Below are 406,877 nucleotides of genomic sequence, written 5' to 3' on the forward strand. Positions count from 1 at the left end.
TGGTAGCTCGTTGGGCTCATAACCCAAAGGTCGTAGGTTCGAATCCTACCCCCGCTACAACCAAACAGCCGTTGATTCGTCAACGGCTGTTTCCATTTGCAAAACAAAGCGCGGCGCACTCACATTCGAGTGCGCCGCGCCTGTTATTTTGCGTCTTGAGTCGCGTTACGGCGTCGCCGACGAAACCACGATGTAATAGTTCTGCGGCGTCGTGCCGACCACGCCGGTATGCGTGTACGAAAGACCTGACGTCGAACCGATGAACGTGTTGAACGGGCCGCCCGTGGCCGTCGAAGAGTACACCTTGTAATAGGGCGCGCCCGTCGAAGCCCAGCGCAAAATCACATCCAAGCCACTCGGCTGAATCGTGATGATCGGCGCCTGATAGTTGAATCCGCTGACACGAATCATGCGGTCACCGCTCCGCGCATTCGGCAGGCCCGAACTTTCGGCATACCATGCAAGGTCACACGCGTCGTAGTAGTACGAGTTGCCGTTCGGCGAACTTGTGTCCAATCCAAAAGCGGCCGGGCAATCACGTGGTTCGACATTTTCGACGCTGACGTAGAACGGTCCGCTAATCGAAACATTGTCGAATTTCGCGTCGGTCCACGCCGGACCCGTCGGCAGGCCTCCGATGCCGTTGATCGCACCCGTGGTGTCTCGAACCACAACCGTTCCCGGCGTTCCACTCGGGCCGTCAGCCAGATAAACCGTGACAATCACCGGCGCCTTGTATTCGGTCGGCTGCGTCGGGCTGATAGCGAACTGCGCCGCGCACAAGCTGTAGGGGTACGAGCCCGGATCAAATCGCACGGCCCACTCAAAGTCAGGGCCGTCCGCCCAGTTGTAATTTTCCGCCGTGCCGTCGTCATACTGCAGCCACGGCACGCAAATGTCACCTACCTGGAACAACAGGTGGCCTGCATCCGGAAGTCGGTCACTCAGCCCTTCGGTATCCACGGTTCGCAGATAGTACTCATAGTGACCGGCCAGAAGTCCAGGCGCAGTCGCGGAGAATTCACTGGGATTCCCGGTCGGCGAGAATGTCGCTGAGTCATACAGAGCATTTCCGACGATTCTAAAATAGGCGCGGAACGTATTGGTCAATGGCGCATCATCACTCATGAGCGCGATGAACGTCGCTGCACCCGGTGCCTGATCGCTCTTCTGCTTATGCGTAATCGCCGGCGGTGATCCAATTGTGAAGTTGGCATTTGATACGTCGGTCGCACCTGCATAGGCCACGCCGCTGACGCGCACGCGCGCTGAAGCCGTTACCGGGCCCGTCACAGTCCAACCCAGAACGTCTGCCGCCGAGGCGGACAGCAGTTCCCACGCGCCACCAGGATAACTGCGATTGAGTTCGACTCGCGCCACGCCAAGACCCTGCGAAGTCCAACTTATCTCCTGCAGCGAGCCCGGCGCCCAGACTTCACCGCCGTTAGGTTCGACAACCGTGACAGTTGGAACAAGCAGCGAGAAATTAGCGTCGGACGTGTCGCCGACCGTCGGATTCAAAACACTGATCACGCGGAACCGACTCGCTGCGCTGGCCGCGCCCGCCGTCGTCCACGACTGCACTCCGTCGTTCGCAGAATTCAGGAAGATGTTTTCCCACGCGCCGCCCGGATAGCTGCGGTTTAGCTGAATGTTCACGTTGCCCGCAATCGCGGCGCTCGACCAAAGGACGTTCAGCGGCTGACCCAAATAGAAGCTCTCGCCGCCGTTCGGACCCGCCAGCGTCAAGGACGGATTCAATTGCCCGTTCGCATCCGTCGTGTACATAATCGAACGACCGGCAGCGACCGTCGCCGCACCCGGACCGTACGCGTTCCAGTAGTAGTAATCCAGACCGATCGAGTGATCCTGATTCTGAATACCCACCGATGCGTAATCGTTGTCGTTCGTCGTCTGATTCGCACTCAACGTGATGGTCTGATACTGCACCTTCACCTTGCCGTCGCCGCTTACGCTCGGATAGAAGTCCGGATCGTACAAAATGACCTGGAAGAACTCCTGATTGTTGTCCCATAACTGCCGCGCGCGCCACTCAATCACGTAGTAGTGCTCGACGGCATTGTGATACACATAGACGTTCTCGCTCGCGCCCGAAACCTTCAGGTCGTCCCAGTAGGCCGCCACCTGATTCGGCGGTCCAATTGGCGTTCCCATGCGGTAATTGCGAAAGTCGTCTATGGTCGGATAGTTGCCGAATGCGACCCAACCGTTGGAGCAGATCGTTATCGTGTCAAACGATTGCCCGTAAAACGTGAAGTTGAACGGCAGCACACGAGTCTGCGTATCGTCATCGTCCTCAGCTATGTCGGTCATGTTCAGGCTCGTGCCCGGTCCGCCTTGCGACGGAGCAATTTCCACCCAGCTATAAATGGAAGGCGCGTTGGAAGGCTGCGTTTCCGTGTTATCAAATGCGTAGTAGCCGTAGGCATCCGGGCCCGATGGGCTGGTCGAGGAAAAGGAGCCTACCTTCAATTCGAAATCTGAGCTGTCCCGGAATCCATTGTCGTCCCAGACAACAAGCTGCATCGGTGCACGATGGCCATTGAACATAGCACTACTTACGTCAATCGCGAAAGTGTTGGCCGCGCTCGTTCCGTTTGCGCCGCTATTAACATTCCCGAAAATGCCAACAGAATCTGAGACCATCACGCGTGGATCAAGCGAACGTAGAATGCCGTCGGCACCGACCATGGGGCGTGCGCCAGTATTGATAATAGTAGGCGTGAATGTTCCTGACTCGCCCGGGTTTAGGTTTCCTCCCGGACCGCCAAATGTGAAGGTCGAGTCGTTAACGTCCAAATCCGGTGCCGTTGGTGTCAAATCAATACGAACGGGGAAGAGGCCCTGATTTGTCGTCAAGTTCAAGAAAAACGTCACTGGTTCTCCGTTGAAAACTGACGTCACCGTGATTCTGTATGGCGAAGACGGATTGGCGTTCCCACCCACCGCAATGTTCGCATACGTCTGCACAGCATTGACGACAGTCACCCCCGCAGAAGAGCTAGTCAGCGTTCCCGAAATGCCAGTCACTGTCGTTGAAGTGCCGGTATTCGTTACATTGATGGACAAGTCAATCGTCTCGCCGGGACTCAGCACGTCATCGTTGTTACCGATCGTGCCGCCCGCGCCGTCATCGTCTATTCCCAACGTGTTAAACGCCAGATTCGCCGCCGCATTCTGGACCGAAATCGAATCGCGATACGGGAACTGCGTTTCCTTCGTCACGGTCACGAGCAGCATGCCCGTCGTCGGCGTCGCCACTGGAAGATTGATATAGCCATTCGCATCGGTGTAGCCGCGCACAAACGTCTCGCTACCCTTCAGCAGGCACACTAAGGCATTCTCGACAGGAGTCGTGGTCTGATCCGTCACGGTCAACTCAACGTTGTTCGTGCCGCGATTGATCGTCGCCGGGCGGGCCACAACCGTACCCTTCGGTCCGCGTGTCCAGATCGCCGTGCCCGGATCGCCCATCAGATTCGACCAGTAACAAAAGCTCGTGACTTGCCCCGGCTCAAACGACTGATAGTTCTTGTAAAGCTCGAGCTTCCCGGCGATATTGATAATACCCATTTCGTGAATGCCAAGAGCATAGATACCATACATCGCGCCGGCATCCACAATATTGTTGTAGGGAACGTGCGTTCCCGAGCCCCACAAACCCACGCAGCCGATCGCACCACGCGGCGATGACGGAGTCTGCGTCGGCGGAATGGTCCACTCCTCAGACAACGTCTGGCCGGCGCTGTTGAAACTGCCGGTGCCGCACGTCATCGCATACACAAACGGCAGAGGTCCGCCTTCCGTGTCGCTGCCGCCGACGGCAGGCGCGCTGGCCAATCCGCTTGGATCAAGTTCGCCGATCCATGACATACGGTGGTTAAACACGCTGTAACGCGCATTCAGAATCGGATTGATCTCGGTAGACCCAATGCCGCCGCTGAATACCTGAACGGGACCGCATGACTGATCGTCCTGCAGCATGATCTGCCGCGTGTATTCCTTCGTCGAGGGATTCGACTGAATGAACTGGGTGTGCGCCGTGCAATGCGTACGCGTGAACCAGCCCGTATCCGTCAGATACGGATTCGCTTCATAGTTGATCGTCTTGGTCACCAAGGAGGCCAAGGTCGTGGCCGATTCAGACGGCAGGCGACCCACAGCAATGTCCGGCACCGGGTCCGGGTTGTCGCCGCCCGACGGGCTCAACACGCCAAGATAGTTGTCGTAACCCGTACCACCGTCACCGGACGGTGTCGCAAATGTCGCTGACGCGCCCGGATCACCGAACATGCAAACATATTCGAGAGCGCCGTTCGACGCCGTGTATTGCGACGAAATGTAATTGCGCACCGCGAGCGCCGTGGAACCCGTTGTCGTCAACGTCACATAGGACGCATCCAAACCTTTGCGACGATGCCAGTCCACAAGGCGCTGCGCCTCCGGTGTGTTCGTGGCATTATTCGGACAAATCACCAAGTACTTGCCCGGCAGAACCGGCAAAGCATCCAGCGCGCTGCCCGCAAAATTCTCGAATCGCTCGTAGAGCTTCTTGAATGACGGCGATATGAACTCGGGATTCACGACAATTTCGTTCTCACCGATACCACCTACGTTCTCTATGACAACTTCGATATTGTCGTACACGCGCAGCTCGCGCCGCGCCGGATTATATTGAACCGGCGACATCGCCAGCGAAACAAACCGCACGTCGCGCAGCGTCGCCGGCGTCGTGATTGTGGCTATCTCTTGTGGATACCATGCGTCTTCGGCGTAGAGGTCCGACTGAATTGCGTAGCCCAGACCGTCGAGTCGCTGAGCCAACTCCTCGCCTTCATACGGCTGCTTGGGCGCAACGTCAATATTCTCGATCGTCGTGTACGATGACGTTGTCACCGTCGCGGCCACGCCACCTGTGCGCGACACCATGATCAGGCGCGTCGCCCACGGAATACTCGGCTCGCCCTGCTTGGTGGTCGTGCCTTCACCGCCCGCTTTCACGGCGGTAAACGTGCGGTCACCCAGTTGGACGGGTTCGTATTGCAATATCGGATCAAACAACCGCACATGCACGGAACTTGGGTCCGGGTCTATCACTTCAAACGGAATCGGCTGAACATCCTGCGGACCAGAATAGTCCCAGAAGTTCGCCGGCGTGGCCGGAAGCAATTGCGCATTCTGACCAGTGCCCGAGGACGCGGCAAAACTGCTCATACTGAAGAGAATTCCGCTGACGCACAGCAGGACGATAAGGCGGAGGCGGTAACTCGGTAGCATCGGATCACTCTTTCGATTGATAACACATAGGTTCACGTAGCCAATAAGTTAATCAAATTTCATCGCCGATGCAACGAAATGTATCCACTTTGCGAAACAAACTTCGCACCGTAAATATCGTTTAAACAACGATATGAAAGCAACTTGTGAGACCGCAAAACCGTTCACGACACTCGGCCTCAATCCGAGCCGCCGAATCGGGCAGGATGCAATCCCATTGTGTACAAGAAAAATGGGCCGACATCATCAGTATGTCGGCCCATTGCGTACGTTGCCAAATTAAGACTACTGACCGGTCCAGCCTACCACATAGTAGAAGCGGAGCGGATCGGTCGCCGCACCCGGCAAAGTCAAGCTGTTCGTCAATGTCTCACCCACCAGCGTCGGGAACGGTTGATCGGAGGTGATGCTGGTATAGACGCGGTAACCGAAATTATCGTCATCGTCCCACCGCAGAATAACGTCGCTGCCAGACACCTGCACGGTCAGCCCGGTCGGCACATGCACCGCAGCGATCGAGCCGATATGATAGGCCTGCACGTCGTCCACATACCATCCTTCGCGATTGACTCCGGCATCCGACCCGAAGCGCCAGCGCAGTTGCACGTCGCTGCCTGCAAATGCTGCCAGATCAAAATGCTCCTGTGCCCAATTCGTGATTGTGCCCGCGTAGCACGGTTGCAGGGGAACCGGACCAGAATACGGGTTCGTGCCGCCCGCGAACCAACGAGTTGTCTTGGGGTAACCTTCCGCCGGAGTGATCGTCGTGTAGGCACCGCCATTCACGGATATCTCCACCCAACCGCCGTCATAGGCCGAGTCCGGAGAGGCCGTGGAAACCTCCGAGTCAATCGTATGCCAGAATTCGAGCACAACGTCTGAGGGCAGCGCAGTAAGGATGGGCGAAATCAGGCGCGCGTCCTGTAGATTGGCGTACGTGCCGGTGCCTGTATCGCCGCACTTGTAGGAATGCGTTCCGGTTCTGGCCTGCTCAACACTGACGTGCCATTGCTCGCTCCAGCCCACTGCCGCCTCTTCTGTCCAACCGGGAGCGCCGCTCTCGAACGACTCCGACAGCAACATGACCACGGAGGCGATCGTGAAGTCTGCGGGACTCATGTCCGTGGAATCCGGCGTGTTCACCGAGGTGATACGAATACGGCAGGCCGCCGACGATGCGCCGTTCACAACCCAAGTGAATTGACCGTCATTCGTCGTATTGGCGGCCAACGAGCTCCACGGGCCGCCCGCACCATTGCGCGATAGATCAATGTTCACGTTTCCGGTCACGAGGCCCGGTGCCCACAGGATCGAGACCGTGGAATCTTGCAGCCACAATTCGCCGCCATTGGGCGATAACAGCGCAAAGGTCGGGTCAATCGCCCCAGTGATATCCGTAGTGAACATAATGGCGCGCCCGTCCGCCAAGGTTGTTGAACCCGGTGTATAGGCGTTCCAGTAGCAGATTTCGAGTCCGGACGTGTGATTGATATTCTGGATGCCCACCGTCGCAAAGTCGTTGTCAAACGAAATGGAATTGGCGTGCGGGTTCACGTCCTGATACTGGACCAGAATCTTGCCGTCGCCCGTCGGGCTCGGATAGCCCGATGGATCATACAGAATCACCTGGAACGTCTGCGGTGCCGTGCCACTGGCCCACAAACACTGCACCCGCCACTCGATAATCACGCGACCGTTGGCTGCATCGTCCATGAGGTACACGCCGCCGTTGGCCACGCCCGACACGATCAGGTCATCCCAGTAAGCCGCGATCTGGTTCGGCGGACCGAGCGGCGATCCCATGTGGAAATTTCGGTAATCAATCTGCGTGGTCGTGCCGAACGAAATCCATCCGTTGGAGCAGATCGTAATCGTGTCGTAGTCCTGACCATAGTAGCGGAACGTGAAGGGCAACACGTGCGTCGTCACGTCGTCCTGATCTTCACCTCCGTCGGTGAAGCCCAACGACTGGCCCGTGCCTCCCAAGCCGGGAGCGATCTCAATCCAATCGTAAAGCGGCGCTGCCCCGGCAGGCTGCAAGTCGCCATTCTCATACGCAATGTAACCGTAAGCGTCCGGCCCGGTAGCGCTGGTCGGCGCTGCGAGGCCAATCGTCTGCAAGAACGTCACGGAATCGCGAACACCGTTCGCGTCAGTGACCACCAGTTGCATTGGCACTTGCATGCCCGCGGGTGCATGGCTGACCGCCGTTATGACGTAGGGATTGCCCGCGTTGGCCGCCGTCACGCCGGCATTGACGTTTCCGTAGGTGCCTAATGAGTCACTGACCGCAACATAGCTCGACAGTGAACGCAAAATCCCTGCGGCGCTGCTCAGCGCCCGCGATCCGTCATTCAACAGGGTGACCGTGAAATTACCGGAGTCACCCGGATCGAGGCGGTTGTTACCGTCGGGAAATGCGCTGGCAGAAAAAGCAGCACTGGCGGCGTCGGGCGTCAAATCAACGCGCACCGACTGCGTTCCCGCCGACGAAGTCAAATTCAAGTACAGCACAACCGGTTCGTGGTGGAATACCGCGCCGACCCCGATGCGGTAGGCCGCGCTCGGTGCCGCTGTAGCGCCGACTCCGATGTTGGGATAGGTCTGAACCCCGGAAACGATCGTGACGCCCGGCGACGAGCTGGTCAACGTTCCCGTAATGCCTGTAACCGTGTTGGATGTCCCGGTGTTCTGCAGGACGATACTGAGATCAACCGTCTCGCCCGGGTTCAAAATATCGTTATTGTCACCGACGGTTCCGCTGACGTTGTCGTCATCAATAGCAATGCTGCTGAACGACAACGACGCGCCCACGTCTATCACATTGATGGTCGAAACGTAGGCCTTTAGGTCTTTTCCCGACACCACGATGTTCATGGTCCCGGTCGTCGGCGTGCCCACGGCGAGATTGATCTGTCCGTTGGCATCCGTATAACCGCGAGCGAAGGTCTCCGCACCTTTCGTCAGGCCGACCAGCGCGTTAGCCACGGGATTTCCGCCCGCGCTCACCGTGATGCCGATATTATTCGTGCCGCGGGCAATCGAAGCCGGATGCACTACCGTCAAGATGTGCGGCGTATCAAGGTACACCGGCACACCCGGGTCGCCCTGCAGGTTGCACCATGCCGCGAAATTCGTAACGTCACCCTGTTCCGAGCCGCCGCCGACCGACCAATAGTTGCGATACAATTCGAGCTTCGCGCCGATCAATGCAATCCCGGTTTCCCGTGCGTCCAGCGCAAAAAGCGTCTGCATGCCGCCGCCGTCGAGAATATTATTGTATCGCGAATGCGTGCCCGCCCCCGACATGCCAACGCAGCCGATCGAATGGCCGCCGCGCACAAAGTCCTCATTCAGCGAAGCGCCGCCGCCAAACGTACCCGTAGCGCAGGTGACAACCCACGCAAACGGCCACTGCTCGTTCACCGCCACACCGGCCAACTGGCCCGAGTTGAACTCGCCAATCCACGACATGCGGTCATTGAACACGCAAACTCCGGCTTCCAATCGCGCTTCCAGCGTCGGCGTGCTCATGCCGCCTTCAAACACGTCGAAATCTACTGTCGGCACGCCGTGTTGCAGCATCAACTGGCGCATATACTGCTTCGTTGACGGATTGGACGGCACCTGGCTCGTATGCGCCGCGCACCATGCCCGCTCAAACCAATCCGTCTCGGCCATATACGGATCCGATTCATAACTGATGATGTTCTCAATCATCGTCTGCAAATTCAAATTGCCGGTCGAGGGGAGGCGGCCCACCGCGATATCCGGTACCGGATCAGGATTGATGTCCCCGATCGTTGCATACGTATTGTCCAGGGCTGTCCCCGTTGCCAGGGCATGCGGTGCCGCGGCATCCGGGTCGCCTACCAACGTCACGTATTCCAGGGCGCCGTTGCCGCTGTCAAACTGATTTTGGATATAGGTGCGGATGCTGGTCGCCGATGTCCCGGTCTGCGTCGTCGTGGCAATGTAAGCGTCATAGCCGCGTTTACGGCGCCAATCCACCAGCGTTTGCACGAGGCCAACGACAGTCGCGTTCGGATCGCAGATATAAAGATGGCGGCCCGGCATCACGGGCAGGGCGTCAAGCGAACTGCCCTCAAAATTCGGAATCGTTCGGTACAACTCCTTGAAGCTCGGTGACAGATATTCCGGGACGTGAGTCAGTTCGTTGACGCCTGCGCCGCCCACGTTTTGCAGCGAAACATCCACGTGTGAATACGTTCTAACCTCGCGTGTTACCGGATTTACCTGAACCGGATTGATAGTCACAAGCACAAACCGTACGTCCCTTATGGTCGCCGGTTCCGAGACCTCTACGACATTGGCCGGATACCAATCGTTGTGCTCGTAGTATTCCGCGCGCAGCGCTACCGTCTCATCCAGAGCGGTGGCGCCTTCCGCCAACGGCACGTGCGGTGCGGGCGGGTAGGGAAGGGTGGAGGTCGAAAACTCCAGATCGCCGACATTAAACTGATAATTACCCTGGCCGTCAATCATGATCATGCGGACAATACGCGGCACTTCCGGAGCACCCGGCAGCTCACGCACCGCCTCACCGTTCATATGCACCCAGCTCATTGACGCTCCGGCGAAGTCCACGGTCTCCGTAGCAGTCTCCGGTACATCAATCTGCAGTTGAATGGCGTGCAAATCGTGGCCCGTGGCCGCAACAGAGGCTGTCACCACGTCTTGCGGACCCGCAAAACGACTAGGAATAGCCGGCAAAACCGCCTGACCCGCCTGTCCTGAACCACCGACGGTGGCCCATGCCGCCGTATTGATCAAAGAGAAAACCAATAGTAACAACAATCTCGTAGGCAGCATCGTATCTCTCCAGAGTTTCTCAATCACCTTCGCCGCGGACTCGCGGTCCGCATCAGCGTATAACCGCGTTAATATAGCCTATCTCCTGCCCCAGCGCAAGTTCCGCCTGACCAGACGAGAAGATTTTTTCGCATGAATCGCACCGCAATAGTCAACAATTTAAGGCGAATCGCTCCATATTGCTATAGCATTCCATAACGCAAACGCCTCGGCATAGCCCCAGTTCGGGCCGATCCGCAGCCGCCCCATTCCAGAGGAACCAGATTTGCACTGAGGGTTCAGGTCACGGGAATCTCACTTGAAATCCCCCATTGCATGAATAATCAGCCCCCACACTACGACGACGCGGCAATCTCTTCCAGCCCTGTTCCCGGCCCTACGCCCGAAACAGGCGGGACTGTGTCCGAAGTTTGCCGCGAAGACCTTCTGTCCGAACTCGGCCTCTTGCGGGAGCGCATGGCCGAGCTTGAAGACCTCGAAGTCCAACGCATCACGGACGAGCAGGAGCGCTTCGACTCGCTCAATGTACTCGACGAGTATGCCCAACAGCTTGAAGTCAGCCGCGACAAACTGGCGCGACTGCTCCGCGCCGGCGTCGCCATTGAAGAGGCCCGCGACTTTCACTCCATCCTGCAGACCGTTGCCGATGCCGTGGGAGCAGCAGGCTGGGCCTCCGCCGTCGTTTACCTGTTTGATAATTTCGAAATCGTTGACGCCGCCTACTGCGGCGTTTGCGACGAAGACATCGCCGATCTCGTGCGCAACCGCCGCTCGGCGTCCGAACGCGCGCGGATGTACTCGAATCAATTCGACGAGTTCAAAATAAGCCGTTCATACTTCATCAAGGCTGAGCGGCTGCAAGAAGCTATTGGAGCGCATAGCGTTGTTCCGGGCCGCCGTCAGGCCATGCCCGGTGATGACTGGGATCCGATGGACCTGGTCTACGTCCCAATGTACTCGAGCACGGGTCGCGTCATCGGAAATATCAACTGTGACGATCCCGTCAACGGTAAGCGCCCGACGGCCGATGTCTTCCAGTATCTCGAAATCTTCGCCGACCTGGCCGCGCGCAAGATTGAAACCGTGCGGCTGCTCAATCGGCAAGCGCAGATTGAGTCGCAACTGCGGGAGAGCGAAGAGAAGTATCGCACAATCTTTGACCGCTCCGCCGACAGCTTCCTGCTCATGGATGACCTGTTCCGGGAGTGCAATGACGCGACGCTCAAGATCTTTGGCTGCGAGTACGATGACATCATCGGCCACTCGCCTGTCGAGTTCTCGCCCAAGTATCAGCCAGACGGCCAGCGCTCCGACAAACTGGCCGCCGAGTACATCGCCCGAGCCCGCCAAGGACATCCGCAAAACTTCGAATGGGTACACCTGCGCAAAGACGGCGCCGAACTGAACTGCGAAGTCTCGCTCGCGGCCATTGAGGTGAGTGGCCGCAACATGATTATGGCGGTCGTCCGTGACTTGACCGACAAACGCCGCATGGCGAGGGATAAAGAGACTTCCGCGATTGCCTCGCAGCTCTTCTTGTCAGCTCGTTCCATGGACTTGGTCTATTCGCAACTCCCGAAAATCCTCGTCTCGCGTTTCAGCTTCGAAGTCGCGGCAATCGAGCTCTACGACTCCGCCACCGACGAACTCATCCTGGTTGGTGAAGAACACACCGGGTTACCGCTCGGCTTTCGCGTGCCCGCAAACATGTGTGTGTCGGGAACCGTCATGCGCACAGGCGAGCCCGTCGCAGATCCGTTCGCCGCCCGGCGTCCGGATTACGCGCATGCCGAGCTGCGTCGTATTGGGTTGCAGAAAATTCTCTGCGTGCCGCTCCGCGTTCGCGACCAACAGATCGGCACCATCTGGCTCGGCGACACGCGGCAGGCGCTGTCCGCGGAACGGGCTGTGACGGATCTGAGTTTGGCCATGGTGCCATTGAATGTCGTGGCCAACTATCTAGCGCAGGCGATCGACCGGCAGCGCGCCGAAGAAGAGATGATTGATCTCAAACAGTTCTTCGAGAGCTTGTTGGATAACCTGCCCGCTCAAATCGCTGTCTACGATGCCGACGGCAACTATCGCTACGCCAACCGCGCCTGCATCGAAGATGACAAGACGCGGACTTGGGTGCAAGGCCGTAACGACTTTGATTTGCAATCGCATCGCGGTCACGTCGGCGACACCGCCCGCTTGCGGACAAATGCCATCGCGCAGGCCACCGCCACAGTGGATCGAGTCACGTTTGAAGAACGGGCGCGCGATGCACAGGATCGCGAACACTACTTCTTGAAAGTCATCAGCCCGGTGACCGACTCCGCCGGCAACGTAGACCATCTGATCGGCTATGGACTCGACGTCACCGATACGAAACTTTGGGAGCAAGAGCAGCGACTCTTAAGCCAGCTACCGACTGAAAATCCGTTCCCGATTCTCGCCTGCGATGCTGATGCGCGGATTCAGTATATGAACGGCGCCGTCGAGGAGTTAGCGCAGCGCATCGGCATCCCCGACGTACAGCAATTGCTGCCTGCGGATCACGCCGACATTATCAACGCCCTACAGACCGGCTATGAAGATCGCACTGAACGATCCATGATGGTGCGCGGCTGTCTGTTGAACTGGATCTACTGCAAACGCAGCGATGGCCGCATACAGATCTACGGAGTGGAAATCCAGGACTACCCGTCGTCGGCAAAGAGCCCCATGCAGTCCGGACAGGCCGACGCTTTGCTGGCGGGCATCTCGGGCCCTGTGTGGTTGATAGATGCGACCGGAAATGAGATCGAGGCGGGACGTGCCGCGCAGGAATTGCTCCGGGATCATCACGCCGATAGCTTGCGTAAGCTCTGCGATGACGCGGTTTGGTCGAACCTCGTGACCGTGCGCGGTAATCCCGGAGACGATTTTACGTTTGAAGCGCAGCACTTGACGCGGGCGTGGCGATGGCGTGTCACAATTCTGTCAGAACAGTTGAGGCTGATTGAACTGCATGACATCACCGAAATTCGTGACTTGCAGGACAAGCTCCGCCATGCGCAAAAGCTCGAAGCGCTGGGCAGGCTGGCGGGGGGGATTGCCCACGATTTCAACAACCTGTTGACCGCAATCATTGGCAACCTTGAACTGCTCGAGCATACCCATCCCAACCCCGGTTCCGCGCGCGACTGTGCCCGCGAAGCCGGACGCGCAGCCGAGCAGGCTTCCGTCCTCGTCAAACAGCTCTTGAACTACAGCCGCAAGTCCGCCGAGGACATTCGTTCGATTGACCCGCAAGGAATCTGCTCGGCCGTGGCCAAGATGCTCGCACGTACGATCGAACGCCGCATTAGAATCGTCGAGGACTTCACCACGGACGCCTGGCCCATCGCCGCCGATCCCAGTCAGATCGAACAAGTGCTCATGAATCTCGGAGTCAATGCCGCTGACGCCCTGCTGGAGAAACTCGAACACGAGAACGTATTCGAGTTCGAACCGCAGATCGTCGTGACTCTGCGGAACGTTCCGGGACGACCGCTGCCTGCGCCGGACGGTCGTAAGGTCGCGCGGGATTGTGTAGCGATCTCAGTGCGGGACAACGGGCCCGGCATTCCGCTGCAAATCCAAAAACGGATTTTTGACGCCTATTTCACGACCAAGGCCGCCAACCGCGGCACTGGCTTAGGGCTGTCCATCGTCCATGAAATCGTCTATGCGCTCGGCGGCGAAATTGAAATGGCCTCCGAGATCGGACGCGGGACCGTCTTCACGTTCTACCTCCCCAAGTCCGAGCAAGGACTGCTGCCGAGTAAACCGGAACGGTCGCTCGCACCCGCACGAGGTGGACAAGAAACCGTCCTGCTTGTAGACGATGAACCGGTTATTCTCGACATCGGTCAGGAAGTGCTCGCCCAGGCGGGTTACACCGTCCTGATCGCGCGGGACGGACGGGAAGCTCTGGAGGTCTTTGAGCATAACATGGACTCAATTCAGCTTGTCATTATGGACATCTCCTTGCCGGTCATGAGTGGGGATGAGGCGGTCGCCATCATGCTCTCGATGCGCGAGAACTTATCGGTTATCCTGTCCAGCGGCCTGCCCGATGCCGCCGCGGACCGACGCAAAATTCAATTCGGCTCAGTGGCATTCATCCAAAAACCCTATCGCCCGACTGAGCTGCTGAGCTCGATCCGGGAGGTGCTGGACCACGCCAACTGCTGAACAATCAACCGGTTGAGATGCATAAGGCACTATTTTATAGTGCCTTATGTTATTTTCACCCGGCGATACTCCCGACCGCCTCCTTGACTTTTTTGTCACAAATTGATATAGTTAAGATTCCTGTGGCTGTCGCTTTGGCGACGGCCCTTCGTGGTGGTTGTAGCTCAGCTGGTTAGAGCATTGGATTGTGGTTCCAAGGGTCGGGGGTTCGAGTCCCCTCAGCCACCCCAAGGCGACTGCTAAACCGCCGTCGCCACGCACGTTCCCGGCCCCATCGTCTAATGGTTAGGACTCGAGATTTTCATTCTCGTAATGGGAGTTCGATCCTCCCTGGGGTCACTACGCAAAAGCCCTCGTCATCTGACGAGGGCTTTTGCCGCTCAACCTTTTCTCCATTCCACCAGTCTATAGTTTATGGGTGCGGTCATCGCCCCGCCGGACGGTTCCGCCGACCACCAGTGCCGCACTGACCAGTGCGAGGTTCTTGATGATATACTGCCCCTCTAACGTCAAACCCCACGGTATGTGCGTAAAACACACATCCGGAAGCAAGACCAGCGGCAACATCGTCCCCGGCATCTGTAACATTAGCAGCAGAATCGAAACCCGAATCAGCGGTCGCCACAGCATACAAACGCCGATCAGGACCTCCCACCAGCCCAGCACTGGGATGAATACGTTCGGAGGAAACCAGTACACCGTGCGCTCGACCAACTCGGCTGCGGGGCTAACGCCCAGCGGCTTCAGAATGCCGAACCAGATGAACACAACCCCCAACGAATAGCGTAGCAGCCGCAGACCCCATTTGTCCATCCACGCGGCAATCTGCTCGTCCCAACGGTCAAACCAGGTGGACATGTCTTACGCTCCGGGTTGTGCGAATAACGGTTTCGCCCGCGAGTCTTTGAGAGCTTGCGCGCGGTCGAGAGCCGCCTGATAGCGGCGGTCCGATTGCACCCGATAGCTCAGGCTGACAAACATTCCGGCCAGCGGCCAAAAGACGAAATTCATCGAGTCCGATTGCCACGCGGACTGGTAGAACAGCCAGGCGACATAGAGAAAGACCATGCCCTCCAACATGCGACCGTAGACGCGCAAATCTGGAGTGTCCGCGCTTCGCAGCACGCGACCCCGCACGAAGATGAACGCGAGAATAGATAACAACAGCAGCGTTCCGACATAGCCGTACTCTGTCAGCATCCACGGTATGGACGGAGCACTCGAGGTCAAACCGTAGCCAGCGTAATACGCGGAAGTCTTGGAGTGCTCGTGCGCAACATAAGACATGGTCACGGAACCCGGCCCATTTCCGAAAAAGATCGTCCGGGCGTTATCGGTCGCCAGGACAATGGCACTCATGAACCGGTAGGAACGCTCGAAGTTGCCTTCCTGGGGACGGTCAAGCTCCGTGCGAAAGACCTCATCTAACTTCGTGACATACGTCAATGGATTGCGGCCTTCACGCCAGAATCCTGTTTCGACGATAATATAGTCCACCGCAATGATCATGATGACGCCGATCAAGCTTAAGCCGATCGCCAGCGCCGGACGACGGAAAAACTCGGTGCGGGCCATAAACGCCACGAAGATCGGGAGCAATAGGAAGAAGAACTTCGCTTCACCCAACACCGGCGCCACGATCATCCACAGCATGCCCACAACATAGATGGGGCGGATCCGTTTCTCTTCCAGCATGCGGGCGATCAGATAGCACCACAGCGTGAGCATGAAGAGCGCGATGCCCGGAGTCTGGCTCCGGCCAAACGTGCCGTTGAGCTCGTCTTCCGAGACCCAACTCGTGAACTGCCACTGCCACAGAATCACCGGCGTTTGAATAAGGCCGATGAGAAATAGAAAACGAACAAACCGCGCCGTCGTATTCTCTTCCGGATAGAGACCGGCTGCTGCGAGGAACAGCAGGACATAACGGAAGCCTACGCGTATCCCCAGCATCGTTGTCGCCATGCGTTCGCCGTTCACCAGCGCGGACAACACCGCAAACACCAGCGCAACGAGGATCACCTTCTCTACCGTATAAACCTTGTGTTTGGCGGTGAAAAAGGTCAGGCCGTAGCGGACCGCGAACAGCACCACGAAAATGTCTACAAGCCAAGTCGCCTCGCGCGGCAGAAGCTGCCAGTACTCAGCCAGCCAGTCCACCGAGTAGACCAAGACGCCCAAAATATACAGTGCCACCCGGGGAGCCGCGAAAAAACCGATGCCCAAGGGAACGCCTATCGCCGCCAAATACAGGAGGCGGTTCTCCGAATCTGTCCCGTCGAAAAACGCGAAAATGATCGCAGTATAGAGGATTGCGATCCCGGCCGCGAGGGCAAGCGAGATTAACCGGTCCAGATTCAAACAGTAACCCTTCTGTAAATACTACACATACAACGGCAAATCGTGTGCCGAACGGACCGATGAACCAAACGACAATTATCGTTCAATGTCCGTAAATTAAGAAGTTTCACGTGGAATACCAAGGCCCGGCCGACTTTGGCGGGTCACAAGGAGTTGATACATGAATTCAAACAAGGCCTGTTGCTGGATTCTCACCATACTTGTGGGAGGCTTCGTCTTGACGATGCTCCTCATCGGGTGGGGAATCTCACGGGCGATGTCCAACGGCTTCAGCGCCAAGCTTGCCTCTAATGTAGCCGTTCAGGAGAACTCGTGGCTGGTGTTCAATATCTCGGGGCCAATCGCCGACTATAACAGCGAGCCCGACCTCGGCCCGCTCGGCGGAGGGCGCGGATCCTCGCTAAATGACATGGTGCGGGCCCTCAAACTGGCGGAAACCGACCCGGACGTCTCCGGCGTCATCCTCAGACCGCGCGGGGCCACCGGCATGGCTTCCCTCCGAGAATTGCGGCAAGCGCTCCTGAGCTTCCGCGAAACCGATAAGCCAATTTACGCGCACCTGGACGTGGCCACCGACCGCGACTACTATCTCGCGAGCGTTGCCGACACGATCCTGCTGATGCCGGGTCGTCTCAGCGGCATCAATTTCGGCGGCATGGCCTATTCAAACACCTATGTCAAAGGTACGTTTGAGAAGCTTGGGATCAAGTTCCATGTCCTGCATGCCGGCCGATACAAAGGCGCCTATGAAGACCTGGCCAAAGACAGCATGTCTACCGACCTGCGCGAAAGCCTCGTCACGCTCTTCGCCGATCTCTACGAAACCTACGTTCGCGAGACGGCCGAAGCCCGTACAGGCTTGACGTATGCGGCGCTCGACCATGAGCTCAAAGAAGGCCAGGAGCTGATTGTCAGCGCCGGAACCTGCTTAAAGAACGGCTACGTGGATCGCCTCGAAGACTGGCCGGTCCTGCGCAAACGGCTGCAAGGAGACGCCGAGGAGTTTAATGCCGTGTCCCCCAGCAGCTACGTAAACTCCAAGCACACGGTCAAAGTCGAGTCCACGCAGAACGAAATTGCCGTCCTGCACGCGCAGGGCGCGATTGAATTCGGTGATGACGAGGGCATGTTTGACGACGAGAATATCACGGTCAAGGAGTTCAACAAGCAGCTCGACGCATTGGCCGAAGATGAGAACGTGAAAGCGGTGGTCGTGCGGGTCACGTCGCCGGGCGGTTCGGCGCTCGCTTCGAAACAGATTCTGGAAGCCGCCCGCCGCCTGAACGAGCAGAAGCCCTTGATTGTTTCCATGGGCGGCGTCGCGGCATCGGGTGGATACTATATTTCGCTCGCCGCCGACAAGATTGTGGCCCAGCCGAATACAATAACTGGATCCATCGGAGTCGTCTCCGTATTCCCGAGCGCCGAGGAACTTTACAAGAAAATCGGTGCGCGCGAGGAGACGATTTCAATCGGCCGCTGGGCGAACTTCTTCCGAATTGACGAAGGCCTGGGACCGGATCAAGAGCGCGTTCTCATGAGTCTGATGGACACGGTCTATGCCGAATTCCGTGACGATGTCACCGCGGGCCGCGGTCTCTCGGCGGCCGCGCTCGACACGATTGCCGAAGGCCGCGTTTGGACCGGAACTCAGGCGCTGGCGCGCGGTTTGGTTGACACTCTGGGCGGCGTGGACGTCGCTATTGCCATCGCAGTCCGAGAAGCGGCCCTCGGCCCCGATGACTATAAGATCAGCTACTATCCCGAGCGCGACGACGTCTTCGCTTTCTTTGTCAAGCACTTCGCTTCGCAATTGCGTCTCATTGACACCGCCGGCCAGAAGCTTGAAATGCTTAATGATCCCGCGGCGATTCTGGCATACGTCAAAAACTTCTTCAATCGCATGGAGTTCGTGCAGACGTTGCTGCCTGTGACGCTGGATCAATAGCTCCGCGAAACCTGTTCTCACAAAGAACCCCGCCTTCTGAGCGGGGTTCTTTGCATAAGATGCCGTTCGTTTATTGCTCGCAGCTTGAGCACCCGACGAACACTTCGTACGGACCGGATGTGCCATGTTCGCCCGTGACCTCGAAGAAGTATGTCCCCGGTTCAAGGTAGATTTGAATTTGGCTGTCCGTGCCTTCGGGAGCGCCCTCTGCGCCGTGGTGATCGCTGTCAACCGCCAACGGCGCTTCACAGGTCACCGGCCACATCCGCAGATAAGAATCAAGGCCGCCTTCAAATCCGGTGCGCCCCGGGGTATCATCGGCCCAAACGTTGAAGTACACCATGCGCCCACAGTCTTCGATCGTCAGCGCGAATAGGTCCAAATCACCCGGCTGATCAATCTGGCCGCAGAAACCCTGACCGCAGTTGATCGTATTCGAGTAAAGTTCACAGCCCTCCGCGAACTCGCCTTCCGTGTGTTGCGTGTAGTCGTCCGGGCACTCGGGTTCCGTAATCGGCGGGATGCAGGCATTGCCATGGCAAATCACGGAAATACGATAGTGGCCGAAGGCCGCCACGCTGGCGCCGTCTAAACAGACGTAATAGGTGCCCGGTTCAAAACACCGCGAGATACCTGCCTGCAGAGTCGTCGCCACGCCGCAGATGTCCGGTGCGTTGTCGTTGGAAGCAAATGCCGTTGATCCAGCCTGTCCGCAGCAGGCGCCCGTGAAGATACACAGATACGTATCAAACTGCGAACCGCACGTCGTAATCGTGATGCTGTCGCGAGTCGGCACTTCAAGTATGAAGAACAGGTCACGGCCCCAACGGCAATTGGGAAAGCTACAGTTGTTCTGCGCCGTGTTCGTTTGACCCGATGTCGAAAACGTATAGGGTGCCGCAGGATTCGGGCAAGCCACGGTTCCGCCAGGACAGAGGTCCGTCAACTGGTCCAGCGGATTCTGCTCGTCGCGGGAGTCATACTGGTCCGGATTGACGATGCGGTCAAGCTCAAAATAGCGATTATACAATGCAGCGGGCACATCCTGGTTGGTGGCCGTCAGATCGGTAATCTGCTGGTACACTCGCCACAGCTCCGCCTGCTCCGGGCTCTGCTGCGACTGTCGCTGCTGCGCCTGGCTGTTCACAACCGAGCCAAGGCACAAAACCAGAATGATAAATACGTTTCTCATCTCTTGTGTCCTATTTCGTTCACCACATTATTTCGGAAAAGATTTCCCACTTGCGCAGCCCAACCGGCATTCGGCCGGCCGGGGTGAAACTTAACCATCAAAAAAACAGTTAAATCCAAGCTGGCCTGCGCGGGATACGGGCCAAATTGCCCTATAGCAACCCGACAGGCAAAGGACAAGCCAACTTTGCGGTAAGTTGGAAACTGGAGGCTTAGCGCTTGACTCCTCCTCGCCAAACCACTATCTTCTGAAATTCAAGCAAATTGGCCGCCCGAACAACACCCGCGCCAGTGTGTCAAGCCATTGCAAAATACGGACTTCTCGGGCCGGAAGTCAAGCTAATACCGGTTTTTTCGTGGCCGTTTCCGGCATCAACCCCAGAGCTCAGAGCATACTTAATACAGTCCGAGGTCTAAATTTGCAGGTGTCACATGAATCGTAAGCTCTTCTTCCAGGCTGTACTTCCGGCGATTCTTGCCCTTGCGGCTGCCGCCATCGGGCAGACCGTGCCCTATGGTCTGTATCCCGATGCCGAGTTTTCTCCCGATTTCGAACTGGTCCAGCAAGACGACGACGTCGTCCAGTTCGCACTCCACATGACCCGGCTCCAGCCGACCGGAACGATTGATCTCAACGTCAAACAGCCCGGCACGTGGGGCGAGATGAACCCCACCGGCCGCCTGATGCCCCGTTTCACGTTTTTCCTGTCCGTACCGGCGACCGGAAACGCGTCCTACCAGATAGATAGTTGGACCACTTTGTCGCGCACTGCGACTGTCCGGACAATTCCCGAAAATGCGCCTGACCTGCCCAGCATCGAGTTGGGGGACATCGGCATTTTCGGCGGCGTTCGCCTCTTGCCGGTCACGATTCGTCCGATTGACTACACCAACGGTCAGAACGTCTGTCAGGTGCTGCAGGACGCGACCATCAGTATTCATTTTGACAGCCAGCCGGGTGATAATCCGCTCAGCTCGGTGAGACCCGCATTCTCAGAAACGTGGCGATCGGTGTTGCAAGCTGTCGTGATGAACTGGCAACAGATTCCCAATATCCTCGTGCGCGAACCGTCGCACATGCTGGTCGTTGTCCCCAATTCGTTCATCACTCCGCTCGAAGATTATTTCAATGCCAAACGGCAACTGGGAATTGAGCTGACCATCGTTCCGACGTCCGAGATTGCCGACGGCGACGGCACCGCCCTGCGCAATCGGCTGCTGACGGAGATTGGAAACAGCTCGCCGCGAATTGACCACGTTGAGCTGATCGGCGACGAGACGCAGATTCCCGTACACTATCAGTTCACGGACGATCCGGTGTCGCGCTTCAGTGACGCGACCTTCCCCGGCAACTTCACGAACGAAGGCTTCTTCACGCAGCTTGAAGGGTCGGACTTCTTCCCGGACATCTTCCTTGGCCGCTGGCCCGTGAACAATCAGCTCGAAGCGCGCAACGTTGCCGCGCGCACGATGAACCACGAACTGGATCTTTTTCACAGCGATTCCACGCGCTTCGAGCGCTGCGTCGTCTCCGCTGACAACTCCGAGGATTCGCAGCAGCAGACGATTGCCCACGCCCGCGAAATGATGCTGGCCGAAGGCTTTGAGACCGTGGACACCGTCTATGCCAACGACAATCCCGGCCCTCAGCTCATGATTCAGCTCGTCAACAGCGGCGTCACATTTGTGAACCATCGCGGTTCCGGCTGGAATCAAGGTTGGGCGGGGATCAACTTCTACGTCTCGTCTGTTGACCTCGTGCAAAATCCCGGAGAGTTGGCAGTCGTCACCGGAATCGGCTGCGGCGTCGGCAAATTCGACGCCCCCGACGACCAGTGTTTCGGCGAAAAATGGATGACCATCGGTACGGTCAACTCGCCGCGCGGCGCCGTTGGCTTCATTGGCCCGTGCTGGAACACGCATACGGTCTACAACGACGTGCTCGATACGTCTTTGTACCGCGCCATCCTCGACTACAACATTGACCAACTGGCCGCCGCGCTGGTTACCGGAAAGATGTTCGCCTGGGCTACCTTCGCCGATTTTCATGAAGAACAAGCCGTCGAAGAGATCAGCGGCGTCATGATGCGCCAGTACCTTGTGCTGAGCGATCCCAGTTTGCAGCTCTATACGGATTTGCCGCACCGCCTGCCGATTACCATGCCATCCGCCGTGCCTGCCGGACCGTACAACTTCCCGGTCACGATTACCGACGGATTTTCGACCGATGCGGACAGCCTGATGGTGTCGTTTTGGTCAGCGAATGGCGAACTTTCATCGCACATGATCCCGGCCTTGGCAGGCGAGTGGAGCGTTCCGGTCAATTTCGATTTCGGTGCCGACGTTTTGGCAACGGTTTCCGGACACAATGTACTAACCCGTCAGTGGCCAATTACGGTCGCGCCGAACGGACCGTATCTCGTGCATGACGGCTTGGCTTTTTCAGATGCGCAAGGCAACGGCGACGGCCGGATCCAGCCGGGCGAGACGATTACGCTGGTTGACACGGTCCGCAATATCGGCTCCGAAATGGCCTTGTCCGTGGTCGGGACGCTGACCGCTCCGCAGGAATTCATCGGCATCTCACAGGACCTCGGCATGTACGGCAATGTCGCGCAAAACGCGGCAGCCGTGGGCACTCCTGCCTATGTCTTAAGCGTCGAGCCGGAGTATCGCGGCAACAACTTTCTGCTGGACTTGACCTATGCCGGGGAAGGTCTGCCGTCCCGCTCCGATCAGCTTTTCCTGACGCTCTATTCACCTGAACTCGAACGGATCGGGCTGACGGTCGTAGACGGTGACAACGGACTGCTCGAACGTAATGAAGTCGCCGGACTCGTGTTCACGCTGCAGAACACGGGCAACGAGACTCTGGCCGCCGGGACACTCCAACTGGAGTCCGTCAGCGAGTACATCCTGATTCCTGATGGCAGTGCGGACATTCCAGCAATCGCGCCCGGCCAATCCTATACGCTGCCCGCCAATGCTGTGCAAGTCGGTGCGGCCTGGAATGCCCCAACCGCAACGCAGGTCACCATTGACGCCACGATCACGGCCGCGATGGGCACCTATACTTTCGAGCGCACCATGAGCCTGCCGCTGGTCCTCGGGCAAGTGGGACAGAATGATCCGATGGCCGGAATGGACGGGCTCTACTACCTGTATGATGACCTGGACACCGACTACGATCACGCGGCGGTCTATGACTGGTACGAAATCTCGCCGCAGGCCGGTGGCGCGGGTGTCGCGCTGCCCTTCAACACGAGTCACCAGACGTTCTCCGTGCCCGTGCCGTTCGATTACAATTATTTCGGAATGTCCTTCAATTCGCTCTCTGTTTCCACGGACGGCTGGGTCGCGCCGGGACTAACGGAAGCGGTAAGCTATGTGAACACTCCGCTGCCGTGGCAACAGGATTTTGTCAACGGCATGATCGGCGTGCTCTGGCAAGACCTCTGGTACTATTTCGGCGACGATGGCGACATCAGCTACTTCTATGATACCGCCGGTGATCGCTTCATCGTTGAGTGGTACGATATTGCCGATTGGGGTTCGGGCACTCACGACAATACGTTCCAGCTTCAGCTCCTGAATCCTGCGACGCACGGGACGCCGACCGGCGATGCGGAGTGGGTGTTCCTTTATCAGGCACTGGACATGCATACATCATCGGCCGGCGGTGCTACAATTGGCTACGAGTCGCTGGACGAATCCACCGGCGCTACGTATTATCATAACACGGCGTCCCCCGCGACCTCCGCACCGCTTGAGAACGGCCGCGCCCTCCGCCTCACGACCGCGCCGCCGTCGCTGCTCGATGCACCCGAAGCGCCCGGCGCTGTCCCGAGTGCTTTCGCGCTGCGGCAGAACTACCCGAATCCGTTCAACCCGGAGACGACCATTGAGTTCAGCCTGCCTGCTCAATCCGAGGTATCGCTCGATATCTTCGATGTGCTGGGCCGCAATGTGACTACCCTCGTCCATGCGTCCGTCTCCGCCGGAGTGCATCATATCGTGTGGGCGGGCCAAAGCCGCACCGGTGTGAGTGTCCCAAGCGGCATCTATTTTTACCGGCTGGCAACGCCTGATTTTGTCGAAACGCGGCGCATGCTGCTGCTGCGCTAATCACTCTCGGCCTGCCGCCCTTATCTGATCGTCATTTTCATCTTAACATAGGAACGCACCTGTAATGGCTAAGAAGTGGACCCCTTCTGAAGAAAAGTACCTGCTGGAGAATTACGGCAAGGTGCCCATGGCCGAGCTTGCCGACCGCTTTGGCGTGACGCGTAAGGCGATCAGCGCCAAGCTCGACAAACTGCGCCAAACCCACGGCATTGATCCCGTCGGAGCGCGCGAGCGTGCTACGGCGCGCCAACGCCGACAAGCACAGCTCAATGAAAAAGTCCCGCAGACCGGCGGTGCGATTCCGCGCAAGATTCCGCCCGTCGGCGTGATTGCGCACCCGCAAGTTGATAACCTGCCGTCCCTCGAACCCGCCGGTTTCGCCGCGACCAGCAATGTTGTGAAAACGGCCCAGGGTTGGCAGCCGTTGATGGTCAGCAAAAAGAAGATTACCCGCTAAGCACCTTCTCCCGTGGATCTTTCTATTGACGGCCATTCACTGACGCTCGAAGCCATTGAGCGCGTCAGTCGTGGCGCAACTGTCGGTCTGGCCGGACATGCCCGGCCGCAAATTGAAGCCGCCCGCGTGTGGATCGCACGGCTGGAACAGGCCGGACCGGATGCGCGCGTCGTGTACGGTATCAACACCGGCTTCGGCAGTCTGAAGAGCGAGCGCTTCTCCGTGCATGATGCACGCCGAGTGTCGCGTAACTTGATTATCTCGCATTGCAGCGGCACGGGCGTCCCGTTTTCAGAACAGGTTGTGCGTGCCGCGACTGTTTTGCGGGCCAACGCGCTCGCGCAAGGACGCTCGGGAGTACGCCCCATCGTCATTGAAACGCTGCTGGAACTGCTGAATCGCGGCGTCGTTCCCGTCGTGCCGTCACAAGGTTCGCTCGGTGCGTCAGGTGATCTGGCGCCGCTGTCCCACTTGGCCGCGGTGATTTCGCGCGATCCGGATATTGCCAGTGACGAGTCCAGCGGCGAAGCGTGGTATCAAGGTGAGCGTGTGAGTGGGGCGGAGGCCATGCGCCGCGCTGGACTCGAACGCTTAGTTCTCGAGGCCAAGGAAGGGCTGGCGCTCAATAATGGTGTGCAGTTCATGTGCGCCGTCTCGGTGCTGACTCTGCTCGAAGCCGAGCGCCTGCTCAAACTGCATGATGTTTCCTTGGCGATGCACCTCGATGCGGCCTGTTGCGTGCGCACAGCGTTCGATCCGCGCATCGCCGGGTTGCGCAAGTACGCGGGGCAGCGCACGGTGGCCGGCAATGTTCTCAGCCTACTCGAAGGCAGCACCTCGACCGATAGCGATCCGCAGCGCATCCAGGACGCCTACTCCCTGCGCTGTTCGCCGCAAATCGCCGGAGCCGTCCGCGATGGACTAAAACATGTACGCGCCGGGTTGGAAATCGAAGTTAACTCGGTGACGGATAATCCGCTTGTCTTCGCCGAGGATGATCAGGTGATCTCCGGCGGCAATTTCCACGGTGATCCCGTGGGATTGCCTGTGGACTACATGAAGATCGTGCTCACGGAACTGGGCAATCTGGTCGAGCGCAGAGTATCACGCTTGATGGATCGCCATTTGAACCACGGCCTACCGCCCTATCTGGCTGCCCGGCCCGGCATTGATTCGGGCTTGATGATGGCAAGCTACACGGCGGCCGCCTTGGCCAGCGAAAACAAAGTGCTGGCACACCCCGCTTCGATTGATACAATCCCGACCTCCGAGAATCAGGAAGACATCGTCTCGATGGGCACGCACGGCGCCCGGCAGGCCGCGGAGATTCTTGGTAACGTGCAGAAGATTGTTGCCATAGAATTCCTTTGCGCCACGCAGGCGCTCCACGTCCGGCACAAACTTTCGCCGCATCTGCATTATGGCAAAGGCACGCAGGCGGCCTGGGAGTGCATGCGCACCCAGATTCAGCCACTGATCCGTGATCGCTATGTCGCTGATGACATCGCCAAGTCCATTGAGCTGGTTAAGTCCGGTGAATTGCTGAGTGCGGTCACATCCGTGGTTAACCTGGCCTGATCCCTTTGCGCTGGGCGGGGACTTCGTGCAGCAATTCCCGCCGGTGCCTGAGCAATGCAAAACCACCCATTCTGGACCCTTATCGAAACACACGCCGAGCAGGAGCAGCTACTCCTGCTCGCCGCGCTCTCGGTGCTCTGGTTGAAACCGCAGGATCCGTTGGCCCGCGCAATTGTCGTCCGCTATCGCGAACGTCAGTACTCGATTGAGGCGTTGCGTGAGGCGGCCCTGCAATTATTCCTGTTGGCGGGTTTTCAGGCGTCGCTCGAAGCCGCCTTCATGATTCACGATGTCTATGGCAACGGCCTGCCCGCGCATTCGGATGAGCTGATTGATCTGCCGCCGATGGGGACGTTCGAACGCGGCTGGTCCCTGCAAGCCGAAGTCTATCGCGGCAATGTTGAGAAATTGCGCCTCAATCTCGAGGGGATCAGCCCGGAGTTGTCGCGCTGGACGGTCTGGATCGGCTATGGTCTGGTGATGTCCAGACCGGGTATTCCGGCAGCGTGGCGCGAGTTATTGGAGATCGCGGTCTTGTCGGTCATGGGTTTTCCCCGGCAGCTCTTTTCTCACCTGAAAGGAGCGCTAAACCTCGGTGCCACGGCCACGGAAGTCGAGTTATCTCTGAGTGTTGCTGAGCTGGTAACCTCGCCCGAGGCTCTCCGGCCCGCCTGGCAGATGTGGCGCCGGATTGACAAGTAGACTCTGACAAATTGGCAGAAATTTCTGGCAGACTCAAAACTGAGTCTGCCGTTTTCTATTTGTAAATTATTACTTTAGATAACTGGTATGCCCCTTGCCTTAATAGATGATGCATTACTCGAAGTTTGAAGCTACTCATACAAGGACTCCGCACATGTCGAAAATCATTGGAATTGACCTCGGTACCACCAACTCCTGCGTCTCTGTCATCGAGGGCGGCGAGCCGGTGGTCATCCCCAACAGCGAAGGCGCGCGCACCACGCCGTCCATTGTCGCGTTCTCGAAAACCGGCGAGCGACTCGTCGGCGCGGCGGCCAAACGTCAGGCCGTCACCAATCCCAAGAAAACCATTTACTCCATCAAGCGCTTCATGGGCCGCCGTCGTGACGAGGTCGAGCACGAAATGAAGCTCGTGCCCTACGAACTCGTCGGCGGGTCGGGGCTGGCGCGTGTCAAAATCGAAGACAAGGAATATACGCCCGCCGAAATCTCGGCCATGATTCTGCAAAAGATGAAGCAGACGGCCGAAGATTATTTGGGCGAAAAGGTGCACAAGGCCGTGATTACCGTGCCCGCGTATTTCAACGACGCGCAGCGCCAGGCGACCAAGGACGCCGGCGAGGTAGCGGGTCTGGAAGTCGTGCGCATTATCAACGAGCCGACCGCGGCGGCGTTGGCTTATGGTCTTGACAAAGAACACAAGGACGAAAAAATCGCCGTCTATGACTTGGGTGGCGGCACGTTTGATATATCGATTCTCGAACTCGGTGACGGCGTCTTTGAAGTGAAATCCACGAACGGCGACACCCACTTGGGTGGCGACGACTGGGATCAGCGCCTGATTGATTTTCTCGCCGATGAATTCAAGAAGCTGGAAGGCATTGACCTGCGCAAGGACCCAATGGCGCTGCAGCGCTTGAAAGAAGCCGCTGAGAAGGCCAAAATCGAGGTCTCGGGCTCCTCGCAGACGCAGGTGAATCTGCCATTTATCACAGCGACCGCCGACGGCCCGAAGCACTTGGACATTGTGGTTACGCGCGCGAAATTCCAAGAGCTGACCGAAGACCTCGTGCAGCGTTCGATCACGCCGGTGCGCAAAGCCCTGGCCGATGCGGGTATGCGTCCGTCGGATATTGACGAGGTGATCCTGGTCGGCGGTTCAACGCGCATGCCGCGCATTATCGAAGTCGTCAAAGAGTTCTTCGGCAAGGAGCCGCATCGCGGTGTGAACCCGGATGAAGTCGTGGCGGTCGGTGCCGCGATTCAGGGCGGTATTCTGGCCGGCGATGTCAAGGATGTCTTGCTGCTCGACGTAACGCCGCTGTCGCTCGGTATCGAGACGATGGGTGGCGTGATGACCAAGCTCATCGAGTCGAACACCACGATTCCCACGCGCAAAACGGAAGTCTTCTCAACGGCCAGCGATTCACAGCCGTCAGTCGAGATTCACGTCTTGCAGGGCGAGCGCCCGATGGCCGTGGACAACAAGACGATTGGCCGCTTCACGCTCGACGGGATTCCACCCGCGCCGCGCGGCATTCCGCAGATTGAAGTGACGTTCGACATTGACGCCAACGGCATTCTGTCGGTGCACGCCAAGGACAAGGCCACCAACAAGGAGCAGTCCATCAAGATCACGCACTCGAGCGGTCTGTCGAAGGAAGAGATCGAGCGCATGAAGAGCGATGCCAAGTCGCATGCCGACGAGGACAAGAAGCGCCGCGAAGAGGTGGACATTCGCAATGCCGCCGACGCGCTGGTGTTCCAGACCGAGCGGCAAATGAAGGAACTCGAAGAAAAACTCGGCGCCGACAACAAGGCCAAGCTCGAAGCGGCCGTCGGTCGCGTGAAGGAAGCGCTCAAGGGTTCGAGCATCAACGAAGTCAAGAGCGCGACCGAAGACCTGTCGAGCGTCTGGCAGCAGATCGCGCCGTCGCTCTATCAGGACGCACAGCAAGGCCAGCCCACCGGCGCGCCCGAAGAATCCACCACCACCGAAGAGCCGCGCACCGAAAGCGCCGACTACGAAGTCGTGGATGATAAGAAGAAGTAAACATCCCCTGGCGGGCCGAAAGGCCCGCGGGTTGGCGCCCAGCTTGCTGGGCAAAATCCCAGCCGCGCTTCCAATACGATTTCACAAACTTAGAGGTAAAATCGGTTCGCACATTTCGTTACAATTGCCGAAACAGGGCAAGTCATGAGGGGACTGATGTCAGAGATAGGTGATCTGCCATGTTGGTGGAAGTTCACAGTATGATTTGTCGAAGGGGGATTGTAATCATGCCGTCGGGACGGTTAGGCCGAAATGTCTAGCACAGCTGCCCTTGGGCGAATGCATTCAAGGCGAAATCAACCGTAGAGATAATCAAGTTCCAAAATACACCCGGAACAAAATTCTGGCAAGACGACTTTCATGATCGAATCATTCGCAACGAAGAAGAACGAAACAGAATTGCTGAGTATATTCGTTTGAATCCAATCCGCTGGGGAGAAGATTCAGAAAACCCAGCCATGTCAAGCTGACCGCAGCTCGAATGTAGCGCCCAGCTTGCTGGGCAAAAACCCCCGTAACAGTCGGTAATTTCAAGGTGCGTTGAGGATGTTTGGGGTATTTTGCCCGCGAACGCGGGCGCTACAGGAGGCAAAACGGCGCTCTAACTTCTTCGCACCCCATTTCACAACCCTAAAACCAACTTCACTAAACACAACTACTCCCGTTCCGCCAATTGTTAGGATTGAACGCAAAAACAGCAGCTTGGGGGACACCACATGAACATAGATCAATGGACCATTAAGGCGCAGGAAGCGCTGCAAGCGGCGCAGGCGATTGCGCGGGATCAGAGTCATCAGGCGCTGACGCCGCTGCATTTGCTCGGCGGCATGCTGCGCGACAGCGAAGGGATTGCCGCCGAAATTCTGGGCAAGCTCGGCAAGAATGCCGACGACGTGCGCCGCTTGGTGGATGTTGAAATCGCCACGATGCCGCGCGTCACGGGCTCCGTGGGTTCCACGTATCTTGCGCCGGAAACGTCGCAGCTGTTCGAGCGCGCACTGAAAGAAATGAGCGACCTCGGCGATGAGTTCCTGTCCGTCGAGCATCTGCTGCTCGCGCTCACGTCCGGTGAGGACGACGCCGCGAAGTTCCTGAAGGAGTCGCGGATTTCGCATGCGGACGTCTTGAAAGCGATGAAGGACCTGCGCGGCGGTCAGCGTGTCAAGGATCAAACTCCCGAGGACAAATACCGCGCGCTGGACAAGTACGGCCGCGACTTGACGGAACTTGCACGGCGAGGCAAGCTCGATCCGGTCATCGGCCGCGACGAAGAGATCCGCCGCGTGCTGCAGGTGCTCACGCGCCGCACGAAGAACAACCCCGTGCTGATCGGCGAGCCCGGAGTGGGGAAGACCGCCATCGCGGAAGGCCTCGCACAGCGCATCGTGGCGGGCGACGTGCCCGAATCGCTCAAGAACAAACGCGTCGTCACGCTCGATTTGGGCAGCCTCGTGGCCGGTGCGAAGTATCGCGGTGAATTCGAAGAGCGGCTCAAGGCCGTGCTCAAGGAAGTCACGAGCGCGGAAGGCGCAATCATCCTGTTCATCGACGAAATGCACCAGTTGGTCGGCGCAGGCAAAACCGACGGCGCGATGGACGCGTCGAATCTGCTCAAGCCCGCCTTGGCGCGCGGTGAGCTGCACTGCGTTGGTGCGACCACGATTGACGAATACCGCAAGCACATCGAGAAGGATGCCGCACTCGAACGCCGCTTTCAGCCGATTATGGTTCTGGAGCCGTCGGTCGAGGACATGATCTCGATTCTGCGCGGTCTGAAAGAGAAGTACGAAGTGCACCACGGTGTGCGCATCACCGATGCCGCGCTGATTGCGGCCGCGCAATTGGCCGACCGCTACATCACCGACCGCTTCATGCCCGATAAGGCCATTGACCTGATTGACGAAGCGGCATCGAAGCTGCGTCTGGAAATTGACTCAATGCCCGATGAGATTGACGCGCTCGTACGCAAAATCCGCCAGCTCGAAATCGAGAAGGTGGCCGTCGCCCGCGAGAAAGACGCAGCCTCGCAGGAGCGCCTGACCGCAATTGACGATGAGTTAGGCAAGCTCAAAAGCGCCGAGAAGACGCTGCGCCGCCAATGGGAGCAGGAGAAGCAGGTCATTCAGCAAAGCCGCCAGATCAAGGAGCAGATCGAGCAGGCAAAACTCGACGAGCAGAAGGCCGAACGGATGGGCGATCTGGGTAAGGTCTCCGAGATTCGCTATGGGCTGTTGCGCGAACTGGAACGCAAACTCGAACGCGCGCAGGAGGATTTGGCGCGTTTGCAAACGTCGCAAGCGCTGCTGAAGGAAGAGGTCAGCGAGGATGACATCGCCGAAGTGGTTGCGAAGTGGACCGGGATACCGGTCTCGCGCATGCTGGAAGGCGAGCGCGAGAAACTGCTGCACATTGAAGAACGGCTGCACGGCCGAATTGTCGGGCAAGACGTGGCAGTACATGCCGTCGCGGCAGCGATTCGTCGAGGCCGCGCCGGGCTATCCGAAGAGAACAAGCCGATCGGCAGCTTCCTGTTCCTCGGGCCAACCGGAGTCGGGAAGACCGAACTGGCACGAGCGCTGAGTGAGTTCTTGTTTAATGACGAGCATGCCATGATTCGCATTGACATGTCGGAGTACCAGGAGCGGCATACTGTATCGCGCTTGATCGGTGCGCCGCCCGGCTACGTCGGTCATGAGGAGGGCGGACAGCTCACCGAGGCCGTGCGTCGCCGTCCGTACAGCGTGCTGCTGCTCGACGAGATCGAAAAGGCGCATCCCGATGTGTGGAACATCCTGCTGCAAGTGCTTGACGACGGTCGCCTGACGGACTCGAAAGGGCGCACCGTGGATTTCAAGAACACGATTGTGATCATGACCTCAAACATCGGTTCAGACATCATCAGCGCCCGCGCCGAAGTGCTGGAGAGCAAGCGCGGTTATGAAGAGGTGCGGACCGAAGTGCTGGAATTGCTGAAGCGCTCGGTGCGGCCCGAGTTCCTGAATCGAATTGACGAGGTCCTGGTCTTCGGTGCGCTGACGCAGGCCGATCTGACGCGCATCCTCGACCTGCAATTGGCCGGGGCCACGCAGCGTCTCGCCAAGCAGCAGATCACACTGACCCTGTCGGCCGACGCTAAGGCGCTGATTCTCGCTCACGGCTACGACCCGGTCTTCGGGGCCCGCCCCATGAAGCGTGCGCTCCAGACCCTGCTGCTGAACCCACTGGCCGAGGAAATCCTGGCCGGAAAAGCGGTTTCGGGAGGTTTTTTTTGTATATTAGTCGCTTAGCTGGATAATTATATGCAATTTGCAATTACAACTGCCCCCCAGCCTCACTAATTCGTTAATCCCTTGTTATGGATCGAAAAATCAGAGTGTTAGTGGCCAAGCCCGGATTGGACGGCCACGACCGCGGCGCCAAAGTTATGGCAGCCGCTCTACGCGACGCCGGCATGGAGGTGATCTACACAGGCCTCCGCCAGACTCCCGACATGATCGTTACCGCCGCTATGCAGGAAGACGTGGACGTGGTGGCCCTGTCCATCCTGTCTGGCGCACACATGACATTTTTCCCCGCCGTGCTGAAGCTGATGCAGGAAAAAGGCATCGGCGATGTGCTGCTGACCGGCGGCGGCATCATCCCCAAATCGGATATGGAGACGCTTGAAGCACAAGGCGTCGGCAAACTGTTCGGGCCGGGTACGCCGACAACTGAACCCATCGAGTATATCCGCAACTGGGTGAGCCAGCACCGCGCCGCCTAATCATCGTTCCTTCACAACTTCAACCCATAGCGCATGTCCGGTCATAGTAAATGGGCGACGATCCGTCGCAAGAAAGAGAAGATAGACGCCGCCCGTGGCAAGGTCTTTACCAAGCTCATCCGGGAAATTCAAATCGCCGCGCGCATGGGCGGAGGTGATCCCAACTCCAACCCGCGACTGCGCACGGCCATTGACGCCGCCAAGGCCGCGAATATGCCCGCCGCGAATCTCGACCGCGCCGTTAAGAAAGGCGCAGGAGAACTCGACGGACAGGCTATGGAAGAGGTGGTGTACGAGGGCTACGGTCCGTCGGGTGTTGCCATTTTGATCGAGTGCGCGACCGACAACCGCAATCGCACGGTCGGCGAAATCCGCGCCGTCTTCAACAAACGCGGCGGCAGCATGGCCGAAGCCGGGTCCGTCGGCTGGATGTTTGAACGGCTGGGCTATCTGTCGCTCGACTTGTCGCAAGGCGATGAGGACGAGATGATGGAAATTGCCCTCGATGCCGGAGCGTCCGATGTCAAAAGCGACGGCGAGATGTGGGAGGTCTTCTGCGCGACCAGCGACCTGTACATCGTCAAAGGCGGAATCGAAGCCAAAGGCAAGAAAGTGGACTCGGCGGAACTCTCGTTCATTGCCAAAACCACCACGCGCGTGGAAGAGGCAGGTGCCGCGAAGTCGGTCTTGGGTCTCATCGAAGCGCTTGAAGAGCTTGACGACGTGCAAAACGTCTATTCAAACTATGACATGGACGACGAGCTGATCGAGAGCATTGTCTGATGGCTGAATCAGTCGAGACCATTCTCGGCATTGATCCCGGGCTAACCTGCACGGGGTGGGGGATCATTCGGAAGTCGGCAAGCAAGTTGATCTACGTCGCCAGCGGCCGCCTGCGCACGAAACCTGCCCAGCCGATGCCGGAACGGTTGAGTTTCCTTTACGGTGAGATATCCTCGCTGTGCCAGTCGCATCAGGTGACGCGCGGCGCGGTGGAAGCAGGCTACGTGGGAACGGGCGCGCTATCGGCGCTGAAACTCGGCCAAGCGCGCGCCTGTGCCGTGCTGGCAATTCAACAGGCGACGGGCCGTGTCCAGGACATAGCCCCGCGCGAAGTGAAGTTGGCCGTGACGGGCAGCGGCGGCAGCTCCAAACAGCAGGTCGGCTATATGGTCGGTCAAATGCTGGGACTCGAGTTTGACCGCGGCGAAGAAGACATCTCGGACGCGCTGGCCATTGCCATTGCCGCGGCCGCGGTGCGAAGCAATAAATTGCTGGCGGCGTTGGCGCGATGATCGAATTTGTGCGCGGCAAACTGGCCGCAAAGGCGCCGGCCGAGGCCGTCGTGGATGTTCACGGAGTCGCCTTCGGCCTGCGGATTTCGCTGACCACGTTTGATCAACTGCCGTCGGTGGGCAGCGAGGTTACGTTGTGGACGCGGTTGCACGTGCGCGAAGAGCAGTTTGAACTCTACGGATTTGCGGCGCGGGAAGAGCGCTGGGTGTTTGAAGAGCTGATCGGCGTGAACGGCGTCGGACCGAAGCTCGCCTTAACGCTCTTGTCGGGCCTGCCTGCGGATAAACTGCGTGAGACAATAGGCGGCGGAGACGCGGCTCGACTCAAGACCGTGCGCGGTATCGGCGCAAAGATCGCCGACCGCATCGTGCTCGAATTGGGCAAGAAGTTTTCCGGCGCCACGGCCGACTTTGTGCCGTCAGTCACCAGCGGCGGATCGGTCCTGCTGCAAGTGCGGCAGGCGCTGCAAGCCCTCGGCTTGACGCCCGCCGAAATTGACAAAAGCCTCGATGCGGCGCGTGCGCAGAATATCGAGTCGGTCGAAGAGATTATCAAATTTTCCCTGCGCAAGGCCTAAATGCCGCGACTGATCGAACCCGTGTTGCAGGAAGAAGAGCAGCTTGTTGAACTGGGGCTTAGGCCGACCAGTTTCAGCGAGTTCGTCGGTCAGCAGCGCGTCAAGGAACAGTTGGAGATTTTCCTGCAGGCGGCCCGGGAACGCGGCGAAGCGCTCGACCATGTGCTGCTGTATGGACCGCCGGGTCTGGGCAAGACGACGCTGGCGCATTTGATCGCGCGGGAAATGAAATCGCAAATCCGTGTGACGACCGGCCCGGTGCTCGACCGTCCCGCCGATCTGGCCGGACTGCTGACGAATTTGCAGCACAGCGACGTTCTTTTCATAGACGAGATTCACCGCGTCAATGCAACGGTTGAAGAGTATCTATATCCCGCGCTGGAAGATTTCCGGCTGGATATTCTGATTGACAAAGGTCCGGCGGCGCGTACGCTGCAGCTCAATCTTAACAAATTCACGCTTGTCGGCGCGACGACTCGCGCGGGGCTGCTCACGTCGCCGTTGCGTTCACGCTTCGGTGTCACACTTCGGCTCGACTACTACTCCGCCGAGGAGTTGGTGGACATTCTGCGGCGTACGGCCCATTTGATGAGCGTCGCTTGCACGGAAGACGGTCTGCGCGAGATCGCGGGCCGCTCGCGCGGCACACCGCGCGTTGCCAATCGGCTGCTGCGGCGCGTGCGCGACGTGGCACAGGTTCGCGGCGCCGAGCGCGTGACGCCGGAATTGGCGAACGAAGCGCTGCGGCTTCTGGAAATCGACGACTATGGCCTCGACGATCTGGACAAACGGTTGATGCTCGCCCTGCTGGAGAAATTCCGCGGCGGGCCCGTCGGACTCGGGACGCTGGCTGTTACCGTCGGCGAAGATGAAGGCACGCTCGAAGAGCTGTGCGAGCCATATTTGATTCGACAAGGCTTTCTCGAACGAACGTCGCGCGGGCGGCAAGCCACTGCGCGCGCGTTCGAGCACTTCGGCATCCGCAACGCGCGGTCCGCCGATCAAACCAGATTATTGTAATAACACACCTGCATCTCACTGCACTGCTGCAATAGCACAAAGGACCAACTCTATGCCCGTTACTTCCGCAGTCTATGAGCCCCGGGGCGTCCAGACGATCCCTCGTCTCTCGGACTTCAAGTACAACTTGCCCGACAAACTGATCGCACAGACTCCTTTGGACAAGCGCGACCAGTCGCGCATGCTTGTCGTGGACCGGGAGACGAAGGAGATCCGCGATGAGATGTTTTCAGACATCGTCAACTACCTGAACAAGGGTGATGTGGTCGTGGTTAACTCGACGCGCGTATTCCCGGCGCGGTTGTTTGGCTACAAAGAGAAGACCGAAGCGGAAATTGAAGTGTTTTTGCTGCGCAAGCTGACCGAAGAACTGTGGGAAGTCCTGGTCAAGCCTGCCCGCAAGGTGCGAACCGGCAACAACATCATTATCGGCGATGAGATCGTCTGCGAAGTGATTGACAACACCACCAGCGGCGGGCGAGTGGTGCGTTTTCACTATGAAGGTGATTTTGCGTCGTTGGTCGAGAAGTACGGCAAGCCGCCGTTGCCGCCCTACATTCGCCGCGAACCGACGCCCGACGACAAGGATCGCTATCAGACAATCTTCGCTGAAGAGTCCGGAGCCGTGGCCGCGCCGACGGCCGGTCTGCATTTCACCAAAGAGACTGTCGCAAAACTCAAGAAAAAAGGCGTCGAGTTCACGTCCGTGCTCCTGCACGTCGGGTTGGGGACGTTCCGCCCTGTGCAGGTGGAGGATCTGTCGCGGCATCGCATGGATTCCGAATACTACGACGTTACGCAGACAACGGTGGATAAGGTCAATGGCGCAATCGAACGCGGCAACCGCGTGATTGCCATTGGTACCTCAGTGACACGCACGTTGGAAACCGTCGCCAATTTCAGCGGCGGCATTAAGCCGCAGGCCGGGTGGACCGACAAGTTCATCTATCCGCCCTACCACTTCAAAGTCGTGGACCGGCTGTTGACGAACTTCCACCTGCCGGGCTCGACGCTGCTCATGCTCGTTTCGGCTTTCAGCGACCGTGAATTTGTCATGAAGGCCTACCGACATGCCGTCAAGGAGAAGTACCGCTTCTACAGCTACGGCGACTGCATGCTGATCGTGTGAGTTACGCGCTTCTGATTCCTGCGGCGGGGAAAGGCGAACGGCTCGGCAGCAAGACGCCCAAGGCGCTGGTGCCGTTGCACGGAAGGCCGCTGATCTGGTGGGTGTTGGAGGCCTTTGCGCATGACGAGCGGCTCGCGGAAATCGTGATTGCGAGCTCGAGCGAATTGGAGCGCGAATTCCAGGCGCATCTCGCGAGTCATCCGCTCCATGAGCGACTGTTCATCACCAACGGCGGGCGCACGCGGCAGGATTCGGTGGGCAATGCGCTGGCTGTCTTGATGTCGGATGTGGATCACGTTCTTGTTCACGATGCGGCCCGGCCCTTGGTATCGCGTGACGTCATCAACAATGTTCTGACCGCGCTGGACGACTATGTAGCCGCAGTGCCGGGCGTTCCCGTGACCGATACGATCAAGCGCGTGACGCGGGAGCGGCGAGTGGCGCAGACGCTCGAACGATCAGAGTTGTGCGCTGTGCAGACTCCGCAGGGAATTCGCACGGAGGCGTTTCGCGCGGCGCATGATCAGGCCCGCCGGACGGGCGTCCAGTGCACCGATGACGTCGCACTGATAGAACACTTTCAATTGGGCGACGTGATTGTGGTAGACGGTGATCCGCACAATTTCAAAGTCACTCTTCCGCATGATCTGTCGCGCGCCGCGGCCATGCTGGGCGACCGCGACCAAGCTTAGTCGCACCTTTCCTCGCAGGGTTGGCGGATATTCCGCGAGCCCGTTTTTCTTTTCTTAGCACACCATATGTCCACTCCATTTCGTGTCGGCGTCGGCGTTGACGCTCACCGCTTCGTGTCGGGCCGTCCGCTGGTGCTCGGCGGAGTCGAGATTGCGTTTCCGTTTGGACTTGAGGCGCATTCCGATGGCGATGTTATCTGCCATGCAATTCTGGACGCATTGCTCGGCGCGGCCAACGTCGGGGACAAGGGCAAGCTGTTTCCGCCGACGGATCCGAAATTCAAGGACGCCCGTTCGACGGATTTGCTGCACGAAGCGATGCGCGCCGTCAATCGGCGCGGCTATAACGTGGTGAACCTCGATGTCAGCGTGATGTGTGAAGAGCCGCGCATCGCTCCGTATCGCGAAGAAATGCGGGACGCCATTGCAACGGCGCTTGCGATGGATATCGAGTGTGTTTCAATCAAGGGCACAACGCTTGAAGGCATGGGTTTCACGGGAAGAAAAGAGGGCATCGCCGCGGTTGCGACGGTGTTGTTGTCACGAGAATAATGGCTAACGAAGTCCGCACTCGCTACGCACCCAGTCCGACCGGCTACCTGCATGTCGGCGGCTTGCGTACCGCACTCTATAACTATCTGTTCGCGCGCGCGCAGGGCGGAAAGCTGCTGCTGCGCGTCGAGGATACCGATCGCACACGGCTTGTGGAAGGCGCCGTTGAGAATTTCCTCGATGTCTTTGACTGGCTGGGCATCCATTTTGACGAAAGCCCCAAGGTCGGCGGGCCGTGCGCGCCCTATGTGCAGTCGGAACGGCTCGCTATGTATCGGGAGGCCACGCAGCATTTGGCCGCGGCGGGACACGCTTACGTTTGCTTCTGTACCGCGGAACGGTTGGATCAGGTGCGAAGCGACCAGCAGGCGCGTTCGCTTCCGCCGATGTATGACCGCCACTGCAGAAGTTTATCAACCGCCGAAGTCGCCCGCCGCGTTGCGGCCGGAGAACCGCACGTTTGGCGCATGGCCGTGCCGGATCATCAGACCGTCGAGATCCATGACTTGATACGAGGCGACGTCAACTTCGAGACCGCGACGATTGACGATCAGGTCCTGATGAAAAGTGATGGTTTCCCGACGTATCACCTGGCCAACGTCGTGGACGATCACCACATGAGAATCAGCCATGTCATTCGCGGCGAAGAGTGGCTGCCCTCGACGCCGAAGCATGTATTGCTCTATCGCTTCTTCGGCTGGGAGCCGCCGCAGTTCGCGCATCTGCCGCTGCTGCTTAATCCGGACCGCTCGAAAATGTCCAAGCGTTCGGGTGACGTCGCGGTCGAAGCCTATCGCGACAAGGGAATTCTGCCCGCTGCCCTGCTGAATTTTGTCGCGCTGTTGGGATGGCATCCGCAGGATGAACGCGAGTTCTTTTCGCTCGACGAACTGGTGCACGAGTTTACGCTCGAGCGCGTCAACAAAGCGGGTGCTGTGTTTGATCAGGCCAAACTCAAGTGGATGAACACCGAGTACCTGTCGAAGTTGGACGACGAGCAGATGTGGAATGGCGTCGCGCCGCTGCTGCCCGAACCCTTGCTGGAGCAGGATGCCGCGCGGGTACGGTATGCCGTGACAAGCCTGCGGCCCGGCGCGGAGTCTTTTGCCGATCTCGCCGCCAAAGTCGGCGAAGCGTTTGCACCGGCGCTGGCGATGGTGGAAAGTTGGGACGAAGCGCATGTGAATTTTGTCGCCGGCGTGGCCGACGGCCTGTCGGCGCTTCCCGCGGCACAATGGAATGAGTTTGAGTCGCTCATGCAGCAGTTCAAGGCCGTGGCGAATGCCCAGGGGGCGCAGCATGGATTGAAAGGCAAGGCCATCTGGATGACGCTGCGACTGGCCTGCACGGGCCGCGAGCACGGTCCGGAGCTTGGCCGGCTTGTGGGCATGTGGGGACGTGAAGCGACGCTGAATCGTCTACATGAAGCCATGGCGCGGCAGCTCTCGGCGGAGACGCGTGCATGAGAGTGCTGGTGCTGTGCGGTGGTGCTTCGTCCGAGCGCAATGTGTCCTATGCATCCGGTGACTCGGTCGCGACTTGGGTCGCGGCGCTTGGGCATGAGGTTTGGAAGTACGATCCCGAGCAGATCGGCCACCTGTTTACACCGGACCATAAACTGAGCAGCGGCGTGATTGGTACGGACGCACCCGAGCCCGGTGGGCTGGGCGGTTTTGATGCGCGAGTCGTGCGCGGCCTGCTTGATACGATTGAGCGCCAGCGAATAGAATTCGTGTTTCCCATTCTGCACGGCGGATACGGCGAAGACGGCACCGTGCAAAGTCTCCTCGAGTGGGTCGCCGTGCCGTACGCGGGCAGCGGACCGCGCAGTTGTGCAGTGGCCATGCATAAGCCGACAGCGAAGCACCTGATGAGCGCCGCGAACGTGCCGGTTCCGCAGGGGTTTGCCGTCGAGTATCCCGAGTTAGCTGACACGGAGCGGATTACACAGCGGATCGCGCGCGAGTTCGGTTTTCCGGCGATCATCAAACCGCAAAGCGGCGGCTCGACGATCGGTTTGACCATCGCCAAGGCAGAGGCCGATGTGCCCGGGGCGCTGGAACAGATTCGCGCACAGCGCGACGGCGCCTTGATCGAAAAACTCTTCGCAGGTTCTGAAATCGCCGCGACCGTGATTGACGGCCAAGCGTTTCCGTTAGTCGAGATCCGCCCCAAAGAGGGATTCTACGACTACGCCAATAAGTACACGGCGGGACGGACAGAATATATCTGCCCGGCGGAACTGCCCGCTGAGGTGACCAACGGCATTCAGCGAGCGGCCGAGCGAGCCTTTCAGGCACTCGACGCGCGCGGTTTTGCGCGAGTGGATTTTCTTGTTCATGAACGGGACTTCGTTTGTCTCGAACTGAACTCACTGCCTGGGATGACGGCAACGTCACTCGTGCCGAAGGCGGCGCGCGCGCATGGCTGGAGCGCCGAAGAACTGATCGGCAGAATAATGGATCGTGCGCTAAACGCTGTCGCTGACCGGCGGGCTTAGACCCGCGAGCGACGCATTACGTATGGCGGCCCGCAGCATCAAAGTTGATCCCGACCAGCGCTACATGCGCATGGCCTTAGCCGAGGCCGAAAAGGGCGCAGGTCGCGTCAGTCCAAATCCGCTGGTTGGCGCCGTGGCGGTCAAAGCCGGTCGGGTGATTGCCAAAGCCTATCATCGGCGCTTCGGTGATTTGCATGCCGAGACGGCGTTGTTGCGCAAACTGTCGCTCGAAGCTGCGCAGGGCGCGACCATATATGTGAATCTCGAACCGTGCTGCCATCAGGGCAAGACGCCGCCGTGCACTTCGGCGCTGATCGCCGCGGGTATTGCACGAGTCGTGGTGGCGATGGAAGACCCGAACCCGCTGGTCAACGGCCAGGGCATTGCGCAACTGCGCGAGGCCGGCATTGAAGTGGTTGTGGGTGTGTGCGACGCGGAAGCGCGGCGCGTGAATGCACCGTTCCTGACGTACATGACCGGTGGCCGTCCCTGGCTTTTGCTGAAAGTGGCGCAGAGCCTCGACGGGCGGATCGCCTTGGGAAACGGCAAGTCGCGCTGGATCACGGGCGAAGCGTCGCGCACGGAAGTGCATCGCATTCGCGCGCGCCTGGATGCTGTCATGGTCGGAGTGCAGACCATTCTTGACGACGACCCGGAACTGAATGTGCGGCACGTCAAAGGGCGCGATCCGGTCCGCATCATTGCCGACTCGAAGCTCAGAATTCCTGATTCAGCACGCGTGCTGCGACACCGTGACCAATCCAAGACTTGGATTCTGACGACCGACGCAGCCCCGTCCGACCGCGCGGACGATTTGCGCAAGCGGGGTGTACAGATAATTTATTGCCCGCCTGCGCGCGACGGGCGGGTGGATTTTCGACAGGCCATGCCCGAACTTGCACGACGGGACATTGCTTCGATATTGGTGGAAGGCGGCGGCACCGTGCATGCGGCGCTGCTGGGCGAGGGATTGTGCGATGAGTTGATCGTGGCGGTGGCGCCGCTCGTGATTGGTGCGGATGGCCGCGCCAGTGTCGGCGAGCTTATGTTGTCAGAGCTTGACAACGCTCCGCGCTTCACGACTTATCGCCGGGAGACCTTTGAACAAGATTACTGGTTTTACTTGGAGCGAGATGTTCACAGGAATCGTTGAAACCGTCGGTGTCGTCGCGGAGATTCGCGACCGCGCCGACTTTCGAACATTGAGAATTACCGGACCGGCCTGGCTTGACGAGCTGCCGCTCGGCGCGAGTCTGGCGATAAACGGCTGCTGCACGACGTCAATGGCCGCGGATGGCCGCGGATTCACCTGCGAGTTGATGCGCATTACGCTTGAGAAAACAGCGCTCGGTCAACTCGAATTGAATAGCGAAGTCAATCTGGAACGGCCGCTGAAATTCGGGGCCGAATTAGGCGGACATTTGATGCAAGGTCACGTAGACGGGCAGGCCACGGTGACGCGTGTCGAGCAGGACGGCGACAACCGCGTGTATGAATTTGCCTTGCCCGCCGAACTGATGCGCTATGTCATTCATACAGGTTCGATCGCCGTGGACGGAGTCTCGCTGACGGCGGCGGAGGTGCGCGAACGATCAGTCGTCATTGGGATCATTCCGCACACCTATCAGAGGACCGTCTTTCATAACTATCGCGTGGGGGACCGCGTGAACATCGAAGTAGATATGGTAGGGAAATACATTGAGAAGCTCATGCCCGAACGGTTGCGCATGACCATGACGGAGGTGTCATGAGGCACGACCACACCCGCAACGGCATGCTGGATCCATTGGAAGAGGGACTGCGTGACGTGGCCGCCGGTAAGCTCGTGATCGTCGTGGACGACGAAAATCGCGAGAACGAAGGCGATCTCGTCTGCTCGGCGCAGCATGCCACGCCGGAGTTGATCAACTTCATGGCGGCGCATGGCCGCGGCATGATTTGCGCCTGTATAACGCCCGAGCGCTGTTCCGAATTGCATTTGCGCATGCAAGTGGCGGACAATACGGCCAAACTTGGTACCGCCTTCACGGAATCGGTGGATTATCTGCACGGAACCACGACAGGTATTTCGGCATACGACCGGGCGCGCACCATCGCTGCGCTGGTTGATCCGAACACGAAAGCTGAAGATCTGGGCCGTCCGGGACACATCCACCCGCTGCGGGCGCATCCGCACGGCGTGTTGGGCCGGCAAGGCCAGACGGAGGCGACGGTGGATCTGGCGCGCTTGACCGGACAATATCCGGCAGGCGTGTTATGTGAGATTATGGGAGATGACGGACGTATGCTGCGCGGCGACGGCCTGCGGGCGTATGCAAACCACCACGGCCTGAAGATCATCTCCGTCGAGCAGATCGCGATGTACCGCGCGGAGCACGAACGATTCGTCGAAGAAAAAGTGCGTGTGCCGTTTCCGACGAAGTTCGGCAAGTTCACGCTCGTGCATTTCGTGGACCTGACCAAGAATGAAGATCATCTGGCACTGGTAAAAGAGCCGCTTGATGTGTCGAAACCCGTCTTGGTGCGCGCGCATTCGGAATGCTTGACCGGCGACGTGTTCGGCAGCGGCCGCTGCGATTGCGGAGCGCAGTTGGAAGCGGCCCTCGAGCGCATCGAATCCGAAGGCGCCGGCGTCCTCGTCTACCTGCGGCAGGAAGGCCGCGGTATTGGCTTGGCGGCCAAGCTGCAAGCGTACAAGCTGCAAGACAACGGGTTGGACACGGTTGACGCCAACCTTAAACTGGGTTTTAAGGCTGACCTCCGCGGTTACGCGGCCTGCGCACAGATGCTGAAGCAGCTTGGGGTTCAGCAGGTGCGATTGATGACTAACAATCCGGCGAAAGTCGCCGACTTGGAGAAATACGGCATCAAGGTGACCGAGCGCGTGCCGGCGGCAAGTGAGCCAACCCAAACGAATCGCAAGTATCTGACTGCAAAACGGGACAAACTGGGTCATCTGATCGAACTGAAATAGGAGGGAATACGTTGGCGTACTGGAGGAAGCTAACGTGGTTCGCGCTGTGCCTATTTGTCGCAGGTTGTCGAGACAAAGGGGACAGTTGCGAGGATTGCAGCCAACTGGCTCGTCCGTTTCTCGCCGTGGCGAGCGCGGTCGGAGGCGAGTTGGCTTTTTTCAATCCCATTACCGGCGTCTATTTGGGCGGCGGTGAGTTGGCCGGATGGGCGACGGCGTGTGAACTGACTCAAATCGGCGACCGGTTAATTGTGACGGACAACGTCGTCGGGGCCATGTCCATCTACGCTTTGCCGGATGTGGACCGATTGGAACAGCTGAGCATCGCGGGGACGCCTATTGATCTGCGGGTGTCTGCCAATTCGGGGAGTGCGCATCTGATCACGCACAATGGCCGTTACTATCGGGTCTCGCTGTCTACGTTGGATACGGACACCAACGCCACCGGATTTGATCCGCGACGGCTGCGATTACGTCCGCCGACGGACTTCCAAACGTGGATCGCCTGTCGCGGTGACAGCACGATCCGAGTAGTGCAAGCGCAGGGACTGCAAGAGATTCGGCGGATTGAACTGCCCGCCTACTGCTCTGATATCGAGTTTTCGCCGGACGGAGCGCGCGCGTATTGTGCTTTGCCGGAGCGTGACGAGCTCTGGGTTGTGGATGCCGAAACTGGCGCAGTCGTGGACACAATCGCAGTGGTCGGCGCGGCGATTGATCTGGCGATGTCCCTTGACGGGCGGTACTTGATGGCCGCCGATTCGGGTCACGGCGATGTCGGAGTATTCGACTTGGTGGCGGGAACAACATCGGCAATCCGCTGCGGGACGCGGGCCATTCGGCCACGGTATTCGCATGCCAGCGAGGCGTTCTTTGTCATCTGTCCCGGCCAGAGCTACGTGCTGCGGGTAGATCCCCACACGACTCCACCGACTGTCACGGACACCTTGCAGGTCGAGGCAATTCCGCAGTGTATGGCGATTTTGGAGTAGCGAATGAAGCTGGTGCTGCAGCGCGTAACGCGCGCCCGAGTTGTTGTGGCTGGCCGTGTCGTGGGTGAGATCGGGCACGGACTGCTGATCCTGCTGGGTGTCGCGCAGGGCGATACGCGCACCGAAATGGAGTGGGGAGCCAACAAGATTGCTGAACTGCGGATTTTCAGTGATGCCGATGGCAAATTCAATCTGAGCCTCGATGATGTGGCTGGTGCTGTGCTGGTGGTCAGTCAGTTCACGCTGCTGGGCGATTCCCAGAAAGGGCGGAGGCCGAGCTTTGTCAAGGCGGCGGCACCAGAGCTTGCCGTACCGCTCTACGAGTACTTTGTCACGGTGTTGCGGAATCGCGGGATAACGGTCGCGACGGGGAGCTTCGGGGCAATGATGGAGGTCGAATTGATCAACGACGGCCCGGTTACCCTCGTTCTGGAGCGGAGCGCAACGGACGCGGATTAGAAAATGATCGAAGGCCCTTGACAGATGAACAGATGTTTTGTATATTTGTTCAACCTCAACTGCAAGGGACCATTATGTCAGAGCAACTTACTGAAAAACAACAGCGCGCGCTGCAGTTTATCCAGGCGGAGATCACCGACCGGGGTAGGCCGCCGACGTTGCGCGAAATCGGCGGACATATTGGTGTGTCCTCGACGAACGGTGTACGCTATGTGCTGGACGCGCTGGTCCGAAAGGGGTTTCTGGAGCGTAGCCCCATGCTTTCGCGGGGTATCGAGCTGACCGACCGGTCATCCGTGGGCTCTACCCGCTCGACGGTGCGGGAGGTCCCGATTTTGGGCCGGATTGCGGCAGGTATTCCGATTACGGCCACTGAGAACCACGAAGGGCGTGTGACGGTGGATCGGTCGCTGGCTCCGACGGACGACACTTTTGCCTTGCGCGTCAGGGGTGAATCCATGATTGAAGCCGGCATCCGGGAGGGCGATGTCATCTTTGCCCGCCCGCAGCGAACCGCCGATTCCGGGGATATTGTCGTGGCCATGATTGGCGATGAGGCGACCGTTAAGTTCTACAAGCCTGTCGGCGCACGGATTCTGCTCGAACCCGCCAATAGCCGGTTCAAACCGATTGTGGTTGAAGCCGGAACCCCCGGTTTTCAGATATTGGGCAAGGTTGTCGGGCTAATGCGCAAGTTTTAGCGGCGGCGCCAGCCCATGGCTTGCCTAACAGAAAATCCGGCTCGAAGAGCCGGATTCTGTTTAAGATAGCGTTAGGAAGTGGCTTGACAAACCGATGCGGTTTGTCTATATTCCTAAGGAGTCTCGGGGGTGGCAAATATCTGGTCGTAGGCGTCCTTGTGGGCCGGATCCATGCGCCGCAACGCCTCAATCCCCTTGTCATAGGCGCAGTTCTTCAGGGCCGTGGCCATGTAGGTGTGTTCGTTTTCGAGAATCCCCGCGCGCTGGTCGGGAGACAGTCCGTCCAGCTTCAACAGCGCGTAGTGCATATACGCCTTCGTATCTTCCGCCTGCCTCAGTTCGTCGTAGTACAGTGCCGTATGATAGAAGAACTCAAACTCACGATAGAGCTTGTTCTTCTCTTCGGTCAAGCCCCGCAGCAACACATCGCGCTTATCCCATCCCTCATAGTAGATTGACGACGCCGCCGAAAGCTGAATCTGGCGCGCGCGGTCGAAGTAGGGATTCCCGCCCAACTTCTCATACTTGTCTTCTTCGTTCGCAATAACAATCCACAGGTAGAATTCGATTACGCTGAAGAACGAATCGTATCCTGCCTGACCGGGCTGATAGGGGGTGCGAAGGCCGAATTCGTAGCGCTTGTCTTCGTAGCGCGCGTCGCCCTTATTGGTGACGATGACGTTGGCCTTGTACTTATCTTCCGTCGGATTCGGGCTGTAGTCCGTGAAGTAAATGCTGACCTGCACCGGCAGGTCATAGGCGCCGTCATCGCGATTCCACGGGTGCCGCTGCTCGGCAATATAGCGCGTCAGCGTGGAATCAATGCCGCGTAGTTTGATCTGCGCTTCTTCGGGCAGCGCCCGCAGGTCCACAGTGACTTCGGGATGCAGCAACTGCGCGGATGCCGCGGCGGACACCAGGGACAGTGCGAACACCAAGCTTAAGATGATGTGTTTCATAGCTGCCAGAGTATAACGATTGGGGCGGGGAATGTCAAGGCGGCGTGGATCGCCCTCTTGTTCTGCGCGGCGCTGACCCACGCTGCATTTGAACGGGATGCGGTGGATCCGGTCAGCCGCAGCCTGTCCGGGGCGGGCCTGGCGCTCGACCGAATGGGTGGATTTGCCCAAAACCCGGCGCTCGCTAGTCCGCGCATGCTGGGAATTCGCTGGGAACAGCCGTACGGAGCACGCGAATTGACCAGCGAAATGGCGGCCGTCGCGTTCCCGATTCGTGGGTGGTGCGGAGCTGCCACCTTCGAGCAGACGGGGGATGAGGTGTACCGGGAGCAGCGAGCGGTCGCACTTGCAAACTATGCGGTCCAGCCGGACCTGCGGGTCGGCCTAGCCGCCCAATGGAGCGCGTTAGCAATTCAGGGTTTGCCCGACGGCAGCGCTGCCACGCTGACGGTGGGGCTGCAAGGTCGTCTAAGTCAGGACCTGGCGGGCGCGGTGGTTTGGCGCAACCCACTAAGGGCCAAGCTATCTCGCTACGAAGACCGCCTGCCGACCCTGCTCGCTGCCGGATTGGCTTTCGCTGCCGACGATAACACGACGTTTGTTCTGGATGCGGCGCAGGAGCCCGGGTGGCCCGTTGAGTTGCGGGGTGGAGTGCAAATGCGCATCCTCAAGCCGCTGACATTGCGTGCCGGGGCCCGCTTTGACCCCGCAGAGTACAGTACCGGCTTTTCGCTCAAGCACCGCAGCTTGAATTTCCACTACGCGCTGAGCTGGCATCGTGAGCTTGGAGCAACGCACGGATTGGGACTCGATTTCCAATGGCGGTAGTCTGGTGTCTCATGTTACTAGTCAGCGCGGCCTGGTGCGATGTGCCAACCGAAGAGAGTGCATCCGAGGACATCCTGAATTCGGCAGACGGTGAGGCGGGCGACTCGCTATTGATACTGCCTGCCGATGATGCAGGTTCCGACGAGCCTGCGCGACTGCGCCGGCGTGTGCGCTTCGTCACGGCCTTGGAATGGCGTACTCCACAGTCCGGCCAGTGGGCGGCCAATGATCTATGGACCCGGACGCGACTGCGGTCAACGGTTGGTCGGTCGTCAAGCTATGAATTATTGGCCGTGCGTCGCAGCAGTGATCCGCAAACGCTCGATGAACTGCATATCACGGCCACGGGCCGCTACGAACCTGCACGAATTCAGTATATCGCCGGTTCGTATCAGTTGGACTGGGGACTCGGATTAATCAGCAGTGCCGGCTTCGGGGCAATCCGTGAGTTTGCCGCATTCCGAGTGACCGATCCCGGCCCAGCGCGCGGCTTCATTGCGCGCCCGACGGCGCGGGAGGCGGCGTGGTGGCGCGGGGCAGTCGTAGAACGCGTGGTCGGACGGTGGCAGATGAATGCGTCCGGGAGCCTGCGTGAATGGAATGCCCGGACAGAGGCTGGCCGGGCGACTCTTAGCGGAGTGCTGGCGAGCGGAACACCGGCTATGCTGGCGCAGCGGGATGTGGTCGAAGAGCGGGCCTTCAGCGGGACGCTCGTTTATGCGTCGCAGCACGTTTCGGCGGGTGCCTTGGGCACACACAGCCGCTTCAGTCCGGAACTCGCAACATCCGGCGCGGCGCTGACGGGCATGTCACTGTTTGCGCGCGGCCAATGGTCGGCGCGTAGCGTTCAGCTTGAGGCCGCGCGGTCTGGCGACAGGAGTGCCGCCGCAATGATCCTTGCACAGGGAACGGAATACTGGCGTGGCGCGTTCTACGCCATGTATGCTTCCCCGAAGTACTTTGCGCCGCGCAGTCAAGGCGCGTTCACCTTCGGTGAACCGGTCGAAGGGGCGCGGACGATCGGGATGCGGGCGGGAGTGGTTCGCGGGCAGCATGACTTCAGCGCGGAAGTGCGGAGCACGGTCTTTGTTAACGCGGACCAATTGGAACGGACAACAAGCGATTTTATCGGCGGGTGGATTGGCCAGGTGCGTGATGACGTGAGCGTGGCCGCGCGTATCGCGGCGACGGTGCGCGATGATTCACAGGATCTGAGCAACGTCGCGCGCTCCATGACCTACCGATTGGAATCGGTGTGGTCCACTCGCTGCAATTGGTCGGTTCGATTCGAGAGCCGTTCACAGCTTGCTGCTCACGAAACGATTAGTCGGCGCGGACACTACCTGCATGTGCAAGTTGTACGACCGAGCGGCAGAGTGAGACCGGGTGCGCGTGTGGCGAGTTTCTCTTTGGATGATCTGTCTGCGCCGCTGTCGGTCTACGAGCCGAATATGCCGGGAGTGTATCCCCTGGAGGTGTTTTCTGGCGACGGTATTCGCGCAGCAGGTTGGCTGACGGCGATACTTGGTGACTGGCGCATACAGGCGAAGGCCGCGATTGTCGAACGCGACACATTGAAGACGGTGCGCGAGTTTTCGCTCGCCGTGAGCTACTGGCACTAGACCGATGAAACTGGCCGTTCTCATTCTAAACTGGAATGGACTCGCGGACACGCGCGAATGTCTTCTTTCGCTTTTGCCCGCGCCGGAGTGGGCGACGGTTTATGTCATTGACAACGGCTCCAGTGACGACAGCGTGCGGGTGCTTTCGAAGGAATTCCAAGATCGCATTCGCTTGATTGAGACGGGAGAGAATCTGCTCTTTGCGGGCGGCAATAACGTGGGCATTCGCACGGCGCTTAGCGAGGGGTGTGACGCGGTGCTGCTGCTTAACAACGACACGCAGGTGGAGCCCGGGACCCTCGCCGCGCTCGCGGACGCGGCGGAGCGGCATCCCGCAACGTTATTGTGTCCCAAGATACTGTATTCGGCGTCGCGCGAAGTGCTGTGGTACGCCGGAGGTATTTGGAGCGGCGGACGGGTCGCCCATCGCGGCATTCGTGAGCAGGATCGCGGCCAATTTGACCGTGAGGAGAGCACGGCCTGGGGCACCGGCTGCGCGCTGTGGATTCCGCGCGACGTGATCGAGACGATTGGTGTGCTCGACAGGGACTTCAGGCTCTACAGCGAAGACGTTGAGTACTGTTTACGCGCGCGCAAGGCGGGCGTGACCACCGTATATGTTCCGGCGGCGCGAGTGTGGCACAAGGTGTCGGCAGCCTTGGGGGGACACGGCACGTGGAAAAAACAGAAACGCAAATTAGCGAGCCTTCGGCTTCTGCTAAGGAAGTTGGATGCGGACCTGCCGCTGCGCTTGGCGGCCTACGCGCACTTTTTCGTCGGTGATCCCGTTCGCGCACTTCTGCAAAAGCTCCGCTGAAATGCCACGATGCGCCCCATACCCTTGCATAGTTTGATTGGCTGTCTGGCTGCGCTGGCGGTGTCGCTGGTGCTGTGCGGCAGCGCCTTTGGCGTTACCGCTGTGCCCTTGACGGACCTTGCGGGGACGACGCTGGCTCGCTTGCCGGTGATGCAGCGCGGCGATGTACGTATCGTACCGCTTTCTTCGATGGCGAATTGGGGCGGTTTCGAGAGCGAAATTGACCGGGGGAAATACCGCATCAGCTCGACGGGCTGCTTAACGATTCTCGAACCGCGCAACAGTTTTGCCGAGGTGAATGGCGCCTTCGTGCAGATGCACAGCGCCGCGGAAGTCTGGGACGGCTCACTGTGGCTGCCGCTGGTAGACCTAGACGAACTTTTTCCAACGACCATAGAATTGAGCGATTCGGCGGACAGCGTACGACTGCTTGGCATATTGGATTCGACAAGCGGCATTGTTAAGCCGCTCACTGATTTGCAGGTCGCAACGCCATGGAGCTTCGGCAAGGTGATTCTCGATCCTGGACACGGAGGCCGGGACCCGGGCGGACACGGGCCGGGTGACTTAATCGAGAAGGACCTCGTGCTGGACATCGCTCGACGGGCTGAACTCGCCCTGAAGAAAGAGGGCATCGCTGTGGCCTTGACCCGACGCGATGACAGCTTCTTGTCGCTTGCCGAGCGCACGCGGCAGGCCAACGCCGAGGCTGGCGATCTGTTTTTGTCCATCCACTGTAACAGTAACAGTGACGCCCGAGTGAACGGCGCCGAGTGCTATATCCTGCAATCAGCGCGCAGCGAACGAGCCGAGAAAGTGGCACAGGATGAAAATCGCGTCGTGGAACTCGAACGCGACGGTGAACGGACAAAGTACGTTGAAATGAGTGAAGCCAACTTCATTCTGATGACGATGGCGACCAGTCAGTACCTGCTGGATAGTGAACGGTGGGCGGGAATTCTCCTCAGCGAAGTAAGTGATCGCGCGGGGATCATGGGGCGAGCGGTTGATCAGGCGGGATTTTATGTGTTGATGGGAGCGGCAATGCCGGCGGTCCTCTTGGAGTGTGGATATTTGAGCAATGCCGAAGATGCGCGATTGCTGGCATCGGATCGCGGAAGGCAGATGTTGGCTGAAGCGATTGCCGGTTCGGTGGTGAAGATGAAGGTGGAGATGGAGGCAGCCGCGCGATGAATGCCCGGCCGATTGTCGTGTTTGATTCGGGACTGGGTGGGTTAACCGTTGTGGCGGCGCTGCACCGGCTGTTGCCGCACGAGCATTTCGTGTTCATGGCGGACCGAGCGCGTGTGCCGTATGCGTCGCTGAGTCCGGCGCTGATCTCGCGCTACGCCTGCGAATGCGCGAGTTTCTTGACGACGCATCAGCCAAAGGCAGCTGTGATTGCGTGCAACACCGTATCTGCCGTCGCGCTGCGCGACGTGGAAAGCGTCTTGAACGTGCCGGTGATCAACGTCCTGCATCCGACCGCCGCGGCGGCCGCGCGCGCAACCCGCAGCCGCAGGATCGGTGTACTGGCTACTTCCGCAACGGTCAAACGAAATACCTATTCAACCGTTCTGAACGAGCTATTGCCCGGGGTGAATGTGTTCTCCCAGGGTTGCCCGTTGCTTGTGCCGCTCGTAGAAGAAGGGTGGACCGAGGGCGATATTCCGCGCGCGATTGTCGAGCACTATGTCGAGTCAATTCGGGCCGCCAATGTAGACACGGTGGTCTTAGGTTGTACGCACTACGAGTACTTTCGCGAGCATATTCAGCATGCCATGGGCAACGGCGTGACGCTGGTGGATACGCCTGCCGCTGCAGCCGGGGAACTTGAGCATTGGCTGGACGAGCACCATGATACCGCCGAGCGCGGCGCCGGCAGTGTAACGATCTTCAGTAGTGACGTGACGGACGCCCTCCACCGAGTGGTTGAGTCGTTGTTTCCACAAGAATCGAGTATTTCCATTCACTCCGTGGCCGTTGAGCGTTTGAGCAAGGCGGCTCTCCTTCCCAGTTAGCCCTACATCCGGCGTTGACACAGTGTTTGCTATGATCTCCGCCGGATCAAATCCCACCGATTGTTCAACCTGCCGGATTCCCTCCAAGTTATGGATATTTCAACACTTCAAGCGATGACCGTTCCTGACCTGATCACCCTGGGCCGCCAGCTTGAGGTGCAGGAAACGTCCGGTCTGCCCAAGCACGAACTCATTTTCAAGATTCTGGCGCGTCAATCTCAGCTCGACGAAGTGCTGACGGCGGGCGGCGTGCTTGAAATATTGCCGGATGGTTACGGCTTCCTGCGCAGCGCGCAGGCATCGTACCTGCCCAGTCCGGACGACGTGTATGTTTCGCCGTCTCAGATCAAACGATTTGGTCTGCGGACCGGACATCTTGTTACCGGACAGGTGCGGCCGCCGAAGGAGGGGGAGCGTTTCTTTGCGCTCTTGAAAGTGCATGATGTAAACGGCGCCAATCCCGACATCGCCAAGGAGATCGTGCACTTCGACGACTTGACGCCTGTCTATCCGGACAACAAGTTCCGTATGGAGCTCGACAGCAAAGACTTGACGCTGCGGGTGATGGACGTGTTCGCTCCGGTCGGCATGGGCCAACGCGGCCTGATTGTCGCTCCGCCGCGCACGGGCAAGACAATCATTCTGCAGAAGATCGCCAACGCGATCACGATGAATCATCCCGATGTGCAGTTGCTCGTTCTTCTGATTGATGAACGTCCGGAAGAAGTCACTGATATGGAACGCTCGGTGCGGGGCGAAGTCGTCTCGTCTACGTTTGACGAGAAGGCCGAACGGCACGTGCAGGTGGCGGGTATGGTTCTGGAGCGAGCCAAACGCATGGTTGAGATGGGCAAGAACGTCGTAATTCTGCTGGACTCGATTACGCGACTGGCACGCGCTCATAACGCCGTGATGCCGCATTCGGGCCGCGTGTTGTCGGGCGGTATTGACGCCAGCGCGCTGTATGAACCCAAACGGTTCTTCGGCGCGGCACGTAACATTGAAGAGGGCGGCAGCCTGACGATTCTGGCGACCGCGCTGATTGAAACCGGATCGAGAGCGGACGAAGTCATCTTCGAAGAATTCAAAGGCACGGGCAACCTTGAACTCGTGCTGGATCGCCGATTGGCCGAGTTCCGCATCTTCCCGGCGATTGACGTCCTGCGCTCAGGCACGCGCCGTGAGGAAAATCTGTTGTCGCCGATGGTGCTGCAGAAGATGTACGCGCTACGCAGCGTTTTGGATCACAATAACTCGGTCGAGACCATGAAGTTCATTCTCGACAAGATGCGTGACACGCGCTCGAATGCCGAGTTCTTCGAAATGATGACGAAGTCTTAGCGCATGACACTCCCGCTGCTGGGTGAAATCAAGGTAGATGCATGGACATTGGTCGGCCTGGCCGGACAGGTGCTGTTCTTCATGCGGTTTATCATTCAGTGGCTGGCGACGGAACGAGCGCGGCGGACCGTGATTCCCACCTCGTTCTGGTATTTTTCAATCCTCGGCTCCCTGGTGCTGCTGACCTATTCTTTTGTTCGTAAAGACCCTGTCTTCATCGCCGGTTACCTACTGGCAATGTTCATCTACGCGCGCAACCTTCGCTTCGCCCTGAAGCCTGATCCGCGCGCGCCCTTGCCGGAGTGACGACTCCGCGCTTGTTCGCACACCCTACCCCTTCGCTCTTGCAAACTCAAAAACTACTCCTACTCATCACCGTGCTGGCGACATTTCTGTTGCTGGGCGGATGCGCACAACGTGAATCGGACGCGGGCGATTCAGCGATTCCGGTGGCACCGGACGGCCATGAGGGCCGCACGCTGATTCCGGCGTCGCGGTCCGCGGAATGGGATGCTGACTTCTCCACGGGACGCGGCCAGTACTTGCAGATCGGTCACACAGCGAGCTACACGGCGGTGTCCGCGCTGCGCTTCCAACCGTCGGACATTCTTCCGGACAGCTTTACGCTGGATACGGCCCGCATCCGTTTTCGCGTGGACCGCGTCTATCCGAATCCGCAAGACGCGCCGGACCTGCGGATGCTGATCCGCAGCATCACTTCACCATGGGATGAAGACTCGCTCAATGAAGGCGTGTTTGCGGACCGCGCAAGCTACCCGGTGATTGACACGCTGCTGCTGCCGACGGAGGCCGCAACCGACACGGCTAACATCCCCACGGCCTATTGGATGGTACCCGACTCGATCTGGCGCAATTGGCTCCTGGACGATTCGCTCAATTACGGCATTCTGCTTGAACCCGAGAATGACGGCATGATCGTGGGCGTGCAGACGGCGGAAGGTGCGACGAATTACGCCGTGCAGCTTGAGATCATAGGCAAACAATATCCCGAGTCGCTGGAATTCGCCGCGACGGAGTGGAGTGATACGCTGTTTGCGCAGGACGATGGCTATGTGGCCGTGGACTCGAGCGATTCGTTGTCTGGGCGGCTGCGCGTCGCGCAGGGCGTCTACCGCCGGGCGCTGCTCTACTTTCCATTGGACAGCGTGACGGCAAATCCGCTCCGGACGGTGGTGCGCGCATGGCTGCACTTCTACGCGGACGTGAACGCGAGCAATAGCGTGGTTTACGAAGGATCGAACTTTGTTTACAAAGACGCGACGCTGCAGGATACAACGTGGTTCGCGGCAAGCGATAGCGCGAAGCTGAATCTGATTGCCGCAAGCTCTACGATATTCTCGGCCGATAACCGCGAACTGGCCTTCGAGGTGACCAACAGCTTGGCGGGCATCGTCGGTGTTCCGTCCACGAACGGCGGATTTGCGGTAGAGGCGACGTTTGAAAGCGACGTGTTGTCGCGGCAATACTTCCATGGGCATGACAGCGAAGTGGATTCTTTGCGCCCGGTGCTTGAGATTTGGTGGGTGGAGCCGTGATGAGACTTCTCTTTGTACTAATTTTTGTGGCCCGCTGCGCATGGGCCGGCGGATCCGTCTTTGGTCCGCAGCCTATGGGCGACCCGATGGTCCGCGGCGGCGTGCGCGCCGTTGGATTGGGCGGCGCCGGACTTGCCATGTGGGATAGTCTGGGGATGCATACCGATAACGCCGCTGCGATGTCCGGTATCACCGGAGCAGTACTGCGGGCTGGCATCTTCAGCGGACTCTACAGTGTGGATGACGGTGAGCTGACCGACACCGACAGCGAATTCGGCTGGCAGGCGTTTCGTTTGATGCTGAACGTGCACCGACGCTATAAAATGAGTATCGGCATTGATCCCGTTTCGCATACCGATTTCCGCACGTTCGGTCAGGACAGCTTGGCCTTCAACAGTGACAGCGGCACGGTCTACGAAAATTTCGAAAGCCGCAAAGTGTGGTTAGGGAGCGCCACCGACATTCGCTGGGACCATGCCGTCACGCTGTCCAAGAAGCTGTCCCTCGGAGCGACGATTGCCTTTGCGAGCTCTTATTTGGAAGCGAATCACGCGTTGGATTTTCCGACGACCGGGTCGTCCGGCGGCGCCCGCGACGTGCTTTATCATGATGTTCAGCGCTTCAGAGGTTTCTGGGGCGGGCTGTCTTTCCTGGCCAAGCCAACTCCAAGACTAACGGTCGGCGGGTTCTGGCAGTCAGAAGCCGATGGGACATGGAATCTCGAACGCGCCGTCAATCATGGAGGGCGGAATACTTTCGCTGAACCGTCCGGCAAACGGCCCGGAGCATTCGGCGTCGGAGTCGGCTACGCCTGGCATCGCACGTGGGCCGCATACCTTGATACGCGCATGCAGCAGTGGCAGAGTGAGCATTACGGACCAATGTTTGCCCCGGCGAACGTGGATGATCGGAACGCGACCTCAGTCATGTTTGGCGTTGAGAAAATGGGCGGGACAAGAAACACCGACGAAGGCTTTGACCGTTGGGATTTTCGCGCGGGGGCGGCCTATCGGCTCCAGCCATGGTTGACGCGTGACGCCAGCGGCGCCGTTGGAGACGTCAATGAAACGGCATTGTCTTTGGGTGTTTCAATTCCGCTGACTCAGCAGGCCGGTAAGCTGCACGCCGCGCTTGAGCTGGGACAGCGTGTGGCTTCCGATGCGGACGTTACCGAGACTTTCACACGGTTCTATTTGCAACTTGATATGCACGAGCGCTGGTTTAAGCGCGAGCGCCGCACATTGCGGGACTAAATCATCATGAGTTCACATTTACAAAATTCCTTGTCGCATTCAGATCCGGCGATCGCCGCGATCATTGACCGCGAACGCACGCGGCAGAACGAAGGGTTAGAGCTGATCGCGTCCGAGAACTTCGTGTCGCCCGCCGTCATGGAGGCGATGGGCAACGTGATGACGAATAAGTATGCCGAGGGTCTGCCGGGCAAGCGCTATTATGGTGGCTGTCACGTCGTGGATGAGGCCGAGACTCTGGCCATTGACCGCGTCAAAGAACTGTTCGGCGTGAAATGGGCCAACGTGCAGCCGCATTCGGGTGCGCAGGCGAACATGGCTGTCTACATGACGCTGCTCAAACCGGGTGACCGGATTCTCGGAATGAACCTGGCGCACGGCGGACATCTGACGCATGGTTCTCCCGTGAATTTCTCGGGTCGCTGGTTTGAAGTGGTAAGCTATGGCGTCACGCAGGATACGAACCTGATTGACATGGACGATGTTGCCGCCAAAGCGCGAGAGTTTCGTCCGAAGCTGATCATGACCGGGTCATCGGCCTACCCGCGGAAGTGGGAGCTTGCGAAGTTCCGGGAGATCGCCAATGAAGTCGGCGCGTACCTGATTTGCGATATGTCGCATTTCGCCGGGCTTGTGGCGGGTAAGGTGCATCCCGATGTTATGCCCTTTGCCCACGCTGTGACCTCGACAACGCATAAGACGCTGCGCGCTCCGCGCGGCGGTGTGATTCTCTCCAATGAAGAGGGCGGCGAACTGCTGTTGTCTGGCATGCCTAAGCCGAAGACCTATTGGGATGCGTTTGATTCGTGGGTGTTCCCCGGTGTGCAGGGCGGTCCGCTAATGCATGTCATCGCCGCCAAAGCCGTGGCCTTTGGCGAAGCGCTTACGCCGGCGTTCCGCGACTATGCGCGCAAAGTGGTCGAGAATGCCAAAACAATGGCCGACGAACTTATGAAGCGCGACTACAAAGTGGTCTCGGGCGGGACCGATACGCATTTGGTGTTGATTGACTTGTCGCCGTTGGGCAAGACGGGCAAGGCTGCCGAGAAGGCGCTTGAGGCCGCCGATATTACGGTAAATAAGAACATGGTGCCGTACGACCCGCAGAAGCCGCTGGTGACTTCGGGCGTTCGGATCGGTTCACCGGCCTTGACCTCGCGCGGCATGGGTGCCGACGAAATGCGAAAAGTCGTCGCGCTGATTGATCAGGTTATTCAGAATTTGGACAATACCGATGTACAGGCCAGGGTTAAGACCGACGTGCACGAATTAACACGGCAATTCCCGCTCTATCCGCAGCCGCTGCGCTACCACGTGTAGGAGAACAAGTTGCGCTGTCCGATATGCGCCAATCAGGATGATCGTGTCATTGACTCGCGCGCGGCCAAGGAAGGCCGGGCGATTCGCCGGCGCCGCGAGTGCGGTCAGTGCGGGCACCGCTTCACGACCTACGAAGCGATTGAAGATCATCAGGTGCAGGTCATCAAGAACAATGGAGCCCGCGAACCCTTCGATCGCGAGAAGGTCTATCGCGGGCTTTCGATTGCCTGCATAAAACGGCCTGTGACCGCCGAGCAGATCGGTGACATGACCGATGCCGTCGAGGGCCGGGTCCTGGCCGAGACCAGTCGTGAAGTGACTGCCCAGAACATTGGCCATTGGATTCTTGAAGAACTTATCGCGGTGGATGAGGTCGCGTATGTGCGCTTTGCCAGCGTCTATAAGCGCTATGCGTCGGTGGATGGCTTCCTGGCCGAGTTGAAAGAGCTGCAAGCTCAGGAGCCGCGCGAGCCGGTGCGCGAGAGCTAAGTGCTCGGAAGATTGGCCGAATCGCTCTACGGGCTGGCGGCGACAGCCTATCATCGGCGGTGGGACCGCCGTGGTGGGACGCGCGTGGCAGTGCCGGTGATTTCGGTCGGCAATCTGACGGTCGGTGGAAACGGTAAAACGCCGTTCGTCATTGAACTGGTGCGGGTGCTGCGAGAGCATTTCCCCGACCTGTGCGAACGGCACCGCATCGCGGTGCTGAGCAGGGGCTATGGTCGTCACTCGGGGGAGCTGTGTGTTGTTGAAGCGGAGAGCCATTGGACCGACAGTGGCGACGAGCCGCTCCTGATCAAGCGGAGCTGTCCGGATACGTTGGTGATCGCGCATGCCCGGCGCCTTGAGTCGGCGCGCATGGCCATTGACCGATTTGACAGCAAGCTGATTATCCTGGACGACGGGTTTCAGCATCGGGCGTTGGCACGGGACCTTGACCTGGTTTTACTCGACGCACACAAGCCGTTGGGCAATGGCCGATTGCTTCCGGTAGGCCCCTTGCGCGAACCTGTTACGGCGCTGGAGCGGGCGACGCATTTGGTTAGTGTGGGGACGGGCGGTGAGGTCGCATCGCTGGCCGAGCGGTTTGACCGACCCATGTTTGCGGTCGAGCCGCGCCCGCTCAGTGATATTTGGCCTGATCGGCCGGTCGGTCCGGTTTTCTTGCTGACGGGGGTCGCCCGGCCGGAACGAGTTAGGAGTTTCTTAGAGTTCGCAGGATTCACAGTGGTTGGCCATCGAGCATTTCGGGACCACCATGCCTTCACGGAGGCGGAGTTGCATTCTGTGGCTGAAACGGCGGGTCGCTCCGGGGCAGCAACGGTGCTGACCACTGCCAAGGATGCAGTTCGTATCCCAGCATGGGACGGTAGTTTACCGTTAGAGGTCTGCCCCTATGAGCTGCGCTTGTCCGCGCCGGAAGCTCTTGTAGAATGCGTTGCCTGTCTCTTTTCACACGACGTAGTATAACGGCAGAATATTTAGCGAGTTAATCCGCAAGCACCTTGCGAAAACCTTCACAATAGCGTTGACTTTTGTGGAGGATATGGCTATATTCAGCAATCTGTAGATGTTATAGAGTTCCCGCGCAGACGCCGACTGTACATGGGTTTGGAGACTATTCTGTTCCTCTTGCTGGCGATCGGTGCCGTACTTTCGGCACTGCTTGTCGTCACGTCTCCGTCCCCCATCGGTTCGGCCTTGTACCTCGTGGGAACAATGTTTTGTCTGTCTGGTTTGTACGTCCTGCTCGCCGCGCCGTTTTTGGCCGCGATTCAGGTCATTGTCTATGCAGGAGCCATTATTGTGCTCCTGCTTTTTGTTATTATGCTTTTGAACCTGCGGCGGATCGAAGAGACGTTACCGCGCGCGTGGCGCGTGGCCGGTCTAGTCGTCGCCGGGCTCACCCTGTTCGCGTTGTTCATGGCGATCGTGCGCGGTAGTTCGGTTTTGCCGGGGATGCCCTCGGTGCCGGAAGGCTTTGGAAAAGTGGCCGAACTGGGCAAGATCCTCTTCACCAAGTACCTGTATGCGTTTGAGGCTACATCGGTGCTGCTGCTTGCGGCGATGATCGGTGCGGTGGCGCTCGTGCGTAAAGAGGGCGGGGAAGGAGGCAAGGATGCAAATTGAACTTGCCCATTACCTCCTGCTCGCGGCGGTTCTGTTCGGGATCGGGACGCTTGGCGTCCTGACGCGTAAGAATCTGATCATTATCTTGATGTCCGTTGAGCTGATGCTCAATTCGGTTAACCTGAGCTTCATTGCACTGGCGCGGCATGCCGCAGACCAGGAGGCGCAGGTCATTGTCTTTTTTGTCCTGTGTGTGGCCGCCGCCGAAGTTGCGGTCGGGTTGGCCATTCTCATCTCGGTGTGGCGGAAACGCGGCACCATGAACATTGACGCGCTGTCCGCGCTCAAAGGCTGATGCTCGAACTTCTCTATCTGATTCCGCTGTTCCCGCTGTTGGGCGTTGTGCTCAACTCGTTTGTGCTGCGCGGTCAAGCTGAGAAGGTCGTGGGTTGGACTGCGGCGCTGATGATCGGCGCGAGCTTTGTGGTCGCGCTCAGTTGCTTTTTCCAACTGCTCGGGATGCCGGCCGATGCGCGGCACTTTGAACTGGAGATGTTCCGGTGGATCGTCGTCGGGAATTTTGCCGCGCAAGCTGGATTCCTGGCAGACCCGCTCTCGATGATCATGATGTTGATCGTCACAGGCGTGTCGTTCCTGATCCATATCTACTCGATCGGCTACATGCATGGGGATGAGGGATTCAGGAAATTCTTCATCTACCTGAACCTGTTCGTCTTCTTCATGTTGCTGCTGGTCATGGGCAGCAACTATCTGGTCATGTTTGTCGGTTGGGAGGGAGTCGGTCTCTGTTCATATCTGTTGATCGGCTTCTGGTACACGGACGAGCTCAAGGCATCTGCGGGCAAGAAGGCGTTCATCATGAACCGCATCGGGGATTTCGGCTTCCTGCTTGCGATCTTCCTCATCTGGACGACCTTCGGGACGATCAATTTCCGCGAGATCCAACCGATGGCGCAGGCCTATACGGTCGGCACGGGCGTGATTACCGCGATTTGCCTGCTCCTGTTTACCGGCGCAACCGGCAAGTCGGCGCAATTGCCGCTCTATACGTGGTTGCCCGATGCCATGGCTGGTCCAACGCCAGTTTCGGCTCTGATCCATGCGGCAACGATGGTCACGGCGGGCGTCTATATGATTGCCCGCTCGAACTTCCTGTTCTCGCTGTCACCGGTTGCAATGGAAGTTGTCGCGTGGGTGGGTGGCTTGACCGCGCTGTTCGCGGCCACAATTGGTCTGGTGCAGACCGACATTAAGAAGGTTCTGGCGTACTCCACGGTCAGTCAGTTGGGCTTCATGTTTCTGGCGTGCGGGGTCGGGGCCTATACCGCGGCTGTTTTCCATCTCATGACACACGCTTTCTTCAAGGGACTATTGTTCCTCGGATCAGGCTCGGTCATTCACGGCATGTCCGACGAACAAGACATCCGCAGCATGGGTGGTTTGAAGAGCAAGATGCCGACGACCTATTGGACGTTCCTCGTGGGGACGCTGGCTATCGCCGGTATTCCCGGACTGGCCGGATTCTTCTCAAAAGACGAGATTCTGTGGAAGACGTTCGAATCGCACCACTATCCGCTGTGGGTGTTGGGAGCGACCGCCGCGTTTTGCACGGCCTTCTATATTTTCAGATTACTGTATCTGACGTTCTACGGCAAATTCCGCGGGACGAAGGCGCAGGAGCATCATCTGCATGAATCGCCCAAGCTGATGACCGTGCCGCTTATGGTACTGGCCGGATTGTCTATTCTGGGCGGTTATGTCGGCGTGCCCCATGCACTGGGCGGCCACAACTTCTTTGCGGACTGGCTGGCGCCGGTGATCAGCACGCACGGCGAGCACGGCGGCGGCCATCACGGCGTGCCGACGGCAGAATATGTATTGATGGTCGTGTCCGTCATGGTGGCGGTCATCGGGATTCTGTTGGCCCGCAGTTGGTACCTCGGCAAGTCGGCGACCGTCGAGTCGCTGGGCAAGTCCGGGATGCGCAATCTGCTCTATAATAAGTACTGGGTGGATCAGATCTATGACGGCGTGTTCTCGAAGCCATTCGTGAAGGCGTCCGAACTGTTCGCCCAATATGTGGATCAGGGCACGGTGGACGGTGCTGTCAACGGTGTGGGTTCGACGATGTCCGGCCTCGGCGGGATCGTGCGCCGAATCCAAACCGGCGTCACGCAGAACTATGCGGTGATGATGGGAGCCGGTACCGTGTTCCTTTTGGGTATGCTCATTTGGTCGGTGCTGGGGTAAACAGATGTTGTTAACCCTGTGCATCGCTGTTCCTGCCGTCGCCGCCCTGCTGGTGCTGTTCCTACCACGGACGGCGCCGGGTTTGATTCGCTGGTTCTCTTTGGGCGCGTCGCTGTTGGCGTTTGCAGTCTCGCTGGTTGTTTACGCCAATTTCCAGGTTGGCGAAGCCAGTTTCCAGATGGTCGAGAAGATGCAGTGGATTCCGTCGATCGGGGCCGAATGGCATCTCGGTGTGGACGGCATCAGCTTGTTCCTGATCATGCTGACCACTCTGCTGACGGTGCTTTGCATTCTCAGCAGTTGGAACAGCATCAACGAGCGGGTGCAGGAGTATCACTTTTTCTTCCTCCTGCTTGAAGCGGGTATGGTCGGCGTGTTTGCCGCGCTCGATCTGTTTGTCTTCTATGTGATGTGGGAAGTCATGCTCGTGCCGATGTTCTTCTTGATCGGCGTATGGGGCGGACAGCGCAGGCTATATGCCACGATCAAGTTCTTCCTGTTCACGATGGCAGGCTCGGTCCTGATGCTGGCGGGCGTGTTGTATGTCTATTTTCATACGCTCGACCCCGAGACCGGCAAACATACGTTTGACCTCTTGATGGCCACGGATCAGTCAAAATACGCGCTGGACGTCCAGCGCTGGCTGTTCCTTGCATTCGGATTGGCATTTGCAATCAAGGTTCCGCTGTTCCCGCTGCATACGTGGCTGCCCGACGCGCATACGGAGGCCCCGACTGCGGGCTCGGTGATTCTTGCCGGTGTGCTGCTCAAGATGGGAACGTACGGGTTCTTGCGGTTCTGCTTGCCGATGTTCCCGCAGGCGACGCTCGAATTTGTACCATGGATCAGTTGGCTGGCGTTGATAGGCATCACGTACGGCGCAATGGTGGCTATGGTGCAAAAGGACATGAAGAAGCTCGTAGCCTATTCGTCCGTGGCGCATCTCGGGTTCGTGATGCTCGGCACGTTTGCGTTAAATGAGCAAGGTCTCACGGGCTCGCTTTTGCAGCAGATCAATCATGGCATCTCCACCGGCGCTTTGTTTATGCTCGTTGGTGTGATCTATGAGCGTCGGCACACGCGCATGATCGCCGATTACGGCGGTATCGCTAAGGTCATGCCGGTGTTCGCAGTGCTGTTTCTGATCGTGGCCTTGTCCTCCATCGGACTGCCGACGACGAACGGATTCGTGGGCGAGTTTCTAATTCTGCTCGGTACTTTCGCGTCAAACACGCTCTATGGTGTGATCGCCACATCGGGGGTGATTCTGGCCGCCGTCTATTTGTTGTGGATGTATCAGCGCGTCTTCTATGGCAAGATTGTCCACGATGAGAATCAGAAGCTCAAGGACATCACGGCCTTTGAAGCCCTGCCGATTCTGGTGCTGATTGTGCTGGCCATTTGGATCGGCGTCTATCCCGATCCCCTGTTGGTGCGCATGGAGCCGTCGCTGCAGTTGATTCTGGACAGGTTTCAGCAGGGCGAATTTTCACATTTGATGGGAGTGCTGCCATAATGGGTATGCAGGACTTCCTCGGCGTGCTGCCGGAATTGGTCGTTGTCGTGACCGCCTTGCTGGCCATCCTGACGGATATTGCCGCCAAGGAACGCAACGCCTCCGCCGCCAAGAATGTAACGGTGCTCGGCTTGGCTGTCGCGGGCGGCTTGGCATTCGTGTCGCCGGGCGACAGCAAGATGCTGATGTCGGGCCAAGTGTTCAATGACGGCCTGACGGAGTGGTTCCGCGCGCTGTTCGCTTTTGTCGGTATCGTTACGGCGATATACTCGCCGCTGTACATGAAGTTCCGCAACATCCGGCTGGGAGAGTATTACTCGCTCCTGACGATGTGCGTGTTCGGGATGATGGTCATGGCGTCGGCGGCGAGCCTGCTGTTGTTCTTCGTCGGTCTCGAGACGATGTCCATCTGTCTCTATGTGTTGGTTGGCCTGCGGCGCAATGATCCGGCTTCAATTGAAGGCGGGATGAAATACCTCGTCCTGGGTGCGTTCTCGTCGGCGTTCCTCCTCTACGGCATGGCGCTAATCTACGGCGGCGTCGGATCCTTGGACTACGCAGTTATCAGCCAGACGCTGCGCGAGAGCTCGAGCATCGGGCCGATGACGATTAGCGGCATTGCGCTGCTGCTGGTGGGCTTTGCATTCAAGATTTCGGCCGTACCGTTCCATTTCTGGTCGCCAGATGTGTATGAAGGCGCGCCGACGACGATCACGGCTTTGATGTCCACGGGCGCGAAGGCTGCGGCTTTTGTGGGTTTGATCCGTGTCTTCGGGCAAGCCCTGGCGGCGTCGTCCGAGCATTGGGTGATGGCACTGTCTATTCTGTCGGCGCTGACCATGACCGTTGGTAACGTTGTTGCGCTGAAGCAGACGAGCGTTAAGCGCATGCTGGCCTATTCCTCCATCGCGCATGCGGGCTATATGCTGTTGGCAATCGTCACCGGCACGCGCGAGTCATTCGCCGCCGCGAGTTTCTATCTGATCGGCTATGCGTTGATGAACCTCGGCGCTTTCGGTGTGCTAATGCTCCTGAACCAGCGCGGCAAGGGTGACTATTCATTCGACGCCTTGCGCGGCATGGGCACGATTCATCCGGTGCTGGGTTTGACGATGACCGTTTTCATGCTGTCGCTGATTGGCATACCGCCGACGGCGGGATTCTTCGGGAAGTTGTACGTCTTCTCCGAAGCGATCAAAGAAGGCCACTTGACGCTCGCGATCATTGGTCTGCTGAACAGCGCGGTCGGTGCGTACTACTATTTGCGCGTGATTTCGTCGTTGTACATGGCCAAGCCCGAGGGCGATGTGGCTGTGCTTCAGCCGATGAGCTACAAATTTGCGCTCGTTGTTTCCGCGCTGTTGATCGTCATGCTGGGCATGTTCCCCGATCAATTGGTGCAGGCAATGCTGGCGGCGATACCGTAGCACGTTCGACTTATGATAACTGAAAAGCCCTTGCAGTGATGCAAGGGCTTTTCTATTTCGAAACGTATGTACCGGTTAGGCGGTCACTGCCGCGTACTCGGCAATGAACTCACCGATCAATCCATAGGCCCGGCGAAGCGTCTCCTCTTGAGGCAGAAACACGATTCGAATGTGTTTCGTGCCGGGGCGCTGGCCGAAACCTGATCCGTGAACAGTGACGACGCCGGTGGCCTTGATTAGCTCTTGGACGAAGCGCTCATCGTCGCCTTCAATGTGCAAACTCGGGAAAGCGTAGAATGCGCCGCGCGGCGGAACGCATGACATGCCGGGAATAGCGTTAAGCATCTCGACCGAAATGTCACGGCGGCGCGAGAGCTTGTGCTTGATGGCCGTCAAATGCGATTGGTCACCGTCGAGAGCGGGCGCGATGGCGAACTGCTCAGGGTGATTGGCCGACAGACGCGCCCGCAGCAGTTTGTTGATCGCTTCAACATAGTCCTTCACCAACTCGCGCTTGCCGCTGACGATGCCCCAGCCGATCCGGTAGCCCGGAGCGACGTAGGCCTTCGACATACCATTGAATGTGACCATCGGATGATCGGGATCGAGCGATGCAATCGAAAGATGCTGGCCGCCGTCGAGAATCAGTTTGTCGTAGATCTCGTCGGCGAAAATGACCAGATTGTGGCGGCGCGCCAGTTCAAGGATGCCTTCGAGTGTCGCACGTTCGCAGACTGAACCGGTCGGATTGTTCGGATTGATCAGAACGATTGCGCGCGTCTTGGCGTTGATCTTCGACGCGATGTCGTCGAGATCGGGCTGCCAACCGTTCTGCTCGTTCAAGTAATAGGGGACTTCCTGCGCTTCGAGCTTCGCCAGAAGTGCCGTATAGAGCGGATAGCCCGGAGTTGGAGTGAGTACATTCTCGCCGGCATTCACCAACGCTGACAGGCAGACATCAATCGCTTCGCTCGCGCCTGTCGTGACGAATATGTCCTGAATGTTGCCGATGCGATTGCGTTCCGCGTCGCGGCGAATCGCGGCAATCGCCGACGGGATACCCGTGGACGGTGCATATCCATTGTGATTGTCGCGCATCGCCTTGGTGGTCGCGTCAATGATGTGATCGGGCGTCGCAAAATCAAACAGGTTGGGATCGCCGATATTCAGATAGAGCATTTGGCGGCCCGTGGCGGCGACTTGCTGCGCCAATACCACCACATCGCGAACGGCGTAGGTGACTTTTTCGGTGCGTCGCGCTGGCTGGATCATGTTAGTCGTTCCTTGTCAGACAGAGATTGCACGTTGGCCGCTACACGTCCTTGGCCTGCCACTTTTGCGCAAATTGCGCGTAAATCGCAACGCCAATCGCGGAAAGTATTCCCATCGCGGCAAACTGGTACCATAGTTCATAGGGATGATAGGTGTCCCACAACGTTTGCGTGACCTGCTTGGCGTCCATGCCGCTAATCAGGCCCAAGAATTCCGTGGCCTTCGTGCGAGCGATACCCTCACCTTGCACGAAGGCGTCGGCGACGGCGCGGGTCGCGGTCTGCACATCGGCTCCCGCGGATTGCGCCGCGGCCACAAGGTCGGACTGCGACATGCCCGCATGAATTCCGAACTTGCTGTCAAGGTAACGCAACGAGAGATTGGCCTTGTCACCCATCTCATCATACACCTGACCGCCGCGCAGCGAACCGTAACTCCAGCCAATGGCAAGCGGGATATTCGCGTAACCCATGTAAAGCGCCTTCTGGCCTTCGGGGGCGATCACACCGAGGTAGTCGTTCATCTTTGGACTCGCCAGCATCTCTCCGATGCTGAAGAGAAAAATGCCCAGAATGCATAGGTAGCCGGACATCGTGAATCCCGCCGCAACCAGACCGGCCGAGGCGATGAGGACGCCCGACAGAATTGAGGTCAGTCGGCGCATGCGGGCAACCATATATGAGACGAAGATCACAAAGACGACGATTAGGCCGGAGTTGGCGTTGATCATCCACTCCTGCGTGATCATCGTGCCGCGTGGTGTCACATCGCACATCCACGACGGCAGATTCAATGCCGTCACGATGGCTGAACTGTCAACCCAGTCCACGATGAAGTTCGGCAACATGTCAAAAAGCTGCATGAACATGAGCCAGAAGCCCGACATCAGCCAGATGAAGGCACCGACCCGTGTCGTTCGGACGATCAATGCGCCGAGTGAGACGAAAACGACGCCGAGCCGGATATTTGAGTCGAGGGGAACAAGGAAGGCCGCCGCGATCAGACCCGATGCCACTGGAATCAACCACCACGGACGGGCCATGTTGATGCACGTCGTCTTGAAGATCGTCCACGGCGTGCCCGTCTGGTCTCCGCCGGCCGGAACTTCTTTATACGTGAAGAGCATCAGGAAGTTGAGGCAGACGATCACCGCGCAACCATAGAAAACCGCGGGCCACGAGTATCCGTAGAGAAAGTGAGCGAGCGGTGGCCCGAGGAAGCCCCCGATATTCACGACCATGTAGAAGGTGCCCCAACCTACAGAGGAGGTTTCCTTCTTGATGGACTGCACCAGCGTGCCCTGAATGCCGGGCTTAAAAACGGCCGTGCCGAACGCGAGCACTGCGCACCCGAACATGAACGAATAATAATCGCGCTGCGTGGCCATAAGCAGATAGCCGATGGCTTTGAGCGCGATGCTGATTGAAATCGTCCGCTTATATCCGTAGCGGTCGGCGAAGCCTCCGGAAAACATCGGCACGAGTGACTGCACGAGCGCCCAGACGAAGAATATTTCGCCCTTCTGCGTCTGCGTGAAGTGCAGCCCGCCGACCTCGTCGGCCTGAGCGATGTAGATGGGAATGACGACGCGCACGCCGTAATAGGCGAGCCGTTCGATCATCTCCATGATGTTCAGCATCCAGAACGGGCGCTCGAACTGCTTGAGCTGCGCGAGCAGGCCCGGGGTAGGTATTGCGCTCACAAGTTTGGGGGTTAAGACGAACGGATGAACCGACAACGTTGCGTGCACAATGCCAACTGCGCACAAGGCAAGACGAAAATATGAGAGCTATGCGGAAATCGTTTTCGGTGCCGGGCTCTTGAGGAACACGGCGCCAAGCGGAGGGATCGTCAAAGAAAGCGAGTGCGATTTGCCGTGTGACGGCTGATCGGTCGTGGCGATGCAGCCCATATTGCCCACGCCTGAACCCCAATAGGCAGTCGAGTCGCTGTTCAGGACCTCCGTCCACTTGCCCGGTACGTCAACACCCACGCGGTAGTTGTAGCGCGGAACAGGAGTGAAGTTGAGCGCTACCAGAATCGGGGAGTCTCCCGCGTCGCCGCGGCGCAGGAAACTGATGACCGACTGGTCACTGTCATGACAGTCCACCCACTCAAATCCGTCCGCATGAAAGTCATGCTTATGCAGTGCCGGTTCGTGGCGCATCAACAGATTTAGATCGCGCACCCATTTCTGCATACCGGCGTGCGAGGGAAACTCGAGGAGATTCCAGTCAATCGTCCCATCATGATTCCACTCGCGCCACTGTCCCAGTTCTCCACCCATGAAGAGCAGCTTCTTACCCGGCATGGACCACATGTAGGCAAAGAGCAGGCGCAGATTGGCGAACTTCTGCCACATGTCTCCGCTCATCCGGCCCAGCAGCGAACCTTTTCCGTGGACAACTTCGTCATGCGACAGCGGCAAGACGAAATTCTCCGTCCACGCGTACAGCATTCGGAACGTGAGCAGGTGGTGGTGATACTTGCGGAAGATGGGATCGAGCTTCATATACTCGAGCGTATCGTGCATCCAGCCCATGTCCCACTTCATGCGGAACCCCAGACCGCCCAGATAGGGAGGACGTGAAACCATCGCCCATGAAGTGCTCTCTTCGGCGATTGGAATCGTATCGGGGAAGGCCGTCAGCGTTTCATGATTGAGGCGCTTGAGAAACTCGATGGCGTCAATATTCTCTTTGCCGCCATAGCGGTTCGGTATCCACTCGCCGGACTGCCGCGAATAATCAAGGTAGAGCATCGAGGCCACGCCGTCTACGCGAATACCATCCACATGATAGACGTCCAGCCAGTAAAAAGCGGAGCTGATCAGGAAGCTGCGGACTTCGTCGCGGCCGTAGTTGAAGATGAAGCTGCCCCAATCGGGGTGGAAGCCCTGACGACGGTCGGCATGTTCGTAAACATAGGTGCCGTCAAAATAGCCCAGCGCAAACTCGTCCGTCGCAAAATGCGACGGGACCCAATCAAGGATGACGCCGATGCCGTGCTGATGCAATTGGTCTATCAAGTACATCAAATCCTGCGGCGAACCGTAGCGGGCCGTCGGTGCGAAATACGAGCTCACCTGGTAGCCCCACGAAGCGTAGTAGGGATGCTCCATGATGGGCATGAACTCCACGTGCGTGAAGCCGTTTTCGGTCAAGTATTTGATCAGACGCGGTGCAAGCTCGCGGTAGTGCAGGGAGCGGTTGTTGTCATGCGCGACGCGATCCCAACTGCCGAGGTGCAACTCATAAATACTGATTGGCGCGCCGTCATGATTGTGTTGGGCACGGCTGCTCATCCAATCCTGATCGTGCCAATCATAGCGGTTGTCGTGTACAACTGAGGCTGTCTTGGGCGGCATCTCCGTGCGGAAGGCGAACGGATCGGCCTTATCCACTTCGTAATTGGACGAGCGCCCACGAATGCGGTACTTGTAGTTGTCGCCCGCTTTCACTCCCGTGAGAAACCCCTCCCAGATGCCACTCTGCTCGATTTGCGTCAACCGGTTATTGGCTGGATCCCATCCGTTAAAGTCACCGATGACCGCGACATCTCTTGCGTCGGGCGCCCAAACGGCAAAGGCTACCCCGGGCTGTCCGTCGCGGATTTCCGGATGCGAACCGAGCTTCTGGTACAACCGGAAATGGCTGCCCTCATTGAAGAGGTAGCGATCTTCGGGCGTGAGGCGGGAGGCCCCGCCGCGTTTGTCGGAAATTGTGATCATGCCTTAATATAGAGCGATTCGGGCGGAACGTCAAGCATCAACGCACGACGACTCGGGCGGACCAATAGCCAAGGGCGCAGAGTGCCAAACCCCCAACCACCGAGAGCGCGATGTAAGTAAGGGCAAGCAGATGCCGGCGGGCCTCAAACAACAGAAGCGCCTCGGCTGAAAAGGCCGAGAACGTGGTGAAGCCGCCCAGAAAGCCAGTTACGGCCAAAAGGCGCAGGTCAAACCACCGAAACCGGTCCAAACGGTCAAACCCGAGCAGCAGGCCGATCGCAGTGCAGCCGATCAGATTCACGGCCAAAGTCCCCCACGGAAAGTGAGGGTCCGTGCGTTCGGTCACGCTGATCGACAGTAGGTAGCGGCAGAGAGTCCCAAGGCCACCGGCGATGAAGAGGGTAAGATATCGCATACGACTTTACCAAAATGAAAAAAGCCGCCCGTATTTGGGCGGCTTAGCCTTGCTCCGGAGGAGGGATTCGAACCCCCGACCTAGTGGTTAACAGCCACCCGCTCTACCGCTGAGCTACTCCGGAAAGAAGCACGAATCTAATGATTTTCCCGATAGTTGTCAAGAACCTCCGGAACGGATGTCTGCAACAATCGGTGCGGTGGGCTTGAATATTTTCCTTACGTGCCCTATATTGAGAGACTTAAACAACTTCACCTGAGAGGACGATATGTGCCGTAACAAGACCATCATGAAGATCGTGCACCGCAAAAAGCGGCGCCGCGCCTTGGCCAAAGCTAAGGCTGCCAAACTTGCCGGCACCGCTGCCAAGAAGTAAGATGGGTCAAACGATTTTCGGAAGGATGATCGCAGGCGAGATTCCTGTTGATAAACTTCTGGAAACTGAAGACTTAATTGCGATTCGGGACATCAACCCGATGGCCCCTACGCATGTCCTAATCATCCCTAAGAAGCCGTTGCCGGGTCTCGCGCAATCGGCTCCTGAGGATGCTGTGTTGCTCGGAAAATTGCTGGTTACCGCCCGGGATTTGGCCAAGCAGTTGGGCTTGGAAGAGTCGGGCTATCGAGTGGTCATCAATAATGGGGAGGCGGCCGGGCAGTCGGTGGCGCACCTCCACGTGCACCTGCTGGGCGGGCGCGAGTTCCGCTGGCCGCCGGGCTGATCAAGAGAACTGAAAACAAGAGGTTTCATAGATGCGCCGCGTTTTACTTCCGATCGCACTGTTGGCTTGTGTGGCCGGTCTGATTGTGTTTGCCGGGTGCAAGTCCGGCCCGACTGAACAAGAGCTGTTTGAGAAGGCCACTAAGGCCCAGGAGCAGAACGATTTTGCGACTGCCATCAAGTCCTACGAGGAGTTGGTGCAATCGTATCCGAACTCCACGTATGCTCCAAAATGCCAGTTCATGACGGGGTATTTATATGCGAATCACGTCAAGGACGTGGAGAAGGCACGCGCGGCGTACCAAGGTTTCATCAAGCGTTTTCCGGAGGATAACCTCGTCAAGGATGCGCAGTGGGAACTCGATCACCTGGGCAAGGACGTCAACGACATTGATGAGCTGAACAAGCTGATCGGGACGCCGGATTCGGCGGCCAAGTCGCAAGGTTAGGCAAATACATCAGGATTTTGTGCCACTTAGATCCCCGTATGGGGGTCTAATTTTTTGTGGCAGGATGGGAACTTGGTGCGGTCCTCCGGTGTTTATCTGTTAAATTCCCGAGATTTTCTTTAAAACTAACGAAAGCAAAAACTTGCATGGATGCGGATATCCGCGAACTGACGCTGCGCATAGAGCGCGAGGCTGAACTGGCAGACCGGATTCTGACCGAGGCCGGGAAAATTGTCGTTGGGCAGAAGTACATGCTCGAACGCCTCCTGATCGGGTTGTTCAGCAATGGTCACGTCCTGCTGGAGGGTGTGCCCGGGCTGGCGAAGACGCTGACCATCAAGACGCTGGCCGCGACTGTTTCCGCACAATTCCAACGGATTCAGTTCACACCGGACTTGTTGCCGGCGGACCTCGTGGGGACGCTCGTCTACAATCAGAAGGACGGAGCGTTCACGACCAAGAAGGGGCCTGTCTTCGCCAATTTCATTCTGGCTGACGAAATCAACCGCGCTCCCGCCAAAGTCCAGTCGGCATTGCTTGAGTCCATGCAGGAGCAGCAGGTTACTATCGGTGACACGACCTATCCGCTGCCGCAGCCGTTTCTGGTGCTGGCCACGCAGAATCCGATCGAGCAGGAGGGAACCTATCCGCTGCCGGAAGCCCAGGTTGACCGCTTCATGCTCAAGGTGACCGTGGACTATCCGAAGCGGGACGAAGAGGCGCGGATCATGCGCACATTCTCGCGGTCGGAAACTCCTTCGATCCATGCGGTGGCGACGACTGAGGAGCTGATGCGGATTCGCGGCCTGGTGGAGTCAATCTATGTTGATCCGAAGATTGAGGACTATGTTCTCGATCTCGTGTTCGCAAGCCGTAAGCCTGAACAGCATAAACTGCCTGAACTCAAACCGCTGATTCAATATGGCGCTTCGCCGCGCGCGTCCATTTTCCTGCTCAAGGCCGCGCGGGCGCATGCGTTTCTCCGCCATCGCGGGTACGTCGTGCCGGAGGACATTCGCGCGATTGGCTTGGACGTGCTGCGCCACCGCATCGGTATCACCTACGAGGCCGAGGCGGAAGAGATGACGAGCGAGATGATCATCGAGAAGATCTTCGGCGCCGTCGAAGTCCCGTAAACCGTGCTCGATACCCGCGAAATCGTCCGCAAGGTGCGGCAGATCGAGATCAAGACGCGCGGTCTCGTGAATGAAGTCATGTCCGGAGAGTACCATGCGGTATTTAAAGGCCGGGGCATGAACTTTTCTGAAGTGCGCGAATACCAGATCGGCGACGATGTGCGCACGATTGACTGGAACGTCTCCGCGCGCACCGGAAGACCGCACGTTAAGTTGTTCGAAGAAGAGCGCGAGTTGGTCGTCATGCTTCTGTGCGACGTCTCCAGCTCTTCGTTGTTCGGATCGGGGCGCGCTCTGAAAATGGAGGTCGCGGCCGAATTGGCGGCCGTGCTCGCGTTTTCGGCGATCAAGAACAATGACAAGGTCGGACTGCTGCTGTTCACGGATCATGTAGAGAAATACGTCGCGCCGCGCAAGGGGCGTTCCCACATATTGCGCATCCTGCGCGAGCTAATTACCTTTGAACCCAAGCGCAGCGGCACGAACGTGGCCGCCGCGCTCGAGTACATGCTTCACGTGCAGAAAAAACGCGCCATCGTTTTCCTGCTCTCGGATTTCATTGATGAGAAATATGACCGGCCCTTGCGGGTGTGCGCGCGCAAGCATGACATGCTGGCGCTGCATCTGCTTGACCCGCGCGAGTTCGTCTGGCCGGACGCGGGTTTGGTGAAACTTCATGATGCTGAAAGCGGGCGACCCATGTGGATTGACACGTCGTCGCGCGAAGGCAAGCGTACGCTGCTGATCGAACACAAACGCTGGCAGGACGGGGTGAAGCAGACGATGCAGCGTTCGGGGGCGGACTATCTGCCCGTGACCGTGACGGAAGACTATGTCCGCAGCTTGATTGCCATGTTTAAACGCCGCGAGCAGCGCCGATAGACCGTGAGACGACTCGCACTACACATGTTGCCGCTCGTTCTGGTCATCGCCAGCATTGCGGGTGAATTACGAATCGGCGATCCGATTCATTTCCAGCTTGACCTGCCCGCCGCAGACAGCGTGCTGGTCGTCGAGCCCGCGGGTCTCCCGGTGCGTGTGCTGCCGATTAAGCCGCACTTGTACGCCAAGGGCGGCACTTTGGAGTTCGCGATGGCAGCCTATGATACAGGCTCGATTGCCATTCCACCGCTGGCCGTTCTGGTCTTCAGAGCCGGTGAGGTCACGGACACGGTGTGGACCGACGCGCGTTTGGTTGCCGTCGTTCCAACATTAGCCGATACTGCGACGGCACCGTTGCCGATCAAACCCTATGAGCAGCATCCGTTTCGACTGGTGGACGCGATTCGCGAATACTGGCCATGGGTGCTCGGCGCCTTGTGCATCGCCGCTTTGGTTTATCTTTATCGCAGATATCGCAAACGCCCGGTCGAAGGTTTGGACGCCGTTCCGGTTCCGGTTGTGCCGCCTGCCGAACTTGCCGTGCGCGAGTTGATTGTACTGCGTGACAAGCGTTACCCCGAGCGCGGGATGATCAAGGAGCAGTACAGTGAATTTTCCGAGATCATGCGCCGCTATGTCGAGGGGCGTTTTGCCTTCCCTGCGCTGGAAATGACCACGTATGAGCTGGCCAATGAATTCCGCCGCGCAGAAATGCCGACACTGTTTGCTGACGAACTGTTACCGCTGCTGCGCACCGCCGATCTCGTGAAGTTCGCGAAAGAGATCCCGACATTGGCAGCGGCTACCGCCCTGGTCGAGACGGGTTTCACCGTTGTCGAACGCACGAAACCTGAACCCGCAGGAATTCCGGAGGCCGCCGCGAAATGACGTTTGCGCATCCGGAATTCTTCTGGCTCCTCCTGCTTTTTCCTGCGCTGGCTTACGTGCATTTCTTTCGCGAAAGCAAACGTGTCACGGACTTCCGCTTCCCGACGTTGGCCCACGTGCAGGCCATGGGCAAGACCGCGCGAGTGCGCTTGCGGCATGTCCCGTTCCTGGTCAGGCTTGTTGGTCTGGCTTTGCTGATTGTCGCACTCGCTCGTCCACAGAGCTTTGACAGCGAGAGCAAGCGATCCATCGAGGGCATTGACATCATACTGTGTATTGACATCTCGACCTCGATGGATGCCGAAGACCTGAAGCCCGACCGCCTCGAAGCGGCTAAAAAAGTCGCGGCGGACTTTGTGGAGAGCCGGGAACACGACCGTATCGGCATTGTTCCCTTTGCCGCGCAGAGCTTCACGCAAGTACCGCTCACAACGGATCATCAGGTCGTTCTGAGTCTGCTCAGCCAGATTCAGATGCGCATGGTCGAAGACGGCACCGCAATCGGCATGGCCCTCGCTACGTCGGCGAACCGGCTGCGGGAATCGGACGCAAAATCCAAAGTCATCATCCTGTTAACCGACGGGCAGAACAATCGCGGCGAGATCGATCCGCTGACGGCAGCGCAAGCGGCGCAAGCCCTCAATATTCGTATCTACACGATTGGAGTGGGCACTCACGGGACCGCGCCGTATCCCGTTGAAACAGTCTTTGGCAAACGGTACCAGAATGTCCCCGTTTCCATTGATGAGGATATGCTCAAAGAGATCGCGAATTCTACAGGCGGTCGCTATTACCGCGCCACGGATGAGGCGAGTCTTGCGCATATCTACTCGGAGATTGATCGTCTCGAACGCACCAAAATCCAGGTAGAGGAATACAAAGAGACGGCCGAGCTGTATGGGCCGTGGCTGGCGTCCGCGTTGCTGTGTTTGGCGTTGGAAGCGCTGCTCAGCTTAACCTGGTTCAGGAAGCTGCCGTGATTAGATTCGAGTATCCACTCGTGTTGTGGTTATTGCTCCTGCTGCCTGTGGCTTTGGCGGCGTGGACCTGGATGATCGTGCGCGCGAGAAGTTTGACGCACGGCATCGTGCCGCAAGGACTTGTTGATCGTGTGGCTTACGGCCAGAGTCCTGCACGCAAATGGTGGCGCATGGGCTTGTGGCTCGTCGCCGCCGCGCTGCTCCTTGTGGCCCTGGCGCGCCCGCAGGTGGGCACGCGACTGGAAGAGGTGAAGCGCGAAGGCGTAGACGTTCTGATCGCTGTGGATATCTCGAATAGCATGCTGAGCGAGGATTTTTCACCGTCGCGGCTTGAAAGCGCAAAATTCTCGATTCAGAAACTTGTCAACGGGCTTAAGGGTGATCGGGTTGGACTCATCGCGTTTGCCGGGAGCGCAATCTACCATTGTCCGCTGACCACGGATTACGGCGCGGTGAAGCTGCTGAATCGAGTAATGTCGCCGGCGATTGTATCCGAACAGGGTACGGCTCTCGCTGAGGCGATTGATAAGGCCACGCAGGCGTTTAGCGAACAGGAAGACTCGAAGAGCAAAGTGCTCGTGATTATTACCGACGGCGAAGATCATGAAGAGGCCGCGCTGGACGCTGCGAAAGAGGCGCACGACGCGGGCATCGCGATCTACACCGTGGGAATGGGGACACCGGGCGGAGCGCCGATACCGCTGTTTGACCCGGCGGGCCGGTCGGCAGGCTACAAGAAAGATGCGAATGGTCAGGTTATCGTCACGCGGCTGAACGAAGAACTGCTCGCGGAAGTTGCGGATGCCGGCGGCGGCCAATACGTGAGGGCGACTCCGGGCGGCAAAGAGCTGGAACTAATCTGGAACGATATCGCGCAAATGGAAAAGACTGAATTCGGCTCGATGCAATTCACAGGATACGAAGACCGGTACGCGTATTTTGCGTTGCCAGCGCTGTTGCTGTTGATGCTGGAATTTCTGATCGGTGAACGAGCGGGGCAATTCGCGGGATTTGCGATTCGCCGGGGAAGGGGCAGTTCGTGAGAATTCTGATCTTTATGCTGTGCGCAAGCTATGCTGTGGCGGCGCTGCCGTCGCGGGAAGTTGCCAAAGGCAATGAGGCCGCGCAAGCGGGCCGACTCGACCAGGCGCAGTACCATTACGTGAAGGCGCTCGAGAGTCACGCGGACACTTCCGTTGTCATGTACAACCTTGGTAACGCGTTGTATGGCGCCGGCGAATACGAGCGAGCGAAGCAGCTCTACGGCGCGGCGCTTGACAGTACTCGAACGGATGAGCAGTTGGCCCGGACGTTTTATAACATGGGTAATGCGGGGTTTCAAGCACAGAAGTTTGATGAAGCCATCGCTTCTTACATCGAGGCGCTGCGCCACGATCCGCAGGACGACGACGCGCGGCAGAATCTGGAGTTGGCGCTCAGGATGAAACGCGAGTCCGAGCAACAACAGCAGCAACAACAGCAGGACCAGCAACAGGATCAGCAGAAGCAAGATCAGAATCAGCAGCAAGACGATCAGAAGAACGATCAGAAGAACGATCAGCAGCAGGATCAACAGCAACAGGATCAGCAGAAGCAGGATTCGTTGCAGCAGAACCAACAGAATCAGCAACAACAGGACCAGCAACAGCCACAACAGCAGGAGCCACAGCAACAGAGTCAGGGTCAGCAACAGCAGATGACCAAGGAAGAGGCTGAGCAGCTCCTGAACGCGCTCCTGCAGAACGAGCAAAATACTCTCGAACAGGTCCGCAAGGTCAAGGGTGACAAGCGCAAGAAGAAGTCGAGGGACTGGTGATGCTGCGCGCGCTTCTGCTGCTCATGGTGTTGGTTCAATTTGCCGTGGCGCAAGTCAAGGTGACGGCTACGGCCAATCGGACGATTCTCCCGGCGGGCGAGATGGTTGAAGTGACTATCGCAGTGGAGGGCGCCGCGACCGGCGTGCCCACCCCACAGCTTTCGGACGTCACCAACCTTGATCTGGTTGGTGGTCCATCCACGTCCACGCAGACGAGTATCGTGAATGGCCGCGTGACTTCGCAGAAGAGTTATACGTATTTCTTTCGCGCAAAAGCCGCGGGCACAGCAATTGTTGGGCCGATTTCACTTAACATCAAGGGCAAACCGTATACGACCTCGCCGCTCAGTCTGACCATCACGCCTACTGGACAGAAAGGGCGGACCGGCGAGCGCGAAGAGGTCTTCATCCAGGTTATCCCGGACAAACGGCAGGCTTATGTTGGCGAGCAGATCGTTTTGACGTATAAACTGTTCTTTTCGACCACAATTTACGCACCCGAGTTCAAGGAGCTGCCGAAGTCCACCGGTTTTTGGACTGAAGAATTTGACATGCCGTCGCAGCTTGTTCCGCGTGATGAGGTCGTAGACGGATCAAACTACAAGTCTGTCGTGATCCGCAAAGTCGCCGTGTTTGCCGCAACAGCAGGCGAGTTGACGATTGAGCCGCTGACCGCAGTGGTGCAAGTGGAACGCCGTGCGAACCAGCGCGGGCGCTCGAACGATCCGTTTAACGACCCATTCTTCAACTTTGGCCGCCGACGAGAGCAGGTTGAAGTTACGTGCCGCCAGCTTTCGCTGGACATTAAACCGCTGCCGGAAGTCGGCCGCCCGGCAGGTGAAGTGGCTGTGGGGAACTATTCAATTACCGCAAAGCTCGACAAAGTGCAGGCTGCAACGAACGATGCTGTTACGTTGACTGTACAGGTGCGCGGGGCGGGGAATATCAAGATGCTCCCCTCGCCGAGAGTCACGATTCCACCGGACTTCGAAGCGTTCGACCCCAAAGTGACCGATCAGCTCAAGCGCGGTCCCGACAAGATTAGCGGGACCAAGACGCTGGAGTACGTTCTCATTCCGCGAGTCGCGGGAGCTCAGGCAATTCCGGCGATTGAGTTGCCCTACTTCGATTTGGCGAACGAAAAGTACGGCGTGGCCCGGACACAGGAGTTAACTTTGAGCGTGGTGCGCGGTACGGGCAGCGGTTCGGCCGGTGCGTTGCCATTTGCGGGCAAGCGCGAGGTGCAATCCGTTGGCCAGGATATCGCGTATGTCAAGAATTCCGTCGGCACGCTCGCGCCAGTTGGCGAATTGCCGCATCAGTCCATGGCCTTCTGGCTCGGGCTATCGGGGCCGTGGCTGATTCTTGCCGGTGTGCTTTTCGCGGTACGTCGCCAGGAACAGGTGAGCCGGACCTTGTCGGGGCGGCGCCGGAGAATCTTGCGCAGTGTCCGGCTTGAGCTTGATGCGGCCGACAAGGCTAACCAACAGGGCAAGACAGAAGTTGTGACGCGCACATTGGAGAATGTCGTGCGGTCCGTGGCGATGGAATGGACAGGATTACATACAGCAACCGCTACGGCGCAGGAGTGGGAAGCCGAGTGGAACGCGCGCGGACTTCCGAGCGAACAGTGGACCGTATTGTCTGGAGCGCTGACGCTCAGTGAACGGAATCGTTACGCCGGTGGGGCATTGAGCAGGAGCGATTTGACGGACCTGATCGCGAAGTTGCGAACGGTCACGCAGGAATTGGAAGGTGTCCAATGATCCGCGTGGTCGCCGCCGTACTGCTCACGATGCTGTCCTGCTTTGCGAATCCCGATTTCGAGCGCGGGCTGCAGGCTTACAACCAGAGCGATTGGGACGGTGCGATTGAAGCATGGGAGACTATCGTCGCTCAAGGCGAGTCGAGTGCCGAACTGGAATTCAATCTGGGCAACGCATATTTCCGGCAGGAACGCGTGGACCGCGCGATCCTGCACTACGAGCGCGCGTTGAAACTGGCGCCGGGTGATAGCGACGCGCGGCGGAACTTGCTCATGGCCAATCGCGCGATTGTTGACCAGATCACGGAGGTTCCGCGGCTGGAGATTTTGCAGTCGCTGGAAAATGCGCGTGACGCGATGTCGCCCAAGAGTCTGAATACCATGCTGCTGCTGTTTAACGGACTGCTGGCGTTATGCGTTGGAGCCATGCTCTATGCTTCGGGCAGTGTGCGAGATACCTTGCGGCGCAGCAGCGTGTTGATTGCCGGTCTGGCTGTGGTTAGCTTACTTTGGTATGGCTGGCGCAGCGCATCCGCGGCACGACAAGAAGCCATCGTGATGACTGAGAAGAGTGACGTGCATTCGAGTCCAACGGACGATTCCACACAGTTGTTCTCGTTGCATGCGGGCACGAAGGTTGGCTTGGGCGAAACCCTGTCGGGTTGGACTGAGATTACGCTGGCCGACGGCCGCAAAGGTTGGATTCCGGCTGATGAGATCGAACGGATCTAAGCAAATTGCCTATTGTTGGTTACTGATTATGCTATGCGGAGGCTGCGCGGCATCCGGTACGGGCGCGAGAACGATGCGCGGCGGCATGGCGAACGACTCGACCGATTTCGGTATGCCGCTCGACCCGTGGACGTTGGGGCCGGATGTGTTTGCACAAACAAAGCGTGTTGTGGAAGACGAGTCTCGGGCGGATAGCGCTGAGGCGCAGATAGGATCGGCGCCCGTGCCATCGCTGCCCGCAGACCAATCGGCGGCCGCAGCAAAAGTCGTGGTCGTGACGGCGGATACTGTAGCACCCGCCAGCGAGTCAACATTGCCGGTGGACATTGCGGATGATGTTCCCAACCAACCGGCACGATTCACGGTGCAGCTGGGCACGTTCCTGGATCGGCAACGCGCCCAGGAGTTCTATGATCGGGCGGCGGACCAACTTGGACTGTCTGGCGTGATTCTGACTGATTGGCCGTTTTTCCGTCTGCGATTCGGCAGCTACTCCACACGCGAGTCCGCCGATTCTCTCCATCAAGTTGCGATGACACGCGGGTTCTACGATGCCCGCGTGTTGCGTTTGACCCATTGACCAAAGGAAACTGGTCCAGAAGTTAGCTTGACAATCCCTCGGATATTCCGTATTTTCTTACATTTCCCGCCTAATGGGGGCAGATGACCCCGCGCCCGCTGGTCTCCATCATCATCCTGAATTACAATGGGTTGAAGTTCCTACCGCGGTGCCTGTCCAGTCTGGCGGCCACCGAGTATGCCCCAACGGAACTCATTGTAGCTGACAACGGCTCAACGGACGGTAGTCTGGACTACCTCCGCACCGAGTACCCACAGGTCAAGATTATTGAGTTTGGAGCCAACTGGGGCTACAGCGGAGCGTACAACCGCGCGATTCCGCAAGTCAGCGGTAAGTACTGCGTTCTATTGAATTTCGATGTTGAGGTCGAGCCCAACTGGCTGTCCAGTTCGATTGAAATCCTGGAACAGGATCCGAAAATCGCTGCCGCACAGCCGAAGCTCAAACAGTACCAAAATCACACGTTGTTCGAATACTCGGGTGGTGCTGGTGGATACCTCGATGCTTATGGTTTTCCGTTTGTGCGCGGTAGGATCTTCGATACCATCGAGGAAGACCGCGGACAATACGAAGACGTGCGGGAAATCTTCTGGGCAACGGGTGCGGCGCTGGTCGTGCGCACGGATGCCTATGCCAAGGCCGGCGGTCTTGACGAAGATTTCTTTATGCACATGGAAGAGCTGGACTTGTGCTGGCGCTTGTGGTTGACCGGACACAAGATCGTGGTTGCACCGCAGGGCACCGTCTATCATTGGGCCGGTGCGGCGCTGTCCGCGGACCGCATCCGCAAAATGTATTTGAATCATCGTAACAGCCTGGCCATGCTGATCAAGAATTACAGCATGGGCAGATTGCTGCGCAGATTACCGGTGAGAATTCTGCTGGACTGGATCGCACTGGCGGTTTCACCCTTGAAGGGCGAACCGAAGCGCTCGGTGGCGATCGTATGGGCACATTGCCATTGTCTGCTCACGTTGCCGCACTTGCTGCGTAAGCGCGCCAAAGTGCAGCGCATTCGCCAGGTGGATGACGCCGCGCTGGACCACGTGATCCTGCCGCTGAGCATCGTGCGCCGCTATCATTTTGAGAAACAAACGACCTTCAGTCAAATCATAGGTACCCGTGAGATTTAGTACCAAGTGGTGGTTCGCCGCCGCTGTCTTCGTTGCATCACTGCTCGTGTATTCCGCCACCATGGCTGACTCCGTGTCGTTCTGGGATTGCGGTGAATTCTCCGCCTGCTCATACACGCTATCAGTGCCGCATCCGCCGGGCTCGCCGCTGTTCTTGCTGGTCGGCCGTGTGTTTTCGATGGTTCCGATTTCTTCGGATATCGCGGTCCGCGTGACCTGGATGTCCGTACTGTCGAGCGCCTTCGCGATCCTGCTCGCGTTCCTCATCATTGTGCGGCTCATCCGCATCTTCCGCGGTCCTGAAGAAGACGAGTTAGCGCAGTGGCTGGTGTACGGCGGCGCCATGGTGGGTTCGCTGACGCTGGCGTTTTCCTACTCAATGTGGTTCAATGCGGTCGAGTCGGAAGTATACGCCATGAGTCAGTTGCTGACGCATCTGGTCGTGTGGCTGATACTCGTCTGGCACGAAAAGGCGGACGAACCGGGCAATGAACGCTGGCTGCTGCTCATCGGCTATGTCGTCGGATTGGCCACCGGTGTCCACCTACTGATGATATTGGCGATTCCCGCGCTGGCGCTGGTGATGTATTTCCGCCGCCGGTCATTCGACAGCAAGAGCTTTGCCGGTATGGTGATGATTACGGGTGCGGTGTTCATCATGGTATACCCGGGCGTCGTGAAATGGCTGCCAGCACTGGCGGCCAAGACCGAAAGCCTGTTTTCACCGTTCATCGTTGTGTTAGCGCTGGGCGGCGTCTTCTGGTGGGCCATCAAGAATAGCCACGGCATTATCGGAACGGTCGTCGCGGGTGTGCTGTTGATAATCATCGGCTACTCGACCTATACGATGATCTATATCCGGTCGGGATTGAATCCGCCGATTGACGAGAACGATCCTGAAACGCCGGCGGCATTCCTGAGTTACCTGAACCGCGAACAGTATGGCGACCGGGCAATGTTCCCGCGCATGTGGAAGGGGAATCCCAACTACTCGAGCGAATGGGACTACTTCTGGGATTATCAGGTTAACAAGATGTTCAACCGCTACCTGCTCTGGCAGTTTGTGGGCCGGGAAGGCGCCCCAAGCCAGGAGTTCCAGGACGCAGGGGTTGAACCGAATTATTCGATTCTCAGCATTCTGGGCGGACAACCGTCGGGAATTGTACGCTGGCTCGCGATTCTGACATGCGCGCCGTTGCTACTGGGTTTCTTTGGGTTCTTTCACCAGTACGGTAAGGATAAGACCGGCTGGCTCGTCGTAGCGACGATCTTTTTCATGACGGGTTACGCGATCATCCTGTACCTGAATCAGGACGATCCGCAGCCGCGCGAACGTGACTATTCCTACGTCGGGGCGTTCTTTGCCTTTGCACTGTGGATTGGTTTCGGCGCCTACGCGGTTATGGATTGGGCGGCCAAGAAATTACAGAACTCGAAGGCGGCGGTCATCGGTGTGCTGGCAGGCCTGCTCATTTTGAGCCCGGGTATCATGCTGGCGCGTAACTACACGATGAACGACCGTTCGGACAATTACGTCGCGTTTGACTACAGTTACAATATGCTGATGTCGTGCGCACCGGGCGGTATTCTGTTTACGAACGGTGATAACGATACCTTCCCTGTGTGGTACCTGCAAGAGGTCGCCGGTGTCCGCAAGGACGTCAGACTCGTCAACTTGAGTCTGTTGAACACGGGTTGGTACATCAAACAGTTGCGGGATCGGGAACCGAAAGTTCCCATCTCCTTCAACGACGCGTTTATTGATCGGTACGTGGACGGGCAGGATGCGCAGGCGCTGTTGTCGCGCTACTGGCCGGTCGAAAAGCACAAGGTCGAGCTGAATACTCGCGAAGGGAAAATGTCGTGGGACGTGCCCGGCGCGATGTACGTGCCCTACAAGCAGGGTGAGCCACGGGACCCGAACTTCCTGCGCGTGCAGGATCAGATGATTCTGGACATCCTGCGGACTAACGCGGATCCCGCCAAGACACCGAATCCGAAGGATGTGTACTTTGCGGTGACCGTGGCGAACTCGAACATGATTGGCTTGCGGGACTACCTGCTGATGGAAGGGCTTGTCTTCCGCGTAACGCCGCAAGGCCGCCGCGGTATTGACGCGGAAAAGATCAAGACGCACCTTTTGCATACGTTTGAAGGGCATTTCCGCGGTATTGACGATCCCGGCGTACACTTTGATGACAACGTGTCCAAGTTGCTGCAGAATTATCGTTCGGCGTTCTTGCAGTTGTCCTATCAGTATCGCTCGCAGCCTGATCCGGCTGGATTTGTTCCGCAGACTTATAGTTCGCTGGATGACCAGATCGCGAATTTTGATAAACTGTCCAACCGAGACAAGGGTTTGGCCCTGATGAAGCGGATGGATCAGCTTATTCCCGAAACAGTACGGCCGATTTCCAATGTTGAATTGTCGCTCCAGATAGGCCGGATGTTCGCGGACCTTGGTGATCTTGAAGAACTGCGCAAGCGGTTGGATTGGGCCACCGCTCGAAGTGACCTTAGCTTTGACGCCAAGATGCGCGTGGCTGGTGCGTACGGCGGCTCGTTGAAGGATCCCGCCAAAGCCGCAGAGTTCGCACGCGCGGCGCTCGGTGAAACGCCGACGGCGGACCAGCTTTATTCCGCGGGTTCGACCATGTACGGATCCGACGCCTTCGACCTTGCGTCGCAGTATTTCGAGCGGGCGCTTCAAGCGGATCCGCGCAATGGTCAGGCCGTGGGTGGTCTGCTCCAAACGTATGAAAGACTCGGCGATTCGCAGAAGGCGATTACGCTGCTTGAAAACTGGTTGGTGACGACGCCGTCCGACGCGAACGCCCGCCGCCGACTCGAAGATCTGAAACGCCGCGCCGGGCAACGTGATACGACTGCCGCGGCCACTCCTACTACTCCAAACTAAGTAACCTTTAGCAACCTTTGCAATTCGGAGGCATCGCATGAACCGACTAATCGGACTCCTCAGCATCGCAACATTGTTGACACTGTCGGTCACCACCTCGAGCTTCGCGTACGACAGCCCGCGTAAGTACGGTATTCAGATGGGCGGCGGTTTCGGCGTCTATGACATGGGAGATATCAGCCTCGGTACGGACTACCTGCTGGGACTACGTCCGGGCAATTCCGCAAGCACCGCTGACGGCGGACCGATGGGCAACTTTGCCGTGATCTACCGGCCCTCGCGGCACCAGATGTGGGAAATCGGTTATAACCCACTGTTCGACGTCGAGAATTTGGTCGAGAATTCGCGTGGCGATTCTTCGGGGCAGATTCTTATGCATGCTAATGAGTTCTACGCAAAGGCGATGATTGTCACCTACCCGGCAGAGCGTCTAAACCTGAACTTTGGTCTTGGCATCGGCTATTACAACACCGAGTTGCAGATTCAGGATGACTTCACGCGCCGTTTCTATTACGATGCGGTTGGCCGCGGCTGGGGCGCGCTGGGCTCAGTAGGTCTTGAATTGGGTTTGTCCGAGCGTATGGGATTGTACTTGGGCGGCGGTGGTCGTCTGGTGAACACGACGAATTTTACGCATGAGTCTTCGCCCGGCGTGCGCTCGGCGGTGTCCGTGCTCGGCGGCAGCCGCCCGTTTGAAGTGAACTTGACCGGCGGCTACGGCCAACTTGGTTTGCGGTTCTACTTCGACAAAGTCACGAAGCCGATTGACTTCAATCGCTAAAACACTCAATTTCCGTCTTGAAAACTGACCATCCTGGCCATTAGGCAGGGTGGTCTTTTTCCTAAATATACCCGAAGTCTGATTTTAAACATGGCTACGGACATCCTAATTCTGCTCGGATCGGAAAGCGACAAGGAACAGTTCGACGATACCGCCCGATATGCCGATTATTTTGGCATCACGTGGGAGCTGGAAGTTATCTCGGCGCATCGCAATCCGCAGAAGTTAGTTACCCGCCTCAAACACGCTGAAGAGACCGGCACGGAGGTGCTGATCGCCTGCGCAGGCATGGCGGCCCACCTTGCGGGGGCCTGCGCCGCGCACTCGGTATTACCGGTCATCGGTGTACCCGGTGCGGGCTCGACATTGGGCGGGCTCGACGCGTTGTTGTCTACAGTACAAATGCCGGCCGGCGTACCCGTGGCGACCGTTGCCATTGGCAAAGCGGGCGCGCGTAACGCCGTCATTCTTGCCGCGCAAATTCTGGCGGTCAAGCGGCCCGAAATTCGAACGAAGCTGCGTGAATTCAAAGCGCAAGGCGCCCGACTTTGAAAGCACTTGTTGTCATACCGACTTACAATGAGAAAGAAGGCATCGAGGCGATCACGCGAGCGGTGCTCGATCAGCAATTGGGATTGGATATCTTGATTGTTGATGACAATTCGCCTGATGGCACGGCCGAGATCGTCAAGCGCATGCAAACGAATGAGCCGCATCTTCATTTGATGCAGCGCGCAGGCAAACTCGGACTTGGTACGGCCTATGTAGCGGGGTTCCGTTTCGCCATCGAACGCGGGTATGACGCCGTGTTCGAGATGGACGCGGACTTCTCGCACGACCCCTTGGTCCTACCGCAATTTCTTGAGCAAATCAAGGAGCATGATTTCGTCCTCGGTTCGCGTTATGTGAACGGAATCTCCGTGGTGAACTGGCCGTTGTCGCGCTTGATGCTGAGCTATTTCGCGTCATACTACACGCGCTGCATCACAGGCATGCCGATTAAGGACCCGACCGGCGGCTTCAAGTGTTTCCGCACGAAGGTATTGGAGGCGATTGACCTGAGCCAAGTCCGCTCGAACGGCTACAGTTTCCAAATTGAGATGAATTTCAAGGCTTGGAAGAAAGGTTTCAAGTACATTGAAATTCCGATCATTTTTGTGGACCGCCGGGCCGGGCATTCCAAGATGTCAAAGGCGATTATCCGTGAAGCGGTTTGGATGGTTTGGAAGTTGCGCTTCAAGTCGTTGTTTGGCCGCTTGTAGATGAACGCCCGCCGCTGCGTAACCGCCGTGGTGGTGACCTACAACTCCGCGGAAACGATCGCGCGGTGCGTTATGTCGCTGCATGATACCGCGCCCGCGTGGATTGATCGCGTCATTGTCGTTGACAACTCGTCATCGGACAACACGGTAAGTGTCCTGAAGGCGTTAGACGGCGACCTGACGATTCTGACGAACGAACGGAATTTTGGTTTTGGCGCGGCATGCAATCGCGGCGCCCGCGGCGCGGCCACGGATTACCTGCTGTTCTTGAACCCGGACGCGGCGCTGGAACCGAATTGTCTTGCTGAACTCGTTCGATTTCTGGATGCTCGCGAAGCCGCGTCGTGCTGCGGTCCGCGAATCCAAGACGAAACCGGCCGCCCCGACCCTGCGGCGCGACGTGGTTTCCCGACCCCGTGGAACGCGCTGGGCCGGTTGTTCTTCGTGGAAAAACTGTTCCCGCGCAGCCGCTGGTTTGCCAGTTATTCCATGCCGTGGCTCGGGTATGAACGAGAAGTGCGCGTGGACACGATACTGGGCGCGTGCATGCTGGTCCGGCGGAGCGCATTCGACCGCATTAGTGGATTCGACGAAGACTATTTTCTCTTTGGCGAAGACATTGATTTGTGCAAGCGCTTCAGCGACCTAAAGCTGGAGTCGTGGTTCGTACCGACTGCACGACTGCTGCACCGCGGCGGTCATAGTATGAAGTCGGAGACGCGCGTGGCACGGCGCGAATTCTATCGTGCCATGCGAATATATATGTCGAAGCACTGGCGCGATTTGCCGACTCCGGCATACAGGTTAATAGAGATGGGAATTGGATTGCGCGCCTTAGTGGACCGCTTAATTGGTCATTAGCGGCGCATCACCGTGGATTTTTCAGCAAGAGGAGGCTGGGCATGAGCACCTCAACTGTTCAGGATAAGTCGCGCGGAGTGAGCGCGACCAATGGAACCGCGCCGCCTGGCAAGCCGGGATTTGCGTCCGGGTTTTTGCTTGATTTCGAAAAACCAATCGTCGAACTCGAGCATAAGATCTCCGAAATGCGAGTCCTGGCCGAGAGCTCGGGCATGGGCAACATGTCGGTCGAGATTGACCGCATGCAAAAGAAGGCCACCCGCCTGCGCGAAGAGGTCTTCTCGAAATTGACGCGCTGGCAGAAGGTGCAGCTCGCTCGCCACCCGCGACGCCCCTACACGCTCGACTATGTCGAACGGATTTGCTCCAATTTCATTGAACTGCACGGCGACCGGTGTTTCGCTGACGATCGCGCACTGGTCTCCGGTATCGCTGACATTGACGGCCGCAGCGTGATGATCATGGGACATCAGAAAGGCCGCGGCACAAAAGAGAATATCTACCGCAACTTCGGCATGGCGAATCCGGAAGGATATCGCAAGGCAGTTCGGCATTTGATGATCGCGCAGAAATTCAAGCTGCCCGTCATTACATTCATTGACACGCCCGGCGCGTATCCCGGGTTGGGCGCGGAAGAACGCGGACAGGCCGAGGCCATTGCGCGCAGTCTCTATGAAATGGCGCGCTTGCAGGTGCCGATTCTGACTTTTGTGATTGGTGAGGGCGGTTCGGGCGGTGCGCTGGCAATTTCAATTGCGGACCGCATCTTCATGCTTGAGTATTCCATCTACTCGGTAATTTCGCCCGAAGGTTGTGCGTCTATTCTCTATCGCGATGCAGGTCAGGCGCCACAGGCGGCGGAAGCGCTCAAGTTAACGGCGGACGATCTGCTCGAATTGAAGATCATTGACGGTATCATCCCGGAACCCGCGGGCGGCGCGCATGAGAACTATGACGAGATTGCGTCCCGTTTGAAAGAACGCATTCAAGCGACGCTGCCTGAATTGCTGTCGGAGTCGCCGGAGAAGCTGTTAGAAGCGCGGCACCGGAAGTACGAGCGTATCGGCTTCTACCTCGAGTCTTGAGCGATCTCCGCAAAGAGTCGGTGTCGCGGTTGCGCGTTCGATACGCGGAAACTGATGCGATGGGGTGGGTTTATTACGCCTGTTACTATCAGTACTTCGAGGTGGCCCGTTCTGACTTGATTCGTAATCTGTGGAAGTCCTATCGGCGCATTGAAGACGAAGACGGTCTTAAGCTGCCCGTCGTCGAGTCCGGCTGCAAGTATCACAGCGGCGCACGCTATGAAGATGAGTTGGACATCCACGCGATTCTGACCCTCGACGGTCCACGACTGCGCTTTGAATACACGGTACGACGGGCTAATGCAGTCGAATCCATTGCGACCGGTTTTACCGTGCATTGCTTTGTGGATGAGCGCGGCCGCCCCGTGCGCTTGCCGCGATCGTTTGTCGAGTTCATGCATACATGAGCGAGCGCGTGTTGGTCACCGGCGCGACCGGCTTTGTAGGTAGTCACGTCGCGGAAAAAATGCTATTGAACGGCAAGACTGTCCGGCTGTTGGTCCGCGACGCGCGAAGGCTGAAGTGGTTTAGTCCCGATCGTTTTGAAATCTCGACCGCAGGACTCAACGATGAATCGGAACTGACGCGCGCCCTCGATTCCGTGGATGTGGTGATTCACTGCGCGGGTGTCACGAAGACTGCGCGACGCGAAGAGTTCTTTGAAGTAAACGAGAACGCCACACGTACCTTGGCACGCGCCAGCGAGCGAGCGGGTGTGCGGCGCTTCGTACATTGCTCAACGCTTGCGGTGTGCGGTCCATCGGCGGCCGGCGCGGTCATCCATGAAACGGATATTGAAAAGCCGATCACCGATTACGGCCGCAGTAAACTTGCGGGCGAACATGCTGTTCGTGGCGAGTTAGGCCGTGCGGAATGGGTGATCTTACGTCCGCCCGCTGTAATGGGGCCGCGGGACGAGCAGTTCCTGCCGCTGTTTAAAATGATGTGGACGTGGCGATTCTACACCGACGTTGGATTCAGGCCGCGTGAGTACAGTCTCATCGGCGTGCGAGATCTCGCGGATGGGCTTTGTCTTGCGGCAGACGTCTCATCAGGATTGCGCGAAACGTACTTTGTGACGATGCCGGAGCCTGTGGCTTGGCACGTCGTTGCCGATGCGTTCGCCGGTGCGTCCGGCAGACGCGCGCACAAGGTCGTTATCCCCGAGATGGTTGCACGTTCCCTCGGCGTGTTTGGCGATCTTTCAATGCGATTCAGCGGGAAGCCCGCACTGCTGAATTCTGACAAGGTCACGGAAATCTTGGCGGATGGGTGGGCATGTTCGGGTGAGAAGATTGCTCGCGCCTGGGGATTCCGTTGCAAAGACGGGTTGAGCGATGTGGTGCGGGATACCTTGACATTCTATCGGGAAGTGAATTGGCTTTAGCAGCGGGGCCAGCGGAGTGGGGAAGAAACAAAAAAAGAAGAGCGTCAAGAAGCGCATACCACTACCGTTGAAGCCGCCCAAAGCCGAGCCGCATCCGAAAGCATACCGCCGCCATGAGAAACATGCGCGGGACTTGCGCGAGCTAACGGACGTCCGTGATGAATCGTCTCGCTCAGGCGATTGATTCGGATGATGTGCTGCGCGGCACGATCATCTTCCGAGGTCAGCTTGAGGGCAGAGCGGCGCATTACCCGGCCGCTACTCCCGAACTTAGTCCTGCGGTGCAGCATGGTCTCGCGCAGGCTGGCATAGAGCGGCTCTATTCGCATCAAGCGACTGCGGTCAAAGATGTACGCGATGGCAAGAATATTGTTGTCGTGACGCCGACTGCCAGCGGGAAATCGCTAACGTATATCCTTCCGCTCCTGGATGCTATTGAGCGCGATGAGAAATCGTGCGCTTTGTTGCTCTTTCCACTTAAGGCGCTTGAACAGGATCAGGCACTGAAGCTGCGGCAGTGGCAGCAAGCACTGGCCGAGCAGTTGTACTTCAGTTTGGCTATCTTTGACGGCGATACGCCGTCCGCGGAGCGGCAGAAGATAAAGAAAAAGCCGCCTAACTTGCTGATCAGCAATCCGGATATGCTGCATCAAGGCATGCTGGCTTATCACCAGAGTTGGGAGAAGTTCTTTAAACAACTGCGGTACGTTGTGGTGGACGAACTGCACGCCTATCGCGGCGTGTTTGGCTCGCACATTCTGCAAGTTTTTCGCCGTTTGCGTCGGTTGCTGCACTACTACGACGCGCGACCACAATTCATTTGCCTTTCAGCGACGATTGCCAATCCGGAAGAATTCGCGTCGCAGTTGATCGGCGCTGATGTGTCCGTGATCGCGGATTCGGGCGCCCCCTTGCCGGAACGCGAGTTCATGGTTATGAACGCGCCAGAGTCTTCCATGTCGTCGGCGGTAACGAGGTCTTTGATCCATGCGCTTGACCTGGGCTTGAAGACAATCGTTTTCACCAAGTCCCGGGTAGCCACGGAAATTATCTATCGGTCGCTCGGCGATTCACGGCCCGACCTGGTGCGGAAGGTCAGTTCGTACCGCGCGGGATTTCTGCCCCAAGAACGGCGTGAAATCGAACAGAAGTTGGCCGCGGGCGAGCTGCATGGTGTGATTAGCACCAGCGCCCTCGAACTGGGAATTGACATCGGCGGACTTGATCTTTGTATTCTGGCCGGATATCCCGGCAGCATGATGTCGCTGTGGCAGCGAGCGGGTCGCGTCGGGCGGCGCGGCAGCGCAAGCGGCGTCCTGCTGATTTCCGGAACGGATCAATTGGATCAGTTCTTTGCACGCAATGTGGAACTGCTGCTCGCGAGACCGATTGAACGGGCTTTAGTGAATCGTGCGAACGATCACATTCTACGGCAGCATCTGCCGGCGGCCGCGGCGGAAATGCCGCTGATGCACGGCGATCCGTACATTGACGTCGTTCAGCATGCTGAAACGATTACCGCGCTCGAGAACGAACGCGCGCTGCTCAGAAGCGCCTCGGGTAAGCAGTGGTTTCCCGGCAAGCCGAGGCCGCACGCACAGGTTGACTTGCGCAGCGTCGGAGGGACGTTTGACATCGTGGATGTGTCCCGAGGGGACGGCAGCGTGATCGGCACTGTGTCCGGAAACTCGGCGTTCCGCGAATGCCACGACGGCGCCGTGTATCTCCATCGCGGCGAGCCGTATCGTGTTGAAGAACTTGATTTGAAAAAGAAGGTTGCCCGCGTTCGCCCGTACAGCGGCAACACGTACACGATGATTCGCACGCAGAAGGAGACCGAAATTCTTGACGTGCGACGCACGCGGACCGTGCAGTCGTTTGCAGCGCGAATGGGGTTGCTTAAGGTGACCGAGCATTTTGTCGCCTACGAGCGGCGCAGGCTTTACAGTCAGGAATTGTTGTCGGTCGAGCAATTGACCTTGCCGCCGCAGAGTTTTCAGACGGTAGGCTGCTGGATTGAACTGCCGCCGACGCTGCAATCGCATTTGGCCGCGGATGAATTGCATTTCATGGGCTCGATACATGCCGTGGAGCATGCGACGATTTCGCTGACGCCGCTACTGGCGCTTTGTGATCGTAACGATCTCGGTGGAATCAGTTTTGCCAAGCATCCGCAGTTGCCGCACGGCGCGGTGTTCTTCTATGACGGCTATCCGGGCGGTGTCGGTATTGCTGATTGCATGTACGATTCCTTTGAGGATCTGCTTGAGCGTACGCGTGAGTTGATCGAACGATGCCCGTGCGAGGAGGGTTGCCCGTCTTGCGTGCAATCGCCCAAATGCGGCTCCGGTAACCGACCACTGGACAAGCGCGGTGCTGTGCAGGCCCTGACGTACCTGCTGTCTGAACCTGGCGAAGACCCTGAGCCGTATGGGATTGAAGCCCTGGCAACCGCGCCTGCCGCAACGCACGAAATAGATTATGTCGCGCGAGCCATTCCCGCGGATTTGCGCGTCCTGGTGATGGACTTGGAAACGCAGCTTTCGGCCAAGGAAGTCGGCGGATGGAATCAAGCGCGCCAGATGCGCATCGCCGTGGCCGCGGTTTGGGATAGCGTTGATGATATCATTGTGCTTTATGAAGAGGCCGACACGGACGCGCTGCTCGAGCATCTTCGGCGCGCCGACGCCATCTGCGGCTTCAACATTCGCCGATTCGATTTGGAAGTTCTGCGGGGCTACACATTCGACAATTTACAGTCGTTGCCGGTGCTTGATCTCCTTGAGAATGTGGTTGAGGCACGCGGCGGCCGACTGAAACTTGACACGATCGCCAAGGCGACTCTGGGTATTGGAAAGAGCGCCGACGGCCTGCAATCGCTGGAGTGGTTTCGCGAGGGCCGCATGGATCTGGTGCGCGACTACTGTCAAAAAGACGTGGAGGTGACTCGCGATATATTAAGATTCGCCTTGCAGCACGGATACGTGCTCTACGAGGATAAAACGGGAGCCCATGTAAAGCTCCCTCTGACCATAAACATCGAGCCGCGTAAGGCGGCTCAGCAATGCTGAACTTATGAAATCTATCCTGATTGCCAATCGCGGTGAAATCGCTGTACGCGTAGCTCGCACGTGTCGCGAAATGGGCATCAAGACTATCGCAGTGTATTCCGATGTAGATTGCGATAGTTTGCACGTGCGTGAAATGGACGAAGCTTACGCGCTGGGCGGTTCAACGCCTGGCGAGAGCTATCTTGTCCAAGACAAAATCATTGAGATTGCCAAGCGCAGCGGCGCCGAGGCAATTCATCCCGGCTATGGTTTTCTGTCCGAGAATGCAGGCTTCGCTGACCGCGTGGCCCGCGAAGGTTTGATCTGGGTCGGTCCGCCCGCATCCGCGATCAATGCCATGGGCTCCAAGACTGAGGCGCGCGCCTTGATGATCGCGGCAAACGTCCCGGTCGTTCCGGGCACCAAGGGCGCCGTGGCCTCGGCTGACGAAGCCATCGAGTTCGCCCGCAAGGCGGGTTTCCCCGTGCTGCTTAAGGCCGCGGCCGGCGGCGGCGGCAAGGGCATGCGCGTCGTACGCAACGAAGCGGATCTGGCGGCGGCGTTGGCCGCGGCGCAGCGCGAAGCAAAGTCGGCGTTCGGCGACGATGCCGTGTATGTTGAAAAGTACCTCGAAGAACCGAAGCACATTGAAGTACAGATCTTCGCCGACAAGCATGGTGACGCCATCTACCTGGGCGAACGTGAATGCTCAATGCAGCGCCGTCATCAGAAGATCATCGAGGAAGCACCGTCAGCGGCCGTTTCGCCCGAGCTGCGCAAGCGCATTGGCGAAACAGCGGTGATGGCTGCCAAGGCATGCGGTTATGCGAATGCCGGAACGTGCGAATTCCTGTTGGACAAGAGCGGCGAGTTCTACTTCCTGGAAATGAACACTCGCTTGCAGGTCGAACATCCCGTGACGGAAATGGTGACCGGACTTGACCTTGTGCGGATGCAGATCGAAGTTGCGCGCGGCGAAAAACTGAAGCTGAAGCAAGCAGACGTGCAGTTGCGCGGTCACGCCATTGAAGTTCGTGTCTACGCGGAAGACGTTATGGCCGGATTCCTGCCGTCTACGGGGACTTTGGAAGTCTGGCGTCCGGCGACTGGACCCGGGCTGCGGGAAGACACCGGTATGTATGAGGGCGCGGAGATCAGCCGATTCTACGATCCGATGATCTCGAAGCTCGTTGCCTACGGCGAGAATCGTGAAGCGGCGATTGACCGGATGTGCCGGGCGTTGCGCGAGTACTATGTCGCCGGCGTGATGACGAACGTTGGCTTCTGTCACTTTGTTTTGAAACGCGACGAATTCCGCAGCGGTGAATTTGACACAGGCACAGTCGAACGCATTCTTCTGCCGGCTTACGGAGAGTACGTGCGGAGCGGTGAAGACATTCCGGAGTGGCTGCCCGCTGCTATTGCGGTGGCCAACAAAATTTACCGCACCAAGCGGGAACAATACACTCCGAACGGACACCCCGCTTCGGGTTGGAAGACCGGTGGCCGCACCAAATCACTTAAGAATCGCTGGTGAAAATATGTTTGACCGCACAACTGTTAAAGTAGGCGACGCCGAGTTTCTCGTGCAGCGCACCGACGAGGAAATCCTCGTCAATGGAAAAAAAGTCGAGACGCCTGAGATTTCGCTGATCAACCGCTTTGTCACCGTCAGATTACCGAACCGCGTTGAGCGGTTTTCGGTCAATCGCAACGGTGACGATCTCTGGCTTACGATTCACGGACGCGTATTACCGCTCGTGATTGAAACCGAACGCGACCGGTTGCTGAAAGTCGCGTCACAGGCAGCCGAAGGCGAAGGCGGCGCCGCGACAATTCGCGCAGCGATGCCGGGGCTGGTCGTGAAGATCATCGCCAAGGTAGGTCAGGTTGTCAAACGCGGCGAACCCGTGTTGATTCTTGAAGCCATGAAGATGGAAAACGAAGTGCGGTCGCCGGCGGACGGTACCGTGCAGGAAATCCGGGTCAACGAGCGCGACTCTGTCGAAAAAGGCGCTCCGTTGATGCTCGTGGGCTAAGGGATCGGACAATCAAAATATGGAACAACGAGAACGATGGCGCAAGGCGTTAGACGCTCTGACGTCTAAACACGCCGAGCGCCGCCCCAAATTTGTAACGGAAAGCGGCTTGGCAGTCGAGCCGTTGTATGAGCCGGACGTTTCCTTTGATCCGGCTGACCGCCTTGGGTATCCCGGACAGTTTCCGTTCACGCGCGGTGTGCAGCCCAATATGTACCGCGGTAAATTCTGGACGATGCGGCAGTACGCGGGATTCGGAACGGCAGAGGAATCGAATGCGCGCTATCGCTATTTGCTGAGTCAAGGCACCACCGGGTTATCCGTCGCGTTTGATTTGCCCACGCAGATCGGCTACGACAGCGACTCCGCCGAGGCGGCTGGCGAAGTGGGACGAGTGGGCGTCGCCGTGAGCAGCATTGAAGATATGCAGGTGCTGTTTCACGATATCCCGCTTGAGAAAGTCAGCACTTCGATGACTATCAATGCCACCGCTCCCGTGTTGATGGCGCTTTATATTGCTGTCGCCCGTTCGCGGGGCATTGCCGAGTCTGATCTTGAAGGTACTGTGCAGAATGATATTCTGAAGGAATTCATCGCGCGCGGTACTTACATCTATCCGCCAACACAGTCGCTGCGGCTGGTGACAGACGTCATTGACTACTGCCGCGTGAATTTGCCGAAGTGGAACACAATCTCTATTTCTGGCTATCACATCCGCGAGGCCGGTTCGACAGCCGTACAGGAATTGGCATTCACCTTCTCGAATGCGGCGGCGTATGTGCGCGCGGCGCAGGCGCGAGGGTTGGACATCGATGCCTTCGCGCCGCGACTGGCTTTCTTCTGGGGTTGCCATAACAACTTCCTCGAAGAAATCGCTAAGTTCCGCGCTTCGCGCCGAATCTGGGCGAAGTTGATGCGGGACCGACTCGGTGCAAAAAGCGAACGGTCGTGGATGCTGCGTTTTCACACTCAGACTGCCGGTTGCACGCTGACAGCGCAACAACCGGACAATAACGCGGTGCGCGTGACGCTGCAAGCGTTAGCTGCCGTTCTGGGAGGAACACAAAGCCTGCACACGAATGCCCTTGATGAGGCATTGGGTCTGCCGACGGAACGGACCGCGCAAGTCGCGTTGCGCACACAACAGATCATTGCCTACGAGTCCGGCGTGGCCGACACGGTAGACCCGCTTGGCGGAAGCTACTATGTTGAAGAACTGACAAACCGTATCGAAGCCGAAGTGTGGCAAGAGATTGACCACGTCGAGCAATTGGGCGGATCGGTTGCCGCAATTGAAAAGCACTACTTCCAGGATGCGATCGCGCGCGAAGCGTACCGCTATCAGAAGGAAGTGGAAGATCTGGACCGCGTGATCGTCGGTGTGAACAAATTCCACGTCGCCGAAAAGGGCGAGCCGCCGGTCTTGCATGTAGATCCGTCGCTTGAAGAAAAACAGCGGGCGAATCTCGCAAAACTGCGCCGCGAGCGCGACGCGACAAAGGTCGCAACCTCGCTTACGCAGCTCCGTGCGGCGGCGCAGGGTACCGAGAACATGATGCCTGTCCTGATCGCCGCCGTCGAGCACAAGGCAACACTGGGCGAAATCTCCAACTGCCTGCGCGAGGCTTGGGGAGTCTACACAGACGTATGATCGCGTGGGACGAGAAACAGCTGCACTGGCATCTGAGCACGCGCCGTTTCGGTCGGCAGGCTCGCTATTTCGACGTGCTGGATTCGAGCAACCGTTGGTTGCTTGAACACAGCGGCGAATTCACGCTGACCGGTGCAACTGTCGTCGCGGGACATCAAACAGCCGGGCGAGGAAGGCATGCTCGCAATTGGTCTGACTTGCCCGGCAGTTCCCTGCTGTGCAGCGTGCTGTTGAAAGTCCCAGGACAACATCCAGCTAAAGGTTTTTTGGCCATGCTGCCGGCAATTGCATTGGCCCGCGCGATTCTGAAACACGACGGCGGAGCTGAAGTGAGTCTGAAGTGGCCTAATGACGTTTTACTGGCAACGCGAAAGACCGCCGGTATCCTGGCTGAGTCTGCCGGACCAGATCTAATCGTTGTGGGTATTGGTGTCAATATCCAGGCCGTTCCGGCTGAAGAATTCATCTATCCTGCGACATCATTGTCCGAAGGATCGCGGTGGCATCCGACCCGCGAGATTCTGCTCGCGGAATTGCTAAACGAATGGGAGCCGTTGTTCGACATGTTCCTCAACGAGCAGTTTCCCGAATTGCGCACCGCATGGGAAGCGTTGGGCCCCGTTGAGGGCACGCGCCTGAAGCGCGTTGAGGCGGGCGAGGAGATTGTCGGTGAATATGCGGGAATCGGCACGCATGGCGAGCTGAGGCTCCGCCTTGCCAATGGTGAGGTTCGTGAGTTGTTTAGCGGTGACGTGTCCTTCGCATGAGCGTTTTTGTCGGGATTGACGTCGGCAATACGCACACGACCATCGGTTGGTGGAATGGCGCGTGGCAGCATGAATGGCGGCTGACGACGAAGGCGCAACGCACGCGCGACGAGTGGACGATTGTGCTGGAAGCCACGCTGCGTCGTGCTGGTTATCCATTGCAGGACATCGCGCAAATGGCCGTTTCCTCGGTCGTCCCTGCAGTTACGGCCGACTTAAGCTATGCGGCTCGCGAGCTGAAATTACCATGTGATGTGATTTCCGCCGGCCACATTCACAGCGTACACATTGCTTATGATCCGCCGGAGGCTGTCGGAGCGGACCGGCTTTGCGGTGTGGCGGCAGCGCTGCACAAACTGGGAGCGCCCGTCATCGTGGCCGACCTTGGCACCGCGACCGTGATTGATGTCGTGGATGCTGCAAGAGTCTATCGCGGCGGGATTATTGCGCCGGGCGTGGCGACGGCGGCGGAGAGTCTGCACCAGGCCACGGCGTTGCTTCCCAAAGTGAACCTGAATTTCCCGGAGAACGTGATCGGCGGGAACACCGTCGAGGCGATTCAAAGTGGAATTCTGTACGGGGCGATTTCGCTGATAGACGGCCTGGTGGTCCGGATTCAAACGGAAATCGGCCCGGCGCCCGTTGTGGCCACGGGAGGCTTTGCCGACCTGCTGCGAGGGGCCAGCGAGACGATTACCCACGTGGATCAGCGCCTCGTTCTGGAAGGGATGAGGCTGTTGGCGATGCGCGAATGGTCGTGACACGCCTTCTCCTTCTCGTTTTGCTTGCCGGAGCAGCCGCTGGGGCGGAGATACGGCTGATTTACCCCGTTTGGCGACTCCGGACGGAAAGTTCACTTATGACCGGCGGTTGGATTCGACGTTCGTTTTTGGCCACGTCATGGGCTACCAGCCTGGAATGTCCTTGACCTGCATGGGTCAGCCGCTGAATTTGACGACGGATGGCGCGTTCTTGGCATTTGTTCCGATTCCGTGGGAAGCTGAAACATTAGGCTGGTCGTTCGCTCTAACTAATGTAGGGGCAGGCATTTCAGGGCTGTTCTTCCCGTATGAGCCGGCCCCTGAGGCAACCGACCCGGTCTGGCAGGAGCTGGACGGGGTGGTTGGTTTTGTGGTCAATGACCCGACGTCACACACGCGAACGGTACCGGGGGGAAGTTACCATTTGTTTCCCAGTGTGGGAACAGAGTTGGCCGTCAACGCTGTTACAGAGAAGTGGGCGCGGTTTGAATTGGGTGAGGGCCGGACAGGAGCCATCGAACGTCGGTTTGTGGACAGCACGGGCGTCATCGCGCCGGGCTATGCTACGTTGGGTAACGGCCAGGTCGGTCCGGTGTCAACAACCAAGTTGCGTTCAACGGTCGGTGTGGAGTTTGCCGTCAGTGGGCGGACCCTTAATGAGGTGCAAACAAGTCCGGACGGCCGCGAGGTCTTGATCACGCTCTTTCAAACACGAGCGGCCATAGATCGAATTCGATACATCGGCGCCGCACGCGAGTTCATCGAGGACATCACGTGGTCGCAAGGCGCGGAGACCCTGACGTTGCGTGTGCTCGTTCGGCATCGCAGTTTGGTAGGCTATCGGGTTGAGGCGAGTGATTCGACATGGACGCTGAATCTCGATTTTTCAAGTGACAACGCTGACCGTTTACGCGGGAAGACGATTGTGCTTGATCCGGGACATGGCGGAACCGCCGACGGAGCGATCGGTCCGCGCGGCTCGAAGGAGAAGGATGTTGTCTTACGTTGGTCCGAGGTCCTTACCGACGTTTTGCGGGCCAATGGCGCGGTTGTTTACCGCACCCGCGAGGCCGATGTAGCCATGGACTTGCATGAACGGGCGAATTTCGCGCGCCTACACAACACCGATGCGTTCTTGAGTTTGCATGCTAACGCGTTGCCTGACGGAGAGAATCCGTTCGAGCGCCGCGGTTGCGGTACATATTACTATCAATCTCTGAGCCGGGGCCTCGCAGAGACGGTGCACGAGGCGATTCTGTCGCGCACCGGTTTGGCCGATGATGGAGTTTTCGACGCAAATTTCGCCGTGGTTCGTCCCACGGATTTCCCCGCGGTGCTTATCGAGGCCGCGTACATTATGCACCCCGATGAAGAGCTGCTGCTGAGCGACGACCAGTTCCTGCGTCAACTGTCGCGCGGAGTTACAGACGGGCTCGTCAAGTTTTTCAGCAAGGTTCCCGCGAGGTAGAGATTGGAGAAACAGTATTTGTCCCGGGCCGGCATGGAAAAGCTGCAGGCCGAACTCAATGAGTGGAAGTACGTCAAGCGGCCCGAAATGGTCAAGCAACTGCAAGTCGCGCGCGAGCACGGTGACCTGTCAGAGAATGCTGAATACCATGCCGCCAAGGAAGAGCTGGCGCGAATTGATGCAAAAATTCACAAGCTCGAAGCCATGATGCATTCCGCCATTATGATTGACTCGAGTAAAATCGTCGCTGACCAAGTGCGGTTGCTCACTCGCGTCAAAGTGCTCGATCCGAAAAAGAAGTCGGAACGGATGTTTACAATCGTTTCGCCGGCTGAAGCCAACCCCGCGGAAGGCCGAATCAGCCATCTTTCACCCATCGGCCAAGGCTTAATGGGAGCCAAGGTCGGGGATAGCGTGGAAATCACAATTCCATCTGGTGTCGTGGAATGGACAATCCTGGAAATCTTTCCGCTGGAATGAGCGGTAGAAAGGAAGAGCCCATGGAAGGCACAGTCAGACGGTTGACCCGTTCCACACGCGAACGCGTTTTCGCGGGAGTGTGCGGCGGTGCGGCAGCGTATCTGGGAATTGACCCTGCGCTTACTCGTATCGTGTTTGTGGCGATTACTCTGATTACCGGTGTGGGACCGGGCGTATTGGTCTACCTGGCCGCGTGGGCGCTCGTGCCCGAAAGTGACGGCACACGGGTCACCTCGAGCACGACCGGTAATCGGCGGATCATGGCCTTTATGCTGCTGGCGATCGGTCTGCTCGGCCTGGGAGTGGCGACCATTCTCCGCGAAGAGAACGAAAGCTCCGCAGCCTTCCTCGGCCCAATAGTGGTAATTGTGTTAGCCGCCGTTCTCCTGGCGAAGAAAGGCGACGCTACCGCCAATCTCGATACCTACACGATGGAGGGAACGAACATGAGCGGTGAATCGAGCGAGCCGCGGCGCCTCTTGCGGACGGCCAATGACAAGAAAATCGCGGGCATCTGCGGCGGATTCGGTTCGTATTTCAAAGTGGATCCGACGCTCGTGCGCGTGTTGTGGATTCTGGCGGTTTTCCTGAGTGCCGGCGTGGCACTCCTGCTCTACCTCATTCTCTGGATTGTCATGCCGCTTGACATTGATCCGGATACTCTGTCCAGTCGTTCAACGTAAGGAACTGCATGCGCCCTGACGTCCGTAATTTCTGTATCATTGCTCATATTGATCACGGCAAGTCAACTCTGGCCGACCGACTGCTTGAGTTGACGCACACACTTGATCAGCGGCAGATGACGACGCAGGTGCTTGACAACATGGATCTCGAAAAAGAGCGCGGGATCACAATCAAGATGCACCCAATCACGATGCAGTATCCCGCACGTGACGGGAAACTGTACACGCTCAATCTGATTGACACGCCGGGGCATGTGGATTTTACGTACGAAGTGTCGCGCAGTCTGAAGGCTTGCGAAGGCGCAATCCTGGTTGTGGACGCGAGTCAGGGCATGGAGGCCCAGACGCTCTCGAATCTATACTTGGCGCTGGATTCCAATCTGGAGATTCTGCCGGTACTGAACAAAGTGGATTTGCCCGTGGCCCGACCTGATGAAATCGCTCATCAGGTCGGTGAGTTATTGGGGATGGACCCGGACGAGATATTGCGCGTCTCCGGCAAGACGGGAGTCGGCGTGCCGGAGTTGTTGGAAGCTATTGTCACTCGTTTTCCGCCGCCGCGCGGGTCCATTGATGAACCGCTCCGCGCGCTGATCTTTGATTCACAGTACGACACGTATCGCGGAGCAATTGCGCATGTGCGTGTCGTGGACGGCGTCGTCAAACCAGGTCAGAAAATTCGCTTCGCCGCGACGGAAAAAGAGTTCGACGTTCAAGAAGTAGGCATCCTGCGCATGGCGCAGATTCGGCGCGAGGAACTTGTCGCGGGCGATGTGGGTTATGTCGTCAGCGGCTGCCGAGACGTACGTGACATTCGCGTAGGCGATACGATTCTCAACGGCGGCGACTTGACCGCTGAACCGCTGGCGGGCTACCGCGAAGTTAAACCGATGGTATTCGCGGGCATCTATCCGGCGGACAACAGCGACTACGAGTTGCTGCGCGATTCGTTGTCTAAACTAAGTCTCAACGACAGCGCGCTCATTTATGAGGCCGAGACTTCGGTAGCCCTCGGCTTTGGTTTTCGAGTCGGCTTTCTGGGGCTGCTGCACTTCGAGGTCATCCAGGAACGGCTCGAACGCGAATACAATCTCGATCTTGTCTGCACGGTGCCGTCGGTCGAATACCGGGCGATTCTCGCGGACGGCGAGGTGCGGCTGGTCGAGAATCCCGTGAACCTTCCGGGAGCGGGCGAAATGGAATACATGGAAGAGCCTTACGTGCGTTCTTCCATCATTACTCCTGAAGAGTACATCGGCGCGATCATGCAGCTCTGCATCGAAGCTCGCGGGACCTATATCAACACCGAGTACATTGACACGGCCCGCGTTAATCTGCATTACGAATTGCCGCTGGCCGAGATCATCTTCGACTTCTACGACCGTCTGAAGAGTATTTCACGCGGGTACGCGTCCTTCGATTATGAGATACTTGACTATCGCCAAAGCGAGCTAACGCGGCTCGACATTTTGGTTAACGCTGAGATCGTGGATGCGCTCTCAGTTATCGTGCATAAAGACAAAGCGTATGATTGGGGCCGCCGGGTTTGTGACCGGTTGGTGGATTTGATTCCGCGGCAGATGTTTGAAGTGGCGATTCAGGCCGCGGTCGGTTCGCGCGTGATTGCCCGCTCAACGGTGCGCGCAATGCGCAAGAACGTGTTGGCTAAGTGCTACGGCGGCGACATCTCGCGCAAGCGCAAACTTCTCGAAAAGCAGAAGGCCGGTAAGAAGCGCATGAAGTCCGTCGGTAATGTGGAAATCCCGCAAGAAGCGTTTCTTGCGATTCTGAAGGCAGAGTAACGGGGCCGGAACGAATCGTCGTCCGATTTTTCAAAAGCAGCAGGTAAGAGAGCAGGAATGGCTGATGTATCCGGCGCTGTCGAGCGGCCCGCAACTGAGATCAAAGGCAAGAGTTCGGTCAGAGAGTGGTCGGAGTTTTTCATCACGTTGGTCGTGATGGTTTTCTTCATTCGTGTCACCACGGTCGAAGCGTTTCGAATTCCCACAGGATCCATGGAAAATACGCTGCTTGTGGGCGATTTTCTATTGGTAAACAAATTCGTGTACGGTATTCGCACGCCTGAATGGATTGGCATTCCGTTCACGGAGATTGGCTTTGATATTCCTTGGACCCGGTTGCCCGCGCCGTCAAAGGTCGAGCCCGGCGACATCGTTGTATTTAAGTTCTCTAAGGATATTTTTCGCTTCCCTGAGGATCGCTCGGTCAACTACATCAAACGCTGCGTCGCCGGACCGGGCCAAACGCTGGAGATCAAGGATCGCGTTCTGTACGTTGACGGAAAAGTCGTCAGCAATCCGCCAGAGTCGAAATTCACGGCGCCATCTATCATTCGGCCGGGCCTCGCTGAACCGCGCATTTTTAATCCGCAAGGCGAAGCGTGGAACCATGACAACTTCGGTCCCCTGACCGTCCCAGCGGGTTGCTATTTCATGATGGGTGACAATCGTGACAATTCACTGGATTCCCGCTATTGGGGTTTCCTCAAAGAAGAAGATATTGTCGGCAAGGCGCTGATTATCTACTTTAGCTGGGACAAGAACCAAGGACTGTCGAAATTCTATAAGTCGGTGCGGTTCAGCCGGATCGGCGATTGGATCGAGTGACGCTAAGAAAACGTAATTAAAAAGCGGGCCGACTTGTGAAAGTCGGCCCGCTTGTGTTTTGGCAGAAGACCGCCGCTTAAGACGCGACTTTGAGCCAGTCTACGAAGAGGAAGTAGAACCGGTCGAACAGCAGTGCGATACGGGTCATAACCGTATAACCGTAGCCAGCGCCGAATCCGATCATTAAGAGCGTCGTCCCAGTTGTCGCTACGTGCCTGAAGCCGCCCTTATGTTCTACCGAGAAGAAGAAGTAGAACAGCACACAGACCAGGCCGATCGTGAATAGAGGGTTGTCAAGCATGCCCAAAAACGTCAGCACGCCGGGTTCGCTGCCAAACTTCGCGGCAGCGGCCGGCTTGAACACCGGAATTAGACTTGCTTGCACCTGCAGGACCATGTCGCCGGATGCAAATCCGATCACCGCGAGGCCGGCATAGGTGCCAATAATCACCGACAACGGCCAGCGAGAAACCCAACCCATGGATTGCGAGAATCGGGTGAATAGTGCCAATCCCAGAAGCAGCGGTACGATGAGCCAATAGTCCGTGCCCGCCGTCAACGGCCGCCACAAATTCGGCAGGAATACGTTGTAGAATTCTGTGCACACAACGTAGCCAGCCGCAATTCCGACGAAGAAATGCTCGGCAATCTTATAGAGTGGGTTGTCATTGTACAGGAAGCTCAAGACAGCGATTGTCGCCAGCCCCGCCACGGATAACCAGAAGAAATCCATAAGTTACAGTCTTCTCCCTTTCTCGCGGCGCACGAAGAAATAGACTACATTTCCGAATAGAATGAAGGCGATGATCACGAAGTGCCCCATTGTCTGGCCGTCCATCGCCGTAACGGCCAGTCCGGGTGTCTTGATCAGAGCTTCATACTCCGCCGCTCCGGTGATTCCCGTCAGCAATCCGAGAAGCTGCCCGCTTTGGAAGTAGGCCGAGTACTCGGGAACTGAGACGGCCGACGAGCCGCTTAACATGGGAATATCAAAGCGCGTCGTAACGTATTGAACGTACTCCTTCGTGCCCGGATAGCCCGCCGACACGTTGATCAGCACGTCAAATTGCGTGTAGTTTTCGACGCCCGACATGATCGGAAGGCTGTCCACCGGTGTCCCGTAAAAGTCCACAGGAAAAGTCCGGCGAATGGATTTGCCCATGGCGACCATTACCGCTTCACGGCCCTCTTTCAATCCGAGATAGGCGTAGTCCACACCGTAGTGGCGGCCATACTTGTCGCGGCAGATCTCATTGACATTGCGCTCAATGAGTGCCGGAGCGGTAGACCAGAGCGTGATCACAACCGGCCGATGGCCATGCTGCATCAAGTGGTCGAGCACGGACAAGCACATCGGATTCAATTCAGCCAGTGCGCCGGGATCATAGTCGAACGAGCACAGGACGCGCGACCCCGGCGGCAGCTTTTCTATATATTCATAGAAAGCCCGCACCGGAGGCGTTGTCTTAGGTGTTAATCCCAATTTGAAAAACAGCGGCGTCGCGACTGCAATGGCCATCGCCAGGAAGACCCAGCGGCGGTCGAGTTTCTCGAGCTTCTGTAGTGTAGTCATGGCCATCTGCTCGTCACTCCCGTCCGAGGTAGCTGCGTTCGATTCCGAGAATCACTTTGAGACCCGTGGCAATGGCTCCAAGAGCCGCGCCAATCAAGATGCCGCGCTGCGCAACGGCGTTCGGTACGTTCATAATCCAGTCCACGACTCCGGGCAGGTCTTCCCAGATCATATGGCTGATCGGAATCCGCCCGAGCATGACGACCAGTGCCGTGATCGCCAGCACGGAGGCCTGCCAAGTCCGCACGCGAAAGGCGCGAAAGGCCGCCGATGCAATGAAGAAAGCCAGGGATGCGTACATCGTCGAGGCCAACGGCACGTACGTGCTCGTGAACAACCTGTCGTTAGTCCATGACCCTTCCTTAATGCCGTAGAGCATACCGGGTATCAGCATCAGGAAGAACGCCACAACAAGGACCAACTTGTAGAGCCAGCCCGGTCCGCGTCTATATACCAATTCCCCGTTGATACGAAGAATATTGGCGGAGCCCAATACGTAGGAAAACGAAATCACAATGATCGCCCAGTTCTGCAACCGATTGGCAATATCGTTCACCGCTGGATGCGGAATGAAGAACTGTACGATCATGAATACGCCGAAGACCAGCGTGATCAGAATCGGAATTTCTCTTTTCATTGCTTGGAGTACCCGCGGCTATATGACTTGGAACCAGGAGCGCAGGAACTGCACGCCAAAAATTTCGAGCACCATCGAGGCCAGCAGACATGCTATCAGGAAGGCCTTCATGTAGTCCGTGGCCTTCAATGTCCCCATCATGTCCAGATCGCGCGTAACGAGCGCGCTCGTCGCAAAATACTCTTCACCGATCAGCGTATAGTCACAGGCTACCACAAAGAACGGGAGCTGATGAGTATTGGCTGTTCCGGCTATCTGGATTGCGCCGGAGGTGAATCCGACTTCCGAGAGAATGAGCGACTCCGCGAAGAAGGCGCCAAGGAAAAAGTGCGCCGCAGTCTTTTCGCGCATCATGATGCCGGTTGTGCCGCTTGTGAAGGCAAACTGCTCGTCCGACAGGTAGCGAATATTGTCCGCAACATAAGCATCCGGCCGACCGGCGTTGAGGAAGCCCTGCTTGACAGATTCCTCGGCTACCGTGACCATAAACGCACGATTCAGCGGAACGATAATCGGAATGTCGTAGGTCGCCGCCTTGGAGGCTACCGATGTCAGCAATTGGATCGAAGCGATCGTCTGAATATTCTCGATATTTTGAGTTCCGGGCACGTACAGAACGGGTTTACCCAGCTCGGTGGCCCGGCCGATGGCTTCATCAATCGCGGCAATCCCCGCGATGCGGCGAAACGTCAATGGTGCCCCAGCCCGAGCACGCTTGACCATGATCATCACCATCGCATAGAACAGCACGACCATAAGAAATATGTTCAGCCGGTTCCAGTTGAACCAGGCCGACCGCGGGATTGTCGGGCCGACCACCACCGACTCGCTTAGGCGTAGCCGCTTGACGAACGCGACCGTCACACTGTCCGGTCGGCTGCTGTCCGGCACGGCGAGCATTGTCGAGTCCACGGCCACGACTTTAACGAAGTAGGGGATGTCCTCTTCAATCTTCCAACCGTCGCCGCTTGATATGAACGCCTCTGTGGCCCTACTGTCTGTTGTGGCCATGATTTGATAGGGTCCAACCGCTGCTTGCGCAGCCATGACGCGGTATCCATAAATAGTGAATCCGACCTGGGAGGTCGGAGTCCAGCGCACGTGCAGCCCTTCACCACCGTCATTCGCAACGTCCTCCACGGTGACCGGACTCGGCGCAGCGCCCTGGCCGACAATCGTGATCACGGAGTCCGTTTGCGCCTGTACACCGATGTGGCACATCAGGACGAGCAAGAGTAGATATGCGGCCTTATGGGGCATACATTGTTGTCCAATGGGTTTGCTACGGGACCGAGACGGAATCAGTCGAGCGGACGGGAAGGGAATTGCGACAAGAACTGGAGGTGCGGCAGACCGAAGTACAGCCTGAGATAACGAGAAATTAAGGATTTACCGCTGGACTGTCAAGGGTTTCAATAGCGAACAAAAATTTGGAGCGGCGCGTCCGAAACACGCCACATCCACGAAAATATTCTTAACTTCATTATTGAAAAAACTTAGGGTGCCCAAATCCCAAGATCAGGTCGGCCGGACGTTAGCGCCCGGTCCCGTTCCGCGCCACTGATGCCCGGTTTACCTATCCCGGGTACGAACTCCTCAAGTTCGACAATGAAAGAGCCGAACGATACCTTCGAGGTCATTATGATCGGGATCCGTCGCTCGTCCGCCGTTACCCAGACGAATACGCGCGCTTTGCGCTCTTTCTGGAATAGACCGCCACTCTTCAGAACTGGTTCACAAACGAAGCAGTCGAACTCGCCCGCCAACGATTCCACGGTGTCACGGGCATGCACAATAACCAGTAGGTCGTAGGTCTTATTCACATCGTGCGTGCGAATGGCAATCGTGTCTCCAATGACCAGATCAACGGTCCGCGTGCGGTAACCTGCCGACAGGACATCCTGAACACGCGGCTCGACTTTGATCGGCTCCTTCTTGTTGCCCTCATCCCACCAATAGACCAGGCTATCGGCCAGACTATATTTGACCAGCTTCTCGTCTTTGTAAAAACCTTCCATCAGACGTTTGTGGAACTTGTGACTGTAAACCGAGTCCATGTCCACCCATGTCGTAATGGTGTCACGCACTTTGAAGACCCAATCGAATCCCTTGGCTGAGCGCGCGCTCGATTGGATACGCCAAGTCCACTGGTCATTGACCTGCACGGTGTCCAACACGTTCAGCTCGGCTTTGCCTGCCGGAACCGCACTGAAAGAGACATGGTAGACCATTTTTTCGCCGACCGCAAAAGGCAGCGGCAAATCCGGTATTCCGACTGAATCACGGCGGATCAATGAGGGCGGCGGAGCGGTTTCAGGACCCGAAAGCTCCTGAGCGCTACTCCACGTTGCACACACCGACAGCAGCACGATCAAGCAGCAAATTCTGCGGTATGGTCCCATTCGCATGCTAACCTTTCTTCCAAATCTTTTGAATGTCATCGCCGCTTATCGCACCCTCACGAACAATTTCGGGCAGTTTTCCGCGCACGTCCACGACGGTGGAAGACCGGCCTAACAGCAAATGTTTCGTCTTGATTACCAAGTCACAAGCGTCGGCGATTATCGGGTCAATCTCGCTAAACAACTTAGGTGCAGGGCGGCCCGGGAGATTCGCGCTCGTGGCCCACAGCGCGCGCTCCGTTCGGCGCATGGCCTCTACTATTAACTCATGATTCGGGATGCGGTATCCCAGACTGCGGTTCGCACCTTGAAACTCTACGGGAATAGTCGGAGCGGCGTGCCAGACAACGGTGAGCGGGCCGGGCCAATACGTTTCGCAAAGATGCACCAGTTTGGGACCGGGCACCTCGCCGCTATATTGGCTAAGCCTGATCATGCTGTCTATCAGAATCGCCGTCGGTTTGGCACTGCGCTCGGGCTTCAGTTTCACTAACTTGTCCAGTACTTTTCGGCTAAATGCCGATCCGCCGAGACCATAGACGGTATCCGTCGGAAACAGCATAAGCTCCCCGTCGCGGATACCCCGGCACATGCGTTCGACGCACTCTTCGTTTGTGGCTTCGGTCAATTCAAGCAACTCCACTACCAACTCCCGACAATCTTATTCAGCAGGTCTTCGACCAGTTTCGTCGTGGACTCCGTAACCGCGGTCTCGCGATTCGAGAGATCGCCGCCGTACGGGTAGATAGACCACGCTTGAAAATTCTGCGTCCACTTGGTCTCACCGGTTGAACGAATTACCAACTCAATCCGGCACATCATGGAGAACCGGTATTCGTCCACCGTGATCTCCTGCCCGCTGCGGGCCGTGTACGGTTCGTCGCGAACATCCACGAGCGTGCCCACAAGCACGGCGTCGGCCTGACCTTCAGAAACGACCCGCAATGTCCCGTCCCGCTGAAAACCGCGAATAAGCTCGTCGGTGACGGTTTCAGACAGCCCGAATTCCGCCGACTCATTGCCGAACGTGGGTATCGCCAGTGTGCGAATGTCTCCCGCAACCTGGCTGCGAAAGGAATAGCAGCCGCAGAACAGGATGGCGGCGAATAGCACGAGCCTATTCAAGATTGTACTCCTTAAGCTTGCGGTAGAGGGTGCGTTCACCGATGCCCAAATCCCGGGCGGTCTTACGGCGATTGCCGCTATTCTGAGCAAGCATACGTTGAATCTGCTCCCGTTCAACATCGCTCAAGCGGTTTGACGGCAGCGGTTCCTCGACGATGGTCTGCGACGAAGAAATCGCCGTTTCCAGAATAGACCGCAGTTCCATGACCTCGCGCCGCACATCAAGCATTGTGGCGAGCAGGAGTTCGTTGCCGATGGGCGGCGTTTCACGCGACGCGGGCATGGGCAAAAGACCTCTCGGCGAGGTAAGGTGCGGGCGAAAATGTTCGCCGTGAAGAACGGTCAGACCGCGGTTCAACGTCAAAACTGACTCCACGGTGTTCTTGAGTTCGCGCACGTTGCCGGGCCAATACTGATTGGTCAGCAAATCGAGGGCGTCCTGCGTGAAACGCGGCGTCGTCAACTGATTCCGTTCGGCAAACTCGCGCGCGAATTGCAGGACCAGCAATGGAACATCTTCGGATCGTTCCCGCAGCGGCGGAAGCTGAATCGTGACCGCCTTAAGCCGAAAGTACAGGTCGTGCCGGAATTCGCCTCGTGAGACCTCCGCGCCGAGATCAACATTGGTGGCCGCGAGCACACGGACGTCCACAGGTGTCGGTTTGCTTGAGCCGACCCGCATGACCTCACGTGACTCGAGTACGCGCAGTAGTTTCACCTGCGATTCCGCGGGCATCTCGCCGATCTCATCGAGAACAAGCGTCCCGCCTTGCGCCTGCTCAAAATACCCAGTGCGGCGCTTCTCCGCGCCGGTGAAACTGCCGCGTTCATGGCCAAAGACCTCACTCTCAAAGATACCCTGCGGAATTGCGCCGCAATTCACATAGAGCAACGGGCCGGCACGACGAGCGGAGTTCTCATGCAGCGCGCGCGCCACAAGCTCCTTGCCCGTTCCGCTTTCACCGACGATCAAGACAGAGATATCGGTAGGAGCAGCCTGCAAAATGAGAGATTTAACCGCGCGCAGCGCGGCGCTTTCACCGATAAGGGCGTCCAAAGCGTTCATGCCACCTCCGAAAGCGCAATGTCTTCCCGCATCCGTAAACCGGGTACCAGCGCTCGCCGCGCCAGGTCGTAGGCGTTGGCGCGAGCATCTGCGAATGAATCTCCAAGGCCAACCGCATTGAGTACCCGACCACCGTTCGACACCCATTGACCGTCTTGCTCCGCCGTGCCCGCCGCGAACAGCAGTTGGCCGGACGACGCGGTGGGCGCGATTAACGGAATCTGCTTCTGATAGCTGTCAGGGTAGCCGTCCGCGCACAGCACCACGCACACTGCGTGCTGCGACGTATCGGGCGCGTAATGACCCGGATCGAGCGTGCCGTTCGCGCACGCCTCCATGGCCGCAAAGATGTCATAGCCGAGACAGGGGAGCATGACTTGGGTCTCCGGATCGCCAAATCGGCAATTGAACTCGATGACCTGCGGTCCGTCTTGAGTCAGCATGACGCCGACGTAGAGCAGCCCGCGATAGGGGGTGCCCGCCGCTCGCAACTCACGCTGTACCGGTTCCACAATGCGGCGTTCGCATTCGCGCACGAGTTCGCGGGTAGCATGTCGGGCTGGACAGAACGTACCCATGCCGCCCGTGTTGGCGCCGTGATCACCGTCTAAGGCACGTTTGTAATCCTGGGCTGGGGGCAAAGCGAGGTACCGTTCACCATCACATAAGAAATGCAATGACGCTTCGCGACCGGTGAGTTTTTCTTCCACAACAATGCGCTGTCCCGCGTTGCCGAGCATATGTTCACACAAGAGTCTGCGCGCCACAGCCAGAGCTTCGGCATCATCAGCGCATACAAACGCCCCTTTACCTGCCGCCAGTCCATCGGCCTTGACGACGCGGCCTTGTGCTCGCGGGTTTTCAAGGATGAAGCGTTCACATTCATGAATGTCGTCAAAGATCACGAAGTCCGCCGTGGGAACGCCGCATTTTCGCATCAATTGCTTGGCAAAAACCTTGGAAGACTCAAGCTGCGCCGCCGCGGCATTCGGACCAAAACAGGAAACTCCGCATCCCGCCAAGGCATCGGCGATCCCATCCGCTAACGGAACCTCGGGACCGACCACAACGAAATCAATATCGAGACGCAGGACTTCAGCGACTAATGAGGCTACATCCGGCTTGACGGGGCAGAGGCGAGCAAGGCCGCGCATGCCCGGATTGCCCGGCAGCGCGAAGAGCTCGGCAATGCGAGGACTCTGCTTGAGTTTCCAGAGCAGGGCGTGTTCACGACCACCGCTGCCTATCACGGCCACGCGCATCCTAAAAACTCCTCACAAAACGGAACTGGCCGCCGTCCTGGCCGTCAGGCAGGCTGATCTGCCACGAACCGGCGATGCTGTCGCGATAAACAAACGCTCCGTCAAAGCGCACCGGCAGGTCTAAGTTGTCCATTCGTGTGGTTCCCGAAAAGTAAAAGCCGGTTCCGTCGAGGACCCCGTCATTAAGGTCGGCATCCACGGTATATAATGAAAGCGAGGAGAAAGCGCTTCCAATAAATATGTCGCTTTGCTGATCCATGAATAATTCGGCGTCCCGCCATTCACCAAGCAGGTTGCTATACATCAGGCCACTCCAGTCACCGCTCAAATTCAAACCGAACTCTTCTCGGTTGAGAACATAGGTCGGCTGCCCGGAAGGTTCGAGAATATAGATCGAAATTGCGAAGCTGCTCAGCACTCCCAGGCAGCGATAGGTGTTGCCGCGAGTATATTCGAATCGAATGGTGTCTTCGTCGGCGGTGACTTCGGTAACGGTTACCAATGAATTCGTTCGATTGTACTGAATCTGGCCACTCCACGCGCCGCCTTCGCTCTGCACAATTTGCAGCCACACGTTTTGCGCCGTGCCTCCGGGGCGGCCCCAACCGACGTAGCTCCCATCGGCCTCGGGCACGGGCAGCGGCGGCGGGTCCACCGGCGTCTTCTTACAGGCCGCGGCGATGAACATGAGCGTTAACAAGCAATGCCAGTATCTCATCCGCGGACCTGCTCTTTCAGGCGATTAATCTCGTCGCGAAGCTCGGCGGCCTTCTCGAATTGCTGCGACTTTGCCAACCGTTTCATCTCCTTCTCGAGGCGCACGATCAAGTCTTCCAGTTCGAACGTCGACAGGAATTCCGTTTGCGCGTCCTGCACGATTTCGCGGATCTTGGCGTCAGCTACGGTCGTGGACAACAGTACGTCTTCAATGGACTTGACAATCGAAGCCGGCGTTATCCCGTTGGCAAGGTTGTAAGCGCGTTGAATCTCACGGCGGCGGGTTGTTTCGTCAATGACTCGCTGCATGGAATCGGTCACTTTGTCGGCATAAAAGATCACCCGGCCGTTGACGTTACGCGCCGCCCTGCCGGCGATCTGCAACAGGCTGCGCTCGCTGCGCAGAAATCCCTCTTTGTCTGCATCCAAAATGGCCACCAGCGAAACTTCCGGCAGGTCAAGCCCCTCGCGCAGCAGGTTGATGCCGACCAACACATCGAACCGTTTGAGGCGCAGGTCGCGCAAAATCTCGACGCGTTCCAGCGATTCAATTTCGCTGTGAAGGTACTTTACCCGCAGGGCCATCTGCTCAAGATACTCGGCCAGATGCTCGGACATGCGCTTAGTCAACGTCAGCACGAGCGCGCGTTCCCCGCGGGCCACGGTCTCACGAATTTCTCCCAGCAAATCGTCAATTTGACCTTTGGATGGCCGCACCGCAATCTCCGGATCGAGCAATCCGGTGGGGCGAATAATCTGCTCCACCAGAACACCTTTGCTCTTTTCAATCTCGTAATTTGCCGGTGTGGCGCTGACGAATACGCACTGTTTGATCGTATCTTCCCACTCCTGAAAATACATGGGCCGGTTGTCATACGCCGAGGGTAAACGGAAGCCGAAGTCCACAAGATTCACCTTGCGCGCCCGGTCGCCGCGATACATGCCGCCGACCTGCGGAACCGTGACATGCGATTCATCCACGATGAGCAGAAAGTCGTCCGGGAAATAGTCGAACAGCGTGTCAGGCCGGTCGCCCGGATTGCGCCCGGACATATGCCTCGAGTAGTTCTCAATGCCGCTGCAAAAGCCGACCTCCCGCAGCATCTCCAGATCATAGCGAGTGCGCTGTTCCACGCGTTGCGCTTCAATCAGTTTGTTCATGCCGCGCAGCTCGTCAATCCGATCGGCCAGTTCCGCCTGAATCGAGATCATCGCCCGTTTCAAGTTCGGCGAACTGGTCACGAAGTGTTTAGCCGGATACACCGCCAAGGCCTCGCGTTTGTCTATCGTCTCACCGTTGACAATCTTGAAATGCGTAATGGACTCAAGCGTATCCCCGAAAAAATCGAGTCGAAAGGCCGTCTCTTCGTAGGCCGGGTGTATCTCCAGAACGTCACCGCGAACCCGGAAGGTACCGCGCGGGAACTCAATGTCGTTGCGCGTGTAGTGCATCTCCACTAAGCGCGCCAAAATATTGCGCCGCTCGTAGTCCTTGCCGATTTCCAACAAAAGCAAAAGGTCTTTATAGTCCTTCGGAGACCCCAAACCGTAGATACAGGATACCGATGCAACGATGATCACATCCCGGCGTTCGAGCAGGGAAGAGGTGGCCCGGAGTCGCAGGCGATCAATCTCCTCGTTGATCTGCGTGTCCTTCTCGATATAGGTATCCGAACTCGGGATATACGCCTCGGGCTGATAGTAGTCGTAATATGAGATAAAGAACTCAACCGCGTTGTTGGGGAAGAACGAACGAAATTCCCCGAACAACTGCGCGGCCAAAGTCTTGTTATGGCTCATGATCAGCGTGGGTTTTTGCACCGCCTGAATGACATTAGCCATGGTAAAAGTCTTGCCTGACCCGGTCACTCCGAGGAGGGTCTGGAACCGTTCGCCGCGGTTCAGTCCCTCGACGAGCTGGCGAATCGCTTCTGCCTGGTCGCCGCGGGGCTGCATCTCTGTGGAAAGCTCAAATCGTCTCATGTCCCGAATTTAGTCCATTTCTGCCAAAATTGCAAGCCGTTTGGCAGGAGTAGAAAACAACGAAAAACAATTATAAACAAGTATTTGATATAATTGACATTGCACACTTGGGCAGGTAAGGAAACCGGGCATGGTCTTGCGATTTTGCCCCGGCCTTAGTATATTCTAAATTCTAAAAATCAACATGATGAAAACCTAAGGCTGTTCCATGCTTCAATCCATGCGCGAAAACATGCCCCTGGTGATGTGGACGCTCGTGCTGGCCTTCGTCGCCACGATCGTCTTTAGCTGGGGTATGGGTGGTTTCCAAGGCTCACAAGGCGGTCTCGATGGCGTCGTCGGCAAGGTCGGCGACACCGAGATTATGTACGACCGTTACAACAAGCTCGTCCAGGATCGGCTGGCCCAACAGCGGCAAGATAAACCGGATCAGGAGATAACTGATCAGGCTATCAAGCAAGTCCGTCAGCAAGCGTGGGACGATCTCGTCCGCGTCGAGCTGATGAAGGGCTATCAAAAAAAGTGGGGCATCGTTACCTCTGATGACGAGGTCGCATATGCCGTCCGCAACAATCCGCCCGAGTTCATCAGGTCGAACGAGAACTTCATGACGAACGGTCGTTTCGACCCGGCGCTCTATCAAGAGTTCTTGCGCGATCCGAACCAGACCCAGGTGTTGCTGGCCATCGAGTCCGACTACCGCGAAAGCATCGGCAATCAGAAGGTCATTGACCGCGTGATCCAGCCGGTGTTCGTCACGCCGCAAGAGGTCTGGGATGAGTTTGTGACCACTAATCGGAAGTTCAAGGCAGTCGTCGCCACTTTCCCGTTGACGAATTTCCCGGTGGACAGCGGATCCATCAGCCTATCTGAGATTGAAAAATACTACAGCGATCACGAGAGTGACTACAAGCTCAAAGAACGCCGCAAGCTGGCCTACGTGAGCATCCCGCTGGTCATTGGCGCAGAAGACTCGCTCCGCGTGACCGAAACGGTCGAAGATGTCATGGCGATGCTCCGCCAAGGCGAGAGCTTCAGCGAATTGGCAAAAGAGTATTCGGAAGATCCCGGCTCGGGCAAGAATGGCGGCGATTTGGGCTGGTTCCAGCGCGGTCGCATGGTCAAGGAGTTTGACTCCACGGCTTTTGTCGCCGAAATCGGCCAAGTTGTCGGTCCGGTGATGACACGATTTGGTGCGCACCTCATCCGAATTGAAGCTCGTGATCTGAACGGTACTCAGGATTCGGTTAAAGCTTCACACATCCTGATCAAGTATGGCATTGGGCCGGATACTGAAGCGCGTGTGTCGCAGAAGGCCAAAGACTTCGCCGATGCGGCAGGGACCGACGGTTTTGAAGCCGCCGCCCAGCAATTCAGTCTTACCGTTGAAACCACTGCCTTGTTCCCATACAGTGAGGCCGGCACGATTCCGACGGTCGGAGCGTTGAAGCCGGTCATGGACTTCGCCTTCAGTTCAACTGGTGACAAAGTCAGCTATCCTTACAAGACACGGATCAAGGGCCAGGAATCATACACGGTGTTTAAAGTTGCGGATCGAGCGCCGGCAGGAGTCACGCCGCTGGCCGAAGTGGAGTCTTCGATACGTGGCCTGATTATTCGCCAGAAGCAAGAAGAGATGTGCCTGCAGGCGGCCCAGCAGTTCCGCGGCCGCCTGGGTTCGGCGGAACAACTTGTTCCAGCGGCACAGGCTGAAAACTTGAAAGTTGACACGACCGGATTGCATGGAGTGCGTGACTTCATCCGCACCATTGGACAGGATGAAGCGATTGCCCGCCAGTTGTTGGCACTCGCGCCGGGGCAACTTTCACCGGGACTGGCCAACAATCGCGGTGGCTACGTCGCGGCCGTGTTGGAAGTGGCCGAAGCCGATTCGACACAGTTTGCGGCCCAGAAAGACCAACTGACTACGAATCTTGAGCGCACAAAACAGAATCGCGTCTACACCGACTGGCTGAAGCTGGCCAAACAGGAACTACTGGTTGTGGACAACCGCTATCTGTATTACACTGACTTCTAAACATCCCTCCGCTGCGCGGGAGCGTGCGCATTGACTCCTACTAAGAACGAAGGATTGGGACTGCTCGACATTCTGGCTTTCCTCGTCCGCTGGCGCCGTATCTGGTTGCCGACGACTCTTACCTGCGCGTTGGCCGTGGGTATTTATTCGTTTGTCGCCACACCGCTTTACCGGTCTTCCGCTGTGGTGCGTGGTATCGAAAACAAGGGCAGTGGATTGGGAAGTTTGATCGCTTCCAAACTGTCCGGACTCGGCAATTTGGCGGGATTTGCGCCGGCATTGGGGGAGGTTCGGGGCGACTATTATCTGTTGTTGCTGCGTGCACCGACCATGAACAAACGGGTAATCGAAGAGTTCGACCTGCGGACGCGTCTTAAGATGCCGGACGAACCCATCGAAGATGTCCTCGAAGCCTGGAAGAGCCGCGTTTATTTCAAGTATGAGTCGAATACCAATACCGTGATGGTACAGGTAGACGATCCTGATGCCGATGTCGCGCGGCGAATCGTTGAGTTCTACATCGCAGAATTGGACCGCCGCAACCGCGAGCTTGAAAGCACGAAAGCCCGCAAAGAGCGCGAGTTCTCGGCGAATCGGTTGGAAGAAGCGCGGGCAACCTTGTATGCTCTGGAAGATAGCATGGCGCAGTTTCAACGGACGTCAGGTATCTTTGATCTCGAGGAACAGGCCAAGGCCACAGTCCAAGCCGTGGCTGCCGTGCAGGCCGAACGCCTGATGGCGCAAGCGGAATACGAGTTCAAGGCAAAACTGTTCAGCGGCGACAACCCCGAACTGAATATTGCCCGGATGAAACTCGCCGGTATTGACTCATCCATTTCAACTTTGATGTCGCCGCAGGCCGCCGGTCTGGAGCGCGACTTCCTGTTGCGACTGGATTCCGCAACCGAAGACGGCAAGACTTACCTGCGGTTGTACCGTGATATTGAAATCAACTCGCTGCTGATGGCCATGCTCACACAGCAATACGAGTCGGCACGGCTTGAAGAGGCGCGCAATACGCCGACCATGGCCGTTGTTGAGCCCGCGAGTGTGGCGACAAGGCGTTCATGGCCAAAACGAGGGCTGCTGGTTGGTCTTGGTGCGGCCGCCGGTATGTTGATAGGCCTTTTGGGTGCGGGCGTGATGCATGCTAAATTGGCCTTGAGTTCGCCCGAGCATCCGAGTTACCCGGCGCTTCAAAGGCTCAGCCGGAGCTGGAGTGGACGTTAGTCAATCCTCATTCGTGCGCCATTTTTCGGCTTCACGGGAAATGTGGATCGGCTTTGGATTGGCCGCGCTGGCCATGGCATTGCTATTCCTTTGGATGTTCTGGGGGCGCACGACGCAGGTTCTGATAGCTTGCGGTGCGGCAAGTGCGGGATTGCTGATGATGAGATACCCGACCATCTTGTCCGCGATGATCGGATTTGCGGTAGTATCCTACATCGCCAGCTACCTGCCCGGTTCGACGATGGGTCTTCTGCTATTCAGTGGCGGCATTGTTGTCATCCGACGTTTGATCATGGGTGACATCGGGTGGCGATTGGGTACGATATTTGTTGCCGCGTCCCTGTTTGCATTGTGGCTTGCGACGAGTGGACTTTGGGCGGAATCGGCTTACGTTTATGATTGGCTTCATCCCATTCGCATTGTCGTAACTGTCGCAGTATTGGCAGATCTGGTCTCTACGCCGCAGCACTATTTGGCCTATTTTGTCGGCGGCGCTGCGGGCTTGGTGTTCACATCCATCTTAGCGATCCGGACTGCATACGAGTTCTACGTCACCGGAGCGGCGGAACAGCTTGCCAAGCATGTTGCTTACGTAGACTCGACTCGGTTCTTTGGTAACTGGCCCGATCCGAACATCATGAGCATGACGCTGACGACGTTTCTCGGTGTCACGTTTGCGTTCTGGCGCAGCAAACTCGACTATCGCTTGCGCTGGTTGGGCTTCGCTGCAACCGCGCTCGGATTCACGGCGGTACTGCTCTCGCTGTCCCGCTCCGGTCTTATCACGTGCGGAATTGTAACAGTATTGATGCTGGGTGTTGAACGACGGAAAGCAAGGGTCATACTGGCCGTGGCCGCCGTTACTCTCGCGGTTGTCATGATCGCGCCGACAGATATCTTCGGCCGGCTGGTGACACTGGCGGGAGGCGACAGATCATCGTCGGAACGGCTGAATCTCGTTCTCAATGGATGGAATTACTTCTGGGACAATCCTGTCGCGGGAGGCGGACCGGGCAGTTTCGCGCATCGGGTGGTGTACGACCTCACTTACCTGCCGCATGCATTCATTTCGCACAATACTTTTGTGGATTTGACTGTGGACACAGGTCTCATCGGATTTGTGCTTTATCTTATTGTCATGTTCCTGGCCTATCGCGGATTGGACTGGAAGACCTGGAACATTGACCATGCAAATCCCGCGCACGTGATCAATGCCGGACTCCGAGCCGGTTTAGTGGCTTCATCCTTCTCAATCCTGACAATTTCCAGCGCGGCATACATTCCTTTTTGGGCGCTATACACGTTGTGCGCCATGTATTCCATGACGCATCTTGCTCGGAATGAGCACGCCGCCGTCGCCACCGGCTGATACCGTTTCCATGCGTTTTCTTCGCTTCGCCGGGCTGCTGCTCCTCTTAGATCTGCTCGTACTCGAAGCCGCGTTCTATGGCATTTTCTGGTGGCGCTTCCAGACCGGTGTATTTGTTAATCCGGTCTTGTTCGAGCCTGCCGAACTGTTCGTGCCGAGCCTTATCGTCAGTGGATTCTGGCTGCTGCATTTGGCCGTGTTCGGACTCTATCGGTTCGATCCACTCGAGTCGCGCGCGGTTGTTGTACGGCGTGCTGCGCATGCCGCGTTCTACGGCTGTCTGATCATCTTTGTCGCTACGTTTGAACCGGCCAATCCCTTACCGATAACCCGGGTCGTCCTGGTGACATACGGGATCGGCGTCATGATGGGCATCGCTGTGTCCCGTCTGGCTTTGCTGACTGTGCTTAAGGAATTGCGCATCCGCGGGTTCTACAAGCTTCGGACGGTCGTTATCGGGTCTGGTGAACGCTTGCGCGCCACGCTGTCTTATTTGACTCGAAATCGCGGACTCGGTGCGGACGTGCGAGGCGTGATCGGGGAGCACATGCCCGACGTAGACGCCGAATACTGGGGCAGTTGGTCGGAGATTCGCGACCGCATTCAGCAGACCCCCTGCGATTTGGCCTACATCGCCCTCGATGAGGCTGACGAGCGGCGGCTGAACAGGATTGTACTGCTGTTGTCGCAATCGCCGGTGCGCCAGTTCATTCCTGCCGACCAATATCAGATTCTGCTTGGGTCCGTCAAGCCCGTTGGGCAGCGGGGCATGCCGATCGTCGAGATTCGGCCCTTGCTGCTGACGCCGATCGAAGGCCTGCTCAAGCGATTGTTTGATATCGTCTCCGCTGTCACCATTCTGGTCTTGTCGTCGCCATTGTGGCTGTTGGCGATTCTGCTCACACTCGTGGATTCCGGTCGTCCGGTGTTCTTCACACAGATCCGGGCGGGCCTCAATGGTCGGCCCTTCACAATCATGAAGTTCCGCAGCATGATCCAGAATGCGGAACGCGGAACGGGCCCCGTGCTTGCGACGCGGGGAGACGCGCGGATCACAAAAGTCGGGAAGTTTCTCCGTGCCACGCGAATTGACGAGCTCCCCCAGCTTTTCAACGTGTTGTTGGGGCATATGAGTATCGTTGGACCGCGGCCTGAACGGCCCGAATTTGTGGATGAATTTGCACGGCGTGCGCCGCTGTTTCTGCGTAGATTGAACGTGAAACCGGGCTTGACCGGCTGGGCGCAGGTGCATTTGCAATATGATGCGACAATCGTTGCGCCCGAAAAAAAGCTCGAGATGGACCTTTATTACATTGAAAACATGTCGCTGCCGCTGGACATCAAGATTCTGTATATGACTCTGTTCGTCGTGCTGCGGGGCGAAGGTTGATTTGCCAGAACAATGATTGACATTCGACTAATTCGGGAAAAAAGTGATTGGGTGCGCGCGCGTCTAGAGATGCGCGGCGTGGGCCATTTACTCGACGGCGTCGTGGAGCTCGACGCCGAACGTCGCGCGCTGATCGAGCGAACCGATGCACTCAAGGCGCGGCGCAACGAATTGTCGCGCGAAATCGCGGACGGAGCCAAGCGCGGCGACAATATCGCACCGCTTAAGGACCAAAGCCGGGCGATTGGAGACGAGATCGCGGGCGGCGACGAGGCCCTGAAGAGGATTGAAAGCGACCTCGAAGCCCGACTCTTGCAGATTCCCAATCTACCGCACGACTCTGTCCCGGCGGGCAAAACGGCGGATGACAATGTTGTCGTCAAGACCTGGGGCACGCAGCCAAGTTTCGACTTTCCCGTGAAAGACCACTTGACGCTGGGCAAAGACCTCGGCATCTTTGATTTCGAGCGCGGGACAAAGATCACGGGCAGCGGTTTCCCCGTCTTCCGCGCAGCCGGCGCCATTTTGGAACGGGCGCTCATCACGTTCTTTCTGGAAACACATCGCTCGCGCGGCGTTTATACGGAAGTCTCGGTGCCCTTTCTGGTCAATCGCAAAAGTTTGATCGGTACCGGTCAACTACCCAAGTTTGAAGAAGACCAATACCGGACTGAAGCCGACGATTTCTTTTTGATCCCGACGGCTGAAGTGCCGATTACCAATCTGCATCGCGACGAAATGCTGGCCGAAGCTGAACTGCCGATTGCGTATTGCGGATATACTCCCTGTTTCCGCCGTGAAGCCGGATCATACGGCAAGGACACGCGCGGTTTTCTGCGGCTGCACCAGTTTGACAAGGTCGAATTGGTTAAGTTTACAAAGCCTGAAGACTCCTACACGGAGCATGACAAGCTCACAGCGGATGCGACACACCTGCTTGAACTGCTTGGCATACACTATCGTGTAATGCTGCTGTGTGGCGGCGATATGGGTTTTGGCGCCGCGAAGTGTTACGATATTGAAATCTGGTCGCCCGGTGAAAAGAAGTGGCTGGAAGTGTCGTCGTGCTCCAACTACGAGGCGTTTCAGGCGCGCCGTGCCAATATTCGCTTCCGCCGCGCCGAGACAGGCAAGCCCGAATTTGCGCATACGTTGAACGGGTCGGGTTTGGCTACGCCGCGCTTGCTCGTGGTCTTGTTAGAGACATATCAGAATGACGATGGAACCGTGAGCATACCCGAAGTGTTGAAGAAGTACACCGGATTCGGATTGATCACGCCAAACGGAGTCCGCTGAGATTGGCCGCCGAGCGGGTAGCCGAGCTGTTGTACGCAGCGCGAGTGCTGGCCGGGATAAACTGCCTTCCTGCAACGGACGGGAACTTCTCGGCAAGACTTGCTGATGGCCGCGCTCTGGTCACCCGCCGCGGAATTGAGAAGCGCCTTCTCGCCGAATCTGACCTAATCGAAGTCAGCTTGGACGAGTTTCAGCCTACCGAAGCCTCGTCGGCATGGAAACTGCACCGCGCCTTGTACCATGCTCGACCCGATGTGTACGCAATCCTGCATGTTCACGCGCCGAATCTCGGCGTCTTCGTCGCGGCGGGCAAGGTGCCGGATGTCAAACTCCTCATGGAAGCCGAAATGACTTTGGGCGGCATAGCAATGATTCCGTATGCGGAACCCGGATCGCCCGATGTTGGACGGTTGGCCGTGGACATGGGGAACAATGCGGGCGTGTTGCTACTCGAGCGGCACGGAGTAGTGGCTCTTGGCGGCTCCGTTCAGGAAGCGCTGTATCGGATCGAGCGTGCCGAGTTTCTCGCGCGCGTTCAGCTTGACATGGCTTCACTCCGCTAATCGTGCGAATTCTGGCGATTGAGTCGAGCTGCGATGAGAATTCCGCCGCAATCCTCGATGATGGCAACGTCCTCGCCTTGGTCACCATCACGCAGCAAGTGCATCAGGCCTTTGGCGGTGTGGTGCCGGAGCTCGCGGGGCGGTCGCATTTAGAACTGCAAGATACCAACGTGCAACGAGCGCTGGCCGAGGCGCGGTGCTCGCTTGAGGATATTGACATGATCGCGGCCACGGCCGGGCCGGGATTGGTTGGCTCATTGCTTGTCGGACACTCGTTTGGATCGGCGTTGGCAACTTCTCGCGGGATTCCATTTGCCTCGATGCACCACATGGAAGGGCATCTTTGGTCGGTGGAGATGGACCGTGACCCTTTGCCGTTGCCATTCCTCGTCCTGTTGGCCAGCGGCGGGCACACCTTGCTGACCGTTGTGCGCGGCTTCCGTCACTATGACGTGATCGGCGCCACACGCGATGATGCAATGGGGGAGGCCTACGACAAGGTTGGTAAGCTGCTGGGACTTGGTTTTCCCGCCGGAGCTGCGATTGACCGATCCGCGCAGCGGGGTCGGCCAGATGCGGTTGACTTCCCGGTCGCCTTACGGGATGGCTCCTTTGATTTCAGCTTCTCAGGATTGAAGACGGCCGTCGCTTACAAACTGCGCGATGAACCGCAGTGGCTTGAAGAGAGACACCGTCCTGATCTATTGGCCTCGTTTCAGTCGGCCGCGATGCGATCTGTCTTGACTAAGATTGAACGTGCCGCGATCCAGTACCGTGTGCATGCCGTTTGCGCCGCAGGCGGAGTCGCCGCCAATAGCGCATTGCGCAGCGGGTTGGCAGACATCGCCGGGCGTTTGTCCATCGAGGTCGCCGTGCCACCGCTCAAGTATTGCGCAGATAACGCCGCGATGATTGGCTACGCCGCTCATAAACTGTGGCAAGCCGGACTGCCGGCGGAACAACTTCCGGTCAGACCGCGCTGGCCGATTACGGAATTACGATCACCAGCAGCAGCCTTTTCGAGTTGAGCTACACATTACCTTTGCTCGCGGTTCGCGGAGTCACTTTTGGGGCTCCGACATTGCTGTTTGTGTTATTGTCGATCGCCTGCATTGCGCTGGCCGTCATCGTTTATCGGCAAACGCTTCCTCCAGTCGGTACTTTGCGGCGCCGCAGTCTCGCGGCGATCCGCGCATTGGCGCTCTTGATCGTTTTGTTCTTGATCTTTGAACCGGTGTTACTTTGGTTAGATCGCCGCGACCAACACGCGCAAGTCCTGCTGCTGGTTGATCGGTCGGCCTCCATGGCTGTTGCCGACAACGGTGTCGTTCGCGATTCCGTGGTCAAGAACCTCCTGCGGCGAAGTGAATGGCAGGACTTGCTCAAGCGCGCGAGCTTGCGCGAATTCGCCTTCGGTGATTCCGCGGTATCCTCACCTTTGGATTCCATCCTCGCGTCCTCAGCCGATCTTGTCGGCTCGAATCCGGCGGATGCGTGGCTTGAAGCAGCCCGGGCGACGGCTGGTGAGGACGTTGGCGCGATTGTGCTGATCACCGATGGCGCTCAGAACTCCGGTCCGAATCCCGAACGGGTCGCCGTTGAGTCAGACGTTCCGATCTACACCATTGGCGTTGGCGACACGACGCTAAGACGCGACGCGCTGATCGCTGACATTTTGACCAATGATATCGCCTATAAAGGCGCGCAGGTTCCCGTCCGCGTTCGCGTGCGCGGTCAAGGACTCTCCGGGGCAAACGGTCGCCTTCGTCTGGTGGACTCGCGGTCGCGTACGCTGCTGGATGAGCCGCTGAAATTTGACGGTTCACTCTACGAGAAGACTCTCGAAGCGAGTTTTCAGGCTGACGTTGAGGGCGAGCTGAGATTGACCGCGATCCTGGACTCGATTCCGGGAGAATTGGCGACCGAGAACAATCGGCGCTCGCGCGTGGTCAGGATTCTCGATTCAAAGTACAATGTCGTCCTGTTGGCCGGAGCGCCGTCGCCGGACGTTACATTTCTCATGCAGGCGCTCGGTCAGGACACCACGGTTGCGGTTACCGCGCTGGTGGAAACGCGTAACGGCTTTGTCGGCGGGAAGAGCGCGAACGCCGAATTGCTCAATAGCGCTGACATGTTTGCGCTGGTCAACTATCCAACATCCGCGACGAACCGGCAGGTGTGGGATGCGGTTGCCGCTCGATTGGTCAGCGACGGTGTACCCCTCCTGTGGGTGAGTGGATCCGCCGTGTCACCGAGCGCATCGGAGAAGATTGATGATCGGCTGCCGTTCGACATGGCGCCGCAGAGCTTGGCTGACCGTGTGATCGTGCGCGATGGTGCCTCGCACTCCGCCATAAGCGCGCGCGGACCGTTGGCTGCAAATTGGGCTCAGTTGCCCCCCGTATCTGGCGCGGTGGGAAAGATCACCGCCAAACCCGCGGCCACCGTCGTCGCGACGTTCGCCAATGAGCTCACGCCGGAGTTACCCGGCGGACCTGCGCTGCTGATTAGCGACATGAACCGGCGCAGAACGGCGGCCTTTACGGTGCACGATATCTATCGCTGGGCATTAGGCAGAGCGAAAGAGTCCGCCGGGAACGACTTTTACTCCGATTTGACTGCGCGGCTGACAGCATGGCTACTCGCGCCTACTGAAGAGAAGCAGGTAAAAATCACGACGGACAAAAAGGTGTACAGCTCCGGTGAACCCGTGCGACTGCAGGCGCAGGTGTACGGTGCGGACTTGCAGCCGCTGGATGATGCCGGAGTGCTGGTTACCGTGGCGCAGAATGAGCAGACCGAGACAATCGCCTTGCGCGCCAAGGGCAACGGATTGTACGAAGGGCAGTTTACCGCGACGACGGCTGGTGATTTCACATATGGTGGCTTCGCCGTAGCGCGCGGCGACACTATTGGAAAGGACCGCGGCGCATTCGTTGTCGAATCATTTAACCTCGAGTGGCTTGACTCGCGAGCACGCTTTGATGTGCTCCAAGCTGTCTCACGCAACTCTGGAGGTCAATTCTTCAGTGCGAATCAGCCGGATTCGCTATTTGAAAAATTGGCGCTGCCAACACGAGTGATCGAGTCCCAACACGAAATTTCGCTGTGGAATCGCCCGCTCTTTCTTTGGATACTCATAGGCCTATTGGGCCTGGAATGGCTCTTGCGCAAGCGGAGCGGAATGTTATAACCAAAATACTATGAAAGTCACAGAAGAACTCAAACGCCGACGCACCCTGTCCACTTTAGGCGGCGGCGAAAAACGCATCGAGGCGCAGCACAAAAAGGGCAAAATGACCGCCCGCGAACGCCTTGACATCTTGTTGGACCCCGGTTCGTTTCACGAAATTGACGCACTCGTCACCCACCGTTCCCAACAGTTCGGACTCGGCGAGCAAATCGTCTACGGCGACGGAGTTGTCACCGGTTACGGGAAGATCGACGGACGCACTGTGTTCGTGTTTGCGCAGGACTTCACCGCCTTCGGCGGATCGCTGGCCGAAGCGCACGGTAAGAAGATTTGCAAGATCATGGATATGGCCATGAAGGTGGGCGCGCCTGTGATCGGTCTGAACGATTCCGGCGGCGCGCGCGTGCAGGAAGGCGTAGTATCGCTTGGAGCCTATGCCGACATTTTCCTGCGAAATACGCTCGCCTCCGGCGTCGTGCCTCAGCTCTCTGCAATCATGGGCCCTTGTGCCGGTGGCGCGGTTTATAGTCCGGCCATTACGGACTTCACGCTGATGGTCGAGAACACCAGCAATATGTTCGTGACTGGACCGAAGGTCGTGAAGACCGTTACGCATGAAGACATCACGAGCGAAGAACTCGGCGGCGCCGTCACGCACGCGTCAAAATCCGGTGTGGCGCACTTTGCCTGCCCGAATGAAGCACACTGTTTGCTGACTCTCCGCCGCATGCTCAGCTACATGCCGCAAAACAATCAGGAAGACCCGCCGCGCCAGCCCGTGCCGCAGCAGCCGCTGACGGATGACACGCTGGCCGCTCTCATTCCCGCCGAAGCCACGCGTCCCTATGACATGAAGGATGTCATCCGTCGTGTCGTGGACAAGGACTGCTTCGTGCGCTTCTGCGATGCCTTCAATATTCCGCTTGTCACGTTTGTGGATGTGCCGGGCTTCCTGCCGGGTACCGAGCAAGAGTGGAACGGCATCATCGTGAACGGCGCGAAACTCCTGTACGCCTATTGCGAAGCCACTGTTCCGAAGATCACCGTCATTACCCGCAAGGCATATGGCGGCGCCTACGACGTTATGAGTTCGAAGCACATCCGCGGCGATCTGAATTTCGCGTGGCCCACCGCGGAAATCGCGGTCATGGGCGCGCAGGGCGCAGTGGAAATTATCTTTGCCAAGGAAATCGCTTCAGCAGCTGATCCGGATGCCGCCAAGAAGAAATTCGTTGACGAGTATACAACGCTCTTCGCCAACCCGTTTGAAGCCGCTTCGTTCGGGTATATTGACGAAGTGATTGACCCGGCCGAGACCCGCAGCCGCATTATCAGCGCTCTTGAAACGCTGGAAAATAAGGTAGACAGCAATCCGCCGAAAAAACACGGCAATATTCCGCTGTAAGCTAACCAACAGCACATTCCGATATGGCCCGAATTCTACTGATTGACGACGACGACGACTATCGCGGCGTGTTGCGTGAGTTCATCGAAACTCGCGGGCACACCGTGCTCGAAGCCGTGTCAGCGCGTGACGGGATGGATATCTTCCTGCGCGAGAAGGTTGATCTTGTCGTCTCGGATTTCATGATGCCGGAAAAATCGGGCCTGGAGCTGCTGGGTGAGCTGCGCAATATCAATCCGAAGGTTCTGTTCATCATGGTCACGGGGTTTGCTTCGCTTGATACGGCCAAAGAGGCTATCAGACTCGGCGCCTATGACCTGCTGCCCAAACCCGTGGACATGGACCAGTTGACGGCGGTCATGCGCCGTGCCTTGGCTACAATCGAACTGCAAAGTAATCTCTCAACCGTGCGCGGAGTGAATTTCGCGCTCTTGCTGGCGATCCCGTTATGGTTGGGAGTTGGCTATCTGCTGTTCCGCTTCTTGAGCCGCTAATCTTCGCAAGGAGGAGCCATGTTTTCCCGCCCACTCGCACTGCCGCTTGTGTTCGCTTGCGTAGTTTTCGTGATGATGTCGTGCAAGAATGACAAGAAGATCACCGGTCCCGACAATCCTGATCCAGGCGCATATAGCCTCGAATTGCGGCCCGGGGATGACACCTTGCAGTATTTTGTCGAAAACCGCATCGTCATTCGTCTGTACCGCGGTACGGGCATGGCGGTCAATGACACGGTGTTGCTGCGCACGGAGTCGAACGTCGGTTTCTTGGACGAGAATCTGGTGATACCGCAATCAGACACGATTGCTCACCCGTGCGGTGCCAATCCTTGCGTAGATTATATTTGTGACGATCAAAACATCGGCAAGGACGTTATCTTCGGGTACGCGATTGCTGACGGTGAGACAGTGGCCACTGCGTCCGTGTCGTTCTTCGTCGAACCATAACAGGGCGCATCGCGATAGTGTTCGTAGCGAGAGCAGGCTTCACGGCCTGCTTTCGTCATGTTGATAACTTGCTCTTCTGGCGCCGGCACATAGGCCAATCAACGACCAAAATGTGGATAACTCATCAAATGAATGTTTATTAGTGGGTTAATTAGATTCTCGCCGTTTTGTCGTGATGGCCTCTTATCTTCGGCGCAATGGACGCACAGCGCCTCTCGGATTAGATCATTTTGCGGTCGTGACAGCAGGCACAAGATACGATTCTAATGAGGAGACTCAATTACTATGAAGTTAAATCCAATACTCACCGTTTGATTACCAATGGCAAATGACCCGCAGCTGAGATGGTCGGCTTGTCTTGCCGACCGTTTTTTCGTATCTTAAAAGTTGCGCGAATTGCGGCTTTTTCGATTGTAATGTGCTCGGACTGTGTTTTTTCAAAAGTTAATTGCGAGGTGAACAAGATGCGACACTTGCGTGGGCTGTTCCTGTTGTTGGGTTGCTTAGCCCTGTCTCTGCCTGTCATGGCTCAGAGCTTCGGCGACGTCGTGATCACGGAAGTCATGTACGATGATACGGCAAGCGGGGATGTCGAGTGGGTTGAAATCCACAACACGACCACGGCGGCCATTAACATCGGCGACTGGGTTTTGCTTGACGACGATATCTATCCCGGCAACGGCGGCGAAGGCGTAATTCGTGTTCCTGTGGGAACGACGATCGGTGCCGATGCGTACCTTGTGCTTACCAAAGAAACCACAACGGGACTTCCGGGAGTAATTGTCTGCACGCAGATTACGGGCAGTTTTGGTCTCACCAATACGCCGGACAATATCGCTCTGTACACCGCGGCAACTGGCGGCACGTTGATTGACGGATCGCTGACGGTGAGCTATCCGGACGAGGCCACGAATAACGCCGGAAATTCAATCGAAAAATGCGACGTTAACTCAACGTGGAGCGGTAACGGTGCCGACTGGATCGAATCCACCACGGTTTTTGCCGCCGTCGGTCGCTACCGCCACTGTACCCCGGGCGCGGCCAACACACCGTGCGCCGATGGCACGCCCCCGGCCCTCGTGAGCGTTACGGCGGTCTCTTCATCGCAGATTGACGTCCTGTTCAACGAGAGTGTGAACCAGACGGTCGCCGAGACCGAAGCCAATTACGTCGTCAACAACGGCGTCGGCAGTCCGCTTACGGCGCTGCGCGACGGCACCAACTTGGCGCTCGTTCATCTGACGGTTTCGGCGATGTCGCCGAACTCCTACACGTTGACCGTCTCGACGATGCAAGACCTTGCCGGTAACACCGCAACGAATCTCGTCGGGAACTTCACGGTTGTCGGAAGCGGTTCGAATTCCGTGGTCATCACCGAAGTTATGTACGATGACACCGCTTCCGGAGCGGATGTCGAGTGGATCGAAATTTTCAACACCACCGGAGCCGCAATCAATATCGGTGGTTGGATCGTGACCGACCATAGCGCGTATCCGCCGACCAGCGAAGGCACGCTCTATATCCCGGCCGGGACGGTTATCAACGCCGGGCAGTACCTTGTGCTCAGCAGCGTGGACATGACCGAAATCACGGGTGAAGTAGTTTGCCCGGACTCGGTTGGTGGCTGGGGCCTGAACAATAGCGGTGACAACCTTGCGATCTTCACCGCGTTGAGCGGTGGCACACTGGTGCACGGTTCGTTGACGCTCAACTATCCCGACTTGGCCGGAGCGAATGCCGGCAACTCGATTGAAGTCTGTCAGGGCGATGTGGGTCAGGCTTGGGATGTGGTGCAATGGTATGAATCCGCCAATGTGTTCGCAACGACTGGCCGCTTCCGGCTGTGCTCGCCCGGTATTGACGGGCGCCACAGTAGTGACATCAAGCCAGGTGGACGCACAATTCGATGAGAATCTGAATGAAGTCTCCGCCGAAACCGTAGCCAACTACAGCGTCGACCTGGGAATCGGTGCGCCGACGACCGCTGTGCTGCAGGGTGACGGCAGCACCGTACGCCTGACTTTTGGCACGACACTTCCTGCCGCGACCTATACGCTTACCGTTAACAATGTCACCGACATTGCGGGCAACCCCGTTGCGGCTAATAGCACGGCGCAATTCACGATTCTTCCGTCGCCATACGATGTTGTCTTCACCGAGTTCATGCCGAACCCGAATTTCGCCGGAACGGCGGACAGTCTGGGTGAGTGGTTCGAAATCTATAATCGCGGCGCCAACACGTTGAACATGAACGGATGGATTGTCTCGGACGCGAACGGTTCGGATACTCTGGAAGGCACACCGACGGTTGCTCCCGGTTCATATTTCGTCTTCTGCTCGAACGGAGACGGTGCGACCAATGGCGGAGTACCTGAAGATTACGCCTATCATTTTGGCACGTCGGGTTGGGGCTTGGCCCTCAGCAATGGGACCGGTGAAGCGGTCACCTTGCGAGATGCATCCAATGTGACGGTCGCCTCGGTAAATTACAATACGTTCCCCTATGCGGCAGGCGCCAGCGCGCAGCTTTCGGCCAACAATCTCGATCCCGCGAATCCGGCCAACTGGTGCGTCGCGACGCAGGGCTGGAACGGCGCAAACAACGGTGACTTCGGGACCCCCGGTGCTGCTTCGATTTGCGGCCTTCCGGCGGTTCCGGACACGGTCACGATCTGCCAGATTCGCCAGCAGGACACCTGCGGTGTTTCGCTGTGGAACGATTCGCTGATTGTAACGTACGGTATTGTGACCTACAACGACTCCTGCCGTCGCAACATGTTCGTTGAGTCCAACGGCTGCGCGGTTCTGGTCTTTGGCAGCGCGGCGCAGACGAATCTGATTGGCAACACACGCAAGGCGCTGCCCGGTGACTCCGTCCGCGTCCGAGGCGCGCTGGACATGTTTGGCGGTGTCACTGAGTATTCACAGTTTGCGCTCGAGGCCGCTGAAGTGACTTTCCTGTCTGAGAACAACCCGCTTCCCGCGGCGGTAGCGGTCACCGCGAACGCCATTTCCCAGAATGCGGCGAGCTGTGGTCCCGAAGCGTACGAATCGCGCCATGTCCTCCTGCAGAACGTGGCCTTCGATACGACGGGTGGTGTTGACACGTTTGCTGCGAACACCAATTACCGCCTGTTCAGCGGAACGGATACGGTAGAATTCCGAGTCAACGCTTGTGATACTCTGGCCGACCTGCCGATCCCGTTGGGTCCGCTGAACGTATCGGCCATCCTCGCGCAATTTGACACGGTTGGCTGTGGTTGCCAGGGCTATCAATTGGTTACCGGTCGTCTGGCGCCGTTTGCGACCGCCGCCTGCGGCCAGCCGGTAGAGCTGACGCTGTACCGTCTCCCGGCGACTAATACCGTTCAACTGCGCTGGCATGCACCGTTTGAGAATTCATGCGGCTGCTATTACGTTTGGTACGCCATCGCCTCGGAACCCGTGTTCCCGACCGATTACACCTTGGTCACTCCCACGCCGATTTCTGCGACGTTCTATGATGACTCCGCCTTGCTGAGTCCCGACACGCGCCGGATTTACGTCGTGACGGGAACTCCCTGCCCATAATGTCCAATTCGTGACAGAAATGACGGCCCGGTTCCCAAAGGAATCGGGCCGTTTCTCTCTGAATACACTTGGGTTAGGCTTCTGCTATGACAAGTTGACACGGCGGCACAGGGATTGCTGTTTGAGCGCTTGAAGGAGAACTCCATGGCAGATAACCTGATTCAGAACTTCTTGGTCCAGCAGAATCCGACCGCGGTCACGCTGAAGGCCATGCTCGACGCCCAGGCGACGCGGCAGCGTGCGCATGCGCAAAACATTGCCAATGCAGAAACGCCCGGCTACCAGCGTGTACGCGTGGATTTTGAAGACATGTTGCGGGAGAAGCTCGACGGCGCAGATCAAACATTAGCGCGGGGCGATCAACGCCATGTGGGCGCCACCGACGAGCTGGACGGTCTGACGCATCGTGTAACTCGCGAACCGCTGCTCGAGGATCTGACCGGCGTCAATGGCGTGAACATTGAAGAGGAAATGGCAGAGATGGCCGAAACGCAGTTGCGGTATCTCGCCGCGCTGGAGCTGCTAAGGCGTCGTTATGATGGCATGAAGTCGGCTATCACCGGCAACGTTCGGTAGACCTGTCTAACAAATTGGCTTCGCACAGCCCCGGGATCGGGGCTGTTTGTGTTTAGAGAGTGGAGATTCCCGCGCAAAACTCTTATACTTCGGGGTCACTCTTTAACCTCTAAGGCTTATGGCTCCGATTGTACGATTGGCCGGCTACAATGTCGATGCAGAGCTACTCTCCGAAACCGTGGAGATTCTGCGCGAGTTGGACCACCTCTCCAAGTCCATTGGGAACAACCCGTCCGCAAGTGATCTCAAGGACGCTATGGAACGCCTTGGGGAGGAGTTGCGGTCGCGTGTTGATTTTGAAGCGTTTACGCCCGAGACGATCTCGGCTGCCTATGCCCGCATCAGTCGTGATCCATCCCATGTGACCGAGTTGCGGCGGTCGGCACGGTTCAGCGTGGCGCGTGCTCGAAAGTCGAATGAGAACATCATTTTTGGACTGGGGCACGCATCCGTGGCCGAGCACGCGGCGTTCAATTTCGATATCTCGCACTTGTCTCGCCTGGCGGCGGAGGAGCTACAATTCCACCGACTCCAGAGTTTCACCGAGAAATCTCAACGGTATATCACGATTGGGGAGGAGTACGTTGTTCCCATCGAGATTGCCGGGACCGAACAGGAACCTGTGTTTCGGCAAGCGGTTGCGCGGCTGTTTCAGGCCTATAATGTGATCTTTGAGGCATTGACGGACTATCACCTGCCCGAGGATGCGTCGGCCCTAAGCAAGACCGACGTGCGCGACCTCGAGAACCGTGCAAAAGAGGATGCCCGCTATCTCTTGCCGCTGGCCTGCGCGACGCAAATGGGGATGACCTTGAATGCTCGCAATCTCGAGCACCTGTTGTGGGAGCTGTCGGACCACCCATTGTCTGAGGTCCACGAGTTGGGCCAGGCGCTGCATGTTGCTGTGGGGCGGATGGCTCCTTCTCTCGTAAAATATACGACGCGCGGATCCTATCCTCGGTCGAATCGGGCAAAACTTGCAGGGATAATGCGAAAACAAAGTCCCTCTTCGCAGAAAATGCAGTTTTGGTCCGAACCGCGAGTTGAACTGGTTGATTATGATGAATCTGCTGAGGATCGCGTCATTAAGGCGTTCAGGTTCACTGCCGGGGGTGCCGATTCGGGCGACATCAGCCGGGATCCGCACGAATTCTGGGCCGAGATCTATCGGGACTTGGGTGCTCATGATCCTGTTTACCGTGAATTTGAGAGTGCTCGCGCGACCTTCATTTTGGAGATGAGTGCGACCTGCTATGCCCAGTTCAAGCGGCACCGCTTGATGACTCAGCTTGTACAAACCTATGATTTACAATATTCTGCGGTCGTTCCGCCGGCAATAGAGTCGCTTGGCCAAGGGGAGAGATTCCGGTCGGCCGTCCAAGAAGCAAGTCTGGCGGCCTCGGCCTTGCTGCGCTACAATCCGTTGATCGCACCCTATCTTCTTACGAATGCACATGTTAAGCGGGTTATGTGTGTTCTGAACGCCCGCGAGTTGTACCATTTGGCGCGACTCCGATGCGATTCCCATGCCCAGTGGGAGATACAGATTTTGGCCACTAAAATGGTGGAATCTCTTCGACCTAAATGGCCAAACCTTCTCGCTTTAGCATGTGGAAAGGACAAGTTTCCCGAACAATATGCTGAAATCTCCCGCCGTATGGGATTTTAAATGAGAAAACACCCGACCAATTCATGGTCGGGTGTTTCATTAAAGGCGAGCGCTGGTTCAGATGTCAGCTACGATCTTGGTGGGTCCCGGGGTATTAATACGTCAACCTTCACCCTTAGCAAGCGCCCGTTTATTGCACGCCGGTCTCTTCGATCAATGCATATTCTACATTCTGCATTTGCATACAGTATGCCAATGAGATATGTGGCAAATCTTGAAAGTGCATGTTATTTTAAGTGTAAAATTATTATGCGTTAAGTGAAGCATAAGACGATCCAATTCGATATAACATACAGTTCGTCGGCTTGATCGAGTTGTGCAGTTTCTGCGTTCTGTTTCTTTTCTTGCGCTGTAGCCACCAGAAATGCAGTATTCGACGTGCATTATTCGAGCGACCGATGATCCTTCGCAGCTAATCAACCGGTCGGCGCGGTTTTTCCCACGAAATTCGCGGATTCTGGCTCATAGTCTTGGGAACCACGAAGCTGCGCCAACTGATTTGCGGCCTGAGCGGACTGGCTTGCATGTCTTGGCCTAAGTCCTTATATTCCAGCTTAACGTTTGATACCGGTTTCCACCAGCTTAGAGCGTGACTGCTATTTCGATTGGCCCCCCACGATCGTCAAGCTCCGCTATGCTGGTGGTCTTTTTTCGCTGCCGGAGTGGCGGAACTGGTAGACGCAGCAGACTCAAAATCTGCCGAGGCTTACGCTTCGTGCCGGTTCGATTCCGGCTTCCGGCACCCGGCCCGTTCTGAACGGGCCTTATTGTTTTTATTGCTTTTAGGAGTCAAGAGTGGCCTCAACCTACGCCACGTCCGGCGTAAATCTCGACCGTGCTGCGGTTGCCAAGCGCCTTATTTCTGCGGCTGCGAAATCAACCCACACTCCTAATGTAGTGCGCGGCATCGGCCTGTTCGGGGGTTTCTTTGCGCTGGATGATGCGCCGGACGGCCAAGTTCTGGTGGCCTCGACGGATGGTGTCGGGACAAAGGTGCTTCTGGGTACCCAACTCGGTAAGCTTGACGGCCTCGGAGAGGACCTTGTCCATCACTCGATCAATGACATTCTGGTTTGTGGCGCACGGCCGTTGTTCTTCCTGGACTACCTGGCCTTCGGGAAACTCGATCCCGACCTCGCCGGTGTCCTCGCCGAAAGCATGGCGCGCGGCTGTCGCAGCCATGGGGTTGCGCTGATCGGCGGCGAAACGGCGGAAATGCCGGGGCTATACGAGGAAGGGCACTTTGATTTGGCCGGTACGATCGTCGGCTCGGTGAAACGCAGCGCGATCTTCGACGGGACAAAAGTCAAGCGTGGTGACGTGCTCATCGGCGTGGCATCCAGCGGGCCGCATACGAATGGGTATTCGTTGATTCGCAAGGTGCTCGAACCCAAAAACGCAGCGGACGAACTGGACTCGCTTACACTGTCCGACGGCGTGAGATTCAGCGATGCCGTGATGGCGCCGCACCGTTGCTACTGGAATGAGATGCAGCCGCTGCTGGGACATCCGGGGCTGCACGCGATGTCTCACATCACCGGAGGTGGATTGGTCGAAAACACCGAACGCGTGCTGCGCGATGGCCTGCATCTTGACGTGGATTGGAGCGCCTGGGCATTGCCGGAACTGTTCGCCAGAATCCAAGAGTGGGGTGGGGTGGCGGATGACGAAATGCGGCGGGTGTTCAACTGCGGCATCGGTCTGGTCCTCATCGTGGCGGCGGAGTCCGAGTCTGAGTTTCATGCGGCGTTCGCGCGCAACGGTGAACGTGTCTTCACAATCGGGCGCGTCGTTTGAGTCTGTGGCTTGCGGCATTGATGGGCTATTTGATCGGCGGTATTCCCACCGGAATCTGGCTGACAAAGGCCATCGCAGGTCAAGACCCGCGGGCGGTCGGCTCGGGTAGTTCGGGTGCCACAAATGTTTCGCGATTGTTGGGCAAGAAATGGGGAGTCGTGGTGCTCCTGCTGGACGGGCTGAAGGGGTTCCTGCCTGTGGCGCTGGTTGCGCCGCTGGTCTGGCCTCACCAAGCTGCGCAGGCGCAGGCTTTCATGGCGTGCGGTGCGGTCGCCGGACATGTTTTTACGCCCTATGCGAGATTTCGCGGCGGCAAGGGAGTGGCCACCGCAGGAGGTGCCATGGCCGCGGTACACGGAATGGCGCTGCTGATGGCACTCGGAGTCTGGATCCTAGCGTTCGTCGCGTCGCGTCGCGTCTCACTTTCGTCAATGTGCGCCGCCGCCGCATTTCCGTTGCTAATGTACGTTGGTGAAGAGCGCCCGGAGATGACCGAAGTAATGTCCGGCATTGTGCTGGCGCTCTTTTTGTTTTATACACACCGGGAAAATATCCAACGGCTGATCAACGGCACTGAGCCGAGGTATCGCTGATGCGCGTTACGGTGATCGGAGCGGGAAGCTGGGGAACGGCGCTGGCGATTCATGCGGCGGCGCTCGGGCACGATGTACGATTGTGGGCGCGCGAAAGCGACCTCGTCGCCGAGATGCGCGAGACGAAACGCAATCTGCGCTATCTACCGGAGGGCCGATGGTCGGAAAACCTGACGCCGCACGATGACATGCGCGAAGCGCTCGCCGATGCCGAAGTCGTTGTTCTCTCGATCCCGCTGCAGTTCGTGCGGAGTTTATTGCAGCAATACGGAGCTTTGGTCCCGGCGTGTTATTGTGTGGGTACGGCCAAGGGCATTGAGACCGCGACCGGCAAACTCGAACACGAAATTGTGCATGAGGTGCTGCCGGGGCTGGATATGACGCGCTATGCTGCGCTGTCCGGTCCGACATTGGCCGCCGAAGTTGCTCTGGGGATGCCGACCTCCGCCGTCGTGGCGAGCAATGATGAAGCCACCCGGAAAATTCTGCAACAGGCGTTGTCTTCAGAGAAATTGCGACTCTACCGCTCGGCGGACGTGCTTGGGGTAGAATTCGCGGGTGCGATGAAGAATGTGATCGCGCTCGCGGCCGGCATGGTGGACGGTATGGGCTACGGCGCCAACACGAAGGGTACCTTGATTACTCGTGGATTAGCGGAACTTGCTCGTCTGGGCGAGGCGCTGGGAGGCGCGCGCAAGACGTTCATGGGCCTCTCTGGTTTAGGTGACTTGACGACGACGTGCATGTCGCCGCGCAGCCGCAATCGCAGTTGCGGTGAGTTCATTGGCCGTGGCGACTCGCTGGCCGTGGCATTGGAGAAAACTGGGCAGGTGGCCGAAGGTGTGTGGACGGCCCGCGCGGCCTTGGACCTGGGACGCAAACACGGTGTGAGCGTGCCCATAACCGAAGGTGTGTGCGCGGTTCTTGAAGGAACGGTGAGCGCGAAGGACGCGGTGCGGGGATTGATGGAGCGACAACTGAAAGAGGAGGATTAAGATGGAGAAGTTTGTGACGCCGAGTGCGCCGCATATATATATCGAGAATGCCGCCGCATGGGACGGTCAGGAAGTTACCCTCAAGGGTTGGGTGTACAATACGCGCTCCTCGGGCAAGATCCGTTTCGTGATCGTGCGCGACGGAACGGGCATCATGCAATGTGTCGGGTCCATCAATGACATCGGCGATGCCGGCTTTGAGGCCGTAGACCGGCTGTCGCAGGAATCGTCCGTGATGGTCGTCGGCACGGTGCGCAAAGAACCACGCGCGCCCGGCGGCTTCGAAATGACGCTAAAACAAGTTGTCCCGGTCCACGTAGCCCTGGGCGAATTCCCGATTTCGCCGAAAGAACATGGCACCGCGTTCCTGATGGACAACCGGCATCTGTGGCTGCGCAGCAAGCGGCAAGTTTCGATCATGCGCGTGCGCCACACGATCGTCAAAGCGATCCGCGATTTCTTCGACGGACGCGGCTTCACCCTGTTTGATCCACCCATTTTCACCAACGCCGCTTGCGAAGGCACGTCAACGCTGTTTGAAACGGACTACTTCGGCGAAAAGGCCTACCTGTCGCAGTCGGGCCAACTCTACGGTGAATGCGGTGCGATGGCATTGGGGAAAATCTACACCTTCGGACCGACCTTTCGCGCTGAGAAATCCAAGACACGCCGGCACCTTACGGAGTTCTGGATGATTGAACCGGAAGTCGCGTATATGGATATGTGGGGCGCCGCTGAGTTGGCGGAAGACATGATCTGCTTTATCGTGCAGAGAATTCTGGAAACGCGGCAAGAGGACCTGAAGGTCATCGAGCGCGATCCGGCGATTATCGAGCGGATTCAGAAGCCTTTCCCGCGACTGAGCTACACCGATGCAATTGACGTCTTGAAAAAGGGTGGGCACGAGATCGAATGGGGTGGAGACATCGGCGGCGACGAAGAGACAACGATTTCAAACCAGCACGACCGGCCGGTGATTCTCTATCATTTCCCTGCCGATCTGAAGGCATTTTATATGAAGCGCGATCCGGCTGATCCCAAGCTCGCGCTGGGCTTCGATGTGCTCGCCCCTGAGGGCAAGGGCGAAGTCATCGGCGGGGGACAGCGCGAAGATGATTATGATACGCTCTGCGGTCGCATCAAGGAACACGGTTTGAACATCGAAGATTTCGAGTGGTTTCTCGACTTGCGCAAATACGGTACCGTCCCCCACGCAGGTTTCGGGCTCGGGCTCGAACGAACTGTCGCATGGATGTGCGGTTTGCCGCACGTACGCGAGACGATTCCGTTCCCGCGCATGATCTCCCGGCTGAAGCCATAAGTTTCAATGAGCGGCGAATTCAAGCGCGTGCGGGTAACGGTGCGTGGCAACGTGCAAGGCGTAGGCTACCGCTATTTCGTCCTCGAGCGCGCACAGTCGTTGGGCATTCACGGATGGGTGCGCAATTTGTTTGACGGACGCGTCGAAGCCGAGCTTGAAGGCGGTGACGACGCCGTCAAAATGTTGATTGATGCAATGCGCGAGGGGCCGACCTTCGCCCACGTACAGCAGGTCCAGACGTTTCCGCTCGGCGGCGGCGGCGAATATGACAACTTCCGCGTGCGGCCTGATGGACAGTAAGGTACTGAGCGACTTGCAGGCCGCGTTGGCGGCCGACGAGCTGCTGCTGCCCGGCGGCTTGAACTTTGAAAACTACGGTCACGACGAGACCGAGGACCTGTACTTTGCCCCTGAAGTCGTAGCGCGGCCCAAGAGCGTTGCTGCGGTGCAGGCGGTTGTCAGGGTGGCGGCCCAGCACAATGTCCCGATCGTGACGCGCGGCGGAGGAACCGGACTTTCAGGTGGGGCGTTGCCAGTTCAGGGCGGGATTGTGCTCTCAACGGAACGGCTCAACAGCATTCTCGAAATAGATCGTGAGAATTTCTTCCTACAGGTAGAGCCCGGCGTGATTACGCAGGTTCTGCAGGAAGAGGTTGAGAAAGTCGGGCTGTTCTATCCGGTGGATCCCGCGAGTCGTGGTTCATGCACGATCGGCGGGAATGTCGCCGAAGGAGCAGGCGGTCCGCGAGCCTTGAAATACGGCACGACCAAGGACTACGTCTTTGGTTTGGATGTTGTGCTGGCGAATGGCGAACTTGTGCGCTATGGCGGCAAGCGGCTCAAGGATGTGACCGGATTCAACATGGTGCAGCTGTTTGTGGGCAGCGAGGGGACGCTCGGGGTCATTGTCGGCATCACGCTGAAACTGCTGCCGTTGCCGCGGCATCGCCGGACGCTAATGGCTCCATTCGCAAATCTCGATGATGCCGCGCGCGCCGTTCCGGCGATCATGCAACGTGGCGTGATTCCCTGTGCGCTTGAACTTATGCCACAGGCATGTTTGCAAGCGATTGAAGCGCGGCGCGGCGAGCCGGTGCCGTTCTCAGATGCGGCGGCGTGCCTGCTGATTGAAGTTGACGGCAATGATGAAGCCGTGCTCGAGAGCGAAATTGAGCTAATCGGCGAAGCGCTCGCGGCCTGCGGCTGCGGTGACGTGAACGTCGCTGACAGCCCTGCACAGCAAGCCAAGCTTTGGGCAATTCGGCGCGCGGCAGGCGAGGCCGTCAAAGCGATTTCGCCTTACAAGGAAGAGGACACCGTTGTGCCGCGCAGTGAGCTGCCCAATTTGGTGCGCGGTGTCCACGACATTTGTAACCGCCACGGTGTGCGCATGATCTGTTACGGTCACGCCGGCGACGGTAATCTGCATGTGAATCTGCTGCGCGAGGGGCTCTCTGAGGCTGAATGGACGTTCCGCACGGAGGCTGCCATTCCGGAGATTTTTGAGCTCACGGTTCGACTCGGAGGTACGATCAGCGGCGAGCACGGGATCGGCCTGGTCCAGCGGGGTTACTTGCATTTGGGCATTGGTCCGGCCGCCATGAACAGCATGAGGGCAGTTAAGCAAGCTCTTGATCCTAAAGGAATTCTGAATCCCGGCAAAATCTTTCCGCAGGCTGACTAAGGCCCCGGCTTGACAAAATCCGGCAAGGGCTTTATATTGATAGGTTTGGCGGGTAATAGGCCCCCGTAGCTCAGATGGATAGAGCGAGAGTTTCCTAAACTCTGCGTCGGAGGTTCGAATCCTCTCGGGGGTACGACGTAGAGCGGAGGCTGGCATGGTCGCGCAGAGAATCAGTAAACACAAACACCACAATGTCAAAAGTTGCAGCCGAACGCGGCGGTCGCCTGACGAAGGATGACCTCAAGCACGATACGCTGGTCGAGACAGCGGTCAAGGTCGAGAGCTATTACGATACCCACAAGCACACCGTCTGGATGATTGGCGGCGGGATCGTCGCCCTCGTTATCGCTGTGCTGGCGATCAATACCTGGATGGGTAGATCGGCCAAAGACGAGAGTTTTGCGCTAATGCAGGCCAAGACGTCGTACGGGCAGGGCCAGTTGGCCGATGCGCAGTCAAAGTTTCAGATGGTGCAGGCGAATCACGGTGGCTCAGCCGCCGCAGAAGCCGAGTATTATCTCGCCAGAATCAAGTTTGATCAGGGAGATTTCAGTGGCGCCAAGGCCAGCTTCGAGGCGTGTTTGAACGACTACTCGCCGGACGCCGAGACCATTCAGGGGGCCTTGGCCGGGTTGGCGTCCTGTCTGGAGGCCACGGGTCAGTTGGATGAAGCGGCGGCCAAACAGATCGAAATCGCGGATCGTTACTCCTCCTCGCCTTATGCTCCCGAGGCGCTCTCTCAGGCTGCGAGAATCTATCTTAAGACAAATCAGCAAGATAAAGCTCTGACCGCGCTTGACCGAATCGTGCGCGATTATCCGGATTCGCAGAACTTCCAGCGGGCCAAGCAGCAGGCCGACGCCCTGCGGTAAGCTAATAGGCGAGTTGCATTTGGTGCCCGACTTTCGTATCTTTACCTGTTAACGAGTTTATGAAAAAGTGGGCCAGCGCCCGCTTTTTTGTTTATCTATACCCCGGGATTTTGTGGAGCGACTGGAACAACACGTCCAAACTTTGCTTGCCGAGCATGGCTTCAAGATGCTCGATTACGCGCAGTCGTCACGCAACGGTGTCACGCAACTGCGCGTTATCGGCGATCGCGAAGTCGGCAATATCTCCGTGGACGACTGCGCCCTGTTGACGCGCGAATTGCGCAACCTGATTATCGAACAGAAACTTCTCGGCGAAGACTTCCGGCTGGAAATCAGTTCGCCGGGTTTGGACTATCCGCTGCGCGAAGCGTGGCAATTTCGCAAAAACATCGGCCGGCTATTGAAACTCAGAGTGCCGGGCGCTAAAGGACCCAAGGACATACGCGGCAGATTGGTTGAATACGACGAGACCGCGGGATTGACGCTGCAATCGGAAGCCCAGGAGCATCATGTGGGGCCGGCGGACGTGTTGTCCGCGGTGGTGCTGCCTGAGTTCAAGTCACCAGTGGAGTGGAAGAAATGAATTCACCAATTGTCGAAGCCATCGGGCAGATTCTGCAAGACAAGAGCATTGACCGCGACGCGTTTCGCGAGATCATCGAGAGCGTGTTCCACGCCATGATCAAGAAGAAATACGGGAATGCCGAGAACTTCGACGTCATTTTCAATATTGACAAGGGCGACATCGAAATCTTCTGCGAGAAAGAAATCGTGGACGACGACGACGTGCTCGATCCGGTGACGCAGATGCCGCTGTCCCGGGCGCTGCGGCTTGATCCCGACCTGGATATCGGCGATACGTATGCAGAGCTCGTGAATATCGAAGAGTTCGGCCGTCGTTTGGTCATGACGGCGCGACAGAACTTGACGCAGAAGATTCGCGAAATCGAGAAAGAGAACATCTTCAACGAGTTCTCGGCGCGCTTGGGCGAAATCGTGACGGGCGAGATTCACCAGATCAACCGCAAAGAATTGCGAGTTCATCTTGATCGCTACGAAGCACTCATGCCGAAATCGGAGCAGGTCTACAACGAGAAGTACATTCGCGGGAAAGCGGTACGCGCCGTCATCAAGGACGTGCGCCGCACGACCAAGGATCCCGAAGTCATTATCTCGCGCGCGGCTCCCGAATTCGTGACGCGCTTGTTTGAATTGGAAGTTCCGGAAATCTTCGACAACATCATCGAGATCATGGGCGTGGCTCGCGAAGCCGGCGACCGCACCAAAATCGCCGTGCGCAGTCACGACAAGCGGATTGATCCGGTCGGCGCGTGCGTCGGCATGAAGGGCATTCGTATTCAGGCGATTGTGCGCGAACTGGGCGGCGAAAAAATTGACATTATTCACTGGAGCGCCGATCCCGAGATCTACGTCAAACGCGCGATGTCTCCCGCGACGCCGCTGCTGGTTGTCTACGATCAGGATTCGGCCACGGCGACCGTGGTCGTGCCGGACGATCAGATTCAGTTTGCCATCGGCAAGCGCGGTCAGAACCTGCGACTGGCCAGTGAATTGACGAGTGTGCCGATTGAACCGATTAAGGAATCGGAGTATCTCGCGCCTGAGCCGCTGCAGATTTCGGAAGTCGGCGAGCTCGACGATGAGACGAAGAAGCGCCTGATCGAAGCCGGATTCGAAACGGCCGACGACGTGCTCGATGCGGGCGACGTCAAGGTAATGGAAGCGACGAAGTTCGAATTGGGTCGCGTGCGCCAGATCATGGACGTGCTCAACACGTACTTCGTAACGGACGAAGAGCCGACGGCCGACAAAGCCGCGCCGGAGTCCCGCACGGCCGCGAATGATTCGCGCGCCGAGTCTAAACTTGAAGGGTGAGGATAACCTTTTTGAGTTCCGCCAAGCAGAAGAAGATTTATCAGGTTGCCAAAGAGCTTAACGTCGCCAGTCCGGCGATTGTCGAGTTCCTGGAAGACCGCGGTTACGACGTTTCGAAATCGCCGAAGCATATGTCTCCCATGACGGACGAGATGTATGATGAAGTGGTCAAGAAATTCGATCCCGGGCGCTGGCAACAGATGCACGCGGCGGAAACGCAGACCGAGGCCGAGCATCGGCGTATCGAGTCCGAGAAGGCGCGTTCCGGTCAGTTGGAAGAGCTCCTCGCTTCGGCGGCGACCCAGGCGATTGATTCCGCCGCGACGCTGATTCAACAAGTCGAAGCCGAAGAAGCCAAACGCGAAAATGAACGCCTCACTGAAGCGGAACGCGAACAGCTCCGCTTAGACGAAGAGGCGCGCCAGCGCGAAGCCGAAGAAGAAAAGGCGAAACGCGAGGCGGAAGAACGCGCGGCAGAGCGGGCGCTCAAGGAAAAAGAAGAGATCGCCAAGCGCCGAAAAGAGATTGAAGCGCAGCGCGCATCGGACGAAGCCCGACGTAAGGCCCGTGAAGAGGCGGCTAAAGCACGGGCGGAAGGTCGCCCGGCCCGACCGGGTGAAAGTCGGCCTGGCGAGCGTCGTCCTGCGGGCGGTGGCACGCCGCGACCGGGGGAAGGCGCCCGTCCGCAAGGGACCGGACCTCGTCCACCAGGAGCTGGCGGCCCGCGGCCTGCGCCGACGGGACCGCGCGTTCCGCGCCCAGCTACGCCGGGCGCCACACCTGCTGCAACGACGGACGCCGCTGCCGATGCGCGCAAGAGACGCGCTCCGACAAAGGCTGATATCGAGCGTCTCGAAAAGCAGAAACGGTTGATCGCCGCGCAGAAGCAAGAGAAGACTAAGCGCACGCCCGAAGACGATTCTCGTTCACGCCGCAAAGCGAAACCGGCCAAGCGCAAAGAGGTCAATCAGGCCGAAGTTGACGCGTCAATCCGGCAGACGCTGGCGTCCATGGATTCGGGCAAGCGCCGCGCCAAGCGCCGTGATAAGATTACGGGTGAACTGATTGAGACGCAAGACAACGTCTTGCAGTTGACCGAGTTCGTCTCGACGCAGGAGCTCGCCAACCTGATGGATGTTGAGACCGCGGAAGTCATCAAAAAGTTCTTCCTGATGGGCAAGCTCGTGACGATCAATCAGCGGCTCGAGCGTGACTTGATTGAAGTGATCGCCGATGAGTTCAGTTTCAGAGTTGAATTTGTCAGTGACGAAGAGGAAGTCGAGCAGGAGCTTGAGGAAGAGGCCGACAATCCTGAAGATCTGACGCCGCGCCCGCCGGTTGTGACCGTCATGGGTCACGTTGACCACGGCAAAACGTCCCTTCTGGATTTCCTGCGCAAGACCTCGGTCATCGCGCAGGAGCACGGCGGCATCACGCAGCATATCGGTGCGTATGAGGTTGACCGTAACGGCCGTTCGATCACTTTCCTCGACACGCCCGGTCACGAGGCGTTTACGGCGATGCGCGCACGCGGCGCGCAGGTGACCGACCTTGTGATTCTGGTGGTGGCGGCCGACGACCAGGTGAGACCGCAGACAATCGAAGCGCTGAATCACGCGCAGTCCGCGGACGTGCCGGTTATCGTGGCCATTAACAAGGTGGACAAGGCCAACGCCGATCCCGAGAAGATTCGTAAGCAGTTGGCTGATCACAATGTGCTCGTTGAACAGTGGGGCGGAAAGGTACAATCGGCGGAAATCTCAGCAAAGTTCGGTCAGGGAATTGACACGCTGCTTGAGGAAGTTCTGCTGGCCGCGGATATTCTCGAGTTGAAGGGCAATGCCAAGCGTCGGGCGCGGGCAACGGTTATCGAAACGCGCATTGACAAGGGCCGCGGCGTGGTGGCCACGCTGATCGTTACAAACGGCACGCTGAATGTCGGCGACTATTTCGTGGCTGGTCAGCAATACGGCAAGGTGCGCACGCTGCTCGATGAGACCGGACGACAGATTGATCATGTCGGTCCGGGCCGTCCCGCGCAGGTTGTCGGATTCTCGGGCGCACCACAGGCCGGCGACTCGTTTGTGTCGTTTGATACAGAGCGGGAAGTCAAGGACATCGCGATGCGTCGGCAGCTGCTGCAGCGCGAGCAGACTTTCCGCCAGATTCGCATGCTCAGCCTGGACCAGATCTCGCAGCGCATTCGCGAAGGCGAAGTACGCGAACTGCCGCTTATTATCAAGGGCGACGCGGACGGTTCGGTGGAGGCCATTTGCGATCAGTTGCAACGCCTTGGCACCAAGGAAGTTGCCGTGAAGATCGTTCACCGAGGCGTGGGCGCGATCAGCGAGAGCGATGTGCTCTTGGCCGCGGCCACTGGTTCGATCATTCTCGGATTCCACGTGCATCCCAATCTGAAGGCGCGAGAATTTGCGATGCGCGAGAGCGTGGACATACGCGTCTATCGCATCATCTATGAAATGGAAAATGACGTGCGCACGGCGCTCGAAGGCATGTTGCGTCCGGACAAGCGTGAAGACGTTGTCGGCCTGATCGAAGTTCGACAGACGTTCCACATTCCGTCCACGGGGACGATTGCCGGCTGCTTCGTCGTATCGGGAGTCATCAAGCGCCAGAGCCAGATTCGCCTGCTTCGCGAAGGCAAGCAAATTTGGGCGGGTACGATCGGGTCGCTCAAGCGATTCAAGAACGACGCCAGCGAAGTTAAGTCAGGTTATGAATGCGGCATCCTCTTGAACGGCATGAGCGACGTTCGCGAGGGCGATTCGATTGAAGTCATTCAAATCGTCGAGGTCAAACGTACACTCGAGCAATCGGTGGCATGAAGCATTGCGTGGGCGTGATGACGGTTACCGTTCATTTGCCCGCAAGTCATTCGCTGAAGGAACGGCGCAGCGTCGTCAATTCATTGAAAGAGCGGATTGCAAACCGCTGCAATGTTGCGATTCTTGAAAGAGGTGCCGATACATGGCAGATCGCTGAGATGGCGTTCGCCTGTGTCACCGAGACGGAGAGTCAAGCCGAAGAGTTGTTTCGGCGCGTGCGAGAGTTGATTGAAATGGAAACGCGAGTGATCGCGATGACGCCACACGTGGAGTACTATGTCTAATCTATTGCGATTGAACTCAAACGGACCGCGCCGCCCGCTGCGCATTGCCGCCGAGCTCGAGCGCGAGATGCCGGGCATGATCCGCGAAATCGCGCAACTGGATTCGAATATCATCCTTACGGTGACGGCCGTCAAAGTCAGCGATGACCTGTCCATGGCTCAAGTGTTCTTCAGCATTTTGGGACCAACAGACAAGTTTATCGAGACGGAACGGCTGCTGAATAAACTGCGCGGGAAATTCCGCACCGCGATTGCCAAACGTTTTGTCATGCGGCAGCATCCGGATGTGCGCTTCACCTATGACGAGATTCCGGCGAAGGCGGCGCGCATCGAAGAACTTCTGAAGCAGGCGCGCGGCGGGGAGACCGAGTGACGTACAGCGATGCGCTATTGCGCGAGCTGCGCTCGTTTCTTTGTTCACCGCGCGTCTTGATCTCCTCGCACATGCGGCCAGATCCAGACGCAATCGGTTCGGTGCTTGCCTTGCGCGAAGCGGTCATCCAATGCGGAGGCCGGCCGACCTGTATGCTCGAAGACGCCTGCCCGCCACGCTGTCACATCCTCACGGGATCGGCGGAGATTCAAGTTGCCCGCGAGACGCAGCTCCGCGAACGATTCAACGACGTAATCGTGGTGGATTCAGGCAATCGCGATCGAATTGGCGAGGTGGATGACCACATTGCGCCAAACGCGCGCATCGCCAACATTGATCATCACATTTCTAATACGAAGTTTGGCAGTCTGAACATCGTGGACACCGATGCCGCCGCATCGGGCGAACTGCTGTTCGGTTTATTCACGGCGCTTGATCTGCCGATCAGCCAAACGATGGCCACCAATCTGCTCGCGGGAATCTTGACCGATACCGGCCGGTTCCGACACGCGAATGCATCGCCCGCGTCGTTACGCGTGGCGGCCGCGCTTGTGGAATCCGGCGCATCGCTGTCCGAGCTAACCGAACGGCTCTACTATTCGATTCCGGCGCATGACGTGCGTTCGACCGCGCAGATTCTGGCAACGCTTGAATTGCACGCGGATGGTCAGATCTCGACGATGTTCGTCACACGCGAATATGTCGTCGAGGATCCTGATAACCTGGTGGACCTCGGGCGCGCCATTGAAGGAGTGGAAGTAGCTGTGCTGTTCGGAAATGAAAGACGACCGGATCAGAGTTTCATTGCGGTCGAAGTCCCGAGTAAATGTCTCCGCGATCGCCGAGTCCTTTGGCGGCGGCGGACATGAACGCGCTGCGGGTTTTCGGATGTACGGAACTCTGCGTTCGGTTCAAGCGCGGCTGCTGCCAAGTCTGTTCGGTGCTTTGGAACGAAATCCGGTGACCGCCTGAGTTGAACGAACTCATTTTGCCGATTGACAAGCCGGTTGGGTGGACGTCCTTTGATGTAGTCGCCAAGCTGCGCGGCGGTTTGAAATGGAAAAAGGTCGGGCATGCCGGAACGTTGGACCCGGCGGCAACCGGCCTGCTGATTATTCTGTGCGGTGACGCAACAACTCGCGCCGATGAGTTCATGGAGCTCGGGAAGACGTACCGCGCGGTCGCAAAACTCGGCGTCGTTACCGACAGCGACGATTTAGACGGCGAGGTCATCGCTGAGCACGATGTGCAATGGAATGAACGGCTGATCGAATCCGAATTGCGGTCTTTCGTTGGTGAAATTGCGCAGAGACCGCCGGCTGTTTCCGCCATTCGAATCGGCGGCAAACGCAGCTACAAGTTGGCCCGCGCCGGGCGCGCGGTTGAGTTGCCGGAACGACCGGTACACGTGCATTCCCTTGATATCGTCGAAATGAACAAGCCGTTTGTCACATTTGAGATGCGCTGCAGCAAGGGGACTTATGTCCGCTCAATTGCGCGTGACTTGGGTGAGCGGCTCGGCTGCGGCGGTACTCTGGCGGCCTTGCGCCGTACTGCTGTCGGACCGATCGAAGTGCGCGACGCCTGGACGCTCAGCGCGGCACTTGCCATACCTGAGTTCCGGGGGAACCGTTCCTGATGATCATTCATCGCGACCGTCTTGCGCAGGATGTACTGCAGGGGAAGCGCTCCGCCGTCACGGTCGGCAGTCTGGATGGATTGCATGTGGGCCATCAGGTGATACTTAACCGCCTGAAAGAGCTTGCCGCGCAACACGGTGAAGCGCCGATTGTCGTCACGTTTGACCCGCATCCGCGTTCACTCGTGGACGGCGGGATCCGACCGATTTCTCTGCTGCAGAGTAGCGCCGAGAAACATGACACCCTGCGGACGTTAGGCGTCGAGCACTTGTTGGTGCTGTCCTTCGACGAGACCATTCGTAGACTGTCCGCGCGTGAGTTCATCGAGCAGTATGTCTTGCGCGCATGGCAGGCGAATCGTATTGTGGCCGGATATAATCATTCATTCGGCAAGGACCGATCGGGCGACCGCGAGAGCCTGATTACAATGGGGCGTGAACTCAACTTCGGAGTTGAGATTCTGCCGCCCGTAAGCGTGGACGGACAAACGGTGTCGTCTACGACCATTCGCCGAATGCTGATGGAAGGCGAATTGCCGTCCGCCAATGCGATGCTGGGACGGCCCTACACTCTGAGCGGCAGGGTTGTCCGCGGTTTCGGACGTGGTCGGCGAATGGGATGCCCGACCGCAAATCTCGAGGAGTTCGCCAGCGGCAAACTGATCCCGCGCGACGGAATCTATGCCGCGTTCGCCATCGTTGACGGGACGGACTATCCCGCGGCGGTTTCGATTGGGTTCAATCCGACGTTCGGTGGTCAACGGCATAGTGTGGAAGCCCACATCCTGGATTTTGACCGTGACCTCTACGGCGCCGTGCTGACCTTGAAGTTCGTCAAACGACTGCGCGGCGAAATCAAGTTCAGCGGTGAAGCGGCCCTGTCGGATCAAATGCGGCAGGATCTGGCCGACATTCGCGACATTTTGCGCGCGGAAGGCTACGGTGACGGTCCGCGACCCTCGCAGCAACAACAAGCATTTAGACAACAACAATAAAACACACGTGACGATCATGAGTGAAGCTACGAATCCCCGCCGCCAACTGATGGATCAGTATGGCCGCACGCAGAATGACACCGGCAGCCCGGAAGTTCAAGTCGCGCTGCTCACGCACCGTATCAATTACCTGACAGAGCACCTGAAGACCAACCGCAAGGACAATCACTCGCGCCGTGGCCTTCTGCTGCTGGTCGGTAAACGCCGCCGGTTGTTGAAGTACTTGAACAAGAAAGACGTTAATCGCTATCGCGAACTCGTGAAGCAGCTTGGCCTACGCGGCTAATCGGTGTTTCGAAGAGTGAGAAAGAAGCAGGAGAAGGAGAAAAGAGGAAAACATGACGCAAGAAACACTTGAATTAGGCGGTTTGCAACTTACGCTCGAAACCGGTCGCATGGCCAAGCAGGCCCAAGGTTCGATCTGGTTGACGTATGGCGATACGACTGTGCTGGCTACGGTCTGCGCGAATCTCGATGCAGACACGGATTTTGACTTCATGCCGCTGACCGTGGACTACCGCGAAAAGCTCTACTCCGTGGGCCGCATCCCCGGCGGGTTTTTCAAGCGGGAAGGCCGACCGTCGGAGAAGGAAACGCTGTCGGCGCGTTTGACGGATCGTCCGTTGCGCCCGCTGTTTCCTGATGGATTCAACAAAGAAGTTCAGATCATGATCAATGTCTTCTCATCAGACAGCGAGCATGATCCGGACGTACTGGGCACCATCGCCGCCTCGGCGGCGCTGGCGATTTCAGAAGTCCCGTTTAATGGGCCGGTCGGCTCAGTGCGCATGGGTTACGTGGACGGTGAATATGTCGTCAACCCGACGTTTAAGCAGCTTGAAGAGTCGTCCTTCGACGTCGTGGTCTCCGGCACCGCCGAGTCCATCATGATGATCGAAGGCTTGGCGCGCCTGGTGGACGAAGACACGTTCCTGGGAGCAATTGAGCTCGCTCACGCTGAGATCAAGCGCATTGTCGCTTTGCAGCAGGCTCTGGTCGCCAAGGTTGGCAAACCCAAATTCAATTTTGTTCCCGCCGAGGGCAACAAGGCGCTCGACGAGCGTCTCGTGCGCGACTACGATAAGCATGTCGCGGGTCTGTTGAAGATCACCGAGAAGCAGGCGCGCAAGACCGCCATGAAGGCAATCGTTAAGGAAGCTGCGGCGGCGCTTGAAGAAGAATTCCCGGAAGCTGACGGCGATATCAAGTCGTGGATCAATGCGCGCTTCGACCTGCTTGTGCGCAAGCAAGTCGTGCACGATAAGGTGCGCCTTGACGGACGCGGACATACGGACATACGCCCGATCACGTGCGATATAGACGTCCTGCCGCGTGTCCACGGCAGCGCCCTCTTTACGCGCGGTCAGACGCAAGCGCTCGGTGCGATAACCCTCGGCGCGAAGTTCGACGAGCAGAAGGTGGATGGCCTCGACGGCGTCTATTTCAAACCGTACATGCTGCACTATAACTTCCCGCCATTCAGTGTCGGTGAAGTGCGTAAGTTCCTCGGACAGTCGCGGCGTGAAGTCGGTCACGGCAATCTGGCGTGGCGCGCAATTCAGCCGGTGCTGCCGTCTTGGGATGATTTCCCCTACACCGTGCGTGTCGTATCCGAAGTGCTCGAATCCAACGGCAGCTCGTCCATGGCGACGGTCTGTGCAGGATGTCTGTCACTGATGGCCGGCGGCGTGCCCATCAAGGCCCCGGTCGCGGGTATCGCCATGGGCTTGATTGAAGAAGACGGCAAGGTGGCCATCTTGTCCGATATCCTCGGTGACGAAGATCATCTGGGTGACATGGACTTTAAGGTGACGGGCAACGAAGAAGGTATCACGGCCTGTCAGATGGACATCAAAATGGCCGGCGTTTCGATTGAATTGATGCGCACCGCGATTCTACAGGCTCGCGCCGGTATCGCTCATATCCTGGGCAAGATGCGCGAGGCGATTGCCGTGCCGCGTCCGATGATTTCGCCGTTTGCACCGCGCATTGCCTTTGTCACGGTGGATCCCGATAAGATCGGCCTGATCATTGGACCTGGCGGCCGCACGATCCGCGATATTATCGCTCGCAGTGGCGCGCAGATTGACATCGAAGATACCGGACGTATCTGCGTTTCGGGTCCGAGTTCTGAAGAAGTTGAGAAGGCACTGGACATCCTGCGCGGCATGACGGAGAATCCGGAAGTCGGCAAGGTCTACGATGGCCGGGTAACGAAGGTCACTGATTTTGGTGCGTTCGTTGAGATTCTGCCGGGCCGCGAAGGTCTTCTGCACATCAGCGAAATCGAACATCACCGCGTGGTCAAGGTCTCCGATCATTTGAACGTCGGCGACCCCGTGAACGTCAAGCTGGTCAAGATCACGCCGGAAGGCAAACTGGATCTGTCGCGCAAGGCGCTGTTGCCGCGTCCGGAAGGCATGCCTGCTGAAGAACCACGCGAACATCGCGAACGGCGCAGTGGCCCCGGCGGTCCCGGCGGCGGTCCAGGACGTGACAAGCATCGCGGCGACCGTAAGCCCCGCAGCGAAAAGGTCGAGGATGAGGAATAATCCTGTCGCGACAAGGGGCTGCTAAGTGGCCAAGGCATTGATGTATCATAAAACCGTATTGCCGAACGGCATCCGGTTGGTTACAGAGAAGATTCCCAGCGTGCGCTCCGCTGCGCTGGGCATCTGGGTGCAAGTCGGTTCGCGTCACGAATCGGCGCTCCTGAACGGAATCTCGCATTTCATCGAGCATATGGCATTCAAAGGAACGGCCACACGCTCGGCCATGGACATCGCCAAGACGATTGAACGCGGCGGCGGGCACATCAATGCCTTCACAGGCAAAGAGTTGACCTGCTTCTATGTTCATGTGCTGGATGAACAGCTCCCAACAGCGGTAGATATCCTGTGCGACATTCTGCAAAACTCGGTCTATGATCCGGCCGAGATGGAGAAAGAGAAGCAAGTGATTCTGGACGAAATCCGGGATCACGAAGATATGCCCGATGATGTCGTTCACGAGCAGTTCGTAGAACAGGTCTTCGGCGATCATCCGATTGCGCGGCCGATCTTGGGTTCGCCGAAGAATGTCTCGTCATTCTCGCGCGAGAACATCCGTGAGTTCATGACGGAGCATTACGCACCGCATCGGATCGTCGTGGCTGCGGCTGGAAATATTCAGCACGGCAAACTTGAAAAGCTGATTGCGCAGAAGCTCAACCAGAAGGGCAAGAAGAAGGCGCAGCAGGCGCAGACGATCAAGCCGCTGGTGCCCGGGTTCGAGCGCAAAAGTCGTCCGATTCAACAGGCGCATATGCTCATCGGAGGCCGGGGCATTTCGTACGGCTCCAAGGACAGGATACCGCTGTCCATGCTGAATACGGTGTTAGGCGGCGGCATGTCGTCACGGTTGTTTCAGAATATTCGTGAGAAACACGGCATCGCGTATGCTGTGTATTCCTATGCGGACTCGCTGTCCGATACCGGCTACTTCGGCGTCTATCTGGCCACTGACAAGGCGCGGGTCGAGCGGGCGCGTGAGATGGTTATAGTTGAGCTGAAGGACCTCCAGGACCGCCCGCTGACAAAAGCGGAACTTGAGGAGATCAAGATTCAATTCAAGGGTGGATTGATGCTCGGGTTAGAGAATACGTCGAGCCGCATGATGCGGCTGGCGCGGATGGAGATCTACTCGGGCCGCTATGTACCCCTGGATGAGATCAGCGAAAAGATTGATGCCGTGACGCCGAAGAAGGTGCAAGCGATTGCCGTCAAGCTGTTTGATCCGTCGAATTTGGTGACGTCGCTGCTCGAACCGAATGGCAAGAAGCAGTGACCTTGACTGTCGAGATTACGCGATTGCCGCACGCCCCCACACCACTTCCGGCGTACGCTTCCGAGGGCGCGGCGGGGATGGACTTGTGTGTTGCGGCCAACAACATGATGTTGTCGCCCGGTGAACGAGCGCTGGTCCCAACGGGTTTCCAAATTGCGATACCGGTCGGCTATGAGGGTCAGGTGCGGTTGCGTTCGGGATTCGCGCGGCGTACCGGATGCGTTTTGCCAAATGCACCAGGGACGATTGACTCGGACTACCGCGGCGAGATCATGGTGTTGATCATGAATGCCAGCCGTGAGGCTGTGAGACTCGAACGCGGCGAACGAATTGCGCAGTTGATCGTCGCCCCGGTGATGCGGGTCGAATGGCTCGAGGTCCCGACCCTGCCCGACAGCGCGCGCGGATCCGGTGGATTCGGCAGTACGGGTCGCTGAGAAGAGTTGAATATGTCCGATGATTTCGTTACGTTTTGCGTGTGATGAGTACCGTATTCGAGAAACGTGACGCGCGGGTGCCGCAATTGCGCAAGCTGTACTACTCGATCGGCGAGGCGGCTGATGCGACGGGAGTGCCACCGCACGTGTTGAGATATTGGGAAAGTGAGTTTCCGCAGCTTCACCCCAAGAAGGGGAGAGGGGGAAACAGATTGTACACCGAACATGACATCGCATTGCTCGCGCGGATTCAGGATTTGCTGCACAACAAGAAGTTCACCATCGCCGGCGCGCGCAAGCAGTTGGAGCTCGGATTGGACGATGAAACCCCTAAGACCATTGAGCCGGGCGATGTGCTGGCCGAGGTGAAACGGGAATTGCGCGAGATACTCGCGTTGATGGATATGTCGGGGCGTGGCGCAGCCCGGTAGCGCACCACACTGGGGGTGTGGGGGTCGCAGGTTCAAATCCTGTCGCCCCGACCAATTGGACACACGGGTACGCGCCCGTGTGTTTTGTTAAGGAGCACGCATGTGTAACGCGTACGGAACGATCGGATACTCGCGCAGTGCATTCGTGCACGACCTGCTCGGTATCCCGCGCAACCTTGATTATGATAAGCCGCGCAAAGTCGTGCGGCCCACGGACGTCGTGCCGGTGATTCGAAGTGGGGATCGCGGCCCCGAACAGATTAGCATGCGCTGGGGGCTGATTCCCGCATGGTCACGGCAAATGCCCGAAAGACCGCTTACGAATGCGCGCAGCGAGACCGTGGACGAATTGAAGTCGTTTGCCGAGTCGTTTCGCATGCGGCGTTGCATCATGCCGGGCGATGAGTTTTACGAGTGGATCAAGGGTACAAAACAGCGCTTGACATTTCGCCCCGTGCAGGAGGAGTTTCTTTTCGCGGGGCTGTGGGACTCCTGGAAAGACGGCGACAATCTGGTTGAGAGCTGCGTGATGCTGACGACAACGGCGAATGACGTGATGGCGCCGATCCATGATCGCATGCCCGTAATTCTGAAACCCGAGGACTGTATCCGCTGGATGGCCGCGGACACGGCGGTCGAAGACCTGCGCGCTTTGCTTGTTCCGTTGAACAATGATCTGATTACCCTCGTAGATGAAGGTGGAAGTTTGAAACAGACGTCTTTGTTCTAATCGTGTACCGGACATTACTGATCAAACGCGGCGCAGAAACGCGCGTGTTCGGCGGACATCTGTGGATCTTCTCCAATGAGCTGCAGGACGGGTTTCAGGAATGCGACTCCGGCGAATTCGTGCGCATCGAAGACAGCCGCGGCAGGTTCTACGGAGTTGGTACCGTGAATCCGCACAGTCTGATCGCTGTGCGCATATTCTCGCCAAACGATGTTCGCATAGATAGCGACTTCGTCTTCCAACGGCTTGACGCCGCGCGGGCTTTGCGCTTGCGGGTGTGGGGTGATGACCGCGTATGCAGGCTCGTCTTCAGTGAGGCTGACTTCCTGCCGGGAATAATCGTGGATCGTTTCGGCGAGTTGGTTGTTTATCAGACGTTGACCGCCGGCAGTGAACGCCTCGCCTCATTCTTGATCGAGTGGATCGCCGACCGGTTGGCTCCCGATCTCATCGTCTCTGCCAATGACTCGTCAATGCGAGCGTTGGAGGGATTGCCTGCAGAACGAGCAGTGGTGCAAGGCGCGCTTGATGAGCTCTTCGAGTTTGAGCAGGATGGGCTCACGTTGCTGGCGGACCCCGTCAAAGGTCAGAAGACCGGGTATTTTCTCGATCAGCGCTTGAACCGCAAACTGATGCAATCGTTATTGCGCGGTGGCGAGCGCATGCTTGACTTGTTCTGCTACTCCGGTGCTTTCGGGCTGTATGCTCTGCGCGGCGGCGCGGAGCACGTTACATTCGTGGACGGGTCGGATCGTGCTTTGGGCATCTCGCACTCGGCGGCACAGGCCAACGGTTTCAGCGAGCGGGCGGACTTTGTCAAAGCAGACATTTTTGAGTGGCTTAAGGGAGAGGGCGAACAATACGATGTTGTGAGTCTGGATCCGCCCGCGTTGGCGAAGAGTCGCAGCAAGGCCACGATCGCGCTGCGTGCATACCGTGATCTGAATGCGCGTGCCATGAAGTGGGTGAAGCCGGGTGGTCTGTTGTTGACCTCGAGTTGCTCGGGGTTGATCTCACGCGTGAATTGGCGCGCCGCTTTGGAAGAGGCGGCCTTCAAGAGTCGTCGCCGAGTTCGATTTGTGGCCTTTGGGACGCAGGCGCCGGACCATCCGGTGTTGGCGGCAATGCCCGAAACGGAGTACCTGAAGTTCGCGGTCGCGCAGGTTCTGTAACTGTTGGGTTTTTGTACGCTTGACTTTCCGGTCAGCAAGTCGTATATTCAAGTTCTGTCAATTCTGACGGGTCTTGCGGATTTGACCGGCGTCACTGTGGTAAGTATATGAGAAATTATAAATTATCCAGAGACGAGATGGTGCTCACGCAGCTTCAGCGCCGAGGAGTTAGCGACGAACGGGTGTTGGAGGCGATGCGGCAGGTCAAACGCCATGAGTTTGTGGACGAGGCGTTTCAGAGCCGAGCCTACGAAGATACGCCGCTTCCGATTGAAAACGGACAAACGATAAGTCAGCCGTTTATCGTTGCGCGGATGACCGAGTTGCTCGGAGTCGAGCCGACGGACAAAATCCTCGAGATCGGCACTGGTTCGGGCTATCAGGCGGCAATTCTCGCGCGGCTCGCAGGCAAGGTGTTCACCATTGAGCGCCACTTCGGTCTGGCCAAATCGGCTCGCGCGAAACTCGAAGCGGCGGCTGCCACAAATGTACTGGTAAAGCACGGAGATGGGACGATCGGTTGGTCGGAACAAGCTCCGTTTGACAAAATCTTGATCACTGCGTCTGCCCCGCATTTGCCGAAAACTTTGAGCAATCAGCTTAAGGAAGGTGGGCGAATGATATTCCCGATGGGCGCGGGACGTGAACAAGTTCTGGTCGTGGCCGACAAAATCGGCGGCGAACTTCAGATGCAAGAGATGGGAGTTGTTTCTTTTGTGCCGCTGATCGGGCGCGAGGGATTCAGTGATCCGGGAGCGGATCCAAGACAATATATGTCGGGGCGTAGCGCAGTCCGGTAGCGCACTTGGTTCGGGACCAAGGGGTCGCAGGTTCAAATCCTGTCGCCCCGACTACGATAAAAAGCCGCCCTGTTTCAGGCGGCTTTTTTTTGCGCGGAACTCATGGAATTCTTATCTCACTTAGCGGACACGATCCGTAACTTGGACTCGCGGCTCGAGCTGCTGGTTCAGCAGTACGGCAATTGGACGTACTGGATCGTGTTCGCGACCGTGTTCGCGGAGACGGGACTCGTCGTTGCGGCCTTTTTGCCCGGCGATTCGCTGCTCTTTGCCGCGGGTACATTCGCGGGGGCTGGACACCTCGAGATCGTGCGGCTTGTCATCGGCATTCATTTGGCGGCTGTTCTTGGAGACTCGTGCAACTATTGGATTGCGCGAAAGATCGGACACGGCGTGCTGGTCAAGTGGGCGAAGATCATTCGGCCGGCGTACATTCGAAAGGCATCGGGATTCTATCGCCGGCACGGCATGAAGGCCGTCATGGCCTCACGCTTCGTTCCGACATTCCGCACGTTTGTGCCGTTCGTCGCAGGCATTTCGCAGATGAACTATACCCGTTTTGTCCTGGCGAGCGTCATCGGCACGATGATATGGGTTACAGTGTTCGTGATGGGCGGGTATTTCTTCGGTTCGATTCCGTGGGTGCGTGAGAATTTTGCGCTGGCGATTCTGCTGGTCGGCATTTTGACCGTGACGCCGACGGTGATTGGGCTTTTCATTCAGTTCATGAGTCGGCGCAAGCTGCGCAAACCGGCTCTCAACAAACGATAGGTGGTTCTTGGAATTTCTCTCTACCATCATTGACGTATTTCTGCACCTTGACGTCCATTTGGGGCAGGTGATTACCGAATATGGGACGCTCACCTATCTCATCTTGTTTGCGATTATCTTCTGCGAGACGGGGTTGGTGGTCACGCCGTTTCTGCCGGGGGACAGTCTGCTGTTCGCGGCGGGTGCTTTTGCGGCTTTGGGGTCGCTTGACTTGACGGTGCTGCTTAGTGTGTTGTACGTCGCGCCGATACTGGGTGACTCGACGAATTACTGGATCGGGCGATTTGTCGGACCGAAAGTGTACGGGATGAATTCAAGGTGGGTCAAACGCGAGTACATTGACAAGACGCACGCGTTCTACGACAAGCACGGCGGCAAGACGATTGTCATCGCGCGGTTCATGCCGATCTTCCGCACGTTCGCGCCGTTTGTCGCGGGGATTGGCAAGATGAATTACGCGCGCTTTCTGACGTTTAGTATTGGCGGGACGCTGCTGTGGATTTCGACGTGCGTCATGGCGGGTTATTTCTTCGGGAACATTCCGTTCGTGAAGCAGAATTTCTCGCTGGTGATCTTTGCGATTATCGGGATCTCCGTGCTGCCCATGGCGATTCACATTGTGCAGGAATGGCTGAAAAAGCGGCGTGCGGTTGACGCTTGATTTTGGCGATCATTCGCTGGCGGCGGAGCTGCTGCTGCATGGCGAGTCGTTGAGTGACCCGGCGATTGTCCTGTTGCATGATGCGTTGGGGTCTATGGCGACGTGGAGGGAGTTTCCGCAGGCGCTGTTTGAGGCGACGGGATTGGATGTCGTGATGTTTGACCGGCGGGGGCATGGGCTGTCGTCGCCGTTGTCTGATGAGTTGCGCACGAGCGCCTACTTGGAAGAGGACGCGCGGCGGTTGCCGGAGGTATTGGATCGGCTCGGTGTGCGGCGCGCGGTGTTGGTGGGTCACAGTGACGGCGGTTCGGTAGCGTTGGTTGCGGCGGCGTTGTTTCCTGAGCGCGTGCACACCGTTGTGGCAATTGCGGCGCATGTGATGCTTGAGGAGGTCACGATTGATGGCGTGCGCAACACAGTGGCGACGGCGGATGAGACTCGATTGGTTGAGCGGTTGCGCAGGTATCATGGGGATAAGGCGGAGCGGCTCTATGCGGTGTGGCATGAGACGTGGTTGAATCCGTCGCATCGTGAGTGGAATCTGCTGGAGTACTTGCCGCGCATTCAGTGTCCCGTGTTGGTGATGCAGGGGGAGTTGGATGAATACGGCCCGGTGGAACAGGTGAAGGCAATTGTGAATGGGGTGGGGACGAGGCGCGGGCGGTGATGTTTGCGGGGGTGGGGCATGCGCCGCAGCGGGAATGTTTGGGGGATGTGGTGGGGGAGATTGCGGATTTCCTAAGAAGTTGTTTATTGGAAAAACGCTAACAATTGTCGGAACGGGAGTTGTTGGGAAACAGGGGGTTGGGTTTTGGCTTGTGATGCGGGGTGCGAGGGGGTTGGCGGAGGGTGTTTGAGTATTGAACGCTTGGGCAAGGGGTTGGGTTCCCGGTAGGGAAAAAGAGAGAAGGCGGCCATTGCCGATAAACTTTTCGGTTTTGGTAAGAATGCTGAGTGAACGATGGGTCGTCCGATCGTTGTACATTTTTTTCGAATCAGTCTGAAAGAGATAGAATCTTGGCACAGTACGTCTACGTCTTGACAAATCCCGCCATGCCCGGTATGGTAAAGATCGGACAGACGTCTCAGGACGATGTCAGTACTCGAGTCGCACAACTGTATCAAACAGGTGTACCTGTACCCTTCGACATCGAGTTTACCGCGAGTGTGGACAATTCTTCTGATGTTGAATCTGCCCTTCATACAGCATTTGCACCATATAGAGTTAATCCTAGACGGGAATTCTTCCGAATTGACCCAGAACAGGCAATTGCGATATTACGGCTGTTTCATCGGGGTGAACAAGCGGTAGTCGCGAGGCAAGCGGAAAATGAAATTGATGCTGAGTCGATCGCCGCTGGCCAACAGCTCAGAAGGCGCAGGCCAAACATGAACTTCCTGGAGATGGGAATTCCCATTGGATCAACACTTCATTTCACTCAAGGGGAAGCTTCCGTTACGGTTACAACGGAGAAGCGAGTACGACTCGGTGGCCAAGAACTCTCTTTAACAGCCGCAACACGGCAGTTGTCGAATGCAGACTATGATTTGCCGCCGGCCCTATATTGGAATTACAATGGGAAGCTTCTTCGAGAAATCTACGACGATACCTATAGACTGGAGTAGTCTTCAACATGAAAATCCCTGACGATCCATTTGGTATTAAGGTCGCTGTTGGTGGCGTAGTCGAACTTGCCAAGGCGCGTTGGTTGCCTGTGCTGGCTGCGACGGGTGAGGCACGTGCAGAACTAGTTAGGGCACGTGGTGAGTTTGAAGTTCGAAGACTTGAAAATCAACTTCGGGTTATTGAGCAAGCTGAGGAAATTCTGCTCAAGACAGGTGAGATGCCCAACCCCCTAAGCCAAGACCTATTATTCGCCGTTTTGGATGAAGCGGGTAGGACATCGAGCGAAGTGCTTCAGCGTCATTGGGCCGAGTTGTTAGCAAGATGTGCGGAGGGAAGTCTTCAGAAGAGAGAATATTCACGTGCCACCAATTCTTCGTCAAAAATGCCAGCCAAGGACGCTCAATTTCTTAGCCTGTTGGTTGGCATGGTTCCCGTTCAAAAGGCGAAGGTCAGAGTGTTATATTATGCCTGCGATTTGGGGGACTGTGGGTACGATAACGATTCAGACAGGTAATATTTCGTGTCTCTACCAAGAAAATACCACCTCTGAAGATGATTTTAGTGACGATCTAAGTACAAAGCTATGGCTCTCTGGAATAGAAGAACTTGAGAATTTTCGGTTCTTTCTACGGAACATCGAGAGAATTGGCTTGACCATCCACGTAAGCAGGGATGATTTTTGGGATACGGAGACTTTTACGTTTTCGATTATTGGCGAGGAGTTCCTGAAGAATGTAGGGATTGCATCGCGTGACCTCATAAACCCTGTTTTGCTATACGGGTTCAGAGGACTTAGCTTACTTTGTCGCAAATAAAACATGACCATCCCCCCCAAACACATCTCCGAACAACAGTACCCGTTTGCTGACATTGAGGCCAAGTGGCAGACTTGGTGGGCAGAGCGGGGTACGTATAAATTCAATTGGAACTCGGGTAAGCCGAAGCACTATGTGCTGACGATGTTCAGCTATCCCTCGGGGGATAAGCTGCACATGGGGCACTGGTATTGCTATGCGCCGACGGACAGTTATGCGCGGTTCAAACGCATGCAGGGCTACGAAGTGTTCGAGCCGATGGGATTCGATTCGTTTGGCTTGCCCGCGGAGAACTACGCCATCAAAACCGGCATTCATCCGGCGCAGTCCACGGCGAATAATATCCGTGTCATGCGCGAACAGCTAAAGCGCATCGGCGCGATGTACGATTGGGACTATGAAGTCGTCACGTCGTCGCCGGACTATTACAAGTGGACGCAGTGGTTCTTCCTGCTGATGTACAAGCGCGGCTTAGCCTATCAGAAGGACGCGCTGGTCAACTGGTGCCCGAATTGTCAGACCGTGCTGGCCAATGAGCAGGTCACGAGCGACAATCTGTGCGAGCGCTGCGACACGCCGGTTGAACGGCGCAAAATGCGGCAGTGGTTCTTCCGGATTTCCGATTACAATCAGCGTCTGCTCGACGGGCTGGATACGATTGACTGGCCCGAGAAGACGAAGGCCATGCAGCGCTATTGGATCGGGAAGTCGGAGGGGACTGAAATTGTGTTTTCCGTAAGTCTGAAGTCTGAAGTCAGAAGTCAAAGTGAAATCAGAGTTTTTACGACGCGGGCGGATACGCTGTTCGGTGTGACTTATGTGGTGCTGGCGCCGGAGCATCCGTTGGTGCGCGAGATCACCTCGGCGGAGCAGAAGGGGGCGGTGGAGGAGTACATCGCCAAGTCGTTGAACCTTTCCGAGGTGGATCGGCAGATGGAGGACCGGCCCAAGACCGGGGTATTCACGGGGGCGCATGCGATTCATCCGCTGACGAATGAACGCGTGCCAGTGTGGGTGGCGGATTATGTGATTGGGAGTTACGGCACGGGCGCCGTGATGGCAGTGCCGGCGCATGATACACGGGACTTTGCGTTTGCGCAGACGTATTCGCTGCCGATAAAGGAAGTCATCCGGAAGGCCCCCCCTAACCCCCCCGTGAACGGAGGGGGATCAGAAGGCGCATTCACTGAGTATGGTGTGATGTTTGACTCGGGAGAATTCTCGGGGATGACTTCGGAAGACGGGATTCGAGCGGTGGGGAGGAAGCTCGAGTCACTCGGTACGGGCAAGCCGACGGTGACGTGGCATTTGCGCGACTGGACGGTATCGCGTCAGCGCTATTGGGGTGCGCCGATTCCGATGGTGCATTGCGCGACGTGCGGTACGGTGCCGGTGCCGGAAGAGCAGCTGCCCGTGCTGCTGCCTGAGGATGTGAAGGAGTACAAACCGAAGGGCAAGTCCCCGCTGGCGAGCGTCGAGTCGTTCATCAAGACCACGTGCCCGAAGTGCGGCGGAGCGGCCGAACGCGATCCGGACACGATGGATACCTTCGTGTGCTCGTCGTGGTACTATTTGCGATATCCTGACGCGAGGCTCGAGACCGCACCATTTGATAAGGAACACTTGAAAGAGCTGTTCCCCGTGCATACCTATGTCGGCGGGCCGGAGCATGCGATGGGGCATCTCATCTATAGCCGGTTCTTCGGAAAAGTTGCCAAGGATGAAGGTTGGTTCCCGTACGAAGAGCCGTTCTCGCGGCTGATTCATCAGGGCATCATCCTGAACAAAGGCGAGCGCATGTCCAAATCCAAGGGCAATACGGTTGCACCGGAGCCTGTGCTTGAGCGAGTCGGCTCGGATGTGCTGCGCTGCTATCTGATGTTCTCGGGGGACTACACGCAGGGCGGGGACTGGAGCGAGGGCGGGATTTCGGGAATCGAGCGGTTTATCGCGCGGGTGTGGAGATTGGGGATGGCGGTGTCGGCCTCAAGTGAGTCCGGTCAAGAGTCCGTGCCGCGAGATGTTGAGCGAAAGCTGCACCAGACGATTCAAGCGGTCGGGCACGACCTGGAAGCGTTCGGGTTCAACACGCAGTTGGCACGGTTGATGGAGCTCACCAATGCCATTTATGGTTGGGTGGGTTCGGACCTGAAGGACGTCAAGTCGAGCCCGGGGAAGGTCGAAGTGATCGAGACGCTTGTCAAGTTGATCGCGCCGTCCGCGCCGCATTTGGCTGAAGAACTCTGGCACCAGTTCGGACACGAGACGAGCGTCTTTGACGCAGCCTGGCCCCAGCATGACGCTGACAAGGCCAAGGCGGACACTGTCACGATCGCGGTCCAAGTCAATGGCAAGCTACGCGAGACGTTTGAGGCCCCGGCTGGTGCGAACAAGGAGCAACTCGAACAGATGGCTATGAGCCTCGAGAAGGTACAAGCTCATCTGGCGGGCAAGGAATTGGCCAAGGTCATTATTGTGCCGGGCAAGATTGTGAATTTGGTGGTGAAGGGGTGAACGGGATTCCGGCGGGGACGAAGAAGGCCGGGAAAACCCGGCCTTTCGACGAAAGCAAAAGTCACATAAGTAATATTATGTGCTAAATCGCACATAATATTGGTGGTGGGTGTGCTTTGCACAACAGGCGGTCTTTTTGGGTGTGCTTCGCACAACTTTTGTCATTTGGCTGTGCTTCGCACGACTTTTGTCATTTGGCTGTGCTTTGAAAAACGGTCGTGGTCGGGATTAGCTTCGCCCTACGACGGTCTTTTTGGGTTGTGCTTCGCAACTACTGCTGTTCCCACGACGGTTGGCGGTTGGGCTTGGCTGGATTTGCTGTGGATTTGGTGCTTTGCGTGCGGGAATTTTGCTGCGCCCCTTTCCGGGAGCCGGGTTACCTGGCTCCTGCTACAGACCGGATAGGGTCACGTTGCCCACACGACTCTGGTCAGGCGTTGCCGGATGCCTTACCGGCCGGGTGTGGCTTGGAAATTCATTTTCTCGAGATTGACCATAAATCTGTATACCTTGCTTGGTGACAGACTTAACGTCTCCTCATGACCGTAGAATCCGCGTTGATCAATCTTGACGATCAAATCACCTGATGTCACGTCGGCGACATAGCAGATTTGGGTATTCTGCGTGCCCTCGGCAAGCGAGCGGTCACGAACGGAACAGCGCTTCATTTGCGACCCGTCACTCAGGGTGATCTTTGGGGCTGGTGAGTTGACTTCGATGACAAGATGTGGCCGAACGTCGGGATCATAGCCCAAGGCTGCCCGGTCGCCTTCGAGGACGAGTCGGCTGACGGATTCGCGCCGGATCGTCGAGGAACCCGCCGCGAAACTGATCAACTGGCCAGCCAGATCGCTGGCGACGGCGGACAAATCCTCCCAACGGCCTGCGGTTGACGATGCCTGATAGCCGCGCGGAGTTTCACCCAAGGCCACATCCACAAGCTGGGCATCTGCCCGAATGGTGGTCGGTAACTCGGCAAAGGTGCCCATCACCGCAAAGTCGGCACCGCTACCACGAGCCAGCTCGACCGCTTCCGCGACCGATTTGACCGGCTTGTCGGACTTTTCAACTTCGACTACCGTGCTGCGCGTCAAGTCGGAAATCAGGAAAGACTGCAAGGCGAGCTGGTAGTCGAGGACCTTTACCTGATCTCCCCAGAGGTTGTAGGTCGAATCCATAACCGGCTGGAACGGAAAGACGATCAAGCGCGGCAAGGCCAGACTCGGCAAGGCGTAAAGTCCCACCACAAGGATATATAACATCACACGCAACATTCTGCCTCCGGCGATAAAAAAGGGCCATCTGAGTATTCAACAGATGGCCCTTTGCCAATGTTTCCGTCTATCTTGCAAACTCCGTCCGGCGGGCCACCGAAGTTAAGCGCGACGGCCGCGCCGGCCATCGGAGCGAATTAGCCAACGCGCTTTTCGAGGGCGACAAGCTCTTCTTCCAAGGCCGCCGGGAAGCGGTTTCCGAAGATCTTGAAGTACTCGCGAGAACCAGCCACTTCCTGTTTCCAGCCCGCTTTGTCGACGGTAAGTACTTTCGCAAGGTCATCGGCGGAAGCGTTCAAACCATCGGTGTTTAGGTCAGATGGACGGGGCATGAAACCGATTTCGGTCTGGACACCTCCACCCTTCCCTTCGATGCGGTCCACAATCCACTGGAGAATGCGAACATTGTCGCCGAAACCGGGCCAGAGGAACTTGCCGCTCTCGTCCTGACGGAACCAGTTGACGCCGTAGATTTTCGGCGGATTGGCGACCTTCTTCCCCATTTCGATCCAATGCTGGAAGTAGTCTCCCATATGATAGCCACAGAATGGCAGCATGGCCATGGGGTCATGGCGTATTGTTCCAGCCTTGGTATCCGTCGCTGCGGCGGTGGCTTCGCTGCCCATGGTCGCACCGATCAAGACGCCGTGATTCCACGACAGGGACTCGGTAACGACCGGCACCAAACTGGCGCGCCGACCACCAAAGAGGATCGCGGATATCGGCACGCCTTGGGGATCTTCCCAATGCGGCGATATGGACGGACACTGTTTCGCCGGGGCCGTGAAGCGGGAATTCGGGTGTGCGGCCTTATCCGGACTCGCGGGCGTCCAGGGGCGGCCCATCCAGTCGGTCAGCTTAGCGGGCGGCGGTGACGACAGGCCCTCCCACCATACATTGCCGTCTTCATCCACGCCGACGTTGGTGAACAACGCGTTCGACGATGCGGATTTGAGAGCATTGGGATTGGTCTTGGTAGACGTACCCGGGGCAACACCGAAGAAACCGGCTTCCGGATTGATCGCATACAGCCGACCGTCTGTACCGTAGCGCATCCAAGCGATGTCGTCGCCGACCGTCCAAGTCTTCCAGCCCTTCAGCGCGTTAGGCGGAATGACCATGGCAAGATTGGTCTTGCCGCAGGCCGACGGGAAAGCGGCCGCGATGTAGTACACTTTGCCTTCAGGGTTTTCTAACCCAAGGATCAGCATATGCTCGGCCAGCCAACCTTCGCGGCGAGCCTGAGCCGAGGCGATGCGCAGCGCGTGGCACTTCTTGCCAAGCAGGGCGTTGCCGCCGTAGCCCGAGCCGAATGACCAGATTTCGTTGCGTTCCGGGAAGTGGCAAATGGCGCGAGTCTCGGCCTTGAGCTCGCCAACGGAATGCATGCCCTTCACGAAATCCGTGGAGTTGCCGAGCATATCCACGGCGGGCTTGCCCACGCGGGCCATGATGAACATGTTCAAGACAACATAGGCCGAATCCGTCAACTGATAGCCCACTTTGCTGTAGGGGCTGCCGACCGGTCCCATGACATAGGGCATCACATACATGGTGCGGCCCTTCATGGCTCCGGCGAAACGAGGCAGAATCTCCGCTTGCGCCTGCGCGGGCGACATATAGTTGTTGGTAGGACCGGCATCAGACTCGTTCTCCGAGCAAATGTAGGTCACCTTCTCGGTCCGCGCAACGTCCGTCGGGTCGGAACGATAGTGAAAACAATTCGGCCAATTCGCTTCGTTCAGACGCTGAAATTCGCCACGATCCAAAAGCAGTTGTGTGAGCTTGTTACGCTCGGATTCGGAGCCGTCGCACCAATGCACGTTGTCGGGCTTGAGCAGCTTTTCGCACTCAGCGACCCATGCAGCGACGGCGGAGTTGCCAGTCATGATTTCCTCGCTATCAATAAGGTTAGAACTACCGCGCCGCGAGCGCGGAATATGAAAAACTAAGCAAGTTCTTGGGGAATGTCAAGCGCGCCTAAAACTGGACCGATAGGGTCAAGGTTAAGCTTCGGCCCGGCTCGGGAACGACAGTCTTCACGCGGGAAAGGTGATTGAGATAGACGGTATCGAACAGATTGTCGGCCCGAACAGTCAGGACCGTGAGACCGGTCGGCAACATCCAGTAACGCGAGACTCCAAAGTCCGCTCGCAGATACGCTCCCGTTGCAGTCTCAAAGTCTCCCAAGTTACGTTGCGCCAGCGCTCCTACCAAACGCGGTGCCAATCGCCAATCGAAGACATCACGGGAGTATTCAAGACTCGCTGTCAACGGCGGTATCGCCGGCAGGTGTCCGTGTCCGAGAATGCGGCCCTCAACATACGACAACTGGCCAGACAGATCGCCCCCGGAACCAAGATCAACTTGTGCGGTCAATTCACTGCCGAACATCGCGGCCTGAGCGGACTGGTACTGATACTGCTCAAGGTCATTTCGAGATTCGCTCGGACGGCCCGTAGAGACAGCATAGATGAACTGTTCAAAGCGGTTGGCAAAAGCTGCGAAAGACGCTTGAATCCGTCCCCGTGACCAGTGACCCTGAGCTTCCAGGCCCCAACCGGATTCGTGGGCGAGCTTTGGATTGCCGACCTCAAATGAGTAGGCCGCAAGATGCGGCCCCTCGCTGAAGAGTTCCTCGATCTGCGGTGTTCGATAGACGCGAGACAGTTGAAACGCAGCGGCGAATGACTTGCTAAGTGGCCGTTGTATGCGCAGAGCCCCGCTCAATCCCGAGAAGTCGCGCCGGTTGATGATACCGATGACGCGGCTGGTGTCGCGAGCATCGGGTGAAACCGCTGCCCAGTCACTGCGCAAGGCGGCGGTCAACTCCCCGATATGTTCATGGCGTGACGCACTGATCGTCGTAAAGAACTCGGTCTCGCGACTATCCGGAGTGAAACTGAAGGCGGCCGTCTCGTAGTCGCGTAAAGATCCGCCGCAGGAAATCCGGGCGTCGTGCAGGCCGAGCACGGGATGCAGGTGAGCATCGAGACGGACCTGATCGGTCAGCAGGCCGAATTCAACACCAACAGCGCCGCTCGATTCGAACTCTTGCTGATGTACGCGTGTGAACGAATATTCAAACTCAAGATCACGAACAGCGCCTGACGGAACGTGCCATGCCAGTCGCGACTGCAACGCTTGGCGAGCAAGATAGACCGAGACACCCTGCGGGTGTGCTCCGAGGAAGCCACCGGGCAAACCGTAGTCAGTTTCGTACAGAGTGTATGCCACACCAGCATGGCCCCAGCGATCAATCCAACTCAACCCAACGGATCCTGTTCCCGACGAAGACTGGGTGTTGGCGAGTACGCCTTTTGCCGAGCGCATGTCCCCAGCGCGCCGCAACGCGCCGTCGCCATGAAACACCAGGCGTCGGATCGGTACGGACACCGCGAGTGATCCGCCTGCGCCGGCCGTCGCCGCTTCGCCTTGCAATTGTGCTTGCACGGAGGCTCGATGCGGCTCCACTCGCAACAGAGCATTGCGTTCGACGTTGACTACTCCGCCGAGCACGCTCGATCCATAGTGATACGCAGCAGGTCCCCGCACGATGTCGAGCGACTGCGCGAGCAAGGGGTCAATGGCCACGGCATGATCACTTGACGATGCGGAGAGATCTCCGGTGGCCTGTCCATCCTCAAGAACCGTTAAACGGGGTCCGCCCAATCCGCGGGACACCGGGCGCGCCGGGGCCGGGCCCATGGATCGAACTCCGAAGCCGGATTGCCGAGCGAGTGATCCGGCGACAGTCGTCGCTAACTGCTCTTGCAGATTCCGACCCGTGACAACCGTTCGATCCGACTTCAGGTCAAAGGAATTGGCGAGGATATCCACATCGCCAATCTGCACGTCATCGGGTGCGAGATCAACATCGAAGAGCGTGGAGTCGTCGGCCGCGACCGTGATACGCCGTTCGAGCGTGCGGTAACCGATACGGCTGAATCTTACGAGATGCTCGCCGATCGGCAGATGCGGTACGTGGTATTCGCCGTCGGCGTGGGCCACAACACCTCGATTGAGCGCGGCGATTGACACTTCACAAAAGCCGATCCCTTCGTGTGTCACCGCATCCCGAACGTGCCCCGCGAGCAAGGCCGCATGCGCCGCCCCGACTTGCAGGAGCGCCGTTAGCGCGACTCCTGCAAGTCGAAACAACATCGTGTGTGAGCGGGTCACCTTGCCGCAGTGACGGCTACCGGAATGCGCGGTGACACATAGTCGTCATGACCTTCGTGCAACAGCGCAATGCGCAAGGTCGTGGTGTCCGGGGCGACAGAATTCAAATAGAAAGCCCATTCAAATTCCTCACCATCTTCATGCCCCAACCGCACGGTGGCGACTGCGGGGTGTTCGACGCGAACGTCCAGCTCAACGACTTCTTCCTCGGTCGCCGCAAGCGGAACGTGATCGTGAGCTTCCGGCCGAAACCACGCGCCGGTTTCATCCAGAAACCAGACTTGAATCGGGCCCAGAGTGTCGGGCAACATGACAGTAAGCGATCCGGTGACGAAATTGCCATTCACGACAACGAGCGTGTCGGTGCCGACGATGAGGGCCGTGCCGAAGGCCTCGGCGTGATCATCGTCAGATCCTGCCGGGTTATCCTCGGAGTCACTGCAACCGGACCAGATAAAAAGACAAGCAGCAAATAGAGCGCAGATCAGATTTCTGCGCGAGCGAGTGCAAAGCATATTATTCTCCAGTGCTAAAGGAAACAACACTATGGCGTCACAATTATGACGCCCATTCTTATTCAGAGAGTGTTTTGTTTCCCTTGCGGAGGCGCACGGGCAGTCGGTTCTGTCCGGGATTCTCCCGGCGAAAAACTTTCAGTCGGCCTGCATGCGTGTCGTTCAGCAACTTGAATATCGTCCGGCGGAGCCGCCGGCAGAACGGACAGTGCAAGAATCTGACAGGCGATGCAAGCATCTTTGCAATCGGACTCAGCGGCATGGAAGTGGCCGAAACTGTGAGCGCAATTGCAGTGGTGTGCGTGGTCGTTGTGATGAACGTGGGCAATCGGAAAGGCGACCAACAGCTGAAGCGCGACATAGAGTGCCGCGATGCTGCTGGTAAGAAGGCGAATGGCGATTGCTTGTTTCATACTTTGCGGGAACGTCTGGGAATCGAACCCAGCCATCCATGTGTTACATGGACGCAAACGGTTTTGAAGACCGCGGGAGCCACCAGTGCCCCATCCGTCCCCACGGCGTTACGCCGTGATTGAGTGTTGTGATTGCAGACCGGCTACGAATCTCGTCGAAGCGCCGCCAAAAGCGCCGTTACTCATGAAGAGTACCACCGTTGGCAAGGCGATGTTCCGCGCCAGCAGACAGGATGCCAATTCCTCGTTTGAGCAATCCACGGCCGGGACGCCGCACGACGTAAGCTCGGCACACATTCGTAACGTGTCCACGACTTCCGCAAGCGGAATTTTTTCCCGACGATGTACGCTGCCGAGTATGACTTCATCGGCATGGGCGAGGGCCGCGCGAAAATCGTCCTGATACTTGTTTCTGACGGCTGTGTTGGAGCGCGGCTCAAACACAGCGATGAGATGATGGCCTGGATACGTCTCACGAACGGCGTGTAGCGCCGCAGCAATGGCTGTCGGGTGATGAGCAAAGTCGTCGTAGACGAGGAGCGTATCGGAGCGATATAACAGCTCCAACCGGCGTTTAATACCGCGATAGGACTGGGCGGCTGCAAGTACCAAGGATGTCTCCACGCCCAGTGCGATGGCTCCGGCGATGGACATGGCGACATTTAGGCGATTGTGATCGCCTAAAACGCCTGGCGAAAAGTCCTTCACTAGGTCGCCGCGTGGAAGCTGAAGGTCGCGGCCACGCAGGATATAATCCGAATTTTCGTCTGCGGAGACTTTGATCACCGGGCAGGGCGACGCTGCTGCCAGCGCCAGCGCGTGCGGACTATCGGCGGCGACCACCAATGTACCCGCCGCCGGAAGTTGGGCAACAAGGCGGCGATACGAAAGCAGCATGTCCTCAAGCGTTGGAAAGATGTCGAGGTGATCATGCTCGACACGGCCTAACAACAGGATGTGCGGGAAGTAGTCGAGGAACTTTGATCGTTTGTCGAAGAACGCACTATCGTACTCATCGCCTTCAATGACAAACTCACGGCCAGATCCGCAGCCGCCTCCAAACGGCAGGTCGAGCGGATCGGCGCCAATCAGATACGAAGGATCGCGACCTGCGTCGTGCAGGAGGTGCGTCATACACGCCGTGGTCGTGCTCTTGCCGTGTGTTCCAGCGATCACGATGCGGCGCTTGCCAGCCATAACGGTCCGCCGCAAGAACGCGGGAAACGACTCAAGCGGCAAATTGCGATTCAACGCTTCTTCGACTTCGATGTGACCGCGCGAATGGACGTTTCCAACGATAACCGTCGTCCGGCCGTCCGTAGGCAGATTTGCTGTTGAATATGGCGTCGCGGCCGCGATGTCCGCGCGACGAAGCAGCGAGGCCGCCGGTTCGTAGATGCTTTGGTCTGAACCGCTCACCTCGAAGCCTGCCTGCCGCAAGAGGATTGCCACGTTCGCCATGGCAATGCCGCCGATTCCAAGCAAATAGACCGACTGATTAGCCAGCATGAGTGAACGCTGTGGCGTGCCGCAGCTCGGCCGCCTTCAGTGTATTACTCATCAGCAAAGCAATCGTCATCGGGCCGACGCCGCCGGGAACCGGTGTAATTGCACCCGCGACTGTCGCGACTTGCTCGAATTGCACATCGCCGCACAGACCGCCTCCAGCGCTGTCCGGGCGGCGATGAATGCCGACGTCAATCACGACCGCGCCTTGTTTCACCATGTCCGCGGTAACGAAGTGCGGCTGGCCGATGGCGACGATCAATATGTCCGCGCCGCTCGTGATCTTGGCGAGATTCCGGCTGCGCGAGTGACATATAGTAACGGTTGCATCACCGAATTCGCCCTTCGACGACAACAGCGTCGCGATCGGTCTGCCGACAAGATTCGAACGACCCAAGACCACCGCGTGCTTGCCCGACGTTTGAACTCCAGTGGATCGCAGCAGCTCGACTATACCGGCCGGAGTGCATGGCACAAAGCGAGGGCGACCAAGTGCCAATAGCCCGGCATTGACCGGATGCAATCCGTCCACATCCTTGGCGGGATCTATGGCGTCAATAACTTCATCGCTGTCCAAGTGCTTCGGCAATGGAAGTTGGACGAGAATGCCGTGAAAGCGTTGGTCAGCGTTGAGTCTGGCAATCGTATCAAGAAGCTCGCTGCGTGAGGTTGCGGCAGGCAGCACAACGGTTTCCGAGAACATGCCAAGCTTAGCGCAGGCCTTGCCCTTCGATTTCACGTACACGGCCGATGCGGGGTCGTCGCCTACCAGGACAACAGCAAGCCCGGGTGTGACTCCCGTACGTGCGTGAAAGTCCACAACGCGGAGCTTAAGTGTTTCCTGTAACGCGGCACCGATGGCCGATCCATCTATTCGAGTACTCATGTTGCTATAATTTGGGCCCGGCGGCACGGCAATAGCCTTTGGCATATTGCCGGAGGTGAAGATAGTCTAACAAGACACGCGGCAGACGGAATCTCCGTAGACTCTGCGCGATGGATAGCATGGTGGTGTAAATGAGCGCCGAGCAGAGCAGGCGGTGTAACAACCGCGTCGGCCTGGAAAATTGATCCGGTTGAAAAGGATTGTGATAGAGCCAGTCGAGATTAAGTTCGCGGAACAGCTGAGGATGTTTTCCTAACAGTCGCGGAATGCTGCCTGCACCGTAGGCCTCGATCACTCGCATGACTTCTTGTAACGTGCGAAAGTGGTGGTGAACTGCCAACGCCTGCGGCGCGCCAATGATCGGGACTCCCGCCCGTTCGAGTCGAACTCCCAAGTCTAAGTCCTCCCCGCCCCATTGATCAAATTGTTCGTCAAACAGCCCAATGTCTATAAGCACATCACGCGGAACAGAACAATTGCGGGTGAGGAAGTAGCGGCCCGGCAGCATGGTTCCGATTGGGAGTTTAGCTGCACCACTACCATCAAGATAGGTGCTGATTGCGCGGTATTCCGGGTCCGGCGCGAAGATTGATTTGCCGACTATGGCACGGACGCCTGGTGCATGCGCGTCGGAGTGCCGAACAAGAAAGTCCGGTGAGATCGTGTGGTCGCCGTCAATCATGACGACGATACGCCCACGCGATTCCAGGATGCCGCGATTGCGTGCCGCGGAACGATTGCAATCATGCGACAGGATCACCGGTCGCAGCCGAGCATCGCTCTGTGCCAGTAACCAGTCGGCAGTTTGGTCCTGCGAGTTACACTCAACGACGATAACTTCATAGTCGTCCGGCGCAAAACTCTGGTCCAGCAGTTGTCCAATCAAACGTTCAATCAACAAGCGTTGATTGAAACTGATCACAACGACGCTGAGCGTCATGCCGCGGCCAATCCCAACTTCTGATAATGCGCGTACAATGTGTCCACGACACGTCGAACCTCGTGCCGCTCGTCAACCCAAGCGCGTCCGCGTGCGGCCAGATCGGCACAGCGTGCCGGATTGTCGACGAGGGCCCGCAATACATCACTAATTGATGCCGGATCGGCCTGTACGAATGGATGGTCGCCAATAAGCTGCGACATGGCGGCCGGTACATTGGTTACCACGGGAATTCCCATCGCCAGCGCCTCCACCCCACTCATTCCATAACCCCATCCACCCTCGTTCGTCAACTGATCCACGAATAGATCGCAGGATTCCTTGGCGGCCAGCGCCTGGTCGTGGGTCATGTTCTGGATTAGAACAAGCTCGACGCGATGCGTCCTCGACAGCTCGGCTACTGCGCGTTGCACATGCGCCGTGCCCTTTTGCGGATTGCGCGCGGCGTGACCGATACGCAAGACCGTTCCGGGCGCGTACGGCTTTGCCTTGAAACGGGAGAGGTCCAACGGCAGATACTGGTAGCACAGGCGCCGGTCAATTGCAGCGAGATCCCATTCAGGAGTCAAACGCAGATCTGTGATACGATCCACGGCCGGAATATACCCGCGCGACCGCAGGTCGGAACCGTGGTAATAGGCGATAATCGGCTTGCCGAGAGACTTGAAAGTCCGCGCGAAACGGGCATCGCGTGTGAAATCCGCGCCGCCATCGAGGTGCAAGACATCGAACGCGAAGAGCTCATGCTGACGAATGGCGGCGTTGATCTTACGCCAGTTGCGTTCGTCGCGCAAGGCATGGAGCGCACGAGCTACCGGATTCGGAGTCCAGTGCGGCAACCGATCCTCTACGACGCGCGACGGAATTGCATGAGGGTCGTGGGCCACAAGTTTGCGCAGTCCGCGCACCCAACCATGGTTCGGCATTCCGTGCAAGTTCAGGCAAATGTCGTCGGGAAAATCCCAGCGGCTGTGCCAGAAAGTGATGAAACGGCATGTGTCACCGCGGCGCTCGTGTTCGCGTTTGAACAAAGACAGAGTGCCGGATACATGCTCCGGCGCCAAGTAGAGAATCTTCATGCGCCGAACATACGCCGCACCGTGCGCAACTCTTGCGGAGTGAAAAATCTGAGTGCAACAAGCACTAACGGAAACGCCACTGCAAGTCCAAGGCGGGCAGGCACGGACAGATCGATGTACGAGGCCGTCAGGATGAACAGCGATCCGACTCCAAAGAGCAGCAAGATGCGCGGCCACTCGTAAGGAATCGGATAGAGGCGATTGGCGACGTTGAAGATCAGCATGGCCTGCACGATGAATGCGGCAAGCGTCACCCAAGCGGACGCGAGCATTCCATACCTTGGAACAAGCAGCAGGTTGCCGACGATTGTAACAGCGGCCGCCGCGCCAGTGACCATGGGAAGCCGCCGGGTTGCCTTCTTCAAGAAAATGCCGACCATCAAGTTGGCGTAAATACCATCAAAGATGTGGGCAAAGAGAATCAACGGGAAAACGGTGAACCCTGCCCAGAATGCGGGCGCGATGATCTGTCCGACAATCGGGAGATCAGCGGTCAGCAGCGGTTGTGCCAGCAGCGAGAGCCATACCGTGAAGCACATTGAGGCCAGCACGTAATACGTGAGGACCTTGGAGAATAGCACGGGCGCTTGCTCGTCGGAGGCGTGCTTCAGCGAAAAGGGCTGCCAGGCAAAACGAAACGCCGCATTGATAACGCCCATGAACATCCCGAGCTTGTAGCCCGCCGAGTACAGGCCCGCCTCTTCCGAACCGCGGTAAACTTCTATAGCCTTGCGGCCGGCGAGTTCCACAATCATAACGAACAGATACGTCGGGATATTAGGCAATCCGAAACGCAGCATCTCGCGTAACAGCGGACCATCCACTTTCCATTCGATGTCGCGCCATATTCCCGGTATCAGCAGCAGAGCGGTCAGAATGCTCGCGATCAGATTCGCGATCAAGACGCCTTGCAGGCCGAGTCCCATCACTTCGATGAAATAGATATTCAGTCCAAGAGTCACCGCGACGTTAATCAGCTTCTGTCCGGCGAAGACAAGCGGCCTGTTCTCACTTCGCAGTCTTAGAAACGGATAGGCACCTATGGTGTCAAAGAACAATACGCCGATGCAGATCAGCACGTTTGGTGCAACGGTCGCCGGATCTTGCGGCGTAGTGATGAGCAGATCGCCGATTGGGGCGCTGACCAAAGCAAGCACCGCGCTCAATCCGAGGCTCGTTCCGAGGGCGAGCACGATCGTGGTTCCGGTTACGACCGGTTTCGAACGCCCGTGATCGCTCAGATTGTAAAAACGCAAGTAGGCGATGTCCATGCCATACGCATAGAACGTATACATTACCGCCAGAAACAGATAGTAGAGCGACAGCTCGCCGTAGTCCGCTGCTGACATGCGATGGCTGTAATACGGCAGCAGCAGGAACGTAATGGACCGAGTTAGTACGTGCGCAAGACCATAGATAGCGGATTCTTTGGTCAGCGCGCGCAGCCGATGGGATACACTATTAGACGACAAAAAGCAGGTAAGGTAGAGTAAAGATCAGCAGGAAGAGCCACGGAGATTGCAGACGGACCGGCAGGTTAGCGATTCCGATGGCAATGGCGGGCCACGCCACAAATAAATAGCGACCTTCGGCTTGATCGTAGCGCAAATTCAGCCATAGGAATCCACATAGAACAGTTAGAGCGAACAGCATCATCAATGGTGATTGCACGCGCCTGCGAAAGATACCGCCCACGACCGCCGTAAGCAAGACCAAGCCGGGGAGCATCAAGACCCCGCCCTTGGCTCCACCCCACAACTCGCTCCAGGGAAAGATCGCTGAACGTGTGAAGTAAGATAGAAACGTCGCGCTTGGCCAATGCCACAAAGCCGCGCCAAATCCGGCGGATAGCGGCAGGAATCCACCAAAGTGCTCGACGTTGCGCCACGCCAACGGCGCCAGTGCTATCGCAATTGCAAGAAGTGTCAGAGCGAATCGGGCGGGTGACTTGTCACTTACGATAAACAGCGTATAGAGAACGAATGGTGCGACCAAGAGCAGAGACGCCTTAACGTACAGGCCGATGACGAAAAGCGTGGCAATTGCGGCGAGAGTGGACGGACGTCGGACTTCAAGGCTCCTGAGGCACGCTAGGGAAATGACTCCCGCAACAAGCCAGGCGAGGGCCTCATTGCCGGCCTGAGTCGAGAAGCGAGCCATAACGCCGGACAAGGAAAGTAGAATGATGGTGGCCGAGTGGATCGCTCCCCCGCGACCGCCGACCAGCTCATCGCAAAGCTGCCAGGCCACGACCAAGATCCCAATCCAGCACGCCAGTGACAGCCAACGCCCGACGAAGGCGATGGCATCGGCGTCTCCTGCCGTGACCAGCTTGCAGGCAAGCGCATGGAGAATGTAATAGAACGGAGACTGGTAATTCTCAAAGGAGGGTGTAGCGCCCGCGAGCCAGTCGGCAATCGGTTCGCCGTTCGATGGCAAAGAGCCCGTCCGCAAAATGTGCTGGGTATAGGCGACGTGGGCAACTTCATCGTTATACGCAGACAGCTTGCCCACTTGAACGGGTTGGTCAAACGGCGTTTGAAATATCAACGCAACGCGCACAACCAATCCAAACGCCAGCGCGATGATGAGCGCTTCCCGCCACCCACCCTTCAATGAATTCAGCGAGTCAGTAGCGATTGTCCGGTCATCTCCGCAGGCTGCGAGACTTGCAAATACTCGAGGATGGTGGGTGCGAGGTCGGCCAAGCGCCCTCCGTCGCGCAAACGCATGCCGACCGGTGCGTGCAGCAACGCGACAGGAACAAGATTCGTTGTGTGAGCAGTATGGGGGCCGTTTGTCGTCGGATCCCACATTTGTTCCGCATTTCCGTGATCGGCCGTAATGAGCAAGGCGTAATCGGCCGCGCGCGCGGCTTCGACCATGCGCTTGACGGCGCCGTCAACGGCTTCGACAGCGCTGACCGCCGCGTTCATGACGCCTGTGTGACCAACCATGTCGCAATTTGCGAAATTGACGCAGATGAATTCGTACCGTTGCTCGCGAATGGCGTTGCAAAGTTGTTGAGTGACTTCCGGGGCACTCATCTCGGGCTGCAAGTCATACGTTGCCACTTTGGGCGACTGAATTAGGATTCTATCCTCTTGCTCAAAAGGGGTATCTTGCCCGCCATTGAAGAAGAACGTAACGTGCGGGTACTTTTCTGTCTCAGCGATTCGCAATTGCCGAAGACCATGCTGAGAAAGCACTTGTCCGAGAATCTTTGACAGTGACTGCGGTGGGAACAGCACCGGGAAACGATAGGCTTCATGGTATTGAGTCATTGTAACATACGAACGCAACTGGAACGGACAAGCAAACTCGGCGAATGCAGGGTCCGTTAGGGCAGCGGTCAATTGGCGAGCGCGGTCGGCGCGGAAATTGAAAAAGAGCGCGCCGTCGCCATTTTGAATGCGAGTAGGCGTTTGGGAGGCGATGATGGTTGGAAGAATAAACTCGTCAGTCGTACCGGCATCGTACGACGCCTGCACTGCGGCACTGGGTGTTGAGGCGTGCAAACCCGTGCCATGAACCAGTGCATCGTAGGCCTTGGCGAGTCGCTCCCATCTTTTGTCGCGATCCATCGCATAGTAGCGGCCCGCCACAGTGCCGATTATGCCGACGCCAATCTCGGTCATCCATCGTTCCAGCGTAGCAACATGATCCATGCCGCTGTGGGGTGGCGTGTCCCGGCCATCGGTGAATACGTGGATGACGACATTTTTGAAATTGTCGCGTCGGCATGTCTCAAGAATCGCGCGTACGTGGTTCAACGAGGAGTGAACGCCGCCGTCACTGATCAGACCCAATAGGTGCAGCGTCGCGTCGCGCGCGCGCAGTTCGGCCAGCAGTGACAGCAGCACGGGATTCGAATAAAATGAACCGTCGCGTATCGCTACGTCAATGCGCGTTATATCCTGATAGACGACTCGGCCCGCGCCAATATTCAGATGGCCAACTTCGCTGTTGCCCATTTGTCCCGCGGGCAGGCCGACATCTTCGCCACATGTGATCAGCGTGGCGGATGGATTATCGCGCCACATGGCGTCAAGATACGGCGTATCAGCCTGCGTGACTGCGTTGTATGGACCGGCCGGTGCAAGACCGTAGCCATCCAGAATTGCGAGAATAATGCGACGTGTGTTCATTGACTATTTTCAAAATTGCGGCCAGGCACGCGATCGTTGCCGCGCCGCTCTGTGATGCCGATCATGTCGAGGTACTCGAGAAACGGAACGACATACTTCCTTGACGAGGTAAGAACTTTGCTAAGTTCTGAAACCTGTACGGTGCCCTGGCGCAGGAGCAGGTCGCGCACTAATTGAACGGCGTTCGCAAAGACGGACTTCTCGAAGAACATGTCCGTCCCGAGCCGCATTGCTCGATCTGTGCGCATGGCGATCACGAGCGCACGCTCGATGTCGCTCTTTGACCGGCCGAGCCGTTCGCTAAGCATGCCTGAATTCGACGGAGCGAAACCGTCAGTTTGTAACTGCTGTAAAATTGACTCGAGGAGCTTGGCCGTATTCTCGTCGAGTGTGTTTGACGCTGTTTGGAGGCGGACCAGCCCGTCTTGAATGATGATTCGTTTCTGCCGCTGCAATTCCGCGAGTGCATGACTCAGCAGCGGTTCAGGAAGGGCGCGCAGCGATGCCGCAAGCTGAGCGGATGTGAAGCCTGTGGCATCTTTTTGCCGCGCATGAAGTTCGGCGATTTGTTTCAGAATTGTATCGCACCAGCGGCGGAGACTACTGGCGTGAAATGCGAAGCCGGCGTGGAAGCTGACGGCGTTGTCGCCCTTCAAGAAGTGGGTCGTTAACCAGTCGTCGCTCACGCCAAAGTTCTGGCCGAGTGCGCGCAGTGTAAGTCCGTATGGTGCGCGGTACTCAAGCCAAACTGTAAGCACGCTGGCCAAGTCCGTGACGGCAAATCGCGAAAGAATATCGGCGGCTTGCGCGCGTTGGCGAGCCGGCCGCAACGGCGGGTCGGATTCCAAGACAAGAGCGCCGCCCAATGTATCCATCGGCGAATAGCGACGGATAATACAGCGGTCGTTCCATATCGCAACTACCGGCTCATCGAGCAACAGCAGGCCATAAAGAAACTCATCCCGCGATCCGAGCAAGCGGAATCGTGCCATCACTTCTTGTGTGCCGATCAACACGCGCACGCGCTGGCGATCCTTCAAGGGCGGCGCTTCCGCGATTTGCTCAAAACGTATGGCGAGACGGCGCGAGGCCCTAAGCGCATGCGGCTGCGTGAGCGTCTGCCCGCGCACAGGAATCTCGTCGCAATTGACGTTCAGAGCAGCGCGCATCCCGGCGCGCAGAACGGTATGCTCACGAGCATTGGATTGGAGTTGCTTCACTCGCGCGGGCACTGCACCGGGTTGGAACTCGACTCGTTGTTCTTTCTCAACGGTGCCGGAGAGCAAAGTCCCCGTGACCACCGTGCCGTGGCCGTGAATCGTGAAGACGCGGTCAATCGGTATGCGCAAGACACCACGATCTGATCGGCGGGCGGCCGTAGGAAGAGTCTTCACCAAGTACTCACGCAAGGAAGGAATGCCCGCGCCGGACAGTGAATCCACTTCGAAGATCGGCGCGTCAACAAGAAAGGTACCGAGGGTCACTTCGCGGATCTGTTCTTTGACGAGTTCGCGCCATGATGACTCGGTCACGCCGCACTTGGTCAGCACGATGGCGCCCGACGGTATGCCGAGCAATCGAAGAATATGCAAATGCTCACGAGTCTGAGGCATTACGCCATCGTCGGCGGCAATGACGAGCAACGCAAAATCCACCGTCGCCGCGCCGGCGACCATATTGTGGATGAACTTCTCGTGACCTGGCACGTCAATAATCGCGGCGACATCTTCAAGAAATGCGTAGCCGAGGTCAATCGTAATCTGCCTGCGCTTCTCCTCGGGAAGGCGATCCGGATCCGTTCCGGTGAGAGCGCGAACGAGGGACGATTTTCCGTGGTCAATGTGTCCGGCGGTGCCGACGATGACTCGGCCCATTATTCGCGCCGGAATATGCTCTGCATATCAAATGTATGGTACTCGGCCATGCACCATTGACAGCCGTTATATTGAGGCCTGTGCTGCGTGTCAATCATGCGCTTCACTTGATCCAGAGTGTACACTTTACGGCGTTTGTCTTCTGGAATCTTTTTGATCTGGCACTCGTACTTCGGCGATGCCATGCTATGAATGATCAGGTTTTCTTCGTCAACGAGAAACATGATTAGTCCTCGGTGTGTTTGGAAGTAGTAGGCTGCGCGAACTTGGCACGCAGCAAGCGAAGTTCTGTGGGAGTAAGTTCGCGCCAGCGGCCGGGACGCAAACTGCCGAGCTTGATGCCGGCTTGTTCAATGCGAGTCAGCGAAATTACGTGCGAACCCAGTGCCGTAATCATGCGGCGCAGTTGGCGTTTTCGGCCGTCACCCAGGGTCACATCGTAGACGGAAGCAGTGACTTGGGTGACCTCTATGGCGCGCGCAAGTCCATCGGCCAGCTCGATGCCTCGAACAAGCCGCATGGCCTGCTTGTACTCAAGCTGCGGATGAACTTCAACTCGGTACACTTTGCGTGACCCGAAGCTGGGATGGGCCAGCCGATGCGCAAGGTCCCCGTCGTCCGTTATCAACATCAGTCCGGCGGAATCGCGATCGAGGCGGCCCACCGGGAAATACCGGCGGTCCTTCGGAAGATAGTCGAGGATTATGGTCCCCTCTTCCCGACTGAGCTTGCACGTGCTCAGGACGCCAACGGGTTTGTTCAACATGAGCACTTTGGGATCGAGTGCCGCCAGGACTCGCTGGCCGTGAACGTGAACGACATCGTTTTCGGGATCAACGGTCACGCCGAGTCGTGTGGTCCGACGGTTGTTCACAGTAACCGCGCCGGAGGCGATAAGTTCATCCGCGGCGCGACGTGAGCAGACGCCGTGACGCGCGAGATAGCGGTTCAATCGTTCCGGCTTCAGCAAAAGACCCTCGGGTTGAGGGTCTATTGCGCGAGGGCCGCCCGTTCGGCGCACGGCCTTCAACTCTGAGTCAGGACGCTGGACTTCTTGAAGCGCGCCTGCCATTTATCGAGGGGAATATCCGTCTTGGACTTGAACTTGAGTTTGCGCTTGCCGAACATCGAATCCACCCGGATCGTCAATTCCGCAACCTGATCGTCCATCAAGGCGACGATTTCTTCGGCAACAAGATCCTCATACTGAACTTTGATCGCGCGTTCGCCGGGATACAAGCTGCCCATCAAGGTCGCGTCAAACTTGCCCTTGGGACCATCCAAGATGAGTTCACCGTCCACGAAGACCCGGAGCTTCGACGCATCGAAGCGAACGAAGTTCTCTCCGGGGACGACGGCGACCATGGCACTCCCCGACAGCCGCTGGTACGTGCCGACAACTTCCTGATTCGGAGCATCTGCCGTCACGCTGATGCGCACCGGTTCAGGCGTCTTGTATCCGGGTACATCCGCAAACTCGACAATTCGCGTACCGTACTCCGTGCTGATTGTAGCCGCACCGACTCCAACGGCGACGCCATCGAGGCGAATTCCGGCGGCCAACGGCTTGGTTTGCACGGTCAGTTGCGGCACAGGAAGCTGTTGCAGCGGCTGCATGGAGAACGCGGCAAGTTCGGCTTGCGAATCAGCTGTTAGGTAAACCTCGATGCTATCCGGCTTAACAATGTGCCCATCGAGTTCGAGAGTGAAAACGTAGATGCCGCGATCCAACCCGCGAAACGTGTGCGGAGTACGGTTGCCGGTGCGCGCCCCATTGACCACGATCAACGCGCCAACAGGTTCCGATGAGACTGTGATTTGCGTGCCTGTAAGGGCGCGTACGGATTCGATCGGTATCGAGCCGAGGTCGGTCGCGGTAGTGTCAGCGGCCGATCGGCGCTGATGCGGAATGAAATCCGTTACCGGGCGTTCAAAGCGTTCGGTCTCCCGGTCAACATCCTCTTCATAATCCATCATGGTGCGGCGGGCCGGTGCAGGCGGTATCGAGCGCACCGCCTCTTCGTCGCGCGCAAATGCATCCTGCCGAACGCGGTCACGCGATGCAATATTATCCGATTTGACCACGTCGGCTGAGTCGCGCAACGTGAAGACCGCTACTGCGGTCCGGTCACGTTGAATCTCCACGATGGCCACCTCGGGATCAGCAATCATGCCGAGCGCACGAACGGTGACCAATCGGCGACCGGTCGGCAGACCGGTCAACACCGTGTCCGTGGTCGCGCCGGTCTGGACGCCGTCCACGAAAATATCAACGCCTTTGACGCTCGACGTGACGCGTAAGTCGCCCTGAGGAGTGGCATCCCGATTGAGTATCCACCAAGCCGCCGCTGTAATGACCAGCAACGGTAGAACAATCCGCGCGAGATTGCCGACAAGTTGGACGATAGGACGTGAGTTGCGTCGGGGCATAGGTATTGGTTAAGTGCGAGGGGAGTCTGACTTGGAGTCGAGGAACGGCTTCAGCAGTTCAATCGGGATCGGGAAGATCGTCGTCGAATTGTTTTCCGCCGCTATCTCAACCAATGTTTGCAGGTAACGCAGCTGCAAAGCTTGCGGGTGTTTGGAAATTATGGCGGCTGCTTCGGTCAACTGGTCGGCGGCCTGGCGCTCGCCTTCGGCGGCGATGATCTTGGCCCGGCGCTCACGCTCGGCCTCGGCTTGCCGGGCCATTGCGCGCTTCATCTCTTGCGGCAAGTCAACGTGCTTCAGCTCGACCAGTGAAATCTTGATTCCCCATGGGTCGGTCTGACGATCAATGATCTGCTGCAGTTCGTCATTGATCTTTTCACGCTCGGAGAGAATTTCATCAAGTTGGATTTGTCCCAGCACGCTGCGCAGCGTCGTTTGCGACAACTGGCTCGTGGCGAACATATAGTTCTCCACGTCAAGCACGGCCTTGGAGGGATCCATGACTCGGAAATAGACGACGGCGTTGACTTGCAACGAAACGTTGTCCCGCGTGATGACATCCTGCGGCGGCACGTCGAGCACGACTGTACGCAAGCTAATCTTGACCATCTTGTCCACCAACGGAATCAAGATAATCAGGCCCGGGCCCTTGACACCGATGACACGTCCCAAACGAAACACGACACCGCGCTCGTATTCGTTCAAGATGCGAATCGAGGTGCTGATGACAAATACAGCGAACACTACGATGAAAGCAACCAGCGGTAACATGGCTACTCCTCTACGTGGTTATCCGGTCTGTGACCGGTTCGACGGACAATTCCATGCCATTGACTGCGGTAACCCGAACGCGGGCGCCACGCTCAATGTCCTGCGAACTATGAGCGGACCACAGCTCGCCGTGGACAAGTACTTTGCCGTTAGGGTGCAACGGCGACGAAACGGTGCCCGTTTCGCCAACCAGGCCTTCAACGCCGGTGACAACTTTACGCGACTGCGCGCGCAGCCCCATGCCGACCACGAGAGCGAAGAAGAGCGCGGTCACGATGGCAGCCGGGATGATAATTTCCAGGCCAACCGATAGTCCGGTCGTCCCAGACTGAAACAGCATCAGTGATCCAAGTACCATGCTCACCACTCCCGCAACGGAGAGTAATCCGTAACTGGTGATCTTGATTTCGAGTACGAATAGGATAATCGCAAAAGCGATCAACAACAGCCCCGCCCAATTGACAGGCAAGAGCTGCAAGCTGTAGCAGGATAGCAGTAAGGACAGTCCGCCGATTACGGCGGGGAATACTGCGCCGGGATTATACAGCTCGAAGAACAGACCGTAAATGCCGATCAAGAGTAGGATGTACGCGATGTTTGGATCGGCGATCACATCCAGCACGCGCAGGCGCATGCTCATGGGCGGCTTGGCGATCACGGCGTCACGGGTGCTGAGCGTGTCAGGCCGTCCGTCCACCGTAACGATACGGCCGTCGAGCATGACCAACAGCGAATCCGGCGACGGTGCAATGATTTCAATAACGCCCATGGCGAGCGCTTCAGATTCGGTAATGGACTTGCTCTCGCGAACGGATTGCTCGGCCCATTCAACGTTTCGGCCGCGCTGTTCGGCCAACGTGCGCGCGAACGCCGCCGCGTCGTTGGTGATTTTGCCTTCCATCACGCCAGACGTATCCGAACCGCCGGATCCGCCCAAGCCTACAGGGTGCGCAGCACCTATATTCGTGCCTGGAGCCATTGCCGCAACATGCGCCGCCAGCGTGATGAACACGCCTGCGGATCCCGCGCGTGCACCGGAAGGTGCAACGTAGACGATAACTGGAATGTCCGAGGCAAGGATCGTCTTGCACATCATCCGGGTGGTCTTCAGCAGGCCGCCGGGAGTATCGAGTTCGATCACCAAGGCCTCCGCGTCCACGCGCCGGGCCTCGTCGAGAGCGCTTTCGAGCATTTCATTGGCGACGGGACCAATTCCACTGTCCAGCGTCAGCCATTGGACCGTGCCTGCGCGAGCTGCGCAGGCCGCGGCCATGAGCAACAACAGGATCCGCAGCATGGTAGTTACCTATGCCTTCTTGTCCGCAACCGACAAGATTGTTTCCGCAAGCTCTGTCAATTCAGAGTCGGACACGGTGCGCAAGTTCACAAGCACCGTGTCATTTTGAACGACTGCTATAACCGGCGTACGCGCAGTACGTAGCCCGCGCGCGAACCGTGCCGCCGACTGACGCGCTGGGTTCAAAGCCAAGGCAAACGACGGTAGGGGCGTCGCCGGCAGCGTTCCCGATCCCGCTTGGGCCGGTGATTCACAGACTTCGATCTGCGCCCAATCGCCGCCCTTCACCAAAGACAACAGCCTGTCGGCTCGTGTGCGCGTCGTTTCTGGCATTTCCGCGAACATGCTCCAAACCGGAACCTCACGAGCAGGACGGTCAGGGTGCAAAAAGCTCAGCAGCGTGGCCGACAGCGCGGCGACTTCAAGTTTGCCGGGACGCAAGACACGGGCCAGCGGGGACTTCTTCAGCTTGGCAACAAGCTCCGTACGGCCCAGAATCAATCCGGCCTGCGGGCCTCCGAGGACCTTGTCGCCCGACACCAGTACCAGATCGGCTCCGGCCGACAAACTTTGAGCAACATGCGGCTCGGTCGGCATGCCGAGCTTCGCCCAGTCCCATAGCAGGCCGCCGCCGAGGTCATCTACACACAGAGCACCAAAAGAGTGTGCCAAGGTCGCCAGGTCCGCCACTTCGACGCTCTCGGCGAAGCCCTCGACGCGGAAATTGGACGGGTAGGCGCGCAGCAGCATCGCTGTTTTATCCGACACGGCTGCGGCGAAATCTGAAATGCGTGTGCGGTTGGTCGTGCCGACTTCGATCAGCTTCGCTCCGGCCCGTGCCATGATCTCGGGTAGGCGAAAGCTGCCGCCGATTTCAATGAGCTGGCCGCGGGATACGATGACTTCGCGGCGGGCAGCGAGACTATTCAGAACAAGAAAGAGCGCGGCGGCGTTATTGTTCACCATGAGCGCAGCGTCTGCTCCCGTGATCCAAGCCAAGAGCGATTCGACATGGCTCTGGCGGTCCCCGCGGTCCCCGGACTCGAGGTCAAATTCCAAGTCACAGTATCGTGCTGTGTCGGCAACGGCTGCGATTGCCGCAGCGGAAAGCGGCGCCCGGCCCAAACCGGTGTGCAGAATAACTCCGGTCGCGTTAATCACGCGACGCGGTCCGGAATTGAGGCGACGCTCGATTTCACGAACGATGCGCAGCGCGAGCTGTTCTTCGTCAGGCGCTTCTTTCCCACGGGCAAGCGCTTCTCGCGCGCTGTCCAATTGCTCGCGCACGAGTCGAGTCAAATGCGGAGTGGCAATGCGATCGCGATAGGCGCGTAGTTCACTGCGTTCGAGCAGTTTGTCCACGCCGGGCAGGTTGCGGCGCGCGTCGTTTTGCGCGCACATCCTTAGAGCGACGTTTCCAATGTGAAGCGCAACCCCGAGAAAGCCTGAACCTGACGGCAAACGCCGTTTGAACACTTCAGCCCACCGCGCTCAGTGCCATAAAAGAGGATTGCGCGATGTTTGCCGGCGGCCAGTTGCCAGGCGACTTCACCGGACATCCATGCGTCGCCCTCACGCTTTTGCAGCTCTTCATCGTCCGTCATCTGCACGGACAAGTAGAGTGAGAGTGTCGGTGACGGAACCCACGAGACGGCGTAAAGCATGTCGTGATACTTCTCGTCGTCCCGTGACTTATCCGTAATCAAGAGCTGTTCGACTTCAAACTCAAGCTCCTGACTACCACGAAAAGGAAACGTCGCGCGGACCTGGCCCCAAGTGCGTTCCTGCCAGATCGCCGCGGATTCTTCATTCGCTCCTAATTCGACAAAAAGCTGTTGACCGCCGTCGAACGAGTGATCCACGTTGGCAAAAATATCCCAATAAGCGCGGTACTTCTCCTCAAGGGTCGGCAGCGGAATCGTCTCGTCGTCTTCTGAATGGCGGCTATTGGCGTTGAAGTGGCCCGTAACGAATGTATTCTCCGCGAGGGATCCATTCAGTTCAATTTGCGCACCAACTTCGTCCGGGACATTCATGACGTGCGGCTCGCGGCCCTGCAGAAGTCGCGGTCCAACTTCGCGAAAGGTCGTCGGCGGATTTTGTATCTGCGTGGCGCGGCCGTAGTTGTAATCGGCGTACTCGGCCAGCAGCGACCATCCCCAGCGGGAGAGCACGACGCCCACGAACGTGGCGTGACCGGCTTCGTCTCCGCCTGTCAGTATCTGTTCGTTCCAGACGCGCTCGCCGTACACGTTCACCGGGCCGCGCGTGAAATTCCAATCCACTCCGGCGACGCTGGTCTCGGGGTTTTGCAGACTGTCATGGTAGACGTAGCTGAACCCAAGATGCTCTTTGCCGGGTGATAGTTCGATGCGTCCGGCCGTCGTCTTGATTTCGGGCACCAGCGCGCCCGCTTGAGTCTTGCCCGTCAAACCAATTAGTTTCACCGAGCCCGCGTTTACCTGCGCGCGCACCCCGTCAAGTTCCGAATCAAAATAGAGGTCGCGATTCTCAAAGAGACTCAAGGCCAAGCCCGAAGCCCACAAATCGCTGAAATGGCCGAAGCGGAGTTGGAGCGGATCAAATGTCGCTTCAAAGTAGCGTTTGTCGAAGCGGTTCTGATCGGTCAGGCGAAACTGATCCACGTCCGCTTCAGACGGACGAAAATAGAGGTAGCGACCCCCAAGGCGAAAGTTTCCGCTGAACAGGTCGAGGCGCAGACGGTTTTCCACGAAGCGGCGCGCGATCGTATTGTCAGGATATTCCAGGCCGGCGCGGCGGGTGTCTACTTCACGGCCATTGTCAAAACGCAATTGGTTCGAGCCGTCCAGTTCAATGTCCTCAAGCTGCGCAAAGGCTGTAAGGTTCAGCAGACAGCAGGCGCAAAGAGCAAGTAGAAGTCTATTCACCGGCAGACTCGAGCAGTTGGTTGGCGCGCGTGAGCATGGCGTTCGTGTCTTTCATTTCGCCGCGATGTTCAAACACGGGCGATCCGGACGGATCGAGCATTACGGTATACGGTATGGAGGTGCCGCCGTAAAGCTTCAAGACTTCGCCATCCGGATCGTGCAATCCCGTCCAAGTGAAGCCCTTGGAATCGAGAAACGGTTTCACACGGCTCATGGATTTCTGATTGTCTTCGGAGACAAGCAGAACGTTCATGCCGCGTCTTTGAAGGTCATCAAACGTATCCTTCAGATTGGACAGTTCGGCTTTGCACGGCTTACACCATGTCGCCCAAAACACAAGCAGGCTGGGACGACCACCAGCGTTGTTCGCGATGCTGAAGTCGCCGCCGTTGACCTGCTGAAGCGACCAATTACGGCCGCCGGCACTTGCGGAATTCAGCAGAATTACAGAGAGAATTAGAGCAAGAAGTGTCTTCACGATTGCGATCTCTGTTACGAATTAATTTGAGGGCTGTTCGAACTCGGCGATAAGGGATTCAATCGCGCTGCGCAATTCACCTTCACTGACGCTCTGGAATCGGTAACGGATCGTGCCCGTCGGATCAATCAGAATGTTTGTAGGGCAACTGGCGACCTCGTAAAGAGTCGTGCGGGTCTGCTGGGATCGGTCGTGCAGCAACGGAAATGTTAGGCCAAGCGAGGAATTGACACTGCGATACAGTCTGAAAAGCGACCATGGATCAATGGCGTCGAGGCCAAAGAACTCCAGCCAGCCCGCATACTGCGGATCGGCATAAACTTCTTGAATGTGCGGAAACTCTGACAGACAAGGCACGCATGTGTAGAAAAAGAAGGACACAAGGACGATCTTACCACGATAGTCCTGGAGCCGGAAGATCGCGCTGTCGAGGTCGCTGGGAAGCTCAAAGACGGGTGCGAGGGCGCCAGGATTCGGTCCCGCAGCGAGAGCAGTGAAATCAACCGGCAAACGCGCCGTATCGCGAGGCGCCAAGGTCAACGTCCAACGCGCTGGAGCGGTGGTCGCATACCCCGGTAAATACGCAGATGCCAGCCAATTGCCAATGCCGATGTCCACAAGGTTCGGCGGCGTGACCGCGTACTGGCTGTTGTCTATTAATATCGTTGTTCCCTCGGGTGCATCCACCATCTCAATAGCGGCGAACGGCGCGTCTTCCGCGACTAACGCGGCAAGCGCCAAGTCGTCGTCGCTGACCGTCACGTCTACCGACGCGGGTAGGAAGCCCGGCTTGGAAATTAGAACCGAGTGCAGGCCAACGGGTACCTGACGCAATGTATCCGGCGTAAATGAGGACGTCTGAATGCCGTCAAGCCAGATGCGCGCTCCGTCTAAGGCAGCGCCGGATGTATCCTGCGCGGACACGAAGATCGTGCCCTGATTTGTGCGCGTCTCACTAATTTCGCACGCGTTGAAAAGCAGGGCCGTTGTCAAGAGCAGGCCCGTCAGGAATAATATGCGGTTAACCATTTCGCTCCAGATCAGAATCGAGTTCAGATTCGGACGTTAACTCAGCTGTGCGGATGATCTCAATATGACTGGCAAAAGCCATCGGCGGCAACGCCGAAGTTTCAAACCACTGTGCGTCCAGCGCGTCGTCACCGGCGGCCAAACCAGACCCAACAGGTACAGCGCAATAGGCCAGAACCAAGACGTGGCCGAACACGTGATCGTCATGCGTGGCCGCAGAAATCAAGCGGCCCGGCATACAGTGTGATCCGGTCTCTTCAAAGACCTCACGGACTATTGCTGATTCCGGCGTTTCGCCTTGCTCGATGAAGCCGGAGGGCAAGGCCCACAAGCCGGCACGAGGTTCGACGCCCCGTTTGATAAGCAAAACGCGGCCACTCCGAAGCAGAACGGCCGCGACAGCGGGTAGTGGATTTAAGTAAACAACATGGCCGCACGCCAGGCAATTAGGCCGCGAACGTCCTTCAATGTGGCGTAGAACCAGTCGCCCGCCGCACCGCGTACAATAACGAATTTCATCCGACATGTCTCCGCCGTCATCGTGGGTAGTCATATCAGTCGGAAGCAGAATCCAAGTTCAGTTCATCGGAACCCAGCAAACCTAAGCGTCCTGCCGCTTCCGATGCAGCCTTCTGTTCAGCTGTTTTCTTGGACGTCCCTTCTCCTCTGCCGTAGGAGACACCATTAAGAATAATCTCAACAACAAAGCGCTTCGAGTGATCCGGTCCCGACTCTTCAACAAGCCGGTAGATCGGACTGTCCCACGAATTGGCCTGGGCGTGCTCCAGGACGAGACTCTTATAGTTGATGTACTCATCCTTGGTCACAATTTCACGCCAGTTGTCAAGCAAGTGCGTCTCGATGAATGCGGCAGCAGCCTTGACGCCGCCGTCAAGATACAGCGCGCCGATTAGCGCTTCGAACGCGTCTTCAAGAATAGAGGCGCGATCGCGGCCTCCGGCGCGTTCTTCGTTGTCGCTGACGATTAGCGACGCACCCAAGCCGAGTCGTTTGGCCGCGCCCACTAACGACGTACCTGAAACGATGACCGACCGTAATTTTGTCAGCTGACCTTCAACCATCCCGGGAAACAGATGATAAAAGTACTCAGCAATCACAAAATCGAGCACCGCGTCGCCAAGAAACTCGAGACGTTCATTGGATTCGTGGCGACCCAAGTTCTCTTTTGTCAAGATGCTCCGATGGCGCAATGCGGCCACCAGAAGCAACGGATCCTTGAAGCGGTAGGCAATGCGGTCTTCGAGCTTCCGCAACCGCTGCCAGATGTCGGCGGGGATGTCCCCCTGTCTTCTGAACAGCATGTCGCGCAGCCAACTCATGCCAATGCTTACCCTTCTTTGCGGAACTCCGGTTTGGCAACGATCAGAGAAGAATTATGCCCGCCAAAGCCGAAGGCGTTGGACATGGCCACCGGCACCGGACGGGTGACGGCGACGTTGGGTGTAACAAACAAATCACAGGCCGGGTCCTGATTCTCAACATTGATTGTCGGCGGAATCAGGTCGTTCTTCGTGGCCAGGATTGTGGCAATCGCCTCAATCGCTCCTGCCGCGCCGAGCGTGTGGCCGGTCATGGATTTCGTGGAAGACACGGCGAGTTTTTCGGCTTGCGCGCCAAAAACCGAGCGAATTGCGCGGATTTCGGTAGGGTCACCGACATCGGTTGATGTGCCGTGTGCATTGATGTAAACGATGGACTCGCGATGAATTCCCGAGTCCTTGAGCGCGGCTTCCATGGCCCGACGGGCGCCGTCGCCGTCTACGTGAGGAGCCGTAATGTGGAAGGCATCGCCACTCGCACCGGCGCCGAGAATCTCGGCGTGAATGGTGGCACCACGATTCACCGCGGATTCGAAGCTCTCCAGAACCAGCACGCCAGAACCTTCTCCGATCACGAAACCGTCGCGGTCCGAGTCAAACGGACGGCTGGCCTTTTCGGGAGCATCGTTGCGCGTGGACAGTGCCTTCATGGCGTTGAAGCCGCCCACGCCAAGATGCGTGATTGCGGCTTCTGTACCGCCTGCCAGTATCACATCGGCCTCGCCGGCCTGAATCAATCGTGTAGCGATATGAATCGAGTGGCCGGCCGTGGCGCAAGCTGAGATGACCGCGAAGTTCGGTCCGCCCAGACCGTATTGAATCGAGATCTGACCCGAGACGATGTCCGAAATCATCATCGGCACGAAGAACGGGCTGATGCGCTTTGGCCCGCGTTCGAGGTAGACTTTGACCTGTTCTTCAAACAGATCAATTCCGCCGATGCCTGAGCCGATAATCACGCCGATGCGCGTCTTGTCCACAGGCGAATCCGCGCCGATAAGTCCGGCATCCGTTAACGCCTGATGCGCCGCCGAAATACCGAATTGCGTGAATCGCTGGAAACGGCGAGCCTCTTTGGGATCCATGAGGTCACCGATTGCAAAGCCTTTGACCTCGCAGGCGAATTTCGTGACGAACTCCGCCGGATCAAATAGCGTGATCGGAGCGGCGCCGGAACGACCGTGCGTGATCGCGTCCCAGAAACTCGCTACGTCGTTGCCGACCGGTGTGACAACGCCTAAACCGGTGACGACAACTCGCTGTCTTGCCATAGTTAGAGGGAGGTTTAGGCGTTCGCCGAGGACTTGCTCTTCAGGTAGCTCAACGCGTCGCCGACGGACTTCATCGTCTCAGCATCCTGATCCGGAATCTCAAGGCCGAATTCTTCTTCGAATGCCATGACCAGTTCGACGAGATCGAGGGAGTCCGCGCCGAGGTCCTCGACGAAGCTGGCGTTGTCGGTCACGCTGGCCAAATCCACCTGCAGGCGATCGGCGATAATCTTCTTGATCTTGCTTTCCATTTCGGACATGTTCAAGGCCTCCGGTTGAAAGAATCGAACGGTTTGTTCATTTTGCTACATATGCATGCCGCCATCCACGACCAGAACCTGACCGGTTACATAGTCGGAATCGGCGGATGCGAGGAATGCGCAGACTTGCGCGATATCTTCGGGTTTTCCAAGGTACTTTAACGGAATGACAGACATGTACGCGGAGCGCGTTTCGTCAGTCAGGCCGTGCGTCATTTCGGTCTCAATGAAGCCCGGTGCGACGGCGTTGGCGCGTATGCCACGGCCCGCAAGCTCTTTCGCCACGGACTTGGTGAAGCCAATCAGGCCGGCTTTCGACGCGGAGTAGTTCGCCTGGCCTGCATTGCCCATCACACCGACGACGGATGCCATGTTGATAATCTTGCCGTAGCGCGCCTTCATCATCGGCTTCGTGGCCGCTTGCGTACAGACAAATGCACCGGTCAAGTTGACGGTCAGGACTTTCTCCCAGTCGGCCAGCGACATGCGCATTAACAATCCGTCGCGCGTGATGCCGGCGTTGTTGACGAGGATGGTCAGTCCGCCAAGTTCGTCCACGGCCCGTTGTACAAACGCCGTGGCGCCGTCGCGATCCGTAACGTCGAGCACTTGCTGTATCACTCGCACGCCGCACTCAGCGGCAAGTTCCCGAGCGGTTTGTTCAAGATCAGGGGCTAACACATCCGTTAGAGCCAAATCCGCGCCATCTGTTGCGAGTCGGCGTGCAATGGACTTACCAATGCCACGTGCCGCTCCCGTTATCCAGGCGACTTTGCCACTTAGTGGTTTACTCACGCGGTTGCCCCCGTCCGAAGTGCGTCTAATTCTCCTGCGGTGCCCACTGTTTGTCCAACCGCGCCGTTGACGGTCCGCTTCAGCAATCCACTCAAAACGTTGCCCGGACCCAGCTCCAGCCAGCGCGTCGGCGCGTGTTCTTGCATGGCGAGCAGTCCTTCGGTCCAACGGACGGGCGATAGAAGCTGTTCAGACAGTTTGACGCGAATGCCGGCCGCATCGGAGTGCGCGAGCCCGCTAACGTTTGAGGTAACCGGCACAAGCGGAGTGTTGATCGCGGCCCGCTTCAAGGCGTCGTCCAACTTATCGGCGGCGGATGCCATCAGCGGTGAATGAAACGCTCCCGAGACGACCAGTTTGCGCACCAGTTTGGCACCGGCTGCCTTGCAGAGCTCCATAGCCTTCTCCACGGCGGGGACTTCGCCGGATATTACCAACTGGCCCGGCGAATTGTAATTGGCCGGGACCACGATGCCGATTGAGGCTAGGCCTTGACAAATCTCTTCGACCTTGGCGTTGTCAAGTCCGACGATGGCGGCCATCGTGCCCGGGCGCTCCTCGCCGGCCGATTGCATCGCGGCGGCGCGCACCTTGACCAATTCCAGTCCCGTCTCAAAGCTAAACGCGCCCGCCGATGCCAATGCGGAATACTCGCCTAAGCTGTGGCCCGCAGCAATCTGCGGAGTAATATTATGCTCGGCGAGAAGTTCGGCGACGATGACGGAATGCACATAGAGTGCGGGTTGTGTCACGCGCGTTTGGCGCAGTTCGTCTTCCGGTCCATCGAAACAAATCTTCGCCAGATCGAACCCGAGGATCTCGTTGGCCAGCGCAAAGCGCCGCTTGACGTGATCATAACGATCGAACAGGTCACGGGCCATGCCAACAGTTTGCGAACCCTGTCCGGCGCACAGAAATGCAGTCTTATGTCCGCTCAAAATCCAGTTCCGTTGTGATTCAAAACCGTACCACCATGCCGCCCCACGTGAAACCACCGCCGAAGACGACCGAAAGCATAACCTGCCCGTCCTTGAGCTTGCCTTCCTTGCGCGCTTCGTACATCGCCAGGGGGACCGACGCCGAAGAAGTGTTGCCGTATTTGTGAATGTTCAGGAACACCTGTTCCATCGGCAATCCCATGCGCTCGGCCGTCGCTTGAATGATGCGCAGGTTGGCCTGATGCGGAATCAACCAATCAATGTCGGCCGGTTCCAGCCCCGCCTTTTTCACCGATTCGGCGGCCGTCCGTTCCAACATCCGCACGGCATGTTTGAACACCTCGTTGCCATTCATGTACATGAATGCATTCGTATTGGGCTTACCATCAGCTTTGGCCGCCGTTCCATGGCCGACAGAATAGAGTAGTTCAGTATGTGCGCCGTTTGAACCGATTATCGCCGACATAATGCCGCGATCATCCGTCGTTTCAGTAACGACAGCCGCGCCGGCCGCGTCACCAAACAGAACGCAGGTTGAACGGTCATCCCAATTGATCATTGGCGTGAGCATCTCGGTGCCGATAACCAGAACATTCTTGGCCCGCTTGGCGGCGATCAAAGTGTCTGCGTTATACATCGAGAAAACAAAGCCGCTGCACGTCGCACTGACGTCCCACGCCGCCGCTTTCTTGGCGCCGATGGCTTCCTGAACAAAGACCGAGGTTGCCGGAAAACGCATGTCGCCAGAGATCGTGCCGATGATGATCGCATCGAGTTCGCCGGCTTCCATTTGCGCATCCTCAAGCGCTTCCCGAGCGGCACGAATGCAGAAGTCCGAGGTCTTCTCTTCCGGCTTCTTGATACGTCGTTCGCGGATTCCCGTGCGCGTTGTGATCCACTCGTCGGACGTGTCCACCATGCGTTCCAAATCGGCGTTCGTCAACACGCCATCCGGAATTCCGATTCCCAATCCGGCTATCCGCGAAACAGGCTTGACGCCCTTACTCATCGTCATTATCCTCTACTTCAAGCTCGTCGCGCTTCTCGGTTCGGCCTTTGTAACGCGCCATCCCGCGGGCGAGCATGCCGGCGTCGAAATGCTCCACGCCGCCGCTTAGTGCTCCGGGCAAGTTGCGCTGAACCATATTACGCGCTTCGCGAATCGCGTTCTTGATCGCCTTAACCGGAGATCCGCCATGACAGATAATTGAGACACCGTTCACGCCCAGCAACGGAACCCCACCAATTTCGGAGTAGTCATACTCGCGGGCAAGCTGCGCTAACGCTTGCGACGGCGGATTCGATCCGTTGGAACCAGCCATGCGGGCCATAAACGTGTGAAAAATTGACTCACTCAGTTTCAAGACGACGTTGCCCACGAAACCGTCGCAGACGACGACGTCGGCCTTGTTCTGAAAAATGTCGCGCCCTTCAATGTTCCCAATGAAATTCAGACCGCTCTGCTCAAGCAAATAGTGCGTGGCCAGCACCAGTTCATTCCCCTTGGTCTTCTCTTCACCAATGGACAATAACGCAATGCGCGGCGCTTCCATGCCCATGAGCAATTCCATGTATGTCGCGCCCATAATCGCAAACTGCAGCAGGTTAATCGGTTTGCAATCGGTATTCGCGCCGACATCCAGCAGAATGGAAAAGCGGCCTCCACCCTGCGGGAAGAGCCCGCCAATGGTCGGACGGCGAACACCTTTGATCAAACCAAGCTTCAGATAGCTGGCCGCCATTTGCACGCCGGTATGGCCGGCGGACACAATGGCCGCAGCTTCACCGGATTGGTGTGCATCAATCGCCATCAGCAGCGAGCTGTGGGGCTTCGAGCGCACGACTTTACCCGGCGAGTCGGTCATCTCGATGACTTCGGGAGCATGGACAACGCGCAAACGGCCGTCGTCCGTGGTGCGGTTTAGACGGCCAAGTTCCGTGCGCAACGCGGCTTCTGGGCCAAACAGTGTGACCTTGACATCGGGCAATTCATCTGTCGCCAGACAAGCAGCCTCGACGGGCACGCGCGGGGCGTGATCGCCCCCCATTGCATCCAGGGCTATGACCATGGACGACAAGAGTAGTTGCGGTTAGCTGTTCTTAACGGGAAGGACAAAACGGCCATTGTAGTAGCCGCAGGACGGGCAGACACGGTGGGGCGCAATCGTGGCCTTGCAATTCGAGCACGTCGCCAACGCCGGGCCGCTCAGGTTGAAGTTGGCACGGCGGCGGTCACGGCGTGACTTGCCGACGCGTCGTTTCGGTACTGGCATGTTAGGTTTCCGTTTCTATGGTTAATGAAAAACTAATTCGTCGGGCAATTACACGGGCCGTCGTTGAGATTGGCGCCGCAATTCACGCATAGACCCAGGCAGTCTTCGCTGCACAGATGGCGGCCTGTGAAGGCCAGGATTAAGAAGTCGCGCACGTCTGAAGACAGGTCGAGTTCGACCGTGCCTTGCCGGACGTACGTGATGTCATCGTCGTCAACGGGCTCGCCACCCGGGGGCTGACCCATGACAAAAAGCAGCGGATTCTCAGTCTCAATCGAGATCGTTGTCTCGCTGAGGCAGCGATCGCAGTCCGCAATGGCTGTCGTGGCCAGCTTAATCCGCAAATCAAAATACGGATCATGCCGATCCAGCCGGGCCTTGACATGAATCGGCTCAGGAAACTCGGCGGGACTCAGGTCCAGTTCCGAGGGCTTCAGGTCTTCAATGATCTCGTGAATCCCGTTGGGATAGCTGGGCAAATGTATCTTCACGGCAGGAGAACTGAAGTAATAAAGATAACAAGACTTTGGGTGAATATCAAGCCACAAAACCGCTACAAAAGAGTCCAATATCCTGAATCTAAGCGTAATATCCTAATAAACTTAGAATCCGACCGCGGCGGAGGGGATCACTTTGGTTCTTCAGGCGACCCGGGAGCGTCATCGGTCTCGGGGTCCGTCAACCTGGTTTCCAAAGAATGTATATGGTCGCGGATTTTGGCCGCCTCTTCATAGGCTTCCATTTCCACGCACTCCTTGAGCTTCTGATGCAGGTAGGCAATCTGTTCAACGATGGAGCGATTGACCGGTTCGTTACTGACTGCCGCTCCATCCATGACCTTCTTCGATACAGAGATCGCGGACTTCGTTTTCAGCGCAAGCGCGATGGCATCCGACGGGCGCGCATCAATGCGTCGAATCTCGCCATTGGCGATCTTCATCTCGACTTCAGCGTAAAAAGTATTGTCACGCAAGTCGCATATGGTCGTGCCGCGGACCTCAATGCCGCTCTCCAGCAAGATCGCCGCGAAGAGGTCGTAGGTCATCGGGCGCGCGTACTCCAGTCCCTGCAACAGAAGCGAAATGCTCTGTGCTTCCGCAGCGCCAATAAAGATCGGAAGCCAGCGTTCGCCGTCCTTCTCCTTCAAGATCACCACATAGCCTTGATAAGGCGGGCAGACCGAAATTCCAATGACTTCTACCAAAACCATGTTCTTTCCTTTTCGACGGTCGAATCCTGTAATGCGCCGATTACTCGGCAGCCGCCTGCTGCTCAGCGGCCGGGTTCCGCCCTTCCGGCTCCGCATTCTTCGGAGTGTTCTTGGGCGCAGAGGTGCCGGGGATGCGCTTGAGTTTGCCGGTGGGAGTGTACGGCAGGGCGGGCACTATGGCCGCACGCTCCGGGTGCATGAAGCGGGGCAGTTTGTCGGTCAAGTGTGCCGCCACTTGATTGAGGTCAATCGAGCCGGCGCGCGGTAAGATCGCAGCATTGACTTCATGTTCAACTTCATCCGTCGGAACGCCATACACAAACGCCTCGGCAATCCCGTCCAGTCCGCGCAGGCCGTCTTCAACTGCCTTGGCTTCTACGAGAAAACCGCCGCGCGAAAAAACCGAGCGGTCACATCCAGCCAGATAAATGAAGTCATTGGCGTCGATTCGCCCCCAGTCCCCCGTCGCTTGTACCGTCCGCACAGGTTCACCCTTCGCCTGAAAGGTCAGCGAGACGACCCGAACGGGCGATGGCGCGCCATTATATAATATGCGGCCCAACCTGTCAGCCGATGCCCGCTGATCTTCCAAGTCGTGGACCAACAGCTCAGCGCCGCCGATAGGTCTTCCGACCGATTCCGCCGGCCAAACGCCCGGCACTGAATTGACAGTCAAGAAGCCCGCCGCTTCCGTCGCGCTGTAGCCGCACCATACTGCGGCATCCGTGGCATTCGCCAGCATCTGCGCGTACTCTTCCGACAGATCGAAATCAGTGACCATCACCGCGGATATTTTTGCTTTCACTCCCAGCAGCTTCTCAGCGTTCCAGGCTTGGCGATCAGAAGCTTGACACAGCAACAAGATACGTTGCGAGTCGAGCTTTCGAGTGACTTTCGGCAGGAACTCGGCAGGATCATCAATCACCAACATACCACCTGCCGATAGTACGGCGCACAGCCCAAGCGCGAACGCCGGTGACTGTGCCAGGTTACCCGTGAACCAGAGCTCCGCGCCAGACTTCAGGCGCAACGCTTGGATCAGCGATTGAGCTTGCCAACCAATCGCCGCGCCGCTATGGTGATAAACTCTCGGCAGAGCGCAGGTGCCAGCGCTGTGCAGCAAGAAACCGCCCTCGGTCGTCGCGTCGGTCGCAGTAGACCGCCTGACGGTGCTTGCCGGACCAGTTTCTCCACTCCACTTGAGGTACGGTAGGCGTGACCGCACTGCCGAGGAGTCAAGGGCTGAACCTCCGAAGACGCCTTGGACGCGCAGGGCATCCATCAATTTGCAAAGCAGATCAAAATCCTGCCGAGGGTCAACGAGGAATGGGGCGACGCCTTCCGCCAAACAGGCGAGTATGACCGCAACACAACCTGGCGTGCGTTCACAGGCAACGGCCACAATTCCATCCGCCATGACCCCAGACGAAGCGAGATTTGCACGGACGGCGGAAACCTCTTCGGCCATGGCAGAAGCGCTGACCTTCTTGCCCTGATAGACCAGCAGCGGGCGGTCTGAACGCGGACTGAGGAGCTCGTCCACCCAACGTGCCGCCATAAATGTCTGTCCGGGTCCGCTGGTCATGTGACCAATTCACCTAAGCGGTCTAATGAGCGGTACTGCACGGCCTCCGTGACGTGGTGCAGTTCGATTTCTTCGCAGCCGCCCAGATCCGCGATGGTGCGAGCGACCTTTCGAATACGATGATAGGCGCGCGCGGAGAGGCCCATGCTCTCGACAACCTGTCGCAGCAGCTCCAGGCTGTGGCTGTCAATCGGCGCGAACTGCTCGATCTCTTTATTGTTCATTTGCGCGTTGGCGTAGAGATTCGAGCGGTATTTCTCGTAGCGTTCGCGCTGTTTGCGGCGGGCGAGTTCCACGCGACTGCGAATATGCTTCGTGTCATCTTGCGCGGCAGGCGCCGACAACTCATTCCACGTGACGCGCGGGACCTCAACGTGAAGATCAATGCGATCCAGAAGCGGTCCGGAAATGCGCGATACGTAGCGGCGAATCTGCTCGGGCGTGCATTTACACTCACGATCCGCGTCTGTTGCAAAACCGCAAGGACAGGGATTCATGGCCGCGACGAGCATGAACTGCGCGGGGTACGAGAGCGTAATTGCCGCGCGGGACAGCGTGACGACACCGTCCTCGAGCGGCTGCCGCATAACTTCCAGTACGTTCTTGTGGAACTCGGGGAGTTCGTCTAAGAACAGCACGCCATGATGCGCGAGTGAAACTTCGCCCGGTCGCGGAATCATGCCGCCGCCGATCAACCCGGCATCGGAAACCGTATGATGCGGCGAACGGAATGGCCGATTGGCTACGATGGCCTGGCCATCCCGGAGCAGGCCCGCGACCGAATGGACGCGAGTCGTTTCGAGCGCTTCGTCCAGACTGAATTCCGGGAGAATCCCGGGCAGACGCTTGGCCAACATCGTTTTCCCAGAACCCGGCGGGCCGATCATCAAGACGTTGTGCGCACCGGCCGCTGCAATCTCGAGCGCGCGTTTGACCGAAGCCTGCCCGCGCACGTCTGAAAAGTCACCGACGGGCTCGCGCGACTCATCAAACAATTGTTGGTGGTCTACTGTGAAGCGCGCAATCGGCAACTGGCCATTGAGAAAGTCCACGGCGTCACGCAACGTGCCAACCGGATAGACAGACACGTCGGGAATCAGCGCGGCTTCGCGGGCGTTGCCGTCGGGCACAATCATCCGCGCTACGCCCTCGCGAGCCATGGCATGCGCCACAGGCAGAACCCCGCGCACGGGACGGACATGGCCGTCGAGCGCTAATTCGCCAACTACCGCGACATCCCGCAACGCATCGGGGACCAGTTGCCCGGATGCGGCCAAGATGCCCAGCGCCATCGGCAGGTCGAAACTGCTGCCCTCTTTGCGAATATTAGCCGGGGCAAGGTTTAGGGTGACCTTGCGCAATGGCATCGCGTAGCCGGAGTTCTTAATCGCCGCGGCGATGCGTTCCCGCGCTTCTTTCACGGCATTGTCAGGCAGACCGACGACTACTGTGGAGCGTTCGGAGGCGTTTTCGAGATGACACTCCGAGCGGACGCGATATGCATCCACCCCCAGTAACGCCGCTGTGATCACCTCGGAGAACATGGAATTAGCTACAACTTTCGGTCATATATGCGCCACCGCTTATAGGGTTTGGAACCCATGGATTGCGCGGCGCTGTTCATCATCTCGTTATCTTCCAGCACCCACGAAAACTCGCCCCAGCCATAGCCGACCGATGTGCCGGCTTCGTAGGCGCGCAAGTACAGCACGGTGTCAATGCCCTTCTTGCGGAACTCCGGCAGAACGCCCATGGCCAAAATGCGCGCGCGGCCCGTCTTGTGCTTATTCAGCAAGAGCCTGATGATGCCGAACGGAAAGAGCTTGCCGTTGAGCTTCTTGAATATCACATTCAGGTCCGGCAGTCCAAGAATGAACCCGACGGTGCGACCGTCGTCCGTCTCCGCGAATTGAATCAGACGCGCGTCGAGAACCGTCTTCAGGCCCGCAGCCATCACATCAATCTCGGCGTCGGTCATGGGCACAAAACCCCAGTTCTCTTCCCAGGCGGAATTGTAGACGAGTTTGAACCGCTCCACTTCGCCGCGAAAATCCTTGGCATTGAAGGTCCGGAAGCGAATCGCCAACCGTTCTTCCAACTTGCGACCGATTGTCCGCACGCGCTCGGACAGCTCACCTTCGTGCATTTCGTAGGCGAGCAGGTCCTTTTCTTTGGCAAAACCCTCCGCCTGAATCAGATCCGCGTAGTACGGCGGATTGTGCGTCATCATCACGGCGGGCGGTGTGTCAAAGCCGTCCACGAGCAGACCGCACTCTTCATTCGTCGAGAAGTTCATCGGGCCACGCATCACATCCATGCCCTGGTCCCGCAGGAACGAGGCAGCGGCCTCGATCAACGCATGCGCCACTTCCTGGTCGCGAACACATTCAAAGAAGCCGAAGAAACCGACACGGTCCTTCCAAAACTCGTTGTGCGCGCGATTGACGATCGCACAGATACGCCCTGTTACACAATCGCGGTCATCAACGGCCAAAAAGCTCTTGACAACCGCGTGTTGATGAAAAGGATGTTTGGGGGAGAACAGGTTCCGCTGATCGAAAAGTAGTGGCGGCACCCAGTGCGGATCGCTACCCTGTACTTGCCAGGGAAACTTGAGAAAGCGGGTCAGCATCACCGGATCCTGAACCGGAACTATGCGAATCGGAATGAGTGGCCTCCGCGCGGAATGGAATGATCTTGGATATCTTGGCGATCTTGTCCAGCGCGAAATCGAGCTGCGCATGAGTATGCGTGGACATGACCGAGAAGCGAATCAGGCTCTGGCCGGGCTGCACCGCAGGCGGCACAACCGGATTGATGAAGATACCCTCATCCTGCATCATCTTGCAGACCTTGAACGAATTCACCGCGTCACCAACCACAACCGGTATGATCGGCGTGTTGCTATGACCCGTATCGAGACCCAGATTCCTGAGTCCGTTGCGCAAGTAGTTTGCGTTGCTCCACAACTGAACACGGCGCTCAGGTTCTTCATCAATGATCTTCAGTGCTGCCAAGACCGCGCCGACTGTCGCCGGCGGCGGACTCGCCGAGAAGATCAAGGCGCGCGCATGGTGTTTCAGGAAGTGAATGATATCTTCCGAAGCGGCCACAAAACCGCCAATGGCGGCCAGCGACTTCGAGAAGGTGCCCACGATCACGTCGGTCTCGTCGGTCAGTCCGAAATGCCCGGCTGTGCCGTCGCCGTGGGGGCCATATACGCCGACGCCGTGGGCGTCGTCAAGAATCAAATCAACGTTGTACTTCTGGCACAACTTCACGACAGCAGGCAGATCACAGGTATCGCCCTCCATCGAGAATACGCCTTCCGTGATTACGATAACATCCTTGCCCTGGTGAACCCGCAACAGTCGCTCAAGATCGGCCATGTCGTTATGCCGGAACTTGGCGATTCTGCCAAAGGATAGCCGTGTCGCGTCAATGATTGAAGCGTGCGAAAGGGCGTCCGCGATCAACCACGTATTCCGCGTCACCAGCGTCGCGATTGCTCCAAGGTTGGCCTGGTAGCCTGTCGTGAACAGCAGCACCGAGGGCTTGCGCAAGAATTCCGCGAGTCGTTCTTCGCATTCACGGTGAATACTCAGCGTCCCGTTGAGGAATCGGGAACCCGCGCAACCCGCGCCGAAATCGCGCACTGCCTGCTGCGCCGCTTCCTTTACTTTCGGATGATTGGTCAGGCCCAGGTAGTTATTTGAACCGAGCATGAGAATATCGCGGCCGTCAATTTTGACAACGGCATCCTGGTCCGTTTCAATCGCGCGGAAGTAGGGATATATTCCCGCCGCCATCACTTCACGTGCGGTTTTGAACTGGGCTACTTTCTCGGAAATTCTCAAACCACTACTCCAACGGCTGACAAAAGTTATAACTCAACGACTCAATATTTGCGACTGAACATGTCGGACAGAAAAGGAACAAAGAAACCACGCCCCTTAAAGACGTTCAATATACCGAGCACCGCCAAAACGACGCAGAAAAACAGCACGAAATCCCAGATGAACCGGAAACGCAGCAAAAGCGCCAGGATTTCAATGAAAAACAGCGCCATCCCCAAGCGGACATGGCCCGCCACAAATGCGGATTCTTCGCGCTTGAAGAACGGCACAAAACAGACGACCGGGACGTACGCCAGCACAGCAAGGAGCTTCTCGTCCTCGCTGACTTCGTACTGCTCGGCAGGCGGTGGGGTAGGTGCTTCCTCTGGCATAATCGGCATTGTGGCACCCCCGACGGGACTCGAACCCATGCTCCCGGCTCCGGAGGCCGGTGCTCTATCCACTGAGCTACGGGGGTAAAGACGATCGGGCGGGTGCGACCCGCTTTAACCCGATAATATAATCAGATTAGACCCAATATGCAATACGGGGTGCGGGATACTAATGTGCTATTTCTAATGAGTTTCTGCTGATCAGCGAGACTACCGACCCAGCCGGGTGCTGAGCGAATGATCGTAGATTTCGCTGGCCAGACTGAGAGGCAAGGTGATCCAATCGTTGATGACAATCAGCTCCCCTCCTACCCTGCCGAGCATCTGCAGAGGCACTTCCATCAACTGGCAAAGCTCCTTGAGCTTAGGCCAGTTGTCATGCTCGACACTTACGACAACGCATCCGGCCGTCTCGGCGAACAGGGTGTCCACGACCCGCTGTTTCCATGGAAACGTCAACAAACAGCCAATGTTCCCGGCCATGCATGACTCGGCAACTGTCACCGCCAGCCCGCCTTCCGAAATGTCGTGGGCCGAAGCGATCACTCGTTGCCGCGCGAGCTCGGGCAGAAGGCGTATCAGTTTGACATGGTTTTCAATATCAAGGCGCGGAGGGGCTCCTGCCGTGACGCCGTGCATTGTGGCCAGATATTCACTGCAGCCCAAGTCAGGTCCGATTTCGCCTAACAGTGCGATGAAATCCCCTTCGCTGCGAAATGAAATCCCGACATGCTTGCTAACATCGTCAATCACGCCAACCATGCCGATCACAGGAGTCGGGCGGACCGGGCCAGCGGGAGACTCATTGTAAAAGGACACATTACCGCCGGTGACAGGGATATCCAGGGCCGTGCAGGCGTCAGACATCCCGGTGATGGCTTCGTGGAAGAAGAAGTAATTCTGCGGCTTCATCGGATTGGCGAAATTCAAGCAGTTGGTAATGCCAACGGGAACCGCACCCGTACACGCGACATTCCGGGCACCTTCGAATACTGCGAGAGCGGTTCCGCGCCGCGGGTCCACCGAGACATAACGAGAGTTGCAGTCCACGGACAGTGCCAGACCCTTGTTCGTGCCTGGTACCCGCACCACACCGGCGTCGGTGCGCCCGCCACCCTGCGCCGTGGATGCTCCAATAGTATGATCGTACTGCTCAAAGACCATTCTGCGACTGCAAATGTTCGGTGCACCAAGCAAGGCCACGAGTGCGTCGTTCCAATCCGACGGATCGGGCAGATGCGTTGGATCAAACGACAAAAGCGGGTCCAGCGACTCAGGACGCTCATGCTCGCGCACGTTCTGCGGGGCGCCGCCGCCTAACACGAGTGATGCCGCGGGAATACGCCCGACCTCCACACCGTCTTCGATAATTGTAAAATCGAGGTCGTCAGTTACGTAACCCACCAGATCGGCGTGCAGGTCCCATTTCCCGAATATTTCATGCGCATGATGCTCTTTGCCGCGTTCCAGCACGACCAACATCCGTTCCTGCGACTCTGATAGGCAGATTTCGTAGGCGTTCATGCCTTTTTCGCGGCGCGACACCTTGTTCACGTCGAGCACTATGCCGGTGTTCCCACGCGCCGGCGTCTCGCTGCAGGAACAGCAAATTCCTGCGGCGCCCATGTCCTGCACACCAACTAACGCATCCGTTCCGGCCAATTCAAGCGTTGCTTCGAGCAGGAGCTTTTCCTTGAAGGGGTCGCCGATCTGCACCGACGGGCGCTTCTCCTTCGAGGACTCGGACAGGTCTTCTGAAGCAAACGATGCGCCGTGGATGCCGTCGCGTCCAGTCGCGGAACCTACAACGAACACGGGATTCCCAACGCCTTTGGCCGCGCCCGTAATGATCTTATTCACTTCAACGACTCCGACTGCCATCGCGTTGACCAGAGGATTCTCGTTGTAGGATGCATCAAAATAGACCTCGCCCGCGACCGTCGGAACGCCGAAACAATTCCCATAGTGGCTGATTCCACGCACGACTCCGTCGAGCAATTGCGCGGTGCGCGGATGAGAGGGATCGCCGAATCGCAATGAGTTCAAGGCCGCGATAGGGCGCGCGCCCATCGAGAAAATGTCGCGCAGAATGCCGCCTACACCCGTCGCCGCGCCCTGAAACGGCTCGATCGCCGATGGATGATTGTGGCTCTCAATTTTGAAACAGACGGCCATGCCGTCGCCAATGTCAATCAGCCCCGCATTCTCTTCACCCGCTTCCACCAGTACACGCTTGCCCGTGCGCGGGAGGCGCTTGAGTTCGCGAATCGAGTTCTTATACGAACAATGCTCGGACCACATCGCGGAGAATATTCCCAGCTCGACAAACGTCGGCACGCGATTCAAAATTCGTTGAATATGCTCGTACTCGTCGGCCGTCAGGCCGTGCGCCAGTGCGGTGTCCAAAGTTACGGGCGGATAGGCAATCGTCATACTACCGTTCGTGATTTTCGTTCGTGAAAAAACTCGAGCACTTTGTCAGCCAGTTGCGGGCTGATCCCCTTAATGGCCGTCAACTCGTCGCGCGTCGCGTCGGCCAAACGCTGCATGGTGCGGAAGTGCATCAGCAATAACTTCCGCCGCGCCGCGCCGATGCCGGGGATGTCCTGCAATTCGGACGCCATAGACTCTTTTTGCCGCACAAGACGGTGATACGTTATGGCGTAGCGGTGCACTTCATCGCGCACCTGCTGCAGCAACTTGAGCGCGGACGACGTCTTGGGCAAATTGAAAGGCTCATTGTCGCCGGGCCGATAGATCTCTTCGAGCTTCTTGGCCAAACCGATGATCGGTACGTTATCGATCCCGAGGGCGCGCAGTGCCTCAACGGCATTCGAGAGTTGGCCTTTGCCACCGTCAATGAGAATCAGGTCCGGCATAGGCTGTTTCTCTCTCTGCAAACGGGAAAACCGCCGACTCACGACTTCGCGCATCGACGCAAAATCGTCAGGACCTTCAACCGTTTTGATTTTGAAACGGCGAAACTCCGAACGCGCCGGGCGACCATTCTTGAAAACCACCATACCCGCCACCTGATGATCGCCCATCAAGGTCGAGATATCGAACGCGACGATTTCGCGCGGCGGATCATGCAATCCGAGCCGCAGCTTCAACTCTGTCAAACTGGCCGGAATCCGTTCACGCTTGGTCTGCGACCGCAGGAGCTCCTGCAATTGGAGATCGGCGTTGCGCTGCGCAAGGTCCACCATTTGCACTCGCTCGCCGCGGGCCGGAATGCGCACGTCCACTCGGGCATCGGCCTGTGAGCGCAGCCATTCATAGAAAGGCTCGGCATCGCTCGGCTCGCACGGCAGGACCAGTTCATCGGGCACGGCCGATTGGGCGTAGTAAATCTGCAAGGCCTGGGCAAGCACGTCGGGCAATGGGGTGTCTTTGGGCAGCCGCACCGGATAGTGAACTCGGCCCAGCATGCGGCCGTCGCGTACTTGCATGACGACGAGACAGCCATCTTCATCCTGAATGGCCAGACCAATGATGTCACGATTGATCGGCTCGGGAGAGATGATCGTCTGCCGCCGGGTCAGGTTCTCCATGGAGGCGAGCCAATCGCGCAACTGGGCAGCCCGTTCAAAGCGCAAATCCTCGGAGGCTTCGTCCATGTCGGCGCGGAGACGGGCGATGATGTCACCGCCGCTCCCTTTCATCACAGCCGAGAAGTCGCGTACACGCTGCATGTATGCATCCGGCGACTCGTTGCCGATGCAGGGTGCATTGCATCGCCCCAGATGAAACTCGAGACACGCCTTAAATTTTCCGCGGGCCACAGATTCTTCTGTCAGCGGCAAGTTGCAAGTGCGAATCTGCAGCATGCCGCGCAGCACATGCAGAAGTCCTTTCAAATAGCGCAAGTCGCCGTATGGACCGAAGTGGCGCGAGCCATCCTGCTCGGGCCGCCGTGTTAAAAAGATCCGCGGAAACGGCTCATTGACGATGCGCAGGTACGGCTGCGACTTGTCGTCTTTGAGCATGACGTTGTAACGCGGCTTGTGCTCGCGAACGAGATTACTCTCGAGTATCAGCGCCTCGTACTCTGTTTTGGTCGTGATGACCTCGACATCCGCGATCTTGGAAACCAGAATCTCAAACTGCGGCCGCCCGTCGGAAGTCTTTTGAAAGTACTGCCGCACGCGGTTGCGCAGAACCTTCGCCTTGCCGATGTAAATGACTTTGGCGCGGGCGTCGCGAAAGATGTATACGCCAGGATCCTTGGGCAGATTGTCCAACTTCTCCTGCAGATCCGGCGTCATCTGCTATCCGTGCTTGGGATGCTCGACGACTTCAACCAATACACCGCCGAATGACGACGGATGCACAAATCCGACCAGCGTGTTTTCAGCACCGGGGCGCAGCGTCTCGTTGATCAGTTTTGCGCCTGCCTGCGCCAATTCAGTCAATGTCTGCTGTCCATCCAGCGATTTGATCGCCAAGTGGTGCAAACCTGGTCCCCGCTTCTCTACAAATTTGCTCACGTTGGCGTCAGGACTGTCTCCGGCCAGAAGTTCAATTCTAAAATCACCAATCTGCAGAAACGCGACATGAGTATGCTGTGAGGCCACATGCTCGCGGTGCGTCAGCTTCGCGCCCGTCAAACGCTGCCAGTCGGCGATAGCCTGTTCCATGTCAGGAACGGCGACGGCGATATGATCTAATCCTTGCATAGTCGTTATTAATTCTGAAAGAAATTGTCAAGGCTGTCTATCAATGTGTCCAAGTCGGCGCGTGGTTCAAGCGGCACGGGAAGAGCCCGTTGCAGCACTTTCCCGTAGCGAGTATTCAGCAGCCGTGTATCGGCGAGAATTGCGACACCTCGATCCTCGGGATGACGGATCAATCTACCAAGCCCTTGCCGCAGACGAATTGCGCAGGCCGGCACGCTGATACCATAGAACGGATCGTCACCGCGCTCGGTCGCTAATTCTCCGCGCGCCTCTTGCCATGGGTCCGTGGGCACGTCAAAGGGCAGTTTTACTACGACTACTATTTGCAGCGCGTCGCCGACCAAATCAATCCCCTCCCACAGCGCCGAGGACCCAATCAGCATGCCGCCCGACGATTCACGAAAGGCCTTAACGATTTCGTGAGTGTCCCGGCCGCTGCGCTGTTGCAGGAGCACACGATTGTGCTTGCGAGCTACAGGCGTCAATCGCTTGATCAGCCCATCCGCGCTGGCGTGGGACGTACACAAAACCAAAGTATTCCTCGGCACATCCGATAGAATGCGCGCGAGAATCGCCGCGACCTGATCGTGATGCGCGTCCGTCTGCTTCGCGTCGGGCAGGAAGCTCGGACAGTAGCAGCGCATCTGTTTGGACAGCGTGAACGGCGAATCAAGCACCGCACGAGAAACACGCACCGTATCACCCTGCTGAATTCCCAGCGTCTTTTCAAGGACGGCAAATTGTCCTTCGTGGGTCAGCGTCGCCGAGGTCAGCACGGCGCCGTGCGTCTGCGTCCAGAGAGCGTTCTGCAGAATTGCGGCGACTGATATCGGTGCGGCGGATAGCGACACGCCGCCCGCGCCGCGATTCCCTGCGCCTTCATACCAGTATACATAATTCGCATGCGTGGCCGCCATGGTCATGCGGCCCGTATCCAACAGTTCGTTCAACGATGCGGCCACCGAGCGCAGCTCAAGCATGCGCTCCTTCACATCACGGCGCGTTTCATCGTCGGCAAACAATGCCCGCAGCACTCCGTCGAGACGCTCGCTCAACTCTTCAAAATCCGATATCAGGTCGGCAAACGCGTTCGCGAGGTGCTCTTGCGTGGGGGTGGCCGCGCGAAGGCGTTTGCGCGTATCCTCGTTCAACTGCTGACCAAGTCCCTCCGCCGCATGCTGAAAGGCCAGGCGAGACTTGCGATAAAGGGCCTTAACCAGAATGTCCAGCGCTACAAGTTCCGTGCTGACTTCGTCGTCGCGTGATTCTTTCGCGAGCTTGGTCAACAATCCGCGCGAAGAGCGCTCATCAGACAATCGCGAAAGAACGTTTCGCACGGCGACGGGGCTGAAACTCAACGAATATGCCGCGACGATGGCGCGCTCAAACTGATGCGCTTCGTCCACAACCAAGCGACGCTCAGTGCCCTCGCCGCCCAGAAAACGCGTAAAGTCGGTCGCCAGCAACGCATGATTCACGAGCAGCAAGCGCGCTTTCTTCGCGTCATCCAGCGCCTGCCGATAGTAGTCGCCGCGGTTCGCGCCGCATCCGGCTCCCGAACATGCAGCGGCATCCGAGCAGACCATGGACCAAACAAGAGGCTCGTACTCCGGTCGAAATCCACCGATTTCGCCGATGTCGCCGCGAGTGGTCAAGTGTGACCAGCGCAGCAGCGGCAGAAGTTTGTGGCGGTCGCCGTCACTCAGGCGGCCATCCACGTCGCGCAGCGCGGCCCGCAATCTACGCTTGCACAGGTAGTTGTCACGGCCTTTCAAGACTGCCGCCGGTACGCGGCGCTGCGTGGACCGGGCAATGTCCACAATCTCTTTTGTAAGAAGTTGCTCCTGGAGCGAGCGCGTGTGGGATGAGACAACCACCTGTCTATTGCTGTCTTCGTCGCCGGCCAGTGCCCATTCCAACGCGGGGACCAAATAGCCCAATGACTTGCCTGTTCCCGTCGGAGCTTCAAGGAGCAACACTTCCTCATTGACGAAGGCGTTTGCGACGGCCGTCGCCATCTGTACCTGTTGTTCGCGCGGAGTGAAATGCGGCAGGTTGTGACTGAACAGACCGTTGTCATCAAGTTCCGCAATCGAGAGTTCCGCCAAATTGTCCGGTTCCGTCTCAGCTTCAGCCGTCTGCGGTGGTGCTATGTCTAACGCAAGTGAGCGCAAGCGGTCAAAGAACTGTTCCGAGCGATGGTGGCCGTTCCCCGCGATGGCAGCAATCTCTGCGGCCAAATCACCCCAGACCCGATCCGGCAAGAATCGGATCATTTCAACGAGTATCTCGCCTGTCGCCTGCGCATCATCCGACGCCCTGTGGGCGGAGTGCAGAGTAACGGCAAAGGCCGAACACAAGCTACTTAGCGAAAACCGCGGAAGCTCCGCCCAAAAAATCCGGGCAAGCTCCGCGGTGTCAAGTAGTGTGTTGCGCGGAAAGCGAAAATCCGTACCTCCGGAGGCGACGAGAAAACTGACGTCAAAGGAGATGTTCTGTCCGACGACGGGCGAGTTGCCGATGAACTCGAGCAACTCGCCGCGTATGTCGGAGAATTTTGGCTGTCCGGCCACGTCACGATCGGTAATGCCGGTCAGTGAGATGATGAAGGGCGGGAGTTTGCGGCCCGGGTCGAGCAGCGTCTGAAACGTGTCAACCACGACGCCATTTTCAAACTTAACCGCACCTACTTCAATGATCTCATCGTCGCCCGGAGAAATGCCGGTCGTCTCAACGTCCACGGCAACGAAGCAACCGAGGCCCAGCTCGGTCAACCACGCCGCGGGCCGCTGCTCAGGACTGGTCGTCGCTGAAGAAGCGGATATTGAGGTTGCGCGCGGCACCGGCTTCGTCAAGTCTGCGGACAGGGGTTGTATATGGCGCGTTCTTGAGCAGTTCCGGAGTCTCGCCGGCCTCGCGGTCTATGCGCAGCATGACGTCAATGAACTCGTCTAACGTCTCTTTGCTTTCAGATTCCGTGGGTTCGATCATCAGGCACTCAGGAACGATTAGCGGGAAGTAGACGGTTGGCGGGTGAATCCCGAAGTCGAGCAGGCGCTTCGCGATGTCCGTTGTACGCACGCCTTTGGCCTTCTGGTTGTTTCCCGAGAAGACCGCTTCATGCATGCACGGACGGTCCATGTGGATCAGATAGTTCGGAGACAGCTTCTTGCGCAGGTAGTTCGCGTTAATAATTGCATTGTCACTAATCGCTCGCAACCCATTGCCGCCGAGACTCTTAATATAAGTTAACGCTCGGACGAGCATTCCGAAGTTCCCGTAGAACGTGTGTACCGAGCCAATAGAATCGGGTCGATCCCAATCCCACAGTGCCTGGTCTCCCTTCTTGGCCAGCACGGGCAAAGGCAAGAATTTCGAGAGCTTGTCCTTAATCGCGACGGGACCGCTGCCCGGACCGCCGCCGCCGTGCGGCGTCGAAAAGGTTTTGTGCAGGTTCATGTGACACGCATCAAAGCCCATGTCGCCCGGTCGGGCAATGCCCAATAAGGCGTTGAGATTCGCGCCGTCCATGTAGACCAGTCCGCCCGCGTCGTGAACGAGGTCTATGATCTTGGCAATTTTCGTTTCGAAGAGGCCGAGTGTGTTCGGATTCGTGATCATCAATCCCGCAACGTCCTCATCCAACGTCCGCTTCAACGCCTCGATGTCCATGAGACCGTTCTCATCCGACGGAAGTTGAGTGACGCCATAACCGGAGAGGACGATTGAGGCTGGATTGGTGCCGTGCGCGCTGTCAGGAATGACAATTCGCTTACGCACATTGCCATTCTTCAAGTGGTAGGCGCGGAACATCAACAGCGCAGTGAACTCGCCTTGAGCTCCGGCCGCAGGCTGCAACGTGATCGCATCCATGCCGGTCACTTCAATCAGCGACTGCGACAGCTCCCACATCAATTGCAGCGCACCCTGAGCGCTGCGGGGCGACTGCCACGGGTTCAGCCCGGCGAAACCCGGCAAGGCGGACATCTCGTCATTGATCTTCGGGTTGTACTTCATCGTACACGACCCAAGCGGATAGAAATCGCGATCAATGTGATGGTTGCGGGTCGAGAGATTCGTATAGTGGCGCACCACGATGTTCTCGCTTACTTCCGGGAGTCGCGGAGCGGACTCGCGGGCGAGACCAGCCGGTGGCGTGTATCTCGGCAGATTCTCCGGTGTGGCGGGTACCTGCAGGCCCGTACGACCGGACTTGCTTTGCTCGAAGATGAGCTGGGTTTCGCTCTGCAGAGCGCGAACGTCACGGCTCACTTGGCACCTCCTTGCAGCCACGTCGCCGCATGCTCGACGTATGCATCAATCTCCGCGACGGAACGCTTCTCGGTCAACGCGACCAGGATGCCACGGTCGTCCGACAGACCCATGCGGGTCAACGGTACGCCGGCCAGTATTCCGCGAGCGGCCATGTAGATTACAAACTCCTCAGCACTACCGGGAACTGTCATTAAGAACTCCCTGAAGTGCGGACCGCGGTGCGGGAGGCTGAAGCCCGCCACACTGCGCAGCTTATCCATCATGTACATCGTTCGACGTGCAGATGCTTCGCCAATCTCGCGCAGGCCCGTCGGGCCCATCATAGACATGTAAAATGTCGCGCGAGCCGCAAGCAGGCCCTGATTCGTGCAGATATTCGATGTTGCCTTGTCGCGCCGAATGTGCTGCTCACGTGTTTGAAGTGTCAACACATAACCGCGACGCCCATCAACGTCCTTCGTCACACCAACGATGCGACCGGGCATCAATCGAATCAACTCATTGGACGCGGCAAACAGACCCAGGTACGGTCCGCCGAATGACATGTAGTTGCCGAGCGGCTGACCCTCACCCACGACGATGTCCGCGCCGAGCTTCCCGGGCGGCGTCAAAACGCCCATGGCCATTGGATCCGTGACGAAGATGACCAACGTGCCGTTGCTGTGCGCGCGGGCGACCAATTTCCGTACGTCGTCAACAACTCCGAAGAAATTCGGGTATTGCACGACCAAGGCGGCTACGTCGTCGCCCAAGAGCATGGATAAGGCTTCGTGTGACTGCGAGCCGTCCGGACAACGTGCGCAGTCAAACTTGATCCCGAGCGCGACATTGTTCGTCTCAGCCACCCGGCGATAAGCCGGATTCACCGCTTCGCTCCAGACGACGCGCGTGCGCTTGGTATGGGCGCGGGCCATACTGATGGCCTCCGACAGCGCCGTGCCGCAATCGTAGAGGCTGGCATTGGCCGCGGGCATCGCATAAAGCTCGCAGACCATGGATTGGAACTCGTAGATGACCTGCAGCGTACCCTGCGCGACTTCCGGCTGGTACGGTGTGTAGGCCGTCACATATTCGCTGCGCATGCCCAAAGCATCCACAGCGGCGGGGACATAGTGATCGTAGGAACCTGCGCCCATGAAGCACGCGCGATTCATGGCCGACTGATTCAGCGCGGCCAACTCCATCACTTCGCGGCGGACGTCCCACTCTGATTTTCCGTCGGCGATGGCGAGCGGACGATTCAGCCGCAGCTCGGCCGGGATCGGCTCAAGCAATTCTTCTAAAGACGAGACCCCGATGTCGCGCAGCATCGCACTGCGATCATCGGGGGTGTTCGGAATATAGCGCATTCGTTGAGTGCGTGTGGGTCCTGTTCAGACTACGCGCTGGTTAGGTCTTTGTACGCCGCCGGCGTCAGAAGATTGGCGGCTTCGGAATCAAACTTAGATGGGCGGATTTTGACGATCCAGCCGCCCGTATACGGCTCACGATTGATCACTTCGGGCGCGTCAGCCAGCGCCGTATTCACTTCTACGACTTCACCGGTGATCGGCGAATACAGATCCGCCACGGCCTTGACCGCTTCGATCGTGCCGAAGCTGTCGCCCTGTAGCGTTTTTGTACCAACCTCGGGCAATTGTACGAATACTACGTCGCCCAATTCACCTTGGGCGAATTCAGTGATCCCGACCGCAGCGACGCCGCCGTCGAGTTTCACCCATTCATGTTCCTTGGTGTAAAGATATCCATCCGGGATATGCATTGCAAGACGTCCTTTAGGATGATTTCAGTTATGTTCAAGCCTGTGCTTGCTGCTCCATGTATTGTTCTACCCACTTGGTGTGCACCTTGCCCGTCTTAAAGGCCTCGGTGTCAAGCATTTGCAGGTGAAACGGTATCGTCGTATGAATCCCCTCGACCACGAACTCCGAAAGCGCCCGGCGCGTGCGCGCCAGAGCCTCATCACGCGTCGAACCGTGCACGATGAGCTTGGCAATCAGACTATCATAGTAAGGGGGTATCGTATAGCCTTGATAGACATGCGAATCCACGCGCACACCCGGACCACCGGGGAGGTTCCAGGTCGCCACGGTCCCCGGCGACGGCAAAAAGCCACGCGCGGCGTCTTCAGCGTTGATGCGGCATTCAATGGCGTGACCACGAATTTGGATGTCCTTTTGCTTCGGCAATTCTTCACCAAGAGCGACCAGGAGCTGCCACTTGACCAGGTCCGTGCCGGTCACCATCTCCGTGACAGGATGCTCGACCTGAATACGCGTGTTCATTTCCATGAAATAGAACTCACCATTCGGAGCCAGCAGGAATTCCATCGTTCCCGCGCCTGAATAGTTGATCGCGGCCGCCGCCTGCGTGGCCGTCTTGCCCATAACTTCACGGAGTTTCGCGTCAACGGCGGGCGAAGGCGATTCCTCGATCAACTTCTGATGGCGCCGCTGCATGGAGCAGTCGCGTTCACCCAGATGAATACAGCCGCCGCGACCGTCTCCAAGAACCTGGACTTCGACATGACGCGGTTCGATGATGGCCTTCTCAAGATACAAGTCGCCGTTACTGAACGCGGCTTCGGCTTCCGCACTGGCCATTTCAAACGATGTCTCCACGGCATTCATGTCGGTCACTAACCGCATGCCGCGTCCACCGCCGCCGGCGACCGCTTTGATCATGACCGGCAGACCAAACTCCTCGGCCAATCTGCGCGCCTCGGCGGCATTGGCCACCGGGCCGTCACTGCCGGGAATCACCGGACACTTGGCCCGGATCATCGTGCGCTTGGCTTCCGACTTGTTGCCCATCAAGTCAATGACCTGCGGATCAGGTCCGATCCAAACGATTTCGTGGGCCATGCAAATGCGCGCGAAATCCGAGTTCTCGGCCATGAACCCGTATCCGGGATGAATCGCGTCCGCGCCGGAAATCTCGGCGGCGGCGATGATCGCCTTTGGCGAAAGATAACTCTGTGCAGCTTGCGGCGGACCGATGCAGATGGACTCGTCCGCAAACCGAACATGCAGCGAATCCCGATCAGCCGTGGAAAATATGGCCACGGAGCGCAAGCCAAGGTCCTTGCAGGCGCGAATCACGCGCAAGGCGATTTCGCCGCGGTTGGCCACCAGTACTTTCTTGAACATTATCCCGCCCGTTCGATGCGGAACAAGACTTGACCAAACTCGACGGGCTGTGCGTTGTCCACCAGAATCTCGACAACGCGGCCCTTGACTTCGCATTCGATTTCATTCATCAGCTTCATCGCTTCGATAATGCAAAGCACTTTTCCGGGCTCCACCATGTCGCCGACTCGAATATACGGCTCGGCGTCAGGCGAGGGCGCGCGATAGAGCGTTCCCACCATCGGTGCTTTCACGTCCACGGTGTTCGCAGACGGCGCACGTGTTTCCGACGCGGCCGCGGGCGCGGTCGGCGCGGCCAGCGGGGCCTGCATCGCGGCCATCTGCTGCGGCGCGTAGCCCATCTGCGGCATGGCCATCTGCGCCGGCATCATCGTGATCTCAGGGTGACTGCCGTTTTTCGAAATGCGTATCTTTAGGTCATTTTCAACAAGCTCGAACTCAGTAATCGGACTGCGCTCGATCATGCGAATCAATTTCTGAATCTCCGCGATATCGAGACGCGGTTTGTCTTTCGTCGGACGAGTGGACATAAGGGCTCCTTAGTTGGGCCGATGAACGAACTTCACGCGATTCTCCCCTGCAGTCTCCGAGCCTACCGGTACTAACCGGTCGGCGGGAAACCCGGCTGCCGCGAGAACGTTCCGGACGGCTTCGGCGCGCGACTGCGTCAACATCAGACGCTCTTCGGCCGAGGCAATGGTCTCATTGGTTTGTGCACGTATCTCAATCTGTCCATCCGAATACTCATACTTCAATTGCGAGGCCACACTCCGCAGATAGGACAAGCTGTGCTCATTCAACTGCGAAGAGCCACGCGCGAACTCGATCGCGCCGCCGGTCGAGGCGAGCCGTTTGCCCGCGCCTGCCGAGGCGCTTCCGTGTTCCTCGAAGAACACTTCAATCAAATCAAAGGCGTGTAGAACACCTGCTTCAATAACGTCTTCCACCGGCGGCTGCGGTTTGGAATCGCGGACGGCGGCAGGCAACCGCGCGTCCGAGCTGACCAGCAGTTCGCGGCGACTCCGGCTACCCGATTGCGGCCGCGGCTTTTCGACAGAGGGTTTGTCCTGAGGTTGGGCAGTCGTGCCGGACTGCGCGTCGTCCCCTTGCCGGACGAAATCAGTTGATGCAATGCGGGTCCGGACAGCCGTCGAATCGGGCGTCGCCGGTTGGGGCGATGCGGCCGCCGAAGGCGATGGATGCACTTTAACCGTCGGAGTCGGTTGCGCTTTGCTTGCAGGAGCCGCCATCTGCTCAATCACAGCGCCGCGATAAAGCACGGCAGCCGAGGCAAAGAGCAGGAGCGAATAGATCAAAGCGCCCTTCGAATGCTTGACCATTTGCTGCCGACCTCTGACCAACCAGAACGCTAAGAAGCCAAAGGCCAACAGCGCGGCACAAATCGCCAGTGTCAGACGCAGCGGGTCCACGGACTATCCTGCTCGTTTCACCCGGTCGAGATACTCCCCGGTACGGGTATCCACGCGCACTACATCGCCGGTTTCACAAAACAAAGGCACCGCCACTTCAGCGCCGGTTTCAAGTATGGCAGGCTTGCCCGTGTTGGAAACCGTATCGCCTTTGAAGCCCGGAGCCGTCTCTTTAATCGTCAATTCGAGGAAGTTCGGCAACTCGATGGTCAGCGCTTCGGTGTCGAGGAAATTGACGCGGCAGACCACGCCCTCTTTCAACCACTGAGCCTTGTCTCCCAGCCAGTCGCCGCCAAACTGGAACTGATCGTAGGATTCCTGATCCATGAAATGGTAGAACTCGCCGTCGCTGTAGAGAAACTGCAAGTCCTTGCCATCCACGCGCACGGTTTCGATTGAGGCGCCCGAGTTAAGCGTGCGTTCAATAACGCGGCCTGTCCGGGCATTGCGCAACGTGATGCGTACGAATGCACCGCCCTTACCCGGCTTCACGTGCTGAAAATCGGCGACTTCGAAAATCTGTCCTTCCATCTGCAGGGTCAAGCCCTTGCGAATATCCGCTGTTGATGCCATTTTGATTGTTATGTGAATTGGTTAATGAGTCATAAACTTAGTTGACCGGCGAGAAGCTGATCAAATTCCTCTTCAGAAAGCACGCGTACCCCAAGCGCCAGCGCCTTGTCGAGCTTCGACCCAGCCTTCTCCCCTGCCAGGATAAACGATGTCTTCTTCGAGACCGAACCGGTCGGCTTGCCGCCCTGTGCGATAATCACGCGCTCAATCTCTTCACGCGAATAGCGCGTCAACGATCCGGTCACCACGATCGTCATCCCCGTCAGTGCCGTGCCGCGTTCAACGGCCAGATCACTACGAAGCGCCAATCCGGCGAGCTCGAATTTCTTCGAGATTGTATGCCACGCCGGCGATTGGAAGTACTCAACGATAGCCTGAGCGACGCGTGGACCGACATCCGGCAGCATCTCGAGATCCGCTGGTGCGGCCGCCGCCAGGTCGGTCATTCCCGCGAAATGGGACGCAAGTGTGCGGGCAGTGGTTTCGCCAACGAATCGAATTCCGAGTCCGAAAATCACGCGATCCAAGCTCCCCGATTTTGCCGCGTTCAGCGCTGATACCAGCTTTTCTGCGGACTTGTCGGCAAAGCCCGGAAGCGCCAACAGCTTGTTGGTCGGGAGATTGAACAAGTCACCGACATCGCGCACGAGTCCTTGGTCCACCAAGGCCGCGACCGTCTCCGAACCCAAGCCAGCAATATCGAGCGCGCCGCGCGATGCAAAGTGCTCGATTTGGCGTTTGATGACTTCGGGGTCGTCGGGATTTGTACAACGCAACGCGACTTCGCCGGGTACCCGTTCAAGCGCCGCGCCACAAACTGGGCATGACTCCGGTTCGACGATTCTCCGGGCATCGCGCGGTCGGCGGTCGAGCACTACTCCGGTTATCTTCGGAATTACATCCCCGCCGCGCTCGAGCGTGACCACATCTCCCACATGCAAATCAAGCCGTGCAACCTCTTCGAAGTTGTGCAGCGTCGCCCGGCGCACCGTGACTCCACCCAGCGAAACCGGTTCTAACTCAGCGACCGGAGTCAAGACGCCTGTTCTTCCAATCTGGAAGGAAACACCGCTCAGCGTCGTGAACGCTTGACGAGGTGAGAATTTGCAAGCAAGTGCCCAACGCGGCGCACGAGAGGTGACGCCTAACTTACGCTGCTGCTCAAACGAATTGACCTTGACGACAACGCCATCGATTTCGAAGGGCAAAGTATCGCGTTTGGCTTCCCATGACTCCCAATATCCTTGCACACCTTCAATCGTGGTGTGAACAGCGCTTTCGGCGCTCGTTGGCAAACCAAATTCTCTGAGGCGATCAAGCCCTGCACCATGCGATTCGATCGGCAGGTCCGGCGACTCATACGCGTAGCACACGATGCGCAACGGGCGGCGCGCTACCAAAGCGGGATCAAGTAATTTCAATGAACCGGCCACGGTATTGCGTGGATTGGCAAGCGGCTTTTTCCCTTCCGCCACCTGCTCTTCGTTAAATGCCAGGAAGTCGTCGGTGCGCATATAGGCTTCGCCGCGCACATGAAGTACTTCTGGTATCTTAGTCCGCACCGTTGTGGTTTGTAGAGCCAACGGCAGCCCGCGCACCGTGCGGATATTGGCGGTAACGTCATCGCCCTGCTCCCCGTCCCCACGAGTGGCGGCCCGAGTCAGTTGACCGTGTTCATAGGTCAGCAACAGGGACACACCGTCGAACTTCAACTCGCAGGAATACTCCGGCTGTTCGCCTTCCAGACCGCTGACGACGCGCCGATGGAACTCCTCCAGATCACGCTGATCATACGAGTTCTGCAGCGACAGCATCGGAAAAAGGGTGACGGACCGACGCGAATCCAGCGGTCAGGGCCTCGCCCACCCGCTGAGTAGGGCTGTCACGAGTGACCAATTCAGGGTGCTCGGCCTCAAGGTCGCGTAGCTTCTGAAACAGCCGGTCGTACTCGATATCGCTGATCTCGGGCCGGGCCTCAGCGTAGTACAGGCGGTCGTGGCGGGATATCTCCCTGCGCAGAGCCGCTATTTCTTGCTTAGGACTGGCCATCTCAGAATTTTCAGGGGCAGGGGCGGCCGTGAGGGAACGTGACGAGCATTGGAAACTACTAAAAATTCTGAAAAATGGCAACTGAAACCGGCGTATAGCGTCTTGAAATCGCCCTGATTTGGCCTGGGGCATGCGATTTCAGATTGCTACTAAACGTTTATATTACTATATTTTATGCTTCGCTTTCCGATTGAGGTGTAGGATATTGACCTGGCTCGCGGCTGCCTTGATTGCGTTGCCATCTGCTATGTGGCTGTTCGGACTGCTTTTGTGGCGGGCCCGGGCAGATAACCCCGTTGCGGGTGCCACCGCGATACAGGCTGGTGTCGTCGTTGTCGCTCGCAACGAAGCGCCTACCATTGAAACGTGTCTCAGGGCCATTCTGGACCAGAAACCGCCGATTGCACGGGTTATGTTGCTCGATGACGGTTCCACGGACGAGACGGTCTCGCTGGCCCAGGGCCTCGCCGCGCGGGATGCCCGGCTGGAAATCCAGGCTATGCCGCAGTCTCCTCGTCCCCGCAGTCCCAAGAAGGAGGCGCTCGCGACCGGATTTCGGGAGCTGGGTACACCGCAAGTATTTTGTACGGATGCTGATTGTGTCGTACCGCCGACTTGGTCTGGCGCCATGATCAAGGGTAGGCCGGATGATGTTGGTGCTGTGATCGGTGCCTCCTTTCCTCCGGCTCCTGCGACGACGGCTGAACGGGTGTATCGGTGGGAGCGCTTGGTTGCCAACGCGCTAATGGCTTCGGCCTGCGGCTGGGGCAAACCGGCATCGGCGTGCGGTCACTCGATCCTCTATTGCGCGGAGGCCCTGAAGGCCGTGGATGCGCCTGTGCGGCGTGACCTGCCATCCGGCGACGACGACTTGACAGTTCAAGCAATTTCTCGTGCAGGGTGGCGCGTGCAGTTTTGCGATTCGCCGGACAGCGTTGTTGCCGATTTAGGCGGACTACGCGGATCGCGGTGGGATCAAGCGGCGCGACATCAGAGCGTGGTTCGCTTCTATCCGTGGTATTGGAGGCTGTTGTTTGCGGCAACCATCGTTGCGAGTCTTGCCGCGATTGTGGTGCTGCTTGGCCTGCCGGTCATGCAGTCCCGAGTCGTTATGGCCGGTGTCGCTCTTAAGTTCTTGCTCGATTCCGCGACCGGTGCTGTGATCGCAAGCCGCTTACGGCTCAATATCACGGTCGTTGAGATCATTCTGGCGTCGTTGCTGCTTCCAATCTGGACCGTCTGGCGCGCTGCGTCCGGGCTCATGGGCCGCGCAAGCTCGTGGCGCGGTCGTTCTTCGGTCACACAAATCGCGTAGTTCATCCTATGTCGCAGTCGAACTCAACATGCGTCGAGTCCGCTGAACTGGTCGGCCCTAAATCTGGATCAGTGCTGCCGCGTTGGTTGAAACTTGTTGCGACGGTTGGTGTTTTGGCGCTGCTGGTCTGGCAGGTAAGATGGCCGGAGCTTCTGACTGCGGTCGGGCAAATCAGCGGATGGGGCGTTTTGGCCGCGATTGCTCTTTGGCTTCCAAATCAGTACTTACAGTATCTGCGCTGGAAGTTAGTCGCGCGTCGTGCTGGATCTGCCGTGCCGGCCTCCGACATCCGCGCAAGCTACTGGCTCGGCCACACGCTGGGCTTTGTTACGCCTGGTCGCATCGGCGCATACGGGCGCGGGCTATTCTTGAAAACCGTGCCTGTGCGCGAGGCCACTGCCTTGACCGTACTCGAACGGATCTACAGTGCCTTGACTGTGAACGGATTTGGTCTGATCGCCTTGGGCTTACTCCCCGCTCTTGGCTGGCATGCGCCGTGGGCCAATTGGGGGCAAACTGTTTCTACTGCAATGGTCGGCGTAGGCGCGGCAATATTGACCGTCGGGCTTGTACCGGGCCATGCGGCACGCATGTTGGTGCCGTGGCTGAAGCGCCGTTCGTGGGGAAATGGAGTCGCCGGGGCATTGACGTCGGTGTCGTCAGTCGGCGCAGGCGCGTCGTTGGTTTATATGTCCTTGGCAGCCGGTGCGCTTGCCGTTTCACTTGTCCAATTCGTCTGCCTGTTGTCCGCATTAGGTACTTCGGTTCCACTATTGGCAGGAATACTGGCTGTGCACTTGAATTTCTTTCTCAAGGGGAATATTCCCCTTACGCTGGGAAATCTGGGCGTTGGCGAGTGGACAGCTCTGTTGTGTCTACGCGGCCTGGGCGTGCCCGACGCGCAGGCGGTGGCCGCATCCCTGTTGTTGTTTGGATTGAATGTCGCGATTCCCGCACTCATTGGCGTTCGGCATCTGCGCCGCGTGCTGACGATACACCACGACTGGAGCCGCCGCCTTGGGTAATCTGCTCATCATCTTCGTTGCCGCAGTGGCAGTTGTTACCGCTGGATATGCGGTAATGATGCTGTTGTTTGCATGGGGATTGAAACGGCTCGCCCGGAATCAAATCGCCGAGCCAACGCAGTGGCCGTCCGTGAGTGTCATCATGCCTGCGCGCAATGAAGCCGGTGTGCTCCCTTGGACTTTACGTTCATTGATGCGTCAGGATTACAAGGGCGAGTGGCAGGTCATCGTCGTTGACGACCGCAGCGACGATGCAACGCCCGTTGTGTTAGCTGATTTGGCGCGCGGCTATCCGCAGTTGAGAATTGTGCGCATCGTTGAGTCGGCCGGCGGATCACCGAAGAAGTTCGCCTTGTCTCAAGGCATTGCGGCGGCGACCGGCGAGATTATCGTGACGACTGACGCCGACTGTCAATACGACGAGGGCTGGCTGCGGGGTCTGGTGATGCATTTGGCCGATGGCGTTGGCGTCGTGGCAGGATTGACGATTTTTGACCTGCCGGAGTATCGAACGGTGCCTGCCTGGCAGAAGATTCAATGGCTGGACTTCTTCGTGCAGAACTTTCTTGCGGCCGGGTCCCTGGGATGGGGCCACGCGGCGAGCTGCAACGGCAGCAATCTGTGCTTCCGCCGCGAGGTGTACGACCAAATCTCGGGCTATGGCGCGACTGCAGAAGTCGTTTCGGGTGACGATGTTCTGTTTGCCCAGCGGGTTGCCGCGGGAACGTCGTGGAAAATGGTGTTTGCCACGCGTCCGGAAACGATTGTGAGATCACTGCCCGTGGCAAACCTGCGTGAGCTACTGCATCAGCGACTACGGTGGGCCTCGAAAGGCCTTACTTACCGCGGTAGCATGCTGGGTTTTCTGTTTGCCGTCTATGCGTACTATCTTGCGCTGTTGGCGTTGCCGGTGGCGGCTGCCTTTCAACCACAGTGGTGGAACATGGTGGCCGCTGTTTGGGGGACCAAGCTCGTCGTGGACAGCGTGTTGATTGTCACGGGGGCATTTACCTTCCGACAGCAGCGGCTGTTGCCACACTTCCCGGCATACGAACTGCTTCATATAGTTTTTACACCGTTCATTGGTTTCGCCGGGCTGCTGCTGCCCTACCATTGGAAAGGTGATTGGTACCGTACCGCAACACTCCCGGGAAGCATCACCCGTCGGTGGTTGAAGCTCCCGGCGCGGTCGAAGAAATCTGCATCTGACATGGCGGCTCAACGATGATTGAATTGGGGCAATTTACTCCCCGTCTGGCGTTGGGCTGGCAGACGCTATGTGAACGCAGCGGCGACGCGGCGATCACATTTGACGATGGTCCCGATCCGCAGACCACGCCGGCGCTGCTGCGGACTCTTGATGCACTGAATCTCAAGGCAACGATGTTTGTAATCGGTCAGAAGTGCCGTGGCAATGCGACATTACTCCGCGAGATTACGGCAGCGGGCCATACGCTTGCGTGTCATGGCTACGCCCACGAGCGCCATTGGTTCAAGAAATCGTCTTTTGTGACGGCAAGCATCCGCCAGACGCTGTTCTTGCTGCAGGATTACGGTCTACAGATGGCGCCGCTATTCAGGCCGCCGTTTGGCGCGATTGATTTCCGCATGCACCGGCGTGTAGTTGAACTCAAATGTACACCCGTATTGTGGTCAGCGCATGTCTCGGATTGGAAACAGCAATCTCCCATTGAATTGCGGCAGCGGATGGCGGCCAGTGTTCACGATCGCATGATTCTGCTGCTGCACGACGGTCACGAGACATCACCTAATGTGCGGGAGCAATTGCCGTATCTGCGGGACGAGATTGAACGCCGAGGGTTACACTCCGTGACATTGGCAACGGCCGCGGGGAGCCTGGTTACGGCATGATCGGGACGACTTTGGCGGTCGGGGCGGGTTTGCTGCACGGTGTGGCAGGAGTGCTTTTGGGTGCGGCGTTGCTGCGCCGAGACCCGGATGAACCCACCGAACTTCCGCAGATCTCGATAGTCGTACCGGCGCGCAACGAAGCCGCGAACCTGCCACGATTGCTGAGGTCGCTGGCTAAACTCGACTACCCGGTTGACAAGGTTGAATTGGTGCTCGTCAACGACGATTCGACTGACAACACGCGCGACGTTGCTGTGCGATTAGGCGCGGACCTGCCGTTTCGCGTGCGCATCATAGACGCGGTTCATCACGCTGGCGAAACATTGCCGCCGACCAAGACGCTGCCGTTGGCCCAGGGAATCGATGCTGCCCAAGGCGAGCTGATTCTGATGACCGACGGCGACTGCGAAGTCCAACCAAGTTGGGCACGCGATATTGTTCGGCATTTCGAACCCGGCGTCGGGCTTGTGTGCGGAATCACGCTGCCTGACTACGACAAAGCTGGTGACCGCATCACGCGCTATGAGGCCGTAGACTGGTCTCTGTTGCTGGGCGTCTGCGCCGGCATGTGTCGGCTGGGCAGTCCGCTGGCACTCATCGGGAACAACTATGCAGTTCGGCGGACGTGTTACGATTCAGTCGGCACATTTCGCAAGATCGAGCACAATCGCATTGACGATATCGCTCTGTTTCGCGCGGTCGCGGAGTCTGGTAAGTGGACCATTGCTTTTGCCGTAACGCCGGGTGCGTGCGCCGCGACTTTGCCGATCGGTGGGACGCGTGACATCGTCAAGCAGCGCTATCGTTGGATGGAGGGCTTCGCTGCGGTGAACCGAACGGGAAAGCTCTTGTTTGGATTTGGACTGACGACACATCTGCTGTGGCCGTTGGCGCTGCTCCTGGGTTGGCCGGCGGCCTTCATCACGATCGCCGCAATCCTGATCGGTGATTGGGCCGTGATCGCCGCTGGGCTGATACGGCTTGGCAAACGAGGTTTGCGAGGGTATGCACTCACCTATCCTGTCTGGGCGTGCCTTTACGGCTGGCAACTCCTAGTCGCAATGTTCGTACGACCGGAAATCAAATGGAAAGAGCGCAAACTTGCCTAAGTTCGCGCCCGAAGATAACAAGAAAAAAGCGGCTGCCCCATCGGGTAGCCGCTTTTGCGTCGTGCGATCCGTCACTCAGTTTATCTTATAAGTCAAACCGAGGCCGACTTCGTGCCGTACAAAATCCTTGACCCGCGCCACGGCCTCCACATCTGACTCCGTGGTTCGCTGTTCGTAGGTGAAGTACAGGTCAACATCCAGCGCGGCGAGCGGCGCCCAGGTGATGGAGGGCGTAAGTTCCCAGCGTGAATCCAAACGGCCCCGATGAAATGGATCCAGTTCAATGGAGCGATCGGTCGTGTAGATCCGTCGGCGGATTCGCGAAGATAGTGCGGCGTCGAGTACGTCTTTGTTCGCGACACGAATCGGAGATCGCAACGTCAGACGAAAATCGTCTTCATTGAAGTCTCCGTCACCGTACTCGTTGTCCTCGACCACACCGCGGTCATCCGCCGGAATTGTTGTGAAGGACTGATCCTTGCCAACATTCTCGGAGACGCGCCGGACATAGCGTCCGCTCAGCGTGGGTCCCCATGGGGTGGCATACCGCAATTCGGTTCCCAGCTCGGTATATTCGCCGTCGTATTCCGTGAAGCGTTCATTGTAGTAGTTCGACCCGAACCCACCAAGCAGAGACAGCCACACCGATTCAACCGGCCGGACAGCAACGTCGCCCGTGTATTCCCAGTTCTCGAATTTCGCCGCATCGTACAGGCCCAAATCGCGATCACGATAAACGCGCAGATAGAATGATGGAATCGTGAACAAACCGGCGCGGACTTGCCAGCGGTAGCCCTTTATGCGCGGTCGAATCGCGGCGGACAAGGAGTGCGTCTGGTAATTTGTGATATCGTTCTTCGAACGCTGCACCGCTTTGAAGCGATAGGTGGCATTCACCATCAGATTTGATGGAGCGCGCCAGATCAGCGACGGCGCCAGAGTGAACTCTGTCTCCGCATCATCCACCGTTTCCAACGGAGTGCGGAAGCCCGGATCATAGCGACGAAAGGCATCCTGGTCCGGGCCCGACAGCCGCAAAAGGTTGTCGTTGTAAACTCCGGCCACACCCACCCGCAACCCCCAGTCAAGGGCCGGCAATTGACTACGCTTGCGGGCCTCACTTGCCGTCGCGCTGGCGAGGCAAAATGCGAGAAGAGCCAATATCAACGACCGGCGACTCACTGACCCTGTTCTCCGGCTAAGTCGGTCTTAGGCAGAAGAAACCGCAGTAATGCGGTTCGAGTGTCCTCGGGCATCCGGAACTCATAGACATGCTCGCCCGCCGGAATTTCAACGAAGAAAGTCTCCGCACGGCTCGGCATGTTCGGCGACGGCGTCTTGTAATGAATCACGTCGCTTGATCCCGCCGACAAATTGTAGGATTTTTTCATCTTGCCGTCTTCAAGGACGGCGACTTTCCACTTCTGACTCCCCTTTATCTCGGGCGTGAACTCGATTCGGCTCAGGACTTTGAGCGTGGCCGGGCCGACCAACCTAAGCGCCGCGCGGTCCGTATTGCCCACGCGATAGTAAGGGTAGAATAGCTCGTCAGAGATGAGTTCGACTTCGGCGGAGTATTCAAACGGCGTCATCGCAACCACTGCCGTGCCGCCGGTAAATTCGTTGGTCTTTTGCGACAACCTTACGTAGACCCGGTCCGTCGAACCATCCGGTACGCGGAGGTTGACAGTGTGCTTACCAGATGGGATGTCTATGATCTTCGAACGCAGCACGCCGACGTTCGGCGTCTGACCGGACTCGCCCTCGACCTTTTCGGATATCTTGCTGGTGTGGTGAATAGAGCGCACGCGCTTGCTGCCCTCCATTCGCACTTCAATCGTGTAATCCGGCTCGGCCGAAGCAACGGGCAGCTCCATGCGAGACATTATCTTGAGTTGGGAAGGTCCTTCAACGATAACGCTGATCTGGCTGTCCTTGTCCAAGACAAAATATGTACGCTCTTTTCCGGCGACGGTCAGTTTGGTGCTGCGGTCAAATGTGGACGGCTTGAGATAGTCAAAGCCTGAATCGGCCGCCCACGCCAACGCGCATAAGAGCAGTGAGCAGACCGTGATGTAGAATTTCGTGCGCATGGGGCTTATCACCATTAGCGATGAGGAACTAAAGAAGCGTCTCCGGATCAACACCGGCATCGGCAAGACGGAAGTACTTAGCGTCTAACCTTACCAACACAAACAACGCGCCGAAGGCAATAATCAATGCGGTTACAGTGACGCGCAAATCGTACTTAATTGAAGTGAACACATCGCCGCGGCCCGGGTCGGACAGCGGAATTTTCGGCGCTCCCAAGCCATAGTCGCGTGAGAGTTTTGACGCGTCACTAATCTGGACAACCGGCAGGCCATCCGCCGCAGCAGCATGCAGAGCGCCGCGACCCGGCCAGTTGCGAACCGGTAACTGGCGGTAGGTCCCGCTGGACAAGAGCTGGGCGTTCTCAGCGTGCCCTAAACTTGCTACGCCTTCACCCACATTGACGTATGCCGCGAAGGGCTGGTCGGGCGACGCAGCCTTGAACGTCTTCCACCACAAGGAGCCAGCCATGACGCCCGAAGCACTTTCGAGCAATGGGACGCCGGCACGTTCCGCCGCCGCAGCCAATTCAATCCGTCCCGTGGCCGAAAGTCCCTTAGCGTTGTCATCCAGCCCGCCGCGCGACGAAGCGACGATTCTTGATTTGACAATCCCGCTGTCATTCAGGAACTTCTGCATATCGAGCCAGGTGTTGCGCGGATCGGTGGCACCCCACCACGTCGAACTCAGGGCGCAAATCGTATACGGTGTAATGCCTAAGGCATCACAAGCGCATAGCACTGCTAAGTTCTTGCCCGGACTCGAACCAGTCATGGCAACTGCTACTCGATCGCCTCGTTTGAGCTTGGCCTCGATGAGCATTTCCACCGCTACAGCGGCCAAATTTGGATTGGCGCTGCTCAGCTTCTCTTCAAAGCTCGCAATGTCCGTCGTAATGGTCGAGAATTGCTGCCCAACGATCGCGTCTATGCGGGGATCGCCGTACGATTCCAGCACTTCACCACCGCCGGCGTCGCGTTGCGCAAGCGCCCTCAACGCGTTATTCATGCGGTTGGCGGCGATCAGTTTTTCCTCGTAGTGATCGCGATTTGTCACCACGCGACTGTATTCCGCCCATATGTAAAGACCGTAACAGATCGCCGCCATGGCCACCAATGTCCAGATGGAACGCAAACTCGGTCTAAAGGCCATGGTAAATCTCCCCTCCGGTCAATAGCATGACCAGCAGGCGGACCAGCGGAGCCGCAATCAACATCGTTGCGAGCGTCTTGACCACTCCTTGCCGCTCAAACCAATTCGCGATCAAACCGGGGATGATGAAGCCAATAGCCTCAAGCCGGACATCCGAGATCCAGACGTCCGTCAAGATGACATTGCGGCTGATATAACCCAGTATGAAGCCGAACATGATGGCCAGCACCATGCGACGGCGGCCGTACACGAACATGAAGCGCGAGACCAGCCGAATGCAAAGAAAGGCGAAGAATGCTACGACAAAAGTTCCGGCGAGTTTAGCCGGGTTGTCCAGGTGCAGCGCAAGATAGCCGGGGACAACGATGCCCCCTGCTGCCGCGCCAACGACCTCATGGAACAGCAGGCTGATCAGTACACCCAGCCCTATGGTCAATTCAATCATGTTCCGCTTGAGGGACTTGCGATTCTGTTAGATTCCTAAGCCGCATTCACACCCGTACGGGTGCGGCGGCGCTGTGCGAAATACGTGGCCACATCCAATCCCCCCTTGCCAACATTGCCCATTGCGAACGCCGTTCCGATACCCTTCACGCGTTCAAACATCGCGTCATAAGTTACCTGCGGGTCAGCCATGCCGATCTTGACCGCTTTGCTTTGGTCAATGCCGTAGTCCGGCAAGCTGTTGTACACGCGTTCGAGATTCTCCCCGTTCAGGAAAAAGTAATCAAATTCGTCACGCAGGTTGTCGCGCACCATTTCCAGCAATTGGATCGTGCGGTCATATCGGTCGGCGCGAGTATTCAGCATGAAACATACGGTGCCCAACTCCGTGGACAAAGTCTTCACCTTTTGCCAAATGGCTAACGTGGACATCGGATCATTGGCCGCAAGTGCGTTGATGAACTGAAGAACGTTGCCATTCTCCTCGGCCTCGATGACTCGTAAAGCACCCGGGTCAGGGAAACAGGTATACATACCGTGCAGAGCCGTTTCCCGTGGCACGTGATAGTGTTCGCAAACCGCCAGCGCCAGTGCAACGTTGTCCGCGTGCTCGATATAGGAAAACTGGCCCAGCTCGAGATACGTTACGCTGTCCGTGTTGACGCGATATAGGCGGCAATCGGCGCGTTCAGCCTCTTTGCGCATCATCCAGAACATGGCCTGCTCCGCCGTAAAGGCGATGCCGTCTGGCGGCAAGGTATTGCAGAGCGAGCGCGTAACATTCTCCAGAGTTGGTCCCATCTCCAGAATGTGGTCGAGCCGCGTGTTCGTGATCACACCGACTGTGGCATTGACGAACCGGTGTTCGCATATCCACTGGTATTCCGGGTTTACGGCCATGCACTCGATCACGATGGCCTGCGGCTTCCGCGTGAAGAAATACTGAAAGACCTTGACTTGCTCAATAATGTTCGCACCCGCACGCCGCTTGATCGGGATTTCCAGACCATCAACGTCAATGATTCGGGGCAGCGTCCCCGTCGTCTTGGCGACCGTGCGAATACCGCCCGCACGTAAGCCCGCCGCAATCAGCCGGGTTACCGACGATTTGCCGCGGGTGCCATTGACATGGATGCGAATCGGGATACTGCGAGCCCGACGCTGGTGCTGATAGTACTCAGCAACCGCATAGGCCAGGAGGGCGATGAAGGCAACGGTGAGGAAGACCATCGGGGCGAATCAGGGATGTCTAGGCAAGGTCGCCATTGCGGTGAGGAAAAGTATAATGTAACAAGGAGTTCCGGTCAAGTCAACCCTTTTTTGCGGCCTTGGGGTCCGTATCGGTCGCCACGGTATCCGTCTGAACGGCATCCGGAGCGACGACCCAACTGACCAACGAGTCTTTGGTGACGTGCGCTCGAAAGGTATCTGTATCGGCAATCATGTAGCCACGCAACGGGCCCAACGACTCGACTCGAAGGCCTGACTGGTGAATAAACTTAATCTTATCATGCGGATACAAGAGCAAGCTTGAGCATGGCTCAAGGCCAAGAAACCACTTGACATCAGTTGTGTCAAATACCGTAAATACGGCCTCTTGTGTTGGAAAATCTACGAGATATCTGAGAGAATCCGCAAACTGCTCGCGATATTCAAACCACGCCGAAGTCCGAAACTCAGACACAGGCTCTCCTACCCGAATGAGGCTGGCGTGCTTCCCGAAACTCAATTGACCCCCAGCGTGCCACTGTGCTGCCAGCAACGCACCGACCAGCAAGAGGAGGAGTGTCAAGGACCAATGGAGGAGCCGGTTGCCGGCAATGCTCGCAAACCAAGCGGTGCGAATTTGGGTTCGCGTCATGCCAACGGTCATCCGTTCACGGCCGCCTCTGTCCAAACTGCCCGTTCCGGGTGCCGCTGATCGTTGGACCCCCTCAAGCTCCTCTAATGTCCGAAGGACCTTGTCGGCGTTCATTCCGGCGGCCTTGGCATACGTGGCAATGACCGCCCGCCGGATTGGATTCGGAATCACGTCGAGCCGCCCAGCTTCGAGGGCGTCCAGATACTCCGTGGGCAGGCGCGTTTGCGCTGCGATTTCGGCTAACGAAATCCCTTGGTACTCGCGAGCCTTCCGCAGCTCGTCACAGAAAACGGTCGTTGGAGAAGATGGTTGCGATTCGTTCACGGATTCGCTCAGTCGGCAATCCTACAATATTGTCGTAATCCCCGCTAAACTCCAGCACGAACTTCCCGGCGTCGCCTTGGATCGCATAGCCACCGGCTTTGCCCTGCCACTCACCGCCCTTCACGTAGTCACGAATGTCCGCACGCGTCAATTGAGTGAAGCGAGTTCGGCTAACAACAGTCTCGCTGTGCAATACCCGCACTGCTCCGCCACAATCAAATCCCGCCAGGCAGAAGCCAGTCAGGACATCATGCCAACGGCCAGAGAGTAACTCGAGCATACGCTTCGCGCTGTCACGACCGGCGGGTTTTCCCAGAATCCGGCCGTCACAATGGACAATTGTGTCTGCACCCAACAGGACGCGGTCGGACTGCCCAAACCAGGTTGATGCCCGGACCTTGCGCTCGGCATTGTGGCGAGCCAGTTCTTCCGGTGAATCAGCCAGCCATTCCTCGAGCGCGTGCGAAGGCACAACTTCAAATGGCAGGCCGATTCGGGCCAGCAGTTCACTCCGGCGCGGTGACGCCGATACCAAGGTCAGCCGCAGGTCCAACTACGATATCAGTAACGCGACGGCGTGAATCACGCCCAACATCGGCGCAATGCGATTGAATCGAATCAACGCCGTGCGTGCGCCTTCCATCTTGGGCTGGCGAATCCGGCCCCAAAAAAACGCCAGCGGCATCAACACACCGAGCAGCATCACCCAGAAATAGGCGCGACTGTAGAGCTCGCCCAGCCACGGCCACAGGCTGACCGTGCCAAACAAGAAGAACGTAACAGCCGTGATTGCCAGCCGTTTCCGGTAGTGCTGATGGACCTCGACAGCACTTGATCCACCGTGATTCTCAAACAGATCTTCTTCGATATCCAGTGTAGCCCGCACGACGGCAACAAACAGGGCGGCGATCGCGGCTGGAAACGCGCCCGTCTCGGGATGCCCCAGAGCCGCCGCAACAAACATTGCCGAGGCCGCAAACATCAGGGGCACCTGAATATGGCGCAGGAGGCGAGACGAGGGCGGAGTTTTGACATGCCAAATCAAAAGCGCGGGCAAGAGCAACAGCCAGGGAAGCGTGCCAGCCACGCCTTGACTACTCATAACAACTCCTGCAATCGCTATGAGTGCGGCGCCGCCGATCAGCGGCATCCAGAGCGTGGAGGTCTGCCGACGCGGGTGCGCCGGGCCAATGCGCCAACCTATAAATGCCAGGAGGGCCGCTACTACGGCCGTCGCCACGATAGAGGTTTCGGGTGAAGGAGTCGCTGTCTTGATGACCAATGCCATAGGCACAATGCCAGTACAAAAGACCACGGCTTCCAGCAGCCACAATGGAACAGGCAAGCGGGACTCTGAAAGGAACGGATGATTAAGCATGCTTGAAGGGAAGTTCAATTTGCAGTTTTGTTTTTAGCAGGTGCAGGGCTTCGGCCATGACTTCTTCCTGCGAGATACCGAGGCCGCGGCCGGTATCAATTGTAGCTATGTTCAATGCGCCACCAGGGGCACCACACCAGGATTCGTAGGCATCATTCAGTTGTGCCAGGTAGTCCGGGTCAATCGAACGCTCGTACTCCCGCCCCCGGAGTTCTATGCGCCGCAGCAGCGAGGGGACGTCACTCTTTAGATAGATGATGAGGTCCGGACGTTTCAATTGATCCGTCATCGCGTCAAACAACGACCGGTAGTTCTCCCAGTCACGCTCCGACATGAACCCACGGGCGTGCAGAGTTCGAGCGAAAATTTCCGCGTCTTCATAGATCGTGCGATCCTGTACGCATGACTGATGATGGCGCTCGATACCTAATTGACTCTCGAACCGTTTGCTAAGAAAATATACCTGCAGGTGAAACGACCAGCGGCTCATGTCCGCATAGAAATCTGCCAGATAAGGATTGTTGATCACAGGCTCCAGCTCGCAGCGCCAGCCGAGTTGCTGGGCCAGCCGTTGCGCCAGGGTCGTTTTCCCGGCGCCGATGTTGCCGGCGATTGCAATGAAATAGCGGCGCAGGAACGGATCATTCATCAGCAGGGTCGTCCAACAGGTAAAGTCCGAGAGGTTCGTGTGCCGTGCGCGTGCGCACACGCGCGATTGGCCACACGGCAAGTTCGATGGTCAAGGCGACCGTGCAAGACATCAGGTGCCCGCCCCACGTGCGACCGGTCGCATCGGCGACGACGGCATGCAAGTGCCAAAACGGGTCACCGTTGCGTGACGTGAGATTGCCGTTTAATGCGACAAGTTCGACAATACCGGGCACAGCGAAAGTCTGGTACTCGCGGCTCGTTAAGTCATAGTAGGCCAGTACAACATCCGCGACGCCGCCGATTCCAGTGCAAACTGCGGACGGCCAGCCGTGTTGCGCGCACAATTGGTACAACGCGGCAGGAAGCGTGTCACCCGTCGGGACTCGATGCAAGTCCACCGGTCCGACCTTGCTATTGGGCGCTTGCATCGCGGGTGAACCCTTCATCAATTCTCTGGCTGGCCAATTCGGGAAACAAAGAATGTAGAGTCGCGGTGTCAAACGATCCATCCCGATGCAATGTTGCAGCTTCAGGATGCGACGACATCGGCGCCCCGTCCAGCAGGGTCAGAGGCAGACCATAGGAACGCGTCAACGCAAGTCCGGTTTCAAATCGGCTGAGACGTTCCGGTCCGCCGGCATGAAGAATGCCAGTCAGGCGCTGCTTCACACAATTACTGATGACTTCAACCATGGTCGCAAGGTGAATCGGGCTGCGGTACTGGTCGGAGAACAAGCTGACTTGGCGGTGATTCAACAGCTGATCAAGCAGTCCGTCGGTAAAGCTCCTCCCCCACCCGCTGTTTCTGCCGACAATATTGTTGCTGCGCAAAATCAGCGTGGCCGGGAATCCCGCGACAACATCCTCGGCATCACGTTTGGTCTCTCCGTAGACATGAGTTGGTGCTGGCAAATCGGTCTCGGCAAAGCGGCCGCGCTGTCCATCAAAGACCTGATCAGTGGATACGAAAAGAAAATACGCGTTGTAGGCGTGCGACCATTGCACGAGTTGCGCCGTGGTTTTGACGTTTTGCAATCGAGCCTCAGCGGGCTGCCGTTCGCAGTCCAATACACGAGACAACGCCGCGGCATGAATGACAACAGTCGGACGAAAACCCGCAAACAGCGCGTCCAATTCCGAGAATTTCAGGAGGTCGAGGCAGGTTTCCGGAAACGGCAAAGATCGCGGATGCGATCTTCTTATGCCGAGGACATTATGTTCCGCGCGGGCCAATCCAAGTCCAAGGGCCGCGCCCAGTAGACCTGAGGCGCCGGTGATCAGAATCCGTTCGGACATTCCTGCCGCTACCAGAAAAGGCGAACGCTTAGTTGCCCACCGTCGCGAATTCGTTGAGGTTCGATCTGCCAGCCGACACGGTTAGCGCGTTCCGTTTTCGACTGCGTGTCCAATCGCGCGGCATGGAAAGCGCTCACGAGATGATTGACGCCAATCAACGCGACGGCGTAAATGACGCGATTCAGCGAACGATCAGATGTCACGCGCATCTGATCCATGTGCGCACGATTGTGATCACTATCCCACATCCAATACTCCGAGTCCGTGTCATAAAGTGAGGCAAAGCTGCGGTCCGCCAATCGCTGCTCGTTATATTCAAACACGTTCATCCAATTGCCCACGTCAATGTAGAACTCTTTGCCATGGGATCCGCGCACTCCGGCATGCGCAGCGGCAAACGCTTCATATTCGTCACGCATTTGGGTGCCGTGATTGCGCAACGACAGAGCCGCACCAACGAACAGCAGATCGGCGCTGAAGAAAGCGAGCGCATGTTTGGGGCGGCCGAGCTCGTATTGACCCCAGCCCGGAATAATCAGCGACTTGAGAAACGCAGCCTGACCCTTGTCACTCGCCAGCACGTTGGACGAAAGGGCGAAAGACAAGAGCAGGAGGAGACCGATGCGGAGCGGCGTGCGCATAGTCACTTCGGTTAGCGGGCCGTGGGCAGCGGCACGCTAAGAGTTAGCATGCGCGTGAGGTCGCCGTTTATGTTCGTCTTGATATCGTACTTGAGGTCAAGCGATCCCATTTGCGCGGACTCGAGTTTGCGGTTGTGGCTGCGCACAGCAAAGGCGGCGTCCAACGCGGACAGCACGTGATTGACCAACACAATTTCCATCATCGTGTTGCCCTTCTCGAGCAGGTCATTGGCTTCGCCGCGCATGTCGCGGTAGGTGAGAAACATTGCGCTTGTGCCGTCGTAACTCACGGTTGCCGCATCATCGCCGCCGAAACCTGCGCCCCAAATGTGATCCTGGCTCCCGATGGAAATGTCCGCCTGCGAATCGTAAGCGTCATTCCAACCGTAGCCGAACTGCTCAAAGTACTTGCCGATCATCTCGTAATACTGCTGAACATCAAGCGTGTTGATGTCGTGCGTATACGGGGCTGGTAAGTGCTCGGTACGCTCGTCCCAGCTCAGGTCACGCCATTCCGACAGGTCACCTTCATACTTAACGCGCGCGAAGACTTCATTCGCGGCGACCTGGTACTCGCGGAACATGTACACGTCATAGTTGAAATTGCCGGCGGTCCGGACGTTGTTCTTCCACGGACCGGCGTACGATTCAAACTCATCCGTTTTGTCATTGCCTTGCCCGTGATACTGCGCGAAGAGCGCCCAGCCCGCCACTTCGACGGCAAACCACGGCAGCGCACGCAGCCATGAGCCGCCGTACAGTTGACCTGTTCCCGGTACGATCAAACTGAACATAACGGCCCGGCCAATGTTCTTCTTACCCGGCGTCATCGGAGTGGCCGTTTCATCGGCAGCCGTTTGCTCGAACGATGGCGACGCAAATTGCGCCCGATGCGGCGACAGGCCTAAACCCTTGGCTGCGCTCAACGCCGGAAGGCTCAAGCAGGCCATGATCAGCAGAAGTCGAGTCCAACTCGAGAATTGCATGACAGTCTCCAATTATGATGAATGCTTCAATTATGCGAACAATGCGAACACGCGCACGACGAAGGATGTCGCGCGGGCGGAATGATCGGCGTGTAGAAGTCAAACAATATCGTCAGGTAGTAGCGAACCTCATCGCCATAACCTGTCCGCACATCGTCTTCTACAACATCGAATTTGTCAAGTCCGTAGGCCACATCAAATGACACGGCCGTCGGATAGGAATAGAACGAATGCAATGCGAATCGGAGCCCCGCGCCAATATCTTTCTTGGGCGACCTGTCTCCGTAGTCGCCGACCCATGCGTCACCGACGTCGGTAAATACAGAGCCATAGACTCGATTCAATGATATAGGCCAAATAGGCAGCGCGGCCCGCTTAATAATTGGGAAACGATAGGTCAATGTGCCGACCGCTGTACGCGTCCCGCCTAAGCTGTAAAATGAGTAACCGCGCATGCCGGGCAGTCCGCCCGCGTACTGATGGAAAAACGGATCTACATTGGAATCCATATAGCCGCCGCGCAAACGCAGCTCGGCTGCGTGGCTCTTGATCGGCGACTTGAAATAGCGCTCGACGCCAAACTCGAGAAGATTGTAGTTATTAGGATCGTAGATCTCACGCAAACCAATTGCGTCGCCGCCGATCTCGATGTCCTTTATGAAATCGTGATTGGCGCGCGTGAATTCAACGTAACCGCGATAGCCTGCGGCGGGACTAATGTCCGTTAGAATGCCGGGACGGCGGGCGTCCATGTACAATCCAGTCTTCCACGACCAGCCGCGGAAATAGGTCAAACTGACGCTCGATTCATCATCGAAACGATTGTGCGCAACGTACTGGTCGTAAGTCGCCCGCGTCTTGACGTTCATGTTGACCGTCAGCGGCACGCCCAAACCTACGCTGATTTCGTTCAGGTTGTAACGATATCGAATACGGTACTGGTCAAAAATCGGCTCTAAACCGACCGGGCCGTCCTCTTCGCCGATGATGCGGCTGGAGTCCGCGAAGAACGAAGTCAACCGCCGCTGAACGTTGAAGTACTCCGCGAAAATTGTCGGGTAGAATTGTTTGTACTCCACCAGACCGTAAAGATCATACTCGCGTTTCTGGTTAACGGCTGCACCGCCGATAAAGGTCATCTTGTCAAGCACATCGTTCAAGACAAGATACGTCCCGGGCTTGAAGGTATTGTAGTCAAAGGCGATGCGCGGAAACCAATACAGGCTTTCGAAACGCGGACGATACGGCTCAGATGATCGCGGGGTTCCGGTCAACGCAACGTCTTTACGCGGGACGCGGGCCAAGTAGTTCAAACGATCATCCAAAGCGCTGCGCGGCACGCGGACCGGCGCGAAGCTATCTAATACGCAGATGCGAAACCCGTCACCGCAAAACTCGGAGTAGGCGAGTTTCCCACTCGTGACTGCGGGATAAAACGCGCTGCCCAGCACCACCGTAAGCTGCTCCTTGCTCTCGTCGTCCAGATTCAGCCGGTAGATGTTGGCGATCCCGGACTCGTCGTACGAAACGTATAGCGATCGCCCGTCCGCGCTCCACGACGGATCGCGCAATTCGCCGCCGTTCCCGCTAAATTCGTCTTCGAGCGACAGCGAGTTGTCCGTCCGGTTGTACGCAAAGATGCGAATATCCCGGCCGCCGCGTTGGTGATGTGCCACGGCAATGCGGTTACCATCAGGAGACCAGCGCGGCAGATAATACTGCTCATGCGGCACAGAGGGAAGCCGCGTAAGCAGGTCTTCCGCCTTGAATGGCTTGGATTTCCGGCTGACATCAGGCATCCGTGCCAGAGCGATTTCTCGTTTGCCGGATTCATTGATCGTGAAGAGCAGTAATTGTCCGTCGGGACTTACGTCTACCGACTCGGCGCGCAACCCCTTGCTCAGTCGTCGTTCGTGCTTCTTGGCAAAGTCGTAGTAGTACAAATCGTGCAACAACGCGCCATGCGGATTCGCCGTCGAGCGGCGGGCAAAGACGACGCCGCTGTCGTTCGGCATCCAGGCCGGCGTGCCTTGCACTGCGCCCGCGATCAACACAATCGAGTCCGTCGCGACCGTGTAAAGGTAGAGCGAAGATTGACCAAAATACTCACGACCCGCGTTAGAGATAAACAGAAGTCGTGTGCCGTCATGTGACCACCGGGGATACGCACCGACGAAGCCTTTCTTGTCAAGCGTATCCGCTTGCGTAAGGTACGGCTCCAACGCCGCGCGTTCGGCTCCGTAGCGCTGCTCGAGGTCGTTCTTCCACTCGCGGTACCAGTCTACACCCGGCTTACCCGTCACGGACCCGATTGCGTCATTTAAAGTCACTGGCAAGGGGTTCGCCATCTTGCGCGAGATCTTGCCCAAGGTTTCGGCACCCTCCGAGTGATCCGCAATGTAGCGGACCAACGCGAAACCCTGATTGTACACGCCTTCCGATTCCAAGCTCGTCTTGCCAAAGAAGCCCATGTCTTCGAAGCTCAGCAAGCGATTCGCCAGAGTGGCCTGACGCAGAAGCATATCACGGTGGCTATCCCAGAAATCGTAGCCGCTGCCGTCAAACTGATACTGCGCCGTGCCTTCCGCGAACCATGCGGGAATCGTGACGGATGGAAGCGGCCAGCTGATCAGCGTATTGGGATAGCCATACAGCACGTCCGGTCGGCGTTCCGGCTCATAGCCGAGGGCTTGCACATAAAAGGCCGGGAAACGTCGTGTCCACTTGCGCGTCGCCCCGAGTTGAATCATGTGCGTATACTCGTGGGTCACAACATTGCGCAGCCAATTCTGCGTGCCGCGGAAGTCCCAAGCCATCGAAGTCGCAAAGAACTTGATCTTGTTGGACTGGAAGTACGATCCGGCGTTGGCAATGTCGTCTTCATCGGAGAAGATCAGGGAGACCTTCGTATCGGGACGGTAGTCGTACACTTCACAGAGCGGTTCGTGAATCTCCTCGGCGATGTCCGCCGCGAGATAGGCTACCTCTTCGAGACCTTCAGTGTAGTGGATGATGAAGTTCTTCGTTTCGAATGTTCGCCAGATCAGATTCGGCCGGTTGAACTCCGCGGTCTGCGCAAAGGAAAGAGTGGCTGCACTTAGCAGAAGGGCGACAATCCAGATTCGCATCAACGCACCACCGCGATCTTAATTTCCGCGCTGCGGTTTTCGCCCGCGCCGTGGGCCTCCACCCTGCCGATATATACGCCGCTTTGAACACTGGTCGTGTTCCACGGAATCTCAAACGCGCCGGCAAAACTCGACGAACCTGCAAGGTCCGCGACTTTGCGTCCAGCCAAGTCAAAGATTTTCACATCAGCCCGCGCCGCAAAGGGCAACGTCAAGCGGATGTTCGCAAGCGATGTCGCCGGATTCGGCCAGACATACACAAAGTTTTCGCGCTCGTGCACCTGTGGTCGCGCCGCGCCAATAATAATGATGTTGTCCGGCGCTTGATAGATTTCGTTGGCGGCGCCATCGGCCGAAACAGGCAACCGCATTAGCGAAAACATTGTACCATCGCTGTGACGCTCGTGCATCAGAAGGTGCCGCCTATTGACGCCGTCGGCCAGCCGCACTAATTCAGTCTGCCCGTTGATGGCCAAGGGAAAATCAGGATACACGTGAGTTTCGTGATCATAGGCCGCGACCCGGCCACCACGCGTGGTGCCGTCAGCATATTTCTCAACCCTCACTTGCAACAAATCGGGCGAACTGTCGAAGTTCAGATCGTGCGCGGTGGTCATGCCATCCTGCAGTGCGGTGAAATCCTCGCGGGGCGTGTTGTCCGCGCCGTCCGGTCCACCTCCGTCCATCCGGCCGTCTCCGTCCCAGTCCACTTGCGGGGGCATACAGCCGTCACCATTTGTGTGGCCGTTGTCCACGTCAGCGTAATCGCACAGGACTTCGCCGGTTTCGCCATCAAGGTAACCGAAGGTGTCCACAAAGACCACCGTGCGGGCATTTTCTTGTACAACTATGGGACTGACTTCTTGAACGCCCAGTTCTGTAATCCACCGCGTCACCAAAGTATCGGCCACGTCGAAACGTACAATTTTGTCCTGCATCCAGGCCAGAATTGACGGAGTCGGGTAGGTATGATAGTTGGTGAAGTGTCGAATCGCCAAGGCTTCGTCAAAGGCACGAGCCGCGATGAGTGTCATGGCGCTGTCGAAAATGGCGTATCCCGTGGTCGGCGATGGTGGAACTCTTGGCCAAGATTCCCCCGTGAAAAGCAGGCGTTCGCCGCCCGATTGGGTAGTCACATGAAAAACGCGATTCATGACTGATGTAGAAATCGGCACGTCGCGGAAAGTAGAATCGAGACCGCCTTCAGTCCATCCAACGGTTCCTACCGGATTTCCGATAAAACACAGCCGTTCCGCGTCATTGGCTCCGATCGAATACGCCGTGTCCAGGAGCACGCCATCTGGAACGACCATAACAAGTGATAATCCCGAGGAGTCGTCCACAACGAACAGCGTGTCATGCGACTGGGCATAGAATTCACGCTGGCCATCGCCATCCAAGTCTGCAATGGCCCAACGCGCTGCGGTGTCGGCAACGGATACGGGGAAGCCGTCTTCCACGAGGGTTCCACGCACCCGACATGACATTATACTATCTACATCCGTGAAATCACTGATTTCCAGAAATGTAAAACTATGGTCGGTGAGTCGCGCCGACGGCCGCGTGTTGTCATTGAATCGAACGTTGACCGATCCGCCATTCGCTTCGCGAAACGAGCGATTGTCGCGGTACCAGCAATCATCCTGAATTCCCAATTCTGTCCCGGAGCCCGCCGTCGCAAAACCGTACTCGCGTCCAATGTCCTGTGAGCCATCCCCCTCGACAAGGTCCACGCCACGGTTTGCAGGGTCTGCATTCACTCGATTTTCGGCGATCTTGTCCGCGATAACGTCTTCATCGATCTTCCAGAGCAGTAGTCCGCTGCCCGGAAGGCCGAAGTCATAGTGCGATGCGCGAACGGGTACACGGAAGCCTGGTTCGATCGCCATGTCGCCATCGCGTTCGATTCGCATCTCGCGTCCCCCACGATCGAATAACTTCACGTGGAGAAGTGAATCGGCGTCGGCATCTCGATTCTCGAGCAGGTAATACTCGCGATCCGTGACGGCAATTTTGGCGATTCTGGGCGCACTGGAATGACCAAAGCGCGCCAGCCGAAGAGTGTCGCCGGTACCGGAAAGTTCGACTGCCTCAGCCGAGTCCCAACCCATATACAGCCGGGACCACGCGTCAGGCAATGCCGGGACCATCGCATTCACATTTCCCGAGCCCTGATCCATCATGCCCCAGCGGCCGATACCACTCGCGCCCGTTTCCGTGTTGAACAGATCTGGCATTCCAAGCCAATTGCCAAACAGTTTAATCATCACGCCGTTCAGCGAGAGTTCAACGCCAAGCTCCAGGACCTCGGGTTGATTCTGTGCTTCAGGCAGCAGCAGACCACGCGTTACACCCGCTGGCACGCCGCCCGGAAAGCGATTCAGATCATTGGGCGAAATGTAGGCCGAAGGAATGTCAAACGGCGTGTTGTCAAAACCGACGTTGAAATCTTTTCCGACGCCGGCATGAACAACAAGAACGGCATCGTACTGCGTGAAATCGGCATCGGGATCCGCTAACGTCACCGCTTCGACAAATAGTTCGACCAGCCGCAAATTGAGCAGCGCGGTGTCGCTGTTGAAATTGTAGTGCCACATCGGATAGGCCAGCCTGTAGGCAGCGTTATCCGACGCCGGAAAAATGTCCCGCCGAGAAAACGAAATTGCGTTGTTCGACACCGTTGAGTAGTAGTGTTCGAGAAACGCCAGATGGTCTTCGAAGTAAGCCTTATCATGCGGCAGTGGGTCAATTCGCAGAGTGTCCGGGAACCCTGAACCGAAGCTGCCGTCGCCAGTCGTGCCTGTTAGATCGTCCGGCTGAAAGTCAACCCGGATCAGACAGAGGCGAATCGGCTCGCCCGCGGGCCACGGAGCGTCCAAGGTCGAGGCGCTGCCCCGTTCCCAGCGAGCTGGCGCAAACGGTGCGGCCCAGGCGAACGCCTGAGCCAGCACCATGGCCGCACAATAGAAGTATATTCGTTTAGAAATCAACCGAGAGGGAGTAACGCATCGTATCCGTGAGCGGGTGATTCTCACCGGCCGTCAGATAGCTGAAGTCGAAACGGTATGTGCTATATTTGAGAGAAACGCCGAACGTGTACGGAAACACGCGGCCCAAATGGTCATTGTAGTAGCCGCCACGCAGGCCAACGAGTGTTGAGTACCAGTACTCCGCGCCCATGTGCCAGATCAACGACTTCGCCAGATCGCCGTCACCCCATGCCGAGAACAGCGCTTCATAGAACTCATCTGAGCGGCCAAATTCGTCACGCTTAACGAGCTCCTTGTCAAGGTCCGACAGAATGGTCAGCTTATTGAATTCCTGATCGAGAATCTTGTACGCAATTCCGAACTTGAGAGTTGTAGGCAGCGGATCGGCCTGGGCGCGGTCAATGTACGAGACTTTGGGGCCCATATTCGAAAGATTCGCGCCAACCGACAAACCCGACATAAACGGCGCCTTGTAGAGCATACCGAGGTCGGCCGCAATAGCCGTGGCCGTACCCTTACCGGCTTCCGCACCGGCGCCGGTCGGGGACAGATTACTGTAAGCGAGCTTCAAACCGACGCCCATAGAGAGGTTCTCATTCACGAGCGCACCGTAACTGCCGGTGATAGCCAGTTCGTACGATGAAAACGTGCCCAGCTCACGGCCAGTCACGTCCGTACGAACGGTCTCGCCGAGATTCAAGAAGACGAGATTTGCGCCGAACGTACCCCACTCGGGAACTTCGTACGTTCCGCTGACGAACGCGTAATAGAGATCCGACAGATTGAACTGCGGAAGCCACCGCGAGTACATCATCGTCACTTCATTACCGCGCTGAAAGGCCAAGCCCGCCGGATTCCACCAGGTCGCCGTGGCGTCATCCGCCAAAGCTACGAACGACTCGCCCATACCCGCAGGGCGCGCGCCGGGTGCAATCTTCAAAAAGAGCAGCGTCGCCTGACTGACGCTGGCCGCCTGCACCGGAACAGCCATCATGGCTGCTGTAATGCTGAGCGCGATCATCCATCTCTTCATGTGCTCTCCTGAACTGTATCTTAGTTTGAATTGTTTATCGAAGTATCACCAACTTGCCGGTCGCTTCGGCGGTGTAGCCGCGCTGGTGCCGGGCAATCACTTTGTACAAATAGACCCCATTGGCCAGCTCATGCCCGTCGCGATCACGCCCGTGCCACGGACGCGTGCTGTTGCTATTGTAGAGCTGCCGCGTGCTCAGACCGTCAAGCTCGTCCACCAGTTTCCCGGTCATCGTGAAAATCTTGACCGTCACATCCGCCGTGCCATCCTGCGTTAACGAATACGTGAAAAAGGTCTCGGCGGTCATCGGGTTCGGCCAATTCAGGATGTCTTGTATGGCATAGCCCGATTCGCCCGACTCGCCCACGATAAAATCAAACGCGTAGTTGTTCAAATTATTGAACGAATCCCACGCTTCAATCGTCAACCGGTGAGGACCATCCGAAAGCGGGCCAATGGTCCGCGACAGCTCGCCCTCTGTGTAACTGTCCACGTCGTAGTTAAAGAACTGCGTAATGTCTTCGGCTTGCGCGTCGTCTATGCGGGCTGTAATCTTGTGGCCAACTTCGCCGGAAAGATTCAGTCCGGATTCGTCGTCAAGGCGAACGATCAGCACCGGGGTGCGGCTGACCTGATCGCCATTGCGAAACGACGTATTCTCCAACCATGCGCCAATCTGCGGCGGCACGGTGTCGGATGTCGCGGCGGCGGCATTGGCGATTCTCAAAGGTTGCTCGATGCCGATTCCGTCAGCGGAGTCCGGCTCGCTGTCCGATTTCCCAAAGAAATATAGGCTGACTTTGGCATTCTCGCCGCCGTACTGGATGTCACGCGGCACACGGAAAGTCACGTCAAATCTGCCATTCTCAATCGTCGAGCGGCCGCGGAATATCGCGTTGCCCGGCAATCCGTAGTAATAGGGATCAGCGGACGGAGTGCTGCAATCTGAAATCAGCGGGAAGTAATAGGCCGCCGAGTCTTCGGAATCGAATACGCGCGCCTCAACAATGCCTTGGAAATCCGGCCAGACTTCTTCGTCGAAACGTCGGTCATCGCCGGGGCGCGGTTCATAGTCGTTGGCAAGCGCGCTGTTTGTACGAGACACATACCCACTCAGGTGGAATAGGCCGCCGGCCTGCAGCGAGTCGTCCCGTTCTTCCACGAAGGCATAGTACTCAGGCGTCGCCAATCGCAGCACCGGGTCGCCGAACGTATGATAGAGCCGGTTCTCGCCGCGCAACGGCTTTGTCAATAGCAACGCCTCACCCAAACTGCGGCGCCGGTCAATTCCCTGACGGAATATCTCCGTGTAAAACTCTTCGGTGAGCCGCTGGTTTTGTGAAACGAACGTGAATCGGGTCGCGGCGACACAGCCGATGGCCCCAACTCCGTCGGCGCCTACCAGCAACTCCGGAAAGCACCGTTCATTGGGTCGGTCAAAACCACCCCATGTGCAGGTTCCTGCGACAATAACGGGCCACATACGGTTGTTGTCGAGCAGCCCGAAATCACGATCCATGACGAACAACTGCTCATCCGTCCAGACGCGCTCGTTGCCGTGGCCAACGTAATTGATTAACAGCGTGCCGTTGTTAATTGTTTCGATCAAATCGCGAGTGGCATCCGGCTTTTGCGATGTGGAAGCCGATTGCCGGAACGGATACAGTATCTCGTAGATCTTCCGGAACGTGAAGTAGTTCGGCAGAACATTGTTGATCAGATTCTCCGAATCGCGTGTATGGACGGACTCGGCGCAAAAACCCGATTTCCATTCGTCGTCGGCCACGAACGTGGCCGTGTTCTTCCACGGACCGTAAAGCGGATCAGCGGCGTAGTTCACGGTCTTTTCAACAATTGCCGCAACTTCTTGAGGCGTTTGCACGGGCCAGCGGCCTGATATCATGTCAAGCAAAGGTGCCCCATCGTCAAACTCGACATAGTAATCGTCCGTACACACACCAGACGACTCCCATGGCGGCATCCAATTATCGTCCGAGCTCGACACAAGATTGCGATAGTCGTAGTCACCATCGCCCACGAATAGCACATAGCGAGGAGGCTCGGCCGAACCGTCGGAGCCGCGCCAGCGCTCGTGGGCATAGCGCAGGAAATTGCGAATGGCCGTTGGATCGGTTACGCCCCACGAGAACTCGTCGTAGACATCGCTAAGTTTAACGCGGACGGCCGTCAGCGGTTCTTCTTCGTATTCGGCATGCATTTCGACCAGCGGTTCGAGGTCGTCGTACCACGTATCGTATGTCAGAATGATGATGCCCGCTTCATTCTCCGGTTGGCGCAATCGCGAATAGTCGGCCGCATCCGTGACGTGACGGCCACGAAAGATCGGCGTTCGAATCCGGTTCGGATTCGTCCCGAAGTATCGCCGATTTGCCGCGGACAGGGCCGAGTCCGTGAAACTTGATCCGCGCCCCACTCGTATAGAATCGTGCGCGCTGATTTCCATGAGATACGCATCCGCGGCTAAACCGGTCACATACCGGTATCCGCCACTGAGTTCAGGCGCGGGAAATTCGAGCGCGCTGCTGGTGGCTTGCAGCGTCCGGTCATATTCACACTCGATATAGTTCAGCAGTATCTGGCGGCTTGTATTGTTGACCAATCGCACAACGTTATTGCCGGGCACGAACGTGCCTTCCGGAACCGCAATCGTCATAGAACCCGAGAAGGTCCCGCTGCTCACAAGTGTGTTGTTCACGTAGACATTAAAACCCAGACCACCGCCAGAAACAGTATCCATCCTGAGCTTCAACGTGCCCGCACCTGAGCCGACGCTTTCGAGATTCAGCGCAAACGAGCGATCACTGGACGGATCAAGTGTCGCCATGTACCAAATCACGCCGGAGTTTGACTGCCACGCCTGCACCGCGTAGATGAACTGCTCTTGATCCAAATAGGCGCGGCCTTGCACGAACTCAACCGTCTGCGCGTTGCTCAGGTTCGGCAGGCTGCTCATCCGACGTCCGGCTGAACCGCTTGGGTCTATGCCGATCCAGTAGATGTTCTCGGTAGAATAGGGGCTCGCGTGTCCCTGGTCGCTCAGCAGGCTGCCGTCGCAATAGTCAAAACCCTTCAGCCCTTCGGCGAAAAAGAGAATGCGATCCCCTTGATCCAAGCGGCCGTCGCCGCCATCTTCAACAAGGATGGCATTCTCTCGCAATACGGAATCCGGTACGGATAACAGCCCGGCGGGCAAAAGCCTGCCGCCATTTCCAAACAGCTTGATCTGTGACGAGGACACGCCTAACACCGGTACGCCCTGGGATTGCAGCCACTCGACGGTTACCGCATGCAGTGCTGTTTCCGTGACACCAAGTTTGTAAAGTTGAAAAGCCGGCCAAGATTCCGCCGCATCATCCAACGCCGCTCGGCGGGTCTCCGGCATCTGCCACCATCGGGTCGCGTCACGGCCGTTTACGGCCAACTGCGGCAACAGCCCCGCTTCCCGCACATACGGTGCAGCAGGCTGATGGTTGCCGACAAAATCAACAGCAATATCTATGTCATTCAGGATTTGCGTGCCATTTAGCGTCGGATCGGCCAGCCGCAGTTCGACATGGGCAATCTGAAATCCACGCCACCTCTCTATTCGTGCAATCCGGGCACGAGTCAATGGCAAGTCCTGATCTTCCTGACCACTCTCGCTCTCAGGTAATGCGAGCGCCGAGACAGTCATGTTCTGGTGGCGCACCCGCAATTCCGGCTCGCTGCCCACGGGACAGGCGACCAGAATCACTCCGATCGGAATCAGTTGGCCATTGCTTGGGCGCCAATCAGCATCACCCAACAGCACCTTCCAATTCGCCGCATCCACTGGCTTGGCGTCTCGGCGAAGCGACCACCGAAGCTCAATGCCCTCTTCTGAGGATTTCTGCAACGTAGCCCGCGCAAAGACGCAGGGTACCGCCAGAATCAGCAGCCCTAATGTGCTCAACCAGAGTAGCGTTCGAGGATGGGTCAGGGTCATACAAAAAATGCCGAACGGAGTTTACCACCCGTTCGGCACCAATAGGCGAACTTACGGAGCTGGTACACACCGACGTTAGAGGAGTCGTTTAGCATCACTAAGGACGAAAGGCAGGCCAAGGCCTGGGGAAACCTCTAACGAAGGGTCATTCAGCTCCTGATTAGTCCCAACCGTACACCGTTAATATAAACATTCGCAATGGCTTGCGCAAGTCGGTCCCACCAGTTTTCAAAATCAGGTCCACCGCCAGTGGAATTCTAAGTGTTTATTTCTACTTAGATTCGTTCGGCGGCACTCCCGCCACTCTATAATATGGAGACCATGGACCGTCCGCCACGAGCGGTGGACCGTTCAGGGGCTGGTCCATTTCGGCGAGCACAACCTCCATGGCCTGGAAAGCGATTGGGCAGAATTGCCGCCCTACTTCGCTTTCAATCCACCCCAGCGCTTCCTCGCGGGTCAGCGGGCTGCGGTAGGGGCGTTCGTCACAGAGCGCATCAAAGCTGTCGGCGATCGTCATGACGCGGCTCTCGATCAGGATTTCGTCCCCGCGTCGGCCGTCGGGATACCCGGTTCCATCAAAGCGCTCGTGATGCTGCAAGATGATGGCGCGCACATGATCAAAGCGCGGAAGCGGCGATAGTATGTTCGCGCTAATGACCGGGTGCCGCGCAATCTCGCTGCGTTCGGACTTCGATAGCTTGCCAACCTTCTGCAACACCTTGTCCGGCAACGCCAATTTGCCGATGTCGTGCAGCAGCCCCGCCAGTAGAACTTCTTCGCTTGACAGCTGACCACAGCCCAAGACGCGAGCAGCACGTGTGGACAGATCGGCGACCCTCAAGCTGTGTGCATAAGTGACGGCGTCGCGGCACTCCAAGGCGCGAAGAAGAGTCGCGACTGCGGCCCATTCCACGCTCCCGAAAGACGAGGAAGGATGGTGTATAGCGTTATATTCAGGCGATAAATGCATCGCCTGAGAAATCGCAAAGCAAAGGCCAATCTCAGTCGAGAAATGCCGACGAGTCCTCGCCAATTGCACGCAGGAACACAACTTCGAGTTGAGAACTCCCATGCCGATGCTGAAGTTCCGCGACATTTCCCTGATCCCGCACTTCGCCGCGGTGGATCAGGATAATTTCGTCGCAGAGTAACTCCGCCTCACGCATGACATGCGTGGACAGCAGCACACATTTCCCCTGCTCGCGGCTCATCCGCATAAACTGAACAATTTGTGCCGCGGCCAGAATGTCCAAGCCGCTCGTTGGCTCATCAAAGATGAGGACAGGTGGGTCATGCAGAATCGTTCGACCAATGCTGACACGCTGCCGCTGACCGGTCGAGAGCTTCTCACATCGGCGATCAATAAACTCGCGTAAATCCAGTAGCTCGATAATCTCGGCCACTCGCCGTTCGGCCTGCTCATGCGCAAATCCATGCAACGCTGCAAAATAGTGCAGCATTTCCCGCGCGCTCAACCGACCATACACACCCGTCGTCGCCGACAGAAAACCGATGGACCTGCGCACCGCCCGCGGATTCGCGACTAAGTCGTGGCCGACGATGGTCGCGCTTCCTGCCGTCGGCGTGAGCATCGTCGCCAACATGCGAAGCGTCGTTGTCTTCCCCGCTCCGTTCGTTCCGAGCACGCCGAATATCTGGCCAAAATGAGCCGAAAACGTCACGTCGCGGCAACCGACCACGCTCGCACCCGTAGAATCATGGTACGTCTTGCCTAAACCGGCAACATTGACTGCCACATCACTCACGCAAACCTCGAATCACGGACGAGCGGTTTTGAACAGACTGCATCCATTCAGGATTGTAAATCTCGCCACGCTTTGTCGAATGCACGAGATCCAAGTCGCCGAATCCCGAACGGTCCATGAACACGAACAGCACGCCGCCTTCCACGCGCTCATAAGTCCATAGTTCGTGGTCAGGAACCTGTGCCTCGGCATAGCGACGGTCAATCGCATCGGGTTCGCCTAATTGAACAAGCACGCGGCCCCGATCCGTCCGCCAGCCTTCACGATCAAGAAATCCGTAACGACGATTGGCTTCCGCAATGCGCGCGAAGTAGCGATTTGCGGCCTCCGGGTCATCGGGCGACTGTCGGCGCCAGTGCTCCAATAAATAGCGCCGCTTGCCATCCGCATCCATATCCCGCGCACGCCGCAGTTCCTGCTTTGTCAGGACATACTCCATCAAGTTCAGAGCGCTGTCGGGATTAATCGAGTGCAAGATATCACTGCCGCCGGTTGCCACCGCTGAGTTGAAATCTGCGTCCAACGAAAGTTCGCGCCCCTGTTCAAAGTCCTCCGGACGATAAACCCAGAACTTACGGCTGACCCGGCGCTCGGGCTGGCCTTCCTGCTGAACCAAGACTATTAATGTATAAGTGCCGGTGCGCAAAGTGTAAGCAGGGAAACCGTCAGCCACCACCATAGAGGATCCTGGGATCGCCAGCCGGCGCGTCGCGGGCTTCTTGGCGTCAAGGCCGCTCGTGCCGGCGATGACCATGCGCGTCACGGTTACGGAGTCGTTGTGCCTGGTGGTGTCGAGACCATAGCACTCCGCATAGTAATACAGCATGGGCAGGCCGCTGCCGTAGAAATTGGAGGGGTTAGGCACAAAGCGCACGCCGTTGCGGGTGAAGGCAGAGGGATTTGCACCAAACGCCAACTCCGCACCAAGTGCCAAGTCCGAAATGCCGCTCTCCTCGACAATTGCCGGAATCGTGACGTCACGCACAAAATCCGTGCGTTCTGACCATTCGGTTTGGAGCAGCACCACGCTAAACTGATAGTCACCGGGACTCAACAGGTAGCGAAATACATAGGGGAAATAAGCGTCACCGGCCATTACCCGCGTGGTATCTCCGCTGTCCTCAGTGTCGAGCGTGTCCGAACGCAACATGGAGCCGTCCTGCGCAACCGAGCACACCAATGAAAAACGCGCCACAGCGCTGTCGGCGCTGAGACGCGAATAGATTAAGGCTTCCCGCTGTACGCCTGCGTAGACCTCGCAGTACGTCAAGGTGTCGTCGCCATAAAATGAGACGATATCCAGATCGAGGCCGGCCGCCTGAGCGCCGACCGCCGTAATCATCCAACATACTATCAAACAGGCCAGGTGTCGCATGACGACCTCCTATTCGGTCACTGCGGTCTCAGCCTCAGAGACGACCGGCGCGGTAGGCTTGAGAAGCCGAACAGAGACGGTTTTCGAAACTCCTTCTTCCTGCATCGTGACCCCGTAGAGATTGTCGGCAATCTCCATTGTCCGCTTGTTGTGCGTGATCATGATGAATTGCGTATGGTCGCTATGCCGGTGAATCATGCGCGTGAATCGGTCAATATTCGCGTCATCGAGCGGTGCGTCTACCTCGTCCAAGACACAGAACGGCGAGGGCTTAACCTGATACAGCGAGAACAGCAAAGCGATGGCCGTCATCGTCTTCTCGCCGCCGGACATCAGCGTCAGCGACTTCAAACGCTTGCCGGACGGGTTGGCCCACATCGTTATGTCAGCTTCAAGCAGATCTTTACCACTCAGAATAAGGTCCGCTTCACCCGCCGGGAAAAATTCCGTAAACAACGACTGGAAATTCGCCCGCACTGCTTCAAACGTATGCAAGAACTTTGCTTCCGCCGTTTCGTTAATCTTGCGGATCGTCTCTTCCAAAGTGGATTTTGCGGCGAGTAAGTCCGCGCGATTCGCCAACATTCCATCGAGCCGCGCCGTCTCCTGATCGTACTCTTCGACCGCCAAAAGATTCACGGTTCCCAAATTCTCAATCTTGCCGCGCAACTCGGTGATAATGTCCGCTCCAGTTGTGACAGTCCGTAATTGCGCAAGCGACTCCGCAGCTTCGGGGCTCTCTAACTCAATGCCGAATTGGGACCGGGCGTTGCCCAGCAGCGACTCCAACTCACCCTCCATCTTCGCGATCGATATCTCGAGTTTGCGCTGATCTTCCAACGCGGCTTCTCGGCTGTTGCGCAGGCGCTTCAACTGGTCTTCCATGTCGCGAACCTCGCCCGACGCGGCATCCTTACCGCGCTGCGCGGCGTCCACCAACTTGTAACGCTCATCGCGGGTCACAAACAACGTGCGCAGACGATCTGCGATCTCGCGTAAATGAGTCTCACTCTCTGAGATCGTATTGGCGGAATGCTCGCCGACTTCGGTGTTTTGGCGAATGGTGTCGCTAAGTTCGGCTTCACTCGAGTTAATGCGCTCGGTCTCGGCATCCAACAATTGGCGGCGATGCTTTACAGCGTCCATTGCGCGGGACCGCTCGTGGAAGGCATCGCGTGCCGAACCGTGTTCCTGGCGGGCCTGCCAGACCTCCTCCGACATCCGCTCAATCTCCTGCTGTACCGCGCCGACTGCCTTACGATTCTCTTCTAACGCTCCTACGAGCCGTTCGACATCTTCGCGCAACGCATGCTCCGCGTTATCACTCTCTTCGAGCAGACGCACGGCAGCCTCATCGCGCTGCGTTAGCGCGTGATACAATGTGTCCACTCGAAGCTGTTCGCCGCGAGCGCGATCCACGCCCTGACGCAGGGTCTCAGCCTGCTTCATGATCCGATCAAGCTCCGACTCCCACTCCGCATGGGCCGCCCGGGCCTGCTGCAATTGTGCTTCAAGCTCGCCGCGTTCAATCCGCGTTTGTTCAAGGGTCGCCTTCAGCCCGTCAATTTGACGGGACAGGCCGAGATCACTCGGCGTATCATGTTCGCGTCCGCCCGCGTAACATAGGCCGTCGCCGTCAAGCCAGTCACCATCGAGCGTGACCGCCCGGCAGTGATGCGTTGTCAGAAACTCCTGCAGCGCCAGCGCATCGTCAAGTGTCGCGACAAGCAAACAGTCTGAAAGAAGCGCCTTCGCTTGAAATGCGTCGCCTTCTGAATCCACAACATCGGCAGCCCAACCAAGGCTCCGTGACGGGGCGGCCGGCGGCAAAGCTGCAGCGTTCACGATGGGAAGTTTGAATCCGCACTTTCCGGCATCCGCAGCGGACAACGACGCGATGGCTTCGCGAAGTTCGTCCTCAGAACGCAGGATCACATGGTAGGCGGCGTTTCCAAGCGCGGTGTGAATGGCGCGCGCAAAACGCTCTTCTGCTATTGTCACATCGGCAATCAGGCGGGCCGTGGCAATCGTTTCGCGCAGCAGTTTCAACTGTTTGGTTCCGCGCGGACCGCGTTGCTCAAGCGTCTCGAGCAGCCCAATATGCGACGTCGTGGCGTGGGTCAGACGGTCATTCTCGTGCAGCCTGCGTTCAACCTCGGCGCGACGCTCGGTCAGATCGGACTGCAGCCCGCGATGATGGTCCAACCCCGATTGCGCCTGCGCGGCAGCGTCCATCGCTGATTGCAGGACAGAAGCCAATTCGGTTTGGCGCCGCTCAATATCGGCGCGCTCGATCGCAACCTGCTCGCGAGTCTGGTGTGCGGAGTCACGTCGCCCCTTCTGCCTCGCGATGCCTTCAAGCAATTTGGCGCGTTCGCCTTCCAGACTCGCTTGGCCGCGATTCAAGCTGGCCAACCGCCCGTCGGTTTCTTTGTACTGTCCTTCGAGCTGCTTCAACTTCGCCTGGCACCGCTCGAAACGCTGCTCGGCTTCGTTGACCGCAGTCTGGGCCGTTTCATGCTCTGTGGCCACATCCGTCAAGTCGCGGGCCAGACCGACCTTGCGCGGTTCAAGCGAACTGAGGCGGTCCTTGGCCAGAATAATTTGCCGCTGTGCGCGGTCCAACGACTCGCGCGCACCCGCAAGTCGGGCTTCATATCCTGCTTTATCTGCTTCCAAGGAAGAAATCTGGGCGACGGTTTCCTGCAATGATTGGCGCAACTCGCCAGGCTTATGATCGCTCTCCAATTGATCGCTGCGCAACTGTTCAACCTTTGCTTCGAACTGCCGCAAGTAGCTGTTGCTGCCTTCAGAATGTGCGGTGGCATCGGCCAGCGCATTCCGCATGGGATCGAGCTCGCGATGCAAACGATCATATTCGAGCACAACGAACGCGGTCTCGGCTCGCTTCAGCTCCGCGTTCAATTCCTGGTAGCGTCGAGCGCGGCTGACTTGTCGTTTCAACGAAGCAACCTGCCGTTCAACTTCCGAAATGATGTCCGCCAAGCGCAGCAGGTCTTCTTCGGTTTGCGCTAGCTTCGCCAAAGCCTGACGACGGCGCAGTTTATACTTGGCGATTCCCGAAGCTTCCTCGAAAAGCTGGCGGCGGCCTTCGCCTTCCTCGCGCAGGATATCCTCGATCATCTTAAGTTCGAGGATGGTATAGGCGTTCGGACCTAAGCCACTGTCCTGCAGCATGTCCGTTATGTCGCGCAGTCGGCAGGCGTTTCCGTTGATGAGATACTCGCTTGTACCGTCGCGGTGCAAACGACGCGTGATCTCGATTTCGCCATAGGGCAAATTTATCCGGCCGGACGTGTTATCGAATCGCACCTGCACTTCGGCCAAATTCATCGGCTTGCGCTTCACCGTGCCGTTGAATATCACGTTTTCCATGCGTTCACCGCGAAGCACCGACGAGCGCTGTTCGCCCAGCACCCAGCGCAGCGAGTCGACTACATTGGATTTACCGCAGCCATTCGGACCGACCACGCCCGTCACACCCGGCGCGAAGTGTATCTTGGTGTCATTGGCGAATGACTTAAAACCGGATATTTGAAGTGAGATTAATTGCATGCGAAGATTGCCCCTATTGCGCGAGGAGTTCCATCAGCAGGTCTTTGGCCAGTTGCGGATCCGCCTGACCTTTGGTAGCCTGCATCACTTGGCCCATGAAGAAGCCGACCATGTTGGTTTTACCAGCCCGGTACTTTGCCAACTCTCCGGGATTTGCGGACAAGATGCCGCTTATGATCTGGCGAATGTGATCCGTGTCCTGAATCTGCTGCGCACCTGACTCAGCGATGAGGTCGCTTACGCCGCGCGTATCCGTTAACATCGTGCGCAGCAAGTCACGACCGGTCGCGCGGTTTATGCGTTTGCTTTCCACTGCGCCGACTAGGTCCGCCAAGCGATCCGACGACACCGGAAATTGAGTGATGTTCCATTCCTGTTCGTTCAAGATGCGCTGCACTTCGCTTTGCATCCAGGCGGCAGCTGTTGCGGGTTGAAGACCCCGCTGCATGAGTCGCTCAAAGTAGTCGCTTAAGTCGCGATCACCGCCAAGCAGGTACACCGCTTCAACATGCAAAGCGTACGCATTGCGATATCGCAGTCGTCGCGATTCCGGCAGTTCGGGCATCTTTGAGCGAATGTCAGCCAGAGCACTTTCGGCAACCACCAGCTCGGGGAGGTCCGGTTCCGGGAAATAGCGATAATCGTCCGAACCTTCTTTCACGCGCATGGGAATCAAGCGTTCTTCCTGCTCGTTCCACTGCAGTGTCTGCCGGTGAATCTCGCCGCCCTGCTCATAAATCTCAATCTGACGACGCATTTCCGCCTCGATGGCTCGCTCGACATTGCGAAAGGAATTGAGATTCTTCATTTCACAGCGTTCACGCAGCCCCGCCTCACCATGTTTACGGACGGACACATTGGCGTCGCACCTCAGCGAACCTTCGTCCATGTTACCATCGCAGACGCCGATGAACCGCAGCAACTCGCGCATGGCGGATAGGTATGCCCCGGCTTCCGCGGGGGACCTGAAATCCGGCTCCGAGACGATCTCAACCAGCGGCACGCCACAGCGGTTCATATCCACAATGGTTGAGCCGTCGGGCAGGTGCATGGACTTGCCGGCGTCCTCTTCAATGTGAGCGCGGGTGATGTTAATCCGCTTCTCAACACCGGCGACGTTCACAACAAGATGTCCGCCGAGGGCGAACGGGTGATCGAATTGTGAAATCTGATAACCCTTGGGCAGGTCCGGATAGAAGTAGTTCTTGCGATCAAACCGTGACCGCAAATTGATCGTCGCTCCGAGCGCTGTAGCCAAGCGCGCTGCCTGCGCGACAACCTCGCGATTCAAGACTGGAAGCGCACCCGGCGTGCCAAGACATACCGGACACACGAGCGTATTCGGAGCGTCACCATAACGGTTCGGACAACGGCAAAACGCCTTCGTGCGAGTCATCAACTGCGCGTGGATCTCAAGCCCCGCGATCAGTTCGAAATCACTCATGCCGGACGGGGGCGTAGATTTTCGAGAATAGCGCCAGCCTGAAGCAAGAGCTCCTCTTCAAAGTGCGAGGCCATCCACTGCAATCCTATCGGGAGTCCATTTTCGTCCGAACTCCACGGCACCGACAGCGCCGGGATACCGGCGAGATTCGCCGGCACCGTAAAGATGTCGGACAGATACATGGCTATCGGATCGTCCACCTTCTCACCGAGCTTGAAGGCCGTGCCCGGCGTCGTGGGCGTAAACAGGACATCCACGCCGCGCAGAGCCTGCATCATTTCGTCGGTAATGACACGCCGCACCTTTAACGCGGTCTTGTAATACGCATCATAATAGCCCGACGACAGCACATACGTCCCCATCATGATTCGCCGCCGGACTTCGCGGCCAAATCCCGCACCCCTAGACGCATCGTAGACGGCCGCAAGATCCACTGCATCGGGATGCCGGAAACCGTAGCGCACGCCGTCATAGCGCGCCAGATTGGAACTTGCTTCAGCCGTTGCGACAATATAGTACACCGGAATCGCGTAACGCAGACTGGGTAGGTGCACTTCCACGCATTCGTGCCCGTTTTCTTTCAGGGCGGCGATTGCATCCTGCGACGCTTTGGCGACGGCAGGGTCAAGGGCACTGTTATCCAGAAACTCGCTAACAAGTCCAACCCGAAGCGGTTTCGTTCGCGCCGACAAGGTGGATGCCACTGGTACGGGTGCATTTGACGATGTCGCGTCGCGGGGATCACTGCCGGCCATCACGCGCAACACATCGTATAATTCGGCGCAGCTGTTCGCGAAGGGAGAAATTTGATCCAGAGATGACCCAAATGCCACAAGGCCATAGCGTGAAATTCGGCCGTAGGTAGGCTTCAGTCCACAGACGCCTGTGAGTGCCGCAGGTTGGCGCACGCTGCCGCCCGTTTCGCTGCCCAGGGCCGCGTGGCAAATTCCGGCCGCGACCGCCACCGCACTGCCGCCGGATGATCCGCCCGGCACGCGCTCGGGATCGTGTGGATTTAGCGCCGGCCGAAAAGCTGAATTCTCGGTAGACGATCCCATTGCAAATTCATCAAGGTTCGTTTTCCCGATAATCACTGCGCCCGCGTCCTCCAGCCGCTCGATGGCCGTTGCGGAAAACGTAGCGGGGTGGCGATCCAGAATGCGCGAGCCGCAGGTCAGCGGCTCATCTTTCACGGCAATGTTATCTTTGACGGCCAAGATGTAGCCGCCAAGCGGCAGATTCGCCCCCTGCGCGAGCGCTTCAGAGACAAGCCGCGCCTGACGCAAGGCACGCGCATCGAGCAACGTCAGAAACGCTCCCAACGAGTCCAGCTCGCGCGCTGTTGCAAGCGCTTGCAGTACGACGTCAGGAAGCCTGCGGGGGTTCCGGCGTATCGTTGCGGGGCTGGGAATTCGCTGGAGCATTGAGAGTCGGAGGAGTCGGTGGAATCTTCGGGGTTGTTGACGACTGCGGATCGGTGACTTCGCGCTTGATGTCGAGGTAGGACCGGCGCATCTCCGCGATGCCGCGGCCAAGTTGCCGTGCGGTTTCCGGAAGTCGCTTGCCGCCAAACAACAGCAACACAACCAACAGAACGAGAAACAGTTCACTCGATCCAAGGCTCATGAGCGTGGCCTAATAGGAGTGTTCGATGCGGGCCGATGCGCTTGCAGCTTCGGCGAAGGCCCGCATGATCGGCAGACCATCGGTGGAACCGAGAATTTCCTCTGCTGCGCGATCGGGATGCGGCATCATGCCCAGTACATTGCCTGCGCGGTTCGTGATACCGGCAATAGACAAGGTGCTGCCATTGGGGTTACCCTCAGGCGCGTCGAATCGCACGGGCTCAACGTATTTAAACACGATTTGCTGATGAGCAACGATGGCCGCAAGGGTCTCGGCGTCCGCCGTGAAATTTCCTTCGGCATGCGCCATCGGCATGCGCAGCACCTGCCCGTGCCAAAGCGAACGCGTGTACAGAGTGTCACTGTTTTCAACGCGCAAACCGACCCAGCGGGAAATAAACTGCAGCTTGCTGTTCAACATCAATGCGCCAGGAAGCAAGCCGGCTTCGCAGAGAATCTGGAAGCCATTGCAGATACCAAGGACAGGACCACCGACGTCCGCGAATCGGCGAATGGCCGGCATAATCGGGGATATTTTCGCCAATGCGCCCGCCCGCAGATAATCCCCATAAGAGAAACCGCCCGGGACCAACACGCCCGTGCAATCTCCAAGGTCCGTGTCTTTGTGAAACACGGCATGCGTCGGTGCGCCAACGACGTTGCGCATGACGTGTAAACAGTCCCGATCACAATTGGAACCTGGAAACGTAATCAGCGCGATACTCACAGCGGTTCTATCCGATAGCTTTCAATGATCGGGTTTGCCAACAGCTTGTCCGCGATTTCGTGCAACATGGTGCTCCCCTGCTCCGCCGAGAGACCGTCGAGTTCGAACTCGATTAGTTTCCCGACGCGCACGTCGGCAATACCGTGATATCCGCGTTGTTCAAGCAATTGCATGATCGCCTGACCTTGCGGGTCCAGGACGCTGTCCTTGAGCTTCACAATGACTCGTGCTTTCACGATTTTTTCCAGCCTGTCGGTAAGGGTTGAGGCTCTTCTTCTTCGTCGTCCTCCAAATCGCGGGCGCGACGAGCTTGCAACTGTCCGTAAAATGCGGACAATGCAAACAAGACGACCATCAGCGGAAACGCGAACAACGGAGGATTAATTGCAGCTAAACCGATGGCCGCTGCCAGAATCAAGAGGCGCTGCAAGTTCCGGCCCGGTTCGCGCAGCGTGAACTTGGGCAATCCGGCAAGTGGTAAATGGCTGACCATAAGGAAGGACGTAACGACCAGCAGCCCGGCGAGCCACTCAACGTTTGCAATGCCGTCCCACAGAGCATAGTTCATCAGAACGAAAGTCGCCACAAGACAGGCATGCAGCGGCGACGTCAAGCCTTCATAGCCGCCGCCCAGAGTGCGCGTGCGGACGTTGAAGCGCGCCAGTCGAAAGGCTGCGGCCAAAACGGGCAGCGCACAAACGCCCATGCCCAACAGCGAATCTTCGCGGAACGCTGCGGCATAGCATAGGATGGAAGGGGCAACGCCCATAGAAACAACATCAGCCAGCGAATCAAACTGCAAACCGAAGGAAGATGATGCTCCGAAAAAGCGCGCGGCCTTTCCGTCAAAAGCGTCCATGACAACCGCCAAAGCAATGAGCCAGGCGGCGACTTGGATGTGACCATCAATCGCCAACAGCATTGAGCTGAAGCCGAAAATCAAGTTGAGGCCCGTCAGGATATTCGCTAAATTGCGCAACTTATTTCCTTCATGATGACGTACTGAATCTTGCGATGATCGTTTCACCGGCAACCGTGCGCTCGCCGACATGCACCGATAGGTTGGCCGACGCAGGAAGAACGACTTCCATGCGGGAACCAAAGTAAATAAGACCGTAACGTTCGCCAGTGCGTAATGCGTCGCCCGCCTTCACGCGACACGAAATCTTGCGCGCCACCAGCCCCGACAATTGACTGAAGCGGACGGTGCCGCGGGATGAGGTCAATTCAAGGTCTATCCGGGCATTCCCCTTGACGCCTTCCGCGGAGTTGGCATGCAAATAAGTGCCCGGCCTTTCGGACACTCTTGCGACCGTGCCAGAGTACGGTGAGCGGTTCACGTGGACATCAAACACCGAAAGAAAGATCGCGACAAATCGCTCGCCGGTTGGCAATGTGTCCGATTGTACAACGACGCCGTCCGCCGGTGCAACAACGATGTCGTCACCTGCAGGAGTCACTCGTTCGGGATCGCGGAAGAACAGAAGTATTCCCACGGCCAGAAGCAATGATACGATGCCAGCGGCACTTAGAAACGGCGCATTAGACCGTAGACCCCAAGTCAGCGCCGCCCCACCCACGAGCATGGGAGGCAGGACGAGCAGCCAGGCTTCACGGGCAAAATTCAATTGTCCTCCCGATTAGGCGGCGCTGGTCAATCGTTCAAGCAGTTCGCGATAGGCGCGCTCGACTCCGGATTGATCTTGCAGCGCGCGGTCACGGTCCAACTTTCGATTGGTCTTTCGATCCCATACGCGCAAGGTATCGGGCGTCAATTCGTCGCCGATGCAAAGGTGGTCGCCGGCATCACCAAACTCCAACTCGAATTCCACTAACAGGAGACCCCGGCGCTCGAACAACGACTTCAAGACAGCGTTGGTCTTTGTCGCAATTCGCTGCATCGTGCGCAGGTCATCCGAGCGCGCATAACCCAGCGCGACCGCGTGGCTCTCGTTGACCATCGGATTGTTCAGCGCCGGGTCCTTCAGAAAATACTCGACAACAGGATAGTCGAGGGGCCGACCGTCGTCTAACCGGAAACGCCGCGCAAACTCGCCCGTGGCGATGTTATAAACGATAGCCTTGATGTCAAACATGTCCACGCGCCGCACCGCCATCTCCACGGGCGATTGTCGCTCGACGAAGTGCGTGGGCACATGATAATTCTCGAGGTACTGGAACAGAAAACTCGATACACCGCAGTTGATCTCGCCTTTTCCCGTAAAAGCGGTCTTACGCGATTCGCGCGGATTTCCGGCTTCATCGGTGAACTCAAGAATCGCGTAGCTTGGCCGATTCGTGGCGAAAAGCTTCTTAGAGCTTCCCTGTACCAGCAGTTCAAGTCTATCCAGGTTCATCGGGTCCTCACTTACTCCGCAATTCCCAGCCGGTGCAAGATCGCATCGGACATGGCATAATTCGGCTCGAGCCGCAGGAGCTCGCGCAAATGCTCTTCAGGTAACACCGCGGTAACAGTACTCTCTTCAAGCAGCAATTCCAACATCGGGCGACGCTGTGTAATCGCGGCGCGGGCGCAACGCTGGACGGCGGCGTAGGCGTCCTCGCGGAGCCAGCCACGTTCGATCAGCGCATGCAGCACTTTTTCAGATGCCAACGCGCCTTGCGTCAATTGCAGCGTCCGCTGAAGCTGGGCAGTATCCACCTCAAGTCCGTCCATTACGCGCAGTAGAAGATGCAGCATGTAATCCAGTGCGATGCAGGCATCAGGAAAGACGACTCGTTCTGTCGAGGAGTGCGAGATGTCGCGTTCGTGCCACAGCGCGATATTCTCAAGGCCAACCAGCGCGTAACCGCGCAGCATGCGCGACATGCCCGTGAGCCGCTCACACAGAATCGGATTCCGTTTGTGCGGCATCGCGGATGAGCCCTTCTGGCGCTTGCCGAAAGGTTCAAAGGCCTCACTCACCTCAGTGCGCTGCAAGTGGCGGACTTCTACCGCGATCTTCTCAACGGTGCCGCCGATTAGCGCGCATAGGTTGAGAAACTCGGCGTGCAAGTCGCGGCTGATAACTTGCGTCGAAATCTGCGCGGTGCCAATGCCCAGTTGATTCATGACCCGCTCTTCAAGGTCAGGATCAGTATGGCCGAAATTGCCGACGGCGCCCGAAAGCTTGCCAACCACGACGCGTTCAAGTGTCTCGACCAGCCGCTGTTCATGACGTGTGAACTCATCGGCCCACAGCGCGAATTTCAGTCCGAAGACCGTCGGTTCCGCGTGAATCCCGTGTGTCCGGCCAACCGATGGAGTGCGGCGAAATTCTAAAGCGCGTCGGCGCAGCACGATCTGCAAGGCGCGCACGTCTTCAAGCAATAGGGCGCCGGCCTGCTTAATCTGCAGCGCAAACGCCGTATCCACCACATCGGACGAGGTCAGCCCCCAATGAACAAAACGTGAATTCGGCCCCACGTATCGCGCGACAACGGTCAGGAACGCGATCACGTCGTGCTGTACTTCCGCTTCGACCTCGTGAATCTCCGGTAGCGTAAATTGTGCCGAGGCGGCGATTTGATCCACCACGGTCTGGTCCATTTCACCACGCTCGACGCGGGCACGCAGCGCCGCGAGTTCTACACGCAGCCAACTGTCATAGCGCGCTTCTTCTGTCCACAGCGACGCCATCGGTTCTCGTGAGTAACGGGCTATCATCGCCGGTTATATGAACCTCGAGGTATGGGAATCAACTCAATCTGCTTCATCATGATCTTACCGCGCCGGGTAATCTCAAACGTCAATTTGTCGCCCACGCGAAGGTCAGTGTTATTGATGAATTCCTTGGCGTCTTGCGAGCGCTGGATGTCACGATTGTTGATCTTGAGAATGACGTCTTCGACCTGAATATCGGCCCGCTCCGCGGGACTGCCAGGGTCTACGCCCGTAACGATGGCGCCGCGATTTTCCGCAAGATTCAGCATGCGCCACATCTGGCCGCGCATGTCGTTGGCCCGAATACCGAGCCAGTAATTGCGGTCCACCCCGCCCTTTACCAAATCTTCAATCGCATTGACGATGCGATTCGAGGGTATCGCGAAGCCGATGCCGACCGATCCGCCAGTCTCCGTAAAAATCAGCGTATTCATGCCAATCGCGTGCCCCTCCGCATCCACCAGCGGACCGCCTGAGTTACCGCGATTAATTGCCGCATCGGTCTGAATCATGTCTGTGTAGAGGCGACCGTCCGAATCGCGTTCAAAATCGCGATTGAGCGCCGAGATCACACCGACGGCCACGGACGGCTGGTCGTTGACGTCAAAGAGACCGTACGGGTTCCCGATCGCCACCACCCATTCACCGACAATGGCTTCGTCGCTGTTGGCCCATTCGATAAACGGAAGGCCGTTGGCTTCGATCTTGAGCAGTGCCATATCGAGCAACTGATCCGTGCCGACGATCTGTGCCGCATACTTCTTCCCGGCAGTCGTCGTTACGGTAATGGATGTTGCGTCACGCACGACGTGTTCGTTGGTCACTATGTAACCATCCGTAGTGACGATGAATCCTGAACCAAGTCCCGACGCCTGTTTCTTGACCGTGCGCGGCCAGAAGCGTTCATCGAGAAACATGCGAAAGAGCGGATCACGCGGGACAAACGGATTCGCAACTTCCGTCACCTGCTCAACGCTAATGCCAACGACCGCGTCCGAAGTGCGGGCAATCGCTCGCGTCAAGGCATTTTCCCGGGAAGTGTGAATTTCCTGCTGCACACCGGGCAACGCCGTCGGAGCATCGTCTTGCCGGATTACACGGCTCGTGGACTCGACCGAATGCGACCATTCGAGGGAATCAAGGCGAGCAGCGAGCTGATCCAAGGCAACTTGCCGGGCATAGTCGCGGCGCACGAACCAGAATATGGCCAGGCCCGCCAGCAAACCGATCACGAAGAATTGCAGAAACCTGCTCACTCTGGATCAAACCTGTATTGGCTATATTCCCGGCCAGTCGCGATAGCCCACGGCATTCAACGTCAGTCCGCAGGGAGGTGCTTTAGTGCCAGCGAAACGATTGTCCTGAGTCTCCAACACATCGCGCAGCGACGTTGCCCGGCCGCGGCCGCACGCGATGTCCACCATCGTTCCGACAAGCATGCGCACCATGCCGTGCACGAACCGACTGGCTTCGATACGATAACTCCATTGCAAATTCTCTTGCACCCACTCCGAGCGATAGACCGTGCATCCATAATCATGCTTCTCGGTCGGACTTTCATGCGAGAACGCCGCAAACGAGTGCGTTCCCAGAATGGTCCCGGCTTGTGCGTGTAAACGCTTGGCCTCGATTGGTTGCACAAACTGCCAAGTGTACTGTCGGCCCAAGGCGATCGGTTCGAGCGATATGCGATAGACATAGCCACGCCAGCGAGCCGAAAACCGCGCATGAAAATCAGCATCCACCTCGACAGCGCTTAGCAGGCGAATATCAGGCGGCAAGAGCGAATTGCCGGCGCGCACAATTGAATGCGTGGGTCTCTCGACATTGACATCAACGTGCACAACCTGCTGCGCCGCATGCACACCTGCATCGGTGCGGCTTGAAGGGATCACGCGCACAGGGTGCTCGAACAATGGTTCTAATGCTTCTTCAAGACACTGCTGAACCGTCCGCCGGTCCGGTTGCCATTGCATACCGCTGAAGTCCGTGCCGTCGTACTGCAGGTCAATGCGATAGCGGCGGCGGCGACCTTCGCGGATCATCCTTTCGGCGCGGGTAATAGGGTGCTCAGACACAGAATGCAGAACAGAATCACACTGGCATAAGCGGTCGCACTACCGCGTCCTTGCCACAAATTTGGCAAGGGCCTGTCCGGGCGATAGCCGCGGGACCACAGCACGACTGCCAGTGTGTCGGCGTAATGTAACGCGTGTCGTAGCGCCGATTGAAACTCACCGCGGGCATCCACAACCCGGCCGACGAACCCACCGCCGCGCAACCCGCGAAGTTTGCGCGCCAGCCGGCGCTGGTGCAGCCGCATTTGCAATTGCGGAAGCATCGAGAACGCGAGCATGCTGACTTGGGCCGTTTGACCGGCCAATTGCTGTCCGAATACCCACGACATGCGCTTGGCCACGGCTTCCATAAAGACCGCTGGACTGTGCTGGGCGAGCACGACATGAAAACCCACCAGAAGCAGCACAAGCCGGGTTAGGAAGAACACTGTGTGCGTCGCGGCATCGGTCACCGCCGATCCCTCAACGGTTACAAACCACAGCCGAAAGCCCGCATGGATGAGCGCGGCAATCACGAGCAACCACTTGGCCGACAAAATTCCCGCGATAAGATTCTGCCATTGCATCCGCAAAAGGAGCACGGAAGCCGTCAGCCCGGCCGACAGGATTGCCAGATCCGCCCAACGATTCGCCGCCGTCACACACACGCCATATACGGCGCAGCAGCATAGCAGAGCGCCCGGTGGAATGACCTGACCGTTGCGCGCGACAACTGAGCCGAACGATGGCAGCACGAAACCAGTTTATGCGAAAAAGAAGTCCGTCTCGCGCGCGCCATTCTCCGGCGAATCGGAGCCATGCACGGCGTTGGCCTCAATGCCTGTGCCATAGAGCTTACGAATCGTACCGGGCGCTGCTTTGACTGGATCCGTGGCACCAATCACCGCGCGCCAATGTTCAACAGCATTCTCGCGCTCGAGGCGACCTACGACCACCGGGCCGCTGGTCATGTACTTCACGAGATCGCCATAGAAAGGACGCTCTTTATGTACCGCATAGAACTCACCGGCCTGCTCCTGCGTCAATTGCACGTAGCGCAAACCGGAAACATGAAATCCCTCTTTTTCTACCCGCGCCACGATCTCGCCGATGTGCTTCGCAGCTACGGCATCGGGCTTGATGATCATCAGTGTACGTTCCATCGTTCCTTCTATCGTTTTGCTATTTGCCTAAGATCTTTGCCATCGTCGCGCCAATGTCCGCAGGGGAATTCGACACATGAATACCCGCCCGTGTCATGGCCGCCACTTTCTCTTTCGCCGTGCCCTTGCCACCCGCGATAATTGCGCCCGCATGGCCCATCCGGCGGCCCGGCGGCGCGGTTTGTCCGGCGATGAAACCAACCACCGGCTTCTTGAACTCACTCTGGATATACTCGGCGGCCTCTTCTTCAGCCGATCCGCCGATTTCGCCGATCATCACCACCGCATCCGTTTCCGGGTCGGCGTTAAAGAGCTTCAGTGCGTCGAGGAAATTCGTGCCTGGCACCGGATCACCGCCTATGCCCACGCATGTAGATTGACCAATGCCGCGATCCGTCAACTGTTTCACGGCCTCGTAGGTCAACGTTCCGCTCCGGCTTATCAGACCGCAGCGCCCGGCCAGATGAATAAACGCGGGCATGATTCCCATCTTGCCGACCCCCGGCGTAATCAAGCCCGGACAATTCGGGCCAATCAGACGCGAATTCGATCCCGCCAGCGCATGCTTTACAGTTACCATATCCCGAACCGGTACGCCTTCGGTGATCGCCACGATCAACTCCACACCAGCGTCAATGGCCTCAAGCATTGCATCAGCGGCAAACGGCGGCGGGACGAAAATAATTGAAGCATTCGCGCCGGTCAGCGCAACGGCATCGCGTACCGTGTTGAACACGGGCACGCTGTCCAGCGCCTTGGTGCCACCCTTGCCGGGAGTCACACCACCGACGACGTTTGTTTTGTAGTCCAGCATCTGCTGAGTGTGAAACGAACCTTCAGACCCGGTGATTCCCTGGACGATGATCTTGGTATTCTTGGTCAGTAGGATAGACATCTTACTTCCCTCCCTTCACAGCCGCGCAAACCTTGGCCGCAGCATCCGTGAGATCGCCACCGACAATCAGGTTCAATCCGGAATCGCGCAGCATCTGACCGGCCAATTCGGCGTTGTTGCCTTCCAGACGCACCACAACCGGGACGCGCACATGCTCCGACTTGGCCGCTTCGATCACACCTGCCGCCACACGGTCACAGCGGACGATACCGCCAAAAATGTTAATGAGAATCGCCTGCACGTTCTGATCGGCGAGAATAATCTTGAATGCCGCCGCGACGGTCTGGGCATTGGCACCGCCGCCGACATCGAGAAAGTTCGCCGGTTCACCTCCGTGCAGCTTGATGATGTCCATTGTGGCCATCGCCAGCCCGGCGCCGTTCACCATGCAACCGATGTTGCCATCGAGCTTAATGAAGTTGAGGTTCGACTTTGAGGCCTCGATTTCTGCCGGATCCTCTTCGGCCAGATCGCGCAGCTCTTCGTAATCCGGATGGCGGAACAACGCGTTATCGTCAAAGGTCACCTTGGCATCCAGAGCGATAATCTCATCGCCAGACAGGATCAGCGGATTGATCTCGAGCAAATTGCAATCTGACGCGCAATACGCACGGTAGAGTTTCTCGAAACAGACGCAGGCCGATTTGAACGCCTTACCGCTGAGGCCAAGCGCGTAGGCAAGACGCCGACCGTGAAACGGCTGAAATCCGGTGGCCGGATCAATCGCAACTTTCACGATCTTCTCCGGCGTCTTGGCCGCTACCTCCTCGATGTCCATGCCGCCTTCGGTGGAGACCATGAACACGTCTTTCGACTGGGCGCGGTCGAGCAGAATACTCGCGTAAAATTCCTTGTCAATCTTCATGCCCTGCTCAATCAGCAGGCGCTGCACCTTCTGACCTGCCGGGCCAGTCTGGTGCGTAACCAACTGCATGCCAAGAATCTGGCCGGCGAGACTCTTAAGTTCGTCGGCATTCTTCGCCAATTTCACACCGCCACCCTTGCCGCGGCCGCCGGCGTGTATCTGGGCTTTCACAACAACGGGGAAGTTCCCCAGCGCAAGCCCAGCGGTCAAAGCATCCTCAACGGTCAGCGCCGCCGTACCTCGCGGTACCGGCACGCCATGGCGCGCCAAAAGCTGCTTTGCTTGATACTCGTGAATCTTCATGTACGATAACTTATTCGAATAGGTTCTGATTAATCCGGCAATATCCAGGTGCCCGAAGCACCGTCGAGGCTTTCAACAAATCTCTCCAAATCGCAAATCAGCACGCGCTCGCCACCCTCACGCAGGAACTTGATCGCGGCTTCAATCTTCGGCCCCATACTTCCCGCCGGGAAGTGGCCTTCATCCAAATAGCGCTGCGCTTCGGTCGCCTTGAGCTGTTTCAGGTCGCGCTGCTCTGGCGTACCGAAGTGCAATGACACAAACGGAGTTGCCGTTAGAATAAACAGATCGTGCGCGTCGATGTCACGCGCCAGCACGGCCGACGCCCGGTCTTTGTCAATCACCGCATCCACGCCCTCGAGCCAGCCGTCCGTTTCACGATACACTGGAATGCCGCCGCCGCCCGCCGCGATCACCACGGTCCCCGCATGGACCAACGTGCGAATCACGTTGCGATTGAGAATCTCCAATGGCATCGGGCTGCCCACAACCCGGCGCCAGCCGCGGGTACCGTTCGGCTTCACAGTCCAGCCTGATTCCTGGGCCTTCTGCTGTGCTTCGGATTCCGTATAAAACTGACCGATAAATTTGCTCGGATTGGTGAGAGCCGGATCCTGCGGGTCAACGACCACCTGCGTCACCAGAGTTACGACTTCAATCTTGCCATAACCCTTGCGCAAAAACACATTTTGCAGGCACTGCTCAATCATGTAACCCATGCCGCCTTCGGTGTCCGCCACGATCACACCCAGCGGCAACTCGGGCGCACGCTCACTGGCCAACTCAACGCGCAAGAGCGCATTGCCGACCTGTGGACCGTTGCCGTGGCTTACGGCCAACCGATAGCCACGATGCAACAATTCGGTCACACCCTGCAGCGCGCTGCGGGAGTGCTTGAACTGGTTGGCAATCGTGTCCCGTTCGTCCGGCGAAGAAATCGCGTTTCCGCCCAGTGCGACTACGGCAATTCGAGATTCGACCGTCATGACCCTTCAAGGCAGGTTAGTTACAGGAAAACATTAATATAGCACCGTTCGCGTGGATTGTCAAGCGATTCCAGCCATCCGAACTTTTGCAAGTTCAGCGTTTTTAATATCTTCAAGCTCGACCAATCCCGTGTCCGCCTCCTGCCATTGAGCATAGAGCCGTGGCAGTTCATCCCGCACAGACTTATATTCGGCTAACACCGTGCTCGATTTGACCGGGTCCTGGTAGAAGCGCTCATCAGCCAATTGGGCCTCGATTTCGGATTGGCGGCGTTCGAGTTTCTCGATTCGCGCCTGCGCCTTGTCACTTTGGTCACGTAATTCTCTTGCCCGCTGCGAGTGGCGATTGCGGATTTCTGCCTCGAGCCGCTTGAGCTCTTTGTCCTTTGGCCGGGAATCGTCTTCACGCACCGTCCCAGCCATATTTTCCTGTCTGCGTTCCGCACTTTCGGCCCGTGCGGCCAGCCCTTTCTTGTCGAGATACTCAGAAAGAGTGCCGGGCCAATTTCTCATCCGGCCATGCTCGATCTCGAGAACTCGCGTCACTAACCGGTCCAAGAAGAAGCGATCGTGGCTAACGACGAGCAGCGTTCCACCATAATGTCGCAGCGCGTCGAGCAATACGTCTTGAGAGGCCATATCCAGGTGATTCGTAGGCTCGTCGAGAATCAGGAAGTTCGCAGGGCGCAGGAGCAGCTTGGCCAAGGCTAACCGTGACTTCTCCCCGCCTGAGAGAACACTGACTCTCTTGTAGACATCGTCCCCTTGAAACAAGAATGCACCCAGCAAACCACGAAGCCCGGACTGACTCAAGGAACGATTGTCAGCTTCAGCATCTTCCAAAACAGTCGCCGACAAGTTAAGTCTGCTCTCGGCCTCCTGCGCGAAGAACTCCACACTAACGTTATGTCCAAGGATAACTTTTCCGTGCGTCGGTTCTTCCTGCTGCGTGATCAATCGACACAACGTAGACTTGCCCGCGCCATTCACACCGACCAAGGCGATACGTTCGCCGCGCTCAACTTGTAAGTCTACGTCGTTGAATACATTGAGCGCTCCGTAGCTCTTCCCTGTTCCCTGTAACTCCAGCACCCAGCGTCCTGACGCCGCAGCTTCTGGGAAGCGAAAATGAATTCGCTTCGTCGTCGAGAGCTGCTCGGTGTCCTCCAGCTTCTCCAGCCGCTTCAATCTGCTCTGGGCCTGCGTCGCCTTGCTGGCCTTGTAGCGAAATCGCTCGACGAACTTCTCAAGGTGTTTGCGCTCGGCGTCCACCTTGGCTTGCTCGCGCGCAATCTGTTCCATGCGCTCTTCGCGACCCGACTCATAATTCGTGTAGTTGCCCGGATAGATCGTCAGCTTACCGTTCTGGAGTTCGGCGATCTCAGTGACCATCCCGTCAAGAAAACGGCGGTCATGGCTGACCAGAATGACCGCGCCGCTGAAGTCACGCAGAAACCCTTCGAGCCACACCACCGTGTGCAGATCGAGGTGATTGGTTGGTTCGTCGAGCAATAAAACGTCGGGATCGCGCAGCAATAGCTTTGACAAGGCAATTCGCATTTGCCAGCCGCCGGAAAATTCTTCGGTCGGCCGGTGAAAATCCGATTCACGAAAACCTAAGCCGCTCAGGATCGCCGCCACCTTGGCCTCGGCACGATAGCCCTCGAGCATGTGGAACCTATGCTCCAGTACGCCGACCTGTTCCAACAATTCGGCGTCGTCCGGGGCCTGCGATAGTGCCGTGCGAGACAATTCTAGCTGTTCTTGCAAATGTGGGATGTCCGGGAGCCCTGACCACGCTTCCGCGAACAATTCCCGGCCGCGAAATGCGATGCCACTTTGCGGCAAGTAGCCGACGGTCGTATCGCGGGTCCAAGCAATTCTTCCAGTAGAGGCCTGCGACTCGTTCGCAATGATCCGGAGCAGCGTGCTCTTGCCGGCGCCGTTGACGCCGACCAGACCAACGCGCTGACCACGAAACAGCGCCCAATTCACGGACTCGAATAGCGTGCGGCCCGGGAAAAATACTCCAGTGTCTTCTAACTGTACAAGTCTCATCGTGGTCTGGCCAATATCACAGTCGTGCGCGCTCGTGCCGTCGCTCCGGCGTCATCACCTGTTTCAAGCAGAACTAAGTAACGTGACGTGCTTGCCATAACACCATCGCCGTCGCGTCCGTCCCAGAGTACCGTCCCAGCTCCCTGTTCGTTCGCCGTCGCCGCCAACCGCCGTATCACTCTGCCGCGCACGTCAAACACTCGCAGGACAGCCGGTTGGCCCGGATTATCTGTCAGGAATTGAAATGCGCACACGTCATCTGATCCGTCACCGTTCGGAGTGAATGGTGAAGGCGTTGCAGTCAGGCTCGTGGATTGGTTTTGCAAATTTAATGAAAGTGAGTTGTCTTGACCAGGCGTCGCCCCTGCCGCCGCACGACATGCGCCCCAGTTAACGCCGTCGTTGCCGTCCACGCTGATTGCGACACGCTCAAGCGAAACGCCGGCCACATTGTCGCCCCATTGCGGACGATAATCAATACGTTCGACGATGCTGCCGTCAATGTTGAAGAGCGCCAACGAATCGCCCAAGTTATTGAGCGTAATGTCACTGCCTCCAAGCACAAGCAGCGGAGTGCCGACCGGGAAATTTTCAAAGAGAACGGCGCTATCCGTACCGATCAACGCGAAATCGCCCGGCATCATCAACCATTCGGGCAACTGTCTGCGGGCCGTCGTGTCGCCTATGCCTTGACCATCCGCAAACCAGATGTTGCCGGTCGCAATGGGGCGCGTACCGCTGACGGTAAGTTCGATCCACTCGGCACGTCCGGCGAGGGGAGCGTACATGATCTCGTTGATGCGCAGCCCGCCGGCCAGCTCCGCAGTCGTAACAATATCTGTGAGCCGGTTGTTTGTGCTGTCGTCATCGGTGACGATTAGTGCCGCGGCCACACTGAGCAGTCCAGTATTCGGCATCCGCAAGGAACTACGCGAGACTGCGGAGTCGCCCGGTGCAAGAGCGGATACCGCCTGGCTGGACAGTTCGTGAAAATCACCCATGCCGAGCGAATCTGCGCTCAAGGTCAACAGGCCGTCCACCAACAGCAGTCCAAGGTTCTCGATGGTGACGCGAAGCTCTATCTCATCTCCTATTTGCGGCGCCGACGGGTCGAATGAAATGGCTGTTAAGCCGAGGTCACGTTCCGGCGGTGTGACACTATTGCGAAATCCGGGCGTCCCGAGCAGGACTTCGCTGTCGCGCCAGTTGCTGGAGTCTTCCTGCGCGGTTGTGCGCAAACGTTCGTCCGAATGACCTTCGATGTTGCCGACAACATAGCGATGTTCACTGACGACGTTTCCGCTCGCGTTGTATATTGTAACAAGTTCGCCGTCGCTGTTCGAAAGTCCGCGTCCGCCAATCGTATTCGTTCCAATGGTGACTATCAGTGCAGTGCTCGGAACCAGTCCATCATAGGTTGTGCTGCCGTCCTCGATGTAGTCCGGATCAATAATCACCGCAAATTGTCGCGGCGCCAGCAGCAGGCCCATTCCGGCGTCATGCAGCGTGTCCAATCCGTCGCCGTCGCTTACCGTCCACCCCGCGAGTTGCACGGGCAGCGCGCTGTCGTTGTAGAGCTCCAGAAATTCGTCGGTCGCTTCTTCACCGTCCGGATCAAACATGATCTCGTTCAATACCACGACGGCGCCGCATTCGCGCGACGCCGCAAGGAACAGAAGCAAGAGCAGAGTAGACTTAAGCGAATGCATCTTCGTAGTGTGTTATTCTCGGCTCGCCATTGTCCCAAACGACGGCGATGACATCATACCGAACCGGCAGATCGAGTCGGCGAGCTTTCAGGTAAACCGCAGCCAGTCGGCGGAGTTTTGTCCGCTTGCTGTGGTTCACGCGATCCTCAGGCTTGAACTCACTCTCCCGGCCGGCCGATTTCACTTCGACAATCACCAGAGTCGGGCCGGACTGAGCCACAATGTCAATCTCACCGATAGAGCAGCGCCAGTTCCGGTCGCGCACACGCAGACCGCGTTGCTCAAGGTGCCGCACGGCGAGGTCCTCGCCCGCGGTGCCACGCGCCCGCACGCTTGGCGCGTCGCGGTTGCCCTTAAGGAGCTTCCACAAATTCGCGAACACCGCGAAAGCTCCTGCGATGAATCGGACACGGTCCAAACGTCTTGAGCGCTGCCCGATGCGCCGCGGTAGGATATCCGAAATGCCGATCAAATCCGTATTGCGGGTAGACGAGGTGATAGCTCTGCATCAGTCGGTCACGGGTCACTTTGGCGATAATTGAAGCGGCTCCGATCGTCGCCACCAACGCATCGCCATCAATAATTGCGCGACTCTGTGGAAATTCCGGCAGCCGATCCCGCCCGTCCACCAAAATCACACCGGTGTCACAGCCCAGTTTCCGTACCGCTGCCTGCATGGCGAGTAGAGAGGCCACGCGTATGTTGACGTGATCAATCTCGCTGTGCTCTACTTGGGCCGTGGCCCAGCGAAGGTGCATGGTCAATTCATCGTACAAAGCCTCACGCATCGCAGGCCTGAGGCTCTTTGAGTCCTGTCCGCGCCAAAGATACTCATTGTCGGCGAAGACCACCGCCGCGGCAACGACCGGACCCGCCAACGGCCCCCGCCCGGCCTCATCGCAGCCAACGATGCATGTCACGCCGTTAGCCGACAGGTCGGTCTCGATGCGTTCATTTCGCAGCGGTATGAGTGTGGTCGTGGTCATACGTATCTGTCGGTCGGGATTGCCCACATTTCTGCGGCCCGCATGCCCCCGCTCAAGACTTGCTTCCAGCCTTTGCCGGTCTGAACCCACCGTGTTCCCTGCGCATCTTTTATGGGCCAGGCGATCACAATTGTGCCCACCGATGAATCTGCGGACGCTGGCGACAGGCGCTCCATGGCCGCCGAGAGATTCGTCACGATAACCGATGTAGAATCCGGAGCCATCAGCGAGATTTCCCATGCGTCGCCAGCACTACGTAAATTCTGAACCTCCAGCAGCACGGCGCCAATCTGCCAACGCTCACCGGGGATTGCGCGGTGCAACGGAACGCCCTGCTCGTGCAATACCGCGTCTAACCGTGCTGATGTGAGTGTCAGCCGCGGTGCTGAGACGTCAATCGCCAATTCAGGTTGAGCCAGTTGGATCACGGTCGGAGCACCGCCAATCATCGTTGCGGCGCGCGACGGGATGATGAGAAAGTCAGATCGGCTGAGATGCTGGCGTGCAAATTCCGAGCGCAACGCCGACGCCGATTGCGATTCAGACCACTCACTACCGCAACCGATCACGCCGTTACAGTCCCCCACCCTAACCAGAAGCAGGCCGCTCGATTCCGAGCCTATTTGCGCCACTTCAGCGGCCGACCTTTCGCTGAGCCGCGGCGACCACAACGTGATGTTCAATCCTAACAGGACGAGCATCATCGCCAGCCGAATCCGACCAGCGGCCGCAACTGCCACTGCTGCCAGTTGAAGCAGTAGCGCAACAGTAGCACTCCACAATTGCTGTGGAACGACAAAACTCGCGCCTATGAGCGTGGCCGTCCAGCCGGTCACCGCGATGAAAATGCCAACCAGGCCTTCTACCGTCCGGCCGATCGCGGATGCCACAGACAGGGAAATGGGATCAAAGGCCAGCAAGAGCAGCACGAGGACGAGCAAGAACGAGAACAGCGGTATGGCGACGAGATTCGTCACGATGGCGACTCCGGGAACACGACCAAAGAGCAGCGCCGCAATGGGAGCCGTGGCGATCTGGGCGCCAACCGTGGCCGAGAGAATTTCAGTCGTATGCGCGCCGAACCCGCGGCGTGGCGTTCGCAGAAGGTCCTGAAGCGGCTGCTTCAAGACCGTGTAAGACATGAGAATCCCGGCAAGCGACAGGTAGCTCAAGTGGAAACCCGCATCCAATACGTGCAGCGGCCAAACCATAAGTTCGACTCCCGCCGCAAACAGCAACAGATTCAGCGGATGCGCTTGGCGGTGAAGCAGGCGGGCCGTGATCATCATGCCTGCCATTATGGAGGATCTGATGAGCGATGGGACGCCCAAACCCAATGCAGCGTAGATGGCCAGCAGGCACAGGAGCAAAATATAACGTGTTCGTTGCGGAACTCGCAACCACGACAGCAACAGCCAGCACAGCGAAACCAACAGTCCCGTGTTCAATCCACTAAGGGCGAACAAGTGCGCGAGACCTGTCACTTGCAAATCATCACGAAACTCCGCCGAAAATGCGTTGCGCTCGCCTAACAACAGAGCTCCCGCAACGGCGCGGGCGTCGGGACGCAAATGCCGATCAAAAGTGCCCAGAAGACCGGACCGAGCATCGTGCAAAGCGCGCCGGGCACTCCAGCCGCCTTCGACAACGACCAGCGATTGCTCGTCAGCTAACCTGGCGCGAGCGCCCAGTCGCTCTCGCAGCGACCAGCACAGATCTGAGAACGAACTCACCGGAGCGTTCAGGCTCTCCACACGGACGAAGCCCGCGACAACATCGCCTATGTTGACGGTAGCTGCTGCGGTGATTGGTACGCTCAATCGCACACGTAATGTCCGAAGGTCTACCGACTGGCTGTCACTGCGCAACTGCACGTCGGCTAACCAGAAATTGACTGAACGGCCAGATGCCATCGGCTCATCGTACCACACCACGGTGCCTCGGCAGACCACAATGGCGGTGTCGTTTGAGAAGGTCAGCAAACTGGCCCGCTCCGTTCGCGCAAGTTCGCTCGAACCGCGCTGTCCCACAACCACGGCGAATACGACGTAGACCATCAATGCCGCAAGACGGCGGGAACTCGCAAAGAGCAGACACAGCACAGCCGCAACCGACACACCGACGGTTAACGGTAAACCGACAACTCCACCTGCAAATAGAGCCAGCGCCACGCCACCCAAGCCCGCGACCGCCAGCCCCAGCGCGGGTACATCAGCCAGCCGAATTTCCGGCCGCAGTGCCATGCGTGTACTACTTCGTCAAGAGAAAGCGTGTGGCGATTCCCAACGACAGGGGCTTCGCATCCACTTTGGAATAGCCCGCCGACTTAAACACCTCCAGCAGCCGCGAAGACGATGGGAATCGCTGAATCGTCTCAGCAAGATACTTGTAGGCCTCCGGATCTGATGAAACCGCTCCACCCAAGGGCCGCATCACCCACCACATGTACATTTTAAAGATCCGGTCAATAACGGCCGAACGATCCGGTGTGAATTCCAATATCACCCCTTGCCCGCCGGGCTTCAGCACGCGATGCAATTCACGCAAACCGCCTTCGAGATCGCGAAAATTTCGAATGCCAAACGCCACCATATAGCGGTCGTAGCTGGCATCAGGAAAAGCCAATTGTTCGGCCGCACCGACGACCAGATCATAGTGCTGAATCCCCCGGGCGCGAACCTTGACGTCCGCCAGTTCGAGCATTCCCGGAGCCGGATCGAGGAGCGTAGTATGTACGCCTGGACATTGTTTCTGCGCCTCGAGAGCCATGTCCCCCGTGCCTGCGCTGCAATCCAGAACTCGCATGTCCTGCGTGAGCCTGAGCGATTGCACGGCCAGTCTGCGCCAGCTACGGTCAACCCCTAACGAAAAGATGCGGTTCAACCGGTCATAGGTGGAAGAGATGCGATTAAACATCTCAACAACTTGCGGATTCGCACCGGCGGCGACCGTTGAGCGCAGGGCGGGACCCGCGGATTGAGGCGGAGTGGTCACGGAGTAGATAAGAATAGATAGGCTAAAAAGAGAGGTGACGAAACGAGCAGCGAATCGAAACGATCAAGGAACCCGCCATGACCGGGGATAATTTGCGAAGAATCCTTTATGCCCGCTTCGCGTTTCATCAGCGATTCAATCAGGTCACCGATCTGGCCGGCGATGCCGACAATCAGCGGCAGTATCCAGTAGTCGTACGGGAGCGGGCGGGCAAGATTGAGCATCTGCAATGCGGGAAGAAGCAGCGCCGCAAATAGGAGGCCTGAGACTGCGCCCTCAACAGTTTTATTCGGGCTCGCCTGAGGATATAGCTTGTGCCGACCAAGCAAGCGCCCACCGAAGTAGGCGCCCGAATCGCACAACCAGGTCGCCGCAAACAAAATCCCTAACGCGCCCAATCGACTGTGCCGGATGGCATCCGAGTACTCAGCCAGGTGATACCACAGAGCTATGGGAAGCGCGGCATAGATCAAGTACAGTGCGCCGTACCCCAGTTGCAGCAGAGGTCGCCGTTCCCGTTGAAACACAACCAGCAACACCCATACATAGACCGCGATCAGGGTTTCACCCGTGGCGGTCTTCGCGCCGTGCCCGAAAATGAACAGGTCAAAACCCAAAAGAGCGAAGAGCAGGGCCGCCGTGCCCAACGGGACACCTGCCGCGTTCGCGAAGCCACGCCATTCATGCAGCAGCAGCAACTGCAAGGCGCCGATGAGTGCCATTAACCAGTAGCCGCCATAGTTCGCCGCCAGCAGCAGAACAGGAATGCCGATGGCCGCAGCGAGCAGTCGTTGCACCAAATTGGACACTATTCGAACCGGCGTCCGCGTAAAGAGGATTCTTCCGGCGGCCAGCCGGACGAGTCGGATTCTGCTCGCAGAATCTCGAATGCAGGCACCATTTGTGCTTGCAGTGCCTCGTCACTCAACAAGAAAATTGAACTTGTATCCGGATCCGTCAACTTCACCCGAGAAACGGCCGTGAAACCTGAGTCGGGAAACATCCGCACGATGTCGGTGTGAATCGCAAGCGCCTCGGGGTAACGCGCGAGCCGAAACTCGAGTAAATACGCCAGGGCATGCAGCGCCCGCGCACCCGCAGCCGAATGACTGTCTAAAGCCGCAACCGCCCGATAGCCGTTGACAACTTCCTCCAGCGGATCGCCCGCGAGAAACCCCCGTTCGACACGGTCGAACTCGAGATCCTGATCTGTCTTGGGTGCCTGCAACGGCGCGAGGCCAAGCGCATCGCGTGCTGCATTCCTGACGTGCAGCAAGGCTTCTTCCGCCTCCGCGGCTTCATGTAAGAGGGCCGTGCCTCGGGTCTCATCGGCGTTTGCGTTAATAAGTTTCAGCCCAAGTTGGACAACGGCGCGCCAATGCTCATCCCCGGCGCCTGCCACAGCAACGCCGGATTCAAGTTGCGTCATGGCGCTATCCGGTGCGGACAATACAGTCTCATAGAACGAAGCGGCGTCAAGATGCGCGGCCACCAACCGGCGAGCCGCCGAAAGACGCTGCATCGTGTACAGTTCACGAGGCGACACAACACGCGGTCTGTTCGGCGCCTCGGCCTGCTCATCACCGACTCGAACAGTGTCCGGCGCTCGCGCCGCGCGAGCCGCTTGCCGTAAGGAATCCTGCACCGTCAACGCGCGCATGATCGAATCGGCCAGCATCTCCGCCGGCGTCATCTCCGTAATTTCTTTTTCGGCCGACGGCGGAGTCGAGACCGTATCTAAGACGGCGTCCCCGGCCACAGAGTCACTGAGCTCGACCAACACGTCACCAATTAGCTCTTCGACGAGAACCGCAGTATCCGGCGAAACGATCTCACTGTGCACCGAATCGGCGACCGGAAGCAGAGAATCTGAAACCGTCTCGGGAAAATCTTCTTTTGGAGCGTCTTCACTCGGCAGATCCTGCAACGCTTGATCAAGGATCGCCAAACTGTCCCGCAAAATTGGAATATGCTGCAGCGCGTCCAGCCCGGATTCCAATTGGCGAGCTTCGTTGCGCGCTGAATCTTGCAGCGCCCGCGGCGCGCCGGCACCGGGGACACTATCAAACTTAGCGCGCGCCAACTCGAGATCGCCTAACTTGTTGCGCGCCACGAGGCCTTGCAGGTAGTATGAACGGGCCTTAGCTTCGCCGGGATTCGATGTTGAACAAAACTCCTCCATCATCCGGATGGCCAGAGATGGATCGCCTGCCTCGGCCTCCACCTTTGCCGCTTCCAATCGAACATCCGGAGCGCGGTCAATAAACCGACGGTCAAATTCAAGCGGCCGTAAGTAGTCGCGCGCCAAATCGTAATTCTTGTCCAAGGCCGCCATCTGCGCCAGCAGCGACCGAGCCTCAAAGGCCTCATCAGCGGATCGTGTCAACCCTAAGCACCGCTCAAGCGCCGTGCGCGCCTCGTCACGACGATTCAAGATGTGATAGGACCGCCCAAGGGTTAGAAAGTCAGATGCCTTTTCGTCGCGGTCATAGGATATCTCCCGGATTCGCTCAAGATACTCAACGGCTTGCTCCGGCTGCTTGCGCTCGGCGGCTATCTTCGCCAAAGTGCGGGCCGCTCCAGCAATCGCGGGAGTCGTCTTTAGATTGTCCTGCGCACCGAGCAGCACATTCTCCGCGGCTTCGCTCATGTTCTGGGCCAACAACGCTTGTGCACGCCAGACAACCGCCTCTTCCGCGTGCCTGCTGTTCGGGAAAATCGTTCCAAGCTCCGTGAACTTCCGCTCCGCGCGTGCGAACTCCTCAGTGCGGTAGTAGCTTACGCCCATAACCATCAGCGCGTCATCTATCCAGCGGCTATTGGGATAAAACTCGAGGAGCTTACTGCACGATTGGAGAATCCCCTGGTATTGCTGCACCGGAATTCCTGTCGCGCTGCCGCCGCCGGGCTGTGAACCGCGGGGCGCGCCTTGCTGAGCACGCTTCGTCTGGCGCTCCGCCGCGCGAAAGTCCTTCTTGATGTTGTAAAACGTGTTGTAATAGGCGCAACCGCTTAGTAGCAGCGTGCCGATCACGATCCACGCGGTACGGGTAATGAGTCTACGTTCTATCTTGGGCATCGGCAGATTGTTGCGCGGCGCGAAGCCGCTTCCACTCGAGAAAAAGGGCAGTAACCGCGGCACCGGCGGGTTCGTGGATCGAAACCGTGGCGCGTGGGCTGAATTGCGTAGGTTCAAGATTGATTTCGATAACATGTGCGCCGTTTTCCAGCGCAATCTCGGGCAGCGATGCCGCCGGGTAGACGACCGCCGACGTGCCAATGGTCAAAAAGAGATCGCACGACTCCGCGGCGTGAAACGCTGCCGTCAGGATATCTTCGGGCAGCATTTCTCCAAACCACACAACTCCGGGGCGGTACGACCCGCCGCACGGGCAACGCGGAATTCCGATCGGCTGGTGTAGGAGATCGTCCGTGGTTTCCTGACCACATTTCAGACATCGGTTGACACGGATGTTGCCATGCAGTTCCAAGACATCACGGCTCCCGGCTACCTGGTGCAGGCCATCCACATTCTGCGTGATTAGCGTGAAGTCGTTCATGTGCCGCTGCCACTCCGCGAGCGCAATGTGCGCGGCATTGGGTTTGGCCTCGGCGAGGACGGAACGGCGATAGCTGTACCATTCCCAGACAAGCTCAGGATTCGCCATGAATCCCGCCATACTTGCCAACTCTTCAGGCCGCATCTTGTTCCAAATGCCTTCCTTCCCCCGAAAAGTACCAAGACCGGATTCCGCAGACACGCCGGCACCGGTCAATATGGCCATGCGGCGGCAATCCGATAAGATGTCTTGTAATCGGCTCGGTGCCGTGAAACTTTTCACTTGACTTTGATTCGCAGCATGTTTATATTGCGGCACTTCACGCTGACCAGTCCGCCGATCCACTTGGTCGGCCCAGCGTTTGGGGTAGCAATTACAATAAGATAAGAATTTTCGGACAAAATGCCACAACACAAATCTTGCGAAAAGCGGATGCGCACGGCCACCAAGGCCCGGGAGAGGAATCGCCGGGACCGCGCTCGTTGTCGAACCGTCGAAAAACGAGTCACGCAGGCTGCCGATGCCGCTGTTGCGGTGACCAAATTGTCCGAAGCGTTTTCGGTACTGGATCGTATGGCCGACCGGGGTATTCTTCATCCCCGTACTGCGGCGCGCCGTAAAGCTCGTCTGGCGCGCGCTGCCAATAGCCTGAATTCTTAGTACTTACTCCGCCCCCCGCCGAGCCGGTGAGCTCGAGGCCAACGTCCCCCTCCGGCCTCAGCATATTCACCGGCTCTTTTTTGTCTCCGATTCTGCTACTTGGGTCGCGAGTAGTTCGGCGCTTCTTGGACGATGGAAACATCGTGCGGGTGGCTTTCGGTGTAACCGGCCGCCGTCGCTTCGATGAATCTTGTCTTGCTCTGCATTTCGGCGATTGTGCTGGCTCCGCAATAGCCCATCGAGGCTCGAAGACCGCCAATAAGCTGAAACACCGTGTCGGCTAATTTGCCTTTGTATGGCACTTTACCCTCGATACCTTCAGGAACATACTTACCGCTTGCCTCTTCGGCGGACTGGAAATACCGGTCCGCCGATCCTTTTTTCATGGCCCCGATAGAACCCATTCCGCGGAATAGCTTGTAGCTGCGGCCATCCACAAGAACTGTGTCCCCCGGCGCCTCCTCCGTGCCCGCGAAGAGGCTACCAATCATTGCCGATGAAGCACCGGCGGCGATGGCCTTTGCAATGTCGCCTGAGTACCGGATGCCTCCGTCCGCAATCACCGGCACATTCAATGGGCCAAGTGCCTCGGCCACCCACATCACGGCGGTGATCTGCGGGACGCCGACGCCCGCAACGACTCGAGTGGTGCAGATCGAACCGGGCCCTACGCCGACCTTCACTCCCGTGGCCCCGGCCTTAGCCAGCGCGACCGCGCCGTCCGCCGTCACCACGTTGCCTGCGATTATTTCCATGTGCGGATACATGCCGCGCAGCTTCTCGACAGTCTTGATCACATTACGTGAATGTCCGTGAGCTGAGTCAATCACCAGGGCATCCACATCGGCCTTGACCAATTGCGCCGCGCGGACTTCGGCATCGCCGCCAATGCCAATCGCTGCCGCCACGCGCAAACGACCTTCAGCATCTTTGCAGGCATTCGGAAATTGCGTGCGTTTCTGGATGTCCTTGACTGTGACCAGACCAAGCAGCTTGCCATCATCGCTGACCAACAGCAATTTCTCGATGCGATGTTGCTGTAGAATTTGCTCGGCCGTGCCAAGATCCGTATTGACTGGAGCAGTGACCAAGCGATCCCGGGGAGTCATTAATTTGGTAACCGGGGTTTCCGGATCACTCTCGAAACGCATATCACGGTCCGTGATGATTCCCTCGAGCGTGCCATGCTCGTCAACAATCGGGATGCCACTAACTCCTTTGGCACGCTTGAGCTGCAGCGCGTCGGCCAGCTTCGCGTAGGGCGGCAATGTATAGGGTTCAAAAATAATCGCCGACTCACTACGCTTAACGCGGTCCACTTCGGACGCCTGCTCGTCCGGCGTCATGTTCTTGTGGACGACGCCAATGCCGCCCTGCCGGGCTAATGCGATGCACAGATCGGACTCCGAAACCGTGTCCATCGCCGCTGAGATCAGCGGAATGTTCAATGTGATGCCGCTGGTCAACCGACTCGAAGTATCTACTTCGGAAGGCAGGACTTCAGAGGCCGCCGGTATCAAGAGCACGTCATCATACGTGAGTCCGATACCGACGATGCGCGGGAATTGCGTCTTCATCTATCGTGTCCCTTGTCAAACAAGTACTGAAAAAAGAGTCCTCTGCCCGCACAGGGGCAGAGGACCGCGGAACCGCAGCCGGTTCTTATTGCCAACGAGGATTTGGCAGATGCCTTAGGCAAGCGCCGCCTCATGGTTCTTCTTGAGGATAGCCAAACACAGCTCGGCGGCCTTCGTCAGGTCGTCAATCTTCAAATGTTCGCTGGTCGTGTGCTCCTGGCACATACCGCACCCGATCACAACGGCCGGCAGGCCTTTTTCATTATAAACATTCGCATTTGTGCCACCGCCGATCGCCGCGGGTTTCATCGCCAAACCAACGAGCTGACCGGCTTCGTGAACGACGCGATAGGGCAGCGAATCCAACGAAATGTCCATTGCCGTGAATTCACGCTTGATCGTCTCGGTTAGCACCGCCCGACGCGGTTTGCCGTCGATGACACGTTCGAACTTCGCGACTGCATCATGCAGCGCCTTGCTCATCGCCCGCGTCTGCGATTCCAGCTTATCGGTCGAATGGCTGCGCGCCTCTGCCCGCGAAGTCAGTTTTTCACAAACAATGTTCGTGGCGCGGCCCGCTTCAATCGTGCCGACATTGGCAGTCGTTTCGGGGTCAATGCGGCCCAGCGGCATATTGGAAACAGCTTCGGCAAATACTTCAATCGCGGAAATACCACGTTCAGGGCACATGCCGGCATGCGCCGCGACGCCTTCGATCTCGTAGAACATACGATTCGCGCTCGGCGCCTTGTAGATGATCTGATCCATCTCTTCACCGTCCAGAACGATCGCATACTTGGCTTTGACTTGCGACAGATCAACTTGGAAGCATCCCATCAGGCCAATCTCTTCGGCAACGTCAAAAATCACTTCGACAGGCCCATGCGGCATGTCGCTTTCGTGAAGGCACTGCAAGAGTTCGAGAATCGCTGTAACGCCCGCCTTGTCATCGGCGCCGAGGACCGTTGTACCGTCGGAGCGGATGATGTCCCCGTCAATCCGCGGCTTGATGCCAAGTCCTGGCATCACGGTATCCATGTGCGACGAGAACAAAACCGCAGGCGCGTTCGAACCTCGCGCCGGCATGCGCACATGCAAGTTGCCGCAATTGCCGCCGATTTTGGCTCCGGCGTCGTCGCGCCACATCTTTACACCCAGCGGCGCAAGCAGTTTTTCGATGAAGTCGGCCACATTGGCTTCTTGCTTCGACGGACTGTCAATCTGCACCAATTGGCAGAACAGATTGACCATGCGATCGCGATTTACTTTAGGAAGGCTCATGGTCTTTAGACTATTGGTTGTGCGTACAAGAAATCCGCGTCGGCGCGCTCGACTCGAAAGTGAATGACCTGGCCCGCCTCCACCCGATCACGGGGTATGGCGACATCGGCATAATTGCGCGCATGTCCGTAAAGGTACTTCCCAGCGCCGCGCCGCTCCGCGATGACTTCACCCTCGCGACCGACTTGACGGTCATGAAACCGCCCGCGCAGCGCGCGTGAAAGCTCGCGCAATTTGTCCGCTCGGCGTGCGGATTCAGTCTGGGTAACGCCGTCGGGCAACCGGGTCGCGGCCGTGCCCGGTCGAGCGCTGAACGGGAACACATGTAAATAGGAAATCTCTAACTCGGTCAGCAGATTGCGTGTCTGCGCAAAATTCTCAGGCGTCTCACCGGGAAAGCCCGTGATGACGTCCGCGCCGATTCCCCAGTCATCCCGCAGCCCGCGAGCCGTTTCCACTATCTGCCGCAATTGCCGCACCGTATAGCGACGGTTCATGCGGCGCAGCACGGCATCGCTGCCTGACTGAAACGGGAGATGCAAATGCGGACAGATATTCTCATGGGCCGCCATGGTCTTCAAGAAACGCTCACTGACGGCCCACGGTTCCACGCTCGACAGCCGCAAGCGCCGCAGCCCGGGAAGTTCCGCTAATGCTTCGAGCAATTGCGGAAGGGCATCTCGTTCGTTCCAATCGAAGCCATACGTACCCAATGCCACGCCTGTCACGACGATTTCCTGCACGCCGCAATCAATCAACACTCGCGCGCGTTCAAGCGCATCAAAAATCGGCAGACTCCGTCCCGCTCCACGCAGTTGCGGGACGATACAGTAGGTGCAGTGCTGCGAGCAGCCGTCCTGCACCTTTAAGAAGGTGCGCACGCGACCGCCAAGTCCGGCGATCCGAGTGCCATCGGTCCAACCCGTCGCGGTGTGTATTCCGCCAATCTGAATGCTCTCGTCCAGATTCAGGAATTCTAAGAATTGTTCCTTTTCGCGGTTACCCAGAATGCGCGACGCACCGGATTTCAGCAATGCCTCCGGCGCGCGCTCGGCATGACAGCCGGTTGCCACGACTTCAGTTTGCGGATTTTGACGAAGGGCCGCGCGGATTGCCGCGCGGCCCTTCCGTTCCGCTGTCTCTGTCACTGCGCATGTGTTGACGACCACGAGATCAGCCTCACGTGCACTTGGCGTTTCAACGTACCCCTCCGACCGCAGCTGCGTCAACAGCATCTCACTGTCATACTGATTGAGTCGGCAGCCCAGCGTCGTGACATGCACGCGCCGGCGAGTCGGAGTGTCCATGGCGTTTAGGCGTTCTCCGGCGTATCGGTTGCCGTGTCGTCGCCCGTTTCGCCTACGATGTATTGTTCACGCGTTGCCGCGTCAATCTCTTCGTCCTGACCTTCCGGGGCCTGCGCGGCCAGAATGATCTTCTTGTTCTCTCGGTCGAATTCGATCACTTCGAGCGTGATTTCGTCGCCGACGCTAACCGATTGCTTCGCGCCTTTGGTCAAACGCTTGAGTTGGCTGGCAGGAACAAAACCTTCGACTTCACGAGGCAACTCAACAATCACGCCCTTATCCATGACGCGCACAACCTTACCGGCCGTCTGCGAGCCCACGGCGTACATTGATTCAAATTCGTCCCACGGATTCGACTGAGCCTGTTTCAAGCCCAACGCAATGCGGCGCTCGTTACGGTCAAAGCCGAGCACAACCACTTCCACGTCTTCGCCCTTCTGCAGGATTTCCCCGGGATGGCGGACACGCTTGGTCCACGAGAGATCCGAAATATGCACAAGCCCGTCAATGCCGTCTTCGAGCTCAACAAACGCGCCGAACGGAACGAGGTCACGCACTTTGCCTTTGTGACGTGAACCCGGTGCATATTTTTGCTCCAGATTCTCCCAAGGATCGGCCTCGACCTGCTTCATGCCAAGAGAAATCTTGCGACCTTCCTTGTCAATGTTCAGGATGACCACTTCAACTTCATCACCTACTGAAAGCATGGCCGACGGATGCTTAACATGCTGCGTCCAGCTCATTTCAGAGATATGCACCAGACCTTCAAGGCCCTTTTCAAGTTCGACAAACGCACCGTAACGCGCGATTGACACGACCTTGCCCTTGACCTTAGCGCCCACCGGATAGCGATCATCCACCCCGTCCCACGGGTGCGGCTGAAGCTGCTTCAAACCTACCGAAATACGCTGACGCTCGCGATCATAGTCGAGCACCTTGACGGTGAGCTTCTGATCAAGCTGCACAACTTCTGACGGGTGACCAACGCGGCCCCACGACAGGTCCGTGATATGCAGCAAGCCATCCACACCGCCCAAGTCCACAAACACGCCGAAATCAGTGATGTTCTTGGCCGTGCCTTCCATAATGTCGCCCACCTGCAAGTCGGCGAGAATCTTCTCGCGCACACCCTTCAGGCTTTCTTCGATGATGATTTTGCGCGACACGACGATGTTCTTGCGCGCGTCGTTCAGCTTGACAATGCGGAATTCCATATCGCGGCCAACCAGCGCATCGAAGTCACGCACCGGATGGACGTCAATTTGCGATCCCGGAAGGAACGCTTCGACGCCAAGCACGTTGACCACGAATCCGCCCTTGATGCGGCGCTGAATGTTGCCGGACACGACGTCCTGCTTTTCGAAATACGATTGGATCCGTTCCCACGTCTTCATGAAGTCAGCCTTGCGCTTCGACAGCGAGAGCTGGCCTGAATGATCTTCAACGCGGTCGAGGAATACCTCGACATCATCGCCGATCTTGACGTCGGGCAGATTGGCGAATTCTTCGCGGGCAACCGTGCCTTCAGACTTGAAGCCGATATCAATAGATATCTCCTTCTCGCTGATCGAGACGATCTTGCCCTGAATGATCTCGCCTTCCTTAAACTCCATCACCAGTTTGCTGTACAGGTTGACAAGGTCTTGCGCTTCCTGCGTGAGCTTCTGCTTCTCTTCAGGCAGCTCCTCGCGCTTGACCTTGCGACCCTTGAACAGGATCTCCTCGACCCAGGCCGGTGCTTTCGTTTCTTCGAGTACGATTGGGTTTAGTTCTTCCATTTTTTCACTCCCGAATTTGTATGCCCGCCGGGGATGCGGGGTTGGTTAACGACTGGATAATATTATCGCAATCTTTCATCTTCAATGCTATCTCGTCCTTCGATGGGAGCGAGTTGGCTGACCTTGGCTACGGTCGTTTCCAGTGACAATTGGCGGATTCGATCGAGAATCCGGTCGGCTATTAACTGATATCCGTCGCGGTTTTCCCCGGCGTCGCCGATGATTTCGTCCGGCGGTATTGGTTCGCCGATGACGATCTCAAGCTGCGGTCGTTTTCCCTTGAACGCTGCCGCCGTGCCCGTGCCGTGTAAATAAACCGGAATAACCGGAACATTCGTCTTGCGCAGCACCCAACCAACGCCGAACTTAGGATATAGGAAACCTGTGCTTGATGCTCGCGTTCCCTCTGGGAAAAAGAGGAGCGCACCGCCGTTACTGAGCACCTTCAAGCACGTGCTCATCGCCGCTTTGTCCATCTGCCCGCGCTTCACCGGGAAGGCGTTCAGTCTGCGCAGAAAGGCGCCGCCCAATTTGCTGTCAAACAGCTCCGCTTTGGCGAAGTAGCTGATCTGGCGCTTGAGAAACCCGCCCACCAACGGCGGATCAAGATTCGAACGGTGATTTGAACAGATCAGGTACGCGCCGGTGTCCGGTATTCTGTCAGCACCCGTTACGCGCACTCCATACAACACCCGGAACAACAGCCGCGCCGTCCACCCAACGGTCGCATAAAAACGACTCACGCGCTACTTTGCTCCAACCACTTTGAGCTTCTTCACCAATGCGAGGACAGTCTCCACCTGGTCCCCTACCGTGCAGCGCGACGTGTCAATGGCGAAGGCATCGTCCGCCTTGCGCAGGGGACTATGCTCGCGTGTAGAATCCCGTTGGTCACGTTTAATGATCGCTTCTTCAACATCGTCAACAGACTGTGTGATGCCGCGCGCCGCAAGTTCCTTATGGCGACGCACCGCGCGCACGTGAGAATCAGCCGTCAAGTAAACTTTGAGATCCGCGCCGGGAAACACCACAGTACCAATGTCCCGGCCATCCGCCACGATGCCGCCATCCTTGCCGATTTCACGTTGCCAATCAACAAGGTACTCCCGGACCAGCGCATGTTCAGACACGGGTCCAACCCATAACGAAATTTCTGGCGTGCGAATCGCTTCCGAAACGTCTTCCCCATCGAGCAGGAAATGCACTTCGCCGCCGCGATTCACTTGCGATACGGTCGTCGAGTTGAGGAGCTTCGTCAACGCAGCTTTGTCGGTGAGCTCAATACCGCTCTGATAGATCTTGAGAGCAATCGCGCGGTACATCGCGCCGGTATCCAAGTACATCAGGCCGAGCTTGTCGGCGACCAACTTCGCCGTAGTGGACTTGCCGCTGCTGGCCGGTCCGTCAATTGCAATGACCAATGGTCTGCTCGGCGCGTTCATGCCTTTATCCGACCGCCATTCTCATCTTCAATGAAGATGCGCGTCACGATCTTGCCCACAAAGTGCGTATCGCTTTCGCCCTCGAAACGGCTCAGCCACGGGTAACCTGATGAAGTATCCGTGTGCTGGCCATGCTCTTCAAAACGCAAGTGGCGCTCAATGCGCGATTGCCAGACCTGCATATTCTCAGTACGCAGGTCCACCCAACCCTTGCGTACCCACTCGTTGAGATTCTCGCTGTCCACTTTGAACTCGTTAGAGCCGGCATAAGGCGGAATCTTCACTTCAGGGCCGCGCAAGTAATTCACGCCGTCCGGCATCAAGATCGGCACGCCAATCGAGAGAATTGTCTGGCGCAACGCCGCATTTGTCTCGATCACTTTCAACAGTGCGGCGCTGCACTCCGCCGGCGTCCGTTTGCAGAAGTCGTGCACCTGTGGAAAGGCGAGCCAGATCAGGTAGGCTTCATAGAGCAATTTAGAAAGGTTCGGCGGACCGAGCATCTCGAACGCGATACTTCGGCTTCCGGATTCCCGCTCCAAGCGTACCATTTCATCCAGCGCCGCTTTGCGCAATACTCCGGCCCGATAGGTTGGGCCCATCACAACTGCATCCAGGGCCCCGACTACGTCAAAGCCGCTGTTGCCGCCTTCAATTTCCGTGACAACCGAGTGCGCGATTTCTTCAGGCGTGACAAACTCCATCTGGTCAGCCGCAGTAATCGTGAAGAATTCCTCGGTGGAAAAAATGCCGTTCTCGCCGGTGTCTATGAACACGGATTTCAGGTTGCCGCTCTGCTTCGCGCCTGCGGAATCGTCCACCCGTTTGAACGTAGCACCAATTGAAATCGGTGCCGAAGGATCGCAATCAAACAGCGGTATGGGTCTGCCGCCGCGATGAATCTCACCGTAGGCAATCTTTTTCCATGCGATCACCGCCGCCGGTTTTATTTCCTTGACATATGGCGAACCAGGCGTGCGGCCCATCAAAAAGAGCAGCATACTGTGCGCACCGGCCAGCGAGGACTTGCTAAGCAATTGACCGGACGGTTTGTCTTCCGAGTGCGTATACGGAATATTCAGCCCCATGCCGCCCGTGCCAGTCGTGCCGATCTTGAGGAACATGCGCACGCCATTTTGACGACAGGCCTCATTCAGCACCTGCAAATGGCGAATCAACTGCGGGATGCTGATGGTACTGACGAGCTTCTCAATTCGGTCGCGCGCATCCTCAACCGAAGCGCCCACCGCACCGTCCAGCGCCTCGCGAACGTCATAGTAAGCTGTGTAGGTATCCTGATAAGCTAAGCCCGTCGCCGAATTCACGCTATCAATGATAATATCAGGTCGGTGCTTTTCGATAAGCTGATAGAGGAAGAACGACTTCAGACGCGCTTCATTGGGCTTCTCGAAGACACTGTCAATAAACTGCCGGCGTAAATTCGCGTCATTCAGAATTTCAGCGCGTTGGCGGTCTTTGAGCGGCGTTGTCAGGAAGATGTCCCCCCAGTCCGGAACGACTTGACAACCGCCCTGAAACGGCGTCAACTCGTCCACTGCTTCACGAGCTTCGCGCTCGCGCAACGACAACACGGCCAAGTACGACGGAGCACCCTCCAACAGCCGCCTGCACACCGCGCCGCCGACCAGACCCCAACCCCCTAATACGAGGATTCTACTGTTACGAATGTTCATCTTCAGATGAAGCGTTACGATTTGACAGGTCTTGCGCAGTCAGCGCATGATGACCGTTGCCCGGCTTGGTCTCCACGGGAGAATCATCTGAATCAACGGATTCGGCCTCGGGCAATTCCAGCGATTCTTGCTCCGGTGCCGCGGATCGCAATTCACCAAGTTCACGCGTTAGTTCAGCATGACGCGGCAGATCCGCTACGCTCGTTACCCCGAAGTACTTAAGAAACTCATCCGTAATTTCGTAGAGCAACGGACGCCCCACCAACTCGGCGCGGCCCTTCACGCGAATCAACCGGCGGTCAAGCAAGTTGCGCAGCACGCCACCCGAATCCACACCGCGAATCTCGTCAATGTCCACCCGCGTAACAGGACCTCGAAAGGCAATAACCGCCAAAGACTCCAGCGCCGCGCGCGAAAGTCGGGTCCGCGCTTTTTCCGCAAGAAATCGCCTGATCATGTCGCCATGCTCGGGCCGCGTGAACAGCATGTAGCCGCCAGCCACAGGCAATATCTCAAAAGAGCGTTGCTGCGCTTCGTATTCGAGATTCAGCGCCGCCACCAGTTCAGCAATCTTACTCCCGGCGCGCTTGCCGACCGCCGTCGTGAAACTGGCCTCCGTTAACGGTTCAGTACTGGCCAAAAGCAACGCTTCGAGTTGCAACATACGGCGACGAAGACGTAAGTCCGCATCGTTGTCGTCAGAAGACTCATCTTCTTCAAACTCCGGGGACTCAGGTTCATTCGCGCCGAGCTCTTCCTCCGGGCTGTACTGCTCTTCTTCCAAATAGGGCATTGCTATGCAGCTTGAACGTCAACCGATTCCGGACGGCCAACGTAGATTTCTTCAAATGGTTGATTCTGATCGAGGCGCAGCCGTCCCTGGCGAGCAAGCTCCAGCAGGGCCAGAAACGTCGCTACCCACAACATGCGCTCCGGCGTCTTGCGGAGCTGTTCAAGGAGACCAAACCGATCAAACTCGCGCAGCGAATTCAGGACCCATGCCACGCGCTCCTCGACGGTTACCTTGAGCAGCCGCACTTCATGGAAGACCTGGACATCCCTACGTGACAGGATCTCTTCCATCGCTCGCGCGAGGTCATACACGGACACCGGGATCATCAATTCGAGCCCCTCAGGTCGCGAGTCCTGCGGCACCGCTTCCCGGGCCAGTGGACGACGGTCATACATGTTGATCTCAAGCTCCGCCAAATCCTCCGAGGCGTCCTTGATGCGCGCATAAATCTGCAGACGATTCACGAGCTCACGACGCGGATCCTCCATGTCCAACTCTTCATGCGCGGCCGTGTGCGGCAGGAGCATCTTGACCTTGATAGAGAGCAGGGTCGCCGCCATGAGCAGGTATTCGCCGGCGTCTTCCAGATTGTCGACACCGATTTCGTCAAGCACCTGCAAATAGGATTCGGTAATCTCGGCCATCGGCAAGTCGAGAATGTCGTATTCCTTGCGTGTGACTAGAAAGAGCAGCAGATCGAGCGGCCCTTCGAAGCGCGGCAATTTGACTTGCCACATGCTCATGCGCCGAACCCCATGGCCGTATGCACTTCAGCCATCGTCTGGGAAGCAAGTATATTGGCACGGATGCGGCCGTGATCAAGTACCTCGGCGACCCGTGCGGGATTCGCTTCCAACGCGACACGGCGTTCATGGATCGGTGCCAAATGCTCTACGATCCGCTCGGCACAGCGCTTCTTGCAATCCACGCAGCCCAGCGCACCGCTCTCACAGCCCGAACGAATCTCACCTGTCTCAGCGTCGTTAAACTTGTTGTGATAGCCGAATACCAAACATACGTCAGGACGACCTGGATCGTTCTTACGCACCTTTTGTGGATCGGTGACGGCCTTGCGCAGCTTATTGCGGATATCGTCCGGCGAGTCAGCCAGCAGAATCGTATTACCCAGCGACTTCGACATACGGCGACCGTCCAGTCCCTGCAGTCGTGGAAACTGCGTCAACATACCCTCAGGCTCGGGAAAGACAGGCTGATCCGGCGAATACAGATTGTTGAAACGACGGGCGAGTTCACGTGTCACCTCGATATGCGGCAACTGATCTTCACCTACAGGAACCACCTCACCTTTGTACATGAGAATATCGGCTGCCTGCAACACGGGATAAGTCAAGTGCCCGGCGCTGACCGCATCCTCTAACTCGAGATCGCGAACCTGATCCTTAAGCGTCGGGTTGCGTTCGAGGCGGCCTGTGGAGATAATCATGTTGAGCAGCAGGTACAATTCCGCGTGCGCTTTTACCTGCGATTGGACGAAAATCGGACTGCGCTCCGGGTCTATGCCCGCCGCCAACCAGTCCATGACCATCTCATGAATGTTCGCCGGGATCTGCCGCGTGTGCTCATAGTCCGTGGTCAGCGTATGCCAGTCAGCGACAAGATGATAATTCTCGTAACTGTCCTGCAGCCGCACCCAATTCTCCAGTGCGCCAACATAATTGCCAAGATGCAGACGGCCTGTGGGCCGCATGCCGGAGAGGATACGCTTCTTTCGACTTGCCATGCAATAATACGGGTCGGACTGCCAGTCTTCCTTAGGTAATCATTGAAGATACGACTTTCCCTACAGACTTGCAAACCGACCCGCAATCTGACTAATAATTCTTAATTTCTGTTTATTTTAAATATACGATCTTGACGATGGGCGAATTCTGGCCCAGTTCCCAGCGCCCAAAGTAGATTCCAGCGCTGACCTCCGTCCCCCCTCTCTCACCCGGGGACCAGGTCGCGGTTTGAGCGCCGGGGGGGACGTCGAGGCTACCGGCCTCACGACCCAGAACGTCAAAGAACTTCAACCCAGCGGCTGCGCGGAGCGGTCGCTCCCATTGCAGCGTAACGGTGCCATTGAACGGATTGGGAAAAGCCGTGATCATTTGCAGGGACTGGGGCAGCTCGGCACGCGGAGCTTCGATTGCATCAGACAACCAAAAGAGCGCTCCCAGAGCTCCTGGCCCGGACGACATCGCATACGCTTGGCATTGGTCACCGCTGGCGTTACAGACTTGGAGGGTGTTATCCTGAAAACACGTGACCGCAAATCCGCCTGCCGGCGATGCGACAATATCGCTTGCTCCGCCACCGCACAGGATCGGCGAGTTGACGTCGCGAAGTACTTCGCGCGTGTCGCTGCGATACTGATAGACAAACCCATCCCCCGCCCAACCGCCGGCCGCCACGTATACCTGATAGCCCCACGCTGACAGAGCCCCCGGCGAACCGCCCAGTTGCAAAATCGTATCCACCCGCATCGTCGCCAATTCGACCACATGCACCGATCCGGCGATGTCGTCGTAGTTCCCTGTGCACAAGACATGCAACTCCCCTTCGATGAACTCCATCGCCTGGGCATTGACTCCGACGACGAGTGAATCAACCAAGGAGTAGTCTTGGGTGTCATAGCGCTTCAAGACGCCGTTCCCGAACTGCGGAAAGGCGACGCCGGTATTCAGAACGTAGAGCATTTCATCGCGCGCGCCCACCGCTTGGGGAGCGACGCCGGTGACGAATGTCGTATCCACGTTGCCGACCATCGCGTCAACAATAGTCACGGTCCCGCTAAGCAATCCGGTCACCGCAACGAAGTGATCATTGAAAACTGCACAGCCATACGGATTGACGGCTCCGGTCAGCTCAATCTCGTCCAGAGTCTGAAGTTGCTCGCGGTCAATGACCTGCAAGGTGTTGTAGCCTGAATTCACGACGTAAATGCGGTCCAAATACACGGCAATATCACTCGGAATGTTCCCAAGTGTAACAGCGCGATCGTCACTTTGCATGTTCGCGGTGTTGACCCAGCCAAGACTCTCGTCCAAGCCGTTCACGACATAGTACATCACCGCCTGCGCCGAGCTTGTCAGCAGCATCAATCCGATCCAAATTAATACCATCTGCTACTTCCCCATTGCAATAGACAGAGTTAGCCACCATTGACGAAGCGGCATCGGCGCATGCCGCACCACTCGATAGTCCGTGTTAAGAACATTCTCGCAAGCAAGACTGGCCGAAAACCGGGCGGCACCGAGCCGGAAAGTGTGCGACAACTCCGCATCCAGTATTGAGTACCGGGGCAACCATTTTGAGTTCGTCTCCAAAACCGCCTGCTTATCCACCCACCGGAAAGTCACGCCGCCTTGCGTCGAGTGGCCGCGAATCCGTATGTCGGCGCGAGCTGTCCGAGCCGGACGATAGATGAGGTACTTATCATTCGTCGTGCGTTCGCCGCTGCGATCGCGCGCCTCTAACCACTCGAACGACACTCCTACGTCTGCGTGTTTGGGAAGCATCACCTGCTTCACGCTCAAAGTCAGTTGATTGAGCGTCGCCGACCGCAAGTTCTGCGGCGTCCAGCGACCGTCAAAGGCCTGCCGCCAGAAGATCAAGTCCGTCACCCGGTTCAACGTGCCGTTTATATCAACGTTTGTGGAATGAGCATTTCTCGTCCTGGCGCGTGCATATCCCGTCCAGACTGTCGAAGTTTCCGGACGCAAATCCGGATTGCCCTGCGCGAGCAGTTCGTCGTTCCAAAAAAGCGAATAGAAGCTCGGGGCCAAGTACGCCTGTGAACCGCGAACACCGATCACGACTGGCAACGTTGCTTCCCAAGTGTAGCTCGCTTCTGCCGAAGGTAACCACTGCATTTTTGCGTCGCCGAAGCGCTCAATCTGCCCCACGGCGGAGACATTAATTTCATGTCGTTCCAAGCGATCCAGAGCGATACTGCGACTCCATTGTACCGCGGATTGCCAGCGATTGCGCACGGCCTCAGAATTCTCCAACACACCGCTCGCCAAGCGCTCGCGCTCAAGTCGCGCCGAAGCGGAAAGTGAACCCACAAGAGTCTGCTTGCTCCATGAGCCAATTGCCGTCTGACGAGTGGAATACTCGTGGGATTCGTGCAAATAGCTGTACAAATCGGGATCAAAAAAATCACGAGTCTGATGCTGCGAAGCCAGCGCCACTGCAATCATTCCCACGGCCGGCGCGGTCTGCCAGCTCACCTGTGCCAGATTGAACAGCTCGTTCTGCTCGGCAAGCGGAGTCGGGCGGGGCGCAAGATAGCCCGGCAAACCGAAGACCGCACGCTCGATCAGCATCATGCCGCCAAGCTCATGGCGACCCAACTTCCGCGTGACCTTGCCCATGGCATGATCGCGGAGTAATTCATTGTTCTCCCGGCGGAGTGTTTGGCCGAGCTGCAATGTAAACGGTCCGTTGCCATCAGCTTCGATCACGCGAAATGCGTAGTCACCGCGGCCCTGTTCCCGCGTGACACTGATCGCGGCAGTAAGTTCGTCCCGAGCAAATTCCTGTCGGGCGCCGACCGTTGTCAATGAACTGCTGCCGTGAGCATAAACACGAAGCTCATTGTGCGCAGTCTGATTCGTCTTTACTGCGATGACGCCGCCAATCGCTTCGCCGCCGACGCTTCCCCCACCCTGTGTGACCTCGATACTCTCAATCCACTCAGCAGACAGCTTCGAGAGGTCAGTTTCACCGCTGCCTACGTCTGACAGCCGCACGCCATCAATCAATACCAAGACTTGGTTCGCATTGGATCCGCCGATGCGCGCAAACGCTTTGCCGCCCGAAGCGCCGTCCAAACGCAGTGCGATGCCCGTCACCTGTTCCAGAAATTCCGCCACCGTGCGCGCGCCGCTCGCGCGAATCTCTTCGCCGGTAAAACTGCGCGCCGCTCCGATTTTCGTCCCGGTGATCAGCACCTCCGGCAACGTCACGCACGGCGCTGTCAGGTCAGCGGCGATGCAAGCCGTTGCAATAAACAGACACAGAATGCCTGCGTTCAGCCGCCGTATCACAATTTCAGCGTCCACTTCAGCCCGAAATACTCTTCTTTGCGAATCAACATGTACCCAGGCAGATATTCGTAGTGCTGGCCGGTGATATTCTCCATGCCCCAGATCAACGCAACGCCATGAATTGCCGCTTCAAGCCGAAAATGCATAAGGTGCGCCGGGCCCAGCACCTCGGCGCGAATCTCGGATCGCGCTCTTCGCGGGCCGATATGTTCGTAGGCAAGATACGATCGGACGCGCAAGGGGGCCTGAAAGAAGTCGCGCGAGAACATAAGCCGTGAATAGCTGCGGGTGTCCACGGCGCGGCCTATTTCGTCGGCGTCAAGCGCGATATGTGAGTAGGATTGCAGACGTAGGAACGAGAGGATCGCCGCATCACACTGGAGCGATGGGCCGCGTTGCTCGACTACATCCGTGGCATAGTCGCGACTCAGGTAGACGGTATCATTGTCGGCATAGAACCTTGGCTCGTCGCCATAGACCGCGTTCCAAGACAGTGTTGCGCGGGACGTGCCGCGTTCGCTGCGCAATCCGGCGTGCCACATTCCCATGTATGACGAAAACTCGTCTATTGATTCGAACTCCGATCGCGGTCCGCGATAATAGCTGCCCTCCGCAAAGGCATCGTCTACCAGCCACGGTCGGTTCGTGCTGTCAAAGCGTGCCGCCCGCCAGAACTGCGGAATGTCATTATAGCCAACCGTGCCTCCGGCAATCGCCTGCAAACTCAACCACTGCGGTGTCACGTATTCCGCCGTGAGGGACTTCGTCGGTAAGTCCTCGGCCAATGGCGATTCTCCGGCGAGCCGTTGTCGCAGCAGTGCCCGGGCGCTGACGTCACCAATTCGCGAGTGCTGCGCGCCGCTGATGTGTAGATTCGCAAACGAATCTTCTCCGCCGCCACCGGTATAGGAATAGTCTGCGCGCTCGATGGCCGCGCGCGCGCGCAAATGCGCAGACGAGGTCTTCACGATTCCCTGCGCATATCCGTACCAAAACTGCTCGCGCAGCCGGAAATACGGTCCGCGCTTCTCTCGATCCTGGCGGGCGTGAACGGCGAATTCCAAGTCAAGCCGCGGCGCGATACGTTGGGCGCGCAACGTGCCGTATTCCCGCTCACTATAGTTCTGCGGCCGGTCGTTGTTCCCGCTAATCCGCAGCGGTGACCGCGCTTCAACGTTAGCCCCGCCATACTCTATCGTGGTGCTCCATTCGGTGCTGACTGCATAACGCAGCATGCCACTGAGGTTATAGAAACGCGCGTCGCTTAGGGACGCGGGACCGGTGCTGGATAGAATTTGGCGCAGACCATCGTACCACCATAAGCGTCCCCGCCCCCACCCTTCAAGTCGTTTGCTTAAGCGCTGTCCATGCGCAAAGTCAATGCGACCGAAGCCGTAGTAGCCTTCACGCAAGGCGACTTCAGTCGTCGCGGTGTCTGTCGGTAACTTGCGAGTGGTGAAACCTATGGTGGCGAGTGGGTGGGATCCGTCGAAACGCTGCGACAACGAATCCACTTCCTCGGGCAAATCAAGGTTGGATTCATACAGACCGTCGCTGACGCGCGACCAGGGGATTCCATCGCGCTCCACACCAATGTACCATGGCGCAAAACCCCACGGCCTGAATATCAGCGGAGCGCCCGCGACGCCATAATCATACGCATACATGCCGGGAAACCGCCGCAACAGATCGCTCATGTCCTCGTAGGTCGTCGCGCCAATCCATTCGCGTGTGAGGGCCTGCGCGTGGAGCGAACTAAGTGAAAGAAATAGGCAAGTGACTACAATGAAACTACGCATTAGATCGGATGCTCAATAATTGGAACCAGTTTGGGCAGCACGGGCGCGACGATCAAACAGAACACCAAGGCGTTCGAGCCAAGGTGGATCGCCGCGAACGGTACGGCTAAGACCATGGAGGCCATGGTCTGCTCAAAAGAAAACCCGGCTGCCACAGGGAAAGCCAGGTTCGTCAGTAAATCAAACCAAATAGTCGCACCGATACCGAACAGCGTAACCAGTACTACTCGCAGCGTGCGTGAAGACGAGCGTGTCAACGGCGCGCACAGAGCGCCAAGGAGACCTGCGCCGCCCATGCCCAAGCACTGTGCAACGAGCGTAAGACCTGCGCTTGATCCCATCGGATGAAAACCCGCAAAGAGGGCCTCCATCAGCATTGAACATAAAACCCCTGGTCCGGCGCCGAGCAGGTACCCCGCGCAAAAACATGTCGCGGTAACCAGCTCCACATTGGGAACAGGGGCTAACAGAAAACCAAGCGCAACTCCGACCGCCACAAAGGCCGCGGCGCGAGTCATTAGTAGTGGCGGGCCAACAACGCCGCCGGTTTTTCCCATCGTGTCCTCTCCGCTCGCGCGGAGAGCCTCCACCAGTGTCCTTGTCTCCGAAGGTTGGTGAAAGCTACTGGCAGGTCTCCTGGCTATGAGCACGACGCTCAATCACAGTTGCGGGACAGCGACGGATTCGCACCGTCTTCCCTATTCTTCCGCCCTGCGGCGGACACCCGTAGCCCTTTGGCGCGTTTGCGCCGAACTTAGGCCGAAGCCTTGTTCGTGTCGCGCGCCTTCTCCCGAATACGCGACTTTTTGCCGGTCAAACCACGCAGATAATTCAAGCGTGCGCGACGAACGCGGCCGCGGCGCGTCACTTCGATCTTGGCGATGCGCGGCGAATGCAATGGAAAAACGCGCTCGACGCCAATACCCATGGACATCTTACGAACCGTAAACGTCTCGTCCAAGCCGCCGCCGTGACGCGCTATGCAGACGCCTTGAAACGCCTGAATACGCTCCTTATCGCCTTCGATCACGCGCACGCTGACATTCAGCGTGTCGCCGGGCGCGAAACTCGGAACGTCCTGACGAAGGTCGTCCATCGTCCAATTCGCGATGCGATTCATCTTAGCCTCTATCTCGTAAGTTTACTTGTTATCTTTGGTCAGTAGATCGGGCCGCAACGTCCGCGTACGCTCCGCGCGCTGCGCCGTCCGCCACTCCGCAATCTTCGCATGGTGGCCCGAAAGTAGTACTTCCGGCACACGCAGTCCCGCAATCTCTTCAGGCTTGGTGTAGTACGGGCAATCTAAATCACCCATAGCGAAGCTGTCGCTGTCGGCAGACTCTTCGTTGCCCAGCACACCCGGTAAACGCCGGACCACGGCGTCTATCAAAAGCGCTGCAGGCAGTTCTCCGCCGCTGACGACGAAATCACCAACCGATAACGCTTCCCAGGAATCACGTTCGAACACACGCGCATCTACGTCTTTGTAGTGCCCGCAGAGTACCACAAGCCACTCATTCCGGGACAATTCGTCCACTCGAGTCTGAGTCAACGGTTGGCCTTGCGGGGACATAAATATCAAACGCGGCTTGGCCGATGCGCGCCGCGCGCGAATCGCGTCCACACACGCAAACACCGGTTGCGCCTGCAAAATCATCCCGGCCCCGCCGCCGTACGGAAGGTCATCAATCTTGCCGTGACGATCCGTTGTGTAATGCCGCAGATCGTGCGCCCAGATCTCAACGATGCGATCATCCAAAGCGCGTGCAATGATGGACTCATTCAGCGGGCCGCTTAGAAGATCAGGAAATCCAGTGAGAATATCAATGATCACGCTCGCCTACTTCGGGAGGCAGCTCCTCGGCACCCAATAATTCCTTGGACCGCTTGATCTCTACCACGCGCGCAGCCATGTCGGTCCGGCCTACCCACTCACCGACAAATGGCACAAGCATCTCGGCGGATCCGACACGCACGACCAATATGTCCTGACTCGCGCGAATCACCTGCTCAACCACACCAATCTCTTGACCCGCTTCGTTGACGGCGGTACAACCGACCAGATCGCTGACGTAGAACCAATCATCAGGCAGCTTCCAACGGTCGCTCATCGGCACTTCCATCGTCGCGCCGCGCCAGCGATCCGCTTCGTCGCGGGTCTTGATCGCGTCTACCGTGACGAGCATGATTGTGCCGGCTGGTTTGAGGCGCTTCAGCTTGACGTGAATCTCCTCGCCATTCGCTTGCGCCAGCACGCATGTGTGCACGGCCGCGAATCGTTCCGGAAACTCCGTCAGCGGCTCAATTTTTAGCGTCCCTTGCAACCCATGCGAAGCGACAACCCGGCCGATCACAACACGCTCTTCCGAGCGCGATGAATCAGGAGTGCTCGCCGCCACTCGCCATAGTTTCTGAGTGCGGTGGAAGAGCGCCACGCGGCGGCAACGCGGGATCTACAATCTCGAATCCGGCCCGAATGCCACGACGCGCGGCGGCTGCAAACACCAGAGTTCTCAACGAACGCGCCGTCCGGCCTTCTTTACCGATGACTTGACCTAAATCACCCTGCCCAACGTAGAGCTTGTACAATACCCGTCCGTTCTCTTCCTGCACGGTCTCAATCCGCACGGCATTCGGTTGCTCGACCAGATGTTTGACGACAAAGCTGATGAAGTCTTCCATCGCTTACTCTCTCGTCTATTTGAGGGGATGTCAAATCTCGACATCGCCAGCGACGATTACTCGCCGGCAGGTGCTTCAGGCGCTGCTTCCGCAGCGGCGGCGGCGGTCGCCGCTGCCTCTGCCTCGGCCGCTGCACGGGCGGCTTCCGCGGCTTTGGCGGCTTCCGCAGCCTTCGCGGCGACTTCTGCTGCCTTCGCGGCCTCGGCGGCGCGCGCGGCCTCTAAGACCTTGGCTTGCTTCCGGTCAGCGGCTGTGGCCAACTTCGTCTGCGCACGCGTCAACGCCGCGTGCTTGACACGCGCACCTTCGGTCGCAGCTTGTTCAGCCGTGGCGCCGCGCTTCAGCAAATCAAACTGAATCAATATACCTTCTCGCGACAAAAGGCTGCGAACGGTGTCGCTTGGCTGAGCGCCCTTGCCCAACCACTCCAGCGCCTTCGCCGAGGATACAGTCAGCTTCTCCGGCTGCTGCGACGGATAGTACACGCCGAGCTGATCCAGATACGCGCCGTCGCGCCGCTTGCGGCTGTCCATCACGACGATGCGGAAGCACGGGATTTTCTTGCGGCCCGCGCGTGACAAGCGAATTCGTACTGCCAAGGTTGTTCGTTCCTATGCTAAGTTTTCTTTGAAATCTTGATTAGCGACCGAAGACGCGCTTAATTTGCCCCGGCCCGGCCTTGCGCAACTGCTTCATCATCGTGACCATCTGATCATACTGCTGAATCATGCGGTTGACCTCTTGCACTGTCTGACCTGCGCCTGCCGCAATCCGCCGCCGCCGACTGGCGTTTAGTACCTGCGGACGGTCCCGTTCATAGGGAGTCATCGAGAGAATCAGCGCTTCCATGCGCTTCAATACACGCTCGTCTACCTGAACATTCTTCATGCGCTGGCCCATGCCCGGGATCATACCGAGCAGCTCGGTCATTGAGCCCATTTTCTTCAACTGCCGAAGCTGCTCGAGAAAATCAGCCAGCGTGAACTCGGCTTTGCGTAGCTTGGCTTCAAGCTCCGCCGCTTTGTCGTCGTCAAACGCGGCTTGGGCTCGTTCCACTAACGTAACGATGTCACCGCGCCCCAGAATTCGTCCGGCAATGCGATCAGGATGGAATGGCTCAAGCTGATCAAGCTTTTCACCAACCGACAAGAACTTGATCGGAGCGTTGGTGATCGCGCGAATCGAAAGTGCTGCACCACCGCGCGTGTCGCCGTCCATCTTGGTCAGCACCGCACCGGTGAATTGCAAGCGATCATGGAATGCCTTCGCCGAATTTACCGCATCCTGTCCCGTCATGCCGTCGGCGACGAAGAGAATCTCGGCGGGCTCGGTGGCCTTCTGCACACGTTCGAGCTCGGCCATCAAATCGTCATCCATATGCAGACGGCCCGCCGTGTCGAGAATCACGGGATCCAGGCTTATTTTGCGCGCCTGCCGCAAACCGGCATCACACACCGCTACGGGATCTTTGCTCTCGCCGCGAAATACGTTCACGCCAATAGATTCAGCCAGCACCTGCAACTGATCCTGCGCAGCAGGACGCTGCAAGTCGGCGGCGATCAACAGCGGTCGGCGGCCTTTCGTCTTGAAGTGGCGCGCCAGTTTAGCACAGAACGTCGTCTTACCCGAGCCCTGCAAGCCCACAACCATGATGACAGTCGGCGGCTTCTTGGCCGTGTTGACGCGCGCTTCCTTCTCCCCAAGCAGCGCGACCAATTCATCGTGAACGATCTTGACAAAAAGCTGTGTCGGCTGCAACGACTTCAAGACTTCTTGACCAAGCGCTTTTTCTTCAACTCGCGCCAAGAAGTCGCGCGAAACCTGCAAATTGACGTCGGCCTCAAGCAAGGCTCGCCGAACGTCTGCCAAACCTTCGCGAATGTTCGATTCGGAGATCTTGCCAACGCCCCGCAGATTGCGAAATACGCGGTCTAATTTTGTTGTTAAATCGTCAAACACGGTCTAACTTATTTACCCGCGCGTTGCAACATTGAAGTCGTTGAATATCCATCACGAAACGGAATCGTCAGCACCCGCCCGCCGCTCGCCTGAACAAAATCGGCGCCGGCGATCTGGGAAATCTGGTAGTCACCACCCTTGACCAGTGTGGTCGGACCGATTTCCCGGATAAGATCAGCGGGAGTATCTTCGTCAAACAGCACCACCATGTCCACGGACTTCAAGCCCAGCAGTACGGCGGCGCGATCAAATTCAGAATTAACCGGACGTCCTTCGCCTTTGAGACGCCGCGTTGAAGCATCGCTGTTCAGGCCTACGATCAACACGTTGCCGAGGGCGCGCGCTTCCGCAAGGTACTCCACGTGGCCACGATGTATAACGTCAAACACGCCGTTTGTGAAAACGGCCTGGCCGCCACGCAAACGTTCCAAATGGCAACGGGCCGCCGCTTCATGGCGGCCGACCAGCCCCTTCAATCCGTGCTCAGCTTGCGTCATAGTGGGCGACATAGGATTTGAACCTATGACCTCTGGTATGTGAGACCAGCGCTCTAACCAACTGAGCTAGTCGCCCGAAACTTGTGTAAATCGCTCAAACGCGGCCGACAGCCGCTCGCTGTCAATCGGCACGACGCCGACTTGCTCGCACACGATGCCCGCCGCCAGATTGGCAAGAGTCGCGGACTCAATCACATTGGCGCCCCCCAACTCGCAGGCCACAAACGTGGATATCACCGTGTCGCCTGCGCCTGAAACATCCGCTACGTCGCGCGCTTGCGTGGGAATCGTCGTGCGCTGGCCGTCAGCGCAAATTGTCATCCCCTTCTCGCCTCGCGTCAGCATCAGGACATCCGGTGCAAGAACGTCGAGCAGCCGAGATATTGCGGCATCTAATGAGCCGTCGTCACTGATTTGCAGACTCAGTGCCCGCTCCGCTTCACGCAAATTGGGTTTGAAAAGGTGCGCTCCGCGATAAAGGGCAAAATTGTCAAACTTCGGATCCACCGCGACCGGCAAACCGCGCGCTTCACACTTCTCCATGACGCGGGTGATTACATCCGCGGTCAACACACCTTTGTTGTAGTCTTGCATGATCACCGCATCAAGCGTCGGCAACGCCGCGTCCAGCGCCGCCATGAGCGCAGTAGTCTCACGCCCATCGAGCGCCTTCACCGTCTCCCGGTCGACGCGTACTACATGCTGATCATGCGCAATCACGCGAATCTTCTCGGTGGTCCGGCGGTCTGACAATTCGAGCAGACCCGAACAATCGCATGAGCAGGCATTCAAGTGCGATATAAGCAGCGCTTGAGCGCTATCGGTTCCGCACACGCCAAAGACAACGGGCTTAATACCTAAAGAACCGAGATTAGCGGCGACATTACCCGCGCCGCCCAGACTGCTGCGCTCGTCCTCAATCTCCACGACGGGCACAGGAGCTTCCGGGCTGATCCGTTTAACCGCGCCAATGATGTGGCGATCCAGCATAAAATCGCCCACCACCGCCACACGTTTCCCGCGTGCGCGGCCTAAAATGTCACGAAGTCGCGTCGCACCACCCATAAGCGATCTGAGCTTCGCTCAGATCTCCATCACTTCCTTTTCCTTCAGCTCAAGCAGATGATCCATCTCCTTGATATGCTTGTCGGTCAGCTTCTGGATCTGATCCTGAGCGTCGCGCGACTGGTCTTCCGAAATCTGGTGCGTCTTCTCGACCTTCTTGATGTGCTCGTTGGCGTCGCGGCGCACATTGCGGATGGCGGTCTTGGCCTCTTCCGTGTACTTCTTGACGACCTTCACAAGCTCCTTGCGGCGCTCTTCGGTCAGCGGAGGCAGCGTCAGTCGAATCTGTTGACCGTCGTTGCCCGGATTCAATCCGAGATCCGACTTCTGAATCGCCTTCTCAATATCCTTCAGCGTCGTCTTGTCCCACGGCTGTATCAGAATCGTCCGCGCGTCGGGAGTACTGATATTCGCCATTTGCGAGAGCGGCATTTCCGCCCCATACGCCTCCACGCGAATGGGCTCGACTAAGCCGACCGATGCCTTGCCGGTACGAATGTGCGTCAATTCCTGGCGCAACACCTCGACCGATCGTTTCATTCGCAGATCACAATCTGCGGTTATCTCCTTGATCATGCGGCGGCGGGATTCGCGATCATCGTGCCGATCGGCTCACCTTGCAGAAGCCGAAGCAGATTCCCACGAATCTTGAAGTTAAAGACTTGAATCGGTATGCTGTTTTCCATGCAAAACGTCACTGCCGTCGAATCAATCGCGCGCAGTTGCCGCTCCACAAATTCGAGATAGGTTATCCGATCATACTTGGTCGCCGTTGCATCCAAGACCGGGTCCGCGGTGTAAATACCGTCCACCTTCGTGCCTTTCAGCAGCACTTCGGCCCGCATCTCCTTGGCTCGCAAGGCCGCAGCCGTGTCCGTCGTAAAAAACGGATTGCCCGTGCCCGCTGCGAAGATCACAACGCGGCCCTTTTCCAAGTGCCGCATCGCGCGTCTACGGATAAACGGCTCGGCCACCGTTTGTAACGGAATCGCCGACTGTACGCGTACATTGACGCCGAGTTTCTCCAAAGCATCCTGAACCGCGAGGCTATTGATCACCGTGGCGAGCATGCCCATCTGATCGGCCGACACGCGATCCATGCCGGATGCCGCACCTTTCAACCCGCGAAAAATGTTCCCACCACCGATCACAATACCCATCTCAACGCCCAACCGCGTCGCTTCGGCCACTTCCGAAGCCATAGCATTCATCGTGGCGGGATCTATGCCGTAAGCACCTTCACCAGAAAGCGCTTCGCCCGACAGCTTTAGCAATACACGACGGTAACGCAGCATCGTCGTCGCTTACGCTCCAACGCGGAAGCGCAAGTACGATTGCACCGCGATCGGTTTGCCGACGGCCTTCTCGGCCACTGCGACAACATCCTTCACGGTCTGCTTCGGTTCCTTAATGAACGGCTGTTCGAGCAGGACGATGCCGGCTAGCCACTTGTTCACGCGGCCTTCGGCGATCTTCGCGACCGCACCTTCCGGCTTGCCTTCAGCCCGGGCGCGGTCCTTTTCGATCTCAGTCTCAGCGCTAATCTTGTCGGCGGGAACTTCCTCACGCACCAGAAAATCCGGGGCCGCAGCGGCAATCTGCATGGCCAAGTCACGCCCCAGCGTCGCTACTTCCGACTGCGAACCATCCACCCCGCCAAGCTTTACAAGCACGCCGAGTTTGTTGTCCGAGTGCACGTACTGGCCAATGTACCCATCCGGCGTTTCGAGCTTGCCGACGCGCGCGATTTCCAACTTCTCGCCGATCTTGCCGATCAACGCAGTCACCTCATCACTCACCGTCGAGCTGCGGAACTTCTGCGCACTAAATTCCTCTACAGTCTTGCCTGCGCCAGCCGACCAGCCCAGCATCAGCATGGCAAGGTCCTTGGCCAATTGCTGAAACTCCTCGTTACGAGCCACAAAATCGGTCTCGCTGCGCAGTTCGACCATCGCCGCGCTCTTGCCGTCAGCCGCCGCGACAATCGCCACAACGCCTTCTTCAGCCGAACGCTCGGCACGCTTCTCTGCGGCCGCTTGGCCCTTCTTGCGCAATATCTCAAGAGCCTTGTCGCGATCGCCATTCGCTTCCGACAACGCTTTCTTACAATCCATCATGCCCGCCCCGGTTTCGCGGCGCAACATCGCCACGTCGGCGGCATTAATCAGTACATCTGACACGGTCTATCTCCAGTAAATTATTTCGGAATATGTGCGCTTATTCGCCTTCGGCGGGAGTCGGCTTGGCCTCATCCTGCGGGCGACGCACACGACGACGACGAGCGCCTTGATCCCCGCCGCCGGGGCCGCCTTGCCCGCCACCACCGCGACGATCGCGTTCACGCTGACGAGCTTCGCCCGTCGCTTCCTGATCGCGCGCTTCCAATTCAGCCTGCGCTTGCCGCAGGTCCGCATTGGCGCGGTACTTGGCAATACCCTCGATCACCGATTCAGCCACAGCGCGAGTAATCAGCGCAATTGACTTGAAGGCGTCGTCGTTCGCCGGAATCGGGAAGTCCACCAGACTCGGATCCACGTTTGTATCGCAAATCGCGATAACGGGAATACCGAGACGGCGCGCTTCCGCCACGGCGATCTTCTCGCGAATGATATCTACCACAAAGATAGCGCCCGGCAAATGACGCATGTCGCGAATGCCGCCCAAAGTATGGATCAGCTTCGCGTGCTGGCGCGTCTTCGTCAGGCGCTCTTTCTTGGAAATCTTTTCGAAGGTGCCGTCGGTCATCTGACGTTCGAGAGTCTCGAGCGTCTTGATGCCTTGGCGGATCGTGGCGAAATTGGTCAGCATGCCGCCCAGCCAACGCTCAACGACAAACGGCGTCTGAGCGCGCTTGCCTTCAGCCGTTATGGCCTCGCGGGCTTGCGTCTTGGTGCCGATCAACAGAATCTGCTGGCCATTGCCGGATATTTCTGTGACCGCCGCGCAGGCGCGCTCCAGCAGAGTTTGCGTCTGGCGCAAATCCACCAAATGGATCCCATTCTTCTGCATCAGAATGTAGGGAGCCATCTTGGGATGCCAACGACGCGTTAAATGCCCAAAATGGGCGCCAGACAGCAGCAGTTGCTGCAGCGTAACACGAGACATGTGTGCTCACTTTCGGGGTTATAAGCGCAACCGGGTCCTCATGTTCTCTCGCAATCCCAAACAGGACACCCGCAAGAGAATCAGAACCGGCGGACTGTGAATGGCGGGCCGGAACCCGCCGATAATTTTAGCGCTTGGAGTACTGGAAGCTCTTACGCGCGCCGGGCTGACCGTATTTCTTACGTTCCTTCTCACGCGGATCACGCGTAAGCAGGTCGTTGGCCCGCAGCACCGTGCGATGCGTTTCGTCTAAGACGGTTAACGCGCGCGAAATGCCCAAACGAAACGCGCCGGCCTGGCCGGACTTGCCGCCGCCATTTACCGTCGCGAAAATGTCAACCTTGCCAAAAGTCTCCGTAACGGTCAGCGGACGCTCTATCAGCATGCGCAAAACGTCGCGCTTGAAATAGCCCAGAACGTCTTTGCCGTTGATGGTGACTTTGCCCGTCCCCGGCGCCAGCCAAACGCGCGCGATCGCGGTCTTGCGGCGGCCCGTAGCGTAAATGCGTGTGTCTTTCATGTTCCCTGTGGCTTAGACGGTGACTACGGCCGGCTGTTGCGCTTCGTGCGGATGCTCGGCGCCGGCATAAACTTTCAGCTTGGCCAACTGCTTGCGGCCCAAACGCGTACGCGGCAGCATGCCCTTGACCGCTTCATAAATCACGCGGTCAGGGTGACGCTCGTTCATGCGGCGCAACAGCGTAAACTTACCGCTGCCCGGATAACGCGAATGCGTGAAATAGGTCTTCTGATCGAGCTTCTTACCCGTGACCTTGACCTTCTCCGCATTGATGACCACGACGAAATCGCCGACGTCAACATGAGGAGTGTAAGTCGCCTTATTCTTGCCGCGCAAGATCGAGGCAACGCGCGTGCTTAGGCGGCCGAGCACCTGGTCGGTCGCGTCTACCACGACCCAACCGCGCTCGGTGGTCTGCGGGCGTGCGAGAAATGTGTTCATTTATCCCAGTCCTTTACGTGCAAAGTCTTGAAATTTAGTGGAAGAGGGCCAAAATGTCAAGAGCCCCCGCTCAGTTCCACTAACGCCCAGATTTGCCTAACTACTTGTTATATATTGCTTACGTCCGAATCGCACCACTGTCCCGGAGTCGAGAGCCCGCCTCCTCTGGAGGTGTTGAGACGATATGAACACCTGTTCCCCACTCAAATCCGGCCTGAGTACTGGTCCGCGGAAGCACGTCCAAAGTCCAAACCGGTCGCCCGGGAAAGCCCGGCGGCGTAGAAAACAGCAGCAGATTGAAGTCAGGCTCGTCACAAACCGCGGCCAAAGCGCGCAGTCCACGCAGAAGGTTTCCCGCAACAGACGATAGCTTATCCGCACTCAATTCGTCAAACCGCTCATGACGGCACGGAAGCAACTGCCACTCATACGGAAATCGTGGCGCAAACGCCGCAAGCCCGATCAATTCACCGTCGTCCCACAGCACCCGCTGGCCCGACCGGCGCTCATGCTCGACCCATTCACAATGCGGGCAGACCGATGTTCCATCGGCAAGACGATTCAACCGCCACTCGATCGCTGTCGGCAGCATGGGCAAACCCACTATCTGCTGGTGCGGATGGACAAGCGTCGCGCCGCCGCGATAGCCCTGGTTGCGAAAAATGTGAACATACTGGATACCGGCCATCGCATAGATGCTGCGCAGCCGCCGTTGCCACACGCGGAATAGCTCCACCCAGTGCGCTGCAGAGTACTCATGCGCCTTGCCGTCGTGCTGCGCACTTTCGACAAGCACCTCGTGCTGACCGAAAGCAGGTGCAGTGAATTCGCTGACAATCACCGAATGCGGGTCGCTCATGACGGCGGGGAAACGATTCGGGAACACACGCCAATTCCAATCAGGCCACAGATCATACTCAATGGATGGCGGCGTGTTGAATTCATGCCCACGGCAAAACGGACAGTCCGCCGGATCTGGCGTCTCAATCTTGAGACTGAACTCCGAAGGGCGTCGGCCGCGCTGTCCGTTGATCAGCACTGTATGACCCCGCAAGGGATCGGTACGAAACTCAGCCATCGCTTCGCGGCATCAATTGACGGACCAATCCACTTCCAACGCAAAATCAACTGAACGCACCGAATGGGTCAATTGCCCGATTGAAATCGCCTCTATGCCGGTCGCTGCGTAATCTCGAATATTGGTCGTTGTTATGCCGCCCGACGCTTCAAGGCCGACGACCTTGCTGTAGCGTTCTACCGCTTCGCGCACCTGCTCAGGCGCAAAATTGTCCAGCAGAATCTGTCGCCAACCCATCTTCACCGCCAGCTCAAGCTCGTATAAGCTCGCAACCTCCACTTTTCCGGCCTCGAGATTGAGCATGGCCGCCGGATCGTGTTCGACTTTTTTGGCCAGCACATCCATCCCGCCCATCACGCCCAGATGATTGTCCTTGACCAGAATCTTCTCGTACAGATTATCCCGATAGGTGTCGCCGCCGCCCGCGCGAACCGCCGCAACTTCAAGCCGCCGCAGGCCCGGCGTCGTCTTGCGCGTGCACCAGATCTTCGTTCCGTACGCGCGAGTCAGCTCGACCAGCTCGGATGTCTTCGTCGCTACCCCCGAAAGGTGGGTCAAAAAATTCAGTGCTGTGCGCTCGGCCTTGAGAATCGCATTGGCGTGCCCGTAGACGGATATGACGCGATTCAATGGCCTCACCCGCGCGCCGTCTTCACACAACGGTGTGACCATCAAGTCGTTGTCCACCGCCAGGAATACGTTTCGCACAATGTCCAAACCGGATACGATCGCATCTTCGCGCGCTTCGATCCAGGCCTCCCCTTTGACATCCGGACCGACCAGCCAGTCCGTTGTGACATCTACTCCGCCCGCAAGGTCCTCGTCCAGGGCCAGTCGTATAATTTCCATCTGCTCTGTGATCACGATAGCTTCTTCAAGTTTGCATATTTCACAGCCAACAACTTCGAACCAAACCCGCTGAAGGCGACGCGTACCTTGAGCATGTCAAGGTCGCCCGATTTCGCCGTCACCGTTCCGATGCCAAATTCCTGATGCTCGACGACGTCTCCGATGCGGAACTCCACCTTCGGCTCGGAGGCGGGCGCTTTCTTGACCAAATTGCGCAGCAGCGGCTGCGGAAGCTGCTGTGCGCTGCGATCTATGATCAACTCATCATCCGCCACAAAGCGTACCGCCGATTTCGCCGGCACCCCACCCCCACGCAGGCGACCGGGATCAATATCGGTAATGAACCGCGATGGCGACTGAAACTCCAGCCGCCCGTTCAGCGGCCGCGCCTCGGCGTATGACAAATACAGACGATCTTTGGCACGCGTCATCGCAACATATAGAAGCCGACGCTCTTCGTCGAGTGCTTCCACCGAATCCTGACTGCGGAAGTGTGGAATGAGATTTTCCTCAACTCCCGCTACAAACACGACCGAAAATTCGAGCCCCTTCGCGGCGTGAATCGTCATCAAGGCCAATCGATCGGCGTGCTCTTCAAGATCATCTATATCAGACACCAAAGCCAGCTCGGTGAGATACTCCACCAGAGTCAACTCGGGCCGTTGCTGGGAGCGTTCCCAGGCCCCCGTCGCGAATTGCCGCAAATTATCGAGCCGGTCCCGGGCGTCGTCGTCATTTTGTTCTTCATACATGCGTTCAAGGCCGCTCTCTTTGAGCGCGCGGTCAACGACTTCGGATATCGCAGCATTCTGCGCAAACTCATGCACGGACGCGACCTTCTCAACAAACTCGGCGATCTTGATTCGCGGAGCACCAGATGCGACGGTCAATACCCAGTCCTTATCGAGCAGCATGGCATTGCCCTTGGGGAGTGCGCGGGCCGCCTCAAACAGTCGCTCAATCGTCGTCGCGCCCACGCCCGGCGCCAATTCACGCATTGTCCGCGACCAAGCCTGTTCGTCGAGCGGGTTGGCAATCACGCGCAGAAAGGCGATGAAATCCTTGATCTCCTTGCGTTCATAGAATTTCAGTCCGCCGACAATCGTATAGGGTATGCGTTGCTGAACCAGCACCTCTTCAAAATAGCGGCTGATTGCGTTGGTGCGAAACAGGATCGCAAAATCGCGCAAACCCAGGCCGCGCTTCTGGCGCAGAAACTCGATCTCGCCAATGATCTCATTGGCCTCGTCCGCGGGTCGCCCGTACGATCGCAGCGTGACTTTCTCGCCGGTCTTGCGCTCCGTCCACAACGTCTTCTCGTGACGGTGGCGGCTGGCGGCAATAACATCGTTGGCGGCGTCCAAAATCGGCTGCGTCGAGCGGTAGTTGCGTTCAAGCCGAAAGATTCGCGCGCCATCGAGTTTCTTGGAAAAATCCAGAATATTGCGATAATTCGCGCCGCGCCAACTGTAGATTGACTGGTCATCATCGCCTACGGCAAACAGATTATTCTGCGGCGCGGCGATCCAGCATGCCAAGTCAAACTGCACCTGGTTCGTGTCTTGAAACTCGTCGATCAGCAGGTAATCATAGCGATGCTGCAGGCGACTCCGAAACTCCTCGTTCGTGCGAATCAGCTCCAAGGGAGTCAACAGCAGGTCGTCAAAGTCGTACGCATTGGCATGCCGCAGTCGCATGCAATAGTCTTCATATATCTCGTCCGCCAACGCCGTGATCGGCGAGCGCGGATCGAGCCTGCTGCCGTTCTTTCGGCGCGAAATTACCGAGCGCACCTGGCGCGGCGTCAGTCCCTCGCGCGAAACCCTGCGTTCACGCATCAGCTCGGTCACCACGGATTGACTGTCATCTTCGTCGTAAATCGTGAAGTCGCGCGACAATCCCGCAAGCTGCGCGTAAGTGCGCAAGATCTGAACACAAAAACCGTGAAACGTTCCCGCCCACGGCAGCTGCTCACCCTCGCCCAAAAACGTCGTCAGGCGTTCTTTAAGCTCGCGCGCCGCTTTGTTTGTGAATGTCATGACCGCGATCGCCGACGGAGGAACGTGCATCTCGCGAATGAGGTGCATCGCGCGGCCCGTCAGTGCGCGCGTCTTGCCCGATCCGGCTCCGGCCAGCACAAGCACAGGACCCGATTCCGTTGTCACCGCCGCATATTGTTCTTCATTCAACGAAGCGAGAAAATCGCGGTGCTGTCCATGGGCTGCGATCAAAGACATCAGCCCTGCACTCCCGCATCCGCTTCAAGGGCCGGCGCGCGCCGCAATTCGTCGAGCTTCTGCTTGGCCTGAAGGTGGTCGCTGTAATTCGACGTAAACGCATGCGTGCCGTCGCCCTGCGCCACGAAGAACAGGTAGGGAGTCGTCGTCGGATTCAACGCAGCTTCCATCGAACGCCTTCCCGGATTGTTGATCGCGCCCGGCGGCAGTCCCGCATAGCGATATGTGTTGTACGGGCTATCCACCTGCAAGTCGCTCAGAAACAGCCGCGATGGTCCCTTGCCCAGCGCGTAGCCCACCGTCGGATCGGCTTGCAGGAGCATGCCTTTGCGCAGCCGATTGTGATATACCGATGCGATAACGCGCGCCTCGCTGGGAATCATGCATTCCCATTCTACAATGCTCGCCAACGCCACCATTTCGTTCAGCGACAGCCCGAGCGCGGCCAATCGTTCGTTCGTGTTCGCGGGCAATTGCATGCGGAAATTCGTCACCATGCGCTCGACAATCTGGTCGGCGCTTTCAAGTCCCGTGAAGAAATATGTATCGGGAAATAGATAGCCCTCGAACGATGGCGCATCAACGTTTAAACGCAGCAGCAATCGCGAATCGAATACTGCATGCATGAACGCCGACGAGTCTACCCCAAGCTCCCGCGCCAGGATCTCCGCCACCTGCCGACTTGTCAAGCCCTCACGCAATGTAACCGGGATACCCACGGCTTTAGCAACACTCAGCGCGCGAATGAGCTCGACAAGCGATTGTCCCAACGCCAGTCGAATTGTCCCGGCCTGCAACTTGGTATCCGAGCCCAGGAATCGGGCCGTCAGCGCGAACAGCCGCGGATGCTCAATCAACCCTTCGCCGTAAAGAATACGTGATATGTCGTCCAGGGATGACCCCTGCGGGATGCGCACGGTGACTTCGCGGCGCGCTCCCTGAATCGCCGCGCCTTCCAGAAACAGCCGCGAACCCAGCTCCAAGGCCGCCAGCAGAATCAAGATAACGACAAGAATCGCCAGGCTAGTCGCCATTCGCCAAGCGCGGCTGCTCACGCATCCTCCACGATGGTTCGCGGCAGCGCAATTCGCATGGTCGTGCCCTTGCCCGGTATGCTCTCTTTGATGCTCAACCTACCACCATGATACTCTTCGATAATGCGCCGCGAAAGTGACAGACCAAGTCCCCAACCACGCTTCTTCGTCGTGAACCCGGGGCGAAAAACCTGTCGTCGGTCACGCGCCGGAATGCCGGCACCGTTATCCTCTACGTCAATGTGGATCCATTCACCGTTCTCGGCGCAGGCGATTGTGATCTGGCCGCCACCGTCCCGCATCGCGTCAATGCTATTGCGAATCAAGTTCTCGAGCACCCAACCGAACAGCTCGACATTGAGGCCCGTCAGCGGGTCGGCCTCATACCGGGCGTCAATCTCAATCGGATTTCCGCTGCGCGGCAACCGCAAACGAAAGTAGTCCACGGTCTCTTCGATTACGTGCCGCACCCGCGTTTGCGTCAGCGCGGTCTTGCTGCCGATCTGCGAAAAGCGCGCAGTTATCCTCTGGAGACGCGACAAGTCACGCTCCATTTCGATTACTGCGTGCGGGTCCCGCCCGTCAGCTTTCAACAACTCAATCCAGCCCATCAACGACGTTAACGGTGTGCCCAATTGGTGCGCCGTCTCCTTGGCCAGGCCAACCCAGACCATGCGTTCTTCGCTACGGCGAATATTCTGAAAACCGAAATAGCCTACGATGATGAACAGCGCGGCCGCCGAAATCTCAATCCACGGCAGCCAGCGCAATTGGCGAATGACGATCGAGTCACCATAATGAAACCAGTCGGTCGTGCCTTCGGCGACCGCGATCGGCAGCGCCGGGTTCCCTTGCGCATCCATGCGCCTGACCAAGCGGGCAAGTTCGGCGCGCGCTTCCGAAGTCGTGTCCTCGGATGCAATCCCGACATTTTTCCAGAGTTTCGGCACGCCACTGCCGTCGGTGACAATAATGGGAAACTCAACGTCCTGAATCTGCAGCAAGGCGAAGCCGATTAGCTCCGGATTGTCGCTCCTGATCAGCGCCGAATACGTCGCGATCTTCTGCGTCAAAGACTGACGCGTGCTCTCTTTGAGCTCCGAGACCAGATATTGCGAGTATGCCAGCACGAAAATGACAAGCACCAGCGCCGCAAGAAAAAGGACGCCCTTGAACGTCCCCGCGCGCTTGATCGAAACATCAGTAATGCTCATTTCGCGCGCTATGCGCCGTGCGGGCGCTCCGCGGCTCCCTGCGTGTCATACTTGATCGGATAGGTGCGCTCACGCTCGTTGGCGTGAGTCATCATCTCGCCAATCAGGCCGAACGAGAAGAACTGCACGCCAATTACCATCAGCAGGACGCCGAGGAACAACAGCGGACGGTTTCCAATTGGTGTGCCCATCATCCAAATTATGGACAAATACAAATTGATGCAGAAGCCCGCGAACCCACTGAGCAATCCCATCGTGCCAAAAAAATGGAGCGGTGCCCGGTTGAAACCGGACAAAAAAACCACGGTCAATAGGTCAAGGAATCCGTTCAGGTAACGGCGCATACCAAACTTTGATTTGCCAAATTGGCGCGCCCGGTGAACCACCGGAATCTCTGTGCAACGATAACCCATCTTGTGGGCCAGGACCGGCAGGAAACGATGCAGTTCTCCGTAAACAAACAAGTCCTTCACGACCGTCTGTCGGTAGGCCTTCAATCCGCAATTGAAATCGTGCAGCCTGATCCCTGACACTTTGCTCGTAATGTAGTTAAAAAACTTCGATGGCAAAGTCTTCTCCAGCGGATCATGCCGGATCTTTTTCCAGCCTGAAACGAGATCGTAACCTTCATCGAGCTTCGCGAGCAGCGCTGGAATTTCGGCTGGATTGTCTTGTAGGTCAGCATCCATCGTGATGACAAAGTCACCCCGTGCCGCCCCGAAACCGACGGACAGCGCTGCCGATTTTCCATGATTGCGGCGCAGCGACAGGATGCGAATGTTCGGATCAGTTGCTTCTAATTCGCGCAGCGCGGCCAACGAACCGTCCCGGCTGCCGTCGTCAACGAATAAGAGCTCGTAGCTCTTGCCCAGGGCACCAAGTGCATCGCTAAGCTGACGGTGCAACTCGCGAATGGACTCAACTTCATCAAATAGTGCGATCACGACGCTGATGTGCGGAGTGGTCATGTGCGATTCACTCTGTTGAAAGAGATTCAGGTGGAAACTGGAGCGACCAGGTCAACCGCGATTTGCCTGACTCGGAGTACAACGTCACCTTGCGATAGGGAAAGTCATTGCGCCCAGTGGCCCGCCGGTACTGCTTCCACAGCGGGTCAAACTGGCTCCGTTGCACGACTTCCAGCGGACCATCCCCGGCTCGGTTGGTTGACCAGCTACCGGCGCTTTTCGATAACGGAATTGGCAGCACGTCATCCAGTCGCCACGCTGGCAATAACACATGGACCGTCTGCTTAAGCGTAGGAGTTTCTTCCGGAGTAAAAAACTCCGGCGATCCAACCGCCGGCCACAGGACCGTCTGCGTGCGGGTAAAATACACCTTGAGGAATAGTTCGCCCCGGCCGTACAGTTCGATGAGGTATTGTCCGTCCCGGGCATGGCGAATGATGCCATCAGCCGTGCCACGCAAACCCGGCGCTCGCAGGCTGATCCTGGCGGTGGCTTGCGCAGGCGCCGCATTCAGATTAGCAAACTCCGCCGGTACGCCATCCAAAGGCCGGAAGTCACGAAAGCGCTCCAGCGGACGCCGTACACTGCAACCGCAGCAAAGCAGGCCAACAATCAAGACGCCGAAAAGAACTCTATTGCCCAAGTTTTGCGCGCACCGATTCGGAGCGCGGGTCAAGTTCCAAAGCGCGTTCGAAACTGGCTCGCGCCTGCGACGGCTTGTTCATCGCCGTATAAATGTCGCCTACATGTTCGTGCAGCGGCGCGCTCTGTTCGTGCTTCAGGGCGCGCTTAATCCACTGCAACGCCTGGCGGTGGTCACCGAGCTTGTAGTAGATCCAGCCTTTTGTATCCAGAAACGATGGGTTCTCAGGCTCCTTGTCCAACGCAGCATCCACGAGCTCCATGGCGTGCTCCAGCTCAATGCCGCGCACCGCGAAACTGTACGACAAGTTATTCATGTATATCGCCGCGCTGTCCGATAGCCGAATTGCCCACTCGTAGTGGAACACGGCCTTATCAAGCTCGTTCTGAGCCTCATAGAGCAGCCCCAAGCTACCTGCCGCCGGATAGAGTGTCGAATCCAGTTCCAGCGCGCGCGTGAAGCGCTCAACGGCCCGCGTTGAATCCGCGAGTCGCATGAAGCTCAGACCTTCGAGATTCGCTGTTTTGGCGTCCTCTCCGGCCGCGGCGCGCGCGCGCGCAGCGATGCTGAGCACCTCATCAAAACGATCCTGATCAAAGACCATCACCAACTTCAAATACCAGAAGCGCGCATCCGTCGAATCGAGCTCGATCGCGCGCTCGGCATAGAAAGCCGCTTTCGTCGTATCTTCCGTTTGCAAATAGAGCGTCGCTAACGTGTAAGTCACCGGAGCGTCGGTGGTATCCGCGGCAAGCAGCTCCTGCATGTATGGGATCGAGCGCGCGCTCTGTCCGGTCATCAGATAAATCGCCACGATACGCTTCGTCAAATCAAGGTCGCGTTCGGGATTCAGGGCCTGTTCAACCGCGTAAAGGGAATCAACGATGTCAAAGTCGCCCGTTGTCAGACACAAAGCCAGCATCTCGGCGCGGTAGTCGCGGCTTGTCGGATGGTCATTCAGAAGTCGGCGCAACAGCGCAAGTGCGCCCGCCGTATCACCTTGCGCGGCGAGCAGCCGACTTTTCAATTGCAACGCCGGTTCATGCGATCCGTCCAACTCCATAGCTATCGCCAAGGCCGTCTCGGCCCGCGTTAGCGCTTCCGAAGAATTATTCTCCTGCGCTAAGACAAGATACTGTTCCGCCAAGGCAACGTACAAGAACGGAGAGCCGGGATCGAAACGAATCGCCTCCTCAAAGAAAAAAATCGCCTGATATGGATTACCTTGTTCAGCAGCGGTATTGCCCTTGATGAACTGCTCAACTGCCCGCGGATCTGCCGACGCCGGATTCTTGTCGAGGTCATCCGCCGCCCACAGCGAGGTGCAGCAAATCAGAAGGCCAAGCAATGTTCGCATCATCCGCCGAAAATCCGCATTATGTCGTGGTATGAAACCACAACGATGAGCAATAACAAAGCAACCATTCCTGCCTGCTGGATCGCCAACTTCACCCGAGTTGGAACCGGCCGCCGGATGATCGCTTCAATCAGCACAACCACGATATGACCGCCATCCAACACCGGAAACGGCAATATGTTCAAGAACCCAATCGAAACGCTCACAAACGCGATGAAGAACAGAAATTCACCGACTCCACGGCGCGCACTCTCACCCGATAGTTGGGCGACTCCGACAGGACCTGAAAGCTGCGATAGGCTCCCGTTCCCTGTGACCAGGTCGCCAATGAACCCGCCGAGGTTCGCCGTGGTGTTCCAACAGAACATAAAAGCGCTGCTACCGGCCTCTAGCACCCCCGCGCTCCGGAATTCAACCTTGGGCGCGATTCCGATCACACGACGCGTGCTGTCGCCCGATGGAATCTGCTCCGTCGCGACCGAGATGGGCATCGTTTGTCCGTTGCGCTCGACGATCAAGCGCACCGTATCCCCGGAAACTGTAATATGCTTGACGACATCTTCCCACACGGCAACCGGCTGCCCGTCAATCTGGGTGATAACGTCACCCGTCTGCACGCCGGCGGTGGCGGCAGGCTTACCGGCAATCGCGTCGCCAATGACGGCGCGACCCACTTCCGGCAGACCGACCGCGAGCGTAAGGCCAAACAAGATCACTATTGCTGTTACGTAATTCATCATCACGCCCGCGGACAATACAAAGATCTTCTGGAGCGGGTTCTTTGACATGAATTCGTCCGGTGCGCCCGTAACTGATTCACTGTCCATGGATTCGTCCACCATGCCGGCGATCTGAACATAGCCTCCCAGCGGAATCCACGACAACGAAAACTCCGTCTCGCCAATCTGCTTGGTGAAGATACGCGGCGGGAAGCCGATCGAGAACTTCTTCACGCGCATGCCCGTGAGCCGTGCCGCGATGAAATGACCGAATTCGTGAATCGTGATGATGACGCCTGCCACCAGCACGAAGGAGAGTATAGTGATCAGCATGTAACTGTTGTGTGTTGCTCCGCTCGCCGCCGGGTTTCACGTGAAGCAAAATCGCGCGCCCAGCGATCCGCCGCGAGGATCGTCTCAATATCCGCCGCAGGCTGCTGCTCATGGGCCGTAATCGTCGCATCTATAACATCTGCGATGTCTGTAAATCGAATCTCATCCGCTAAAAACGCCTGAACCGCAATCTCATCCGCGGCGGACAGCACCGCGGGAGTTGTCCCGCCGGCCGCCACCGCCTCAAACGCCAGCCGCAGACACGGATAATCCGCAATCTCGACGGGCTCAAGGTGAAGAGTGCCCCAATCCGCCGGATTACCGCGAACCATTGAGCTCGGGAATCTTCGAGGGTAACTGAGCGCGTACAAGATCGGCAGCCGCATGTCCGGGCGGGACATTTGCCCCTTGAAGCTACCGTCTACGAATTCAACCAGCGAGTGGATCACTGACTCGCGCTGCCGCACAACGCCGACTTTTGCTACCGGGAGATCAAAAAGGCGGCACGCTTCAATCACTTCCAACCCCTTGTTGAACAGCGTGGCCGAGTCAATCGTGATTTTCGGTCCCATTTGCCAGGTCGGGTGCGCCAACGCTGCGCGCGCCGTGACATTGGATAGTTCACCAGGGCGTTGCCCAAAAAACGGTCCGCCCGATGTCGTCAACCAAAGGCGGGCGACATCGTCTATGTGTTCACCAACCAGGCACTGTTGCAGCGCACTGTGTTCTGAGTCAATAGGCAGGACCGCCGCGTTGTGCAGGCGCGCCGTGTGCATAACCAACTCACCCGCCGCCACCAGCGTTTCCTTATTCGCCAACGCCACGTTATGGCCGCGTTCGAGCGCGACCAGTGTCGGCCTGATGCCGACCCCGCCCATCACCGCATTGAGCAGGACATCATATTCCTCGTCTCGGGCCTGCTCCACAAACGCGTCGGGGCCGGTGTAACAACGAGCCACTCCAACCTCTGAAGCACGCGCACGAAAACTTGTGGCGTCTGCGCACTTCAGCAAGGCGATACTCGCCGGTTTCAAGCGCTCCGCCTGTGCCAGCAACTCTGCTTCCTTGCTCCCCGCACACAGGCCGACCACTGCAAATCGCTCGTTCTGTTCGGCAAGCACGTCAAGTGCCGACAATCCGATTGAACCCGTCGAACCTTGCAGCAGAATTCGCTTCAATGCCGGGCCACCAACGTCAAACCCTCCACCTTCTCAACAAAGTGAGGGTATCCGGCCGCGAACGTCCCCTCTAACGCAGACCTAAGACGTTGAACGTGATCGCCCTGCCCAATCTCATCGCCGACGCAGGTCGCTTTGCTTGCCAGGCGCGCCCGCAGTAGACTGCGCTCCGTGTCCTCGCGGACTTTGAGAAGCTCGACGATGCGCAAATGATCGGGTCCCGTGAGGATCGAACCGTGCTGCAAAATCGCGCCGCCCAACCGGCGCTGGGCGCTGCCCACAATCTTCTTGCCATGTACGGCAACTTCCCATCGCGACGTCCGCGCGAAGCAAGACGTCCGGTTGGCAAGCGGCGTCAGGGCCTCACCGCGTTCGTCCAGCGTCGCATCCACGCCGATTTCTCGCAATGCCGCAGTCAGTGCGCGGCCTATATACTCGAGAACCAGCGATCCCGTACGCAAGTCGTCCAATCCGGGCAAGACGATGGAATAAGTCAACTCTTCGCTGTGCAGCACCGCCGCTCCGCCGGTTGGTCTGCGTACCATTGGCACATTCAGAATTCGCAGGCGGTCGTAGTCAATCTTATCTTCGGTTTGGTGATAGCCCAGCGACAGCGTCGGGACTTCCCACTGATAAAACGACACACGAGGTTCGCTCAATATCCCGGCTGCCGCTTGCTCAAGTTCCTGCGCGTCGCGGTCCATGAGCCACTGCCCCGGCATCGCGCCATCCTGCCGAATCGCAAGCATCAATCCATATCCTCCGGCTCATGTCGCCGCGCCGGTCCCGGCATCAGGCCGCGCTTGGAAATCCGAACGAACTCAAGAATCTCCTGAGCGAATGGATCGTCACCATGCACATCCGCGATTTCCTCCAAAGCCTGACTGACGTTCATGGCGGATTGAAACAACGCAAAGTAGAGCTGCTTCAGCATGCGAATCTGGTCCGTCGTATAGCCGCGCCGACGCAAACCGATCACGTTAAGACCGGTGTAGGCCAGCGGATGTCCGGTCGCCAGCACGTAAGGCGGCACGTCTTTCGGAACCCGAAATCCGCCGCCGATCATGCAGTGGCGTCCAATATGCACGAACTGATGAACCGGAACCATGCCGCCGAGGATCGCATAGTCGTCCACATGAACGTGGCCCGCCAACTGCACACAATTCGCCAAAATGACGTTGTCACCGACGGCGCAATCGTGCGCGATGTGTGCATAGGCCATGATCAGGCAATTCGAGCCGACCGTTGTCTTGCCGGTCGCCGCCGTGCCGCGGCTGACTGTGACGAACTCGCGAATCTGCGTATCGTCGCCAATGAAGACGTTGGTCGGTTCCCCGCTGAATTTCTTGTCTTGCGGCTCTCCGCCGATCGCGACCATCGGCGATATACGCACGTTCTTGCCGATATGTGTTCCTGCGAACAGACGCGTGGAACTGCCGATGGTTGTACCTGAGCCGATTTCAACGTTATCGTCAATCACCGCGAACGCTTCAATGATCACATCGTCCGCGACAAGGGCTTTGGGTGATACGATTGCCTGTGGGTGAATCTTGGGCATGTGCTTATCCTTGTCTATCAATCACTGCTGCTGTCATTTCGGCCTCTGCGACCAGCGTCTGATCCACGTAAGCCTCCCCTTTCATCTTGCAGATACCGCGGCGGAACAAGAGCATCTCTACATGAAACCGAACCTGATCGCCGGGAGTAACGGGCTTGCGAAACTTCACGTTCTCGAGTCCCATGAAATAAACGACTTTTCGGTCAGCGTTCTCAACGGAGTTCAACAAAAGCACTCCCCCGGTCTGCCCCATCGCTTCAACAATCAGGACGCCGGGCATGACGGGATGACCCGGAAAATGCCCGTTGAAGAACGGTTCGTTGCGCGTGACGTTCTTAAGACCGACAACACGCTCACCCGGCACAAGCTCAAGTATGCGATCCACGAGCAGCATCGGGTATTTATGCGGCAGGAGATTCTCAATCGCCTCCGAATCGAAAACATAGCCTTGACCGCTCTTTCCGCCGCCGTATTTACGCGCAACCTTTTGTGCCTCGAGCAGCCGCCGCAGCATCTTTGCGACCTCAACGTGCGAAGCGTGCCCGGCGCGGGCCGCCAAAACATGACCGCGGATCGGAGCGCCGACCAACGCCAAGTCACCTACGAGATCCAGGGTCTTGTGCCGCACGGGTTCGTTCGGATAGCGCAAGGATCCGTCGCCGAGAATCGCGCCGCTGTGTTTCAGCTCACCATCAAAGTGAAAGGTGTGCTTCAGCTCATTGTATTCCGATTCAGGCAAGTCCTGATCCACGAACACAACCGCGTTTTCAAGACTGCCGCCGCGAATCAGGCCGCGCTCTTTCAAGTGCTGCATTTCCGACAGCAGACAGAATGTGCGCGCCTTGGAAAATTCCTCCTCGAATTCGCTGATCGAATACATGGATGTATACTGCGTCCCCAACAACGTGTTCGGGTAGTCAATCATATACGTGACGCGAAACTCGGAGGACGGCACGACGACAATGTCTATCGCCGACTTCTCGTCATGGTAGGTCAGCGTCTTTTCGAGGTCGAGATAGATGCGCTCGGCGTCCTGCTCGACAATCTCCGCCTTGCGCAGCGCTTCTATAAAAGGATAAGAACTGCCATCCAGCGCCGGCGGCTCTTCGTCCGTCAGCTCGATCAGCAGGTTGTCAATCCCGAGTCCCGCAACCGCCGCCATGACGTGCTCAACCGTGTGCACCCGAACATTCCCGATACCCAGCACGGTCCCGCGCGCAATGTCCGTAACATAGTCGGCTAGCGCGGGGATCAACGGTGAACCCGGACTGTCCATGCGTTGAAACACGACGCCATGACCCACAGCCGCGGGCTTAAAGGTCATGCTAACCGGCTTGCCCGTATGTAATCCGATGCCCGAGACGCTGATTGCGTTCCCAATCGTCCGTTGCTTATCGCTCAACCCGTTCCTCCTTAGACGACTGGGAGATTCCCAGATGTTCTTCGATGCGTCTGACGCGCCGCAGGAGCTCCGGCAAACGCGGTATTGCCGCTTCAATGCGTTTCCACAACCCATGCGGCCGCCCAGGGCTGCCCGAAAGAATTTCGCCGTTTCCTACGTCGCCTGCAATGCCACTCTGAGCGCCAAACGCCGCACCGTCGCCAATCTTGATGTGACCGATGAAGCCCGCTTGTCCGCCGACGCGGCAGTAGTCGCCCATTTGCGTTGAACCCGAAATTCCCGCCTGGGCCGCGATAACGCAGTGCTTCCCGATCTTCACATTGTGCGCAATCTGCACAAGATTGTCAATCTTGGTGCCCTGTCCAATGCGCGTCTCGCCCATGGTCGCACGGTCAACCGTGGTATTCGCGCCAATTTCGACGTCATCTTCAATCACAACGATTCCAACCTGAGGGATCTTCCGGAAACGCCCCTGGTCGGGCGCGAAGCCAAATCCATCCGATCCGATCACCGTGCCGCAGTGTATGATCACGCGCCGACCAAGCCGGCAACCGTGGCACACGCTGACATGGGAATGAAGATATGTGCCCTCGCCGATTTCCGCGCCAGAACCGACATACACCTGTGCTAACAGCACGGCGCCGTCGCCAATCACGGCATCGTTTTCGATCACACATTGCGGACCAATTGAGACATTCTTGCCAACACGAGCGCTGGCCGCGATCACCGCACTTGGGTGTACTCCCGCCGCCTGCCCGCTGGATGGATGGAAGAACTCTAACACCGTGACGAATGCGCCATAGGGATCGGTCGTCTCAATATAGTCGCCGCCCTCGCGTACGGTGCCCCGCGCCACCAGCACGACGCCCGCGCCCGTCTGGTTTAGCTGTTGCGCGTACCGCGCGTTCGACAGGAAGGATACACACGTCTCCGTGGCCGACTCCAGCGGAGCGATGGCGCGCAGCTCCCGCGCGCCGTCACCCGTCAAGCGCCCTCCCACAAGCACTGCCAGTTGTTCCGCGCTGATCGTCGGCACAGTTATTCCTTCTTGAGTTCGGCCAGCACCAATTCCGTGATGTCATGCTGCGGTTGAGCGTATACGATATTGCCGCCGGCAGCGTCAAACACCATATCATAACCTTCCTGCTGACTCACCTTCTCAATGACCTGGTTGATGCGCTCAAGAATCGGACGCGACAGCTCAATATTCTTCGTGTAGAGCTTTCCGCCCTCGCCCCACGTCTCTTGACGGTACTGTTCGAGCTCGCGGCGCTTCTCAATAATCTTCTGCTCGCGTTCGGCGCGCGCCTCCGCTGACAACATCAAGCTCTGCTGCTCAATTTCGTCCACCATCAGCGATAGCGTCTGCTCTTTGCCCTGAGCCTCCGCGATGTACTTCTGCTCTTCTTCCTGCAGCTTGCGCTGGGCTTCCTGATAAGCCGGGTATTGAGTCAGAATCGCTTCCGAATCAATGTAGCCAAGCTTCATCTCTTTGGCCAGCACCGGCAGCGCCAGGATGACGCTTAATATGAGAGCAGTGTAGAGTTTCGTCATGGGTTGTCTTTCTCTAAGAATGATCAGAATGTTCTGCCAAACTGAAAATGCGGCAGCCACTTGCCCGAACGAATGCCGCGCTCGTCGTAGTAATCAAAGCCGAATCCATAATCAAGGCCGATCATGCCGATGAAGGGCATGAACAGACGCGCCCCGAGACCCACCGACCGTCGCAGGTCGCCCGGATTAGTATCCTCAAACCGCGACCACACGTTGCCACCTTCGGCAAAGCCAAGCATGTAGATCGTCGGATTGCGCACAATCGGATAGCGCAGTTCGAGCGATTGTTTAAACATCGTCTTGCCACCGACCGGAAATCCCGCTCGTTGGGGGCCTACTTCCCGCTCGTCATAGCCGCGCAAGCTCGTCCCCAAAGACAAGCCCGAACCACCCATGAAAAAGTAGTCGAAGTAAGGAATATCTCGCTGACTTCCACTCAACTGTTCAACCGCGCCAACTTTCGTGTCCGACATCAAGACCAAGCCGCCAAGCAGCGGTGAATACCATTGCGTCCCCAACTCAGTCTTGAAAAACTGGTCATCTCCAAACAGCGGACCGCCTGTCATTTCCATGCGCAGAGTGTTGACAGAGCCCAACGATGGGAATTCCGCTTCATTTCGGCTGTCGCGCGTAATCAACTGCGTGAGCCCTGACGACACGCGCGCCTCGTCTTCCACGAGGTCGCGAGGGTTGCTTACCCGGAAATCCTCCGTGAAATTCGAATATTTCGTCCGGTCCAGGCGGTAGATGTAGTCAATTCGGAAATAATCGTCCGGCCAGCGCAGCCGCCGTCCAACGCGCACAGTGCCGCCGATGATGTCCTCATCAAATCCGTAGTAGCTTCCGCCGCGATGAGTGTCAAAAAAACTGAAACCCAACAGCGTCCTCGTGTTGCGGAACCACGGCTCTGTGAAACTGATGGAGAATGACCGATAGACCTTGCCAAAATTCCAGTCCAGGCCAAACTGCTGGCCATTACCCAGCAAGTTGTTCATCTGAAAACCAACGGAACCAATGAACCCGTCGCGCTGGCTGTAACCCGCCGACACGTTCGCCTGATCGGTAGATTTTTCTTCAACATCAATATACAGGTCTACCAGATTGTCCGAGATGGGCACGACATCCGGAACGACATTCGCAAAATAATTCAGAATGGTAACTTCACGAATCGAGCGGCGCAACTTGGACACGTCAAAAGTCTCACCCGGATAGAGAACCAACTCCCGGCGAATGACCTTCTCTTTGGTTTTTGTATTCCCCGTGACGTAAATCTGATTGACCTTAAACTCGCTGCCCTCCGTCACTTGGAAAACGATGTCCACGACCTGGCTGTCGCGAACCGTCTCGGCCGGCGTGACGCTCGCATAAATGTAGCCGCGATCGTAGTACTTCGATCCAATATCCGCCAAACTGCGGTCAAATTCCGTTCGGTTGTAACGGTCACCGGACCGCACACGCAGCTTCTCGCTCAATTCGTCCACCGTAAACAGCCGTTGGCCTTCCCAGGAAAACGCGCCGTATTTGTAGATCGGTCCTTCGCTCAACCGATAGGTTAGAACAAGGCCGCGCCGATCGGGCGTATAGACCGCCGTGTCGCCGACTATCTCCACGTCGCGATAGCCCTGTTCCTGGTAGAAAGCCGCCAGACCCTGTTTGTCTTCTTCAATCTTCTCGCGCTTATATTCACCCGATCGGAAAAATGTCTTCTTGGTCGTGCGAATCTTTTTGCGCAGTTTTTTGTCTGTGAACGCCGTGTTGCCCTCGAACTCGACGCGTCGCACTTTAACCCGATCACCTTCGCGGATATCCACGTCTACGCGCAAACGGCCGTTGCTTTCAAGCGTATCTTGCTCAATCTGAATCTCGGCCAATAAGTACCCCATCTCTTCATACTTGTCGGCCAACGCTTCCTTTAACCGCGTAACATCTGCGGGCCGCACGACTTGGCCGTTCGACAAGGTCAGCAGCTTCGTTAGGTCCTCACCCTTTAGCTTACGATTACCCTTCACATCCACTCGATCAAGTCGACGGTATTCCTTGACGTCTATTCGCAAATAGACCCCGTCGGCGGCGCTGCGCTCTTCGATTATGCGCACGTCGCTGAACAGGTTCAGCTTCCACAATTGGCGGATGGCGCTCTGGATATCATCGCCGCTAATGTCCTTGCCGACCGCCATCCCCGAATGTGCACGGATCAGACCAACGTCCGTGGTCTCGTTGCCCTCTATTGAGATGCCGAGCACACGGAGCCGATCCTGCGCATGTACCGCGCCGGCCACACACAGAACGATCGCAAACAAGACGAACTTTATCCTGCTCAAACTCATTTAGGGCTCCAGCTCGAACGAATAGGTAACCGCAACCGATTCATCTCGGCGTCGGCTGGCTTCGTCATACTCGACTGCAAAATCCAATACAAAATCCGGACTGACCGGCACGACGCGATACTGCAAATTCCAATAATGCACCAATCCAAGGCGACCGCCCTCAATCTCCCCCGCCGCTTCCGCCAACTCACCCGTGTAAGTCACAAACAGGTCACGCGTGAAATACTTTCCGACCGTCACATTCGATCCGGTCAGATATCGCACGACTCCCGACGATTCAAGAGTATCGCGCAACACCGCCTCGCGCTGCTGCCGGAAAATACTCGGACTCGCGCCACCACCCGGCGCCAGCGAAATCTGATCGAGCTTCGTGGCGCGCTCAAGTTTTCGCGAGATCGGATCCAACCAAATACGCTTTGCCGCCGTAAATGCCGTCCGCGTGAGCAACTGCTGCGCTTTGCCTTCCGGCATGTTCGTGAAGTCATATCCCAGCAAACCGAGCACCTGCTCTTGGTCAGGATATCCGTCCGCCTCCAGAACGTACGTTACATCTTCAAACCTACCAAACGGCGTGCGCGTATTGGTCTCGGGGTCAATCTCGTAAATCGTCAGATGCACCGGCACCGTCCGCCCCACGGAGTCCACGCCGTAGGTCTCGGCCGTGCCACTGATGATTGGAAAAATGTCCGTCCCGTCGAATTCGGCCACGAGCTTCTGTACCCAGAAAGTCTGATCAAGGTAGTCAGCCGTGCCCGACGAACCGCCCAATTTCCCGTACAACCGCAGGCTCGAATCCACGATGGCGCCCTCCATCACCAATGGAGTCTCGGTCGGCGTCACGACAGCATCCAGCGAAATGTGATCCACGTACTCAGCCAACGTCGCCAGAATCGGGTTGTTCCCCATGCGCGTAAACAGCTCGGAGTCGCGAAATCCTGTAATCTCTACGTCGTAGTGAGATCCGCTGCCCATTGAAATGTCAATGTCCCACCACGCTTCGTACAACCGATCCACCAGCCACTTCGTGACCGGACGCATCCGCCCGCCACCGTACGACAGAAACGGAAAGGTAAACCGCGCATCGCGCACATCGGCTTCGCCAGCAATTCGCAAACGAGTCGAATCATAGGCCGAGATTGTAAGCGCCGCAAACTCCCCGCTTCCAAACGTTAGCCGGCCCAGCCAGTCCGGTTTCATGAACCCCGGTAGGCGCACGTTTACACCGTCGGCCGACGACGTTAAATAGAATATACCAAGTTCGATCCGGGGCTTCGGAATGACCAACGGAGCTAAAGATGCCACGCGCGGATCACCCGCTCGCAGCATGTCGAGCCGGATGAAGTCCTCATCCGCGTCAACTTGTATCATGCCACTGTCTACCACGCCGTCGCGGTTCACGCCGATCAGAGCATTCATCACCAAGGGTCCTGGCGTCGCTGGCGGATAGGTGAAGTTCCCGTCAGCAATCCGCAGCTCACCCCCGATATAGCGGGGTGCCTCCCACGTCCCACCCACTTCTGCACGCAAACTGCAATTGCTTCCCATTGATGTGAACTCTGCGTCAACCTGCTGCAGCATGTTCAGAAAATCGCCGCTCCCCTCAATATACGCGCGAAACGGACCGCCCGCCCGCGGCTCGGCCGATAGCTCCCCCGTGAACTTATACTTCCCGTCCTTGCCAAAGGCAAGTTGCGGGACGGCCAAGACTCGCGTGCCATCATGTTCCGTCGTCAAAGCGGCATTGATCATGAACTCATTCACGGTCAATTCGCCCAGCAGTTCTCCATTCGTGACGGTCACGGATGCCACAACTTCCGGCGCGTTCAACTTACCAAAGATCAGAATCTCGCCGTCAAGATCGCCCGATAGCAAACCCGTCTTGCCGGATAGCGCTTGAATGAAGTCAGCACAGTCCGACGTCGGAAACTCCACCCGCACGTCGAGACTGTTCGCCCCCATGTTCACCTCGCCCGTCGCCTCCACGATACTGCGAGTACCTCGGCCAAATGAAAAGAACATCGAAGAAACGCGGTCGTTCTGCCCTTCCGCGGTCAACAAGCTCCAGTATCCTGGCACGCCTTGCGCTTCGCCCTCAACCAGGCTCACGTCAGCGTACCAGTCAATGGCCGAAATCGGTCCCGTCGCGGTCAACTCCCCTGACAGCATGCCGCCCAGCCCCCATTTGTCCGAGGCCCGGGTCATCATCGGCAGGCGCGCAAGCGGCAATTGATCAATGGACATACTGAGATCTACGCGCGGTGTGTCAATTCTCACCGTGCCGCTCAGTGAGCCCGCTTCGTCAATATAGAAATCGGATATCGTCAGCGAATCTTCAAACAGCGTGATATCGCCTTGACCAAAGAACCTCTGACCTTCGCCGGACAAACCGCGCCAGTTACCGCTTAGGTAAATGGACTGATCGTCACCGCGAGTGTATGCCCCGTCGAACTCAAGTCTGCGCACGATTCGCGCCGCTATGCTCGTGCTGTCAGGACGGTTCTCCAGTGTCACCGCCGCCTCACCGTCGTCCGCGTCTCCCTGAAAGTCAACGGTCAGTTCCTCTATGGGAGACAAGACCGCGGCCGTGGTCGGATACAATACCGGTACGACAACATGCGCGTTCGTCGCACTCACCACTACATTACCGCTATCCGTGCGCAACACAACTCGCCCTGATGCACCAGTGGGATCAACCAGAGTAAGCGCCAACGCCGCATTGCTGTATGTGGCGTACCCACTCCCCAGGATAAGTTCAAGACTGTCCCGGGCAACCCACCGCAATTCCGGTTCTGCCACCGTCCCGTTCGCCACAAACTCCAGAGTTGTCAAAGCGCTTTGGCGACCAAACAATTTCGGAAGCGGTCGCGGTTTGAGCAAGCCCGTTAACTCAAACGGCGCTTGGGTACCATTCCACCGGCCCGCGATGTCAAGCGTGCCGTAGTTCGATTGAATGGCGCCATGCACGAGCTCGATTGTCTTGCCGGCAGCTGACGCTTCCAATGCGATCCCCCGCAGCTGCTCACCTGCAATCGTCAAAGTGTCCGCCGCGATCAACGCTCGGGCAACAGGCTCGCGCAATGTCCCGCTAATATCCGCGTGCAGCCGCCCAAAACCGCTAAGCTGCACCGCATCTTGCCCGAGCGCAGAACTGAGGCGATCTACCAAGATATCGGCGTCCACTACCGCAAAGAGCCGTTCCGAATCCGCCAGGGCAATCGTCCCGCTCGTCAGCGCCTCGACACCCGGTCCCCGTAGTTGCAGCGAATCCCAGCGTACAATACTGCTGTCTAAATTAACCCGAATCTCGGGCGCGAAGATCGAATGCCCGGCAATCCGCCCTTCAACATCACGGGCCTGCACCCATGCCGACAGTACGGCCTTGCCCCCATCCTGCCGCAAGCGCACCTCGGCCTGTGCGTCGTTAAAGCCTATCGAATCCAGCGCGCCTGCCGCCACAGGAATCTCGCCCGCGGCCAAGCTGGCGCTGGCCACGATCTCAAGATGCTTGCGCTGCGGTGCAATCTCGCCATCCAATCGCGCGTCAAGCTTCACCGGTGTTTCGCTTTGCGCGCGCGCAATCAGGCTGTAGTGATCGCCGTCAGGGACCACGTTCCCGCGGATTCCCCGCGCTTGAAATATCGCTGAATCCGCGTTGCGCAGAGTGATCTGGCCATCCTCAAACGCGAACCCGCGCAGACTGTCGGCTCGGCCGAGAATATCAAAAACCGCCTGTGGTACGAGGCCGCTGTCCGCTCGACCCTCACTTCGCCCGCCGACTACCAGTTCAAGTCTCGGACTGACCAGTTGAATATTGCGAACCATGCGTTCATATTCGCCCGGCTGCGACAAGACGATTAGCGGGTCAATGCCGACTTCGATCCGTGAAATCGACAGTTGAGTGCCGCGTTTATCCAGCGGCAGGACTACGTCGCGCAAGACCACGCTGCGCCAACTCAAGTCCACCTCTGCGCACATCGCGTCGGGGCCAAGCTGGCCGACGAGATAGTCCGTTAAGCCTGCGGCCGCTCGTTGGTTCAGTAACGCGCTCGGAAAGAACAAAAACAGCACGCCCAGCGCGGCCAAACCGCCGCCGCCGAGCCACAGTAAGCGGCGCCAACTGCGCTTTCGCATGCGAGTCAGTTCCGCGCTCATCGGCGCTTACCAATCAAACAGGGACAGTGTGTCGGCTTGACGATTGCTCACCTGACGGCTGACCGCATACGGCAACTGTTCGGACTGGCCGCTCAATAACGACTTGCGGCCAAGCTCAAACGGCAGTTCATCAGCCGCGAACTCCACTCCGATCACAATACCTGACTTGCCACGCGATTCAAGCAGCATCGCTGCCGAAGCACCAAGCAGATACTGCGGCGACGCCGGGCCTGCCAGCGCCATCACTTGCCCCTTCGAGTCGAGCAACTCCACGGAATGCACAAGCTGCCAAAACGACCGGGCCGCGGAACGCGTAACTGCATCCCCAACACCGCAAAGCAGTCCGCCAATCGTCTTTCGTTCAACAAGTTGCTCCGTCACGATCAGCTTCTGGACAGGCACACCGGGCCCGCACAGCATACGACCATTGGGCAACCGTTCAACGTCGCGCAGCCGGCTCGTGATTACTGCAAATACTCGTTCGCTGCGCAGCGCAAAGTTCGGCGGGAATGAACTGCCTTGGCCTAACGGCAGAACGCGCCAATTCTCATCGGCGCAGGCTTGCACAATCTGCTGAACAGCTTCCACCGACGCCGGTGAAGCGACCGGGTATGGCCGTTCTTGCAAGAACCCGAATGTTGCGTCCCCGAACCGCTCAGCCCAATTCATGATTCCACTCCCGTTGTCCGCGCCCCGTAGCGTCGCTCGCGCCTGCCGTATTCCTCTATCGCCTGTAAAAACTCGGCACGACGAAAGTCAGGCCACAGCGTCGGCGTCACAACCAACTCCGAATACGCCGCCTGCCACAGTAAAAAATTCGAAAGCCGCATTTCGCCGGATGTTCTCACTATAAGATCAGGATCCGGAGTCCCCGCGGTATACATCGCCGCACTCAATTCCGCCTCGCCGATCTCGCCGGTCGTATTCCGTAAGCGGTTCACGGCATCCAGAATCTCCTGCCGCGCCCCGTAGGCAATCGCCAGGACAAGATGCAGACCGGTATTGTCCGCCAGCTTGTCCACGGCCGAACGCAAGGCACTCTGTGTCGCGGAGGGAAGCTGTTCCGTGCGGCCGATTACGCTCAGACGCACGTTGTTCTCCATCAAATTCCGAACTTCCTTGCCAATCGTGGTGACCAGCAACAGCATCAGAGCGTCAACTTCCACTTTCGAACGGCGAAAATTCTCCGTCGAAAACGTGTACAATGTCAGATGCTTGACGCCCACCTCGCCCGCCGTCCGCACAATGTCCCGCGCGGATTTCACGCCTTCACGATGACCGGCCAGCCGCGACAATCCATGCGCCTCGGCCCACCGACCGTTACCGTCCATGATGATCGCGACATGCGCGGGAATCTTTGCCGGCGTGCTCGTCACCGTCGAATGAATGGTCTTAGTTGCCAGAGAAGGTTTCACCCTTCTTCATGGCCTCTTTGCCCTCATCCGTCTTTCCTTGCCGCAACAGCGCGATGCCGTAGTTCGTCCACGCCGCGCCGTCTTCCGGGAAAGCCTTCGTAATCGCACCGAACTTGTCCGCCGCCTTATTCAGATCCCCGAACTTCTCACCCTCAAGGTAGATAAGCCCTTGCATGAACAGCACGTCACGGTCCGTGGGTGCTTTCCCAAGAAATTCATCGAAGGCCGCCAACGCTGCGGCAGTGTCCGCCAATTGCAGATTGAACTGGCCGATGTAGTAAATAATGTTCTCGTCAAGAGGATTCGTCGTCCGCGCATCACTCAGCGCATTTAACGCCACACGTTTCAAAGAGTCACGTTCGGCAGGCGGACGCGTCTCGTCATTCGCCAACGTTGCCAACGAAAAAGCCTTATATTGCACGGCTTCCACATTGGATGGCTCGTCTGCCAGCAGTTGATCGGCCAATTGGATCGTCTGCGCGTGATTCTCGGTCGCGTACGAGTGTTGTATTAACTGCAGCCGGGCGTAGCGCCTGTTGTTCTCATAGTCTTCTGGCTTCTCCGTGCGCAGACTCGAATTCTCGAGCATGTTCAACGCGTCCTGCCAGGCCGCTACGTACGCATCATCCTTGCCCTTAAATCCAATGAGTTCCGCGTAAACGAAGTGGCTGCTCCAGTCGCCGGGCATCAGCAGCATCGCCAATTCCGCATTCTGCAGGCCCACACCGATGACCGTCTCTGCATTCTCCATACTCTCACGCGCCATCATCCCCTTGTAAGTGGTGTCCTGAGACAATGCCTTGCTGTAAAACTCCCACCAATACTCTTGAACCTGCCCATCAAGCGCTTTGAGCAGTTTCTTGATCTTCTTGTCGTCTCCAGCCTGCTTAACGGCCGTGTAATCCTGCATCATCCGGTCCAAAAGCACGTGCTGCGGATTCTCGGCATCACCGGACAATCGCTTGCGCAAACCCATTTGCGCCGCGTCCATGGCAACCATCCCCAGCAATTCGCCGCGTTCGGCGCGAGCCTCAAGATTGTCAGGTTCCTTGGTAATCGCCAAATCGTAAAATTCCGCGGCCTTGGCCAATTCGCCCTGCTTCTTGTAGATACGAGCCGACGTCAGTTCGACCGACGCCCACGCGGAATGAGCGGCGACGGCGAGAACGAGCATGAGAAAAAATGTGCGCTTCATAACTTAGGTCACCTGCCAGAAGTTACCGATTGCTGTCTGTTACGGAAAATGAATACGGCGCGCGATACACGCCGCGCTCCGTGATAATTGACGTGATGAACTTCGCCGGCGTCACGTCAAACGCCGGATTCCAAACATTTACACGCGGCAGCTGATCGAGACCCGGCGTCGTTTTGAGAACTTCAGTCGGACTCCGCTCTTCAATCACTATCTCGGCGCCGGTCGCAAGTCCGCCGTCAAATGTCGTGGATGGCGCGACAACATGGAACGGGATACCGAACTGGTACGCCAGAATCGCTACACCGGAAGTCCCAATTTTGTTGCTCGTATCGCCATTCCGGGCGATGCGATCCGCGCCGACGAACACCCGGTGAACCCGGCCCGCGGTCATCAGCGCCGCCACCATGTTATCGCAGATCAACGTAACCGGGATGCGTTCTTGCACGCATTCCCAGACCGTTAGGCGCGCCCCTTGTCCGACCGGCCGTGTCTCGCAGGCAAACACTTGCTGCACTTTTTTCGCCTTGTAGCCCGCGCGAATCACGCCCAACGCCGTGCCGATGCCGCCCGTCGCCAGCGCGCCGGTGTTACAGTAAGTCAATACCGACTCGCCCTCGTCCATCAGTCCCGCGCCAAATTCCGCCATGTGCTGGCAGGCCGCCGCATCTTCACGGTGGATGGACTTTGCCTCACGCAAAAGCGCCCCAGCGTCCACGGGATCACGGCTCGCCAAACATACACGCATCCGTTCGAGCGCCCAGAACAGGTTGAAACCCGTCGGTCTTGTCCGGCCCAGACGCGCAATCGCAAGTTCCACGGACGCCTTCGTGGCACGAGCCGAGGCACCGGCTAACGCCACGCCATAGGCCGCCGCAATACCAATCACAGGCGCTCCGCGCACGGCCAGCGACTCAATCGCTTTCGCAACCGTCTCGTGATTGCGCGCCGCAATCCACTTGATCTCACCCGGCAACTTGCGCTGATCGAGAATCAGCAGTTCGCCATCCTGCCATTTCAGCGGGACAACCTTGCTCATGGAACGCGCGTCATCGCCGCTAATTCGTCGTGGCGCTTGATCAAATCTGCGCGCGAGCGGTCTTTCAGCCCGTCCGGTCCAAAACCTTCAACGTAGAATGAACCAACCACGCTCGCCCATTGCATGCCCCGGCGCATGTTCACATCGTTGACCGTCGGACAAGCCGCCAAATAGCCCAGCAGCGCGCCCGCGTAAGAGTCGCCCGCGCCGGTCGGATCAACCACTTCCTGAACCGGATAGGTCTGCGCCATATGCATGCCGCCCGGTCCGAGCAGAAAACTGCCGTGTTCGCCCTTCTTGACAATCACCCACTTGGGGCCCATCGTCCGAAGCTGCTTCGCCGCCGCCGTCAAACTCGACGCCTCGGTCAGCCACCGCGCCTCAAACTCATCCACAAAAAGCAGGTCAACTTGCTTCAAGACCTTCAAGAAGTCCTGCCGCGCAATATCAATCCACAGCTTGAACGTGTCAATCGCGACAAGCTTGGGCCGCTTGACCTGTTTCAACACATCCAACTGCAAGCGCGGCTCAATCGCGGCAAGAAAGAGAATTTTCGGATGCCGATAGCTGTCCGGCAAATTGGGCGAGAAATGCTCAAAGACACCAAGCTCCGTGCGGATCGTCTCGCGCGTCCGGAAACCTTCGTGATAGCGCCCTTCCCACAAGAACGTCTGACCTGGCTTGACTTCGACGCCGTGAAAGCCCACGCCGCGCCGTCTCAAAAATTCGGCCTGCTCAAATGGGTAATCTTCACCTACTGCGCCGACCATGCCCACGCTGGCAAAACGGCTGGCCGCGTTCGAAAAATGAAACGCTGAACCGCCCAGCACCACCTTGCCTTCAACGGTTGGCGTGTGCAGCACGTCCACGGCCACACTGCCCACCACCACTACGTCTGGCGCCATCGCGCCATTCAATCTGCGAATCTTGCTCGTGGCTTTCGTCACACTACATCTCCGTCGGGGCTGATACTCCGCACAGCGCCAGACCGCGCCGCAGAGCAATTTGTGTCGCGCGGCATAAACACAACCGCGCTGTTTGCAATTCCGCCGGAGTGGTCAGCACCCGGCAGTGATGATAAAACCTGTGAAACTGGGCTGCCACTTCCCGCAGCCAGACGGTTAACGCGTGCGGATCACGCGCAGTCGCGCATTCCATCAGCACGTCTTGCAGTTCACGCAAGCGGCGCAGCAGAACCAACTCTTCGTCGTGCGTTAACAAATCGAGATGCTGCGCAACATCTGGTACGGGAACCTCGCCGCGCCTGAATATGGACTCGATCCGCGCATGAGCGTACTGCACATAGAACACCGGATTGTCGTCCGAATGCCGTTTCGCCAACTCAATGTCAAAGTCCAACGGTGTGGACGTCCGCCGCAATAGAAAGAAGTATCGCGCGGCGTCCACGCCAACTTCTTCGACCAACTCATCCATCTCGATCAACTTCCCGGCGCGCTTCGACATCTTAACAGGTTCGCCATCGCGCAGAAGATTAATATGCTGCAACAGCATGATCTCGAGCTTCTGTGCGTCTTCGCCCAGCGCCTTCATCGCCGCGCCCATCTTGGTCAGATAGGCATGATGATCCGGACCCAGAATGTCAATGATCGGATCATAGCCGCGTCGAAACTTGTCAAGGTGATAGGCGATATCCGGCAGAAAGTACGTTGCCCTCCCCTGCGAAGTGACGACAACCCAATCCTGCGTGTCACCATACTCCGATGTGCGCACGAACTTCGCGCCATCGCGTTCGAAGACCGCACCCCGCGCTTCTAACTCCGCGAGCACTGACCACTCAGCGTTGCGCTCGCGCAGTTCGCTCTCGTGGTACCACCTGTCCATTGTCACGCGAAAACTCTCGAGCGAGCGCTGGTGCATGCCGACGTGCCGCGCAATCGCCTGCTGCCCAAGCTGTTCCGCAGCCTGCTCTGGATCGAGCGCGAGATATTTGTCCCCGTCTGCGGCGGCCAACTCCTGAGCGTACTCAATGATGTAGTCGCCGAGATAGCCGCCCTCGGGCACCTCTGTTGCCCGGCCCAACAGCGACGCATAGCGCGCGTATACGGATTGACCAAGCAACAACACCTGATTCCCCGCGTCGTTCACATAGAACTCGGCGTCGCATGCAGCGCCTTGCACCCTGAAGATGCGCGTCAGGCTATTCCCCACCGCCGCGGCCCGGGCGCTGACCACATTGAGCGGTCCTGTAGGATTCGCCGACACGAACTCGATCAATACGCGCTTTCCGCTCAAAGCCCCGGAAGAGCCAAACGAGTCAGGTGCCTGAATCGCCAATGCCGCAATGGACTGCAGGTAGTCCGCGGCATAGCGGAAATTGATGAACCCCGGTCCCGCCACTCCTTCGCACGTTAATAGCTTGGGATCAAGCCGGAGACCGGCGACCAGCTCATCGGCAATCGCCCGCGGCGCCTTACCGAGCGGCTTGGCATGCGCTAAGGCCGCGTTCGTGGCGATGTCGCCATGCGCGGCATCGCGCGGCTTCTCAAGCGTCACCTGCGGCGCGGCAACTCCCATCCGTTGCAGCGCTGCCGAAAGTTCCGCCGCCAAATGCTCGTGCGCTCGCTTCACGCGCCCTTGGCTTTCTTCTTAACCGGCGCGGCCTTCTTCTTAACGGGAGCAACCTTCTTCACCGAAGCGCTTCTCTTCACAGGCGCACTTTTCTTGACCGGAGCGCTCTTCTTCGGCTTAGTGCGACCGACTGATGTCCCGACGGACTTCGCACTCTTCTTGACGGCCTTCTTCGCGCCCTTTTTGACGGCCTTCTTCGTGCCCTTGCTCGCCGCCTTCTTGAGCGGGCGCGGCGAACGCGCGATCGGTTTCAACTCGTCTTCAGTCACTTCGATTACGTCCGCATCGCTCCATAGGTCCTCCAATCGGTAGAACTCACGGTGCGCCGGACGGAAGACATGCACCACCACATCTATGAAATCGAGGAGTACCCAATTCAGAGCGCCAAAGCCCTCGCGGTGCGCCGCCTTCTCTTGCAGCTTCTCGCGCGCCGACCGCTCCACGTGATCGGCAATCGCCTTCACCTGCTGATTCACCTGTCCCGTGCAGACCACAAAGTAATCCGTAATCGAGTCGAGCTTGGTCAGGTCAAGAATCCTGACATCGGTGGCTTTCTTTTCTAACGCGGCCAGGGCGGCGTGCCGCGCTAACTCAAATGTGCGAGAGTTTTTCAGTCTTTATCTCCGCAATAATTCGCAAAACAAATTGGTTAAATGCGCCGTAACATCGCCACCAAACCGTCGCGGCGGCGGCGGCTCACAATCGTTAGACGCCCGACAGCCGCGCCGGGTGTAACCACGGCGCACGAATTCGCAAAATCTTCAAAAAAGGAGTAACTAACAGCCATTTCCGAAGCAATGCGACCGAGAACCTGTGACTCTCGGTCGCTAAGAAATGGCCAACCGATCCGGTAGGCGAGAAAAAGTGGAGTGAGCCGTCGGTGACAGAAGCCTCCCTGTCGCTATCGTCGGCCGGGGAACATCCACGGATAAGCGTCGTAACCCGAGTAACCGCCGTACCCCATACTCTGGTAGGGCGACATTCCCCGCGCAACAGACAAACGAAACTGCGAGTTACGCGTCGGCGACCATGTTAAGTCCGCGGCTCCGACAAAATCGTTGCCGGTCTTGGCAGGATTCCATTCCTCTGGACCGCTCGGTTGAAACTGGTACCCGAGATGTGTCGTCAGCAATAATGGCCGGGCAATCTGGTAGTCTATGCGATTCATGTACAGTCCGCGTGACACTCCCGTACCGCCCGCATTCGCATATCCAAAACTCATCGAGTGCGACATGTTCATGCGGGACGGATCGAGTAGCCCTCGCATCGCCGTAAGGCCCAGCCCCTGCTCATGACCCCGCAGGTAATCGGACGTGGAACTACTGGTGGGTTGTGAGCGATATTGGCTCCAACTCGAGGTGCTGAGCAGCAAGCTGCACAAAACAGCCAGCACGAAGACTCGCATCGAACGTTCCTCGGTTTTCGTTTGATTCCGTAAAATACTGACAAACTTCATGATAATCAACGTCTCACCCGGCTTGCCGTGCCAACCACGCCGCCTCAGAACGTTGCAGTTCCTCAGGCGTGTTTATCCCCTGAAGCTCAGCGAACGGCGCACAATTCACAGCCTGAATCTTCAGCCCGTCCCGGGCCAATATCCCAACGATATCCGTCAGGTAATACTCGCCCTTGGCGTTGTTCGGGGTGACCTTGCGCAAGGCCTTGAATAACGCCGACCGGACCACAACGTAAATCCCACTGTTGATTTCACTGATATTACGTTGCTCCGAAGTCGCATCCTTCTCCTCGACTATTCCCACGAATTCCCCGTCCGTGTCCCGAACGATGCGGCCGTAGCCGAACGGATTCGGTGCGGTCGTGGATAGAACCGTTAGCGAAGCCTCCGCGTCACGGTGCGTCTGGATCAGGTCCCGCAGTGTATCCGCCCGTAACAAGGGAACATCACCGGAAAGGACCAGAACCTCTCCGCACTCGCGCGCTATCACCGGTTCTGCTTGCAAAACGGCGTGACCGGTCCCCAGCGGCGGATCTTGAATGACAGCACGGTCCGCCTGACCATGAATCGCCAATTCGACTAATTCACGCCCATGGCCGACGACGACCACAGTTTGACCTGCACCGATCTCACGGGCCGTGTCCAGCACCCGCAAGACCAACGCCCGGCCGGCTATTTCATGCAGCACTTTCGGCAGCTCGGAGTTCATGCGCGTCCCCTTGCCAGCCGCCAATATCACCACCGCTAAGGCTTGATTGCTCACAGAGAAAACCGTTTCAGGCCGTTAAAAGTTCCATATTTACGTCGCCGCAGCCAGATTATCCAAGAGCCGCACACTACCCACACGAATCGCTCCAATCAGCCGGGATTCGGGTCCCACAAACGGCCCTTCGCACAATGTCCCGCCGTCTACCGCGGTGAGGTAGTCCACCTTCACCCCGTCCACGCTCTCCACAACGTCCAGCATAACCCGTTGCACGTCTGCCAAAGACGTTTGACCCGAGGTAACCGCCGCCTGTCCGGCGCATAAGGCCCGGTAAAGAGCCGTGGCAGACTCGCGTTCGGTCTGCTTCAGAAAGCGATTTCGAGAGGACATCGCCAGCCCGTCCGCCTCCCGCAGAATCGGCCCACCGATAATCTCAACAGGCCAATCCAATGCCCGACACATTGCCCGAATCAGAACGAGTTGCTGAAAATCCTTCTCGCCAAACACCGCCGTGTCGGGCCGTGTCTGATGTAAGAGCTTGGCCACGACCGTCAGGACCCCTCGAAAATGCCCGGGCCGAATCGTTCCTTCCCACTGTTCCGCCAACGCTCCGGGTTCGATTTCAACGTTCGGCATGCCACCGTACATGTCGTCAACAGACGGTGCGTAGACGAAGTCAATCCCCTCCTGTTCGCAGAGCTGCAAATCGTGGTCAAGCGTTCGCGGATAACGCCCAAAATCTTCGCCCGGACCAAACTGAGTCGGATTTACGAATATCGTCATGACACGTACGTCGCACGGGCCGCACAACCTCGCCAGACTTAAGTGGCCCTCGTGCAGAGCACCCATCGTCGGAATCAAGCTGATGCGCGCCGCCGCCTGCCACAAGGGATCCAGTTCCCCGTTCAGTTCATCGCGAGTCTTCAGCAGTTTCACGACCCGCGCGCCCTTCGCGTGGTTTTCTTGTCGGCCTCTTTTGTCGGCGCCTCATAGGACTCGCTGGCTGCCGGAAATGAGCCCTCGCGAACATCGGTCACCCATGACGTCACCGCATTGCGCACAAGCTCCGCGCCGGGCATATAGTGGCGCACAAAGCGCGGTTTGAACTTGTCGAAGATACCCAGTAAATCGTAGTTCACCAGAATCTGACCGTCGCACTGCGCCCCCGATCCAATCCCAATGGTCGGAATGTGCAGCCGCTTCGAAACGCGCTCCGCCAATTTCGCGGGAATCTTCTCCAACACGATCGCGAAACTTCCGGCCTGCTCAAGTTCCAGCGCGTCGTTCAACAGGCGCTCGCCTTCTTTCTCCGTCGTCGCCTTCACGCCGTACCCACCGAATACGTTGATCATCTGCGGCGTCAGCCCTAAGTGTCCCATCACTGGAATCCCTGCTTCAACCAATCTCCGCACCGTCGGAATCAGATAGCCCGCGCCTTCAACCTTCACAGCTTGCGCTCCGCCCTCTTTCAGGAAACGAATCGCATTGCGCACAGCATCTTCCGGCGAGACTTGAAATGAACCAAACGGCATGTCTGCTACGACCATCGCCCTCGTCGTGCCGCGCGATACGCAGCGCGTCAGGAACAACATCGCGTCCATGGTCATGGGAATCGTCGTGGCGTGTCCGGCAATCACGTTGCCCGCGCTGTCACCGACCAGCAGGAAATCCACTCCCGCTTCCTCTTCCAGCGCCGCGAACACCGCATCGTAGGCCGTCAGCCCAACAATCTTCCGGCCTTCCGCTTTGCACGCCACGATTTGCGGAGCCGTTACGCGCGGGAATGCCGCCGCCGCTTTGCTCATCGTTCCGCTCCTTCCGTTGCTTGCAGAATCGCTCCACCCAAAACAACATCATCCCGATAGAATACCGCCGACTGCCCCGGAGTAATCGCCCGCACAGCTTCGCCAAATTCGATCCGTACTTCATTCCCGGCCCGTGGCGTAACACGCGCCGCAATGGGTTCGGAACGATAGCGCACTTTCACCGCGCACTCAATTAGACCAACCGGTTCGGCAATGGACACCCAGTTTGCATCAACTCCGTAAGCGGATGTCTCGCCCAGATTCTCGTCAAAGTCCAGATACACGCGGTCCGTCGCCGGATCAATCCGCTTCACGTATAACGGCTTGCCTGCCGACAAACCCAGCCCCTTGCGCTGGCCCACGGTGTAATGCGCGATCCCGTCATGACGACCCAGCACCCGTCCGTCCGGACCGATGAATTCCCCCGTTCCCAACACCGTCAACTGTGACGAGTAATTGTCCGCCAAGAAGCGCCGGTAGTTATTATCCGGTACGAAACAAATATCTTGACTCTCAGGCTTCTCAGCCGTCGCAAGGTCGTACTTGCGAGCCAGCTCGCGAACCTCGCTCTTGGCCAGTTCACCCAACGGAAACAGCGTATGGTTCAGACTGAATTGCGATAATCCCCACAACGCATAAGACTGGTCCTTCTCCGGAAACAAGGCCCGCCGCAGTACCGCGCGTCCCGCGCCGCGCTCAACTCGGGCATAGTGCCCGGTCGCCAGATACTCGCAGCCCAGCTTGCGCGCCTTCTCGAGCAGCGTCTGCCACTTCACAAACGTGTTGCAACGCACGCACGGATTCGGCGTCCGGCCGCGCAGGTACTCGCCCGCGAAATTCTCAACGACCGCGCCGTGAAACTCGCGTGATAAATTCAGCACGTAGTGCTTGAAACCCAGTTTGTCGGCCACAGCGCGCGCGTCCTGCGCCATCGTTATACTGCAACAGCCGCTGGCCCGATTGAGCGACATTTCTTCGCCCTTCTCGTCCGTCCACAGATGCATCGTCAAGCCAACCACGTCAAAACCCTGCTCAAGCAGCAACGCCGCCGCCACGGAGCTGTCCACCCCGCCCGACATGGCGATTGCCACGGTCGTGCGTGTGTGCACCGCGGGCGATGCGATCAGTGCGCTCTGCTCGTTAGACATGCTTCGTTATGACTCGACTTTCACGACTCGCGAAAATGTGGTGTCCACCGGCACTTGGCTTGCGAGCGTGTCGCCACCGGCCACCCACCGCACGACTGATTCTAAACTTGTACCCGACAACGGCCAGCGTTGCGGTGACTGCGCGAAGGCGATGCCCGGGTCCTGATCATCAAACAGCGCCACGTGTCCGCGCAATTCCCCCGACCACGTTGCCGCCTGCGCAAATTCAAACTCCGTCCACTGCTCGGCCAGTGCCTGCCCACCCGACAGGTCCGCCAGCGCGATGCCCGCATGCCGCTTTGACTGACCTGCTAGGGCCGGAATCGCCGCCACGGCAGCCAGACCTTCACCGCCGACAAATATCTGCAAGCTGTCGTTCACCTGGTGCTTACGCAATAGTTGCAAGAGCAAGTCCACGCGTCGCCGCGTATCCAAGAGACCACTCATCGCGTTGGACTTGCCACTCTTCACGGCCCCGGAGCCGTCGCGCTCAAAGGCGTCATGCAGATTGCACCCCAACACCGCAGTGACACGTCCCGCAGCGGTACCATCCAGCACAGACATGTCCACCGTGTCCGGCGAATCATATAGCCAGAGTAGCGCCTTTAACTTGCGATTAAGCACTCCGGCCGGCACCCGGTAGTTGCAATGAAGCGTGTCGCCGCGGTCGCTAATCACCGTAACGTCATAGTAACCGAAGTCCCGCCCCCGCTTGATGAACGCCATGTCCTGCTTGGCCAACAGCGCGTGTTCCGCGCGCAGCCGTTGCGGTGAATAGTCCGCCCGGTCACAGCCCAGGCCGAGCATGAGCGCGGCCAGCAGGATGATTGCCCGTCGTCCGTTCATCGCGGCATCGGCGCCGCCGCGCGCTGTGTCGCCACAATTTGCGGCAGTTGTAGAACCAGCTCCGCGACGTCTTCCGGCGTGCTATAACGGCCGAAACTGATGCGCAAGCTCGCACGCGCGTCCTCCGTGGACAATCCAAGTGCTGTCATGACATGCGAGGCGCCATGCGCGCCCGCGCTGCACGCCGCGCCAGTGGACACGCAGATACCGCGCATGTCCAGCGCGATCAACAGCTCTTCCCCGTCACAACCCGATACACGAACATTCAAGATATTGTCCGCTCGCTGCGCCGACCTGCCGTTCACAACCACACCCGGAATCTTGTCGCATAAGGCCTGCTCGCAGCTATCGCGCAAGGACCTCAGGCGGACCGCATCGCTCGCCATGTTCGCCAGCGCTAACTCCGTAGCCATCCCAAACCCCACGATTCCCGGCAAATTCTCGGTACCTGTGCGTTTACCCCGTTCCTGACTGCCGCCGTATTGCTTCTGCGCCAATCGCGTCCCCCGCCGCACGATCAGCGCACCAACTCCTTTGGGACCGTGGATTTTATGCGCGGAGATCGAAATCATGTCTATCGGCAACGCGGCAAAATTCAGCGGTAGTTTGCCAAAGCTCTGCACGCAATCACTATGAAACATCACACCATGCTGTTTGCAGAGTCGGCCGATTTCTTCAATGGGCTGCACCGTCCCCAGCTCGTTATTGACGTGCATGACCGAAACAACCACAGTCTCAGGCCGAATCGCCTCTGCGATCTGTTGCGGATCCACGACGCCGTCCGGGGACACGGGCACAACCGTCAGCATCGCCCCACTCTTGTCCGCGGCCTTCGCCGCGTCGAGGATCGCGTGGTGTTCGAACGCCGACACGATCAAATGCTTGTGAGCCTTGCTGCTCATGGCCAGCGCGCCCTCGATCGCCCAATTGTCAGCCTCTGTGCCGCCCGATGTAAAATACACTTCGTCACTGTGGCAATGAGCCAGCCCCGCAATCTGCTGCCGGGCGGTTTCCATGGCCATTTTCGCCTGTTTACCGCGCTCGTGAACGCTGGACGGATTCCCCCACAGATTCGTCAGGGCGACGCGCATCGCTTCGACCACCTCGGGAGCAGGTGCCGTTGTCGCCGCATTATCCAAATAAACAGGCTTGGCCATAACCTGTAAATATACCCATTACCCCTTGAAAATGCAAGTTTTCTTGCACTCCCTCCCCTTGACAAACCTCACCAATTTACGTAACTTAACCACAATTATGGGCCCACGACTCCGTCACCTCTCCCTTATGCTCGTCCTGTCGCTCGCCACTGTGGTGCTGGGTCAGGAAGTGCTTGACCCGGCCTTTGACCCGCCGTTCCGTGGAGGCGCGGGGACGGATGGGCGAATTCGTTGGAATGCTACCATCGGAATGGTCATCATCAACGGCAAGCTCTACCAGCAATTCGGCCTGCGCCCGGACATCCCATTAGGTAAGTGGGGTGTCGGCCTGGACCTCACGGTTCGCGTTGATGAAGAGGGCAATCTCAAAGAAGATGAGTGGGACGAACCGGAAGATGCCATTGAGAAAATCTACTACATCCGTTACGGTGCGCCCGGTGATCCGCTCTATTTGCGCGTCGGGGCGCTCGACAATGTAACACTCGGCTACGGCATCATCATGCGCCGCTACGCTAACACGATTCAGTATCCCGAGGTCAAGCGTGTCGGCGCCTATGTCGAAGGGCAAACCGGCAAGAACGGTTGGATTAGCTTCCAAGGCATGACGAACAACTTCCGCGAGTTCGACGACCCTGGTGTTATTGCCGGACGCGTCGCGCTGAAACCGCTGCCCAAATTCAATCTCACCTTTGGCGGCAGCGTGGGGATGGACGGAAATCAGTACGCCGGTCTGACCGATGATGACGACGACGGCGTGCCAAACCGCCTCGATCTTTTTGGCGACGTGGACGATTTCGAAAGGCGCGATTCAATCATCGGTCTGCTCGACCCCGCTGAAATTGCGCAGCTGATCGAATGGGGGTACCTACCCAATATTTATAAACTCCCCGCGGACTATCGCGGCCGCAAGGATCAGGTTCTGCTCACCGGAGTGGACATCGGCCTGCCCCTCGTCAAGCCCACAAAATTCTCGTTGTGGGGCTACGGACAGGCGGCGCAGATTCACGACTATGGCTGGGGCTGGTCTTTCCCGGGCCTGCGCGCTGCCTACTACCCGTTTGAAGTCGGAGTTGAGTACCGCCAATACGAAAAGCAGTTCATCGGTGACTACTTCGATTTCTCCTACGAGCTTGAGCGGGCGCAAGTCATTGGAGATACAACCTACGCGACCAAAGAGCAGCGTCTGAGCAGCTTAGGCAAGGCCGAAGGCGTGTATGGTGATTTGACAATGTCATTCACAGACATCGGCTACCTGTACGCCTGGGCGCTCGATATGCACGGCGAAAACTACCCCAGCGGCAAGACGTTTTTCGGTGAAGCCGCCATCACGCCGCCTGAGAATCTCAGTCGCCTGCGCAAGATCGCCGGCTATTTTTATCAGCCGAATCAGCCGGAGTTCTTCAATGAACCGGACGACGGAACAATCTACGGCGGCAAGCTCTACGTCGGTGTAGCGCCTAATGTCAATTTGGTGTATGATCACCGCGTCACCTATGCCAACGGCGAGCAATATCGCACGGTGCGCATCGAAACTATGATAACGTTCTGATGCTGCGCGCGATCCTATGGGATGTCGGTGGACCGCTGGTAGACGAAGAGCCGATGTATGTGCACTGGGAGGCGGCGGTTGGCACGGTGTATGCGGAAGTCATGGGTCGGCCGCTGACTGCCGAACGGTTTGCCGCGGCCAAAGAGTGGTCGCTGCAGTCCTATGCGCCCTACTCCTTTCAGGCGATGCTCTATGACCTGGTTGATCGTGACGAAATGCTGGCCGCTCGTGCGACAGAACTCTTCTATGCGTCGGTTCCCTCACACTCAGAGCATCTCAATCCGGGCATCGAGGAACTGCTGGAGCAACTCGCCGCGCGCGTCCCGATGGCCATTGTCGCTAACCAGCTTAAGGGTCTGCCGGAGCGGCTGCGCCCCTGGGCATTGACGGCTTTTTCGCCCATGTGATTTCCGCGGGTGAGTACGGACTTTACAAACCCGATTTGCGCGTCTTTCAGCACGCGCTCGAACGCTTGCGGATCGAGCCGCACGAAGCACTTATGGTTGGCGACCGTCCGGACAACGACGTCGTACCCGCCAAATTGCTCGGGATCAAGACTCTGCTGCTCCGCACGGGCTGGTATGAACAACAAAAAATCCGCATGCCATCAGAGCAAGCGGATTACGTAGTGAATTCCGTCCCGGAAATGTATGCCAAACTACGCGAACTATTTCCTTAGCGAGAACCTGGGTCAGGCCTCCGGCCTGACAGTCAGCAAAAACCCCAGCAGCTTCATCATCTTTTCGACCGCCTGTCCTCGATGCGACAGGCGGTTTTTTTCGCTCATGTCCAGTTCGGCCAGCGTACGGCCATCCGGCAACTCGAACACCGGATCATAGCCAAAGCCTTTAGCCCCGCGACCAGCGCGATTGATCGCACCATCCAAGCGTCCTTCAACGCAATACACTCCATCTTCCGTCACGAGGCACAGCACGGCTGTGAAGGCCGCCGCACGCTGCTCGTCCGTCACGGCGCTCATCTCGCGCAGGAGCTTCTCACAATTGTCGGCATACGTCGCGTTTTCACCGGCGTACCGCGCCGAATACACGCCCGGCGCACCGTTCAGCGCGGCCACTTCGAGCCCCGTGTCGTCAGCCAGCGCCCAATGACCTGTCCCCGAGTGCGCTTCCCGCGCCTTCTTAATCGCGTTCCCTAACAGGTCCGGCTGGTCCTCCACCGTCGGTGGCAGAGACGAAAAATCCGCGAGGCTCAGTAGCTCGACCGGGAACCCGGCAAGCTTCTCCTGAATCTCGCGGAACTTATTCGCGTTGTTGGTCGCGACGACGATCCGGCGCAACGCTTTAGCCGTAGATTGCCGCGCTATTGCACTTGCACACCTTGACCATCTTCGAGGTCTGGGCGCGGCGGCCGCCTTCGGTCACAAACTCACGCACGCGCACGGAGGCCAGGATATCGTTGCACACCGGGCAGTGCTTCGCACCCGACGACTTCGTCTTCGACAACTTGTCGGTAAAGGTCTGTTTCTTAGCCATTTATACTTTCCTCTCGGTGTTAGGTCGAACGGGAATATAGCAATTTCTTCGCCGTTTGTCAACCATACGCACGGACAACGTCCCAAGTTCCCAGGAGAATATCGCGTACCGGGTATCACGTGGTGATGATGGTATGATAACAAACGCGGCAACCATAAGTGGTCGCCGCGCTCGTAAAACTGCGTTCAGTACGCTGACTGGCCTACTTCGGATTCGTGCCCACCGTCTGGTAGTTCCCCTCGGGAAGCGTGCCCGGCTTAGTCTTGTCCTTCATCGAATCCTGCGTCGCGACCAACTGCTCGGCAGACTGCTCCGGCGTCGTCTGCGGTTCCACCGTCTCAACATTCGTCTTGGCTACTTCAACCGGCTGTTCAATCTGCACACCACTGCGCATCGGAGAACCGGAAATGCCCGCGGAACTCGTTCCCGTCACGGAGCCAAAGTCGAAGACCACGAAGGACAGCACCATCGCCGCCGCAACTCCGAAGCCCGCGCCCAGCCAGCTCATCTGCCAACCCGAACGCGTCTCGCGCACAGGCTTGCCCGACAACCGACGCTCCAAACGAAACTCGAAACCAACCGGACAATTTGCTTTGGGAAGAGATCGCAATGCGTTGCGAACACGCTGCTCAGACGGATCCATCCCCGGCTCAGCGTTCCCTGCCATGTTCATCGCACTGTTTTGTTCGGGACTAACCACGATCGGACTCCTCATTCGCCAAATACTTTAATACAACTTGCAAACGGGTTCTCTCCCTCTGTTAACCCGGGATTTTACCGTGCCCAACGGTACTTTCAATATCTCCGCGATCTCCTCATAAGACGGGTCCTGCACATCACGCAGCAACACGGCCTCCTTGAAGTGAAACGGCAGTTTGTCAATCTCACGCAGAATCAGCTCCGTGCGAACACGACCATCCACGTGCTTCTCAACGTCTACACTCTGATCTACGATATCGTAGTCGCGCTCTTCATTTCCCTTCGAACTGATAGAGAAGAAGTTGCGCACCTTCCGCCGCCGCATTTCAGTCTTCGCCAAATTAGACGCTATTGTATAGATCCACGTCGAGAACTTGGCCACCTGATGATAGCGGTGCTTGTTCCGGTAAACCCGGACAAAGGTCTCCTGAACGATATCCTCACTAAAGAGCGTGTCCCCCAGCAGCCGGACCACAAAGTTATAGAGCGGGTCACGGTAGCGCCGGACAATTTCGTCGAACGCCGCGGCATCTTCCTGCTGAAAGGCCGCGATCAGTTCCTCGTCTGTGAGGGATGCGATCGGCTTGTTGTTCATTGCCTACCTGACATACTCCCGCTGATTTACGTTGGTTCCGTGTGAGCCGACTTTTTTCGCGCTGCACGCGGACCATAACCACTCATATATTAATGACCTGACATCCGAGCCTTTTGACTTTGCGTGCATCTCAATTTGAAGAATATTCAACTGAAGGTCCTGCATACGAGTCTCCCCCAATCTCTGCGAGGCACGGATAAAATCATTTTTCTTAAAGACTTGGCCACCAAGACCCGCCTGAAACTCGGCCTCCGTCGCCCGCCGTGCCGCTAAGCCACCACAAAGCCATATCCGCGATGCCGCCGAGCGCAACCGCCCCACAAGGGCAAGTTCCTCCATCCCTTGTCCAATAATTCACGAGCCTCGCGCAAAACTCGGGAGGCGTTACCGGCCAACAGGGCATCGTCAAACCCGAACATCTCAACCTCGGCCGTAATGCCCGTGGCCCGCATCACCATCTCAACAGTGATCTCAGGCTCAACGCCGGCGTATAGAATCAAATCGCTCAAGCTTCGCTCGAAGATCCCGCAGTTGCGAGGTCGAAGTCTCCAGTAGATATTCCACGGCGCCTACGGCAATTCGCTTGTCGTGCAGCGCGGTAAACGCCCGCACGAATTTCGCGTTCTCCTCTGTGCGCAGTTCAAAGAACCAATAGCCGCTCGTGTCATTTTGCAGTGCCGTTTGCTCGCGCTTGCCCGGCTTGCGCTCGAGCGGCTGTATCATTACCAGGCTCGTCGTCGGTGATGGATCCGCCGTGTATCGCTTCACAAGGCCGTGCTTCGCCTCATCCGAACGCAGGTCATCAAAGTCATTCAACACCACGACTCGCCGCGCACCGAACATCGGCAACGCCACCAACTGCGAGTTCAGGTCCTTGATGTCAATCGCGCCCGCTTCGCATTCAAAATAATCGAAGTCAGAATTGGCCCCCGCCAGTAGATGCGTCAGCAGCGCAGTCTTCGCTTCGCTCAAGAGATACTCTTCCGTACCCCAAGCACGACGGCCGGAAATGTCTCACCGCGGGTGATCGCCTGCGCCAGCCGCCGGAATACCGGGACCGATTCAGCCAGCCAGTTCAAACTGCTCACGGGCGGATGCTCGCACGAATTGCTCGAATAGCTTGGACTGCTGCGGAAACGATCGCATCCGCTCCGGATGCCACTGCACGGACAGCACAAACGGATGCGTCACATGCTCAAAGACCTCAATGATCCCCTCTTCACTCCATCCGGTCGCCACGAGTTTATCTGATAGTCTGTCCACGCATTGATGATGGAAGCTGTTCACTTCGACCGTCTCCGCGCGGAACACGCGGTGAGCCAGACTGTTTTCCAGCAGTGTAACCGTATGTGCGATTGCGACGGTCCCCGGAGGCTGCAAGTGGTGCACAGATCCCAACTGCGTCGGAATGTCCTGGATCAGCGTGCCGCCCAATAACACATTGAGAGTTTGATGCCCGCGGCAGATCGCGAAGACCGGTTTTTCACGCTCGAGGAAATACTCCAGAAAACGAAACTCGAACTCGTCACGCTCGAATACCGGCATCTGCTCCGTCGGCAGCATCTCTTGGCCATAGCGGCTCGCGTGAATATCTGTTCCGCCAATTAGCATCAATCCATCCACGTGATCTGCGTGGCGCCGCATCTGATCGCGGTTCTCCGTAAAGCTTAGCACTATCGGCAACCCGCCGGCAGCCTCAAGACATTCGATGTAATTCAGGTCGCAAAAATTGATGCGGCCTGCTGGCGCAAATGTGCGCGTCGGATCCGGGCCGGCATAGCCGGGCGAAATACCAATAATCGGAGGATTGCCGTTCATTTATTGCCGCAGTTATTAGAACTATGACCCGTTCAAAACAAGATATCCCAACATCAACACGGATGCACCAATACAATAGTAGCCGAATGGTTTCAGATTGCCGGTATTTAGCAGCTTAAGCAAAAATGAAATCACACCCAATCCCACGACAAATGCCGCGATTGCCCCCGACAGCATCGCCGGATCGCTCCACAAGTTCGAACCTTGTACGTCGGAAAGCTGCAGAACTTCGGCTCCGGCAACCCGGGGAATGGACATCAGGAACGAAAAACGTGCGGCCTCAACCGGTGCCAGACCACGCTTCATTCCTGTGATAATGGTCATTCCAGAACGCGAAATCCCCGGCAGCAGCGCGAATACCTGCGCCGTACCAATCCACCAGGAATCGCTCGTCCGAATGTCGTCCATTCGGCGCGACCCACGACCGTAACGCACCGACCAAATCAGCAGCAGTCCCATGACGAACCAGCTCACCGCCGCCACATAGGCGCTGCCAAATGTCTCCTCGATCGCATCCTTCAGCAGCAAACCAACGATCACTGCCGGAATGGTCGCCACAACAACCTGCCACAGCAATTGCAATGCGGCGGGTCGTCGAGAGGTATTGAAAAGTCCCGTCACATGCCTCGGCAATCAGCTTGCGAAAATACAAGAGTACTGCCGCCAGCGTGCCCAAATGAATGAATACGTCAAACGTCAGCAGCGGCCCGCTAAGGCCGAGTAAATGCTGCACGACAACCAGGTGACCATCACTTGAAACCGGTAGAAACTCGGTGATCCCCTGGACAATTCCCAGGATCACCGCTTGCCATATTGTCACTACTTCACCACTTTCAACGCTTCGCCATCAAACTGCAAAATTCTCGCCGTACGATTCTCACCGGTCGGCGCGATATCCACTTCCACGGCGCACCCGGAGAATTTGCCCAGCGAACGCGCTGCTTCGACAAAATTAGTTCCGGACGATGCCTGACTGCGCAATATCGCGGACAAAAAGTCCGCCGCGTCTACGGCCAACAATTGCCACGGCGATAAGTCAAACTCCTCACGGTCATCGAGCGCGCGAAAGAGTTCCGTATGCCGGTCGGCCACTGGCAACAACGGTGCCACAACATACATATTCCGTGTTACTTCCGGTTGAGCCGACAGCGCGCGCTCATCCAGCCACGAACTGTTGCCGAACAGCGTCATGCCTTGCGGCACCTGTCCCATCTGAGAACAGTAGTTGCCGATGCGATCGCCTTCGAGCGAAAAGAAGAATACCTCCGCAACACCGCTGGACGGCGGCAGTGCCGTGACACTTACGTCGCCACCGCCGCTCTCGCCAAACAGCTTCTCGCGTGCTTCGCGTGATAGTACCGCCTGCGAAACCTCCGCGCCCCGCTCCAACCGCGCTGGCGCTGACATCAGGTCATACAGCTCGCGTCGGACGCTGCTGGCATTGGCAGGATACTCAATTTCCGCATCTATCTTCAAACCAAACTCACCGGCCCGCTCGAAGCCGACGCGGTGCGCCGCTCCGTTATCGTCGCGCGGAGTCATCAACAGTCCGTGATCAATATTCAGGTCCATTGCGGCAAAGCGCGCTGCCTGCACGGCTTGCGCTTCCTGACTGGCCAGCATCTCGACAATCCCTGGAGCCAGCGGCGCCAATGCCTGCGGCGTGCTGGTTAGTTTCAAAATCGGAAACTCGTGATCACCGTTGGCTAACGCCAAGGAAGTCGCCGATCCTTCGTCACCGGCAAACACAATCACGTCACACGCGTCCGCCACGGCACGATCCAAAACCTTCACAGCTCCCAAGGCGCTGCTCACTCGTTCCACGGTAACATCAAACGCGTCAAGTTGCTCCGCGGCAAACGTGAACGCCGACTGCAAGTCCTCGGGAGCAGAATCGTCATAATTTGGAAAGGACAACAGTAACCAGACATTTGCCCGGTGTTCGCTGCCCAAAAGGTCGTGCGAAACCTCGCCATCCGCGCCGGGAAACAGATATTCCTCAGCATCAAACGAAGACTGTTCCGCCAGGATTTCGCGAGCACGGCTTGTCAGCTTGCGGTCGGTAGCACTATCTGCGCACCATTGTAGGTGTTCACGCGCCGCCGCCATACCATCCAACAGGAAGCTGCTCTCCGCCAAAGCAAATCGCGCAAACTGTCCATAGCGGCCATCGGGGAAAGCGTCCAACAGACGCTCAGCGCCGCGCTGCGCGCGATCCGCCTGGCCCGTTGCCAGATTAACGCGTACAATTAAGTAGAGCGCCGCCTCAATCTCATCACCGCGCCCGGACAGAAGCACAGACTCGGCGGCGTGACGCGCCGACTCAAAATCACGAGACTCATAGTGACCGAGTGCCTGTTTCAACTCGGAGGACGGGGCCGCCCAGCCGCCGACGGTAAAGAGCAACAGCAGCAGATAAAGCATCTATTCGACCGTCACACTTTTCGCAAGATTGCGGGGTTGGTCAACGTCGCAGCCGCGGTGAACTGCCATGTAGTATGCCAGCAACTGCAAAGGCACAACCGTCAACAGCGGAGTCAAGAGTGGATCAGTCTCCGGAACATACAGAACCTCACTGGCGCGCGTGGCAACTTCGGTGTCGCCCTCCGTGGCGATTACAAGAACCCGCCCGCCGCGTGCCCGCACTTCTTCGATATTAGACAGCACTTTCTCGTATGTGCCGTCTTTGGTAGCGATAAACACGACCGGCATATTCTGATCAATCAGCGCGATCGGTCCGTGTTTCATCTCTGCCGCCGGATACCCTTCGGCATGCACGTAGGAAATTTCCTTGAGTTTCAGAGCGCCTTCGAGCGCCACCGGAAAATTCAACCCGCGGCCTAAGTACAGGAAGTTGCGGCTGTCACGATAGTGATGCGCTATCGTCTCGATGCGCTCGCGGGAGGCCAATATCCGCGAAATCTTTTGCGGAATCTCCTTCAGCTCTTGCACAAGCTCGCGTCCGCGCCCAGCGCCGACGCGTCTGCCCCGCCCCATCGCCAGCGCCAGCATGAAAAGAACCGTGATCTGTGCGGTGAATGCTTTCGTCGAAGCAACACCAATCTCCGGACCAGCATGCAAAAAGACTCCCGCATCCGTTTCCCGCGCGATGGACGATCCGACGACGTTACAAATTCCAAACACCGGAGTGCCGCGCCGACGAGCTTCCCGAATCGCGGCCAGCGTGTCCGCCGTCTCGCCGGACTGTGAAATCGCAAACGCTACAGTACCAGGTTCAAGAATCGGCGACCGGTAGCGGAACTCCGAAGCGTATTCCACTTCCGCCGGAATTCCGGCAAGCTCTTCAAAGAGATATTCGCCCACAAGACCGGCATGCCAACTCGTGCCACATCCCAGTAAGATAATTCGCTTGGCATTTTGAAGCGTGTTGCTGACGGCAGCCATCCCGCCAAACTTCACGTTCCCGTCATCAGCCAGCAAGCGGCCGCGCATCGCATCGGCCACTGTCTGCGGCTGCTCGCAAATCTCCTTCAACATGAAGTGCGCAAACCCGCCCTTTTCTATCGCCGCAATATCATAAGTGATCTGCTCAAGGTGTTTGTCCACTGGCTGATCCGCCAGATTGCGGTACTCCACCCTGTCAGAGGTCAAGACCGCGATTTCACCGTCTTCCAAATATGTCGCGTCGCGCGTGAAATGCAGGAATGCCGCCGGGTCAGACGCTACGAAATTCTCGCGGTCGCCATGCCCAATCACCATTGGCGATCCCATCCGCGCCGCAATAATCATCCCCGGCTGATGCTTTGAGATAATCGCGAAGCCGTAAGTCCCCTTGACCAACCGCAACGCCCGCGTCACAGCCTGCGGAAAATCCCCTTCGTAAAACTCTTCGATCAGATGCGCGATAATCTCCGTGTCCGTATCCGAAACAAACGTGTGACCGGACTTGCTCAGTTCATGCCGCAGCGCATTGTAATTCTCGATGATGCCGTTATGCACCAGCGCAATCGTAAATTGCTCGTCCGTATGCGGATGCGCGTTAACTTGATTGGGCACGCCATGCGTCGCCCAGCGCGTATGACCGATGCCCGAATTGCCGTTTACACCGGAATCGCGCACAAGCTGCTCGAGATTCGAGACCTTACCCGCGTCCTTGATCACATGCAAAACGCCGTTCAGCACCGCCACGCCCGCCGAATCGTAGCCGCGGTACTCCATGCGCTTAAGCGCGCCGATCAGGATTGGCATTACCTCGCGATAGCCTGTATATCCGATAATTCCACACATACTCTAATGCTCCCGTTGGTCATCTGAATGCGTCACAATCAGGTCGCAAAGATCGCTATTCCCACTCCACGGTTGCCGGAGGTTTCGTGCTAACGTCATAGGCGACACGGTTGATCCCGCGCACTTCATTGATGATCCGTGACGACGCGCGGCCAAGCAGATCGTAAGGGAGGCGGGTGAAATCCGCGGTCATGAAGTCGTCGGTGTTCACGGCGCGCAATACACAGACATTCTCGTACGTGCGTTCGTCGCCCATTACGCCCACGGATTTGACCGGCAGGAGTACCGCGAAGGCCTGCCGTGTCTGGTCGTACCACTCCGCCGCACGCAACTCATGCAGAAATATTGAGTCGGCATGACGCAAAATATCGCAGCGCTCGCGTGTCACTTCCCCGAGCACGCGCACAGCCAGCCCCGGACCCGGGAATGGATGCCGGTGCGTGATCGTGCGCGGCAAGCCGAGCAGTTCACCCAAGTGCCGGACTTCGTCTTTGAACAACTCCCGCAGTGGTTCAACGAGTTTCAAGTGCAGCGTGTCTGGAAGTCCGCCTACATTGTGATGTGACTTTATCGTCGCCGACGGACCTTTGACGGACACGCTTTCAATTACGTCAGGATAGAGAGTGCCCTGCGCGAGAAACGACACATCGCGGTGCCTGGCCGCCTCTTCCTGGAACACATCTATGAACAGTCGGCCAACTGCCTTACGCTTTTGCTCCGGTTCGGTTATGCCTTTTAGTCCCGCGTAAAACCGTTCCGACGCGTCTATCACCTCGAGTTCAAGATGGCCATGATCACGAAACGTCGTTTCAATCTGCTCGCGTTCACCCAAGCGGCCAAGACCTGTCTCGACGTAGAAACAGAGCACCTGACCGGGAATGCTGCGCTGCAATAGCATGGCGGTTACCGCAGAATCAAGTCCACCTGACAGCGCGCACAGAACTTTTTGGGACCCCACGGTTTGCCGAATATCCGCCACCGCTTCGTCAATGAACGACTCCATGCTCCAGCCTCCGCTGCAGCCGCAAATCCCATATGCGAAATTGCGCAATAGCGCCGCGCCGTCAGGGGTATGCGTTACCTCCGGATGAAACTGCACCCCAAAGAGCGGACGTTCAGCGTGACGCACGGCCGCGACAAGCCCCGCCGTGCTTCTTCCCGACAGCTTAAGCGGTGCAACAACCTCTTCCAGGTGATCACCGTGACTCATCCACACCTGCATCGGCTGAGAAATCCCGCCGAGCATATCCGCGAAATCAGAGTACTCAACGTGCGCAGGTCCAAATTCACCCGATGTGCCCTTGACGACCGGCGTTCCAAACTGCCGGCCCATCAACTGCATGCCATAGCATATTCCGAGCAGCGGTAAATCACAGTCGTACAACGATTCATCCGGAAACGGAGCGCCGGCCGCATGCACACTCGACGGCCCGCCGGAAAAGATGATACCGCGCGTTTCGCTGGTCAAAACGTCGTCCGGACGCGTGTTGTAAGGCAAAATCTCGCAGTACACGCCCTGCTCGCGCAGCCGCCGCGCGATGAGCTGGGTCGTCTGCCCGCCAAAGTCGAGAATCGCGATGCGTTCTGTGTGCTTCATGCAGTCGTTGGAGTATGCAGCGAATCCGCCCAAACGCTGATTTCTGCGAGTGCGTTGTGATTCGTTAGATCGAAATGTATGGGAGTCACGGCGACGTAGCCCTCCATGATCGCGGTCCCGTCCGTCTCTGTCTCGTTCAGCGGCAGTTTATGACCGTCCATCCAATAGTAAACGCGACCGCGCGGATCATTCCGCTTCATGAATTTCTCCTTGAACCGCCCGCGACCCTGGCGCATGACTTTGACTCCGCGAATGCGGTCTTCAGGCAATGCCGGCACGTTGATATTCAACAGAGTGTGATCCGGTAAACCCGAGTTCATAACTTGCACGGCCGAACGCCGGGCGATTGCCGCCGCTGGTCCAAAGTCATCGTGCGTAAAAGAGTCAAGCGAAATCGCGATCGCCGGGATACCGTTTATCGCCCCTTCCGTTGCCGCGGACACCGTTCCTGAGTAGATGATCGAAATCCCCGTATTCTCACCTCGATTGATGCCCGACATCACCAGCGCCGGCTGTTCCGGCAGTAACTCAGAAATCGCGAGCTTTACGCAATCGGCCGGCGTGCCGTTCACCGCAAACGAGCGATACGCTCCGCCGACTACATAGTCGGACAGTCGAATTGGTTCCGCGATCGTGATGGAATGGCCGACCGCCGACTGCTCGCGATCCGGCGCCACGACCCACACTTGCGCCAAATCCGCCATTGCGCGCACCAATGCATGCAGGCCCGGCGAGAGAATGCCATCGTCGTTCGAAATGAGTATTATCACGCGTGTGTCGTCTGCGCAGACATAAATGTCTTCAAGAAAAATGCGATCGTCGGTTTTAGGTCCGTCCGTCTGACGATACCGTCCAGAAATCCCTTCTCCAAGAGGAATTCACTCCGCTGGAATCCCGGTGGCAAATCCTGGCCAATCGTCTGTTTGATCACCCGCGGCCCCGCAAAGCCGATCAATGCACCCGGTTCCGCAATATTCACATCTCCAAGCATCGAAAAGCTGGCCGTTGTCCCACCGGTCGTCGGATTGGTGATCACCGAGATATAGGGCAGCCCCGCTTCGTCAACCTGTGTCAGCTTCACGCTGGTTTTGGCCATCTGCATCAGCGACACCATACCCTCCTGCATGCGCATGCCGCCTGACCTCGATACCAAAATGAGCGCACGGCGGTCCGCGATCGCCCGGTCAACCGCGCGCGAGATCTTCTCGCCCACCACACTGCCGACGCTCCCGCCCATGAAAGAGAATTCCATGATCCCCAGTTCCGCACCATAGCCTCCCACGAGGCAGGACCCGGTCGTGATCGCGTCGTTCTTGCCTGTGCTTTTGATTGAGGACACGACCCGCTCGCTGTATTTCTTCGAGTCCTTAAACGACAGTGGATCAAGTGGTCGCAGCGAATGATCGTATTCCTTCCATGTACCCTCGTCGGCCAACATGTCAATATATGACTCAGCGGGCATCGCAAAATGAAATGAACATTTCGGGCACACGAGCTGCAGCTTTTCGAGTTCCTTCTTGAACACGATTTCGCCGCAATTCTCGCACTTTACCCACAGCGTATCCTGGGTCGTTTTCTTCTGCTCAGGTTGAATCGGATTGCGCTCGCGGCGCAGCCACTCAAGTGCCATCGCTCTCTCCTTCCGCCTCGTCAGGGCGCTCACTGCGGCGTACGCGCCGGTGCATGACCAACGCGTTCTCGCCGTCCTGATAGTAACTCTTGCGAATTCCCAGTTCCGCGAATCCATAACGGGAATACAGCGCGCGGGCCGCCTCGTTTGACTCGCGGACTTCTAAAAAAACATCCTTCATCTTGCGCTGCACGGCGCGCTCAAACAAAAAATCAAGCAAGTAGGATCCGACCCCCGCACGCCGCGCGGATTTGTCCACGGCGACATTGAGGATGTGAATCTCATCCAGCACCCATTGCGTCACAATGTATCCCGCCACGCGCCCGTCCGCCAGCGCAACCCAACTGGTACGATATAGCACGATAAAATTACGGAATGCGTTCAACGACCATGGGTCGGCGAAGGAATCTTGCTCGATGCGCAGCACGTCGTGCAGATGGTCGGCGGTCAATTCCGCCGTGGTGAGGTCAATTGCGCTCAATATCTAACTCGCGGTACCGGTCGCACATATCCGTAACTTGCCGCATCTCAGCAACATCATGCACTCGAAGCACATCGCCGCCGTACAATGCCGCGATGGCCACGACTGCCGCCGTCGAAAACTGGCGCTGCGCCGCCGGAAGACCCGAAAACTCACCCGTGAACGCCTTGCGTGAAGGTCCAAGCAACACTCCCGCGCAATCGCCGCGAAAATCGGCGGCGCGGCGTATCAAACTGTAGTTCTGATCAAATGACTTTCCAAATCCCAGTCCGGGATCTACCATGACATGATCGGGCTGCAGTCCCGCAAGCATGGCGATCTCGACCGACAAGAGTAAATCAGATCTCACGTCACTAATCAGGTCCGCGTATTCCGTGTTGCGCTGCATCGTCGCCGGATCACCGCGCATGTGCATGACCACGAGACCCGCTCCGTATTCCACACAGTAGTCCGCGATTGCTGCGTCCGACCGCAATCCGGCAACGTCATTGATGATGTCGGCGCCAGCTTTGAGGCATTCGCGCGCCACCACCGCAGATCGTGTGTCAATCGAAATGGGAATTTCTGTGCGGCCGCGGAGTTCCCGCAGCACCGGCAGCAAGCGCTCAAGCTGTTCGCCATCTTCCACGCCCTGACTCCCCGGCCGTGTGGACTCCGCGCCCAAATCAATAATATCGGCGGACTCTGCAATGAGTCTCATAGCGTGCTCAACTGCTCGATCCCGAGTAGCAAACTGCCCGCCGTCCGAAAATGAGTCCGGTGTTATGTTGACGATCCCCATCAGCCTGGTGCGTAATCCAAAGACAAGCACGCCGCGCCGATGGCGAAAGGTCCTCAATTTAAGACTTGCCATCCATCAGCAGCAAAGCTTCCATCCGGGTCGCCTGTTTCGAGAGCGCGCCGCGTACCGCCGACGTCACCGTCCAGCTTCCGTGCACACGCTCTCCACGCATCATCAAACACAAATGCTGCGCCCGGATCACGACAAAGGCCCCCATTGGCTTCAGCTTATCCATAAGCGTGTCAGCGATGGCCGTCGTCATGCTTTCCTGTAGCTGGGGCCGCTGCGCCAAGACACGTACCACGCGCGCCAACGCCGAGAAGCCTGTCACCTGAGATTCACTTGGAATATATGCAATGGAAACAAATCCCCAGAACGGCAGCAAATGATGTTCACACATGGAGTAAAACGGAATGTCCCGGTGAATGATCATTTCAGTCGCGTTGTCGGCAGGATAAAGCGAAAGCTTGTCCGCCGGATCCGCGCCGATTCCGGAAAAAATCTCCTCGTACATTTCAGCCACGCGCTCCGGAGTACCAAGCAACCCGCCGCGCGCCGGATTCTCGCCGACCGCCTGCAGAATCTCGCGGACTGCGGCCTCAATTCTGGGTTTGTCCACCACGACGCGTCTCTTCCATTTTGAACACAACGACTTCCTCTTCCCCCGCCTCAAGCTCAATACTCCGGGCCGGATCGCCGACGATCCCGTAACCCGTTTTCACGACCGAGATCACATGAATACCCGGCGTGAGATCCTTCAGCACATGGTCCGTGCGAAACTCCGTTGGTTGCCCATTCAGAAGAATCGTCGCCCCCTCTACGTTTGCCACAACCTGAATGCTCCCGTGCCGCGCCCGGAGCGCGTAGAGCATCAACGCCAACCCTATGAACGCCGCAACTGCGATGATCACGATATTCGTGCGCACGGTGCGCTGACCTTCTTCGAGTTCTTCAACGTCCACGGGAATCTGCCGCTGACGATCGGCCACCTCTTCGGCCGTCAGCCATTCAACTTCGTCATCTTCATTGACGAACCGCTGGTAGTTCCCGCGCGCTGCGTAGTAACGCTCGATTTCGTCGTCAATGATGCGCTGACGCTCGAGGGCGTCAATAGTCGTCAGCTTGACTTCAACCGACTTCTCGCGTCCGCGCAGCTCTTCCCGCGCCTCAAGCTCCTTGCGGATCAGATCCCGAAGCCGTTGTTCTTCCGTATGATCCATCAGCCCTGTTGCCCCGTTCCGTTCTTGTGCGGGATGTCGAGCAACGCATGAATCTCATCGCCGCTCAACGACTCACGTTCAACCAAGGCATTAGATAGACGATCCAACCGGCTGCGCTCGCTCGTCAGTATGTGCCGCGCTCGCTGCTCGGCGCCTTCCACCAATTCACGCACTGCCTGATCAATCGAATGCGCCGTCTCATCGCTGAAGTCCCGCTGCGCCGTGTAGTCACGGCCCAGAAAAACTTCCTCGTGCTTCTGACCATACGTGATCGGGCCGAGCTTGTCGCTCATTCCCCAGCGCGTGACCATTGTCTTGGCAATCTCCGTCGCCCGCTGCAGATCGTTTGCCGCACCGCTCGTCACCTCGGAAAAAACTTCTTGCTCGGCGACGCGTCCCGCCAGCAGCGTTGCCAATTGCCCTTCAAGGTAGCGCCGCGAATAGCTCCGCTTGTCGTCAAGCGGCACAAAGTGCGTGAGGCCCAGCGCCTGACCGCGCGGAATAATCGTGACCTTGTGTACCGGGTCAACTTCCGGTGTGAACAGCGCCACCAGCACGTGGCCGGCTTCGTGATAGGCTGTCACGCGCCGCTCGCGTTCAGGTATCACAACGGAACGACGTTCAATGCCCATCATCACTTTGTCTTTGGCCGCCTCAACATCCTGCATCATGACGCGGTCGCCGTCCCGGCGAGCGGCCAACAGCGCCGCTTCATTCATGAGATTGGCCAGCTCCGCTCCGGACATCCCCGGCGTGCTCTTGGCGATTACCTCGAGATTCAAATCATCGCCCAACGGCTTGTTGCGAGCATGAACTTGCAGAATCGCCAGCCGGCCCTTAACGTCAGGGCGATCAACGACGATCTGACGATCAAAGCGTCCCGGGCGAAGCAGTGCCGGATCCAGAATGTCGGGACGATTGGTCGCCGCCACCAGGATCACACCGTCGTTTTCCTCGAAGCCATCCATCTCAATCAGCAGTTGATTGAGCGTCTGCTCGCGCTCGTCGTGCCCGCCGCCCAATCCTGCGCCGCGGTGCCGACCGACGGCGTCAATTTCGTCAATAAAGATGATGCACGGCGCGTTTTTCTTCCCTGTCTCAAACAAATCACGTACGCGCGACGCACCGACGCCGACGAACATCTCCACGAACTCCGCGCCGCTGATCGAGAAAAAGGGAACGCCCGCCTCGCCCGCAACCGCCTTGGCCAGAAGCGTCTTGCCCGTCCCGGGAGGTCCAAGCAAGAGCACACCGCGCGGAATACGACCGCCGACACGCACGAATTTCTTTGGTTCGCGCAGGAAATCAATGATTTCCCGCAGCTCTTCTTTCGCTTCGTCTGCGCCCGCTACATTGTCAAATGTGATCTTCTGTCCGGATTCCGAATAGACACGAGCTTTGCTCTTGCCGAATTGGAACAATCCCTTGGGACCCATGTTCGACATCCGCCGGATCATAAGAATCCCGAACCCCAATACCAGCAGCCACGGCAGTAATCCCAACAGATACTGACCGATATCGGGACGACGCGACTTGAATTCAAGTTGGACGCCCGCGTCCTTCCAACGATTCAATAGCTCGCTGTCGAGCGTCGGCGGCAGCGTCACCGTGAACTTTGTCCCGTCCTTCATCTTCCCGTGAAAGACCTGGTCACGGATCAGACCGGACTGCACGCGGCCTTCGCCGACGGCCTGCTCAAACGCGTAATAGGTTAGCTGAGATTCGCCTGAGCGCTGCGAGACCAGCTGCGCCACAACGATCGAAACCAGCAGGATGAGCAGAAAGACGTAGAGTAGCCGCGACACTTTGCGCCACTCAACGCGCGGTTCGTCGTCATCCGGGCGGCGGCCCTTGGGGTTATTGGGTGACTTGTCTGCGCTCACAATGTTGACTCATCGTCCAAAATGTATAAATCCGTCAGGTTGCGACCCTCGCCGGCATAGTCCAATCCGTAGCCAATCACAAACTCATCCGGCAAATCCAGTGAGATGAAATCTACTTCCACACCTGAACGAACAGACTTGGGTTTCCGAAAGCAAGCCGCCATCCGTAAACTCGCCGGATGCCGAACCATCAAGTAATCCCGCAAAAAATCCCATGAGTTGCCCGTGTCGACAATATCATCGAGTAGAATAACGTCGCGCCCGCGAATATCGCAATCGATGTCTTTGATGAGCTGAATCCGGCCCGACTCCATCCCACCCCGGTACGACGAGAGTTTGATAAAATCCACCGTGCACGTAAGATTCACGTTGCGGACAATATCCGAAAGAAACATGAAGCAACCAGTCAACACACCCACGAACACCGGTTCACGCCCCGCGTATTCCCGCTCGATTCGAGCGGCCGTTTCCTTGACCGCGCGCATGATATCCGCCTCTGACAAATATCTACGGAATCGGCGCGGCGGGTTTCCTAAGATTACCGTTTCATGCGAGTTGCTCATGCTGCGTGCTTCTCGATCTCCACTTGAGGTGCGTTGTTCCGGCTCCCGTGCGTGGCTGCGCGCATTCGCTGACGCCTAAGCCCGGCACCGCCACGATTCTATTCTCAATACATACGACCGGCCACTCCCCCCGTACCGCCGGATGAATGCGAGCATCCGCCAACCAGTCTGCGATCTTCCGCAACCGCCGTTTACGCGGACGAAAGCGCTCACCGGGACGCCACGGTCGCACATACATCTTGTCGGACTCGTGCTTCGCGACGGCTAAAACCCCGCCGATATACTCTCCAAATGCCGATGGCGTGACAATCTCCACCACGCCTTGGCCCGGGTCATCGGCGATTGCTTTCATGCGTTCAAGCCAAACATGCTCACCGGCCCGCCGCAACGTGATGTGACTCGGCAGAGTCAATCTACTCTCCCGGTCCCCCCCGGCGAGAAACTGCATTACCTGTCGCCGCAGCTTGGCCGACCACCGATCAGCAGGCCGTTCAGCCAGCCGTTTCCAACGCAATTCCCCACAGATAAACTCTAAATCTTCAAGATACAAGTTTTTCGGAAGAATCTCAAGGCATCCTGACCGCTCAATACAGAAGCTCAAGTCATTACTGATGCTACACTTAACCAGACGCTCAGTAAGCTGAACAACGTCTCGCACATTTTGCCCGTGCTGGGTCAGCGAGATTGCCAGGAGACCGGCCACTCCCTCACCCGAGGCGAGCCGCGCTCGGGCCTGAACCCGGGGGAACCTGAAATCACGGTTCATTGGGTCCGTATCGGTCCACTCGTCCGCTCGCAGGAACTTCCGCAATTCCGCTCGTCGGACGGCTAAGAAGGGGCGCAGGATCGTTCCGCGCAACGCCGGAATACCTGTACACTCGTACCACGACGAGTTGTTCCGCAAACGCATCGCGACCGTCTCGGCATCGTCATCCTGACTATGGGCAGTCACGACAAATGCACAGCCGGTTTGCATCCGCAGCTCGTCCAGCACGCTGTAACGCAGACGCCGCGCACACGCCTCAAGGCTCTCGGCCCGCCGCGCAAGCTCACCTGCCACGTCCACTGGTCTGGATACAAACAAAATGTCCAGCGCTTGAGCCGCACGCTGGACTTTGTATTCAACTTCGGCGGCGTCAGTTCGTAAACCGTGATTGACATGCACCACAACCAAGCGGCCGCGCCACTGAACCTGTCCCGCGAACCAGTTCAGCATCGCCAGTGAGTCGCCGCCGCCTGAAACCGCCAGCAACAGACGCTCGTCCGCCCCGACCGCCGCCAGACTCTGCGTCACGCTGCTATGCACTCGGCTTCACCGCGCGAAAGATGAGCGACCCGGAAAATCCCAAGCGCACGCGGTCCGGCACCGTTCGTCCCTTGTAGCCGTAGGCCAGCTTCCACAGCAGCATCCCGAATTTGTACCGCAACCTGCGCCAAGGCCGAGTGAGCTTACTAATGAACTTCACGTTGTTCCAAACCCAGAAGCGGCCATTGAGCGACTCGACGTACGACCAGCCCGGATGAATCTCAAGCCCCTCAAAACCCGCCCGTGTAAAAACCTCGGTTAGACCCAGATGGCTCATGTGAAAATAGGAATTCGCATGATACGCTTCCAGAAACGCCGCCGAGCCGATCAACGCTCCACCCGGCTTCAGCACACGAAAAATCTCGCGCGCCGCCTGAAACGGATTGTAAAGATGCTCAAACACCGCCGTGGACACAACGATGTCAAACTGTCCATCCGCAAACGGAAGCTCGTGACCGTCACACACAACATCCGTATAGGGGCCAGGATAGATATCAAAACACACGAGGTCATACCCCGCGTGCTCGAGCCAACTCCGGTCACCACCGTCGCCGCTGCCAAAACTCAAGACCGTTTTGCCGTCGGTCTTGTCAAGCAGTTGCCGCAACGCTCCGGTCGCCCAGTGGCTATTGGCCACTTGCAAGTCAAGCGCCGCCTCGCGCACATGATAACCGAGAATCTCCGGCACGTCCAGCGGAGAGCGATCGCTCACGAATACCGGCGTCCCCGTCGCCGAATGCTCCGGGTAGCCTTTCCCACACGCGCTGCACTCACGGTTGGCCCCCAGAGCACCACCGCACTGTACGCAAATATACGCTAACCGCTTGGCCAGAGGAGTCGTACTGCTCATGTCGTCTCGTGCTTGATTCAGAAATTCCATTCCAAAATAAACATAGCCGCCGGATTGGTCCCGGCGGCTATGCTCGAAAACGTGTAGCGGAGGAGGGACTTGAACCCCCGACACCAGGATTATGATTCCCGTGCTCTAACCAACTGAGCTACTCCGCCCCATTCACGGCCGCCTGCGGCGAACCGTCAGAACAACAAATTTACAACCACTTGGGCTATTTGTCAAGTTCCCACTCGGAGCAAGCCAAAGTCGGCCGATAACACCTAAACCATTCCTAAGCAATTACTTATGATACACCACCCGAAGAGCCGTGCCCGACTTGCACTCAATGCTGAAAACCCCCTATCTTGAGCTGGCCTCGCTCTTGCACGGAGATTCGGTCTAAACCCCACTTTCGATGAACCACTATCTCGTCACCGGCGGCGCCGGATTCATCGGCTCGCATGTCTGTGAAACCCTGCTGAAAGCCGGGCACAGCGTCTGCGCGTACGACAGTTTTGATCCATACTATCCGCGTGAGCTCAAGGAACGCAATCTCGCCGATTGTCGCGTGCATCCCAATTTCATGCTCGTGGAAGGCGACATCCGCGACCGCGAGCTGCTCGCGACCACGCTGCGTGCGCAGCCGATCGCCGCTGTGATTCACCTTGCGGCCCGGGCGGGCGTGCGCCCCTCACTCGAACAGCCTGAACTCTATGCGCAAGTCAATATTGATGCGACCGTCGGACTCTTTGAACTGTGCCGCGCCGTTGGCGTCAAGCAAGTCGTCTTCGCGTCGAGTTCATCTGTGTACGGAGATCGCGACGGCGGCCCATTCCGCGAATCCGACAACACTGATCGCCCACTCAGTCCGTATGGCTCTACAAAAAAGGCCGGCGAAGTCATCGCCCATGTCTATTCGCACCTGTACGGCTTCTCGATTGCCTGTCTGCGCTTCTTCACCGTGTATGGTCCACGCCAACGGCCCGATCTCGCCATCCGCAAATTCGTCCATCGTGCCCTGAATGACGAGACGATTCCAGTCTTCGGGGACGGCACGTCGCGCCGCGATTACACTCATGTCAACGACATCGTGAACGGTATCACCGGCGCACTAAACTGGGTCAATGGAGCGGCAGGCCGATATGGCATTTTCAACTTGGGATCGCACTCGCCCGTCGAACTCAATCGCCTCTTAGCAGGTATCGAAGCAGGCGTCGGTCATCCGCTCAAGATTGACCGCCAACCGCACCAGCCCGGTGATGTCTTCCAGACCTTTGCTGATACGTCCTTGGCAGAGATCGATTTGGGATTCCGGCATGAGGTCAACTTTGACGACGGCCTCCGCGACTTCATCGCCTGGATGCGCGCCAATGACCTTAGTTAGCAGCCCGTTCATACACCGTCTTACCGTTGACCAATGTGCGCTCCACCGTGAGCGCACATTGCTTTTCCGGAGGGGTTGTAAACGGATCACCCGACAAGACGCAGAGGTCCGCGAAGTATCCAGCGTCAATCTTGCCAATTCTATCTTCCCACCCCGCCGCGTAGGCCGCGCCCGTCGTATAGGCGCGCACAGCATCACGCACCTCGATACACTGTTCCGCATGCCAGCCGCCCTGCGGCGTACCATCCGCCCGCGTCCGCGTCACGGCCGCATGAATTCCCGCAATCGGACTCATATCTTCAATCGGCCAGTCACTCCCGAACGCCAGCATCGCCCCATTTCGCAACAGGCTCTTCCAGGCGTATGCCCGCGTCTCGCGCTCTTCGCCGATCCGTGCCCGGACGAATCCCATATCTGCCGTGCAGTGAATCGGCTGCATTGAGGCGATCACACCTAACTTCGCGAAGCGGTCGATATCGCGTTCGCGCAAGTTCTGACAATGCCCTATTCGCGGCCGCAATTCCGGACCAACACCATTGCATGTCGCCATTTCGATCGCGTCCAATACCACGCTATTGGCTCGGTCGCCGATCGCATGCATGGCAATCTGATAACTCTCTTTGTGCGCCGCACGAATAAATCGCGCCAACGGGCCCTCGCGGACCAGCAGCGTCCCCGCGTTGTGCGGGTCGTCGCTGTAGGGCTCCCAGAACGAGGCCGTGCGCGATCCCAGTGCGCCGTCTGTAAACCCCTTGAAACAGCGCGATCGAAACTGCGCCGATTCGCGCGGCTGAAAACGGTCCGCATCAATATCAAATGACGATGTCACGCGCCAAATATTCATGCGCACAATCTGGTCCGCCGAATCCGCAACGTTCAGATACGCATCCAGCAAGTCAGGTCGCACGCTATCGCTTACCGTCGTGATGCCAAGGGAGAGCGCGTGGTCCTGTGCCCGCAAAAACGCTTGGCGGCATTCCGCCTCGTCGGCCGATGGAATCGCCTCCCGAACATGGTAGGCCGCTGATTCACGCAGCATCCCGCTCAGTTTGCCATCCGCTCCCCGATCGAAACTACCCCCTGCCGGATTCGCCGACGATCCATCCACGCGCGCCGCAATCAACGCGGCCGAATTCGCGACAGCGGAATGCAGATCATGCGTCCACGCAAAAAACGGACGATCAGGCAGCACGCGATCTATGTCCACGCGCGTCACCGTCACCTCCGTCTGCTCAAGGCCAAAGCCCAGCACCCACTGCCCACGCTCGGGTTTGGTCCGCGCCACGTAGTCCGCGATTCGTTCCTGTACCGCGCTTACCGTATGAGCGCCCGTGAAATCAATCTGCGCCATCTGCAAGCCGCCGACAATCAAATGCACATGCGCATCGTGAAATCCCGGGAGCAGTACCTGGTCACCCGCCAGCCGCAGCACATCCACGCCGCTATCATCAAACACACCGCGCTCAACCGCCTCGATGCGGCCGCTTTCAATCCGGATCCGTGCCGGTTCCGTCTGTTCGCCGCCAAGCCAGCACTTCCCCACAATCGTTCGAACATTCATCAATCTATGTCCCGGCGCACGCGCTGAATCGCCAGCGCTTTCCCGGTCGTCGGATCGGCGTCAATCAAAACGGCGTGCAACCGCACGCTGCCGGTGGCAACGCCCGATTTCCCGCCGCCCATCGGATTCAAGAATCGATGCAGCGCACTGGCCGTATCCATCCCGATTACTCCACCATGCGGACCAGTCATCCCTGCGTCAGTCAAGTACGCCGTCCCTCCGGGGAGAACCTCCTCGTCCGCCGTTTGCACGTGCGTATGCGTCCCGATCACCGCGGTCGCCAGCCCGTCCACGTAGCGCGCGAATGCGAGCTTTTCGGCCGTGGCTTCAGCGTGAAAATCGACAAAGACCAAGGGCGTCTCTTCGCGCAATTCCTCAATCGCTCGCTTCCCCATTCTAAATGCATCATCCGATGGCGGCAGAAACGCCCGGCCCATCAGATTCAGAACCGCCCAGCGCAAGCGCACCGAAACTTCTACAATCGTGGTCCCGCGCCCCGGAGCTTCAGCCGGAAAATTCAGCGGCCTCAGAATCCGCGGATTCTCGGTAATCAGTCCATGTGCTTTGTCGCGGTAGAGGGTATGGTTGCCCCCGGACAACACGTCCGCTCCCGCGTCGAAAAGTCTGCGCACCGCGCCCGGCGACAGTCCCTTGCCGCCCTCGGCATTCTCCGCGTTCACGACGCAAATGTCGGCGCCGGACTCACGAAGAAGCCCGGGCAACAACGCGACGACCGCCTGCTGTCCGGGCTCTCCATAGACATCTCCGACGAATAATAACCGGCTTGCGCCGGACGGCTTACTTGGCAACGCCGGTGGCAACGAACTCCCTGAGAACGGTTACTTTGATCTGACCAGGATACTCAAGCTCGGCTTCGACCTTACGGGCGATATCCGAAGCCAGCATCTCCGCCATCGAGTCGCTCACCTTCTGCGGCTCCACGATAATCCGAATCTCGCGGCCAGCTTGAATCGCGAACGATTTCTGCACACCCTTGAAACCAGAAGCAATCTGCTCAAGCTGCTCGAGGCGCTTGACATAAAGCTCCAGCGTTTCCCGCCGCGCACCAGGACGGGCGCCCGATATTGCATCCGCCGCTTGGACAAGCACTCCGATCGGCGAAATGAACTCGGTGTCGTTGTGATGCGCCGCAATCGTGTTGATCACAATCTTCGGTTCACGGTATTTTTTAGCCAACTCCACGCCGATTTCGACGTGGGTGCCCTCCGTGTAGCGGTCTATCGCCTTGCCGATGTCGTGTAGCAGTCCCGCGCGCCGCCCCATCTTCGCATCGAAACCCAACTGTGCGCACATCAGTGCCGACAAATGCGCGACTTCAACGGAGTGATGCAGGATATTCTGACCGTAACTCGTGCGGTACTTCAACCGTCCGACGAGCTTAATCAGTTCGCGATGCAGACCCGTCACGCCTGCCTCAAGGCAGGCCGCGTCGCCGATCTGCATCAGCTTCTCCTCCATCTCCTTCTCTATCTTCTTGACCAGCTCCTCGATGCGCTGCGGATGAATGCGGCCATCCGACATCATCTGTTCGAGTGCCAGCCGCGCAATCTCCCGGCGATACGGATCGAAGCCCGAGACGACCACCGTTTCCGGCGTGTCATCAACGATAATATCCACACCCGTCGCCTGTTCAAACGCCCGGATGTTGCGACCCTCACGCCCGATGATTCGGCCCTTGATCTCGTCGTTCGGGATGTGCACGGCGGTCACTGTGCTTTCCACGCTGTGATCGGCCGCCGAACGCTGAATCGCCGACACGATAACTTCGCGCGCTTCGCGATTGGCCGTGGCTTTCGCTTCGTCGCGCATGTTCTTGACGAGCTCGGAAGTCGCGTTCTGCGCCTCCGCCAAAAGCGACTCTTTTAACTGCTCCAGCGCGTCGTCCTTTGACAATCCCGCCGCCCGCTCAAGCTCCGCCTGCGCCCGTTTCAGTGTATCCTCAAGCTCGATTTCCTGCTCGGCGAGCTTCTTTTCTTTTTGCGTATTCTGCCCCAGCAGACGATCCACTTCCTTGCGCTTCTTCTCAACGTCGTCGCGCTGATTCCGCAAGTGCGCGTCGCGATCCTTGTATGACCTCTCCTGACGCGAAAGTTCGTCCTTGGCCTCCCGCATCTCGTTCTCCAGCGCCGTCCGCAGTTTCAACTGCTCGGCGCCCAGTTCGAGCATCCGTTCCTTGTACAGAGTGTCCGCTTCCTTCTGAGCATCAGCCAGAATGCGTTCAGCTTCCTGCTGCGATGCCTGCAAACGCTCACGCGTTATCGCCCGGCTCAAAAACCAACCAATCAAAAACGCTACGATGCCGGAGCCAGCGGCAAGCGCAACGATAAGATAGATGTTACCTTCAAGCATGTATGGGATTCTCCCCGGCTATATAAAAAGAATCCCTGAATGGCAGTCGTGGTACCAAGAACCTGGTACGACACGTTGGGAATTCTCCTGCACGGTTCTTGCTTCCACTATCCGCGACCGCTCAAGGCGGAAGGGAACCCGTGAACGGGCTTAGGCTTGCAATAGACGCCAGAGATGAACTCCCTATTCATTGACTAATGGTTCTTGAATCAAGAAACTGCCAAAACAGGGATTACAAAGCAACGAATTCCATGAGCAACAAAGTGCCCAGCGACTCCTCCATGACAACACCATATACAAACGAAACCGGAGCTATGCTCCCAGTTCGCGCAGTTTTTCATCTAGCGAGCGCTCCATCTCCCGCGCTCGCTCCTTCAGCCGCGTTTCAAGCTGCTCAAGCTCCGCCTGAGCCTCCGTCAATTCGTGCGCCAGTTGCATCGCAGCTAACACCGCGAGATCGTCGGGAGCGCGGTGGCGGTCCAGCGAATGCGCGCGCTTCATGCGCTCGTCCACCAAACCGGCGACGATCTGCATGTGCCGTGGATCAGCCGTTCGCCGAAGCCGATACGTACGGTCGTAGATCCGCACCTCAATCGCGTCGTCCTGCGTGCTTTCCTGCCAAACTTCGCTCATGCTGCGCTCGTCGGTCGGCCTATGCCGCTTCGAGCTTCTCCAGCAGCGCCGAAATTCGCGTCCGAATCAGCTCTTCCTTCTGCGGGTCACGCTGATTCTCAAGCAGCGAATCGCACTTGCGGCGTGACTCGTCCAAATCCTTCTGCGACTGGGTAAATTCCGAACGAAGGGTCGCGAGTTCGCCCGATACGCGGCGATTCTCGTCCTGCAATTCCGCCATCTTATCCAACAACCGGGCGATCTTCTGATCGAGTGCGTCGAGAGTCTGAATGTCCATGTAAGTTGTCTGAGTCCTGATATGTCTTAGCGCAGAACGGCGCCGTGCCGCTCGGCCAATGCCTGAATCACCTGCTGCATCCATCCATCCACTTCGGCGGCGTCAAGACTGCGATCAGGATGCAGAAACTCCAATCGCATCGCCACGGACTTCTTACCCACACCGAGCTTATCGCTAACGAATACGTCGAACGGCGCTATGGACGTCAGACACTCCCCTGCCGCCTGCCGGATTGTGCCGTCCAGAACCCGATACTCAACCTCCGTATCCACCACGACAGCAAGATCCCGCCAAGCCAGCGGAAACCGCGGCAGCGCCGCAAACCGTGCCGTGCCAAGCCGGTGCTTAGCGAGAACTGACAATTCCAGTTCAAACCAAGCAACGTCGGCATCAAGGTCAAGCGGCCCACACACTGTCTTCGGCCAAATCCCGAAACCGCCTGCCCGTTCACCGCCGACCAGCATTTCACCGGTCAGAAGCCCCGAAGTATCAAGAGCATAGCAATTAATATTACAATTGTCAAGCGTTAGCCGGCTCCCCAACAACTCAAGAACAGCCTTTAGGTCGAAAAAGTCCACGCTATCCTTCGCTGAACTCCAATGGGAGGGCATGCGCCGTCCGGTCAAGAGGCCGGCCACAACGCGCCGCTCCCACGTTCGCGGATCGTCTGCCGTCCCTTCCCGGAACACCCGAGTCGTCTCAAACAACCGTATATCACGATCACCCCGTTCAAAATTCGCGGCGGCGGCGCGAAACAGCGGTGGCAAGACACTCCCTTGGAAGAACTTCATCTCATCAGTCACCGGATTGGCCACCGGGACTCCGGCGGGCAAACCGGGTGGGTCGAGGCGCGGTTCCGGATTCCACATCGCCAGCGACAAACACTGCTGAAATCCCGCTCCGACCAAAATGTCCTCGACCTGGCGCCGGGTCTGGTGGTCGGGGTGGTCCTGTCCGGCCAGCACGACCTTGCTCACCTCTTCAGTCGGAATCTGGTCGTAACCGTGCACGCGCACGACTTCTTCGATCAGGTCAATCTCCCGTTCAAGGTCAGGCCGATAGGTCGGTGCTTTCACAGTCCAAGTGTCGCCGCCTGACTTGACCTCACACCCCAGACGGGTCAGAATATCCTCTACGTCGCGGTGATCATACGCCCGCCCGATCACCCGTGATGCCCGCTCCGGGCGAAACGAGATCTCGACTGGAGTAATCGTCCGCGGATAGGCGTCAACGCCTCCCTGCCAAACCTCACCACCGCCCCAGTCCTGCATCAGTCCAATCGCGCGTTCAGCCACCAACGGCACCTGATTCGGATCACAACCGCGCTCAAACCGCCGCGACGAATCCGTGGACATCCCCAGCGACTTCGCAGTGCGCCGCACGTGCACCGGATCAAAGTAGGCGCATTCCAGCACAACGTCTGTCGTATCTTCACGGATTTCGCTGTTCAAACCGCCCATCACGCCGGCCAGCGCCACGCCATGGCGGGCGTCGGCAATCAACAGGTCCTGCGCCGTCAGTTTGTGCTCTTTTCCGTCAAGCGTCGTGAACAACTCGCCCGCCGCCGCATAGCGCACGCGAATTTCCGATCCCCCAAGGTAACGCGCATCAAATGCGTGCAGCGGCTGGCCGCTCTCCAGCATCACATAATTGGTCACATCTACTACATTCGAAATCGGCCGTATGCCGCACCGCAGCAGCCGCAGTGCCATCGCGAAGGGCGACGGTCCTATCTTCACGCCAGTCAACACGCGCGCCATATAGCGCGGACAGGCCGACGGCGCATCGAGAAACACCTGCACGAAATCGCCCGCACGCCGTGCGCCTTCAACGATCGTGGCCGGTGTACGTTTCCATGGGAGTTTGTACTTCGCGGCCACATCGCGCGCCACGCCGATATGCGACAGAAAGTCGGGACGGTTTGGCGTCACCTCAACATCATAGACCGTATCCGGCACATTCAAATAGCGCGCGGCCTCAGCGCCGACCTCCCAATGCGCGGGCAGCTCCATGATTCCAGCGTGCGAATGTGCCAGACCCAGTTCCTCCTCTGAGGCCAACATCCCATACGACTCGTGCCCACGCAGTTTCGCTTTCTTGATCTGCATCCCTGCTGCCGTCACGGAACCCGGCAGCATCACCGCGGTCTTCAGACCCACGCGTACATTGGGCGCGCCGCACACAATCGACAACGTCTCCGCGCCGACCCGCGTCTTCGTAATGGACAGGTGATCCGTTCCGATAATCGGTGCGCATTCGACGACCTCACCCACCACTACATTCGTCAACGCCGGGCGGAATGTCTCCTCCGCTTCAATCTCAAGACCAAGCATTGTCAGGACATCGCCCAGTTCCGCCGGAGAAACGGGCAGATCAACAAATTCGGAAAGCCAGGAATAGCTGATTAGCATATCGCGTTAGCGCGGCATCAGGCCGCTGAATTGACTTAAGAAACGCACGTCGTTGTCCGTCAACAATCGAATATTCGGTATCCCAAAGCGCAGCATGGCGATGCGGTCAATTCCCAAGCCGAACGCATAGCCTGTATAAGTCTCCGTATCATAGCCTACGCCTTCCAATACGTTCGGGTCCACCATTCCGCAGCCGCCCATCTCCAGCCATCCGGTTTGCTTGCAAATCCGGCAGGCAGTCCCGTGACAGAACGGACACGACACATCCACCTCCGCAGAAGGCTCCGTAAACGGAAAGAAATGCGGACGGAAACGCAGCTTGGTGTCATGGCCAAACAATTCGCGGTAGAAGAACAGTAGGGTTCCTTTCAACTCCGCCATCGTCACGCCCTTATCCACGTACAGCCCTTCGCACTGATGAAACATCGGCGAATGCGTAGCATCCGGTCTGTCGCGCCTATACACTCGGCCAGGCGAGATAATGCGAATCGGCGGCTGTTGCTGCTCCATCGTCCGCACCTGAACCGGCGACGTTTCCGTACGGACCACGAATCCATTCGGCATATAAATCGTGTCGCTTTCGTCGCGCGACGGATGCCACGGCGGCGTGTTGAGCATATCGAAATTGTATTTCACAAGCTCAATTTCCGGACCGTCGGCCACACGAAATCCCATGCGCGCAAAAATGTCCACGATTTCCCGCATCACCAAAGTCAGTGGATGATAGCTCCCAATCCACGGCAAACGTCCCGGCAGCGTCGTGTCGAAACTTGGTCCCGTGGCCTTTGGCGTGAGCGCCGCTTTGCGCAAGGCTTCCTGCCCCTCGAGCTCCTGTTTCAACTCGTTCAGAAGCTGCCCCAGCGCCGGCCGCTCTTCGACCGTCGCTTGCCCAAGCTGCTTGAACAGGCTGGCGACGAGCCCCTTGCGTGACAAATACTTGATGGACGCCTGTTCCAGAGCGCCCAGATCGCCCGCTTGATTCAGTGCGTCGCTCGCTTCACGCCGCAGTTGTTCGATACTTTCGCGCAACATTAGTGATACCCCAAAAAATGAAAAGGCGACCCCTGCGGTGCAGGGATCGCCCGTCAACAGAAACACAAGATTGGGCCGAACCGAAAGGAAGCCGGCTTACGCCGCCTTGACCATCTCGGTCAAGTGCTTGAATCCTTGCGGGTCACTCACGGCCAATTCGGCAAGCTGACGACGGTCGAGGGCGATTCCCTGCTGTTTCAGCCCGCTGATAAATCGCGAGTAGCTGAGGCCATGCTCACGTGCAGCCGCATTGATGCGCACCACCCACAGATTGCGGTACAGGCGCTTCTTCTTGCGACGGTCGCCAAAACTGCGCGCCCACGCCTTCTCAACCGTCTCCGTCGCCGCGCGGATCAGTGTGCCGCGACGGCCGATATACCCCTTGGCGGCCCTGAAGACCTTATTCTTGCGGCGGCGTGTCGCCGGATTATTAGTAGCTCTTGGCATTGTGTATTCCTACAGAAAAATCAAAATCCAAATCGAAAATTCCAACTATTGCGACGGCGCAATGGAACCACCACTCAAACTGGCTACGCCATTGCCATCATCTTCTTGACCTTGGCAAGCTCACCACCCACAAACTCATGCGTGCCCGTCAAACGGTTCTTCTGCGCGGTCGTCTTGTGAGTCAATTTGTGGCGACGGCGGGTCTTGTAGAACACCACCTTGCCCGAACCCGTTACTTTGCAGCGCTTCGCCATCGCGCGCTTGGATTTCATCTTCGGCATGTCGCCCTCTATCTTCAGTTTACTTTCTTATCAGCATCATCATCATCTGATTGGAGCCTTCCATCTTCGGAGGCGCCTCAGCTTTGGCAACGTCCGCCACTTCCTGCGCGATGCGTTCCATCATTCGAACGCCAAACTCCTGGTGAGTAATCATGCGCCCGCGAAACCAGATGGAGACCTTGACCTTCGAACCTTCTTCAATGAACCGCCGCGCCATCCGCGCCTTCGTTAGTAAATCGTGATCGTCCGTCGAAGGTGACAATCGGATTGTCTTGAGCGTCGAACTCGCTGACTTCTTGCGCGAACTCTTATCCTTCTTTGCGACGCTGTACTTGAACTTACCAAAGTCCATGATCCGCACCACCGGCGGAGTCGCAGCCGACGCAATCTCGACCAAATCCAACTCCTCCGCCCGCGCCAGCTCCAGCGCCTTCGCCGGATGCATTACCCCGATCTGTTCTCCGTCACTGCCAATGACCCGCACCTCGGGCGCGATGATATGCTCGTTGATGCGAGTGGAATTAGCCTTGGTCGTGGGGGGTGGGGTGCGCAGGAGTCCTCCGATATTAATGAGTCGTGCGAGTACGAATTTCGTTTAACAGGCGTTCAGCCGTCGCTTCAACGCTCAGGCCGCCCAAGTCGCCCTCTTTACGGCGGCGCAGCGATACTTGAGCGCTCTCAGCTTCCTTCGGGCCGATTACGGCCATGTAGGGAATCTTGTTCAGCTCGGCGTCGCGAATCTTGAAGCCCAACTTCTCGTTGCGGTCATCAAGATGCGCGCGAATCCCGCGAGCGTTCAGCTCGGCGGCAACACCAGTCGCGTAGTCAATGGTCTTGTCCGAAACCGGCAGAATCCGGATCTGCTCCGGCGACAGCCACAGCGGCAAATCGCCCGCGTAGTGCTCGATCAAAATGCCGATGAAGCGCTCCATTGAACCCAGCAGCGCACGGTGAATCATCACCGGAGTATGCCGGCCGCCGTCCGCGCCGATATATTCCAGACCGAATCGCATCGGCATCGAGAAATCGCACTGCACCGTCCCACACTGCCATGTCCGGCCGATCGCATCCTTGATGTGGAAGTCAATCTTTGGGCCGTAGAACGCGCCGTCACCGGGATTCAGCTTGTAGGGGACTCCCATGTTCGTCAGCGCATTGGCCAGCGCCCCTTCCGCCTGATCCCATACTTCATCAGAACCGGTACGCGATTCCGGACGAGTAGAAAGCTCCACGCGGAAATCCTCAAATCCGAAGTCACGATACATTTCAAAGATGAAGCGCACAACCTTGGCGACTTCTTCCTCAATCTGCTCGGGCATGACGTAGATGTGCGCGTCGTCCTGAGTAAACACCCGCACACGGAAGAGTCCATGCAGCACGCCGCTCTTTTCATAGCGGTGTACCGTGCCCAATTCACACAGCTTCAGCGGCAGATCGCGGTACGATACCTGGTGCGTACCATAGACCAGACAGTGACCCGGACAGTTCATCGGCTTCAACGCATAGGACTGCTCATCCACTTCGGTGAAGTACATGTTCTCCCGGTAGTGCTCGTAATGGCCTGACTTGTGCCACAGCTCTTCGTTCATCACGAACGGAGTGCGCACTTCGCGATAGTCCGCCGCGTAGTGCTTCGCTCGCCAATAACGAGTAATCTCGTCCCAGATAATCTGCCCGCGCGGATGAAAGAAAACCGCGCCCGGCGATTCGTTATGGAAGCTGAACAGATCGAGCTGCTTGCCCAGCTTACGATGGTCGCGCTTCGCCGCCTCTTCAATCCTGTGCAGATGCTCTTCGAGCAACTCCTTGGTGGGATACGCGGTCGCATAAAGCCGCTGCAGCATCTTATTCTTTTCGTCACCGCGCCAATACGCGCCGGCCACGGACAGAATCTTGAAGTGCTTGATCCGGCTCGTCCGATCCAGATGTGGACCGCGGCACAAATCCACAAAGTCGCCCTGTTCGTAAACCGTCAACGACTCATTCAGATCGTTGATCAATTCAATCTTGTACGACTCGCCCAGCTTGTTAAAGAGCATGCGCGCCGCCGCGTCGTCAAGGTCCTTGCGAATCAACGGCAAATTGCGCTTCGAAATCTCGCGCATCTTGTCTTCAATCACAGGAAAATCTTCCTGCGTGAAAACGTGCGGCGAGTCAATATCATAGTAGAAGCCGTCCGCAATCGGCGGTCCAATTGCCAGTTGCGATTCCGGCCACAGCTCCTTGACCGCGTGCGCCATCAAATGCGCGGCGCTATGCCAATAGACAAATCGGCCTTCAGGCTGATCAAAACCGATGAACCGCAGCTTACCGCCGCGCTCCAAAGGCCGATGCAAATCCCAAATCGCGTCGTCTAACAGCGATGACAACACTCCCTGCGCGCCAACCTCCTTGCCCGCGGGCAGGAGGTCAAATGGCTTCACGCCGGGCTGTACCGCGACGGACTGGCCGTCCTCAAATTCTATTCTGATTTCTGACATGTCGAGTACCTTTACGAACGGATTCCTCGGGTATTCGCCCTCGAAGCGGCGCTATTTCAATTTACGTGTCCACGTCGGCAACCCAACCAAGCTCTACGCGTTAGCGGTACCGGATCCAGCGTCCACGCCGGTGGGCGATACAAGATTCGAACTTGTGACCTCTTGCATGTCACGCAAGCGCTCTAACCAACTGAGCTAATCGCCCTCATAAACAAAGCAACCGGCCCTTCAGCCGGTAGCACGACCACAGGCAGACAGTGAACTGCGGCGCACAGACCAGATACGCGTGTGCCGGGAGCCGGACTCGAACCGGCACGGGAGTTGTGCTCCCTGGGGATTTTAAGTCCCCTGTGTCTACCATTTCACCATCCCGGCAGCCGCGATCGGCCGACTACCGGACGGCATGCGGCTTGGAGGCGCCGAGCGGATTCGAACCGCTGAATAGAGGTTTTGCAGACCTCCGCCTTACCACTTGGCTACGGCGCCACGCTGATCTCAATCCACTCAGTCTATGAGTGAACCATGCGCAGGCGCAGCAGCGCTGCATCGGGCCTGCAGCGTCTATCTAATTCTGGAGCGGGAGACGGGATTCGAACCCGCGACAACCACGTTGGCAACGTGGAACTCTACCACTGAGTTACTCCCGCAAAAAGAACGGCCCGATTTCCGTCGGGTACGTCTGGTGGACCTGAGGGGATTCGAACCCCTGACCTTCTGAATGCCATTCAGACGCGCTCCCAACTGCGCCACAGGCCCGCGGCATTGTGCGCGAACCCGAAATATACAGAACGCCCTTCAGCCTGTCAAGTACCTGCCACAGGACTTCCCCCAACCAGCACCCACCACAACTTCTCTTAACACATTGTTTCTAATTAGTTAGGGCATAAGTGCTAATAAAATCAAGAGGCCGCACCGATCCGGTGCGGCCTCTTGACATCAAACCGAACGGGGTCTCTTTACAGGCCCATGAAATGATCTGCACAGCCCTGGCCGCAGAAGTAGGTCTTCTGACCGTCCTGCACGACCGCCGGCGTCGCGTTGCTCACTTCAAAGCTCTGGCCCGACATCGAACACGTCGCGATCTTCTTGCCATTCTCGATCTTCACGTTGGACTCGACCGTCGCAAGCTCGACAGCTTCGTGAACATAGTTGTTGGCCATCGAAGCCATCTTCTCCGAACACTTCACCGCGCAAGCATCATCCGCAAAATAAAAACGAGCGTTGCCAACCTGGTTGTACGGAGTCTTGTCCGATACGACAAACTTCTTGCCATCCGCAACGGCGTACATCACGCCATTGTCAATCTTGTAGACGTTCGCGCCGAAGTAGCCCTTCTCGCCCGACGCCATTTTGGATGCTGAGCACGAGCCCGAAGCCATTGAAGCATTCGCACCCTTCGACGCGCAGCACGAACCGCTCGTCATCGCAGCGTTCGTCGTCGAGCAGGACGATCCCGAAGCCATTGAAGCGTTCGCACCCTTCGACGCGCAGCACGAACCGCTTGTCATCGCCGCGTTCGTCGCGCCAGCCGCCGAACACTTCGAAGCATCACACGTACCAGCCTTCATCGAGGCATTCGCACCGGCGGCGCACTTGGAAGCATCGCAGCTACCCGTCGTCATCGCCGCATTCGTCGCGCCAGCCGCGCACTTCGAGGCGTCACACGAACCAGCCTTCATCGAGGCATTCGCACCGGCGGCGCACTTGGAAGCATCGCAGCTACCCGTCGTCATCGCCGCGTTCGTCGCACCAGCCGCGCATTTCGAGGCGTCACACGATCCGGCAGCCTTCTGATCAGAAGCCTTGGAAGCATCACAGCTCGCGGTCGTGGAACCCGTCAGGGCAGTTGCGGTCCCGGTCGTCCCGCATGAGGACTGGGAATTTGCGGCAGTCTTAGCACCCTTGCTCGAACACTTGGACGAACAGGCGCCTTCACCTGCGTAACTCATGCCACCGGCGATCACCAGGGCCACTACGGCCATTGAGCCGAGCAACATTCCAAATTTCTTCACTTCTTGCTCCTTAGATTGGTTTCTGCGAAGGTCTCGCAATCTACAAACTTTTGCCCTAATTTTCATCCAGCGGATCCGCATCCGCAGGTCCATCGGGGAATTCTTAATAGTTGACAAATATAGTCTTATTTGTCTTCCGAGCACCAACTGTCGGAGAAACAAATGGAAGACCACGCCTCTTTACCGCAAAGACTGCTCCTTCGCCCCATGCAGTCCGGCGACCTCGATTACTTTCTCCAACTCGGATGCGAGACCTGCGGTTCCCTGCACGGTCGGCCAAGTCAAACAAAAACTGACCTCTTCGAGCGCTTCCGAGGATTCGTGAAAGAGTTCGCCTTCCGACCCGAAAGTGAAATCTGGATTGCGAGTACCGAAACTGTCCATTACGCAGGACACCTCTGGCTCTATGTCTCGACCAATAGGTTCAATGGAATCAAAGAATTATGGGTCTGGGACGTGTCTGTAGCCCCCGGCTGCCGCCGCCAGGGCATCGGCCGCAAGCTCATGGAGCATGCCCGCCAGCGTGCAGTCGAACAGAATTGCGCAGAATTATGGCTACTGGTCGCGGAAGACAATCCAAGCGCGCAGGCTCTTTATGCCTCCTCCGGACTAACAGCCCGAGGCCGGATGATGGCCGTTGCCCTGTAGGCCTACGGACTTCAACGTAAGAGGACGACTCGCCGGTCGTCCTCTTTTGCTCTCGTCTGTATCCTGATCTTACGCGTGCCCTGGCGCCCAGCGGACGATCCCCATGCGCAGCGGATTGCCCATGAACGGATGGCTGGGTACCACGCGCACCGTGAAACCGAAAGTGCCGTTTTCAGGTGCCGTCCACGACCCTGTGTACTGGTGCGCTGTGCCGTTCTCAGCATAGTCCAGCCGCGTGTAGCCCGACAGCTCAATATCACCCTTGCCGCGATCCGCGCCGTAACAAATCTGCACCTCTACATCCTCCGGCAGCAGGCCGCCCAAAGCGACCTCCACATTCACCCGGACCGGACTGCCCGGATGCAGATTAAACGTCGGTTCCGTCTTTACATTGAGCACCCGCACCTCGTGCCAACGGCTTTCCACATGGCGTTTCCAGCGCGCCAGCTCGCGTGCACCGGCCGCGTTGTCCATCTCCATCAACGCGCAGCGCTCCAGCGCGCGCACGTAGAAGTCCTCCCAGTACTCTTTCACCATCCGCCGCGCCGCAAACCGCGGTACCAGCCCGGCGATTGAGGCTTTGACCTTTTGCATCCACGCAGCCGGCACTCCGTCGTCGCCACGGCGATAGTAGAGCGGGACGATTTGGTGTTCGAGAACGTCAAACAGCATCCGCGCATCGCTTTCGTCCTGCTGGGTGTCGTTGCCGAACTGCAAACCCGCGCCGATCGCCCAGCCGTTTTCCGGCAGGTACGCCTCGTCCCACCATCCGTCGAGAATCGAGAAGTTCAATCCGCCGTTTATCAACACCTTCATACCGCTCGTGCCGCTCGCTTCCAGCGGACGACGTGGGTTGTTCATCCACACATCCACGCCTTGCACGAGATGCGCGGCTACGTTCATGTCATAGTTCTCAAGGAACAGCATCCGATGCTCGACGTTGTTCCGGCGCGCGAACTGAATCAGCTCCTGAATCAGGTCCTTGCCCATCACGTCCTGCGGATGCGCCTTCCCCGCGAAAATGAATTGCACCGGCCGGTCTTCAGAACGGAGCAGCGCCAACAACCGCTCCGGATTCGACAGCAAAAGCGTTGCCCGCTTGTACGTCGCAAAGCGGCGCGCAAAACCGATGGTTAGTGCTTCAGGATGGAGAATCTGCTCAAGCTCCTCGTGCAACGGCACAAAACCGCTGACGCGCTGCCTGTAGGCCGCCACGCGTGATCGCGCAAAGTCAATCAGCCGCAGCTTGCCAAGATTGTGCGTCTCCCATATTTCATTGTCGGGAATCTTATCCGTTTCCGCCCACAGCCGTTTGTCGTCCGGACCGTGGCGCCACTCGGCGCTGAAGTGGCGATTGAAGAGTTGCGACATCTCAGGCGAGATCCACGTCGCATGGTGGACGCCGTTGGTCACGAAGTCAATCGGCACTTCTTCGTGCGGCAGATTGGGCCAACTTTCCGTCCACATCCGGCGCGACACGTCCGCGTGCAAACGGCTCACGCCGTTCGTATAGTCCGACGTGCGCAGCGCGCAGATGGCCATGTTAAATGGCTGTCCCGGCGTGCCCGGTCGAACGCTGCCCAGTCCCAGAACTTCGTCACGCGAGATGCCGAATCGGTCATAGATCTGCCCGAAATATTTGTCCATCAATTCCGTCGAGAACTCATCAATGCCCGCCGGCACCGGCGTGTGCGTCGTGAACAGAGTCCCCGCGCTCACCAGTTGCAGCGCCTCATACCAGGTCAAGCCTTGGTCAGCCGCCGCGTGCAGAATCCGGGCGATCTGCACAAATGCCGAGTGCCCCTCGTTCATGTGACACACCGACATCTTGATGCCCAGTTTGCGCAGCAACTCAACGCCGCCAAACCCCAGCACAATCTCCTGCTGAATTCGCGTCTCCCGATCGCCGCCGTACAATGTGTGCGTAATCGAGCGATCGCCGGGATTGTTCTCCGGCAAATCGGTGTCCAGCACGTACAACGGAACCCGCCCAACCGTCACCAGCCATGCACCGACCGTTAACTGCCGATTATGAAAGGGAATCTGAATCGTCAAGCGATTGCCGTGCTCATCAAGCACCGGCTGCATCGGCAGTACATCAAAGTCGTTCTGCGGGTACATTTCGCTCTGGTGTCCGTTCACGTCAAGGCGTTGCTGGAAGTAGCCCTGCCGATACGCCAGTCCGATACCGACTACCGGCAAACCGACGTCGGATGCTCCTTTGAGATAGTCCCCGCTCAACACGCCCAGGCCGCCGCTGTACAATGGAAGGCTGGCCGACAGCCCGTACTCCATTGAGAAAAACACGATGCGGCCGTTTTGCTCGCCCGAATGTACCTGCCGATACCACGACTCGTCGTTCACATACGAGTCCAGCAGATGCATGCAGTGCTTGTAATGCTCAAGGTACTCTACGCTCTGGGAAGCCTTCGTCAGCTTCCATTGCGCGACGTCCAGCAGCAGCTTAAGCGGATTGTGGTGACTGGCTTCCCACAGATCGGGATCCAGGCGCCGAAACAGCTCCTGAATCTCGGGCCGCCATGACCAATAGTAGTTATAGGCTAATTCAGTCAGACGCGACAACGTGTCGGGAAGACTTGGGGTAAACCGGTAACTGGCAAGCGATGTCAGTTTCATATGCGAATGAAATCTCCAGAAAATCTTGTTAGAACACTACACTCAACACAGAGGGGCCGCGCGGCCCCTCTGTTCACGAGGATCGGTTGGTTAGCGTAACAGCATCATCTTGCGGATGATCTGCCGCTCCCCGGTACTCAATCGGTAGAAGAACACGCCGCTGCCCAAATTCGTGCCGTCAAAGTCCACACGATGGTAACCGGCTTCCAGCCGACTGTGCAACAATTGCGCCACCGTACGCCCTGTAATGTCAAACACATCCAAGGTTACGGTTGAAGCCGCTGGCAAGCCAAAACTGATGCGCGTCGTCGGGTTAAACGGATTCGGATAATTTTGCGCCAAACTCAACTCCGTTGGCACCAGTCCCAGCACTTCATGCGCCGGGGTGACTGTGAACTGCACCATATTGGAACTGTCCGATATTCCACCGTCGTAGTTCGCGATGACCCACATACGGTAAATCCCCTGATTCGGCGGAGTGTATACGAGGAAGGTATCCGAGATGCCCGTCACAGGAGTGCGACCGCCCACAAGGACCGTGTAGTTGCTTAGTGCATCCAAGGGCTGATCGCCCGGCTCACGCAGGCCGGCTGCCCACGTCGGTGGCACCCAATTTAAGCGAATCACTCCGGCTTCTGCGTCAAACTCTCCGGTTAAACTGGTCGGGGCATTCAGCCGGTACGTGGTCAAATTGACCGTCACCTCGCCGCCGACAGGAACAGTGAACTGCTCAGATTCAACTGTCTCATATCCGGCATATGAGAACTCCAGGCGGAATTGGCCGCCCGGTACGCCGCCAATGGAAAAAGAACCATCCGCTTCCGGGCTGAACGAAGTCGCGCCAAGGCGCAGCGTCGCCGTGCTCAAATCGGTCGCAGGCAGAGCTGTAATCTGTCCCGCCACCGTTCCCGTGCCGAGAATCGGCCCGGTCGTATAGCGCAGCGCCGTACCCGCCGCAACGGGGTACTGGTAGGGGTCCGCCCCACCGTCGAAATACACCATCAGACCCGTGCTACCGTTGGAATTCTCAATACCAAGCGTCGCATCCTGGTCGGTGTCTGGACCGTCGTAGTCAAACCGCTGGTAATGCACTTCAAACTCACTATCGCCCGACGACGTTTGCCGGGTATCCAGCGAGTAGAGGACAAACTGTGCCGTAACCTTCAAGTTCGTCGGCTGGAAGTGCGATACTTCGTAGTACTCAACGATGAATCGCCCGTTAAGCGAGTCGTAAAACGACGCGATTTGCCCGCCTTCCGTCGGATTGTAGGGATACAAGTCATCCCAAAATACATGAACGCAGTTGTTCGGCGCATCGCTATTTGGAATGAAACCGTTCGTCCACGATTGGGCGCCGCCCGCAACATTCCCAAAACCGATCCAGCCGTCCGCCGAAACCGTCAAACCTTCTGTAATCGTGCCATAGAATCGCGCGCTAAACGGAAGCGCTACCTGAATCAGCCAGTCGTTACCGGCACCCGGTCCGATTAAAGTGCCGGCGCCGCCACCCGCGGGCGCAATCGAAGTATAGGCGAATGTCGGCGCGTAACCCGTGTCGGCATTTTCGTAACAATAATAGCCGCCCGCATCCGGTCCGACTGGACGAATGCGTTGATCGTTCAATACAATCGTGAAATCGCCGCCAATCGTCGTTGTGATCGTCTCCGTTACCGACAGACCACCTGCCGAGACAGTAATATCATACGTTTCAGGCGGAAGGTATGCGCTGAATTCACCAGACGCGTCGGTCAATGCATCCACGACAGGAGTTGGCCAATTGGGAAAGGTCGAATGGACCGTGGCTCCGACCACCGGCTGATTGAATTGATCCACCACCGTACCGGTGATGTTCGGTGGAGCGGGATCGAAAAACGTCAGTTCGATATTCTGCACGACCGTCGGGCCGTCGGCCGTAATCCCGACCTCAGCGCCTTGGAATCCAAAGGCACGCCCAATCAACGTGTAATTGCGGCCGCTCGGAACGGTGAACGAAAAGGAGCCGCCAGGGAACGCGAAAGCGGTCAGACCGGCTTCAGGAACATAGACAATGCCGCGGGCAGGAAGCCCAGCTTCCGTGTCTTGCATCACACCCGTCACCGTCGTCCACTCTGTCGCCAAAGGCAGGCTCGATGCGAGCGCAAATGTCTGCGTCTCACCCACATTGATGTCACCCAGCACCCGCGCCCGCCATGTTCCCGCGATAGGGTTCGTCACTCGCGCTTTTTCGCATACGTTAACGCTGTCTTCACCCGGAACCGCTGCGGTGCCCGGAGAACTTGGATTCAACACCCACGGTTGATAGCCCAGATTGGCGGGCGAAATCAGAATTAGGTCCAAGTCGTTGACAAGCGTCGGAATCACATTGCCCAACGCGGGAACGTCCGTCCACGCCAAACTGACATCTATAAATGGAGTGTTTTCCGGGACATTGAATTCAAAATCCAATGGCTGGTCTGCACCCAAAGTGCTCTGGATGACGCCACCCGCGGCCAATTGGTCAATCGCGCGCTGAGCATTCACGATCCCGTAGCCTGTCTGGAAATCCGGCCCGACGTTGCCCAAGTCCGTCGCCGAATTAATCATAAGCGCTTTCATCGCTTCCGGCAGAGGATCGGGCGAACCCGGGTAGAGCTGGTGCCAGCGTTCGAGAATCAAACACCCAACGCCCGCCGTTGCCGGAGTCGCCATCGAAGTACCTGACATGACCTGATAGCCACCGCCTGGTGCGCACGAATTCACGTTGACACCCGTTGCGACGACTTCAGGCTTCAGGCGTCCGTCATCCGTCGGACCAAATGATGAAAACGACGCGACCGCGTCCGTGGACGTTGTCGCGCCAACCGTGATGATGTTCTTTGCCGAAGCGGGAATGGACATACAGCGATACGAACTGTTGCCGCAACCGGGGTCGCCGCGCTCGTTGCCTGCGGCCCAGAACTGAATCAACGGACGATCATCTGTTTCAGCCACCAATCCGTCAATCACGCGTGAGGATAGCTCGTAGTCTCCAAACCACGCACACGGATAGCCGTTCGGACTGACATTTGCGCCCATCGAGTTGGTGGTCAACTCAATATCAAAATTCTGCCGCGCAAATGTGTAGTCATCGCTAACGTCGTTCGGGCTGTTATAAAAGCAGAACGGTGTGCACGCATCGTATTCGCCGCTGACAATATTTGCAGCCGGGGCCATACCACGCAAATTGCCGCCGTTACCACCCACCGTGCCGCCGACATGAGTCGGGTGATCCGCAATCGCGCCGTCTTCCATGGCCGTGACGCGATCGCCAAAATCCGGGTGAGTAGAATCAATCAAACCGCCGTCATACACCAGAATGGTCACACCGTCGCCGGACAGGTTGTACGGCGCTGTCTGCACTTCGTTCACATGCAGGCGCGTGCGCACCGTCGAATTTAGACTTTCCAGCGGTGGCGACATTTCATTGATGAATAGCACCGCATCTATCGCCGCAAGCTCCATGATCTTGCCCGGGTCCACCGCGACAACCAGCGTGTGCGTCACGTCAATATGGTCGCCCACTGCATAGCCCGCTTTGCTTAAGTCAGCCGCCGCCTGTTCCAGCGTCACGTCCTCGAACACGTCCACGTTAAACATCCGCTGGCCGTCGCCGTACTCGCTCCACGTTCCGAAATCACCCGTCACGACGCGCGGATGCAGCTTATACTCAGGTGCAAACGGCAACGCCGCGCGCACACCCAAAGCCGTCAACTCCTGTGCGGTTAGTGGACGATCGAGCTGCGCCGCAAACGCGCGCTCGGGCAGGTACCCGACGAGTTTCACCCCTGCGGATGCCAACCGGTCGCGTTGCGCCAACGTGAGCGCGGTTTCAAATTGCAGGACGACGTGCGTCCCCGGCAATACTGACTCAACACGGTAATCACCCGCGGCCGGAACCACGGTGCCGCTGTGGAAAAATATCTCGTAAGCCGCCTGCAGCGGCCATGCATTACACAGCAGAACCAATGCCGCAAGCTGTAAAACTATGCGCTGCTTCATGCCAGTCTCCTTGTTGCGCTATCGCGCATTCGATCCAATAAGTCTATTCATCCGGCCACGCGACCGAAATGTATACAATGTCGTTTTCTATTTTGACCGCCCGGCTCACCGTGTCCATGCCGGGTTCCGTCAAGCACTTTCCTGAGCGCACGTCGTATTCCCATTGATGCATGAAACACGACACCACATTCCCCAGCATCTTCCCCGCCCCTAAATTCGCCCGCATGTGCCGACACGCCGAATCCAGACCGTACAGCTCGCCCTTAACGGCAAACACGGCATACGGTCGTCCCAAAATTGTGATACTGCGCGCCGTGCCGTCTTTCAGTTCGTCCCGCCGGCAGACTTTGAACCAACGGTCGCTCATGTTTCACGCAAGAAGTGCTTCAAGATCCGCGCGCCGTGTTCGCGGCTATTCTCAATGAATACGCGTGACGCCTGCCGACCCGCCAGCAGTACGCCCGCGAAATACACGCCCGGCAGATTCGATTCAAGCGTCAGCGGATCATGCACAGGCAGGTCCGCTTCACCCTCAAACTCGAATCCCATCCGTCTGAGCCACTCGTAGTCCGGTTGGTAACCCGTCAACAACAGCACGGCATCGGCCGACAGGTCCTGGTCACGCTCCCCGATCCGCACTTTCACGATACCGGCTTCAATCGCAGCAATTTGCGCATGATACAGCGCGCGAATCTCGCCGTCGCGGATGCGGTTTTCCAAATCCGGTTTGATCCAATACTTCACGGACGGCGACACTCCGGCCCCGCGGTGAATCAACGTCACATGTGCGCCGGCGCGATACAATTCGAGCGCCGCTTCCGCCGCCGAATTCTTGCCGCCCACGATGATAACCTGTTTGCCGATAAACGGATGCGCCGACTCAAAATAGTGCGACACGTGCGGCAGATGTTCTCCCGGCACGTACAGCAGGTTCGGCTGATCATAGGAGCCTGTCGCCAACACCACGGCCCGGCAACGCCACTCGCCGCGACTTGATGACACAATCCATTGATCGCTTTCACGACGCAGTCCCGTCACCGCACAATCGGTCTCGAACGGCAGTCGAAACGACGTCACGATTCGCGTGAAGTAGTCTAACACCTCGCGTTTGGTCGGCTTGGCTCCCGCGCACACCAGCGGAATACCCGCAAACTCCAACAGCTCCGCCGTCGAGAAATAGGTCATCCGCTCCGGAAAACGATACAGCGTATGACATAGCGCGCCGCGTTCCACCAATAGCGCCGCAACGCCGCGCCGTTTTGCTTCGAGCGCCACGCCGATACCTGCCGGTCCACTGCCCACAATCAGCAGCGGCCACTCGCGCCGCGTGTCAAGCATCGCCGCGGCTACTCGCCCATGACTTTGACGACCACGCGCTTCCGGCGCTGACCATCAAACTCGGCGTAATAGACCTGTTGCCACGGGCCCAAATCGAGTTTCCCTGCCGTGATCGGCAGAATCACCTGATGGTGCAGTATGAGATTCTTGAGATGCGCGCTGCCGTTATCCTCGCCCGTGCGATGATGCCGATAGTCTCGGTCCGGCGCCAAATCCCGCAGCCAATCCTGAATATCCGCGATCAGACCGTCTTCAGCATCGTTGACATACACCGCGGCGGTAATGTGCATGGCCGAGACCAGCACCATGCCCTCGCGGATTCCCGAGACACGGACGGCCTGCTCAACTCGATCCGTAATCAAAACGAACTCCTCGCGCTTCCCAGTCTGGAAGGTGAGGTATTCGGTATGAAACTTCATTTTCCGCCCAATACCCGGAACAGCATCTGCAACGGATCGTAGAATCGGTCCGCTACGCGCTCTTTCAACGGGATGATTGCATTATCCGTAATATGAATGTGTTCAGGACAGACTTCGGAACAGCACTTCGTGATGTTACAGAAGCCGACGCCCGCACCGTCCTTAACGTGTTTCAAGCGGTCGGCCACGTCCAGCGGATGCATTTCGAGCGACGCAAGCCGAGCCATGAATCGTGGTCCCGCGAACTCCTCGTGCTTGCCGTGATTGCGCAGCACATGGCAGACGTCCTGACAGAGGAAACACTCAATACACTTGCGAAACTCCTGCACGCGGTCCACTTCGTATTGATACATCCGCTGCTTGCCGTCGGCGTCCTTGGGACGCGGCGTGAACGGCTGAATCTTCTTGTTGACCGTGTAGTTCCATGACACGTCCGTCACCAGATCGCGCACATGCGGGAAAGTCTGCAAAGGCTCAACCGTAATCGGCTTCTCCTGATTCAGCGTGTCCATCCGCGTCATGCACATCAGCGCCGGTTTGCCGTTCACCTCCGCACTGCACGAGCCGCACTTGCCGGCCTTGCAATTCCAACGGCAGGCCAAGTCCGGTGCTTCCGTCGCTTGAATCCGGTGAATAACATCGAGCACCACCATTCCGTCGTCAATCGGGACTTGATAGTCGTGCAGTGCGCCCGTCCCCTGCTCGCCGCGATAGACCTTCATTAATACGCTTCGTGACATGGCTCAGGCTTCCTCCACAAACTGCTTCAATTCCTCGGACACGACCGGCAGCGGTTGCGCCCGCAGCGCCATCGTGCCGCCCTCGTTGCTCAGGATGTGGTTAACTTTGGAGAACTGCTTGTCGTAATCGGGATAATCAATGCGCGAATGACCGCCGCGACTCTCGCGCCGTTCCAACGCGGCCAGCGCAATCGCCCGCGAAACGACCACCATGCTGCGCAGGTCCATCGCCAGATTCCAGCCCGGATTGTATGCGCGCGCACCACTCACCTGCACGTTCTTGACGCGCTTGTCAAACTCGTCCAGGGCTTCCAGAGCCGCTCTGAGTTCTGCTTCTATGCGAACGATGCCCACGTTATTCTGCATCATCTCTTGCAAGTCACGATGTACGGTATAGGGATTCTCGCCGCCGTGACGTGTGAAGCAGGCCAAATTCTCCTCAATGGCAGCTTCAACTTCCTGCTCCAACGGCTGCGTGACCGATTCCTTTTTGGCATACTCCGCCGCTCCCCAACCTGCACGACGGCCGAACACCAACAGGTCTGATAGCGAGTTGCCACCGAGGCGGTTCGCGCCGTGCAAGCCCGCCGCAACCTCTCCCGCGGCAAACAGACCCGGCAGCGTGCTCATCGCAGTCTCCGCCGCCACACGAATACCACCCATCATATAGTGGCACGTCGGACCGACCTCCATCGCCTCCTTCGTGATGTCTACATTGGCAAGCTGCTTGAACTGATGGTACATTGAAGGCAGCTTGCGCTTGATATCCTCGGCATTGCGCCGCGAAGCGATATCGAGCAGCGCACCGCCATGGGCGCTCCCGCGTCCCGCCTGCACTTCCGCCCGGATCGAACGCGCCACAACATCGCGCGTCAACAGCTCCGGCGGACGTCGCACTGTGGCACGTTTGCCCGCCGCGACCTCAGCCACCCACTGATTCGCTTCCGATTCGGTCGCCGCAACGTCGTTCTTAAATGCATCAGGAATGTAATCAAACATGAAGCGGCGGCCGTCTTTGTTTAACAACACGCCACCCTCACCGCGCACACCTTCCGTAACAAGCGTTCCGCGCACTGACAGCGGCCACACCATGCCTGTCGGATGGAACTGTATGAACTCCATGTCCATCAACTCCGCACCCGCGCGCCACGCCAATGCCTGACCGTCACCCGAATACTCCCACGAGTTCGATGTGATCGTGAACGCCTTGCCGCCGCCGCCGGTCGCCAACACAATCGCCTTCGCGCGGAACAGGTGAAACTCGCCCGTGACACGGGAGTAACCTAACGCCCCGCACGCCTTGCCGCCGTTCTTGAACAGATGCGTGATCGTCATTTCCATGAGGATCTCCGCATCCATGTGTACAACTTTGTCCTGCAGCGTGCGGATCATCTCTAAACCCGTGCGATCCCCCACGTGCGCCAATCGCGGATAAGTATGCCCGCCGAAATTGCGCTGATTTATCAGACCTGTCGGCGTGCGGTCAAACACAGCGCCCCAGTCCTCCAATTCCTGAATCCTGTCCGGCGCTTCCTTGGCGTGCAATTCGGCCATCCGGAAGAAGTTGAGCTGCTTGCCGCCCTTCATGGTGTCGCGGAAGTGCGTCTGCCACGAGTCGCGATCGTCCGCATTCCGCATCGCCGCTGCCGCGCCGCCTTCGGCCATCACCGTGTGCGCCTTGCCCAACAGCGACTTCATGACCACCGCAGTCTTCGCACCCATCGCCGCCGATTCAATGGCCGCGCGCAATCCCGCGCCGCCTGCCCCGACGACCAAAACATCGAAATCGTGCTTCGTGTAGTTCGCCATTAGAAGAACCTCACATCATGCCACACGCCCATCGCGCACATGCGGACGTACACATCCGCAAAACCTACGGTGAACAAGCTGCACCAAAAATATACGTTGTGGCGGTCGTTCAGAATTGAAATTCCCGTCCACAGTTTGTGCCGTGTGACCCCCGCCGCCGCGCATGAGTAACAGTCAATCTTCCCGCCGACCATGTGCCGCAGAGAGTGACAGCTAAATACATACAAGCTCAGGAACACCGTGTCGGCCGACACCACCAGCGTGCCCAAACCCATCCCAATCCCGTCGTCAAAGCGGAACGCGTCGAGCAAGTGAATCCAGTGGAAAATCACAAAGATCGTCACCAGATACAGGAAATAGCGGTGGATGTTGTTCAGCACCCACGGCAGCGCGCGTTCGCCCTTATAGTCGCGTTGGCCCTTCCCCACCGCGCACGCCGGCGGCGACATCGTTAAAGAACGATAATATGCCTTGCGGCCATAATAACATGTGAGCCGGAAGCCCGCCGGAATCCACAGAATCAACAGCGCCGGCGACCAACCAAGGCCGGGCACGAATCGCGTCAAATCCGGTGAAAAGAACGGCGAAATGTACGGGCCGAAACGACTGTACTCGACGGGCTGGAATGCCGCCCACGAGGCGTACGCGATAAACGCGATGAACGCCGTCGCCATAACCAGCGGTACCACCCACCAAGTGTCTTGGCGGCGGGTCGCAAGAAAAGGCTCGCGCGTTCCGGGAACGGGATAGGCCATAAGAGGAATTAATATAAGTGCGTGAACGAGGCGGGATCAGATCAGCGGTTCACCATATTGAACTCGCGACATTTCAGACAGGAATACCTTGTGGACGTAATCGGTAGGAACCACCAGCACGATGCGACCCGGATAACGGGCCTTGCGCAGATGTTCCATTGAGATTTCCACGGTGACTCGCGCCACGGCTTGCGTAGTCAACTCACCGGGATCAATGAACATCGCCGGTATGGCGACGGAACGAAACGTGTTGTGATAGGCGGCCATCAACGCACGATCAAGCGCCTCTTCGAAATGCTCGAGCGTGGGGCGGCGCGATAGCGTCGTCACCGAAATATGAATCAACCGCTCGCAACTTAGACCACCAGCACTGGTCAAGTAGACCTGACCCAACGGCAGATTCTCGACATGGTCAAATTCGCGTTCGAGCTCCGGGCCGCTGCGCCGCCAGAGATCCAACGCCATCTGCGAGGCCGGGCGCAACTCACTGTGGATTGGCGTCACAAAAGCCTGTGTCGCCAATTCCCAAATGTCGCCCACAAACGTGTCTATTTCACCAAGTCCCCAGTTCAAGTCCGTTGTTTCAGCCTGTGGTTGTTTTATCCAAGCAACCGGTTCACCACGGTCTTCAGCCGTGCAAAACTCTCCGGCAGGCTCTCCGAGAGCACCTTGGTCTCGCCTACCGCCGACATGAAGTTGGAGTCGCCGTTCCATCTTGGCACGATATGATAGTGCAGATGGTCCACGATCCCGGCGCCCGCCGCCCGGCCGATGTTCATGCCAATGTTATAACCGTGCGGCGTGAAACACTCCGACAGCGCTACCCGCGCCAAATCCAGCATCCGGCCCATCTCCGCGTGTTCCGCTGCGGTAAGCGAGCTGAATTCGCCCGTATGCCGTAACGGGATCACCATCAGATGACCACTATTATACGGAAACAGATTCATGACCACGAAGCACAACTCCGCACGATGCAATATCAAATTGCGCGCGTCGTCCTGCTCGGCAAGCATGCGGCAAAATACGCAGCCGTCCGGCTGCTCCTGCTTAACCGTTTCCAAAATGTAGCTCATCCGCCAGGGGGCCCATAGCCGTTCCAATACGACTAATCCTCATCCTTCTCTTCGACGTAGTCCGCGACAATCTTCTCCTGGATTTCCGGCGGCACAACTTCATAGTGTGAGAAACCCTGCGAATGCATACCGCGACCTTGCGTCATAGAGCGCAGCATCGTGGAGTAGCGGTAAAGTTCCTTTTGCGGCACCTTGGCCTTGATGACCTGATAGCGCCCTTCGCCTTCCATGCCTTGAATCTTGCCGCGACGGCCGGACAAATCGCCCATCACGTCGCCCATGAATTCTTCGGGCACCCGGACCATCACGTCGTAGATCGGCTCAAGCATTAAGGGCTTGCATTTCTTGAACGCTTCCTTGAATCCGTTGCGGCCCGCGATCTTAAAGGCAAGTTCGGACGAGTCCACGTCGTGATACTTGCCGTCGAATACGGTCACCCTAACGTCCACAACGGGGTAACCCGCGATAACTCCGCGAATCATCGTCTCCTGAATGCCCTTGTCAATGGCCGGAATGAACTTGCCCGGGATGGCACCGCCCACGATGGCGTCCACGAATTCATAGCCTTCACCGCGCGGACGGGCCTCCATACGCAAGTTACACACTCCGTATTGCCCGCGGCCGCCGGATTGCTTCTTGTGCTTGCCTTCCGCTTCCGCCGATCCGCGAATACTCTCGCGGTACGGTACTTTCGGTTCGACCAATTCGGCGTCAACATGGAAACGGTCCCTCAGCCGCGACAGCAGCAGCGCTAACTGCATGTCGCCAAACCCGCGCAGGATCAACTGGCCCAGCTCGGGCATCTGTTCCACCTGGAAGCTCGGATCCTCAACATGCAACTGGTGCAATCCCGTCGCGACCTTGTCTTCCTCACCCTTGGTCTTAGGAACGACCGCCATCTCAAGCACCGGCGAAGGAAACTCGATGCGCGGGAGTTTGTAACCCTGCGCTTTGTCCGAGAGCGTGTCGCCCGTATGCGTCGCCTTCAGTTTCACCATTGCGCCCAAATCACCAGCCACCAGCAACTGCGCCGGTTCACGCGTCTTGCCGTCAACATGGAAGATTTGACCGATCTTCTCCGTCTGGCCACTGTGAGTGTTCAAGACTTCCATGCCCGGTTCAAGTTTGCCCGCGAACACGCGCACATAGCAAAGTTCACCAACATGCGGCTCCGTTATCGTCTTGTAGACGAACGCGCAAGTCGGCTGCTTCTCGTCCTCGTGGATCTCCACGTTCTTGCCAGATGCCGTCTCCGCTTCAATTGAGGTCCGGTCGTGCGGGCTCGGGCCTTCCTTGATCAGGAACTCCAGCAGCCGACTGATTCCGATATTCTTGACGCTGGAGCCCGCCAACACAGGGATCAACTTGCCCGACGCGAAGCCCTTGCGCAGACCTTGGACCAACTGATCTTCAGTCAGCTCGCCCTTCTCGAAGAATATCTCGATCAGGTCGTCGTCCGCTTCAGCCGCCACTTCCATGAGTTTGGCGCGAATCTCCATCGCGCGTTCCAGCAACTCGCCTTGCAGCGGCACTTCTTCCCAAGTGCCCGTGCCATCTTTCGCGTATTTGAACGCCTTCAGCGTGAAGCCGCTGGCGATCGTGTCAAAGTCAGGTCCCGGATTGACCGGGAAGTGAATCGGTTGGACCTTCTTGCCGAACTCCTCAGTCAACTGTTCGACAATCTCGTCCCACTTCGTGTGCTCCTTATCGAGCTTGGTGATCACAAACGCTCGCGGCAAGCCATACTTCTCGCCCGCCTCATACGCCATGGTGTGGCCAATATCGTGGCCGGTCGTGCCGTCAACCGGCAATACCGCGATGTCCACGGCACGCAACGCCGAAACCATGTCGCCGATGAAATCCGAGAATCCCGGTGCATCCACCACGTTAAAAAAATGTCCATGATACTCACCCTGCATCAGGCTGACTTGCATGGACATTTGTCGCTCAATCTCATCCTTTGTGTAATCGGACACCGTCGTTCCCGCCTCTACGCTCCCCAGCCGGTGAATGACGCCCATATTCAGGAGCATGGCTTCGGCAAGCATCGTCTTGCCGCAGTGGCCATGCCCGAACAAACCAATGTTGCGGATATTATCCGTACTTACCTGTGTCACCGAGGCCTCCAGTCAAACCATCTGCGCTTTAGTGAAGAGAAAAATCAGGCTCCCTATGAGGAGCCTGCTAAGAAAATACGGTATCCGTCCAAAATTGTCAAGTCAACCAAAGTTTTTCCTGTACTTGCGTCCGAAATAATCCTACAATTCTGCCCCCGAACGAGGCGCGGCCAAGCTAACTGCGGCCATTTCAAGCTCCTCGGCCCGCCGCGCCCAGTCTGCTTGGCCGGCCGCTGCCCAGCGCCCCCGCCAGCGCGCCAAAGACGCGCGCAGGCGCAACAGCCGACACGCCAACCGCACAAACCGATCCCGCGTCCCCGCCACCGTGTGTTTTTCAAACAGAACGGCCGTTCCCCGCAGCCGCCAACTCAGCACCGGCTCGGGCGGTAGGCGGTTGGTCCGGAACCCGGTGGCCAACGCATCATAATGTAGTACCACTGCGGTCGGTTGAAAGACGATCCGCCACCCCTGTTGCGCCAGCCGGAGGCACAGGTCCACCTCCTCATGATAGACGAAAAACCGTTCGTCCAACCCGCCAGCCTCACGAAAGGCCCCCGTGCGCACCAGCATTGCGCCGCCGCTGACGGCGGGCACCTCGACCTGACCGCGCCGCTCGACATGCCGCCCACGCTGTAAACGGCGCTTCAGAAACGCAGGAACCAGAATCGCCTTGAGCTCTGGGAGCAGATTGAAGAACTCCTTGGGCAATGTTGGTGGTGCCAACACGGATCCCTGGTCATCACCCCGAAAGCTCGCCAACTGTGCGCCGACCACCGCAATTCTTGGATCCTGAGCCATGACCGCAAGTAGCTTGGCCAGAGCCCCACGGCTGATCCAAGTGTCCGGGTTAAGCATCAGAAAAAACTCAGATTGAGTCGAAGATGCCCCTTGGTTCACAGCGGCGGCAAAGCCCCGATTCTCATGATTCGAAATGAGTCGCACGCACGGGAACTCGGCTTGAATCATCCCGACCGTGTCGTCTACCGAAGCGTTGTCCACGACGACCACATCGAGTTCGGCCTCGTCGCGGACGCGCGCCAAAGCGCGGAGACAATCGCGGACGGCTTCGCGCGTGTTGTAGCTAACTACAATGATGGTGACGGTCGGCCGGGGCATATGCCAATATACGGGGAATACGGATTTTGCACAACAACAAGGGCTGCGGTTTGCGCAGCCCTTGCAGAATTATCTCGCCTGTCGCGGCCGACGGCCTTCGGGCCGCTTCGGCGGTGGCCCCCCTGCCCCTCCCCGTTCATCCATGAACTGGCGAATCCGACGAGGTATGTCGTCCAGCAATATTGCGCAACGAGATACCTGCTGCGGAGTCAAGAATTCGGCCAGATCAGTCAGTAGTAACTCCCGCTTCTCAAGAATGCCGGTTTGCAAGTCCTTCGTTCGGGTGATCAGGGCCTTCAGCTCGTCCTTCGTCCCGGAACTGTTTTGCGCGGAAAGTTCATCGAGGCGCGACCGGGCGTTCGTCAGCTCCCGCTGCATCTCCTCGGTTTCCAACCGGAATTGCCGCAATCTGGGATAGAATTTCTCCGCATCGTCCGGTGTTAGCTCGAGTTCATTGGCAAATTTCCCAATGATCACCGCCTCGACCCGGTCCCGGCGCTCGTCCGGCGACATTGGCCGATCCGCCCAAGCAGACTGGCCAAGGAGAACAATCGCCACAAATATCAGCACAATTTTGCGCATGTTCTTAGAAAAACTCCGTGTCCTCTAACTCAGCCAGAACCAAGTCAAACTCCTGCGCGTCAACCGTCAGAAGCTCCGCCGCGCTCGGATCGGATTCGACATATTTTTCACCCAACTCCACCGACTCTTCGGGGAATGTGGAATCAAGGTATACCTCCAAGTCTTCGATGGTTGTCTCGGTGTCTACAAACTCATCCACGACCACTTCGAGGTCTTCCTGTTCGGCCACGGCAAGCTGCGGAACAGCAGTGCCGACCGGCAGCCACAATCCAACGATCAACAGCAACGCTAACCCACATAACCCGGCAACCTGTCGAAACGGTAGCCAAAGTGCCGGTTGACGGCCGGATAAACGGCTTCGCAAAGCGACAAGAAAGGCCGCATCACTGCGCGCTGGAGTGCCCCAAAGCCGCTGTTCAGTCAGCAGCCCGGATGGCATTTCAGTCTGTAAACGGGCAGTGTCTTTCTTCATCGCTTTCTACTCAAAGCCCCGTATTGTGGGGCGTTACTCTTCTTCACCGCGAACATAGCCGCCGAGCTCTGCCTGGAGCTTCTTGATGGCCTGATGATAATTTGCCTTAATCGTGCCGACATCCCGATCCATGATCTCGGCAATCTCGGCGTGCGGCAACTCCCGGAAGTACCTGAGAATGAAAACCGCTCGCTGTTTCTCCGGGAGTTTGGCAATTGCCACCTGTGCCTTGGCCAAGAACTCCGCCTGCTCTACCGGCAAATCTGCCGTCTCGGTCGCCGGCAAAGACAACTCTTCATGGTCAATCCGTAGAAACGAACGAACTTTGCGAGATCGCAAACGGTTCAAGCAAAGATTGATACAAATCCTGTAAATCCAAGTATAAAAGGCCGACGTGGCACGAAAACCACCCAAACTCTCATAGGCCTTTACGAACACATCCTGGCAAATATCATCGGCTTCGTCCGGATTGCCGAGCAAGCCGACTGCCGTGTGGAACAACGCCTTCCGGTGTCGCAGAACAAGCTGATTAAACGCTTCATCCCGCCCGGCTTGCGCTGCCTCAACCAATTCATGGTCGTTCCGATCATCCGGCATGCGGTATTCTAAACGTTAGACACGGGAAGTAGGGGGAGGTTTAGTCCTACAGCGCAGTCGAAATTGTGAAACGATTCAGGAAGCCAATCTCGCCGTGGGAAGTCAGCGCATAGTCCACGGCCAATTGCTTTATTTTCAAGCCTAAACCACCTGAAAAACCAGCAAATGTGTCGGACGAAAGCCCCGTTCGCTGGTCAATCCCGATGGTAGAATAACCCAACCTACCGATGAATTGCGGTGCGAACGCGATCTCTAAACCACCCCGCCCTTCCGCACCTTCTTCTGTCACGTAAGCCCCCGCCAGATTGAATCTTACAGGTAAATGTTCGAGCGGAACAGAAAATCCCAACTCATAAGATGTCGGCAGGGGGTCCTTTTCGTCCAGAAATGCACTGGTCGCGACCCCAAAGGACTTGATCGCTGCGCCCACGGTCCAACCGTTGAACCCAGTCTCATATTGGATCCCCGCATCCACCGCGACCGCGCTGGCCGTCAACCCATCAATGCTCCGATGCTGGTACTTCAGCACTCCGCCCAACCGGACGTCAGGCCGTACGGACCGCGCCGCCGCCAAACGCAATTGCATGTCCGACGCTCCAAACTCACCGTTCTTGAAGCCATTCTCATCGGCTTTATCGAACGTCCCGTAGCTCAGATAATCGAGTGCCGCTGCCCACACGAACTTACCTTGATAGGGAGCTGCATAGGCCATGGTCCCCTGATTGATGTCGAGCACATGCTTCGTGAAGCTGGCCGTTGCCGTCCGCCGTTCCAAGGCTGCCAGTCCGGCCACATTGCTTTGCAGTGCGGACAGATCGCCCCACGTCGCGAGGCCGCTGCCTCCAAGGGCCGCCGTGCGAGCGAAACCGTCCGTGCGAAAGAGCTCATATCCAGTCGTCCCGGCTGCAGCCGACACGATCGAGGTGCTGACAAACATAAGCAAGGCGGCGGCAATTACGCGCACAATTCTCTCCAACGCTTAGTTTCCCGGCATGGGCCGGTCATGGCGAGCACCTTCATCGCTCGCGCCTGTCTCATCAGAAGACTCACCGGCCTCAGCCTGCTGCGACCGCACAAGAGTGTAGTTCACCGTGTATGGAACATCGCGAGGCAACGTCGGCTCAGGCGGTAGATACTCCGCACGCCATTTTGCCAGGGTTGTCCGCCGCTTCAAATAGGCGACCATACCCGCGGTGAGTACCAGAATAACAAAGAAAAGCGAGACCCACAACTCGCTGTCCGACCACCACGATCCGCCATAATGGTCCGCAAGCATCGCGCGATATTCGCGCTCAAACACGCCATATTGTGTTCCGAACACGCGCGGGAACGCGACATCTATCGGTTTCCCCTGCCGCAGCTCGTGCACTAGGTTCGCAAGACCCGAGTCGCCGTAACGGCGAAACAGGTCTTCTACTGCCGCCAGCGACTGGGCGTAGCCCTGTTTGGCATCCAGCGCGTTCATCCCCATCAGGCCTTCAATGTCCCAGAACGTCAGGAGCCTGCCCGACGCCGCGGCCCGAGACAGCACATGGACATCCATGTACTCCTGCTGTCCGGCAAGGAACTGCGCCAAGCCCTCGTCCAGCCAACGTGGTATGACGCTGGCCGGTGCACCCGCATCGAGCAGCAGGTGAACGGCCTCATGAATCGCAGTCTCAGCCAGCGGCCCACCGTTCGGATTGAACCGCGGCGATTTCAGAATCGCGACACCCCGAGACGGGTAGGCGACGCCGTTCGCCCACAGCGGACTTCCGGCCGTGACCCGGGCCCATTCGGCGGCACTCGGAGTTATGACGATGCGCGCCTCGTCCGGCAACCGCAACTGCAATCGCGCTGCCGCGACCGGAAGCCTGCGGCTGACCGACTCCATCAGCGGATCGCACAGCGCCGAATCTTCCGGACAGTACGTCACGGCAAACCGCCCGTAGTCCCGCGTCAGGTAGTCGGATTCGCGGGCAGCCCAAGTCGGCGACGCCAAGCCTACCCAGAGCAGGCTAAGCAGTAGCAGCCGGATCAACATCTATTTCCCATTGCACGCGCTTGAGCTCCTCAGAGTTTCGCTGATCAGCAAACAAGCGCTTGACCGCCCCCCGCAGGGTCACTCCTGTTGGATCGGTGGTACGCGCCGTTCGCGCCAGAAGCTGGTACCGAATCCGGTTCCGAATCTTGGCCACAGCGCAGGGAGATGGACCCAGCAGTTCAATCTGCGGCTGGGTAGCAAGCTGTTTCTTGCAGTAGAGCATGGCCCGCGCCAGCACACCTTCATCCGTCGCGATCCCGCGCACCAGCACAAGTCGGCTATAGGGCGGAAAACCGCCGGAGCGCCGGTGGACCATTTCGTCTGAGGCAAATCTCAACCAATCGCCGCGCACCGCGACGGTGAGCGCCGGGTGTTCCGCCGCACGCGTCTGCATAATCACGCGGCCGGTTGCGGATGCCCGGCCGGCCCGGCCGGAAATCTGCACAAGTAAACTGGCCCCGCGCTCACTAGCGCGAAAATCGGGGTAGAAGAGCTCCGTGTCCGCATCGGCAACCACAGCCAACTCGACGTTCGGAAAATCGAGGCCTTTGGCAATCATCTGCGTGCCAACCAGGATATCCAACTTTCTACTAGCAAACGAACTCATCAGCTCGCCATGAGCACCGGCGCGTGCCATCGCATCAGAGTCCATCCGCGCAATCCTCGCGTCCGGAAAGCGGTCGGCAAGCTCATCGGCGATACGTTGCGTGCCGCTGCCGCACAAATTGATGTCCGCCGAGCCGCATGATGGGCACAAGTCAGGCGCATCGTCCCGGTGGTGGCAGTAGTGACACCGCAAAATCCGGCCCGGACGATGGTAGGTCAAAGATACAGTACAATTTGGGCATTCAAACAGCTTACCGCAATGCCGACAGATCAAAAACGGAGCGAAGCCCCGGCGGTTTTGCAGAACCACGACCTGTTTCCCGCGCTCCAGCGTCTCCTCGATTGCCGAGTAGACTCGCTTGGACAGCGTGTGCAATTCGGCTGGCGCGACGGCTTCCGGCTTCGGCTGATCGTCCGCCTGAGGTTGACCGACCGAACCGGACTCAATCTCCTCCACGGGCTCATCCGGCGGCGTCAATTCAATTTGCGGCAATGTCGCGCCACTGACCCGTTCCGGTAACGTCAACAGGCCGAGCCGCTTGTTTTCAACGGCAAACAGACTTTCGAGCGATGGCGTGGCGCTGCCCAAGATTGCCACAGCGCCGGACTGTACCGCTCGATAGAGCGCGGCGTCCCGTGCCGAATAGCGCGGTACCCCCTCGGTCTGTTTGTAGCTCGCCTCATGCTCTTCGTCCACGACCACCAAACCCAGTTTCGGCAACGGCGCGAAGACCGCCGAGCGCGCTCCGATCACAATGCGATACTCACCTCGCGCGATGCCGCGCCACAGGTCGTAACGCACGGCCATCGGTTGCGCGCTGTGTTGAATCGCCACGAGATCACCGAACACCGCGCGGAAGCGGCCCCACAGGACGGGAGTCAAGGCAATTTCCGGAACGAGCACAAGCGCCGTCCGGCCATGATCCAGCGTCCGTTGAATCGCTTCGATATATACGCGCGTCTTGCCCGATCCCGTGACGCCGTGCAATAGGAAGCCCGTGTATTTTCCCTCGTCGAGCGCGGCGGCAATCGCCGCCAATGCCAGCGCTTGGGCGCCCGTCAGAGGGGCGTCCGGACTCGGCTGCCAATACGGGCAAACTGTCCGGCCGCCAGCGCGAGAGCACTTCTTTTCGTTCGCGGATGATGTCTTGGCCAAGCAAATCCTGCAACGCTTGCCGCCGCTGCTTGCTGGCGCCCCGCATCACGTGGCGGCGCGGCAATCCTTCCGGCGGAGCGTCCCTGAGTTCGCGCACCAACCGCTGCGCGCTGCGCGTCGTGACATGTGTGAACAGCGTCTCGTCCGAAAGGGCGCGGCGAGCCGTCTCCGTCAATTCGAGAATAATCTCGACCAATTCTCCCGTGCGCGGACCGCGCAGGAACGGAGTGTATTCGATCTGGCCGGTCTGTTTCAGCGCCTTAATCTCTGCTCCATCGGGGTCAATCCCGAAGCGCGACTGGACCTGCCGGGCCGTTAGTGGCGATTCTTCCAACGCATCGAGCAGTTGCGCGATCTCGACCGGATAGGCCTCGGATCCCAACGCAAGCTGGTCGTGATACTTGTCGGTCAAGCTGAAACGGAACTGATCTTCGGCGTCCAGCCCGGCGGGCAGCGCGGTCCGCAAAGCATCGCCCCAAGTGCACAAGTAGTAATCCGCGATCCAGCGCGTGAACTCGAGCATCTCACTCGAAAAGGCTGGCGAGTCATCCAGCAATCTCTCAATCGAGCGCGTAGCCTCAGCGGCAGGCCGTTCGTGCGCGGCAATCACAAAACCCGTTACCCGCCGCGAGCGAAACGGCACGAGCACACGGGCGCCGAGCTCAACAAGTCCCGACAATTCCCGCGGCACAAGATATGAGTACTCGCCCTCGACTCCGGGAATGACTACCTGCGCCGACGCCGGTCTCATGCACGCTTGCCGCGGAAGAACAGCCGAATGGGCACGCCTTTGAAACCGTATTGCTCGCGAATCCGACGCTCGAGAAAGAGCTGATAGTTGTCAGGAATCAGAGCAGCCCAACGCGCAAACAGAATGAACGTCGGCGGCTCGGACTCAGCTTGAGTCATGTAGGTCAGGCGTAAGTCGCGGCCCTTGATGGACGGTGGCGGCTGGCGCTCCATGACCGTCGCCAGAAAACGATTCAGCTCGCCCGTCGAAATACGTTTCTGCCGCTCTTCGTGCACGCGCAACGCGATTTCCAGCACGCGATGCACACGCTGGCCGTCCTTCGCCGAGATGAACAGTTTCTCTAAATAGCTCAAGTTCGACAAGCGCTCGTTTATCTCATCTTCGATCAGTCCGGCCGTGCGCTCGTCCTTGTCCATCAAATCCCATTTATTGAGACAGACGACAACGCCCTTGCCATAGGTGACGGCCTCCTGAATGATCTTCACATCCTGCGCCAGCAAACCTTCCTGCGCTTCGATCAGGATCACCGCGACATCGCAATCCTTGAGCGCTTTCTGAGTGCGCACCGTGGTATAAAATTCGAGCGCCTCTTTTACGCGCGTCTTGCGTCGGAGGCCCGCCGTGTCAATCAGCGTTAACGGCTGCTTGTAGTACCGCACAACGCTGTCAATCGAATCGCGTGTCGTGCCCGGAACGTCCGTCACGATATGGCGGTCTTCGCCCAGCAGCGCGTTCACCAGCGACGACTTGCCGGTATTCGGACGACCCAACACCGCAATGAGCGGCCGGGGGCGTTCAATCGTCTTGCTTCCCTTCTCGGGAAGCGCAGCTACGATGTGCTCCAACAGCTCGGCGAATCCATACCCCTGCACCGCGCTAATCGGATGCGGATCGCCCAGGCCAAGCCTGTAGAACTGCGGCACCTCAATCTCCATGTTCGCGTTGTCCGTTTTATTCACGGTGATCAGCACCGGACGGGTGGAACGATTGAGCATTTGCGCAATCTCGACGTCTATGTCCGTCGGACCCGTCTGCGCGTCGCCCACATAGAGCACGACATCGCACTCCTCAAGCGCAAATTCGACCTGCTCGCGTATTGCCGCGTCAAACAACTCTTCCGAGCGCGGCACCCAGCCGCCCGTGTCCATCACGAGAAATTCATGACCGACAAATTCGGCAATACCCACGTGACGGTCACGCGTCACTCCGGGTTCCGGGGCCGTGATCGCGCGATTGCTGCGCGTCATGCGATTAAAGATCGTGGACTTCCCGACGTTCGGGCGGCCGACGATGGCTACAACTGGATGGGACAATGTTATCTCTGCAAAATGACACGCAACGGCACGCTAAGGCCGTCACGCTGAAGAACGACATAATATGATCCGGATGCACGTCCGGCGAAATTCAAACTGAGGAGCTGCGCACCAACACTCGGCGCGACGGCGTGCGCTTGCACCTGTCGGCCCAATAGGTCATAAACATACACCTGACCGGCAAGCGGTGAACCCGTAATGTCGAGATTAATTTGACCGTTAAACGGATTCGGATAGGCGTGCATAACGTTCAGAGACGTTACCACCGGCGGCAACGGCGCTACCGGAGTTCCGCTGCCGCGGAGCACAACGTCCACAATCACGGGCAGATGATCCGCGCAGCCGTGCAGTGCGTCGGCGACGCTGTCCGGCACCGCTTGATTTGTACCGTCGTTCACGGCCTGATTGAAGTGCAACCCATCGTTGCCGTACGTATGATACGTGGCCGGAATCACGTAGGCACCGGCCGTATCCATCCACGCCGCGGAGGATAATATGAAATCAAAGCGATCATCCATGCCACCGGTTGCACCGCCGCCGAACGACGCCGTGCGCGGCGATTGCGTATGGATTTCGGCGAACGAGACGCCGTTGTTCCATTGGCCCGGACGGTTGATTGGATCCAACAGCCGACCGTTCGGATTGTCGCCGAGACTCAGCAGATGCTGATACGCCGGCTCAAATGAACTGTACAAATTGAAATCACCGCACATCATAAACAACGTGCCCGCCGGATGCTCGTTCAGCTCGCCCCGCAAAACCTGACATTCTTCAAGCCTCCGCTGCTCGTTGTCCGATCCGGTGCTTGCCTTCAGGTGCCCCGAGTACATGAAAAAATGCTCCGCCCCGAGAGCGGCCGAACTGAACTCGTACTCCGTGAAGTCGCGCAGCTGAGTCGCGATTTGCCGCTGCGCCACAAGCGTCAATCGCGATGAGAGATAGAAACAAGCGTTGTCCGTATCCGGCCCGTTGACAAATGAGGCCGCCTGCCAGTCCGGGTCCATCGGCTGCAATATCTGATTGAGAATGTTGTTCACCGCACCCTGGTCAATGACCTCCTGCATCACGACCAAATCAAGATCAGCTGTGCTTAACACGATCCTTAACTCGTCAATTCGATCCGTGCTCGAATTCGAGAAATTCAGAATGTTGTATGTCATGAAACGCAACGTGTCCTGAGCACGCGCACCCATCACACAAAACAGGATAACGAACGAACATCCAATGGCAAGTCTTGTCATTTTAGATAGAGGAGTTTCAGGTGTCGGGTCGTTGCCGCCGTCTGCATCCGGGCGATGTAAGTGCCCGATGCTAAGTTACTCGGCGACCAATTCAATGTGTGTGTTCCGGCGGACATGCGCCCGACGAGTACTTCCGCCGCCAGTCGGCCGTCCACGGAGAATACTTCGATCCTAAGGTCGCCCGGCGCAGGGAGTGCATATTCGAGCTGGACTTGGCTGTTAAACGGATTTGGGAAGGCCCGCAGCGTGAAGTCCTGCGGCAGCTCGGCGGATGATGCGGCCAGAGACGAATCTACGTGAACGATCATACTATCACGTACCGACAACAGACCGTCGCTGACTTCAATGCTCACTTGAAAGTCGCCGACCACGGCGAAATGATATGCGGCTTCAGTTGTCGTGGCGAATTGCTCGCCGTCCACGCTCCATGAGTAGCTAAGCGCATCTTCGTCGAGGTCGCTTGCGATGACCGCAAACTGCACCGTCGTGCCCTCCAAGGTCTGCACGGTGTCATTCGGCGCCGACGGCGTCACGCTTACGATTTGCGGACGATGATTGGCGTCCAGTGAATCCAGCGGCAGCGTTAGAAATGAACGGCCGTAAGTCGCCGCGATGAGTCGGTGCTGAACTGGATCGAGTACGATGTCAAGAGTCGGAACCGGCGGCAGTCCGCGGCCCAGCGCAGCCCACGTCGCCCCTGCGTCAGCGCTCCAAAACATGCCGAAATCCGAGGCAACATATATAATGTTGTCGGACCGCGAATCATATAGAACATCGTTCAACGGAACATCAGGCAATGTGCTGCCGACTTCAGACCAAGTGAGGCCACGGTCGGACGTGCGATAAAGATGGGCCTGTTGATCCAATTCGCGATAGCCGGACACGGTCACCAGCGCCTCGTTCACATTTGTCGGATGCGGCGTCACGCGGGTGATCCAACGCTGCGGCAGCCCCGCGTCGCGTCGCTGCCAGGTCGTTCCACCGTTGCTCGTGACCCACAGATTGGCGTCGTCCGTGCCGGCGTAAATCACTTGCGAATTTGCCGGCGACACAGCAATGGTTGTGATCGTGCCAAACACCAGATTGCCCGATCCTCCACCGTCTGTTAAGTCCGGCGAAATTGCCGTCCAGCCTACGGCGCGGTTCGTTGTGCGGTAGACGCGTTCGGCGCCATAGTACAAGGTCGTCGTGTTGTTGAGGTCAAAAACGACCGGCGTGGACCAATTGCGACGCTCTTCATCATCAATGCCATTCAAGGCCCATTGAAACTCGTCGCCGCCGTTCGTGCTGCGCCCCAGCCCACCATATTGATATTCGGCATAAACGTAACTATTGTTATTCGGATCAACGAGCGTGTAGAAGCCGTCGCCGCCGTAAATTCGGTCGAATTCGTGCGGGTCGCCCGTCAATGAGCGCAAGGTGCCGTTATCCTGCGTTCCTCCGTATAGTCGCTGCGGTTGCTGCGCGTCATAAGTTGCCGCGTAGAATTGGATCGCCGGGAAATTATTAAGATCTACAAAATCATTCCCGTTATCCAGCGTCCGGTACAAGCCGCCGTCATTTCCCAGCAGAAATCGGAACGGCTGCTGCGGATCGAACCAAAGCGCGTGATGATCAACATGGACGTTGCCCGCAATTTCCTCCCAACTTGCGCCGCCGTTTGTGGAGCGATGAGCTGTGACGCCCAGCACAAAAACCATGTCCTCGTCGTCGGGCCGTACGCGGATATTGCCAAAATACCAGCCAAAATTCGAATAGGCGTCCGTCAAACTCTCGTCGTTGGTCCGTACCCAGCTCTCACCGGCATCATCGGAACGGTAAACGCCAAGGAAGAAGCCCGGGTGATCGGCGTAGCAGGCATAGAGCACACTGGGATTAGAGGAACTGATCGCCAGCCCGATGCGCCCAACGTCATCGCCTACAGGCGGCAACCCTACCGATAGGCGCGTCCATGTTGCACCGCGATTTGTGGATTTATAAATGCCGCTGCCGCGCCCGCCAGCTCGCCGCTCCTCGGGTCCGCGCACGCGCTGCCACATCGCCGCGTAGACGATATCCGGGTTTTCCGGATGGACAACAACATCTGAGGCGCCCGTCGAATCGTTGACGGTAAGCACTTGCGACCATGTCGCGCCGGCGTCATCGCTGAAATAGATCCCGCGATCACCGCCCGGCGCAAAAAGCTCGCCCATGGCCGCGACCCAAACGTGCTGCGGATTCTCCGGATGCACTACGACACGCGCGATGTAGCGCGTATTCGCCAGGCCGCTTAATTGCCACGACGAACCCGCGTCCGCGGAGACGTAGAGCCCGGAGCCGGGATAGCTGTATCCGGCGGAATTTGCTTCACCCGAACCCAGGTAGATGCGATTCGGATTGCCGGGATCAATCGCCAAGGCACCGCACGACGGCGTCGGCAGCGCATCGCTGACAGAGACAAAGGTCTGCCCGGCGTCCGTTGTCTTGAAGACACCGCCGGATGCCGAAGCCACATAATAGATGTTGTCGTCCGTCGGATGGCCCACGATGTCCGTGATACGGCCGCCGATGTTCGTCGGACCGTGTTGCACCCAGAATGGATCTTCGTCAAGTGCGCGATTGCGCATGGCTGCGGCCGCGCGCGCCCGCCATAATGCGGTCATGATCGAGCGTCGCATGCGGCCACATACGCTGCTGCATGAACCACTCAGACGGAAACGGGCCCGGAGCACCCTTACGCGGGAAAGCAGACTCCTCAGGAGTCAATACGAACCATGCGGCGCCTGCGATGGCAAGCAGCAGTACAAGGCGGCGAATCATGGGCGGGTACCTGCTAAAAAAAGTCAATAACATCGAGACTTGGACGACACCGTTGCAAGTCTGCGGAAAAGCCGTTACATTGGCGAACGAAGATCACACAACCCCGAGGTCACGTGCTGCCGCGCGGATTATCTCTTAGTCCAACCTATCTTGCGAATCTTACGATACTGACGGCGGGCTATGCGCTGTCGCACGTCGTCAAGCGACCGCTGGTGTGGGGCTGGCCGATCAGTATCATGATTGAGCCGATCAGCCGCTGCAACTTGCAGTGTCCCCTCTGCCCTATCGGCGCGCGCGAATTGACACGTGACTTGGGGACGATGAGTTTAGAGAACTACCGCCGCATACTGAACAATGTCGGCCGGTATGTCAAAGTCATCGCGTTGTGGAATCAAGGCGAGCCGACCATCAATGATGATCTGCCGAACATGATCGGCATGGCCAGCGCGCGCGGGATTTTTTCGATGGTCTCGACGAATGGCAATCTGTTGCATCGGCGCGATCTGATTCCGCGCTTGCTTGATGCCGGACTCTCGGAATTGATTTTCTCGATAGACGGACTGACGCCGGACAGCTACAAGATCTACCGCATCGGCGGCAATCTTGAAGTGGTCATCGAGAATTTGAAGGCGACTCGGCGGTTGCGCGATGAGCGCGGTTTGAAATATCCGCGACTTGTGATGCAGTGGCTGCCGATGAAGCACAACCAGCACGAAATTCCCTATTTGCGCGCGAAAGCCAAAGAATGGGGCGCGGATTCGGTGGAAATCAAGACCACGCAGATTTACACCGATGAGCAGGCGGCAGATTACTTGCCGGATGCGGAAGAATTGCGACGCTACCAACGGGTCGGCGAAAAGTGGGACACCAAGCGGCGCTATCAATCGTGCAAGCGGCTGTGGTACTCGACGATGATTGATTGGAACGGTAATGTGGTACCGTGCTGTTTCGACAAGGACGAGCAGTTCCTGATGGGCAATGCGCTGACACAGGACTTTCGCGACATCTGGCACGGCGAAAAATACAACGCGTTTCGCACGCAGTTGATCAAATACGGCCGTGTTGAAGAAATGTGCCGCAACTGCACCGAAGGTCTAAAGAGCTACTACATTCCGCTGGATAAACTCGAGGCGCTTGCGCCTCCGGAGATTCCGCCGGTACCGCCGGAGAATATGCCCAGGAAGCCGGATTACTCGGATATTTTTGAGCTGCCGGTCAAAGAGTAAGGCTGCGCAGTCGCGTTTAGCGCTTTTGTGCCGCTGACGCTTCCGCTGTTCGGATCAAAGAAACGCCAAGGGTGGTCTTTGGCTTTGCTGATACCGATGCGGGTGGTGCAGACGATGGCGCAGGGTGCGTCGGCGATGACCTCAAGTTTGGCACCGATCATTTCTTCATTCAGTTCCAGCGTGAGGCCCAGTGCGCGCGTGAGGTTGCCGGGGCCGCTAAGGAGTTTGTGAGTCGCTACATCGCCGCGGCGTTTGCGCATGGGGCCGAGGCCTTCGAGGGGTTCGGCTGCGCGGATCAACACGGCACCACAACGTTTGCGGTCGGTCGTGAAATTGAGACAAACGTGCACGCCGTAGCTGCGGTAAACATAGACGTGGCCGAAGCTGTCGTGCATGATGGCCGAGCGGGCGGTGCGGCGGAAACCGTGGGAGGCTTCGTCGTCGGTGTAGGCCTCGACCTCGACGATGCGGACAAGGGCCGATCGGTAGCGCAGGAGGCAGCCGATCAGGGCCGGGGCGACGCGGAGGGTCGGTTGCCCGAAAAAGTCCGGGCCCAGAATCTGGCCGGGCCGCTTGACAAAAGCCTCTGAATTCTGTATAGTTGGGTTTCCCCCGAAGGTTGCAAGCCGCTGTAGCTCAGTTGGTAGAGCAGCTGATTCGTAATCAGCAGGTCAACGGTTCGAGTCCGTTCAGCGGCTCTTAAAAAACAGGCACTTAGTTGCCTGTTTTTTCGTTTTGGTCCTGACCCGGGTCAGGCCCCCATCTTGCCCGGTGCGGCCCGAGCAAGTTAATATAACCAAATTGGATAAGAGAGGAAAGCCACAAGCGTAGACGCTGGACCCGTTGCCGTTGGCGTGGACGCTGGACCCGTTGCCGCTGGCGCGTGGCGCTTCAGGTGTAGGGGCGGCAGGCGTGCCGCCCGTCTGCATTTCCCCAAGTCCGTCTGCGGATTTGGGGGACCAAGGGGGGCTTCTGCCGCCCACGTGATGAACAACACACAAGAAAAAGCCCCGGACCAAATTGATTCGGGGCTTTTCGCTCTTTGTGCGGTATCGGCGAACGGCGAAGCCGGGTTCAGATCAGTTTGTCTTGACGCCCGGAGTTAGGGGCACCCGCAGCGGGTGCCGCCATGGAATGCAGTGTGTTACTTGACGTACGTTTGCCATCTCTTCTCCTACTTAAGATAAGTGAGCGGAACAACACCTTTTTCGCGGCCATCAGAAAAAACAACGAAGTACTTTCCCGTCGCTATGCCCATTTCTGCAAGCCTTATTGTGCCACCTTGAAAATGGGTATTGCGTCATGATTCTTTCGCTGAAAACAACTTGACCAAGAAGAGTTGAACATGAAGTTCATTAGTTGGTCCCAGCAGCCCACTTACAGTGAATCGAACATCACTGTTGGCAGGGTTTGGGAAGATACTGGCAGACAGCTTGGAAGCCATTTCTCCGCCATTTCCGACACTCGTTCCATCGAATTCAAGAAATCCCATATCAGGTGCCAGTCCAAAATACTCCTGTCCAATATCAATACCGGCATCGACGCATGGTGATCCGGGTAATAAAACAAGTGATTCTTCACTTAGAAGCGGGTCTGTGACGAGGTCACCGTAAAGATCCG

General features: G+C 57.7%; 363 protein-coding genes, 18 tRNA genes, 1 pseudogene and 1 riboswitch (1 of these 383 running past the window's edge). Of the genes and pseudogenes, 138 read left to right on the plus strand and 244 right to left on the minus strand.

What is annotated here, in order from left to right; genetic code table 11:
* Window positions 1–57, plus strand: a tRNA-Met gene (locus tag IPH10_02620); it begins 17 nt to the left of the window's first position.
* A gap of 108 nt (window positions 58–165) precedes the next feature.
* On the opposite strand, the gene IPH10_02625 is transcribed toward IPH10_02620, so the two are convergent.
* Both IPH10_02625 and IPH10_02630 read right to left on the minus strand, forming a co-directional pair.
* A complete protein-coding gene (locus IPH10_02625; GenBank protein MBK6909819.1) occupies window positions 166–5,298 on the minus strand; it encodes a hypothetical protein in 5,133 nt (1,710 codons plus the stop codon).
* A 285-nt stretch (window positions 5,299–5,583) separates the two neighbouring features.
* A complete protein-coding gene (locus IPH10_02630) occupies window positions 5,584–10,131 on the minus strand; it encodes an immune inhibitor A (GenBank protein MBK6909820.1) in 4,548 nt (1,515 codons plus the stop codon).
* 399 nt (window positions 10,132–10,530) lie between these two features.
* Between IPH10_02630 and IPH10_02635 the strand changes: the two genes are divergently transcribed.
* The 3 genes from IPH10_02635 (at window position 10,531) to IPH10_02645 (ending at window position 14,670) form a co-directional block, all read left to right on the plus strand.
* On the plus strand, window positions 10,531–14,331 hold the full coding sequence (locus IPH10_02635) for a PAS domain S-box protein (GenBank protein ID MBK6909821.1): 3,801 nt from the start codon (window positions 10,531–10,533) through the stop codon (window positions 14,329–14,331).
* 153 nt (window positions 14,332–14,484) lie between these two features.
* Window positions 14,485–14,561 (plus strand) — tRNA-His (locus IPH10_02640).
* Between the two features lie 37 nt (window positions 14,562–14,598).
* A tRNA-Glu gene (locus IPH10_02645) sits at window positions 14,599–14,670 on the plus strand.
* A gap of 66 nt (window positions 14,671–14,736) precedes the next feature.
* On the opposite strand, the gene IPH10_02650 is transcribed toward IPH10_02645, so the two are convergent.
* Together IPH10_02650 and IPH10_02655 are read right to left on the minus strand one after the other, a co-directional pair.
* Window positions 14,737–15,189 (minus strand): hypothetical protein, encoded by a 453-nt coding sequence (locus IPH10_02650; GenBank protein ID MBK6909822.1) that lies wholly within the window; start codon window positions 15,187–15,189, stop codon window positions 14,737–14,739.
* 3 nt (window positions 15,190–15,192) lie between these two features.
* Window positions 15,193–16,692, minus strand: a complete 1,500-nt coding sequence (locus IPH10_02655; GenBank protein MBK6909823.1) for a hypothetical protein — start codon at window positions 16,690–16,692, stop codon at window positions 15,193–15,195.
* A 160-nt stretch (window positions 16,693–16,852) separates the two neighbouring features.
* On the opposite strand from IPH10_02655, the gene sppA reads away from it, so the two are divergent.
* Window positions 16,853–18,640, plus strand: coding sequence for a signal peptide peptidase SppA (sppA, locus tag IPH10_02660; GenBank protein MBK6909824.1), 1,788 nt, complete (start codon window positions 16,853–16,855; stop codon window positions 18,638–18,640).
* Between the two features lie 70 nt (window positions 18,641–18,710).
* Here the strand turns inward: sppA and IPH10_02665 are convergent, their stop codons facing one another.
* Window positions 18,711–19,832: a hypothetical protein gene (locus IPH10_02665; protein MBK6909825.1), complete on the minus strand. Its 1,122-nt coding sequence runs from the start codon at window positions 19,830–19,832 to the stop codon at window positions 18,711–18,713.
* A gap of 431 nt (window positions 19,833–20,263) precedes the next feature.
* Here IPH10_02665 and IPH10_02670 point away from each other — a divergent pair, with 431 nt between their 5' ends.
* From IPH10_02670 to lexA, 22 genes are all read left to right on the plus strand, one after another.
* The gene (locus IPH10_02670) at window positions 20,264–23,956 is read left to right on the plus strand and encodes a T9SS type A sorting domain-containing protein (protein MBK6909826.1); all 3,693 of its coding nucleotides are present in this window, start codon (window positions 20,264–20,266) and stop codon (window positions 23,954–23,956) included.
* Window positions 23,957–24,020: 64 nt separating this feature from the next.
* A complete protein-coding gene (locus tag IPH10_02675; GenBank protein MBK6909827.1) occupies window positions 24,021–24,413 on the plus strand; it encodes an HTH domain-containing protein in 393 nt (130 codons plus the stop codon).
* A gap of 12 nt (window positions 24,414–24,425) precedes the next feature.
* A complete protein-coding gene (hutH, locus tag IPH10_02680; protein MBK6909828.1) occupies window positions 24,426–25,991 on the plus strand; it encodes a histidine ammonia-lyase in 1,566 nt (521 codons plus the stop codon).
* Window positions 25,992–26,045: 54 nt separating this feature from the next.
* The gene (locus tag IPH10_02685; GenBank protein MBK6909829.1) at window positions 26,046–26,693 is read left to right on the plus strand and encodes a carboxymuconolactone decarboxylase family protein; all 648 of its coding nucleotides are present in this window, start codon (window positions 26,046–26,048) and stop codon (window positions 26,691–26,693) included.
* A 109-nt stretch (window positions 26,694–26,802) separates the two neighbouring features.
* Window positions 26,803–28,746: a molecular chaperone DnaK gene (gene dnaK, locus IPH10_02690; GenBank protein MBK6909830.1), complete on the plus strand. Its 1,944-nt coding sequence runs from the start codon at window positions 26,803–26,805 to the stop codon at window positions 28,744–28,746.
* 716 nt (window positions 28,747–29,462) lie between these two features.
* The gene (gene clpB, locus IPH10_02695) at window positions 29,463–32,033 is read left to right on the plus strand and encodes an ATP-dependent chaperone ClpB (GenBank protein MBK6909831.1); all 2,571 of its coding nucleotides are present in this window, start codon (window positions 29,463–29,465) and stop codon (window positions 32,031–32,033) included.
* A gap of 68 nt (window positions 32,034–32,101) precedes the next feature.
* On the plus strand, window positions 32,102–32,509 hold the full coding sequence (locus tag IPH10_02700; protein ID MBK6909832.1) for a cobalamin B12-binding domain-containing protein: 408 nt from the start codon (window positions 32,102–32,104) through the stop codon (window positions 32,507–32,509).
* A gap of 33 nt (window positions 32,510–32,542) precedes the next feature.
* Window positions 32,543–33,292, plus strand: a complete 750-nt coding sequence (locus tag IPH10_02705; GenBank protein MBK6909833.1) for a YebC/PmpR family DNA-binding transcriptional regulator — start codon at window positions 32,543–32,545, stop codon at window positions 33,290–33,292.
* On the plus strand, window positions 33,292–33,804 hold the full coding sequence (gene ruvC, locus IPH10_02710; GenBank protein MBK6909834.1) for a crossover junction endodeoxyribonuclease RuvC: 513 nt from the start codon (window positions 33,292–33,294) through the stop codon (window positions 33,802–33,804). The genes IPH10_02705 and ruvC overlap by 1 nt, the downstream gene beginning before the upstream one ends.
* Window positions 33,801–34,382 (plus strand): Holliday junction branch migration protein RuvA, encoded by a 582-nt coding sequence (gene ruvA / locus IPH10_02715; protein MBK6909835.1) that lies wholly within the window; start codon window positions 33,801–33,803, stop codon window positions 34,380–34,382. The genes ruvC and ruvA overlap by 4 nt, the downstream gene beginning before the upstream one ends.
* Window positions 34,383–35,402: a Holliday junction branch migration DNA helicase RuvB gene (gene ruvB / locus IPH10_02720; protein MBK6909836.1), complete on the plus strand. Its 1,020-nt coding sequence runs from the start codon at window positions 34,383–34,385 to the stop codon at window positions 35,400–35,402.
* Window positions 35,403–35,454: 52 nt separating this feature from the next.
* The gene (queA, locus tag IPH10_02725) at window positions 35,455–36,531 is read left to right on the plus strand and encodes a tRNA preQ1(34) S-adenosylmethionine ribosyltransferase-isomerase QueA (GenBank protein MBK6909837.1); all 1,077 of its coding nucleotides are present in this window, start codon (window positions 35,455–35,457) and stop codon (window positions 36,529–36,531) included.
* Window positions 36,528–37,223, plus strand: a complete 696-nt coding sequence (locus IPH10_02730; GenBank protein ID MBK6909838.1) for a 2-C-methyl-D-erythritol 4-phosphate cytidylyltransferase — start codon at window positions 36,528–36,530, stop codon at window positions 37,221–37,223. Before queA ends, IPH10_02730 begins: the two co-directional genes overlap by 4 nt.
* A gap of 66 nt (window positions 37,224–37,289) precedes the next feature.
* A complete protein-coding gene (locus tag IPH10_02735; GenBank protein ID MBK6909839.1) occupies window positions 37,290–37,775 on the plus strand; it encodes a 2-C-methyl-D-erythritol 2,4-cyclodiphosphate synthase in 486 nt (161 codons plus the stop codon).
* The gene (locus tag IPH10_02740) at window positions 37,775–39,241 is read left to right on the plus strand and encodes a glutamate--tRNA ligase (GenBank protein ID MBK6909840.1); all 1,467 of its coding nucleotides are present in this window, start codon (window positions 37,775–37,777) and stop codon (window positions 39,239–39,241) included. The genes IPH10_02735 and IPH10_02740 overlap by 1 nt, the downstream gene beginning before the upstream one ends.
* Window positions 39,238–40,275 (plus strand): D-alanine--D-alanine ligase, encoded by a 1,038-nt coding sequence (locus tag IPH10_02745; protein MBK6909841.1) that lies wholly within the window; start codon window positions 39,238–39,240, stop codon window positions 40,273–40,275. Before IPH10_02740 ends, IPH10_02745 begins: the two co-directional genes overlap by 4 nt.
* A gap of 22 nt (window positions 40,276–40,297) precedes the next feature.
* Complete coding sequence (ribD, locus tag IPH10_02750; GenBank protein MBK6909842.1) at window positions 40,298–41,428, plus strand: bifunctional diaminohydroxyphosphoribosylaminopyrimidine deaminase/5-amino-6-(5-phosphoribosylamino)uracil reductase RibD; 1,131 nt, start codon at window positions 40,298–40,300, stop codon at window positions 41,426–41,428.
* Window positions 41,409–42,026, plus strand: coding sequence for a riboflavin synthase (locus IPH10_02755; GenBank protein ID MBK6909843.1), 618 nt, complete (start codon window positions 41,409–41,411; stop codon window positions 42,024–42,026). The genes ribD and IPH10_02755 overlap by 20 nt, the downstream gene beginning before the upstream one ends.
* 23 nt (window positions 42,027–42,049) lie before the next feature.
* Window positions 42,050–43,249: a GTP cyclohydrolase II gene (gene ribA, locus IPH10_02760; protein MBK6909844.1), complete on the plus strand. Its 1,200-nt coding sequence runs from the start codon at window positions 42,050–42,052 to the stop codon at window positions 43,247–43,249.
* An 11-nt stretch (window positions 43,250–43,260) separates the two neighbouring features.
* A complete protein-coding gene (locus IPH10_02765; protein MBK6909845.1) occupies window positions 43,261–44,241 on the plus strand; it encodes a hypothetical protein in 981 nt (326 codons plus the stop codon).
* 3 nt (window positions 44,242–44,244) lie between these two features.
* Window positions 44,245–44,700, plus strand: coding sequence for a D-tyrosyl-tRNA(Tyr) deacylase (locus IPH10_02770; GenBank protein ID MBK6909846.1), 456 nt, complete (start codon window positions 44,245–44,247; stop codon window positions 44,698–44,700).
* 74 nt (window positions 44,701–44,774) lie between these two features.
* A complete protein-coding gene (lexA, locus tag IPH10_02775) occupies window positions 44,775–45,401 on the plus strand; it encodes a transcriptional repressor LexA (GenBank protein ID MBK6909847.1) in 627 nt (208 codons plus the stop codon).
* A 113-nt stretch (window positions 45,402–45,514) separates the two neighbouring features.
* On the opposite strand, the gene IPH10_02780 is transcribed toward lexA, so the two are convergent.
* Complete coding sequence (locus IPH10_02780; protein MBK6909848.1) at window positions 45,515–46,360, minus strand: DUF4835 family protein; 846 nt, start codon at window positions 46,358–46,360, stop codon at window positions 45,515–45,517.
* Between IPH10_02780 and IPH10_02785 the strand changes: the two genes are divergently transcribed.
* The 17 genes from IPH10_02785 (at window position 46,352) to IPH10_02865 (ending at window position 64,402) form a co-directional block, all read left to right on the plus strand.
* Window positions 46,352–47,188 carry a hypothetical protein gene (locus IPH10_02785; protein ID MBK6909849.1) on the plus strand — a complete coding sequence of 279 codons (837 nt, stop codon included), beginning with the start codon at window positions 46,352–46,354 and terminating at the stop codon, window positions 47,186–47,188. The genes IPH10_02780 and IPH10_02785 overlap by 9 nt on opposite strands.
* Window positions 47,189–47,199: 11 nt before the next feature.
* Window positions 47,200–48,810 carry a hypothetical protein gene (locus IPH10_02790; GenBank protein MBK6909850.1) on the plus strand — a complete coding sequence of 537 codons (1,611 nt, stop codon included), beginning with the start codon at window positions 47,200–47,202 and terminating at the stop codon, window positions 48,808–48,810.
* A gap of 4 nt (window positions 48,811–48,814) precedes the next feature.
* A complete protein-coding gene (locus IPH10_02795) occupies window positions 48,815–49,627 on the plus strand; it encodes a glycosyltransferase family 2 protein (protein ID MBK6909851.1) in 813 nt (270 codons plus the stop codon).
* Window positions 49,628–49,636: 9 nt separating this feature from the next.
* Window positions 49,637–50,821 carry an N-acetylmuramoyl-L-alanine amidase gene (locus IPH10_02800; protein MBK6909852.1) on the plus strand — a complete coding sequence of 395 codons (1,185 nt, stop codon included), beginning with the start codon at window positions 49,637–49,639 and terminating at the stop codon, window positions 50,819–50,821.
* Window positions 50,818–51,648, plus strand: coding sequence for a glutamate racemase (murI, locus tag IPH10_02805; GenBank protein ID MBK6909853.1), 831 nt, complete (start codon window positions 50,818–50,820; stop codon window positions 51,646–51,648). The genes IPH10_02800 and murI overlap by 4 nt, the downstream gene beginning before the upstream one ends.
* A gap of 90 nt (window positions 51,649–51,738) precedes the next feature.
* Entirely contained in the window at window positions 51,739–52,989 is a 1,251-nt protein-coding gene (gene rho / locus IPH10_02810) for a transcription termination factor Rho (GenBank protein MBK6909854.1), read from the plus strand.
* Between the two features lie 3 nt (window positions 52,990–52,992).
* Complete coding sequence (locus tag IPH10_02815; protein MBK6909855.1) at window positions 52,993–53,295, plus strand: lipid-A-disaccharide synthase N-terminal domain-containing protein; 303 nt, start codon at window positions 52,993–52,995, stop codon at window positions 53,293–53,295.
* 71 nt (window positions 53,296–53,366) lie between these two features.
* Complete coding sequence (locus IPH10_02820; protein MBK6909856.1) at window positions 53,367–54,545, plus strand: hypothetical protein; 1,179 nt, start codon at window positions 53,367–53,369, stop codon at window positions 54,543–54,545.
* Complete coding sequence (locus IPH10_02825; GenBank protein ID MBK6909857.1) at window positions 54,545–55,798, plus strand: hypothetical protein; 1,254 nt, start codon at window positions 54,545–54,547, stop codon at window positions 55,796–55,798. The genes IPH10_02820 and IPH10_02825 overlap by 1 nt, the downstream gene beginning before the upstream one ends.
* Before the next feature lie 6 nt (window positions 55,799–55,804).
* Window positions 55,805–57,118, plus strand: a complete 1,314-nt coding sequence (locus tag IPH10_02830) for a serine hydroxymethyltransferase (GenBank protein MBK6909858.1) — start codon at window positions 55,805–55,807, stop codon at window positions 57,116–57,118.
* A 9-nt stretch (window positions 57,119–57,127) separates the two neighbouring features.
* Entirely contained in the window at window positions 57,128–57,607 is a 480-nt protein-coding gene (gene nrdR / locus IPH10_02835; GenBank protein MBK6909859.1) for a transcriptional repressor NrdR, read from the plus strand.
* The gene (gene lpxK, locus IPH10_02840) at window positions 57,608–58,588 is read left to right on the plus strand and encodes a tetraacyldisaccharide 4'-kinase (protein MBK6909860.1); all 981 of its coding nucleotides are present in this window, start codon (window positions 57,608–57,610) and stop codon (window positions 58,586–58,588) included.
* A 141-nt stretch (window positions 58,589–58,729) separates the two neighbouring features.
* Window positions 58,730–59,248, plus strand: a complete 519-nt coding sequence (locus tag IPH10_02845) for an NADH-quinone oxidoreductase subunit J (GenBank protein ID MBK6909861.1) — start codon at window positions 58,730–58,732, stop codon at window positions 59,246–59,248.
* Window positions 59,238–59,543 carry an NADH-quinone oxidoreductase subunit NuoK gene (gene nuoK, locus IPH10_02850; protein ID MBK6909862.1) on the plus strand — a complete coding sequence of 102 codons (306 nt, stop codon included), beginning with the start codon at window positions 59,238–59,240 and terminating at the stop codon, window positions 59,541–59,543. The genes IPH10_02845 and nuoK overlap by 11 nt, the downstream gene beginning before the upstream one ends.
* Complete coding sequence (gene nuoL / locus IPH10_02855; GenBank protein ID MBK6909863.1) at window positions 59,543–61,459, plus strand: NADH-quinone oxidoreductase subunit L; 1,917 nt, start codon at window positions 59,543–59,545, stop codon at window positions 61,457–61,459. Before nuoK ends, nuoL begins: the two co-directional genes overlap by 1 nt.
* A gap of 4 nt (window positions 61,460–61,463) precedes the next feature.
* Window positions 61,464–62,975, plus strand: a complete 1,512-nt coding sequence (locus tag IPH10_02860) for an NADH-quinone oxidoreductase subunit M (GenBank protein ID MBK6909864.1) — start codon at window positions 61,464–61,466, stop codon at window positions 62,973–62,975.
* Complete coding sequence (locus IPH10_02865) at window positions 62,975–64,402, plus strand: NADH-quinone oxidoreductase subunit N (GenBank protein MBK6909865.1); 1,428 nt, start codon at window positions 62,975–62,977, stop codon at window positions 64,400–64,402. The genes IPH10_02860 and IPH10_02865 overlap by 1 nt, the downstream gene beginning before the upstream one ends.
* A 75-nt stretch (window positions 64,403–64,477) precedes the next feature.
* Here the strand turns inward: IPH10_02865 and IPH10_02870 are convergent, their stop codons facing one another.
* The 5 genes from IPH10_02870 to IPH10_02890 form a co-directional block, all read right to left on the minus strand.
* A complete protein-coding gene (locus IPH10_02870) occupies window positions 64,478–65,674 on the minus strand; it encodes an aminotransferase class I/II-fold pyridoxal phosphate-dependent enzyme (GenBank protein MBK6909866.1) in 1,197 nt (398 codons plus the stop codon).
* A gap of 40 nt (window positions 65,675–65,714) precedes the next feature.
* Window positions 65,715–67,424 carry an MFS transporter gene (locus tag IPH10_02875; GenBank protein MBK6909867.1) on the minus strand — a complete coding sequence of 570 codons (1,710 nt, stop codon included), beginning with the start codon at window positions 67,422–67,424 and terminating at the stop codon, window positions 65,715–65,717.
* 39 nt (window positions 67,425–67,463) lie between these two features.
* Entirely contained in the window at window positions 67,464–69,404 is a 1,941-nt protein-coding gene (gene glgB / locus IPH10_02880) for a 1,4-alpha-glucan branching protein GlgB (GenBank protein MBK6909868.1), read from the minus strand.
* A 37-nt stretch (window positions 69,405–69,441) separates the two neighbouring features.
* A complete protein-coding gene (gene crcB, locus IPH10_02885; GenBank protein MBK6909869.1) occupies window positions 69,442–69,819 on the minus strand; it encodes a fluoride efflux transporter CrcB in 378 nt (125 codons plus the stop codon).
* 52 nt (window positions 69,820–69,871) lie between these two features.
* Window positions 69,872–69,943: transfer RNA gene (locus tag IPH10_02890), tRNA-Asn, on the minus strand.
* A 253-nt stretch (window positions 69,944–70,196) separates the two neighbouring features.
* Between IPH10_02890 and IPH10_02895 the strand changes: the two genes are divergently transcribed.
* From IPH10_02895 to lepB, 32 genes and pseudogenes are all read left to right on the plus strand, one after another.
* A complete protein-coding gene (locus IPH10_02895) occupies window positions 70,197–70,541 on the plus strand; it encodes a histidine triad nucleotide-binding protein (GenBank protein MBK6909870.1) in 345 nt (114 codons plus the stop codon).
* A gap of 31 nt (window positions 70,542–70,572) precedes the next feature.
* Window positions 70,573–70,989, plus strand: coding sequence for a tetratricopeptide repeat protein (locus IPH10_02900; protein MBK6909871.1), 417 nt, complete (start codon window positions 70,573–70,575; stop codon window positions 70,987–70,989).
* Window positions 70,990–71,135: 146 nt separating this feature from the next.
* Window positions 71,136–72,125: an AAA family ATPase gene (locus tag IPH10_02905; GenBank protein ID MBK6909872.1), complete on the plus strand. Its 990-nt coding sequence runs from the start codon at window positions 71,136–71,138 to the stop codon at window positions 72,123–72,125.
* Window positions 72,126–72,203: 78 nt separating this feature from the next.
* Complete coding sequence (locus IPH10_02910; GenBank protein MBK6909873.1) at window positions 72,204–73,007, plus strand: DUF58 domain-containing protein; 804 nt, start codon at window positions 72,204–72,206, stop codon at window positions 73,005–73,007.
* A gap of 24 nt (window positions 73,008–73,031) precedes the next feature.
* On the plus strand, window positions 73,032–73,895 hold the full coding sequence (locus tag IPH10_02915) for a hypothetical protein (protein MBK6909874.1): 864 nt from the start codon (window positions 73,032–73,034) through the stop codon (window positions 73,893–73,895).
* Window positions 73,892–74,875 carry a VWA domain-containing protein gene (locus IPH10_02920; GenBank protein ID MBK6909875.1) on the plus strand — a complete coding sequence of 328 codons (984 nt, stop codon included), beginning with the start codon at window positions 73,892–73,894 and terminating at the stop codon, window positions 74,873–74,875. Before IPH10_02915 ends, IPH10_02920 begins: the two co-directional genes overlap by 4 nt.
* Window positions 74,872–75,918, plus strand: coding sequence for a VWA domain-containing protein (locus tag IPH10_02925; GenBank protein MBK6909876.1), 1,047 nt, complete (start codon window positions 74,872–74,874; stop codon window positions 75,916–75,918). Before IPH10_02920 ends, IPH10_02925 begins: the two co-directional genes overlap by 4 nt.
* Entirely contained in the window at window positions 75,915–76,691 is a 777-nt protein-coding gene (locus tag IPH10_02930; protein MBK6909877.1) for a tetratricopeptide repeat protein, read from the plus strand. The genes IPH10_02925 and IPH10_02930 overlap by 4 nt, the downstream gene beginning before the upstream one ends.
* Window positions 76,691–78,457, plus strand: a complete 1,767-nt coding sequence (locus IPH10_02935; GenBank protein ID MBK6909878.1) for a protein BatD — start codon at window positions 76,691–76,693, stop codon at window positions 78,455–78,457. The genes IPH10_02930 and IPH10_02935 overlap by 1 nt, the downstream gene beginning before the upstream one ends.
* Window positions 78,454–79,188, plus strand: a complete 735-nt coding sequence (locus IPH10_02940) for a tetratricopeptide repeat protein (protein ID MBK6909879.1) — start codon at window positions 78,454–78,456, stop codon at window positions 79,186–79,188. The genes IPH10_02935 and IPH10_02940 overlap by 4 nt, the downstream gene beginning before the upstream one ends.
* A 28-nt stretch (window positions 79,189–79,216) precedes the next feature.
* The gene (locus tag IPH10_02945) at window positions 79,217–79,768 is read left to right on the plus strand and encodes an SPOR domain-containing protein (GenBank protein ID MBK6909880.1); all 552 of its coding nucleotides are present in this window, start codon (window positions 79,217–79,219) and stop codon (window positions 79,766–79,768) included.
* A gap of 83 nt (window positions 79,769–79,851) precedes the next feature.
* Window positions 79,852–80,901 carry a glycosyltransferase gene (locus IPH10_02950; GenBank protein MBK6909881.1) on the plus strand — a complete coding sequence of 350 codons (1,050 nt, stop codon included), beginning with the start codon at window positions 79,852–79,854 and terminating at the stop codon, window positions 80,899–80,901.
* Window positions 80,891–83,818, plus strand: a complete 2,928-nt coding sequence (locus IPH10_02955; GenBank protein ID MBK6909882.1) for a DUF2723 domain-containing protein — start codon at window positions 80,891–80,893, stop codon at window positions 83,816–83,818. Before IPH10_02950 ends, IPH10_02955 begins: the two co-directional genes overlap by 11 nt.
* 37 nt (window positions 83,819–83,855) lie before the next feature.
* Window positions 83,856–84,599 carry a hypothetical protein gene (locus tag IPH10_02960; protein ID MBK6909883.1) on the plus strand — a complete coding sequence of 248 codons (744 nt, stop codon included), beginning with the start codon at window positions 83,856–83,858 and terminating at the stop codon, window positions 84,597–84,599.
* Between the two features lie 90 nt (window positions 84,600–84,689).
* Window positions 84,690–85,151 (plus strand): 5-(carboxyamino)imidazole ribonucleotide mutase, encoded by a 462-nt coding sequence (purE, locus tag IPH10_02965; protein MBK6909884.1) that lies wholly within the window; start codon window positions 84,690–84,692, stop codon window positions 85,149–85,151.
* On the plus strand, window positions 85,148–85,861 hold the full coding sequence (locus IPH10_02970; protein ID MBK6909885.1) for a polyprenol monophosphomannose synthase: 714 nt from the start codon (window positions 85,148–85,150) through the stop codon (window positions 85,859–85,861). Before purE ends, IPH10_02970 begins: the two co-directional genes overlap by 4 nt.
* Window positions 85,862–86,722: a glycosyltransferase family 2 protein gene (locus tag IPH10_02975; protein ID MBK6909886.1), complete on the plus strand. Its 861-nt coding sequence runs from the start codon at window positions 85,862–85,864 to the stop codon at window positions 86,720–86,722.
* Window positions 86,723–86,763: 41 nt separating this feature from the next.
* A complete protein-coding gene (locus IPH10_02980; protein MBK6909887.1) occupies window positions 86,764–87,807 on the plus strand; it encodes an acetyl-CoA carboxylase carboxyltransferase subunit alpha in 1,044 nt (347 codons plus the stop codon).
* A 59-nt stretch (window positions 87,808–87,866) separates the two neighbouring features.
* The gene (locus tag IPH10_02985) at window positions 87,867–88,214 is read left to right on the plus strand and encodes an acyl-CoA thioesterase (protein ID MBK6909888.1); all 348 of its coding nucleotides are present in this window, start codon (window positions 87,867–87,869) and stop codon (window positions 88,212–88,214) included.
* Window positions 88,211–89,194: an NAD-dependent epimerase/dehydratase family protein gene (locus IPH10_02990; GenBank protein MBK6909889.1), complete on the plus strand. Its 984-nt coding sequence runs from the start codon at window positions 88,211–88,213 to the stop codon at window positions 89,192–89,194. Before IPH10_02985 ends, IPH10_02990 begins: the two co-directional genes overlap by 4 nt.
* Window positions 89,195–89,352: 158 nt before the next feature.
* The gene (locus IPH10_02995; GenBank protein MBK6909890.1) at window positions 89,353–92,265 is read left to right on the plus strand and encodes a DEAD/DEAH box helicase; all 2,913 of its coding nucleotides are present in this window, start codon (window positions 89,353–89,355) and stop codon (window positions 92,263–92,265) included.
* A 4-nt stretch (window positions 92,266–92,269) separates the two neighbouring features.
* The gene (locus tag IPH10_03000) at window positions 92,270–93,781 is read left to right on the plus strand and encodes an acetyl-CoA carboxylase biotin carboxylase subunit (GenBank protein MBK6909891.1); all 1,512 of its coding nucleotides are present in this window, start codon (window positions 92,270–92,272) and stop codon (window positions 93,779–93,781) included.
* A gap of 4 nt (window positions 93,782–93,785) precedes the next feature.
* Complete coding sequence (locus IPH10_03005; protein ID MBK6909892.1) at window positions 93,786–94,283, plus strand: hypothetical protein; 498 nt, start codon at window positions 93,786–93,788, stop codon at window positions 94,281–94,283.
* 19 nt (window positions 94,284–94,302) lie between these two features.
* Complete coding sequence (locus IPH10_03010) at window positions 94,303–95,934, plus strand: methylmalonyl-CoA mutase (GenBank protein MBK6909893.1); 1,632 nt, start codon at window positions 94,303–94,305, stop codon at window positions 95,932–95,934.
* Complete coding sequence (locus IPH10_03015; GenBank protein ID MBK6909894.1) at window positions 95,931–96,701, plus strand: biotin--[acetyl-CoA-carboxylase] ligase; 771 nt, start codon at window positions 95,931–95,933, stop codon at window positions 96,699–96,701. Before IPH10_03010 ends, IPH10_03015 begins: the two co-directional genes overlap by 4 nt.
* Complete coding sequence (locus tag IPH10_03020; GenBank protein ID MBK6909895.1) at window positions 96,698–97,462, plus strand: type III pantothenate kinase; 765 nt, start codon at window positions 96,698–96,700, stop codon at window positions 97,460–97,462. The genes IPH10_03015 and IPH10_03020 overlap by 4 nt, the downstream gene beginning before the upstream one ends.
* Window positions 97,463–97,532: 70 nt before the next feature.
* Window positions 97,533–98,930 (plus strand): N-acetylmuramoyl-L-alanine amidase, encoded by a 1,398-nt coding sequence (locus tag IPH10_03025; protein MBK6909896.1) that lies wholly within the window; start codon window positions 97,533–97,535, stop codon window positions 98,928–98,930.
* Window positions 98,931–98,963: 33 nt separating this feature from the next.
* Entirely contained in the window at window positions 98,964–99,410 is a 447-nt protein-coding gene (greA, locus tag IPH10_03030) for a transcription elongation factor GreA (GenBank protein MBK6909897.1), read from the plus strand.
* Window positions 99,411–99,430: 20 nt separating this feature from the next.
* Window positions 99,431–99,622: pseudogene (locus IPH10_03035) on the plus strand (PspC domain-containing protein).
* Between the two features lie 234 nt (window positions 99,623–99,856).
* On the plus strand, window positions 99,857–100,093 hold the full coding sequence (locus IPH10_03040) for a PspC domain-containing protein (GenBank protein MBK6909898.1): 237 nt from the start codon (window positions 99,857–99,859) through the stop codon (window positions 100,091–100,093).
* Between the two features lie 8 nt (window positions 100,094–100,101).
* On the plus strand, window positions 100,102–101,895 hold the full coding sequence (lepA, locus tag IPH10_03045; protein ID MBK6909899.1) for an elongation factor 4: 1,794 nt from the start codon (window positions 100,102–100,104) through the stop codon (window positions 101,893–101,895).
* Between the two features lie 57 nt (window positions 101,896–101,952).
* Window positions 101,953–102,720 carry a signal peptidase I gene (gene lepB / locus IPH10_03050; GenBank protein MBK6909900.1) on the plus strand — a complete coding sequence of 256 codons (768 nt, stop codon included), beginning with the start codon at window positions 101,953–101,955 and terminating at the stop codon, window positions 102,718–102,720.
* Window positions 102,721–102,796: 76 nt separating this feature from the next.
* On the opposite strand, the gene IPH10_03055 is transcribed toward lepB, so the two are convergent.
* From IPH10_03055 to uvrB, 11 genes are all read right to left on the minus strand, one after another.
* Window positions 102,797–103,453 carry a hypothetical protein gene (locus tag IPH10_03055; protein ID MBK6909901.1) on the minus strand — a complete coding sequence of 219 codons (657 nt, stop codon included), beginning with the start codon at window positions 103,451–103,453 and terminating at the stop codon, window positions 102,797–102,799.
* Window positions 103,454–103,456: 3 nt separating this feature from the next.
* Entirely contained in the window at window positions 103,457–104,293 is an 837-nt protein-coding gene (locus tag IPH10_03060) for a hypothetical protein (protein MBK6909902.1), read from the minus strand.
* Between the two features lie 13 nt (window positions 104,294–104,306).
* Window positions 104,307–104,930: a hypothetical protein gene (locus IPH10_03065; GenBank protein MBK6909903.1), complete on the minus strand. Its 624-nt coding sequence runs from the start codon at window positions 104,928–104,930 to the stop codon at window positions 104,307–104,309.
* A gap of 18 nt (window positions 104,931–104,948) precedes the next feature.
* Entirely contained in the window at window positions 104,949–106,190 is a 1,242-nt protein-coding gene (locus IPH10_03070) for a fibronectin type III domain-containing protein (protein ID MBK6909904.1), read from the minus strand.
* Window positions 106,191–106,426: 236 nt separating this feature from the next.
* On the minus strand, window positions 106,427–107,338 hold the full coding sequence (locus IPH10_03075) for a DUF3108 domain-containing protein (GenBank protein MBK6909905.1): 912 nt from the start codon (window positions 107,336–107,338) through the stop codon (window positions 106,427–106,429).
* Window position 107,339: 1 nt separating this feature from the next.
* Entirely contained in the window at window positions 107,340–107,960 is a 621-nt protein-coding gene (locus IPH10_03080; GenBank protein MBK6909906.1) for a threonylcarbamoyl-AMP synthase, read from the minus strand.
* A 14-nt stretch (window positions 107,961–107,974) separates the two neighbouring features.
* Window positions 107,975–108,457 carry a hypothetical protein gene (locus tag IPH10_03085; GenBank protein MBK6909907.1) on the minus strand — a complete coding sequence of 161 codons (483 nt, stop codon included), beginning with the start codon at window positions 108,455–108,457 and terminating at the stop codon, window positions 107,975–107,977.
* Entirely contained in the window at window positions 108,450–109,523 is a 1,074-nt protein-coding gene (locus IPH10_03090; GenBank protein MBK6909908.1) for a sigma-54-dependent Fis family transcriptional regulator, read from the minus strand. Before IPH10_03090 ends, IPH10_03085 begins: the two co-directional genes overlap by 8 nt.
* On the minus strand, window positions 109,520–110,785 hold the full coding sequence (purD, locus tag IPH10_03095) for a phosphoribosylamine--glycine ligase (GenBank protein ID MBK6909909.1): 1,266 nt from the start codon (window positions 110,783–110,785) through the stop codon (window positions 109,520–109,522). Before purD ends, IPH10_03090 begins: the two co-directional genes overlap by 4 nt.
* 1 nt (window position 110,786) lies before the next feature.
* On the minus strand, window positions 110,787–111,503 hold the full coding sequence (locus tag IPH10_03100) for a hypothetical protein (protein ID MBK6909910.1): 717 nt from the start codon (window positions 111,501–111,503) through the stop codon (window positions 110,787–110,789).
* A complete protein-coding gene (gene uvrB / locus IPH10_03105; GenBank protein ID MBK6909911.1) occupies window positions 111,500–113,485 on the minus strand; it encodes an excinuclease ABC subunit UvrB in 1,986 nt (661 codons plus the stop codon). Before uvrB ends, IPH10_03100 begins: the two co-directional genes overlap by 4 nt.
* Before the next feature lie 208 nt (window positions 113,486–113,693).
* On the opposite strand from uvrB, the gene IPH10_03110 reads away from it, so the two are divergent.
* From IPH10_03110 to IPH10_03350, 49 genes are all read left to right on the plus strand, one after another.
* Window positions 113,694–115,523: a peptidylprolyl isomerase gene (locus tag IPH10_03110; protein MBK6909912.1), complete on the plus strand. Its 1,830-nt coding sequence runs from the start codon at window positions 113,694–113,696 to the stop codon at window positions 115,521–115,523.
* A gap of 30 nt (window positions 115,524–115,553) precedes the next feature.
* Complete coding sequence (locus IPH10_03115) at window positions 115,554–116,753, plus strand: hypothetical protein (GenBank protein MBK6909913.1); 1,200 nt, start codon at window positions 115,554–115,556, stop codon at window positions 116,751–116,753.
* A gap of 40 nt (window positions 116,754–116,793) precedes the next feature.
* The gene (locus tag IPH10_03120) at window positions 116,794–118,122 is read left to right on the plus strand and encodes an O-antigen ligase family protein (protein MBK6909914.1); all 1,329 of its coding nucleotides are present in this window, start codon (window positions 116,794–116,796) and stop codon (window positions 118,120–118,122) included.
* 10 nt (window positions 118,123–118,132) lie between these two features.
* Window positions 118,133–119,512, plus strand: coding sequence for a sugar transferase (locus IPH10_03125; GenBank protein ID MBK6909915.1), 1,380 nt, complete (start codon window positions 118,133–118,135; stop codon window positions 119,510–119,512).
* Window positions 119,513–119,524: 12 nt separating this feature from the next.
* Window positions 119,525–120,808, plus strand: a complete 1,284-nt coding sequence (gene serS, locus IPH10_03130) for a serine--tRNA ligase (protein ID MBK6909916.1) — start codon at window positions 119,525–119,527, stop codon at window positions 120,806–120,808.
* Between the two features lie 2 nt (window positions 120,809–120,810).
* Entirely contained in the window at window positions 120,811–121,371 is a 561-nt protein-coding gene (locus IPH10_03135) for a class II aldolase/adducin family protein (GenBank protein MBK6909917.1), read from the plus strand.
* Between the two features lie 2 nt (window positions 121,372–121,373).
* Window positions 121,374–122,399: a tRNA (adenosine(37)-N6)-threonylcarbamoyltransferase complex transferase subunit TsaD gene (gene tsaD, locus IPH10_03140; GenBank protein ID MBK6909918.1), complete on the plus strand. Its 1,026-nt coding sequence runs from the start codon at window positions 121,374–121,376 to the stop codon at window positions 122,397–122,399.
* Window positions 122,306–124,564 carry a hypothetical protein gene (locus IPH10_03145; GenBank protein MBK6909919.1) on the plus strand — a complete coding sequence of 753 codons (2,259 nt, stop codon included), beginning with the start codon at window positions 122,306–122,308 and terminating at the stop codon, window positions 124,562–124,564. The genes tsaD and IPH10_03145 overlap by 94 nt, the downstream gene beginning before the upstream one ends.
* Window positions 124,565–124,574: 10 nt before the next feature.
* Window positions 124,575–125,969, plus strand: a complete 1,395-nt coding sequence (locus tag IPH10_03150) for an acyl-CoA carboxylase subunit beta (GenBank protein MBK6909920.1) — start codon at window positions 124,575–124,577, stop codon at window positions 125,967–125,969.
* 23 nt (window positions 125,970–125,992) lie between these two features.
* Window positions 125,993–126,463 carry a response regulator gene (locus tag IPH10_03155; GenBank protein MBK6909921.1) on the plus strand — a complete coding sequence of 157 codons (471 nt, stop codon included), beginning with the start codon at window positions 125,993–125,995 and terminating at the stop codon, window positions 126,461–126,463.
* Between the two features lie 18 nt (window positions 126,464–126,481).
* Complete coding sequence (locus tag IPH10_03160; GenBank protein ID MBK6909922.1) at window positions 126,482–126,913, plus strand: hypothetical protein; 432 nt, start codon at window positions 126,482–126,484, stop codon at window positions 126,911–126,913.
* A 464-nt stretch (window positions 126,914–127,377) separates the two neighbouring features.
* On the plus strand, window positions 127,378–128,823 hold the full coding sequence (locus tag IPH10_03165) for a lamin tail domain-containing protein (GenBank protein MBK6909923.1): 1,446 nt from the start codon (window positions 127,378–127,380) through the stop codon (window positions 128,821–128,823).
* Entirely contained in the window at window positions 128,804–130,483 is a 1,680-nt protein-coding gene (locus tag IPH10_03170; GenBank protein MBK6909924.1) for a lamin tail domain-containing protein, read from the plus strand. Before IPH10_03165 ends, IPH10_03170 begins: the two co-directional genes overlap by 20 nt.
* Window positions 130,484–130,627: 144 nt before the next feature.
* On the plus strand, window positions 130,628–131,059 hold the full coding sequence (flgB, locus tag IPH10_03175) for a flagellar basal body rod protein FlgB (protein MBK6909925.1): 432 nt from the start codon (window positions 130,628–130,630) through the stop codon (window positions 131,057–131,059).
* A 136-nt stretch (window positions 131,060–131,195) separates the two neighbouring features.
* Window positions 131,196–132,728 (plus strand): FAD-dependent thymidylate synthase, encoded by a 1,533-nt coding sequence (locus IPH10_03180; GenBank protein MBK6909926.1) that lies wholly within the window; start codon window positions 131,196–131,198, stop codon window positions 132,726–132,728.
* A gap of 656 nt (window positions 132,729–133,384) precedes the next feature.
* Window positions 133,385–133,470: transfer RNA gene (locus IPH10_03185), tRNA-Leu, on the plus strand.
* Between the two features lie 53 nt (window positions 133,471–133,523).
* A complete protein-coding gene (locus tag IPH10_03190) occupies window positions 133,524–134,525 on the plus strand; it encodes a phosphoribosylformylglycinamidine cyclo-ligase (protein ID MBK6909927.1) in 1,002 nt (333 codons plus the stop codon).
* Window positions 134,522–135,118: a glycerol-3-phosphate 1-O-acyltransferase PlsY gene (plsY, locus tag IPH10_03195; GenBank protein ID MBK6909928.1), complete on the plus strand. Its 597-nt coding sequence runs from the start codon at window positions 134,522–134,524 to the stop codon at window positions 135,116–135,118. Before IPH10_03190 ends, plsY begins: the two co-directional genes overlap by 4 nt.
* Window positions 135,118–136,113, plus strand: coding sequence for an NAD(P)-dependent glycerol-3-phosphate dehydrogenase (locus IPH10_03200; protein ID MBK6909929.1), 996 nt, complete (start codon window positions 135,118–135,120; stop codon window positions 136,111–136,113). Before plsY ends, IPH10_03200 begins: the two co-directional genes overlap by 1 nt.
* Window position 136,114: 1 nt before the next feature.
* The gene (gene asnS / locus IPH10_03205) at window positions 136,115–137,434 is read left to right on the plus strand and encodes an asparagine--tRNA ligase (GenBank protein ID MBK6909930.1); all 1,320 of its coding nucleotides are present in this window, start codon (window positions 136,115–136,117) and stop codon (window positions 137,432–137,434) included.
* Window positions 137,435–137,440: 6 nt separating this feature from the next.
* On the plus strand, window positions 137,441–137,734 hold the full coding sequence (locus IPH10_03210; GenBank protein ID MBK6909931.1) for an acylphosphatase: 294 nt from the start codon (window positions 137,441–137,443) through the stop codon (window positions 137,732–137,734).
* The gene (locus IPH10_03215; GenBank protein MBK6909932.1) at window positions 137,700–139,118 is read left to right on the plus strand and encodes an FAD-binding protein; all 1,419 of its coding nucleotides are present in this window, start codon (window positions 137,700–137,702) and stop codon (window positions 139,116–139,118) included. The genes IPH10_03210 and IPH10_03215 overlap by 35 nt, the downstream gene beginning before the upstream one ends.
* 59 nt (window positions 139,119–139,177) lie before the next feature.
* A tRNA-Arg gene (locus IPH10_03220) sits at window positions 139,178–139,251 on the plus strand.
* Window positions 139,252–139,309: 58 nt separating this feature from the next.
* The gene (locus IPH10_03225; GenBank protein ID MBK6909933.1) at window positions 139,310–139,990 is read left to right on the plus strand and encodes a tetratricopeptide repeat protein; all 681 of its coding nucleotides are present in this window, start codon (window positions 139,310–139,312) and stop codon (window positions 139,988–139,990) included.
* 112 nt (window positions 139,991–140,102) lie between these two features.
* The gene (locus IPH10_03230; GenBank protein MBK6909934.1) at window positions 140,103–140,573 is read left to right on the plus strand and encodes a hypothetical protein; all 471 of its coding nucleotides are present in this window, start codon (window positions 140,103–140,105) and stop codon (window positions 140,571–140,573) included.
* A complete protein-coding gene (gene nusA, locus IPH10_03235; protein ID MBK6909935.1) occupies window positions 140,570–141,886 on the plus strand; it encodes a transcription termination factor NusA in 1,317 nt (438 codons plus the stop codon). Before IPH10_03230 ends, nusA begins: the two co-directional genes overlap by 4 nt.
* 11 nt (window positions 141,887–141,897) lie before the next feature.
* A complete protein-coding gene (gene infB, locus IPH10_03240; protein MBK6909936.1) occupies window positions 141,898–144,732 on the plus strand; it encodes a translation initiation factor IF-2 in 2,835 nt (944 codons plus the stop codon).
* Entirely contained in the window at window positions 144,729–145,016 is a 288-nt protein-coding gene (locus IPH10_03245; protein MBK6909937.1) for a DUF503 domain-containing protein, read from the plus strand. Before infB ends, IPH10_03245 begins: the two co-directional genes overlap by 4 nt.
* Entirely contained in the window at window positions 145,009–145,389 is a 381-nt protein-coding gene (gene rbfA, locus IPH10_03250; protein ID MBK6909938.1) for a 30S ribosome-binding factor RbfA, read from the plus strand. Before IPH10_03245 ends, rbfA begins: the two co-directional genes overlap by 8 nt.
* On the plus strand, window positions 145,386–146,258 hold the full coding sequence (locus tag IPH10_03255) for a DHH family phosphoesterase (GenBank protein ID MBK6909939.1): 873 nt from the start codon (window positions 145,386–145,388) through the stop codon (window positions 146,256–146,258). The genes rbfA and IPH10_03255 overlap by 4 nt, the downstream gene beginning before the upstream one ends.
* Window positions 146,167–146,361 carry a hypothetical protein gene (locus tag IPH10_03260; protein ID MBK6909940.1) on the plus strand — a complete coding sequence of 65 codons (195 nt, stop codon included), beginning with the start codon at window positions 146,167–146,169 and terminating at the stop codon, window positions 146,359–146,361. Before IPH10_03255 ends, IPH10_03260 begins: the two co-directional genes overlap by 92 nt.
* Window position 146,362: 1 nt before the next feature.
* Complete coding sequence (truB, locus tag IPH10_03265) at window positions 146,363–147,028, plus strand: tRNA pseudouridine(55) synthase TruB (GenBank protein MBK6909941.1); 666 nt, start codon at window positions 146,363–146,365, stop codon at window positions 147,026–147,028.
* Window positions 147,028–148,023, plus strand: coding sequence for a bifunctional riboflavin kinase/FAD synthetase (locus tag IPH10_03270; GenBank protein MBK6909942.1), 996 nt, complete (start codon window positions 147,028–147,030; stop codon window positions 148,021–148,023). Before truB ends, IPH10_03270 begins: the two co-directional genes overlap by 1 nt.
* A gap of 16 nt (window positions 148,024–148,039) precedes the next feature.
* A complete protein-coding gene (gene rpsO, locus IPH10_03275; GenBank protein MBK6909943.1) occupies window positions 148,040–148,309 on the plus strand; it encodes a 30S ribosomal protein S15 in 270 nt (89 codons plus the stop codon).
* 52 nt (window positions 148,310–148,361) lie between these two features.
* The gene (locus IPH10_03280; protein ID MBK6909944.1) at window positions 148,362–150,575 is read left to right on the plus strand and encodes a polyribonucleotide nucleotidyltransferase; all 2,214 of its coding nucleotides are present in this window, start codon (window positions 148,362–148,364) and stop codon (window positions 150,573–150,575) included.
* Window positions 150,576–150,615: 40 nt separating this feature from the next.
* Window positions 150,616–151,848, plus strand: a complete 1,233-nt coding sequence (locus IPH10_03285) for an insulinase family protein (protein ID MBK6909945.1) — start codon at window positions 150,616–150,618, stop codon at window positions 151,846–151,848.
* Complete coding sequence (gene dut, locus IPH10_03290; GenBank protein ID MBK6909946.1) at window positions 151,845–152,285, plus strand: dUTP diphosphatase; 441 nt, start codon at window positions 151,845–151,847, stop codon at window positions 152,283–152,285. The genes IPH10_03285 and dut overlap by 4 nt, the downstream gene beginning before the upstream one ends.
* Before the next feature lie 44 nt (window positions 152,286–152,329).
* On the plus strand, window positions 152,330–152,716 hold the full coding sequence (locus IPH10_03295) for a MerR family transcriptional regulator (protein ID MBK6909947.1): 387 nt from the start codon (window positions 152,330–152,332) through the stop codon (window positions 152,714–152,716).
* Window positions 152,694–152,770: transfer RNA gene (locus IPH10_03300), tRNA-Pro, on the plus strand. Before IPH10_03295 ends, IPH10_03300 begins: the two co-directional genes overlap by 23 nt.
* 46 nt (window positions 152,771–152,816) lie before the next feature.
* Window positions 152,817–153,446 (plus strand): SOS response-associated peptidase, encoded by a 630-nt coding sequence (locus IPH10_03305; GenBank protein MBK6909948.1) that lies wholly within the window; start codon window positions 152,817–152,819, stop codon window positions 153,444–153,446.
* A gap of 2 nt (window positions 153,447–153,448) precedes the next feature.
* The gene (locus tag IPH10_03310) at window positions 153,449–154,618 is read left to right on the plus strand and encodes a class I SAM-dependent rRNA methyltransferase (protein MBK6909949.1); all 1,170 of its coding nucleotides are present in this window, start codon (window positions 153,449–153,451) and stop codon (window positions 154,616–154,618) included.
* A gap of 107 nt (window positions 154,619–154,725) precedes the next feature.
* Complete coding sequence (locus tag IPH10_03315; protein ID MBK6909950.1) at window positions 154,726–155,418, plus strand: protein-L-isoaspartate(D-aspartate) O-methyltransferase; 693 nt, start codon at window positions 154,726–154,728, stop codon at window positions 155,416–155,418.
* Window positions 155,396–155,469 (plus strand) — tRNA-Pro (locus IPH10_03320). Before IPH10_03315 ends, IPH10_03320 begins: the two co-directional genes overlap by 23 nt.
* A 51-nt stretch (window positions 155,470–155,520) precedes the next feature.
* A complete protein-coding gene (locus tag IPH10_03325; protein ID MBK6909951.1) occupies window positions 155,521–156,189 on the plus strand; it encodes a VTT domain-containing protein in 669 nt (222 codons plus the stop codon).
* Window positions 156,190–156,196: 7 nt separating this feature from the next.
* Entirely contained in the window at window positions 156,197–156,850 is a 654-nt protein-coding gene (locus IPH10_03330; protein ID MBK6909952.1) for a DedA family protein, read from the plus strand.
* The gene (locus IPH10_03335) at window positions 156,834–157,517 is read left to right on the plus strand and encodes an alpha/beta fold hydrolase (GenBank protein MBK6909953.1); all 684 of its coding nucleotides are present in this window, start codon (window positions 156,834–156,836) and stop codon (window positions 157,515–157,517) included. Before IPH10_03330 ends, IPH10_03335 begins: the two co-directional genes overlap by 17 nt.
* A 386-nt stretch (window positions 157,518–157,903) precedes the next feature.
* Window positions 157,904–158,476, plus strand: a complete 573-nt coding sequence (locus IPH10_03340; protein MBK6909954.1) for a GIY-YIG nuclease family protein — start codon at window positions 157,904–157,906, stop codon at window positions 158,474–158,476.
* Between the two features lie 8 nt (window positions 158,477–158,484).
* Entirely contained in the window at window positions 158,485–158,991 is a 507-nt protein-coding gene (locus IPH10_03345) for a hypothetical protein (protein MBK6909955.1), read from the plus strand.
* Window positions 158,992–159,295: 304 nt separating this feature from the next.
* Entirely contained in the window at window positions 159,296–161,806 is a 2,511-nt protein-coding gene (locus IPH10_03350; GenBank protein MBK6909956.1) for a leucine--tRNA ligase, read from the plus strand.
* A gap of 449 nt (window positions 161,807–162,255) precedes the next feature.
* On the opposite strand, the gene IPH10_03355 is transcribed toward IPH10_03350, so the two are convergent.
* From IPH10_03355 to IPH10_03610, 52 genes are all read right to left on the minus strand, one after another.
* Complete coding sequence (locus IPH10_03355) at window positions 162,256–163,068, minus strand: hypothetical protein (protein ID MBK6909957.1); 813 nt, start codon at window positions 163,066–163,068, stop codon at window positions 162,256–162,258.
* 149 nt (window positions 163,069–163,217) lie between these two features.
* Window positions 163,218–164,969: a phosphoenolpyruvate carboxykinase (GTP) gene (locus tag IPH10_03360; protein ID MBK6909958.1), complete on the minus strand. Its 1,752-nt coding sequence runs from the start codon at window positions 164,967–164,969 to the stop codon at window positions 163,218–163,220.
* Between the two features lie 91 nt (window positions 164,970–165,060).
* Window positions 165,061–167,244 carry a TonB-dependent receptor gene (locus tag IPH10_03365; protein MBK6909959.1) on the minus strand — a complete coding sequence of 728 codons (2,184 nt, stop codon included), beginning with the start codon at window positions 167,242–167,244 and terminating at the stop codon, window positions 165,061–165,063.
* A gap of 14 nt (window positions 167,245–167,258) precedes the next feature.
* Window positions 167,259–167,777 carry a hypothetical protein gene (locus IPH10_03370; protein ID MBK6909960.1) on the minus strand — a complete coding sequence of 173 codons (519 nt, stop codon included), beginning with the start codon at window positions 167,775–167,777 and terminating at the stop codon, window positions 167,259–167,261.
* 419 nt (window positions 167,778–168,196) lie between these two features.
* A tRNA-Sec gene (locus tag IPH10_03375) sits at window positions 168,197–168,292 on the minus strand.
* A gap of 6 nt (window positions 168,293–168,298) precedes the next feature.
* Window positions 168,299–169,699, minus strand: a complete 1,401-nt coding sequence (locus IPH10_03380) for a hypothetical protein (protein MBK6909961.1) — start codon at window positions 169,697–169,699, stop codon at window positions 168,299–168,301.
* Window positions 169,689–170,582, minus strand: a complete 894-nt coding sequence (gene folD, locus IPH10_03385; GenBank protein ID MBK6909962.1) for a bifunctional methylenetetrahydrofolate dehydrogenase/methenyltetrahydrofolate cyclohydrolase FolD — start codon at window positions 170,580–170,582, stop codon at window positions 169,689–169,691. Before folD ends, IPH10_03380 begins: the two co-directional genes overlap by 11 nt.
* Window positions 170,583–170,586: 4 nt before the next feature.
* The gene (locus tag IPH10_03390; protein ID MBK6909963.1) at window positions 170,587–171,522 is read right to left on the minus strand and encodes a glycosyltransferase; all 936 of its coding nucleotides are present in this window, start codon (window positions 171,520–171,522) and stop codon (window positions 170,587–170,589) included.
* Window positions 171,519–172,601: a glycosyltransferase family 4 protein gene (locus tag IPH10_03395; GenBank protein MBK6909964.1), complete on the minus strand. Its 1,083-nt coding sequence runs from the start codon at window positions 172,599–172,601 to the stop codon at window positions 171,519–171,521. The genes IPH10_03390 and IPH10_03395 overlap by 4 nt, the downstream gene beginning before the upstream one ends.
* Window positions 172,598–174,073 (minus strand): polysaccharide biosynthesis protein, encoded by a 1,476-nt coding sequence (locus IPH10_03400; GenBank protein ID MBK6909965.1) that lies wholly within the window; start codon window positions 174,071–174,073, stop codon window positions 172,598–172,600. The genes IPH10_03395 and IPH10_03400 overlap by 4 nt, the downstream gene beginning before the upstream one ends.
* A complete protein-coding gene (locus tag IPH10_03405) occupies window positions 174,063–175,217 on the minus strand; it encodes a hypothetical protein (GenBank protein ID MBK6909966.1) in 1,155 nt (384 codons plus the stop codon). Before IPH10_03405 ends, IPH10_03400 begins: the two co-directional genes overlap by 11 nt.
* Window positions 175,218–175,222: 5 nt before the next feature.
* Window positions 175,223–176,749, minus strand: a complete 1,527-nt coding sequence (locus IPH10_03410; protein MBK6909967.1) for a 2,3-bisphosphoglycerate-independent phosphoglycerate mutase — start codon at window positions 176,747–176,749, stop codon at window positions 175,223–175,225.
* Window positions 176,746–178,623: a selenocysteine-specific translation elongation factor gene (gene selB, locus IPH10_03415; GenBank protein MBK6909968.1), complete on the minus strand. Its 1,878-nt coding sequence runs from the start codon at window positions 178,621–178,623 to the stop codon at window positions 176,746–176,748. The genes IPH10_03410 and selB overlap by 4 nt, the downstream gene beginning before the upstream one ends.
* Entirely contained in the window at window positions 178,623–178,847 is a 225-nt protein-coding gene (locus tag IPH10_03420) for a hypothetical protein (GenBank protein ID MBK6909969.1), read from the minus strand. Before IPH10_03420 ends, selB begins: the two co-directional genes overlap by 1 nt.
* Window positions 178,848–178,849: 2 nt before the next feature.
* Entirely contained in the window at window positions 178,850–179,575 is a 726-nt protein-coding gene (locus IPH10_03425; GenBank protein ID MBK6909970.1) for an rRNA pseudouridine synthase, read from the minus strand.
* 74 nt (window positions 179,576–179,649) lie between these two features.
* Entirely contained in the window at window positions 179,650–181,053 is a 1,404-nt protein-coding gene (locus IPH10_03430; GenBank protein ID MBK6909971.1) for a PEGA domain-containing protein, read from the minus strand.
* A 9-nt stretch (window positions 181,054–181,062) separates the two neighbouring features.
* On the minus strand, window positions 181,063–181,824 hold the full coding sequence (locus IPH10_03435; GenBank protein MBK6909972.1) for a slipin family protein: 762 nt from the start codon (window positions 181,822–181,824) through the stop codon (window positions 181,063–181,065).
* 10 nt (window positions 181,825–181,834) lie between these two features.
* A complete protein-coding gene (locus tag IPH10_03440; protein ID MBK6909973.1) occupies window positions 181,835–183,121 on the minus strand; it encodes a nodulation protein NfeD in 1,287 nt (428 codons plus the stop codon).
* Window positions 183,122–183,130: 9 nt separating this feature from the next.
* The gene (gene selA, locus IPH10_03445; protein ID MBK6909974.1) at window positions 183,131–184,522 is read right to left on the minus strand and encodes an L-seryl-tRNA(Sec) selenium transferase; all 1,392 of its coding nucleotides are present in this window, start codon (window positions 184,520–184,522) and stop codon (window positions 183,131–183,133) included.
* A 2-nt stretch (window positions 184,523–184,524) separates the two neighbouring features.
* Window positions 184,525–186,030 carry a hypothetical protein gene (locus IPH10_03450; protein ID MBK6909975.1) on the minus strand — a complete coding sequence of 502 codons (1,506 nt, stop codon included), beginning with the start codon at window positions 186,028–186,030 and terminating at the stop codon, window positions 184,525–184,527.
* A complete protein-coding gene (locus IPH10_03455) occupies window positions 186,023–186,508 on the minus strand; it encodes a TlpA family protein disulfide reductase (GenBank protein ID MBK6909976.1) in 486 nt (161 codons plus the stop codon). The genes IPH10_03450 and IPH10_03455 overlap by 8 nt, the downstream gene beginning before the upstream one ends.
* Before the next feature lie 21 nt (window positions 186,509–186,529).
* Window positions 186,530–187,537 (minus strand): redoxin domain-containing protein, encoded by a 1,008-nt coding sequence (locus IPH10_03460; protein ID MBK6909977.1) that lies wholly within the window; start codon window positions 187,535–187,537, stop codon window positions 186,530–186,532.
* Complete coding sequence (locus tag IPH10_03465; protein ID MBK6909978.1) at window positions 187,530–187,904, minus strand: NUDIX domain-containing protein; 375 nt, start codon at window positions 187,902–187,904, stop codon at window positions 187,530–187,532. Before IPH10_03465 ends, IPH10_03460 begins: the two co-directional genes overlap by 8 nt.
* 187 nt (window positions 187,905–188,091) lie before the next feature.
* The gene (gene rnc, locus IPH10_03470; GenBank protein MBK6909979.1) at window positions 188,092–188,877 is read right to left on the minus strand and encodes a ribonuclease III; all 786 of its coding nucleotides are present in this window, start codon (window positions 188,875–188,877) and stop codon (window positions 188,092–188,094) included.
* A gap of 8 nt (window positions 188,878–188,885) precedes the next feature.
* A complete protein-coding gene (fabF, locus tag IPH10_03475) occupies window positions 188,886–190,148 on the minus strand; it encodes a beta-ketoacyl-ACP synthase II (protein MBK6909980.1) in 1,263 nt (420 codons plus the stop codon).
* 14 nt (window positions 190,149–190,162) lie between these two features.
* Complete coding sequence (locus tag IPH10_03480; protein ID MBK6909981.1) at window positions 190,163–190,408, minus strand: acyl carrier protein; 246 nt, start codon at window positions 190,406–190,408, stop codon at window positions 190,163–190,165.
* 45 nt (window positions 190,409–190,453) lie between these two features.
* Window positions 190,454–191,203, minus strand: a complete 750-nt coding sequence (gene fabG, locus IPH10_03485; protein ID MBK6909982.1) for a 3-oxoacyl-[acyl-carrier-protein] reductase — start codon at window positions 191,201–191,203, stop codon at window positions 190,454–190,456.
* Entirely contained in the window at window positions 191,200–192,084 is an 885-nt protein-coding gene (fabD, locus tag IPH10_03490; GenBank protein MBK6909983.1) for an ACP S-malonyltransferase, read from the minus strand. The genes fabG and fabD overlap by 4 nt, the downstream gene beginning before the upstream one ends.
* Window positions 192,085–192,160: 76 nt before the next feature.
* The gene (locus IPH10_03495) at window positions 192,161–193,150 is read right to left on the minus strand and encodes a ketoacyl-ACP synthase III (GenBank protein MBK6909984.1); all 990 of its coding nucleotides are present in this window, start codon (window positions 193,148–193,150) and stop codon (window positions 192,161–192,163) included.
* On the minus strand, window positions 193,143–194,210 hold the full coding sequence (plsX, locus tag IPH10_03500; GenBank protein ID MBK6909985.1) for a phosphate acyltransferase PlsX: 1,068 nt from the start codon (window positions 194,208–194,210) through the stop codon (window positions 193,143–193,145). Before plsX ends, IPH10_03495 begins: the two co-directional genes overlap by 8 nt.
* A gap of 21 nt (window positions 194,211–194,231) precedes the next feature.
* Window positions 194,232–194,414 carry a 50S ribosomal protein L32 gene (rpmF, locus tag IPH10_03505; GenBank protein ID MBK6909986.1) on the minus strand — a complete coding sequence of 61 codons (183 nt, stop codon included), beginning with the start codon at window positions 194,412–194,414 and terminating at the stop codon, window positions 194,232–194,234.
* 32 nt (window positions 194,415–194,446) lie between these two features.
* Window positions 194,447–194,905: a DUF177 domain-containing protein gene (locus tag IPH10_03510; GenBank protein MBK6909987.1), complete on the minus strand. Its 459-nt coding sequence runs from the start codon at window positions 194,903–194,905 to the stop codon at window positions 194,447–194,449.
* A gap of 137 nt (window positions 194,906–195,042) precedes the next feature.
* Window positions 195,043–195,624, minus strand: coding sequence for a bifunctional nuclease family protein (locus tag IPH10_03515; GenBank protein ID MBK6909988.1), 582 nt, complete (start codon window positions 195,622–195,624; stop codon window positions 195,043–195,045).
* 40 nt (window positions 195,625–195,664) lie between these two features.
* Entirely contained in the window at window positions 195,665–197,182 is a 1,518-nt protein-coding gene (locus IPH10_03520; GenBank protein ID MBK6909989.1) for an acyl--CoA ligase, read from the minus strand.
* A 23-nt stretch (window positions 197,183–197,205) separates the two neighbouring features.
* Window positions 197,206–198,753: a YifB family Mg chelatase-like AAA ATPase gene (locus IPH10_03525; protein ID MBK6909990.1), complete on the minus strand. Its 1,548-nt coding sequence runs from the start codon at window positions 198,751–198,753 to the stop codon at window positions 197,206–197,208.
* Window positions 198,754–198,761: 8 nt separating this feature from the next.
* Entirely contained in the window at window positions 198,762–199,841 is a 1,080-nt protein-coding gene (locus IPH10_03530) for an N-acetyltransferase (GenBank protein ID MBK6909991.1), read from the minus strand.
* The gene (locus tag IPH10_03535; GenBank protein ID MBK6909992.1) at window positions 199,798–201,018 is read right to left on the minus strand and encodes a pyridoxal phosphate-dependent aminotransferase family protein; all 1,221 of its coding nucleotides are present in this window, start codon (window positions 201,016–201,018) and stop codon (window positions 199,798–199,800) included. Before IPH10_03535 ends, IPH10_03530 begins: the two co-directional genes overlap by 44 nt.
* Window positions 201,019–201,107: 89 nt before the next feature.
* Window positions 201,108–201,476 (minus strand): hypothetical protein, encoded by a 369-nt coding sequence (locus IPH10_03540; protein ID MBK6909993.1) that lies wholly within the window; start codon window positions 201,474–201,476, stop codon window positions 201,108–201,110.
* A tRNA-Arg gene (locus tag IPH10_03545) sits at window positions 201,449–201,523 on the minus strand. The genes IPH10_03540 and IPH10_03545 overlap by 28 nt, the downstream gene beginning before the upstream one ends.
* Window positions 201,524–201,647: 124 nt before the next feature.
* Window positions 201,648–203,870, minus strand: coding sequence for a phosphoribosylformylglycinamidine synthase subunit PurL (purL, locus tag IPH10_03550; GenBank protein MBK6909994.1), 2,223 nt, complete (start codon window positions 203,868–203,870; stop codon window positions 201,648–201,650).
* On the minus strand, window positions 203,867–205,705 hold the full coding sequence (locus IPH10_03555; protein MBK6909995.1) for an excinuclease ABC subunit C: 1,839 nt from the start codon (window positions 205,703–205,705) through the stop codon (window positions 203,867–203,869). Before IPH10_03555 ends, purL begins: the two co-directional genes overlap by 4 nt.
* Before the next feature lie 3 nt (window positions 205,706–205,708).
* On the minus strand, window positions 205,709–206,116 hold the full coding sequence (locus IPH10_03560) for a VOC family protein (protein MBK6909996.1): 408 nt from the start codon (window positions 206,114–206,116) through the stop codon (window positions 205,709–205,711).
* An 8-nt stretch (window positions 206,117–206,124) separates the two neighbouring features.
* Window positions 206,125–208,971, minus strand: a complete 2,847-nt coding sequence (locus IPH10_03565) for a DEAD/DEAH box helicase (GenBank protein MBK6909997.1) — start codon at window positions 208,969–208,971, stop codon at window positions 206,125–206,127.
* On the minus strand, window positions 208,910–210,367 hold the full coding sequence (gene gcvPB / locus IPH10_03570) for an aminomethyl-transferring glycine dehydrogenase subunit GcvPB (GenBank protein MBK6909998.1): 1,458 nt from the start codon (window positions 210,365–210,367) through the stop codon (window positions 208,910–208,912). The genes IPH10_03565 and gcvPB overlap by 62 nt, the downstream gene beginning before the upstream one ends.
* Window positions 210,368–210,384: 17 nt before the next feature.
* Window positions 210,385–211,740, minus strand: a complete 1,356-nt coding sequence (gene gcvPA / locus IPH10_03575; protein MBK6909999.1) for an aminomethyl-transferring glycine dehydrogenase subunit GcvPA — start codon at window positions 211,738–211,740, stop codon at window positions 210,385–210,387.
* 29 nt (window positions 211,741–211,769) lie between these two features.
* The gene (gcvH, locus tag IPH10_03580) at window positions 211,770–212,153 is read right to left on the minus strand and encodes a glycine cleavage system protein GcvH (protein MBK6910000.1); all 384 of its coding nucleotides are present in this window, start codon (window positions 212,151–212,153) and stop codon (window positions 211,770–211,772) included.
* Window positions 212,154–212,187: 34 nt separating this feature from the next.
* Window positions 212,188–213,540 (minus strand): acetyl-CoA carboxylase biotin carboxylase subunit, encoded by a 1,353-nt coding sequence (gene accC, locus IPH10_03585; GenBank protein MBK6910001.1) that lies wholly within the window; start codon window positions 213,538–213,540, stop codon window positions 212,188–212,190.
* Window positions 213,540–214,070: an acetyl-CoA carboxylase biotin carboxyl carrier protein gene (accB, locus tag IPH10_03590; GenBank protein MBK6910002.1), complete on the minus strand. Its 531-nt coding sequence runs from the start codon at window positions 214,068–214,070 to the stop codon at window positions 213,540–213,542. The genes accC and accB overlap by 1 nt, the downstream gene beginning before the upstream one ends.
* Window positions 214,071–214,079: 9 nt before the next feature.
* Window positions 214,080–214,970: an OmpA family protein gene (locus IPH10_03595; GenBank protein MBK6910003.1), complete on the minus strand. Its 891-nt coding sequence runs from the start codon at window positions 214,968–214,970 to the stop codon at window positions 214,080–214,082.
* 3 nt (window positions 214,971–214,973) lie between these two features.
* Entirely contained in the window at window positions 214,974–215,543 is a 570-nt protein-coding gene (efp, locus tag IPH10_03600; GenBank protein MBK6910004.1) for an elongation factor P, read from the minus strand.
* Between the two features lie 29 nt (window positions 215,544–215,572).
* Window positions 215,573–217,357, minus strand: a complete 1,785-nt coding sequence (ligA, locus tag IPH10_03605; GenBank protein MBK6910005.1) for an NAD-dependent DNA ligase LigA — start codon at window positions 217,355–217,357, stop codon at window positions 215,573–215,575.
* Window positions 217,332–217,592: a hypothetical protein gene (locus IPH10_03610; protein ID MBK6910006.1), complete on the minus strand. Its 261-nt coding sequence runs from the start codon at window positions 217,590–217,592 to the stop codon at window positions 217,332–217,334. The genes ligA and IPH10_03610 overlap by 26 nt, the downstream gene beginning before the upstream one ends.
* A 205-nt stretch (window positions 217,593–217,797) precedes the next feature.
* Between IPH10_03610 and IPH10_03615 the strand changes: the two genes are divergently transcribed.
* The 5 genes from IPH10_03615 to IPH10_03635 all read left to right on the plus strand — a co-directional run bounded on the left by IPH10_03615 (window position 217,798) and on the right by IPH10_03635 (window position 222,913).
* On the plus strand, window positions 217,798–218,907 hold the full coding sequence (locus IPH10_03615; protein ID MBK6910007.1) for a glycosyltransferase: 1,110 nt from the start codon (window positions 217,798–217,800) through the stop codon (window positions 218,905–218,907).
* A gap of 71 nt (window positions 218,908–218,978) precedes the next feature.
* Window positions 218,979–219,932 carry a flippase-like domain-containing protein gene (locus IPH10_03620; GenBank protein ID MBK6910008.1) on the plus strand — a complete coding sequence of 318 codons (954 nt, stop codon included), beginning with the start codon at window positions 218,979–218,981 and terminating at the stop codon, window positions 219,930–219,932.
* Window positions 219,925–221,160 carry a glycosyltransferase gene (locus IPH10_03625; protein MBK6910009.1) on the plus strand — a complete coding sequence of 412 codons (1,236 nt, stop codon included), beginning with the start codon at window positions 219,925–219,927 and terminating at the stop codon, window positions 221,158–221,160. Before IPH10_03620 ends, IPH10_03625 begins: the two co-directional genes overlap by 8 nt.
* Entirely contained in the window at window positions 221,157–221,804 is a 648-nt protein-coding gene (locus IPH10_03630; protein MBK6910010.1) for a polysaccharide deacetylase family protein, read from the plus strand. Before IPH10_03625 ends, IPH10_03630 begins: the two co-directional genes overlap by 4 nt.
* Window positions 221,801–222,913: a glycosyltransferase gene (locus tag IPH10_03635; protein MBK6910011.1), complete on the plus strand. Its 1,113-nt coding sequence runs from the start codon at window positions 221,801–221,803 to the stop codon at window positions 222,911–222,913. The genes IPH10_03630 and IPH10_03635 overlap by 4 nt, the downstream gene beginning before the upstream one ends.
* Before the next feature lie 75 nt (window positions 222,914–222,988).
* On the opposite strand, the gene IPH10_03640 is transcribed toward IPH10_03635, so the two are convergent.
* The 46 genes from IPH10_03640 to IPH10_03865 form a co-directional block, all read right to left on the minus strand.
* Complete coding sequence (locus IPH10_03640) at window positions 222,989–224,095, minus strand: hypothetical protein (protein MBK6910012.1); 1,107 nt, start codon at window positions 224,093–224,095, stop codon at window positions 222,989–222,991.
* On the minus strand, window positions 224,092–225,006 hold the full coding sequence (locus tag IPH10_03645; GenBank protein ID MBK6910013.1) for a hypothetical protein: 915 nt from the start codon (window positions 225,004–225,006) through the stop codon (window positions 224,092–224,094). The genes IPH10_03640 and IPH10_03645 overlap by 4 nt, the downstream gene beginning before the upstream one ends.
* A gap of 28 nt (window positions 225,007–225,034) precedes the next feature.
* Window positions 225,035–226,156, minus strand: a complete 1,122-nt coding sequence (pgsW, locus tag IPH10_03650; protein MBK6910014.1) for a poly-gamma-glutamate system protein — start codon at window positions 226,154–226,156, stop codon at window positions 225,035–225,037.
* Window positions 226,146–226,601, minus strand: coding sequence for a poly-gamma-glutamate biosynthesis protein PgsC (pgsC, locus tag IPH10_03655; protein MBK6910015.1), 456 nt, complete (start codon window positions 226,599–226,601; stop codon window positions 226,146–226,148). The genes pgsW and pgsC overlap by 11 nt, the downstream gene beginning before the upstream one ends.
* A 35-nt stretch (window positions 226,602–226,636) precedes the next feature.
* The gene (gene pgsB, locus IPH10_03660) at window positions 226,637–227,830 is read right to left on the minus strand and encodes a poly-gamma-glutamate synthase PgsB (protein MBK6910016.1); all 1,194 of its coding nucleotides are present in this window, start codon (window positions 227,828–227,830) and stop codon (window positions 226,637–226,639) included.
* A 79-nt stretch (window positions 227,831–227,909) separates the two neighbouring features.
* Entirely contained in the window at window positions 227,910–228,785 is an 876-nt protein-coding gene (locus IPH10_03665; GenBank protein MBK6910017.1) for a helix-turn-helix domain-containing protein, read from the minus strand.
* Entirely contained in the window at window positions 228,742–229,326 is a 585-nt protein-coding gene (locus tag IPH10_03670) for a Maf family protein (protein MBK6910018.1), read from the minus strand. Before IPH10_03670 ends, IPH10_03665 begins: the two co-directional genes overlap by 44 nt.
* 12 nt (window positions 229,327–229,338) lie before the next feature.
* Window positions 229,339–230,073: a hypothetical protein gene (locus tag IPH10_03675; protein MBK6910019.1), complete on the minus strand. Its 735-nt coding sequence runs from the start codon at window positions 230,071–230,073 to the stop codon at window positions 229,339–229,341.
* An 82-nt stretch (window positions 230,074–230,155) separates the two neighbouring features.
* Window positions 230,156–230,812, minus strand: coding sequence for a deoxynucleoside kinase (locus IPH10_03680; protein ID MBK6910020.1), 657 nt, complete (start codon window positions 230,810–230,812; stop codon window positions 230,156–230,158).
* Window positions 230,805–231,260, minus strand: coding sequence for a DNA-binding protein (locus IPH10_03685; GenBank protein ID MBK6910021.1), 456 nt, complete (start codon window positions 231,258–231,260; stop codon window positions 230,805–230,807). The genes IPH10_03680 and IPH10_03685 overlap by 8 nt, the downstream gene beginning before the upstream one ends.
* A complete protein-coding gene (locus IPH10_03690; protein MBK6910022.1) occupies window positions 231,226–232,110 on the minus strand; it encodes an SDR family oxidoreductase in 885 nt (294 codons plus the stop codon). The genes IPH10_03685 and IPH10_03690 overlap by 35 nt, the downstream gene beginning before the upstream one ends.
* A gap of 8 nt (window positions 232,111–232,118) precedes the next feature.
* Window positions 232,119–232,751 (minus strand): hypothetical protein, encoded by a 633-nt coding sequence (locus IPH10_03695; GenBank protein ID MBK6910023.1) that lies wholly within the window; start codon window positions 232,749–232,751, stop codon window positions 232,119–232,121.
* A gap of 11 nt (window positions 232,752–232,762) precedes the next feature.
* Window positions 232,763–233,737 (minus strand): hypothetical protein, encoded by a 975-nt coding sequence (locus tag IPH10_03700; GenBank protein MBK6910024.1) that lies wholly within the window; start codon window positions 233,735–233,737, stop codon window positions 232,763–232,765.
* 26 nt (window positions 233,738–233,763) lie between these two features.
* Window positions 233,764–236,865, minus strand: coding sequence for a PD40 domain-containing protein (locus IPH10_03705; protein MBK6910025.1), 3,102 nt, complete (start codon window positions 236,863–236,865; stop codon window positions 233,764–233,766).
* Window positions 236,865–239,855, minus strand: a complete 2,991-nt coding sequence (locus IPH10_03710) for a hypothetical protein (protein MBK6910026.1) — start codon at window positions 239,853–239,855, stop codon at window positions 236,865–236,867. The genes IPH10_03705 and IPH10_03710 overlap by 1 nt, the downstream gene beginning before the upstream one ends.
* A complete protein-coding gene (locus IPH10_03715) occupies window positions 239,845–240,888 on the minus strand; it encodes a PorV/PorQ family protein (GenBank protein MBK6910027.1) in 1,044 nt (347 codons plus the stop codon). The genes IPH10_03710 and IPH10_03715 overlap by 11 nt, the downstream gene beginning before the upstream one ends.
* Window positions 240,889–240,922: 34 nt before the next feature.
* The gene (porU, locus tag IPH10_03720) at window positions 240,923–244,873 is read right to left on the minus strand and encodes a type IX secretion system sortase PorU (GenBank protein MBK6910028.1); all 3,951 of its coding nucleotides are present in this window, start codon (window positions 244,871–244,873) and stop codon (window positions 240,923–240,925) included.
* A gap of 271 nt (window positions 244,874–245,144) precedes the next feature.
* A complete protein-coding gene (locus tag IPH10_03725) occupies window positions 245,145–245,789 on the minus strand; it encodes an HD-GYP domain-containing protein (protein ID MBK6910029.1) in 645 nt (214 codons plus the stop codon).
* Window positions 245,790–245,877: 88 nt separating this feature from the next.
* The gene (locus tag IPH10_03730) at window positions 245,878–246,642 is read right to left on the minus strand and encodes an ATP-binding cassette domain-containing protein (GenBank protein ID MBK6910030.1); all 765 of its coding nucleotides are present in this window, start codon (window positions 246,640–246,642) and stop codon (window positions 245,878–245,880) included.
* Window positions 246,635–248,017 carry a GWxTD domain-containing protein gene (locus IPH10_03735; protein MBK6910031.1) on the minus strand — a complete coding sequence of 461 codons (1,383 nt, stop codon included), beginning with the start codon at window positions 248,015–248,017 and terminating at the stop codon, window positions 246,635–246,637. The genes IPH10_03730 and IPH10_03735 overlap by 8 nt, the downstream gene beginning before the upstream one ends.
* A 9-nt stretch (window positions 248,018–248,026) precedes the next feature.
* A complete protein-coding gene (gene smc / locus IPH10_03740) occupies window positions 248,027–251,593 on the minus strand; it encodes a chromosome segregation protein SMC (GenBank protein ID MBK6910032.1) in 3,567 nt (1,188 codons plus the stop codon).
* Between the two features lie 13 nt (window positions 251,594–251,606).
* The gene (gene gatB / locus IPH10_03745) at window positions 251,607–253,037 is read right to left on the minus strand and encodes an Asp-tRNA(Asn)/Glu-tRNA(Gln) amidotransferase subunit GatB (protein MBK6910033.1); all 1,431 of its coding nucleotides are present in this window, start codon (window positions 253,035–253,037) and stop codon (window positions 251,607–251,609) included.
* The gene (gene gatA, locus IPH10_03750; GenBank protein MBK6910034.1) at window positions 253,034–254,461 is read right to left on the minus strand and encodes an Asp-tRNA(Asn)/Glu-tRNA(Gln) amidotransferase subunit GatA; all 1,428 of its coding nucleotides are present in this window, start codon (window positions 254,459–254,461) and stop codon (window positions 253,034–253,036) included. Before gatA ends, gatB begins: the two co-directional genes overlap by 4 nt.
* Entirely contained in the window at window positions 254,403–254,663 is a 261-nt protein-coding gene (locus tag IPH10_03755; GenBank protein MBK6910035.1) for a twin-arginine translocase TatA/TatE family subunit, read from the minus strand. The genes gatA and IPH10_03755 overlap by 59 nt, the downstream gene beginning before the upstream one ends.
* Window positions 254,664–254,672: 9 nt before the next feature.
* Entirely contained in the window at window positions 254,673–255,389 is a 717-nt protein-coding gene (purQ, locus tag IPH10_03760; protein ID MBK6910036.1) for a phosphoribosylformylglycinamidine synthase subunit PurQ, read from the minus strand.
* The gene (purS, locus tag IPH10_03765; GenBank protein ID MBK6910037.1) at window positions 255,386–255,625 is read right to left on the minus strand and encodes a phosphoribosylformylglycinamidine synthase subunit PurS; all 240 of its coding nucleotides are present in this window, start codon (window positions 255,623–255,625) and stop codon (window positions 255,386–255,388) included. Before purS ends, purQ begins: the two co-directional genes overlap by 4 nt.
* Window positions 255,622–256,368, minus strand: coding sequence for a CDP-diacylglycerol--serine O-phosphatidyltransferase (gene pssA, locus IPH10_03770; GenBank protein MBK6910038.1), 747 nt, complete (start codon window positions 256,366–256,368; stop codon window positions 255,622–255,624). The genes purS and pssA overlap by 4 nt, the downstream gene beginning before the upstream one ends.
* Before the next feature lie 10 nt (window positions 256,369–256,378).
* Window positions 256,379–257,017, minus strand: coding sequence for a phosphatidylserine decarboxylase family protein (locus IPH10_03775; GenBank protein MBK6910039.1), 639 nt, complete (start codon window positions 257,015–257,017; stop codon window positions 256,379–256,381).
* 12 nt (window positions 257,018–257,029) lie between these two features.
* Window positions 257,030–257,746, minus strand: a complete 717-nt coding sequence (locus IPH10_03780; protein MBK6910040.1) for a phosphoribosylaminoimidazolesuccinocarboxamide synthase — start codon at window positions 257,744–257,746, stop codon at window positions 257,030–257,032.
* Window positions 257,747–257,757: 11 nt separating this feature from the next.
* A complete protein-coding gene (locus IPH10_03785; protein MBK6910041.1) occupies window positions 257,758–259,029 on the minus strand; it encodes an adenylosuccinate lyase in 1,272 nt (423 codons plus the stop codon).
* A 23-nt stretch (window positions 259,030–259,052) separates the two neighbouring features.
* The gene (locus IPH10_03790) at window positions 259,053–260,309 is read right to left on the minus strand and encodes a trypsin-like peptidase domain-containing protein (protein ID MBK6910042.1); all 1,257 of its coding nucleotides are present in this window, start codon (window positions 260,307–260,309) and stop codon (window positions 259,053–259,055) included.
* Window positions 260,310–260,330: 21 nt separating this feature from the next.
* Window positions 260,331–261,098 carry a tRNA pseudouridine(38-40) synthase TruA gene (truA, locus tag IPH10_03795; protein MBK6910043.1) on the minus strand — a complete coding sequence of 256 codons (768 nt, stop codon included), beginning with the start codon at window positions 261,096–261,098 and terminating at the stop codon, window positions 260,331–260,333.
* Entirely contained in the window at window positions 261,095–261,865 is a 771-nt protein-coding gene (locus IPH10_03800) for a hypothetical protein (protein MBK6910044.1), read from the minus strand. Before IPH10_03800 ends, truA begins: the two co-directional genes overlap by 4 nt.
* Before the next feature lie 9 nt (window positions 261,866–261,874).
* Window positions 261,875–262,273, minus strand: a complete 399-nt coding sequence (ndk, locus tag IPH10_03805; protein ID MBK6910045.1) for a nucleoside-diphosphate kinase — start codon at window positions 262,271–262,273, stop codon at window positions 261,875–261,877.
* 19 nt (window positions 262,274–262,292) lie between these two features.
* Complete coding sequence (gene sucD, locus IPH10_03810) at window positions 262,293–263,168, minus strand: succinate--CoA ligase subunit alpha (GenBank protein ID MBK6910046.1); 876 nt, start codon at window positions 263,166–263,168, stop codon at window positions 262,293–262,295.
* A 1-nt stretch (window position 263,169) separates the two neighbouring features.
* Window positions 263,170–264,336 (minus strand): ADP-forming succinate--CoA ligase subunit beta, encoded by a 1,167-nt coding sequence (gene sucC / locus IPH10_03815; protein ID MBK6910047.1) that lies wholly within the window; start codon window positions 264,334–264,336, stop codon window positions 263,170–263,172.
* 29 nt (window positions 264,337–264,365) lie between these two features.
* Entirely contained in the window at window positions 264,366–265,322 is a 957-nt protein-coding gene (locus tag IPH10_03820; protein ID MBK6910048.1) for a carbamate kinase, read from the minus strand.
* A gap of 60 nt (window positions 265,323–265,382) precedes the next feature.
* A complete protein-coding gene (locus tag IPH10_03825) occupies window positions 265,383–267,380 on the minus strand; it encodes an ABC-F family ATP-binding cassette domain-containing protein (protein MBK6910049.1) in 1,998 nt (665 codons plus the stop codon).
* A complete protein-coding gene (locus IPH10_03830) occupies window positions 267,377–269,089 on the minus strand; it encodes a lamin tail domain-containing protein (protein ID MBK6910050.1) in 1,713 nt (570 codons plus the stop codon). The genes IPH10_03825 and IPH10_03830 overlap by 4 nt, the downstream gene beginning before the upstream one ends.
* Window positions 269,076–269,420, minus strand: a complete 345-nt coding sequence (locus IPH10_03835) for a YraN family protein (GenBank protein MBK6910051.1) — start codon at window positions 269,418–269,420, stop codon at window positions 269,076–269,078. Before IPH10_03835 ends, IPH10_03830 begins: the two co-directional genes overlap by 14 nt.
* A gap of 22 nt (window positions 269,421–269,442) precedes the next feature.
* Window positions 269,443–270,075, minus strand: a complete 633-nt coding sequence (locus IPH10_03840) for a ribonuclease HII (GenBank protein MBK6910052.1) — start codon at window positions 270,073–270,075, stop codon at window positions 269,443–269,445.
* On the minus strand, window positions 270,072–272,318 hold the full coding sequence (locus IPH10_03845; protein MBK6910053.1) for a ComEC/Rec2 family competence protein: 2,247 nt from the start codon (window positions 272,316–272,318) through the stop codon (window positions 270,072–270,074). Before IPH10_03845 ends, IPH10_03840 begins: the two co-directional genes overlap by 4 nt.
* A 7-nt stretch (window positions 272,319–272,325) precedes the next feature.
* Window positions 272,326–273,069, minus strand: a complete 744-nt coding sequence (locus IPH10_03850; protein MBK6910054.1) for a ubiquinone/menaquinone biosynthesis methyltransferase — start codon at window positions 273,067–273,069, stop codon at window positions 272,326–272,328.
* On the minus strand, window positions 273,066–273,866 hold the full coding sequence (locus tag IPH10_03855) for a phosphatidate cytidylyltransferase (GenBank protein MBK6910055.1): 801 nt from the start codon (window positions 273,864–273,866) through the stop codon (window positions 273,066–273,068). The genes IPH10_03850 and IPH10_03855 overlap by 4 nt, the downstream gene beginning before the upstream one ends.
* 11 nt (window positions 273,867–273,877) lie before the next feature.
* Entirely contained in the window at window positions 273,878–276,148 is a 2,271-nt protein-coding gene (locus IPH10_03860; protein MBK6910056.1) for a tetratricopeptide repeat protein, read from the minus strand.
* Entirely contained in the window at window positions 276,129–276,854 is a 726-nt protein-coding gene (locus tag IPH10_03865; GenBank protein MBK6910057.1) for an NAD-dependent deacylase, read from the minus strand. Before IPH10_03865 ends, IPH10_03860 begins: the two co-directional genes overlap by 20 nt.
* A gap of 177 nt (window positions 276,855–277,031) precedes the next feature.
* Between IPH10_03865 and rpsT the strand changes: the two genes are divergently transcribed.
* Window positions 277,032–277,289 carry a 30S ribosomal protein S20 gene (gene rpsT, locus IPH10_03870; protein MBK6910058.1) on the plus strand — a complete coding sequence of 86 codons (258 nt, stop codon included), beginning with the start codon at window positions 277,032–277,034 and terminating at the stop codon, window positions 277,287–277,289.
* A gap of 95 nt (window positions 277,290–277,384) precedes the next feature.
* On the opposite strand, the gene guaB is transcribed toward rpsT, so the two are convergent.
* From guaB to IPH10_04170, 60 genes are all read right to left on the minus strand, one after another.
* Window positions 277,385–278,866 (minus strand): IMP dehydrogenase, encoded by a 1,482-nt coding sequence (gene guaB, locus IPH10_03875; GenBank protein MBK6910059.1) that lies wholly within the window; start codon window positions 278,864–278,866, stop codon window positions 277,385–277,387.
* 114 nt (window positions 278,867–278,980) lie between these two features.
* Window positions 278,981–280,117, minus strand: coding sequence for a M20/M25/M40 family metallo-hydrolase (locus IPH10_03880; protein ID MBK6910060.1), 1,137 nt, complete (start codon window positions 280,115–280,117; stop codon window positions 278,981–278,983).
* 35 nt (window positions 280,118–280,152) lie between these two features.
* A complete protein-coding gene (mtaB, locus tag IPH10_03885; GenBank protein MBK6910061.1) occupies window positions 280,153–281,454 on the minus strand; it encodes a tRNA (N(6)-L-threonylcarbamoyladenosine(37)-C(2))-methylthiotransferase MtaB in 1,302 nt (433 codons plus the stop codon).
* Window positions 281,455–281,459: 5 nt separating this feature from the next.
* Complete coding sequence (rpsA, locus tag IPH10_03890) at window positions 281,460–283,232, minus strand: 30S ribosomal protein S1 (protein MBK6910062.1); 1,773 nt, start codon at window positions 283,230–283,232, stop codon at window positions 281,460–281,462.
* Between the two features lie 62 nt (window positions 283,233–283,294).
* Window positions 283,295–283,975 (minus strand): 1-acyl-sn-glycerol-3-phosphate acyltransferase, encoded by a 681-nt coding sequence (locus IPH10_03895; protein MBK6910063.1) that lies wholly within the window; start codon window positions 283,973–283,975, stop codon window positions 283,295–283,297.
* Between the two features lie 3 nt (window positions 283,976–283,978).
* The gene (locus IPH10_03900; GenBank protein MBK6910064.1) at window positions 283,979–284,674 is read right to left on the minus strand and encodes a (d)CMP kinase; all 696 of its coding nucleotides are present in this window, start codon (window positions 284,672–284,674) and stop codon (window positions 283,979–283,981) included.
* Complete coding sequence (locus tag IPH10_03905; protein MBK6910065.1) at window positions 284,671–286,368, minus strand: short-chain dehydrogenase; 1,698 nt, start codon at window positions 286,366–286,368, stop codon at window positions 284,671–284,673. The genes IPH10_03900 and IPH10_03905 overlap by 4 nt, the downstream gene beginning before the upstream one ends.
* A complete protein-coding gene (gene scpB, locus IPH10_03910; GenBank protein MBK6910066.1) occupies window positions 286,355–287,161 on the minus strand; it encodes an SMC-Scp complex subunit ScpB in 807 nt (268 codons plus the stop codon). The genes IPH10_03905 and scpB overlap by 14 nt, the downstream gene beginning before the upstream one ends.
* A gap of 2 nt (window positions 287,162–287,163) precedes the next feature.
* Window positions 287,164–287,904, minus strand: coding sequence for a segregation/condensation protein A (locus tag IPH10_03915; GenBank protein MBK6910067.1), 741 nt, complete (start codon window positions 287,902–287,904; stop codon window positions 287,164–287,166).
* Entirely contained in the window at window positions 287,901–288,902 is a 1,002-nt protein-coding gene (trpS, locus tag IPH10_03920) for a tryptophan--tRNA ligase (GenBank protein ID MBK6910068.1), read from the minus strand. Before trpS ends, IPH10_03915 begins: the two co-directional genes overlap by 4 nt.
* 112 nt (window positions 288,903–289,014) lie before the next feature.
* Window positions 289,015–290,286, minus strand: coding sequence for a hypothetical protein (locus IPH10_03925; GenBank protein MBK6910069.1), 1,272 nt, complete (start codon window positions 290,284–290,286; stop codon window positions 289,015–289,017).
* 3 nt (window positions 290,287–290,289) lie between these two features.
* Window positions 290,290–292,230, minus strand: coding sequence for a TonB-dependent receptor (locus IPH10_03930; GenBank protein MBK6910070.1), 1,941 nt, complete (start codon window positions 292,228–292,230; stop codon window positions 290,290–290,292).
* Window positions 292,212–294,014: a hypothetical protein gene (locus IPH10_03935; protein ID MBK6910071.1), complete on the minus strand. Its 1,803-nt coding sequence runs from the start codon at window positions 294,012–294,014 to the stop codon at window positions 292,212–292,214. The genes IPH10_03930 and IPH10_03935 overlap by 19 nt, the downstream gene beginning before the upstream one ends.
* Window positions 294,014–294,571: a hypothetical protein gene (locus tag IPH10_03940; GenBank protein MBK6910072.1), complete on the minus strand. Its 558-nt coding sequence runs from the start codon at window positions 294,569–294,571 to the stop codon at window positions 294,014–294,016. The genes IPH10_03935 and IPH10_03940 overlap by 1 nt, the downstream gene beginning before the upstream one ends.
* A gap of 51 nt (window positions 294,572–294,622) precedes the next feature.
* A riboswitch (cobalamin riboswitch) is annotated at window positions 294,623–294,757 on the minus strand.
* A gap of 11 nt (window positions 294,758–294,768) precedes the next feature.
* The gene (gene rplS / locus IPH10_03945) at window positions 294,769–295,134 is read right to left on the minus strand and encodes a 50S ribosomal protein L19 (protein MBK6910073.1); all 366 of its coding nucleotides are present in this window, start codon (window positions 295,132–295,134) and stop codon (window positions 294,769–294,771) included.
* A gap of 21 nt (window positions 295,135–295,155) precedes the next feature.
* Complete coding sequence (trmD, locus tag IPH10_03950; GenBank protein ID MBK6910074.1) at window positions 295,156–295,848, minus strand: tRNA (guanosine(37)-N1)-methyltransferase TrmD; 693 nt, start codon at window positions 295,846–295,848, stop codon at window positions 295,156–295,158.
* Window positions 295,838–296,368, minus strand: a complete 531-nt coding sequence (rimM, locus tag IPH10_03955) for a 16S rRNA processing protein RimM (GenBank protein MBK6910075.1) — start codon at window positions 296,366–296,368, stop codon at window positions 295,838–295,840. Before rimM ends, trmD begins: the two co-directional genes overlap by 11 nt.
* A 25-nt stretch (window positions 296,369–296,393) precedes the next feature.
* Entirely contained in the window at window positions 296,394–296,696 is a 303-nt protein-coding gene (locus IPH10_03960; protein ID MBK6910076.1) for a KH domain-containing protein, read from the minus strand.
* A 56-nt stretch (window positions 296,697–296,752) separates the two neighbouring features.
* Entirely contained in the window at window positions 296,753–297,295 is a 543-nt protein-coding gene (rpsP, locus tag IPH10_03965) for a 30S ribosomal protein S16 (protein ID MBK6910077.1), read from the minus strand.
* Between the two features lie 40 nt (window positions 297,296–297,335).
* Complete coding sequence (ffh, locus tag IPH10_03970) at window positions 297,336–298,655, minus strand: signal recognition particle protein (GenBank protein ID MBK6910078.1); 1,320 nt, start codon at window positions 298,653–298,655, stop codon at window positions 297,336–297,338.
* 8 nt (window positions 298,656–298,663) lie between these two features.
* Entirely contained in the window at window positions 298,664–299,152 is a 489-nt protein-coding gene (rfaE2, locus tag IPH10_03975; GenBank protein MBK6910079.1) for a D-glycero-beta-D-manno-heptose 1-phosphate adenylyltransferase, read from the minus strand.
* A 2-nt stretch (window positions 299,153–299,154) separates the two neighbouring features.
* Window positions 299,155–299,228, minus strand: a tRNA-Val gene (locus IPH10_03980).
* On the minus strand, window positions 299,219–300,217 hold the full coding sequence (locus tag IPH10_03985) for a bifunctional hydroxymethylpyrimidine kinase/phosphomethylpyrimidine kinase (protein MBK6910080.1): 999 nt from the start codon (window positions 300,215–300,217) through the stop codon (window positions 299,219–299,221). The genes IPH10_03980 and IPH10_03985 overlap by 10 nt, the downstream gene beginning before the upstream one ends.
* A gap of 18 nt (window positions 300,218–300,235) precedes the next feature.
* Window positions 300,236–300,793: a ribosome recycling factor gene (frr, locus tag IPH10_03990; GenBank protein ID MBK6910081.1), complete on the minus strand. Its 558-nt coding sequence runs from the start codon at window positions 300,791–300,793 to the stop codon at window positions 300,236–300,238.
* Window positions 300,790–301,512: a UMP kinase gene (locus tag IPH10_03995; protein ID MBK6910082.1), complete on the minus strand. Its 723-nt coding sequence runs from the start codon at window positions 301,510–301,512 to the stop codon at window positions 300,790–300,792. The genes frr and IPH10_03995 overlap by 4 nt, the downstream gene beginning before the upstream one ends.
* A 9-nt stretch (window positions 301,513–301,521) precedes the next feature.
* Window positions 301,522–302,397, minus strand: a complete 876-nt coding sequence (locus tag IPH10_04000; protein ID MBK6910083.1) for an elongation factor Ts — start codon at window positions 302,395–302,397, stop codon at window positions 301,522–301,524.
* Between the two features lie 37 nt (window positions 302,398–302,434).
* Window positions 302,435–303,322 (minus strand): 30S ribosomal protein S2, encoded by an 888-nt coding sequence (gene rpsB, locus IPH10_04005; GenBank protein MBK6910084.1) that lies wholly within the window; start codon window positions 303,320–303,322, stop codon window positions 302,435–302,437.
* A gap of 127 nt (window positions 303,323–303,449) precedes the next feature.
* Window positions 303,450–303,842 carry a 30S ribosomal protein S9 gene (rpsI, locus tag IPH10_04010; GenBank protein MBK6910085.1) on the minus strand — a complete coding sequence of 131 codons (393 nt, stop codon included), beginning with the start codon at window positions 303,840–303,842 and terminating at the stop codon, window positions 303,450–303,452.
* A 12-nt stretch (window positions 303,843–303,854) separates the two neighbouring features.
* Entirely contained in the window at window positions 303,855–304,283 is a 429-nt protein-coding gene (rplM, locus tag IPH10_04015) for a 50S ribosomal protein L13 (GenBank protein ID MBK6910086.1), read from the minus strand.
* A 118-nt stretch (window positions 304,284–304,401) separates the two neighbouring features.
* Window positions 304,402–305,361 carry a hypothetical protein gene (locus IPH10_04020; GenBank protein ID MBK6910087.1) on the minus strand — a complete coding sequence of 320 codons (960 nt, stop codon included), beginning with the start codon at window positions 305,359–305,361 and terminating at the stop codon, window positions 304,402–304,404.
* Window positions 305,362–305,373: 12 nt separating this feature from the next.
* Entirely contained in the window at window positions 305,374–306,225 is an 852-nt protein-coding gene (gene nadC / locus IPH10_04025) for a carboxylating nicotinate-nucleotide diphosphorylase (GenBank protein ID MBK6910088.1), read from the minus strand.
* Complete coding sequence (locus IPH10_04030; protein ID MBK6910089.1) at window positions 306,222–308,447, minus strand: UvrD-helicase domain-containing protein; 2,226 nt, start codon at window positions 308,445–308,447, stop codon at window positions 306,222–306,224. The genes nadC and IPH10_04030 overlap by 4 nt, the downstream gene beginning before the upstream one ends.
* A complete protein-coding gene (gene mltG / locus IPH10_04035; GenBank protein MBK6910090.1) occupies window positions 308,447–309,502 on the minus strand; it encodes an endolytic transglycosylase MltG in 1,056 nt (351 codons plus the stop codon). The genes IPH10_04030 and mltG overlap by 1 nt, the downstream gene beginning before the upstream one ends.
* Window positions 309,499–310,695 (minus strand): HAMP domain-containing histidine kinase, encoded by a 1,197-nt coding sequence (locus IPH10_04040; protein MBK6910091.1) that lies wholly within the window; start codon window positions 310,693–310,695, stop codon window positions 309,499–309,501. The genes mltG and IPH10_04040 overlap by 4 nt, the downstream gene beginning before the upstream one ends.
* A gap of 8 nt (window positions 310,696–310,703) precedes the next feature.
* Entirely contained in the window at window positions 310,704–311,663 is a 960-nt protein-coding gene (locus IPH10_04045) for a glycosyltransferase family 2 protein (protein MBK6910092.1), read from the minus strand.
* Between the two features lie 7 nt (window positions 311,664–311,670).
* Window positions 311,671–312,279 (minus strand): hypothetical protein, encoded by a 609-nt coding sequence (locus IPH10_04050; protein ID MBK6910093.1) that lies wholly within the window; start codon window positions 312,277–312,279, stop codon window positions 311,671–311,673.
* A 16-nt stretch (window positions 312,280–312,295) separates the two neighbouring features.
* Window positions 312,296–313,666 (minus strand): tetratricopeptide repeat protein, encoded by a 1,371-nt coding sequence (locus tag IPH10_04055; GenBank protein MBK6910094.1) that lies wholly within the window; start codon window positions 313,664–313,666, stop codon window positions 312,296–312,298.
* On the minus strand, window positions 313,663–314,715 hold the full coding sequence (rseP, locus tag IPH10_04060) for an RIP metalloprotease RseP (protein ID MBK6910095.1): 1,053 nt from the start codon (window positions 314,713–314,715) through the stop codon (window positions 313,663–313,665). Before rseP ends, IPH10_04055 begins: the two co-directional genes overlap by 4 nt.
* A complete protein-coding gene (locus IPH10_04065) occupies window positions 314,709–315,893 on the minus strand; it encodes a 1-deoxy-D-xylulose-5-phosphate reductoisomerase (GenBank protein ID MBK6910096.1) in 1,185 nt (394 codons plus the stop codon). Before IPH10_04065 ends, rseP begins: the two co-directional genes overlap by 7 nt.
* The gene (locus IPH10_04070; protein MBK6910097.1) at window positions 315,890–316,642 is read right to left on the minus strand and encodes a hypothetical protein; all 753 of its coding nucleotides are present in this window, start codon (window positions 316,640–316,642) and stop codon (window positions 315,890–315,892) included. The genes IPH10_04065 and IPH10_04070 overlap by 4 nt, the downstream gene beginning before the upstream one ends.
* On the minus strand, window positions 316,642–317,451 hold the full coding sequence (gene lpxA, locus IPH10_04075) for an acyl-ACP--UDP-N-acetylglucosamine O-acyltransferase (GenBank protein ID MBK6910098.1): 810 nt from the start codon (window positions 317,449–317,451) through the stop codon (window positions 316,642–316,644). The genes IPH10_04070 and lpxA overlap by 1 nt, the downstream gene beginning before the upstream one ends.
* A gap of 4 nt (window positions 317,452–317,455) precedes the next feature.
* Window positions 317,456–318,853, minus strand: coding sequence for a bifunctional UDP-3-O-[3-hydroxymyristoyl] N-acetylglucosamine deacetylase/3-hydroxyacyl-ACP dehydratase (locus tag IPH10_04080; GenBank protein MBK6910099.1), 1,398 nt, complete (start codon window positions 318,851–318,853; stop codon window positions 317,456–317,458).
* Window positions 318,843–319,889, minus strand: a complete 1,047-nt coding sequence (gene lpxD / locus IPH10_04085) for a UDP-3-O-(3-hydroxymyristoyl)glucosamine N-acyltransferase (protein MBK6910100.1) — start codon at window positions 319,887–319,889, stop codon at window positions 318,843–318,845. Before lpxD ends, IPH10_04080 begins: the two co-directional genes overlap by 11 nt.
* Before the next feature lie 2 nt (window positions 319,890–319,891).
* A complete protein-coding gene (locus tag IPH10_04090; GenBank protein MBK6910101.1) occupies window positions 319,892–320,407 on the minus strand; it encodes an OmpH family outer membrane protein in 516 nt (171 codons plus the stop codon).
* 23 nt (window positions 320,408–320,430) lie between these two features.
* Window positions 320,431–322,734 carry an outer membrane protein assembly factor BamA gene (gene bamA / locus IPH10_04095; protein ID MBK6910102.1) on the minus strand — a complete coding sequence of 768 codons (2,304 nt, stop codon included), beginning with the start codon at window positions 322,732–322,734 and terminating at the stop codon, window positions 320,431–320,433.
* On the minus strand, window positions 322,735–326,865 hold the full coding sequence (locus IPH10_04100) for a hypothetical protein (GenBank protein MBK6910103.1): 4,131 nt from the start codon (window positions 326,863–326,865) through the stop codon (window positions 322,735–322,737).
* 27 nt (window positions 326,866–326,892) lie between these two features.
* Window positions 326,893–327,555 carry an FAD-binding protein gene (locus IPH10_04105; GenBank protein ID MBK6910104.1) on the minus strand — a complete coding sequence of 221 codons (663 nt, stop codon included), beginning with the start codon at window positions 327,553–327,555 and terminating at the stop codon, window positions 326,893–326,895.
* Window positions 327,552–328,217 carry a di-trans,poly-cis-decaprenylcistransferase gene (uppS, locus tag IPH10_04110; GenBank protein ID MBK6910105.1) on the minus strand — a complete coding sequence of 222 codons (666 nt, stop codon included), beginning with the start codon at window positions 328,215–328,217 and terminating at the stop codon, window positions 327,552–327,554. Before uppS ends, IPH10_04105 begins: the two co-directional genes overlap by 4 nt.
* A gap of 61 nt (window positions 328,218–328,278) precedes the next feature.
* A complete protein-coding gene (locus tag IPH10_04115) occupies window positions 328,279–329,496 on the minus strand; it encodes a tetratricopeptide repeat protein (GenBank protein MBK6910106.1) in 1,218 nt (405 codons plus the stop codon).
* A 22-nt stretch (window positions 329,497–329,518) separates the two neighbouring features.
* The gene (gene mtnA / locus IPH10_04120) at window positions 329,519–330,532 is read right to left on the minus strand and encodes an S-methyl-5-thioribose-1-phosphate isomerase (protein MBK6910107.1); all 1,014 of its coding nucleotides are present in this window, start codon (window positions 330,530–330,532) and stop codon (window positions 329,519–329,521) included.
* Window positions 330,529–331,479, minus strand: a complete 951-nt coding sequence (locus tag IPH10_04125) for a sugar kinase (GenBank protein MBK6910108.1) — start codon at window positions 331,477–331,479, stop codon at window positions 330,529–330,531. The genes mtnA and IPH10_04125 overlap by 4 nt, the downstream gene beginning before the upstream one ends.
* A 1-nt stretch (window position 331,480) precedes the next feature.
* Window positions 331,481–333,121, minus strand: coding sequence for an arginine--tRNA ligase (locus IPH10_04130; protein ID MBK6910109.1), 1,641 nt, complete (start codon window positions 333,119–333,121; stop codon window positions 331,481–331,483).
* Complete coding sequence (gene rsfS / locus IPH10_04135; protein MBK6910110.1) at window positions 333,118–333,735, minus strand: ribosome silencing factor; 618 nt, start codon at window positions 333,733–333,735, stop codon at window positions 333,118–333,120. The genes IPH10_04130 and rsfS overlap by 4 nt, the downstream gene beginning before the upstream one ends.
* 287 nt (window positions 333,736–334,022) lie before the next feature.
* The gene (locus tag IPH10_04140) at window positions 334,023–334,526 is read right to left on the minus strand and encodes a hypothetical protein (protein ID MBK6910111.1); all 504 of its coding nucleotides are present in this window, start codon (window positions 334,524–334,526) and stop codon (window positions 334,023–334,025) included.
* Between the two features lie 64 nt (window positions 334,527–334,590).
* A complete protein-coding gene (locus tag IPH10_04145; protein ID MBK6910112.1) occupies window positions 334,591–335,286 on the minus strand; it encodes an NTP transferase domain-containing protein in 696 nt (231 codons plus the stop codon).
* A gap of 90 nt (window positions 335,287–335,376) precedes the next feature.
* Window positions 335,377–336,210 (minus strand): pantoate--beta-alanine ligase, encoded by an 834-nt coding sequence (locus IPH10_04150; protein MBK6910113.1) that lies wholly within the window; start codon window positions 336,208–336,210, stop codon window positions 335,377–335,379.
* 5 nt (window positions 336,211–336,215) lie between these two features.
* Window positions 336,216–337,088, minus strand: coding sequence for a 3-methyl-2-oxobutanoate hydroxymethyltransferase (gene panB, locus IPH10_04155; protein MBK6910114.1), 873 nt, complete (start codon window positions 337,086–337,088; stop codon window positions 336,216–336,218).
* On the minus strand, window positions 337,085–338,236 hold the full coding sequence (gene mnmA, locus IPH10_04160) for a tRNA 2-thiouridine(34) synthase MnmA (GenBank protein MBK6910115.1): 1,152 nt from the start codon (window positions 338,234–338,236) through the stop codon (window positions 337,085–337,087). Before mnmA ends, panB begins: the two co-directional genes overlap by 4 nt.
* Window positions 338,237–338,242: 6 nt before the next feature.
* Window positions 338,243–339,082, minus strand: a complete 840-nt coding sequence (locus IPH10_04165) for a hypothetical protein (GenBank protein ID MBK6910116.1) — start codon at window positions 339,080–339,082, stop codon at window positions 338,243–338,245.
* Window positions 339,079–340,239 carry a cysteine desulfurase gene (locus IPH10_04170; GenBank protein ID MBK6910117.1) on the minus strand — a complete coding sequence of 387 codons (1,161 nt, stop codon included), beginning with the start codon at window positions 340,237–340,239 and terminating at the stop codon, window positions 339,079–339,081. The genes IPH10_04165 and IPH10_04170 overlap by 4 nt, the downstream gene beginning before the upstream one ends.
* Window positions 340,240–340,336: 97 nt before the next feature.
* Between IPH10_04170 and IPH10_04175 the strand changes: the two genes are divergently transcribed.
* Genes IPH10_04175 through IPH10_04185 form a run of 3 tightly spaced genes read left to right on the plus strand, consistent with a single transcriptional unit; the run spans window position 340,337 to window position 342,467 of the window.
* Window positions 340,337–341,788 carry a hypothetical protein gene (locus IPH10_04175; protein MBK6910118.1) on the plus strand — a complete coding sequence of 484 codons (1,452 nt, stop codon included), beginning with the start codon at window positions 340,337–340,339 and terminating at the stop codon, window positions 341,786–341,788.
* On the plus strand, window positions 341,788–342,195 hold the full coding sequence (locus IPH10_04180; GenBank protein ID MBK6910119.1) for a hypothetical protein: 408 nt from the start codon (window positions 341,788–341,790) through the stop codon (window positions 342,193–342,195). Before IPH10_04175 ends, IPH10_04180 begins: the two co-directional genes overlap by 1 nt.
* A complete protein-coding gene (locus tag IPH10_04185) occupies window positions 342,192–342,467 on the plus strand; it encodes an HAD family hydrolase (protein ID MBK6910120.1) in 276 nt (91 codons plus the stop codon). The genes IPH10_04180 and IPH10_04185 overlap by 4 nt, the downstream gene beginning before the upstream one ends.
* A gap of 12 nt (window positions 342,468–342,479) precedes the next feature.
* Here the strand turns inward: IPH10_04185 and rdgB are convergent, their stop codons facing one another.
* From rdgB to IPH10_04300, 23 genes are all read right to left on the minus strand, one after another.
* A complete protein-coding gene (gene rdgB, locus IPH10_04190; GenBank protein MBK6910121.1) occupies window positions 342,480–343,085 on the minus strand; it encodes an RdgB/HAM1 family non-canonical purine NTP pyrophosphatase in 606 nt (201 codons plus the stop codon).
* A 4-nt stretch (window positions 343,086–343,089) separates the two neighbouring features.
* The gene (locus IPH10_04195; protein ID MBK6910122.1) at window positions 343,090–343,281 is read right to left on the minus strand and encodes a hypothetical protein; all 192 of its coding nucleotides are present in this window, start codon (window positions 343,279–343,281) and stop codon (window positions 343,090–343,092) included.
* A gap of 202 nt (window positions 343,282–343,483) precedes the next feature.
* A complete protein-coding gene (locus tag IPH10_04200; protein MBK6910123.1) occupies window positions 343,484–343,981 on the minus strand; it encodes a hypothetical protein in 498 nt (165 codons plus the stop codon).
* 27 nt (window positions 343,982–344,008) lie between these two features.
* Entirely contained in the window at window positions 344,009–344,575 is a 567-nt protein-coding gene (locus IPH10_04205) for a sigma-70 family RNA polymerase sigma factor (protein MBK6910124.1), read from the minus strand.
* A 269-nt stretch (window positions 344,576–344,844) separates the two neighbouring features.
* Entirely contained in the window at window positions 344,845–345,084 is a 240-nt protein-coding gene (locus tag IPH10_04210; protein ID MBK6910125.1) for a hypothetical protein, read from the minus strand.
* The gene (locus IPH10_04215) at window positions 345,053–345,547 is read right to left on the minus strand and encodes a hypothetical protein (protein ID MBK6910126.1); all 495 of its coding nucleotides are present in this window, start codon (window positions 345,545–345,547) and stop codon (window positions 345,053–345,055) included. The genes IPH10_04210 and IPH10_04215 overlap by 32 nt, the downstream gene beginning before the upstream one ends.
* 90 nt (window positions 345,548–345,637) lie before the next feature.
* Entirely contained in the window at window positions 345,638–346,393 is a 756-nt protein-coding gene (locus IPH10_04220; protein ID MBK6910127.1) for a gamma-glutamyl-gamma-aminobutyrate hydrolase family protein, read from the minus strand.
* 21 nt (window positions 346,394–346,414) lie between these two features.
* The gene (locus tag IPH10_04225) at window positions 346,415–346,699 is read right to left on the minus strand and encodes an undecaprenyl-diphosphate phosphatase (GenBank protein MBK6910128.1); all 285 of its coding nucleotides are present in this window, start codon (window positions 346,697–346,699) and stop codon (window positions 346,415–346,417) included.
* The gene (locus tag IPH10_04230; GenBank protein ID MBK6910129.1) at window positions 346,674–347,213 is read right to left on the minus strand and encodes a hypothetical protein; all 540 of its coding nucleotides are present in this window, start codon (window positions 347,211–347,213) and stop codon (window positions 346,674–346,676) included. The genes IPH10_04225 and IPH10_04230 overlap by 26 nt, the downstream gene beginning before the upstream one ends.
* Window positions 347,213–348,817, minus strand: coding sequence for a tetratricopeptide repeat protein (locus IPH10_04235; GenBank protein ID MBK6910130.1), 1,605 nt, complete (start codon window positions 348,815–348,817; stop codon window positions 347,213–347,215). The genes IPH10_04230 and IPH10_04235 overlap by 1 nt, the downstream gene beginning before the upstream one ends.
* Window positions 348,818–350,641, minus strand: coding sequence for a glutamine--fructose-6-phosphate transaminase (isomerizing) (gene glmS, locus IPH10_04240; protein ID MBK6910131.1), 1,824 nt, complete (start codon window positions 350,639–350,641; stop codon window positions 348,818–348,820).
* Between the two features lie 55 nt (window positions 350,642–350,696).
* Entirely contained in the window at window positions 350,697–352,238 is a 1,542-nt protein-coding gene (guaA, locus tag IPH10_04245) for a glutamine-hydrolyzing GMP synthase (protein MBK6910132.1), read from the minus strand.
* A complete protein-coding gene (gene surE, locus IPH10_04250; protein ID MBK6910133.1) occupies window positions 352,235–353,008 on the minus strand; it encodes a 5'/3'-nucleotidase SurE in 774 nt (257 codons plus the stop codon). Before surE ends, guaA begins: the two co-directional genes overlap by 4 nt.
* Window positions 353,005–353,868, minus strand: coding sequence for an acetyl-CoA carboxylase carboxyltransferase subunit beta (locus IPH10_04255; protein ID MBK6910134.1), 864 nt, complete (start codon window positions 353,866–353,868; stop codon window positions 353,005–353,007). Before IPH10_04255 ends, surE begins: the two co-directional genes overlap by 4 nt.
* Window positions 353,858–354,349 carry a ribosomal protein S18-alanine N-acetyltransferase gene (gene rimI / locus IPH10_04260; GenBank protein ID MBK6910135.1) on the minus strand — a complete coding sequence of 164 codons (492 nt, stop codon included), beginning with the start codon at window positions 354,347–354,349 and terminating at the stop codon, window positions 353,858–353,860. Before rimI ends, IPH10_04255 begins: the two co-directional genes overlap by 11 nt.
* A complete protein-coding gene (folP, locus tag IPH10_04265) occupies window positions 354,336–355,202 on the minus strand; it encodes a dihydropteroate synthase (protein MBK6910136.1) in 867 nt (288 codons plus the stop codon). Before folP ends, rimI begins: the two co-directional genes overlap by 14 nt.
* Window positions 355,189–355,752, minus strand: coding sequence for a GTP cyclohydrolase I FolE (folE, locus tag IPH10_04270; GenBank protein ID MBK6910137.1), 564 nt, complete (start codon window positions 355,750–355,752; stop codon window positions 355,189–355,191). The genes folP and folE overlap by 14 nt, the downstream gene beginning before the upstream one ends.
* Window positions 355,730–356,350, minus strand: a complete 621-nt coding sequence (locus tag IPH10_04275; GenBank protein MBK6910138.1) for a hypothetical protein — start codon at window positions 356,348–356,350, stop codon at window positions 355,730–355,732. The genes folE and IPH10_04275 overlap by 23 nt, the downstream gene beginning before the upstream one ends.
* Window positions 356,350–358,155: an ATP-dependent zinc metalloprotease FtsH gene (ftsH, locus tag IPH10_04280; GenBank protein ID MBK6910139.1), complete on the minus strand. Its 1,806-nt coding sequence runs from the start codon at window positions 358,153–358,155 to the stop codon at window positions 356,350–356,352. Before ftsH ends, IPH10_04275 begins: the two co-directional genes overlap by 1 nt.
* Before the next feature lie 74 nt (window positions 358,156–358,229).
* Window positions 358,230–358,718 (minus strand): hypoxanthine phosphoribosyltransferase, encoded by a 489-nt coding sequence (gene hpt, locus IPH10_04285; GenBank protein MBK6910140.1) that lies wholly within the window; start codon window positions 358,716–358,718, stop codon window positions 358,230–358,232.
* Window positions 358,719–358,779: 61 nt separating this feature from the next.
* Window positions 358,780–360,102 carry a tRNA lysidine(34) synthetase TilS gene (gene tilS, locus IPH10_04290; GenBank protein MBK6910141.1) on the minus strand — a complete coding sequence of 441 codons (1,323 nt, stop codon included), beginning with the start codon at window positions 360,100–360,102 and terminating at the stop codon, window positions 358,780–358,782.
* Complete coding sequence (locus tag IPH10_04295; GenBank protein ID MBK6910142.1) at window positions 360,095–360,952, minus strand: class I SAM-dependent methyltransferase; 858 nt, start codon at window positions 360,950–360,952, stop codon at window positions 360,095–360,097. The genes tilS and IPH10_04295 overlap by 8 nt, the downstream gene beginning before the upstream one ends.
* 84 nt (window positions 360,953–361,036) lie before the next feature.
* Window positions 361,037–361,110 (minus strand) — tRNA-Met (locus tag IPH10_04300).
* 239 nt (window positions 361,111–361,349) lie between these two features.
* On the opposite strand from IPH10_04300, the gene IPH10_04305 reads away from it, so the two are divergent.
* Complete coding sequence (locus tag IPH10_04305; GenBank protein MBK6910143.1) at window positions 361,350–362,318, plus strand: GDP-mannose 4,6-dehydratase; 969 nt, start codon at window positions 361,350–361,352, stop codon at window positions 362,316–362,318.
* On the opposite strand, the gene IPH10_04310 is transcribed toward IPH10_04305, so the two are convergent.
* From IPH10_04310 to IPH10_04390, 17 genes are all read right to left on the minus strand, one after another.
* Window positions 362,311–363,882, minus strand: coding sequence for an amidohydrolase (locus tag IPH10_04310; GenBank protein ID MBK6910144.1), 1,572 nt, complete (start codon window positions 363,880–363,882; stop codon window positions 362,311–362,313). The genes IPH10_04305 and IPH10_04310 overlap by 8 nt on opposite strands.
* A complete protein-coding gene (locus tag IPH10_04315; GenBank protein MBK6910145.1) occupies window positions 363,879–364,688 on the minus strand; it encodes a YmdB family metallophosphoesterase in 810 nt (269 codons plus the stop codon). The genes IPH10_04310 and IPH10_04315 overlap by 4 nt, the downstream gene beginning before the upstream one ends.
* Window positions 364,678–366,249: a ribonuclease Y gene (gene rny / locus IPH10_04320; protein MBK6910146.1), complete on the minus strand. Its 1,572-nt coding sequence runs from the start codon at window positions 366,247–366,249 to the stop codon at window positions 364,678–364,680. The genes IPH10_04315 and rny overlap by 11 nt, the downstream gene beginning before the upstream one ends.
* A gap of 312 nt (window positions 366,250–366,561) precedes the next feature.
* Entirely contained in the window at window positions 366,562–366,882 is a 321-nt protein-coding gene (locus IPH10_04325; protein MBK6910147.1) for a cell division protein ZapA, read from the minus strand.
* Between the two features lie 19 nt (window positions 366,883–366,901).
* Window positions 366,902–367,159, minus strand: coding sequence for a cell division protein ZapB (gene zapB, locus IPH10_04330; protein MBK6910148.1), 258 nt, complete (start codon window positions 367,157–367,159; stop codon window positions 366,902–366,904).
* A 26-nt stretch (window positions 367,160–367,185) separates the two neighbouring features.
* On the minus strand, window positions 367,186–369,570 hold the full coding sequence (locus tag IPH10_04335; protein MBK6910149.1) for a phenylalanine--tRNA ligase subunit beta: 2,385 nt from the start codon (window positions 369,568–369,570) through the stop codon (window positions 367,186–367,188).
* Window positions 369,571–369,576: 6 nt separating this feature from the next.
* Complete coding sequence (gene pheS, locus IPH10_04340; protein MBK6910150.1) at window positions 369,577–370,599, minus strand: phenylalanine--tRNA ligase subunit alpha; 1,023 nt, start codon at window positions 370,597–370,599, stop codon at window positions 369,577–369,579.
* A gap of 99 nt (window positions 370,600–370,698) precedes the next feature.
* A complete protein-coding gene (gene rplT, locus IPH10_04345; protein MBK6910151.1) occupies window positions 370,699–371,049 on the minus strand; it encodes a 50S ribosomal protein L20 in 351 nt (116 codons plus the stop codon).
* Window positions 371,050–371,132: 83 nt separating this feature from the next.
* Window positions 371,133–371,330, minus strand: a complete 198-nt coding sequence (gene rpmI / locus IPH10_04350) for a 50S ribosomal protein L35 (GenBank protein ID MBK6910152.1) — start codon at window positions 371,328–371,330, stop codon at window positions 371,133–371,135.
* 19 nt (window positions 371,331–371,349) lie between these two features.
* On the minus strand, window positions 371,350–371,883 hold the full coding sequence (locus IPH10_04355; GenBank protein ID MBK6910153.1) for a translation initiation factor IF-3: 534 nt from the start codon (window positions 371,881–371,883) through the stop codon (window positions 371,350–371,352).
* Window positions 371,884–371,896: 13 nt separating this feature from the next.
* The gene (gene thrS / locus IPH10_04360; protein MBK6910154.1) at window positions 371,897–373,810 is read right to left on the minus strand and encodes a threonine--tRNA ligase; all 1,914 of its coding nucleotides are present in this window, start codon (window positions 373,808–373,810) and stop codon (window positions 371,897–371,899) included.
* Window positions 373,811–373,941: 131 nt separating this feature from the next.
* Window positions 373,942–374,015, minus strand: a tRNA-Val gene (locus tag IPH10_04365).
* Between the two features lie 84 nt (window positions 374,016–374,099).
* Window positions 374,100–374,185, minus strand: a tRNA-Leu gene (locus IPH10_04370).
* A gap of 36 nt (window positions 374,186–374,221) precedes the next feature.
* Window positions 374,222–374,296: transfer RNA gene (locus IPH10_04375), tRNA-Cys, on the minus strand.
* 86 nt (window positions 374,297–374,382) lie between these two features.
* Window positions 374,383–374,457 (minus strand) — tRNA-Gly (locus IPH10_04380).
* Window positions 374,458–374,490: 33 nt separating this feature from the next.
* Window positions 374,491–374,566 (minus strand) — tRNA-Ala (locus IPH10_04385).
* Between the two features lie 200 nt (window positions 374,567–374,766).
* Window positions 374,767–375,822, minus strand: a complete 1,056-nt coding sequence (locus tag IPH10_04390) for a hypothetical protein (protein ID MBK6910155.1) — start codon at window positions 375,820–375,822, stop codon at window positions 374,767–374,769.
* Window positions 375,823–375,984: 162 nt separating this feature from the next.
* Here IPH10_04390 and IPH10_04395 point away from each other — a divergent pair, with 162 nt between their 5' ends.
* Window positions 375,985–376,470 carry a GNAT family N-acetyltransferase gene (locus IPH10_04395; protein ID MBK6910156.1) on the plus strand — a complete coding sequence of 162 codons (486 nt, stop codon included), beginning with the start codon at window positions 375,985–375,987 and terminating at the stop codon, window positions 376,468–376,470.
* A 69-nt stretch (window positions 376,471–376,539) separates the two neighbouring features.
* Here IPH10_04395 and glgP read toward each other — a convergent pair whose 3' ends face one another.
* The 22 genes from glgP to IPH10_04505 form a co-directional block, all read right to left on the minus strand.
* Window positions 376,540–379,107, minus strand: coding sequence for an alpha-glucan family phosphorylase (gene glgP / locus IPH10_04400; GenBank protein MBK6910157.1), 2,568 nt, complete (start codon window positions 379,105–379,107; stop codon window positions 376,540–376,542).
* 90 nt (window positions 379,108–379,197) lie between these two features.
* Window positions 379,198–383,124, minus strand: coding sequence for a S8 family serine peptidase (locus IPH10_04405; GenBank protein MBK6910158.1), 3,927 nt, complete (start codon window positions 383,122–383,124; stop codon window positions 379,198–379,200).
* A 43-nt stretch (window positions 383,125–383,167) separates the two neighbouring features.
* A complete protein-coding gene (locus IPH10_04410; GenBank protein MBK6910159.1) occupies window positions 383,168–383,491 on the minus strand; it encodes a Rieske (2Fe-2S) protein in 324 nt (107 codons plus the stop codon).
* Window positions 383,488–384,462, minus strand: a complete 975-nt coding sequence (gene ypdA, locus IPH10_04415) for a YpdA family putative bacillithiol disulfide reductase (GenBank protein ID MBK6910160.1) — start codon at window positions 384,460–384,462, stop codon at window positions 383,488–383,490. The genes IPH10_04410 and ypdA overlap by 4 nt, the downstream gene beginning before the upstream one ends.
* An 8-nt stretch (window positions 384,463–384,470) precedes the next feature.
* Entirely contained in the window at window positions 384,471–384,881 is a 411-nt protein-coding gene (locus IPH10_04420) for a YjbQ family protein (protein ID MBK6910161.1), read from the minus strand.
* Window positions 384,878–385,621, minus strand: a complete 744-nt coding sequence (locus tag IPH10_04425) for a succinate dehydrogenase/fumarate reductase iron-sulfur subunit (protein ID MBK6910162.1) — start codon at window positions 385,619–385,621, stop codon at window positions 384,878–384,880. Before IPH10_04425 ends, IPH10_04420 begins: the two co-directional genes overlap by 4 nt.
* 3 nt (window positions 385,622–385,624) lie before the next feature.
* Window positions 385,625–387,430, minus strand: a complete 1,806-nt coding sequence (locus IPH10_04430; GenBank protein MBK6910163.1) for a fumarate reductase/succinate dehydrogenase flavoprotein subunit — start codon at window positions 387,428–387,430, stop codon at window positions 385,625–385,627.
* Window positions 387,430–388,185, minus strand: a complete 756-nt coding sequence (locus tag IPH10_04435; GenBank protein MBK6910164.1) for a succinate dehydrogenase — start codon at window positions 388,183–388,185, stop codon at window positions 387,430–387,432. Before IPH10_04435 ends, IPH10_04430 begins: the two co-directional genes overlap by 1 nt.
* A 36-nt stretch (window positions 388,186–388,221) precedes the next feature.
* Complete coding sequence (locus tag IPH10_04440; GenBank protein MBK6910165.1) at window positions 388,222–388,758, minus strand: macro domain-containing protein; 537 nt, start codon at window positions 388,756–388,758, stop codon at window positions 388,222–388,224.
* Between the two features lie 26 nt (window positions 388,759–388,784).
* Window positions 388,785–389,285, minus strand: coding sequence for an HIT domain-containing protein (locus tag IPH10_04445; GenBank protein ID MBK6910166.1), 501 nt, complete (start codon window positions 389,283–389,285; stop codon window positions 388,785–388,787).
* A gap of 5 nt (window positions 389,286–389,290) precedes the next feature.
* Complete coding sequence (locus IPH10_04450; GenBank protein MBK6910167.1) at window positions 389,291–391,375, minus strand: elongation factor G; 2,085 nt, start codon at window positions 391,373–391,375, stop codon at window positions 389,291–389,293.
* Between the two features lie 141 nt (window positions 391,376–391,516).
* Window positions 391,517–392,491 (minus strand): glycosyltransferase family 2 protein, encoded by a 975-nt coding sequence (locus IPH10_04455; GenBank protein ID MBK6910168.1) that lies wholly within the window; start codon window positions 392,489–392,491, stop codon window positions 391,517–391,519.
* A 69-nt stretch (window positions 392,492–392,560) separates the two neighbouring features.
* A complete protein-coding gene (locus IPH10_04460) occupies window positions 392,561–393,073 on the minus strand; it encodes a periplasmic heavy metal sensor (protein ID MBK6910169.1) in 513 nt (170 codons plus the stop codon).
* 4 nt (window positions 393,074–393,077) lie between these two features.
* Window positions 393,078–393,545, minus strand: a complete 468-nt coding sequence (locus IPH10_04465) for a hypothetical protein (GenBank protein MBK6910170.1) — start codon at window positions 393,543–393,545, stop codon at window positions 393,078–393,080.
* Between the two features lie 33 nt (window positions 393,546–393,578).
* Window positions 393,579–394,142: an RNA polymerase sigma factor gene (locus IPH10_04470; protein ID MBK6910171.1), complete on the minus strand. Its 564-nt coding sequence runs from the start codon at window positions 394,140–394,142 to the stop codon at window positions 393,579–393,581.
* 46 nt (window positions 394,143–394,188) lie between these two features.
* Window positions 394,189–395,106 (minus strand): PorV/PorQ family protein, encoded by a 918-nt coding sequence (locus IPH10_04475; GenBank protein MBK6910172.1) that lies wholly within the window; start codon window positions 395,104–395,106, stop codon window positions 394,189–394,191.
* A 15-nt stretch (window positions 395,107–395,121) separates the two neighbouring features.
* A complete protein-coding gene (locus tag IPH10_04480; GenBank protein MBK6910173.1) occupies window positions 395,122–396,162 on the minus strand; it encodes a hypothetical protein in 1,041 nt (346 codons plus the stop codon).
* Window positions 396,140–397,810 (minus strand): primosomal protein N', encoded by a 1,671-nt coding sequence (gene priA, locus IPH10_04485; protein MBK6910174.1) that lies wholly within the window; start codon window positions 397,808–397,810, stop codon window positions 396,140–396,142. The genes IPH10_04480 and priA overlap by 23 nt, the downstream gene beginning before the upstream one ends.
* A gap of 864 nt (window positions 397,811–398,674) precedes the next feature.
* Window positions 398,675–399,991: a ribosome biogenesis GTPase Der gene (der, locus tag IPH10_04490; protein MBK6910175.1), complete on the minus strand. Its 1,317-nt coding sequence runs from the start codon at window positions 399,989–399,991 to the stop codon at window positions 398,675–398,677.
* A 2-nt stretch (window positions 399,992–399,993) separates the two neighbouring features.
* The gene (locus IPH10_04495; GenBank protein ID MBK6910176.1) at window positions 399,994–401,151 is read right to left on the minus strand and encodes a T9SS type A sorting domain-containing protein; all 1,158 of its coding nucleotides are present in this window, start codon (window positions 401,149–401,151) and stop codon (window positions 399,994–399,996) included.
* Window positions 401,152–401,228: 77 nt separating this feature from the next.
* Window positions 401,229–403,838, minus strand: a complete 2,610-nt coding sequence (locus IPH10_04500; GenBank protein ID MBK6910177.1) for a T9SS type A sorting domain-containing protein — start codon at window positions 403,836–403,838, stop codon at window positions 401,229–401,231.
* Window positions 403,819–404,031: a hypothetical protein gene (locus tag IPH10_04505; GenBank protein ID MBK6910178.1), complete on the minus strand. Its 213-nt coding sequence runs from the start codon at window positions 404,029–404,031 to the stop codon at window positions 403,819–403,821. The genes IPH10_04500 and IPH10_04505 overlap by 20 nt, the downstream gene beginning before the upstream one ends.
* A 113-nt stretch (window positions 404,032–404,144) precedes the next feature.
* Between IPH10_04505 and IPH10_04510 the strand changes: the two genes are divergently transcribed.
* A complete protein-coding gene (locus IPH10_04510) occupies window positions 404,145–405,257 on the plus strand; it encodes an SPASM domain-containing protein (protein MBK6910179.1) in 1,113 nt (370 codons plus the stop codon).
* Here the strand turns inward: IPH10_04510 and IPH10_04515 are convergent.
* Window positions 405,221–405,856 carry a DNA-3-methyladenine glycosylase gene (locus IPH10_04515; protein MBK6910180.1) on the minus strand — a complete coding sequence of 212 codons (636 nt, stop codon included), beginning with the start codon at window positions 405,854–405,856 and terminating at the stop codon, window positions 405,221–405,223. The two genes, IPH10_04510 and IPH10_04515, sit on opposite strands and share 37 nt — an antisense overlap.
* Before the next feature lie 26 nt (window positions 405,857–405,882).
* On the opposite strand from IPH10_04515, the gene IPH10_04520 reads away from it, so the two are divergent.
* Window positions 405,883–405,955 (plus strand) — tRNA-Thr (locus IPH10_04520).
* 602 nt (window positions 405,956–406,557) lie between these two features.
* Here the strand turns inward: IPH10_04520 and IPH10_04525 are convergent.
* The coding region (locus IPH10_04525) for a hypothetical protein (protein MBK6910181.1) at window positions 406,558–406,877 on the minus strand (320 nt) is incomplete at its 5' end.

This window comes from bacterium, from assembly GCA_016702305.1.
Classification (GTDB): Bacteria; Electryoneota; RPQS01; order RPQS01; family RPQS01; genus JABWCQ01.

Excerpts from the sequence above, each read along its gene's own strand:
- IPH10_02625 (MBK6909819.1), bottom strand. The coding sequence starts at position 5,298 with ATGCTACCGAGTTACCGCCTCCGCCTTATCGTCCTGCTGTGCGTCAGC.
- IPH10_02630 (MBK6909820.1), bottom strand. The coding sequence starts at position 10,131 with ATGCTGCCTACGAGATTGTTGTTACTATTGGTTTTCTCTTTGATCAAT.
- IPH10_02650 (MBK6909822.1), bottom strand. The coding sequence starts at position 15,189 with ATGTCCACCTGGTTTGACCGTTGGGACGAGCAGATTGCCGCGTGGATG.
- sppA (MBK6909824.1), top strand. The coding sequence starts at position 16,853 with ATGAATTCAAACAAGGCCTGTTGCTGGATTCTCACCATACTTGTGGGA.
- IPH10_02665 (MBK6909825.1), bottom strand. The coding sequence starts at position 19,832 with ATGAGAAACGTATTTATCATTCTGGTTTTGTGCCTTGGCTCGGTTGTG.
- IPH10_02670 (MBK6909826.1), top strand. The coding sequence starts at position 20,264 with ATGAATCGTAAGCTCTTCTTCCAGGCTGTACTTCCGGCGATTCTTGCC.
- IPH10_02675 (MBK6909827.1), top strand. The coding sequence starts at position 24,021 with ATGGCTAAGAAGTGGACCCCTTCTGAAGAAAAGTACCTGCTGGAGAAT.
- IPH10_02685 (MBK6909829.1), top strand. The coding sequence starts at position 26,046 with ATGCAAAACCACCCATTCTGGACCCTTATCGAAACACACGCCGAGCAG.
- dnaK (MBK6909830.1), top strand. The coding sequence starts at position 26,803 with ATGCATTACTCGAAGTTTGAAGCTACTCATACAAGGACTCCGCACATG.
- clpB (MBK6909831.1), top strand. The coding sequence starts at position 29,463 with ATGAACATAGATCAATGGACCATTAAGGCGCAGGAAGCGCTGCAAGCG.
- IPH10_02700 (MBK6909832.1), top strand. The coding sequence starts at position 32,102 with ATGGATCGAAAAATCAGAGTGTTAGTGGCCAAGCCCGGATTGGACGGC.
- IPH10_02705 (MBK6909833.1), top strand. The coding sequence starts at position 32,543 with ATGTCCGGTCATAGTAAATGGGCGACGATCCGTCGCAAGAAAGAGAAG.
- ruvC (MBK6909834.1), top strand. The coding sequence starts at position 33,292 with ATGGCTGAATCAGTCGAGACCATTCTCGGCATTGATCCCGGGCTAACC.
- ruvA (MBK6909835.1), top strand. The coding sequence starts at position 33,801 with ATGATCGAATTTGTGCGCGGCAAACTGGCCGCAAAGGCGCCGGCCGAG.
- ruvB (MBK6909836.1), top strand. The coding sequence starts at position 34,383 with ATGCCGCGACTGATCGAACCCGTGTTGCAGGAAGAAGAGCAGCTTGTT.
- queA (MBK6909837.1), top strand. The coding sequence starts at position 35,455 with ATGCCCGTTACTTCCGCAGTCTATGAGCCCCGGGGCGTCCAGACGATC.
- IPH10_02735 (MBK6909839.1), top strand. The coding sequence starts at position 37,290 with ATGTCCACTCCATTTCGTGTCGGCGTCGGCGTTGACGCTCACCGCTTC.
- IPH10_02740 (MBK6909840.1), top strand. The coding sequence starts at position 37,775 with ATGGCTAACGAAGTCCGCACTCGCTACGCACCCAGTCCGACCGGCTAC.
- IPH10_02745 (MBK6909841.1), top strand. The coding sequence starts at position 39,238 with ATGAGAGTGCTGGTGCTGTGCGGTGGTGCTTCGTCCGAGCGCAATGTG.
- ribD (MBK6909842.1), top strand. The coding sequence starts at position 40,298 with ATGGCGGCCCGCAGCATCAAAGTTGATCCCGACCAGCGCTACATGCGC.
- IPH10_02755 (MBK6909843.1), top strand. The coding sequence starts at position 41,409 with ATGTTCACAGGAATCGTTGAAACCGTCGGTGTCGTCGCGGAGATTCGC.
- ribA (MBK6909844.1), top strand. The coding sequence starts at position 42,050 with ATGCTGGATCCATTGGAAGAGGGACTGCGTGACGTGGCCGCCGGTAAG.
- IPH10_02770 (MBK6909846.1), top strand. The coding sequence starts at position 44,245 with ATGAAGCTGGTGCTGCAGCGCGTAACGCGCGCCCGAGTTGTTGTGGCT.
- lexA (MBK6909847.1), top strand. The coding sequence starts at position 44,775 with ATGTCAGAGCAACTTACTGAAAAACAACAGCGCGCGCTGCAGTTTATC.
- IPH10_02780 (MBK6909848.1), bottom strand. The coding sequence starts at position 46,360 with ATGAAACACATCATCTTAAGCTTGGTGTTCGCACTGTCCCTGGTGTCC.
- IPH10_02790 (MBK6909850.1), top strand. The coding sequence starts at position 47,200 with ATGTTACTAGTCAGCGCGGCCTGGTGCGATGTGCCAACCGAAGAGAGT.
- IPH10_02795 (MBK6909851.1), top strand. The coding sequence starts at position 48,815 with ATGAAACTGGCCGTTCTCATTCTAAACTGGAATGGACTCGCGGACACG.
- IPH10_02800 (MBK6909852.1), top strand. The coding sequence starts at position 49,637 with ATGCGCCCCATACCCTTGCATAGTTTGATTGGCTGTCTGGCTGCGCTG.
- murI (MBK6909853.1), top strand. The coding sequence starts at position 50,818 with ATGAATGCCCGGCCGATTGTCGTGTTTGATTCGGGACTGGGTGGGTTA.
- rho (MBK6909854.1), top strand. The coding sequence starts at position 51,739 with ATGGATATTTCAACACTTCAAGCGATGACCGTTCCTGACCTGATCACC.
- IPH10_02815 (MBK6909855.1), top strand. The coding sequence starts at position 52,993 with ATGACACTCCCGCTGCTGGGTGAAATCAAGGTAGATGCATGGACATTG.
- IPH10_02825 (MBK6909857.1), top strand. The coding sequence starts at position 54,545 with ATGAGACTTCTCTTTGTACTAATTTTTGTGGCCCGCTGCGCATGGGCC.
- IPH10_02830 (MBK6909858.1), top strand. The coding sequence starts at position 55,805 with ATGAGTTCACATTTACAAAATTCCTTGTCGCATTCAGATCCGGCGATC.
- nuoK (MBK6909862.1), top strand. The coding sequence starts at position 59,238 with ATGCAAATTGAACTTGCCCATTACCTCCTGCTCGCGGCGGTTCTGTTC.
- nuoL (MBK6909863.1), top strand. The coding sequence starts at position 59,543 with ATGCTCGAACTTCTCTATCTGATTCCGCTGTTCCCGCTGTTGGGCGTT.
- IPH10_02860 (MBK6909864.1), top strand. The coding sequence starts at position 61,464 with ATGTTGTTAACCCTGTGCATCGCTGTTCCTGCCGTCGCCGCCCTGCTG.
- IPH10_02865 (MBK6909865.1), top strand. The coding sequence starts at position 62,975 with ATGGGTATGCAGGACTTCCTCGGCGTGCTGCCGGAATTGGTCGTTGTC.
- IPH10_02870 (MBK6909866.1), bottom strand. The coding sequence starts at position 65,674 with ATGATCCAGCCAGCGCGACGCACCGAAAAAGTCACCTACGCCGTTCGC.
- glgB (MBK6909868.1), bottom strand. The coding sequence starts at position 69,404 with ATGATCACAATTTCCGACAAACGCGGCGGGGCCTCCCGCCTCACGCCC.
- crcB (MBK6909869.1), bottom strand. The coding sequence starts at position 69,819 with ATGCGATATCTTACCCTCTTCATCGCCGGTGGCCTTGGGACTCTCTGC.
- IPH10_02895 (MBK6909870.1), top strand. The coding sequence starts at position 70,197 with ATGGGTCAAACGATTTTCGGAAGGATGATCGCAGGCGAGATTCCTGTT.
- IPH10_02900 (MBK6909871.1), top strand. The coding sequence starts at position 70,573 with ATGCGCCGCGTTTTACTTCCGATCGCACTGTTGGCTTGTGTGGCCGGT.
- IPH10_02905 (MBK6909872.1), top strand. The coding sequence starts at position 71,136 with ATGGATGCGGATATCCGCGAACTGACGCTGCGCATAGAGCGCGAGGCT.
- IPH10_02910 (MBK6909873.1), top strand. The coding sequence starts at position 72,204 with ATGTCCGGAGAGTACCATGCGGTATTTAAAGGCCGGGGCATGAACTTT.
- IPH10_02915 (MBK6909874.1), top strand. The coding sequence starts at position 73,032 with ATGTTGCCGCTCGTTCTGGTCATCGCCAGCATTGCGGGTGAATTACGA.
- IPH10_02920 (MBK6909875.1), top strand. The coding sequence starts at position 73,892 with ATGACGTTTGCGCATCCGGAATTCTTCTGGCTCCTCCTGCTTTTTCCT.
- IPH10_02935 (MBK6909878.1), top strand. The coding sequence starts at position 76,691 with ATGCTGCGCGCGCTTCTGCTGCTCATGGTGTTGGTTCAATTTGCCGTG.
- IPH10_02940 (MBK6909879.1), top strand. The coding sequence starts at position 78,454 with ATGATCCGCGTGGTCGCCGCCGTACTGCTCACGATGCTGTCCTGCTTT.
- IPH10_02945 (MBK6909880.1), top strand. The coding sequence starts at position 79,217 with ATGCTATGCGGAGGCTGCGCGGCATCCGGTACGGGCGCGAGAACGATG.
- IPH10_02950 (MBK6909881.1), top strand. The coding sequence starts at position 79,852 with ATGACCCCGCGCCCGCTGGTCTCCATCATCATCCTGAATTACAATGGG.
- IPH10_02960 (MBK6909883.1), top strand. The coding sequence starts at position 83,856 with ATGAACCGACTAATCGGACTCCTCAGCATCGCAACATTGTTGACACTG.
- purE (MBK6909884.1), top strand. The coding sequence starts at position 84,690 with ATGGCTACGGACATCCTAATTCTGCTCGGATCGGAAAGCGACAAGGAA.
- IPH10_02975 (MBK6909886.1), top strand. The coding sequence starts at position 85,862 with ATGAACGCCCGCCGCTGCGTAACCGCCGTGGTGGTGACCTACAACTCC.
- IPH10_02980 (MBK6909887.1), top strand. The coding sequence starts at position 86,764 with ATGAGCACCTCAACTGTTCAGGATAAGTCGCGCGGAGTGAGCGCGACC.
- IPH10_02985 (MBK6909888.1), top strand. The coding sequence starts at position 87,867 with ATGGGGTGGGTTTATTACGCCTGTTACTATCAGTACTTCGAGGTGGCC.
- IPH10_02990 (MBK6909889.1), top strand. The coding sequence starts at position 88,211 with ATGAGCGAGCGCGTGTTGGTCACCGGCGCGACCGGCTTTGTAGGTAGT.
- IPH10_02995 (MBK6909890.1), top strand. The coding sequence starts at position 89,353 with ATGAATCGTCTCGCTCAGGCGATTGATTCGGATGATGTGCTGCGCGGC.
- IPH10_03000 (MBK6909891.1), top strand. The coding sequence starts at position 92,270 with ATGAAATCTATCCTGATTGCCAATCGCGGTGAAATCGCTGTACGCGTA.
- IPH10_03005 (MBK6909892.1), top strand. The coding sequence starts at position 93,786 with ATGTTTGACCGCACAACTGTTAAAGTAGGCGACGCCGAGTTTCTCGTG.
- IPH10_03010 (MBK6909893.1), top strand. The coding sequence starts at position 94,303 with ATGGAACAACGAGAACGATGGCGCAAGGCGTTAGACGCTCTGACGTCT.
- IPH10_03015 (MBK6909894.1), top strand. The coding sequence starts at position 95,931 with ATGATCGCGTGGGACGAGAAACAGCTGCACTGGCATCTGAGCACGCGC.
- IPH10_03020 (MBK6909895.1), top strand. The coding sequence starts at position 96,698 with ATGAGCGTTTTTGTCGGGATTGACGTCGGCAATACGCACACGACCATC.
- greA (MBK6909897.1), top strand. The coding sequence starts at position 98,964 with ATGGAAAAGCTGCAGGCCGAACTCAATGAGTGGAAGTACGTCAAGCGG.
- IPH10_03040 (MBK6909898.1), top strand. The coding sequence starts at position 99,857 with ATGAGCGGTGAATCGAGCGAGCCGCGGCGCCTCTTGCGGACGGCCAAT.
- lepA (MBK6909899.1), top strand. The coding sequence starts at position 100,102 with ATGCGCCCTGACGTCCGTAATTTCTGTATCATTGCTCATATTGATCAC.
- lepB (MBK6909900.1), top strand. The coding sequence starts at position 101,953 with ATGGCTGATGTATCCGGCGCTGTCGAGCGGCCCGCAACTGAGATCAAA.
- IPH10_03055 (MBK6909901.1), bottom strand. The coding sequence starts at position 103,453 with ATGGATTTCTTCTGGTTATCCGTGGCGGGGCTGGCGACAATCGCTGTC.
- IPH10_03060 (MBK6909902.1), bottom strand. The coding sequence starts at position 104,293 with ATGACTACACTACAGAAGCTCGAGAAACTCGACCGCCGCTGGGTCTTC.
- IPH10_03065 (MBK6909903.1), bottom strand. The coding sequence starts at position 104,930 with ATGAAAAGAGAAATTCCGATTCTGATCACGCTGGTCTTCGGCGTATTC.
- IPH10_03070 (MBK6909904.1), bottom strand. The coding sequence starts at position 106,190 with ATGCCCCATAAGGCCGCATATCTACTCTTGCTCGTCCTGATGTGCCAC.
- IPH10_03075 (MBK6909905.1), bottom strand. The coding sequence starts at position 107,338 with ATGCGAATGGGACCATACCGCAGAATTTGCTGCTTGATCGTGCTGCTG.
- IPH10_03090 (MBK6909908.1), bottom strand. The coding sequence starts at position 109,523 with ATGAACGCTTTGGACGCCCTTATCGGTGAAAGCGCCGCGCTGCGCGCG.
- purD (MBK6909909.1), bottom strand. The coding sequence starts at position 110,785 with ATGCGCGTGGCCGTGATAGGCAGCGGTGGTCGTGAACACGCCCTGCTC.
- IPH10_03100 (MBK6909910.1), bottom strand. The coding sequence starts at position 111,503 with ATGAGATACTGGCATTGCTTGTTAACGCTCATGTTCATCGCCGCGGCC.
- uvrB (MBK6909911.1), bottom strand. The coding sequence starts at position 113,485 with ATGAGACGATTTGAGCTTTCCACAGAGATGCAGCCCCGCGGCGACCAG.
- IPH10_03110 (MBK6909912.1), top strand. The coding sequence starts at position 113,694 with ATGCTTCAATCCATGCGCGAAAACATGCCCCTGGTGATGTGGACGCTC.
- IPH10_03120 (MBK6909914.1), top strand. The coding sequence starts at position 116,794 with ATGTGGATCGGCTTTGGATTGGCCGCGCTGGCCATGGCATTGCTATTC.
- IPH10_03125 (MBK6909915.1), top strand. The coding sequence starts at position 118,133 with ATGCGTTTTCTTCGCTTCGCCGGGCTGCTGCTCCTCTTAGATCTGCTC.
- serS (MBK6909916.1), top strand. The coding sequence starts at position 119,525 with ATGATTGACATTCGACTAATTCGGGAAAAAAGTGATTGGGTGCGCGCG.
- IPH10_03150 (MBK6909920.1), top strand. The coding sequence starts at position 124,575 with ATGAAAGTCACAGAAGAACTCAAACGCCGACGCACCCTGTCCACTTTA.
- IPH10_03155 (MBK6909921.1), top strand. The coding sequence starts at position 125,993 with ATGGCCCGAATTCTACTGATTGACGACGACGACGACTATCGCGGCGTG.
- IPH10_03160 (MBK6909922.1), top strand. The coding sequence starts at position 126,482 with ATGTTTTCCCGCCCACTCGCACTGCCGCTTGTGTTCGCTTGCGTAGTT.
- IPH10_03165 (MBK6909923.1), top strand. The coding sequence starts at position 127,378 with ATGCGACACTTGCGTGGGCTGTTCCTGTTGTTGGGTTGCTTAGCCCTG.
- flgB (MBK6909925.1), top strand. The coding sequence starts at position 130,628 with ATGGCAGATAACCTGATTCAGAACTTCTTGGTCCAGCAGAATCCGACC.
- IPH10_03200 (MBK6909929.1), top strand. The coding sequence starts at position 135,118 with ATGCGCGTTACGGTGATCGGAGCGGGAAGCTGGGGAACGGCGCTGGCG.
- asnS (MBK6909930.1), top strand. The coding sequence starts at position 136,115 with ATGGAGAAGTTTGTGACGCCGAGTGCGCCGCATATATATATCGAGAAT.
- IPH10_03210 (MBK6909931.1), top strand. The coding sequence starts at position 137,441 with ATGAGCGGCGAATTCAAGCGCGTGCGGGTAACGGTGCGTGGCAACGTG.
- IPH10_03215 (MBK6909932.1), top strand. The coding sequence starts at position 137,700 with ATGACAACTTCCGCGTGCGGCCTGATGGACAGTAAGGTACTGAGCGAC.
- IPH10_03225 (MBK6909933.1), top strand. The coding sequence starts at position 139,310 with ATGTCAAAAGTTGCAGCCGAACGCGGCGGTCGCCTGACGAAGGATGAC.
- nusA (MBK6909935.1), top strand. The coding sequence starts at position 140,570 with ATGAATTCACCAATTGTCGAAGCCATCGGGCAGATTCTGCAAGACAAG.
- IPH10_03245 (MBK6909937.1), top strand. The coding sequence starts at position 144,729 with ATGAAGCATTGCGTGGGCGTGATGACGGTTACCGTTCATTTGCCCGCA.
- rbfA (MBK6909938.1), top strand. The coding sequence starts at position 145,009 with ATGTCTAATCTATTGCGATTGAACTCAAACGGACCGCGCCGCCCGCTG.
- IPH10_03260 (MBK6909940.1), top strand. The coding sequence starts at position 146,167 with ATGAAAGACGACCGGATCAGAGTTTCATTGCGGTCGAAGTCCCGAGTA.
- IPH10_03270 (MBK6909942.1), top strand. The coding sequence starts at position 147,028 with ATGATCATTCATCGCGACCGTCTTGCGCAGGATGTACTGCAGGGGAAG.
- rpsO (MBK6909943.1), top strand. The coding sequence starts at position 148,040 with ATGAGTGAAGCTACGAATCCCCGCCGCCAACTGATGGATCAGTATGGC.
- IPH10_03280 (MBK6909944.1), top strand. The coding sequence starts at position 148,362 with ATGACGCAAGAAACACTTGAATTAGGCGGTTTGCAACTTACGCTCGAA.
- IPH10_03285 (MBK6909945.1), top strand. The coding sequence starts at position 150,616 with ATGTATCATAAAACCGTATTGCCGAACGGCATCCGGTTGGTTACAGAG.
- IPH10_03295 (MBK6909947.1), top strand. The coding sequence starts at position 152,330 with ATGAGTACCGTATTCGAGAAACGTGACGCGCGGGTGCCGCAATTGCGC.
- IPH10_03305 (MBK6909948.1), top strand. The coding sequence starts at position 152,817 with ATGTGTAACGCGTACGGAACGATCGGATACTCGCGCAGTGCATTCGTG.
- IPH10_03315 (MBK6909950.1), top strand. The coding sequence starts at position 154,726 with ATGAGAAATTATAAATTATCCAGAGACGAGATGGTGCTCACGCAGCTT.
- IPH10_03325 (MBK6909951.1), top strand. The coding sequence starts at position 155,521 with ATGGAATTCTTATCTCACTTAGCGGACACGATCCGTAACTTGGACTCG.
- IPH10_03340 (MBK6909954.1), top strand. The coding sequence starts at position 157,904 with ATGCCCGGTATGGTAAAGATCGGACAGACGTCTCAGGACGATGTCAGT.
- IPH10_03345 (MBK6909955.1), top strand. The coding sequence starts at position 158,485 with ATGAAAATCCCTGACGATCCATTTGGTATTAAGGTCGCTGTTGGTGGC.
- IPH10_03350 (MBK6909956.1), top strand. The coding sequence starts at position 159,296 with ATGACCATCCCCCCCAAACACATCTCCGAACAACAGTACCCGTTTGCT.
- IPH10_03355 (MBK6909957.1), bottom strand. The coding sequence starts at position 163,068 with ATGTTATATATCCTTGTGGTGGGACTTTACGCCTTGCCGAGTCTGGCC.
- IPH10_03360 (MBK6909958.1), bottom strand. The coding sequence starts at position 164,969 with ATGACTGGCAACTCCGCCGTCGCTGCATGGGTCGCTGAGTGCGAAAAG.
- IPH10_03365 (MBK6909959.1), bottom strand. The coding sequence starts at position 167,244 with ATGTTGTTTCGACTTGCAGGAGTCGCGCTAACGGCGCTCCTGCAAGTC.
- IPH10_03370 (MBK6909960.1), bottom strand. The coding sequence starts at position 167,777 with ATGCTTTGCACTCGCTCGCGCAGAAATCTGATCTGCGCTCTATTTGCT.
- IPH10_03380 (MBK6909961.1), bottom strand. The coding sequence starts at position 169,699 with ATGCTGGCTAATCAGTCGGTCTATTTGCTTGGAATCGGCGGCATTGCC.
- folD (MBK6909962.1), bottom strand. The coding sequence starts at position 170,582 with ATGAGTACTCGAATAGATGGATCGGCCATCGGTGCCGCGTTACAGGAA.
- IPH10_03390 (MBK6909963.1), bottom strand. The coding sequence starts at position 171,522 with ATGACGCTCAGCGTCGTTGTGATCAGTTTCAATCAACGCTTGTTGATT.
- IPH10_03395 (MBK6909964.1), bottom strand. The coding sequence starts at position 172,601 with ATGAAGATTCTCTACTTGGCGCCGGAGCATGTATCCGGCACTCTGTCT.
- IPH10_03410 (MBK6909967.1), bottom strand. The coding sequence starts at position 176,749 with ATGAACACACGTCGCATTATTCTCGCAATTCTGGATGGCTACGGTCTT.
- selB (MBK6909968.1), bottom strand. The coding sequence starts at position 178,623 with ATGGGCCGAGTCATCGTCGGCACCGCCGGACACATTGACCACGGAAAA.
- IPH10_03420 (MBK6909969.1), bottom strand. The coding sequence starts at position 178,847 with ATGTTTCTCGTTGACGAAGAAAACCTGATCATTCATAGCATGGCATCG.
- IPH10_03430 (MBK6909971.1), bottom strand. The coding sequence starts at position 181,053 with ATGCCCCGACGCAACTCACGTCCTATCGTCCAACTTGTCGGCAATCTC.
- IPH10_03435 (MBK6909972.1), bottom strand. The coding sequence starts at position 181,824 with ATGTTACCGCTGGTTGCTTTCATCGTAGTGTTCGCTGTATTTGTCATC.
- IPH10_03440 (MBK6909973.1), bottom strand. The coding sequence starts at position 183,121 with ATGCTGCGGATCCTGTTGTTGCTCATGGCCGCGGCCTGCGCAGCTCGC.
- selA (MBK6909974.1), bottom strand. The coding sequence starts at position 184,522 with ATGTGCGCGCAAAACGACGCGCGCCGCAACCTGCCCGGCGTGGACAAA.
- IPH10_03460 (MBK6909977.1), bottom strand. The coding sequence starts at position 187,537 with ATGGTTAACCGCATATTATTCCTGACGGGCCTGCTCTTGACAACGGCC.
- rnc (MBK6909979.1), bottom strand. The coding sequence starts at position 188,877 with ATGAGTTGGCTGCGCGACATGCTGTTCAGAAGACAGGGGGACATCCCC.
- fabF (MBK6909980.1), bottom strand. The coding sequence starts at position 190,148 with ATGGCAAGACAGCGAGTTGTCGTCACCGGTTTAGGCGTTGTCACACCG.
- IPH10_03480 (MBK6909981.1), bottom strand. The coding sequence starts at position 190,408 with ATGTCCGAAATGGAAAGCAAGATCAAGAAGATTATCGCCGATCGCCTG.
- fabD (MBK6909983.1), bottom strand. The coding sequence starts at position 192,084 with ATGGCCCGTGACCTGTTCGATCGTTATGATCACGTCAAGCGGCGCTTT.
- IPH10_03495 (MBK6909984.1), bottom strand. The coding sequence starts at position 193,150 with ATGAGTAAGGGCGTCAAGCCTGTTTCGCGGATAGCCGGATTGGGAATC.
- plsX (MBK6909985.1), bottom strand. The coding sequence starts at position 194,210 with ATGGTCATAGCCCTGGATGCAATGGGGGGCGATCACGCCCCGCGCGTG.
- rpmF (MBK6909986.1), bottom strand. The coding sequence starts at position 194,414 with ATGCCAGTACCGAAACGACGCGTCGGCAAGTCACGCCGTGACCGCCGC.
- IPH10_03515 (MBK6909988.1), bottom strand. The coding sequence starts at position 195,624 with ATGGTTTTGGTAGAAGTCATTGGAATTTCGGTCTGCCCGCCTTATCAA.
- IPH10_03520 (MBK6909989.1), bottom strand. The coding sequence starts at position 197,182 with ATGGCGGCACGTTGGGTGGACGAGCTCCTCAGTCCGCGTTCAGACCGC.
- IPH10_03525 (MBK6909990.1), bottom strand. The coding sequence starts at position 198,753 with ATGTTCTCCGAGGTGATCACAGCGGCGTTACTGGGGGTGGATGCATAT.
- IPH10_03530 (MBK6909991.1), bottom strand. The coding sequence starts at position 199,841 with ATGCTGACCCGCTTTCTCAAGTTTCCCTGGCAAGTACAGGGTAGCGAT.
- IPH10_03535 (MBK6909992.1), bottom strand. The coding sequence starts at position 201,018 with ATGGCGGCGGGAATATATCCCTACTTCCGCGCGATTGAAACGGACCAG.
- IPH10_03540 (MBK6909993.1), bottom strand. The coding sequence starts at position 201,476 with ATGGGTTCGAGTCCCGTCGGGGGTGCCACAATGCCGATTATGCCAGAG.
- purL (MBK6909994.1), bottom strand. The coding sequence starts at position 203,870 with ATGACGATTGCCTATCCGCCCGTAACTTTGGACACCGCACTGGCGCAC.
- IPH10_03555 (MBK6909995.1), bottom strand. The coding sequence starts at position 205,705 with ATGACGCCGGATCTGCAGGAGAAGTTGGACAATCTGCCCAAGGATCCT.
- IPH10_03560 (MBK6909996.1), bottom strand. The coding sequence starts at position 206,116 with ATGCAAGGATTAGATCATATCGCCGTCGCCGTTCCTGACATGGAACAG.
- gcvPA (MBK6909999.1), bottom strand. The coding sequence starts at position 211,740 with ATGCGCTATATTCCGAACACCCCCGATGATCGCAGTGCGATGCTGCGC.
- gcvH (MBK6910000.1), bottom strand. The coding sequence starts at position 212,153 with ATGCATATCCCGGATGGATATCTTTACACCAAGGAACATGAATGGGTG.
- accC (MBK6910001.1), bottom strand. The coding sequence starts at position 213,540 with ATGTTCAAGAAAGTACTGGTGGCCAACCGCGGCGAAATCGCCTTGCGC.
- accB (MBK6910002.1), bottom strand. The coding sequence starts at position 214,070 with ATGTCCACTCGTCCGACGAAAGACAAACCGCGTCTCGATATCGCGGAG.
- efp (MBK6910004.1), bottom strand. The coding sequence starts at position 215,543 with ATGGCATCAACAGCGGATATTCGCAAGGGCTTGACCCTGCAGATGGAA.
- ligA (MBK6910005.1), bottom strand. The coding sequence starts at position 217,357 with ATGCTGTCGCTGCAGAACTCGTATGATCAGCGTGATCTGGAGGAGTTC.
- IPH10_03610 (MBK6910006.1), bottom strand. The coding sequence starts at position 217,592 with ATGGCCAGTCCTAAGCAAGAAATAGCGGCTCTGCGCAGGGAGATATCC.
- IPH10_03630 (MBK6910010.1), top strand. The coding sequence starts at position 221,157 with ATGATTGAATTGGGGCAATTTACTCCCCGTCTGGCGTTGGGCTGGCAG.
- IPH10_03635 (MBK6910011.1), top strand. The coding sequence starts at position 221,801 with ATGATCGGGACGACTTTGGCGGTCGGGGCGGGTTTGCTGCACGGTGTG.
- IPH10_03645 (MBK6910013.1), bottom strand. The coding sequence starts at position 225,006 with ATGCGCACGAAATTCTACATCACGGTCTGCTCACTGCTCTTATGCGCG.
- pgsW (MBK6910014.1), bottom strand. The coding sequence starts at position 226,156 with ATGGCCTTTAGACCGAGTTTGCGTTCCATCTGGACATTGGTGGCCATG.
- pgsC (MBK6910015.1), bottom strand. The coding sequence starts at position 226,601 with ATGATTGAATTGACCATAGGGCTGGGTGTACTGATCAGCCTGCTGTTC.
- pgsB (MBK6910016.1), bottom strand. The coding sequence starts at position 227,830 with ATGGTCTTCCTCACCGTTGCCTTCATCGCCCTCCTGGCCTATGCGGTT.
- IPH10_03675 (MBK6910019.1), bottom strand. The coding sequence starts at position 230,073 with ATGGCATTGGTCATCAAGACAGCGACTCCTTCACCCGAAACCTCTATC.
- IPH10_03680 (MBK6910020.1), bottom strand. The coding sequence starts at position 230,812 with ATGAATGATCCGTTCCTGCGCCGCTATTTCATTGCAATCGCCGGCAAC.
- IPH10_03685 (MBK6910021.1), bottom strand. The coding sequence starts at position 231,260 with ATGAAGGGTTCACCCGCGATGCAAGCGCCCAATAGCAAGGTCGGACCG.
- IPH10_03690 (MBK6910022.1), bottom strand. The coding sequence starts at position 232,110 with ATGTCCGAACGGATTCTGATCACCGGCGCCTCAGGTCTACTGGGCGCG.
- IPH10_03695 (MBK6910023.1), bottom strand. The coding sequence starts at position 232,751 with ATGCGCACGCCGCTCCGCATCGGTCTCCTCCTGCTCTTGTCTTTCGCC.
- IPH10_03700 (MBK6910024.1), bottom strand. The coding sequence starts at position 233,737 with ATGCAATTCTCGAGTTGGACTCGACTTCTGCTGATCATGGCCTGCTTG.
- IPH10_03705 (MBK6910025.1), bottom strand. The coding sequence starts at position 236,865 with ATGCGAATCTGGATTGTCGCCCTTCTGCTAAGTGCAGCCACTCTTTCC.
- IPH10_03715 (MBK6910027.1), bottom strand. The coding sequence starts at position 240,888 with ATGAAGAGATGGATGATCGCGCTCAGCATTACAGCAGCCATGATGGCT.
- porU (MBK6910028.1), bottom strand. The coding sequence starts at position 244,873 with ATGACCCTGACCCATCCTCGAACGCTACTCTGGTTGAGCACATTAGGG.
- IPH10_03735 (MBK6910031.1), bottom strand. The coding sequence starts at position 248,017 with ATGCGACACCTGGCCTGTTTGATAGTATGTTGGATGATTACGGCGGTC.
- smc (MBK6910032.1), bottom strand. The coding sequence starts at position 251,593 with ATGCAATTAATCTCACTTCAAATATCCGGTTTTAAGTCATTCGCCAAT.
- gatB (MBK6910033.1), bottom strand. The coding sequence starts at position 253,037 with ATGAGTGATTTCGAACTGATCGCGGGGCTTGAGATCCACGCGCAGTTG.
- gatA (MBK6910034.1), bottom strand. The coding sequence starts at position 254,461 with ATGCTCCAGCGAATTCCCAGCCCCGCAACGATACGCCGGAACCCCCGC.
- IPH10_03755 (MBK6910035.1), bottom strand. The coding sequence starts at position 254,663 with ATGAGCCTTGGATCGAGTGAACTGTTTCTCGTTCTGTTGGTTGTGTTG.
- IPH10_03780 (MBK6910040.1), bottom strand. The coding sequence starts at position 257,746 with ATGAACCTGGATAGACTTGAACTGCTGGTACAGGGAAGCTCTAAGAAG.
- IPH10_03785 (MBK6910041.1), bottom strand. The coding sequence starts at position 259,029 with ATGGCGTCGCTGTGGACAGAAGAAGCGCGCTATGACAGTTGGCTGCGT.
- truA (MBK6910043.1), bottom strand. The coding sequence starts at position 261,098 with ATGATCCGCGAAGGTCGCCGCCGCCGCTATCGCATTGACCTGCAGTAC.
- ndk (MBK6910045.1), bottom strand. The coding sequence starts at position 262,273 with ATGGAACGTACACTGATGATCATCAAGCCCGATGCCGTAGCTGCGAAG.
- sucD (MBK6910046.1), bottom strand. The coding sequence starts at position 263,168 with ATGTCTATCCTACTGACCAAGAATACCAAGATCATCGTCCAGGGAATC.
- sucC (MBK6910047.1), bottom strand. The coding sequence starts at position 264,336 with ATGAAGATTCACGAGTATCAAGCAAAGCAGCTTTTGGCGCGCCATGGC.
- IPH10_03820 (MBK6910048.1), bottom strand. The coding sequence starts at position 265,322 with ATGACGGTCGAATCTCGAATTGCCGTAGTCGCACTGGGCGGAAACGCG.
- IPH10_03825 (MBK6910049.1), bottom strand. The coding sequence starts at position 267,380 with ATGAGACTTGTACAGTTAGAAGACACTGGAGTATTTTTCCCGGGCCGC.
- IPH10_03830 (MBK6910050.1), bottom strand. The coding sequence starts at position 269,089 with ATGCATTCGCTTAAGTCTACTCTGCTCTTGCTTCTGTTCCTTGCGGCG.
- IPH10_03840 (MBK6910052.1), bottom strand. The coding sequence starts at position 270,075 with ATGACCACGACCACACTCATACCGCTGCGAAATGAACGCATCGAGACC.
- IPH10_03845 (MBK6910053.1), bottom strand. The coding sequence starts at position 272,318 with ATGGCACTGCGGCCGGAAATTCGGCTGGCTGATGTACCCGCGCTGGGG.
- IPH10_03860 (MBK6910056.1), bottom strand. The coding sequence starts at position 276,148 with ATGCCCAAGATAGAACGTAGACTCATTACCCGTACCGCGTGGATCGTG.
- IPH10_03865 (MBK6910057.1), bottom strand. The coding sequence starts at position 276,854 with ATGGCCATATTGACCGGTGCCGGCGTGTCTGCGGAATCCGGTCTTGGT.
- rpsT (MBK6910058.1), top strand. The coding sequence starts at position 277,032 with ATGCCACAACACAAATCTTGCGAAAAGCGGATGCGCACGGCCACCAAG.
- guaB (MBK6910059.1), bottom strand. The coding sequence starts at position 278,866 with ATGAAGACGCAATTCCCGCGCATCGTCGGTATCGGACTCACGTATGAT.
- IPH10_03880 (MBK6910060.1), bottom strand. The coding sequence starts at position 280,117 with ATGGTCAATCTGTTCTGCCAATTGGTGCAGATTGACAGTCCGTCGAAG.
- mtaB (MBK6910061.1), bottom strand. The coding sequence starts at position 281,454 with ATGGACACTCCGACTCGCCGGCGCGTGCATGTCACGACGCTGGGCTGC.
- rpsA (MBK6910062.1), bottom strand. The coding sequence starts at position 283,232 with ATGGAAGAACTAAACCCAATCGTACTCGAAGAAACGAAAGCACCGGCC.
- IPH10_03900 (MBK6910064.1), bottom strand. The coding sequence starts at position 284,674 with ATGAACGCGCCGAGCAGACCATTGGTCATTGCAATTGACGGACCGGCC.
- IPH10_03905 (MBK6910065.1), bottom strand. The coding sequence starts at position 286,368 with ATGAACATTCGTAACAGTAGAATCCTCGTATTAGGGGGTTGGGGTCTG.
- scpB (MBK6910066.1), bottom strand. The coding sequence starts at position 287,161 with ATGCCCTATTTGGAAGAAGAGCAGTACAGCCCGGAGGAAGAGCTCGGC.
- IPH10_03915 (MBK6910067.1), bottom strand. The coding sequence starts at position 287,904 with ATGAGCATGTGGCAAGTCAAATTGCCGCGCTTCGAAGGGCCGCTCGAT.
- trpS (MBK6910068.1), bottom strand. The coding sequence starts at position 288,902 with ATGGCAAGTCGAAAGAAGCGTATCCTCTCCGGCATGCGGCCCACAGGC.
- IPH10_03925 (MBK6910069.1), bottom strand. The coding sequence starts at position 290,286 with ATGGTATTAATTTGGATCGGATTGATGCTGCTGACAAGCTCGGCGCAG.
- IPH10_03935 (MBK6910071.1), bottom strand. The coding sequence starts at position 294,014 with ATGCGTAGTTTCATTGTAGTCACTTGCCTATTTCTTTCACTTAGTTCG.
- IPH10_03940 (MBK6910072.1), bottom strand. The coding sequence starts at position 294,571 with ATGGGAAAAACCGGCGGCGTTGTTGGCCCGCCACTACTAATGACTCGC.
- rplS (MBK6910073.1), bottom strand. The coding sequence starts at position 295,134 with ATGAATCGCATCGCGAATTGGACGATGGACGACCTTCGTCAGGACGTT.
- IPH10_03960 (MBK6910076.1), bottom strand. The coding sequence starts at position 296,696 with ATGGAAGACTTCATCAGCTTTGTCGTCAAACATCTGGTCGAGCAACCG.
- rfaE2 (MBK6910079.1), bottom strand. The coding sequence starts at position 299,152 with ATGACGCAAGCTGAGCACGGATTGAAGGGGCTGGTCGGCCGCCATGAA.
- IPH10_03985 (MBK6910080.1), bottom strand. The coding sequence starts at position 300,217 with ATGGGTGGTGCGACGCGACTTCGTGACATTTTAGGCCGCGCACGCGGG.
- frr (MBK6910081.1), bottom strand. The coding sequence starts at position 300,793 with ATGATCAAGGAGATAACCGCAGATTGTGATCTGCGAATGAAACGATCG.
- IPH10_03995 (MBK6910082.1), bottom strand. The coding sequence starts at position 301,512 with ATGCTGCGTTACCGTCGTGTATTGCTAAAGCTGTCGGGCGAAGCGCTT.
- rpsB (MBK6910084.1), bottom strand. The coding sequence starts at position 303,322 with ATGTCTCGTGTTACGCTGCAGCAACTGCTGCTGTCTGGCGCCCATTTT.
- rpsI (MBK6910085.1), bottom strand. The coding sequence starts at position 303,842 with ATGAAAGACACACGCATTTACGCTACGGGCCGCCGCAAGACCGCGATC.
- rplM (MBK6910086.1), bottom strand. The coding sequence starts at position 304,283 with ATGAACACATTTCTCGCACGCCCGCAGACCACCGAGCGCGGTTGGGTC.
- IPH10_04020 (MBK6910087.1), bottom strand. The coding sequence starts at position 305,361 with ATGGCTGAGTTTCGTACCGATCCCTTGCGGGGTCATACAGTGCTGATC.
- IPH10_04030 (MBK6910089.1), bottom strand. The coding sequence starts at position 308,447 with ATGTCTTTGATCGCAGCCCATGGACAGCACCGCGATTTTCTCGCTTCG.
- IPH10_04040 (MBK6910091.1), bottom strand. The coding sequence starts at position 310,695 with ATGAGCATTACTGATGTTTCGATCAAGCGCGCGGGGACGTTCAAGGGC.
- IPH10_04045 (MBK6910092.1), bottom strand. The coding sequence starts at position 311,663 with ATGACCACTCCGCACATCAGCGTCGTGATCGCACTATTTGATGAAGTT.
- IPH10_04055 (MBK6910094.1), bottom strand. The coding sequence starts at position 313,666 with ATGATGCGAACATTGCTTGGCCTTCTGATTTGCTGCACCTCGCTGTGG.
- rseP (MBK6910095.1), bottom strand. The coding sequence starts at position 314,715 with ATGCTGATCACTATACTCTCCTTCGTGCTGGTGGCAGGCGTCATCATC.
- IPH10_04070 (MBK6910097.1), bottom strand. The coding sequence starts at position 316,642 with ATGCTTGCGATTCGGCAGGATGGCGCGATGCCGGGGCAGTGGCTCATG.
- lpxA (MBK6910098.1), bottom strand. The coding sequence starts at position 317,451 with ATGCCCAAGATTCACCCACAGGCAATCGTATCACCCAAAGCCCTTGTC.
- IPH10_04090 (MBK6910101.1), bottom strand. The coding sequence starts at position 320,407 with ATGACGAAACTCTACACTGCTCTCATATTAAGCGTCATCCTGGCGCTG.
- bamA (MBK6910102.1), bottom strand. The coding sequence starts at position 322,734 with ATGAGTTTGAGCAGGATAAAGTTCGTCTTGTTTGCGATCGTTCTGTGT.
- IPH10_04100 (MBK6910103.1), bottom strand. The coding sequence starts at position 326,865 with ATGCGAAAGCGCAGTTGGCGCCGCTTACTGTGGCTCGGCGGCGGCGGT.
- IPH10_04105 (MBK6910104.1), bottom strand. The coding sequence starts at position 327,555 with ATGAATTGGGCTGAGCGGTTCGGGGACGCAACATTCGGGTTCTTGCAA.
- uppS (MBK6910105.1), bottom strand. The coding sequence starts at position 328,217 with ATGGACGGTAACGGTCGGTGGGCCGAGGCGCATGGATTGTCGCGGCTG.
- IPH10_04115 (MBK6910106.1), bottom strand. The coding sequence starts at position 329,496 with ATGAAGCGCACATTTTTTCTCATGCTCGTTCTCGCCGTCGCCGCTCAT.
- mtnA (MBK6910107.1), bottom strand. The coding sequence starts at position 330,532 with ATGAGCAAGGTTGTCCCGCTGAAATGGCAGGATGGCGAACTGCTGATT.
- IPH10_04140 (MBK6910111.1), bottom strand. The coding sequence starts at position 334,526 with ATGCGAGTCTTCGTGCTGGCTGTTTTGTGCAGCTTGCTGCTCAGCACC.
- IPH10_04145 (MBK6910112.1), bottom strand. The coding sequence starts at position 335,286 with ATGAACTCCGAGCTGCCGAAAGTGCTGCATGAAATAGCCGGCCGGGCG.
- panB (MBK6910114.1), bottom strand. The coding sequence starts at position 337,088 with ATGAGCAAAGCGGCGGCGGCATTCCCGCGCGTAACGGCTCCGCAAATC.
- mnmA (MBK6910115.1), bottom strand. The coding sequence starts at position 338,236 with ATGTCTAACGAGCAGAGCGCACTGATCGCATCGCCCGCGGTGCACACA.
- IPH10_04165 (MBK6910116.1), bottom strand. The coding sequence starts at position 339,082 with ATGAACGGACGACGGGCAATCATCCTGCTGGCCGCGCTCATGCTCGGC.
- IPH10_04170 (MBK6910117.1), bottom strand. The coding sequence starts at position 340,239 with ATGGCCAAGCCTGTTTATTTGGATAATGCGGCGACAACGGCACCTGCT.
- IPH10_04175 (MBK6910118.1), top strand. The coding sequence starts at position 340,337 with ATGGGCCCACGACTCCGTCACCTCTCCCTTATGCTCGTCCTGTCGCTC.
- IPH10_04180 (MBK6910119.1), top strand. The coding sequence starts at position 341,788 with ATGCTGCGCGCGATCCTATGGGATGTCGGTGGACCGCTGGTAGACGAA.
- IPH10_04195 (MBK6910122.1), bottom strand. The coding sequence starts at position 343,281 with ATGGCTAAGAAACAGACCTTTACCGACAAGTTGTCGAAGACGAAGTCG.
- IPH10_04205 (MBK6910124.1), bottom strand. The coding sequence starts at position 344,575 with ATGAACAACAAGCCGATCGCATCCCTCACAGACGAGGAACTGATCGCG.
- IPH10_04220 (MBK6910127.1), bottom strand. The coding sequence starts at position 346,393 with ATGAACGGCAATCCTCCGATTATTGGTATTTCGCCCGGCTATGCCGGC.
- IPH10_04225 (MBK6910128.1), bottom strand. The coding sequence starts at position 346,699 with ATGAAGCGTGGTCTGGCACCGGTTGAGGCCGCACGTTTTTCGTTCCTG.
- IPH10_04235 (MBK6910130.1), bottom strand. The coding sequence starts at position 348,817 with ATGCTTTATCTGCTGCTGTTGCTCTTTACCGTCGGCGGCTGGGCGGCC.
- glmS (MBK6910131.1), bottom strand. The coding sequence starts at position 350,641 with ATGTGTGGAATTATCGGATATACAGGCTATCGCGAGGTAATGCCAATC.
- guaA (MBK6910132.1), bottom strand. The coding sequence starts at position 352,238 with ATGAAGCACACAGAACGCATCGCGATTCTCGACTTTGGCGGGCAGACG.
- IPH10_04255 (MBK6910134.1), bottom strand. The coding sequence starts at position 353,868 with ATGGCACTTGAGTGGCTGCGCCGCGAGCGCAATCCGATTCAACCTGAG.
- folP (MBK6910136.1), bottom strand. The coding sequence starts at position 355,202 with ATGGCAAGTCTTAAATTGAGGACCTTTCGCCATCGGCGCGGCGTGCTT.
- IPH10_04275 (MBK6910138.1), bottom strand. The coding sequence starts at position 356,350 with ATGGATCATACGGAAGAACAACGGCTTCGGGATCTGATCCGCAAGGAG.
- hpt (MBK6910140.1), bottom strand. The coding sequence starts at position 358,718 with ATGCGCGCGGTCAAGGAAACGGCCGCTCGAATCGAGCGGGAATACGCG.
- IPH10_04295 (MBK6910142.1), bottom strand. The coding sequence starts at position 360,952 with ATGAGCAGTACGACTCCTCTGGCCAAGCGGTTAGCGTATATTTGCGTA.
- IPH10_04305 (MBK6910143.1), top strand. The coding sequence starts at position 361,350 with ATGAACCACTATCTCGTCACCGGCGGCGCCGGATTCATCGGCTCGCAT.
- rny (MBK6910146.1), bottom strand. The coding sequence starts at position 366,249 with ATGCTTGAAGGTAACATCTATCTTATCGTTGCGCTTGCCGCTGGCTCC.
- IPH10_04325 (MBK6910147.1), bottom strand. The coding sequence starts at position 366,882 with ATGAGCGAAGTTTGGCAGGAAAGCACGCAGGACGACGCGATTGAGGTG.
- zapB (MBK6910148.1), bottom strand. The coding sequence starts at position 367,159 with ATGGACATTCAGACTCTCGACGCACTCGATCAGAAGATCGCCCGGTTG.
- IPH10_04335 (MBK6910149.1), bottom strand. The coding sequence starts at position 369,570 with ATGCTAATCAGCTATTCCTGGCTTTCCGAATTTGTTGATCTGCCCGTT.
- rplT (MBK6910151.1), bottom strand. The coding sequence starts at position 371,049 with ATGCCAAGAGCTACTAATAATCCGGCGACACGCCGCCGCAAGAATAAG.
- rpmI (MBK6910152.1), bottom strand. The coding sequence starts at position 371,330 with ATGCCGAAGATGAAATCCAAGCGCGCGATGGCGAAGCGCTGCAAAGTA.
- thrS (MBK6910154.1), bottom strand. The coding sequence starts at position 373,810 with ATGTCAGAAATCAGAATAGAATTTGAGGACGGCCAGTCCGTCGCGGTA.
- IPH10_04395 (MBK6910156.1), top strand. The coding sequence starts at position 375,985 with ATGGAAGACCACGCCTCTTTACCGCAAAGACTGCTCCTTCGCCCCATG.
- glgP (MBK6910157.1), bottom strand. The coding sequence starts at position 379,107 with ATGAAACTGACATCGCTTGCCAGTTACCGGTTTACCCCAAGTCTTCCC.
- IPH10_04405 (MBK6910158.1), bottom strand. The coding sequence starts at position 383,124 with ATGAAGCAGCGCATAGTTTTACAGCTTGCGGCATTGGTTCTGCTGTGT.
- IPH10_04410 (MBK6910159.1), bottom strand. The coding sequence starts at position 383,491 with ATGAGCGACCGTTGGTTCAAAGTCTGCCGGCGGGACGAACTGAAAGAC.
- ypdA (MBK6910160.1), bottom strand. The coding sequence starts at position 384,462 with ATGCTTGACACGCGGCGCGAGTGGCCGCTGCTGATTGTGGGCAGTGGA.
- IPH10_04420 (MBK6910161.1), bottom strand. The coding sequence starts at position 384,881 with ATGAAGTTTCATACCGAATACCTCACCTTCCAGACTGGGAAGCGCGAG.
- IPH10_04425 (MBK6910162.1), bottom strand. The coding sequence starts at position 385,621 with ATGTCACGAAGCGTATTAATGAAGGTCTATCGCGGCGAGCAGGGGACG.
- IPH10_04430 (MBK6910163.1), bottom strand. The coding sequence starts at position 387,430 with ATGGCGAACTACACGAAGCACGATTTCGATGTTTTGGTCGTCGGGGCA.
- IPH10_04435 (MBK6910164.1), bottom strand. The coding sequence starts at position 388,185 with ATGGCCTATCCCGTTCCCGGAACGCGCGAGCCTTTTCTTGCGACCCGC.
- IPH10_04455 (MBK6910168.1), bottom strand. The coding sequence starts at position 392,491 with ATGCCCCGGCCGACCGTCACCATCATTGTAGTTAGCTACAACACGCGC.
- IPH10_04460 (MBK6910169.1), bottom strand. The coding sequence starts at position 393,073 with ATGCGCAAAATTGTGCTGATATTTGTGGCGATTGTTCTCCTTGGCCAG.
- IPH10_04465 (MBK6910170.1), bottom strand. The coding sequence starts at position 393,545 with ATGAAGAAAGACACTGCCCGTTTACAGACTGAAATGCCATCCGGGCTG.
- IPH10_04470 (MBK6910171.1), bottom strand. The coding sequence starts at position 394,142 with ATGCCGGATGATCGGAACGACCATGAATTGGTTGAGGCAGCGCAAGCC.
- IPH10_04495 (MBK6910176.1), bottom strand. The coding sequence starts at position 401,151 with ATGACATACAACATTCTGAATTTCTCGAATTCGAGCACGGATCGAATT.
- IPH10_04500 (MBK6910177.1), bottom strand. The coding sequence starts at position 403,838 with ATGCGCAATCGCGCACTTGACGAAGATCCATTCTGGGTGCAACACGGT.
- IPH10_04505 (MBK6910178.1), bottom strand. The coding sequence starts at position 404,031 with ATGATTCGCCGCCTTGTACTGCTGCTTGCCATCGCAGGCGCCGCATGG.